General features: G+C 69.6%; 361 protein-coding genes, 6 tRNA genes, 3 rRNA genes, 5 pseudogenes and 3 riboswitches (2 of these 378 cut by a window edge). Of the genes and pseudogenes, 122 read left to right on the forward strand and 253 right to left on the reverse strand.

Annotated features, from left to right (window positions below):
* Positions 1-1,821 carry the 3' portion of a DNA topoisomerase (ATP-hydrolyzing) subunit A gene (locus OG246_RS40505; RefSeq protein WP_266474277.1) on the forward strand. 639 nt of this gene lie to the left of the window's left edge, so only the last 1,821 of its 2,460 coding nucleotides appear in the window; its start codon lies beyond the left edge, outside the window; its stop codon occupies positions 1,819-1,821.
* A gap of 10 nt (positions 1,822-1,831) precedes the next feature.
* Here OG246_RS40505 and OG246_RS40510 read toward each other — a convergent pair whose 3' ends face one another.
* Entirely contained in the window at positions 1,832-2,911 is a 1,080-nt protein-coding gene (locus tag OG246_RS40510) for a GTP-binding protein (RefSeq protein ID WP_266475046.1), read from the reverse strand.
* A gap of 412 nt (positions 2,912-3,323) precedes the next feature.
* Here OG246_RS40510 and OG246_RS40515 point away from each other — a divergent pair, with 412 nt between their 5' ends.
* Positions 3,324-3,830, forward strand: coding sequence for a DUF6082 family protein (locus OG246_RS40515; RefSeq protein WP_266474278.1), 507 nt, complete (start codon positions 3,324-3,326; stop codon positions 3,828-3,830).
* A gap of 338 nt (positions 3,831-4,168) precedes the next feature.
* Positions 4,169-4,405 (forward strand): hypothetical protein, encoded by a 237-nt coding sequence (locus OG246_RS40520; protein ID WP_266474281.1) that lies wholly within the window; start codon positions 4,169-4,171, stop codon positions 4,403-4,405.
* A gap of 134 nt (positions 4,406-4,539) precedes the next feature.
* Here the strand turns inward: OG246_RS40520 and OG246_RS40525 are convergent, their stop codons facing one another.
* Complete coding sequence (locus OG246_RS40525; protein WP_266474283.1) at positions 4,540-5,706, reverse strand: citrate synthase/methylcitrate synthase; 1,167 nt, start codon at positions 5,704-5,706, stop codon at positions 4,540-4,542.
* 97 nt (positions 5,707-5,803) lie between these two features.
* On the opposite strand from OG246_RS40525, the gene OG246_RS40530 reads away from it, so the two are divergent.
* From OG246_RS40530 to OG246_RS40545, 4 genes are all read left to right on the forward strand, one after another.
* The gene (locus OG246_RS40530; protein WP_266474285.1) at positions 5,804-7,063 is read left to right on the forward strand and encodes a citrate synthase; all 1,260 of its coding nucleotides are present in this window, start codon (positions 5,804-5,806) and stop codon (positions 7,061-7,063) included.
* Positions 7,064-7,162: 99 nt separating this feature from the next.
* Positions 7,163-8,107, forward strand: a complete 945-nt coding sequence (locus OG246_RS40535; protein WP_266474287.1) for a sucrase ferredoxin — start codon at positions 7,163-7,165, stop codon at positions 8,105-8,107.
* A 282-nt stretch (positions 8,108-8,389) separates the two neighbouring features.
* Complete coding sequence (locus OG246_RS40540; RefSeq protein WP_266474288.1) at positions 8,390-10,180, forward strand: ATP-binding protein; 1,791 nt, start codon at positions 8,390-8,392, stop codon at positions 10,178-10,180.
* Entirely contained in the window at positions 10,177-10,857 is a 681-nt protein-coding gene (locus tag OG246_RS40545) for a response regulator (RefSeq protein ID WP_266474291.1), read from the forward strand. The genes OG246_RS40540 and OG246_RS40545 overlap by 4 nt, the downstream gene beginning before the upstream one ends.
* Before the next feature lie 18 nt (positions 10,858-10,875).
* Here the strand turns inward: OG246_RS40545 and OG246_RS40550 are convergent, their stop codons facing one another.
* From OG246_RS40550 to OG246_RS40575, 6 genes are all read right to left on the reverse strand, one after another.
* A complete protein-coding gene (locus OG246_RS40550) occupies positions 10,876-12,468 on the reverse strand; it encodes a cation acetate symporter (protein ID WP_266474292.1) in 1,593 nt (530 codons plus the stop codon).
* Complete coding sequence (locus OG246_RS40555; RefSeq protein WP_266474293.1) at positions 12,465-12,953, reverse strand: DUF485 domain-containing protein; 489 nt, start codon at positions 12,951-12,953, stop codon at positions 12,465-12,467. The genes OG246_RS40550 and OG246_RS40555 overlap by 4 nt, the downstream gene beginning before the upstream one ends.
* A gap of 104 nt (positions 12,954-13,057) precedes the next feature.
* Entirely contained in the window at positions 13,058-13,735 is a 678-nt protein-coding gene (locus tag OG246_RS40560) for a response regulator transcription factor (protein ID WP_266474294.1), read from the reverse strand.
* On the reverse strand, positions 13,732-14,883 hold the full coding sequence (locus tag OG246_RS40565) for a sensor histidine kinase (RefSeq protein ID WP_266474295.1): 1,152 nt from the start codon (positions 14,881-14,883) through the stop codon (positions 13,732-13,734). Before OG246_RS40565 ends, OG246_RS40560 begins: the two co-directional genes overlap by 4 nt.
* Positions 14,880-15,407 carry a DUF1453 domain-containing protein gene (locus tag OG246_RS40570; RefSeq protein WP_266474296.1) on the reverse strand — a complete coding sequence of 176 codons (528 nt, stop codon included), beginning with the start codon at positions 15,405-15,407 and terminating at the stop codon, positions 14,880-14,882. The genes OG246_RS40565 and OG246_RS40570 overlap by 4 nt, the downstream gene beginning before the upstream one ends.
* A 596-nt stretch (positions 15,408-16,003) precedes the next feature.
* Positions 16,004-18,127: a type IIA DNA topoisomerase subunit B gene (locus tag OG246_RS40575; protein WP_266474297.1), complete on the reverse strand. Its 2,124-nt coding sequence runs from the start codon at positions 18,125-18,127 to the stop codon at positions 16,004-16,006.
* Positions 18,128-18,569: 442 nt separating this feature from the next.
* On the opposite strand from OG246_RS40575, the gene OG246_RS40580 reads away from it, so the two are divergent.
* On the forward strand, positions 18,570-18,800 hold the full coding sequence (locus OG246_RS40580) for a hypothetical protein (protein ID WP_121406526.1): 231 nt from the start codon (positions 18,570-18,572) through the stop codon (positions 18,798-18,800).
* A gap of 109 nt (positions 18,801-18,909) precedes the next feature.
* Here the strand turns inward: OG246_RS40580 and OG246_RS40585 are convergent, their stop codons facing one another.
* The 7 genes from OG246_RS40585 to OG246_RS40615 form a co-directional block, all read right to left on the reverse strand.
* Entirely contained in the window at positions 18,910-19,728 is an 819-nt protein-coding gene (locus tag OG246_RS40585; RefSeq protein ID WP_266474298.1) for a serine protease, read from the reverse strand.
* 132 nt (positions 19,729-19,860) lie between these two features.
* A complete protein-coding gene (locus OG246_RS40590; RefSeq protein WP_266474299.1) occupies positions 19,861-21,399 on the reverse strand; it encodes an RNA polymerase sigma factor in 1,539 nt (512 codons plus the stop codon).
* A gap of 408 nt (positions 21,400-21,807) precedes the next feature.
* On the reverse strand, positions 21,808-22,695 hold the full coding sequence (locus OG246_RS40595; protein ID WP_266474301.1) for a FadR/GntR family transcriptional regulator: 888 nt from the start codon (positions 22,693-22,695) through the stop codon (positions 21,808-21,810).
* 162 nt (positions 22,696-22,857) lie between these two features.
* Positions 22,858-24,618 carry an ATP-binding cassette domain-containing protein gene (locus OG246_RS40600; RefSeq protein WP_266474303.1) on the reverse strand — a complete coding sequence of 587 codons (1,761 nt, stop codon included), beginning with the start codon at positions 24,616-24,618 and terminating at the stop codon, positions 22,858-22,860.
* A 125-nt stretch (positions 24,619-24,743) separates the two neighbouring features.
* A complete protein-coding gene (locus tag OG246_RS40605; protein ID WP_266474305.1) occupies positions 24,744-25,502 on the reverse strand; it encodes an NUDIX hydrolase in 759 nt (252 codons plus the stop codon).
* Positions 25,503-25,633: 131 nt separating this feature from the next.
* Positions 25,634-27,673: a glycogen debranching N-terminal domain-containing protein gene (locus OG246_RS40610; protein WP_266474307.1), complete on the reverse strand. Its 2,040-nt coding sequence runs from the start codon at positions 27,671-27,673 to the stop codon at positions 25,634-25,636.
* 443 nt (positions 27,674-28,116) lie between these two features.
* Positions 28,117-29,937, reverse strand: a complete 1,821-nt coding sequence (locus OG246_RS40615) for a DUF4192 domain-containing protein (protein ID WP_266474309.1) — start codon at positions 29,935-29,937, stop codon at positions 28,117-28,119.
* 133 nt (positions 29,938-30,070) lie between these two features.
* On the opposite strand from OG246_RS40615, the gene OG246_RS40620 reads away from it, so the two are divergent.
* Entirely contained in the window at positions 30,071-32,251 is a 2,181-nt protein-coding gene (locus tag OG246_RS40620; protein ID WP_266474311.1) for a RecQ family ATP-dependent DNA helicase, read from the forward strand.
* A gap of 221 nt (positions 32,252-32,472) precedes the next feature.
* Entirely contained in the window at positions 32,473-33,108 is a 636-nt protein-coding gene (locus tag OG246_RS40625) for a hypothetical protein (protein ID WP_266474313.1), read from the forward strand.
* A 449-nt stretch (positions 33,109-33,557) separates the two neighbouring features.
* Here OG246_RS40625 and OG246_RS40630 read toward each other — a convergent pair whose 3' ends face one another.
* The 3 genes from OG246_RS40630 to OG246_RS40640 form a co-directional block, all read right to left on the reverse strand.
* Complete coding sequence (locus OG246_RS40630; protein ID WP_266474315.1) at positions 33,558-34,178, reverse strand: hypothetical protein; 621 nt, start codon at positions 34,176-34,178, stop codon at positions 33,558-33,560.
* A gap of 68 nt (positions 34,179-34,246) precedes the next feature.
* The gene (locus OG246_RS40635; RefSeq protein ID WP_266474317.1) at positions 34,247-34,948 is read right to left on the reverse strand and encodes a ribonuclease HII; all 702 of its coding nucleotides are present in this window, start codon (positions 34,946-34,948) and stop codon (positions 34,247-34,249) included.
* Positions 34,949-35,168: 220 nt separating this feature from the next.
* A complete protein-coding gene (locus tag OG246_RS40640) occupies positions 35,169-35,792 on the reverse strand; it encodes a TetR/AcrR family transcriptional regulator (RefSeq protein WP_266474319.1) in 624 nt (207 codons plus the stop codon).
* Positions 35,793-35,965: 173 nt separating this feature from the next.
* Between OG246_RS40640 and OG246_RS40645 the strand changes: the two genes are divergently transcribed.
* Together OG246_RS40645 and OG246_RS40650 are read left to right on the forward strand one after the other, a co-directional pair.
* On the forward strand, positions 35,966-37,525 hold the full coding sequence (locus OG246_RS40645; RefSeq protein ID WP_266474321.1) for an MFS transporter: 1,560 nt from the start codon (positions 35,966-35,968) through the stop codon (positions 37,523-37,525).
* Positions 37,525-37,659 (forward strand): hypothetical protein, encoded by a 135-nt coding sequence (locus tag OG246_RS40650; RefSeq protein WP_266474323.1) that lies wholly within the window; start codon positions 37,525-37,527, stop codon positions 37,657-37,659. Before OG246_RS40645 ends, OG246_RS40650 begins: the two co-directional genes overlap by 1 nt.
* A gap of 94 nt (positions 37,660-37,753) precedes the next feature.
* Here the strand turns inward: OG246_RS40650 and OG246_RS40655 are convergent, their stop codons facing one another.
* The 4 genes from OG246_RS40655 to OG246_RS40670 all read right to left on the reverse strand — a co-directional run bounded on the left by OG246_RS40655 (position 37,754) and on the right by OG246_RS40670 (position 42,149).
* Positions 37,754-39,211 carry a DUF4153 domain-containing protein gene (locus tag OG246_RS40655; protein WP_266475047.1) on the reverse strand — a complete coding sequence of 486 codons (1,458 nt, stop codon included), beginning with the start codon at positions 39,209-39,211 and terminating at the stop codon, positions 37,754-37,756.
* 626 nt (positions 39,212-39,837) lie between these two features.
* Complete coding sequence (locus tag OG246_RS40660; protein WP_266474325.1) at positions 39,838-40,767, reverse strand: ADP-ribosylglycohydrolase family protein; 930 nt, start codon at positions 40,765-40,767, stop codon at positions 39,838-39,840.
* A gap of 12 nt (positions 40,768-40,779) precedes the next feature.
* Positions 40,780-41,439: a histidine phosphatase family protein gene (locus tag OG246_RS40665; RefSeq protein WP_266474327.1), complete on the reverse strand. Its 660-nt coding sequence runs from the start codon at positions 41,437-41,439 to the stop codon at positions 40,780-40,782.
* Between the two features lie 104 nt (positions 41,440-41,543).
* Positions 41,544-42,149, reverse strand: a complete 606-nt coding sequence (locus OG246_RS40670; RefSeq protein WP_266474328.1) for a DUF4937 domain-containing protein — start codon at positions 42,147-42,149, stop codon at positions 41,544-41,546.
* A 155-nt stretch (positions 42,150-42,304) separates the two neighbouring features.
* Here OG246_RS40670 and OG246_RS40675 point away from each other — a divergent pair, with 155 nt between their 5' ends.
* Entirely contained in the window at positions 42,305-42,838 is a 534-nt protein-coding gene (locus OG246_RS40675) for a TerD family protein (RefSeq protein ID WP_266474329.1), read from the forward strand.
* 139 nt (positions 42,839-42,977) lie between these two features.
* Here OG246_RS40675 and OG246_RS40680 read toward each other — a convergent pair whose 3' ends face one another.
* Together OG246_RS40680 and nrdR are read right to left on the reverse strand one after the other, a co-directional pair.
* A complete protein-coding gene (locus OG246_RS40680) occupies positions 42,978-45,878 on the reverse strand; it encodes a vitamin B12-dependent ribonucleotide reductase (protein WP_266474331.1) in 2,901 nt (966 codons plus the stop codon).
* Between the two features lie 150 nt (positions 45,879-46,028).
* Positions 46,029-46,592: a transcriptional regulator NrdR gene (gene nrdR, locus OG246_RS40685; protein ID WP_266474333.1), complete on the reverse strand. Its 564-nt coding sequence runs from the start codon at positions 46,590-46,592 to the stop codon at positions 46,029-46,031.
* A 518-nt stretch (positions 46,593-47,110) separates the two neighbouring features.
* Between nrdR and lexA the strand changes: the two genes are divergently transcribed.
* Positions 47,111-47,887 carry a transcriptional repressor LexA gene (gene lexA, locus OG246_RS40690; protein ID WP_266474334.1) on the forward strand — a complete coding sequence of 259 codons (777 nt, stop codon included), beginning with the start codon at positions 47,111-47,113 and terminating at the stop codon, positions 47,885-47,887.
* A gap of 419 nt (positions 47,888-48,306) precedes the next feature.
* On the opposite strand, the gene OG246_RS40695 is transcribed toward lexA, so the two are convergent.
* From OG246_RS40695 to OG246_RS40715, 5 genes are all read right to left on the reverse strand, one after another.
* Positions 48,307-50,283, reverse strand: a complete 1,977-nt coding sequence (locus tag OG246_RS40695) for an ATP-dependent DNA helicase (RefSeq protein ID WP_266474335.1) — start codon at positions 50,281-50,283, stop codon at positions 48,307-48,309.
* A gap of 88 nt (positions 50,284-50,371) precedes the next feature.
* Positions 50,372-52,381, reverse strand: coding sequence for an IucA/IucC family siderophore biosynthesis protein (locus OG246_RS40700; RefSeq protein ID WP_266475048.1), 2,010 nt, complete (start codon positions 52,379-52,381; stop codon positions 50,372-50,374).
* Between the two features lie 336 nt (positions 52,382-52,717).
* The gene (locus tag OG246_RS40705; protein ID WP_266474336.1) at positions 52,718-53,515 is read right to left on the reverse strand and encodes a GNAT family N-acetyltransferase; all 798 of its coding nucleotides are present in this window, start codon (positions 53,513-53,515) and stop codon (positions 52,718-52,720) included.
* A 39-nt stretch (positions 53,516-53,554) separates the two neighbouring features.
* A complete protein-coding gene (locus OG246_RS40710; protein WP_266475050.1) occupies positions 53,555-55,483 on the reverse strand; it encodes an IucA/IucC family siderophore biosynthesis protein in 1,929 nt (642 codons plus the stop codon).
* A gap of 622 nt (positions 55,484-56,105) precedes the next feature.
* On the reverse strand, positions 56,106-57,599 hold the full coding sequence (locus OG246_RS40715) for a diaminobutyrate--2-oxoglutarate transaminase family protein (protein ID WP_266475052.1): 1,494 nt from the start codon (positions 57,597-57,599) through the stop codon (positions 56,106-56,108).
* 432 nt (positions 57,600-58,031) lie between these two features.
* Between OG246_RS40715 and OG246_RS40720 the strand changes: the two genes are divergently transcribed.
* The 4 genes from OG246_RS40720 (at position 58,032) to metE (ending at position 65,742) form a co-directional block, all read left to right on the forward strand.
* Positions 58,032-59,837, forward strand: coding sequence for a methylmalonyl-CoA mutase family protein (locus OG246_RS40720; protein ID WP_266474338.1), 1,806 nt, complete (start codon positions 58,032-58,034; stop codon positions 59,835-59,837).
* The gene (gene scpA / locus OG246_RS40725) at positions 59,837-61,999 is read left to right on the forward strand and encodes a methylmalonyl-CoA mutase (protein ID WP_266474339.1); all 2,163 of its coding nucleotides are present in this window, start codon (positions 59,837-59,839) and stop codon (positions 61,997-61,999) included. Before OG246_RS40720 ends, scpA begins: the two co-directional genes overlap by 1 nt.
* The gene (gene meaB / locus OG246_RS40730; RefSeq protein WP_266474341.1) at positions 61,996-62,988 is read left to right on the forward strand and encodes a methylmalonyl Co-A mutase-associated GTPase MeaB; all 993 of its coding nucleotides are present in this window, start codon (positions 61,996-61,998) and stop codon (positions 62,986-62,988) included. Before scpA ends, meaB begins: the two co-directional genes overlap by 4 nt.
* Positions 62,989-63,079: 91 nt before the next feature.
* A riboswitch (cobalamin riboswitch) is annotated at positions 63,080-63,269 on the forward strand.
* 154 nt (positions 63,270-63,423) lie between these two features.
* Complete coding sequence (gene metE, locus OG246_RS40735) at positions 63,424-65,742, forward strand: 5-methyltetrahydropteroyltriglutamate--homocysteine S-methyltransferase (RefSeq protein WP_266474342.1); 2,319 nt, start codon at positions 63,424-63,426, stop codon at positions 65,740-65,742.
* Positions 65,743-65,863: 121 nt separating this feature from the next.
* Here the strand turns inward: metE and OG246_RS40740 are convergent, their stop codons facing one another.
* Positions 65,864-66,622: a CbtA family protein gene (locus OG246_RS40740; RefSeq protein ID WP_266474343.1), complete on the reverse strand. Its 759-nt coding sequence runs from the start codon at positions 66,620-66,622 to the stop codon at positions 65,864-65,866.
* Positions 66,623-66,641: 19 nt separating this feature from the next.
* Positions 66,642-66,860, reverse strand: a complete 219-nt coding sequence (locus OG246_RS40745) for a CbtB-domain containing protein (RefSeq protein WP_266474345.1) — start codon at positions 66,858-66,860, stop codon at positions 66,642-66,644.
* A gap of 60 nt (positions 66,861-66,920) precedes the next feature.
* Positions 66,921-67,004: riboswitch (cobalamin riboswitch) on the reverse strand.
* 332 nt (positions 67,005-67,336) lie between these two features.
* Here OG246_RS40745 and OG246_RS40750 point away from each other — a divergent pair.
* Together OG246_RS40750 and OG246_RS40755 are read left to right on the forward strand one after the other, a co-directional pair.
* The gene (locus OG246_RS40750) at positions 67,337-68,059 is read left to right on the forward strand and encodes an FAD binding domain-containing protein (protein WP_266475053.1); all 723 of its coding nucleotides are present in this window, start codon (positions 67,337-67,339) and stop codon (positions 68,057-68,059) included.
* Between the two features lie 238 nt (positions 68,060-68,297).
* The gene (locus tag OG246_RS40755; RefSeq protein WP_266474346.1) at positions 68,298-69,527 is read left to right on the forward strand and encodes a serine protease; all 1,230 of its coding nucleotides are present in this window, start codon (positions 68,298-68,300) and stop codon (positions 69,525-69,527) included.
* Positions 69,528-69,606: 79 nt separating this feature from the next.
* Here the strand turns inward: OG246_RS40755 and hflX are convergent, their stop codons facing one another.
* The 6 genes from hflX to miaA form a co-directional block, all read right to left on the reverse strand.
* Positions 69,607-71,097, reverse strand: a complete 1,491-nt coding sequence (hflX, locus tag OG246_RS40760; RefSeq protein WP_266474347.1) for a GTPase HflX — start codon at positions 71,095-71,097, stop codon at positions 69,607-69,609.
* Positions 71,098-71,405: 308 nt separating this feature from the next.
* Positions 71,406-72,920, reverse strand: coding sequence for a M1 family metallopeptidase (locus OG246_RS40765; RefSeq protein ID WP_266474348.1), 1,515 nt, complete (start codon positions 72,918-72,920; stop codon positions 71,406-71,408).
* Between the two features lie 70 nt (positions 72,921-72,990).
* Positions 72,991-75,174 (reverse strand): bifunctional (p)ppGpp synthetase/guanosine-3',5'-bis(diphosphate) 3'-pyrophosphohydrolase, encoded by a 2,184-nt coding sequence (locus tag OG246_RS40770; RefSeq protein ID WP_266474349.1) that lies wholly within the window; start codon positions 75,172-75,174, stop codon positions 72,991-72,993.
* A gap of 168 nt (positions 75,175-75,342) precedes the next feature.
* On the reverse strand, positions 75,343-76,212 hold the full coding sequence (gene dapF, locus OG246_RS40775; RefSeq protein WP_266474351.1) for a diaminopimelate epimerase: 870 nt from the start codon (positions 76,210-76,212) through the stop codon (positions 75,343-75,345).
* A 107-nt stretch (positions 76,213-76,319) separates the two neighbouring features.
* Positions 76,320-76,829, reverse strand: coding sequence for a hypothetical protein (locus OG246_RS40780; protein ID WP_266475054.1), 510 nt, complete (start codon positions 76,827-76,829; stop codon positions 76,320-76,322).
* 107 nt (positions 76,830-76,936) lie between these two features.
* On the reverse strand, positions 76,937-77,875 hold the full coding sequence (miaA, locus tag OG246_RS40785; RefSeq protein WP_266474353.1) for a tRNA (adenosine(37)-N6)-dimethylallyltransferase MiaA: 939 nt from the start codon (positions 77,873-77,875) through the stop codon (positions 76,937-76,939).
* A gap of 246 nt (positions 77,876-78,121) precedes the next feature.
* On the opposite strand from miaA, the gene OG246_RS40790 reads away from it, so the two are divergent.
* Positions 78,122-78,313 (forward strand): gliding motility protein, encoded by a 192-nt coding sequence (locus tag OG246_RS40790; protein WP_323178371.1) that lies wholly within the window; start codon positions 78,122-78,124, stop codon positions 78,311-78,313.
* 24 nt (positions 78,314-78,337) lie between these two features.
* Positions 78,338-78,601 (forward strand): antitoxin, encoded by a 264-nt coding sequence (locus tag OG246_RS40795; RefSeq protein WP_266474356.1) that lies wholly within the window; start codon positions 78,338-78,340, stop codon positions 78,599-78,601.
* A 435-nt stretch (positions 78,602-79,036) separates the two neighbouring features.
* Here the strand turns inward: OG246_RS40795 and OG246_RS40800 are convergent, their stop codons facing one another.
* From OG246_RS40800 to OG246_RS40810, 3 genes are all read right to left on the reverse strand, one after another.
* Entirely contained in the window at positions 79,037-79,771 is a 735-nt protein-coding gene (locus OG246_RS40800) for a class III extradiol dioxygenase subunit B-like domain-containing protein (protein WP_266474357.1), read from the reverse strand.
* A 98-nt stretch (positions 79,772-79,869) separates the two neighbouring features.
* Positions 79,870-81,396, reverse strand: a complete 1,527-nt coding sequence (gene miaB, locus OG246_RS40805; RefSeq protein ID WP_266474358.1) for a tRNA (N6-isopentenyl adenosine(37)-C2)-methylthiotransferase MiaB — start codon at positions 81,394-81,396, stop codon at positions 79,870-79,872.
* Positions 81,397-81,443: 47 nt separating this feature from the next.
* Positions 81,444-81,866 (reverse strand): MazG nucleotide pyrophosphohydrolase domain-containing protein, encoded by a 423-nt coding sequence (locus OG246_RS40810; RefSeq protein ID WP_266474360.1) that lies wholly within the window; start codon positions 81,864-81,866, stop codon positions 81,444-81,446.
* Between the two features lie 180 nt (positions 81,867-82,046).
* Between OG246_RS40810 and OG246_RS40815 the strand changes: the two genes are divergently transcribed.
* A complete protein-coding gene (locus OG246_RS40815; RefSeq protein WP_266474361.1) occupies positions 82,047-83,045 on the forward strand; it encodes a TAXI family TRAP transporter solute-binding subunit in 999 nt (332 codons plus the stop codon).
* Between the two features lie 36 nt (positions 83,046-83,081).
* Here the strand turns inward: OG246_RS40815 and OG246_RS40820 are convergent, their stop codons facing one another.
* Positions 83,082-84,491 (reverse strand): HAMP domain-containing sensor histidine kinase, encoded by a 1,410-nt coding sequence (locus OG246_RS40820; RefSeq protein ID WP_266474363.1) that lies wholly within the window; start codon positions 84,489-84,491, stop codon positions 83,082-83,084.
* 9 nt (positions 84,492-84,500) lie between these two features.
* Positions 84,501-85,187: a response regulator transcription factor gene (locus OG246_RS40825; protein ID WP_266474365.1), complete on the reverse strand. Its 687-nt coding sequence runs from the start codon at positions 85,185-85,187 to the stop codon at positions 84,501-84,503.
* A gap of 285 nt (positions 85,188-85,472) precedes the next feature.
* On the opposite strand from OG246_RS40825, the gene OG246_RS40830 reads away from it, so the two are divergent.
* From OG246_RS40830 to OG246_RS40860, 8 genes are all read left to right on the forward strand, one after another.
* Complete coding sequence (locus OG246_RS40830; RefSeq protein ID WP_266474367.1) at positions 85,473-86,249, forward strand: amino acid ABC transporter ATP-binding protein; 777 nt, start codon at positions 85,473-85,475, stop codon at positions 86,247-86,249.
* Between the two features lie 64 nt (positions 86,250-86,313).
* Positions 86,314-87,156, forward strand: a complete 843-nt coding sequence (locus OG246_RS40835) for a glutamate ABC transporter substrate-binding protein (protein ID WP_266474369.1) — start codon at positions 86,314-86,316, stop codon at positions 87,154-87,156.
* A 116-nt stretch (positions 87,157-87,272) separates the two neighbouring features.
* Positions 87,273-87,941 (forward strand): amino acid ABC transporter permease, encoded by a 669-nt coding sequence (locus OG246_RS40840; protein WP_266474372.1) that lies wholly within the window; start codon positions 87,273-87,275, stop codon positions 87,939-87,941.
* A complete protein-coding gene (locus tag OG246_RS40845; protein ID WP_266474374.1) occupies positions 87,938-88,879 on the forward strand; it encodes an amino acid ABC transporter permease in 942 nt (313 codons plus the stop codon). The genes OG246_RS40840 and OG246_RS40845 overlap by 4 nt, the downstream gene beginning before the upstream one ends.
* 180 nt (positions 88,880-89,059) lie before the next feature.
* Complete coding sequence (locus tag OG246_RS40850; RefSeq protein ID WP_266474375.1) at positions 89,060-90,739, forward strand: FAD-dependent monooxygenase; 1,680 nt, start codon at positions 89,060-89,062, stop codon at positions 90,737-90,739.
* Between the two features lie 115 nt (positions 90,740-90,854).
* Positions 90,855-90,926 carry a putative leader peptide gene (locus tag OG246_RS42855; RefSeq protein ID WP_323178383.1) on the forward strand — a complete coding sequence of 24 codons (72 nt, stop codon included), beginning with the start codon at positions 90,855-90,857 and terminating at the stop codon, positions 90,924-90,926.
* 74 nt (positions 90,927-91,000) lie between these two features.
* Positions 91,001-91,537 (forward strand): cysteine dioxygenase, encoded by a 537-nt coding sequence (locus OG246_RS40855; RefSeq protein ID WP_266474378.1) that lies wholly within the window; start codon positions 91,001-91,003, stop codon positions 91,535-91,537.
* Positions 91,528-91,929, forward strand: coding sequence for a rhodanese-like domain-containing protein (locus OG246_RS40860; RefSeq protein WP_266475056.1), 402 nt, complete (start codon positions 91,528-91,530; stop codon positions 91,927-91,929). Before OG246_RS40855 ends, OG246_RS40860 begins: the two co-directional genes overlap by 10 nt.
* Before the next feature lie 68 nt (positions 91,930-91,997).
* Here the strand turns inward: OG246_RS40860 and OG246_RS40865 are convergent, their stop codons facing one another.
* The 6 genes from OG246_RS40865 to OG246_RS40890 form a co-directional block, all read right to left on the reverse strand.
* Entirely contained in the window at positions 91,998-94,544 is a 2,547-nt protein-coding gene (locus OG246_RS40865) for an ABC transporter permease (protein ID WP_266474380.1), read from the reverse strand.
* Complete coding sequence (locus OG246_RS40870) at positions 94,541-95,230, reverse strand: helix-turn-helix transcriptional regulator (RefSeq protein ID WP_266474381.1); 690 nt, start codon at positions 95,228-95,230, stop codon at positions 94,541-94,543. Before OG246_RS40870 ends, OG246_RS40865 begins: the two co-directional genes overlap by 4 nt.
* Before the next feature lie 374 nt (positions 95,231-95,604).
* Positions 95,605-96,519 (reverse strand): recombination regulator RecX, encoded by a 915-nt coding sequence (gene recX, locus OG246_RS40875; RefSeq protein WP_266474384.1) that lies wholly within the window; start codon positions 96,517-96,519, stop codon positions 95,605-95,607.
* 3 nt (positions 96,520-96,522) lie between these two features.
* Positions 96,523-97,647: a recombinase RecA gene (gene recA, locus OG246_RS40880; RefSeq protein WP_266474386.1), complete on the reverse strand. Its 1,125-nt coding sequence runs from the start codon at positions 97,645-97,647 to the stop codon at positions 96,523-96,525.
* Positions 97,648-97,981: 334 nt separating this feature from the next.
* Positions 97,982-99,196, reverse strand: coding sequence for an AI-2E family transporter (locus tag OG246_RS40885; RefSeq protein ID WP_266474388.1), 1,215 nt, complete (start codon positions 99,194-99,196; stop codon positions 97,982-97,984).
* Between the two features lie 60 nt (positions 99,197-99,256).
* A complete protein-coding gene (locus tag OG246_RS40890) occupies positions 99,257-99,451 on the reverse strand; it encodes a DUF3046 domain-containing protein (protein ID WP_266474390.1) in 195 nt (64 codons plus the stop codon).
* An 81-nt stretch (positions 99,452-99,532) separates the two neighbouring features.
* On the opposite strand from OG246_RS40890, the gene OG246_RS40895 reads away from it, so the two are divergent.
* On the forward strand, positions 99,533-100,486 hold the full coding sequence (locus OG246_RS40895; RefSeq protein WP_266474392.1) for a hypothetical protein: 954 nt from the start codon (positions 99,533-99,535) through the stop codon (positions 100,484-100,486).
* An 86-nt stretch (positions 100,487-100,572) separates the two neighbouring features.
* Here OG246_RS40895 and OG246_RS40900 read toward each other — a convergent pair whose 3' ends face one another.
* Genes OG246_RS40900 through OG246_RS40910 form a run of 3 tightly spaced genes read right to left on the reverse strand, consistent with a single transcriptional unit; the run spans position 100,573 to position 102,487 of the window.
* Positions 100,573-100,881 carry an AzlD domain-containing protein gene (locus tag OG246_RS40900; protein WP_266474394.1) on the reverse strand — a complete coding sequence of 103 codons (309 nt, stop codon included), beginning with the start codon at positions 100,879-100,881 and terminating at the stop codon, positions 100,573-100,575.
* Positions 100,878-101,597, reverse strand: a complete 720-nt coding sequence (locus OG246_RS40905) for an AzlC family ABC transporter permease (RefSeq protein WP_266475057.1) — start codon at positions 101,595-101,597, stop codon at positions 100,878-100,880. The genes OG246_RS40900 and OG246_RS40905 overlap by 4 nt, the downstream gene beginning before the upstream one ends.
* Complete coding sequence (locus OG246_RS40910) at positions 101,498-102,487, reverse strand: AraC family transcriptional regulator (RefSeq protein ID WP_266474396.1); 990 nt, start codon at positions 102,485-102,487, stop codon at positions 101,498-101,500. The genes OG246_RS40905 and OG246_RS40910 overlap by 100 nt, the downstream gene beginning before the upstream one ends.
* A 137-nt stretch (positions 102,488-102,624) precedes the next feature.
* Here OG246_RS40910 and OG246_RS40915 point away from each other — a divergent pair, with 137 nt between their 5' ends.
* The 3 genes from OG246_RS40915 to OG246_RS40925 all read left to right on the forward strand — a co-directional run bounded on the left by OG246_RS40915 (position 102,625) and on the right by OG246_RS40925 (position 109,344).
* Complete coding sequence (locus tag OG246_RS40915) at positions 102,625-107,607, forward strand: ATP-dependent helicase (protein WP_266474398.1); 4,983 nt, start codon at positions 102,625-102,627, stop codon at positions 107,605-107,607.
* Between the two features lie 70 nt (positions 107,608-107,677).
* The gene (locus OG246_RS40920) at positions 107,678-108,547 is read left to right on the forward strand and encodes an Fpg/Nei family DNA glycosylase (RefSeq protein WP_266474399.1); all 870 of its coding nucleotides are present in this window, start codon (positions 107,678-107,680) and stop codon (positions 108,545-108,547) included.
* Positions 108,548-108,579: 32 nt separating this feature from the next.
* Positions 108,580-109,344, forward strand: a complete 765-nt coding sequence (locus tag OG246_RS40925) for an SDR family NAD(P)-dependent oxidoreductase (protein WP_266474400.1) — start codon at positions 108,580-108,582, stop codon at positions 109,342-109,344.
* A 30-nt stretch (positions 109,345-109,374) separates the two neighbouring features.
* Here the strand turns inward: OG246_RS40925 and OG246_RS40930 are convergent, their stop codons facing one another.
* The 10 genes from OG246_RS40930 to OG246_RS40975 all read right to left on the reverse strand — a co-directional run bounded on the left by OG246_RS40930 (position 109,375) and on the right by OG246_RS40975 (position 124,150).
* Positions 109,375-109,650, reverse strand: a complete 276-nt coding sequence (locus OG246_RS40930) for a hypothetical protein (RefSeq protein WP_266474402.1) — start codon at positions 109,648-109,650, stop codon at positions 109,375-109,377.
* 98 nt (positions 109,651-109,748) lie between these two features.
* Positions 109,749-110,234, reverse strand: a complete 486-nt coding sequence (locus OG246_RS40935; protein ID WP_266474404.1) for a Dps family protein — start codon at positions 110,232-110,234, stop codon at positions 109,749-109,751.
* A 150-nt stretch (positions 110,235-110,384) separates the two neighbouring features.
* Entirely contained in the window at positions 110,385-110,762 is a 378-nt protein-coding gene (locus OG246_RS40940) for a helix-turn-helix domain-containing protein (RefSeq protein ID WP_266474405.1), read from the reverse strand.
* Between the two features lie 109 nt (positions 110,763-110,871).
* Positions 110,872-111,417, reverse strand: a complete 546-nt coding sequence (locus OG246_RS40945; protein WP_266474407.1) for a CinA family protein — start codon at positions 111,415-111,417, stop codon at positions 110,872-110,874.
* Positions 111,414-112,127 (reverse strand): CDP-diacylglycerol--glycerol-3-phosphate 3-phosphatidyltransferase, encoded by a 714-nt coding sequence (gene pgsA, locus OG246_RS40950; RefSeq protein ID WP_266474409.1) that lies wholly within the window; start codon positions 112,125-112,127, stop codon positions 111,414-111,416. Before pgsA ends, OG246_RS40945 begins: the two co-directional genes overlap by 4 nt.
* Entirely contained in the window at positions 112,124-113,599 is a 1,476-nt protein-coding gene (gene rimO / locus OG246_RS40955; protein WP_266474411.1) for a 30S ribosomal protein S12 methylthiotransferase RimO, read from the reverse strand. The genes pgsA and rimO overlap by 4 nt, the downstream gene beginning before the upstream one ends.
* Before the next feature lie 91 nt (positions 113,600-113,690).
* A complete protein-coding gene (locus OG246_RS40960) occupies positions 113,691-114,539 on the reverse strand; it encodes a RodZ domain-containing protein (RefSeq protein WP_266474413.1) in 849 nt (282 codons plus the stop codon).
* 264 nt (positions 114,540-114,803) lie between these two features.
* Entirely contained in the window at positions 114,804-117,527 is a 2,724-nt protein-coding gene (locus OG246_RS40965) for a DNA translocase FtsK (protein ID WP_266474414.1), read from the reverse strand.
* A gap of 181 nt (positions 117,528-117,708) precedes the next feature.
* Entirely contained in the window at positions 117,709-118,392 is a 684-nt protein-coding gene (locus tag OG246_RS40970) for a two-component system response regulator (protein WP_266474415.1), read from the reverse strand.
* Between the two features lie 256 nt (positions 118,393-118,648).
* On the reverse strand, positions 118,649-124,150 hold the full coding sequence (locus OG246_RS40975) for a HAMP domain-containing protein (RefSeq protein WP_266474416.1): 5,502 nt from the start codon (positions 124,148-124,150) through the stop codon (positions 118,649-118,651).
* Between the two features lie 316 nt (positions 124,151-124,466).
* On the opposite strand from OG246_RS40975, the gene OG246_RS40980 reads away from it, so the two are divergent.
* Positions 124,467-127,208, forward strand: a complete 2,742-nt coding sequence (locus OG246_RS40980) for a SpoIIE family protein phosphatase (RefSeq protein WP_266474418.1) — start codon at positions 124,467-124,469, stop codon at positions 127,206-127,208.
* A 61-nt stretch (positions 127,209-127,269) separates the two neighbouring features.
* Here the strand turns inward: OG246_RS40980 and OG246_RS40985 are convergent.
* The 8 genes from OG246_RS40985 to thyX form a co-directional block, all read right to left on the reverse strand.
* Positions 127,270-127,342: transfer RNA gene (locus OG246_RS40985), tRNA-Thr, on the reverse strand.
* A 97-nt stretch (positions 127,343-127,439) separates the two neighbouring features.
* The gene (locus tag OG246_RS40990) at positions 127,440-128,102 is read right to left on the reverse strand and encodes a DegT/DnrJ/EryC1/StrS family aminotransferase (RefSeq protein ID WP_266475058.1); all 663 of its coding nucleotides are present in this window, start codon (positions 128,100-128,102) and stop codon (positions 127,440-127,442) included.
* A gap of 113 nt (positions 128,103-128,215) precedes the next feature.
* Positions 128,216-128,332: ribosomal RNA gene (gene rrf, locus OG246_RS40995) — 5S ribosomal RNA — on the reverse strand.
* A gap of 87 nt (positions 128,333-128,419) precedes the next feature.
* Positions 128,420-131,543: ribosomal RNA gene (locus tag OG246_RS41000) — 23S ribosomal RNA — on the reverse strand.
* 320 nt (positions 131,544-131,863) lie between these two features.
* A 16S ribosomal RNA gene (locus OG246_RS41005) occupies positions 131,864-133,391 on the reverse strand.
* The 16S, 23S and 5S rRNA genes sit together here, the layout of an rRNA operon.
* A 506-nt stretch (positions 133,392-133,897) precedes the next feature.
* The gene (locus tag OG246_RS41010; RefSeq protein ID WP_266474420.1) at positions 133,898-135,583 is read right to left on the reverse strand and encodes a ribonuclease J; all 1,686 of its coding nucleotides are present in this window, start codon (positions 135,581-135,583) and stop codon (positions 133,898-133,900) included.
* 137 nt (positions 135,584-135,720) lie between these two features.
* A complete protein-coding gene (gene dapA / locus OG246_RS41015) occupies positions 135,721-136,620 on the reverse strand; it encodes a 4-hydroxy-tetrahydrodipicolinate synthase (protein WP_266474422.1) in 900 nt (299 codons plus the stop codon).
* A gap of 210 nt (positions 136,621-136,830) precedes the next feature.
* Positions 136,831-137,571: an FAD-dependent thymidylate synthase gene (gene thyX, locus OG246_RS41020; RefSeq protein WP_266474424.1), complete on the reverse strand. Its 741-nt coding sequence runs from the start codon at positions 137,569-137,571 to the stop codon at positions 136,831-136,833.
* A gap of 202 nt (positions 137,572-137,773) precedes the next feature.
* On the opposite strand from thyX, the gene OG246_RS41025 reads away from it, so the two are divergent.
* Both OG246_RS41025 and OG246_RS41030 read left to right on the forward strand, forming a co-directional pair.
* Positions 137,774-138,028, forward strand: coding sequence for a hypothetical protein (locus OG246_RS41025; RefSeq protein ID WP_266474425.1), 255 nt, complete (start codon positions 137,774-137,776; stop codon positions 138,026-138,028).
* 90 nt (positions 138,029-138,118) lie between these two features.
* Complete coding sequence (locus OG246_RS41030) at positions 138,119-138,676, forward strand: PH domain-containing protein (RefSeq protein ID WP_266474428.1); 558 nt, start codon at positions 138,119-138,121, stop codon at positions 138,674-138,676.
* A gap of 99 nt (positions 138,677-138,775) precedes the next feature.
* On the opposite strand, the gene OG246_RS41035 is transcribed toward OG246_RS41030, so the two are convergent.
* From OG246_RS41035 to rpsO, 5 genes are all read right to left on the reverse strand, one after another.
* The gene (locus tag OG246_RS41035) at positions 138,776-139,231 is read right to left on the reverse strand and encodes a hypothetical protein (protein ID WP_266474430.1); all 456 of its coding nucleotides are present in this window, start codon (positions 139,229-139,231) and stop codon (positions 138,776-138,778) included.
* 5 nt (positions 139,232-139,236) lie between these two features.
* Positions 139,237-139,989: a 4-hydroxy-tetrahydrodipicolinate reductase gene (dapB, locus tag OG246_RS41040; RefSeq protein ID WP_266474432.1), complete on the reverse strand. Its 753-nt coding sequence runs from the start codon at positions 139,987-139,989 to the stop codon at positions 139,237-139,239.
* A gap of 34 nt (positions 139,990-140,023) precedes the next feature.
* On the reverse strand, positions 140,024-141,403 hold the full coding sequence (locus OG246_RS41045; RefSeq protein WP_266474434.1) for a pitrilysin family protein: 1,380 nt from the start codon (positions 141,401-141,403) through the stop codon (positions 140,024-140,026).
* The gene (locus OG246_RS41050; RefSeq protein WP_266474436.1) at positions 141,400-143,616 is read right to left on the reverse strand and encodes a polyribonucleotide nucleotidyltransferase; all 2,217 of its coding nucleotides are present in this window, start codon (positions 143,614-143,616) and stop codon (positions 141,400-141,402) included. Before OG246_RS41050 ends, OG246_RS41045 begins: the two co-directional genes overlap by 4 nt.
* A 414-nt stretch (positions 143,617-144,030) precedes the next feature.
* On the reverse strand, positions 144,031-144,318 hold the full coding sequence (gene rpsO, locus OG246_RS41055; RefSeq protein ID WP_019064787.1) for a 30S ribosomal protein S15: 288 nt from the start codon (positions 144,316-144,318) through the stop codon (positions 144,031-144,033).
* A 349-nt stretch (positions 144,319-144,667) separates the two neighbouring features.
* On the opposite strand from rpsO, the gene OG246_RS41060 reads away from it, so the two are divergent.
* The 7 genes from OG246_RS41060 (at position 144,668) to OG246_RS41090 (ending at position 155,129) form a co-directional block, all read left to right on the forward strand.
* A complete protein-coding gene (locus OG246_RS41060; protein ID WP_266474437.1) occupies positions 144,668-144,985 on the forward strand; it encodes a DUF397 domain-containing protein in 318 nt (105 codons plus the stop codon).
* 531 nt (positions 144,986-145,516) lie between these two features.
* A complete protein-coding gene (locus OG246_RS41065; RefSeq protein WP_266474451.1) occupies positions 145,517-148,816 on the forward strand; it encodes an SCO5717 family growth-regulating ATPase in 3,300 nt (1,099 codons plus the stop codon).
* Positions 148,817-149,146: 330 nt separating this feature from the next.
* Positions 149,147-150,985 (forward strand): ABC transporter substrate-binding protein, encoded by a 1,839-nt coding sequence (locus OG246_RS41070; protein ID WP_266474452.1) that lies wholly within the window; start codon positions 149,147-149,149, stop codon positions 150,983-150,985.
* A 100-nt stretch (positions 150,986-151,085) separates the two neighbouring features.
* A complete protein-coding gene (locus tag OG246_RS41075) occupies positions 151,086-152,156 on the forward strand; it encodes an ABC transporter permease (RefSeq protein WP_266474453.1) in 1,071 nt (356 codons plus the stop codon).
* On the forward strand, positions 152,153-153,103 hold the full coding sequence (locus OG246_RS41080; RefSeq protein WP_266474454.1) for an ABC transporter permease: 951 nt from the start codon (positions 152,153-152,155) through the stop codon (positions 153,101-153,103). Before OG246_RS41075 ends, OG246_RS41080 begins: the two co-directional genes overlap by 4 nt.
* Positions 153,100-154,116 carry an ABC transporter ATP-binding protein gene (locus tag OG246_RS41085; RefSeq protein WP_266474456.1) on the forward strand — a complete coding sequence of 339 codons (1,017 nt, stop codon included), beginning with the start codon at positions 153,100-153,102 and terminating at the stop codon, positions 154,114-154,116. The genes OG246_RS41080 and OG246_RS41085 overlap by 4 nt, the downstream gene beginning before the upstream one ends.
* Entirely contained in the window at positions 154,113-155,129 is a 1,017-nt protein-coding gene (locus tag OG246_RS41090) for an ABC transporter ATP-binding protein (protein WP_266474457.1), read from the forward strand. The genes OG246_RS41085 and OG246_RS41090 overlap by 4 nt, the downstream gene beginning before the upstream one ends.
* Before the next feature lie 46 nt (positions 155,130-155,175).
* On the opposite strand, the gene OG246_RS41095 is transcribed toward OG246_RS41090, so the two are convergent.
* The 9 genes from OG246_RS41095 to rimP form a co-directional block, all read right to left on the reverse strand.
* Positions 155,176-156,141, reverse strand: a complete 966-nt coding sequence (locus OG246_RS41095) for a bifunctional riboflavin kinase/FAD synthetase (protein ID WP_266474458.1) — start codon at positions 156,139-156,141, stop codon at positions 155,176-155,178.
* A gap of 138 nt (positions 156,142-156,279) precedes the next feature.
* A complete protein-coding gene (locus tag OG246_RS41100) occupies positions 156,280-160,014 on the reverse strand; it encodes a trypsin-like peptidase domain-containing protein (RefSeq protein ID WP_266474459.1) in 3,735 nt (1,244 codons plus the stop codon).
* A 260-nt stretch (positions 160,015-160,274) separates the two neighbouring features.
* Positions 160,275-161,180: a tRNA pseudouridine(55) synthase TruB gene (gene truB, locus OG246_RS41105; protein WP_266474460.1), complete on the reverse strand. Its 906-nt coding sequence runs from the start codon at positions 161,178-161,180 to the stop codon at positions 160,275-160,277.
* On the reverse strand, positions 161,177-161,644 hold the full coding sequence (rbfA, locus tag OG246_RS41110; protein WP_266474461.1) for a 30S ribosome-binding factor RbfA: 468 nt from the start codon (positions 161,642-161,644) through the stop codon (positions 161,177-161,179). The genes truB and rbfA overlap by 4 nt, the downstream gene beginning before the upstream one ends.
* 73 nt (positions 161,645-161,717) lie before the next feature.
* On the reverse strand, positions 161,718-162,011 hold the full coding sequence (locus OG246_RS41115) for a DUF503 domain-containing protein (RefSeq protein WP_266474462.1): 294 nt from the start codon (positions 162,009-162,011) through the stop codon (positions 161,718-161,720).
* A 272-nt stretch (positions 162,012-162,283) separates the two neighbouring features.
* Positions 162,284-165,460, reverse strand: coding sequence for a translation initiation factor IF-2 (gene infB, locus OG246_RS41120; RefSeq protein WP_266474464.1), 3,177 nt, complete (start codon positions 165,458-165,460; stop codon positions 162,284-162,286).
* Positions 165,461-165,607: 147 nt separating this feature from the next.
* A complete protein-coding gene (locus OG246_RS41125) occupies positions 165,608-165,886 on the reverse strand; it encodes a YlxR family protein (protein ID WP_266474465.1) in 279 nt (92 codons plus the stop codon).
* A 102-nt stretch (positions 165,887-165,988) separates the two neighbouring features.
* The gene (gene nusA, locus OG246_RS41130; RefSeq protein WP_266474466.1) at positions 165,989-166,987 is read right to left on the reverse strand and encodes a transcription termination factor NusA; all 999 of its coding nucleotides are present in this window, start codon (positions 166,985-166,987) and stop codon (positions 165,989-165,991) included.
* Between the two features lie 2 nt (positions 166,988-166,989).
* Positions 166,990-167,532 (reverse strand): ribosome maturation factor RimP, encoded by a 543-nt coding sequence (rimP, locus tag OG246_RS41135; protein ID WP_266474467.1) that lies wholly within the window; start codon positions 167,530-167,532, stop codon positions 166,990-166,992.
* A 254-nt stretch (positions 167,533-167,786) separates the two neighbouring features.
* On the opposite strand from rimP, the gene OG246_RS41140 reads away from it, so the two are divergent.
* From OG246_RS41140 to OG246_RS41150, 3 genes are read left to right on the forward strand one after another with little or no spacing between them, the layout of a single operon-like run.
* Complete coding sequence (locus OG246_RS41140; protein WP_266474469.1) at positions 167,787-168,341, forward strand: hypothetical protein; 555 nt, start codon at positions 167,787-167,789, stop codon at positions 168,339-168,341.
* A complete protein-coding gene (locus tag OG246_RS41145; protein ID WP_266474470.1) occupies positions 168,338-168,847 on the forward strand; it encodes a ferritin-like domain-containing protein in 510 nt (169 codons plus the stop codon). The genes OG246_RS41140 and OG246_RS41145 overlap by 4 nt, the downstream gene beginning before the upstream one ends.
* A 26-nt stretch (positions 168,848-168,873) precedes the next feature.
* Positions 168,874-169,803 (forward strand): aminoglycoside phosphotransferase family protein, encoded by a 930-nt coding sequence (locus tag OG246_RS41150; RefSeq protein WP_266474471.1) that lies wholly within the window; start codon positions 168,874-168,876, stop codon positions 169,801-169,803.
* On the opposite strand, the gene OG246_RS41155 is transcribed toward OG246_RS41150, so the two are convergent.
* The 11 genes from OG246_RS41155 to dxr all read right to left on the reverse strand — a co-directional run bounded on the left by OG246_RS41155 (position 169,800) and on the right by dxr (position 180,916).
* Positions 169,800-170,015, reverse strand: a complete 216-nt coding sequence (locus tag OG246_RS41155) for a ferredoxin (RefSeq protein ID WP_266474472.1) — start codon at positions 170,013-170,015, stop codon at positions 169,800-169,802. The two genes, OG246_RS41150 and OG246_RS41155, sit on opposite strands and share 4 nt — an antisense overlap.
* Position 170,016: 1 nt before the next feature.
* Positions 170,017-171,231: an NADH-ubiquinone oxidoreductase-F iron-sulfur binding region domain-containing protein gene (locus OG246_RS41160; RefSeq protein WP_266474473.1), complete on the reverse strand. Its 1,215-nt coding sequence runs from the start codon at positions 171,229-171,231 to the stop codon at positions 170,017-170,019.
* Complete coding sequence (locus tag OG246_RS41165; RefSeq protein ID WP_266474475.1) at positions 171,228-171,866, reverse strand: ferric reductase-like transmembrane domain-containing protein; 639 nt, start codon at positions 171,864-171,866, stop codon at positions 171,228-171,230. The genes OG246_RS41160 and OG246_RS41165 overlap by 4 nt, the downstream gene beginning before the upstream one ends.
* Positions 171,863-172,945, reverse strand: a complete 1,083-nt coding sequence (locus tag OG246_RS41170) for an FAD:protein FMN transferase (protein WP_266474476.1) — start codon at positions 172,943-172,945, stop codon at positions 171,863-171,865. The genes OG246_RS41165 and OG246_RS41170 overlap by 4 nt, the downstream gene beginning before the upstream one ends.
* Positions 172,942-173,274 (reverse strand): hypothetical protein, encoded by a 333-nt coding sequence (locus tag OG246_RS41175; RefSeq protein WP_266474477.1) that lies wholly within the window; start codon positions 173,272-173,274, stop codon positions 172,942-172,944. Before OG246_RS41175 ends, OG246_RS41170 begins: the two co-directional genes overlap by 4 nt.
* Before the next feature lie 144 nt (positions 173,275-173,418).
* Complete coding sequence (locus OG246_RS41180; protein ID WP_266474479.1) at positions 173,419-175,110, reverse strand: proline--tRNA ligase; 1,692 nt, start codon at positions 175,108-175,110, stop codon at positions 173,419-173,421.
* 80 nt (positions 175,111-175,190) lie between these two features.
* On the reverse strand, positions 175,191-175,760 hold the full coding sequence (locus tag OG246_RS41185; RefSeq protein ID WP_266474481.1) for a GNAT family N-acetyltransferase: 570 nt from the start codon (positions 175,758-175,760) through the stop codon (positions 175,191-175,193).
* 69 nt (positions 175,761-175,829) lie between these two features.
* Positions 175,830-176,678 (reverse strand): GNAT family N-acetyltransferase, encoded by an 849-nt coding sequence (locus tag OG246_RS41190; protein ID WP_266474483.1) that lies wholly within the window; start codon positions 176,676-176,678, stop codon positions 175,830-175,832.
* Positions 176,679-177,020: 342 nt separating this feature from the next.
* Positions 177,021-178,178 (reverse strand): flavodoxin-dependent (E)-4-hydroxy-3-methylbut-2-enyl-diphosphate synthase, encoded by a 1,158-nt coding sequence (gene ispG, locus OG246_RS41195; protein WP_266474485.1) that lies wholly within the window; start codon positions 178,176-178,178, stop codon positions 177,021-177,023.
* A 162-nt stretch (positions 178,179-178,340) separates the two neighbouring features.
* Positions 178,341-179,645, reverse strand: a complete 1,305-nt coding sequence (locus tag OG246_RS41200) for an RIP metalloprotease (RefSeq protein ID WP_266474486.1) — start codon at positions 179,643-179,645, stop codon at positions 178,341-178,343.
* Positions 179,642-180,916 carry a 1-deoxy-D-xylulose-5-phosphate reductoisomerase gene (dxr, locus tag OG246_RS41205; RefSeq protein ID WP_266474488.1) on the reverse strand — a complete coding sequence of 425 codons (1,275 nt, stop codon included), beginning with the start codon at positions 180,914-180,916 and terminating at the stop codon, positions 179,642-179,644. The genes OG246_RS41200 and dxr overlap by 4 nt, the downstream gene beginning before the upstream one ends.
* Before the next feature lie 186 nt (positions 180,917-181,102).
* On the opposite strand from dxr, the gene OG246_RS41210 reads away from it, so the two are divergent.
* The gene (locus tag OG246_RS41210; RefSeq protein WP_266474490.1) at positions 181,103-181,552 is read left to right on the forward strand and encodes a lamin tail domain-containing protein; all 450 of its coding nucleotides are present in this window, start codon (positions 181,103-181,105) and stop codon (positions 181,550-181,552) included.
* 7 nt (positions 181,553-181,559) lie between these two features.
* On the opposite strand, the gene secA is transcribed toward OG246_RS41210, so the two are convergent.
* The 3 genes from secA to OG246_RS41225 all read right to left on the reverse strand — a co-directional run bounded on the left by secA (position 181,560) and on the right by OG246_RS41225 (position 187,433).
* Positions 181,560-184,298 (reverse strand): preprotein translocase subunit SecA, encoded by a 2,739-nt coding sequence (gene secA / locus OG246_RS41215; RefSeq protein WP_266474492.1) that lies wholly within the window; start codon positions 184,296-184,298, stop codon positions 181,560-181,562.
* A gap of 173 nt (positions 184,299-184,471) precedes the next feature.
* On the reverse strand, positions 184,472-186,403 hold the full coding sequence (locus tag OG246_RS41220; RefSeq protein WP_266474494.1) for an acyl-CoA dehydrogenase family protein: 1,932 nt from the start codon (positions 186,401-186,403) through the stop codon (positions 184,472-184,474).
* Between the two features lie 223 nt (positions 186,404-186,626).
* On the reverse strand, positions 186,627-187,433 hold the full coding sequence (locus OG246_RS41225) for an endo-1,4-beta-glucanase (protein ID WP_266474496.1): 807 nt from the start codon (positions 187,431-187,433) through the stop codon (positions 186,627-186,629).
* A gap of 211 nt (positions 187,434-187,644) precedes the next feature.
* Between OG246_RS41225 and OG246_RS41230 the strand changes: the two genes are divergently transcribed.
* Both OG246_RS41230 and OG246_RS41235 read left to right on the forward strand, forming a co-directional pair.
* On the forward strand, positions 187,645-188,658 hold the full coding sequence (locus OG246_RS41230) for a LacI family DNA-binding transcriptional regulator (RefSeq protein ID WP_266474497.1): 1,014 nt from the start codon (positions 187,645-187,647) through the stop codon (positions 188,656-188,658).
* A gap of 229 nt (positions 188,659-188,887) precedes the next feature.
* Positions 188,888-190,939, forward strand: coding sequence for a glycoside hydrolase family 31 protein (locus OG246_RS41235; RefSeq protein ID WP_266474498.1), 2,052 nt, complete (start codon positions 188,888-188,890; stop codon positions 190,937-190,939).
* 53 nt (positions 190,940-190,992) lie between these two features.
* On the opposite strand, the gene OG246_RS41240 is transcribed toward OG246_RS41235, so the two are convergent.
* The 7 genes from OG246_RS41240 to OG246_RS41270 form a co-directional block, all read right to left on the reverse strand.
* On the reverse strand, positions 190,993-191,706 hold the full coding sequence (locus tag OG246_RS41240) for a hypothetical protein (RefSeq protein WP_266474500.1): 714 nt from the start codon (positions 191,704-191,706) through the stop codon (positions 190,993-190,995).
* 35 nt (positions 191,707-191,741) lie between these two features.
* A complete protein-coding gene (locus OG246_RS41245) occupies positions 191,742-193,973 on the reverse strand; it encodes a glycoside hydrolase N-terminal domain-containing protein (RefSeq protein ID WP_266474502.1) in 2,232 nt (743 codons plus the stop codon).
* Entirely contained in the window at positions 193,970-195,937 is a 1,968-nt protein-coding gene (locus tag OG246_RS41250) for a beta-galactosidase (protein ID WP_266474504.1), read from the reverse strand. The genes OG246_RS41245 and OG246_RS41250 overlap by 4 nt, the downstream gene beginning before the upstream one ends.
* Positions 195,937-198,147 carry an exo-alpha-sialidase gene (locus OG246_RS41255; protein ID WP_266474505.1) on the reverse strand — a complete coding sequence of 737 codons (2,211 nt, stop codon included), beginning with the start codon at positions 198,145-198,147 and terminating at the stop codon, positions 195,937-195,939. The genes OG246_RS41250 and OG246_RS41255 overlap by 1 nt, the downstream gene beginning before the upstream one ends.
* Before the next feature lie 221 nt (positions 198,148-198,368).
* Positions 198,369-199,325: a carbohydrate ABC transporter permease gene (locus tag OG246_RS41260; protein ID WP_266474506.1), complete on the reverse strand. Its 957-nt coding sequence runs from the start codon at positions 199,323-199,325 to the stop codon at positions 198,369-198,371.
* Positions 199,326-199,330: 5 nt separating this feature from the next.
* On the reverse strand, positions 199,331-200,449 hold the full coding sequence (locus OG246_RS41265; RefSeq protein WP_266474507.1) for a sugar ABC transporter permease: 1,119 nt from the start codon (positions 200,447-200,449) through the stop codon (positions 199,331-199,333).
* A gap of 4 nt (positions 200,450-200,453) precedes the next feature.
* Entirely contained in the window at positions 200,454-202,136 is a 1,683-nt protein-coding gene (locus OG246_RS41270) for an extracellular solute-binding protein (RefSeq protein ID WP_266474509.1), read from the reverse strand.
* A gap of 371 nt (positions 202,137-202,507) precedes the next feature.
* Between OG246_RS41270 and OG246_RS41275 the strand changes: the two genes are divergently transcribed.
* Positions 202,508-205,360 (forward strand): glycoside hydrolase family 3 C-terminal domain-containing protein, encoded by a 2,853-nt coding sequence (locus OG246_RS41275; RefSeq protein WP_266474511.1) that lies wholly within the window; start codon positions 202,508-202,510, stop codon positions 205,358-205,360.
* Positions 205,361-205,580: 220 nt separating this feature from the next.
* On the opposite strand, the gene OG246_RS41280 is transcribed toward OG246_RS41275, so the two are convergent.
* The 3 genes from OG246_RS41280 to OG246_RS41290 all read right to left on the reverse strand — a co-directional run bounded on the left by OG246_RS41280 (position 205,581) and on the right by OG246_RS41290 (position 211,245).
* The gene (locus OG246_RS41280; RefSeq protein ID WP_266474513.1) at positions 205,581-207,026 is read right to left on the reverse strand and encodes an aldehyde dehydrogenase family protein; all 1,446 of its coding nucleotides are present in this window, start codon (positions 207,024-207,026) and stop codon (positions 205,581-205,583) included.
* A 254-nt stretch (positions 207,027-207,280) separates the two neighbouring features.
* A complete protein-coding gene (locus OG246_RS41285; RefSeq protein ID WP_266474515.1) occupies positions 207,281-208,939 on the reverse strand; it encodes a PucR family transcriptional regulator in 1,659 nt (552 codons plus the stop codon).
* A gap of 179 nt (positions 208,940-209,118) precedes the next feature.
* Complete coding sequence (locus OG246_RS41290) at positions 209,119-211,245, reverse strand: ATP-binding protein (RefSeq protein ID WP_266474516.1); 2,127 nt, start codon at positions 211,243-211,245, stop codon at positions 209,119-209,121.
* 300 nt (positions 211,246-211,545) lie between these two features.
* On the opposite strand from OG246_RS41290, the gene gabT reads away from it, so the two are divergent.
* Positions 211,546-212,880 carry a 4-aminobutyrate--2-oxoglutarate transaminase gene (gene gabT, locus OG246_RS41295; RefSeq protein ID WP_266474517.1) on the forward strand — a complete coding sequence of 445 codons (1,335 nt, stop codon included), beginning with the start codon at positions 211,546-211,548 and terminating at the stop codon, positions 212,878-212,880.
* Positions 212,881-213,049: 169 nt separating this feature from the next.
* The gene (locus tag OG246_RS41300; protein ID WP_266474518.1) at positions 213,050-213,877 is read left to right on the forward strand and encodes a phosphatase PAP2 family protein; all 828 of its coding nucleotides are present in this window, start codon (positions 213,050-213,052) and stop codon (positions 213,875-213,877) included.
* On the opposite strand, the gene OG246_RS41305 is transcribed toward OG246_RS41300, so the two are convergent.
* From OG246_RS41305 to OG246_RS41340, 8 genes are all read right to left on the reverse strand, one after another.
* Entirely contained in the window at positions 213,865-215,673 is a 1,809-nt protein-coding gene (locus tag OG246_RS41305) for a chitinase (RefSeq protein ID WP_266474519.1), read from the reverse strand. The genes OG246_RS41300 and OG246_RS41305 overlap by 13 nt on opposite strands.
* Before the next feature lie 139 nt (positions 215,674-215,812).
* On the reverse strand, positions 215,813-216,271 hold the full coding sequence (locus OG246_RS41310; protein WP_266474521.1) for a hypothetical protein: 459 nt from the start codon (positions 216,269-216,271) through the stop codon (positions 215,813-215,815).
* Between the two features lie 160 nt (positions 216,272-216,431).
* Positions 216,432-217,850, reverse strand: a complete 1,419-nt coding sequence (locus tag OG246_RS41315) for an FAD-binding oxidoreductase (RefSeq protein WP_266474522.1) — start codon at positions 217,848-217,850, stop codon at positions 216,432-216,434.
* Positions 217,851-217,879: 29 nt separating this feature from the next.
* Positions 217,880-218,680: an ABC transporter permease gene (locus OG246_RS41320; RefSeq protein ID WP_266474523.1), complete on the reverse strand. Its 801-nt coding sequence runs from the start codon at positions 218,678-218,680 to the stop codon at positions 217,880-217,882.
* On the reverse strand, positions 218,681-219,607 hold the full coding sequence (locus tag OG246_RS41325) for an ABC transporter permease (protein ID WP_266474524.1): 927 nt from the start codon (positions 219,605-219,607) through the stop codon (positions 218,681-218,683).
* Positions 219,607-220,767 carry an ABC transporter ATP-binding protein gene (locus tag OG246_RS41330; protein WP_266475059.1) on the reverse strand — a complete coding sequence of 387 codons (1,161 nt, stop codon included), beginning with the start codon at positions 220,765-220,767 and terminating at the stop codon, positions 219,607-219,609. The genes OG246_RS41325 and OG246_RS41330 overlap by 1 nt, the downstream gene beginning before the upstream one ends.
* A 5-nt stretch (positions 220,768-220,772) precedes the next feature.
* The gene (locus OG246_RS41335) at positions 220,773-222,020 is read right to left on the reverse strand and encodes a PotD/PotF family extracellular solute-binding protein (RefSeq protein WP_266474525.1); all 1,248 of its coding nucleotides are present in this window, start codon (positions 222,018-222,020) and stop codon (positions 220,773-220,775) included.
* Positions 222,021-222,260: 240 nt separating this feature from the next.
* Positions 222,261-223,787 (reverse strand): gamma-aminobutyraldehyde dehydrogenase, encoded by a 1,527-nt coding sequence (locus OG246_RS41340; protein ID WP_266474526.1) that lies wholly within the window; start codon positions 223,785-223,787, stop codon positions 222,261-222,263.
* 207 nt (positions 223,788-223,994) lie between these two features.
* On the opposite strand from OG246_RS41340, the gene OG246_RS41345 reads away from it, so the two are divergent.
* Complete coding sequence (locus tag OG246_RS41345) at positions 223,995-224,582, forward strand: NADAR family protein (RefSeq protein WP_266474527.1); 588 nt, start codon at positions 223,995-223,997, stop codon at positions 224,580-224,582.
* Here OG246_RS41345 and OG246_RS41350 read toward each other — a convergent pair.
* The gene (locus OG246_RS41350; protein WP_266474528.1) at positions 224,579-225,556 is read right to left on the reverse strand and encodes a DUF4190 domain-containing protein; all 978 of its coding nucleotides are present in this window, start codon (positions 225,554-225,556) and stop codon (positions 224,579-224,581) included. The two genes, OG246_RS41345 and OG246_RS41350, sit on opposite strands and share 4 nt — an antisense overlap.
* A 125-nt stretch (positions 225,557-225,681) precedes the next feature.
* On the opposite strand from OG246_RS41350, the gene OG246_RS41355 reads away from it, so the two are divergent.
* Together OG246_RS41355 and OG246_RS41360 are read left to right on the forward strand one after the other, a co-directional pair.
* A complete protein-coding gene (locus tag OG246_RS41355; RefSeq protein WP_323178372.1) occupies positions 225,682-226,773 on the forward strand; it encodes an adenosine deaminase in 1,092 nt (363 codons plus the stop codon).
* Positions 226,774-226,793: 20 nt separating this feature from the next.
* On the forward strand, positions 226,794-227,477 hold the full coding sequence (locus OG246_RS41360) for a glycerophosphodiester phosphodiesterase (protein ID WP_266474530.1): 684 nt from the start codon (positions 226,794-226,796) through the stop codon (positions 227,475-227,477).
* 252 nt (positions 227,478-227,729) lie between these two features.
* Here the strand turns inward: OG246_RS41360 and OG246_RS41365 are convergent, their stop codons facing one another.
* Together OG246_RS41365 and OG246_RS41370 are read right to left on the reverse strand one after the other, a co-directional pair.
* Positions 227,730-229,382 carry an RNA polymerase sigma factor gene (locus tag OG246_RS41365; protein ID WP_266474531.1) on the reverse strand — a complete coding sequence of 551 codons (1,653 nt, stop codon included), beginning with the start codon at positions 229,380-229,382 and terminating at the stop codon, positions 227,730-227,732.
* Positions 229,379-230,668 (reverse strand): alginate lyase family protein, encoded by a 1,290-nt coding sequence (locus OG246_RS41370; RefSeq protein WP_266474532.1) that lies wholly within the window; start codon positions 230,666-230,668, stop codon positions 229,379-229,381. Before OG246_RS41370 ends, OG246_RS41365 begins: the two co-directional genes overlap by 4 nt.
* Positions 230,669-230,930: 262 nt before the next feature.
* Here OG246_RS41370 and OG246_RS41375 point away from each other — a divergent pair, with 262 nt between their 5' ends.
* Complete coding sequence (locus tag OG246_RS41375; RefSeq protein ID WP_266474533.1) at positions 230,931-232,082, forward strand: serine hydrolase; 1,152 nt, start codon at positions 230,931-230,933, stop codon at positions 232,080-232,082.
* Here OG246_RS41375 and OG246_RS41380 read toward each other — a convergent pair.
* Together OG246_RS41380 and OG246_RS41385 are read right to left on the reverse strand one after the other, a co-directional pair.
* Complete coding sequence (locus OG246_RS41380) at positions 232,072-232,599, reverse strand: hypothetical protein (protein ID WP_266474534.1); 528 nt, start codon at positions 232,597-232,599, stop codon at positions 232,072-232,074. The genes OG246_RS41375 and OG246_RS41380 overlap by 11 nt on opposite strands.
* A 45-nt stretch (positions 232,600-232,644) precedes the next feature.
* Entirely contained in the window at positions 232,645-233,295 is a 651-nt protein-coding gene (locus OG246_RS41385) for a nitroreductase family protein (RefSeq protein ID WP_266474535.1), read from the reverse strand.
* 129 nt (positions 233,296-233,424) lie between these two features.
* Between OG246_RS41385 and OG246_RS41390 the strand changes: the two genes are divergently transcribed.
* Positions 233,425-234,120 (forward strand): IclR family transcriptional regulator, encoded by a 696-nt coding sequence (locus tag OG246_RS41390; RefSeq protein ID WP_266474536.1) that lies wholly within the window; start codon positions 233,425-233,427, stop codon positions 234,118-234,120.
* Here OG246_RS41390 and OG246_RS41395 read toward each other — a convergent pair whose 3' ends face one another.
* The 5 genes from OG246_RS41395 to OG246_RS41415 all read right to left on the reverse strand — a co-directional run bounded on the left by OG246_RS41395 (position 234,121) and on the right by OG246_RS41415 (position 238,361).
* A complete protein-coding gene (locus OG246_RS41395; RefSeq protein ID WP_266474538.1) occupies positions 234,121-234,627 on the reverse strand; it encodes a hypothetical protein in 507 nt (168 codons plus the stop codon).
* The gene (locus OG246_RS41400; protein WP_266474539.1) at positions 234,611-235,102 is read right to left on the reverse strand and encodes an RNA polymerase sigma factor; all 492 of its coding nucleotides are present in this window, start codon (positions 235,100-235,102) and stop codon (positions 234,611-234,613) included. The genes OG246_RS41395 and OG246_RS41400 overlap by 17 nt, the downstream gene beginning before the upstream one ends.
* A gap of 117 nt (positions 235,103-235,219) precedes the next feature.
* The gene (locus OG246_RS41405) at positions 235,220-235,849 is read right to left on the reverse strand and encodes a class F sortase (RefSeq protein WP_266474541.1); all 630 of its coding nucleotides are present in this window, start codon (positions 235,847-235,849) and stop codon (positions 235,220-235,222) included.
* Positions 235,846-236,208 carry a Tat pathway signal sequence domain protein gene (locus OG246_RS41410; protein WP_266474542.1) on the reverse strand — a complete coding sequence of 121 codons (363 nt, stop codon included), beginning with the start codon at positions 236,206-236,208 and terminating at the stop codon, positions 235,846-235,848. The genes OG246_RS41405 and OG246_RS41410 overlap by 4 nt, the downstream gene beginning before the upstream one ends.
* Before the next feature lie 128 nt (positions 236,209-236,336).
* The gene (locus OG246_RS41415; protein ID WP_266474543.1) at positions 236,337-238,361 is read right to left on the reverse strand and encodes a glycosyltransferase family 39 protein; all 2,025 of its coding nucleotides are present in this window, start codon (positions 238,359-238,361) and stop codon (positions 236,337-236,339) included.
* 248 nt (positions 238,362-238,609) lie between these two features.
* On the opposite strand from OG246_RS41415, the gene OG246_RS41420 reads away from it, so the two are divergent.
* The 6 genes from OG246_RS41420 to OG246_RS41445 all read left to right on the forward strand — a co-directional run bounded on the left by OG246_RS41420 (position 238,610) and on the right by OG246_RS41445 (position 246,803).
* Complete coding sequence (locus OG246_RS41420; protein ID WP_323178373.1) at positions 238,610-239,362, forward strand: response regulator transcription factor; 753 nt, start codon at positions 238,610-238,612, stop codon at positions 239,360-239,362.
* A complete protein-coding gene (locus tag OG246_RS41425) occupies positions 239,359-240,882 on the forward strand; it encodes a cell wall metabolism sensor histidine kinase WalK (protein WP_266474547.1) in 1,524 nt (507 codons plus the stop codon). The genes OG246_RS41420 and OG246_RS41425 overlap by 4 nt, the downstream gene beginning before the upstream one ends.
* Before the next feature lie 95 nt (positions 240,883-240,977).
* Positions 240,978-241,796 (forward strand): FAD:protein FMN transferase, encoded by an 819-nt coding sequence (locus tag OG246_RS41430; protein WP_266474548.1) that lies wholly within the window; start codon positions 240,978-240,980, stop codon positions 241,794-241,796.
* Complete coding sequence (locus tag OG246_RS41435; protein WP_266474549.1) at positions 241,793-243,232, forward strand: ferredoxin reductase family protein; 1,440 nt, start codon at positions 241,793-241,795, stop codon at positions 243,230-243,232. The genes OG246_RS41430 and OG246_RS41435 overlap by 4 nt, the downstream gene beginning before the upstream one ends.
* A gap of 44 nt (positions 243,233-243,276) precedes the next feature.
* A complete protein-coding gene (locus OG246_RS41440; RefSeq protein ID WP_266474551.1) occupies positions 243,277-243,795 on the forward strand; it encodes an FMN-binding protein in 519 nt (172 codons plus the stop codon).
* 230 nt (positions 243,796-244,025) lie between these two features.
* Positions 244,026-246,803 carry a hypothetical protein gene (locus tag OG246_RS41445; protein WP_266474552.1) on the forward strand — a complete coding sequence of 926 codons (2,778 nt, stop codon included), beginning with the start codon at positions 244,026-244,028 and terminating at the stop codon, positions 246,801-246,803.
* A 69-nt stretch (positions 246,804-246,872) separates the two neighbouring features.
* Here the strand turns inward: OG246_RS41445 and lpdA are convergent, their stop codons facing one another.
* Both lpdA and OG246_RS41455 read right to left on the reverse strand, forming a co-directional pair.
* Positions 246,873-248,285 (reverse strand): dihydrolipoyl dehydrogenase, encoded by a 1,413-nt coding sequence (gene lpdA / locus OG246_RS41450; RefSeq protein ID WP_266475061.1) that lies wholly within the window; start codon positions 248,283-248,285, stop codon positions 246,873-246,875.
* 136 nt (positions 248,286-248,421) lie between these two features.
* Positions 248,422-249,489: an ABC transporter permease gene (locus tag OG246_RS41455; protein WP_266474554.1), complete on the reverse strand. Its 1,068-nt coding sequence runs from the start codon at positions 249,487-249,489 to the stop codon at positions 248,422-248,424.
* A gap of 80 nt (positions 249,490-249,569) precedes the next feature.
* On the opposite strand from OG246_RS41455, the gene OG246_RS41460 reads away from it, so the two are divergent.
* A complete protein-coding gene (locus tag OG246_RS41460; RefSeq protein WP_266474557.1) occupies positions 249,570-250,019 on the forward strand; it encodes a MarR family winged helix-turn-helix transcriptional regulator in 450 nt (149 codons plus the stop codon).
* A 154-nt stretch (positions 250,020-250,173) separates the two neighbouring features.
* Here OG246_RS41460 and OG246_RS41465 read toward each other — a convergent pair.
* A pseudogene (locus tag OG246_RS41465) lies at positions 250,174-250,440 on the reverse strand (alkene reductase); the annotation flags it as partial.
* Here OG246_RS41465 and OG246_RS41470 point away from each other — a divergent pair.
* The 3 genes and pseudogenes from OG246_RS41470 to OG246_RS41480 form a co-directional block, all read left to right on the forward strand.
* Positions 250,429-250,953, forward strand: a pseudogene (locus OG246_RS41470) (LLM class flavin-dependent oxidoreductase); the annotation flags it as partial. The pseudogenes OG246_RS41465 and OG246_RS41470 sit on opposite strands and share 12 nt — an antisense overlap.
* A complete protein-coding gene (locus OG246_RS41475; protein ID WP_266474558.1) occupies positions 250,950-251,597 on the forward strand; it encodes an FMN reductase in 648 nt (215 codons plus the stop codon). The pseudogene OG246_RS41470 and the gene OG246_RS41475, both read left to right, overlap by 4 nt.
* A 199-nt stretch (positions 251,598-251,796) precedes the next feature.
* A complete protein-coding gene (locus OG246_RS41480) occupies positions 251,797-252,486 on the forward strand; it encodes a hypothetical protein (protein ID WP_266474560.1) in 690 nt (229 codons plus the stop codon).
* 247 nt (positions 252,487-252,733) lie between these two features.
* Here the strand turns inward: OG246_RS41480 and OG246_RS41485 are convergent, their stop codons facing one another.
* Together OG246_RS41485 and OG246_RS41490 are read right to left on the reverse strand one after the other, a co-directional pair.
* A complete protein-coding gene (locus tag OG246_RS41485; RefSeq protein WP_323178374.1) occupies positions 252,734-253,651 on the reverse strand; it encodes an endo-beta-N-acetylglucosaminidase H in 918 nt (305 codons plus the stop codon).
* Between the two features lie 236 nt (positions 253,652-253,887).
* Complete coding sequence (locus OG246_RS41490) at positions 253,888-254,553, reverse strand: TetR/AcrR family transcriptional regulator (RefSeq protein WP_266474563.1); 666 nt, start codon at positions 254,551-254,553, stop codon at positions 253,888-253,890.
* Positions 254,554-254,662: 109 nt separating this feature from the next.
* On the opposite strand from OG246_RS41490, the gene OG246_RS41495 reads away from it, so the two are divergent.
* Positions 254,663-255,610, forward strand: a complete 948-nt coding sequence (locus OG246_RS41495; RefSeq protein ID WP_266474564.1) for an SDR family NAD(P)-dependent oxidoreductase — start codon at positions 254,663-254,665, stop codon at positions 255,608-255,610.
* On the opposite strand, the pseudogene OG246_RS41500 reads toward OG246_RS41495, so the two are convergent.
* From OG246_RS41500 to OG246_RS41515, 4 genes and pseudogenes are all read right to left on the reverse strand, one after another.
* A pseudogene (locus tag OG246_RS41500) lies at positions 255,562-255,744 on the reverse strand (VOC family protein); the annotation flags it as partial. The gene OG246_RS41495 and the pseudogene OG246_RS41500 overlap by 49 nt on opposite strands.
* 127 nt (positions 255,745-255,871) lie before the next feature.
* Entirely contained in the window at positions 255,872-257,062 is a 1,191-nt protein-coding gene (locus OG246_RS41505; RefSeq protein WP_266474565.1) for a PotD/PotF family extracellular solute-binding protein, read from the reverse strand.
* Between the two features lie 150 nt (positions 257,063-257,212).
* Positions 257,213-258,484 (reverse strand): cell wall metabolism sensor histidine kinase WalK, encoded by a 1,272-nt coding sequence (locus OG246_RS41510; protein ID WP_266474566.1) that lies wholly within the window; start codon positions 258,482-258,484, stop codon positions 257,213-257,215.
* Positions 258,485-258,513: 29 nt separating this feature from the next.
* Positions 258,514-259,170 carry a response regulator transcription factor gene (locus OG246_RS41515; protein ID WP_266474567.1) on the reverse strand — a complete coding sequence of 219 codons (657 nt, stop codon included), beginning with the start codon at positions 259,168-259,170 and terminating at the stop codon, positions 258,514-258,516.
* A gap of 124 nt (positions 259,171-259,294) precedes the next feature.
* Between OG246_RS41515 and OG246_RS41520 the strand changes: the two genes are divergently transcribed.
* Positions 259,295-259,837 (forward strand): hypothetical protein, encoded by a 543-nt coding sequence (locus OG246_RS41520; protein ID WP_266474570.1) that lies wholly within the window; start codon positions 259,295-259,297, stop codon positions 259,835-259,837.
* Positions 259,838-259,949: 112 nt separating this feature from the next.
* On the opposite strand, the gene OG246_RS41525 is transcribed toward OG246_RS41520, so the two are convergent.
* The gene (locus OG246_RS41525; protein ID WP_266474571.1) at positions 259,950-261,389 is read right to left on the reverse strand and encodes a gamma-aminobutyraldehyde dehydrogenase; all 1,440 of its coding nucleotides are present in this window, start codon (positions 261,387-261,389) and stop codon (positions 259,950-259,952) included.
* Between the two features lie 182 nt (positions 261,390-261,571).
* On the opposite strand from OG246_RS41525, the gene OG246_RS41530 reads away from it, so the two are divergent.
* The 7 genes from OG246_RS41530 (at position 261,572) to OG246_RS41560 (ending at position 268,503) form a co-directional block, all read left to right on the forward strand.
* Positions 261,572-262,087 carry an Lrp/AsnC family transcriptional regulator gene (locus tag OG246_RS41530; protein ID WP_266474572.1) on the forward strand — a complete coding sequence of 172 codons (516 nt, stop codon included), beginning with the start codon at positions 261,572-261,574 and terminating at the stop codon, positions 262,085-262,087.
* On the forward strand, positions 262,072-263,454 hold the full coding sequence (locus OG246_RS41535; protein ID WP_266474573.1) for an aspartate aminotransferase family protein: 1,383 nt from the start codon (positions 262,072-262,074) through the stop codon (positions 263,452-263,454). The genes OG246_RS41530 and OG246_RS41535 overlap by 16 nt, the downstream gene beginning before the upstream one ends.
* Before the next feature lie 198 nt (positions 263,455-263,652).
* Positions 263,653-264,390 (forward strand): ABC transporter ATP-binding protein, encoded by a 738-nt coding sequence (locus OG246_RS41540; RefSeq protein ID WP_266474574.1) that lies wholly within the window; start codon positions 263,653-263,655, stop codon positions 264,388-264,390.
* A complete protein-coding gene (locus tag OG246_RS41545) occupies positions 264,372-265,925 on the forward strand; it encodes a hypothetical protein (protein WP_266474575.1) in 1,554 nt (517 codons plus the stop codon). Before OG246_RS41540 ends, OG246_RS41545 begins: the two co-directional genes overlap by 19 nt.
* A gap of 132 nt (positions 265,926-266,057) precedes the next feature.
* A complete protein-coding gene (locus tag OG246_RS41550; RefSeq protein ID WP_266474576.1) occupies positions 266,058-266,465 on the forward strand; it encodes a VOC family protein in 408 nt (135 codons plus the stop codon).
* 81 nt (positions 266,466-266,546) lie between these two features.
* Positions 266,547-267,662: an LOG family protein gene (locus OG246_RS41555; RefSeq protein WP_266474577.1), complete on the forward strand. Its 1,116-nt coding sequence runs from the start codon at positions 266,547-266,549 to the stop codon at positions 267,660-267,662.
* Between the two features lie 187 nt (positions 267,663-267,849).
* Positions 267,850-268,503, forward strand: a complete 654-nt coding sequence (locus OG246_RS41560) for an LAETG motif-containing sortase-dependent surface protein (RefSeq protein ID WP_266474578.1) — start codon at positions 267,850-267,852, stop codon at positions 268,501-268,503.
* Positions 268,504-268,579: 76 nt separating this feature from the next.
* On the opposite strand, the gene OG246_RS41565 is transcribed toward OG246_RS41560, so the two are convergent.
* The 10 genes from OG246_RS41565 to rpsB form a co-directional block, all read right to left on the reverse strand.
* Positions 268,580-269,389, reverse strand: a complete 810-nt coding sequence (locus tag OG246_RS41565; protein WP_266474580.1) for a maleylpyruvate isomerase family mycothiol-dependent enzyme — start codon at positions 269,387-269,389, stop codon at positions 268,580-268,582.
* 61 nt (positions 269,390-269,450) lie between these two features.
* A complete protein-coding gene (locus tag OG246_RS41570; RefSeq protein WP_266474581.1) occupies positions 269,451-270,470 on the reverse strand; it encodes an ABC transporter ATP-binding protein in 1,020 nt (339 codons plus the stop codon).
* Entirely contained in the window at positions 270,471-272,147 is a 1,677-nt protein-coding gene (locus OG246_RS41575) for an iron ABC transporter permease (RefSeq protein ID WP_266474582.1), read from the reverse strand.
* Positions 272,123-273,202: a thiamine ABC transporter substrate binding subunit gene (locus OG246_RS41580; RefSeq protein WP_266474584.1), complete on the reverse strand. Its 1,080-nt coding sequence runs from the start codon at positions 273,200-273,202 to the stop codon at positions 272,123-272,125. The genes OG246_RS41575 and OG246_RS41580 overlap by 25 nt, the downstream gene beginning before the upstream one ends.
* A 79-nt stretch (positions 273,203-273,281) precedes the next feature.
* Positions 273,282-273,400: riboswitch (TPP riboswitch) on the reverse strand.
* Positions 273,401-273,434: 34 nt separating this feature from the next.
* Positions 273,435-274,541, reverse strand: coding sequence for a 23S rRNA (adenine(2503)-C(2))-methyltransferase RlmN (gene rlmN / locus OG246_RS41585; RefSeq protein ID WP_266474585.1), 1,107 nt, complete (start codon positions 274,539-274,541; stop codon positions 273,435-273,437).
* Positions 274,542-274,621: 80 nt separating this feature from the next.
* Positions 274,622-275,749, reverse strand: a complete 1,128-nt coding sequence (locus OG246_RS41590; protein ID WP_266474587.1) for a phosphatidate cytidylyltransferase — start codon at positions 275,747-275,749, stop codon at positions 274,622-274,624.
* The gene (frr, locus tag OG246_RS41595; RefSeq protein ID WP_266474589.1) at positions 275,749-276,306 is read right to left on the reverse strand and encodes a ribosome recycling factor; all 558 of its coding nucleotides are present in this window, start codon (positions 276,304-276,306) and stop codon (positions 275,749-275,751) included. The genes OG246_RS41590 and frr overlap by 1 nt, the downstream gene beginning before the upstream one ends.
* Before the next feature lie 204 nt (positions 276,307-276,510).
* Positions 276,511-277,281, reverse strand: a complete 771-nt coding sequence (gene pyrH / locus OG246_RS41600; RefSeq protein WP_266474591.1) for a UMP kinase — start codon at positions 277,279-277,281, stop codon at positions 276,511-276,513.
* Between the two features lie 190 nt (positions 277,282-277,471).
* Positions 277,472-278,308 carry a translation elongation factor Ts gene (gene tsf / locus OG246_RS41605; RefSeq protein ID WP_266474593.1) on the reverse strand — a complete coding sequence of 279 codons (837 nt, stop codon included), beginning with the start codon at positions 278,306-278,308 and terminating at the stop codon, positions 277,472-277,474.
* A gap of 95 nt (positions 278,309-278,403) precedes the next feature.
* The gene (gene rpsB, locus OG246_RS41610; protein ID WP_266474595.1) at positions 278,404-279,351 is read right to left on the reverse strand and encodes a 30S ribosomal protein S2; all 948 of its coding nucleotides are present in this window, start codon (positions 279,349-279,351) and stop codon (positions 278,404-278,406) included.
* A 252-nt stretch (positions 279,352-279,603) separates the two neighbouring features.
* Between rpsB and OG246_RS41615 the strand changes: the two genes are divergently transcribed.
* Positions 279,604-280,245, forward strand: coding sequence for a murein hydrolase activator EnvC (locus OG246_RS41615; RefSeq protein ID WP_266474597.1), 642 nt, complete (start codon positions 279,604-279,606; stop codon positions 280,243-280,245).
* 227 nt (positions 280,246-280,472) lie between these two features.
* On the opposite strand, the gene OG246_RS41620 is transcribed toward OG246_RS41615, so the two are convergent.
* The 18 genes and pseudogenes from OG246_RS41620 to proS form a co-directional block, all read right to left on the reverse strand.
* On the reverse strand, positions 280,473-281,030 hold the full coding sequence (locus tag OG246_RS41620; protein ID WP_266475062.1) for a TetR/AcrR family transcriptional regulator: 558 nt from the start codon (positions 281,028-281,030) through the stop codon (positions 280,473-280,475).
* Positions 281,031-281,349: 319 nt separating this feature from the next.
* Positions 281,350-282,192, reverse strand: a complete 843-nt coding sequence (gene whiG, locus OG246_RS41625) for an RNA polymerase sigma factor WhiG (RefSeq protein WP_266474600.1) — start codon at positions 282,190-282,192, stop codon at positions 281,350-281,352.
* 271 nt (positions 282,193-282,463) lie between these two features.
* On the reverse strand, positions 282,464-283,609 hold the full coding sequence (gene dprA, locus OG246_RS41630) for a DNA-processing protein DprA (protein WP_266474601.1): 1,146 nt from the start codon (positions 283,607-283,609) through the stop codon (positions 282,464-282,466).
* Positions 283,606-285,231, reverse strand: coding sequence for a YifB family Mg chelatase-like AAA ATPase (locus OG246_RS41635; RefSeq protein WP_266474602.1), 1,626 nt, complete (start codon positions 285,229-285,231; stop codon positions 283,606-283,608). Before OG246_RS41635 ends, dprA begins: the two co-directional genes overlap by 4 nt.
* The gene (locus OG246_RS41640; protein ID WP_266474604.1) at positions 285,231-285,605 is read right to left on the reverse strand and encodes a YraN family protein; all 375 of its coding nucleotides are present in this window, start codon (positions 285,603-285,605) and stop codon (positions 285,231-285,233) included. Before OG246_RS41640 ends, OG246_RS41635 begins: the two co-directional genes overlap by 1 nt.
* Positions 285,606-285,756: 151 nt before the next feature.
* Positions 285,757-286,065, reverse strand: coding sequence for a DUF2469 domain-containing protein (locus OG246_RS41645; RefSeq protein WP_003965949.1), 309 nt, complete (start codon positions 286,063-286,065; stop codon positions 285,757-285,759).
* Positions 286,066-286,120: 55 nt separating this feature from the next.
* The gene (locus tag OG246_RS41650; protein WP_266475063.1) at positions 286,121-286,597 is read right to left on the reverse strand and encodes an NUDIX hydrolase; all 477 of its coding nucleotides are present in this window, start codon (positions 286,595-286,597) and stop codon (positions 286,121-286,123) included.
* A 64-nt stretch (positions 286,598-286,661) separates the two neighbouring features.
* Complete coding sequence (lepB, locus tag OG246_RS41655; RefSeq protein ID WP_266474605.1) at positions 286,662-287,432, reverse strand: signal peptidase I; 771 nt, start codon at positions 287,430-287,432, stop codon at positions 286,662-286,664.
* Between the two features lie 168 nt (positions 287,433-287,600).
* Positions 287,601-288,530: a signal peptidase I gene (gene lepB, locus OG246_RS41660; RefSeq protein ID WP_266474607.1), complete on the reverse strand. Its 930-nt coding sequence runs from the start codon at positions 288,528-288,530 to the stop codon at positions 287,601-287,603.
* Positions 288,454-289,506, reverse strand: a pseudogene (lepB, locus tag OG246_RS41665) (signal peptidase I); the annotation flags it as partial. The gene lepB (OG246_RS41660) and the pseudogene lepB (OG246_RS41665), both read right to left, overlap by 77 nt.
* Positions 289,499-290,215 (reverse strand): signal peptidase I, encoded by a 717-nt coding sequence (lepB, locus tag OG246_RS41670; RefSeq protein WP_266474609.1) that lies wholly within the window; start codon positions 290,213-290,215, stop codon positions 289,499-289,501. The gene lepB (OG246_RS41670) and the pseudogene lepB (OG246_RS41665), both read right to left, overlap by 8 nt.
* A 45-nt stretch (positions 290,216-290,260) precedes the next feature.
* The gene (gene rplS / locus OG246_RS41675; protein ID WP_266474611.1) at positions 290,261-290,611 is read right to left on the reverse strand and encodes a 50S ribosomal protein L19; all 351 of its coding nucleotides are present in this window, start codon (positions 290,609-290,611) and stop codon (positions 290,261-290,263) included.
* Positions 290,612-290,743: 132 nt separating this feature from the next.
* Entirely contained in the window at positions 290,744-291,565 is an 822-nt protein-coding gene (gene trmD, locus OG246_RS41680; RefSeq protein WP_266474612.1) for a tRNA (guanosine(37)-N1)-methyltransferase TrmD, read from the reverse strand.
* Positions 291,562-292,107: a ribosome maturation factor RimM gene (rimM, locus tag OG246_RS41685; protein ID WP_266474613.1), complete on the reverse strand. Its 546-nt coding sequence runs from the start codon at positions 292,105-292,107 to the stop codon at positions 291,562-291,564. Before rimM ends, trmD begins: the two co-directional genes overlap by 4 nt.
* Before the next feature lie 84 nt (positions 292,108-292,191).
* Positions 292,192-292,431 carry an RNA-binding protein gene (locus OG246_RS41690; RefSeq protein WP_005479813.1) on the reverse strand — a complete coding sequence of 80 codons (240 nt, stop codon included), beginning with the start codon at positions 292,429-292,431 and terminating at the stop codon, positions 292,192-292,194.
* Positions 292,432-292,433: 2 nt separating this feature from the next.
* Positions 292,434-292,853 carry a 30S ribosomal protein S16 gene (gene rpsP / locus OG246_RS41695; RefSeq protein ID WP_266474615.1) on the reverse strand — a complete coding sequence of 140 codons (420 nt, stop codon included), beginning with the start codon at positions 292,851-292,853 and terminating at the stop codon, positions 292,434-292,436.
* Between the two features lie 314 nt (positions 292,854-293,167).
* Positions 293,168-293,764 carry a hypothetical protein gene (locus OG246_RS41700; RefSeq protein WP_266474616.1) on the reverse strand — a complete coding sequence of 199 codons (597 nt, stop codon included), beginning with the start codon at positions 293,762-293,764 and terminating at the stop codon, positions 293,168-293,170.
* 250 nt (positions 293,765-294,014) lie between these two features.
* Positions 294,015-295,430, reverse strand: a complete 1,416-nt coding sequence (proS, locus tag OG246_RS41705; RefSeq protein WP_266474617.1) for a proline--tRNA ligase — start codon at positions 295,428-295,430, stop codon at positions 294,015-294,017.
* Between the two features lie 202 nt (positions 295,431-295,632).
* On the opposite strand from proS, the gene OG246_RS41710 reads away from it, so the two are divergent.
* Entirely contained in the window at positions 295,633-296,490 is an 858-nt protein-coding gene (locus OG246_RS41710) for an SAM-dependent methyltransferase (protein WP_266474619.1), read from the forward strand.
* A 142-nt stretch (positions 296,491-296,632) separates the two neighbouring features.
* On the opposite strand, the gene ftsH is transcribed toward OG246_RS41710, so the two are convergent.
* The 6 genes from ftsH to OG246_RS41740 form a co-directional block, all read right to left on the reverse strand.
* Positions 296,633-298,564: an ATP-dependent zinc metalloprotease FtsH gene (ftsH, locus tag OG246_RS41715; protein WP_266474621.1), complete on the reverse strand. Its 1,932-nt coding sequence runs from the start codon at positions 298,562-298,564 to the stop codon at positions 296,633-296,635.
* 121 nt (positions 298,565-298,685) lie between these two features.
* Complete coding sequence (ffh, locus tag OG246_RS41720) at positions 298,686-300,236, reverse strand: signal recognition particle protein (protein ID WP_266474624.1); 1,551 nt, start codon at positions 300,234-300,236, stop codon at positions 298,686-298,688.
* 232 nt (positions 300,237-300,468) lie between these two features.
* Entirely contained in the window at positions 300,469-302,931 is a 2,463-nt protein-coding gene (locus tag OG246_RS41725; protein WP_266474625.1) for a [protein-PII] uridylyltransferase, read from the reverse strand.
* 27 nt (positions 302,932-302,958) lie between these two features.
* A complete protein-coding gene (locus OG246_RS41730; RefSeq protein WP_164411711.1) occupies positions 302,959-303,297 on the reverse strand; it encodes a P-II family nitrogen regulator in 339 nt (112 codons plus the stop codon).
* On the reverse strand, positions 303,294-304,631 hold the full coding sequence (locus OG246_RS41735) for an ammonium transporter (RefSeq protein WP_266474626.1): 1,338 nt from the start codon (positions 304,629-304,631) through the stop codon (positions 303,294-303,296). Before OG246_RS41735 ends, OG246_RS41730 begins: the two co-directional genes overlap by 4 nt.
* A 339-nt stretch (positions 304,632-304,970) precedes the next feature.
* The gene (locus OG246_RS41740) at positions 304,971-306,443 is read right to left on the reverse strand and encodes a hypothetical protein (protein WP_266474627.1); all 1,473 of its coding nucleotides are present in this window, start codon (positions 306,441-306,443) and stop codon (positions 304,971-304,973) included.
* A 447-nt stretch (positions 306,444-306,890) separates the two neighbouring features.
* Between OG246_RS41740 and OG246_RS41745 the strand changes: the two genes are divergently transcribed.
* Positions 306,891-307,553, forward strand: a complete 663-nt coding sequence (locus OG246_RS41745) for a bifunctional DNA primase/polymerase (RefSeq protein WP_266474628.1) — start codon at positions 306,891-306,893, stop codon at positions 307,551-307,553.
* Positions 307,554-307,654: 101 nt separating this feature from the next.
* Here the strand turns inward: OG246_RS41745 and ftsY are convergent, their stop codons facing one another.
* Positions 307,655-308,851: a signal recognition particle-docking protein FtsY gene (gene ftsY / locus OG246_RS41750; protein WP_266474629.1), complete on the reverse strand. Its 1,197-nt coding sequence runs from the start codon at positions 308,849-308,851 to the stop codon at positions 307,655-307,657.
* A gap of 191 nt (positions 308,852-309,042) precedes the next feature.
* Between ftsY and OG246_RS41755 the strand changes: the two genes are divergently transcribed.
* Positions 309,043-310,014 carry an LLM class flavin-dependent oxidoreductase gene (locus OG246_RS41755; protein WP_266474630.1) on the forward strand — a complete coding sequence of 324 codons (972 nt, stop codon included), beginning with the start codon at positions 309,043-309,045 and terminating at the stop codon, positions 310,012-310,014.
* A 368-nt stretch (positions 310,015-310,382) separates the two neighbouring features.
* Here OG246_RS41755 and OG246_RS41760 read toward each other — a convergent pair whose 3' ends face one another.
* The 5 genes from OG246_RS41760 to OG246_RS41780 all read right to left on the reverse strand — a co-directional run bounded on the left by OG246_RS41760 (position 310,383) and on the right by OG246_RS41780 (position 317,941).
* Entirely contained in the window at positions 310,383-311,534 is a 1,152-nt protein-coding gene (locus OG246_RS41760) for an IS4 family transposase (RefSeq protein WP_266470583.1), read from the reverse strand.
* 77 nt (positions 311,535-311,611) lie between these two features.
* On the reverse strand, positions 311,612-313,027 hold the full coding sequence (locus OG246_RS41765) for a sugar porter family MFS transporter (protein ID WP_266474631.1): 1,416 nt from the start codon (positions 313,025-313,027) through the stop codon (positions 311,612-311,614).
* A 255-nt stretch (positions 313,028-313,282) separates the two neighbouring features.
* Complete coding sequence (smc, locus tag OG246_RS41770) at positions 313,283-316,864, reverse strand: chromosome segregation protein SMC (RefSeq protein WP_266474632.1); 3,582 nt, start codon at positions 316,862-316,864, stop codon at positions 313,283-313,285.
* 208 nt (positions 316,865-317,072) lie between these two features.
* Positions 317,073-317,273 (reverse strand): hypothetical protein, encoded by a 201-nt coding sequence (locus tag OG246_RS41775; protein WP_266474634.1) that lies wholly within the window; start codon positions 317,271-317,273, stop codon positions 317,073-317,075.
* Positions 317,274-317,659: 386 nt separating this feature from the next.
* The gene (locus OG246_RS41780; RefSeq protein WP_266474636.1) at positions 317,660-317,941 is read right to left on the reverse strand and encodes an acylphosphatase; all 282 of its coding nucleotides are present in this window, start codon (positions 317,939-317,941) and stop codon (positions 317,660-317,662) included.
* Positions 317,942-318,083: 142 nt separating this feature from the next.
* On the opposite strand from OG246_RS41780, the gene OG246_RS41785 reads away from it, so the two are divergent.
* Positions 318,084-319,049 (forward strand): CAP domain-containing protein, encoded by a 966-nt coding sequence (locus OG246_RS41785; protein WP_266474637.1) that lies wholly within the window; start codon positions 318,084-318,086, stop codon positions 319,047-319,049.
* 66 nt (positions 319,050-319,115) lie between these two features.
* Positions 319,116-319,523: a helix-turn-helix domain-containing protein gene (locus OG246_RS41790; RefSeq protein ID WP_266474640.1), complete on the forward strand. Its 408-nt coding sequence runs from the start codon at positions 319,116-319,118 to the stop codon at positions 319,521-319,523.
* Between the two features lie 14 nt (positions 319,524-319,537).
* Here the strand turns inward: OG246_RS41790 and mutM are convergent, their stop codons facing one another.
* From mutM to recG, 8 genes are all read right to left on the reverse strand, one after another.
* Complete coding sequence (gene mutM / locus OG246_RS41795; protein WP_266474642.1) at positions 319,538-320,398, reverse strand: bifunctional DNA-formamidopyrimidine glycosylase/DNA-(apurinic or apyrimidinic site) lyase; 861 nt, start codon at positions 320,396-320,398, stop codon at positions 319,538-319,540.
* A gap of 136 nt (positions 320,399-320,534) precedes the next feature.
* Entirely contained in the window at positions 320,535-321,374 is an 840-nt protein-coding gene (rnc, locus tag OG246_RS41800) for a ribonuclease III (RefSeq protein ID WP_266474644.1), read from the reverse strand.
* A 19-nt stretch (positions 321,375-321,393) separates the two neighbouring features.
* Entirely contained in the window at positions 321,394-321,567 is a 174-nt protein-coding gene (gene rpmF, locus OG246_RS41805) for a 50S ribosomal protein L32 (protein WP_033321093.1), read from the reverse strand.
* 2 nt (positions 321,568-321,569) lie between these two features.
* Positions 321,570-322,223: a DUF177 domain-containing protein gene (locus OG246_RS41810; RefSeq protein WP_266474645.1), complete on the reverse strand. Its 654-nt coding sequence runs from the start codon at positions 322,221-322,223 to the stop codon at positions 321,570-321,572.
* A 125-nt stretch (positions 322,224-322,348) separates the two neighbouring features.
* Positions 322,349-323,425, reverse strand: coding sequence for an ATP synthase F0 subunit B (locus tag OG246_RS41815; protein WP_266474646.1), 1,077 nt, complete (start codon positions 323,423-323,425; stop codon positions 322,349-322,351).
* Between the two features lie 110 nt (positions 323,426-323,535).
* Positions 323,536-324,015, reverse strand: coding sequence for a pantetheine-phosphate adenylyltransferase (gene coaD / locus OG246_RS41820; RefSeq protein ID WP_266475064.1), 480 nt, complete (start codon positions 324,013-324,015; stop codon positions 323,536-323,538).
* 26 nt (positions 324,016-324,041) lie between these two features.
* Entirely contained in the window at positions 324,042-324,629 is a 588-nt protein-coding gene (gene rsmD, locus OG246_RS41825; protein WP_266474647.1) for a 16S rRNA (guanine(966)-N(2))-methyltransferase RsmD, read from the reverse strand.
* A 105-nt stretch (positions 324,630-324,734) separates the two neighbouring features.
* Positions 324,735-326,954: an ATP-dependent DNA helicase RecG gene (gene recG / locus OG246_RS41830; protein ID WP_266474648.1), complete on the reverse strand. Its 2,220-nt coding sequence runs from the start codon at positions 326,952-326,954 to the stop codon at positions 324,735-324,737.
* 163 nt (positions 326,955-327,117) lie between these two features.
* On the opposite strand from recG, the gene OG246_RS41835 reads away from it, so the two are divergent.
* Together OG246_RS41835 and OG246_RS41840 are read left to right on the forward strand one after the other, a co-directional pair.
* Positions 327,118-328,956, forward strand: coding sequence for an HSP90 family protein (locus OG246_RS41835; RefSeq protein WP_266474649.1), 1,839 nt, complete (start codon positions 327,118-327,120; stop codon positions 328,954-328,956).
* Positions 328,953-331,940, forward strand: a complete 2,988-nt coding sequence (locus tag OG246_RS41840; protein WP_266474650.1) for a tetratricopeptide repeat protein — start codon at positions 328,953-328,955, stop codon at positions 331,938-331,940. Before OG246_RS41835 ends, OG246_RS41840 begins: the two co-directional genes overlap by 4 nt.
* A 194-nt stretch (positions 331,941-332,134) precedes the next feature.
* Here the strand turns inward: OG246_RS41840 and OG246_RS41845 are convergent, their stop codons facing one another.
* Entirely contained in the window at positions 332,135-333,874 is a 1,740-nt protein-coding gene (locus tag OG246_RS41845) for a DAK2 domain-containing protein (protein WP_266474651.1), read from the reverse strand.
* A gap of 258 nt (positions 333,875-334,132) precedes the next feature.
* On the opposite strand from OG246_RS41845, the gene rpmB reads away from it, so the two are divergent.
* On the forward strand, positions 334,133-334,318 hold the full coding sequence (gene rpmB / locus OG246_RS41850) for a 50S ribosomal protein L28 (RefSeq protein ID WP_266474652.1): 186 nt from the start codon (positions 334,133-334,135) through the stop codon (positions 334,316-334,318).
* A 115-nt stretch (positions 334,319-334,433) separates the two neighbouring features.
* On the opposite strand, the gene thiD is transcribed toward rpmB, so the two are convergent.
* Positions 334,434-335,231 carry a bifunctional hydroxymethylpyrimidine kinase/phosphomethylpyrimidine kinase gene (gene thiD, locus OG246_RS41855; RefSeq protein ID WP_266474653.1) on the reverse strand — a complete coding sequence of 266 codons (798 nt, stop codon included), beginning with the start codon at positions 335,229-335,231 and terminating at the stop codon, positions 334,434-334,436.
* Positions 335,228-336,193 (reverse strand): thiamine-phosphate kinase, encoded by a 966-nt coding sequence (locus OG246_RS41860; RefSeq protein ID WP_266474654.1) that lies wholly within the window; start codon positions 336,191-336,193, stop codon positions 335,228-335,230. The genes thiD and OG246_RS41860 overlap by 4 nt, the downstream gene beginning before the upstream one ends.
* 272 nt (positions 336,194-336,465) lie before the next feature.
* Between OG246_RS41860 and OG246_RS41865 the strand changes: the two genes are divergently transcribed.
* Together OG246_RS41865 and OG246_RS41870 are read left to right on the forward strand one after the other, a co-directional pair.
* On the forward strand, positions 336,466-336,699 hold the full coding sequence (locus tag OG246_RS41865; protein ID WP_003997603.1) for an Lrp/AsnC family transcriptional regulator: 234 nt from the start codon (positions 336,466-336,468) through the stop codon (positions 336,697-336,699).
* A 20-nt stretch (positions 336,700-336,719) separates the two neighbouring features.
* Positions 336,720-337,211: a DUF3515 domain-containing protein gene (locus tag OG246_RS41870; protein ID WP_266474655.1), complete on the forward strand. Its 492-nt coding sequence runs from the start codon at positions 336,720-336,722 to the stop codon at positions 337,209-337,211.
* A 72-nt stretch (positions 337,212-337,283) separates the two neighbouring features.
* Here OG246_RS41870 and OG246_RS41875 read toward each other — a convergent pair whose 3' ends face one another.
* Genes OG246_RS41875 through OG246_RS41885 form a run of 3 tightly spaced genes read right to left on the reverse strand, consistent with a single transcriptional unit; the run spans position 337,284 to position 340,359 of the window.
* Positions 337,284-338,441, reverse strand: coding sequence for a D-alanine--D-alanine ligase family protein (locus OG246_RS41875; RefSeq protein ID WP_266474657.1), 1,158 nt, complete (start codon positions 338,439-338,441; stop codon positions 337,284-337,286).
* Positions 338,442-338,500: 59 nt separating this feature from the next.
* Positions 338,501-339,511, reverse strand: coding sequence for an NAD(P)H-dependent glycerol-3-phosphate dehydrogenase (locus OG246_RS41880; protein WP_266474658.1), 1,011 nt, complete (start codon positions 339,509-339,511; stop codon positions 338,501-338,503).
* On the reverse strand, positions 339,508-340,359 hold the full coding sequence (locus OG246_RS41885) for a 1-acyl-sn-glycerol-3-phosphate acyltransferase (protein ID WP_266474659.1): 852 nt from the start codon (positions 340,357-340,359) through the stop codon (positions 339,508-339,510). The genes OG246_RS41880 and OG246_RS41885 overlap by 4 nt, the downstream gene beginning before the upstream one ends.
* A gap of 144 nt (positions 340,360-340,503) precedes the next feature.
* Between OG246_RS41885 and cofC the strand changes: the two genes are divergently transcribed.
* Both cofC and OG246_RS41895 read left to right on the forward strand, forming a co-directional pair.
* Positions 340,504-341,151: a 2-phospho-L-lactate guanylyltransferase gene (gene cofC, locus OG246_RS41890; protein ID WP_266474660.1), complete on the forward strand. Its 648-nt coding sequence runs from the start codon at positions 340,504-340,506 to the stop codon at positions 341,149-341,151.
* A gap of 58 nt (positions 341,152-341,209) precedes the next feature.
* Positions 341,210-341,413: a hypothetical protein gene (locus tag OG246_RS41895; RefSeq protein ID WP_266474661.1), complete on the forward strand. Its 204-nt coding sequence runs from the start codon at positions 341,210-341,212 to the stop codon at positions 341,411-341,413.
* A gap of 117 nt (positions 341,414-341,530) precedes the next feature.
* On the opposite strand, the gene OG246_RS41900 is transcribed toward OG246_RS41895, so the two are convergent.
* The 4 genes from OG246_RS41900 to leuC all read right to left on the reverse strand — a co-directional run bounded on the left by OG246_RS41900 (position 341,531) and on the right by leuC (position 344,815).
* Complete coding sequence (locus OG246_RS41900) at positions 341,531-342,178, reverse strand: HU family DNA-binding protein (RefSeq protein ID WP_266474662.1); 648 nt, start codon at positions 342,176-342,178, stop codon at positions 341,531-341,533.
* A gap of 138 nt (positions 342,179-342,316) precedes the next feature.
* Positions 342,317-342,547, reverse strand: coding sequence for a hypothetical protein (locus tag OG246_RS41905; RefSeq protein ID WP_266474663.1), 231 nt, complete (start codon positions 342,545-342,547; stop codon positions 342,317-342,319).
* A gap of 243 nt (positions 342,548-342,790) precedes the next feature.
* Positions 342,791-343,384, reverse strand: a complete 594-nt coding sequence (gene leuD / locus OG246_RS41910) for a 3-isopropylmalate dehydratase small subunit (protein ID WP_266474665.1) — start codon at positions 343,382-343,384, stop codon at positions 342,791-342,793.
* Positions 343,385-343,390: 6 nt separating this feature from the next.
* Complete coding sequence (leuC, locus tag OG246_RS41915; RefSeq protein WP_266474667.1) at positions 343,391-344,815, reverse strand: 3-isopropylmalate dehydratase large subunit; 1,425 nt, start codon at positions 344,813-344,815, stop codon at positions 343,391-343,393.
* Between the two features lie 190 nt (positions 344,816-345,005).
* Here leuC and ndgR point away from each other — a divergent pair, with 190 nt between their 5' ends.
* Positions 345,006-345,722 carry an IclR family transcriptional regulator NdgR gene (gene ndgR / locus OG246_RS41920; protein WP_123997509.1) on the forward strand — a complete coding sequence of 239 codons (717 nt, stop codon included), beginning with the start codon at positions 345,006-345,008 and terminating at the stop codon, positions 345,720-345,722.
* Positions 345,723-345,871: 149 nt separating this feature from the next.
* Here the strand turns inward: ndgR and OG246_RS41925 are convergent.
* The 9 genes from OG246_RS41925 to OG246_RS41965 all read right to left on the reverse strand — a co-directional run bounded on the left by OG246_RS41925 (position 345,872) and on the right by OG246_RS41965 (position 349,865).
* Positions 345,872-345,944: transfer RNA gene (locus tag OG246_RS41925), tRNA-Glu, on the reverse strand.
* A 20-nt stretch (positions 345,945-345,964) separates the two neighbouring features.
* A tRNA-Gln gene (locus OG246_RS41930) sits at positions 345,965-346,036 on the reverse strand.
* A gap of 27 nt (positions 346,037-346,063) precedes the next feature.
* Positions 346,064-346,136: transfer RNA gene (locus OG246_RS41935), tRNA-Glu, on the reverse strand.
* A 63-nt stretch (positions 346,137-346,199) separates the two neighbouring features.
* Positions 346,200-346,272: transfer RNA gene (locus OG246_RS41940), tRNA-Glu, on the reverse strand.
* Between the two features lie 42 nt (positions 346,273-346,314).
* Positions 346,315-346,386: transfer RNA gene (locus tag OG246_RS41945), tRNA-Gln, on the reverse strand.
* 92 nt (positions 346,387-346,478) lie between these two features.
* Complete coding sequence (locus OG246_RS41950) at positions 346,479-347,213, reverse strand: HAD family hydrolase (protein WP_266474668.1); 735 nt, start codon at positions 347,211-347,213, stop codon at positions 346,479-346,481.
* Between the two features lie 82 nt (positions 347,214-347,295).
* Positions 347,296-348,765: a glutamate--tRNA ligase gene (gene gltX / locus OG246_RS41955; RefSeq protein WP_266474670.1), complete on the reverse strand. Its 1,470-nt coding sequence runs from the start codon at positions 348,763-348,765 to the stop codon at positions 347,296-347,298.
* Positions 348,758-349,534: a fumarylacetoacetate hydrolase family protein gene (locus OG246_RS41960; RefSeq protein ID WP_266474671.1), complete on the reverse strand. Its 777-nt coding sequence runs from the start codon at positions 349,532-349,534 to the stop codon at positions 348,758-348,760. The genes gltX and OG246_RS41960 overlap by 8 nt, the downstream gene beginning before the upstream one ends.
* A gap of 142 nt (positions 349,535-349,676) precedes the next feature.
* On the reverse strand, positions 349,677-349,865 hold the full coding sequence (locus OG246_RS41965) for a hypothetical protein (protein WP_266474672.1): 189 nt from the start codon (positions 349,863-349,865) through the stop codon (positions 349,677-349,679).
* A gap of 597 nt (positions 349,866-350,462) precedes the next feature.
* Between OG246_RS41965 and OG246_RS41970 the strand changes: the two genes are divergently transcribed.
* From OG246_RS41970 to OG246_RS42005, 8 genes are all read left to right on the forward strand, one after another.
* Positions 350,463-354,272 (forward strand): nitrate- and nitrite sensing domain-containing protein, encoded by a 3,810-nt coding sequence (locus OG246_RS41970; protein WP_266474673.1) that lies wholly within the window; start codon positions 350,463-350,465, stop codon positions 354,270-354,272.
* 9 nt (positions 354,273-354,281) lie between these two features.
* The gene (locus OG246_RS41975) at positions 354,282-354,695 is read left to right on the forward strand and encodes a roadblock/LC7 domain-containing protein (RefSeq protein WP_010984127.1); all 414 of its coding nucleotides are present in this window, start codon (positions 354,282-354,284) and stop codon (positions 354,693-354,695) included.
* A gap of 111 nt (positions 354,696-354,806) precedes the next feature.
* Positions 354,807-355,205 carry a DUF742 domain-containing protein gene (locus OG246_RS41980; protein WP_266474674.1) on the forward strand — a complete coding sequence of 133 codons (399 nt, stop codon included), beginning with the start codon at positions 354,807-354,809 and terminating at the stop codon, positions 355,203-355,205.
* Positions 355,186-355,761, forward strand: a complete 576-nt coding sequence (locus OG246_RS41985; protein WP_028802395.1) for an ATP/GTP-binding protein — start codon at positions 355,186-355,188, stop codon at positions 355,759-355,761. The genes OG246_RS41980 and OG246_RS41985 overlap by 20 nt, the downstream gene beginning before the upstream one ends.
* A 392-nt stretch (positions 355,762-356,153) precedes the next feature.
* Positions 356,154-359,417, forward strand: coding sequence for a nitrate- and nitrite sensing domain-containing protein (locus OG246_RS41990; RefSeq protein WP_266474676.1), 3,264 nt, complete (start codon positions 356,154-356,156; stop codon positions 359,415-359,417).
* Between the two features lie 10 nt (positions 359,418-359,427).
* Positions 359,428-359,841, forward strand: a complete 414-nt coding sequence (locus tag OG246_RS41995) for a roadblock/LC7 domain-containing protein (RefSeq protein ID WP_266475067.1) — start codon at positions 359,428-359,430, stop codon at positions 359,839-359,841.
* A gap of 94 nt (positions 359,842-359,935) precedes the next feature.
* Positions 359,936-360,535, forward strand: coding sequence for a DUF742 domain-containing protein (locus OG246_RS42000; protein WP_266474677.1), 600 nt, complete (start codon positions 359,936-359,938; stop codon positions 360,533-360,535).
* Positions 360,516-361,097 carry an ATP/GTP-binding protein gene (locus OG246_RS42005; protein WP_006375305.1) on the forward strand — a complete coding sequence of 194 codons (582 nt, stop codon included), beginning with the start codon at positions 360,516-360,518 and terminating at the stop codon, positions 361,095-361,097. The genes OG246_RS42000 and OG246_RS42005 overlap by 20 nt, the downstream gene beginning before the upstream one ends.
* 178 nt (positions 361,098-361,275) lie before the next feature.
* Here the strand turns inward: OG246_RS42005 and OG246_RS42010 are convergent, their stop codons facing one another.
* Both OG246_RS42010 and OG246_RS42015 read right to left on the reverse strand, forming a co-directional pair.
* Positions 361,276-361,473 carry an acyl-CoA carboxylase subunit epsilon gene (locus tag OG246_RS42010; protein ID WP_266474679.1) on the reverse strand — a complete coding sequence of 66 codons (198 nt, stop codon included), beginning with the start codon at positions 361,471-361,473 and terminating at the stop codon, positions 361,276-361,278.
* 57 nt (positions 361,474-361,530) lie between these two features.
* Complete coding sequence (locus tag OG246_RS42015; protein WP_266474680.1) at positions 361,531-363,120, reverse strand: acyl-CoA carboxylase subunit beta; 1,590 nt, start codon at positions 363,118-363,120, stop codon at positions 361,531-361,533.
* 410 nt (positions 363,121-363,530) lie between these two features.
* Here OG246_RS42015 and OG246_RS42020 point away from each other — a divergent pair, with 410 nt between their 5' ends.
* The 3 genes from OG246_RS42020 (at position 363,531) to OG246_RS42030 (ending at position 366,790) form a co-directional block, all read left to right on the forward strand.
* Positions 363,531-364,151 carry a YceI family protein gene (locus OG246_RS42020; protein WP_266474681.1) on the forward strand — a complete coding sequence of 207 codons (621 nt, stop codon included), beginning with the start codon at positions 363,531-363,533 and terminating at the stop codon, positions 364,149-364,151.
* A gap of 408 nt (positions 364,152-364,559) precedes the next feature.
* Positions 364,560-366,152 (forward strand): subtype B tannase, encoded by a 1,593-nt coding sequence (locus OG246_RS42025; protein ID WP_266475068.1) that lies wholly within the window; start codon positions 364,560-364,562, stop codon positions 366,150-366,152.
* 143 nt (positions 366,153-366,295) lie between these two features.
* Positions 366,296-366,790, forward strand: coding sequence for an N-acetyltransferase (locus OG246_RS42030; RefSeq protein WP_266474682.1), 495 nt, complete (start codon positions 366,296-366,298; stop codon positions 366,788-366,790).
* A gap of 44 nt (positions 366,791-366,834) precedes the next feature.
* Here the strand turns inward: OG246_RS42030 and OG246_RS42035 are convergent, their stop codons facing one another.
* From OG246_RS42035 to OG246_RS42045, 3 genes are read right to left on the reverse strand one after another with little or no spacing between them, the layout of a single operon-like run.
* Positions 366,835-367,623 (reverse strand): ABC transporter permease, encoded by a 789-nt coding sequence (locus tag OG246_RS42035; RefSeq protein WP_266474683.1) that lies wholly within the window; start codon positions 367,621-367,623, stop codon positions 366,835-366,837.
* The gene (locus OG246_RS42040; RefSeq protein ID WP_266474685.1) at positions 367,620-369,197 is read right to left on the reverse strand and encodes an ABC transporter permease subunit; all 1,578 of its coding nucleotides are present in this window, start codon (positions 369,195-369,197) and stop codon (positions 367,620-367,622) included. Before OG246_RS42040 ends, OG246_RS42035 begins: the two co-directional genes overlap by 4 nt.
* Positions 369,194-370,129 (reverse strand): ABC transporter ATP-binding protein, encoded by a 936-nt coding sequence (locus OG246_RS42045; RefSeq protein WP_266474688.1) that lies wholly within the window; start codon positions 370,127-370,129, stop codon positions 369,194-369,196. The genes OG246_RS42040 and OG246_RS42045 overlap by 4 nt, the downstream gene beginning before the upstream one ends.
* Positions 370,130-370,288: 159 nt before the next feature.
* Here OG246_RS42045 and OG246_RS42050 point away from each other — a divergent pair, with 159 nt between their 5' ends.
* Complete coding sequence (locus tag OG246_RS42050; RefSeq protein WP_266474690.1) at positions 370,289-371,572, forward strand: sensor histidine kinase; 1,284 nt, start codon at positions 370,289-370,291, stop codon at positions 371,570-371,572.
* Positions 371,569-372,312 (forward strand): response regulator transcription factor, encoded by a 744-nt coding sequence (locus tag OG246_RS42055; protein ID WP_266474692.1) that lies wholly within the window; start codon positions 371,569-371,571, stop codon positions 372,310-372,312. The genes OG246_RS42050 and OG246_RS42055 overlap by 4 nt, the downstream gene beginning before the upstream one ends.
* A gap of 76 nt (positions 372,313-372,388) precedes the next feature.
* Here the strand turns inward: OG246_RS42055 and OG246_RS42060 are convergent, their stop codons facing one another.
* The gene (locus tag OG246_RS42060) at positions 372,389-372,742 is read right to left on the reverse strand and encodes a helix-turn-helix domain-containing protein (RefSeq protein ID WP_266475069.1); all 354 of its coding nucleotides are present in this window, start codon (positions 372,740-372,742) and stop codon (positions 372,389-372,391) included.
* A gap of 146 nt (positions 372,743-372,888) precedes the next feature.
* On the opposite strand from OG246_RS42060, the gene OG246_RS42065 reads away from it, so the two are divergent.
* On the forward strand, positions 372,889-373,719 hold the full coding sequence (locus tag OG246_RS42065; RefSeq protein ID WP_266474694.1) for an NAD(P)H-binding protein: 831 nt from the start codon (positions 372,889-372,891) through the stop codon (positions 373,717-373,719).
* Between the two features lie 131 nt (positions 373,720-373,850).
* Here OG246_RS42065 and OG246_RS42070 read toward each other — a convergent pair whose 3' ends face one another.
* Together OG246_RS42070 and OG246_RS42075 are read right to left on the reverse strand one after the other, a co-directional pair.
* Positions 373,851-375,215: a hypothetical protein gene (locus OG246_RS42070; protein ID WP_266474696.1), complete on the reverse strand. Its 1,365-nt coding sequence runs from the start codon at positions 375,213-375,215 to the stop codon at positions 373,851-373,853.
* Positions 375,216-375,427: 212 nt separating this feature from the next.
* Positions 375,428-378,457, reverse strand: coding sequence for a glycoside hydrolase family 3 N-terminal domain-containing protein (locus tag OG246_RS42075; RefSeq protein ID WP_266474698.1), 3,030 nt, complete (start codon positions 378,455-378,457; stop codon positions 375,428-375,430).
* A 331-nt stretch (positions 378,458-378,788) separates the two neighbouring features.
* On the opposite strand from OG246_RS42075, the gene OG246_RS42080 reads away from it, so the two are divergent.
* Positions 378,789-380,684 carry a ricin-type beta-trefoil lectin domain protein gene (locus OG246_RS42080; protein ID WP_266474700.1) on the forward strand — a complete coding sequence of 632 codons (1,896 nt, stop codon included), beginning with the start codon at positions 378,789-378,791 and terminating at the stop codon, positions 380,682-380,684.
* A 244-nt stretch (positions 380,685-380,928) separates the two neighbouring features.
* Here the strand turns inward: OG246_RS42080 and cimA are convergent, their stop codons facing one another.
* The 7 genes from cimA to ureA form a co-directional block, all read right to left on the reverse strand.
* On the reverse strand, positions 380,929-382,533 hold the full coding sequence (gene cimA / locus OG246_RS42085; protein WP_266474702.1) for a citramalate synthase: 1,605 nt from the start codon (positions 382,531-382,533) through the stop codon (positions 380,929-380,931).
* A 308-nt stretch (positions 382,534-382,841) separates the two neighbouring features.
* Entirely contained in the window at positions 382,842-384,065 is a 1,224-nt protein-coding gene (locus tag OG246_RS42090) for a hypothetical protein (RefSeq protein ID WP_266474704.1), read from the reverse strand.
* Positions 384,066-384,177: 112 nt separating this feature from the next.
* Entirely contained in the window at positions 384,178-386,211 is a 2,034-nt protein-coding gene (locus tag OG246_RS42095; RefSeq protein ID WP_266474706.1) for a hypothetical protein, read from the reverse strand.
* A gap of 162 nt (positions 386,212-386,373) precedes the next feature.
* Entirely contained in the window at positions 386,374-386,973 is a 600-nt protein-coding gene (locus OG246_RS42100) for a TetR/AcrR family transcriptional regulator (protein ID WP_266474708.1), read from the reverse strand.
* A 10-nt stretch (positions 386,974-386,983) separates the two neighbouring features.
* Complete coding sequence (locus OG246_RS42105) at positions 386,984-388,024, reverse strand: agmatine/peptidylarginine deiminase (RefSeq protein WP_266474711.1); 1,041 nt, start codon at positions 388,022-388,024, stop codon at positions 386,984-386,986.
* A 14-nt stretch (positions 388,025-388,038) separates the two neighbouring features.
* Positions 388,039-389,709, reverse strand: coding sequence for an urease subunit alpha (locus OG246_RS42110; protein ID WP_266474713.1), 1,671 nt, complete (start codon positions 389,707-389,709; stop codon positions 388,039-388,041).
* Positions 389,706-390,398 carry an urease subunit gamma gene (ureA, locus tag OG246_RS42115; RefSeq protein WP_266474715.1) on the reverse strand — a complete coding sequence of 231 codons (693 nt, stop codon included), beginning with the start codon at positions 390,396-390,398 and terminating at the stop codon, positions 389,706-389,708. Before ureA ends, OG246_RS42110 begins: the two co-directional genes overlap by 4 nt.
* Before the next feature lie 175 nt (positions 390,399-390,573).
* On the opposite strand from ureA, the gene OG246_RS42120 reads away from it, so the two are divergent.
* Positions 390,574-392,007: a cytosine permease gene (locus OG246_RS42120; RefSeq protein ID WP_266474716.1), complete on the forward strand. Its 1,434-nt coding sequence runs from the start codon at positions 390,574-390,576 to the stop codon at positions 392,005-392,007.
* A 144-nt stretch (positions 392,008-392,151) separates the two neighbouring features.
* Here OG246_RS42120 and OG246_RS42125 read toward each other — a convergent pair whose 3' ends face one another.
* Positions 392,152-393,240 (reverse strand): branched-chain amino acid aminotransferase, encoded by a 1,089-nt coding sequence (locus OG246_RS42125; RefSeq protein ID WP_266474717.1) that lies wholly within the window; start codon positions 393,238-393,240, stop codon positions 392,152-392,154.
* A 264-nt stretch (positions 393,241-393,504) separates the two neighbouring features.
* The gene (locus OG246_RS42130) at positions 393,505-394,548 is read right to left on the reverse strand and encodes a 3-isopropylmalate dehydrogenase (protein WP_266474718.1); all 1,044 of its coding nucleotides are present in this window, start codon (positions 394,546-394,548) and stop codon (positions 393,505-393,507) included.
* Between the two features lie 165 nt (positions 394,549-394,713).
* Here OG246_RS42130 and OG246_RS42135 point away from each other — a divergent pair, with 165 nt between their 5' ends.
* Positions 394,714-396,273, forward strand: a complete 1,560-nt coding sequence (locus tag OG246_RS42135) for a metallophosphoesterase family protein (protein WP_266475070.1) — start codon at positions 394,714-394,716, stop codon at positions 396,271-396,273.
* A gap of 103 nt (positions 396,274-396,376) precedes the next feature.
* Here OG246_RS42135 and OG246_RS42140 read toward each other — a convergent pair whose 3' ends face one another.
* Both OG246_RS42140 and OG246_RS42145 read right to left on the reverse strand, forming a co-directional pair.
* Positions 396,377-396,520: a hypothetical protein gene (locus OG246_RS42140; RefSeq protein WP_266474720.1), complete on the reverse strand. Its 144-nt coding sequence runs from the start codon at positions 396,518-396,520 to the stop codon at positions 396,377-396,379.
* A gap of 271 nt (positions 396,521-396,791) precedes the next feature.
* Entirely contained in the window at positions 396,792-397,691 is a 900-nt protein-coding gene (locus OG246_RS42145; RefSeq protein WP_266474722.1) for a LysR family transcriptional regulator, read from the reverse strand.
* A 101-nt stretch (positions 397,692-397,792) separates the two neighbouring features.
* Between OG246_RS42145 and OG246_RS42150 the strand changes: the two genes are divergently transcribed.
* Positions 397,793-398,788, forward strand: a complete 996-nt coding sequence (locus tag OG246_RS42150) for an NADP-dependent oxidoreductase (protein WP_266474724.1) — start codon at positions 397,793-397,795, stop codon at positions 398,786-398,788.
* A 7-nt stretch (positions 398,789-398,795) separates the two neighbouring features.
* Here OG246_RS42150 and OG246_RS42155 read toward each other — a convergent pair.
* From OG246_RS42155 to OG246_RS42165, 3 genes and pseudogenes are all read right to left on the reverse strand, one after another.
* Positions 398,796-399,279: pseudogene (locus tag OG246_RS42155) on the reverse strand (aminoglycoside 2'-N-acetyltransferase).
* A 90-nt stretch (positions 399,280-399,369) separates the two neighbouring features.
* Complete coding sequence (gene pruA / locus OG246_RS42160; RefSeq protein ID WP_266474726.1) at positions 399,370-401,001, reverse strand: L-glutamate gamma-semialdehyde dehydrogenase; 1,632 nt, start codon at positions 400,999-401,001, stop codon at positions 399,370-399,372.
* Positions 401,002-401,031: 30 nt separating this feature from the next.
* Entirely contained in the window at positions 401,032-401,958 is a 927-nt protein-coding gene (locus OG246_RS42165) for a proline dehydrogenase family protein (RefSeq protein ID WP_266474727.1), read from the reverse strand.
* A gap of 164 nt (positions 401,959-402,122) precedes the next feature.
* On the opposite strand from OG246_RS42165, the gene OG246_RS42170 reads away from it, so the two are divergent.
* The 5 genes from OG246_RS42170 (at position 402,123) to OG246_RS42190 (ending at position 410,140) form a co-directional block, all read left to right on the forward strand.
* Complete coding sequence (locus OG246_RS42170; protein ID WP_266474729.1) at positions 402,123-403,322, forward strand: CdaR family transcriptional regulator; 1,200 nt, start codon at positions 402,123-402,125, stop codon at positions 403,320-403,322.
* A gap of 167 nt (positions 403,323-403,489) precedes the next feature.
* Positions 403,490-404,242, forward strand: a complete 753-nt coding sequence (locus tag OG246_RS42175; RefSeq protein ID WP_266474732.1) for a TnsA-like heteromeric transposase endonuclease subunit — start codon at positions 403,490-403,492, stop codon at positions 404,240-404,242.
* Entirely contained in the window at positions 404,239-406,419 is a 2,181-nt protein-coding gene (locus tag OG246_RS42180; RefSeq protein ID WP_266474734.1) for a Mu transposase C-terminal domain-containing protein, read from the forward strand. The genes OG246_RS42175 and OG246_RS42180 overlap by 4 nt, the downstream gene beginning before the upstream one ends.
* A complete protein-coding gene (locus OG246_RS42185; RefSeq protein WP_266474739.1) occupies positions 406,416-407,549 on the forward strand; it encodes an ATP-binding protein in 1,134 nt (377 codons plus the stop codon). The genes OG246_RS42180 and OG246_RS42185 overlap by 4 nt, the downstream gene beginning before the upstream one ends.
* The gene (locus OG246_RS42190) at positions 407,546-410,140 is read left to right on the forward strand and encodes a TniQ family protein (protein ID WP_266474742.1); all 2,595 of its coding nucleotides are present in this window, start codon (positions 407,546-407,548) and stop codon (positions 410,138-410,140) included. Before OG246_RS42185 ends, OG246_RS42190 begins: the two co-directional genes overlap by 4 nt.
* Before the next feature lie 75 nt (positions 410,141-410,215).
* Here the strand turns inward: OG246_RS42190 and OG246_RS42195 are convergent, their stop codons facing one another.
* From OG246_RS42195 to OG246_RS42205, 3 genes are all read right to left on the reverse strand, one after another.
* Positions 410,216-411,514: a hypothetical protein gene (locus tag OG246_RS42195; protein WP_266474743.1), complete on the reverse strand. Its 1,299-nt coding sequence runs from the start codon at positions 411,512-411,514 to the stop codon at positions 410,216-410,218.
* Positions 411,511-412,179, reverse strand: coding sequence for a hypothetical protein (locus tag OG246_RS42200; RefSeq protein ID WP_266474745.1), 669 nt, complete (start codon positions 412,177-412,179; stop codon positions 411,511-411,513). Before OG246_RS42200 ends, OG246_RS42195 begins: the two co-directional genes overlap by 4 nt.
* A 390-nt stretch (positions 412,180-412,569) precedes the next feature.
* Positions 412,570-412,938, reverse strand: a complete 369-nt coding sequence (locus tag OG246_RS42205; protein ID WP_266474747.1) for a hypothetical protein — start codon at positions 412,936-412,938, stop codon at positions 412,570-412,572.
* Between the two features lie 966 nt (positions 412,939-413,904).
* On the opposite strand from OG246_RS42205, the gene OG246_RS42210 reads away from it, so the two are divergent.
* Positions 413,905-414,435, forward strand: a complete 531-nt coding sequence (locus tag OG246_RS42210; protein WP_266474748.1) for a hypothetical protein — start codon at positions 413,905-413,907, stop codon at positions 414,433-414,435.
* Between the two features lie 34 nt (positions 414,436-414,469).
* Here OG246_RS42210 and OG246_RS42215 read toward each other — a convergent pair whose 3' ends face one another.
* The 6 genes from OG246_RS42215 to OG246_RS42240 all read right to left on the reverse strand — a co-directional run bounded on the left by OG246_RS42215 (position 414,470) and on the right by OG246_RS42240 (position 423,249).
* Positions 414,470-415,420, reverse strand: a complete 951-nt coding sequence (locus tag OG246_RS42215; RefSeq protein ID WP_266474750.1) for a carbohydrate ABC transporter permease — start codon at positions 415,418-415,420, stop codon at positions 414,470-414,472.
* A complete protein-coding gene (locus OG246_RS42220) occupies positions 415,417-416,349 on the reverse strand; it encodes a carbohydrate ABC transporter permease (RefSeq protein ID WP_266474751.1) in 933 nt (310 codons plus the stop codon). Before OG246_RS42220 ends, OG246_RS42215 begins: the two co-directional genes overlap by 4 nt.
* Positions 416,346-417,722 (reverse strand): extracellular solute-binding protein, encoded by a 1,377-nt coding sequence (locus OG246_RS42225; RefSeq protein ID WP_323178375.1) that lies wholly within the window; start codon positions 417,720-417,722, stop codon positions 416,346-416,348. Before OG246_RS42225 ends, OG246_RS42220 begins: the two co-directional genes overlap by 4 nt.
* Positions 417,723-417,816: 94 nt before the next feature.
* Entirely contained in the window at positions 417,817-418,914 is a 1,098-nt protein-coding gene (locus tag OG246_RS42230; RefSeq protein ID WP_266474754.1) for an enolase C-terminal domain-like protein, read from the reverse strand.
* Positions 418,915-418,965: 51 nt separating this feature from the next.
* Positions 418,966-422,286 (reverse strand): discoidin domain-containing protein, encoded by a 3,321-nt coding sequence (locus OG246_RS42235; protein WP_266474755.1) that lies wholly within the window; start codon positions 422,284-422,286, stop codon positions 418,966-418,968.
* A 114-nt stretch (positions 422,287-422,400) separates the two neighbouring features.
* Positions 422,401-423,249 (reverse strand): FadR/GntR family transcriptional regulator, encoded by an 849-nt coding sequence (locus OG246_RS42240; RefSeq protein ID WP_266474756.1) that lies wholly within the window; start codon positions 423,247-423,249, stop codon positions 422,401-422,403.
* 246 nt (positions 423,250-423,495) lie between these two features.
* Here OG246_RS42240 and OG246_RS42245 point away from each other — a divergent pair, with 246 nt between their 5' ends.
* Both OG246_RS42245 and OG246_RS42250 read left to right on the forward strand, forming a co-directional pair.
* Complete coding sequence (locus OG246_RS42245) at positions 423,496-423,819, forward strand: L-rhamnose mutarotase (RefSeq protein WP_266474757.1); 324 nt, start codon at positions 423,496-423,498, stop codon at positions 423,817-423,819.
* Positions 423,820-423,878: 59 nt separating this feature from the next.
* On the forward strand, positions 423,879-424,841 hold the full coding sequence (locus tag OG246_RS42250) for an aldo/keto reductase (protein ID WP_266474758.1): 963 nt from the start codon (positions 423,879-423,881) through the stop codon (positions 424,839-424,841).
* 15 nt (positions 424,842-424,856) lie between these two features.
* Here OG246_RS42250 and OG246_RS42255 read toward each other — a convergent pair whose 3' ends face one another.
* Positions 424,857-425,447 (reverse strand): TetR/AcrR family transcriptional regulator, encoded by a 591-nt coding sequence (locus OG246_RS42255; RefSeq protein ID WP_266474759.1) that lies wholly within the window; start codon positions 425,445-425,447, stop codon positions 424,857-424,859.
* 97 nt (positions 425,448-425,544) lie between these two features.
* On the opposite strand from OG246_RS42255, the gene OG246_RS42260 reads away from it, so the two are divergent.
* Together OG246_RS42260 and OG246_RS42265 are read left to right on the forward strand one after the other, a co-directional pair.
* Positions 425,545-427,101: an MFS transporter gene (locus OG246_RS42260; protein WP_266474760.1), complete on the forward strand. Its 1,557-nt coding sequence runs from the start codon at positions 425,545-425,547 to the stop codon at positions 427,099-427,101.
* 324 nt (positions 427,102-427,425) lie between these two features.
* Positions 427,426-430,410 (forward strand): AAA family ATPase, encoded by a 2,985-nt coding sequence (locus OG246_RS42265; RefSeq protein ID WP_266475071.1) that lies wholly within the window; start codon positions 427,426-427,428, stop codon positions 430,408-430,410.
* Positions 430,411-430,479: 69 nt separating this feature from the next.
* Here the strand turns inward: OG246_RS42265 and serA are convergent, their stop codons facing one another.
* The 6 genes from serA to OG246_RS42295 all read right to left on the reverse strand — a co-directional run bounded on the left by serA (position 430,480) and on the right by OG246_RS42295 (position 440,478).
* Complete coding sequence (gene serA / locus OG246_RS42270) at positions 430,480-432,078, reverse strand: phosphoglycerate dehydrogenase (protein ID WP_266474761.1); 1,599 nt, start codon at positions 432,076-432,078, stop codon at positions 430,480-430,482.
* Between the two features lie 313 nt (positions 432,079-432,391).
* Positions 432,392-433,393 carry a ketol-acid reductoisomerase gene (ilvC, locus tag OG246_RS42275; RefSeq protein ID WP_266474762.1) on the reverse strand — a complete coding sequence of 334 codons (1,002 nt, stop codon included), beginning with the start codon at positions 433,391-433,393 and terminating at the stop codon, positions 432,392-432,394.
* Between the two features lie 115 nt (positions 433,394-433,508).
* Positions 433,509-434,036, reverse strand: a complete 528-nt coding sequence (gene ilvN / locus OG246_RS42280) for an acetolactate synthase small subunit (protein WP_266474764.1) — start codon at positions 434,034-434,036, stop codon at positions 433,509-433,511.
* A 20-nt stretch (positions 434,037-434,056) separates the two neighbouring features.
* Positions 434,057-435,913 carry an acetolactate synthase large subunit gene (locus tag OG246_RS42285; RefSeq protein WP_266474766.1) on the reverse strand — a complete coding sequence of 619 codons (1,857 nt, stop codon included), beginning with the start codon at positions 435,911-435,913 and terminating at the stop codon, positions 434,057-434,059.
* Positions 435,914-436,141: 228 nt separating this feature from the next.
* Positions 436,142-439,105 carry a bifunctional diguanylate cyclase/phosphodiesterase gene (locus OG246_RS42290; protein ID WP_266474767.1) on the reverse strand — a complete coding sequence of 988 codons (2,964 nt, stop codon included), beginning with the start codon at positions 439,103-439,105 and terminating at the stop codon, positions 436,142-436,144.
* A gap of 431 nt (positions 439,106-439,536) precedes the next feature.
* A complete protein-coding gene (locus OG246_RS42295; protein ID WP_266474768.1) occupies positions 439,537-440,478 on the reverse strand; it encodes a 2-hydroxyacid dehydrogenase in 942 nt (313 codons plus the stop codon).
* Positions 440,479-440,553: 75 nt separating this feature from the next.
* Here OG246_RS42295 and OG246_RS42300 point away from each other — a divergent pair, with 75 nt between their 5' ends.
* Together OG246_RS42300 and OG246_RS42305 are read left to right on the forward strand one after the other, a co-directional pair.
* On the forward strand, positions 440,554-441,561 hold the full coding sequence (locus tag OG246_RS42300) for an aldo/keto reductase (RefSeq protein WP_266474769.1): 1,008 nt from the start codon (positions 440,554-440,556) through the stop codon (positions 441,559-441,561).
* Between the two features lie 138 nt (positions 441,562-441,699).
* Positions 441,700-442,884, forward strand: a complete 1,185-nt coding sequence (locus OG246_RS42305) for a sorbosone dehydrogenase family protein (protein ID WP_266474770.1) — start codon at positions 441,700-441,702, stop codon at positions 442,882-442,884.
* Positions 442,885-442,935: 51 nt separating this feature from the next.
* Here the strand turns inward: OG246_RS42305 and OG246_RS42310 are convergent, their stop codons facing one another.
* From OG246_RS42310 to OG246_RS42370, 13 genes are all read right to left on the reverse strand, one after another.
* On the reverse strand, positions 442,936-443,226 hold the full coding sequence (locus OG246_RS42310; RefSeq protein WP_266474772.1) for a DUF6191 domain-containing protein: 291 nt from the start codon (positions 443,224-443,226) through the stop codon (positions 442,936-442,938).
* Positions 443,227-443,264: 38 nt separating this feature from the next.
* Positions 443,265-446,318: a helix-turn-helix transcriptional regulator gene (locus OG246_RS42315; protein WP_266475072.1), complete on the reverse strand. Its 3,054-nt coding sequence runs from the start codon at positions 446,316-446,318 to the stop codon at positions 443,265-443,267.
* A 104-nt stretch (positions 446,319-446,422) separates the two neighbouring features.
* Positions 446,423-446,620, reverse strand: coding sequence for a hypothetical protein (locus tag OG246_RS42320; RefSeq protein ID WP_266474774.1), 198 nt, complete (start codon positions 446,618-446,620; stop codon positions 446,423-446,425).
* A 203-nt stretch (positions 446,621-446,823) separates the two neighbouring features.
* Positions 446,824-447,426 (reverse strand): hypothetical protein, encoded by a 603-nt coding sequence (locus OG246_RS42325; protein ID WP_266474775.1) that lies wholly within the window; start codon positions 447,424-447,426, stop codon positions 446,824-446,826.
* A 64-nt stretch (positions 447,427-447,490) separates the two neighbouring features.
* A complete protein-coding gene (locus OG246_RS42330) occupies positions 447,491-448,057 on the reverse strand; it encodes a GNAT family N-acetyltransferase (protein ID WP_266474777.1) in 567 nt (188 codons plus the stop codon).
* Positions 448,035-450,278, reverse strand: a complete 2,244-nt coding sequence (locus OG246_RS42335; RefSeq protein WP_266474778.1) for an MMPL family transporter — start codon at positions 450,276-450,278, stop codon at positions 448,035-448,037. The genes OG246_RS42330 and OG246_RS42335 overlap by 23 nt, the downstream gene beginning before the upstream one ends.
* 281 nt (positions 450,279-450,559) lie before the next feature.
* Positions 450,560-452,077: an Asp-tRNA(Asn)/Glu-tRNA(Gln) amidotransferase subunit GatB gene (gene gatB / locus OG246_RS42340; protein ID WP_266474781.1), complete on the reverse strand. Its 1,518-nt coding sequence runs from the start codon at positions 452,075-452,077 to the stop codon at positions 450,560-450,562.
* Between the two features lie 16 nt (positions 452,078-452,093).
* Positions 452,094-452,336 carry a hypothetical protein gene (locus OG246_RS42345; protein WP_266474783.1) on the reverse strand — a complete coding sequence of 81 codons (243 nt, stop codon included), beginning with the start codon at positions 452,334-452,336 and terminating at the stop codon, positions 452,094-452,096.
* On the reverse strand, positions 452,333-453,838 hold the full coding sequence (gatA, locus tag OG246_RS42350) for an Asp-tRNA(Asn)/Glu-tRNA(Gln) amidotransferase subunit GatA (RefSeq protein WP_266474784.1): 1,506 nt from the start codon (positions 453,836-453,838) through the stop codon (positions 452,333-452,335). Before gatA ends, OG246_RS42345 begins: the two co-directional genes overlap by 4 nt.
* Before the next feature lie 5 nt (positions 453,839-453,843).
* Positions 453,844-454,140, reverse strand: coding sequence for an Asp-tRNA(Asn)/Glu-tRNA(Gln) amidotransferase subunit GatC (gene gatC, locus OG246_RS42355; RefSeq protein ID WP_015036350.1), 297 nt, complete (start codon positions 454,138-454,140; stop codon positions 453,844-453,846).
* A gap of 144 nt (positions 454,141-454,284) precedes the next feature.
* Positions 454,285-459,444: a trypsin-like peptidase domain-containing protein gene (locus OG246_RS42360; RefSeq protein WP_266474785.1), complete on the reverse strand. Its 5,160-nt coding sequence runs from the start codon at positions 459,442-459,444 to the stop codon at positions 454,285-454,287.
* A 71-nt stretch (positions 459,445-459,515) separates the two neighbouring features.
* Complete coding sequence (locus OG246_RS42365; RefSeq protein WP_266474786.1) at positions 459,516-459,845, reverse strand: trypco2 family protein; 330 nt, start codon at positions 459,843-459,845, stop codon at positions 459,516-459,518.
* 330 nt (positions 459,846-460,175) lie between these two features.
* Positions 460,176-461,373: the 3' portion of a bifunctional diguanylate cyclase/phosphodiesterase gene (locus tag OG246_RS42370; RefSeq protein WP_266474788.1), read on the reverse strand. It continues 1,025 nt past the right edge of the window; only the last 1,198 of its 2,223 coding nucleotides appear in the window; its start codon lies off the right edge, out of view; the stop codon is at positions 460,176-460,178.

Below are 461,373 nucleotides of genomic sequence, written 5' to 3' on the forward strand. Positions count from 1 at the left end.
GGCGCCGATCTGGACACGCTGATGAAGCACGTCCCGGGCCCCGACCTGCCCACCGGCGGCCGGATCGTCGGCCTGACCGGGATCAGGGACGCGTACGAGACGGGCCGCGGCACCTTCAAGATCCGCGCCACGGTGTCGGTGGAGGACGTGACGGCGCGCCGCAAGGGCATCGTCGTCACCGAACTGCCGTTCACCGTCGGCCCGGAGAAGGTGATCGCCAAGATCAAGGACCTGGTCGGCGCCAAGAAGCTGCAGGGCATCGCCGACGTGAAGGACCTCACGGACCGCATGCACGGCCTGCGCCTGGTCATCGAGATCAAGAACGGCTTCGTGCCTGAGGCGGTCCTGGAGCAGCTCTACAAACTGACGCCGATGGAGGAGTCCTTCGGCATCAACAACGTGGCGCTGGTGGACGGCCAGCCCCTCACCCTCGGCCTCAAGGAGCTCCTCGAGGTCTACCTCGACCACCGCTTCGAGGTCGTACGCCGCCGCAGCGAGTTCCGCCGCACCAAGAAGCGCGACCGGCTGCACCTGGTCGAGGGCCTCCTCGTCGCCCTGATCGACATCGACGAGGTCATCCGCCTCATCCGCTCCAGCGACAACTCGGCGCAGGCCAAGGAGCGCCTGATCGAGCGCTTCTCGCTCAGCGACATCCAGACGCAGTACATCCTGGACACGCCGCTGCGCCGGCTGACCAGGTTCGACCGCATCGAGCTGGAGTCGGAGCGCGACCGGCTCAACGGCGAGATCGACGAGCTGACCGGCATCCTGGATTCGGACTCGGAGCTGCGCAAGCTGGTCTCCACCGAACTGGCCGCGGTCGCCAAGAAGTTCGGCACCGACCGGCGCACGGTGCTCCTGGAGTCCGCGGGCGCCGCCGCCGCGACGGTCCCGCTCCAGGTCGCGGACGACCCGTGCCGGGTCCTGCTGTCCTCGACGGGCCTGCTCGCCCGTACGGCCAACGGCGACCCCTTCGGAGAAGCCGAGGAGAGCAAGCGCACCAAGCACGACCTGATCGTCTCCGCGGTGCCCGCCACGGCCCGCGGCGAGATCGGCGCGGTCATCTCCTCCGGCCGCCTGCTGCGGCTGAACGTGATCGACCTCCCGCAACTGCCGGAGACGGCGTCGGCGCCCAACCTCTCCGGAGGCGCGCCGATTTCGGAGTTCCTGTCCTCCCTGGAGGCGGACGAGACGGTGATCTGCCTGACGACGCTCGACGAGTCGTCACCGGGCCTGGCGATCGGCACGGAACAGGGCGTCGTCAAGCGCGTGGTCCCCGACTATCCCTCGAACAAGGAGGAGTTGGAGGTCATCACGCTCAAGGACGGTGACCGGATCGTCGGCGCGGTCGAGCTGCGCACCGGCGAGGAGGACCTGGTCTTCATCGCGGACGACGCCCAGTTGCTGCGCTATCAGGCCTCGCAGGTCCGCCCGCAGGGCCGGGCGGCGGGCGGCATGGCGGGCATCAAGCTCACCGAGGGCGCGAAGGTGATCTCCTTCACAGCGGTCGACCCTGCGGTGGACGCGGTGGTCTTCACGGTCGCCGGCTCGCGCGGCACGCTCGACGACTCCGTCCAGACGACGGCCAAGCTGACCCCGTTCGACCAGTACCCGCGCAAGGGCCGCGCCACGGGCGGCGTGCGCTGCCAGCGGTTCCTGAAGGGCGAGGACTGCCTCTCCCTCGCCTGGGCGGGCCCGTCCCCGGCACGGGCCGCGCAGAAGAACGGCACACCGGCCGAACTGCCGGAGATGGACCCGCGCCGCGACGGCTCGGGTGTGTCCCTGGCGAAGACGGTGGGAGTGGTGGCGGGCCCGGTGTAGCCCGGCCCGGCTACTCGGAATCCTTGTCCTGTACGTAGCGGAGGACGCCCCACATGCTGTGCTCGTCGGCGTGTGGGGCGTCCTCTTTGCACGCCTCCAGTTCCTTGGCCAGGGCAGCGGTGTCGATGCCCGAGCCGATGAGGACGAGCTGGGTGAGGCGCTCGGCGGCGCCCTGGGCCCAAGGTTCCGGGTAGAAGCGCAGGAACCGTCCGACGGCATGGACGGCGTAGCGATTGCCGCGGTCGTGGGCGCCGAAATCGACGTACCCCTTGATGCGGTAGAGCCCTTCGGGCCTGCTGTCCAGGAAGTCCATCAACCGCCGGGGGCTGAGCGGGACTTCGGAGGTGAAGGAGAGGGATTCGTAGGCGGAGTGGAGGTGGTCGGCATGGTCGTGCCCTTCATCCCCGTCGTGCTCATGGAGATCGTCGAAGGACAGCTGCCCGATGCGCTCCTCGGCCGGCCTGCAGTCGAAGAGGAACTCGGGATCGACGCGGCCGTAGGTGGCGGGCACGACGGCGGCCCGGTCGGCGAGTTCCCGGACGACGCGAAGCACCCGCTCGCCGTCCGTCGCCCGGTCGATCTTGTTGACGACGACGAGATCCGCGAGGGCGAGATGCCGGTCGATCTCGGGATGCTTCTCCCGCGTGCCGTCGAACTCGGCGCCGTCGACGACCTCGACGAGCCCCCCGTACACGATCCGCGGATGCTCACTGGCCAGCACCATCCGCACCAGCTCCTGAGGCTCCGCGAGCCCGCTCGCCTCGATCACGATGACGTCGATACCGGCCGAGGGCTGAGCGAGCCGCTCCAGATAGACATCGAGCTCACTCGCGTCGACGGCACAGCACAGGCACCCGTTCCCCAGTGAGACGGTGGAATCCCCGAGCGCCCCGGCCACCGCCATCGCGTCGATCTCGATCGCGCCGAAGTCATTGACGACGGCCCCGATCCGGCTGCCTCCGCTGCGGTGCAGGAGGTGGTTGAGCAGGGTGGTCTTGCCGGATCCCAGGAAGCCGGCGAGGACGATGACGGGGATCTGCCGCATGGCTGCCTCCCCGGTCGACGGCTGCTCGCCCGGGATCTGCCGCATGGCTGCCTCGCCACTCGACGGCTGCTTGCCAGGGATCTGCTGCGGACTGGGCTGGCTCAACGGGCGACCTCTTTCACACCGGTGCGTACACCGGCTCGGGACCGGCTCCCGTACGCGGGCGGCTCACGCACCGGCACTCGTACGAGGAATGAATGCCGACCCAGGATACGAGTGGGAGGAAACGCCGCGAAGTGAACGATTGTTAGCGGCGCTCGCGGGGCACACGTTGGGCATGGCGCCGGTGAACGCCACCCGCACATCCCTCCGTGCGCCTCTTCTCCGCCTCCCTGCCGATCAGAGCCGCTCGGCAAAACTGGGAGACGGCAAGCGCGCCGCCCACCGCTCGCCGGTCCGCTCCCTGTCGCCCCACAACCGACGACCGGCGGAACGGTCGCCTGATTCGGGGGTTGACATGGCCACACAGATTTCCGCGATACGGAGGTTCGGCTCAGGCACCTGGGCCAAGCTCGCGTTCGCAGCCAACTCCGTCGCGGAACGAAGCTCACGACAGCGCAGGCGCGCCGTGCTCACCGAGCAGCACCGGCTCCACTTCGACCTGTTGTGCAAGGCCATGGACGATCCGGCCCTCGCTTCCGTCCTCAACACATACGAGACCGAAATCACGCATGAGGAGCAGCGGCAGTACCTGTTCGCGAATGCCCTCTACATCAACGCCCTGTACTTCTACCGGATCGGAGCCCTGTCGCGCGCCGAACTCCACGGCCACTTCCGCGTCATGTGCCAGAACATGATCTTCCGGAAATACTGGGCGGCTACGGAGCACCACCGCAAGAGCCTGCCTGACTCGTCCGAGGAGGCCAAACTGGGCCGGATGATGGACGGACTGATTCAGGATCAGGCTGATTCCGACACCGAGGAGTGGTGGGTCGTCGGAGAGCCCGACGACGAGTCGCAGTGACTCTTCACACCAGACGGCACCCTCGCAGGTGGCCCGCACCTTTCGCGCGCCCTCCCGTACCCCCGTGCGCCACCAGTGACCCCGATGCACCCTTATGCCACTGTTCGTCAAGGGAGGATGTCGAACTTCACTCGGCTGCTCGTTGTTTCTTTCTGCACTACGGACGACAGAAGCCAGTAAGTTGTCGCCTGGCCAGATTCCTGACCACTCCGACGAACACCCCTGCGCTCGGAGACATTGCCTCCGGCGCACATCTCCGCTCGGAGTCCGTCACGCTCCGAGGACCCCTCAGCTCGGAGGACGCCCATCATTCCGAGCCATAAGGTTGGTACCTCTCTGTGAAGATCGTGCGACGTGTTGGGGCTAGTCCACGCGAGCGCGGCAGCGCTTCTGGCCAGACATGCCCCGACATCTTCGAGCTCAGTGACGGCAGCTTCGCTGTCATTGGACGAGAGGCCACCATGGAGCTGGACCCCGAGCTCCCACCCGACGCCGCACGAGCCGATTACGAGCGGATCGTAATCATCACGCGCGAGACACTGCTACGCGCGAAAAGCGACATTCCGGATGCTTGACATCGCAAACCCGAGGAACTGAGGCCTCAAGGAACCGACAAATAGGTTCCGCCCGGTTACCCCTTCGGCCCCGACGCGCAGGCCTGGCATCGGCTCGATGCCAGGCTTTTGACGAGTCGCGACCTGCGATTCCGTCAGTTCACCGTCGGTACCGCCGCCGCCGGAATCGGCCCCACGTACCGAGCCGCCGGCCGAATGATCTTCGAGTCCTCCGCCTGTTCCAGGATGTTCGCGCTCCATCCGACCACGCGGGCGGCAGCGAACGTCGGCGTGAACATCTCCCGAGGCAGCCCGCAGAGTTCCATGACCACGCCTGCGTAGAACTCCACGTTGGTGTGGAGTTCGCGGCCGGGCTTGAGCTCGGCCAGGATCGCTTCCACCTGGCGTTCGACCTCGACGGCGAAGTCGACCAACGGGCCGCCGAACCCTCGTGCGATGCCGCGGAGCATGCGCGAGCGGGGGTCTTCCGTGCGGTAGACGGGGTGGCCGAAACCCATGATGCGTTCGCCGGCGAGGACGCGTTCGCGGATCCACGGGTCGATGCGGTCGGGGGTGCCGATCGCATCAAGGGTGTCCAGGGCGCGGCTCGGGGCACCGCCGTGGAGGGGGCCCGAGAGGGCTCCTACGGCGCCGACCAGGCAGGCCACCACGTCCGCCCCGGTGGACGCGATCACCCGCGCCGTGAATGTTGACGCATTGAATCCGTGGTCAATGGTTGAGATGAGGTATTGCTCGATCGCCCGCGTACGCGCATCGTCCGGCTCCGAACCAGTCAACATGTAGAGGTAGTTGGCGGCGTATGCGAGATCCTCGCGTGGCTCCACCGGCTCCAGCCCCTGCCCGAGCCGGTACAGCGCGGTGAGCAACGTGGGCACGGCCGCGCACGCCGCGAGTGTGTCCGCGCGACGCCGGCCGGCGTCAATGTCGTATACCGGCCGGAACCCCAGCGAGGCCCCGAGCAGGGACAGCGCGGTCCGCAGCCCGGCGAGCGGCCCGGAGTGGCCGGTCGCCGCAGCGATCGCGGGCAGCGCGGCACGCACCTCGTCCGGCAGTCGGCGCAGCTCAGCGGTCCGCCCGGCGAACTCGGCGCGCTGTACCGCGTCCGGCAGTTCACCGTGGACCAGGAGATGCCAGACGTCCTCGAAACCGCGGGCCTGCGCGAGTTCGACCGCCGAGTACTGGCGGTAGTGGTAGAAGCCCTCCAACCCCCTGACGTCACCCAACTCGGTGTCGGTGACGACGACGCCCGCGAGTCCTCGCGGTACGTCGACAGAGGTGGTCGCGGCCCTGCTGATCGACATGTTTCCTCCCTGGACTTGATTCGACTGTCCATGATTGACTCATTCACTGTCAATATTGATTGAATCAATATATCGATCCATGGATACGGTGGCACACATGAGGGATCAACAAGCGGTAACCCGAGGCGACGAGGGCCGGCGGCTCAGCACCAAGGAGACCGCCGAGCTGCTCGGGGTGAAGCCCGAGACCGTGTACGCGTATGTGAGCCGCGGCCAGCTCGGCAGCCGACGCGAACCCGGCGGCCGTGGGAGCACGTTCGACGCCGAGGAGGTGGAGGCGCTCGCACGCCGCAACAGACGGGAGACAGGCGGGAGTTCGAGCACCGGCGGCGAGCTGTCCGTCCGTACCGGCATCACCCTGATCGACGGCGACCGGTACTACTACCGGGGCGTCGACGCGACCGAACTGGCGGCCCGCCACTCCTACGAGGAGATCGCCGAATGGCTGTGGACCGGAGAGCTGCGCCCCGGCGTGCTGTTCAGCGCCCCGGAGGCATCCGTGGCCGCCGCCCGCCGCGCCGTCGACGCGCTGCCCGAACACAGCGGCCCGACGGACCGGCTGCGCGTCGCCGCGATCGCCGCGTCGGCCAACGACCCACTGCGCTTCGACCTCTCCGAGAACGCCGTCCTCGGCACCGCACGCACCCTCATCCCCACCCTCGTCGCCGCCCTCCCACCGACGAGGTACGCCCCCAGGGACGACGGTCCGCTGGCCCACCGCCTGTGGACACGACTCAGCGGCCGTACGCCCGACGAGGCGTCACTACGCGCACTGGACGCGGCACTTGGACTGCTCGTCGACCACGATCTGGCCGCCTCGACACTCGCGGTCAGGGTCGCCGCGTCGGCCCGGGCGCACGCGTACGCGGCCGTGTCAGCCGGTCTGGGCGTCCTCGAAGGCCCTCTGCACGGCGCGGCCAGCGGACTCGCGCACCGGCTGCTCCTCGACGTCCTGGAGCAGGGCACCGCGACCCCCGTGGTCGCGGATGAGCTGCGCGCCGGTCGTCGTGTCCCGGGGCTCGGCCACCGGCTCTACCCCGGCGAGGACCCACGCGCGCGTGCCCTCTTCGCCCTCCTGGAGGACGTTCCCGGCGCCGCGCCCGCCCTGGCGGCGGCCCACGACATCGTGGCCACCACCGCCCGCCACAGGCCGCTGCACGCCAACGTCGACCTGGCGCTCGCCGTTCTCACGGTCGGCTCCGGCATGCCCGCCTCCGCGGGCGAGACGGTCTTCGCCATCGCCCGTACGGCGGGCTGGATCGCCCACATCCTGGAGGAGTACGAAGAGCGCCCGTTGCGCATGCGTCCCAGCGGTCGGTACGTGGGCGCGCGGCCGCCACAGCCGCTCCCCGGGTGAGCGCTCCCTCACGCCGACGCACGCCGAACGCGCCGAAAGTGCGCCCCCTTCCCCGCGACCGGAAGTCGCCCTGGCCGAAGTCAGGTTAGGCTCACCTCTGTGAGTACGTGCACGACCGCGTCCCGGGACCTCGATGAGCCCCTCGCGGGGACCGCGGCCACCGCGAAGACATGGCTGCTCCTTGAGCAGCCCGGTCCCTGGGGTGCCAAGGCGCTCACTTCGAGCCACCTGGACCCCGTGCTCGGCCGCGCCCTGGAGGCAGCCGCGGCGGACACCGGCGTACGGGTCGCACTCATCCGGCGCCCGGGACGGCACGCAGACTTCGGTCAGCCCGCCGAGCGCCAGGTGTATGCGGCCCACACAGCTCCGGGAAACGTATGGCTGCACAGCGCCACAACGTCCGACCCGGAGCAGTTGCTCAACCTCGACTTCACGGCGCTCGGTATGGGGGACCATCACACCTTCGACGCCGTTCTCGGGGGCCGGTCCCACACCGGCGATCCACTCGCCCTCGTCTGCACCAACGGCAAGCGCGACCGCTGCTGCGCCCTGCTCGGCCGCCCTCTCGCGGCCGAGCTCGCCGCCTCCGGAGTGGAGGGCGCCTGGGAGGTCACCCACCTCGGCGGTCACCGCTTCTCGCCCACCCTGCTCGTCCTGCCGTACGGATACGCGTACGGGCGGGCCGAGGCCCATGCCGTCAAGGAGATCCTCCAGGGCGTCCGGGAGGGGCGTGTGGTCACCGAGGGCTGCCGCGGGGGCTCCGCCTGGGAGCGTCCCGGACAGGCGGCCGAGCTGGCTGTGCGTACCGCCGCCCGAGAGCATGCCGTGGACGCCCTGAGCGTCGTCCGCACGGACGGCGAGGCCCCGCGCTGGGAGGTGACCGTCGCCCACACCGACGGCCGCGTGTGGCGCGTCGTCGTCGCCCAGGGCACCTCGCTCCCGCCCCGCCCGGAGAGCTGCGGCTCGGCCCTGGGTTCACCGGCCCGGATGGACGTGGTGGCGGTACGGGAATTGTTCCCGGCGCCGCTTCCCCTGCCCTGCTGATCGGCTCCCGGCCCGTCAAGGGCGTGCTGCGGCGAGATATCGAAGGTGGCCAGTTCACGGGTCTGCCGCGAGGCCGGGCGGGGCACCAGACACGCGGCCGTCCCACCGACGGCCACATCTCCGCCGCTCGACGCCGCTCGAGCCCCACCGGGCCGGGCGCCCGCACCTGAGTTCGACCGCACTCAGTCCGCACCGTCCAGTAGCAGCCCTCAAACCCGGCGCCCAAGAGATCCACGCCACACCCCTACGGCAGGACCCGCTCACCGCCGTACCGTCATAGACATGAGCCCCACTCCCCCCGTACGACGACTGCGCCTCGGTCTGCCGCGGCGGGCGTTCTCGCAGGTACTGCTGATGCAGGTGGCGATCGCCGCCGGTGTCGCCGTGCTCGCGACCGGGCTGTTCCTCGCCCCGCTCAGCGCACAGCTGGACGACCAGGCGATGCGACGCGCGCTCGCGATCGCGCAGACCACAGCGGTCCAGCCGCAGATCGCCGAGGACCTGCAGACGACACGGCCGTCCGTGGACGGGCCCGTGCAGGCCGAGGCGGAGCGGATACGGAAGGCCAGCGGGGCCGAGTACGTCGTGGTGATGAACATGGACGGCGTGCGCTGGTCGCACACCGACACCACGCAGATCGGCAAGGTCGTCTCGACCGACCCCAGCCAGGCTCTGGCCGGCAAGGAGGTCATGGAGATCGACGACGGCACCCTGGGCCGCTCCGCCCGCGGCAAGGTGCCGCTGCGCGACGCCGACGGCAACATCGTCGGCGCGATCTCGGTCGGTATCGAGTACGACAGCGTGCGGGCCCGGCTGATCCACGCGATCCCCGGGCTGCTGGCGTACGCGGGCGGAGCGCTGGCCGTCGGTGCGCTGGCCGCGTACCTGATCTCGCGCCGGGTTCAGCGGCAGACCCGCGACCTGGCCTTTTCTGATATTTCAGCGCTGCTCGCGGAGCGTGAGGCGATGCTGCACGGCATACGTGAGGGCGTCGTCGCGCTGGACGGCGACGGCCGCGTACGCCTCCTCAACGACGAGGCGCAACGCCTGCTGGGGCTCGACGCGGAGGCCATCGGACAACCGCTCGACGCCACGCTCGGACCGGGACGTACGACCGATGTGCTGGCCGGGCGCGTCACCGGCACCGACCTGCTCACCGTTCGCGGCCAACGCGTCCTGGTCGCCAACCGCATGCCCACGGACGACGGCGGCGCCGTGGCCACCCTGCGCGACCGCACCGAGGTGGAGCAGCTCGGCCGCGAACTCGACTCCACACGCGGCCTGATCGACGCCCTGCGCGCCCAGGACCACGAGCACGCCAACCGGATGCACACACTTCTGGGGCTGCTCGAACTGGAGATGTACGACGACGCCAAGGAGTTCGTCGGCGAGGTGGTCGGAGACCACAGGGTCACCGCCGAACAGGTCACCGAGAAGGTCCACGACCCGCTGCTCGCCGCCCTGTTGGTCGGCAAGTCCGCCGTGGCGGCCGAGCGGGGCGTGGCCCTGTGGATCTCGGACACGACGTTCCTGCCGGATCGCTTGGTGGACCCCGGGGGGCTGGTCACCGTCGTCGGCAATCTGGTCGACAACGCGCTCGACGCCGTCGCGGGCACGCCCCACGCGCGCGTGGAGGTCGAATTGCGCGCCACGGGGCGTACCGCCGTGCTGCGGGTACGGGACACCGGGCCCGGAATCCCGGAGGATCGGTGGGAGCTGATCTTCACGGACGGGTGGTCCACCAAGAAGCCGCCCGCGCACGGCAAGCGCGGCATCGGTCTCCCCATGGTGCGCCGTCTCGCCGAACGGCAGGGCGGCAGCGCACAGGTGGCCGAGGCGGACGGCGGAGGCGCGGAGTTCACCGTCGTACTACCGGAGGCACTCAGGGAACCGGTGCTCGAGCCGGAGGCGGGTCTCGCGGCGGAGCCGGGCCACGCACCGGACGCGGGGCTCACGCCGGAGGCGGGCCTCGCACCAGGGACGCGCCCGCAGCTCGTACCCGAACCGCACCAGCCTCCTGAATCCCCTGCCGTCACCACCACAGCCATGGATGCCAAGGAAGGGTCGCGATGATCGAGGTCCTGGTCGTGGACGACGACATCCGGGTCGCGCGGGTCAACGCCGCATACGTGGCGAAGGTGCCGGGCTTCCATGTCGCGGGTGAGGCCCACAGCGCGGCCGAGGCTCTGAGCCGGATGGAGGCGCTGCCCCACCTGGACCTGGTCCTCATGGACCACTACCTGCCGGACGACACGGGCCTGGCGGTCGTCCAGGAGATGCGCCGGCGCGGCCACCAGACCGACGTCATCATGGTGACCGCCGCTCGTGACATCTCGACCGTCCAGGCGGCGATGCGGCAGGGCGCGCTCCAGTACCTGGTCAAGCCGTTCGCCTTCGCGGGCCTGCGCGCCAAGCTGGAGGCGTACGCGGATCTGCGCCGCACCCTCGACGGCGGCGGAGAGGCCGAACAGGCCGAGGTGGACCGGATATTCGGCGCCTTGTCGGCGAGCACGGAGACGGACCTGCCCAAGGGCCACTCCGCCACGACCGCGGAGCTCGTACGCCGCGCCCTGGTGAACTCCGAAGGCCCTCTGTCGGCCCAGGAGGTGGCGGAGGAGACCGGACTGAGCCGGCAGACCGCCCAGCGTTATCTGAAGCTCCTGGAGCGCACGGGACGGGCCCGGCTGACCCTGAAGTACGGCGATGCCGGCCGCCCGGAGCATCGCTACGTCTGGGCGACCCACGTCTGAGGGCACACGGCGACGCCCTCAGACCGCCCCGGCCCCCGTCAACGACCGCACCTCGGTCTCCGCGTGCTTGGCCTCGTCCGGCGGCTCTGCCGAGGTGACCGTGCCCAGCCAGCCCGCGAGGAAGCCCAGCGGGATGGATACGAGGCCCGGGTTCTGCAGCGGGAAGTACTGGAAGTTCACTCCCGGGAACAGCGATTCGGGGCTCCCCGACACCACCGGCGACAGCAGCACGAGCAACAGCGCGGGCACCAGTCCCCCGTATACGGCCCACACCGCGCCGCGCGTCGTGAAGCCCCGCCAGAACAGCGAGTACAGCAGGACGGGCAGGTTCGCGGACGCGGCGACCGCGAAGGCGAGGCCCACCAGGAAGGCCACGTTCAGATCGCGGGCGAGGAGGCCGAGCGCGATCGCGACCACACCGATACCGACCGCCGCGGTGCGCGCCACGGCCACCTCGCTGCGCGGCTTGGCACGCCGCCGTCGCAGTGACGCGTACAGGTCGTGGGCGACGGACGCCGAGGACGCGAGGGTGATTCCGGCGACGACCGCGAGGATCGTTGCGAACGCGATGGCGGCGACGATCGCGAACAGAACCGTTCCTCCCGTTGAGTCGGCGCCACCGCCCAGATCGAGCGCCAGCAGCGGAACCGCCGTGTTCCCCGCCGCGTTCGACCCACGCACCGCCTCCGGACCGACGATCGCGGCCGCACCGAAGCCCAGCACGAACGTCATCAGGTAAAAGCTCCCGATGAGGCCGATCGCCCAGACCACCGAACGCCGCGCGGCCCGCGCCGTCGGCACGGTGTAGAACCGCGACAGGATGTGCGGCAGCCCGGCAGTGCCCAGCACCAGCGCGAGGCCCAGGCTGATGAAGTCCAAGCGTGCCGTCCAGTCCCCGCCGTACTTCAACCCGGGCGCGAGGAACGCGTCACCGTGTCCGCTGCGCGCCGCCGCCGAGCGCAGCAACTGGTTGAAGTCCCCGTGGAACCGGACGAGGACAAGCACGGTCAGCGCGATGGCCCCGCCCATCAACAGGACCGCCTTGACGATCTGAATCCACGTGGTGGCCCGCATCCCGCCCATCGACACATAGATCACCATGAGCGCGCCGACGCCGATGACCGTCCAGTTCCGCGCCGCCTCGCTCGTACCCCCGAGCAGCAGCGCGACCAGGCTGCCCGCTCCCACCATCTGCGCCACCAGATACAGAACGGACACCGTCACCGACGAAGTTCCCGCCGCGATCCGCACCGGCCGCTCGCTCATCCGGGCCGCGACGACGTCGGCGAGCGTGAACCGCCCGCAGTTGCGCACCAACTCGGCGACCAGGAACAGGACCACGAGCCAGGCCACCAGAAACCCCACGACGTACAGGAGCCCGTCGTAGCCGAAGAGCGCGATCAGTCCTGTGACGCCCAGGAAGGACGCCGCCGACATGTAGTCACCGGAGATGGCAAAACCATTCTCCATCGGCGAGAACAGTCGTCCGCCGGCATAGAACTCCTCCGCCGAACCATGCCGGTTGCGGCTCACCCATGTCGTGATCGCCAACGTCACCGCGACGAACGCGCTGAACAGCAGCAGCGCCAGCGTCTGATGGTTGCCGCTCACCGCTCACCACCTCTGACACTGCGGGTCAGCTCCTGGGTGTCCCAGCGCAGATCGAGCGCGGCCCGGTCCCTGCGCAGCCGCGCATGCCGCGCGTACGCCCAGGTGAACAGGAAGGTGGTGAGGAACTGTCCGAGCCCCGCGACCATCGCCACGTTCACCGCCCCGGCAACGGGCCTGGCCATGAAGCCGGGTGCCGTCGTCGCCGTCACCACATAGCCCACGTACCAGGTGAAGAAGACGGCGACGCCGGGGACCACGAACCTCCGGTACCGGCTGCGCACCTCCTGGAAGGCCGCACTGCGCTGCACCTCCAGATAGACGTCTGCCGCCCCGCCCGCCCGACGTTCCTGCTCCGGGTGCGCGGGCGGCACGGCGGGAGCGGGCGCACCCGTGCCGTCCAACTCACCCCAGCCGGAGGCAAGCGCGTCGTACCAGGGGTCGTCGAACCGGACCTTCCCGGTGTCACGACCGTCGTGCTTCTCCACCGAACTCTCCTTGTCCGCGGCCCGTTTCCGCCGCGTGCCCAAGGATGTGCAGATCGGGAAGATCCCGGACTCTTCTCCCCGCGCTCTTCACTCCATCAGGTGACTCAGCCTGCCGGTGGCCGTACGAGACCCTTCCCATAGGCGTAACGGACTGCTTGGGCACGGTCCTTGATCCCCGTCTTGGCGAAGAGGTTGTTGATGTGGGTCTTCACCGTCGCCGTGGAGACATGCAACGCGCGGGCGATCTCCTGGTTGGTGAGGCCCTCGGCGATCAGGAGCAGCACTTCCGTCTCGCGCGCGGTGAGCCCGTCCGGCGCTTCCGGAGGCGCGACCGGCTCCGGCTCCGACAGCCGCTCCAGCAGCCGCCGTTGGACACTCGGTGAGAGCCCCGCCTCCCCGGAGAGCACGCTCTGCACCGCTCTGACGATCTCGTCGCCTCCCGCGTCCTTGGTCAGATAGCCCCGCGCCCCCGCTCTGAGCGCGGGAAACAGAGACTCGTCGTCCTCGTACGTGGTGAGCACGACGACCTGCGTTCCCGGGTACTCGGCACGAATGCGCCGGGTCGCCTCGACACCGTCGCAACGAGGCATCCGCAGATCCATCAGCACGACGTCGGGGGCGAGTTCGGCGACAAGCGCCACGGCCTCGTCACCGTCTCCGGCCGCACCGACGACCTCGATCCCGGGCAAGAGCCCGAGCAGCATCACGATGCCCTCGCGCACCACGGTCTGGTCGTCCGCCACCACGACCCGCGCCGGCTTCCTCCCCTCCTCATCCGTCATACGGGCACCTTCAGCGTCACCACGAACCCCTCCTCGTCCGGCCCGGCCTCAAGCGAGCCGCCCAGCAACTCGGCCCGCTCCCTCATGCCGAGCAGACCGTACCCGGCACCGGAGCCGCTGAGCTCACCCGGCGTCCCGCCCGAGTCCCGTACGCCCAAGGTCACTTCACGCTCGCCGTAGTCCAGCGATATCTGGACCTTGGCGCCCGGAGCGTGCTTGCGGACGTTCGTCAGAGCTTCCTGAGCGACCCTGCGCACCGCCTGCGAGGCCTCCGCGCGCAACGGCTGCCTTTCACCCGTCACAGTGACGTCGGCACCGTCGGTCGTGGCGACGAGCTCGCTCAGGAAGTCCTCCAGCGGGGACATCTCGCCGCGCAAGGCGGACAGCGCCTGCCGGGTCTCGGCGAGCCCCTCCCGTGCCATGCCCCGTGCCGCCACGACCCGTTCGAGGATCGTCTCCCGGTCGGCACCGCGCTCGATGAGCAGACGGGCCGCCTCCAGGTGCACGAGCTGTGCCGAGAGGCTGTGCGCCAGCACGTCGTGGATCTCCCGCGCGATCCTGGCCCGCTCCGCGAGTGCCGCAGACTCCGCCTCCGCCGCACGCGCCGCACGCTCCTGAGCCAGCAGTCGCTGCGCACTCCCCCGCGCCTCCGCGTCCAGGCGCAGCACATACCCGGCCAGGGCGAGCCCCACCGTCGTGGCCAGGGTGGTCAGCCAGACATCGTCGTTGACCACCGCGTACGCCCCCAGCGCCACGGAAGTCGCGGGAAGCGCAGCCGCGAGAGGCAACCGCTCGATGGCGCTGATGGCGCACCCGCACCACAGCACGAGGGCCGGAACCCGGAATCCGACACTCTCCCCCACCGTGGCGATCCCGAGCAGCAGCGCGAGCAGCCCCAGCGAAGGCAGCAGGCGGTGTTCAAGCGTGGTCCGCCAGAAGCCCCACGCTGCGACCCCGCACGCCGCGACTCCCAGAACACCCGCCGCGATACCCCAGCCGTGCAGGTCGCTGTCGGTGAAAGTTGTCCCCAAAAGAATGCCGAGGGCGCCGATGCGCGTGGCCCAGGCGAGCATGCGCCGGGGCCGGGTCAGTTCCGCTCGGGACAGCGCCTCGCGAGAGGGCCAGCGCGTCCAGACGTCCGCCGTCACACACGCTCCTTCCACGGGGCCTGGGGCACGACGTCACCGTACGCCGCGCCCTGCCGGCTCGCCGGATGCAGGGATTGCGACCGCCAGGCCAGAATTCCGGAGCGGACCAACAGCGTGGCAGCGAGCGCCACCAGGACCATGGCAGTGGCGTCCTGATGCACACCGAGCAGGACACCGATGCCGAACAGCCCCACGCGCAGACCTATACCAACACCCCATACGACCACGCTTGCCCTGGTGCCCTTGCCCCACACCGAGCCGTCCGGCGCCGTCCATATCCGCGTCGTCCACGCCCAACCGGCTCCAGTGGCAAGGCCCATGAGCAGCTCCGCGCCAAGCAGGAAAATCGCCTCCGCCTGGTGGTGAGGGTCGATCACCCCCGGCTCTCGCAGAGCTATGAAACCCAGAACGGCAGGCAGGATCCACCAGCGCCTGTCCGCACTGATCCTCTGCGCGCGGAACTGCCGCACGATCACCAGCACGACAACGGCGAAGATCGCCAAGGCATCGACCAGCCCAGACATCACGGCCTCCGTGGACGAAGAAGAGCGAGTGCCGACAGCGGGAGCTGCCGACGCCTTCGACGCTACGGAAAATGGCTGGTCAGCGGATCGGAGCCAGGGTGGACCACAGGTGGATCTCCACCCAGACCAAACCTCCACCCACGGGTGGAGCCCCACACCACACGGGTGCCACCCAGCCCCCTGCACGAGGTACGGCTGCCGGCCCAGGACGTTTTTCGCCCCCTCCGCCCCTACCCATCCCGTACCTGGGGGCTGCCGCCCCCAGACCCCCGCTGTCGGCCTGAACGGCCTCGTCCTCAAACGCCGGACGGGCTGAAACCCAGCCCCGACGGGAGGGTGGGGCATCGCGATGGCGCTACCCCGTCCTCGCACGCAGGACCGCCTAGAGGTATCTCCTACCGAAAACGCACCCGCAGCCGCCCACCGGCCGAAGGGGCCGGGGGCCGGTACATCAAATGCCCGTCGCGTACGTTCGCGTCACCGGACGCCTCACTGCTCGGCCAAGGTCTGATCCGTCGGCGACGGGCGGATGTACCGGCCCCCGGCCCCGACCCCCCACCGAACCGCAGGCGCCAGCCGCAGCCCAGCAGCCGCGCCTACGCATCGATACGAGACCGATCCAACGTAGCCGCAGAGCTGGAAATGAACTCCTTACGCGGAGCCACGTCATTCCCCATCAGCAGGTCAAACACCTGCTCCGACGCCTCCAGGTCAGAAATGTTGATCCGCCGCAGAGTCCGATGGCGCGGATCCATCGTGGTCTCGGCCAGCTGGTCGGCATCCATCTCACCGAGACCCTTGTACCGCTGGATCGAGTCCTTGTACCGCACGTTCTTGCGCTGCAGCTCGAGCACCGTCTCCCGCAGCTCACGGTCCGAGTACGTGTAGATGTACTTGTCCTGCCCCTTCTTGGGCTGGCTGAGCTCGACCCGGTGCAGCGGCGGAACCGCCGCGAACACCCGCCCGGCCTCGACCATCGGCCGCATGTAGCGCTGGAACAGTGTCAGCAGCAGCGTGCGGATGTGGGACCCGTCCACATCGGCGTCGGTCATCATGATGATCTTGCCGTAGCGAGCCGCGTCGATGTCGAACGTCCGACCGGACCCGGCCCCTATGACCTGGATGATCGCGCCGCACTCGGCGTTCTTGAGCATGTCCGTGACGGACGCCTTCTGGACGTTCAGGATCTTGCCCCGGATCGGCAGCAACGCCTGGAACTCGGAGTTCCGGGCGAGCTTGGCCGTACCGAGCGCGGAGTCGCCCTCGACGATGAACAGCTCGCTGCGACCGACGTCGTCACTGCGGCAGTCGGCCAGCTTGGCGGGCAGCGAGGAGGACTCCAGGGCCGTCTTCCGGCGCTGCGCGTCCTTGTGCTGACGGGCCGCGATCCGCGTACGGGCGGCGGCGACGGCCTTCTCCATCACGACCCGGGCCTGTGCGGCGGCGTCCCGCTTCGTGGTGGTGAGGAAGTCCTTGAGCTCCTTGGACACCACGTTCGTCACGATGCGGCGGGCCGCCGAGGTGCCGAGGATCTCCTTGGTCTGTCCCTCGAACTGCGGCTCGGCGAGGCGGACGGTGACGACTACGGTCAGGCCCTCCAGCGCGTCGTCCTTGACGATGTCGTCCTCGGCGACGCGCAGCAGCTTCTTGGCCCGCAGCACCTCGTTCATCGTCTTGGCGACCGCCTGCTCGAAGCCTGCGACGTGGGTGCCGCCCTTGGGCGTGGCGATGATGTTCACGAAGGACCGCAGGGTCGTGTCGTACCCGGTGCCCCAGCGCATCGCGACATCGACACCCAGCTCGCGGGTGACCTCGGTCGGCGTCATCTGTCCGTGGTCGTCGAGGACCGGGACGGTCTCCTTGAAGCTGCCCTGTCCGGAGAAACGGAGGACGTCGCAGACGGGCTTGTCGGTGGCCAGGTACTCGCAGAACTCGCTGATGCCGCCGTCGAAGCGGAAGGACTCCTCGCCCTTGCTGCCGCCCTCGCCGAGCCCGTACTCGTCGCGCACGACGATGGTCAGGCCCGGCACCAGGAACGCGGTCTGACGGGCCCGCTGGTGCAGGCCCTCCAGGGAGAGCTTGGCGTCCTTGAGGAAGATCTGGCGGTCGGCCCAGTAGCGCACGCGCGTGCCGGTGCGGGTCTTGGGGATCCGCTTGAGCTTGCGCAGCCCACCCGCCGCGTCGAACGCCCCGTCGGGGCCGTCCGTCTTGAACTCTCCGGGGGTGCCGCGCCGGAAGCTCACCGCGTGGGTGTGACCGCTGCGGTCCACCTCGATGTCCAGGCGGGCGGAGAGCGCGTTCACCACGGAGGCGCCGACGCCGTGCAGACCGCCGGAGGCCGCGTACGAGCCGCCGCCGAACTTTCCGCCGGCGTGCAGCTTGGTCATCACGACCTCGACGCCGGAGAGGCCGGTCTTGGGTTCCACGTCGACCGGGATGCCACGGCCGTTGTCCCGCACCTCCACCGAGGCGTCGTCGTGCAGGATCACCTCGATGTGGTCGCAGTACCCCCCAAGGGCCTCGTCCACGGAGTTGTCGATGATCTCCCAGAGGCAGTGCATCAGGCCGCGGCTGTCGGTCGACCCGATGTACATGCCCGGGCGCTTGCGCACGGCCTCGAGCCCCTCGAGGACGAGCAGGTGCCGCGCGGTGTAGTTGGAACCGTCCCGGTCTGCTCCGGTCAGCAACGCAGTGGACGGCACGGACGTCTCGGCGGTCACGCGGTTCGCTCCTCGCTGAATTTCAAATGGGGCCCTTTTGGGTAAGGGCCGGGCTTCGGTCCCCGCTGAGAGGGTACCGAGGCCTGGTAGAGCCGTTGTAACGCCACCCTCGCACGAACTCACACTAGTCCAGGGTCGTATGGGTGTTCGATCCCTCGATGGAGTGAAGTACATATCACGTTCCCTTCGGGGCATGAACCATTTAGGCTCCGGGCACGTCCTCATGAACAACCGGCAAGCCAGCCGGGAGGACCGACCCCCTGACAGACAGCGCGAACCCGTAAGACACGAAGACACGCAATACGGCCCATTCGCCGCCACCTGGCAGCAGACAGCCGCCCCGGAGAGAAATTTTCGAGGAAAAGCCACGAGCGGGAACGTTTTCGGCCTGGTTGGATGTTGACCCTGGTACGACAGCTCGTCGAGCTAGAGAAGAGGCGACGTGACTACTGTTCTGACCCCCGCGAGCCCGCTGACGGCCGCTGACCGCTGCGACCGTTGCGGCGCCCAGGCATATCTGCGCGTCGTCCTCCTGAGCGGCGGAGAACTGCTCTTCTGCGCCCACCACGGTCGCAAGTTCGAGCCGGAACTCAAGAAGATCGCCGCTGAGATACAGGACGAGACGGAGCGACTGACGTCCGTTCCGGAAAGCGTCAACGACGAAGAACGCTGACACTTCGCATCAACGACGAGCGGGTGCCGGCATCAGGCCGGTGTACGGGCGGCCACTCCCTGGACACAGGGAGTGGCCGCCCGTACTCGTACCGCGTCACAGGTAGCGCTCAGCGTTTCCCGCCGAGCCTCCGGACGACATCGGAGACCCGCGTGTAGACACCGGGGCTCCCGGCCCGCCCACAGCCGCTCCCCCACGACACCAGGCCGATGAGCCGCCCCTGGGCGACCAGTGGCCCGCCGCTGTCCCCCTGGCAGGCGTCCCGCCCGCCCGTGAGCTCCCCGGCGCACAGCATGGACGCCGCCTGGTAGGTGCCGACCGCGCTGCCCGGATAGGCGCCCTCACAGGCGGCATCGGGGAGCACGGTCACCCGCGCGGCCCGCAGACTGCGCGCGTAGTCGCCGCCGCCCGTCGTATCGCCCCAGCCGTAGACCACAGCGGCCATACCCGGCGCGTACGCGGCGTCTCCAGCGGGTGCCATACGGACGACCGAGCTCTCGGGAAGTGGCGCGGCGAGGGTGAGCACGCCGAAGTCCCCGGCGTTCGTATAGCTGTCGTACTGGGGGTTGACCCAGATGCCGCTCACCGGGATCTCCTTGCCGCCGCCCGACAGCAGGTCTCCCCGGCCGGCGATGACCTTCAGGTCGCGGACCTGTTGCGGCGGCGCCCCCAGCACATCCGTCCCCAGGCAATGGGCCGCGGTCAGGACCGTGGACGGGCTGATCACCACGCCTCCGCAGAACTGTCCCGCCCGCGTACCTCCGAACCGGTCACGGCTGGACAGCGCCACCGTCCACGGAGTCTCGGAGATCTCGACCGGATAGCCGCCGATGATGATGCTGTCGGCCGCCGCCGGGGCGGGGGAAGCCAGCGGTATCGCGACCGCAGCGGCCGCGAGGGCCAGTGCGGAGGCAAGGGGACGGCGCATGCGCGCTCCTCACTCTGGGATGGTCATGGAAAACCCAGAGTGATCCAGCACACGGGGACTCGCACTCCGCGCACAGACTGAGGGCCCGGCTCCCCCGTGGGAGTCGGGCCCTCAGTGACGTACGGCCGAGACCTAGTCGAGGTAGTCGCGCAGCACCTGCGAGCGCGACGGGTGACGCAGCTTCGACATCGTCTTGGACTCGATCTGGCGGATCCGCTCGCGCGTCACGCCGTACACCTTGCCGATCTCGTCGAGGGTCTTCGGCTGACCGTCGGTGAGACCGAAGCGCATCGAGACGACGCCCGCCTCGCGCTCGGACAGGGTGTCGAGAACGGAGTGCAGCTGCTCCTGGAGGAGCGTGAAGCTGACCGCGTCGGCCGGGACGACGGCTTCGGAGTCCTCGATGAGGTCACCGAACTCGCTGTCGCCGTCCTCACCCAGAGGGGTGTGGAGGGAGATCGGCTCACGGCCGTACTTCTGGACCTCGATGACCTTTTCAGGGGTCATGTCGAGCTCCTTGGCCAGCTCCTCCGGGGTGGGCTCGCGGCCCAGGTCCTGGAGCATCTGGCGCTGTACGCGCGCGAGCTTGTTGATGACCTCGACCATGTGCACCGGGATACGGATGGTGCGGGCCTGGTCGGCCATGGCGCGGGTGATCGCCTGACGGATCCACCAGGTGGCGTACGTGGAGAACTTGTAGCCCTTGGTGTAGTCGAACTTCTCGACCGCGCGGATCAGACCGAGGTTGCCCTCCTGGATGAGGTCCAGGAAGAGCATGCCGCGGCCGGTGTAGCGCTTGGCCAGGGAGACCACCAGGCGGAGGTTGGCCTCCAGGAGGTGGTTCTTGGCGCGGCGCCCGTCCTCGGCGATGATCTCCAGCTCGCGCTTGAGCTTCGGCGCGAGCTTGTCGGCGTTGGCCAGCTTGTCCTCGGCGAACAGACCGGCCTCGATGCGCTTGGCGAGCTCGACCTCCTGCTCGGCGTTGAGGAGGGGGACCTTGCCGATCTGCTTGAGGTAGTCCTTGACCGGGTCGGCGGTGGCACCGGCCACGGCGACCTGCTGGGCCGGCGCGTCGTCCTCGTCGTCGTCGGAGAGGACGAAGCCCTTGTTCTCGGCCCCCTCCTCTTCCTCTTCGCCGGGCTTGCCGCCGGGGGTCTCCTCGGCCGCCTCGTCGTCGACCAGCTCCGCGTCGTCCTTCTTGGCGGTGGTCTTCTTCGCTACGGCCTTCTTGGCGACCGTCTTCTTGGCGACGGTCTTCTTGGCGGTCGCCTTCTTGGCAGCGGCCTTCTGGGCGGTCGCGTCCTCAGCCGGGTCGTCGGCGGCGGGCACGGCCGGGGCGGCGGTGGCGGTGGCCTTCTTGGTGGTCACCGTCTTCGCCGCGACCGTCTTGGTGGCGGTGCGCTTGGCCGGACTCTTCGCTGCGACGCTCTTTCGGGGGCGTTTTGGCTCCGCGGCACTGACCATCAGCGTCACACCCTCTTCCTCGAGGATCTGGTTGAGGCTGCGCAGTACGTTCTTCCACTGAGTGGCCGGAATCTGGTCAGCTTCGAAGGCCCGACGCACGTCATCGCCGGCGATCTGCCCCTCAGCCTTTCCCCGCTCGATGAGCGCCATGACAGAGACGGACTCGGCGATCTCCGGCGGGAGCGTACGGGATGTGCTGGCCGACACGAACAACCTCTCGGAACGTTGGAAAACGGCTTCCGGCCCCGTCCACTACGGACAGGAGCCGACGACCGCCGACTTGGGGATGGGCCGACGGCGCGGGCGGGGGCCTGGAAGATGCACAGCGCCATGAACGGCGTCTGTATTCCCTCCTCGGCTGCCACCTCTTAGGTCATCGCGCTGCCTCGACGAGCGTTACGCCCAATCTGCGTGGCCCGAGTCACACCCCGTAAGCGCGCAAAAGCGGCCAGATACGGTCAGAGAAGGTCAGCCGATGGGCCCGCCGCCCCATCACACCGCCGGACCCCGCCAGGTCCAAGGAGGATCCGACGGGGTCCCGCGGGAGATGGTTCGCCGGCCGGGCGATGCCACGAGAGGGCACACGCCCCCGACCGTGTCGCCCTCGATGCGCGGTCAGTGCTCGCGCGGCGCGGGCACCACGCGCTCCACCTCGGGATGGACGGTGAGCAGTTGGCGCATGGCCGCTTCGGCCGCTGCGCCGTCCGCCGCGGCGAGGGCGTCGACGATCCGGGCGTGGTGCCCCAGGGAGGCTTCGTTCGGCCGGTCGCAGCCGGTGACGGGGTTGCCGGAGACCTGCAGCGCGGCCGACACGATCCCGGAGAGGTGCTCCAGCATCCGGTTGCCCGCGAGCTGGATGAGCAGCGCGTGGAACTCCGCGTCGGCCCGCGAGAAGGTGAGGGAGTCACCCTGCGCCATGGAATGGCCCATGATCTCGACCATGTCGCCGAGCCGCTGCTGGACATCCTCGCGCCCGTGACCCGCGGCAAGACGCGCGGCGAGCGGCTCGATCGTCCAGCGCAGCTCGCTCAGCTCACGCCGCTGATCGTCGCGCTGCGGTCCGAAGGCCCGCCATTCGATGATGTCCGGGTCGAGGAGATTCCAGTCACTGACCGGGCGTACCCGCGTACCGACGTTGGGGCGGGCGCTGACCAGTCCCTTCGCCTCCAGGACGCGGAGCGATTCACGAACGACGGTGCGGGAGACCTCGAACCGCTGACCGATCTCCTCGGGAACGAGCGGGCGGTCCGCGCCCAGATCGCCGGAGACGATCATCTGGCCGAGCTGCTGGACGAGTTGACCGTGCAGCCCGCGCCCGCGGCTGCCCGCGGCACGCCGGCCCACACGGCCCAGCTCAGGTTCCGCGCTCTCCCAGGCGGGGGGACCCACGCGGCCGGCACCAGGGGCCTCGGCATAGGGATAGCGGTCGAGTTCGCCCGGGCCGGCCAGGCCGGAGTCTGCGGAGCGGGCGGCGGTCATCATGGTCTGCGCAAGGGTACTCACGGATCCTTTGTCGGCGCTGTCTCCAACTCCCTTGAGGTCTTTGGTGAAAAGCACACGAAAGGGTGATCGCTCACCCCGTCGCAATTGACGCCTTATCGGAAAGAAATGGGCGTTCTCCGGGGAGTTGTGCGCACCACGGAACCGGAAGGGCGCCGCAGGTCGTCATCGGACCCTGCTCCGCAGTGTCGTGAGCAGATATGCGCAGAGCAGGGCGGTCAGCGACAACATCAGCGCACCGCCGACAGGTTGGGCGACCATCCGCACCCCGGCCGCCAGATAGCGCTCTCCTCCGAACGGCCACTGCATCAGCACCAGCTCCCGCAGCCTTCCGGAGAACCCGGCCGCGGTCCGCACAGACGGCCCCTCCAAGGCCTTTTGTACGAGGGGTACGACGAGGATCGGCACGGCGAGCACCGCGGCGAGCCCGGCGGTCGTGGACCGGAAGATGCCCGAGGCCAGCACACCAGCCCAGGCGCAGCCCACCACAAGGCCGGTCCAACTCGCGCTCAGGGACAGCCAGTCGGCGGGAACTCCGGTGAGCTCCCGTCCGTAGACGAGATAGAGCGCTTCGAGGTCGCATCCGATGGTGAGAAGAGCCAGCATCAGCGCGGTGACCGAGGCGACGAGGAGTTTGGCGGCGAGCAGCCCCAGGCGGCGGGGGACGGTGCCGCGGTCCGCGGCCAGGGCGGGGTGGCGGAACTCGTCGCCGAAGGCGATCGCGCCGAGCAGTCCCGCGCCGAGCGCGGCGGGCGGCAGCGGGAGCTCCTGCGGCCAGGCGGCCAGCAGGCGCGGCTGGGGCGTGTGACCGATTCTGGCCAGCAGCACGGACAGGAGGGCCGAGACGGCGAGGACGGCGACCGTGGTGAGGTATCCGGTGCCGACTCCGGCGGCGCGGCGCAGTTCGTAGCGCAGGGGACGCAGGGGGCTGGGCGCCTGGCGCACGGCGATGGGCGGCGGGAGGGGCGGCAGGCCGTCCACGGTCGGCGTCCCGGCTGGGCGCGGCTCGTCGCCAGGGTGCGCGTCGCCCTCGGCCGGCGGCGCGGCGACAGGCCCCATGTCGCCGATCTCGTCGGCGAGTTGGTGTACGAGGACGCCGTGCCGGAAGGCGGTCTCGCCGACGTCGGCACACGTGCTGCCGTACACCGAGAGCCGGTTTCCGTCCTCGCGCACGATCTCGACGGAACGCCGCGCGGTGCGGGCCTCCTTTGTCAGCAGGGCACCGAGCCGGGCGGCGTGCGGGCTGCGGACGGCGACTCGGGGCCGCAGCCGGGTACGGGCGAAGTCCGCGACCTCCTGGTCGGCGACGAGTCGGCCCGCTTCCAGCGTGACGACCCGGTCGGCGGTGTGCGCGGCCTCCTTCGGGTCGTCCGTGGTGAACAGCACCGTGCCGCCCTGAGCCGCATGCGCGCGCAGAATCCCGTGCAGCCAACGGCCTTCGCGGGCGGAGAGCCCATCGGCCGGGTCGTCGAGGACGAGGGTGTGCGGGTCGGACAACAGTGCGCACGCCAGACCGAGGCGCCGGTCCATGCCACGCGACAGCGTGCCCAGGCGCTCGTCGCGCAGGCTGACGAGGCCGACCACTTCAAGGACTTCGTCGGCGCGCCGTACGGGCACACCGGCGGCGGCGCACAGCATGCGGAGCTGACCACGGACGGTCCGCGCCGGATGGCCCGGCACCTCGCCCAGGAGTACGCCGACTTCGCGCGACGGGTGAGCGATCCGGTGCAGCGGCCGGCCTCTGAAGTAGGTGATTCCGCGGCCCTGTTGGAGTTCGAGCAGGAGCTTCAGCACCGTCGTCTTGCCCGCGCCCGGGGCTCCGACGATCGCTGTGACCCGGCCCCCGCGCGCCTCGAAGGACACGTCGTCGACGGCGGGCGGAAGCTCCTTGCGGGGGTTGCTGGTCAGTCCGATGGCCTGGATCACCCGAAGCAAGATAGCGCGAAATGTCTGTTTTTTCGGGCACCTTGAGGCTCGTCGCGGACGGAACTCGGGGCGCTCGCGGGCACACTCCGGTCCTCGACGCCCGGACCTGCGTTCTCCGCTCTTCGTCAGACCTCGGGGCGCAGCATCGGTGGATTGAGCAGCGTGGCGCCGCCCGCCCGGAAAAGCTGGGCCGGCCGACCGCCCTGGCGGGTGGTCGTACCGCCTGTGGGCACCAGGAAGCCCGGTGTGCCCGTCACCTTGCGATGGAAGTTGCGCGGGTCGAGCACCACACCCCAGACGGCCTCGTACACCCGGCGCAGCTCGCCGACGGTGAACTCCGTCGGACAGAAGGCGGTGGCCAGCGACGAGTACTCGATCTTGGACCGGGCGCGCTCCACCCCGTCCGAGAGGATCTGCGCGTGGTCGAAGGCGAGGGGCGCCGCCTGCTCGCCGTCACGGCCGTAGCCACCCTGCTGCAGCAACTCCTCGACGGGCGCCCAGCGCGCGCTGTTGGCGTCGCCACCGGCCCTGGGCGCGGGCAGATCGGGGGCAAGGGCGAGATGGGCGACGCTGACCACCCGCATCCGCGGGTCACGCTTGGGGTCGCCGTACGTCGCGAGCTGCTCCAGGTGTGCACCGTTGTCCTGGGCTGGAGCGGACGGGTCGTGGGCGCACAGCCCGGTCTCCTCGACCAGCTCGCGCGCCGCCGCCTGCGACAGATCCTCGTCGGTCCGCACGAAGCCGCCCGGGAGCGCCCACCGACCCTGGAACGGCTGCTCACCCCTGCGTACCGCCAGCGCGCACAGGGCGTGGCGGCGCACTGTCAGCACAACCAGGTCCACGGTCACGGCGAAGGGCGGAAACGCTGACGGGTCGTAGGGCATGCCGCGATCATAGTCGTCTGCCTGACGATAAACACGCCCTTCGCCGACCGCTTCCACGGCTGATCCACTTCCGTCCGGTACAGGTCTCCCCGACCGCGGCCGGTCGCCGTACGCAGGCGCTTCACGCAAGGTCACACTCCCAACTGCAGCCCTTCGGCCGCTTCCTCGACCATGGCCAGGCCGAGCCTGCTGACGCGTACGGAAAAGGGGGCGCCCGCGATCCGCAGTCCCGTCAGCCCGATCTCGCCCAGCGGAGCGCTGCGGACCGGGCGCAGGGTGACCGTCCCGGCCGGGGCGTCGGGGCGGATCCCCGCGAGGGAGGTCAGGAGCAGCACTCCCGCAGCGGCGGCCGTGGCCGCGGGTCTGCAAGCTGCGGGATGGGGCAGTGGTGCGCTGCCCTGCGCGCGCTGCTCCCCCGCGTACATCTCGGGCAGTCGGTGACCGAAGGTCTCGGCCGCCGCCAGCACTCCGCGCAACAGCGAGCTCGCCTCCTTCTCATAGCCCGCGGCGGCCAGCCCCGCGACGGCGACCGCGCTCTCCTGAACGCGTACGGCGCCGGCGCGATGACCGAACGGGTTGTACGCCGCTTCCTTCACTCCGAGGCTGCGCAGCCCCCACCCCGAGTCCATGGCGGGGCCGCCGAGCAGCCGCGCGAGCTGCTCGGTCTGCACCTTGTCGAGCAGGCCGGGGGCTGTCGCGCCGGCGCCGAGCAGCCCGGTGTCGAGGAGGTGGGCGGTGGACGCGCCGAGGTGCGGCACGAGGCGTCCGTCCGGGGCGCGGGCGGCCGCGGGTCTGCCTCCTCCCCGGTCTTCGAACCAGAAGTCCTCGCGGAACGCGGTTCGCAGCGCCTGGGCCCACTGCCGCAGCCCCGCGCCACCCGGCCGCCCGTGAGCGTCGAGCAGGTCGGCGCCCAGCAGCGCCGCCCGGTGGGCGTGTGCCTGTGTCTCGCAGCGGAGCGGCCCGCCGGGGTAGGAGTCGGGGAGGTAGGTGCTGTCGCCGACAGCCGTCCGCAGCCATTCCAGGCACCGCTCGGCCGTGGGCAGCAGCTCCTCGACCTCTTGCGCCGCGAGCCCCCAGCGCCGGGCCTCCGCTAGGAGCGCGGGGAACAACAGGGTCGCCTCGGTGGCCGTGCACCCCGGCGGCAGGTGCGGGCCCGCGTCCCGGCGCGGCCCGGGAATCAGCCCGGACCTCGGGCCCGCAAGTTGGGTACGCGCGAGAGTCCGCAGGGTGCCCGCTGCGAGCCGGGTGCCGAGCGGCAGGGTCATACGCGCCGCGGCCAGCGCTTCGGCCGGGGCCAGGCCGCACCGCCAGGGCGCGCCGGCCGCGAGGTGTGTGTCGGACGGGTGCCCGGGGTCACGCACCAACAGAGCCCGGAGATCCTCGACGCAGGAGTGCAGGAGTGCCTGGACCCTTGAGTCGTCGCCCGCTGCCCGGGCCTCGGCGAACGGGCTTGTCGCACCGCGTCCGACCGCTCTGCCGGCCCCCGCACCGTCCGGCCGGACGCGCAGCTCCACGCTCCGGGTGCCGCCGGGCGGCAGTTCGAACTCCCAGCGCAGCAGTCCCGCGGAGGCCAGCGCGTCGGTGGGCGGCGGATCGGCGGTGACGGCCGAGTGTCCTGCGGCACAGGACCAGCGCAGGCCGGAGTCGTGAACGCTGGCGGGCAGTTCGGGCCCGGCTCTGCCCGCGGCCACCGAGCTCAGTTCCGCGAAATCGGTACCCAGGGCGACTTCGACGGGCAGTCGCAGCGTGCGGGTGGCCGCGCTCCGCAGGGTGATCCGCTCCGTTCCGTCCGCATGCCGTGTCCGTTCGACGACGACGTCCGGATCCGGGCCTCCGTCGGCGGACGCGCGCAGCGTCCCCACGAAGCGAGCGCGGTCGGCCGCGAGCATCCGGGCCTGAACCGCGAGCGGTTCGCGGCCGGCGACCCGGACCTGGCACCGGGAGAGCATCCGCCGTCCCGCGCGGTAGAAGCCCTCCAGCCCGCGGCCGGTCAGTTGCCCCTGATCCGTGGAGATCACCAGTCCCGGCAGGGCAACACAGATCAGGGCAGTGTGGGCGGGTGGCAGGTCCACGGCCCGGGGCGGTGCGGGCAGCGACGCCTGGGGAGCCCCGGAGCCGCCTGCCGCCGCGAAGGAGGGCCGGGCGCTGTCCGTTGCCGCGCGCGGGTTCATTCGGCCGCTTCGACTCGTGAAGGGCTGCGGGGTTCTGTGAAGGGGCGGACGGTCGCCGTCGGGGGCCGAGGGCGGGGTGGGCAAGGACATGGGGCGGTTTCCTCCGCGCTCCGCGCGCCTTGGGCGCACTCGGCGCCGGGTGGGGGGCTCCGGAGGGTCAGGGGCGTTGCGGCGGCGCGGCCCGGCCACGGTTCCGCCACTCAGGTGAACGGAGCGGCCCCACTCGGGGTCACGCTCTCGACCGGGGAAGCCGACCGAATGGCGGTGGGGTGGCGGGCAGGGCGTGACGCGCCGCGGAAGTGTTCTGTCGGCGTGCTCGGCGCGGCCGACGCTCGATCCCGGGGCTGCGCAGCCGTTGGCCCTTGTGTGCCGGAGGCGCCATACGCCGTTGGCCCTTGCCTGCCGGAGGCGCCGTACTTCGTCGGCCCGGTGGGAGCCGGCGCTCACGTGTCCTCCTCCGCACCATGCCGACCGCCCTCACGGCGGTTTCGTGACCGACTGCTCGCGCCCTCGGCCGCACGTCCTGGTCCGTCCCCTGCGGGCGAACCCCCTTCGATGGGCCGACGCCGCCGGGCACTGCCTCCGCCAGGGGCCCGGCGACTCTGACGTGCGTCGCCGCTCCCTGCCGGGCGTGCCCGGCGCCGGCGCCGGGCGGGGGTCGCTGAGGGCGGAGCGGCTCCTTCGACCGAAACAAAGTCGGTCGAGGACGCCACGACGTCGAGTGACTGTGACCGGGCCACTGGTTCGACCCCGGGTCCGGCCACCGGTCCTGCCCCGGTTCCTGCCGTCTGGGAACCCGGCGCCGGTTCAGCTGCGTCGAACGGTGCCGCAAGATCCCTGGGATGCTCCGTTCCCGCTGCGACACGGTCGGTGCGCTCCGCGCGCAGGCAGCGGCGGACCGATTCCGGGTCCAGGCCCTCGTTGCACGCCTGGTGGAGGAGGCGGGCGAAGAGGTAATCGGGATCGGCACCTAGAGCCATGGCCAAGGCCTCGCGCGCCTCAAGCTCGTCACCGGTCGACCAGGCGACGCACCCGGCTAGCGTGAGGGGTGCCGCGGCGTGCTCGCGGTAGGGGCCGACGCAGCGGCGCGCCAAGGCTCGCCACAGCCGCAGGGCGGGTCCGGCCTCCTCGCCCTCCATCCACTCGGCGGCACGGTCGCGGGTCGTGCGGTCCTGAAGGCCGAGGATCAAGGTGGCTGCCTCCTCGTGCTCCACCAGGCCGTCGTCACGCAGGTCCGCCGGACGCGTCCCGGACACAGGCGGAGCGTCGGTGAACCGAACCATGACCCGCTGGGCGAGTTCGAGGGTCTCCTTGGCCACAGCGGCACGGTTCTCACCGTCCAGAATCCTGGGAACGAGGGCCATGCTCGCCGTGTCGAGCGCGGCTTCCTGCTCCAGCGCCACCGCGGTCTCCCAAGGAACGAGCCTGGCCGTCAGTTCCCGCAGGGTGCCCCGCACCTGGAGTCCCGCGTAAGTCGCGGCGGCGGCGAGAACCGAGGTGCCGGGCAGGCCCATCGACTCACCTTCGGGTGAGCAACACCCCTGGCCCGGGCAGCAGTACGACCAGAAGCGACCGTCGGAGATGCAGAGGGCCTCGATCACCGGAACGTCGAGGCGGCCGCAAGCCGTACGCAGCAGCTGCGCCAGCGAGCGCAGCCGTTCCATGACCTCCCGTCCCGACTCACCGCGTGCCGGTTCCTGGCAGAGGTAGGCGACCATGCTCTCGGGCCGGGCACCTCGCCGCTCGCTCCCCTTCACCAGCCCCTGCGCCAGCTGCTCGGCCACGGACGACCAGTCTTCGGAGTTGGCGGGGATGCCGAGCCGAGCACGCCCGCCGAAGCGACCGCGCCGCTCCCCGTCGTGCAGGGCGACCAGCACGATGCTGTCCTCGGGCCGGTACCCGAGCAAATACGGCAGGGCGTCGGCCAGTTCCGCCGGTGTGCGCAGGGTCACCTGATGCTCGCCGCACGGGCCGCCCGGGGCGCCGTGTCCCGCGTGCTGCCCGGGTGCGTCCGTCGCTGGGTCCGGCTCGGGGATGCCGTGCGGTGAGTCCGGCTCAGGAGTGCCGTGCCCCGTGTACTGCCCGGTCCCGCCATGGCCCGCGCGACCGCCGCCGCCAATACGCCCGGCCGGCTCCGTGGGCTCGACTCGCCCGCCACCGAACCCGTTGTCGGACGTGTCGCCGGACCTTTCATCGGACGCGCTGTCGGACGTCTTGCCGTACATGTCGCCGGACCAGCCGGCCGCTTCGTCGTGATTCGTCATGCCGTGACCATCCCGCGGATCTCAAAATTCCGCTTTGCCCTGTGGATAACCATGACCATGGTCACGACAGGATTTGTCCACAGCTCACGGGCTTCGTTCGCGCTTTGTCCGACCCATCGGGTTGCATGGGGCCATGACCAACGAAGACCCGCGACCCACGGCCAACGAAGAACTGCGTACCGCGGCCGATGCCGTGCTGGCCCGCCTCGTCGGCGCCCGGCCCGGTGAGGCCCGGCTGCGCGAGGATCAGTGGCGCGCCATCGAGGCCCTGGTGGCCGACAAGCGCAGAGCCCTGGTCGTGCAGCGCACCGGCTGGGGCAAGTCCGCGGTGTACTTCGTCGCGACCGCCCTGCTGCGCGAGCGCGGCGCCGGGCCCACCGTCATCGTCTCGCCGCTCCTCGCGCTCATGCGCAACCAGGTGGAGGCGGCGGCACGCGCGGGAATCCGCGCGAGGACCATCAACTCGTCCAACACGGAGGAGTGGGAGACGATCCAGGCCGAGGTCGCGGCGAGCGAGGTCGATGTTCTCCTGGTGAGCCCGGAGCGGCTCAACAACCCCGACTTCCGGGACCAGGTGCTGCCCAAGCTGGCCGCCGCGACCGGCCTGCTCGTGGTCGACGAGGCGCACTGCATCTCCGACTGGGGCCACGACTTCCGGCCGGACTACCGTCGGCTGCGCACCATGCTGGCCGATCTCCCGCCCGGCGTTCCCGTCCTGGCCACCACCGCGACGGCCAACGCGCGCGTGACGGCCGATGTGGCCGAGCAACTGGGCACCGGAGTCAGCACGGACGCCCTCGTCCTGCGCGGGCCGCTGGACCGGGAAAGCCTGAGCCTCGGTGTGCTGAGGCTCCCGGACGCCGCCCACCGGATGGCCTGGCTCGCCGAGCACATCGGTGACCTGCCGGGCTCGGGCATCATCTACACGCTCACCGTGGCCGCCGCCGAGGAAGTCACCGCGTTCCTGCGCCAGTGCGGGCACACGGTGACGTCGTACACCGGAAAGACGGAGAACGCGGACCGTCAGCAGGCCGAGGAGGACCTGCTCGCCAACCGTGTCAAGGCCTTGGTCGCCACCTCGGCGCTGGGCATGGGCTTCGACAAGCCCGATCTCGGATTCGTGGTTCACCTGGGTTCGCCCTCCTCCCCCATCGCGTACTACCAGCAGGTGGGACGCGCGGGCCGCGGAGTGGAGCATGCGGAAGTGCTGCTCCTGCCGGGCAAGGAGGACCAGGCGATCTGGCAGTACTTCGCGTCGATCGCCTTTCCTCCGGAGGAGCAGGTACGCCGCACGCTGGATGTACTGGCCCAGGCAGGCAGGCCGCTGTCGCTCCCCGCCCTGGAACCACTGGTGGAGCTGCGCCGATCCCGCCTCGAAACGATGCTCAAGGTGCTCGACGTGGACGGGGCGGTGCGGCGCGTACAGGGCGGCTGGATCTCCACGGGCAACCCATGGACGTACGACACCGAGCGCTACGCCTGGGTGGCCAAGCAGCGGGCGACCGAGCAGCAGGCGATGCGCGACTACATCACGACGACCGGCTGCCGCATGGAGTTCCTTCGGCGGCAGCTGGACGACGAAGGAGCGGCACCCTGCGGGCGCTGCGACAACTGCGCGGGAGCCCGGTTCGAGGCGTCCGTGTCGCCCGGAGCACTGGACACGGCCAATGGCGAGCTCGGCCGCGCGGGCGTCGAGGTCGAGCCCCGGAAGATGTGGCCGACGGGCCTGCCTGCGGTCGGCGTCGACCTGAAGGGGCGTATCCCGGTCGGCGAACAGGCCGCGCCGGGGCGCGCTTTGGGGCGACTCTCGGACATCGGCTGGGGCAACCGGCTGCGCCCGATCCTCGCGCCCCAGGCACCGGACGGACCCGTGCCGGACGATGTCGCCAAAGCCGTGGTCGGTGTGCTGACCGACTGGGCGAAGGGACCCGGTGGCTGGGCCTCGGGGCAGCCCGACGCACAACCCCGCCCGGCCGGTGTCGTCACCGTGGCCTCACGGGCGCGTCCGCAGCTCATCCAGTCGCTGGGCGCACGGATCGCGGAGATCGGCCGGCTGCCGCTGCTGGGGTCCGTGGAGTACGTCGGTGCGGCCGCCCAGATCTCCCGGAGCAACAGCGCTCAGCGGCTCAAGGCGCTCGACGGAGCGCTCACCGTGTCACCCGAGCTGGCTGCCGCGCTGAAGGAAGCGGACGGTCCAGTGCTGCTCGTGGATGACGCGACGGAGACCGGCTGGACTCTCGCCGTGGCGTCGCGCATGCTTCGACGAGCCGGTGCGCAGGGGGTGTTGCCGCTGGTCCTCGCCGTGCAAGCGTGACTCTCGTGTCGCCACCAAGAACAGTGGGCAGGGATATAGGCGACGTATAGCCGGAAAACGGTCGGTGGCCCCAATTGCTCGTTGCCGCATCCCAGTTCGACAGGAAGAATTGGGATCGCTCCCCGCACGCCTCATCGGTGGTCCGGTAGGGCTGTGCCGCGGCGCGCTCCCCCAAGTCCGACCCCCGCCCGCAGTGTGGGCGCGTAGCCGAAGGGAGGAACGTGACCTTCGGATTCGCTCCGTCCTCGGCGGCATCCTTGTCGACGTCTGCCGATCTGTCCGCCGCTTCCACCGACCCACTGGCCCGGATGCTCGAACCCGCCGAGTGGGCCTCCGCCGGGATTCCGCTGCTGCGCAATCCCCGTGAGGTCGTCAGCGGACTGCATGCGCGGCACCGGCCAAGGCCCTCGACCGCGGTCGTGGCCGTCCTTGATCCGGACGAGCGGCTGAGCGCGAGCGCCTCGTTCACCCGGCGTCCGGATCCGGCGGACGGCTGGATGTTCCGCAACGCGCTGCTGGCGCAGCTGCGCCGGGTCATCCCGCACGACCTGCGGCGCCGCACTCCGGTGCGCACGGCTGTGCTGCTCTACTGCCGTGACGGCGACGCGCGTTGGACGGAGGAGGACGGGGCGTGGATGTGGGGGCTGCGGGACGCCTGCACGCTTCACGGGCTGCGCTGTGGGGCGTACATCACACTGACGCGTGACGGCTGGCAGGTCCTCGGCGAGGGCCGCGGCGGACGCCGTCCGAACACGGACTCACCCCCGGAGTCCTTCACCGCGACAGCGGCACCGCCGCTGCTGCCGCGCACCGGCGGCGCCGCCTCGGAGGTGCTGCGCCGGGCAGCCGCCCGCTGAGCCCGAGGCAACCGCAGGCCAAGACGGGGCAGCCGCCTGCCTCCGTCAGCCAAAACCGGGGCGAACAATCTCCCAAGCGCGCCGACAGGGCGTACGGCAGCTGAGAGGACGTACGGCCAGGCGTCGCGAGGAAGTGCCCACGCAGGCCGGGCGAGATGACGGCACCTCGCGAACCACGTCTCGAACCCCCGCCTCCGGGGCCGCAACAGTCGTACGCCCCGTACCGGCACGCACGATCCCTGCAGAACCCGTCGTACGCCAAAGCCGCCTACAGGCCCCGCATGCGGCAAGCTCGCAAGGAGTACCGCCCTCGCGGGGCACCGCCGATGGAACACCCCGCACAGGCGCACAGGCATGCGCGCACGTCAAGATGACCGCCGGACAGGTGCCGCCGCGGCGGCACCCTCAGCGTCCCCCCGAGCGTGCCCCGGACGACGTCCGGAACGCGCTCAGACCCCCGCGCCCAGCACCGAGTTGATCTGCTGCGGGTCACCGCAGACGATCAGCAAGGCACCGGCCCGGCCAATGGCCTGCGGCAGGGCGGTGGCGGCGACAGGGTCGGGACCGCCGTTGACGGCGACCACGACCACGGGACGGGACGCGGCCCGGCCCACAACTGAGGCGTCGGCGTAGAAGACGTCGTCGCCCGCGTCGTGCTGCGCCCAGTAGGCGGCCTCGCCGAAGGAGAGTTCGTGCGCGGCCCACGGGTGCGGTTCGCCGGTGGTGATCACCAGCACCTCACCGGGGGCGCGGCCCGACTCCAACAGCAGGTCGACGGCTTCTTCGGCGGCGTCCAGCGCGCCCTCGGCCGAGGCCGGGATGAGCTGGATCTGCGGAGTGGCGGCTGCGGCTGCCGGGGCGGACGGCCCCGGAGCGGCCACGACCGGCTCGCGCGGGGTGCGTTGGGCCGGCATCGGCCGGACAGGACCCGGACGGCCGGGACGCGGCGGAGCCGCGGGACGGGGACCGGGTACGGGACGGGGGGTCGGCGCGGTGCGGCCACTGGCCGGAGTCGCGCGGGGACCCTGGGCACTCTCGTGAATCTGAGGCTCCTCGGGAATGAGAGGCATGAGCTGATTTTTATCAAACGCCGGTGCGACTCGCGTCGGCGGGTGGCACATGAGTGCGAGCGGAACCGTCAGAAATCGAAGCCGAGCTGGCCCTCGATCTCAGGAACGCTTCCATCCGCCCAGCTGCGGACCTTCTTGAGGTGCCGCCACTGGGGCAGCGCATCAAGATACGCCCATGACAGCCGGTGGTACGGGGTGGGGCCCCGCTCCTCCAGTGCGGCCTTGTGCACGGGCGACGGATACCCGGCGTTGGCCGCAAAACCGAAGTCTGCATGGTCGATACCCAGTTCGGCCATCATTTTGTCGCGCTGAACCTTGGCGATCACCGAGGCCGCCGCGACGGACACACAGGACTGGTCGCCCTTGATCACCGTCCGGACCCGCCACGGAGAGCCGACATAGTCGTGCTTCCCGTCGAGAATGACGGCGTCCGGACGCTCGGGCAAGGCCTCCAGTGCGCGTACGGCCGCCAGCCGCTGGGCGGCCGTCATCCCCAGGCTGTCGATCTCCTCCGGAGACGCATGACCAAGGGCGTACGACGTCACCCATTTCTCCAACTCGGCTGCGAGCGCGGTACGCCGCTTGACGGTCAGGAGTTTGGAGTCGGTGAGCCCTTCAGGGGGACGACGCAGTCCCGTGACGGCGGCGCAGACGGTGACCGGGCCGGCCCAAGCGCCGCGCCCCACCTCGTCGACACCGGCAATGATCTTCGCTCCGGTCGTTGCGCGGAGGGAGCGCTCGACGGTGTGGGTGGGTGGTTCGTACGGCATGGCGTCATCAGACTACGCCGCCCGGAGCCCCTCGCGACACCCTGGTTTCCCCGAGCGACCACGGGCTCCCCGGCGAGGCCGATCAGACACCTTGAGCGGAACCGATCAGAGACCTTGAGCGGTACCGATCAGGCACCCTGAGCGACACCGGTCGGACCCGTCGACCAAGGTCGATCCGGCACCTCGAACCAGGTGGAGCCGGCACCTCGCGCGACGCCGCTCAGACAGCCTCCCGCCGCAGCAGCGGGACCATCAGCTGGTCGATCATCTCCTCCAGATCCCCATCGCTCCATTCGCTCGCGCACACCTTTGAGCGGTACATCATCATCGCCGGGATGGCATCGAAGACGTATGCGTTCGCGGCGTCGGGTCGCACCTCTCCCCGCTCCATTCCACGGTGAATGACCTCACGAAGCAGGTGCAGGGTCGGCTCGACGACCCCGCCGAGGATCACGGCATGGAAGCGTTCAGCCTGAGCCGCATCGCATTCGTAAAGAACTGAGCGAAGCGCGAAACCGGGCTGCGAGAACATCGCCTCGCGCACCCGTCGGCACAGCTCGAGCAGGTCCTCCCGGACACTCCCGAAGTCGGGCGCCTCCGTCAGGCTCGGCAGTCCGGCCTGGAGCGCGTCCGCGACAAGGTCCTCCTTGGAGGGCCAGCGGCGGTAGACCGCGGCCTTGCCTGTCTGGGCGCGCGCCGCGACACCCTCCATGGTGAGGCCGTTCCAGCCGACCGTACTGAGCTGCTCCAGCGCGGCCTCGAGGATCGCCCGTTCGAGTACGGCACCGCGTCGACGCGGGGAGGCCGTCCGAGCGGGGGCAGCCGTCCAACGCGAAGTAACCATCTGAGTGTCTCCGTTGAGCATGAGGGAGCGGGACTTCCAGGGCGGGGCGAGTTGGTCTCATGACGTCACGCGGCAGAGATTCAATGAACGCTTGCGTTCACTGTCGGGGACTCACTACCGTTGACGCAACAGTGAACGCGAGCGTTCACTAACGCACTTGTGGGGGACCCATAGTGACAACCTCTCAGTTGATTCAGGACGGCCCAAAACCAGGAGCGGCCCGCCGGGAGGGGCATCCCGGCATCGCACTCACCGTCATCGCGGCCTGCCAACTCATGGTGGTACTCGACGCGACGATTGTGAATATCGCCCTCCCGCACATTCAAGACGCGCTCAAGTTCAGTACGACCGATCTCACCTGGGTGGTCAGCGCGTACACCCTCACCTTCGGTGGCCTGCTGCTTCTCGGCGGGCGCGCTGGTGACATCCTCGGTCGGCGCCGGGTCTTCATGACCGGCATCCTGCTCTTCACGCTCGCCTCACTGCTGGGCGGATTCGCCCAGGAACCCTGGCAGTTGCTGGCCGCGCGCGCCCTCCAGGGGGTCGGTGGCGCGATCGCGTCGCCCACCTCGCTGGCCCTCATCACCACCACGTTCCCCGAAGGACCGGAGCGGAACCGGGCCTTCGGAGTCTTCGCCGCGGTCTCGGCCGGCGGCGGCGCGATCGGGCTCCTCGCGGGCGGCATGCTCACCGAGTGGCTCGACTGGCGCTGGGTGCTCTTCGTCAACGTGCCCATCGGTGTGCTGATCGCCGTGCTCACACCGCTGTACATCAGCGAGTCCGAACGCCATCCCGGGCGCTTCGACATCTCCGGCGCGCTCACCTCGACAGCCGGAATGGCCGCCCTGGTGTACGGGTTCATCCGCGCCGCGGAGGAGGGCTGGAGCGACAGCCTCACCATCGGGTCCTTCGGTGCCGCGGTGGTGCTGCTGGCGGCCTTCGTGTTCATCGAGATGCGGGCCAAGGAACCGATCACCCCGCTGAAGATGTTCGCCGACCGCAACCGCTCGGGCACCTACGTGATCATGCTCAGCCTGGCCGCGGCCATGTTCGGCATGTTCTTCTTCATCGTCCTCTTCGTGCAGAACGTGCTGGACTACACACCGATCGAGGCGGGCCTGGCCTTCCTTCCGGTGACGGTCGCGATCGTCACGGGCGCAGGTCTGTCCCAGCGGTTCCTGCCGGTCCTCGGGCCCAAGCCGTTCATGCTCGTCGGTTCGGCGCTCGTCGCGCTCGGGCTCGGCTGGCAGACCTTCATCGACCCGGGAAGTTCGTACGTCGGTGGGGTGCTCGGCCCGATGCTGCTGTTCGGCTTCGGCATGGGGCTGAACTTCGTCACGCTGACCCTCACGGCGGTCTCCGGTGTCGCCGCCCACGAGGCGGGCGCGGCCTCAGGCATGCTCAATGTCACCCAGCAGGTGGGCGGCTCGCTCGGCCTCTCCATCCTGACCACGGTCTTCGGCTCGGCCAGCCGCAACGAGGCGGAGAAGCAGATCCCGGACTTCATGGCGAACGCCTCGGCCGAGCAGAAGGCCGAGTTCGCCGAGACGCAGCAGCTGCCCGCCCCTTGGGGTCACGAGGTGCTCGCCAACGGCATCTCGACCGCCTTCATCCCGGCCGTCGCGATGGCCCTACTGGCTCTGATTACCGCAACGTTGGTGATCCGGGTCCGCAAGAGCGACCTGGACGCCCTCGCCGGCACGGCAAGCACAGCAGGGCCGGCCGGAGGCTGATGCAGGCTGCGGAGGGCCGGGCCCGGGGTCCGGGGATCGACGGCGAGGACGCCGGTCCGGCCATCCGCAGGAGGACCATGAAAGTGGGACTCCAGTACGACGAACGAGCAGATCTGAAGAACGAGCAGATCTGAAGAACGAGCGACGAGCGCGTCTCAGCAGCGCACTATCACCTCTGCTGCCCAGGTCACCGCGCGACAGCTGTCGCCTCAGTGACCCACGCCGGTCTCACCGGTACAGGAGCTCGTTGCTCAGCCCACTGCACGCGCTCCAGTCCGCGTCCTTCGACACGGGCTGGTCGCGGAGGATGTCCCGGGCACGGGCCTCTCCCCAACTGGTGGCGTACCAGGGTTCGGCGCCCTCTTCCAGGTCAGCCGCGATGGATCGCAGCGCACACGAACGCAACGGTTCCTTCAGCTGGTCAAGGGCGGGTACCGCGTCGGCGGACAGGCCTCGCGCGTAGTCGAGGTCGAATTTGCCGGTGTCCTCGTACCGCTGGACGTTGCGCTCGGCGATCAGGCTGTCCGGCGACATCAGCCCGAACGCGAGTACGCCGGCCGCCGCACTCGCCGCGACCACACGCGGCAACCAGCGAGCGCCCCACACTCCGGCCGCCATGATGAGCACGATGACCAGGCCCAGCCAGAGCTCCACGGCCACCACGGAGACCCTCAGCCGCGTCAGTCCATAAGCCTCCACATACATGTCCATACGCCGCACCGCCGATGCCACGACAACGAGCGCCAGCACGCACAGAGTTCCCAGCACACCGCGCACCAGCTTCCGGTCACGCCCGCCGTCACGCGGCGCCCAGCGCAGGGCGAAGACGATGACGAGCAGGGTCAGAAGCGTGACGAGGAGCAACTGCCAGAAGCCCTGGCGCGCGTACTCGGCGTACGTCTGGCCGGTCTTCTTCAGTACGGATTCGTATCCGCCGAAGAGGACGGCGAGTTGGACGGCGTTGAAGGCCGCGAAGAGCCCGGTGAGCACGATCAGCGGCAGCGCCCACTCGAGTCGGCCGCGGGGCCGTCCCGCAGGTACCTCGACCCGGTCCCACTGGATGGGCGCGGCGGCTGTGTGCGCCACCGCGAGCGCGCCTACCAGGCCGAGCAGCAGGAGCAGGAAGCGCCAGGGTCCGCCGGAGACGGAGGTGTCCGGCACCAGAGCACCGAGCAGATCGGCGAAGGCAGCGTCGGCACCCGCGAACAGCGCCCCGAAGACCAGCAGCAGAACCGCCGTCACAGCGAGCGCGCGCAGCCCCGATCCGACGTTGCCACGGGAGCTGCCGGACCGTTCGCGCAGACCGCGCCAGCCCCACGCGGGGCCGGTGACCAGGGCGTTGAGGATGCCGATGGGACCCAGCAGGACGGCCGGCCAGGTACGGCCGCCGTGCACCGCCATGGAGCCCAGCGCGATCGCGGTGACCACGGCCAGGAACGAAGGCCAGTCCGCGTCGCGCAGTGCGGGCACGGCCAGCAGGGCGATTCCGCCGATGCCCCAGACGAGCGTCCACGCGCGCGGGCGTCGTCCCGCGGCCTGGGCGGCGAAGTACGCGGCGAGCGCGGCCGGGATCGCGACCATCACCAGGTTGAGCGCCAGGCCGTCACCCAGGAGCAGCATGCTGAGCAGTCCGGTGGCGAGCGCGGCCCACAGAGTGGCCGTACGCACCGGGGCGGGGGCCTCCACCTGGAGCTCGGCAAGCCAGGGGACGGGGACGGGCGACGGATGGGCCCAGTGCGTGTCCTCGTCGGGCTCGGTCGCGTCCTCCCCGTCGGGCTCGGTCGCGCCCCCCTTGGAGACCGATTCGGGGACGGCGTCTTCAGGATCACGAATTCCGCTCGAACCGACGCTCTCCGGCGCATCGGGCTCTGCATCTCCCGGCCGCGCGGTCCCCTGATCTCTCGGCTCGGACGTGGACGGTATGTCGGACACGGAACCCCCTCCCTGCCGGCCCTGACACAGCCCACAACACGCCGCGACGGCGGAAGGGCTGGTGACCGGTGTCTTGTCGGCGCACGCCCGGCATGATCAACAGGCGGCGTGGCGGAAAGGGTATCCACAGGCAACCTGCCTAAGGGCGTGGCGGTGGCGCTGTAGCAAGCCTGTGACAGAGGCCGCCGTTACCGGCACGGGCGTCGGCGTGGCGCGCGCCTCACGGGACCCGTCAGCGTCCCGGATCCTCTCCGAAGCGGATCGCCCCTCACGAAGCACTCACGCGGCGGGCTGTGGAGCCGTAGACAGGAAGCACCACTGCGGCCCACCGGAGAGACCCACCAAGCCGGGCGTCTCCGGCCTGATCCGCCGGACAGGCCCTAGGCTCCGCTCGCCGTACGCCCGTACGCCGCCCCCTGCATCCAGTCCGGCAGCCCTTCGGTCCGCTCCAGCCACGTCCCCGGCGGCGCCCCCGCCTTCCCGGAGGCGACGACGCCGCCCACGATGGCGCAGGTCGTGTCCATGTCGCCGCCCACCTGGGCGGTCGCCCAGAAGGCCTTTTCGTAGTCGCCCAGGCCTCTGGCCGCCGACCAGAGCGCGAAAGGAACGGTGTCGTGGGCCGTAGTACGCCGTCCGCAGCCGAGGACGGCGGCGACGGTGGCGGTATCGGCGTAGTCGAGCATGTCCCGGGCGCGCCGCAGCCCCGCGCCTACGGCGCTGCGCGGGACGAGCGCGATGACGCCGTCGAGCAGGGCCTCGGCGCTCGGCGGGCCGGCGGGGTCGGCGGCCAGCGCGGCGGCAGCGGCGACGGCCATGGCGCCGACCACGGCCTCGCGGTGCTGGTGCGTGGGGTAGGCGGAGATCTCGGCCTGGTGCGTGGCCTGCTCCGGATCGTCCGCGTACCAGGCCCCCAGAGGGGCGATCCGCATCGCGGCACCATTGCCCCACGAACCCTGTCCGTTGAAGAGGGCGGACGACAGCGCGCGCCAGTCACCGCCCTCCCGGACCAGCCTCAGCAGCCGGTTGACCGCGGGGCCGTACCCCCGGTCGAAGTCGTGGTGCTCGGCGAAGGAGCGGGCCAGCTCGTCCTGGTCGATGCGGTCGTGTACGGCCAAAACGGCCACTACGGAGCAGGCCATTTCGGTGTCGTCGGTCCATTGCCACGGTCGGGGCGGCAGCTCACGGCGCTTGAGCAGCGGGTAGTTCGCGGGCACGAAGAACTGCGAGCCCAGCGCGTCCCCCACCGCGAGTCCACGCAGGCTGGCCATGGCACGGTCCAGGCGTCCGGGGGAAGAGGAGTCAGCGGTCATCGCACTGCCACTCTATCCGGTGATTCCGTACGGCTCCGGATCACGCCAGCGTTCGAAAGGCCGGTCTAGCGTGTACCTGCCGTCCTCGCCGAGGACGAGCATCCGCGACTCCCCGTTCCCCGGGTTCGACAGCGATTCGAAGTCCGCGACCGTCCAGTGGAACCAGCGCATGCAGAACAGCCGCATGGCGAGGCCGTGAGTCACCAGGAGCACGTTCGGCGGATGGTCGGGAGCCTCGAAGCTCCGGTAAAGGCTCTCAAGGAAGCCGCCGACCCGGTCGTACACGTCGGCGCCGGACTCGCCCTGCGCGAAGCGGTAGAAAAAGTGCCCGTACGCGTCCCGGTAGGCCTTCTGAAGGCGTACGTCGTCGCAGTCCTGCCAGTTGCCCCAGTCCTGCTCGCGCAGCCGCGGCTCTTCGCGTACCCGTACGAGCTCCGGGTCGAGGTGGAAGGCGCGGAACGTCTCGTGCGTACGCCGGTACGGGGAGACGTAAACGCTTACGCTCTCGCGCCCGAACACCTCCCGAAGCCGCTTCCCGGTCTCCTCCGCCTGCCGCCAGCCCCGTTCGGTGAGCGCCAGGGCATGGTCGGGCTCGCGTTCATACACGGTGTCGTCGGCGTTGCCCGTTGACTCGCCGTGCCGGACAAGGACGATGCGCCGTGGTCGTGCCATGCCAAGACCCTAAGTCGAGTGACCCCGGATCGAGCACTCGTACGGGCTCCATACGGCGTAGATCACACAACATCGGCACACACGGGGCGCGGCAGGCGGCCTCGTCAGACCGTCCAGGCGGGCTCCAGCTCCACGATGTCGCCCGCGAGGGCGGCCACGTCGGCCTCGGTCTGAGCGCGCAGCGCGAGCCGTTCCACGCGCTCGGAGCGGTACTTGCCGAACTCGGCGGCCGACTGCCACATGGAGAGGATCAGGAACTCATGTCCTGGCGCCTCCCCGAAGAGGCCCCGCACCATGCCGGGCGAACCAGCCATCGCGGGGTTCCAGACCTTCTCCTGCATCAGCGCGAAGTGCTCGGCCCGTTCCTCGTGGATACGGCAGTGAGCCACCCGCAACAGGTCGGTGTCCGTGAAGCGCGGCTCGAAGCCGGTCTTCACGTCGAAACGGTGGTCGAACAATTTGACCTGGGAATCCTTGAAGGTGCCCGATTGCGTCGCGGCGAGCCTGTCGTGAGAACGGGCCATGAAGGAGTCGTAGAAGGCACGGCTCTCCCAGAAGGCGAAAATGTGCGCGACGCCGGACCGCCCCCGGCTCCATCCCCCGCCCTGTCCCCGGAAACCCGGCTCCCCCAGAAGCCCCGCCCACTTTCGCTGCCCCCGCTCGAAACCGCGGCGGTCCACCACGGTGCAGCGAATCCACTTGACCAGCACCGCGCCATCGTACGGCCATGGAACGTGGCGCCGGTCACGCTCCGGCGCACTGCATCCGCGCGAGCGCCCCCGCGCGCGTGGCACGATGGGCAACCAACCCTGATTTCACAGCAGTTGGGTCGGGAAGCAGATGGGGAACGGGGAGGGGAGATCTGGTGAACGGTCTCAACAAGGGCATCCGCAAGGTCGAGCTCGCGGTGAAGTGGGATCCGAGTCCCGTGGGTGAGCCCTCGACCGATCTCGACATCATCGCGGCGACATATCTGGCGGCCGATCCGCAGGGAAAGCCCGCCTACGTAGTGCACTTCGACAGCCGCTCCCCGGACGGCACCATCTATCTGAACCGGGACAGCAAGGACGGCAAGGGCTTCGGCTGGGACGAGGTCATGACGCTGGAGCTGAACCGCCTCGACAGCCGCTACGCGCGCGTGGTCGTCGGCGTACTCATCCAACAGCGCTCCGGCCACAAGACGTTCGTCGGCGTGCTGAACCCCGGTCTACGCATGCGCGAGGGCTACACCGTCCTGGCCGAGGACGAATTCGGCGATGTCCTGGGGTCCACGGCGGCCACCGTCGGGGAGTTTTTGCGCGACGGTTCCGGAGAGTGGACTTTCCACCCCGGCATCCGTGGATACGACACGGACCCGGCGACCTTCGCCAGGATCATGGGGAGCGGCGAGGACTCCTGAAACGCACTCCTTGGGGACCGCGTTTTCCAAACAGGCCTCTCCGTAGGACAGCATCAAGGCGTCAATAGGACATCAGCGGGACGCGAAAACGCTGAAGGGCGGCACGGCCAGTGGCCGTGCCGCCCTTCAGTTCTTCAGATCAGCTGCAACCGCTGGTCGAGCCGCAGCCCTCGCAGATGTAGCAGGATCCGGCCCGCTGCATCTTCGTACCGCAGGAGAAGCACAGGGGGGCGTCCGCCTGGATACCCAGCTGCATCTCCACCAGTTCGGCACTGGTGCGGGCCTCCTGCGGGGCGGGCTTGGCCGCCTCGATCACGACCTCCGCCTTGGGGGCGGCGACGGCCTTCAGTTCCTGCGCGCGAGGCGCGGACTGGGCAAGGCCCTCGACATCCACGTCGTCGTCGGACGGCTCGTACGACCCGGTCTCCAGGTGACGCTGACGCTCGTCGATGGAGTGGATGCCGAGCGCGGAGCGCGTCTCGAAGGGCAGGAAGTCGAGCGCCAGGCGGCGGAAGATGTAGTCGACGATCGACTGCGCCATCCGCACGTCCGGGTCGTCCGTCATACCGGCCGGCTCGAAACGCATGTTCGTGAACTTGGAGACGTACGTCTCCAGGGGCACGCCGTACTGCAGACCCACCGAGACGGCGATGGAGAAGGCGTCCATCATGCCGGCGAGGGTGGAGCCCTGCTTCGACATCTTCAGGAAGACCTCGCCGAGACCGTCGTCCGGGTAGGAGTTGGCGGTCATGTAGCCCTCGGCGCCACCCACCGTGAAGGAGGTGGTGATACCGGGACGGCCCTTGGGGAGACGCTTGCGGACCGGGCGGTACTCGACGACCTTCTCGACCGCGGTACGGATGGTCTCCTCGGCCTTGGCGGTGACCTCGACCTTCTCCTTGTCCTTGGTCTTCGCGGAGAGGGGCTGGCCGACCTTGCAGTTGTCGCGGTAGATCGCGAGCGCCTTGACGCCCATCTTCCACGCCTCGAAGTAGACCTCTTCGACGTCCTCGACGGTCGCCGTCTCCGGCAGGTTGACCGTCTTGGAGAGCGCGCCGGAGATCCACGGCTGGATCGCGGCCATCATGCGGACGTGGCCCATCGCGGAGATGGAGCGCTCACCCATGGCGCAGTCGAACACCTCGTAGTGCTCGTGCTTGAGGCTCGGGGCGTCGATCACATTGCCGTTCTCGGCGATGTGGGCGACGATCGCCTCGATCTGCTCCTCCTGGTAGCCCAGGCGGCGCAGGGCCTGCGGAACGGTGCCATTGACGATCTGCATCGAGCCGCCGCCGACCAGCTTCTTGAACTTGACCAGCGCGAGGTCGGGCTCAAGACCGGTGGTGTCACAGGACATCGCGAGACCGATGGTGCCGGTCGGGGCGATGACCGAGGCCTGCGCGTTGCGGAAGCCGTTCTTCTCACCGAGATGGAGAACGTCCTGCCAGGACTCCGTGGCGGCGGCCCAGATCGGACTGTCCAGGTCGTCCACGCGAGGGGCCACGGCGTTGGCGTCGGAGTGCTGCTTCATGACGCGCTGGTGCGGCTGCGCGTTGCGGGCGTAGCCGTCGTACGGGCCGACGACCGCGGCGAGTTCCGCGGAACGCTTGTACGAGGTGCCGGTCATCAGCGAGGTGATCGCGCCGGCGAGGGAGCGGCCGCCGTCGGAGTCGTACGCGTGGCCGGTCGCCATCAGGAGGGCGCCGAGGTTGGCGTAGCCGATGCCCAGCTGACGGAAGGCGCGGGTGTTCTCGCCGATCTTCTGGGTCGGGAAGTCCGCGAAGCAGATGGAGATGTCCATCGCGGTGATGACCAGCTCGACGACCTTCGAGAAGCGCTCGACGTCGAAGGACTGGTGGCCCTTGCCGTCGTCCTTCAGGAACTTCATCAGGTTCAGCGAGGCGAGGTTGCAGGACGTGTTGTCCAGGTGCATGTACTCACTGCACGGGTTCGAGCCGTTGATCCGGCCGGACTCCGGGCACGTGTGCCAGGCGTTGATCGTGTCGTCGTACTGGATGCCGGGGTCGGCGCAGGCCCAGGCCGCCTCGGCCATCTTGCGGAAGAGCGACTTGGCGTCGACCTCCTCGATGACCTCGCCGGTCATACGGGACGTCAGGCCGAACTTGCCGCCCGCCTCGACCGCCTTCATGAACGTGTCGTTCACACGGACCGAGTTGTTGGCGTTCTGGTACTGGACGGACGTGATGTCGTCGCCGCCCAGGTCCATGTCGAAGCCCGCGTCACGCAGGGCGCGGATCTTCTCCTCTTCCTTCACCTTGGTCTCGATGAAGCCCTCGATGTCGGGGTGGTCGACGTCGAGGATGACCATCTTGGCCGCGCGGCGCGTGGCGCCACCCGACTTGATCGTTCCTGCGGAGGCGTCGGCACCGCGCATGAAGGAGACGGGACCCGAGGCGTTGCCGCCCGAGGAGAGCAGCTCCTTGGAGGAGCGGATGCGGGAGAGGTTCAGGCCGGCACCGGAGCCGCCCTTGAAGATCATGCCCTCTTCCTTGTACCAGTCGAGGATCGACTCCATGGAGTCGTCGACGGACAGGATGAAGCAGGCGGAGACCTGCTGGGGCTGCGGCGTGCCCACGTTGAACCACACCGGGGAGTTGAAGCTGAAGATCTGGTGCAGGAGCGCGTACGCCAGCTCGTGCTCGAAGATCTCGGCGTCGGCGGGCGAGGAGAAGTACTTGTAGTCCTCTCCGGCCTTCCGGTACGTCTTCACGATGCGGTCGATGAGCTGCTTGAGGCTCACCTCGCGCTGCGGGGTGCCGACAGCACCGCGGAAGTACTTGCTGGTGACGATGTTGACCGCGTTCACCGACCACGAGTCGGGGAACTCGACGCCACGCTGCTCGAAGTTGACCGAGCCGTCGCGCCAGTTGGTCATGACGACGTCACGGCGCGCCCATTCCACCTCGTCGTACGGGTGCACGCCAGGAGTGGTGTGAATGCGCTCGATGCGCAGTCCCTTGCTGGCCTTGGTTCCCTTGGCGCGGGAACCTCGTGCCGGACCGCTCGCCGTCTCTGTCATGCCGCCTCCCTGTATCGGGCTAAAACGCCCAGAAGTGCCTCGTTCTTCCCGTGGCACGGTGTGTGTCTGATGCTGCGCGCGCCGCATGCGCGGCCGCCCGCAACAGGTCTGTGGTCGCCACCGACGAGCCGACCCGAGTCGGCCTTCCCGTCAGTCGGCGGCGTTGGCGGGCACGGGGACCTGGACGGCCTCTCCGGACCCGCGGTCGCTTTCCGGGCGCTCCGCGGAGGCGTCTTCGTCGACCGCCTCGTCCGCAGCGGGGCGCTGCCTCGTCTCTTCCCTGAGTTCCACGATGGCCGCCTCGAAGTCCTCGAGCGAGTCGAACGCCCGGTAGACGGACGCGAATCGCAGATAGGCGACGAGGTCGAGTTCCTGCAACGGGCCGAGTATGGCCAGTCCCACGTCGTGGGTGGTCAGTTCGGCACTTCCGGTGGCTCGCACCGCCTCCTCGACCCGCTGGCCGAGCTGGGCGAGTGCGTCCTCGGTGACAGGCCGCCCCTGGCACGCCTTGCGGACGCCATTGATGACCTTGGTACGGCTGAAGGGTTCAGTCACGCCGGAGCGCTTGACCACCATCAGCGAGCACGTCTCCACGGTCGTGAAACGACGGGAGCAGTCGGGACACTGGCGGCGCCTGCGGATCGACGTGCCGTCATCGGTCGTACGACTGTCGACGACACGGCTGTCGGGGTGCCTGCAGAAGGGGCAGTGCATGGCTCCAACCCTCCTTCACAGCACGACTCATAGAGCTCGGGAGACCCCTTGGGTCCCTCGAAGCAGCCCCAAGCATAGGCGATGACCGAGGGGCCGGAGACCCGGGGGACCACAACTTCTGGGCTGCTGCTGCAATCCAACCACTACATGTGGGGCTTGACCCGCAAATTCACCGATGACGCGCGTGTCGCACACGTATTGGCATGTGCCGCAAGGCCATACCGATTTCAGACACACAGGGATAGCGTGGTCGCCGCACGGAATGGGGGGCGGTTCCCGGTCGACGGGGTACCGGATGGCAGACTGGGCAGCGGCCCAGGTCGACCGGCACAGCCGTCGCCCCGGCGGGGAAGAGTACAGCAATGAGACCTTTTGTCCGCCAGGTGCAGCGTTAGCCATACACCCAGACACATGATCGCGACAGGCAATCCACACTTTTTCACTCGAACGTGTGTTTGGCGCAACCTTTCGAAAGCAACTACCGTTGTCCAGCAGGGAGACCATCGAGAGGGGCCGACGTGACCACCACCGCAGACAGTGCCACCATCACTGCCCAGGACCGCTCCCAGGGCCGACTCGAGCCGGTGCATGCGATGAACGAAGCTGCGAATCATGAGGGGCCCAAGCGATCCCTGCCGGGCCGACCTCCAGGCATCCGGGCGGACAGCTCGGGCCTCACCGACCGGCAACGCCGGGTGATCGAGGTCATCAGGGACTCCGTGCAGCGGCGCGGCTACCCGCCGTCGATGCGGGAGATCGGACAGGCTGTCGGCCTTTCCAGCACCTCCTCGGTCGCGCATCAACTGATGGCACTGGAGCGCAAGGGCTTCCTGCGGCGCGACCCGCACCGCCCGCGCGCGTACGAGGTCAGGGGCTCGGACCAGTCCTCGGCGCAGCCCACGGACACGGCGGGCAAGCCGGCCGCGTCGTACGTCCCGCTCGTGGGCCGTATCGCCGCAGGTGGGCCCATCCTGGCCGAGGAGTCGGTGGAGGACGTGTTCCCCCTCCCCCGCCAGCTGGTCGGCGACGGCGAGTTGTTCGTCCTGAAGGTCGTCGGTGACTCGATGATCGAGGCCGCCATCTGCGACGGTGACTGGGTCACCGTCCGCCGCCAGCCGGTCGCGGAGAACGGCGACATCGTGGCCGCCATGCTCGAAGGCGAGGCCACGGTGAAGCGCTTCAAGCGCGAGGACGGGCATGTGTGGCTCCTGCCGCACAACTCCGCGTACCAGCCGATTCCCGGCGACGAGGCGACCATCCTCGGCAAGGTCGTGGCAGTGCTGCGGCGCGTCTAGCACGCCGCGACGGGCGGGACACTCCGCCCCGCCCCTGACCGGGCCCCGGGACCAACTGCGCCGGTTCCGGGGCCCTGTGCGTTTTCTGGCCGGGGGCCTTTGGCTGTGCTTGTCCTGGCCCGGCGCTCGGAGTGCGGGCGCTTTCCGGCGGCCAGGACCCTGAGGCACGGCGCCTCGTGAGGCACTGCGCCTCGTGGAGCACGGCGTCCGATGATCAGTGGCGCCGCAGGGCCCGGGGTTGTCCGAACTCCTGCCTCGGTAGAGAGCTGGGCCAGGGCTCCCGGGGCTCGCCGACTCCGCTCGCGTGGTATGACATGCGCCGGCCCAGGCTGCGTCGGGCGGCATCGGCATGGGCCTGCGGAAGCGCCCACGGCGGCCACGCCCCCGGGCAGAGGCGCGAACCACCCCGCCCGGGGGCGCTACGCGCCTTCCGTCTTCCGCGCGGCCTCGTCGATCGCGGCCAGGGACCTCCGTACCTGGTTACGGTCCGTCGTGTACCAGAACTCGGGCAGTGACGCCTTCAGATAGCTGCCGTAGCGAGCCGTGGCCAGGCGCTGGTCCAGTACGGCGACGACGCCGCGGTCCCCCGACGCTCGTACGAGGCGGCCGGCGCCCTGCGCCATCAGCAGGGCCGCGTGGGTGGCTGCGACGGCCATGAAACCGTTGCCTCCCTTGTCCTCGACGGCCTTCTGGCGGGCGCTCATCAAGGGGTCGTCAGGGCGCGGGAAGGGGATCTTGTCCATGACGACCAGTTGGCAGCTGGGGCCCGGGACGTCCACGCCCTGCCAGAGGGAGAGCGTGCCGAAGAGGCAGGTCTTCGGGTCGGCCGCGAAGTTCTTGATCAGCTCGCCGAGCGTCTCCTCGCCCTGGAGCAGGATGGGGTACTCGGGGATGCGCGAGCGCAGTTCCTCAGCCGCGAGCTGGGCGGCTCGCATCGAGGAGAACAGGCCTAGCGTGCGGCCTCCGGCGGCCTGGATCAGCTCGGTGAGCTCGTCCAGCATGTCCCCGCGGTCACCGTCGCGTGCAGGGCGTGACAGGTGCTTGGCAACGTAGAGGATGCCCTGCCTGGGGTAGTCGAAGGGCGAGCCGACGTCGATGCCCTTCCACTGCGGAAGGTCTTCGCCCTCCGTGCCCTCCGGGGCGAGCCCAAGGGACGCGCCCACTCCGTTGAAGTCGCCGCCGAGCTTCAGCGTCGCGGAGGTCAGGACGACGGAGCGGTCCGTGAAGAGCTTCTCCCTGAGGAGCCCGGACACGTTCATGGGAGCGACGCGCAGCGACGCGCCGAAGCGGTCGTGGCGCTCGTACCAGACGACGTCCCACTCCGAGCCGTTGGTGATCCGCTCGGACACATCGTGCACGGTCTCCAGCGAGGCGAGTGCCTGCTTGCGTACCGCGTCCTCGTCCTGAACGGACTTGTCGCGCGTGGAGCCGAGCGCCGAGATCACCGTACGGGCGGCGTCGCGCAGCGCCATCAGCGCGTACCCGAGATCCTCCGGGATCTCCTCCAGGCGCCCGGGCAGGGCCAGCTCCATCAGCCGCTCGAAACCCTCGGAGGCGGTCTGGAGCTGGTCGGCGGCCTTCTCGTTGACGAGCTTCGCGGCGCGACGGACGGCACGGTTGACCTGGCCGGGTGTGAGCTCGCCGGTCGCGACGCCGGTGACCCTGGAGACCAGCTCGTGGGCCTCGTCGACGATCAGCACCTCGTGCATCGGGAGGACCGGCGCGCCCTCGATGGCGTCGATCGCCAGCAGCGCGTGGTTGGTGACGATGACCTCGGCGAGTTTGGCGCGCTCACGGGCCGCCTCGGCGAAACACTCCGCTCCATAGGCGCACTTGCTGGCGCCCAGGCACTCCCGGGACGACACGGACACCTGGGCCCAGGCACGGTCGGAGACGCCGGGCGTGAGGTCGTCCCGGTCCCCGGTCTCGGTCTCGTCCGACCAGTCCCGCAGCCGCACCAGGTCCTGGCCGAGCTTGCTGGTGGGAGCGGCCGCCTCGAACTGGTCGAAGAGGCCCCCGTCCTCTTCCTGGGGCACACCCTCGCGCAGGCGGTGCAGACACAGATAGTTCGACCGGCCCTTGAGCATCGCGAACTCGGGGCGGCGGCGCAGCAGCGGATGCAGCGCCTCCACGGTCCGTGGAAGGTCACGCTCCACAAGCTGCCGCTGGAGCGCCAGGGTGGCGGTCGCCACGACCACCCGCTCCCCGTGCGCGAGCGCGGGCACCAGGTAACCGAGCGACTTTCCGGTGCCGGTGCCTGCCTGGACCAGCAGGTGGGAATTGTCGTCGATGGCGCCCGCGACGCTTTCGGCCATGGTCACCTGGCCAGGGCGCTCCGTACCACCGACGGCAGTGACGGCAGCATGCAGGAGTTCGGGGAGTGAGGGCTCTGTCATAGCTCTGCCACCCTACGGGGCACCACTGACAACCGGGCGATCAAGGTGGGGACGACGGTCGCGATCAAGACGGGCACCGTATGCGTGATCAAGGCTGGTGGAGGGGGTTCGGGACGGTGCCGTGCACGGCGACGTGCGGGCGCTCCGGGCGGTCGCGGTAGCCATCCAGATGCAGGCGGTTCCGGTTCAGACACAGGCGCGCGATACGAGGAGTGAGAAGGTCGAAGGTCTCGTAGCGCTCCTTGAGCTCTGGGAAGCGCGTCTGGTGGCGGATGATCTCCGCTCGAACGAGGGACCAGAACTCGTCCTCCGGCACACCCAGTTGCTCCTCGCAGAGCGGTGCGAGGAAGCGGAACACCCCCACAAAGAGCCCGGAATGGATGAACTGGGTCAGGAACGCGGGTGGCTCGGTGAGCAGCACCTGCCGTACGTCATCGGGCATGGAGGCGTGCTCGGGCAGGGGGTCCGCGCTCACGTTGACGTCGTCCACGAAGTCCTTCACCGCAAGCCGGACGGGTACGTCATGGTCGTCGAAGACAACGATCGTGTTCTCCCCATGTGGGCTGAACACAGTGCCGTACCGATAGAGGAAGTGCAGCAGTGGCGGCAGCAGGGCGGCGAAGAGCCGACGCAACCAGGCTCTGGGGGCAAGTCCGGATCGGGAGACGAGCTGAGCTGTGAAGGAACAGCCTTCCGGGTCGGTGTACAGAAGCGCCGCCAGGGTGCGGGCGCGTTCTCCGGGGGCCAGCTGACGGGGGACCGGCTCGCGCCAGATGGCGCCGAGCAATTCCTTGTACTGGTAAGGAACCTCGGGGAGGGCGTCGTACTCAGGATGTCCGACGGTCACCGAGGCCACCTCGCCGAGCAGGATCACCCGGCAGGTGTCACGCAGGAACGGGTCGGCGTCGCGCAGGGCGTGCATCCAGGCGGTGACGGCGGGGGCCGCGAGCGTCCGTTCCGTCGGAAGGCCGCGCCACACCAGGGTGTTGAGCACGGAAAGCGGCAGCTTCACGGTGTGCCGGTCGGGACGCGAGACGTTGAGGAACGTCCGAATCGACTGCTGGGGCAGGCGCAGATCACCGTCCGAGTGCAGCGGCACGATCGCACCCGCGGCGACGGCGGACGCGAAGAGCGGCAGCACGATGTCGTCCCACTGCCAGGGGTGCACCGGCAGGTAGAGGTACGACTCCGGCGTGAGCCCGCGCGCGCGGAGTAACCCGTCGAAGGACTCCCTGGTGGCGGGGGCGAGCTCGCGTGCGTAGAGCTGCTCGGCGGTGTCGAGGCCCGGGACACCTCGGTAGCTGGCGAGTGTGGTCCGCACCGCGATCCACGGAAGAGCCGTCGCTCTGCGAGCCTCCGGCGCCCAGTCCGCGGCGTCTCTCGCGGAGAAACCGAGGCGGCCCTTGTTGAGCACGATCCAGGGGTGGCCGGTCTGGTGGCCCTCCAGTTCCGCGTATCCCAGGTCGGCCAATTCTGTCGCCGTCAGAGCGTTGTGGTCGAGGCGCGTGTCCGCGGCGAGCGTGGTGCTCAGCTCACGAATGACATGGCCGAGCGTCGCACCGTCCAGCCCCAGCGTGCCGCGCGCACGGATGAGGAAACCGAGCGGGTCGGTGAAGGGCCGCGGCTCCTCCTCTCCTTCCGCGAGAGTCAGCGAGGCGGGGTCGACGCGCCAACTGTCGTACGCGGTACGGCGGGCGCGGAAGGAGAGGCTGCCGCCGGCGTCGAGGCGGAGGGTGTAGGGGGCGTATCGGGGGTGGGGGGTGTGTGGAGTGCTGGTCACGGACGGGTGAGCGGCGCCGGAGGGTGCGGAATCCATGGGAGTCCGGTCCGGGATCGGGGATGCGTCGGGGTGCGCGGACAGGTTCCGGGACGGGTACGCGGACGGATCCGGGAACGGGTTCGGGGACGGATCCGGGGACGCGGTTGGGATCAGCTTCCGCGCCTGAGCCGAGCCTTGGACTGGGGCTGGGGCTGGGGCTGGGGCTGTGGCTGGGGCTGGGGCTGGGGCTGTGGCTGGGGCTGGGGCTGGGGCTGGGGGCGAGGCTGTGGCTGGGGCGAACCCCGACTCCTCACGATCTGGGGATGGATACGGGACCAAGGTTGCGCTCCGCTCCAGGTCCGGGGACGCGGCCGAGTCCAGCAATCGCTCCGGCTCCGGCTCCGGCTCCGGCTCCGGCTCCGGCTCCGGCTCCGGCTCCGGCTCCGGCTCCGGCTCCGGCTCCGGCTCCGGCTGGATGATCCCCTCGTGCGCGAACTCGCCGATCATCTTGGCGAGCAGGCGGCGGCCGGCCTGCTCCCACCGGTCTTTGCGCAGCTCAGGGGGGTCATACAGAGCGGACGGCTCGCTGGAGGCGGGGGTGGCGGATGAATTCGGCACGAGCACTCCTCGACAGGGAACCGGATCGGGACGAGCGGTGTACTAAATGTGACGGCGCTACAACAGATCGCGCAGGGCCCGGTCTCGGACCATCAGGGCTGCCCGCTTGTCGGGCAGGTCGACCTCGGCGGAGAACCGAAAGCCCGCGCTCAGGAAAGCGGAGACGGAGGGGGTGTTGCGAAGGTCGGGTTCCGCGACAACGCGAGCGCACGAGGGGCGCTTGTCGAGTACGAGGTCGGCGACAGCTCTGAGCAGGGTGGAGCCGAGGCCTCGCCCACGGTTGGCGACACCACCGATGAGGAGGTGGATTCCGGTGTCGTGCGGTCGGGCGGGGTAGTGGCGCGCCAGGAGGTCCAGGTCCGCGCGGTAGATCTCCCAGTAGCTCATCGGCGTACCCTCCAGCACACCGAGGCAGGGGACGCTGCGTCCGTCCCCGTCCAGCTGACGACGCAGGTGCTCTTCGGCCACGGACTCGGGCCCCGCCAGCTCCCAGAACGCGGCGACGGCAGGGTCGTTCATCCAGCGGGTGACGAGCGGGAGATCACGCTCCACGTGTACGGGGACGAGATGGAAGGCGCCCGCGGGAGTCTCGGTCGGCCCCCAGCCGGCTACGCGGTCGAGCAGGTCGTCACCGGCCGGGGCGACGCCGGTCTTCTCCGTGCCTTTCCGCTCTCCGCCGGCATCGCCGTGAGCCCTGGCTTCCTCGGCGAGTAGCGCGATGAACTCGTCGGGCAGACGCAGGTCCAGGGTGTCCTCGCTGTCCGCGCCGGCACCAAGGCTCGAACCAGGCCCTGTGTTGGTGCCGAGTTCGGTGACGGAGGCGGTACCGGCGTCGGTGCTCGCATCGGGAGGCACGGCGACGCTCCTCTCAGGAGACGGGGTGGGTCATGTTCCTCAGGAATGAAGGGGGTTGGTGATGGTGACGTAGACGGACTGGGTGTCGACGGGACCGACTAGTTCGTCGAGGCCGTGCAGTCGGGTGAGCAGGTTGGCCTTGCAGCGCAGGACGCGTGAGTCGAGCAGGTGGGCGGGCAGGGATGTACGCAGCCGAGCCGGCCCGGTGGCCACGTCGGTGAGGAAGCGGCGGAATGCTGCGAGCAACAGCTCTTCGTCGGCCAGGTGTTGGGAGCCGAATGCGCCGATGAGACCGAGCACGTTGTTGATCGCGAGGTAGTAGGCGAAGCGTTCGTCGGTGACCTCGTCGGAGACGAACGTGTCGCTGCGTTCGCCGATGCCGGGCAGCCGGGCGTCGAGTTCCGCGCGCCGTGACTCGCGGAAGTAGTAGCCCTGGTTGTCGCGGTAGCGGCCGCCCGTGGGCCACCCCTCGGGATCCAGCAGAAGCAGCGTGTTCTGCTGGTGCGCTTCCAGGGCGATCCCCGCCTCGCCGTCCAGCCAGAGCACGGGGCGTACGACCTGCTCCAGGTAGCGCAGGAACCACTCGGTGGCGACGGCACCGCGGGGACGGCCGGTGTGGCCGGCGAGACGGGTGACGATCTCGGCGAGCCGGGACCGCATCAAGGGCCTGCCCTGCGTCTGGTCCCGCGTGCCGGATTGGGCGTGGGGCCTGGGTGAGACCAGTCCCGCGATGCAGCCGGCGTCGTCCGTCGGGCCGAACGGGTTGTGGCGGATCATCACGTCGAGCCCTGGCAAGGGAGTGCCGTCCGGGCCGTCGACGGCCAGCCAGGCCGGGTCGCGGACGATGTCGAAGCCCGGGTGGACGGCCTGCCACTGCTTGAACAGGCCGCTGCGCAGCAGACGGTGGACCTCCACGCCACGGTGGAGTTCCTTGCGGAGGTTCTCACGACGGGAGTTGGTGATGCGCACGCCCAGCGACAGCTTCAGCATCGCGGGGGCGCCGGAGCGGTAGAGAGTGCGGACCGAGGAGGTGGGGTGCCAGGCGGAGCCATGTGGGCCGAGGTCTTGGAGCAGTCCCGCGTCCAGCAGGGCCGCGATCTCGGGACGGTGCCGGATCTCGCTCATCTGCCAGGGGTGCATTGGTAGGGCGGCGTACCCGTCGGGGAGCGACAGCCCGGCGCCGGCCAGCCGTGCCGTGAGCTGTTCCGCGGTGACGGGGCGGCCGCGTTCCGTCCACGCCGAGTCGGCCGCCAGCACAGAGGGCGCCACGGCCATCCAGTGCAGCGGGAAGGAGCCGCGCAACTCCGGTGAGTACAGCTGGGCTTCGGCCTCGGAAAGTCCCTCCCGGCTCTTCGGGGTGGGATGCAGCGGGTGTCCGAGCAGGAGCGCCTGCTCGGCGGTGAGGAAGAGGTCGGGCTCGTCGGCGAGGTGTTCCCTGCGGTCACTGATGAACACGGCGGTACGCCGAACCGAGTCGGCGACACGGCCGACCAGATCGGCACCGTCACCGGCAGGGCTGTGCGAAACCCCCGCTTCGGGGCGGGGCGCGCTGGCTCCGCGAGGTGTTCCGGCGGGTGTGGCGGCCGCGGCAAACGTCGCGGCCGTGGCGGGCATGGCGGGCGCGGCGGGCGTGGCGGCTGCAGCGTCCGTGTTGGCTGTCGGCGCAGCGGTGACCGCTTGTCGCGCGAACAGTGCCGCGACCGTGACCGCGTCGGCGGGGGGTGCCTCATCGGGAGCGTCGGCGAGGTAGGGGAGGCCGAAGCGGTGCCAGCCGGTGGGGGACCAGTAGTGGACGGGGGTGAGCAGGGTCGTGGCGCTGGCCGGGAGGGCGATGCGGAGGGTGCCGTCCTCGGGGGCGGGCAGGTTGTTCTCCCGTACCCAGCAGCGCAGCAGGTTCTCGACGGCCGCCGCCTGGGCCGCGGTATGCGGGTCGGGGTGCTCCAACAGATCGGCGGTGACGCCGCGCAGCCGCTCGGACTCCCGGGCCCCTTCCTTCTGACGAGGGACCGATTCGGCCCGGGGCACGAGCGGGGTCTGCGTGCCATGGGCCGCTCGCTCGTGGGTGTGGGGACGACCGTCGGGTGCGGGGGTGGCGTTCAAGAGAGTTCCTTGTGGAGTCGTTCGGGCTCGTGCGGCGACGAACCGGGGCGGTACGGGGGTGCGTCGGGCCTTTGGCGTTCCTGGTGGATTCGGATGGGGGCGGGGTGGGAGTGGGGCGGCGACTCGGTGCCGGTGGTGCGGGGTCGGTATGACGGACCGACTTCCACTGGGCGACGAGGTGGGCGGTGCTGCTCCACGTGGTCGCTCGCAACTGGTGGGAGCCGGGATGGGCAGGAGCAGGGCGTCCATACAGGACAGGCCCCCGTAAGGGCCCCGGCTTCGTAGGGCGGAGCCAAGCGCCGTGCGGCGCACTCCCAAGACGCACTCCTCGCGCTCCAACGCCGCGAGCACCGTGCGGTCCCTCGGTGTCATCGGTGTCGTCGATGTTCTCGGTCACTGCACCACCCCTCCGCCGCCCCAGCGACCCGGGCCGTCCAGCACCCGAGCGGGCACAACGACGGAACGGCCCGAGAGCCCGGCCACTGCCGCCCTATCCGGCGGGTCCGTCCCGGACATCACCGGGATCCCGAGCCTGACCGCAAGACGCGTCCTCCCCGCCAGGCCCGCCTCCGTCACCGGGCCCACCTCCACCACACATCCCGCCGCCACCGCGTCCCCGCGCCACCGCCCCCACCGCGTCCGCAAGCCGGTCGAGTACTGCGGCTGCCTGTTCGTCGCTGATGGTCAGCGGGGGGAGGAGTCGCACCACGCTGGCGTGGCGGCCGCCCAGTTCCACGATCAAGCCCCGGCGGAGGCACTCGCGTTGGACGGCGGCCGCGAGTTCGGGGGCGGCGGGTCGGGAACCGCCGGCAGCGGGGTTCGGGGCCGCTTCGGGGTCCACCAGCTCGACGCCGATCATCAGTCCCCGGCCGCGTACGTCTCCGATGCAGGAGAACTCGTCGGCCAGTGCGCGGAGTTGGGCGAGCATGCGAGCGCCCAGAGTGCCCGCGCGTTCGGCGAGGTGGTTTTCGCGGACGTAGGAGAGGGTTGCCGTGCCGGCGGCCATGGCGAGCTGGTTGCCGCGGAACGTGCCCGCGTGGGCGCCGGGTTGCCAGACGTCGAGGTCGTCGCGGTAGACGACGACGGCGAGTGGCAGGCTTCCGCCGATCGCCTTGGACAGGACCATGACGTCCGGCGTGATCCCGCTGTGTTCGACCGCCCAGAAGGTCCCGGTCCTGCCGACGCCGGTCTGGACCTCGTCCGCGATCAAGGGGATGGACCGTGACGCGGTGATCTCACGCATCCGGCGCATCCACGCGTCGGGCGCCGGAATCACCCCGCCCTCGCCCTGGACGGGTTCGAGGATCATCCCGGCGGGCTGCGGAACGCCCGACTTGGGGTCGTCGAGCATGGACTCGGTCCAGCGCGCCGCCAGTTCGGCGCCGCGGTCACCGCCGGTGCCGAACGGGCAGCGGTAGTCCTGCGGATAGGGAAGGCGTGCGACACGTACGTCGGTCGCGCCCCCGGATGCGTCGAGCGCCCCCGCGGTCATCCCGTGGTAGGCGCCGGTGAACGCGAGTATTCCGGTGCGTCCGGTCGCCGCGCGCACCAGTTTGAACGCGGCTTCCACCGCGTCCGTCCCGGCAGGTCCGCAGAACTGCACCCGGGCGCGGGCGGCGAACTCGGGCGGCAGCGTGCGGAACAGCTCGGTGGTGAAGGCGTCCTTGACGGGTGTGGCGAGGTCGAGGACGTGGAGCGGGGCTCCGGAGTCGAGGACTTTCCTGATCGCCTCCAGGACCACGGGGTGGTTGTGTCCCAGGGCCAGGGTCCCGGCGCCGGACAGGCAGTCGAGGTAGCGGCGACCGTCGGCGCCCTCGATCGTCAGGCCGCGCGCACGCACGGGGACGATCGGCAGGGCGCGTGCGTAGGTGCGCGCCGCGGACTCGCGCGCGGACTGGCGCCGCAAGATCCCTTCGTGCGCCGCGCGCGCCCCCTCGGAGGCGCGGGACGCACTCTTTTGCGCCCCCACGGAAGCGCAGGACATGCCTTCACGCGCCCCTTGGGCCCCGCCGAGAACGCCGGGCGCCCCCTCCCGCGTCTCCTCGGGCTCTCGCCCCACCGGCACCACCGCAGACTCGGTCACGGCCACGACTTCAGGTCCTCCCGCTGTCCAGAGGCGAGTTGGCGGAGGGTCCCGAACGCATGCGGCAGGTCCCCCGTACGTACCAACGACGCCGCCCGCGCGGGGAAGCGGGTGACTCGAAAATCCCTGCCGTGACGGAACCGCTGCCGGTCCGGACCAGGGCGGGGTGCGGCAGCACCAGCGCATCCGGCGCTCTCCGACGCTCGCGTGCCGCCGTGGCGGAAGCGCAGGAAGGGTACGGACCCGGCCCGAGGATCAAGGCCGGCAGGAAGAGGGCAAGGTCACAGCCCTGCCCACTGCTGCTCCTTTGTCCGACTGCCCTAACATCCGAGCATGACGGTCCTGCCCGACGACGGGCTTTCGCTCGCCTCCGAGTTCCCTGACGCCACGCACGAGCAGTGGCAGCACCTAGTCGCGGGCGTACTGCGCAAATCGGGCAGGGAAGTTCCGGACACGGCAGCCGAGGAGGCTCTGTCCACCGCGCTGGAGGACGGGCTCGGTATCCGGCCCCTGTACTCCGCGCACGACCCCGCGCCCGATCCCGGCCTTCCCGGTTTCGCCCCCTTCGTCCGCGGTGGCCGTGCCGAGGGGAGCACCGTCGGCGGCTGGGACGTACGCCAGCAGCACACGGCCGTCGACGGCGACGCGGTGCTCGCGGACCTGGAGAACGGCGTCACCTCGCTCTGGCTGGTCACCGGTGCGGGCGGCATCCCGGTGTCCTCGCTCGGCCCCGTCCTCGACGGCGTCTACCTCGACCTGGCCCCCGTGGTCCTCGACGCGGGCCGTGATGTCGAGTCCGCCGCACGGGAGTTGCTGCGGCTGTACGAGGAGCGGGGTGTCGCCAAGGAGGCGGCGCGCGGCAACCTGGGGGCGGACCCGCTGGGCCACCAGGCCCGTACGGGGGAAGAGCCGTTCGACTTCGCGCCGGTCGCCGGCCTAGCGCGGTTGTGTGCCGAGGAGTACCCGGGGCTGCGGGCGCTGACTGTGGACGCGTTGCCGTACCACGAGGCCGGTGGCTCCGCCGCTCAGGAGTTGGGCTGCTCGCTGGCGACCGGCGTCGCCTATCTGCGGCAGCTGGACGAGGCGGGGCTGTCGGTCGAACACGCCTGCGCTCAGCTGGAGTTCCGGTACGCGGCCACCGCCGACCAGTTCCTGACGATCGCCAAACTGCGGGCGGCCCGCAGGCTGTGGGCGCGCGTGACCGAAGTCTGCGGTGCCCCGGTCGGGCAGCTCCAGCATGCCGTGACCTCGCCCGTGATGATGGCGCGGCGGGATCCGTGGGTGAACATGCTGCGTACGACGGTCGCCACGCTGGCCGCAGGGGTCGGCGGCGCCGACGCCGTCACCGTGCTGCCCTTCGACCACGCCATCGGTCTGCCGGACGCGTTCGCCCGGCGGATCGCCCGCAACACCTCGACGATCCTGGTCGAGGAGTCGCACCTGGCGCGGGTGATCGACCCGGCGGGCGGCTCCTGGTACGTGGAGCGGCTCACCGACGAACTCGCCCACGCGGGCTGGGAGTTCTTCCAGTGGATCGAGCGGGCGGGCGGCCAGGCGGAGGCCCTTCGTTCGGGCCGGCTCGGTCAGGAACTGGCGAAGACGTGGGAGGCGCGGAGTGCGAAGCTCGCCAAGCGGCGTGAGCCCGTGACCGGCGTCAGCGAGTTCCCGAACCTCGCCGAGCGCCCCGTGGAGCGCGTTCCAGCGCCCGTTCCTCCCGCCGGCGGGCTCCCCCGGGTGCGGCGCGACGAGGCGTACGAGACGCTGCGCGCCCGATCGGACGCCCACCTGGCGGCGACCGGGTCCCGGCCGCGGATCTTCCTGGCCGCCATGGGGCCCGCCGCCGCCCACACCGCTCGCCTCACCTTTGCGTCGAACCTGTTCCAGGCCGGTGGCATCGAGCCGGTCACGGAGGGCACGTTCGAGGACAGCGGTGCCACCGAGGTCTGCCTGTGCTCGAGCGACGCGCTGTACGAGGAACAGGCCGCGGAAACCGCCGGGGCCCTCAGGGCGGCGGGCGCCGGGCATGTGTTCCTCGCCGGCCGGCCCGGGCAGTACCCCGGTGTCGACGGCTATGTCTTCGCGGGCTGTGACACCGTCACCGTGCTCTCCACCGCACTTGACCGTATGGGAGTGTCCTGATGGGAATCCCCGACTTCTCCGGGATCGAGCTGGGGACGCCCACCGCCGACGGCAGCGCCGAGGACTGGCGCAAGGCGATCGACGGGGGCGAGACCTTCTGGGAGACCCCGGAGGGCATCGCGGTCAAACCGCTCTACACCGGCCGTGACCTGGAGGGTCTGGACTTCCTGGGCACCTACCCGGGCATCGCCCCGTATCTGCGCGGCCCGTACCCGACGATGTACGTCAACCAGCCCTGGACCATCCGCCAGTACGCGGGCTTCTCCACCGCCGAGGAGTCCAACGCCTTCTACCGGCGCAACCTCGCGGCCGGTCAGAAGGGCCTGTCCGTCGCCTTCGACCTGCCCACCCACCGGGGTTACGACAGCGACCACCCGCGGGTGACCGGTGACGTCGGCATGGCGGGCGTGGCGATCGACTCGATCTACGACATGCGGCAGCTCTTCGACGGCATCCCGCTGGACAAGATGACCGTGTCGATGACGATGAACGGTGCGGTACTGCCCGTACTCGCGCTCTACATCGTCGCTGCCGAGGAACAGGGCGTACCGCCCGAGAAGTTGGCCGGGACCATCCAGAACGACATCCTCAAAGAGTTCATGGTCCGCAACACGTACATCTATCCGCCGAAGCCGTCGATGCGGATCATCTCCGACATCTTCGCCTTCACCTCGCAGCGGATGCCGCGCTACAACTCCATCTCCATCTCGGGCTACCACATCCAAGAGGCGGGCGCGACGGCCGACTTGGAGCTGGCGTACACGCTCGCCGACGGGGTGGAGTACATCCGGGCAGGGCGGGCGGCGGGGATGGACGTGGACGCGTTCGCGCCCCGGCTGTCCTTCTTCTGGGCGATCGGCATGAACTTCTTCATGGAGATCGCCAAGATGCGGGCGGCGCGCCTGCTCTGGGCCAAGCTGGTCAGGCAGTTCGACCCGCAGAACGCCAAGTCCCTTTCCCTGCGCACCCATTCACAGACCTCGGGCTGGTCGCTGACCGCGCAGGACGTGTTCAACAACGTGACCCGTACGTGCGTGGAGGCGATGGCGGCGACCCAGGGCCACACCCAGTCGCTGCACACCAACGCCCTCGACGAGGCGCTCGCCCTGCCCACCGACTTCTCGGCACGCATCGCCCGCAACACGCAGCTGCTGATCCAGCAGGAGTCGGGCACGACCCGGTCGATCGACCCGTGGGGCGGCAGCGCGTACGTCGAGAAGCTGACGTACGACCTCGCGCGCCGGGCCTGGCAGCACATCGAGGAGGTCGAGGCGGCGGGCGGCATGGCCAAGGCCATCGACGCGGGCATCCCCAAGTTGCGCATCGAGGAAGCCGCGGCCCGCACCCAGGCCCGGATCGACTCCGGGCGCCAGCCGGTCATCGGCGTGAACAAGTACCGCGTCGAGACCGACGAGCAGATCGACGTCCTCACGGTCGACAACTCCTCCGTACGCACGCAGCAGATCGAGAAGCTGCGACGGCTGCGCGCGGAGCGCGACGAGCGGGCGTGCCAGGACTCGCTGGACGCCCTGACCCGCGCCGCCGGGGGCACCGGCAACCTGTTGGAGCTGGCCGTGAACGCGGCCCGTGCCAAGGCCACCGTCGGCGAGATCTCCGACGCCCTGGAGAAGGTGTACGGACGGCACTCGAGCCAGATCCGTACGATCTCCGGTGTGTACCGCAACGAAGCCGGCGATTCCCCGAACGTCGAGCGCACCCGGACCCTCGTGGGCTCCTTCGAGGAGGCCGAGGGCCGCCGCCCCCGCATCCTGGTCGCCAAGATGGGCCAGGACGGCCACGACCGTGGCCAGAAAGTGATCGCCACCGCCTTCGCGGACCTCGGCTTCGACGTAGACGTCGGCCCGCTGTTCCAGACCCCGGGCGAGGTGGCCCGCCAGGCCGTCGAGGCGGACGTGCACATCGTCGGGGTGTCCTCGCTGGCCGCCGGACACCTCACCCTCGTACCGGCGTTGCGGGAGCAGCTCGCCGAGGAGGGCCGCGAGGACATCATGGTCGTGGTCGGCGGGGTGATCCCGCCGCAGGACGTGCCCACGCTCCTGGAGATGGGCGCGGCTGCCGTCTTCCCGCCCGGGACGGTGATCCCGGACGCGGCGTACGACCTGGTGCAGCGCCTGGCCACCGACCTCGGGCACACCCCGTGATCGATGTCGACACCTATGTGAAGGGCGTACTCGACGGGAAGCGGGCGCTGGTGGCCCGCGCCATCACGCTCGTCGAATCGACGAAGCCCCAACACCGGGTCATGGCACAGGAGTTGCTGACCGAGCTGCTGCCGCACAGCGGGAAAGCGCGACGGATCGGCATCAGCGGTGTGCCGGGCGTGGGCAAGTCGACGTTCATCGACGCGTTCGGCACGCTGCTCACCTCGCTCGGGTTCCGGGTCGCGGTGCTCGCGGTCGATCCGTCGTCGAGCCGGACGGGCGGGTCGATCCTCGGCGACAAGACGCGCATGGAGCGGCTGGCCGTCGACCCGGCGGCGTTCGTACGGCCCTCCCCCACCGCCGGCACGCTCGGCGGGGTGGCGAAGGCGACCCGGGAGTCGATCGTGGTGATGGAGGCGGCGGGCTACGACGTCGTACTCGTGGAGACGGTCGGTGTCGGCCAGTCCGAGACCGCCGTCGCCAACATGGTCGACTCCTTCCTCCTCCTGACCCTCGCCCGCACCGGCGACCAGTTGCAGGGCATCAAGAAGGGCGTCCTGGAACTCGCGGACGTCATCGCCGTCAACAAGGCGGACGGCCCGCACGAGCGCGACGCCCGGGGCGCGGCAAGGGAGTTGGCGGGCGCGCTGCGGCTGATGCACCCCGTCGACGCCGCCTGGACCCCACCGGTGCTGAGCTGCAGCGCCCGCGAGGGAACGGGCCTGGACACGGTCTGGGAACGCCTGGAACAACACCGGTCGCTGTTGGACTCCACCGGCCGCCTAGCCACCAAGCGCCGCAACCAACAGGTGGACTGGACCTGGACGATGGTCCGCGACGAACTCCTCGGCCGCCTGCACTCAGATCCGGCCGTACGTGCGCTGGCTCCCGACCTCGAACGCCAGGTACGCGAGGGCGAGTTGACAGCAACCCTGGCGGCAGAGGAAATCCTGCGAGCATTCGAATCCCGGCCAACCGACTTGCCCTAAGGGGCGCGGGGAACTGCGCGACCAGCCCCCACCGGGCCGCAGACGAAAATCGACGCATCCAACCCCCACCCCGTAGGCTGGCCGGCGCAGCTGGTTCGCCCCGTCAGCCAGACGGACGCGTCGCAAGAGGGAACCCGGTGAAATTCCGGGACTGCCCCGCAGCGGTAAGTGGGAACAACCGCCGTCATACGCACTGGGTCCGGAACAGGGCCTGGGAAGCGACGGCCAGTAGGTGTCCTCCGTGCAATGGAGGACGTGCCCACGAGTCCGAAGACCTGCCAACTGCCCGCACGCGAAGCATTCGTGCGCGGAATCCCGGTGACCTCGTGGGCGGGTCGGCGTACATACCGGCGGGCACAAACCCCGGTCTGGCGTTCCTTCGCGCTCTCGTCCCGTCCCGGGATCTCAGGGAGACATCTCGCGAAGGAGAGTTCCGTGACAGCGAAGTCCGCAACCGCGGCAGCACAGGCAACCGTGTACGGCTATCCCCGTCAGGGTCAGGGCCGGGAACTGAAGAAGGCCGTCGAGGGGTACTGGAAGGGCCGCGTCGACGCCGACGCCCTCCGGGCCACCGCCGCCGAACTGCGCCGTACCAACTGGCGGCAGCTGGCCGAGGCCGGTGTCCACGAAGTGCCGACCGGCGACTTCTCGTACTACGACCATGTCCTGGACACCAGCGTCATGGTCGGCGCGATCCCCGAGCGCCACCGCGGCGCCGTCGAACTCGATGCGCTGGACGGGTACTTCGCGATGGCGCGCGGTACGCAGGACGTGGCGCCGCTGGAGATGACGAAGTGGTTCGACACCAACTACCACTACCTCGTGCCGGAGTTGGGCCCGGACACCGTCTTCACCACCGACTCCACCAAGCAGGTCACCGAGTTCGGGGAGGCTCTCGCACTCGGCCTCACCGCCCGCCCGGTCCTCGTCGGCCCCATCACCTACCTCCTGCTCGCCAAGCCCGCGCCCGGCGTGGCCCCGGACTTCGACCCGCTGACCCTGCTCGACCGGCTGCTGCCCGTGTACGCCGAGGTCCTCGGGGACCTGCGTGCCGCGGGCGCCGAGTGGGTGCAGCTCGACGAACCGGCCCTAGTCCAGGACCGCACGCCCGCCGAGCTGAACGCGGCCGACCGTGCCTACCGTGACCTGGGAGGGCTCGACGACCGCCCGAAGCTGCTCGTCGCCTCGTACTTCGGCCGGCTCGGAGCCGCGCTGCCGGTGCTGGCCAAGGCTCCTGTCGACGGTCTCGCCCTGGATTTCACCGAGGCCGCCGCCGCCAATCTGGACGCCCTGGCCGCAGTGGGCGGACTGCCCGGCAAGCGGCTGGTCGCGGGCGTGGTCAACGGCCGCAACATCTGGGTGAACGACCTGTCGGCGTCCCTCGCCACGCTCGGCACTCTGCTCGGCCTCGCCGACCGGGTCGACGTGGCCGCCTCCTGCTCACTGCTCCACGTCCCGCTCGACGCCGCCGCCGAACGTGACATCGAGCCGCAGATCCTGCGCTGGCTCGCCTTCGCCCGCCAGAAGACCGCCGAGATCGTCACCCTCGCCAAGGGCCTCACCCGTGGGACCGGAGCCATCGGCGCGGAACTGGCCGCCAACCGGGCCGACCTGGCCTCCCGCGCCGGCTCGGCGCTCACGCGCGACCCCGCGGTACGGGCCCGTACCTCCGCCGTCACGGACGCCGACGCCCGCCGCTCCCAGCCGTACTCCGAGCGGGCCGCCGCCCAGCGCGCCCACCTCGGTCTGCCGCTGCTGCCGACCACCACCATCGGCTCCTTCCCGCAGACCGCCGAACTGCGCGTCGCGCGGGCCGACTTGCGCGCGGGGCGGATCGACGGCGCCGGGTACGAGGAGCGCATCAGGGCCGAGATCGGCGAGGTGATCTCCTTCCAGGAGAAGACCGGTCTCGACGTCCTGGTGCACGGTGAGCCCGAACGCAACGACATGGTCCAGTACTTCGCCGAACAGCTCACCGGCTACCTCGCCACCCAGCACGGCTGGGTCCAGTCGTACGGCACCCGCTACGTCCGCCCACCGATCCTGGCCGGCGACATCTCCCGCCCCGAGCCGATGACCGTGCGCTGGACGACGTACGCCCAGTCCCTCACCGACCGCCCGGTCAAGGGCATGCTCACCGGCCCTGTCACCATGCTCGCCTGGTCCTTCGTCCGCGACGACCAGCCGCTCGGCGACACCGCCCGCCAGGTCGCCCTCGCCCTGCGCGACGAGGTCAACGAGCTGGAAGCGGCGGGTACTTCGGTCATCCAGGTCGACGAACCCGCCCTGCGCGAGACGCTGCCGCTGCGTGCCGTGGACCGTCCCGCCTATCTGGCCTGGGCCACCGAGGCGTTCCGGCTCACCGCCGGCGGCGTACGCCCGGAGACCCAGATCCACACCCACATGTGCTACGCCGAGTTCGGCGACATCGTCCAGGCCATCGACGATCTCGACGCCGACGTCATCAGCCTGGAGGCCGCCCGCTCCCACATGCAGGTCGCCCGCGAACTGGCCGAGCACGGCTATCCGCGCGAGGCGGGGCCCGGCGTGTACGACATCCACTCCCCCCGCGTGCCGAGCACCGACGAGGCGGCGGCCCTGCTGCGCAAGGGACTTGAGGCCATCCCCGCCGAACGGCTGTGGGTCAACCCCGACTGCGGCCTGAAGACCCGCGGCTGGCCCGAGACCCGCGCGTCCCTGGAGAACCTGGTCGCGGCGGCCCGAACGATCCGCACGGAACTCGCCGGATCCTGATCCGACCGGACGGCCGAGAGGGCAAGCCCGACTCCCTCTCGGCCGTTCCCGGTCGTACGTCCTCCGCGCTGACGCACGACTGCGGTCGAACCCGAGCCACCGGAGGCCGGAAGCCCCCGGCTCAATGCGATACGGGAGTTGCCTGCGCGGGGCCGGCCTCTGCCGCTCGCGGAGTCAGCAGCCGATGCGCCAACTCTCCGAAGATCAGGCCGAATCCGGTCCACAGAGTGAGCTGGATGGCGAGGGCCGAGGTGCGGAACCGCCACAACAGGGTGGCCGGGAAATCCTGCGGGACCTCGTTGACGGCCGGCAGGAACGCAAACGCGAGACCGGTCGCCAGGACGAAGAAGGCGACCGCCGCGACGGTGGCGTACCACGTGCCCCACCTGGGTGCGAGCCGCTTGCCGACGATCACGGCGGCGACCGCGAGGAGCACGCTGAGCACCATCATCAGGAAGTACAGGGTCGTGCGCTTCCCAATGGTGTCGGGGTCGCCGACGGACGGCGGGTTGGCCGGGTACTTCAGGAACGGCACGACGTACACAGCGAGCAGGGCCGTACCGGAGAGCAGCAGGGCCGTGGCGCGCGGAGTGAAGCGGCCGACGCGGCCGAGGGCGAAGCAGTAGGCGAGGGCGGCGATGCCGCCGAAGGCGACGCCGTAGATCAGGACGCCGGTGGCGAGGCCGCCGGTGGACTGGAGGCTGCGGCTGACGATCTCGACCTCGTGCTCGTGCCCCGAGGCGTGGGCTTCTTCGAAGCCGATGGCGTCGTCGACGCTGGGCTCGCCCAGGAGGTAGGCCACGAGAAGGGCGAGCACGCCGGCGCCCAGGCCGGCGAGCATGCCCCGCACGAGGAGGTTTCTGACGGTTGCGGAGTTCATGGGTGCGCGGTGTCCCTCGTCAGTGGCAGGGGAAACCGAGCAGGTGGCGGCCGTCGTGGACCCACTCGTGGACGGCCTCGCCGGAGACGACGGAGGTGGCGCCCTGCTCGGCGCCGACGAAGTACAGCAGCACAAGCATCAGGACGCCGAAGAAGACCGCCCAGGGGGCGATCGCGCCGATCGGCAGCTTGGCGGGAAGGGCGGGAGTGGCTGTCGGCGGTGCGACGGTCTGCGCCATGGCAGGACCTCCTCGGGAGTTCGCGTCCCATATCGGTGGTGCGAAGGACGACAGGTGCGGGTCTGACTTGCGAGACGCTCCGCCGGTACAGGCGGTCCGTTTCGTTCACAGTGGCGCGACCGTGCCGGATTTCCACCGGCTTCCGCCAAACCGTCGTCGATATCCCCCAGACCGTACCGCGTGTCGGGTTCATGGCCAAGACCGCGCCTCTGCAGTGATCTTCGTCTCCCGGGGCAGCGGCACCGACCGGCTCCACCCGGCCTCCCGGCCGAACTCGGCCGTCCGCAAGGCAGGTTGCGCATCGCGCCGGGAAGCTCGACATTTCGCGCCCGAATGTTAGGGGCGCACAGGTGGAAGGAATGAGCCCTGTACGCGCCCCCGCGTACCTGGGAGAAAATGCGCCATGTCAGCGGTCAGTTGTGGCTGAGATCTCGTACCCCCACCGCCAACTCGTCCAGGAAAGCAGGTCGGCTGCCGTGCTGTTGCGTCTGCCCACGTCCGTGTCCGAAGCCCAGGAGTGCATGGCCGAGGGAGCGGTCCCGATAGGAGGGGCGACGCTGGTGTGGGCCACCTGGCAACAGGACGGCTTCCCCGAGCAGGCGATGTCGCTGCGGGAGCTTCCGGAGGCCAACGTGATCGGGCGTGAGGCGCTGGGCTCGGCCGTGGTGATGAACCGGATCGACGGCCGCGTGCCGGAGGTGCTGTATCGGGCGGCCTCCACCGTGGGGACCGGAGCCGTACGCCGGACGGCCACGGTCGGCGGCAACCTCGTCGGCAGCACGCTGCGCTGTCTGCTGCCCGCGGCACTCGTCCTGGACGCCCGTGCAGTGGTCCTGGAAGCGGACAGCGTCTACGAGACCGACCTGGCCGAAGTCCTGGCCAAGAGCCACCTGTTGCTCAGTCTCCGCTGGCGCGAGCCGATCGCCAGCAGCTATCACAAGCCGGCCGGTGAAGCGGGTGGGCCGCCGCCTCTCGTCGTCGCCGCGGCTCTGCACGCCGCCGACGACGGAGGGACCCGTCTTCGTGTCGCCGTCCGCGACGGATACGAGGTGCTCACCGAGAGCACCGAGGGTGACGCCGACCCGGAGGAGATACTCGACGCCCTGCGCCGTACGGTCATCGGCGCGCTTCACCCCACGGCTTGGGAAGCGGTCCGCCAACAGGTCACCGACCTGGTGCCCCGCCCCGCCGACAGTTGAGGTCCCCCGCTGTCAACGCGGGCTCCTGACATCGGTCGTTGACATCGACGGCGACCGCCGGCCCGGATGATTGCCAGCTCAGAGAGCCTGTTGCGGAACCGTTGCCGTTCCATCGGATGTCCCCCACAGCGACCGCATAGTCTGTGATGCCGTTCGGGTGACAGCGGACGACCGAAGCCGGTCGGCGCTCGAGGTCTCCGCAGCGCACAGTTCTCATACCTCCAGGGGGAGTTACACCATGCGATCCATACGCCCGCCCTTCGCCGCTCGTCGAGGGAGGGGCGCGCGCCGCGGATCCTCCCCTGTGCTGGCCGCCGTCTGTCTCACCGCGGCACTGGCGCTGACCGCCACCGCCTGCGGCTCGAGCGACGACACGGCCGCAGGCGCGGCCACTTCGTCCGCGGCCCAGAACGGCGACGGCAAGATCACGATTCCTGACGACCTCAAGGACCGGCTCAAAGAGCACGGGATCGATGTCGACAAGTGGAAAGACGGCGCCTGGAAGAACTGGGACAAGGACGACTGGCTGCGCGAGGCCGAGGACTACATCAACCCGATCATCGAGGGCCTGTGGAACCCGGACCGGATGCGGGAGGCCGAGGATCCGGACAAGGACAAGGGCGTCGACGAGAACGACCTCTCCGGCGACCAGGGCGTCACCGACCCGACCCCGGCGCCCGTGACCGCGAAGGCCGTGCCGACCGCGTACCACGACAACGCCCCCGAGGCGGGGAAGGTGCTCTTCGACTCCCCCGAGGGCACGATGGTCTGCTCGGCGACGGTGGTCGAGGACCCGGCCAACCCCGGCAAGTCGAACCTGGTGTGGACCGCGGGCCACTGCGTGCACTCCGGCAAGACGGGCGGCTGGTACCGCAACATCGCCTTCGTTCCCTCGTACAACAACGACGGTGCCACAGCAGCCGAGTTGGCGACCGCCACGAAGGAAGAGCTCGCGCCGTACGGCGTCTGGTGGAGCGACTGGGCACAGACCTCTGACCAGTGGATCGAGCAGGGCGGTGCCACGGGCGGCCAGGGAGCCCCGTACGACTTCGCCGTGCTGCACGTGACGCCGGAGGAGGGTGGCGACGGCAAGTCCCTCGAGGAGACGATCGGTTCGGCGCTTCCGGTCAACTTCAGCGCTCCGGCCGTGCCGAAGGTCGCGAGCATCACGGCGACGGGCTATCCGGCGGCGGCGCCGTTCGACGGCGAGACCATGCACCAGTGCACGGACAAGCCGGGGCGGTTGTCGATCGTGCAGTCCGATCCGACGATGTACCGCATCGGATGCACCATGACGGGCGGTTCGTCCGGCGGCGGCTGGGTGGCCACGGGGGCCGACGGCAAGCCCGCGCTGGTGTCCAACACGTCGATCGGCCCGGTCAGTTCGGGCTGGCTGGCGGGTCCGCACCTCGGCACGGTGGCCAAGGGTGTCTACGACGAGGTGAGCGAGAAGTTCGCCGGACAGTGACACAACGGACGTAGAGCGTCCGGACGTACGACGAAGGCCCGCCCCCCTCTCACGGGGGCGGGCCTTCGTGTGTCCGTCTCTACGAAAGCGCCGGAACGTACGGCGCGAGATCCGCCGCCAGTTCCTCGTGCACCCGCACCTTGAGCAGCGTGCCCTCCGGGGTGTGCTCCTCGGAGATCACCTCGCCCTCGTTGTGCGCGCGGGCGACCAGCTTGCCGTGGGTGTACGGCACGAGCGCCTCGATCTCGACCGAGGGGCGCGGCAGCTCGTTGTCGATGAGCGCGAGCAGCTCGTCCATGTTGAGCCCCGTACGGGCCGAGACCGCGATGGAGCGCTTCTCGATCCGCATCAGCCGCTGGAGCACCAGCGGGTCGGCCGCATCGGCCTTGTTGATCACCACGATCTCGGGCACCTTGGTGGCGCCCACGTCACGGATGACCTCGCGCACGGCGGCCAGCTGCTCCTCCGGCGCCGGGTGTGAACCGTCCACCACGTGCAGGATCAGGTCGGCGTCGCCGACCTCCTCCATGGTGGAGCGGAACGCCTCGACCAGGTGGTGCGGCAGGTGCCGTACGAAGCCGACCGTGTCGACCAGCGTGTACAGCCGCCCGCTCGGGGTCTCGGCCCGGCGCACGGTCGGGTCGAGGGTCGCGAACAGCGCGTTCTCGACGAGCACGCCCGCGCCCGTGAGGCGGTTGAGCAGCGAGGACTTGCCGGCGTTGGTGTAACCGGCGATGGCCACCGAGGGCACCTTGTTGCGACGGCGCTCCTGGCGCTTGATGTCGCGGCCCGTCTTCATGTCCGCGATCTCCCGGCGCATCTTCGCCATCTTCTCGCGGATACGGCGCCGGTCCGTCTCGATCTTGGTCTCACCGGGACCTCGGGTGGCGAGGCCGCCGCCCGAGCCGCCGCCCATCTGGCGGGACAGCGACTGACCCCAGCCTCGCAGCCTCGGCAGCATGTACTGCATCTGCGCGAGCGCGACCTGCGCCTTGCCCTCTCGGGACTTGGCGTGCTGGGCGAAGATGTCGAGGATCAGGGCCGTACGGTCGATGACCTTGACCTTGACGACGTCTTCGAGGTGGATCAGCTGGCCGGGGCTCAGCTCACCGTCGCAGATCACGGTGTCGGCGCCGGTCTCCAGGACGATGTCCCGCAGCTCATTGGCCTTGCCGGATCCGATGTACGTGGCCGCGTCGGGCTTGTCGCGGCGCTGGGTCACGCCGTCGAGCACGAGCGCACCCGCGGTCTCCGCGAGGGCGGCCAGCTCGGCGAGCGAGTTGTCAGCGTCCTGCACGGTTCCCGAGGTCCAGACGCCGACGAGGACGACCCGCTCCAGGCGGAGCTGTCGGTACTCGACCTCGGTGACGTCCTCGAGTTCGGTGGAGAGGCCCGCGACGCGGCGCAGGGCCGCGCGCTCGGAACGTTCGAGCTGGTCGCCGTCCCGCTCTCCGTCGATCTCGTGGCTCCAGGCGACGTCCTCTTCCATCAGGGCATCGGCCCGAAGACCTTCGGGGTGGTTCTGCGCGAGGCTCTGCGCGTCCTGGGAAGGGGAAGAAGAGGAGGTCATTGGATCCTTACGTCTATGGGGACACCGATTCGACGACGGACACCGTCCGTCACAGGGAAGAACGTCCCAGGCCACCAGGAGATTCCCTGATTGCGCCGGGTCAACCCCGCGAGGGCCGTGTCACCGGCCCCGAGGAGAGCCGTGTCACCGTCCCGAAGGGGGCCGTGTCACGTTCCCGGAGGGGGCCGTGTCACGTTCCCGGAGGGGGCCGTGTCACGTTCCCGGAGGGGGCCGTGTCACTGTCCCGGAGGGGCCGTGCCGCCGACCTGAAAGATGGTCGCACGGCACGTCCCGTCTCGTCACGCGAGTTATCCGGCGCTCCGCGCCGCCTGCGGAGCGTCACTCTTCCAGTCCGCGTGACCCGGCATCGGCGGGGTCTTCTCGCCGTACAGCCAGGCCTTGAAGAACCCGCTCAGATCACGGCCCGCGATACCGGACGCCAGGTCCTCGAAGTCCGCCGTCGACGCGACCCCGTCGTGGTGGGCGCTCACCCAGACCCGTTCCAGCTGCTCGAAGGCCGGGCGCCCGATCTCCTCGCGCAGCGCGTACAGCACCAGCGCGGCCCCGTCGTAGACGTTCGGCCTGAAGATGCTGATCTTCTGGCCCGGCTTGGGCCCCTTCGGTGCCGCGGGCGGTCCCCCGGCGGCCCGCCAGGAGTCGGACGCCCGGTAGGCGGCCTTCATGCGCGTCGCCATGGGCCTGTCGGCCTTCTCCTCGGCGTACAGCGCCTCGTACCAGGTGGCGTGCCCCTCGTTCAGCCACAGGTCGGACCAGGTGCTCGGGCTGACACTGTCGCCGAACCACTGGTGCGACAGCTCGTGCACCATGATCGACTCGACGTACCACTTCGGGTACGCGGGCTCGGTGAAGAGCTCCTTCTCGAAGAGGGAGAGTGTCTGTGTCTCCAGCTCGAAGCCGGTCCGCGCGTCGGCCATCAGCAGCCCGTACGTCTCGAAGGGGTACCGGCCGACCTTCCCCTCCATCCAGGCGATCTGGTCGGGGGTCTTCTTGAGCCACGGTTCCAGCAGGGCCCGGTCCTTGGTGGGCACGACATCGCGTACCGGCAGGTCGTGCGGCCCGGTGCGGTGCAGCACGGAGGAGCGGCCGATGGACACCTGGGCCAGCTCGGTCGCCATGGGGTGCTCGGTGCGGTACGTCCAGGTGGTCGCCTTGCCGGCCCGGTCCGCTCCGGCGGGCAGACCGTTCGCCACGGCCGTGTAGCCGTCGGGCGCGGTGACGTGGATGGTGAACATCGCCTTGTCCGAGGGGTGGTCGTTGCACGGGAAGACCAGGTGCGCGGCGTCGGCCTGGTTGGCCATCGCGAGCCCGTCCTTGGTCTGCACCCAGCCGCCGTCCTGGTTCGCGGCGGGGACCGGGTCGCTGGTGTGGTGCACGGTGATCCGCATCCAGCCGCCCTCGGGCACCGGCTCCGCGGGCGTCACCACCAGGTCTTCCCCGGCGCTCTTGAAGGACGCGGGCGCCCCGTTGACGTCGACGGACCCCACTTTTCCGTGCGCGAAGTCGAGATTGACCTGGTCGAGCCGGGCGGACGTCACGGCGTCGATCGTGGTGACGGCCGCGAGCGGCTTGCTGTTGGTGCCGGGGTAGGTGAAGGCGAGGTCGTACGAGGCGACGTCGTACCCGGGGTTGCCCAGGTGCGGGAAGAGCCGGTCGCCGACGCCGAGCGGCATGGCCGGAGAGGGCGCGCTCGCGGCGATGAGGCAGACGGAGACGGCCGAGGCGAGCAGGGCCGCCTTGACGCGGCGGGTCCTGGGGAGGGCTGTCCTGGGGACGGGGATCCTGGGGCGGGGGGTGAGCGGCATGGACCACGGCTACCAGCGCGCACCCGCCGTACGGTGACGACGCGCGCCGGGTCCACCCGAAAGGGTCCTCCTACTGCGCGGCCGCCGCCTGGTGCCGAGCCCGGCTCACGTCGTACACGCCCGGCACGTTGCGCATCGCCCGCATCAGCCCGGGAAGGTGTGCCGCGTCCGGGAGTTGGAGCGTGTACGTGTGCCGTACGCGCTGCTCGCTCGGCGGTTCGACGGTCGCCGAGACGATGGCGACGCCCTCCGTGGCGATGGCTTCGGTGAGATCGGCGAGCAGATGCGGGCGCCCGAAGGACTCGGCCACCAGCGTGACCCGGCACTCGGTGGTGTCACCCCAGCTCACCCCGACCTCCGCGCGCCCCACGCCCTTCATGCTCTCGACCGCGGCGCATTCGACCCGGTGGACGGTGACCACTCCCCCGCGCACCGCGAAGCCGGTCACGTCGTCGGGCGGCACCGGCGTACAGCAGCCCGCGAGCCGTACGGACGCGCCGGACTGTTCGACGACGGCGTTCGCGGCGCCGGGGCGGGCGGTGGGTCCTTCGGCGGTCGGCCGGGGAGTCGCGGCGGGAGCCTCGGGTGCCTCGGAGTCACTGGGCGAAGGGTGCGCGGCCAGCCAGCGCTGGATGGCGATCCGCGCGGCGGGCGTGTGCGCGTGCTCCAGCCACTCCCTGGAGGGCTCTGAGGCCGGGTCCTGGCCCATGAGGAGCTGAACGGTGTCCCCGTCCCGCAGGACCGTACTCAGCGTCGCCAGGCGGCCGTTGACGCGGGCGCCCATGCAAGCGTGCGCGTCGTCGCCGTACTGCGCGTACGCGGCGTCCACGCAACTGGCGCCCTCGGGAAGGCCCAACGAGCCGCCGTCGGCGCGGAAGACGGTGATCTCGCGGTCCTGGGCGAGGTCTTCGCGCAACGTGGACCAGAAGGTGTCGGGGTCCGCGGCGCCCTCCTGCCAGTCGAGGAGCCGGGAGAGCCAGCCGGGGCGGGTCGGGTCGGCACGCTCACCGTCGACAGCACGCTCCGTCTGCTCCTGCGAGGACTGCTCCTCCGACGGAGGAGCGTACGGATTGCCGAGCGCGATGACCCCTGCCTCGGCGACCTTGTGCATCTGGTGGGTCCGGATGAGGACTTCGGCGATCTCGCCGTCCCCGCGCGCGACGGCCGTGTGCAGCGACTGGTAGAGGTTGAACTTGGGTACGGCGATGAAGTCCTTGAACTCCGAGACCACCGGCGTGAGACAGGTGTGCAGTTCGCCGAGGACTCCGTAGCAGTCGGCGTCCTCGTTCACGAGGACCAGGAGCCGTCCGAAGTCCGCGCCGCGCATGGGTCCGCGTTTGCGCGACACGCGGTGCACGGAGACGAAGTGCCTTGGGCGGATGAGGACTTCGGCCTGCAGGCCCGCCTCACGCAACACCGCGCGCACGTCTTCGGCGATCTCCGCGAGCGGATCTCCGTCGCGCGCGGTGTTCTCGACGATCAACTCCCTGGTGTGCTGGTACTCCTCGGGGTGCAGGATCGCGAAGACGAGGTCCTCGAGCTCGGTCTTCAGCGCCTGGACGCCGAGCCGTTCGGCGAGCGGGATCAGAACGTCCCTGGTCACCTTGGCAATTCGCGCCTGCTTCTCGGGGCGCATGACACCCAGGGTCCGCATGTTGTGCAGCCGGTCGGCGAGTTTGATCGACATCACCCGGACGTCGTTGCCGGTGGCGACGAGCATCTTGCGGAACGTCTCGGGCTCCGCCGCGGCCCCGTAGTCGACCTTTTCCAGCTTGGTGACACCGTCGACCAGATAACAGACCTCGTCGCCGAACTCCTCGCGCACCTGATCGAGGGTCACTTCCGTGTCCTCGACGGTGTCGTGGAGCAGGGAGGCGGTCAACGTCGTGGTCTCCGCGCCGAGTTCGGCAAGGATCAGGGTCACCGCGAGCGGGTGCGTGATGTACGGCTCGCCGCTCTTGCGCATCTGACCGCGGTGCGAGGACTCGGCGAGCACCCAGGCCCGGCGTAGCGGCTCCAGGTCGGCGCTGGGGTGGTGGGCGCGGTGAGCCTCGGCCACGTGGCCGATCGCGTCGGGCAGCCGGTCGCGGGCCACGGGGCCGAGCAGCGCTGCCCGGCCCAGACGCCGCAGATCGATCCGCGGAAGACCCTTCCTGCGATGCGCTGGGGACCCCCCCTGCTCAATCGGTACCGAGAGCTTGGGGGAAGGCATTACAGGGCCTGGCGTCGCGGGATTCGTCGCCTCCGCACTCATGGGCACCTCCGGCTGCGTAGACCGGCGGACGGGTGCCCCATGGCGTACACGGCTCAGGGGATGGTGTCGATCCCCCGTCCGGGCCGGTGCTTGATGCTACCGAGCCCACCACGTGCGGCTGACCGCCTCTCGCCGAGCGTGAAACGGATCACCCATTCGAGCGAAGGTTCAGGGGTTTACGGTTTCGAACCATTCGGCGAGAAGCTCACCTTCGGCCACGATCACAGCGGGGCCCGTCATCTCGATCTCGCCGTCCGGACGCTCGGTGATCACCAGGCGTCCGCCGGGCACATCCACGGTGTACGTCGCGGGAGCGCGGGTCACGGCCGGGTCCGCGCCGTCCCGGCGGGCCGCGGCGACGGCCACGGCACACGCGCCCGTGCCACACGAGCGGGTCTCCCCGGCGCCGCGCTCGTGGACACGCACCGCGACATGCTGCGGGCCCCGGTCGACCACGAACTCGACGTTCACCCCGTCCGGGTACGCCGACTCCGGGCTGAACGGCGGCGGCGCGAACAGATCGCCGGCGTGCGCGAGGTCGTCCACGAAGGCGACCGCGTGCGGATTGCCCATGTTGACGTTGCGCGCGGGCCAGCTGCGCCCGCCGACGCTCACGGTGACGTCCCCTTCGGGGAGGAGCGCCTTGCCCATGCCGACGGTCACGTCTCCGTCCTTGGCGAGGTGCACCGACTTCACGCCCCCGCGCGTGGCGATCGCGAAGTCACCTTCGGCCACATGTCCGGCTCGCTGGAGGTAGCGCGCGAACACACGCACTCCGTTGCCGCACATCTCCGCGATCGAACCGTCGCCATTGCGGTAGTCCATGAACCACTCCGCCTCGGCCGCCATCTCCTCGGCCTCGGGGTGCGCGGCGGACCGTACGACATGCAGCAGACCGTCTCCGCCGATGCCCGCGCGGCGGTCGCACAGGGCGGCGACGGCGGCCGGGGGCAGGTCGATGGCGTTCTCCGGGTCCGGGATGATCACAAAGTCGTTCTCGGTCCCGTGCCCCTTGAGGAAGGCGATCCGCGTGCTCATTCCTCGATCGTACGTGTTCGGTCCGACACTCCGGCGCGCACTCGCCCCGGCACAGCCGAGGCGACACATCACAGAGGTGAGGCCGGGCAACGCACGCCCCGGGTACGTCAGCGCAGCCGGGCCACGCGCCACACGGCGAGCACCGCCACCGCCGCGACGACCACGACGTACGCGATCACCACACGCCAGTCCGGGCGGCGGCCCGAACCGCGCTGCGGGAAGCCGGGCCAGGTGTAGCCGACCCGGCGGGCGGCCATCATGCCCCAGCCCGCCGCGCACGAGCAGATCAGCAGTCCGAGCATGGCGACCACGGCACCGCCGTCGCCGAACTCGAAGGCCAGCGGGAAGGCGAACATCAGGGAGCCGATCGCGGCCAGGGCCACGATGGGCGCGAGCTGCCAGATGCGCAGCCGGCGCTGGGGACGCAGCTCGACCTCGACCTCGGGCTCCGGGGACATCTCGCCGGGCCCGGGCCCGTCGGCGATCACACCGTCCGGGGTGTCCTCGGGTCCGTCGGAACTCAGCGGTTCTCCATCCGGATCGATCTCCAGACGATCTCCGTCCGGATCGATGCCGTGCTCAGTGTCTCGTGCAGTGTCACGAGGGCCGGCCTCCATCGCCACGCGCCCTCCCAACTCGGCATTCACTGGTCGATCGAAGCTCGATGATGGCACGGCGCCGGAGGCCGGGATGACGGCCGGAGCGTCCCGATGCCATGACGTGATCAGGCTGTGACCGGTCGTTCGACCAACGCCAGCGCGAGCTGCGGGAGTTCTGTGAGATCCGCCGCGGCCCCACTGAGCCAATGCACCCGTGGGTCGCGGCGGAACCATGAATCCTGACGGCGCGCGAAGCGCTTGGTCGCGCGTACGGTCTCGGCGCGCGCCTCTTCTTCATCGCACTCCCCAGCAAGCGCCGCGAGCACCTGCTGGTACCCGAGTGCGCGCGCGGCCGTGCGCCCCTCGCGCAAGCCCTGCGCCTCCAGCGCGCGCACCTCGTCGACGAGCCCCGCCTCCCACATACGGTCCACCCGGCGCGCGATGCGCTCGTCCAGCTCGGGGCGTGCGACGTCGACGCCGATCTGAAGGGTGTCGTACACCGAGTCGTGGCCCGGCAGGTTGGCGGTGAAGGGCTTGCCGGTGATCTCGATGACTTCGAGGGCGCGGACGATACGGCGGCCGTTGCTGGGCAGGATCGCGTGGGCGGCCTCCGGGTCGGCCATGGCCAGCCGCGCGTGCAGCGCGCCGGAGCCGCGCAGGGTGAGCTCCTCCTCAAGGCGGGCCCGCACCTCGGGGTCGGTGCCGGGGAACTCCAGATTGTCGACGGCCCCACGGACGTACAGCCCGGAGCCGCCCACCAGGATCGGCCAGCTGCCCTCGGCGAGCAGCGCGTCGATCCGGGCGCGGGCGAGCCGCTGGTACTCGGCGACGCTGGCCGTGACGGTCACGTCCCAGATGTCCAGGAGGTGGTGCGGGATCCCACCGCGTTCCTCGGGCGTCAGCTTGGCGGTGCCGATGTCCATCCCTCGGTACAACTGCATGGAGTCGGCGTTGACGACCTCGCCTCCGAGGCGTTGGGCAAGGAAAACGCCCAGATCGGACTTTCCTGCCGCGGTCGGTCCGACGACGGCGATGACCCGGGGGGCGGGCGGTGCGCTTCTCACCGTCCCAGTCTCGCAAACCTCCGGGCCTGTCCTCGAACGAGTTAAGTGACGGCACGAGTCCGGGGTCGTTGCCTGTTGCGAGGTTCCAGCCGCCGGTTTTCGAGGACCGGTGACCCGGGCGACGCAATGGGACGCACCGGGCAACGCGGGATTTCGCCCTCACGAGTAACGTATGGAGTGGATATGGGCGTTTTTGCACGGCTTCTCCGGAGGTCGAAGGCTACGGAGGAGGCGTCAACCGCTGAGGTGCAGGCCGACACACTGACGGCCGAGACCGAGGCGGAGGTGGCGGAAGAGGCGAAGGGTTCGTCCGAGACCGAGGACGAGGCGACGGCGGAGACCGCCGGTGCCGCCACCACGGAGGACGTGGAGATCCCCAAGCAGCAGACCGCCGAGAAGGCTGCCGACAACGAGGCCGGCGAGGGCGCCCGCAAGTAACTGCCCCTCGAGGGAAGGCGGACCATGGGTCTCCTGGACAATCTCAAAGCCAAGCTGGCGCCTGCCAAGGACAAGGTCTCGGACCTCGCGCAGCAGCACGGCGACAAGGTCAGTCATGGTCTCGACAAGGCCGCGAAGGTCGTCGACGAAAAGACCAAGCACAAGTACAGCGACAGGATCCAGACAGGCACGGGCAAGGCGAAGGGCGCCATGGACCGCCTCGCGCACAAGGACAGCAACGGCGCCACACCTCCCCCGGACGCGCCGTCCCCGCCTACGGCTTCCTGAACACAGCGCACGCACATCGCCGGACGGCCGAGGAGCACTCAGGGCTCCCGGCCGTCCGCCGCGTTCGGGGCGGGGTGGCCGGGGACCGGCTTCCTGGCGGGGGCGGTTTCCCGGCGGGGGCGGTTTCCCGGCGGAAGCGGCTTCCCGGCAGAGGCGACTTCCCGACGGGGGGCGAGGATCGCAGCCCGTCGGCCGCAGCAGCCAGTGAGTTGGCGCCGGAGTGCGCCGCAGCGGCTCAGTCGCAGCGGCTCAAGAGACTCCAGGCCACGCATGCCGCGAAGGGCCACGCCTCCCGGGCGGCCACGACGCGGAGGTCGGCGACTCCGCCGAGCACGTCCCGGCGCCAGCCACCCGGACGGCCCCTCAAGCGCCACCGGACTCAGGGACGCCCCCTGAACCACCACGCCAAGCCCCCGAAGCCGCCCGAGGAAGCCTTCAGGACCAGGCCGCCACCAGATACCCCACCCCGTACGGCGCGTCCTCGTACAGCAGTGCGCCGCCGAGCCCCGCGCCCTCCGCCGCGCCCGCGAGGACCTGCCAGGGGGCCCGCCCGGAGACCTTCAGCTCCTGCGCCAGCTCCGCGTCCAGCGCTTTGAGAGCCGGCACGTCCGCCGCCTCCAGCGCACGCGCGACCCCCGCGTCGAAGCCCGCCGCGCGCTCGTCGAGATAGCCGGGCGCCTTGAGCGTCCGGCACGCGCTGGCGTCGCCCATCACCAGCAGTGCCACCCGCCCGGCCCGCGCGCCGATGCTCTCCCCGACTTGGATACACCGCTCGGCCTCGAGAGGTTCCCCCACACCGAGACCCTCGACCGGGGCATCGGACCAGCCCGTGCGCTCGAGCAGCCACGCGGCGACGGCGAGCGAGGTCGGAAGTTCACGCTCAGAAGTGTCCGGGTCCGACGCCCCACTTCCCAGGCGTACGTTTCCCAGGCGTACGGCGAGATCCACGCCGAACCCGCGGAACGAGCCCCCGGTGCCCTCGAGGTGCGGACCGCGCCCGTTCTGTTCGGCGGGGCCCACGACGACCAGCAGGTCGGGGCGGGAGGCGGCGAGCACGCCCAGCGCGTCCGTGCAGGCGGCGCGCGCGGCGTCCAGCTCGGGCGCCGCACCGGCGGCGACGTCCGGGACGAGCAGCGGCGGACAGGGGCAGACTGCGGCGGCTACAAGCATGATCGGCAGCGTAGCCCCGCTCGGCGGCGGAACGTCACTCCTCGATCAGTACGTCGACACGCTGGACCCATTCCCGGCACGCGACGGAGTCCACCAAGTCAGTCGCAGCCGCACCCGCTGCTCGCCGCGACCGGCAGCGGCTCGGGCGCGCCGATCTTCGGCAGGCCGAGCATGACACCCGCCGGCTTCGCGGCCGCGGCGGCGTTGCGCTTCTCCCACGCGTCCCCCGCGCGCGTGCGGCGCACGTTCAGGACGGCGCCCTCGGCGAGGAGGTGGTGCGGGGCGGCGTAGGTGATCTCGACGGTGACGACGTCGCCGGGGCGCACGTCCTCGTCGGGCTTGGTGAAGTGGACCAGGCGGTTGTCGGAGGCGCGGCCGGAGAGGCGGTGTGTGGCACCGTCCTTGCGGCCCTCGCCCTCGGCGACCATCAGCTCCAGGGTGCGGCCGACCTGCTTCTTGTTCTCGTCCCAGGAGATCTCCTCCTGGAGGGCCACGAGACGCTCGTAGCGCTCCTGGACGACCTTCTTGGGGATCTGCCCCTCCATGGTGGCCGCCGGCGTTCCGGGGCGCTTGGAGTACTGGAACGTGAACGCCTGCGCGAAGCGGGCCTCGCGGACCGCGTGCAGGGTCTGCTCGAAGTCCTCCTCGGTCTCGCCGGGGAAGCCCACGATGATGTCGGTGGTGATCGCCGCGTGCGGGATACCGGCCCGTACCTTCTCGATGATCCCCAAGTAGCGCTCCTGGCGGTAAGAGCGGCGCATCGCCTTCAGGACCGTGTCCGAGCCGGACTGCATCGGCATGTGCAGCTGCGGCATGACGTTCGGCGTCTCGGCCATCGCGGCGATCACGTCGTCCGTGAAGTCGCGCGGGTGCGGCGAGGTGAAGCGCACCCGCTCCAGGCCCTCGATCCTGCCGCAGGCGCGGAGCAGCTTGCTGAAGGCCTCGCGGTCGCCGATGTCGCTGCCGTAAGCGTTTACGTTCTGCCCGAGCAGCGTGATCTCCGAGACGCCCTCGCCGACCAGTGCCTCGATCTCGGCGAGGATGTCGCCGGTCCTGCGGTCCTTCTCCTTGCCGCGCAGCGCCGGGACGATGCAGAAGGTGCAGGTGTTGTTGCACCCGACGGAGATGGAGACCCAGGCGGCGTACGCGCTCTCGCGGCGGGTCGGCAGCGTCGAGGGGAACGCCTCCAGGGACTCGGCGATCTCGACCTGCGCCTCTTCCTGCACGCGGGCGCGCTCCAGGAGGACCGGCAGCTTGCCGATGTTGTGCGTCCCGAAGACGACGTCCACCCAGGGAGCACGCTTCACGATGGTGTCGCGGTCCTTCTGGGCGAGACAGCCGCCGACGGCGATCTGCATGCCGGGGCGTTTCGTCTTCATCGGGGCGAGCCGGCCGAGGTTGCCGTACAGCCGGTTGTCGGCGTTCTCCCGTACCGCACAGGTATTGAAGACGACGACATCCGCGTCGCCGTCCGCGTCCTTGGGCGCGCGTACGTAACCGGCATCCTCCAAGAGGCCCGACAGGCGTTCGGAGTCATGGACGTTCATCTGGCACCCGTAAGTGCGCACTTCGTATGTCTTGGATTCCTGAACGTCCACTGCCTGGCTCCGGTCGCTGCTGCTCATGTGACAAGGGTAGGCGGTACCCGGAGTACCTCTTGTCCCCCTAGGCGTCAGCGGGGCCTCCACCCCTGGCTCCGCAGGATTTCGGACACGTTCGGCGCTCTGTAGTGGTCCCCCTTGAGCACCTTGCCGTCGTCCCGGCGGGCGACGCGGCCGTCGGGGCCAAGCTTCGTCATGTTGGACCGGTGGATCTCGGCGATCACCGCGTCGAGGTCGATCCCGTGGACGAGTGCCGTGCCGTACGCCACGTACACGACGTCGGCGAGCTCGTGCGCCAGCCGGTCCAGGGGGCCCGTGACCGAGACCTCGGCGACTTCGGCAGCCTCCTCTGCGAGAAGTTCACCGCGGTGGGCGGCGAGCTCCGGGGAGACCTCCGTCGGGACGGTGCGGGCGGCGAGACCGAAAGCCAGGTGGAATTCACGGACCAGGGAGGCGGGAGAGGCTTGCGTCGAGGGCTCCGTAGGGGAATGCATCAGGCGACCCTATCCAGGGGAGTCCGGAGAAGCTGTCCGCATCCGGGGGGAGTCCGGAGAACCTGCCTGCAGAATCCCAGCTCGCCCTGCTGACGGAGTCCCGTCAAGGCTGACGCCCCCTCCGCACCCCGCGAGCCCCGCCCTGGCCAGAACCGCGCCCGGACTGGCAGGATCGCGCGCATGTTCCAGGCACTCCCCCACATCGGCAGGCGCCGCGCGCTGTTCGGTTCGGCTGCCGGTTTCGTGGTCTTCGGGCTGCTGCTGTGGTGGCTGCTGCCGCTGGGCGAGGAGTCTCCTGGCGGGACGATCACGTTCAGCACGGGCACGCCGACCGGCGTCTACCAGAAGTACGGCGAGCTCCTTCAGGGCGCCCTCGCCAAGGACATGCCGCGTCTGGACGTACAGCTCCTGAACAGCGACGGCTCGCAGGAGAACGTCCGCCGTGTGGCCACGGGGGATGCCGACTTCACCGTCGCGGCGGCCGACGCGGTGGAGACGTACATGCTGCAGGACAAGCCGGGAGCGGACCAGCTGCGCAGCTGCGCCCGGCTCTACGACGACTATGTGCACCTGGTGGTCCCGCGCACGTCCTCCGTGCGGTCCGTGGCGGACCTGCGGGGCAAGAGGGTCGCCGTGGGACCGTCCGGCTCCGGGGTGCGGCTGATCGCGAATCATGTGCTCGAAGCGGCAGGGCTCGACCCGACGAAGGACGTAAAGCCGTTGGCCGAGGGCATCGGCACCATGCCGGGGCTGCTCAAACAGAAAAAGATCGACGCCTTCTTCTGGTCGGGCGGCCTTCCGACGAGTGCCGTGCTGGAGCTCTCCAAGAGCTACGACATCAGGCTGGTCCCGATAGGGAGCGACCTGATCAAGAAGCTGCACGAGCAGGGGGGCGCCTCCCGCTACTACCGGGCCGCGGTCATGCCCGCCGACGCCTACCCGAAGGCGCAGCTGGGCTCATCGGTGCAGACGGTGGCCGTGGCCAACCTGCTGGTGACGCGGGAGGACGCGGACGCGAAGCTCACCGAGGAGATCACCCGCACGGTGATCGACAGCCGCGACCGCATCGGCCGCAAGGTGCACGCGGCGCAGCTGGTGGACCTGCGGACGGCCATCTACACCGACCCGCTTCAGCTGCACGAGGGCGCGCGACGCTACTACCGGTCCGTCAAGCCCTAGCCGACCCGTCCCCGCCGCCAGAACACAGCAGCCCCCTCAGAAGCTGGACCGCGACCTCGGCACCCGCACCGTCACCCGCAGGCCGTGCGGCTCGTGATGGTCGTACGCGATGGAGCCGCCGGCCGCCGCGAGCAGTGCGCGGGAGATGGACAGGCCCAGTCCCGAGCCCTTGATGTTCTGGTGCCTGGCGCTGCGCCAGAAGCGGTCGCCGATGCGGGCCAGGTCCTCGTCGCTGAGGCCAGGGCCGCCGTCGGTGACCACCACGGTCGAGAACTCGCCGTTCGAGGCGACCTTCACGTCGACGCTCTCCCCCTCGGGCGTGAACTTCAGCGCGTTGTCGATCACCGCGTCCAGGGCACTGGACAGCGTGACCGGGTCGGTCCAGGCGGTCGTGGCCGGGCAGGTGCCGACGAGCCGTACGCCCTTGCTCTCGGCGACCGGTCCCCACGCGGCCACACGCTCGGACGTGAGCTCGCCGATGTCGGTGAGCCGCAGGTCCGCCTCGGCATGCTCGGCGAGCGCCAGGTCGAGGAGGTCGTCGAGGACCTCGGCGAGGCGCTTGCCCTCGGTCTGGACCGAGGCGATCTCCTCATTGCCCTCGGGGAGTTCGAGGGCAAGCAGCTCGATACGCAGCAGCAGCGCCGAGAGCGGGTTGCGCAGCTGGTGCGAGGCGTCGGCGACGAAGGCGCGCTGCTGCTCCAGGACGTCCTCGACGTTGTCCGCCATCTCATTGAACGACCGGGCCAGGCGCCGGAGTTCCGGCGGACCGCCGGCGGCCGCGACGCGGGACTTCAGGCGTCCGGTCGCGATGTCGTGGGTGGTGGCGTCGAGGACGCGTACGGGCCTGAGCACCCAGCCGGTGAGACGCAGCGCGGCGCCGAGGGCGAGGAGCATCGCGGCGACCTCGCCCGCGCCGATGATCAGCCAGCCGTGCAGGGTCCGCGAACGCATCTGCCCGGTGGGCGAGTCGGTGACTACGACGGCGACGACGTCGCCGTCCTTGACGACCGGGGACGCGACGATGAGCCGGTGCCGCTGCCAGGGCCAGACCTGTTCGGGGTCGTGGCTGCGGCGGCTCCCGAGCGCCTCGTTGAAGGCGTCGCGCCCCTCGCCCGTCTCGGGCAGCAACCAGGTGTCGGGGGCGTTGGCCATGGGGTCGTCATCGCGGTAGAAGACGCCGGCCCGGATGCCGTACAGGCTGTGGTAGCGGGCGAGTTCCTTGCTCAGGGTCTCGCGGCGTTCGTCCGTGGTGCCGCCCGTCCCGGGACCCGTCGACGGGTCGGCGACGTACTGCGCGAGGGCCGCGAAGCGTGCCGTGTCGTCGATGCGGTCGACGACCACCCTCTGCTGCTGCGCGGCCGCAAGGCTCGCCGCGAGCGGGATGCCGAGCGCGAGCAGCACGGCGGCCATCAGGACGATGAGCAGCGGGAAAAGACGTGTGCGCACCCGTCCCCGCTACGCCGCAGGCGCGACGAGCCGGTACCCGACGCCGCGCACGGTCTCGATCAGCGCCGGCATGCGCAGTTTGGAGCGCAGGGACGCGACATGCACCTCCAGGGTGCGCCCGGTCCCCTCCCAACTGGTCCGCCACACCTCGCTGATGATCTGCTCCCTGCGGAACACCACTCCGGGCCGCTGGGCCAGGAGCGCGAGAAGGTCGAACTCCTTGCGGGTCAGTTGGACAATCAAACCGTCCACACTGACCTGACGGGTGGGCAGTTCGATGTGCACGGGACCGAGCCGCAGTCCGCTCTCGGCGGAGGCCGATGCGTCGTCGGGGACGCTGCGCCGGCTGACGGCATGGATACGTGCGAGCAGTTCCCCCGTGTCGTACGGCTTCACTACGTAGTCGTCGGCTCCGAGGTTGAGACCGTGGATCCGGGAACGTACGTCGGCGCGTGCGGTGACCATGATCACCGGGGTGCTGGTCCGCTTGCGGATCTTGCCGCAGACCTCGTAGCCGTCCTGGTCCGGGAGGCCCAGGTCGAGCAGGACGACCCCGAAACCGTCGCTCTCCGGCACCAGCGCCTGGAGCGCCTCCTCGCCGCTGCGGGCGTGCGTGACGTGGAAACCGTGCCGCGCAAGGACCGCGGACAGAGCGGCGGCGACATGATTGTCGTCCTCGACGAGAAGCAGTCTCATGCCGGCCCCCTCCGGTTCATCGGTCGTACGGTCTCGGACTGTAAAAGTACGGGCACGCGCGCGCGTGCACCCTCGCAGTCACGCCGATAGGTAAGGACGGCGTCAAGAGGGTTCGGGTTGCGTGCGGCTTCCGTTACCCAGCCGGTACGCCCCCGACGATGATCGTTACGTGGCGTGTCCACCCGCTATCGGATCGTTATGCTCAATTTCCCCTCAGATGTAATGACGCTGGTCGTACGGGGTCACTACTGTCCTCCCAAACCGCGAGGACGGAGCCAAAGAGCGATGACCGAAGTATCGGTGGCCAAGGACGCCGTGGCCGCGACCGAGGAACTGGTCGTCCTGAAGAGCGTCAACAAGCACTTCGGCGCGTTGCACGTGCTCCAGGACATCGACCTGACGATCGCCCGTGGCGAGGTCGTCGTGGTCATCGGGCCCTCCGGGTCCGGGAAGTCCACCCTGTGCCGCACCATCAACCGCCTGGAGACGATCGACTCGGGCGACATCTCGATCGACGGCAAGCCACTGCCCGACGAGGGCAGAGCGCTCGCCCGGCTGCGGGCCGACGTGGGCATGGTCTTCCAGTCCTTCAACCTCTTCGCGCACAAGACGGTGCTCGAGAACGTGATGCTGGGCCAGATCAAGGTCCGCGGGGCCGACAAGAAGGTGGCCGAGGAGAAGGCCCGCGGCCTGCTCGACCGCGTCGGCGTCGCAACCCAGGCGGACAAGTACCCCGCACAGCTGTCGGGCGGCCAGCAACAGCGCGTCGCCATCGCGCGGGCGCTGGCGATGGACCCCAAGGTCATGCTCTTCGACGAGCCGACCTCGGCGCTCGACCCCGAGATGATCAACGAGGTCCTGGAGGTCATGCAGCAGCTCGCGCGCGACGGCATGACCATGATCGTCGTCACCCATGAGATGGGCTTCGCTCGTTCGGCTGCGAACCGAGTGGTGTTCATGGCCGACGGACGCATCGTCGAAGAAGCTGTGCCGGACCAGTTCTTCAGCAATCCCCGCAGCGACCGTGCCAAGGACTTCCTGTCGAAGATCCTGCACCACTGATCGTCTGTCGTACCTCTCCGTCACCGACGGCCCGCATCCGTCTTCATCCCAAAGGATGTTCACCATGAAGCTCCGCAAGGTCACCGCCGCCTCGGCCGCCGTGCTCGCCCTCGCTCTGTCCGCGACGGCGTGTGGCTCCGACGACAAGGACGACGCCGGCTCCGGCTCCAGCGGCGGCGGCACGATCAAGGTCGGCATCAAGTACGACCAGCCCGGTCTCGGCCTCAAGGAGCCCGACGGTTCCTTCTCCGGCTTCGACGTGGACGTGGCGACGTACGTGGCCAAGGAACTCGGTTACGACGCCGACAAGATCGAGTTCGTCGAGACCAAGAGCGCCGACCGCGAGAACGCGATCGCCCGTGGCGACGTCAAGTTCATCGCGGCCACGTACTCGATCAACGACGAGCGCAAGGAGAAGGTCAACTTCGCCGGCCCCTACCTGCTGGCCCACCAGGACCTGCTCGTCAAGTCGGACTCCGACATCGCCAAGGGCACGGACCTCAACGGCAAGAAGCTGTGCTCCGTGACCGGCTCCACCTCGGCGCAGAACGTCAAGGCCGACATCGCCCCGAAGGCCCAGCTGAAGGAGCTCAGCGGCTACTCGGAGTGCATCGCCGCTCTGCAGAGCGGCGCAGTGGACGCGGTGACCACCGACGACTCGATCCTCGCGGGCTTCGCCGCGCAGGACAAGTACAAGGGCCAGTTCAAGCTCACCGGCCTCAAGCTGAGCAACGAGAACTACGGCATCGGCGTGAAGAAGGACGACACCGCGACCACGGACAAGATCAACGCCGCCCTGACGAAGATGGTCAGTGACGGTTCGTGGCAGAAGGCCGTCGACGCCAACTTCGGTCCGGCCGGCTACAAGAACGAGCCCGCGCCGAAGATCGGCAACATCGTCTCGTAACGCAAGGCTCCGGCCCAGCAACGCAGGGTTCCATGACGCGCCGCCGCCCGCAGCGATCAGGGCGGCGGCGCGCCATGCCCTCCACGTAAGCCACACACCCGGAAGCGCGGGAGATCGTGTTCGACTTTCTTGAAGGTTACGACGTCCTCGGGGCGTTCTGGATGACGGTGAAACTCACCGCCCTCTCCGCCCTCGGCTCCCTGGTCCTGGGCACCCTGCTGGCCGCCATGCGGGTCAGCCCGGTCCCGCTCATGCGCGGGTTCGGCACCGCCTACGTGAACATCGTCCGGAACATCCCCCTGACCGTCATCATCGTCTTCGCCTCGCTCGGCCTCGCCGACATCTTCGGCGTGACGATGGGAGCGCCCGACGATTTCAAGGTCCAGGGCTTCCGCCTTGCCGTGCTCGGTCTGGCCGGCTACCACGCCGCGTTCGTCTGCGAGGCGCTGCGCTCCGGCATCAACACCGTGCCCCCCGGACAGGCCGAGGCGGCACGCGCCATCGGGCTGAGCTTCAGTCAGGTCCTGCGGCTCATCGTCCTTCCGCAGGCCTTCCGTTCGGTCATCGGCCCACTGGCCAACGTACTGATCGCGCTGACCAAGAACACCACGGTGGCGGCCGCGATCGGCGTCGCCGAGGCGGCCTATCTGATGAAGGAAATGATCGAGAACGAGGCCCAGACGATCGCCATCGGTGCCGTGTTCGCCTTCGGGTTCGTGGTACTGACCCTGCCGACCGGCCTCCTCCTCGGCTGGCTGAGCAAGCGACTGGCGGTGAAGCGATGACCTCGGTGCTCTACGACACCCCGGGTCCCCGCGCCAAGCGGCGCAATGTGATCTTCTCTGTGGTCTTCTTCGTCCTGCTTGCCCTCTTCCTGTGGTGGATCTGGAAGACCATGGACGACAAGGGCCAGCTGAAGTGGGACCTGTGGGAACCGTTCACCACGTCGCAGGCCTGGACGACATACCTGCTGCCGGGCCTGGCCAACACGCTGAAGGCCGCTGCGATCTCCATGGTGATCGCCCTTCCGTTGGGCGCGTTCTTCGGCATCGCACGCCTCTCCGATCACCGATGGGTGAGGGGCGCGGCCAGCACGGTGGTCGAGTTCTTCCGGTCGATCCCGGTCCTGCTGCTGATGCTGTTCGCCAACGAGTTCTACGTCCGCTCCACGGACATCGGAAGCGAAGAGCGGCCTCTCTACGCGGTCGTCACGGGCCTGGTGCTCTACAACGCCTCGGTCCTCGCCGAGATCGTGCGAGCGGGCATCCTCTCCCTGCCCAAGGGGCAGTCCGAGGCCGCCATGGCGGTCGGTCTGCGCAAGGGCCAGACGATGACCAACATCCTGCTGCCGCAGGCGGTCACCGCGATGCTGCCGGCCATCGTCAGCCAGCTCGTCGTCATCGTGAAGGACACCGCACTGGGCGGCGTGATGCTCGGGTTCACCGAGCTGCTCAACTCGCGCAGCACGCTGGCGGCCAACTACGCCAACGTCATCCCCAGCTTCATCGTGGTCGCGGTCATCTTCATCATCGTGAACTTCATCCTCACCAGCTTCGCCAGTTGGCTGGAGGGCAGGCTGCGGCGCAGCAAGAAGGGCACGGGCGTGGTCCTCGGCGAGGATGCGGTGGAGATCAACCCCGCTGCGGTGGGGGGCGGCTTCGGGACCGGTGGCGAGGGTGGCGGCCCGAGCGGCTTCACCTTCACCGACAAACCACCCCGATGATCTGATGCACAGTCAAGTGGCTTGAGCGACACGGAGGCAGTGGCATGATCGCCACTGCCTCCGTCACTTGACGCAAGCACCGGCAATAGGTTGCATACGTTCTGTGATCGTGCACCCCGCTCCAACTGCCTGTTCCCGTACGTCCCTCAGGGCATCGCTCCGGGCAGGGGGCACCGCGCCATGGACCCGGTGATCATCGTCGGAGCGGGGCCCGTGGGGCTCACGCTCGCCCTTGCGCTCGCCCGCCAGGAGGTCCCCTCCGTGGTCCTCGACGAAGGGCCCGGCAAGGACGAACAACGGCCCGCGCGGACGGTCGTTCTGCGCGAGGACACAGCCGCGCTGATCGAGCGGCTGACGGGTTTCCCCCTCTCCGAGGCCGGTTTCCGTTGGGCCGGATGGCGGTCGATGCGGCGCAAGCAGGTGATGCGCGAGATCAGGTTCGGTCCAGAGGGTTCCAAGGACGTGGAGGGCCCGGACGGCCCGAGCCGCTCAGCGGGCCCCGCTGGTTCAGGCGCTCCTGGTGACGCCGAATCCTTCGCCGCCCCCCTGCACCTCGCCCAGCACGTCCTGACCACTGCCCTGCGTGGGGCCCTCGCGGGCGAGCGGCTCGTCAAGATCGCCACGAGCAGCCGCCTCGACTCCGTCGAGCAGGAGACCTCGGGCGTCACCGCGCACACACGCGGCCCCAAGGGCACATGGTGGCGCGGCAGTTACCTCGTCGGCTGCGACGGGCCACGCTCGACGGTGCGCAAACTCCAGGACATCCGCTTCCCGGGCCGTACGGCCGTCGAACGACACGCCGTAGCGGCGCTGCGTACGGAACTTCCGTGGCCCGGCGAAGCGTTGTTGCACCGTATGCCGCCGTGGCGGACGTCGGGCCCTTCGGCCGGGGAGGTGACCGCCCGCCCCCTCGCCGACGGCGTGTGGCGACTGGACTGGCTGCTGCCCCCGGGAAAGGACCTGGTCACGCCTGATCTGCTGGTCGCGCGTATCCGGGAGACCCTCGGCGGCTGGAGCGGCGGCTCCACACCTCCGTACGAGCTGCTCGACACCGGAGTCCACACCGTCCACCACCGTCTCGCCCGCCGGTGGCGGTCCGGCCGTGTCTTCCTCGCCGGGGACGCCGCGCACCTGCTCGGCGCACTCGGCACCCAGGGCCTGGACGAGGGGCTGCGGGACGCCGACAACCTCGCCTGGAAACTGGCGCTGGCCTGGCACCACGGCCCGCACGAGACGCTGCTCGACAGCTACCAGGCCGAGCGGCGCGCGGTCGTCGCGGCCCGGCTGCGCGCCGCCGACCAGTCGCTGCCGCTGCTGCGCGGCGGCGGAGGGCTGCGCTCGTACGTCCCCGGATCCGCCCGGGGACACGACACGCTACTCACGGACGGTCACCTGGGGCGCGGCCCGCTGGGTGCGCCGGGGGCGTACGCCGATTCGCCGCTCGCGCCTCCGTACGCCGAGTCGGAGACGCCCGTGGACACTGCGCCCGGTGCGCCGGTCGTCGACGTGCGGGTGACGGCGGAGGACGGTTCGTTCGTACCGCTGCGGGAGCGGCTCGGGCGTGGGGCGCTGCTTGTGGTGCTGATCGCGCCCGGTACCGGCGTGTGGGAGCGCAAGCACTGGGTGACCGCCGGAATCATGCCCCGGCTCGCGGCCGCTGTGACCGCGCTGCCGCACCCGGCCGAGCTGCTGGTCGCGGAGAGCTACCCCGGCGCGGCGGCGCACACCGTGCTGCTCATCCGCCCCGACGGGCACCTGGTCACAGCGCTGAGCGGGGTGCGCCCGGCCGATCTGTACGCGGCGGCCGAGGCCACGCTGGGCGGACCGGCGAAGGCCGAGGCGACGGCCAGTACCAGCTGATCCGGCGGTCGCTCGAGCCTCGCTTGAGCGACCGTGGACCAGGGGTCCACATAGTGACTGTCAGTTGACCCTCCCCCACCGCCATGGTGTACTCCGGATCGTGACCGATACCTGTGTGCACCTGTGGCGGAGGGTCCATATGGACCTGGTCCGCTACGCGGGCTGCATCTGTCACCCGTCCTGCTGATTCGCATCCTTCTTCCCGCGTGAGCCGCCTCTGCATGGCCGCGGGCTCCAAGCGAAACCTTCAGGACGGTACGCGTGTCTGTGTCACCCTCTGTTTCCGCGCCTTCCGCGCCCCCTCAAACTCCCACCCAGGCCGAGCTGCTCGACTTCGTGCGCCGTAGTGCCGCCGACGCCGAGCTGATCGCCTCGCTCCCGCTCGATCCCGAGGGCCGCACCTGGGTGCGTCTCGAAGGCCCCGGGGGCAGCGAGGCCTGGCTGATCGGCTGGCCGCCCGGTACCGGAACCGGCTGGCACGACCACGCCGACTCGGTCGGCGCCTTCCTCACCGCGTCGGGCGAACTCAAGGAGTACTCGCTCGCCGCTCGGCTACCCACCGACGGCTGGAAGACCCTCGAACTCACCGAAGGGGTGGACCGCGAGCGGCGGTTGACGGCCGGCAAGGGCCGCTCCTTCGGCCGTCACCATGTGCACGAGGTGCTCAACGAGTCCACCGAGGAGCACGCGATCTCGGTCCACGCCTACTACCCGCCCCTGCCGCGGATCCGCCGCTACAGCCGTACGGGCCAGGTGCTGCGCCTGGAGCAGGTCGAGCGCCCGGAGGACTGGCAGTGACCGCTCAACGCCCGGTGGGAGTGGACGAGTTGCTGGACCGGGTCCGCGAGGAACTCGACCGCGTGGAGGCCAAGGAGGCGTACGACGCCGGACAGGCCGGCGAGGCCCTCCTGGTCGACATCCGGTACGCCGCCCTGCGCGAGCGCGACGGCCTGATCCCCGGCGCCCTCGTCGTCGAGCGCAACGAACTGGAGTGGCGGCTCGACCCCCAGGGAAGTCACCGCGCCCCGGAGGCCACGAGCCACGACCTGCGGGTCGTGGTGGTGTGCAACGAGGGGTACGCGTCGAGCCTCGCGGCCGTGTCCCTGCGGCAGCTGGGACTGCACCGGGCGACCGACCTGGTCGGAGGCTTCCAGGCGTGGAAGGCGGCCGGGTTTCCGGTGAAGGAGTAACGGCCCAGGCAGTACGCCGATGTGGGCGCCCCCTGATGTAAGGGGCGCCCACCATTGCGTACTGCCCCTTACTCCTTGGCCGTGGCCACAGTGACGGGGCGGGGCGCGAGCGCCACTCGGCCGGGCAACGCGGTGGCGACGAGGGCAAGGAGCCCGGCGGCGGCGACAACCACGGCGTACACCAGCGGGGTGACCGCCGGAGCCGCGCCACCCGTCATGCCGATGCTGAAGGCGGTCAGGACGGCGAGCGCGATTCCGCTGCCGAGGGCGGTGGCGAGCAGCAGGACCGAGAGGGTCTCCGTGCGCAGCATTCGCAGCACCTGACGGCGGGTCGCTCCGGCGAGACGGAGCATCGCGAACTCGCGGACACGCTCGGAGACGGACATCGCGAGCGTGTTGACGACGGCGATGGCGGTGAAGGCCAGAACCAGTCCCATGGCGAGGTAGTTGACCTCGGCGTTCGCCTGCTGCCGCTCGGCCTGGATCGAGTCGGCGGCGGCCGGCGCGAGAACTTCGACAGCCGGGAACTCACGCAGCGTAGTCGCGAGTTGTGTCTGTGTACGGGCGGTGCTGACGAGGACGGAGGTGGCGAGCGGGTTGTCCACGTGGCGGGCGATCAGGTCATGGGCGAAGGTGAGGTCTCCGAAGCCGAGGCCCTTGGCGTAAACGGCGGCGACGGTGAGCGTGGCCGGCGTGCCGTCGCCAAGGGTGAGTTTCAGGGTGCTTCCCGGCTTCAAGTGGAGCTGGTCGGCAGCGAGTTCACTGACGGCGACAGTGTTGCTCTTCAGGTGGTTCAGGGAGCCCGCGGTGACGTCCGGGTCCCAGGTGCGGGCGAGGCCGCCGGGTGTGACGCCTTGGGCCGCGTACTTGTCGAGGCCCACACGGACGGTCGTGCGGACCACTTCGGTGACGATGTCGTCGTGTGTACGCAGCTGCCGTGCGGCCTCGGCCGGGACTCCGGGCCCCTGGGCGGCCAGCACCCAGTCGGCGCGGATTCCTTCGCGGGCCTGAGCGCGGGCGGCGTCGCCCAGGGTCGGCTGGACGAAGAGAACCGTGCAGGTCATACCGATGAGGAGGGTGAGCGGAGTGACGACGGAGGCCATGCGGGCGGCGTTGCCGCGGAGGTTGGCGCGCGCGAGCCTGCCGCCCGGACCGCTCAGCCGCAGCGGGCCCGCAAGGATGACCGCGGCTGCCCGGACCAGGAGCGGTCCCAGCAGCGCGACTGCGGTGGCGAGGACCACAACGGCCAGGAAAGTCACGGGCGTTGAGGCGGGCTCGGTGCGCAGGAAGCTGAGAACGACGATGAGGACGGTGCCCCCGGCCAGCAGCGCGAGACCGGCGAGGATACGACCCCACGCGGGGCGGGTGCGCTCGGTCCGGGCTTCGGCGAGCGCTTCGGCCGGACGGATCCGGGTGATACGGCGTGACGAGATACGAGCGGCGGCCCAGGCCCCGAGAAGCGTCGCGATGATCGCGGCGAAGAACGGGAAGACGCTGACGGTGTGCTGAAGGGTGGCGGGGACGGCGCCCATGGCCACGAACCTGCTGTGCAACCAGCTCCCCAACGGCAGCCCGGCAAGTGCGCCTGCCGTACCTGCGGCGGCCCCGACGATCAGGGCTTCACGGCCGAGAAGTGTGCGGATCTGGCCCCGTGTGGCGGCGATGGCGCGCAGCAGGGCGAGTTCACGGTGACGCTGCTGCACGGAGAGCGCGAAGGTGCCGACGACCACCAGCACGGCCACGAGCAGCGAGGTGCCACCCATCGCGCCGCCCATGCTGATCAGCCTCGTGCGGGCTGCGGCCGCGTCCAGGAACTCGACCGGACCACGCTCGTCACCCGCGCTGACCTGCGCGGTCGTGCCGTTCAACGCCTTGGTGACGGCCTGTTCGAGGGTGGCTGTGTCGGTGCCCTTGGCGGGCAGCACGCCGAAGGCGGTGACCTGGCCGGGGTGAGCGGCGAGGCGACGGGCTTCGGCGGTGGAGAAGAAGAGGGAGGTCTGGTGGCGTACGGCCTTGGTGGGCGCGGCGATTCCGGTGACACGGTAGGTGCGCGGGGACTGCGTGGACTGGACCGTGAGCCGGTCGCCGGGCTTGAGGTGGGCGCGCTCGGCGAGGTAGCGGTCGACGACGAGGTCGCCGTCGGCCTGGGGCGCGGTGCCGGTGGTCAGCGTGTACGGGGTCAGCGCGGCGGAGTCCCAGGCGTGACCGTAGGCGGGCCGGCTCTTCTCGACCGACCCGGTGGGTGTCAACGGCTGGGCGAGGAAGGTCAGTTCGGGGACGACTCGGTCCACGCCCGCGACCCCGCTGAGCCGTGCGGCGAGGTCGTCCGGGAGCCAGGCCCGTTCGGCGATCGGCTTGGCCTTGTGTTTGACCTTGGTCTTGCCCTTCTTCTGCTTGACGGTGGTCTGGTGGACGTTCTGGTCGGCGGAGACCACTACGGGGGCGGCGGCATAGCGTTCGGTGCCGATCGTGCCGCGCAGACCCGTTTCAAGGAGGGTGCCGCAGGCGGTGATGAGGGCGGCCGCGCACATCAGGGCGAGGAAGGCGCCGAGGAAGGCGCCGAGGAAGCCGCCTTTGCGGGCTCGGACGGTCTTGAGTGCGTAGCGCAGCATCATGAGGGGTCGCTCTCTGTTCTGTTGTGGGGTTCCGGGCGGCTCGCGGGCGCGGCGTCCGGCGCCGGGAAGGCCAGGAAGCGGGTGAGCACGGTGCGGGCGCCGGGCGGTGTGTCACCCTCGGGGCGCTTGTAGCGGTTGAGGAGAGCGATGTACTCCTCGAAGAACGCGCGGAGTTCGGGGAGGGTCAGCCGGATGCTGCCGCGCGAGTACGGGAAGGCGTCGGCCCAGGGATCGCCGCCCGCGTCCATCTGGGGCTGCGCCTGCGCCTGCAGCTGCAACTGCTCGAAGAGTTCGAGGTCGGCGGCGTACGCGTGGTGGTTCAACTCGTCCATCACGAGCCGCATCTCGGGACTCTGACGACTGCGCGGCGGGAAGCGTCGGTCACCGGGGACGGCCCGCCACCAGCGCTCCCGGCCATGGCCGGTCGCCTCGGTCTGCTCCTCGACGAAGCCGTACCGGGCGAGTTCACGCAGGTGGTAGCTGGTGGCTCCGGTGTTGAGTCCGAGCGCCCGCGCCAACGTCGCCGAGGTGGCGGGACCGTGCACGGTGAGGTGCTGGAGCATGCGCTGCCGACGCGGTTGCGCAAGGGCCTTGAGCGTGGCGAGGTCGGAGAGCTCCGTGGACGTGTGCGGCGCCTTGGCCGTCCGCCCCTCCGGGGGGTCCGTCGCGCCGGGTTCCTGTGCCATGGGTACACAGTTGTCTGTGCACAGGTACCTGTGCAGTGCGGCGACCCGGCGTCTTCAAGCGGGGGTTAACCCCACCAGCTCGGAACCCGGGGTCCGCCGGTGACGCGAGGCGCCGGAACTGGACCGAGGCACCCGGCGGTCCGGCCCAGTTCCGGCGCTACGTCGGCACCAGGTCACCAGGTCACCGCGTCACCGCGTCACCGCGTCACCAGGTCACCAGGTCACCGCGTCACCGCGTCACCGCGTCACCGCGTCACCGGGAAGCGAACCGCCGGGGTAGTCCGGGCCGCCCGGAATTCGGATTGCTCAGCGGCGATCCGACTCACCCCAGCAACTCCGAGCCCCGCATGGCTCCAGAACCGAACCCCGCAGGGTCAGAACCCCTCGTCCCCAAGACCTTCCGTGTCCTCGCCCTCTTCCTCCAGCGCCCGGCGAACCACTCTCAGGGCCATCCCCTCGGGATAGCCCTTGCGGGCGAGCATGCCCGCGAGGCGCCGCAGCCGCTTGTCCCGGTCGAGGCCGCGTGTGGCACGCAGCTTGCGGGCGACCAGCTCGCGCGCGGTCGCCTCCTCCTGCTCGGAGTCGAGCTGCCCGACGGCCTCGTCGATCAGCGTCGCGTCCACGCCCTTGGTCCGCAGCTCCTGCACGAGCGCCCGTCTGGCCAGGCCCCGACCGTGATGCCGGGACTCCACCCAGGCGTCCGCGAAGGCGCCGTCGTTGATCAGGCCGACCTCCTCGTACCGTGACAGCACCTCGTTCGCCACGTCGTCGGGGATCTCGCGCTTGCGCAGCGCGTCCGCGAGCTGTTTCCGCGTGCGCGGGGTCCCGGTGAGCAGGCGCAGACAGATCGCCCGCGCCCGCTCAGCCGGGTCCCCTGGGGACTCCCCCTTCTCGGCCCTCGACGAGGAAGGGGCGCCTCCGTCCTGTGGGTCGCCGGACGACTCACCAAAACCGGCACGTCTCCGACGCCCTCGTCCACCGCGCGGCCCGCCGTCACCGCGCCGACCGCCGCCCCGGCGCGAGCCACCGCCGGGCGAACCCTCGCCCCAAGGCAGGCCTTCACCGCCCCGCGAGCCGCTCTCCGGCGACGACCCCCCGCCGTCCGGGTCACCGCCGTAGAACCCGCCGGCGCCAGACGTCCCAGCACCGCCGTACGCCCCGTCACCGCCATACGCTCTGTCGCCGTCTCCGGCCGAGCCGCCCATGCCCCCGTCGTACCCCTGCCCCTGCCCCTGCCCCTCCGGGGCGGCAGGGTAGGCGTACTCGGCCCAGTCGGTTCGTCGCGTCATGGGCTAGCTCTTGGCCGCCGCGGTCTTGGGCTTGGCGGCCTTGGTCGCCGGAGCGGGCACCGTCTTCGCCGCCTCGTCCGAAGCGACCGTGACCGCCGCGTCCGCGCCGGGCTCGGCGGTGGGCTTCTCCGGCTTCACGCCGACGCCCAGCTTCTCCAGGATCTTCTTCTCGATCTCGTTGGCGAGATCGGGGTTGTCCTTGAGGAAGTTGCGCGCGTTCTCCTTGCCCTGGCCGAGCTGGTCGCCCTCGTACGTGTACCAGGCGCCGGCCTTGCGGACGAAGCCGTTCTCCACGCCCATGTCGATCAGGCCGCCCTCGCGGCTGATGCCGTGGCCGTAGAGGATGTCGAACTCGGCCTGCTTGAAGGGCGGCGCGACCTTGTTCTTGACGACCTTGACGCGAGTACGGTTGCCGACCGCGTCCGTGCCGTCCTTGAGGGTCTCGATGCGGCGGATGTCGAGTCGCACCGAGGCGTAGAACTTCAGTGCGCGGCCACCGGTCGTGGTCTCCGGGGAGCCGAACATCACGCCGATCTTCTCGCGGAGCTGGTTGATGAAGATCGCGGTGGTCCCGGACTGGTGGAGCGCGCCTGTGATCTTGCGGAGCGCCTGGCTCATCAGACGGGCCTGCAGACCCACGTGCGAGTCACCCATCTCGCCCTCGATCTCCGCGCGCGGCACCAGGGCTGCGACGGAGTCGATGACGATCAGGTCGAGTGCACCGGAGCGGACCAGCATGTCCACGATCTCCAGAGCCTGCTCGCCGTTGTCCGGCTGCGACAGGATCAGGTTGTCGATGTCGACGCCGAGCTTCTTCGCGTACTCGGGGTCGAGGGCGTGCTCGGCGTCCACGAAGGCCACCTGGCCGCCCGCCTTCTGCGCGTTCGCCACCGCGTGCAGAGTCAGCGTTGTCTTACCGGAGGACTCCGGTCCGTACACCTCCACCACTCGGCCGCGCGGCAGTCCGCCGACGCCGAGGGCGACGTCGAGGGCGGTCGACCCGGTGGGGATGACCTCGATGGGCTCATTCGGCCGCTCGCCCAGACGCATCACTGCGCCCTTGCCGAATTGCCGTTCAATCTGTGCGAGTGCGGCGTCCAACGCCTTCTCGCGGTCGGTTCCTGCCATGGGTTCCACCCGATTTACTTGAGTCGATCGCTTCACGTCAAAGACGCTAACGCCTGCCACTGACAATGCGCCCCGACGCCCGTCCGACCTGTGGATAACTCGGGCACATCTCCGTGAAAACCCTGCCGAAATCCCCGTCGAGAACCCGGCCGGAGACTCCATGAGAATGGATGTTCGATTTTGGTGTCAAGCGCACCACGCGGCATCACCGAGAGTTCACCGGCGCTCCCGCACCGGCTGGATCCCGGGCCTCGCACCTCACCCGGGCATCCGGCGTGCACAGCGGCCCGCTGCTACGCGAAGGCCGTCGCGGGAGCCGGAGTCCTGGCTGTACTCACCTGGTGAACAACCGCCGCATGCGCGCGAAGAGGGGGCTCGAGCCCCGTTCCCGGTGACCGTGCACCCGGGGGTCGTCCGTGACGTCGTACCGCTTCACGTAGGCACCCAGGAAGGCCTGCAGTGTGGCGACCGCGGGGATGGCGATCAGCGCGCCCACCGCACCGAGGAGCGCGGTGCCCGCGACGACCGACCCGAAGGCGACCGCGGGGTGGATGTCGACGGTCTTCGCGGTCAGCTTGGGCTGCAGCACGTAGTTCTCGAACTGCTGGTAGATCACGACGAAGATCAGCACCCACAGCGCGTACCAGGGATCGACCGTGAAGGCGATCAGCATCGGCAGGGCGCCCGCGAGATAGGTACCGATGGTGGGGATGAACTGCGAGACCAGGCCCACCCAGACGGCGAGCACGGGCGCGTAGGGCACGCCCAGGGATTCCAGCAGGATGTAGTGCGCGACCCCCGAGATGAGCGCCATCAGACCGCGTGAGTACAGATAACCGCCGGTCTTGTCCACGGCGATCTCCCACGCGCGCAGGACCTCTGCCTGCCGGGCGGGCGGCAGCACGGAGCACAGCGCGCGGCGCAGCCTCGGCCCGTCCGCGGCGAAGTAGAAGGAGAACAGCGTGATCGTCAGCAGCTGGAAGAGGCCTCCGAGCACCTGGGTGGAGACGTCCAGGACACCGGTGGCGCTGTTCTGGACGTAGTTGCGCAGCCAGTCGGAGCGGAGCAGGCCCTCCTGGACGTCGACCCGCTTCAGGTCGGTGTTGAAATGCGCGTTGATCCAGTTGATGACGGAGTCGAGGTAGTTCGGAAAGTCCTCGACGATCTTGATGATCTGGCCCGCGAGCATGGAGCCGAGCAGCGTGACGAATCCGGCGGCGAAGATCAACAGGCCGAGGAAGACCAGGAAGGTGGCCAGCCCCCTGCGCATGCCGTACGAGGCCATCCGGCTCACCGCGGGCTCGATGGCGAGCGCCAGGAAGAACGCGATCAGGATGTTGATCAGCAAGCCGGTGAGCTCGTGGAACGCCCAACTGCCCAACTGGAACACGGCGATGAGCGCGAGGGCGAGCACCATGGCGCGTGGCAGCCATCGCGGCATGCGCCCGCCCTGCGCGGCGGCGTCCCCGGCCGGGGGGCCGGCGGGCGGCGTCGTGCCGAACGGTGATGCCTGCTGGGCGACCTGAGCGGTCTCGTCTGTCGGGGCCACGGAGCAAGTCTCGCCCACGCCACCGACAATCGGGTGCCCGCCCCGGATCTTCGTGCCCCGTCAGCGGTTTTCGTACGGAACGTCCGCGGCCGCGCACACCACGCGCCACACGTCCTTGGCCTCCCAGCCGGCGTTGAGCGCCTCGTGAACGGTCCGCCCGCCCAGCTCCGTCATCACGTGATCGCGCGCGAAGGTGTCGGCGTACTCCGTACCGAAGTGATCCGCCATCCGCTGCCAGAAGACCGTCAACCGCATGACTCCAGTATCCCGCTCCTGAGGGTGGGCCCGAGCCGGGGACCGCTTGTGGAGACCGCTTTCCGTCCTACGGTCTGACCCATGGCCGAATCCGGAGCATCCCCACTCCCCCCGACGCCCCCGGCGCACTCCCCGCTCTCGCGCGCCGAGCACTTCGTCTGGCTCACGGCGCGCGTGCTGGAGCAGCGCCGCTTCGAGTACCACTTCCTGAACAGCGATGTCGGCGGCGCGGATGCGGTGGAGACCGCGCTGGCCGCCTACCGCAATGACGACGACGGCTACGGTCACGCGCTGGAACCCGATCTGCGCGGCCCGGTGAGCCAGCCGTTGCACACCGGGCACGCGCTGCGCGTGCTCGACTCGATCGGGCGCTGCGGCGGACAGCGCGTGGAGCGTATGTGCCGCTATCTGACCTCCGTCTCGACGCCGGACGGCGCACTGCCGGCGATCCATCCCAGCCAGCGCGGCTATCCGACGGCTCCCTTCGTGCCGGTCGTCGACAACCCGCCGAGCGAACTCCTCGCCACCGGGCCCGTGGTGGGCCTGCTGCACCGCAACGAGGTGTGGCACGCCTGGCTGTTCCGGGCGACCGACTTCTGCTGGCAGGCGATCGAGTCCCTGGAGAAGTCCCACCCGTACGAGATCGAGGCCGCCGTGGCCTTCCTGGACTCCGCGCCCGACCGCCCGCGCGCGGAGGCGGCCGCCGACCGTCTGGGCCGCCTGGTACGCGAACACCGGCTCGCGGCGCTGGACCCGGAGCGTCTCGACGCGTTCCCCGTGGCGCCCGGCTACGCGCCCGGTGAGCACCATTTCCCGCACGACTACGCGAAGACCCCGGGCTCACTCGCGCGCGCGTGGTTCACCGACGAGGAAATGACGCACTCACTCGACCACTTGGCGAACGAGCAGGAAGAGGACGGCGGCTGGCCGATCCGCTGGCGCCAGTGGGCGCCGGGCACCGCCCTGGAGTGCCGCCCCATCGTGACGATCGAGGCGCTGCGCACCCTGAGGGCGTACGGACGGTCCATCAGCTGACCTTGCGGGTGCCGTGACGGACTGCGACGTACGGCCCGGCCGCCGACCCACGTGTCCTTTGCACCCCCGAGCAACAACGCCGCACGTCAGCCCGTAATCGCCCGCACTCCCGCCGTCACCACCACTGCCGCGGCGACCACGAGCAGGAAGGGGGCGCGCAGGATCAGTGCTACGGCGGCCGCGGCAAGCCCCGCGGCTTTCGCGTCCACCACCAGGACGTGCCCGTCGGCGAAGGTCTGCTGGGCCGTGAGGGCGGCAAGAAGGGCAACGGGCAGCAGGGCGGCGAGGCGCTGGACGAGCGGCCGCTCCAGTACTCCGGCGGGGACCAGCAGCCCGATGAGTTTGACGACGTAGCAGCCGACGGCGGTCGCGCCGATCGCGATCCAGATGCTCAACGGTCCTCCCCTGGTGCCTCGTCGGCGGTCCTCGCGCTGCGGCGGCCCTCTACGTAGAGGGCGGCCGGCGCGGCGAGCGCGGCCACCAGGACGGGGACTCCGGCAGGCAGCAGGGGGAGCAGACCGAGGCCCAGAAGGACCGCGACACCCGCGACCACACGCTCCGTAGTGGTCTTCAGCATCGGCGCGAGCAGCGCGAGGAAGACGGCGGGCCCTGCTGCGTCCAGTCCCCACGCGTCGGTGTCACCGATGGCCTCGGCCCCGACAGCGCCGAGCAGCGTGGTGAGGTTCCACAGCACGTAGAGGGTGAGCCCGGTGACCGTGAACCCGATGCGGACGCTGCGACGGGTGGGCTGGGCGAGGGCGACGGCTGTGGTCTCGTCGATGACCCACTGCGCGGCGAACGGGCGCACCGCGCGCGGGAGGGCCAGCAGCTGCGACAGCCTCAGTCCGTAGAACGCGTTGCGCACTCCGAGGAAGAAGGCACCCGCGGCAGCCGTGAGCGGGTTGCCCCCGGCCGCGAGGGCCCCCACCAGCGCGAACTGTGAGGCGCCGGTGAACACCAGCAGGCTGAGCGCGCAGGTCTGCAGCAGCGTGAGGCCGCTGCCCGCCGAGGTCACCCCGAAGGCGAAACCGGACAGGCCGACGGCGATCCCGACTCCCAGGGCGTCCCGGACGACGGCTGCGTCGGGTTTTCCGCCGTCTTCTTTGCGTATGTCTGCGAGAGCTGTCTGTTCTGCCACGCCTTGGACGGTAGGAGCAGTCGCCCTTCGCCGTCTTGTACGTTCTTGCGCTCACGCTGGTAGGCGCCCGGGGGGACGCCCACGATCCGGGTGAAGTGACGGTTGAGGTGCGGCTGGTCGGTGAAGCCGACGGCGACGGCCGCCTCGGCGGGCGCGGAACCGGTGTCCAGGAGGTGGCGGGCCCGGCGTACGCGGGCGTCGGTCAGCCAAGTGTGGGGCGGCATCCCGTAGGCATCGCGGAACGCTCGCAGCAGCGCGAACGGGCTGGTGCCGAGTTCGGTGGCGAGCAGCTCCAACGTAGGAGGCTCGGCCATCCGCTCGTCCAGCACGGCACGCGCGCGTGCCGCGATATGAGCACCGGCGGTGCGCACGGCCCGCCGCGGCAGCGGGCCTCCGTTCAGCCGCAGCAGCCGGGTCACGGCCACCCGCAGCAGGGTGTCGGCGGCGAGCGCGTTGCCCTCCTCCGCGGCCCTGAGCACCTGGTGGACGAGACCTGCGGCGTACGGATCGTCGAGCACGGGGCTGATGAATCCGGGAGTGCCGCGGATCGTGGTGGTCTCGGCGGCGATCTCGGCCACCAGTTCCGGGGACGGGTACACCGCCCCGTACCGCCAGCCCTCGGGGACGCCGGCCCGGCCGGTGTGCGGAGTGTCGGGGTTGACCAGCGCCAGTGCGCCCGGGCCCGCGTACTGGTCGGCGCTGCCGTGGTGGAAGACCTCGACGCCTTCGGCGATGGCGGCGATGACGAAGTTCTCGTGGGTATGCCGCACGAAGATCTTCTCGACGTATCGGGCCCGCAGCAGATCGACACCGGGCAGTTCCGCGTACTGCCAGTGCCGCGCCCGCTCCGCCGAAGCCGCCATGCCCCCATTCTGCGTCAGCGGGCCGCACGGGGTCGTCAGGGCCGTCGGTGACCCACGTACCAGACCGCCGCGAGCACTCCGCGAACACATTTCAGCAGGTCAGGGCGCTTGTCAGTGGCTGGGTGCAGGATGGACGCATGGTCAGCTCCACGCATCGAGCCCTCGACGGCTTCTCCCCCGCGACCCGCGGCTGGTTCACGGGGGCCTTCTCCGCGCCCACCGCGGCCCAGGCCGGGGCGTGGGCGGCCATCGGTGCGGGCTCGGACGTCCTTGTCGTCGCCCCGACCGGCTCCGGCAAGACCCTGGCCGCGTTCCTCGCCGCGCTCGACCAGTTGGCCTCGGCCCCGCCGCCGGCCGACCCCAAGAAGCGCTGCCGGGTGCTGTACGTGTCACCGCTCAAGGCCCTCGCGGTGGACGTGGAGCGCAACCTGCGCAGCCCGCTGACCGGTATCCGGCAGGAGTCGGTTCGGCTCGGGCTGCCCGAGCCCGAGGTGAAGGTGGGCATCCGCTCCGGCGACACCCCGCCCGCCGAGCGCCGCGCCCTGGCCACCCGCCCCCCGGACATCCTGATCACCACCCCCGAGTCGCTGTTCCTGATGCTCACCTCGGCCACACGCGACGCGCTCACGGGCATCGAGACGGTGATCCTGGACGAGGTGCACGCCGTCGCGGGCACCAAGCGCGGCGCTCACCTCGCGCTCACCCTGGAGCGCCTCGACGAGCTGCTGCCCAAGCCGGCACGCCGCATCGGTCTCTCCGCCACCGTGCGTCCGGTGGACGAGGTCGCGCGCTATCTCTCGCCCCAGCGCAAGGTGGAGATCGTCCAGCCGCCCTCCGGCAAGGAATTCGACCTCTCCGTGGTCGTCCCGGTCGAGGACCTGGGCGAACTGGGCGGCTCCCCGGTCGCCGACGGCAAGGAGGGAGCCGAAAAGCCCTCCATCTGGCCACACGTCGAGGAACGGATCGCCGACCTCGTCCAGGCCCACCGCTCGACGATCGTGTTCGCCAACTCCCGCCGCCTGGCGGAGCGACTCTGCAACCGGCTGAACGAGATCGCGTACGAGAGGGCGACCGGCCAACCCCTTGAAGAAGCCCATGCCCCGGCCGAGTTGATGGGCGGCTCGGGCGCCGCCCAGGGCGCCCCGCCGGTGATCGCCCGCGCCCACCACGGCTCGGTCTCCAAGGAGCAGCGTGCCCTCGTCGAGGAGGACCTCAAGGCGGGCCGTCTGCCCGCCGTGGTCGCCACCTCCAGCCTCGAACTCGGCATCGACATGGGCGCGGTGGACCTCGTCATCCAGGTCGAGTCGCCGCCGTCCGTGGCCTCCGGACTCCAGCGCGTGGGCCGCGCCGGCCACCAGGTGGGGGCGGTCTCCACCGGTGTCGTCTTCCCCAAGTACCGGGGCGACCTCGTGCAGGCCGCCGTGGTCACCGAGCGGATGCGCACCGGCTCCATCGAGTCCCTCCGGGTCCCGGCCAACCCCCTGGACGTGCTGGCCCAGCAGATCGTCGCGATGACCGCCCTCGACACCTGGCAGGTCGACGACCTGCTCGCCACGGTCCGCCGGGCGGCACCCTTCGCATCGCTCCCGGAGTCGGCGTTCACAGCCGTGCTCGACATGCTCGCGGGCCGCTATCCGTCCGACGCCTTCGCGGAGTTGCGGCCCCGGGTGGTGTGGGACCGCATCGCCGGTACGGTCACCGGGCGCCCCGGCGCGCAGCGCCTCGCCGTCACCTCCGGGGGCACGATTCCCGACCGCGGGCTTTTCGGGGTCTTCCTCGCGGGAGCCGACCCCAAGAAGGGGGGCGGCAGGGTCGGCGAACTCGACGAGGAGATGGTCTACGAGTCCCGCGTCGGCGATGTCTTCACACTCGGCACCAGCTCCTGGCGCATCGAGGACATCACGCGCGACCGCGTCCTGGTCTCCCCCGCACCCGGCGTTCCCGGCAGGCTCCCCTTCTGGAAGGGCGACCAGCTCGGCCGCCCACTCGAACTGGGCCGCGCGGTCGGCGCGTTCCTCCGAGAGGTGGGCTCCCTCCCCAAGGAGGACGCCCGGCTCCGCCTGCTCACCGCGGGCCTGGACGCCTGGGCAGCGGACAACGTGCTCTCGTACCTCGCCGAACAGCGCGAGGCGTGCGGTCACATCCCGGACGACCGCACCATCGTCGTCGAGCGGTTCCGTGACGAGCTGGGCGACTGGAGAGTCGTCGTGCACTCCCCCTTCGGCGCCCAGGTCCACGCTCCCTGGGCCCTCGCACTAGGCGCCAAGCTCTCCGAGCGCTATGGCATGGACGCCCAGGTCATGCACGCGGACGACGGCATCGTGCTGCGGCTGCCCGACGCCGACCTGATGGGCCTCGACCTGCTCGACCAGGCGCCCACGAAGGCGGGCACCGAGTACGACGCCGAGCAGGCGCCCGTCGGCGCCGCGGACGTCGCCCTCGACAAGGGCGACGTCAACCAGATCGTCACCGACCAGGTGGGCGGCTCGGCACTGTTCGCGTCCCGTTTCCGCGAGTGCGCGGCCCGGGCACTGCTGCTGCCACGCCGCAGCCCCGGAAAGCGCACCCCGCTGTGGCAGCAGCGGCAGCGCGCCGCCCAACTGCTCGAAGTGGCAAGCGAGTACGGCTCGTTCCCGATCGTCCTGGAGGCCGTTCGCGAATGCCTCCAGGATGTCTTCGACGTCCCTGGCCTCACAGAGCTGATGGGCGACATCGAGTCCCGCAAGGTGCGCCTGGTCGAGGTCACCACCCCGGAGCCCTCGCCGTTCGCCCGCTCCCTGCTCTTCGGATACGTCGCCCAGTTCCTGTACGAGGGCGACTCCCCCCTCGCCGAGCGGCGCGCCGCCGCGCTGTCCCTGGACTCACGGCTCCTCGCCGAGCTTCTCGGACAGGCCGAGCTGCGCGAGTTGCTCGACGCCGACGTCCTGGCCGAACTGGAGCGGGAGCTCCAGTGGCTCACCGAGGACCGCCGGGTCAAGGACGCCGAAGGCGTCGCCGACCTGCTGCGCCTGCTCGGCCCGCTCACGGAAGCCGAGCTGGCCGAGCGCGGCGCCGAGGCGCAGTGGGCCCAGGAGTTGGCCGCCTCCCGCCGCGCCATCCGCGTCCGGATCGCCGGGGCCGACCACTGGGCCGCGATCGAGGACGCGGGCCGGCTGCGTGACGCACTCGGTACGGCCCTGCCCGTCGGTGTCCCGGAGGCCTTCACCGAGCCGGTCAAGGACCCGCTCGGCGACCTCCTCGCGCGGTACGCGCGCACCCACGGCCCGTTCACGTCGACGACGGCCGCCGCCCGCTTCGGGCTCGGCACGGCCGTCACGGACGGCGCCCTGCATCGGCTCTCCGCGGCCGGACGCGTCGTACAAGGGGAGTTCCACCCGGCGGGCATCGGTCAGGAGTGGTGTGACGCGGCGGTTCTGCGCAGACTGCGGCGCCGTTCGCTCGCGGCGCTGCGCCATGAGCTGGAGCCCGTGCCGCCCGCCGCGCTGGCGCAGTTCCTGCCGCAGTGGCAGCACATCGGCAGCGGGCACGGGCTGCGCGGCATCGACGGACTGGTGCGCGCCATCGAGCAGTTGCAGGGCGCGTCCGTTCCCGCGTCCGCGCTGGAGAAGCTGGTCCTGCCGTCCCGGGTCACCGGCTACGCCCCCGCACTGCTCGACGAGCTCACCGCCGCCGGAGAAGTGGTCTGGGCCGGGGCCGGTTCACTGCCGGGCAAGGACGGCTGGGTCTCGCTGTACCTGGCGGACGCGGCTCCGCTGCTCCTGTCCTCCCCGCACCCCCTGGAGACGACCGCGCTCCACGAATCCATCCTGGGCGCTCTCTCCGGGGGCTACGGCCTCTTCTTCCGCCAGATCGCCGACCAGGTCCGCGCGACTACGCATCCCGACGTCACCGACCCTCAACTCGCCGACGCGGTCTGGGACCTGGCTTGGTCCGGACGGCTCACGAACGACACGCTCGCGCCCATGCGCTCCCTGCTGGGCTCGGGCCGCACCGCCGGGTCCACGGCCCACCGCGCCAAGCGCTCGATCCCACGCGGCCGCTACGGCTCCCTGACCGGCGCCGCGCGCCCCCAGTCCCGTACCGGCCCGCCGACCGTGGCAGGCCGCTGGTCCCTGCTCCCCGACCGCGAGCCCGACCCCACAGTGCGCGCCCACGCCCTGGCCCGGACCCTGCTCGACCGGCACGGCGTGGTGACCCGGGGCGCGGTCGCCGCAGAGGGCGTCGAGGGCGGCTTCTCCGCGGTCTACCGCATCCTGTCCGCCTTCGAGGACAGCGGCCAGGCACGGCGTGGATACGTGGTCGAAGGACTCGGCGCGGCCCAGTTCGCGATGGACGGCGCGGTCGACCGCCTGCGCGCGGCGGCGAACGCCCGGGACCGCGGCGAGGCCCTGTCCGAACCGGACCTCTCGAACGGTTTGCCTGTCCAGTACGGCTTCCCAGGCAACCGCGGCCCGGCGAGCACCCCGGCCTTCCCGAGCGGCCTCGACCCGACGGACCCGCTCAACTTCCCCGACGCCCCCAGCCATCCCCACGATCTCGGCGACCCCGGCGACTTCCGCGACCCGGGGAACTTCGACCCGGCAAACTCCGACTTCCCGCACACCAGCGGCCTCACCGAAGACCACAGCTTCTCCGCCGATGCGGCCGACCCCGACTTCTCAGCCCGCGCCGCCTCCCCCGACAGCCCCGGCCTCCCGAACAACCGCCCCCGCTCCCACACCCGTGCCACCACCCAGGCCGTCGTCCTCGCCGCCGCCGACCCCGCCAACGCCTACGGCGCGGCCCTCCCCTGGCCCGAGCCGCCGACCGGTGCCGGGCACAAGCCCGGCCGCAAAGCAGGCTCCCTGGTCGTGCTCGTGGACGGCGAACTGACGCTGTACATGGAACGCGGCGGCAAGACCCTGCTGGCCTGGCCCTCCGACCCGGACGGCGCGGTCACACAGGACGCCCGCCTGAGCGCCGCCGCCGAGACCCTCGCCACAGCGGCCCGAGCCGGCTCCCTCGGCACGGTCACGGTGGAGCGCGTCAACGGCGTCTCTTCCCTGACATCCCCTTTCGGCACCCTCCTGGAAGGAGCAGGCTTCATCGCGACCCCCCGCGGACTGCGCCTCCGCGCCTAGCGCCCCAGGAACCACAGCGCCCTCGGCACAGGCCCAAGTCCCCCACCCCCCGACATGCCACCCTGGAGCCATGCCCGAAGGAGACACCGTCTGGCAAGCCGCGAGGCGGCTGCACCTCGCCCTCGCCGGCAAAGTGCTGATCCGCTCGGACCTACGGGTGCCGAGGTACGCCACCGCCGACCTCACCGGCCGCACCGTCCTGGATGTGACCCCGCGCGGCAAGCACCTCCTCACCCGGATCGAGGGCGGGCTGACCCTGCACTCGCATCTGCGGATGGACGGTTCGTGGAAGGTGTACGCGAACGGGCAACGCTGGAGCGGTGGCCCCGCCCACCAGATCCGGGCCATCCTCGGCACCGCGGACCGCACGGCCGTCGGCTACCGGCTCCCCGTACTGGAGCTGCTCCGCACCGCCGACGAGGACCGAGCCGTGGGGCACCTCGGCCCCGACCTCCTGGGCCCCGGCTGGGACCCGGACAGGGCCCTGGAAAACCTGCTGCGCGACCCGGTCCGCCCCCTCGGCGAAGCCCTGCTCGACCAGCGCAATCTCGCCGGCATCGGCAACGTCTACAAGAGTGAGCTGTGCTTCCTCCTAGGCGTCACCCCCTGGCTCCCCATCGGCGCTCTCCCCGCCGACCGCGCCGCCCACCTGCCCGCCCTCGCCAAGAAACTCCTCGAATCCAACCGCGACCGCCCGACCCGCAACACCACGGGCCTCGGCGCCCAGGGACACAGCGCCACAGGGCGCGACCAGAACCTCTTCGTGTACGGCCGCGCACCCCGCCCCTGTCTGCGCTGCCGCACCCCGATCCGCGCGGCCGACCAGGGTGACGGCTCCCGCGAGCGCCCCACCTACTGGTGCCCGACGTGCCAAGCGGGCCCCGCCCCACCACCGGGCACCGCCAAACCCCGCACGAGTCCTCGACGTACAACTAATTGACGACCCGTCAGAAACCCTCGTACCGTCCCTTCATGCCCCTCAAGGCGTACGACCTCACCGGACGCACCGCATTCGTCACCGGCGCCGCCAGCGGCATCGGCCGCGCTTCCGCCGTACTGCTCGCAGAGGCGGGCGCCACGGTCCACTGCGCCGACCGCGACGCGCAGGGCCTGCATGAGACGGCGACCCTGATCAAGGGCCAGGGCGGCACCGCTCACACCCACTCGCTCGACGTCACCGACCGCGACCAGCTCAGGCAGGCAGTCAGATCCTGCGAACGCCTCGACGTCATGGCAGCGGTCGCCGGGATCATGCACAGCAGCCCCGTCCTGGAGACCAGGGACGAGGACCTCGACCGTGTGCTGAGGGTCAACTTCAAGGGTGTGCTGTACGCCTGCCAGGAAGCGGCCCACGCGATGATCGCGACCGGTACCCGCGGCAGCATCATCACGATGGCCTCGGGCGCCGTCGACACGGGCGGCCCCGGCCTGCTCTGCTACGGCGCCGCGAAGGCGGCGGTCGTCCAGCTGACGAAGACACTGGCGACCGAGATCGGCCCGCACGGCATCCGCGTAAACGCGGTGGCGCCCGGCTGGATCCGCACCCCGATGACCGACCGGCACAACGGGGAGGAGCAGGCGCACACCGAGGCGTTCATGGCCCGGCTGTCCCCACTGGGCCGCGTCGGCGAACCGGAGGACATCGCCCACGCCGTGCTGCACCTCGCCTCCGACGCCTCGGCGTTCACGACAGGCCAGATCCTCCGGCCCAACGGCGGCGTGGCGATGCCTTGGTAGCCCGCACTCAGGAAACCGGGTGCCGGACCCTCACCGCACACCCTGCGCACGCCTCTCGCGCGCCCCGCGCCCCCGAGCAGCCCTGCGCCCCTGCCACGCCTCCCACCACCGATCGGACCCAACGGCCCCCGCCGCCCGCGCCTTCGCCACACAGTGCACCGGAAGCAGGCTCAGCCCCCATCCGCCGGCCGCGACCGCCCCCTCCAGAACCCCCGCGTCAGGCGCCAGTGCGAGCCGGAGCACGCTCCACCACCACAGCCCGCCGAGCCCCAGAACCGCCCCCCAACGCACTATCCGCCCCGCCATGGCCAACACCTCCAGCCGGACGCTAGAACACCACCCTCACGCCCGACAGGGCGCACCAGCAGCACACAGGCGCATCCCGGGCCACCGCAGCGGACAGGTCACCGGTTCTCCGCCTGGACGTTCTCCGCCTGGAACATCCAATGGTGCTTCTCCAGATCCGCCGTGATCCCGATGAAGATGTCCTGGCTCACCGGATCCGGGTCCCCGGTCGCCGCCACCCGTTCCCGCATCCGCGTGATCACCGCGCTCAGCGCGTCCACGAGCGCCCCTACGGCATCGGTGTCCTTGACCCAGCCCTCGGGAGTCGAGCCGATGCCGCTGCTGGAGGCCACGGTCGCGGCCCGCCCGTCGGGCGAGACGCCCAGAGTCGAGGCCCGCTCCGCCACGGTGTCGGAGTGCAGGCGGGCGGTGTCCACGACCTCGTCGAGCTGGAGGTGGACGGAGCGGAAGCGCGGTCCGACCACGTTCCAGTGGATCTGCTTCGCCACAAGCGAGAGGTCGATCAAGTCGACCAGTGCGCCCTGCAGTGCCTCGGACACGGTCTTCAGGTCCGCGTCGGACAGCGAGCTCTTGACGACGTACATCAGAATCCTCCGATTCTTTACGACCTCACCAACCATTGCATATATGGCCAATTTGGGTCACTCGAAGGAAAGCGAAAGCCCCGGTCGGGGCCTCCAGGTCTCCCTGGAGGCCCCGACCGGGGCTTCACACACATTCTCAGTTCATAAGCGTCATGCGGCGACGACGTCGACAGCCTCCGCAGGCGCCTTGATCGTGACCCGTTCCGGTGGCACACCGGTCACCGAGACGGAATTGAGCATCGGGCGACGCACCGGTGCGGGCACCGGTTCGGTGGCCGCAGCCGACCGTGCCAGCTCGGCGAGAGCGAGCTCGTCGCTCACTTCCCGCATGAGCTCGGACATCCGTACGTCCAACGCGTCGCAGATCGCGGAGAGCAGCTCGGAGGATGCCTCCTTCTGCCCCCGCTCCACCTCGGAGAGATAGCCGAGTGAGACTCGGGCGGACGAGGAGACTTCGCGCAGAGTACGGCCCTGGCGCTGGCGCTGCCGACGCAGCACGTCACCAAGCAGGCGACGGAGCAGAATCATCGGTGGCTCCCTCCTCGGACCGCGTAGCCGCATCCTTCACGCCCCACCGTACCGCCTTGCGCCGCGGCCGTGCGGGGAGCAATGTCGTGTTCACTCAGGGCTGCAAACATCAAAACCCCCCGTTCTGTTCCGTATCCTGTGCCCGCTCATTACCGGTCTGTTCGCCCGCAAGCCCCTTCAGGAGCAGTGCGAGTACGCTCCGTGCACTCTCCATACGGATTTCCGCACGGCCGCCGTTCAACCGCAGCGGTACGACTTTCCCGCCACCAGTTGCGTCAAATACCGCGTCCGGCGGCCCTATGACGGCCACGAAAACCGTGCCGACGGGCTGTCCGTCCTGGGGTTCAGGCCCTGCGACACCGGTCGTCGCGATGCCCCAGTCCGCACCGAGAGCCTTCCGCACTCCGGCCGCCATCTGGGCCGCGACCTGCGGATCCACCGCACCGCGCTCGGCCAGCAGAGTGGCGTCGACACCGAGCAGTTCGTGCTTGAGCTCGGTGGCGTACGCGGTCACGGAGCCCCGGAACGCCCTGGACGCCCCAGGCACCGCTGTGATCTCCGTCGCCACCAGGCCACCGGTGAGCGACTCGGCCACGGCAAGCGTCTCGCCCCTCACCGTGAGTAGTCGAAGCACTTCAGTGGCCAGGGAATTCACCGCTCCGCCTCCTGGGCGGCCGCCAAGCGCTCGGCGATTCCGCTCCTGCGGAGCACAATGGCCTGTCTCACATAGTCGAGCCCGGTGACCACGGTCAGGACGACCGCCACGGCCATCACCCACCACCGCAGAGTGGCCAGCGGGCCTGTCAGCGCCAGGACGTACATCCCGACCGCCGTGCCCTGCACCAGCGTCTTCAGCTTGCCGCCGCGGCTCGCCGGGATGACCCCGTAACGGATCACCACGAAACGCAGCAGGGTGATCCCGAGCTCACGCCCGAGGATCACCCCCGTCACCCACCACGGCAGATCTCCGAGATAGGACAGACAGATCAGCGCCGCACCCATGATCGCCTTGTCGGCGATGGGGTCGGCGATCTTCCCGAAATCGGTGACGAGGTTGTACGTGCGCGCCAGATGGCCGTCGAAGATGTCGGTGATCATGGCGACGGCGAAGGCCGCCCAGGCCCACGCGCGCATGGCGGGGTCGTACCCGCCGTCGGCCAGCATCAGGGCCACGAAGCCGGGCACGAGTACGAGCCGGATCATGGTCAGGATGTTGGCGATGTTCCAGAGGCTGGCCTGGTTGACGGCCGCAGCGCCCAGCTTCCCGGCCCGCACCGGCTTGGCGCCCCCCGGAGCGCCGGGAGCGCCCGCCGCACCTTTCGTGCTGGGGGAGCCGCCCGCCGCGGATGCCGGGACTCCGGTCATCTGCCCGCCTCCTCAGTACACGGGAGCGAGCCCAGGAGCGGCTCGGCCACCAGGTCGACACCTTCCGTACCGACCACCTTGGCCTCGACGATACGGCCGACCGTCAAACCTTCGCTGCTCGTGAACAGCACCTGGCCGTCCGTCTCGGGCGCCTGGTGCTCGGCGCGCCCGAAGGCGCCTTCCGGCGAGTCGACCGACTCCACAAGGACGTGCACGGTCTCCCCGACGCGCTCCTCGGCCCGCTGCGAGACAAGCTCCTCGGCCAGCCGGGAGACACGCGCGAGCCGCTCGGCGACGACGTCCTCGTCGAGCTTGTGCTCGTACGTCGCCGCCTCGGTGCCGTCCTCGTCCGAGTACCCGAAGACACCGATCGCGTCGAGCCGCGCACCCGTGAGGAAGCGCTCCAGCTCCGCGAGGTCGGCCTCGGTCTCGCCCGGGAAGCCCACGATGAAGTTGGACCGCACACCGGCCTGCGGGGCCTTGGAACGGATCGTGTCGAGCAGCTCCAGGAAGCGGTCGGTGTCACCGAAGCGCCGCATCGCGCGCAGCACGTCGGGCGCGGAGTGCTGGAAGGAGAGGTCGAAGTAGGGCGCGATGTTCGGCGTCGAGGTGAGGACGTCGATGAGTCCGGGACGCATCTCGGCCGGCTGCAGGTAGCTGACCCGCACGCGCTCGATGCCCTCGATCTCCGCCAGCTCGGGCAGCATCGTCTCCAGGAGGCGGATGTCGCCGAGGTCCTTGCCGTACGAGGTGTTGTTCTCGGAGACCAGCATGACCTCCTTGACGCCCTGCTCGGCGAGCCAGCGGGTCTCGTTGAGCACGTCGCTCGGGCGGCGCGAGATGAACGAACCGCGGAAGGACGGGATGGCGCAGAAGGAGCAGCGCCGGTCGCAGCCCGAGGCGAGCTTCACCGAGGCGACGGGCGAGCCGTCGAGGCGGCGGCGCAGGGGCGCGCGGGGGCCGGACTCGGGCGCGACGCCCTGGGGAAGGTCCGAGGGAGCACCGTGACCGGGAAGAGCCACCTCTTCGCCCGCGCTCTGCCGCTCGGCGGGGCTGATCGGCAGCAGCTTGCGGCGGTCGCGCGGGGTGTGCGCGGCGTGGATGCCGCCGTTCAGGATGGTCTGGAGGCGGTCGGAGATGTCGGCGTAGTCGTCGAAGCCGAGTACGCCGTCGGCCTCGGGCAGCGCCTCGGCGAGCTCCTTGCCGTACCGCTCGGCCATGCAGCCCACGGCCACGACGGCCTGGGTTCTCCCGTGGCCCTTGAGATCATTGGCTTCGAGGAGGGCGTCGACGGAGTCCTTCTTGGCGGCTTCCACGAAGCCACAGGTGTTGACGACGGCTACGTCCGCGTCCTCGGCGTCCTCCACGAGTTGCCAGCCGTCCGCCTCCAAGCGGCCTGCGAGCTCCTCCGAGTCCACCTCGTTACGGGCGCAGCCAAGGGTGACGAGTGCGACGGTACGGCGTTCAGGCATGGGCTCAAGACTACTTCGTCCCGCTGACAGCCCACGTCGACGGGGTTGGCCGATCTTGGCCAACCCCGTGCCCGCATGTCCCTTGAGCCGCTTATCCGACCTCGGGGTCGCCCTTCGTGTACGTCAGGCGTTCGACCTGGCCGGGCTGGAACTCGTCCTTGATTTCCTTGCCGTTCACGTGCAGCTGGATGGCGCCGGCGTCACCCAGAACGAGATCGATCTTCTCCTGGTCCTGGAAGGTCTTGGACTGGCCCTGCTCCAGGAGACCGTCGAAGAGCAGCCGCCCGTTGTGGTCCTTGGCGGAGATCCAGCTGCGCCCGTCGGGGGCGCTCACCTGGACGGTCACCTTGTCCTGCGGGGCGGCCGCGATGGCGCTGTCGGACGGCTTCGGGTCGGCGGGCTTGGTGACGGTCGGCTTGGGCGCAGGCTTGCTGGCGGTCGGCGTGGACCCCTCGGCGACCTGCGTCTTCGCGTCGCTCCCGCTGTCGCCGCCCTTGACCACGGTGAAACCGACGAAGCCGATCACCGCGACGATCGCGGCGACCATGGCGGCGGTCCAGTTCGGTCCGCGCCGCTCGGGACGGATACGTTCCGCCTCGAAGAGCGGTGCGGCCGGCGTCGGCGCGGGGCGACCGCCGTGCTCGGCGTCGTAGCGCGCGAGCAGCGGGGCCGGATCAATATGGACGGCGCGTGCCAGGGTCCGGATGTGACCGCGCGCGTAGACATCGCCACCGCAGGGGCCGAAGTCGTCCTGCTCGATCGAGTGCACGATGGCGATACGGACCCGAGTGGCATTGCTGACGTCATCGACCGTCAGCCCGGCTTCGACACGGGCCTGCCGCAGGGCACGGCCGATCGAAGGCTGCTCTGCCGCACGGTCGTCTTCGAACGGACGCTCGTCTTCGGGGGGGTTGCCGTCGGGGGAATTGCCGATGGACACGGGGGCGCCTTTCGAGCGTGTAGCCACCTGTGCTGGAGGTTCAGTTTAGGGGGGGTAAGAAAGGATGGGGCAACCGGGCGGTGGGACTTCTTACGCCATCAGAATGGCCGGTCATCCTGATGTTGGGACATGTACGTGTCCCCTCCCTCAACTTGACGTACGCCGAAGGGAAACGGTTGCCCTCTATTCCCTTACGGGTGAGTCACGTTCGGATACCCATCTGCGGCGAACCCACTCGTACGGGGACCGACCTGTCCCGTTTCCCTACGCTTCAGCTTCCCCACGAATCACGGCGAGCACTCCATCCAGCTCATCAGCCTTCACAAGAACGTCACGCGCCTTGGAGCCCTCGCTCGGTCCGACGATGCCGCGGGACTCCATGAGGTCCATCAGGCGCCCCGCCTTGGCGAAGCCGACGCGCAGCTTGCGCTGGAGCATCGAGGTGGACCCGAACTGGGTGGAGACGACCAGTTCGGCGGCCTGGCACAGCAGGTCGAGGTCGTCGCCGATGTCCTCGTCGATCTCCTTCTTCTGCTTGGTGCCCACCGTGACGTCGTCCCGGAAGACCGGCGCCATCTGATCCTTGCAGTGCTGCACGATCAACGCGACCTCGCCCTCGGTCACGAAGGCGCCCTGCATACGGGTCGGCTTGTTGGCCCCCATCGGCAGGAACAGCCCGTCGCCCTTGCCGATCAGCTTCTCGGCACCCGGCTGGTCGAGGATGACGCGGCTGTCGGCGAGCGAGGAGGTGGCGAAAGCGAGCCGGGACGGCACGTTCGCCTTGATCAGACCGGTGACGACATCGACGGACGGCCGCTGCGTGGCCAGCACCAGGTGGATGCCGGCCGCACGCGCGAGCTGCGTGATGCGCACGATGGAGTCCTCGACGTCCCGCGGCGCGACCATCATCAGGTCCGCGAGCTCGTCGACGATCACCAGCAGATACGGGTACGGGCTCAGCTCGCGCTCACTGCCCTCGGGCAGCTTCACCTTGCCGTTCCTGATGGCCTCGTTGAAGTCGTCGATGTGCCGGTACCCGAACGCCGCGAGGTCGTCGTAGCGCAGATCCATCTCCCGTACGACCCACTGCAGTGCCTCGGCGGCCCGCTTGGGGTTGGTGATGATCGGTGTGATCAGGTGCGGGATGCCCTCGTACGCGGTCAGCTCGACGCGCTTGGGGTCGACGAGGACCATGCGCACGTCCTCGGGGGTCGCGCGCACCATGACGGACGTGATCAGGCAGTTGATGCATGACGATTTGCCGGAACCGGTCGCTCCGGCCACCAGGACGTGCGGCATCTTCGCGAGGTTGGCCATCACATAGCCGCCCTCGACGTCCTTGCCGAGCGCGACCAGCATCGGGTGGTCGTCCTCGGCGGCGTCGGCCAGCCGCAGCACGTCACCCAGGTTGACCATCTCGCGGTCGGTGTTCGGGATCTCGATGCCGACCGCCGACTTGCCGGGGATCGGGCTGATGATCCGGACGTCCGGGCTGGCGACGGCGTACGCGATGTTCTTGGCCAGCGCCGTGATCCGCTCGACCTTCACGGCGGGGCCGAGCTCGACCTCGTACCGGGTGACCGTCGGACCGCGCGTGAAGCCGGTGACGGCGGCGTCGACCTTGAACTCCATGAAGACGTTCGAGAGCGAGGCGACGACCGCGTCGTTGGCGGCGCTGCGCGTCTTGCCGGGGCCGCCGCGCTCCAGGAGGTCGAGCGACGGCAGGGAGTACGAGATGTCGCCGGAGAGCTGGAGTTGCTCCGCGCGCGGGGGCAGCTCACGGGGTGCGTCGGGCGCCGCCTTGGTGAGGTCGGGCACGACGGGCTCGACCTTGAGCATCTCCTGCTTGGGCCGCTTGGCCCCAGGAACGGCCTTGGCACGCGCGGCCGGCACCGGCGTCGTCTCCTCGTACCCGTCCCGCTCCACGCGGACGCCCTGCGTCAGATCGGCGACCAGCGGCGAGGGCGGCATCCCGTGCAGCACCGCCCCGTCGAGCGCGGCAGCGGCGGCCGCGGCGACGTCCACCGCGTCCATCGGCCGGTTCATGTCGGGCTGTTGCATGGCGGGCCGCCTGGGGCGGCCACGGCGCTTGGTGAGCGCCTCCTGCTCGGCGCTGTCGGGGTCGTACGCCTCAGGGGCGCGAGAGCGCCTCCTGGAGCGCGCGGGGAGCGCCTCGCGCCACTGCTCGTCGTAACGCTCGTCGTCCTCCCCGAGGCCGTCCTCGTCCTCGTCGGCCTGGACGATGCCCAGCTTCTGGCCCAGCAGCCGCAGCCGCTGCGGAATCGCGTTGACCGGAGTCGCCGTGACGACGAGCAGGCCGAAGATCGTGAGCAGCACCAGGAGCGGCACGGCGAGGACGTCGCCCATCGTGTACGTCAACGGGGTGGACGCGCCCCAGCCGATGAGCCCTCCGGCGTCCCTTATGGCCTGCATGCCGTCGCTGCGCGCGGGCGCCCCGCACGCGATGTGGACCTGGCCCAGCACGCCGATGACGAGCGCGGACAGGCCGATCACGATGCGGCCGTTCGCCTCGGGCTTCTCGGGATGCCGGATGAGCCGGGCCGCGATGACGCCGAGCAGTATCGGGACCAGCAGGTCGAGGCGGCCGAAGGCACCGGTGACCAGCATCTCGACGAGATCGCCCACGGGGCCCTGCAGGTTGGACCAGGTTCCCGCGGCGGTGATCAGCGCGAGGCCGAGCAGCAGCAGCGCGACACCGTCCTTGCGGTGCGCCGGGTCGAGCCCCTTCGCTCCCCGCCCTATGCCGCGGAACATCGCTCCGACGGCGTGCGCGACCCCCAGCCAGAGTGCGCGGACGAGTTTGTACACGCCCGCGGTCGGATTAGGTGCCGGCGCGGGTGCGGGCTTCTTCGCCGCGGCCTTCTTGGCAGGCGCCTTCTTCGCGGCGGCCTTTTTCGCGGGGGCCTTCGTCGGAGCGGCCGCCTTCTTCGCGGGCGGCTTCTTGGCTGCGGACTGACGTGAGGCCATGTGTGTGAGGTTACCGGTGGAGACGACAGCGGACACGTGTGCCTACTGCTTCACCCGTTCGTGTCGCCCGGACCCGAGCCCGAAACTGACGCCGATTCACCGGCCTTGCACTGCTTGGCACACGCGACCGCACTGGTGGCGACACCCGGCCAGGGGTACGCCCACTCTCCGGCCGGCCCGCTCAGTTCTGCGACGGCACCGAAGCCGCGCCACTCCCCGTACCCGGCTCCAACGCGTCCAGCGCCCTGCGCAATCCCGTGAGTTTGCGTTCGAGATGGGCCGCGGTCGCCACCGCCGCCGCGTCCGCCGAGTCGTCGTCGAGCTGCTTGGACAGCGCCTCTGCCTGCTCCTCAACGGCCGCGAGCCGCGCGGAGAGTTCGGCGAGCAGCCCGGCGGGCTCCTTGGCCTCGCCCAGCGTCGCCTTGCCGCCGCCCTCCAACTGGAGCCGCAGCAGCGCCGCCTGCTCCCGGAGTTGGCAGTTCTTCATGTAGAGCTCGACGAAGACGGAGACCTTCGCGCGCAGCACCCATGGGTCGAACGGCTTGGAGATGTAGTCCACCGCACCTGCCGCATATCCCCGGAAGGTGTGATGCGGGCCATGGTTGATGGCGGTGAGGAAGATGATCGGGATGTCCCGGGTCCGTTCTCGCCGCTTGATGTGCGCGGCGGTTTCGAAACCGTCCATGCCCGGCATCTGGACGTCCAGCAAAATGACCGCGAAGTCGTCCGTGAGTAGTGCTTTGAGCGCTTCCTCCCCGGACGATGCCCGCACCAGTGTCTGATCGAGCGCGGAGAGGATCGCCTCCAGCGCCAGCAGATTCTCCGGCCGGTCATCGACCAGGAGGATCTTGGCCTTCTGCACCATGGCCCGCCCTCCTCGCCCCGGCAGTGCACCGGGCGCCGCCCCAGGGGACGACTCCGTTGCGCCGCCCGTCCTTGTGCCGGTCATGGTAGCCGCACCCCGCCTGTCGCCACACCCTGTCACCGCGATGTCACTGTGCACGTAGCAGAAACGTAGCGGGAGACCAGAAGGTTCCCCGAATCCCGTACTTCTACACGGCGTCGGCCACAGTCAGTTATGCGAGAACGAGCGGCCGGACGACGGTCCCGACAAGAGAATGTCACTGTTCACGCATCCACTGCTCCATCACCGAGAGCAGATGATCGGGATCGACCGGCTTGGTCACGTAGTCGGAAGCGCCCGACTCGATGGCCTTCTCCCGGTCGCCCTTCATCGCCTTCGCCGTGAGCGCGATGATCGGCAGCCCCGCGAACTGCGGCATCCGGCGAATCGCCGTCGTCGTCGCGTAGCCGTCCATCTCCGGCATCATGATGTCCATCAGCACGACCGTCACATCGTCGTGCTGCTCCAGGACTTCGATGCCCTCGCGCCCGTTCTCCGCGTACAGGACCGAGAGGCCGTGCTGCTCCAGCACACTGGTCAGCGCGAACACGTTGCGGATGTCGTCGTCGACGATCAGCACCTTCTCGCCCTCGAACCGGATCCCGCGGCGCGGCTGCGGCGCCGCGTCCTGCCGGCCCCCTGGCACCCACTGCTCCTGAGCCGCGCCCGAGGAGCCGTCCGGCTGCCTCGTCAGCGCGCTCGGCTGCTCGGCCGTGGACACCGTCCTGCGGCGCCGCCGGAAGAGCGCGGCGGGCCCGTTCTGGGTGTCCTGGTACGACCTCACCTCGGCCGGCGTCTCGATGCCGGCCGAGGCCAGCTCCGCCTCTGAGGCGAGCAACTCCCCGGCCTCCAGCGCCGGCGCGAGCTGCCCATAGCCCTGGGGCGGCAGTTCGCTGGGGTGCAGGGGCAAATACAGCGTGAACGTGGAGCCGCGTCCGGGCTCGCTCTGCGCGTGGATCTCGCCGCCCAACAGCCGCGCGATCTCCCGCGAGATGGAGAGCCCGAGGCCCGTACCGCCGTACTTGCGGCTCGTCGTGCCGTCCGCCTGCTTGAAGGCCTCGAAGATCACCCTCATCTTGCTGGCCGCGATCCCGATGCCGGTGTCCGTCACGGAGAACGCGATCAGGTCGGCGTCCGCGTCCCGCAGCGAACCCGCCTCCAGGAGCTGCTCCCGAATGGCCACCGGAACCTCCGCGCCGGCGGGCCTGATCACCAGCTCGACCGCTCCGGAGTCGGTGAACTTCACCGCGTTGGACAGCAGGTTGCGCAGCACCTGGAGGAGGCGCTGTTCGTCGGTGTGCAGCGTGGCGGGCAGTTCCGGCGACACACGTACGGAGAAGTCGAGGCCCTTCTCTGCCGTCAGCGGACGGAAAGTGGCCTCTACGTAGTCGACGAGTTGGACCAGCGCGATGCGTGTCGGGGACACGTCCATCTTGCCCGCCTCGACCTTCGACAGATCGAGGATGTCGTTGATCAGCTGGAGCAGGTCCGAGCCCGCGCCGTGGATCGTCTCGGCGAACTCCACCTGCTTCGGGGTGAGGTTCGAGTCCGCGTTGTCGGCGAGCAGCTTGGCCAGGATCAGCAGGGAGTTGAGCGGCGTACGCAGCTCGTGCGACATGTTCGCCAGGAACTCGCTCTTGTAGCGCATCGAGACGGCGAGCTGCTCGGCGCGCTCCTCCAGGACCTGCCGGGCTTCCTCGATCTCGGTGTTCTTGACCTCGATGTCGCGGTTCTGCTGGGCGAGCTGCTCGGCCTTCTCCTCCAACTGTGCGTTGGAGTCCTGGAGTGCCTTCTGCCGGCTCTCCAACTCGGCCGACCGCTCCTGGAGCTGCTCGGTCAGCTCCTGCGACTGCTTCAGCAGCACCTCCGTCTTGGTGTTGACGGAGATGGTGTTGACGCTCGTCGCGATCATCTCGGCGATCTGGTTGAGGAAGTCCTTCTGGATCTGCGTGAACGGCGTGAAGGACGCCAGCTCGATGACGCCGAGCACGGTCGCTTCGAAGAGCACCGGAAGGACGATCACCTGCGCCGGCGGCGCCTCACCGAGCCCGGAGGAGATCTTCAGGTAGCCGCTCGGAGCGTTCTCCACGAGGATCGTGCGCTTCTCCTTGGCGGCCGTCCCGATCAGCGCCTCACCGGGCCGGAAGGAGGTCGGCATGGAGCCCATCGAGTAGCCGTACGACCCGAGCATCCGCAGCTCGTACGCGTCCTCGTCCTCGGCCGTCGCGTCCTTGCCGTCGACGAGCGGCATGGAGAGGAAGAACGCACCGTGCTGCGCGGCGACGACAGGCGTCAGCTCGCTCATGATCAGCGAGGCCACGTCGTCGAGGTCGCGGCGGCCCTGCATCAGGGCGGAGATGCGGGCGAGGTTGCCCTTGAGCCAGTCCTGCTCCTTGTTGGCGATGGTGGTGTCGCGCAGGTTGGCGATCATCTTGTTGATGTAGTCCTGCAGCTCCTGCATCTCGCCGGAGGCGTCCACGTCGATCTTCAGGTTCAGGTCGCCGCGGGTCACCGCGGTCGCCACGCGCGCCATGGCACGCACCTGCCGGGTGAGGTTCCCGGCCATCTCGTTCACGGACTCCGTGAGGTCGCGCCAGGTGCCGTCGACGTCACGTACTCGCGCCTGGCCGCCCAGCTGGCCTTCCGTGCCCACCTCGCGGGCGACTCGGGTGACCTCCTCGGCGAAGGAGGACAGCTGGTCGACCATCGTGTTGATGGTGGTCTTGAGCTCCAGCATCTCGCCGCGCGCGTCGATGTCGATCTTCTTGGTCAGATCGCCCTTCGCGATGGCCGTGGTGACCATCGCGATGTTGCGCACCTGGCCGGTGAGGTTCGACGCCATGCCGTTCACGGACTCGGTGAGGTCCTTCCACGTGCCGGCGACCCCCGGTACGTGCGCCTGGCCGCCGAGGATGCCGTCCGTGCCCACCTCGCGGGCCACCTTGGTGACCTGGTCGGCGAACGAACTCAGCGTCTTCACCATCGTGTTGACGGTGTCGGCGAGCTGCGCGACCTCACCGCTCGCCTCGACGGTGACCTTCTTGGTGAGGTCACCGTTGGCCACCGCGGCCGCGACCTGCGAGATGTTCCGCACCTGGTTGGTCAGGTTGTTGGCCATCACGTTGACGTTGTCGCTCAGGTCCTTCCAGATGCCCGTGACACCCGGCACCCGCGCCTGGCCGCCCAGGTTGCCCTCGGTGCCCACCTCGCGGGCCACCAGGGTCACCTGCTCGGCGAAGTTGGACAGCTGGTCGACCATCGTGTTGACGGTGGTGACGAGTTCGAGGATCTCGCCCTTCGCGTCGACGGTGATCTTCTTCGAGAGGTCACCCTTGGCGACCGCCGTCGTGACCTCGGCGATGTTCCGCACCTGAATGGTGAGGTTGTTCGCCATGAAGTTCACCGACTGGGTGAGGTCCTTCCAGGTGCCGGAGACACCCTGCACCTCGGCCTGGCCGCCCAACTGCCCCTCGGTGCCCACCTCGCGGGCCACCCGCGTCACCTGCTCGGCGAAGTTCGAGAGCTGGTCCACCATCGTGTTGAGGGTGTTCTTCAGCTCCAGGATCTCGCCGCGCGCGTCCACGTCGATCTTCTGCGACAGGTCACCGCGGGCCACCGCAGTCGCGACCTGCGCGATGTTCCGCACCTGAGCGGTGAGGTTGCCCGCCATGCCGTTCACGGAGTCCGTCAGGTCACGCCACACACCGGCGACACCGGGCACCTGCGCCTGCCCGCCGAGCCGCCCCTCCGTACCCACGTCACGCGCCACCCGCGTCACCTGGTCCGCGAAGGCGGAGAGCTGGTCGACCATCGTGTTGATGGTGTTCTTCAGCTCCAGGATCTCGCCGCGCGCGTCCACATCGATCTTCTGGGAGAGATCGCCCCGGGCCACAGCGGTCGTGACCTGCGCGATCTGCCGTACCTGCGAAGTCAGGTTCCCCGCCATGAAGTTGACGGAGTCGGTGAGTTCCTTCCACGTACCCGATACGCCGTCCACGCGGGCCTGACCGCCGAGGCGGCCCTCGGTGCCCACGTCCCGGGCCATCCGCGTGACCTGGTCGGCGAACGAGGACAGCTGATCCACCATGGTGTTCACGGTGTTCTTCAGCTGAAGCATCTCGCCGGAGACATCGACGGTGACCTTCTGCGACAGATCGCCGTTGGCGACCGCCGTCGTCACCTGCGCGATGTTGCGGACCTGACCGGTCAGGTTCCGGAAGGCCGTGTTGACCGAGTCCGTCAGGTCCTTCCACGTACCCGCCGCGCCCGGCACCTGCGCCTGGCCGCCCAGTTCACCCTCGACACCGATCTCGCGCGCCACGCGCGTGACCTCGGCACCGAAGGACGACAGCTGGTCGACCATCGTGTTGACGGTGTTCTTCAGCTCCAGCATCTCGCCGGCGACCTCGACGCTGACCTTCTGCGAGAGGTCACCGTTGGCCACGGCCGTCGTCACCGCGGCGATGTCGCGCACCTGAGTGGTCAGGTTCCGGAAGACCGTGTTGACGGAGTCCGTCAGGTCCTTCCAGGTACCCGCCGCACCCGGCACGTTCGCCTGCCCGCCGAGCCGCCCCTCGCCACCGACCTCGTTCGCGACGCGCGTGACCTCGTCGGCGAACGTCCGCAGCGTCTCGGTCATCTGGTTGATGGTCTCGGCGAGCTGCGCCACCTCACCACGCGCGGAAACCGTCACCTTCTGTGACAGATCACCGCTGGCGACCGCTGTCGTGACCTGCGCGATCCCGCGCACCTGGGCCGTCAGATTCCCGGCCATAAGATTCACCGAATCGGTGAGGTCTTTCCACACACCCGCCACACCAGGCACCTTGGCCTGGCCGCCGAGCTCACCCTCCGTACCCACCTCGCGCGCGACTCGCGTCACCTCGGAGGAGAACGAAGAGAGCTGGTCCACCATCGTGTTGACGGTTTCCTTCAGCTCCAGCATCTCGCCGGCCACGTGAACCGTGACCTTCCGGGACAAGTCACCCTTGGCGACCGCCGTCGTCACGAGAGCGATGTCACGCACCTGAGCCGTCAGCCGGTACGCCATGGTGTTGACCGAGTCCGTGAGGTCCTTCCATGAACCGGACATACCGCGCACCCGGGCCTGCCCGCCCAGCTTGCCCTCGGTACCCACCTCGCTGGCCACGCGCGTGACCTCATCGGTGAACGTCGACAGCTGGTCGACCAGGTTGTTGACCGTGCGCCCGACCTTGAGGAACTCACCGCGCAGCGGGTGCCCGTTCCCGTCCGCCGCCTGCGCCCGCAGGTCCATCCGCGGCGACAGATCGCCCTCCGCCACCGCCGACAGCACCCGGCCGACCTCGGAGACGGGCCGTACGAGATCGTCGACGAGCGCGTTCGAGGCGTCGATCGCGGCCGCCCAGGACCCCTCGGAGGCCCCCGCTTCCAGCCGTTCCGTGAGCTTTCCCTCACGCCCGACCATGCGCCGCACCCGCGACAACTCACCCGTCAGATGCAGATTCCGGTCGGCCACCTCGTTGAAAACCGCCGCGATCTCGGACATCACGCCGTCGCCGGAGACCGTGAGCCGCTTGCGGAAGTTTCCGTCCCGCATCGACACCAGGGCTGCCATCAGCCGGTTCAGCGCAGCGGTATCCACCTCGGTGGTGCCGTTGCGCGGTGGGCGCTGGTTGTTCAGGGACCGTCCGCCTTTCGCGCGCGTCTCAGTGCCCCGCGTCGCTGCGCCAGACTCCACTGTGTCCCTCCCACAAGGGTCGACCATTACTGCTTGGCGTACTCGGGTACTACTGCTCGGCGTTCTGGAAGGCACTCACCCTGCCCGGACCTTCTCCTGAAGCTTGCCCAGTGTTTCACCATGCCTGAACCAGGCCATAACAGTTCGGCAGCTTCGCACACCGTCCGCACACCTCAGGGCGGAAACAGTGCGACCGGCATCCGCATGGACGGCGAAGGTAAGTAACCTTGCATGCGGCTGTCCAGCCGCGCCGGTCCCGTCCGGCCTGGGCGGTGGCACGAGCACGAGCGGGCAGGCATCGGAGGGGCGCCGCACCATGACCACCGGACTGCATCCTGGGGGACCGCCCCAGGATCCCCGACCGACGGGGAACCACGTTCTGCCCCGGCAGGAGCGGGTCGGCCACGGAGCCTCGCATGCCGAAAACCGGACAAGGAGTTCTGTGATCACCGCGCGCGCGGCCGCCAGTTTCGATCCCGTGGGGCGATCGGTCGCGACCGCCCGCTCCTTCGTACGTGACACCCTCCAGGGCTGGGGCTTCGCCGACATCGTCGACGACGCCGTGGTCCTCACGAGCGAGCTGGTCACCAATGCCGTAGTACATGCGGGCACCTCCGCTGACGTCTTGTGTCTGCGCAGCGACGACGGCGTGCGCATCGAGGTGGCGGACCGCTACCCGGAACGTGAAATTCCACTCCAGGGAACGGCTGTCAACATGGGCAGCCCGGACAACGAGGGCGGCCGCGGCCTCCAGCTCTGCGCGGCCCTGGCAGGCCGCTGGGGCGTCGAGTACACACCCACGCAGAAGCAGGTCTGGTTCCAGCTGGAACTCCCCGAGCGCGCGGTGGGCACACGCACCGCGGGCCCGGCCCTGCCGGCCGACCTCCTCCCGCTCGCCGACGGCCGGGTACGCGTGGCGGTCGTCCAGATCGACCGGACCGGCGCGATCAACGCGTGGAACGAGGACGCGGAGGATCTCTTCGGCTACACGGCCGAGCTGGTCATCGGCAAGCCGCTCACCGACCTCGCCGCCTGGCCGCACACCCCGGGCACCAGCACCGGCATCGTCGAGGCCCTCCAACTCTCGCGCTGGGAAGGCACGTACGGCGTCCGCGGCGCCAACGGCCGGGTAACTCCCGTCTACGCCTCGCACCTCCGGGTCCGTGACACGGGAGGCGAGCCGTCCACGGTCTGCCTTCTCGTACGGGACCACGAACGCGCCGTCCTCCAGACCCCGTTGCGCGTCTCGGCGACCGACACCACCACCAGCTCCGAGGGCCAGGCCTCCGACCCCTTCGAGGTCTTCATCGGCTCCCCGGCCCCCGACGACCTGGACGGCCTCCTCCAGCGCACCGTGGAGCGCGCCCGCGACATGCTCGACGGCGACTCCGCCTTCCTGCTCCTGGCGACCGACGACGAAACGGAGTTGGAGGTACGAGCGTCCACCGGCCTCCCCTCCGCCCGCCAGCGATTCGCCCGCGTCCCCGTCGAAGCGGGCCCCGGACGGTACGGCTCGGCCCGTATGCCCGCCGTACACGAGGACTTGACGGTCGTCCCCGGCGCCGTGCCCCTCCTGAGCGGCACCGGCATGCGCTCGGTCGTCACGGTCCCGCTGAAGGTCGAGGGCCGCCTCACCGGCTCACTCGGCGTCGCCGCCGAGGGACAGGGCAGATACTCCAACGAGGAGGCCCTGCGCCTCCAGTTCGCCGCCGACCGCATCGCGCTCGCGGTGGAATCCGCCCGCCTGGGCGAGCTGGAACGCCTGCGACGCGGCTCACTCTCCTTCCTCGTAGAGGCCTCCGACCTGCTCGCCGGCACCCTGGACCGCGACCAGACACTGGCCCTGATGGCCCAGATGACGGTCCCGACCCTGGCCACCTGGTGCGCCGTCTACACGATCGCCGACCAGGCCTCCGAGCCGTATCTCTCGTACGTCCTGCACGAGGACGAGGAACGCATCGACGGTCTCAAGGCGTTGCTGTCGAAGATCGCCCCGCCGGACCCGGTCCCCACCCCGGGCGCCCGAGTCTGGTCGGCACCCGGCGAGGCGGCCCACGAGGCAGCGCTGCGCACCTCCATGCGCAGCCTCGGCGAACGCGCGTCGCTCAGCTCGGGCATCGGCACAACTCTCGCCACAGCCGCGGCAGTCGGCGGCGAAACGGTCGTACTCCCCCTGGTGGCCCGCAACCGCGTCATCGGCATGCTGACCCTCGGCAAGCCCTCCGACGAGCACTTCCGCCAGGAAATCCTGGAACTCGCCGAGGACTTGAGCCGCAGGGCCGCCCTGGCCCTCGACAACGCCCGCCTGTACTCGGAGCGCACGGCCATCAGCCAGTCCCTCCAGCGCAGCCTCCTGCCCCCGGAACTCCCCCACATCGAGGGCGTCGAGGTCGAGGTCATCTACCGAGCGGCCGGCGAGGGCAATGAGGTCGGCGGCGACTTCTACGACCTCTTCCCGATCCGCGACGGCGCGTACGGCTTCGCCATCGGCGACGTCTGCGGTACGGGCCCGGAGGCAGCGGCGGTCACCGGCCTGGCCCGGCACGCTCTCAGGCTGCTCGCCCGCGAGGGCTTCACCGGCCCGGCCGTCCTGGAGCGCCTGAACTCCGCGATCCTCGACGAGGGAGCCCGCAGCCGCTTCCTCACGCTCCTGTACGGCGAGTTGTGGCCCCAGGAGGACGGCTCGGCGCTCCTGAAGGTGGTCTGCGCCGGCCACCCGCTCCCGCTCCGCCTGCGCCAGGACGGCACAGTCGAGCCGGCTGCCGAACCGCAGCCACTGCTGGGCGTCATGGACGATTTGGAGCTCTACGAACAGACCATCACGCTCGACCCCGGCGACGTGCTCCTCTGCGTCACGGACGGCGTCACGGAACGCCGCGAGGGCACCCGCATGCTCGGCGACGACGGCCTCATCGACGTCCTCACCACCTGCACAGGCCTCACAGCCGGCGCGGTGGCCGCCCGCATCATGCGCGCGGTCGAACGCTTCGCCTCCGACGCCCCGTCCGACGACATGGCGATTCTGGCGATGCGCGTTCCGGGCCTCCAGAAGGACTGAGAAACGCTTCGGGATACGACAAAGGCCCCCGCCCGTAAGGGCGGAGGCCCTTTATCTCTCGAGCCCCCCAACGGAATCGAACCGTTGACCTTCTCCTTACCATGGAGACGCTCTACCGACTGAGCTAGGGGGGCCAGTCGCCTTTTCGAGGTTTCCCTCGCGGCAACGAGATAGATCATACCCCGAACGGAAGCGTGTTCCCAACCCGTCCCGTACGCCCGTCCCGTTGGGTCAGAGCGCGGGCTGCACCAGTCCGCCGAGCGCATTGCACGCGGAGACGATCCGCTGCATCTCCCGCTTGGTCAACGCCGCGTCCACGGGCAGCACGAGTGTCTCGTCCGCGGCCCGCTCGGTCTCCGGAAGGTACACGTCCCGACGGAACCCGGCCATACGGTGCACAGGCGTCTTCACCGGCACCCGGCACTCAACTCCCCTGGCGCGCACGGCCCGTGCGAAGGCGTCGCGGTCCGGCCGCCCATTGCCCGGCACCCGCACGACGTACTGCTGGTACGTGTGCCCGTCGCCCCCGTCCGGCGTCCTCACCCCGCGCAGTCGCGCATCGAGATACGCGGCCCGCGCCCTACGCTGCGCGATCTCGTCGTACGGCGCCTCGGACTCGCCCTGCTCCAGCACCAGAAGCCCGTGCCGCTGTCCGATCTCCCGCAGCCGCATCATGTCCGCAGACCGCCCGAAGCGGTGTACGACGACGATGGCCGCCGTCCGCGGAGTCACGACGGCTTCGACCGCGTCGGCGTCCAGGCAGTACGTCATCGGGTCGATGTCGGCGAACGCGACGGCTGCACCGGCCTCGGCGGCGGCCTCGGCGACCTCGACGTTCCCGAAGGCCGGCACGATGACCTCGTCACCGGCTCCTACGCCCGCGGCCCTGAGCATTGCGGCAGTACCCATGTAGTGGATGTTGGTCGCGCAACGTGAATTTCAAGTAACGCAAAACAAAAAAGAGCTGGTCCCTGAACCGAAGTTCAGGGACCAGCTCTCTAAAGATAGTTCGGCGGCGTCCTACTCTCCCACAGGGTCCCCCCTGCAGTACCATCGGCGCTGTGAGGCTTAGCTTCCGGGTTCGGAATGTAACCGGGCGTTTCCCTCACGCTATGACCACCGAAACACGGTGAAACTTGTCAACCGGAGCCGTGGCATGGCTACGACGGTTGTTCGTGGTTTCAGAACCAACACAGTGGACGCGAGCAACTGAGGACAAGCCCTCGGCCTATTAGTACCAGTCAGCTTCGCCCATTACTGGGCTTCCACATCTGGCCTATCAACCCAGTCGTCTACTGGGAGCCTTAACCCCTCAAGGGGGTGGGAATACTCATCTCGAAGCAGGCTTCCCGCTTAGATGCTTTCAGCGGTTATCCCTCCCGAACGTAGCCAACCAGCCATGCCCTTGGCAGGACAACTGGCACACCAGAGGTTCGTCCGTCCCGGTCCTCTCGTACTAGGGACAGCCCTTCTCAATATTCCTGCGCGCGCAGCGGATAGGGACCGAACTGTCTCACGACGTTCTAAACCCAGCTCGCGTACCGCTTTAATGGGCGAACAGCCCAACCCTTGGGACCGACTCCAGCCCCAGGATGCGACGAGCCGACATCGAGGTGCCAAACCATCCCGTCGATATGGACTCTTGGGGAAGATCAGCCTGTTATCCCCGGGGTACCTTTTATCCGTTGAGCGACGGCGCTTCCACAAGCCACCGCCGGATCACTAGTCCCGACTTTCGTCCCTGCTCGACCCGTCGGTCTCACAGTCAAGCTCCCTTGTGCACTTACACTCAACACCTGATTACCAACCAGGCTGAGGGAACCTTTGGGCGCCTCCGTTACTCTTTAGGAGGCAACCGCCCCAGTTAAACTACCCATCAGACACTGTCCCTGATCCGGATCACGGACCCAGGTTAGACATCCAGCACGACCAGACTGGTATTTCAACGACGACTCCACCTGAGCTGGCGCTCAAGCTTCACAGTCTCCCAGCTATCCTACACAAGCCGAACCGAACACCAATATCAAACTATAGTAAAGGTCCCGGGGTCTTTCCGTCCTGCTGCGCGAAACGAGCATCTTTACTCGTAGTGCAATTTCACCGGGCCTATGGTTGAGACAGTCGAGAAGTCGTTACGCCATTCGTGCAGGTCGGAACTTACCCGACAAGGAATTTCGCTACCTTAGGATGGTTATAGTTACCACCGCCGTTTACTGGCGCTTAAGTTCTCAGCTTCGCCACCCCGAAGAGTGACTAACCGGTCCCCTTAACGTTCCAGCACCGGGCAGGCGTCAGTCCGTATACATCGCCTTACGGCTTCGCACGGACCTGTGTTTTTAGTAAACAGTCGCTTCTCGCTGGTCTCTGCGGCCACCCCCAGCTCAAGCAGCAAGTGCTATCACCGGTGATGGCCCCCCTTCTCCCGAAGTTACGGGGGCATTTTGCCGAGTTCCTTAACCATAGTTCACCCGAACGCCTCGGTATTCTCTACCTGACCACCTGAGTCGGTTTAGGGTACGGGCCGCCATGAAACTCGCTAGAGGCTTTTCTCGACAGCATAGGATCATCCACTTCACCACAATCGGCTCGGCATCAGGTCTCAGGCTATGTGCTGTCCGGATTTACCTGGACAACGCCCTACACCCTTACCCCGGGACAACCACCGCCCGGGATGGACTACCTTCCTGCGTCACCCCATCACTCACCTACTGCAGGTCTGGTCCGTCGGCTCCACCACTCCCCTTTGCCCGAAGGCTCCGGGGCGGCTTCACGGACTTAGCATCGCCTGGTTCAATGTTTGACGCTTCACAGCGGGTACCGGAATATCAACCGGTTATCCATCGACTACGCCTGTCGGCCTCGCCTTAGGTCCCGACTTACCCTGGGCAGATCAGCTTGACCCAGGAACCCTTAGTCAATCGGCGCACACGTTTCTCACGTGTGTATCGCTACTCATGCCTGCATTCTCACTCGTGAACCGTCCACCACTAGCTTCCGCTGCGGCTTCACCCGGCACACGACGCTCCCCTACCCATCCCAGCCCCCGTTGGGGGTATGTGCTGGAATGACACGACTTCGGCGGTACGCTTGAGCCCCGCTACATTGTCGGCGCGGAATCACTAGACCAGTGAGCTATTACGCACTCTTTCAAGGGTGGCTGCTTCTAAGCCAACCTCCTGGTTGTCTGTGCGACTCCACATCCTTTCCCACTTAGCGTACGCTTAGGGGCCTTAGTCGATGCTCTGGGCTGTTTCCCTCTCGACCATGGAGCTTATCCCCCACAGTCTCACTGCCGTGCTCTCACTTACCGGCATTCGGAGTTTGGCTAAGGTCAGTAACCCGGTAGGGCCCATCGCCTATCCAGTGCTCTACCTCCGGCAAGAAACACACGACGCTGCACCTAAATGCATTTCGGGGAGAACCAGCTATCACGGAGTTTGATTGGCCTTTCACCCCTAACCACAGGTCATCCCCCAGGTTTTCAACCCTGGTGGGTTCGGTCCTCCACGACCTCTTACAGCCGCTTCAACCTGCCCATGGCTAGATCACTCCGCTTCGGGTCTTGAGCGCGCTACTAAATCGCCCTATTCGGACTCGCTTTCGCTACGGCTTCCCCACACGGGTTAACCTCGCAACACACCGCAAACTCGCAGGCTCATTCTTCAAAAGGCACGCAGTCACGAGAGTGCATGCAAGCATGCACTCCGACGCTCCCACGGCTTGTAGGCACACGGTTTCAGGTACTATTTCACTCCGCTCCCGCGGTACTTTTCACCATTCCCTCACGGTACTATCCGCTATCGGTCACCAGGGAATATTTAGGCTTAGCGGGTGGTCCCGCCAGATTCACACGGGATTTCTCGGGCCCCGTGCTACTTGGGTGTTTCTCAAACGAGCCGTTGACGTTTCGACTACGGGGGTCTTACCCTCTACGCCGGACCTTTCGCATGTCCTTCGCCTACATCAACGGTTTCTGACTCGTCTCACGATCGGCAGACCGTGAAAGAGAAATCCCACAACCCCATATACGCAACCCCTGCCGGGTCTCACACGCATATGGTTTAGCCTCATCCAGTTTCGCTCGCCACTACTCCCGGAATCACGGTTGTTTTCTCTTCCTGCGGGTACTGAGATGTTTCACTTCCCCGCGTTCCCTCCACATACCCTATGTGTTCAGGTATGGGTGACAGCCCATGACGACTGCCGGGTTTCCCCATTCGGAAACCCCCGGATCAAAGCCTGGTTGACGGCTCCCCGGGGACTATCGTGGCCTCCCACGTCCTTCATCGGTTCCTGGTGCCAAGGCATCCACCGTGCGCCCTTAAAAACTTGGCCACAGATGCTCGCGTCCACTGTGCAGTTCTCAAACAACGACCAACCACCCGTCACAACCCGCCGAAGCAGATTTTCACCGGGGCCGGCACTGAAGATCCAGACTCAAAGTCCGTACCCTCAGACACCCAACAGCGTGCCCGGCACCCTCGCCACTCATGATCAGCTTTCCACGCTCCCTTGCGAGAGCAGTACTTGCAGCCCGAGATGACTGAGAGTGCCGAATAATCAACGTTCCACCCATGAGCAACCAGCACCGGACGTACGCCGATGTACTGGCCCTGGACCACCAGACAATGCCTGGCGGCCTAGATGCTCCTTAGAAAGGAGGTGATCCAGCCGCACCTTCCGGTACGGCTACCTTGTTACGACTTCGTCCCAATCGCCAGTCCCACCTTCGACAGCTCCCTCCCCACAAGGGGGTTGGGCCACCGGCTTCGGGTGTTACCGACTTTCGTGACGTGACGGGCGGTGTGTACAAGGCCCGGGAACGTATTCACCGCAGCAATGCTGATCTGCGATTACTAGCAACTCCGACTTCATGGGGTCGAGTTGCAGACCCCAATCCGAACTGAGACAGGCTTTTTGAGATTCGCTCCGCCTCGCGGCATCGCAGCTCATTGTACCTGCCATTGTAGCACGTGTGCAGCCCAAGACATAAGGGGCATGATGACTTGACGTCGTCCCCACCTTCCTCCGAGTTGACCCCGGCAGTCTCCTGTGAGTCCCCATCACCCCGAAGGGCATGCTGGCAACACAGAACAAGGGTTGCGCTCGTTGCGGGACTTAACCCAACATCTCACGACACGAGCTGACGACAGCCATGCACCACCTGTACACCGACCACAAGGGGGGCACCATCTCTGATGCTTTCCGGCGTATGTCAAGCCTTGGTAAGGTTCTTCGCGTTGCGTCGAATTAAGCCACATGCTCCGCTGCTTGTGCGGGCCCCCGTCAATTCCTTTGAGTTTTAGCCTTGCGGCCGTACTCCCCAGGCGGGGAACTTAATGCGTTAGCTGCGGCACCGACGACGTGGAATGTCGCCAACACCTAGTTCCCACCGTTTACGGCGTGGACTACCAGGGTATCTAATCCTGTTCGCTCCCCACGCTTTCGCTCCTCAGCGTCAGTAATGGCCCAGAGATCCGCCTTCGCCACCGGTGTTCCTCCTGATATCTGCGCATTTCACCGCTACACCAGGAATTCCGATCTCCCCTACCACACTCTAGCCTGCCCGTATCGACTGCAGACCCGGGGTTAAGCCCCGGGCTTTCACAACCGACGCGACAAGCCGCCTACGAGCTCTTTACGCCCAATAATTCCGGACAACGCTTGCGCCCTACGTATTACCGCGGCTGCTGGCACGTAGTTAGCCGGCGCTTCTTCTGCAGGTACCGTCACTTTCGCTTCTTCCCTGCTGAAAGAGGTTTACAACCCGAAGGCCGTCATCCCTCACGCGGCGTCGCTGCATCAGGCTTTCGCCCATTGTGCAATATTCCCCACTGCTGCCTCCCGTAGGAGTCTGGGCCGTGTCTCAGTCCCAGTGTGGCCGGTCGCCCTCTCAGGCCGGCTACCCGTCGTCGCCTTGGTGAGCCACTACCTCACCAACAAGCTGATAGGCCGCGGGCTCATCCTTCACCGCCGGAGCTTTTAACCCCCACCCATGCGGGCAGGAGTGTTATCCGGTATTAGACCCCGTTTCCAGGGCTTGTCCCAGAGTGAAGGGCAGATTGCCCACGTGTTACTCACCCGTTCGCCACTAATCCACCCCGAAGGGCTTCATCGTTCGACTTGCATGTGTTAAGCACGCCGCCAGCGTTCGTCCTGAGCCAGGATCAAACTCTCCGTGAATGTTTTCCCGTAATCGGGACGACACCACGAGAGCGGAACCGAGGAGAGGAATAATCCCCACGGTCCACAGCGTCCTCGCTGATGTTTTACTTCAAAGGAACCTCGTCCCAGCCATGATGACTGGAGACGGGGTATCAACAAACTTGGCGTTGATTTTTGGCACGCTGTTGAGTTCTCAAGGAACGGACGCTTCCTTTGTACTCACCCGAGAGACTCTCTCAGGCTTTCCTCCGGGCAGTTTCCCTTCGGTCTTGCGTTTCCGACTCTATCAGACCGTTTCCCGATCCGATTTCCTCGGTGCTTTCCAGGTTTCCGCTTTCGCGTTTCCCTTTCCAGCGGCTCCGACTTTATCAGAAGTTCTGAGTCGGAATTCCCGCCCCGTTCGGGGACTGGTTCCGGCGCACGAGGCGATCCGGGTTCCCGTTCAGGCGGAGCCGTAAACGTACTGGAGCGGGGCGCCTCGATGCAAATCGAGGCGCCCCGCTCCGGGTTGGCGCGTGCGAGGGTCAGACCTCGACGACGACCGGGAGGATCATCGGGCGCCGGCGGTAGTTGTCCGAGACCCACTTGCCCAGCGTGCGGCGGATGAGCTGCTGCATCTGGTGGGGCTCGACGACGCCGTCCTGGGCCGACTTCTCCAGGACCTCCCTGACCTTCGGGATGACGTCGGTGAAGGCCGAGTCGTCGATGCCTGAGCCGCGGGCCTGGATGTGCGGGCCGCCGGTGATCTTGCCGGTGCTGGCGTCCATCACCACGAAGACCGAGATGATGCCCTCGTCGCCGAGGATGCGCCGGTCCTTGAGCGCGGGCTCGCCCACATCGCCGACCGAGAGGCCGTCGACGTACACGTATCCCGCCTGGACCTTGCCGGAGATCTTGGCCTTGCCGCCGATGAGGTCGACGACGACGCCGTCCTCGGCGATCACGATGCGGTCGTGCGGGACACCGGTGAGGGCGCCCAGCTCGGCGTTGGCCCGAAGGTGGCGCCATTCGCCGTGAACCGGCATCAGGTTCTTCGGCTTGCAGATGTTGTAGAAGTACAGGAGCTCGCCCGCGGACGCGTGGCCCGAGACGTGCACCTTGGCGTTGCCCTTGTGGACCACGTGGGCGCCCCAGCGGGTCAGGCCGTTGATGACGCGGTAGACCGCGTTCTCGTTGCCCGGGATGAGCGACGACGCGAGGATCACCGTGTCGCCCTGGACGATGCGGATCTGGTGATCGCGGTTGGCCATACGGGACAGTGCGGCCATCGGCTCGCCCTGGGACCCCGTACAGACCAGAACGATCTGGCTGTCCGGCAGGTCGTCGAGCGTCTTGACGTCGACGACGAGACCCGGCGGGACCTTCAGGTAGCCCAGGTCCCTCGCGATGCCCATGTTGCGGACCATCGAGCGACCGACGAAGGCGACCCTGCGGCCGTATTCGTGGGCCGCGTCCAGGATCTGCTGGATGCGGTGCACGTGGCTGGCGAAGCTCGCCACGATGATGCGCTTGCTGGCGCCGGCGAACACCTGGCGCAGCACGTTCGAGATGTCGCGCTCGGGCGGGACGAAGCCCGGGACCTCGGCGTTCGTCGAGTCCGAGAGGAGAAGGTCGATGCCTTCCTCGCTCAGACGCGCGAAAGCGTGCAGGTCCGTGAGGCGGCCGTCCAGCGGGAGCTGGTCCATCTTGAAGTCGCCGGTGTGGACCACCATGCCCGCAGGGGTGCGGATGGCGACCGCGAGGGCGTCCGGGATGGAGTGGTTGACCGCCACGAACTCGCAGTCGAAGGGACCGATGCGCTCTCGGTGACCCTCCGCGACTTCGAGCGTGTAGGGGCGGATGCGGTGCTCCTGGAGCTTCGCCTCGATGAGAGCGAGGGTCAGCTTGGAGCCGATGAGCGGGATGTCCGGCTTCTCGCGAAGGAGGAACGGGACACCGCCGATGTGGTCCTCGTGACCATGCGTGAGGACGATGCCCTCGATGTCGTCGAGGCGGTCCCTGATGGACGTGAAGTCCGGCAGGATCAGGTCGATTCCGGGCTGCTCCTCCTCGGGGAAGAGCACTCCGCAGTCGACGATCAGTAGGCGGCCGTCGTACTCGAAGACCGTCATGTTCCGGCCGATTTCACCGAGACCGCCGAGCGGGGTGACACGGAGGCCGCCCTTCGGGAGCTTCGGCGGGGCGCCGAGTTCAGGATGCGGATGACTCAAAAGACTCTCCTCACCACGCGCGCCACGTACCTGGCAAGGCACGTGGCGCGCGTGACGTTCGTGCAGTAGCAGTTGTCATGTGGGTTGCAGGCCCTGTGGCCTGCGTGGTCGTACATATTCAGTTGTGAAGTCTGTATTTAGAGCTGTACCCCGCCGGCGGCAAGATCGATCTTGAGCTGGGCCGTCTCCTCGGGCGACAGCTCGACCATCGGGGCGCGCAGCGGTCCGGCGGGCAGGCCCTGCAGGGTGAGCGCCGCCTTGGTCGTCATGACGCCCTGGGTGCGGAACATGCCGGTGAAGACGGGGAGCAGCTTCTGGTGGATCTCGGTGGCCTTCTGGACGTCGCCGCTCACGAAGGCGTCCACCAGGGCGCGCAGCTCCGGGGTGACGACGTGGCCGACGACGGACACGAAGCCGACCGCGCCCACGGAGAGCAGCGGCAGGTTCAGCATGTCGTCGCCGGAGTACCAGGCGAGGCCGGAGCGGGCGATGGCCCAGCTGGCCCGGCCGAGGTCACCCTTGGCGTCCTTGTTGGCGACGATACGCGGGTGCTCGGCGAGGCGCACGATGGTTTCGGTGCTGATCGGTACGCCGCTGCGGCCGGGGATGTCGTAGAGCATCACCGGCAGCTCGGTGGCGTCGGCGATGGCCGTGAAGTGCCGGTACAGGCCCTCCTGCGGGGGCTTGTTGTAGTACGGCGTCACGGTCAGCAGGGCGTGCGCGCCGGTCTTCTCGGCGGCTCGGGCGAGCTCGATGCTGTGGTGGGTGTCGTTCGTGCCGACGCCGGCGACGATGTGGGCGCGGTCGCCGACCGCCTCCAGTACGGCTCGCAGAAGATCCGCTTTCTCCGCGTCGCTGGTGGTCGGGGACTCACCGGTGGTGCCGTTGATGACCAGGCCGTCGTTGCCTGCGTCCACCAGGTGGGTTGCGAGCCGCTGCGCGCCGTCGAGGTCGAGCGCGCCGTCCGCCGTGAAGGGCGTGACCATGGCGGTGAGGACCCGCCCGAAGGGGGTCTGCGGAGTGGAGGTCGGAGCCATGGGTAATACGCTACTCGCTGCTCAACGCGGGGTCTGCCCTCGGGGCAGGCGACAAGTCGTGACAAAGGTGGAGCCCGGCACTGCCTGCTCGGGGGTTCAAGCAGTGCCGGGTCCGTTTGATCAGGCTAGATGAACTTCTCGAAATGCCGCAATACGGACACTTCGCTCGGTCCACCCGTACATCTGTGCCGGAAGGCGTGCGGAAGCGCGCTACGGCGCCACGCGCCCGTTGGCGTTGAAGGCCGCGTACGTGAGCGGCATCAGCTTCGCCCACTCCGCTTCCATCTTCTCCCCGACCATCTCGATCTCGCGCTGCGGGAAGGACGGGACCTTGGCCAGCTCATGCTGGGTGCGCAGGCCGAGGAAGTGCATCAGCGAACGGGCGTTGCAGGTGGCGTACATCGAGGAGAAAAGGCCTACCGGGAGGACCGCACGGGCGATCTCGCGGGCTACACCGGCGGCGAGCATTTCCTGATACGCCTCGTACGCCTGACGGTATGAGTCCTCCATGACGCGGCCCGTCAGCTCCTGCTGCGCGGGGGTGCCCTCGACGAAGACGTACTTGCCGGGGCGGCCCTCCTGGATCAGCTTGCGGGACTCACCCGGGACGTAGAAGACCGGCTGGAGCTCCCTGTACCGGCCCGACTCCTCGTTGTACGACCAGCCGACGCGGTGCCGCATGAACTCGCGGAACACGAAGATCGGGGCGCTGATGAGGAACGTCATCGAGTTGTGCTCGAAGGGGCTGCCGTGCCGGTCCCGCATCAAGTAGTTGAGCAGGCCCTTTGAGCGCTCCGGGTCCTTTTTCAGCTCGTCCAGCGACTGCTCACCGAGGGTCGAGACGCGGGCGGCGAACAGCACGTCCGAGTCGGACGCGGTGTGCTTGACCAGCTCGACGGTGACATCGGTGCGGAAGCTGGGCTTGAGGTCGTCGGCGGGGGTGTCGGTCACGGTGGAGAGGGTCCTTCCCATCACTGGCTCGGGCGGCGACCACTCTACGGCCCGGCACCGACAACGGGGCGTTCGGTGCCGTGCCGCGACATTAGGCGGCGAACTTCTGCGAATTCGGTGAAACTGGGCACCTCTTGGGGCTTTCGCTCGTCTGTATTGGTGACAACGATTCGTTCGAGTCCCCAGAGGAGAAGCAGTCCCCATGCTCCGTCGGCGCGAGCCCGTACCCTTCGCCTTCATCGCCGAAGCCGACCAGTTCCGCAGCAATGTCACTCCCCCGCCCCGTGAGCGTCCTTCCGCCAGTCAGCTGGTCGGCGGATGGCTGATAGGACTCACCGTGGTCGCGGGGCTCGTGGGCGCCCTGATCATCGGAATGCCCGCATTGTCACTGGACAAGTCGTCCGCAGACCAGACATCCGCGACGACGCACCAGTCCGAAGCGTCCAACGGCCGCTGACTCATCCGGACCCCCAAGGGTGGTGAGCAGGCACCCGGCTCGATAACCTCACCGGGCACAGCCCAAGTGTGGATTGAGTGAGGATCAATCGTGCCCCTGCCCTTCCTGACGGCGGACCGCGCTTTTGACGAGGTGGCGGACGACCTTGCGCTGCCCTTCGACGACCGCGACCAATGGCGGCGTCCCTACCGGCCCGGACCGTGGCGGGTGGGCGCGGCCGCGCTCGTCCTGCTGCTGGCCTCGTACGTGCTGTTCGCCGCGGTGATCATCGCGGTCACCGGAACCCCGGCCTCTGCCGCGACCTTCCTCGGCGGGGCCGCGCTCGCCATACTCTGCGCGCTGCGACTGCTGCGGGTGGGCGTCTGGGTGAGCTCGCAGGGGCTGCGCCGGGTGGGCTTCTTCCGTACGACTACGACGCCCTGGGAGCAGGTCGTCGCGGCACGGACGGTGCAGCAGCCGGTGCGCTGGCTCGGGCTGCCGCGCACCGTGCAGGGGCAGGCGCTGGTCCTCGTACGCAGGGATCGTGCGCCCGAGGACCTACCGCTGCTGCTGACCTCGCACAACGCCGACTTCCTGGCGCGTATGGAGGCCTTCGACCGGGCGGCGGACGCCATCGAGGTGTGGGCCGACGAGTACCGGCGGGCCTGAGGCTCTGCACCGACGGGAATTGCGAAGGGGCCGGTCCGCACATCGCGGGCCGGCCCCTTCGTCGTACCTCTCAGGCTTCCACCGGAGGCGTCGTACCTCTCAAGCCTCCACCGGAGGCCTGCCCTCGTGCAGTGCGATTGCTCGCTGCATCGCCTTGCGGGCGCGCGGGGTGTCGCGGGCATCGTGGTAGGCGACCGCGAGGCGGAACCAGCTGCGCCAGTCGTCCGGGGCGTCCTCGGTCTCGGCCTTGCGTTTGGCGAAGACCTCGTCGGCCGAGTCGCGGTCGATGCGACCGCCCGCCGTGCGCTTCAACTCGTCGACGGGCAGGCCGCCTTCGGCGTCGAGTTCGGCGGCGAGGCGGTTGGCCTTGCGGACGAACTCGGTGTTCTTCCAGAGGAACCAGACGCCGATGACCGGCAGGATCAGCACCGCGACACCGAAGGTGACGGTGAGGAGCGTGCCGGCCTGGATGAGCAGGACGCCACGCCAGCCGACCAGCACGAAGTAGGCGACCAGGACGGCCGCCGTGATGGCGTATGTGATCTTCGCGCGCATGGCTTCTAGTTCAGGTCCAGGAAGTGTTCCAGGCCGAAGGTGAGGCCCGGAGTCGTGACCACGCGGCGGGCGCCGAGCAGGATGCCCGGCATGAAGCTGCTGTGGTGGAGGGAGTCGTGGCGGATGGTGAGGGTCTCGCCCTCGCCGCCGAGCAGGACCTCCTGGTGGGCGAGGAGGCCCCGGAGGCGTACGGCGTGCACGGGGACCCCGTCGACGTTCGCGCCGCGGGCGCCGTCCAGAGCCGTGACCGTGGCGTCGGGCTGCGGAGCGCTGCCCGCGCGCTCCCGGGCCGCGGCGATGAGCTGGGCGGTGCGCGTGGCGGTGCCACTGGGGGCGTCCACCTTGTTCGGGTGATGCAGTTCGACGACCTCGACGGACTCGAAGTACGGCGCGGCCACCTCGGCGAACTTCATGGTCAGTACGGCGCCGATGGAGAAGTTGGGCGCGATGAGCACGCCCGTCTCCGGGGAGCCGGACAGCCAGGTCCTCAGCTGCGCGAGGCGCTCGTCGGTCCAGCCCGTGGTGCCGACCACGGCGTGGATGCCGTGCCGTACGCAGAAGTCGAGGTTGTCCATCACCGAGGCCGGCGTGGTCAGTTCGACGGCGACCTGGGCGCCGGTCTCGGTCAGCGTCTCCAGCTTGTCGCCCCGGCCGAGCGCGGCCACCAGCTCCATGTCCTCGGCGGCCTCGACGGCTCGTACCGCCTCGGCTCCGATACGGCCCTTCGCACCGAGGACCGCCACGCGCAGCTTGCTCATCTTCTTGCTTCCTTAGTCGAGGACGGTCGAAGGCTCAGGCGACCGCGTCGTGCAGACGGGACGCCTGCTTGTCCTTGAGCGGTCCGATGACCGACAACGAGGGCCGCTGTCCCAGGATGTCGTGGGCGACCGAGCGGACCTCGTCCGGGGTGACCGAAGCGATCCGGACCAGCATGTCGTCGACGGACATCTGCTCGCCCCAGCACAGTTCGCTCTTGCCGATACGGTTCATCAGCGCGCCGGTGTCCTCGAGGCCGAGGACGGTGGAGCCCTGGAGCTGGCCGATGGCGCGGCCGATCTCGTCGTCCGAGAGGCCGTGTTCGGCGACGTGGTCGAGCTCGTCGCGGCAGATCTTGAGCACGTCGTGGACCTGGCTCGGGCGGCAGCCCGCGTACACGCCGAAGAGGCCGCAGTCGGCGAAGCCCGAGGTGTACGAGTACACGCTGTAGGCCAGGCCGCGCTTCTCGCGGACCTCCTGGAAGAGGCGGGAGGACATGCCGCCGCCGAGGGCGGTGTTCAGCACGCCGAGCGCCCAGCGACGCTCGTCGGTGCGGGACAGGCCCGGCATGCCGAGGACGACATGGGCCTGCTCGGTCTTGCGGCCGAGCAGTTCGACACGGCCCGCGGTACGGATGGCGCGGCTGCCCTCGCGCGGCGCGAACGGCGTGGCGTCGGGGCCCTTGAGGGCGCCCGCCTTCTCGAAGGCGGCGCGGACCTGGCGTACGACCTTGTTGTGGTCGACGTTGCCCGCGCAGGCCACGACGAGGTGCGTCGGGTCGTAGTGCTTCTTGTAGAAGCGGCGGATGCGGTCGGCGGTGAGGGCGTTGACCGTGTCGACCGTGCCGAGGACCGGGCGGCCGAGGGGGGTGTCGCCGAGCATGGTGTGCGCGAACAGGTCGTGCACGCAGTCGCCCGGGTCGTCCTCGGTCATCGCGATCTCTTCGAGGATCACACCGCGCTCGGCGTCCACGTCCGCCTGCTCGATCAGCGAGCCGGTGAGCATGTCGCACACGACGTCGATGGCGAGTGGGAGGTCGGTGTCGAGCACGCGTGCGTAGTAGCACGTGTACTCCTTCGCCGTGAACGCGTTCATCTCGCCGCCGACCGCGTCGATGGCGGAGGAGATGTCCAGCGCGGACCGGCGCTGGGTGCCCTTGAAGAGCAGGTGCTCCAGGTAGTGCGTCGCGCCGTTCAGCGTCGGCGTCTCGTCGCGGGAGCCGACGTGCGCCCAGATGCCGAAGGTGGCGGAGCGGACGGAGGGAAGGGTCTCGGTGACGATGCGCAGGCCGCCGGGGAGGGTGGTCTTGCGGACCGTACCGATGCCGTTCTCGCCCTTGATGAGGGTTTGGGTACGGGCGACGGCCCGCGCCTCGGAAGAGGTGCGGGCCGTCGCCGTGGAGCTGCTTGACGTCACTTGTCGGTGTCGTCCTTCTTGTCGTCGCCCTCTTCGCCCTCGACCACGGGGATCAGGGAGAGCTTGCCGCGGGAGTCGATCTCGGCGATCTCGACCTGGACCTTGGAGCCCACGGCGAGTACGTCCTCGACGTTCTCCACGCGCTTGCCGCCGGCGAGCTTGCGGATCTGCGAGATGTGCAGCAGTCCGTCCTTGCCCGGGAGCAGCGACACGAACGCACCGAAGGTGGTGGTCTTGACGACCGTACCCAGGTAGCGCTCGCCGACCTCCGGCATGGTCGGGTTGGCGATCGAGTTGATCGTGGCGCGCGCGGCCTCGGCCTGCGAGCCCTGCTGGGCACCGATGTAGATCGTGCCGTCGTCCTCGATCGTGATGTCGGCGCCGGTGTCCTCCTGGATCTGGTTGATCATCTTGCCCTTCGGGCCGATGACCTCACCGATCTTGTCCACGGGGATCTTGACCGTGATGATCCGCGGGGCGTTCGGGGACATCTCGTCCGGCGTGTCGATCGCTTCCATCATCACGTCGAGGATGTGGAGGCGGGCGTCGCGGGCCTGCTTCAGGGCCGCGGCCAGGACGGAGGCCGGGATGCCGTCCAGCTTGGTGTCGAGCTGGAGGGCGGTGACGAACTCCTTGGTGCCGGCGACCTTGAAGTCCATGTCACCGAAGGCGTCCTCCGCACCGAGGATGTCGGTGAGGGCGACGTAGTGCGTCTGGCCGTCGATCTCCTGGGAGATCAGACCCATGGCGATACCGGCGACGGCGGCCTTGAGGGGCACGCCGGCGTTGAGCAGCGACATGGTGGAGGCGCAGACCGAGCCCATGGACGTCGAGCCGTTGGAGCCGAGGGCCTCGGACACCTGACGGATCGCGTAGGGGAACTCCTCGCGCGTCGGCAGGACCGGCACGATCGCGCGCTCGGCGAGCGCGCCGTGGCCGATCTCGCGGCGCTTCGGGGAGCCGACGCGGCCGGTCTCACCGACGGAGTACGGCGGGAAGTTGTAGTTGTGCATGTAGCGCTTGCGGGTCACCGGGGAGAGGGTGTCCAGCTGCTGCTCCATGCGGAGCATGTTGAGGGTGGTGACGCCCAGGATCTGGGTCTCGCCACGCTCGAACAGCGCCGAGCCGTGCACGCGCGGGATGGCCTCGACCTCGGCGGCGAGCGTACGAATGTCCGTGACGCCTCGGCCGTCGATGCGGACCTTGTCCTTGATGACGCGCTCGCGCACCAGGGACTTGGTCAGCGAGCGGTACGCGGCGGAGATCTCCTTCTCGCGACCCTCGAACTGCGGGAGCAGCTTCTCGGCGGCGATCTCCTTGACGCGGTCCAGCTCGGCCTCGCGGTCCTGCTTGCCGGCGATGGTGAGCGCCTGGGAGAGCTCGCTCTTGACCGCGGCGGTGAGGGCCTCCAGGACGTCGTCCTGGTAGTCGAGGAAGACCGGGAACTCGCCGGTCGGCTTCGCGGCCTTCGCGGCGAGGTCGGCCTGAGCCCTGCAGAGCACCTTGATAAAGGGCTTCGCGGCGTCCAGACCAGCGGCTACGACCTCTTCGGTCGGCGCCTCGGCGCCGCCCGCGACCAGCTGGATGGTCTTCTCGGTGGCCTCGGCCTCGACCATCATGATCGCGACGTCGCCGTCCTCCAGGGCGCGGCCCGCGACGACCATGTCGAAGACGGCGTCCTCGAGCTCGGTGTGCGTCGGGAACGCGACCCACTGGCCGTTGATCAGCGCGACGCGGACGCCGCCGATCGGGCCGGAGAAGGGCAGACCGGCCAGCTGAGTGGACGCGGAGGCGGCGTTGATCGCCACGACGTCGTACAGGTGGTCGGGGTTGAGCGCCATGATCGTCGCGACGACCTGGATCTCGTTGCGCAGGCCCTTCTTGAAGGACGGGCGCAGCGGGCGGTCGATCAGGCGACAGGTGAGGATCGCGTCCTCGGAGGGACGGCCCTCGCGGCGGAAGAAGCTGCCGGGGATCTTGCCGGCGGCGTACATCCGCTCCTCGACGTCCACCGTGAGGGGGAAGAAGTCGAGATTTTCCTTGGGCTTCTTGGAAGCGGTGGTGGCCGACAGCACCATGGTGTCGTCGTCCAGGTACGCGACGGCGGAGCCGGCGGCCTGCCTGGCCAGCCTGCCCGTCTCGAAGCGGATGGTGCGGGTGCCGAAGGAACCGTTGTCGATAACGGCCTCGGCGTAGTGGGTCTCGTTCTCCACTAGCGTTTTCTCCTCGTCTTCGTCCCGTCCTGCCCGTGTGGCAGGGGGACGGTGGCGGAGAAGCGCTCCTTCTGGTGCTGGCCGGTCTTCGATCGAAGCACCCGGGTTCGCATTTTCCCGGGGGCCACTACCGAGGACCGGCGGCGGCGAGGTGCGCTTCTCCTCGTTCAGTTTCGTGACGGTGCCCTACCCGGCGGGCAGGGCTTCATCACGCTGTGTCGTACGGGCTTGTGCCGTACGTGCTGTGTCATGCGTATTGCGTTGTGCTACCACACTACAAAGCGTCAGTGACACTCCGCACGTAGAGCGTGTACTGCGATCCGCCCGCAGACCACGTGGAGCGGTCCGTACGCGGGGCGCAAACAGCAAAAGGAGCGGCCCCCTAGAAGTGGGAACCGCTCCCTTCACGGCGTCTTACTTGGCGCCCGCCGCACCGCGGCGGATGCCCAGGCGGTCGACCAGCGCACGGAAGCGCTGGATGTCCTTCTTGGCGAGGTACTGCAGCAGGCGACGGCGCTGACCGACCAGGATCAGCAGACCACGGCGGGAGTGGTGGTCGTGCTTGTGGGTCTTGAGGTGCTCGGTCAGGTCCGAGATCCGGCGCGAAAGCATGGCGACCTGGACCTCGGGGGAGCCGGTGTCGCCCTCCTTCTGACCGAACTCGCTGATGAGCTGCTTCTTCGTTGCGGCGTCGAGCGACACGCGTACTCCTCGTAGTCTGTGATGTGCCACCGAGTGCCCCTGGTCCACATCTCAGGGGAGCTTCCGATACTCGGAGGCGGAATCCGCCGGGCGCGGCCTCCGGAGCGGTGAGCTCTGGGGGTGCGTACACAAGCGGCCGTTACACAGGGTACCAGCCTGGCGGGACGCGTTTGCCCGGAGGCCGGGTCCCCGGAACCCCGCGATCACAGCCGCCGCCGAACAGGAACGGTACATCGCCGTGCAGGTGCAGGCCGGGGTCGTGACCTGCTCGTTTCCCCGTACGGAACACGCTCTGCCAAGTAGGGTGAACGCACAGTTCGTTCGCGTGTCAGGAAGGGGCCGTCGCACCATGGCCGAGGGACAGGACAACGACGTCGAGACGCAGGCCGAGGACGTCAAGGCGCGCAAGGAGCGGGAGAAGAACGAGCTCTACGCCCTCGACATCTCCGGCGTCGAGTGGCAGAGCGCGCCGGGTACCGAGGAGCACGAGGAGCGCGTCGAGATCGCGTATCTGCCGGAGGGGGCCGTGGCCATGCGGTCGTCGCTCGACCCCGACACCGTGCTTCGGTACACGGAGGCGGAGTGGCAGGCGTTCGTGCTCGGGGCGCGGGACGGGGAGTTCGATCTGGAGCCCGCGCCGCACAACGGTGGCGTGCCGGCCGAGTAGCCGGGGAGGGGGGTTGGTGTCGGTCGGGGTGGCGCCGCGTCCGCGGTAGGTCGGGCGGCGCCTGGTGGATAGCGTGAGTGTGACGGTCCCCTTCTACGGTGATCGTGCGGTCCCATGACGGCAGTCGGTACTGACGCCGAGACCGGATTGTTGGGTACGCCACGCAGGGTGGACCGATCCGACACAAACTCCGCCAGGAATGGGGGGTTTGAGACCGTTTCAGACCTTCTTCTGTTCGACTTGTTCACCACTATCGCCCGGTTTATTCATCGTTGGGGAGAGCGTTTACGCCACCTCTGGGCAGGATGTGTCGTAGTGGGCAGCAGCGGTGGGGTGGACGGGCCTGCCGTACTGACAGTCGTGGTGATTAGGCTGGGACCGGGCGCGACGCCAGACCCGTGCACGGCCGCCCGCGTCCAGGGGGAGAGCCGGGTGAATCGGTCGACCTCGGACAGCTTCGGACGACTTCGCACGACAAGAGACGGTCGCCCCGGCACGGCATGAGGGTGCTCGACCACACCAGGAGGAATTGTGAACAGCGATCGGGACGGGAACCGCGGGGGCTGGGCCACACCCGGCGATGACCACTCCGACGCGGAGTCCGCCGTCGAGACGACGGGCGAGTTCACTATCGACTACGCGCCGCCGGCCTGGTACACGCAGAACGCGTCGGGGGGTTCGGGGGCTTCGGGGGGCACGGAGGGTTCGGACGAGGAGTCCTCGGAGCCGGAGCCCGAGCCCGAGCGCCAGCCCGAGCCCGAGCCCGCGACGGCGGAGCCGAGTCCTCCCGCCGCGCTGCCTGGGCCGGGTGCCGGTGGGCCGACGGCTCTGCCGAACTTCTCCGCGGGTGGGTTTCAGGCACAGTGGTCGCCGCCGCCTGCCGCCGTTCCGGCTCCGCCGGTCGTCGCTTCTTCCGGCGAGGGTGGGGGCGAGGCGGACGCCGACTCCGATAACGGGGATCTTGAGAGTGGCGCCACAATGCGGATCTCTCCTGTCGCTCTGAAGCGTGAATTCGCGGAGCGGGCTGGTGCGTCTCCGGCGCCGGATCCGGTACCGGCTTCGGCTGAGGTTGTGGTCGAACCTGAGGTCGTGGTCACCCCGTCGGTCGAGCCCGAAGCGGAGCCCGAGCCCGAAGCAGAGTCCGAGTCCGAGTCCGAGTCCGAGGAGACCTTCTCGGCGGACGCGGAGGACGGCGCCGGCAACGACGTAGACCCGGACGAAGAAGTCGAGACCGAGGCCGAAGTGGCCGCCTCCGACGCGGGTGATGCGTCCGACGAGGCGGTTGCCCCGGAAGCTGCGGACATCGCAGACGTTGTGGAACTGCACGCCACAGCCGACGACGATGCGGCCGACGACGACGTGCCCCCGGGGCCCGACGCAGCGGACACCGAGCCCCAGGATGCCGACGCTCAGGACGTTCAGCCTCAGGACACGAAGCTCCATGACGCGGAGCCTCACGACGCCGCGCCCCAGGACGTAGAACCCGAAGCCGTATCCGACGCGGCTGATGCCGTTCAGGACGCTCCCCCCGCGTGGGCTCCGCCGCCGTTGCCCCAGGGTGGGCTGCCTCCGTTGCCGCCCGCCTATCAGCCTGCGGCACCCGCCCCCGCCGCGCAGTGGCCGGCGTCCACCGAACCCGCGGCGGCCGACGCCGCTCAGGCGCCGGTCCCGCCCCAGACGCATGCGGCCGCACCGGCACCGGGCCAGCCGTTCCAGCCGCCGGCACCGGCCCCTGCACCCGGCCGGCCGTTCCAGCAGGCCCCGCCCCCCACCACCCCCCAGCCGGGCCAGCCGTTCCAACCGCCCGCCCCCCAGCCCGCGGCACCGGCGTGGCCCTCCCCCAGCGCGCCCGTTTCCACCGGCCCGGCGCATGCACCCGCGCCGGTGTACCCGCCCGCCGCCGAGAACCCGATTCCGGCGCCGCCGCAGGCTCCGGCTCCCGTACCGCAGGGCAGTTACGGGTTCCCGCAGCCCAGCGTTCCGGCCCCGAGCCCCACCCCGCAGGGCAGCTACGGATTCCCGCAGCCCGGCGCCCCCGCGCCTGCCCCCGGTCCGGCTCCGGCGGCGCCCAACCCGCCTGCACCGCAAGCCGGTTACGGATTCCCGCAGCCTGGAGCACCCGCAGTCCCGCAGCCCCCGGCCCCGCAGCCGGGATACGGCTTCCCTCCGCAGCAGCCCGCGCCGCAGGCCGGTTACGGCTTCCCGAACCAGCCGCCCGCCCCGCAGGCACCCAACTCCCCCGCACCACAAGCGGGTTACGGCTTCCCGAACCAGCCCGCGCAGCCCACGCAGCCCGTACCCCCCGCCGACCCGCGTCCCCCGCTCCCGCCGACGCAGGCGCCCCCGCCGTACCCGCAGCAGGGGCAGCCGCAACCGCAGCCGGGCCAACCGCCCGCGCCGCAGCAGTACGAGGCACAGCCCCCGCAGGGTCCCGCCGTTCCGCCCGCCCCGCAGGCGCACGCGCCGGTCGACCCCCGTGCCGGAACGGCCTGGCCGCAGCCCGTGCAGCACGACCAGCGCCAGCCCACCAACCCCGGTGCCGCCCCTCTCGGGTACACGGCGGCCGTGGAGCTCTCCTCCGACCGGCTGCTCAACAACAAGAGGCAGAAGGCCAAGAGCGGTCGTCCGGCTGCAGCGTCCTCGCGGTTCAAGCTCGGGGGGAAGAAGGAGGAGGCCGAACGGCAGCGGAAGCTGGACCTGATCCGGACGCCGGTGCTGTCGTGCTACCGGATCGCCGTCATCAGCCTCAAGGGCGGTGTGGGCAAGACGACCACGACCACCGCGCTCGGGTCGACGCTGGCCACCGAGCGGCAGGACAAGATCCTCGCGATCGACGCCAACCCGGACGCGGGCACGCTCGGGCGCCGTGTGCGCCGCGAGACCGGGGCCACCATCCGTGACCTCGTCCAGGCGATCCCGTACCTCAACTCGTACATGGACATCAGGCGGTTCACGTCCCAGGCGGCCTCCGGCCTGGAGATCATCGCCAATGACGTCGACCCGGCCGTGTCGACCGCGTTCAACGACGAGGACTACCGGCGCGCGATCGACGTACTGGGCAAGCAGTACCCGATCATCCTGACCGACTCCGGCACGGGTCTGCTGTACAGCGCCATGCGCGGTGTGCTCGACCTCGCCGACCAGCTCATCATCATCTCCACGCCGTCGGTCGACGGTGCGAGCAGCGCCAGTACGACGTTGGACTGGCTGTCGGCGCACGGGTACGCGGATCTCGTCTCCCGGTCCATCACCGTCATCTCGGGTGTGCGGGAGACCGGCAAGATGATCAAGGTGGAGGACATCGTCTCCCACTTCGAGACGCGGTGCCGGGGCGTCATCACCGTGCCCTTCGACGAGCACCTGGCCGCGGGCGCCGAGGTCGACCTCGACATGATGCGGCCCAAGGTCCGGGAGGCGTACTTCAACCTCTCCGCGATGGTGGCCGAGGACATCGCGCGCCACCAGCAGTCCCACGGGCTCTGGACGTCGGACGGCAACCCGCCGCCGGTGGCCGCGCCGCCGCTGCCCGGTCAGCAGTACCAGCAGGGGCCGGGGCAGCAGTATCAGCAGGCCCCGGGCCAGCCGGCCCCCGGACAGCCGGCACCGGGTCAGGCCCCGCCCGCTCCCCAGCCCCCGCAGCAGCCTCACCCTGGGCAGCCGTATCCGCCGCAGCCCGGTCAGCCCTACCCGCCGCACCCCGGTCAGGGCTACCCCCAACAGCCCGGACAGGGCTACCCGCAGCAACCGGGACAGGCCTATCCGCCGCCGCAGGGACAGCCGTACCCCCAGCCCGGTCAACCCTTCCAGCCGCCGGCACCCCCTCAGCAGTAACCCGATCGGCCCCTTTCGGGGGACCGATTCCCGCCTGGGCCCGCATCGTCTTCGTACGGTGCGGGCCCTACGCGTATCCATGGGCGTTTCCCGCCGTCAGGCCCCCACCAGGAGGGCTTCAGCGGTCTGAACCAATGAGCGAAAAATCCGCGTCAACTCGTTATTTCCGCAGGCCACATGGGGTTCATGCGCCGTTGACTCGCGGAGACCGCCGCTGGTAGACACACACACCAACCCCGCCGGCGTCTCCCCGATCAACGTGGTCCAGCAGTTCGACAAGCCATCCCTGTGCGAGCGATGACGCGAGGTCACCGACCCATGAACCGACCCATGAACAGACAGCATCAGCACGGCAGAAGGCTCCTGCGGCTCATTGCCGCCGCGGGCGCCGCGGCGCTCACCCTCACCGCCGGTCTCGCGACCCCACTCAACCCGGCTCCCCAGCAGGCGCAGGCCAAGGCGGACAAGAACGTCCTCACCGTCGCGGTCGCGCAGAGCGTCGACTCGCTGAGCCCGTTCCTGGCGAGCCGTCTGGTCAGTACGAGCATTCACCGGCTCATGTACGAGTACCTGACCAACTACGACCCCGCGGACAACCACGCGATCCCGGGACTCGCCACCAAGTGGGAACCCTCGGCGGACAAGCTCACCTGGACCTACACGATCCGCTCCGACTCCAAGTGGTCGGACGGCGAGCAGGCCACCGCCGAGGACGCGGCCTGGACCTTCAACAAGATGATGACCGACGACGGCGCGGCCACGGCCAACGGCAGTTTCGTCGGCAACTTCAAGAAGGTCACGGCCCCCAGCCCCACCGAACTCGTCATCGAGCTGAAGAAGCCGCAGGCCACCATGGCCGCGCTCGACGTACCGATCGTGCCCAAACACGTCTGGGAGAAGGTCGGGGACTTCTCGAAGTTCAACAACGACAAGAGCTTCCCCGTCGTCGGCAACGGACCGTTCATCCTCACCGACTACAAGGCCGACAGCTACGTACGACTCAAGGCCAACAAGAGCTTCTGGCGCGGCTCGCCCAAGTTCGACGAGCTGGTCTTCAAGTACTACAAGGACAACGATGCCGCCGTCGCCGCCCTGCAGAAGGGCGAGGTGTCCTTCACCTTCGGTCTGACGCCCGCTCAGGCGGCCACCCTCGGCACCCAGAAGAACATCAAGGTCAACGACGCGCCGGGCCGCCGCTTCTACGCGCTCGCCGTCAACCCGGGCGCCCAGGCCAAGAACGGGCAGAAGTTCGGCGACGGGCACGAGTCACTGCTCGACGAGAAGGTGCGGCAGGCGCTGTTCATGGCCGTCGACCGCAAAGCCCTCCTCGACAAGGTCTTCCAGGGCCACGCGGTCGAGGGCGCCGGATACATCCCGCCGCGCTTCGCGGAGTACTTCTGGAAGCCGTCCGCGAGCCAGGTCCTGTCGTACGACCCTGCAAAGGCGGCCCAACTCCTCGACCAGGCGGGCTACAAGAAGAACGGTGACGGCAAGCGCGTCGGCAAGAACGGCAAGCCGATCGACTACCGCGTCCTGTGCCACGCCACCGACCCGAACGACAAGGCGGTCGGACAGTACCTGAAGGAGTGGTGGGGCGATCTCGGCATAGGGGTCACCCTCAACTGCCTGGACAATGTGACCGATCCCTGGCTCGCGGGCACGTACGACCTCGCCTTCGACGGCTGGTCCGCCAACCCCGACCCCGACTTCCTCCTGTCGATCCAGACCTGCGGCGCGCTCCCGACGACCCCCAAGGACACGGGTGCGACCGACAACTTCATCTGCGACAGGCAGTTCGACGACCTGTACGGGCAGCAGCTCGCCGAGTACGACACCGCCAAACGGGCGGATCTCGTCAAGCAGATGCAGTCGCGGCTGTACGACACCGGGTACATGAACGTCATGGCGTACCCGAACGCGGTCGAGGCCTACCGCACCGACCAGATCGGGTCGATCGAGACGATGCCCAAGGCCGCGGGCAACATCTACGGCCAGGACGGTTACTGGAGCTGGTGGTCGGCGGTTCCGGCGGCCTCCTCCGGTGAGTCCTCCGACGGTTCGAGCTCGACGGGGGTCATCATCGGCATCGTCGCGGGCGTCGCCGTCCTCGTGGGCGCCGGGGCGTTCTTCGCGATGCGGCGCCGCTCGACCGCCGAGGACCGCGAGTAGCCCCGCGCACGCCACCCACTGGCACACCACCACTACCGAGCCACGCACACCGCCACTACGGAGCCACGAGCAGCGAGCCGCCTCCACCGAGTGAGAGTCCATGACCGCTGAAGCAACACCCTCGCTGGTCGAGGCGACCGGCGGTCCGGCTGAGGCCGGGCCGTCGGTCCGCAGGCCGCGGGCGCGCAACAGGACCGCCTATCCGCGGTATGTGGCGGGCAAGTTGGGCGGCGCGGCCGTCTCCCTGCTCGCCGTCCTCGTCACCAGCTTCTTCCTCTTCCGGCTCATCCCCGGCGACCCCGTCAAGTACATGACGGGCGGCCGCCAGGTGTCGGCGGAACAACTCGCCAACTACCGCAAGGAGTTCGGGCTCGACCTGCCGATGTGGGAACAGTTCACGGACTACTGCGCCAAGGCGCTCACCGGTGACCTCGGCACGTCGTACCAGTTCCGTGCCCCCGTCATCGACAAGATCACCGAGGCGCTCCCGAACACCCTCCTCCTCACCGGCACGTCGTTCATCCTCTACACGGCGCTCGGCATCTTCATCGGCACCCGCTCGGCGTGGCGCAACGGCGGGATCGCCGACCGCCTCAACACCGGTCTGGCGCTGACCCTTTACTCCATCCCGTCCTTCTGGCTCGGGCTGCTGCTGATCATCGTCTTCTCGGTGGGCATCGGCCCGATCCCCGGGCTCTTCCCGACCGGCGGCATGGTGTCGGGGAACGGCGAGACCGGTTTCGCGTACGTCGCCGATGTCGCCCACCATCTCGTGCTGCCGGTGGTGACGCTGGTCGCCGTCGAGTACGGGCAGACCCTGCTCGTGACGCGTTCGGCGCTGCTCGACGAGATGGGCAGCGACTATCTGACGACGGCCCGGGCCAAGGGCCTGCGGGACGACCTCGTACGGCGCCGCCATGCCGTGCCCAACGCCCTGCTGCCGACCGTGACGCTGATCTTCATCAACCTCGGCCGGACCGTCGCGGGCGTCATCCTCGTCGAGACCGTCTTCTCCTGGCCGGGCCTGGGCGGGCTCTTCTACCAAGCGCTCAGCGTGCCCGATCTGCCCCTGGTTCAGGGGCTGTTCTTCTTCTTCGCGGCGGCGGTGATCGTGATGAACACGCTGGCCGATCTGATCTATCCGCTGCTGGATCCACGGGTGGGCCGATGACCACAACAGAGTCGAACGGGCCGGTGCCGACCGAAGCGGCCCCGCAAGTGGCGACAGCGAGCCCGCGCACACTGGCCCGGCAGCGCCGCCGAGCCTCCGCCGCCCGCTTCTGGAAGCAGTACCGCACCCACCGGGCAGGCGTCCTCGGCCTCGCCGCCCTCGGCCTCTTCGCGCTCGTCGCGCTGACCGCACCGCTGACCGTCGGCTCCGACGTGCAGAGCGTGACGAACGCGCCGGGCGGTCCGATGGAGAGCCCGAGCGCCGAATTCCCGCTGGGGACCGACCAGTTCGGGCGTGATCTGCTCGGGCTCGTGGTGTGGGGCGCCCGGGTGTCCCTGCTCGTCGGGCTGCTCGCCGCCGTGCTCTCCGTCGCGATCGGCGCACTCATCGGGATCACCGCGGGACACTTCCGGGGCTGGTTCGCGACCGTGATGATGCGGATCACGGACTGGTTCCTGGTCATGCCGACCCTCGTCCTCGCGATCGCGCTGGCGACCGTGATGTCCCGTTCGCTCGGCACGATCATCCTGGCGATCGGTGTCACGACCTGGCCGACGACGGCCCGGCTGGTGCGCGCGCAGACACTGGCGGTGGAGTCGCGGCCGTACATCGAGCGGGCCAAGGCGCTCGGCGGCGGGCACTGGCACATCATGTCCCGCCATGTCCTGCCCAACGTGATGCCGCTGGTGCTGGCCCAGACGACGCTGATCATCTCCTCCGCGATCCTCGCCGAGGCGACGCTCGCCTTCCTCGGACTCGGCGATCCGACGGTCGTGTCATGGGGCGGGCTGCTCCAGGACGCGCGGGAGGCGGGCGCGGTCAGCGCCGGGAAGTGGTGGTATCTGGTGCCGCCGGGTATCGCGATCGCGGGGGTCGCGCTGGCGTTCACGCTGTGCGGGCGCGCGGTCGAATCGGTCCTCAACCCCAAGCTGGGGGTGGCACGTTGAGCACTCCGACCGAACCGAATACGACCGGTCACCGTCTCCTGGAGGTCCGGAACCTCGAAGTGACCTACGCGGGTGGAGCGGCCGCCGTGCGCGGTGTGGACCTCGCGCTCGACGCGGGCCAGAAACTCGGCATCGCGGGCGAGTCCGGCTGCGGCAAGTCCACACTGGCGCTCGCGCTGCTGCGGCTGCTGCCGGCCGGCACGCGCACGACCGGCGAGATCCTGCTCGACGGTGAAGACGTACTGAAGATGAAGTGGGGCCGGGTGCGGGCGGTCCGCTGGGCGGGCGCCTCCATCGTCTTCCAGGGCGCGATGCACTCGCTGAACGCCGTACACCGCATCGGCGACCAGATCGCCGAGCCGATCCTGCTGCACAAGAAGGCGACTCCGGCGGGCGCGAAGCGGAAGACCGGCGAACTGCTCGAACACGTGGGCCTGCCCGCCGCCCGCGCGGACGCCTATCCGCACGAGCTCTCCGGCGGCCAGCGCCAACGCGTCATGATCGCCATGGCGTTGGCCTGCGATCCCCGGCTCGTCATCGCCGACGAACCGACCACCGCGCTCGACGTGATGATCCAGGCGCAGATTCTCCGCCTCATCCAACAGCTCGTCACCGAGCAGGAGTTGGGCCTGATCATGATCAGCCACGACCTCGCGGTGCTGTCCGACACCTGCGACCGGCTCGCGGTGATGTACGCGGGTCGCGTGGTCGAGGAAGGGCCCGCACAGAAGGTCTACGAGGATGCCCGGCACCCGTACGGCAAGGCCCTGTCGGCCGCCTTCCCGCGCATCGGCGACCCGGCCTCGCGGTTCGCGCCGCGCGGCCTGCCGGGCGACCCGCCGGACCCCTCGGCGCTACCGTCCGGCTGTACGTTCCACTCCCGGTGCCCGGTGGCGCTCGACTCCTGTGTGACGGAAGACCAGGCACTGCGGGACGCGGGGGCGGGACGGTGGGCGGCCTGCGTACACATGGACGCGGCCGTGGAAGCGGAACCAGCGAGGAGCATTCCATGACGACACCTCCCGTGACAGCGCCTCCCGTGACGACATCACCGCTGCTCAGCGCCGAGGGCCTGCACATCGCCTTCCCCGGCCGCCACGGTGCCGACCGCGCCCGTGCCGTCGACGGGGTCGACCTCGACATCCGGCGCGGCGAGATCGTCGCCCTGGTCGGCGAGTCGGGCTGCGGCAAGACGACGCTGGCCCGCTCGCTGCTCGGTCTCGTCCCGCCGACCGGGGGCCGCGTCACGTTTGACGGCAAGCCCCTCGACTACTCCTCACGCTCGCTGAAGGCGTACCGCAAACGTGTCCAGCTGGTCCTCCAGGACCCGAGCGGCTCTCTCAACCCCCGGCACACGGTGTACGACGCGGTCGCCGAGGGCCTGCGCATCCACCGGTACGGCGGCGACGAGCGGGCGGCGGTCGCGGAAGCCCTCTCCCGGGCGGGACTTCGTCCTCCGGATCGCTTCTTCCTGCGCTACCCGCACGAGCTGTCCGGCGGCCAGCGCCAGCGTGTCGTCATCGCGGGCGCGCTCGTCCTGGAGCCCGAACTCATCGTCGCCGACGAGCCGGTGGCCTCCCTGGACGCGTCCGTACGCGGCGAGATCCTGGCCCTGCTCCTGCGGCTGCGCGCCGAACTCGGCCTGTCCGCCCTGGTGGTGACCCATGACCTGGGTCTGGCGTGGAACATCGCCGACCGGGTCGCGGTGATGTACCTGGGCCGCATCGTGGAGACGGGCGAGGTCGAACAGGTCCTGACGGCACCTCAGCACCCGTACACCCAGGCCCTGTTGTCCGTCCTGCCGGAGGCTCCGGGCGACCCGGTCGTGCTGACCGGCGAGCCCCCGGACCCGTCGCGCATCCCCTCCGGCTGCCGTTTCCACGCCCGCTGTCAGGTCCTGGCGAGCGGGGAGGCGGAGCGGGCCGGGGTGGCGGACGCGTGCCGTGGGCAGGATCTGGAGGTGCTGGGCGGGGGTGCGGAGATGCAGGTCGCGTGCCACTGGGCGAGGGCACAGGTCGCTACATAAAGGCCACCGGCCGCCCCCGTCGACGTACCGGTGTACGGGGAAAGAGCTACTCGGAGTCGGCCTCTGCCTCGTACGCCTCGATCAGTTCCCGCGACCGCTTCACGTCGTCCCCGATGGCCACGAGGAGCGCGTCGATGGAGTCGAACCTGGCCTGTCCGCGTACGAAGGCGAGGAAGTCGACGGCGACGTGCAGGCCGTACAGGTCGAGGCCGACGCGGTCGATGGCGTACGCCTCGACGGTTCGCTCGGTGCCGTCGAACTGGGGGTTCGTGCCCACGGAGATCGCGGCCGGCATCGCCTCGTCCGCGACGTGCAGCCAGCCGGCGTAGACGCCGTCGGCGGGAATGGCGGTGTGCGGGAGGGTCTCGACGTTCGCCGTCGGGAAGCCCAGCTCGCGGCCGCGCTGGGCGCCTCGTACGACGATGCCCTCGACACGGTGCGGACGCCCGAGGATCTCGCGCGCGCCCTCGACGTCGCCCTCGGCGACGAGCCGCCGCGTGAGGGTCGAGGAGAAGGGTTCGCCGCCGCCCGCGTCACCGGTCACGTACAGGTCGACGACCTCGACCTCGAAGTCGTACGTCCGGCCCTGCTCCCGCAGGAAGTCGACATTGCCGGCGGCCTTGTGGCCGAAGCGGAAATTGGGGCCCTCGACGGCGGCCTTCGCGTGCAGTTTGTCGACCAGGACCTTCGCGACGAAGTCGGCGGGCGACAGCTTCGAGAACTCCTTGGTGAACGGCAGGATGAGCAGGGCGTCCACGCCCAGCTCGGCCATCAGTTCGGCGCGGCGGTGGTGCGGGGCGAGCAGCGGGGGATGGCTGCCGGGGCGCACGACCTCGCTGGGGTGCGGGTCGAAGGTGACGACGACGGAGGGAACGCCCAGCTCGCGGGCGCGGTCCACGGCATGCCGGATGATCAGCTGGTGTCCGCGGTGCACCCCGTCGTAGGAACCGATGGTGACGACGCTGCGCCCCCAGTCCTCGGGGATGTCCTCCAAGCCACGCCAGCGCTGCACTGTGACTGCTCCTTGTCGCAAACTCGTCGAACCTGTGTCCGTGATTGCCTCAATCGCAGCTCTAAGAGTGCCATGCCGGGTGCTCTCCGCCTGCATCGGCATCAGGCTGTGACACATCCCGCATTCCGGCGGCGCGGGTCAGGCGGGAACCCGCACCCCGGCCAGGTTCTCGATCATGCGGCGGGTGCTCGGACCGACCACGCCGGCCCACTCCTCGGGGGCGCCCGTCAGCCAGCCGGCCACGAGGCCGGCGAAGCCGGGGACGGTGCGGGCCAGGTCGACGAGACCGCGGTCGAAGCCGGTGGCTCCGGCCGGGGTACGGACGAGGAGCAGGCCCGTACGGTGCACCAGTTCACGGGTGGGCTCCTCTCCCCTGCGGGCCGCGTCGGCCACCGCCGCGCGCAGCACGGTGTCGAGGACGGCCGGGTCCCGTTCATGGGCGAGGAGGAGGTCGAGGAGTTCGCGCCGCAGCGGACGGGAGTCCGGGCCGCCGGGCGCGGCGAGCACGGTCGCGAGCGCCGACCGCACCGGTGCGGGGCAGCCGTCGATCAACCCTGTGACCAGCGGAAAGAGCACCGTGTAAGCCTCCGTCCCGTGTTCGAGCCGCCGGTCGACGTACGCGGCCACGTGCGCGGCGGCCGCCGGGCGGATCTCCACGGCCTCGCGTACGAGGGCAGCGACGCGGCGGGCCAGGCCGGGCGTGGTGACGTCGGCGAGGGTGCGCAGCAGCTCGCCGGTGTCCGGGCCCGCGCCCGGTTGCCACAGCCTGGCCCGGAATGCGGCGAGCACCGGATCGGGGTGGGTCGTGAGGGCGGCGACCAGCGCGCTCGCGGGCAGCTGCGGGTCACCCGCCGTGAACCGCTCCAAGGCCTGCGGCAGGTACCGGGCCCGCGTCCACGGATCCCGTACGAGGAGGCCGAGCGCTCCGCCGTGCAGGGTGCAGTCGGCGGGGCGGGCCAGCAGGGCCAGCGCCGCGTAGCGCAGCAGCGCGCGGTCGGCCTCGGTCCGCACCTGCGGGGCGGCCCGCAGTCCGTAGGCCACCGCCGCCACCCGCCGTGCGGGGCGCTCGTCGTGCGCCCACCGGTCCACCGCCCGGCACACGGCCGACGGTTCCTCCTCGGCGAGTACGGCGAGCAGCTCGTCGCCGAGCCGGTGCGCTACTGCGACCAGCGCCTCCGCGAGATCGTCCAGGGCCCGGCTCCGGTACGCGTACAGCAGCGCCTGTGCCGCCGTCGCCACGGTCGCGTGCGGGGTCGCGGGGAGAGGGCGGTCGTCGTCGAACCAGTGGGTGAGGTGCGGTTGTACGGCGGTGGGGTCGGCGGTGAGGAGGCGGGCCACGGCGTCCAGATAGCGGGGTTCGCCTTCTTGGTTCCCGGTGCGCGGTGCCTCATCCGCGACGACCAGGCACCTCAGCAGCTCGAACCGTTCCTCCTCCGGCAGCGGCAGCGCCTCCCAGAAGGCCGGCCCGAACTCCCCCGGTACGCCTCGCCCCTGCTCCCGCCACCTCACGATCCGCTCCGCGAGCAACCGCAGCACCCCGGCGTACGGGCTCGCGTCGGGAACCCGCAGCAGGACGTCGACGCAGAGATGCGTGGCCCACCAGCCGGGGTCGCCGAGCGGGGCCGGCCCCTCGGGCAGCAGGTCGTCCACGGCGTCGACCAGGTCTTCCAGCCGACGGGCCAGCTCGCCGGGGCCCTGCTGCCGGGCCAGGAGCAGCAGTGCCTGGACGACCGGGCCGATGCGGTGGCGGGGGACGGGGAGTGCGCGGGGCGGGGCGGATCCCGGCCTTCCCGGCCGGGCGGACCCGCGGTGCCCCGCCTGCTCGGGCACCCCCGCGCGCCCCCGGTGCACCAAGGCGTGCAGGGCGGGGTCCAGGTCCAGGTGGGTGCCCTGGATCCAGTCGGCGAGTTCCTCGTGGGCGAAGCGGTAGCCGTTGCCCGCGGGCACGAGGAGACCCTCGGTGAGGACGGCGGAGGCCCAGCCGGTGGTGGCCCCGAGGCGGCGAGCGGGTGCGGGGCCCCACGGGAAGACTGCTTCGAAGGACGCGCGGTCCAACTCCCCCTGCCCGGGCCCCAGACAGCGCCGCGCGGCCTCGTGCACCTGGCCGGAGACCTGAGCGGCGAGCCGTCGTACGGCCGTACCACGCAGCCCGTTCACCGCGGCCAGCCGGACCGCGACACGCAGGCACATGAGGTCCAGGTAGGCGGCGAACACCTCGTCCCGGTCGAGCGGTCGGGCCGGGGCGTCCGGCAGCGCACCCGGAGCGGCCGCGGAGTCCGGCAGCGTGCCCCGAGCGGCCTGGGAGTCCGGCAGCGCCGCCCGCACCTCGGACAGCAGCCGCAGCGCCAGCGGATGCCGTGCGTCGGCCGGCGCGAGCGCGCCCTCGGGGATTCCCGCACGAGCCCGGGCCCGGAGCGCCTCCGCCTCGGTCAGATCCCCCAACCACACACAGGCGGGAAGCTGCCCGGCCCCGGACAAGGAGGGATCGGCCCGGTGCAGCAGCTCCGCCGGAAACTCCGCCCCCGCCTGCTCCCAGTACTCGGCCCGGCACGCGACCACGAGCCGCGCCCCGGTCTCCCGCAGCCAGTCAGCCGTCCCCGCCGTCCACTCGGGCATCCGGTGGGCGAGGGCGGGCGGCATCTCCTCGGGACCGTCGAGGAGCAGCAGCAACGGCCGCCCCGCGTCCAGCGCCACCCGGGCCAGCCGTTCCGGCCCGATGTCGCCCAGCTCACCGTCGTACCCCTCGGGAGGCAGCACACCCGAATCCGCAGAGCTCCCCGAGTGCAGGCCCTCCCGCGAGGCCGCCACGATCCGCCCGGCCCGCTCCAGCGCCCGCGCCGCCGCGTCCGCCACCGAGAGGTCCGTGGCGAGGAGGTCGGCGCCTCGCAGCCACAGGGTGGGCGCCGGTTCCGCGCCCCGGGTCCGGCGTGCGGCGAGGGCCGCCAGTTCCGTCGTACGACCGCTGCCGGGCGGGCCGACGAGCCCGAGCACGGCGGCCTGGCCACCGCCCTCGAATCCGGCGAACTCCCTTACGACATCTGCCCGTTCGACAGGTTCGAAGTCCCCGCCGTCCGGTCCACCGGGCCCGTCCGAGCCCACGGACGTCGCCGTCAGCTCCAGCACCCCCGCCGGATTCAGATCGGCTCCGTACGCGGGCACCGTCGCCGCGTTGCGGACCAGCAGCGCGGCGAGCGGTCCTTCGGCCTCCGGAGTCCGCAGCGGGACGGCGAAGCCCGCCACTCGGTGCCCGGCGTGCAGCGCGGTGCCCAGGACCGCCACCACCGCCCCGGTCGAGGCGTCGAGGACCGGGCCTCCGGCGGCTCCGCCGCCCAGCCTCAGGGCGTCGGCGCCGGCCGTACCGATCGCCAACTCCAGGGCGTCGCCCAGGAGATGGAAGCGGTCGGTCGCCGTGTACGTGACGGCGGAGGCGCCGAGTACCCGTGCCTCGCGCCAGCCGCCCGCGGCGATCCGGACGTACGTGCCGGTCTCGACGTGGGTCCGCACGGTGACGGGGAGCGGGTCCACGCCGAGACCTTCGCTGCGTACGAGAGCCAGATCGGCGTCCGGGAGGGGTGTGACGGCGTCGGCGGTGACCACGCAGGTGCGGCCGCCGGGGGCGTGCAGGACAAGACGGGCCAGGCCGTCGACCGCCTCGTGGCTGGTGATCACCGTGCCGTGGTGGTCGGCGACGAACCCCGTGCCGCGCGGGCGCCCCGCCAGGTCGCAGACCCGCACCAGGGCGTCGTCATACGCTTCCCGGGCCTCGTCCCGCGTCTCCCGGGTGTCGTCCGGTACCGGCCGGCTCTGGACCGGTACGTGTCGGCTGTCGACCGGTGCATGTCGGCCCCCGGTCCGCGGGCCCCGTCCCGCCATGCTCGAACCTCCCCGCCGCGCTTCTGCTTCCGACGGTAGGCGCGGGGTGATCAGCGGGACAGATCGCGTGTCGAACGCGCCCCCTTCCGCTCCCCCGCTTCACTCCGAGCGCCTGCCCGAAGGGGTGAATAGGCGGGTACGGATGGATACACCCTTGGGTGGGGGAACCGAGGGGGGACCGTGGAGCGGCGGGCACGAGACCCCGTGATCGCCGCTCCACGGGCGGGTACAGCAAGCCCGGTCCCGAATGGCCGTCGGCGTCAGCCGAACACCGCCAGGCTCTTCGCCTTCCCCTTCTGCTCCTCCACCAGGGCCAGGAACCGCCCGGCCGGGTCGAAGACCGCCACGGCGCCGCGCCCCGCGTACTCCTCGGGAATCTCCAGGCGTACGCCGTTGAGAAGCAGCCCCGCCCGTCTGTCGTCCACGTCCCAGCGCGGGAACGCGGCCGCCGCGGCCTCCGCGACCGGCATCACGGTCAGCTCCTGCTGGAGCTGGTCGAGGGTGCGCGCGGAGTCGAGCTTGTACGGGCCGACGCGGGTGCGGCGCAGCGCGGTGAGGTGGCCGCCGACGCCCAGGTCCGCGCCCAGGTCACGGGCGAGCGCCCGGATGTACGTGCCGGACGAGCAGACCACCGAGACCACCAGGTCCAGGACCGGGGTGCCGTCCTCGGCTACGGCGTCACGGACGTCGTACACCGCGAACGACGAGATCCGCACCGGACGGGCCGGGATCTCGAAGTCCTCGCCGTCGCGCGCCCGCTTGTACGAGCGCACGCCGTTGATCTTGATGGCGCTGACCTTGGACGGCACCTGCATGATGTCGCCGGTCAGCTTGGCGATGCCGGCGTCGACGGCGTCCCGCTTGATGCCGGACGCGTCCGTGGACGAGGTGATGTCGCCCTCGGCGTCGTCCGTCAGCGTGTTCTGCCCGAGCCGGATGGTCCCCAGGTACTCCTTCTCGGTGAGCGCGAGGTGCCCGAGGAGTTTGGTGGCCTTCTCGACGCCGAGGACGAGCACGCCCGTCGCCATGGGGTCGAGGGTGCCTGCGTGTCCGACGCGGCGGGTCCTGGCGATCCCGCGCATCTTGGCGACCACGTCGTGCGAAGTGAAGCCCGACGGCTTGTCGACGATGACAAGCCCGTCGGGCGTCTGGTGCTTCTCGGTCATCCGGTGGCGTCGTCCGTCTCGTCGTCGTCCGACTCTTCGTCGGAGTCCGGCTTCTTGTACGGGTCCGCGTCACCGGCGTACTTCGCTCCGGAGGAGACCTCGCGCACCTTCTCGTCCGAGGCACGCGCCTTGTCGAGCAGGTCCTCGATGGTCTTGGCGGTGTCCGGCAGGGCGTCCGCGACGAAGGTCAGCGTCGGCGTGAACTTCACGCCCGCCGCCGCACCGACCGCGGAGCGGAGCACGCCCTTGGCGCTCTCCAGGCCCGCGGCGGCCTCCGCCCGCACCTGGTCGTCCCCGTACACCGTGTAGAAGACGGTCGCCTCCCGCAGATCACCCGTGACCCGGGTGTCCGTGATGGTGACGTGGGTGCCGAGCCGCGGATCCTTGATCCCGCGCTGCAGCTTCTTGGCCACCACCTCTCGGATGAGGTCCGCCAGCCTCTTAGCCCGCGCGTTGTCGGCCACTGGTCCGTCTCCTTCTTCGCCTTGCTTGTTTCGTCAGTCTTCGTCGGTCTTCGTCAGTCGTCGTCCGACGTCGTCAGTCTTCGTCCGTGTGGAGTCTGCGCCGTACCGACAGCAGTTCCACCTCCGGTCGTGCCGCGACGAGCCGTTCACACCGGTCCAGTACGTCGGTGAGGTGCTCGGTGTCTCCGGAGACCACCGCGAGGCCGATCTCGACCCTGCGGTGCAAGTCCTGGTTTCCCGTCTCCGCCACGCTCACCGGGTACTTCCGCTGGAGTTCGGCGACGATCGGGCGGACGAGAGAGCGTTTCTCCTTGAGCGAGCGAACGTCGCCGAGGAGCAGGTCGAAGGACAGCGTCCCCACATACATGTGTAACCGGATGTCCCGCCGGTACGGGATAGATGGCCTGCCAATGCGCTTGGCAGGGTCATCAGAACCGTACAACGAACCTCCGGCTCGCTCGACGGGGTTTTCGCCCCCGCCGCCCCTACCCGTCCCATCCTCTGGGGCTTCGCCCCAGGCCCCCCGGTCGTTCTTCGGCTGCCGGCCGGTGGGGGCTTGTCGCGCAGTTCCCCGCGCCCCTAAAAGCGGCGAGCTGGCCGGCGGTGACAAGTCACCGCCGGCCAGCTCACACAACCGCTTTACGAGCGCGGCTTCTCGCGCATCTCGTACGTCGCGATGACGTCGTCGACCTTGATGTCGTTGAAGTTTCCGAGGTTGATACCACCCTCGAAGCCTTCGCGGATCTCGGTGACGTCGTCCTTGAAGCGACGCAGCCCGGAGATGGTGAGGCTCTCCGCGATGACCTTGCCGTCGCGGATGAGGCGCGCCTTGGTGTTGCGCTTGACCTCGCCCGAGCGGACCAGGACACCGGCGATGTTGCCGAGCTTGGACGACTTGAAGACCTCGCGGATCTCCGCCGTGCCGAGCTCGACCTCCTCGTACTCCGGCTTGAGCATGCCCTTGAGGGCCGCCTCGATCTCCTCGATGGCCTGGTAGATCACCGAGTAGTACCGGACGTCGACGCCCTCGCGCTCCGCCATCTGAGCCGCGCGGCCCGCAGCGCGGACGTTGAAGCCGATGACGATCGCGTCGGAGCCGGTCGCCAGGTTGATGTCCGACTCGGTGACCGCACCCACGCCGCGGTGCAGGACGCGGATGTCGACCTCGTCGCCGACGTCGAGCTGGAGCAGCGAGGACTCGAGAGCCTCCACCGAACCGGACGCGTCGCCCTTGATGATGAGGTTGAGTTCCTGCACCAGACCGGCCTTGAGGGCCTCGTCCAGGTTCTCCAGGGAGAACCGGACACCCCGGCGGGCGAAGTTGGCGTTGCGCTCACGCGCCGCGCGCTTCTCGGCGATCTGACGCGCCGTGCGGTCCTCGTCGACAACCAGGAAGTTGTCGCCGGCGCCCGGGACGTTGGTGAGACCCAGGACCAGGACAGGGGTCGACGGACCCGCTTCCTCGACGTTGTTGCCGTTGTCGTCGAGCATCGCCCGGACACGGCCGTACGCGTCGCCGACCACCATCGTGTCGCCGATGCGCAGCGTGCCGCGCTGGACCAGGACCGTCGAAACGGCACCGCGGCCACGGTCGAGGTGGGACTCGATCGCAATACCCTGCGCGTCCTGCTCCGGGTTGGCCCGCAGGTCGAGCGAGGCGTCCGCGGTCAGGACCACGGCCTCCAGCAGGCTCTCGATGTTGAGGCCCTGCTTGGCGGAGATGTCGACGAACATCGTGTCGCCGCCGTACTCCTCGGCCACCAGACCGAACTCGGTGAGCTGACCGCGCACCTTGGTCGGGTCGGCGCCCTCGACGTCGATCTTGTTGACCGCGACCACGATCGGCACGTCGGCCGCCTTGGCGTGGTTCAACGCCTCGATCGTCTGAGGCATCACACCGTCGTTGGCCGCCACCACGAGGATCGCGATGTCGGTCGACTTGGCACCACGTGCACGCATGGCGGTGAACGCCTCGTGACCCGGGGTGTCGATGAAGGTGATCCTGCGCTCTTCGCCGTTGACCTCGGTCGCGACCTGGTACGCACCGATGTGCTGCGTGATACCGCCGGCCTCGCCCGCAACGACGTTCGTCTTGCGGATGGTGTCGAGAAGGCGGGTCTTACCGTGGTCGACGTGACCCATGACGGTCACGACCGGCGGACGGACCACGAGGTCGTCCTCGTCGCCCTCGTCCTCGCCGAACTCGATGTCGAAGGACTCGAGCAGCTCGCGGTCCTCCTCCTCGGGGCTGACGATCTCGAGGACGAAGTTCATCTCGTCCGCGAGGAGCTTCAGCGTCTCGTCGGAGACGGACTGCGTGGCAGTGACCATCTCGCCGAGGTTCATCATCACGCCGACGAGCGACGCCGGGTTGGCGCCGATCTTCTCGGCGAAGTCGGTGAGCGAGGCACCGCGCGACAGGCGGACGGACTGTCCGTTGCCGCGAGGCAGCATGACGCCGCCGACCGACGGGGCCTGCATGGCCTCGTACTCCTGGCGCCTCTGCCGCTTCGACTTGCGACCACGACGCGCGGGACCACCGGGACGACCGAAGGCGCCCTGTGTGCCACCACGGCCACCGGGACCACCCGGACGACCGCCGAAGCCGGGACGACCGCCGCCGCCACCACCGGGACCACCGGGACGACCGGCGAAACCGCCACCGCCGCCACCCGGACCACCGGGACGACCGGCGAAACCGCCGCCACCGCCACCGGGACCGGCCGGACGACCGGCGAAGCCGCCGCCGCCACCGGGACGACCGCCACCGGCACCGCCGGGACGACCGCCACCGCCACCGGGACCACGGCCGCCACCGGGGCCACCGCCGCCCGGACGCGGGCTGCCGGCAGCGGGACGCTGCGGCATCATGCCGGGGTTCGGACGGTTACCACCGGGGCCGCCGCCGGGACGCGGAGCGCCACCCTGCGGACGAGGCATGCCGCCCGGAGACGGACGAGCACCACCCGGACCGCCCTGCGGACGCGGAGCGCCGCCGGGACCGCCCTGGGGACGGGGACCGCGGTCACCACGGTCCTGACCCGCGCCCTGCGGACGCGGGCTGCCGGGGGCGCCAGCGCCACCCGGACGCGGGGCACCACCCGGACGGGGCGCCTGGGGGCGCGCCATACCGGTGGAGCCACCAGAGGTGAACGGGTTGTTGCCCGGACGGGGACCGGCCGGACGAGCACCGGGACGTGCGCCCTGGCCACCCGGACGCGGAGCGCCCTGACGGTCGGGGCGGTCGCCACGCTCGGGACGGTCCGTGCGCTCGGGACGGTCGGTACGGCCCTGACCACCCTGGCCGGGACCGGCCGGACGAGCACCGGCAGGCTTCGGAGCGCCGGGACGGGCAGCAGCCGGACGAGCACCGGCGGCCGGAGCCGCGGGAGCCGACGGGGGCGCCGTGAACTCGGCTGCGACCGGAGCCGGAGCCGCCGGAGCGGGCTTCGGCGCGGGCTTGGGACCCGGACGCGGGCCCGAGGCGGGAGTGGACGGAATGACCGGGGTGACCGGTGCGGCCTCCGCGGGCTTCTCGGCCACGGCCGGCTTGGGAGCCGGCGGGCGCGGGGCGGCCGGACGGGCGGCCTGCGCGGGAGAAGGCGCACCCGGCTTGGCGGGCGCGGCCTTGCGCGGCGCCGGCTTGCCGCCGCCGTTGCCCTGCTGGAGGGCATCTGTCAGTTTGCGTACTACGGGCGCCTCGATCGTCGAGGACGCTGAACGGACGAACTCACCGAGTTCCTGGAGCTTGGCCATGACGACCTTGCTCTCAACCCCGAACTCCTTAGCGAGTTCGTATACCCGGACCTTAGCCACTTCGCTCCTTTTAGGTCCGGGTTGCGTCCGGACCGTCGCTACTTCATGGGCGTACTCATCGCGTGCTCATCGAGTGCTCATCGCAATCTCGACCTACTTCCAACTCGCGGGGTACCAGGGCCGCACGGGGGTTCCGTACGACACGTCTTACGGTGTTACCTGCTCGACGTAGTGGCGCAACGCCTTCATGTCGAGCGATCCCGGGGCACGCAGCGCCCGTGGGAACGCCCGGCGGCGGACCGCCAGGTCGAGACAGGCCAGGACGGGGTGTACGTACGAGCCCCGGCCGGGCAGCGTACCGCGATGATCGGGGACACATTCACCCTCGACCGCCACGATGCGCAGCAGATCCTTCTTGGCCGCTCGCTCCCGACACCCCACACAGGTGCGTTCAGGGCATGCGCGGGCTCGCGTCCGGCCAGACACTCTTAAGTCTACCTCCCCGTACCGACCTCACCCCTTTGGGGCAAGAATCGAACGGTTGTTGTCGTGATCTAAGCCACCTGCGGCTTGGATCTATTCCCGGGCCTATTCCCCGGCCTGGTCGCCCGCCTGTTCGGTGTCCGGACGGATGTCGATCCGCCAGCCGGTCAGGCGGGCCGCAAGACGGGCATTCTGGCCCTCCTTGCCGATCGCCAGCGACAGCTGGTAGTCGGGGACGGTCACGCGCGCGGAGCGGGCCGCGAGGTCGACGACCTCGACCTTGGAGACGCGGGCCGGGGACAGCGCGTTCGCCACCATCTCGGCCGGGTCGTCCGCCCAGTCGACGATGTCGATCTTCTCGCCGTTCAGCTCGGCCATCACGTTGCGCACCCGGCTGCCCATGGGGCCGATGCAGGCGCCCTTGGGGTTCAGCCCGGACCGAGTGGAGCGGACGGCGATCTTCGTGCGGTGGCCCGCCTCGCGGGCGATGGCGGCGATCTCGACGGACCCGTCGGCGATCTCCGGCACCTCGAGGGCGAACAGCTTCTTCACCAGGTTGGGGTGCGTGCGGGAGAGCGTCACGGACGGACCGCGGACGCCCTTGGCGACCCGGACGACGTACGAGCGCAGGCGCAGGCCGTGCGTGTACGTCTCGCCGGGGACCTGCTCCTGCACCGGCAGGATGGCCTCCAGCTTGCCGATGTCGACCAGGACGTTCTTGGGGTCGCGGCCCTGCTGCACGACACCGGTGACGATGTCGCCCTCGCGGCCCGCGTACTCGCCGAGCGTCGCGTCGTCCTCGGCGTCCCGCAGGCGCTGCAGGATGACCTGCTTGGCGGTGGTCGCCGCGATGCGGCCGAAACCCGACGGGGTGTCGTCGAACTCGCGCGCCTCCTGCCCCTCCTCCAGGTCCTCGGGGTCCTCCTTCGCCCACACGGTCACATGACCGGTCTCCCGGTCGAGCTTCACGCGCGCGTGGCGGCGGCTTCCCTCGGTGCGGTGGTAGGCGATGAGGAGGGCCGACTCGATCGCCTCGACCAGCAGGTCGAAGGAGATCTCCTTCTCCCGTACCAAACCCCGCAGGGCACTCATGTCGATGTCCACGGCTACGCCTCCTCTGCGTTCTCTTCGAGCGCTTCTTGCTCGTCTTGCTCGTGCTGGTCGTCGGGCTTGCTCTTGCGGTTGAACTCGACCTGGACGCGCGCCTTGGTGATGTCCTCGAAGGCGAGCCTCTTGGCGGTGGGCTTGCGCCCCTTCACGCCGGGCACTTCGACGTCGACTCCGGAGTCGTCGACGGTGAGGATCCGGGCGATCAGCTCCGAGTCGTCGCTCAGCTGGAACTTCACCAGGCGGTCCGTGGCACGTACGTAGTGACGGTGCTCCTTGAGCTCGCGCTCGGCACCGGGGGTTCCGACCTCGAGGGTGTACTCGCCCTCTCCCATCGCGTCCGTCTCGTCGAGCTTCGCCGAGAGCGCGCGGCTCACATCGGCGATCTGGTCCAGGTCGGCACCCGCGTCCGAATCGACGACGACACGCAGCACACGCTTGCGTCCCACCGAGTCCACCTCGACCTCTTCGAGATCGAGTCCCTGAGAGCTGACGAGAGGTTCCAGCAGTTCTCGCAGCCTCTCGCTCTGGGTGGTGCTCATCCGGGTGACTCCTCGGCCGCGTGTGCTGTTGTGGGTAGGTCTCGCGTGTCAGGTCAAAGGGTATCCGGTCGCCGGGGGTGTTGCCGTCCATCGTGACGCGGCCGGACGGCGGAGGACGGGGGCGCAGGGCGCGGAACAACCGGCCGGACGAGCACTGTGCGAGAGCCGCTGGCCACCGATCGGCCGGGGCGCGGGTACCGTGATCACGGGCGTGCAGCCCTCCCTTTCGTACGAGCCTTCCGAGGACGTCTCCCGTGCCGTTCACCCTGCCGTCGCGCACCCCCTCGGGCCCGCGCCGAAGGACCCTGCTCGCGTCGGCCGCGGGCGCCTTCGCGCTCGCGGGCTGTTCCACCTCCGAGCCGTCCACCACCGAGACCTCCGGTGGGGGCCCCTCGGCCGCCGACCGGGCACGCGCGCGTGCCGCCCGCGACAGCCGGGCGCTCGCGGAGCGGTACGCGGCCGTGATCACCGCGTACCCGTCACTGGCGGAGCGCCTGCGCCCGCTGCGCGCGGAGGTCGTACGGCATACGGCCGCCTTCGACAGCGGAAGCCGGGCATCGGGATCGCCGTCACCGTCCGCGTCGGCATCGGAATCGGCGGTGGCCGCCGGCGCCACCCCCGCCCCGTCGGCCACCGTGCCGGCCACCGAGAAGGACGCTCTCAAGGAGCTCGCGTCGGCCGAGCGCACCCTGGCCGACCAGCGCGCGAAGGCCCTGCTGGACGTGCCGGGAGAGCTGGCCAGGCTGCTGGCGTCAGTGGCGGCGGCCGGGGCGGCACACGCCTACTTGTTGACGGAGGGGACGAAGTGACCGGCACCAGGGAATCCAGGAGCGGCGACGACACCGATGACGCCAAGAAGGCGAAGGCGGCGGAGCTGAAGGCGCTGCAGGCCGCGCTGGGCGCCGAGCACGCCGTCGTCTACGGGTACGGCGTCGTCGGCGGCAAGATCGACGATGCGCGCAGGACCGAGGCCCGGGCGGCCTACGACGCCCACCGGGCGCGGCGGGACGAGCTGGCGCGGGCCGTGCGGGACCTGGGCGGAAAGCCCGAGGCCTCGGCGGCGGCGTACGCACTGCCGTTCCAGGTGAAGGACTCGGCCGCGGCCGTGCGGTTCGCGGCCGAACTGGAGGAACGGGTGGCCGGGGTGTACTCCGATCTCGTACGGGCTTCCACGGGCGGCCAGCGGCGTACGGCCGCCGAGGCGCTGCGCGAGGCGGCGGTACGGGCAGTGCGGTGGCGCGGCGAGAGCGTAGCCTTCCCTGGGCTCGCCGAGCGGGCCGCCACCCCGTCCGCGTCGGCGCCCTCACCGGCCTAACGCCAGCTGGAAGGAACCACTCGCGCATGGCTTTCGAACCGCCGCAACGCCTCGTTCGGGCGCTCGGCGAGACGCAGCACAACGGGGCCGACGGTGCCGAGGGGACGGGTGGGACCGGCGACTGGCTGGACAAGCTGCCGACGCTGGCTCAACAGGCCGTTGATCTACGCGAGTTGACGGTGGAGCGGGTGCAGGCGCCCGGCGGGCGCAGCAGTCTGGTGGTCCTGGTCAGGCAGGCCGACGGGGCGCCCGCCGTGCTGAAGCTGGCGCCCGGGCGAGCCCGTCCGGAGAGCGAGCGGGCCGCGCTCGCCCACTGGGACGGCCGGGGCGCGGTCCAGCTCCTCAACCCGGATGACGCACAGGGCGTACTGCTGCTCGAGCGCTTGCACCCCGACGTCTCCGTGCGTTCGCTGCCCGAGGCGAAGGCCCTGCTGGAGGCGGCCGGGACGCTGCGGCGGCTGTGGGTCGAGCCGCCCGCCGCGCACGCCTTCGAGACCGTCGCCGAGCGGACCGGGCGGCAGGCCGAGGCGATGCGGGCGTCGGCGGGCGCCGACGCGGAGGTCGCCGCCCTGGTGGACGCGGCGCTCGGGGCCCGCGAGGAGCTCCTGGCCGGTCCACCCGAGGAACGGCTGCTGCACGGCACCTTCCGGCAGAGCAAGGTGCTCGCCGGTGAGCGCATGCCCTGGCTGGCCGTGGGCCCCGACCCGGTGGTCGGCGAGTGCGCCTTCGATCTGGCCCGGCTGGTCCGTGACCGGGTGGAGGATCTGATCGCGTCGCCTTCGGGGTCCTCGACCACGCGCCGGCGGGTGAAGCGGCTCGCCGAGTCGCTGGACGTGGACCAGGAGCGGCTGCGGGGCTGGACCCTGTTCCGGGCAGTTGAGTCGGGCGTACGGGCCCGGCGGGTCGGGCGTCCGCAGGACGCGGAGCTGCTCCTGGAGTTCGCGGGCTGGCTCTAACTTCCTTGTGCCGAGGTGAGTTTGAGTGCCAGGACCGGGCAGTCGGCCGCGGCTCTTCTGGCGCGTTTCAGGGTTCTCCGGGGGAGCGGTTCCCGGCGGAACAGGGGGTAGCCCCACTCGTCGAGCGTGATGTGCTCGGGGAGCAGTTCCGCGCACAGGCCGTGGGCCTGGCAGGCGGTCCAGTCGACGGCGAGTTCCAGGTCGGCTTCCATGTCAGCTCCGGTCCTCGGGGACGGGCAGCAGGGGCCGGCGGTCGGCCGCCGTGCAGTGGCCCGCGGCGTGCGCGTCGAGTTCGGCGGCGAAGGTGGTGAACGCGCTGCGGACCAGGCGGACCGTGCCGTCGGGGTGGTGGCAGGCGCCGCGGCCCTCGACGAGTCCGGCCCAGCGGGCGACGTCCCGGCGGCTGGTGCCCTGCGGGCCGGGTGCGGCCAGCGTGCGGAACGCGGCGGCGATCCGGGGCAGGCCGTTGAGGCAGGGGCCGCACTGTCCGGCCGATTCGAGCGCGAGGTAGCGCAGCACGTCGGCCGTGTCGGCGAGGCCGCAGCGGTCGGCGGGCAGCGCGATGAGGACGCCCGCTCCCAGGTCGGCGGTCAGGGTGCGGGTCGCGGCCTCGGCGGCCGTGAGCCAGGTGCCGTGGTAGCCGCCGAGGAGCACCGCGCCGACGCCGTCCAGCGGGAGCAGCCGGTGCAGCGGCATCCCGAACGGCGCCTCCACGACCCGTACCTCCCGGCCCGGCGCGTACACCGTGCACAGGGCGCTGCCCGGCTCGGTCGGCGTGCCCTGCGAACGGAACCAGTCGGCGCCGTAGCGGGCGATCAGGGCGAGGTGCGCGAGGGTCTCGACGTTCTGGACGAGGGTCGGGGCCCGGCGCACACCCTGTTCGCGGACCGGAGGGTGCTGGTCGCGGGGCAGTGCGGCCTGCCCGGAGATGTACTGGGCGAGGGCCGATGACTGACCGGAGAGGAAGCGCTTCGGGACTCGTACGATGCGCACGGGCAGCGGGTCGCGGCGCTCGGTGAGTGCCGTTTCCAGCGGGGTCGCGCCGTCCTCGACGGCGAGGTACGCCTCCCCCGCGCCGACCGCCTCGGCCGCCAACTGGAGCCCGTCCAGCACGAGATGGGGCGAGAGCCGCAGCAGCGTCTTGTCCTTGTGGCTGGCGGGCTCGCCCTCGGCGCCGTTCCCCACGACGACCGGGGCGCGGCCGGTGCGGCGGCCCGCCTCGGCGACGGCGACCAGTTTCCGGTACGTGGGGAAGGCGGCGCCGCCGCGACCCGTGAGGCCGGACTCGGCGAGGGTGCGCAGCAGGTGCGCCGGGTTGCCGTACGACACCGGGCCGTAGCGCTGCTGGTGTGTGGTGTGGCCGGCCGGGGCGCCGCCGGGGGCGAGCAGACGGGGTGGCATGTAGATGTCCGTGAAGGTCATGGTCATGATCGGGTTCCCGCCGTCGTGCGACGAAGTTCGGCTGTGGGTTCGGCTGCGTGCACGGCTGTGTGCTCGGCTGTGTGGAGGAGGGCGGCCGGGGTGCGCCTCGACGCGCAGGTCGCTTGGGCCACGCGGATGCCGAAGGCCGTGAGTACGGCGGTCACGCAGGAGACGGTCAGCCACAGCATCCAGGTGGCGCCGTTGTCCGTGCCGATGCCGATGCCGTGGACGAGGGCGACCGGCCAGGAGGCGTACGCCAGCCAGTGGACGGTGCGCCAGGTGCGGAGGCCGATCCTGGCCCGTAGCAGGCTGGTCACCAGCACCGCGAGCATCAGGTCCAGGGCTACCGTGCCCAGGCCCAGCCAGAGGGGCTGGTAGTCGGAGACGAAGGGGACGAGGACGTCGAGGACGGTGATGTTGACGTAGCCGTCCACTATCGCGGCTGTGATGTGCAGGGCGAGGAAGGCTGTGGCGGAGAGGGAGAGGGTGCGGTGGAGGGAGACCGTGCCGAACCTTGGGAGTCCGGGGAGTCTGCCTCTCAGCCGTACGGTGATGCCCAGCAGGACTACGAGGGTGAACAGGACGAGGCAGACCGCGCCTGTGGCTCTGTTGGCGTACCAGAGGATTGCGGAGTCGGTCATGCTGCGGCCCTGGTGGTGGTTGCGGTCGAGGGTGTTTCGCCCCCTCCGCCCCTACCCGTCCCGTACCTGGGGGCTCCGCCCCCAGACCCCCGTATCGGCCTGACGGCCTCGTCCTCAAACGCCGGACGGGCTGGGATTCCCGGGCCCGGCTCGGAAGTCGACGTGGGCCAGCCCGGTGTCGTGAGTACCGTGCCGTCGTTCGCCACCAGCCTTGCCGGTAGGGCGAGTCGGGTCAGCCAGCGTTCCGCGCCCGCGCCCTTCACCAGGGCCGCCGTGCTGGCCGCGTTGGCGTCCGCGCAGGTCGCCGCCGCTACGGAGACGGTGCGCCAGGGAGTCTGGGCGGGCAGGCCGGTGTACGGGTCGATGATGTGGTGGAGGTCCTGGGCTCCTCGGCGCCAGCGGCGGGCCGTGGTGCCGGAGGTCGCGAGGCCGCCGCCTCGGATGGAGACCATGTCGGACGAGCCACGGGCGGGGATCTCGTCGACCGGGCCCGTAGCGTCCTGGACGCGGATGCGCCAGCCGCCGTGCGGAGGGCGGCCCGCGACGGCCGTGTCGCCGCCCAGGCTCACCAGGACTCCGCAGCCCGCCGCCTCCGCGAGCATCGTCGCGGCCCTGTCGGCGGCCCAGGCCTTCGCGGTTGCGCCCAGGTCGAGGCGGACGCCGGCCGGGACGGTGACCGTGCCGGTCGTACGGTCCAGCGTCACCAGGCGCCAGCCCGGGACCGGGCGCACGGTGAGCCGGACGGGGCGGCCGTCCTCCTGGATCAGCTGGAAGTCGCGGTCGTAGCCGAGGGCGTTCATCGCCGAGCCGACCGTCGGATCGACGGCGCCGTCCGTCGCCTCGGCGGCGCGCAGCGCGACGGCCAGGGCCTCCGCGAGCAGCGGGCTGACCTTGACCGGACGGCCGTCGGTGCCGTCGAGCGCGGCCAGCTCCGAGTCCTGGCGGAAACGGCTGCAGGTGGCGTCGACCTCGGCGAGGTGCCGGGCGAGCAGCAGGTTGCACGAGTCCAGCAGAGCCGGATCGGTGGTGACCAGACGGACGCTCGTGCCGAGGGCGCGCCAGTCGGCGGCGCCGGTCATGACGCCCCCGATGAGGAGTCGGCCGAGTCGCCGCTGCCGGAGGACGTGGGGTTGTCGGACGGCGACTGGAGGGTCGAGTCCGAGGAGGAAGAAGACGGGGAAGACGAAGACGAGTCCGACGTGGATGAAGACGAAGTGTCCGAGGACGAGCTCGACGAGGAATCCGTGGTGCCGGTCGCCGCCGTGTCCGTGTTCGCGTCCGCCTGCATCGTGCCGATCAGGGCGAACATCCCGGCCGCCGCGGCCAGTGTCACCGCCGCTGCCGCGGCCGCCGTACGTCGTGTCCCTCTGCGGACCGCCGCGGCGGCCCCCCGCTCGCTGCCTGTCATGGCTGCTCCCCTCCGAATGACGCTCTGTCACGTCCTACGGTCGGGGAGCAGCCTGAGAGAAGTCTGTGAGGAATCCATACGCCCCGGAAGAAGTCTCTGAGAGACGCATTTAATTTCAGACTTCAAGCACCGCTGTTGTGCCGGTTACGCCGTCAGGCGGGCGATCGCCTCGTCCACCGTCAGCTCCTCGCGCTCGCCGGTACGGCGGTCCTTGAGCTCCACGACGCCCTCGGCCGAGCGCCGTCCGGCGACCAGGATCTGCGGTACGCCGATGAGTTCGGCGTCCGTGAACTTCACGCCCGGCGAGACGCCGGCCCGGTCGTCGACCAGGACACGTACGCCCGCGGCGCCGAGCTTCTCGGAGACGTCGAGGGCCAGTTCGGTCTGGAGCGCCTTGCCCGCCGCGACGACATGCACGTCGGCCGGGGCGACCTCCTTGGGCCAGCACAGGCCCTGTCCGTCCGCCGACTGCTCGGCGAGTGCCGCGACCGCACGGGAGACGCCGATGCCGTACGAACCCATCGTCACGCGCACGGGCTTGCCCTGCTGGCCGAGGACGTCGAGCTGGAAGGTGTCGGCGTACTTGCGGCCGAGCTGGAAGATGTGGCCGATCTCGATGGCGCGGTCCAGCTTGAGGCCGGTGCCGCAGGACGGGCAGGGGTCGCCCTCCTGGACCACGACGACGTCGAAGTAGTCGTCGACCTCGAAGTCACGGCCGGCGACGACGTTCTTCGCGTGGGTGTCGGCCTTGTTCGCGCCGGTGATCCAGGCCGTGCCGGGGGCCACCCGCGGGTCGGCGATGTAGCGGACCTTCTCCAGGCCCTGCGGGCCCACGTAACCGCGTACGAGATCGTCGCGGCCCTCGAAGTCCTCGGCCGTCACCAGTTCCACGACGGCCGGCGCGAGGTGCTCGCCCAGCTTGCCGAGGTCGACCTCGCGGTCGCCGGGGACGCCGACGGCGACGATCTCGCCGTCGACCTTGACCAGGAGGTTCTTGAGGGTCGCGGAGGCCGGGACGCCGAGGTGGGCGGCCAGGGTCTCGATGGTCGGGGTGTCGGGGGTGTCCAGCTCCTCGACCGGGCCGTGCTCCTCGGTGACGGGCGTCAGCTTGAAGGTGACGGCCTCCGTGTTCGCCGCGTAGTCGCAGGCGGGGCAGTCCACGAAGGTGTCCTCGCCCGCGGCCGCCGGGGCCAGGAACTCCTCCGACGCCGAGCCGCCCATCGCGCCCGAGACGGCGGAGACGATGCGGTAGTCGAGGCCGAGGCGCGCGAAGATCTTCTGGTAGGCGGCGCGGTGGAGGGCGTACGACTCCGCGAGGCCCTCGTCCGTGGTGTCGAAGGAGTAGGAGTCCTTCATCTGGAACTCGCGGCCGCGCAGCACGCCGGAGCGCGGGCGGGCCTCGTCCCGGTACTTCGTCTGGATCTGGTAGAGCATGACCGGCAGGTCCTTGTACGACGACGCCTGGTCCTTCACCAGGAGGGTGAAGATCTCCTCGTGGGTCGGACCGAGCAGGTACTCGGAGCCCTTGCGGTCCTTGAGGCGGAAGAGCAGGTCGCCGTACTCTTCCCAGCGGCCGGAGGCCTCGTACGGCTCCTTGGGCAGCAGGGCGGGGAGGAGGACCTCCTGCGCGCCGATGGCGTCCATCTCCTCCCGGACGACCCGGGAGACGTTGTCGAGGACCTTCTTGCCCAGCGGCAGCCAGGACCAGATGCCCGCGGCGGTACGGCGCACATAGCCGGCGCGGACCAGCAGCTTGTGACTGAGCGTCTCCGCGTCCGCCGGGTCGTCACGCAGTGTCTTGACCATCAAACGGGACATGCGCTGGACCTGGGCCATGATTCTTGACTCCTGCTGCTCAAGGGTGATGGCAAGGAGGTTAGCCGGGGGCCCGCCGTCCCCGGAAATCCGTTTCTCCGTCAGCGGTGCCTGAGGGGCAGCAGGGCGCCCATCACGGCGTACGGCTTCGGCGCGCTCGGGAAGAGAACCTGCCTGGCCAGATCCTCGTATCCCAGCGAGCGGTACAGGCCGCGGGCCGGGCTGTCCGTGTCGATGGCGGAGAGGATCGAGCGGGGTTCGGCGACGTCGTCCGTGATGGCGGTGATCAGGGCGCGGCCGACGCCCCGGTTCTGGTAGCGCGGGTGGACGTGCAGTTCGGTGATCACGAAGGATTCGTCGAGCCAGCCGTCGTGGCCGCGGGCGCGCAGATACGGCTCGACGACGGTGGACCACCAGTGCGTACGGTCGTTCGGCATGCCGTAGACGAAGCCGACGAGCCGTCCGTCGACGGTGGTGGCGCCGAGCGCGCGGGCTCCCGGGTAGCTCAGGTGCCGCAGCACGATCTGGCGGCGTACGGCGATCTCGTCGGCGCCGAGACCGAAGGCGAGGGCCTGCACGGCGAGCGCCTCGTCGACACGGGCGGCGAGATCCAGCGGGCCGATGACCACGTCGTCGGGGGTGCGGGGGCCCTGACCGGGGAAGCGCAGCATGCCGGGGAGACTACCCGGGCGCTTCGCCGGATGGTGCGGGGGACGGCCCCGCGCCCCTGTGGGGCACGGCTAGAAAAGGACGCTCATGAAAGCGCCGACCTCTTGGAAGCCGACTCTGCGGTACGTCGCCCGGGCGGCCGTGTTGAAGTCGTTGACGTAGAGACTGACGAGGGGTGCCACGTCCGCGAGTGCGTAGCGCAGGACCGCCGCCATGCCTGGGGCAGCCAGGCCCTGCCCCCGGTACTCGGGGGCGATCCAGACGCCCTGGATCTGGCAGGCCTGCGTGGTGGCGGCGCCGATCTCGGCCTTGAAGACGACCTTGCCGTTCTGGTCGAGGCGGGCGAACGAGCGTCCGGAGCCGACGAGTTCGGCCACACGTGCCTGGTAGAGCAGCCCGCCGTCACCGGCGAGCGGCGAGACGCCGACCTCCTCGGTGAACATCGCCACGCACGCCGGCATGATCGTTTCCATCTCGTCCTTGCGGATGCGGCGGACGTACGGATCCGGGGTGATGTCGGTGGGGAGCCGGTCGGTGACCATCAGGGGCTGGTGTGTGCGGACCTCGCGGGCGGGGCCCCAGCTCGGTTCGAGGAGTCGCCACAGCTGGGCGGTGACCTCGGCGGGGCCGACGATCGAGGAGCAGCGGCGGCCTGCCCTGCGGGCGCGGTCCGCGAAGCCGCGGATGGCTCGGGGGGTGGCGCAGATCGGGACCAGGTTGGCGCCTGCGTAGCAGAGGGACCGGAGCATGCCGTCCTCGTACCAGCCCCACATCTCGCCGCCGAGGCGCCAGGGGTCGAGGCCGGCGACCTGGACCCTGGAAGCCACGAAAGCGTTCGTGACCGGCTCGCGGTCGAGGACGGCGAGCGCGGCGTCCAGGTCACTCGGTTCGAGGACCCTGGTGGTGGTCTGGGTCAACACGTGCGGGGGCCTCACCATACGCGGTCTGCTGATCTCCGCACTGTACCTGGCGAGATTGAGCGGCGCCGCCCGGTTGGGGTGGGGAGGTTTTCGCCCCCTCCGCCCCTGCCCGTCCCGTGCCTGGGGGCTGCGCCCCCAGACCCCCCTGTCGCGCTGACGCGCTCGTCCTCAAACGCCGGACGGGCTGAAAGATCTGCCGCAGGGGCGAAGGATCTGCCTGCCAGGGCGAATGATTTCAGCTCCGGCCGGGGAAAATTTCAGCCCCTCCGGCGTTTGAGGAGCGGGGTCTGGGGCGGAGCCCCAGGAACAAGGGACGGGCAGGGGCGGAGGGGGCGAGAAAACTCAGCCCGCCACCGACACCGACGGCTCCCCAGAAGCGACCCCGTCCGCCTCCATCTGCTCCGCAAGCTTGAGTGCCTCCTCGATGAGGGTCTCCACGATTTTCGACTCGGGGACCGTCTTGATGACCTCACCCTTGACGAAGATCTGGCCCTTGCCGTTGCCGGAGGCGACGCCGAGGTCGGCCTCGCGGGCCTCGCCCGGGCCGTTGACGACGCAGCCCATGACGGCGACGCGCAGCGGGACCTCCATGCCGTCGAGGCCGGCGGTGACTTCCTCGGCGAGCTTGTAGACGTCGACCTGGGCACGCCCGCAGGACGGGCAGGAGACGATCTCCAGGCGGCGCTGCTTGAGGTTCAGCGACTCCAGGATCTGCATGCCGACCTTGATCTCCTCGACGGGCGGGGCCGACAGGGAGACGCGGATCGTGTCGCCGATACCCTCGCTCAGCAGCGCGCCGAACGCCACCGCCGACTTGATCGTGCCCTGGAAGGCGGGCCCGGCCTCCGTGACACCGAGGTGAAGGGGGTAGTCGCAGGCGGCCGAGAGCTGCCGGTAGGCGTTGACCATGACCACCGGGTCGTTGTGCTTGACCGAGATCTTGATGTCCCGGAAGTCGTGCTCCTCGAAGAGGGACGCCTCCCACAGGGCGGACTCGACGAGCGCCTCGGGCGTCGCCTTGCCGTACTTCTGGAGCAGTCGCCTGTCGAGCGAGCCCGCGTTGACGCCGATCCGGATCGGGGTGCCGGTGTCCTTCGCGGCCCGCGCGATCTCCTTGACCTGGTCGTCGAACTGCTTGATGTTGCCGGGGTTCACACGCACCGCCGCGCAGCCGGCGTTGATCGCCGCGAAGACGTACTTCGGCTGGAAGTGGATGTCCGCGATGACCGGGATCTGGGACTTCTTGGCGATGACCGCGAGGGCGTCGGCGTCGTCCTGGGTCGGGCAGGCGACTCGTACGATCTGGCAGCCGGAGGCGGTCAGCTCGGCGATCTGCTGAAGCGTGGCGCCGATGTCCGACGTACGTGTCGTCGTCATCGACTGCACCGAGACGGGTGCGTCTCCGCCCACGGCCACGCTTCCGACCTGGATCTGCCGCGTCTTGCGGCGCTCGGCCAGCTTGGTCGGAACGGACGGCATGCCGAGAGAAATCGCAGTCATCTGCTGTGCAACCCCAAGTTGTGGATCAAGGTCCCGGAATCGTGGGCTCCAGGCTTCGAGATTACGGCACGGGCGCAGGCCCGAGCACATCCCGCTCGTAAACGCACTCATCAGTGGGCGGCCGGGCAGTCAGTCTGCCCGGCCGCCGCGAACACTGGCTTACTAGGAGATTCTCACCGGGTTAACCACGTCGGCGATCAGCACCAGAATCGTGAAGCAGATGAAGATGCTGGCCACCACATAGGCGACGGGCATCAGCTTGGCCACGTCGAACGGGCCCGGGTCGGGCCGCCTCAGCACCTTCGCCAGGTTCCGGCGCAGCGACTCCCACAGCGCACCCGCGATGTGCCCGCCGTCGAGCGGGAGCAGCGGGAGCATGTTGAAGAGGAACAGCGAGAGGTTGAAGCCGGCCACCAGGAACAGCATCATCGCGACCTGCTGGGAGGCCGGGATGTCGAGGGTGAACACGTCGCCGCCGATGCGGGCCGCGCCGACCACGCCCATCGGGGAGTCGTCCTCGCGCGGGCCGTCGCCGAAGGCCGCGTCCCACAGGGCGGGGACCTTGCTCGGCAGGGCGATCAACGACTCGACGCCGTTCTGCATCATGTCGCCCATGCGGTCCACGGACTGCCCGAAGGACTGCTCGACGATGCCGGAGGCAGGCGTGAAGCCGAGGAAGCCGGCAGACACGTACTGGCCCTCGACATAGCCGCCGTTGCCGTCGGTCTTGCTGACCTGGTTCTCGATCAGGTGGGCGGTGAGGTCGACCTGCTCGCCCTTGCGCTCGACGGTGAGGGTGACGGTCTTACCGGGGTTGTCGCGGATGTCGGTCTGGAGGGTCGACCAGTCCTCGACGGCCTTGCCGTTGAACGCGACGATCTTGTCGCCGCCCAGCAGGCCGGCGGCCTTGGCAGGCGCGGCCTCGTCACCGGTCTCGCACTTCGTCCGGTTCTCGCTCCCCTGGATGACGCAGTCGGAGACCTTGCCGACCGTGGTGGTCTGGGTCTGGATGCCGAACGTCATCATCACGCCGAGGAAGATCGCGACGGCCAGGATGAGGTTCATGAAGGGGCCCGCGAACATCACGATCACGCGCTTCCACGGCTTGCGCGTGTAGAAGAGGCGGCTCTCGTCGCCGGGCTTGAGCTCCTCGAAGGCGGCCGATCTGGCGTCCTCGATCATGCCGCGGAACGGAGAGGTCGAGCGGGCCTCGATCCTGCCGTCCGGGCCTGGCGGGAACATGCCGATCATGCGGATGTAGCCGCCGAGCGGGACCGCCTTGATGCCGTACTCGGTGTCGCCCTTCTTGCGTGACCAGATGGTCGGGCCGAAGCCGACCATGTACTGCGGCACGCGGATGCCGAAGAGCTTGGCCGTCGACAGATGTCCCAGCTCGTGCCACGCGATCGAGATGAGCAGGCCGACCACGAAGACGACTATGCCGAGGATCATCATCAAGGTCGTCATGCACGAGCCTCCGCGGTTGTCGCCTGTGGCGTCTGTTTCGTCTGTGCCGTCAGTTCACGGGCCCGGGCGCGCGCCCAGGTCTCCGCTTCGAGGACGTCCGCGACCGTCAGGGAAGTTCCCGTATCCGGTGTGCCGTGTTCCTCGACCACTCGTGTGACAGTCTCCATGATCCCGAGGTACGGCAGCCCGCCGTTCAGGAACGCGTCCACGCACTCCTCGTTGGCGGCATTGAACACCGCCGGGGCCGTACCCGCGAGCTGCCCGACGTGCCGGGCGAGGGCCACCGACGGGAACGCCTCGGTGTCGAGCGGGTAGAACTCCCAGCTCGACGCCTTGGTCCAGTCGAAGGCGGGCGCCGCGTCGGGCACGCGCTCGGGCCAGCCGAGCCCGATGGCGATGGGCCCGCGCATGTCGGGGGGCGTCGCCTGGGCGATCGTCGATCCGTCGGTGAACTCAACCATCGAGTGGACATACGACTGCGGGTGCACGACCACCTCAATCCGTTCGAAGGGAATGTCGTAGAGGAGGTGCGCCTCGATGACTTCCAGCCCCTTGTTGACAAGGGTCGCGGAGTTGATGGTGATGACCGGTCCCATGGCCCAGGTGGGGTGGGCGAGAGCGGCCTCGGGGGTGACGTCGGCCAGTTCGGATTTCGTACGTCCCCGGAAGGGGCCCCCGGAAGCGGTCACGACGAGTTTGCGTACGTCTGCCCGGGTGCCCGAGGCGAGGGCCTGGAACAGGGCGGCGTGCTCGGAGTCGACCGGGATGATCTGGCCCGGCTTGGCCAGCGCCTTCACCAGCGGGCCGCCGACGATGAGCGACTCCTTGTTGGCGAGCGCGAGGGTGCGGCCCGCCTCCAGGGCGGCGAGGGTGGGCGCGAGGCCGATGGATCCGGTGATTCCGTTCAGCACGGTGTGGCAGGCGGAGGCGGCCAGCTGAGTGGCCGCGGTCGGCCCGGCGAGGATCTCGGGAAGGGCCTCACCAGGGGCGTACCGCGCGGCGAGCGCCTCCTTCAGTGCCGGCACGACGTCCGCGCGTGCTACGGCGACCGCCTCGACGCGCAGTCGGTGCGCCTGCTCGGCGAGCAGTCCGACCCGTCCGCCGGCGGCGGAGAGCGCGGTGACCCGGAACCGGTCGGGGTTGCGCAGCACGAGGTCGATGGCCTGGGTGCCGATCGAGCCGGTGGATCCGAGGATCACGACATCCCGGACTCCGTCCACGGGGTCGAAGACAAGATGCGGATCAGCGAGGGGGGCTGGACTGTCGCTCATTCCCCCATTGTGGCCGCAATGCGTCCCGCACAGGACAGTGCGCCCCTCTTCCGGTCCCATTAGCACCCCCGCGTCCTGGAGGAACGGAAATCACCCTTTGTGAAGCCAGCGTGAAGATCGTGTGATAGCACTGCACCACCGGTCGGTGGACGACCGACCGGTGGAGAACACCTTGGGGGGATTCTCATGCGGATACGCGCTGCCCTGCCCGCTCTCGCGGGCGCCGTGGCACTGACGGGCACGTTTCTCAGCACTCCGGCTCAGGCCGCCGGCGGCATCACCATCCACCGCGCCTACTTCGACAGTCCGGGCTCGGACACGGGCTCGAACGCCAGTCTCAACGGCGAGTGGGTGCAGCTCAAGAACACCAGCTCCGCGGCGATCTCGGTCAACGGCTGGATCCTGAAGGACATCGCGAACCACAGGTTCACCTTCCCCAACGTCAAGATCGGGGCGGGCAAGACCGTCATCGTGCACACCGGCAAGGGCACGGCCACGTCGGCGCACAGATACCAGAACCGCCGCGCCTACGTCTGGAACAACACGAGCGACACCGCCACGCTCACCAAGGCGAACGGCAGCAAGGTCGACTCGTGCTCGTGGACGACGCGGGATCCCAGCAGCAAGTACTGCTGACCCGCCCTCACCGCCTGCGGCGGCGCCTGGCCTTCGACTTCGCGGGCCGGGCGCCGCTCCGCGCGGGTGCCCCTTCCGTGGGTTCGGGAGCGGCGTCGGCCGGGGCGAAGGAACCCTCGACGACTCCCTCGGCCGTGTCCAGCGTGGGCGCGGTGAAGTGAAGTCCGTCGGTCGGCCCACGCCTGGTCTCGGCGGCCGGGGCGGCGGCGTCGAGGTTGAAGACGTAGCCGACGGACTCCTCCTTGATGGCCTCGGTCATCGCGCCGTACATGTCGAAGCCCTCGCGCTCGTACTCGACGATGGGCTCCCGGCCCAGCGTCCAGCGCAGGCCGATGCCGTCGCGGAGGTAGTCCATCTCGTAGAGGTGCTCGCGCCATTTGCGGTCGAGGACGGAGAGGACGACCAGGCGTTCCAGGTCGCGCAGGGCCTCGGCGCCGAGCTCGGCCTCGCGGTCCTCGTAGCGGGCGTGGATGTCCTCCGTGACCGAGTCGAGCAGGTCGTCGGCGGTAAGGTTCGCGCGGTCGCCCGCCACGTCCTCCAGGTCCTCGATGGTGATCCGTACGGGGTAGAGCTGTTTGAAGGCGCTCCACAGCCTCTCCAGGTCCCATTCCTCGGCGAAGCCCTCGCTCGTCTCCTGCCCGACGTACGCGCGGACGGTGTCGTCCATGAAGTGCAGGATCTGTTCGCGCAGGTCCTCCCCCGCGAGGACCCGGCGGCGCTCGGCGTAGATGAGGGTGCGCTGCCTGTTGAGGACCTCGTCGAACTTCAGGACGTCCTTGCGGGACTCGAAGTGCTGCTGCTCCAGCTGGGCCTGGGCGGAGGCGATGGCGCGGGTGACCATCTTGTTCTCGATGGGTACGTCGTCGGGGACGTTCGCCATGGACATCACTCGGTCGACCACGTTGGCGCGGAACAGCCGCATCAGGTCGTCCTGGAGCGAGAGGTAGAAGCGGGAGGCTCCCGGGTCGCCCTGACGGCCCGAGCGGCCGCGCAGCTGGTTGTCGATGCGGCGGGACTCGTGGCGTTCGGTGCCCAGGACGTAGAGGCCGCCCAGTTCCTTGACCTCCTCGTGTTCGGTGGCGGCCGAGGAGGTGATGCGGTCCAGGACCCTCTGCTGGTCCTCGGGGTCCGTGTCCTCGCCGGACTCGGCGAGCGCCATGGCCTCCGGGTTGCCGCCGAGCATGATGTCGGTGCCGCGGCCCGCCATGTTGGTGGCAACGGTGACCGCGCCCTTGCGTCCGGCCTGCGCGACGATCTGCGCCTCGCGCTGGTGGTTCTTGGCGTTGAGGACCTCGTGCCGGATGCCCTTCCTGCGCAGCCGCGCGGAGAGCTCCTCGGACTTCTCGACCGAGGTGGTGCCCACCAGGACGGGCTGGCCCGCCTCGTGCTTCTCGGCGATGTCGGCGAGGATCGCGGCGTACTTCGCCTCCTCGGTGCGGTAGATCTGGTCGGGGTCGTCGACGCGGACCATCGGCCGGTTGGTGGGGATCGGGACGACCTGCAGCTTGTAGATCTGGTGGAACTCGGCCGCCTCGGTCATGGCGGTGCCGGTCATGCCGGCGAGCTTCTCGTACAGGCGGAAGAAGTTCTGCAGGGTGATCGTGGCGAGCGTCTGGTTCTCGTCCTTGATCGTCACGCCTTCCTTGGCCTCGATGGCCTGGTGCAGCCCCTCGTTGTAGCGGCGGCCCGCGAGGATGCGCCCGGTGTGCTCGTCGACGATCAGTACCTCGCCGTCCACGAGGACGTAGTCCTTGTCCTTCTTGAAGTGCTCCTTGGCCTTCAGGGCGTTACTGAGGTGCCCGATGAGCGGGGTGTGGTCGGACTCGTAGAGGCTGTCGATGCCCAACTGGTCCTGGAGGTACTCCACTCCGCGGTCCAGGATCGACACGGTGCGCTTCTTGGGGTCGTACTCGTAGTCGTACTGGGTCCGCAGCTCGGCGAGGCGGTCCTTGTCCGTCGGCGTGGTGAACTGCTCCTCCTGCACCAGGACGCCCGTCATCCGCAGGGCGAACTTGGCGAAGGACTCGTACCAGTGCGTGGGCTGGTCGGCCGGTCCTGAGATGATCAGCGGGGTGCGGGCCTCGTCGATGAGGATCGAGTCGGCCTCGTCGACGATCGCGAAGTGGTGGCCGCGCTGGACGAGTTCGTCCCTCGACCAGGCCATGTTGTCGCGCAGGTAGTCGAATCCGAACTCGGTGTTGGTGCCGTACGTGATGTCGCAGGCGTACTGGGCGCGACGCTCGGCCGGTGTCGACTGCGACTTGATGACACCGACGGTCAGGCCGAGGAAGCGGTACGCGCGGCCCATCCACTCGGCGTCGCGCTCGGCCAGGTAGTCGTTGACCGTGACGAGGTGAACTCCCTTGCCGGTCAAGGCGTTCAGGTACACGGGAAGCGTGCCGACCAGGGTCTTGCCCTCACCTGTCTGCATCTCGGCGATGTTGCCGAGGTGGAGCGCCGCGCCGCCCATGATCTGGACGTCGAAGTGCCGCATGCCGAGGGTGCGCCGCGCGGCCTCGCGCATCGCGGCGAAGGCTTCCGGCAGCAGGTCGTCGAGGCTCTCGCCGTCGGCGTACCGGTCCTTGAACTCCGGTGTGAGCGCCTGGAGTTCCTCGTCGGCCAGTTCCTTGAAGTCCTCTTCCAAGGAACCGACCTGTTGGGCGATGCGCTCCAGACGGCGCAACATCCTGCCCTCGCCGGCCCGCATGATCCTGCCGGTGATGGCGTCAAGGCCCTTGGCTGGCATGGGAATTCCCCCACAACTGAGCGGCGTCCATGAGCACCCCTGTCCAGTGGTGGGCCCACCGGAGAATGCGGACGCCCGTTCGCCATTCCACTCATTTCATTGTTGGCGCACAGTTACGGTGCGGCAAGCGGTGGAATGACGGACGGGACTGCTGTGCGCTCCTGGGGAAAAGGTCAGCGAATGGGTCGGTGAAGGTTTTTCTTCTTGCTCTCCCCGGGTGTCGCGTCGGCGATCCAGGGACCCTCGCCCGACGGGTCGATGATGCCCTGCTCCAGCCACTCGTACGTGCCCGACAGGACGCCCTTGACCACCTTGCGGTCGAGGTCGTCGGTGTTGGTCCACAGCCGGCCGAAGAGTTCGTCGACGCGGATGCGGGACTGGCGGCAGAAGGCGTCGGCGAGTTGGTAGGCCTCGCGGCCGTGCTCCCCTGTGGTGCGCAGGAGTTCGGCGCGCACGCAGGCCGCGCTCATCGCGAAGAGCTCGGCGCCGATGTCGACGATCCGGCCCAGGAAGCCCTGCTTGGTCTCCATGCGGCCCTGCCAGCGGGACATGGCGTAGAAGGTGGAGCGGGCGAGCTTGCGGGCGCTGCGTTCGACGTAGCGGAGGTGCGGGGAGAGGTCGACCTCCTGGTTGAACTCGGCGTACGCGCGCGGGAGTTGGCCTTGTCCCGCGACCAGCTTCGGCAGCCACTTGGCGTAGAAGACACCGGCGTTGGCGCCCGCCTTCGCCTTGTCGGAGAGGGACTTGTCGGGGTCGATGAGGTCACCGGCGACCGAGAGGTGGGCGTCGACGGCCTCGCGGGCGATCAGCAGATGCATGATCTCCGTGGAGCCCTCGAAGATGCGGTTGATGCGGAGGTCGCGCAGGACCTGCTCGGCCGGTACCGCCCGCTCCCCTCGCGCCGCCAGTGAATCGGCCGTCTCGAAGCCGCGGCCGCCGCGGATCTGGACCAGTTCGTCGGCCATCAGGCACGCCATCTCGGAGCCGTAGAGCTTGGCGAGGGCGGCCTCGATGCGGATGTCGTTGCGGTCCTCGTCGGCCATCTGGGAGGACAGGTCGAGGACGGCCTCCAGCGCGAAGGTCGTCGCCGCGATGAAGGAGATCTTCGCGCCGACCGCCTCGTGGAAGGCAACCGGCTTGCCCCACTGCTCGCGCGCCGCCGACCACTCACGGGCGATCTTCAGACACCACTTCCCGGCGCCCACGCACATCGCGGGGAGGGAGAGACGGCCGGTGTTCAGGGTGGTGAGCGCGATCTTCAGGCCCGAGCCCTCCGGGCCGATGCGGTTCGCGGCGGGCACCCGGACCTGGTGGAAGCGCGTGACGCCGTTCTCCAGGCCGCGCAGGCCCATGAAGGCGTTGCGGTTCTCGACGGTGACGCCCTCCGAGGCCGCCTCGACCACGAACGCCGTGATGCCGCCCTTGTGCCCCTCGGACTTCGGCACCCGCGCCATCACGACGAGGAGGTCCGCGACGACGCCGTTGGTCGTCCAGAGCTTCACTCCGTCGAGGATGTAGTCGTCGCCGTCCGGCACCGCACTGGTCGCCAGGCGCGCCGGGTCGGAGCCGACGTCCGGTTCGGTCAGCAGGAACGCCGAGATGTCGGTGCGCGCGCAGCGCGGCAGGAAGGTCTCTTTCTGCTCCTGGGTGCCGAAGAGCTTCAGCGGCTGCGGTACGCCGATCGACTGGTGCGCGGAGAGCAGGGCGCCGAGCGCCGGGTTCGCGGAGCCGACCAGTGCGAGCGACTTGTTGTAGTAGACCTGGGTGAGGCCCAGACCGCCGTACTTCGTGTCGATCTTCATGCCGAAGGCGCCGAGCTCCTTGAGGCCGTTGATGACCTCGTCGGGGATCAGCGCCTCACGCTCGATGAGCGCGGCGTCGATCTTCGTCTCGCAGAAGTCGCGCAGCTTGGCGAGGAACTCCTCGCCTCGCTGCGCGTCCTCGTCGGCCGGCAGGGGGTGGGGATGGATCAGGTCGAGCCGGAAGCGGCCGAGGAACAGCTCCTTGGCGAAGCTGGGCCTGCGCCAGTCCTGTTCGCGCGCTGCCTCGGCGACCTGGCGGGCCTCCCGTTCGGTGACGGTTGGCTGGTGGGGTGTTGCGGACATGAGGGTCACCTCGCCGCGAATCGGGAACAGAATCGGGAACTGCGGTTCGTGCGCCGATCTTGTACGGACTCCTGCGCCGATCCCGTACGCCCCTTTCGCCGATCATTTCGCTGATCTTGGGGCGTACGTTACTGATCGGTGCTACTCGATCGTATGTACCCGATTCCGGGTGACCCCACCAGTCCTCGCGCAGCGTTCGGCCCAACGCGCGCCCCCTCGGGGGTCAGCCGATGTCGACCGAGTACGCCTTCGTGTCGAGCCGTCCGGAGCCGCGGAAGACCTCGGTGCCCGACTCGATTCCGGAGACGTACTTGTCGTTGCTGAGCAGCTTGCGGCGGACCAGGGCCTGGGTGAAGGCGTCGAGGTCGAGCGTGGCCTTGGTGGTGTTGGTGCGGCGGACGAAGGAGAACACCTTCCACCCGATGTCGCCCTGGTAGATGTCCCACATCGCGCCGCCGAGGCTGACGCTGCCGTACTTGGTGCCGAGGGGGCCCGCGCCGCCCTGGCGGTTGAGCCAGATCATGACCTCGTCGGTGGGCTGGTCCTGCCAGTCCGCGGTGCTCTTGGAGTGCAGCCACAGGTCGTAGGCGACGTTCATGGTGCCGGGGTTCGAGCTGACCGAGAACTCCCAGCTGGTCCTGACAGGCTTGCGGTCGCCGACCCGGACGGGCAGCTCGGTGGCCGCCTTGTCGGTCTTCCAGCCCCAGTGCCAGCCGAGCACCGTGCTGGAGTACGACTTGACGTTGTTCTCCTTGCCGGTCTTGCTGGCCCAGGTGTACTCCGTGCCCCAGCCGATGGTGTCGCCGGACCGGGAGGTGTCCCAGACGCACTGGGTGCCGGTGCCGTCGTCCTGACCCCAGAGGTTGTTGTTGACGTAGTACTTGCCCATCGTGACGGTGTCGAAGGCGCCGCACTTCTTGCTGTCCTCGCCCGCCTGGGCGACAGTGACGCCTGCGGCGACGGCGATCGCCACCGAGCTCGCGAGCAGCGCCTTCGCCTTCTTGGACAGACGTGGTCTGCGGTGTTGCATCGGGGGTCCTTCCGGGGGACGGTCTGTGTACGCCCACTCAGTGGCCGCCGCCCGGCCGGAAGGTTGCCGTGCAGGTGCGGGAAACATTGTCGAAGCGCTTCGACAACCTATGGACACCCAACATCCATCGAGCTACTGTCGAGCCACCCTCACTCGCCCTTGTCCGCAACGCGCACTGTCGAAGCGCTTCACACAATGCTTGGAGAGCTGGATGGTCACCCTCGCCGAGGTCGCCCAGCACGCCGGAGTCTCGGCGAGCACGGTGAGCTATGTCCTCAGCGGCAAGCGGTCCATCTCCGTGGGCACCCGGCAACGGGTCGAGCAGAGCATCCAGGAGCTGGGCTACCACCCGAACGCGGGGGCCCGCGCCCTGGCGAGCAACCGGTCCAACATCATCGCGCTGATGATCCCGCTCCGCACCGACATGTACGTGCCGGTGATGATGGAGATCGCCATCGCGGTGGCGACCAACGCCCGCACACACGGGTACGACGTGCTGCTGCTCACCGGCGAGGAGGGTCCCGACGCGGTGCGCCGGGTCACCGGCAGCGGGCTCGCCGACGCCATGATCCTGATGGATGTCGAACTCGACGACGAGCGGATGCCGTTGCTCCGCGAGACGGACCAGCCGTCCGTACTCATCGGACTGCCCGCCGACACCTCCGGACTGACCTGCGTCGACCTCGACTTCGGCGCGACGGGCGCGCTGTGCGCCGAGCACCTCGCGCTCCTCGGTCACCGTGACATCGCTGTCATCGGCGAGGCGCCCGGGGTCTACGAACGGCACACGGGCTTCGCCGAGCGCACGCTCGACGGACTCCGTTCCCGGTCACGGGAGTTGGGCCTGCGCGTGCTGCACCGCCCCTGCGAGGGCGGGTACGACGCGATGGCCCTGACGCTCGCCCGGGTCTTCGACGAGCGTCCCGGCACCACGGGCTTCGTCGTGCAGAACGAGTCGGCGGTCGAGCCGCTGCTCGCACTGCTGCGCCAGCAGGGCCGCGCCGTCCCCGAGGACGTGTCGGTGATCGCGATCTGCCCGGACCAGGTCGCCACCCAGGCCTCGGTACGGCTGACCTCGGTCGCCATCCCCGCGCAGGAGATGGGCCGGTACGCCGTGGAACATCTGGTCGCCAAGCTCGAAGGGCACGGCAAGGACGAAGTCGTGCTGATCGCACCGGAGTTGACGGTCCGGGCGAGCACGGGCCCGGCGCCGGCCACCCCCTGAACCGACCCGTGCCGGTCCGGTGCCGGCCGCTTCCTCAACCGACCAACGCCGGTCCGGTGCCGGCCTTTTCCTGAACCGACCAATGCCGGTCCGGTGCCGGCCGCTTTCCGAACCAACCACCGCACCCAACTTCCCTATGCCTGACGGGTGTTGGGGCACCTCTTTCTGTCCCGGCCGCCAGAGCCGCGCCGGGTCCTTCTCGCCACTCCTTCCTTCAGGAGCACCCCACGTGAATCAGCCTGCCGAGAACCAGCCCCTGCAGGGGGCGGTCAGCCTCGCCCAGTCCTCCCCGACCGTCGGCACGTTCCGCGAGCGGGACGGCGCGCTGGAGTGGAGCGGCCGCACGGAGACCGTACGCGTCGAGCCCTGGGGTCCGGACGCCGTCCGCGTCCGCGCGCGGCTCGGCGGTCCGGTCATCGAGGGCCTCCCGGGCGCGTTGCTCGACGAGCCGCCGGCCACCGAGAGCACGGTAAAGATCGAGTCCGGAGAAGGGCGGTTGACGGTCGGCGCGCTGACCGTGCTCATGTCCGCCGAGGGGCTCATCAGTTTCGTCCGCTCCGAGGACGGCACGGAACTGCTGGCCGAGGAGCGCGCCCACTTCTGGTGGCCGGGTTCGCGCCTCTACACGCCGACCGGCAACGGTCACCATCGCCTGGAGCAGCGGTTCGCCGCGTACGAGGGCGAGAAGCTGTACGGGCTCGGGCAGCACCAGCACGGGCTGTTCGACCAGAAGGGCGCGGTCCTTGACCTGGTGCAGCGGAACGCCGAGGTGACCATCCCGGTGCTCACCTCCAGCCGCGGCTACACCCTCCTGTGGAACTCCCCTGCCATCGGCCGTGTCGAGCTGGCGGGCAACGGCACCCGCTGGGTGGCCGACTCGGCGCGCCAGCTCGACTACTGGATCACGGCGGGCAATCCGGCCGACGCCCAGCGCCGCTACAGCGCGGTGACCGGCCGTACGCCGATGCTGCCGGAGTGGGCGGCAGGATTCTGGCAGTGCAAGCTGCGCTACCGCACCCAGGACGAACTCCTCGGCGTGGCAAGGGAGTACAAGCGCCGGGGCCTGCCCCTCTCGGTCATCGTCTGCGACTTCTTCCACTGGACCCACCTCGGTGACTGGAAGTTCGACCTCACCGAGTGGCCCGACCCGGCGGCGATGCGGGAGGAGCTCGACGCGCTGGGCGTCAAGCTGGTCGTGTCCGTCTGGCCTTCGGTGTCGCCACTCTCCGAGAACCATCAACTCATGGAGCAGCGCGGCTACTTCATCGGCACTCAGTACGGCCCGATGGCGCACGCCGACTGGCCCGACAAGGAGGTCGCCTCCACCGTCCAGGTCGCCTTCTACGATGCGACGAACCCGGAGGCGCGGGACTTCCTGTGGTCGCGGGTGAAGGACAACTACCTTGATCCGTACGGCATCACGGCCTTCTGGCTGGACGCCTGCGAGCCGGAGCTGAAGCCGGGCTTCTCGGAGAACCTGCGCTACTACGCGGGACCGGGCCTGGAGGTGGGCAACCTCTACCCCCGGGAGAACGCCCGCACCTTCTACGAGGGTCTGCTCGCCGCCGGTGAGACCGAGATCGTCTCCCTCAACCGCTCGGCGTGGGCGGGCAGTCAGCGCTACGGCGCCGCCCTGTGGTCCGGCGACATCGGCACGGACTTCGCGACCCTGCGCCGCCAGATAGCGGCCGGCCTCAACACGGCCCTGTCCGGCATCCCTTGGTGGAACACCGACATCGGCGGCTTCCACGGCGGCGACCCGGACGACCCGGCGTTCCGCGAGGTCATGGTCCGCTGGTTCCAGTTCGGCGCCCTGTCCCCGCTGATGCGCCTGCACGGCTTCCGCGACCCGGGCATGCCGCTGGGCCCGGACATGACCGGCGGCCCCAACGAGGTCTGGTCGTACGGCGAGGAGGCCGGCGCCATCCTGGAGAAGTACCTGCGCCTGCGCGAGCGCCTGAAGCCGTACGTCCTGGACGTCATGCGGGAGGCCCACGAGGAGGGGCTGCCGGTGATGCGCCCGCTGTTCCTGGAGTTCCCGGACGACCAGGCCGCCTGGTCGGTGGACGATGCGTACCTCTTCGGCCCCGACCTCCTGGTCGCGCCGGTGCTCACGGCGGGCGCGACGGCCCGTACGGCCTACCTCCCGGCGGGTGCGCGCTGGACGGACGCGTGGACCGGTGAGACGTACGACGGGGGTGCGGCCGTCACCGTCGACGCCCCGCTGGACCGCATCCCGCTGTTCCTGCGGGACGGGGCGCGGCTGCCTGTCGCGGAGTGAACAGACGTGTGCGGCCGGTCCTTCCAGGGGCCGGCCGCACACTCATGCATGGATCAACTGCTGCTGACGGTCAGGTTGTTGGTGGTGAAGTCCAGGCCGCCGGACGAGGAGGTGACCTCGTATCCGAACTGGACGTCGCCGATGGTCTCGTTGCCGAACCAGCCCTTGGTGTCCTTGATCCACTTGAGGATCGGCAGGATCTGCACGGTGCCGGAGGACGAGTCCGAGGTGCGCAGGAACGAGAAGACCTCGTTCGCGCCGTTGTTGCCCTTGTAGACGGTCCAGGTGTGACCGCCCAGCGTGACGTTGCCCTGCGAGGTGCCGAGGGGGCCGACGGCTCCGTTGTAGTTGACCCAGAGCATGATCTCGTAGTCGTAGTCGGTGTCCCAGATGTCGTACGAGGTGTTGTACGCGCCGGAGGACGGGACCGTGACGTTGTAGCTGCTGGAGAGCGAACCCAGCGAGGTGATCGTCTTGTTGATCACCTTCTTGGAGTTGGGGTACGACTTGATGCCGCCGGTGTTGGGGTGGTTGGCCCAGACTCCCCAGTTGGTACCGGAGTTGGCCCAGATGCACTGGGAACCGGCTCCGGAGCCCCAGATGTTGTTGTAGAGCGTGTAGCCGTTCAGTGAGGTGTTGCCCCACTGGTCGCAGGAGCTCCAGACGGCGGCCTGGGCGGGGGCGGCGGCGACGCCTACGGTGACGCCGAGCGCGAGTGCGGGGGCCGTGAGGGCCTTGGCGATCCTGTTCAGTGTGCGACGTGCCATGGGTGTCCCTTCCATGGGTGGGGGGATTGCGGCTGCTACTGCGACCCCAGGCTGAGGACGCAGTCTTCTCCGGCGCGCAGGGAGAGCGGTCGCGCTCCGGAGGAAGTCCTGAGATCGATGCGCAGGGTGCGGGCGGGGCGGATGACGGCCGTGCGCTCATGGGGGCTCCACGTCAGGTCGACCTCGGCGCCGAACCGGGTGCGGACACCGCGCAGTTGGCCGGTCGGGCAGGCCGTGGGGAGCGCCGGGAAGAGGACCAGCCGCTCGGGTGTGGACTGGATCAGCATCTCGATGAGGACCGCGGGGAGCGTGTGGGCCGCGTCGGCGTTGTAGACGTGGCGGCTGGGGTAGTGGCCGCTCATCAGGGAGACGTGGAAGAAGTCGCCTGCCAGGACGTTGCCGAGGGCTCCCGCCACCCGGTCGGCGTCGCGCAGCCGGGCCGCCACCAGGGCGTGGTGGAGGTGGCCGTGCGCGGAGTCGTTCTCGGCGCCGCGCAGTTCGAGGGCGCGATGGGCCGCCGTGGCCAGCTCGGGGGTGTCGTACGGGTTGATCTCGTCGAGCGGCCAGACGCCGTAGAGGTGGCTGAGGTGCCGGTGGTCGTAGGTGTCGTCGAGCCCTGGCCAGGCCCATTCGGCGAGCGCGCCCTCGGCGTTGACGCGGTGCGGCGGCAGCCGGTCGGCCAGCGCGCGCCAGCGTTCGGCCTCGGGTCCCGGGTGGTAGTCGGCGGCCGTACGCAGGGCGTGGCGGGCCGCGGAGAGGTCCATGGCAGCGTTGAGGGTGACCCAGCTCGCGTTGGCGGGGCGGTTCTCCGGGGAGTACGACGGGACGATCACGAGGTGGCCGTGCTCGTCGGTCCGGGTGAGGAAGTCCTCGTAGAAGCAGGCCACTTCGGCGAGCGCGTCGGCCAGTCGCGGGTCGCGTGCGCCGCGGGTCTCGTCGTGGTCCACGAGGGGTTTCAAGAGCCAGTCGGCGCCGGCGGTCCACACGTGCAGCGGGTATTCGCGGCTGAGGTGGTAGATGTGCCCGGACTCGCCGTCGGTGTGTGCGGGGGCGACGACACCTCGGGTGCCAAAGATCGTGCGCGCGTTGTCCCGCCAGTCGGGCAACTGGCCGTGCACCAGGGCGGCGTGGGCCTCGGTGACCTCCGGAAGCGCGGCCGCCGCGGCCGAGGCGGTCTGCAGGTTGAGGTTGGCGTCGGTGGTGAACGCCCCGGACCAGGCGGTGTCCCAGTCGCCGGTCCACAGGCCGGTCAGGCGTGGCGGGAGCGTTCCGGCGGCGGAGAGGAGGTGGTGGCGGCCGGCCGCGAAGAGGCGTTCCAGGAGAGCTGGGCTCTTGGGGCGGCGGAGCAACTCCGAGCCGGGGAGGGCACGTTCGGTGTCGTCGGCGGCGAGGTCGAGGGTAGTGCGGAGGTAGGCGGGGCGGTGGAGGGCGGTGTGGCGGGCGAGGAGGTGGGGGTACGCGTCCACGTCGTCGCCGGAGTCGGGCAGCAGGGCTCGCAGCTCGTGCGCCTCGGCGAGCGCGTCCAGCTCCCCGGTGTGCCGTCGTACGCGCGTGAGCAGGAGCAGCGAGCGAGCACCCTCGACGCGTAGACCAGGGAGGGCGGTCCGGGTTCGACCGCCGGTGACCACGGCGAGGGTGACCCCCGTGTACGCCAGGTCGCTGCCCGGGTAGCGGGCGCGCAGCGTGAGGAGCGCGCCCTCGGGGGTGAGAACCGAGCTGTGCCCCACCGCCAAGTCGCCTGGCGCGCCGGGCAGTCGGTGGTCGAGGGCCACCTCGACAGTGAGGTCGGCGGCGGTCACGTACTGGACGACGACGTCGTCGGCGCGGGAGACGAAGACCTCGCTGCGCCGGCCACCGCAGTCGGCGCTGACGACGCCGGTGGTGAAGTCGGCCTCGCGCCGGTACGCGCGCCACTGGACCGCCGGGCGGCGCAGCCGGACCTGGAAGGCGGGGTGGAAGGGCTGCACCCACAGCAGCGGCCGCCCGTCGGTGAAGTCCTCTCCGGCGGCGAAGTCCCCGGCCAGCAACCGGTCCTGCACGTCGGAGAGTTGGCCGGCGAGAGCGGGCGGGCGGGCGTCCGCGCTGCCGTTGGGGCGGACCAGGGCGTGATGGTTGACGATGACCCGGTCGTCGTTCGGATCACCGAACGCCATGGCGCCGTGTGTGCCGTTGCCGCTCAGGAAGGCGTCCTCCCAGCGGGCGGCGGGCGCAGGTTCCCAGGTGCCGTGAACCGGCCCTGGCTCCGGGTCCGATGCGGGCGCGGTCATGGCGCGAGCACCGCCGCTCCGTATCGTTCCAGGCGTACGGAGCCGGTCACGGAGCCACTGGTGAGCAGGTCGCGGTGGGTGCCGGGCACCTCGACGGTCACCTCGTCGCGCCCGTGGTTGAGCAGGAAGAGCAGCTCACCGCGGCGTACGGCCTCCACTCCTGCGGGGATGGCGTCGAGCACCGGGCGGACTCCCACGCTGTCCGCCGTGTCCGCCAACAGGTCCCGCAGCGCGGCGGGTTCGGGGAGTGTGGAGAGGTACCGCGCACCGCCCTTGCGGAGTACGGCCGGCAGCCCGTCCAGCTCGCCGCCCTTGTACACGGCCTCGGTCACGCCGTCCTCGGCCTCGATCTCCTCGGACCACAGCGTCCCCCGGAAGCCGTCGCACTCGACGGTCTCCCCCGCGTCGAGCGGCCACCACTCGTGCAGGGTGCGGATGCCGAACAGCTCGCGCAGCCGCTCGTCCATGCCGCCCGGGCGCACCCGGTCATCCTCGTCGGCGACTCCGGTGAGGAAGCCGCAGACGAGGGTGCCCCCTCCTCGTACGTACGCGAGGAGGTTGTCGATCGCCGCGTTCGTGAGCAGATACAGCTGCGGTACGACGACGAGCTTGTACGCGGAGAGGTCGTGCTCGGGGTGGGCGAAGGCGGTGGTGAGGTGGGCCTCCCAGAGGGCTCGGTGCCAAGCTCGTACGACCTGGGGGTAGTCGACCTCGGTGGAGAGACGGCCATCCTGGGCGCCGGCCCACCAGGAGTTCCAGTCGTGCAGGATCACGATGTCCGCCTTGATGTGACTGCCCGTCACCTCGTCGCTGATGAGGGCGAGTTCGGCGCCGATCTGCTTGACCTCCTGGAAGGTGCGCCCGCGCTCCCCCGCGTGACTGACCATCCCCGAGTGGAACTTCTCCGCGCCCTGCCGGGACTGCCGCCACTGGAAGTAGCAGACGGCGTCGGCGCCGCGCGCGACGGCCTGGAGGGACCAGAGACGATTGAGGCCGCGCGGCTTGGGGTGGTTCACCCCGCGCCAGTTGACCGGCCCTGCGGCCTGTTCCATGAGTACCCAGGGGCCGCCCGCGGCCTGGGAACGCGTCATGTCCTGGACCAGCGCGGCACTCTGGGCGCCGAAGGGGTCGCGCGGGTCGGGATAGATGTCGACGGAGACGATGTCTTCCTCGGCGGCCCACTTCCACGCGTCCTGGCCCACCCACATCGGCATGAAGTTGCTGGTCACAGGGATGTGCGGGGTGTGGCGGCGGACGATGTCCCGCTCGGCGGCGTAGCACTCCAGGAGCATGTCGGAGGTGTAGCGCTTGAAGTCGAGAACGTGCGTCGGGTTCTTCATGTAGTGGGCGTGGCGCGGCGGAAGCACCTCGTGCCAGCCGTCGTAGCCCTGGCTCCAGAAGGCCGTTCCCCAGGCCTCGTTGAGAGCCTCGACGGTGCCGTACTTGTCCTGGAGCCAGCGGCGGAAGGTGGCCGCCGCCTCGTCGCCGTAGTCGAAGGTGCAGTACTCGTTGTTGATGTGCCACATGGTGAGGGCGGGGTGGCCCCCGTAGCGGACGGCCAGATCCTCGGTGATCTCGGCGGCATAGCGGCGGTAGGTGGCACTGGAGTGCGAGAAGTGCTGGCGGCCGCCCCACCATTCGGTGCGCCCCTCCTCGTCCCGGGGCAGCGTCTCGGGGTGCAGGCGGCCCATCCACGGCGGGGGCGAGGAGGTGGGGGTCGCCAGGACGACGCCGATGCCGTTCTCGTGCATCAGGTCCATCAGCCGGTCGAGCCAGCCGAACTCCCGGGCCCCGGGCCGGGGTTCGAGTTTCGCCCAGGAGAAGACGCCGAGGGTGACGGAGTTGACGCCGGCCTCCTTCATGAGGCGTACGTCCTCGTGCCAGGTCCCCTCGGGCCACTGCTCGGGGTTGTAGTCGCCGCCGAAGAGGATGCGGCCGCGGGTCACGTCGTCGAGGTTCGGCATCAGACGGGCTCCCCGTACTGGATTCCGCGCCCGTTGGTGGCGAGGTACACGCGGCCGTACACGCGTGGGTCGCCGACGACGACCTCGCCGATCCACCCCCACTGGTGGGCGTCGTCGTTGATCCGCACCCAGGTCTTCGCCTCGTCGTCGGAGCGGTAGACGGCGGTGATGGCCTCGGTCGAACCGACCTGATAGATCGCCGGGTAGTCGGCGCCGTCGGCCGCCTTGCCGAAGCCGAGGGTGTACGAGGCCCAGCAGCTGGCGACCTTGGCGAAGCCGGCACCACCGTCGGTGGACCGGTAGAGGCCGTTCGACTTGGCCGAAACCCACAGGTCACCGGTGCGCCCGGGTGCCGCGACCAGCTTGAACTGGCTGTCCCCGGAGGGCAGTCCTGTCGCACGGGCAGTGAACGAGAGGCCACTGTCAGTGCTGACGTATAGCGTTCCTGTGTCGGTGTCGTACGCGTAGAAGAGCGTCGGGTCGGCCGGGTCGGCGACCGGCGTGGCGCCCTTCGGGAAGGAGGAGACCTCGGACCAGGTCGTGCCGTTGTCCGTCGAGCGGTGTGCTGCGTATTTCGTGCCGTCCCAGTGCACGAAGGACCACAGCAGTGTGCTGCCGTCGGCGTTGGTGGCGATCGGCCCCGGTGCGCTCTTGGCGATGTCGGGCTGGGCCGCGAAGGGCGCCCAGGTCTGGCCTCCGTCGTTCGAGTACGCGCCGTTGCCGTTGTCGCCCCAGCCCGTCCGGACGACGTACGACGGCTTGGCCGCGGCCTGCGCGAGTCCCGTCGCCGACCCGAACACGGGGTTCGTCGCCATGCCGCGCGACGGAGACGCCGTGAGCCGCTCGTGGTACATCACGCCGATGTCCCCGAGTCCGCTGATCAGGTGCGCCTCCCCGACCGGGGGCGAGATCAGCTGGCGCACCGCCGTCTCCTCCAGACCGCGGATCTGCGGAGCCCAGCGCTTGAGGTCACGGGTGCCGTAGAGGGTCGCGCCGGTCCCGTACACGATGTGCTTCGAGTCGTACGGGTCCACGGCCAGCGCCTGGATCCACCAGCCGAACTTCGGCTTGTCACCGCCCCAGTTGAGGAAAGGAGTCTCCGATACGTCGAACACAGCCACGTCCTTGAGGGACGTCCAGGTACGGCCGCCGTCCGTGGTCCGGAACAGGGTGTCGACGTCCGCCCAGCGGTTGTTGGTGGAGACGACGAGGGTGCCGGCGCGGCAGGCGTCGACGGCGACCCCGCCGTAGCCGAAGGTGTCCGCCGAACCGTCGGACGTGGTACCGCCCGGCTCCACGGGCGTCACGTCTGCCCACTTGCCGGTCGTGGTGCGCAGCTTGTGCACGCTGCCGTCGGACTGGCCGTTGGGGCCGGGTGCGTTGGCGTAGGACACGTACAGCTCGCGGGTGTGGGCGTCGAACGCGGCGCGGACCGGGACCTTGGCGGAGGTGCCGGAGGGCTGCCCGGGTACGGCCTGCCAGGTGGTGCCGTCGGTCGTGCGGTACAGGTTCGCCGTGCCCGACGTGCCGTCGCCGTCGCCCCAGCCGGCGTAGACGGCGCGTCCTGCCGCGACGAGGAAGGTGACGCCCTGCCCGGACGCGCTCGCGGTCGCCGGGAAGCCGGTGGCGGGGGCCCAAGTGGCGCCCCGGTCGCTCGACTTGAGCAACCCGTCGTGCCGCGTCCCCAGCCACAGGACGTCGCTGTCGCGCGGGTCGACGAGGAGGCGCTCCCCGGCGCCCCGGCCGTCCTCGTTGGCGCCGAGCTTCACGCCCAGGTCGGTCCGGGTCCAGGTGGCACCGCGGTCCTCGGAACGCAGGACAGCGCCGTTGCCCGCCCACGCCTGGGCGTACGTGCCGAGCGCGGCGTAGAGCCGGTCGGGGTGCGCCGGGTCGACCGCGAGTGCCTCCACACCGAGGAGGTTCCAGTCGTCCCAGCCGAGGTGGTCGGTGAGCGGGGTCCAGCGCCCGGCCCCGTCGTCCCAGCGGTAGGCGCCGCCGATGTCGGTGCGGGCGTAGGCGAGTCCGCGTACGGCAGGGTGGAAGAGGACGCCGGTGATGAAACCGGTCCCGCCGATGACGGCGTTGCGCCAGCGGTACGCGGCGCCTTCGGCGGCATGGGCGCGGCTCCCGAGCGCGGGAACGGCGGTGAGCGCGGCCGCGACAGCGGTTCCGGCAAGAACGGCTCGTCTACTCAGGCGGGGCGTGCGCATGACATACCTCGTTCGGAGAGAAGGGGGTGAGGAGAGGCGCCCTTTAGGGGCGCGAGGAACTGCGCGACCAGCCACGAACCACCCGCGGCCAAAGGGAAACCCGCAGCATTACGGCGAACCCCGCGGAGCGACCCGTTGGGGGCCGCCACGGCCGACCGCCGATGAGAGGCAGGTCGACCGCAGCGGCGGACAGGGGACCGGAGATGGACGGCTGACGCAAGTCAGCCCTTCACCGCTCCGGTGAGCATGCCCTTCTTGAAGTGGCGCTGGACGAAGGGCGAGAGGAAGGCGACGGGCAGCAGCGCCAACACCATGACCGCCATCTGCACGGCGAGCGCCGACAGTTGGCCCGTCTTGATGGCCTGGCCCATGCCGACCGGGGGCTCCTGCTTCTGCACGAGCTGGATCATGACGTTCTGCAGCGGCATCATGTCCTGGTCGCTCAGATAGATCGACGCGTTGAACCAGGCGCTCCAGTACCCGACGGCGTAGAAGAGCGTGATCACCGCGATGACCGCGCGGGAGAGCGGCATCACGATCGTCCAGAGGATCCGCCAGTCCCCCGCGCCGTCGATCCGTGCGCTGTCGGTGAGCTCCTGCGAGATGCCCATGAAGAACCCGCGCAGCACCAGGATGTTGAAGACGCTGATCGCGCTCGGCAGGATCAGCGCGAGATACGAGTCCGTCAGCCCCAGCGCCTGCACCAGCAGATACGTGGGGATGAGGCCGGCGCCGAAGAACATCGTCGCCAGCAGGGTCATCAGGAACCAGCGGTGTCCGATCGTGCCGATGCGGGAAAGCCCGTACGCCGCGAGGATGGACACCGCCATCGAGAACAGTGTGCCGACGAGCGTGACACCCAGGCTGACGAGCGTGGCGCGGGTGACCTGGCCGCCGCTCAGCAGCTCCTGGTAGGCGATGAAGGTGATGCCCTTGGGGATCACCACCAGGCCTCCGGCATCGGTGATCACCTTCTTCGAGGACAGGCTGGTGACGACGACGATCCACAGCGGGAACAGGACGCCGAGGCAGGCGCCGGCCAGGACGATGCCCTTGCCCGCGAGCCCGGCCTTGCTCGGCTCCTCCTCCCAGACGGGCCTCGGCGGGGCCGCCCAGCGGCCGGGGGCCTGCGGCGGCCGTTCTTCGGAGACGGAGGTCGCGGAGGACTCTGCGGTCACGGCGCTCACTTCTTATACACCCCCTGCTCGCCCATGAGATGGGCCACCTTGTTCGCCGCGAGAACAAGGCCGAGACTGACCACGCCCTTGATCAGGCCCGCCGCTGCGGCATAGCTGAAGTCCTGGTTGCGGACGCCGTTCCACCACACATAGGTGTCGAGGACCTCCGCCGCGCCCGGCCCGACCGCGTCCCGTTGCAGCAGGATCTGTTCGAAGCCGACCGTGAGCGCGTCGCCGACGCGCAGCACCAGGAGCAGGGCGATCACCGGGCGCAGCGCGGGCAGCGTGACGTGCCACATCCGGCGCCACCGCCCGGCCCCGTCCATCGCCGAGGCCTCGTACAGGTCGGGGCTCACGGAGGCCAGCGCGGCGAGGAAGACGATGATGCCCCAGCCCGCGTCCTTCCAGACGCCCTCGGACGTCACCAGGAACTTGAAGATCCCCGGGTCGGTCATCAGGTCGAAGCCCTCGTACCCGTGCTGCCGCAGGGTCTGCGCGATGATGCCGGCGCCGCCGAAGATCTGCTGGAAGACGGTGATGACCAGCACCCAGGAGAAGAAGTGCGGCAGGTAGAGGATCGCCTGCGACACCGCCCGCACCCGGGGCCTGATCACGCTGTTGATGAGCAGCGCGAGCAGGATCGGGATGGGGAAGAAGAGCACCAGTTGGAGGGAGAACAGTACGAGGGTGTTCTGGACGGCGTCCCAGAACGCCGAGTCCTCGAAGAGCCGCGTGAACTGCTCGAAGCCGACCCAGGGGCTCTCGAAGACGGCGATGAATCCGTTGTCGCTGATGTACGGGTCGTACTCCTGGAAGGCGACGACGTTGCCCAGGATCGGTATGTAGTTGAAGAGCAGGACCAGCATGATCGCCGGCAGCGTCATCAGGATCAGTGTGCGGTCCCGTTTGAGGCGGGTCCTGAAGGTGCCGCCTTTTTTCGAGGCCTTGGATGCCTTCGAAGCCTTGGAGGCTCTGGAAGCCTTCGAGGCCTTGGATAGGGCTGCGGGCTCGGCGCCCTTGGCCATGCTTCGCGCGGCGGACGACGGCGAGGGGCCGTCATCCGTATCCGTCACCGAAGAAGGCACTGCGCCCGCGGCGGCGCCCGGAGTGGTGCTGTGTGCCACTTCGTCACCCCTGCGCGGATCCGCTGTCGTCCAGCAGCTTCTTGTACCAGTCCCGCAGTCCGTCGCCGCCCTGGCTCTTCCAGTCCGAGACCGCCTGCTGCATGTCGCTGATCTTCTTGCGGCCGCGGACGATGTCGTCCTCCAGCTGCTCGAAGTCGTTGGAGAGGTTCGTGTAGCGCGCCGGCTCAATGATCTGGAGGCCGTAGAAGGAGGACTTCTTGGTGAAGGCACCCATCCGCTGCTGCCACTCGACCTGCGCCTTCCCGACGTCCGGGAAGTCGGGATGCGCGATGGTCGAGGCGGGGCTGGCGAGCATCACGAAGGCGTTCGCGACCTCCTGGTTGCCCTTGTCGTTCTTGGTGGGTGTGCCGTCCTTGACGGTGTAGTGCGTGCCCTCGACCCCGTAGTTGGTGAGCATGTACTCCTCGGTGCCGTACGGGGCGGCGGTGACGTTCGCGGCGGCCAGGATGTCGTGGATCACGGCCTTCGACGCCTTCTTGTTGACGAAGGCGAAGATGCCGGCGGGCGATCCTGCCCACAGCGTCGGGTTCCCGCCGTCGTGGCCGAAGATGTCCATGCCGCCGATGCGGAAGTCCGGGTTCTGGGTGGCCTGTTCGGCGGTCTTGCCCCACCAGGTCGAGATGTCGTTGTTGAAGATCAGGGTCTCGCCCGAGGTGAAGCGCAGACCCGAGTCGCCCTGGTTCTGCGCCTTGGCGTCCGGGTGGACGACTCCCGCCGCGTACAACTTCCGCGTCCACTCCAGCGCTTCGAGGTACTCGTCGGTCTCGACGCGGTAGATCAGTTTGCCGTCGACGAGGTTCCAGCCGAGCGGCTTCTCGCTGCCGGACAGCACACCGAAGCTGTTGAAGGCGGTCCACTTCATGTCGTCGCAGGCCCACACCTTGGCCTTGGCGTTGGTGATCTCCTTGGCCAGGGCCAGGAACTCGTCGGCCGAGGTGGGGAGTTCGTACCCCTTCTCGTCGAAGATGTCCTTGCGGTAGAACGGCACGATGTTGGGGTCGTACGAGCTGGGCATCGGCAGTCCGCGCAGCTTGCCGCCGAAGATGGAGCGCTGCCAGGCGTCGGTCGGGATGGCGGCGAGGTTCGGGTACTCCTTGACCTTGTCGCCGGAGAGGTACGGGCCGAGGTCCGCCATCTTGTTGATGATGGCGCTGGGTATCTTGCCGCCCATGTTCCAGCCGGGGATGACCACGACGTCCGGCATGTCGCTGGAGGCGAGGACCGCGCCCAGCTTCTCGTCGTAGGTGTTGCCGTCCTGGTTCTGCCAGACGACGTCGACGCCGATCTTCTCGTTCATCGCCTTGTAGTAGGGGTTGTCGCTCTTCGGCGGCGAGCCCCAGAACGGCGACATGATCTTGACGGTGCTGCCCTTGCCGAGCTTCTCGGGCACCGAGGTCTTCAGATCGTCGAGGACGAGCTTGCTGGTGAATCCGAGGGAGGAGCCGTTCTTCGACGGAATGTCCGGCGTCACCACGTTCTGCGCCACGAAGGTGGGAAGGATCTTCTGCGCGTCCTTGCCCGAGGTCGTGCCGTCCTTGGAGCCGCCGTCGGAGCCGCCGCAGGCGGTCAGCAGCGGCATCCCACCCGCCACCGCGGCGGCGGCGACCGCCGTGGAGGCGAGGAAGCTTCTCCGGCTCGGAGCGGAGGTGGCGGAGTTCGGCGTCATTGCGTCAACCCTTCATGGCGCACCAGGACACCCGGCGGTAGGGCCGTCGGCTGCGGTGTCTTGAGTGGAACTGGCTGAGCTGAAGCGGTCCTCGGAGGACTGCGCACCCCGGGCGGCGGTCCCATCAGTCGAAGCGCTTCGATGTTGCTGTGAGGTTAAGTGAACCCGTGGGGGTGCACAAGAGTCGATTCCAAGATTCCTCGGAGGTATGCACCCGATATGGAGTACTGGACCGGTCCCTTATGGCGCTTGATGTGCCGACGAGGAAACGGAGTTGTTGCGTCTGGGTGTCTTGACACCCACCCCTCGGTCGAATGAGCATCGAAGCGCTTCGAAAGCGCCCCGTCGCTCCATCGCAAAGGGATCACCACGTGACCGCACAAACGCCGCCTACGCCCCCTTTCCGTGATCCGCAGCTGCCGTTCGCGAAGCGCATCGACGACCTGCTGGCACGGCTCACGCTCGACGAACGGATCGCATTCCTGCACCAGTTCGCACCGGCCGTCGAGCGGCTCGGTGTCGGAGCCTTCCGCACCGGGCAGGAGGCGCTGCACGGCGTGGCCTGGATGGGCCCGGCGACGGTGTTCCCGCAGGCCGTGGGGCTCGGCGCGACCTGGAACGACGAACTCGTACGCCGGGTCGGCGAGGCCGTCTCGGCCGAGACCCGCGCCATGCGCGCCCGCGACGACCGCGTCGGCCTCAACGTCTGGTCCCCCACGGTCAACCTGCTCCGCCACCCCCTGTGGGGCCGCAACGAGGAGGGCTACTCGGAGGATCCGAAGCTGACCTCGGCGATCGCGACGGCGTACACCTGCGGTCTGCGGGGCGACCACCCGGCGTACTGGCGCACGGCCCCGGTCCTCAAGCACTGGCTGGCCCACAACAACGAGACGGACAGGGACACTTCGTCCGCCTCGGTCCGCCCGCGCGTCCTGCACGAGTACGACCTGCGCGCCTTCCGCGAGACGGTCGAGGCGGGCGCGGTGGCCGGCGTGATGCCCGCGTACAACCTGGTCAACGGCCGCCCCAACCACGTCTCGCCGTATCTGCGCGAGCACCTGCGCACCTGGACGGACCAGGACCTGCTGGTCTGCTCGGACGCGGGCGCGCCCTCCAACCTGGTCGATTCCGAGCACTACTTCGACACCCACGAGGAGTCGACCGCGGCCGCGATCGTCGCCGGGGTGGACAGCTTCACGGACCACGGCACGGACAGCTCGAAGATCGTCGCGCGCATTCAGGGTGCCCTCGCCCAGGGCCTGTTGAGCGAGGACGACATCGACACGGCGGTCCGCCGCCAGCTCTCGGTCCGTTTCCGCCTTGGCGAGTTCGACCCCCGGCTCGACCCGTACGCGGACACCAAATCCTTCGACACACCGGCCCACCGCGCCCTCGCCCAGGAGGCGGCGGAGCAGGCGATCGTGCTGCTCAAGAACGACGGCCTCCTGCCGCTGGCCCCCGGCGTCCGCGTCGCCGTCGTCGGTCTCCTCGCCGACGAGTGCAAGCTCGACTGGTACAGCGGCACCCTCATCCACCGCTCGACACCGCTGGAGGGCCTGTACGAGCGTTTCGGCGCCGAGCGCGTCGACTTCGCGGAGGGCGTGGACCGCGTACGCCTGCGGACCTCGACGGGTACGTACCTGTCGGTGCCCCTGACGGCGGACGCGGCCGACGAAGTGCGCGGCGCCGAGGGCGCCCTGGACCCGGCGCTCCTCGCGGGCCGCACGGACCTCCCCCCGCTCACCACCGACGCGGCCGGCACCGAACTCGCGCTGATCGACTGGGGCGAGGGAATCCTGACGCTGCGCGCCCCCGACGGCCGCTATCTCTCGGTCGCCGAGGACGGCTTCGTACGGGCGTCGGCGGACCAGCCCGGAGGCTGGGTCGTCCAGGAGACATTCCGCCTCGAACCCTCCGAAACGCATGCGAACGGCCACCTCCTGAAGCACGTCGGGACGGGTAGGTACGTCTCTGTCGCCGCCGACGGCGTGAAGGTTGCCGCGGAAGACGCATCCGGTGCGGAAATTTTCGGGATGGAGTTCACCGAGCGCGGCGAGGACGCGGTGGCGCGGGCTGCGTCCGCGGCCGATGTCGTCCTGGTCGTCGCCGGCAACGACCCGCACATCAACGGCCGCGAGACGGAGGACCGTAGGACCCTGCGCCTCCCCGCGCACCAGGAACGCCTGCTCCGCGCGGCCCGCGCGGCGAACCCGGACACGGCCCTGGCGCTGGTCTCCGCGTACCCGTACGCGGTGGACCACGCCGACCTCCCGGCCGTCCTGTGGACCGCCCACGGCGGCCAGGCGGCGGGCACCGCCCTGTCCCGCGTCCTCGCCGGAGACGTCTCCCCCGCGGGCCGCCTCCCGCAGACCTGGTACGCCTGTGACGAGGATCTGCCCGACCTCCTCGACTACGACGTGATCGGCGGCCGCCAGACGTATCTGTACTTCGAGGGCACGCCGCTGTTCCCGTTCGGGCATGGACTGTCGTACGGACGGTTCGCGTACACCGACCTCGAAGTCACCCCGCTGGCAGGCAAGTTGCAGGTCGCCTTCACTGTCACCAACACCAGCTCGGTGGCCGCCGACGAGGTCGCCCAGCTCTACACCCGCACCGTTCAGGCATCCGTACCGCGTCCCCGCCGCGAGCTGGCCGCGCACCGCCGCGTCCACCTCACCCCCGGCGCCACGACGACGTTGACCTTCGAACTCCCCCTCTCCGCCCTGGAGTTCTGGGACGTCGCACACAGCCGCCCGCGCCTGGAGCCGGGCGCGTACGAACTGCTCGTCGGCGCCTCCAGCGAGGACATCCGGCTCCGCACGACGGTCGAACTCGACGGTGAACCGGCCACACCCCGCCCGGTACGTGAACTGGGCCTCGACGCTGCCGACTTCGATGAGCAGCGGAACGCCACGATCGTCGACCGTACGAAGGTGACGGGTGACGCGGTGACGCCGGTGGACGGCGTGACGTGCGAACTCGTCTTCCGCGACTGCGACTTCGGGGACGGCGTCCTGGAGGCCACCGTCGAGGTGGCGGGCGAGGGAGTCGTGGAACTCTCCCTGAACGGCGGCCCGTTGATCGCCGTGGTGACCCTGAGCGCGACGAAGGGTCCGTACGACTACACCACTCTCGGCGCCGATTTCGCCGCCGCCGATGTGCACGACGTACACCTCAGGCTGCGCGGCCCCTTGCGGCTCGCGCATGTCGGCTTCTCCGGCTGAGGGTCCGGACAGGCCGACAAACAGGGCCCGGCACCGGAAGGCATCGGCGCCGGGCCCTTCATCGGGACTCTATATGAAAATGGTTCCCATGAGCTAGTGGTTCTGATGAGCTCGTGGTTCGGTTGAGCCAGTGGTTCGGTTGAGCCGGTCCAGCGGTGGGACGGCGATGGCCGGAGCCCCCGCACAGCGGGCTCCGGCCATCGCCTCGCAGGCGCCGATGTCAGAGGGCGATACCCGTCAGCACGAGCACCCGCTCGTAGGTGTAGTCGTCCATCGCGAACTTCACGCCCTCGCGGCCCACACCGGACTGCTTCACACCGCCGTACGGCATCTGGTCGGCACGGTAGGACGGCACGTCACCGATCACGACGCCGCCCACCTCCAGCGCACGGTGGGCGCGGAACGCGGCCTGGAGGTCGTGCGTGAACACACCGGCCTGCAGCCCGTACTTGGAGTCGTTGACGGCGGCGAAGGCAGCCGCCTCCCCCTCCACCTTCCGCACGGTGAGGACCGGCCCGAAGACCTCCTCGCAGGAGATGGTGGTGTCCGCCGGTACGTCGGCGAGCACGGTCGGCGCGTACGCGGCACCGTCACGCTTGCCGCCGGTGAGCACACGGGCACCGGCCGCGGCGGCCTCGTCCACCCACGCCTCGACACGCTTGGCGGCGTCCTCGCTGACCAGCGGGCCCACATCGGTCTTGTCGTCCGACGGGTCCCCGGTGACCTGCGCCTCGACTGCGGCGACGATGCGCGGCAGCAGCCGGTCGTACACGGAGGCGTCCGCGATCACCCGCTGCACGGAGATGCAGGACTGGCCGCCCTGGTAGTTGGAGAAGGTGGCGATACGGGTGGCGGCCCAGTCCAGGTCCTCGTCACTCGCCCAGTCGGCGAGGACGACAGCCGCGCCGTTGCCGCCGAGCTCCAGCGTGCAGTGCTTGCGCGGCACGCTGTCCATGATCGCGTAACCGACCTTCTCGGACCCGGTGAAGGAGATGACCGGCAGCCGCTCGTCCTGCACCAGCGCGGGCATCCGCTCGTTGGACACCGGCAGGATGCTCCACGAACCGGCGGGCAGCTCGGTCTCCGCCAGCAGGTCACCGATGATCAGGCCCGACAGAGGCGTCGCGGGCGCCGGCTTCAGGATGATCGGCGCGCCGGCGGCGATGGCCGGGGCGATCTTGTGGGCGCACAGGTTGAGCGGGAAGTTGAACGGCGCGATGCCCAGCACGACGCCCTTCGGGAAGCGCCGGGTCAGCGCGAGCCGGCCCTGACCGCCGAGGTCCGTGTCGAGCCGCTGCGCCTCGCCTCCGTTGAACCGGCGGGCCTCCTCGGCCGCGAACCGGAACACCGACACCGCGCGGCCCACCTCGCCGCGGGCCCACTTGATCGGCTTGCCGTTCTCGGCGGAGATCAGCTGCGCGATCTCCTCGGTGCGCTCGACAAGGCGCTTCGACACGTGGTCGAGGGCCGCGGCCCTGACGTGCGCCGGGGTCGCGGCGAACTCGTCCCGTACGGCGTACGCGGCGGCCACGGCCTCCTCGACCTGCGCCTCCGTCGGCACGCTGACCTGGCCGACGAGCCGGCCGTCCCACGGCGAGGTGACGTCGAACGTGGTCTCACCGGTGGCCTGGCGGCCGGCGAGCCAGAAGGCGTAGGTGGAAGTCATGTGAGTCCCGGCCCTTCCGAGGTTGGTGGGTGACGTGGCTTTCATCATCAACGGTAGGGGTGGGACGACCGGGGGTCGTTTGTCCGAGTCGTAGTAGTCGGGGTGGGGGGTGCGCCGCTTTGGCACGGTCGTGGGAGATCTTTCAGCCCGTCCGGCGTTTGAGGACGAGGCCGTCCAGGCCGAAAGCGGGGGTCTGGGGGCGGCAGCCCCCAGAAGCAAGGGACGGGAAGGGGCGGAGGGGGCGAAAAACACCCCTACTCCCCCGCCGCAGCCGTCGCCTTCAACGCCAGCCAAAGCTCCATCCGCACATCCGCATCATCCAGCGACCGCCCAAGGATCTCCTCGACCCTCCGCATCCGGTACCGGAGCGTATGCCGATGCACCCCCAGATCGGCGGCCGCCGCATCCCACTGCCCGTGCCGGGACAACCACGCCCGAAGCGAGGCGACCAGATCCCCCCGCCCGGTCGCGTCATGCTCGTGCAGCGCCCGCAGCAACCCGTCCGCGAACGCCCGCACCGCGTCATCCGCGAGCAGCGGCAGCACGGACCCCGCGGCCAGCTCCTCGTGCTCGACGAGGAACCGCCCCCGCCGCCGGGCCACGGACAGCGCCTGCTCGGCCTGCTTGTAGGCGGCTCCGACAGCGATCGGCCCGACAGGCGCCGACAGCCCGACCACCAGCTCGGTGTCGTCACCCCCGGACTGCTCCCGCACGGACGCCCGCGCAGCCTCCAGCGCCACCGCGTGCTCCCCGCAGGCGGCGACGGCCGCACCCCCGTCCACGGCGAGCACCACGAGCCGCTCCCCGTCGGGCACGACGAGCACGGCTTCGCCGGAGCGGGCGGCGGCGGACTCCACGACCTCGGCGAGCGCGCCGAGCGGATCGCCCCCGGTGTCGGGCACCGCGGCGGCGGCCGAGGGGGCCGGGGCGTCGGCCACGCGCGCGTGGCCGCCGGCATGGGCCCGCGCGGCCGACGCGGACGCCGACTCGGCGAGGATCAGCCGGAATGGCGCGTCAAGGAGCGCGCCGAGCAGATCCCCGGCGACGGCCCGGGCGTGATCGGGCTCCCCGGCGAGAAGCATGCGCAGTACCGCGGCCCCGATCCGCTGCTCCGCCGCCTGCAGCGAGCGCGAGCGCTCGGTGGTGAGCGTCAGCAGGGCGATCGCCGAGTGCACGGCGTACCGCTCGGCGGTCCCGAGGGCGGCGGCCGTCCCCACGGCGAGCGCGGCTCGGGGCCGCCGCCCGGTACCCAGTGAGTGCAGCTCCACCCGGTCCTCGCCGCCGACCACCGAACTCGCGGGCGCGGGCCTGTCCCGCAGCCGCTCCACGTCCGGCGTGAGCCGCGCGGCCCGTCGCCCGGCCCACTCCGGCGCGGTGGCGACGACGGCACCGGACGCGTCGTACAGCGCCGCCCATCCGTCGACCTGCCCGGCGAGCGAGGCCAGCAGCCCCTCGGGCCCGTCGTTCAGCGCCTGCTTGGTCAGCTCGCGCTGCGCGGCGAACCCGGCGGTCACCGCCCGGTACTGATCGGCGGCGATGGCGGCGGAGACGGCCTTGCTGATGGCGAGGAACGGCGTGCGCCGGGGCACTTCGAGGAGCGGCAGGCCTTCTTCCTCCGCCGCGTCGACGAGCGCCTTGGGGATCTCCTCGTAGTGGACCCCGACGGCGAAGCCGAGACCGACCACACCCGCTCCGGCCAGCCGCTTCACATAGCGCCGCATGACCTCGGGATCCTCCGCGTCCAGCTTGAGCGCGGTGATCAGGAGCAGTTCCCCGCCCTCCATGTACGGCACGGGGTCGGCGAGCTCGCTGGCATGCGCCCAGCGGACGGGCACGTCCAGCCGTTCCTCGCCCGCGCGCACGGTGAGCTTGAGCGCGGAGTGGTGGACGAGCGAGGCGAGCGTGGGGGGCATGGGGCCTTCAGGTCTTCACAGGATCTTCGACGGTCACTGGAGGTGTGATCTTTTGGCCGCGACGTATGAACGACCTATGTCGATTCTGCCTCACCGTACGGTACGTCCGTGACCTTATGTCCAGACGTACAGGTCAGCCGCGTAGATCCACGAGCGGCCGCCGCGTAGATCCGCCGGCCTCAGCCTCGTAGATCCACGAGCAACGGCGGCGCGTGCTCGCCCCGCACGCTCGTGAGTGACAGCACCGCGTGCCCCGGCGGCACCCCGTGCGCCAGCTCGGACGCCGACCACCGCTCCCGCTCGACCTGCCGGACGGTGACGGCCCGGGCGGTCGGCGCGTGCCCGGTGATCACCCGCCGCACCATGTGCAGCGCCTTCCCCGCCGGAGTCTCCGCGATGATCTGCCGGTCGGTGACGTCGCGCGCCTCGATCCACTCCTTGCCCCAGACCTCGGCGAAGTCCTGCCCGTCCCAGGGCGTGATCCCGGACAGCGCCATCCGGCATCCGATGGCGCCGAGGAGCGGGGTCCTGAGCGCCCGCGGCACGTCGTCGAGCGTCCGAAGCGTCAGCACGGCGCCCGCGTTGCCGGACCGCAGCCGCTGAATCCCCCGTACGGCCTCGGGTGTGACGATGCCGGTCGCGTCGTCGAGCACCAGGCAGGCGAACAGCGACCGGTCCTCCCGTACCGCGACGCTCGCCGTGAACTGCGCGAGCACCAGCCGCGCCAGGATCCGCGAGGCGTCGGCGTGCCCGCGCGCGGGCAGATCGATCCGCACCCGTACGGGATGGTCGAGCGCCCGCAGCGAGAAGGGCCGCGACTGCCCCGACGTGTCGAAGAACCCCGCGAACGCGGGCCGGTCGAGCAGCGCGACGCGGTCCGCGAGCACTGCTCCCACATCGCCCGGGTGCCCCAACTGCCGCTCTCGCGCGTCGAGTTCACGCAGCAGCGACTCCTTCCCCGCGTCCTCGAGGGCCTTGCGCAACGCCCCGAGCGGACCGGGCGCACCGTCGAGGAGCTGCCGCAGCTCGGGCACGGACGGGAACCGGTCGTGGACGGCCCGGAAGGGTCCGAGGAGCTGGGCGAGGACGGTGGTCGACCGACGGCTGTCGCCCCCGGGATGCGGATCGGCCAGGTCCCCGACGAGCGCCTCTGCCAGTACGGCGGCGGCTTCGTCGGGGTCGGTGGTCCCGCCGTACAGGTCGAGGTCGTACACAGACTCGGGATTCCCGATCCGTACGACGACGTCGTAGGCGTCGGCGGCACCGAGCCCTGCACCCGCGGCGCCGACCACGACCACGGCGGCCCGCCCGGCGAGCGCGTGCAGGCACAGCGACTCGGCGAGCGGCCACACGATGCCTCCGGTCTTGCCGGATCCGGGGGGACCGACGGCGAGCAGCGAGGTGCCGAGGAGGTCGGGGCCAAGGCCCAGGCCGGTGCCGCGGTAGGAGTACGGATTGCGCGCGTCGTCGGCGGTGGTGCCCAGCCGCACCTGTCCGGTCACGAGGTCGTGGAGCGCGTGCCGTCCTGGCAGGTCGCGGTCACCGGAGGGATGCAGACAGGCGGCGGACCCGTCCTTCAGGACCGCTCCGGTGAAGGTGGCGAGACTGTGCCGCCCGCTGCGTACGCCCTGCCAGGCGCGGTCGATCCGGGCGTGGTCGACATCGCGCATCAGCCCGGAGCGGGCCTCGGCGGCGAGCCGGTCGGCGGCGTCGGCCGCACCGGCGGCGCGGAGCTGGTTCCACTGGGCGGGGTCTTCCTCGGGCGCGGGCGGCCGCTCGCTCACAGGAGCGGCGCGGCGCCACGCGGGCAGCCCGTAGCGCCGCCAGACCTCGCCCCAGCGGCCCAGCCGGCCGACGCCGAACATGATCGCGAGGGCGATCAGCGTGTAGTAGCCGTACCAGAGGAACGCGTTCCCGACGCGGTCGTCGCTCTGGCGCCAGGAATCAGGGGTGAACAGGTCGAGCGGGATGACCCACCAGCCGCCCAGATACCCGTTCCAGAGCAGCGACCAGATCAGCCACCCGCACAGAAACGCGATCACGGCACCGCTCAGCAGCTGCCGCGCCGGAATCTGCTCCGGCTCCTCGTCCGGCCGCGGCCGGTGCCCGAACCGCCACACTCCGGGCGCCGCCTCCGGCCTGGGCGCCCGGACCCACGTCAGGAAGCCGGACCCGTCGGGCCCCGGCGGCATCCCCGGCGCCCGCGCGGGCCTCGGTGGCGTCGCCGGCACGTCCGGCGGCCCCGCCGGACGCGGCACAGGATTGGCGTGCGTACCCCGCGCGTCCCGCGTCCCGTCGCTGTCCATCGCCTTTGCCCCCTGACCAGCCGCTCCGTACGTCGTCCGCGAGTCAATCTAGTGCCCCCACAGAGGGAGTTCACCGCTTACACGGCCGGATCTGCGGGGACGCACCCTCACTCGACTCCGGGCCCACTATGTCCACCGCGGACAACCGACACCCTGAACATCTCCCTCGTGGAGCATGCCCACCCCCCTCCCCCGGCCCTAGCCTGCGAAGAAAGCAGTGAAGCGTCCGAAAACACCCCCGCCCGGCGCGCCCCGTTCGCCGGGGACCGTCCGGTTCGCAAGATCATCAGGGAGCCCCTCATGACCGCACTTCCGCAGGAGCGCCGCGTCGTCACCGCCATCCCCGGCCCGAAGTCGCAGGAGCTGCAGGCCCGACGCCTCGCCGCGGTCGCGGCCGGTGTGGGCTCGGTGCTCCCCGTGTTCACCACGCGCGCCGGCGGCGGCATCATCGAGGACGTCGACGGGAACCGTCTGATCGACTTCGGCTCCGGCATCGCCGTGACCAGCGTCGGCGCCAGCGCCGAGGCCGTCGTGCGCCGGGCCTCCGCCCAGCTCCAGGACTTCACCCACACCTGTTTCATGGTCACGCCGTACGAGGGGTACGTGGCCGTCGCCGAGGCGCTGGCCGAGCTCACGCCGGGCGACCACGCCAAGAAGTCCGCTCTGTTCAACAGCGGCGCCGAGGCCGTCGAGAACGCGGTCAAGATCGCCCGTGCGTACACCAAGCGGCAGGCCGTCGTCGTCTTCGACCACGGCTACCACGGGCGTACGAACCTCACGATGGCGCTGACCGCCAAGAACATGCCGTACAAGCACGGCTTCGGCCCGTTCGCCCCCGAGGTCTACCGCGTACCCGTGGCCTACGGCTACCGCTGGCTGACCGGCCCGGAGAACGCCGGCGCCGAGGCGTCCGCGCAGGCCATCGACATGATCAACAAGCAGATCGGTGCCGAGAACGTCGCCGCGATCATCATCGAGCCGCTGCTCGGCGAGGGCGGCTTCATCGAGCCCGCGAAGGGCTTCCTCCCGGCCATCAGCCAGTTCGCCAAGGACAACGGCATCGTCTTCGTCGCCGACGAGATCCAGTCCGGCTTCTGCCGCACCGGCCAGTGGTTCGCCTGCGAGGACGAGGGCATCGTCCCGGACCTGATCACCACCGCCAAGGGCATCGCGGGCGGTCTCCCGCTCGCCGCCGTCACCGGCCGCGCCGAGATCATGGACGCCGCGCACGCGGGCGGCCTGGGCGGCACCTACGGCGGCAACCCGGTGGCCTGCGCCGGCGCCCTCGGCGCGATCGAGACGATGAAGGAGCTCGACCTCAACGCCAAGGCGAAGAACATCGAGGCGGTCATGAAGGCCCGCCTCGGCGCGATGGCCGAGAAGTTCGACATCATCGGCGACATCCGGGGCCGCGGCGCCATGATCGCCATCGAGCTGGTCAAGGACCGCGACACCAAGGAGCCGAACGCCGAGGCGGCCGGCGCGCTCGCCAAGGCCTGCCACCAGGAGGGCCTGCTGGTCCTGACCTGTGGCACCTACGGCAACGTCCTCCGCTTCCTGCCCCCGCTGGTCATCGGCGAGGACCTCCTGAGCGAGGGCCTCGACATCATCGAGCAGGCCTTCGCCCGTATCTGACGCCCCACGAGCACCACCAGCGGAATCCGGCTGCCCCTCGCACCGGATTCCGCTTCGTTCGAGCGGTGCGGCGGCGGGCGTCAGGCCGTGTGAAGAACGTGTGCGAGGTGCATGACGGGACGCGATTCCGTCTGTCGGACCCGCATCCCCTGTCGTAGGTTCTACCCAGATGAGAGATACACCCCGCCCACAGGGGACTGTGGGTGACACCGGGTCGAGGCCTCCCCAGCTTCGCCCTGGTCGTGCCCTCGCGCACACACCCGGAGCTTCCGGCTCCGGATCTCCTCACCGATCGGACAGTCGCCCGCCCCAAACCCCCCGGGGCGCGCGACGATCCGATCCGGACGGCCACCTCGGAACTACCCCCCCTGTTCCGGGGTGGCCGACCTTCTCCCTCGGCCTCCCGGCCCTCCTTCTCGCGCTGATCACCTGGCAGGTCGCGGCCCACGGCCCCCTCGCCCGCGCGGACGAACGCCTCAGCGGCCATCTCGTACATCCGGCCCGGATCTACGAACTTCTCGCCGACCTCGGCAACATCACGGTCGCCGTTCCGGTCCTCGCCGTAGTCCTCGTGTACGTCGCCCGGCGCGCCCGCCGGGCAGGGCGGGACCGCTGGTGGCTGCCCTCCGTCGCAGCCGCAGTGCTGATGGCGGTCGTGCCCGCGCTGATCGTGCCGATGAAAGAGCTGGTCGCCCGGCCGGGCCCACCGGTGATGGGCCCGGGCACGGGCTTCTATCCGTCGGGTCACACGGCGACCGCCGCCGTCGCGTACGGCGCCGCGACCCTGGTCCTGGGGCCATGGCTGCGCACCGCCCACGCCCGCCGCGCCCTGTTCGGCGCCTGCCTCGTCCTGAACCTGGCGGTGCCCTACGGCCTGATCCGCCGCGGCTTCCACTGGCCCCTGGACGTGGTGGCGAGCTGGTGTCTGTGTGCGGTGCTGCTGTACTCCCTGTGGATGCTGCTCAGCCGGAACAGCCGTCGGGATCAGCCGAAGTAGCCGTCGAAGTTCTTCTGGAACTCCCAGCTCGAGTAGCGGTGCCAGTTGATCGACCACGTCATCAGGCCGCGTAGTGCCGGCCAGGTGCCGTGGGTGGTGTACGTGCCGCAGTTGGTCTTCTTGGTGAGGCAGTCGAGGGCCTTGTTGACCTCCGTCGGCGAGACGTAGCCGTTGCCCGCGTTCGTCGATGCCGGCATGCCGATGGCTATCTGGTCGGGGCGCAGGGCCGGGAAGACGTTGCTCGCGTTTCCGGCGACCGGGAAGCCCGTGAGGAGCATGTCGGTCATGGCGATGTGGAAGTCGGCGCCGCCCATGGAGTGGTACTGGTTGTCGAGGCCCATGATCGAGCCGGAGTTGTAGTCCTGGACGTGCAGGACCGTGAGGTCGTCGCGCATCGCGTAGATGACGGGGAGGTACGCGCCTGCGCGCGGGTCCTGGCCGCCCCATGGGCCGGTGCCGTAGTACTGGTAGCCGAGCTGGACGAAGAAGGTCTCCGGGGCCATCGTCAGCACGAAGCCGGCGCCGTACTTGGCCTTGAGGGTCTTCAGGGCCGAGATGAGGTTCACGATCACTGGTGTGGTCGGGCTCTTGAAGTTGGTGTCGCTCGCGTCCAGCGAGAGTGAGTGGCCCTCGAAGTCGATGTCCAGGCCGTCCAGCCCGTAGGTGTCGATGATCTTCGACACGGAGGTGACGAAGGCGTCGCGTGCGGCCGTCGTCGTCAGCTGTACCTGGCCGTTCTGGCCGCCGATGGAGATCACGACCTTCTTGCCGGCCGCCTGCTTGGCCTTGATGGCCGCCTTGAACTCGGCGTCGCTCTCCACGGTCGGGCACTCGGTGACCGGGCAGCGGTTGAAGCGGATGTCGCCGGAGGTGGTGGAGGTGGGTTCGCCGAAGGCCAGGTCGATGATGTCCCAGCTGTCGGGGACGTCGGCCATGCGGGTGTAGCCGGCGCCGTTCGCAAAGCTCGCGTGGAGGTAGCCGACGAGGGCGTGTCCGGTCGAGCCTCCGCCGCCGGCGCTCGTCGTCGCGGTCACCGTCGCCGACTTCGGCGACTCGCCCGCGTCGTTCACCGCCGCGACCTGGAAGGAGTACGCCGTCGAGGCCGTGAGTCCGCTGACCGTGGTCGAAGTCCCGGTCGCCGTCTGGACCTTCACTCCGTTTCGGTAGACGGCGTATCCGGTGGCGCCGGTCACCGGGGACCAGGACAGGGCGACACTCGACGAGGTGACCGCGCCGGCCGTCAGGCCGGTGGGTGCGGCCGGGGGCTGGCCCGGGTCGACGGCTGGTCCGATGAGGGAGATGTCGTCGACGTTGTAGGCACCAGTGCCGTACCAGCCGTGCGTGTAGATCGTGACCCTGGTGGTGGACGGGCCGGTGCGGAAGCTCGTGGTGAGCTGCTGCCAGGCGGGCGCGGACTGGGTCCAGGTGGAGACGTCGGTGGTGCCGGTGCCGCTCGCGCCGAGGTAGACGTAGCTGCCGCGGACGTAACCGGCGAGCGTGTACTGGGAGTTGGGCTGGACGGTGACCGCCTGGGAGCACTGCGCGTAGTCGCTGCCGGCCGGGGTCGCCTGCAGCGCGGAACTGCCGCTCCGTACGGGTGAGTTGACGGTGGCGCCCGCTGTGCAGGTCCAGTTGTCCAGGCCCGACTCGAAGCCGCCGTTCCTGGCGAGGTCCGCGTCGGCCGCACGGGCGGCCGACGAGAGCGCGGTCATGCCGGGAACGGCCAGGACGGTGGCCGTGCACACGGCGAGAAGTCTGTGACGCGTGACTGATCTGTTGCGTCGGGTGCGATCCACGACTGCCTCCGGGCATGGGGGAATTGGAGGGTGGAGCGCGCCCAATTTGGTCCAGACCAATCCTGTTGTCAAGACCTCAGGAACCTCAGGACCTCTTGTCGGGTTCTGCGCCAGCTACCGGGGTCCGGCCCCGTCACGGCTATCGGCCGCCCTCGTTTCCGGCGATACCCGCCGCCGCCTCGTGCATGGCCAGTTCGAGCAGTGCCGGGTCGGTGAGCGTGCCGGAACCGTCCGGGGGGATCAGCCAGCGGACTCCGCCGCCGGTCGTCCTTCCCGGATACGGCACCACGATCCACGTACCGCGGCCCGCTGTGCGCACCCCCGTGCCGAGCCAGCGGGCCGCGGTGCCCGCGGGCACGAAGAAACCCATCCGGGCGTCCCCGAAATCGACGAGCACGGGACCCAGTTGGTCGATCACCCGGGTCAGCACGTCGAGTGTGGGGTAGCCGAGTTCGCCCGGCAGGATGAGTACGTCCCAGGCCTTGCCCGCCGGCAGCAGCGCGATCCCCAGTGGATTGCGTTCCCATTCCCAGCGGCAGGCCTCGGGATCCGGAGCTACGGATGCCAGCCAGTCGACCGCCGTCTTAGCCCCTGTCATGGCGGAACCTCCCTTTCTCGTGTCGACGCTGGTCGCGTCACAGGAGAGAGGGAGGTTCGGGCCGGGCATTACGCGGGTTCTGAATAATTGTTGATAGTGAGCCGGGTCACAGTGGCTGAGCTGGGCGTACGCCGTGGATCCGTGGGGCGCCGGGCACCCCTCAGCTGTCGAAGCCGAGCCCCAGCCTGTCCATGGTCTTCAGCCACAGATTGCGCCGCCCGCCGTGCGAATCCGCCCGCGCCAGTGACCACTTGGTGAGCGCGATGCCCGTCCAGGCGAAGGGCTCGGGCGGGAACGGCAGCGGCTTCCTGCGGACCATCTCCAGCTCGGTGCGTTCCGTACGCTCCCCCGCGAGCAGGTCGAGCATCACGTCCGCGCCGAACCGGGTGGCGCCCACACCGAGCCCGGTGTAGCCCGCCGCGTACGCGACCTTGCCCTGGTGTGCCGTGCCGAAGAAGGCCGAGAAGCGCGAGCAGGTGTCGATCGCGCCGCCCCAGGCGTGCGTGAAGCGGACGCCCTCCAACTGCGGGAAGCAGGTGAAGAAGTGGCCCGCGAGCTTGGCGTACGTCTCCGGGCGGTCGTCGTACTCGGCGCGCATCCGGCCGCCGTACGGGTAGATCGCGTCGTAACCGCCCCACAGGATCCGGTTGTCGGCTGACAGCCGGAAGTAGTGGAACTGGTTCGCCGAATCACCGAGGCCCTGGCGGTTCTTCCAGCCGATGGACGCCAACTGGTCGGTGGTCAGCGGCTCGGTCATCATCGCGTAGTCGTAGACGGGGACCGTGTACGCGCGCACCCGCTTGACCAGGTTCGGGAAGATGTTCGTGCCGAGCGCCACGCGACGGGCGCGGACCGAGCCGTACGGGGTGCGTACGGCCATGCCCGCGCCGTACGGCTTCAGGGCGAGCGCGGGTGTGTGCTCGTACACGCGGACGCCGAGTTCCACGCAAGCGCGCTTGAGGCCCCAGGCGAGCTTGGCGGGGTGGAGCATGGCGACGCCCCGGCGGTCGTGGAGGCCGGCCAGGAATGTCGGTGAGTCGACTTGTTCCCGTACCGCTTCGGCGTCCAGGAACTCGGTGCCGTCCGCGAGGCCCTCGCGCCGCAACTCCTCGTGCCACTCGCGCAGTTCGGCCGCCTGGTGCGGCTCGGTCGCGACGTCGATCTCGCCGCTGCGCTCGAAGTCGCAGTCGATGGAGTAGCGGGCGACGGCCGCCTCGATCTCGTCGAGGTTGCGGGCGCCCAGCTCCTCCAGCTTCCTGATCTCGTCCGGCCAGCGGGTGAGACCGTTGGCCAGACCGTGGGTGAGGGACGCGGCGCAGAAGCCGCCGTTGCGGCCGGAGGCGGCCCAGCCCACCTCACGGCCTTCCACCAGGACCACCTCGCGCCGCGGGTCGCGCTCCTTGGCGAGGAGCGCGGTCCACAGTCCGCTGTAGCCGCCGCCGACGACGAGCAGGTCGCAGGTCTCGGTGGTGGTGAGGGCGGGTTCGGGGTGGGGTTTGCCCGGGTCGTCCAGCCAGTAGGACACCGGCTGTGCGTCGGAAAGAGACTTGGTCCAGCGGGTCATGGCGCTTGGGGCCATGATTTCAACTCCCTACAGGAATCTTGCGATTACGCCTTTTGCTTGTTGCGGCGGTTGCCGATCACCATTCCGGCCAGGACGAACAGTACGGCGACGATGAACATGGCCGTACCGATGACATTGATCTGAACGGGTGTTCCGCGCTGTGCCGAGCCCCAGACGAACATGGGGAAGGTGACGGTCGATCCCGCGTTGAAATTGGTGATGATGAAATCGTCGAAGGAGAGCGCGAAGGCGAGCAGCGCGCCCGCGGCGATTCCGGGGGCCGCGATGGGCAGGGTGACCCGGATGAAGGTCTGCAGGGGACCGGCGTACAGGTCCTGTGCCGCCTGCTCCAGGCGCGGGTCCATCGACATGACGCGTGCCTTGACGGCCGTCACGACGAAGCTGAGGCAGAACATGATGTGGGCGATCAGGATCGTCCAGAAACCCAACTGTGCACCCATGTTGAGGAAGAGGGTGAGCAGTGAGGCGGCCATCACGACCTCGGGCATCGCCATCGGCAGGAAGATCAGCGAGTTGATGGCGCCGCGTGCACGGAAGCGGTAGCGGACGAGCGCGAAGGCGATCATCGTGCCGAGGACGGTGGCGCCGAGGGTCGCCCACACGGCGATCTGGAGGCTGAGCGAGAGCGAGCCGCACATGCCGGCGACGCCGCACGGGTCGGTCCAGGCGTCCGTGGAGAAGTTCTGCCACTCGTAATTGAAGCGCCCCTTCGGTTTGTTGAAGGAGAACACCGTGACGATGACGTTCGGAAGGAGCAGATATCCGAGTGTCACCAGTCCCGCGATGACGACGAGATGGTGCTTGAGCCAGCGTACGAAGGCCATTTAAACCAGATCCTCCGTCCCGGACTTGCGAATGTAGAGGGTGACCATGACGAGGATCGCGGCCATGAGAATGAAGGAAAGTGCCGCTGCCGTCGGATAGTCGAGAATCCTCAGGAACTGGGTCTGGATGACGTTTCCGACCATCCGGGTGTCCGTGGAGCCGAGCAGGTCGGCGTTCACGTAGTCACCGCTGGCCGGGATGAAGGTCAGCAGCGTCCCGGAGACGACACCGGGCATCGACAGCGGGAAGGTGACCTTCCTGAAGGTCGTGAACGGCTTCGCGTACAGGTCGCCCGCCGCCTCGTGGAGGCGTCCGTCGATGCGTTCGAGGGAGGTGTAGAGCGGCAGGATCATGAACGGCAGGAAGTTGTACGTGAGACCGCAGACCACCGCGAGAGGCGTGGCCAGGACACGGTCGCCGGAGGTCATGCCGAGCCAGCTGGTGACGTCCAGGACGTGCAGCGAGTTGAGGGTGCTGACGACCGGGCCGCTGTCCGCGAGGATCGTCTTCCAGGCGAGCGTGCGGATCAGGAAGCTGGTGAAGAACGGCGCGATGACCAGGATGAGGACGACATTGCGCCAGCGGCCCGCGCGGAAGGCGATCAGATAGGCGAGCGGGTAGCCGAGGATCAGGCACAGGATCGTCGCGGAGCCCGCGTAGAGCACCGAGCGCAGGAACTGCGGCCAGTAGTCCGCCAGCGCGTTCCAGTAGGTCGCGAAGTGCCAGGTGACCTTGTAGCCCTCCTCCAAGGAGCCCGTCTGCACGGACGTGGAGGCCTGGTAGACCATCGGCAGTGCGAAGAAGATCAGCAGCCAGAGTATGCCGGGCAGCAGCAGCCAGTACGGGGTGAGGCGGCCGCGCTTGCGGGGCGGTTTGCCGGCGGCCGGTTGCGGCGCCAGGGGTGGCGCCTCGGTGGCGGTGGCCATCAGGCGGCCACCCCCGCTTCTGGGTCTACCGTCTCGACGCCCGCGTCGATGTCCTGGGCGGCGTCCAGGCCGAAGGTGTGCGCCGGGTTCCAGTGCAGGACGACGTCGGTGCCGGGGCGGAGCCGGGAGTCGCGGTCGATGTTCTGGGCGTAGACCTCGAACTCCGGGCAGACGGCGCTGTCGATGACGTACTGCGTGGAGACGCCGATGAAGCTGGAGTCGGCGATCTTGCCGGTGATCCGGTTGCGGCCCGCCGGGATGTCGCCCGCGTCGTCGGCGTGCGTGAGCGAGATCTTCTCCGGGCGGACGCCGACCAGGACCTTGCCGCCGGTCGTCGTCGGCGCGGAACATCGCGCCGCGGGCAGCAGGAGCTTGCCGCCGCCCGCCTTGAGGACGATCTCGTCGCCGCTCTTGGAGTCGACCTCGGCCTCGATGAGGTTGGAGGTGCCGAGGAAGTTGGCGACGAACGTGGTGTTCGGGTTCTCGTAGAGGTCGGCGGGCGAACCGAGCTGCTCGACGCGGCCCGCGTTCATCACGGCGACCGTGTCGGCCATGGTCATGGCCTCCTCCTGGTCGTGCGTGACGTGCACGAACGTGATGCCGACCTCGGTCTGGATGCGCTTGAGCTCCAACTGCATCTGGCGACGAAGCTTGAGGTCGAGGGCGCCGAGCGGCTCGTCGAGGAGCAGCACCTTGGGGGTGTTGATCAGCGCGCGGGCCACGGCGACACGCTGCTGCTGGCCGCCGGAGAGCTGGTGCGGCTTCTTGCGGGCCTGCTCACCGAGCTGTACGAGCTCGAGCATGTCCTCGACCTGCTTCTTCACCGACTTGATGCCGCGCCGGCGCAGGCCGAAGGCGACGTTCTCGAAGATGTCGAGGTGCGGGAAGAGGGCGTAGGACTGGAAGACGGTGTTCACCGGCCGCTTGTAGGGCGGCAGGTTCGTCACGTCCTGCTCCCCCAGGTGCACGGTTCCCGAAGTGGGCTCCTCCAGGCCGGCGATCATGCGGAGGGTGGTGGTCTTGCCGCAGCCCGATGCCCCGAGGAGGGCGAAGAACGATCCCTGCGGAACGGTCAGGTCGAGCGGGTGTACGGCGGTGAAGGCGCCGTACGTCTTGCTGATCCCGGAGAGGCGGACGTCGCCGCTGTTGTCTGTCGTCATCATGGTCACGCCCCTGTGAGCTTCGCGAACTTCTCTTCGTAGGCCGTCTCTTCCTTGCTGCTGAGCAAGCGGAAGGCGTGAGACTTGGCGGCCATGGCCTGGTCGGGAATGATCAGCGGGTTGTTCGCCGCGTCCTTGTCGATCTTCTCGAGATAGGGCTTCACTCCGTCGACCGGGCAGACGTAGTTGATGTAGGCGGCGAGCTGGGCGGCCGGCTCGGGCTCGTAGTAGTAGTCCATGAGCCGCTCGGCGTTCGTCTTGTGGCGCGCCTTGTTGGGGATCAGCATGTTGTCGGTCGAGGTGATGTAGCCGCTGTCCGGGATGATGAAGTCGACGTCCGGGCTGTCCGCCTTGAGCTGTACGACGTCACCGGCCCAGGCGATACAGGCCGCGAAGTTGCCGCTGGTGATGTCGGACGTGTAGTCGTTGCCGGTGAAGCGGCGGATCTGGCCCTTGTCGACGGCCTTCTGGAGACGGGCGATCGCCGCGTCGTAGTCGTCGTCCGTGAATTTGGCCGGGTCCTTGCCCATGTCGAGCAGCGTCATGCCGATGCTGTCGCGCATCTCCGTCAGGAAGCCGATGCGCCCCTTGAGCTTGGGGTTGTCGAGCATGTCGGAGACCGACTTCACCTCGATGCCGTCGAGCGCCTTCTTGTTGTAGGCGATGACGGTCGAGATGCCCTGCCAGGGGTAGGAGTAGGCGCGGCCGGGGTCCCAGTCGGGGTTGCGGAACTGCTGCGCCAGATTGGTGTACGCGTGCGGCAGGTTGGCCGGGTCCAGTTTCTGGACCCACCCGAGGTTGATCAGCCGGCCCGCCAGCCAGTCGGTGAGGACGATGATGTCGCGGCCGGTGTCCTGGCCCGCGGCGAGCTGCGGTTTGATCTTGCCGAAGAACTCGGCGTTGTCGTTGATGTCCTCGGTGTACTTGACCGTGATGCCGGTGCGCTCGGTGAAGGCGTCCAGCGTGGGGTGGTGCTTCTCGCTCTCGTCGACGTCCATGTACTCGGTCCAGTTGGAGAAGTTGATCGTCTTCTCCTTGGCCGAGAGGTCGTCGGCGGAGACGCCGCCCTGGGTCTTGCCGGCCGCGGGGATCCCGCAGGCGCTGAGCGCCCCGAGTCCGCCGATGGTCAGCGCACCGCCCGCCGAGGCGCGCAGCAGCGAACGTCGGCCGATGGAGGCCCTGCCGTTCCTGAGACTGCGCCGCATGGCGGCCAGTTGGACCGGGGACAGGCGTTCGGGCTCGTACTGCTCCATGCTCCTGGTGCCCTTTCGGAAGGATCTCGGCCGTGGTCGCGGCCTGGTCTGCCTCGGCGCTGGCCGAAGTGAATCGGCAGAGCGGCCTCGGGGGAGTGTGGTGCGTTCCCGCGTCGTTCGGTGCGTGCTCTCGGCGTGCCGGGCGAAGGCCCTCGTACTGGATGTACTTGGGTCTTTGCCCGGGGCGGCGAGAGTGCGTGCCGGGCGGCGTGGGAGCGTGCTGCACTCCCCCGAGGCTGCTCAGCTCCGGTCCCCGAAGATCGTGCGGTGCCAGTCCTTCTCGGCAACCCCAGTGTTGTCGAACATGACGTGCTTGATCTGCGTGTACTCCTCGAACGAGTACGCGGACATGTCCTTGCCGAATCCGGAGGCCTCGTAGCCCCCGTGCGGCATCTCGCTGATGATCGGAATGTGGTCGTTGATCCAGACGCAGCCCGCCTTGATCTCGCGGGTCGCGCGGTTCGCCCGGTAGACGTCACGGCTCCAGGCGGAGGCGGCGAGTCCGTACGGCGTGTCGTTGGCCAGCGCGATGCCCTCGTCGTCGGTGTCGAAGGGCAGCACGACGAGTACGGGGCCGAAGATCTCGGACTGCACGATCTCGCTGTCCTGGGCGGCGTCTGCGACGAGGGTGGGCGTGTAGTAGGCGCCGCTCTTGAGGTCCCCCTGGGGGACGGTTCCGCCGGTGACCACGCGCGCGTAGGAGCGGGCCCGGTCGACGAATCCGGCGACGCGGTCGCGCTGGGCGTGCGAGATCAGCGGGCCGAGGTCGGTGTCCGGCGCGAAGGGGTCGCCCACGCGGACGGTCGCCATGAGGTCGGCTGTTTTGGATACGAACGCTTCGTAGAGGGGCCTTTGTACGTACGCGCGCGTGGCGGCCGTGCAGTCCTGACCGGTGTTGATGAGCGAACCGGCGACCGCGCCGTTGACAGCGGCGTCGAGATCCGCGTCGTCGAAGACCACGAAGGGCGCCTTGCCGCCCAGCTCCAGGTGGAGCCGCTTGACGGTCGAGGTGGCGATCTCCGCGACCCGCTTGCCGACGGCAGTGGACCCCGTGAAGGAGGTCATGGCCACGTCGGGGTGACCGACGAGGTGCTCACCGGCGTCCTTGCCGGCCCCCGTGACGATGTTGATGACGCCGTTGGGGATCCCGGCCGCCGTGGCCGCCTCGGCGAAGAGGAGGGAGGTGAGCGGGGTGAGCTCGGCGGGCTTCAGGACGATCGTGTTGCCGGCCGCGATCGCCGGGAGGATCTTCCAGGCGGCCATCTGGAGGGGGTAGTTCCAGGGCGCGATGGAACCGACGACACCGATGGGTTCACGGCGTACGTACGAGGTGTGGTCGCCGGAGTACTCGCCCGCGGACTGGCCCTGCAGGTGGCGGGCCGCGCCCGCGAAGAACGCGGTGTTGTCGATGGTCCCCGGGACGTCGAACTCCCGGGTGAGCTTGAGCGGCTTGCCGCACTGCAGGGACTCGGCACGGGCGAGCTCGTCGGCGCGGTCGGCGAGCACGGCGGCGAAGCGGTGCAGCGCGTCGGAGCGCTCACCGGGGGTGGCACCGGACCAGCCGGGGAACGCCGCCCGGGCGGCCGCGACAGCCGCGTCCACATCGGCGGTGCCCGCGAGCTCGTACGTGTAGACCTCCTCGCCCGTGGACGGGTCGACGACCGCGAACGTACGGCCGGAGGTGCCCTTGGTCAGTCGGCCCGCGATGTACTGCGCGCCGTCCGCGAAGCGGTCCTGCGCCTGGAAGCGATGGCCCGGATTGTGCATGTCGCTCTCCTCCGCCGCCCTCCCCGTCTGGCGGGGGTCGGCGTAGCTCCAGCTCGATTTGAGTGCCGATCCTGACAGAGCAAAGGGACTCCAACAAGTGATTCCGTTGTTGCCTTTTGGTTACGCGACGGAATCTGTCGACCAGGTGTCGAGTCCTCTTGGAAAAGGCAGGACGGATTGTCAGTGGTGGATGCCAGACTCGCGTGCATGGGGAAGATCGATTCACGGGACGCGCTGGTCAGCCAGGTCCGTTCCGGGGCGAGGGTGAAGTACCTGCACTTCTGGGGACACCGGCCGCGGGCGGACGGTCAGGTGGGTGCGAGCTGCCTGAGCCAGTGGTGGCCGTCGCCGTTCACCGTGGACGGCGTGGCGTATGCGACGGCGGAGCACTGGATGATGGCGCGGAAAGCGCGGCTCTTCGGGGACGCCGAGGCGGAGCGGCTCGCTGTCGAGGCGCGCAACCCCGCGCTCGCCAAGAAGGCGGGGCGGCTCGTGCGCGGCTTCGACGACGCCATATGGGAGCGCGAGCGGTTCGGGATCGTGGTCGAGGGCAGCGTCCACAAGTTCGCCGCGCATCCCGGGCTGCGGGAGTTTCTGCTGGGCACGGGTGAGCGGGTGCTGGTCGAGGCCAGCCCCATGGACCGGGTCTGGGGGATCGGACTCGCGGCGGACGACGATCGTGCGGGGAATCCCGAGCAGTGGCGGGGGGCGAATCTGCTGGGGTTCGCGCTGATGGAGGCGCGGGGGCGGCTCCGCCAGGCATCCGAGGTGCCTGGCGGAACCCCGGTCCGCTAGCGGAGCTGGTCCGGGTGCTCCACGACGAGTGAGGTGGAGAAGCCGTCGCCGTCGGTGCCCGAGTCGGTTTCGGAACTGGAGTCGTCCACGACGAAGGCGAAGAACACGACCAGTGCGATGGCCAGGACGATGCCGACCGCTCCGCAGATGATCCCGGCCAGCGCCTGGCCCCCGTTCGTCGCCTGGCCCCGGCCCGCCTTGCGGCGGCCGATCACACCGAAGACCACACCCAGGATCCCCATCACGATGGTCAGCGGCCACATGCAGAACAGGGCCGCCGAGGCGATACCGAGAATCAGCGCGGCTATACCCATGCCGTTGCTGGGCGGGAGCGGCATCGCGGGCCAGCCGCCATAGCCGGGAGCGCCCGGGTAGGGGACGTGCTGGGGCCCGTACGCCGGGTAGGCGTACCCGTACGGGGGCTGGCCCGGGCCCCCGGGGGCGATGGGCGGCGGAGGAACGGGCTGTCCGGGGGCGGGCTGGGGGTAGGGGGTGTGGCCAGCGGGGGGTGCGAAGGGGTTGTGGTTGTCCCAGGACGGGGGGTTGGGGACGCCGGTGCCGGGGGTGCCCCCACCGGGGGTCGGCACGCCCGTCGACTGGTCGTGCGCGGGACCGTGCGTGGCGCCGCTCGCCCGGGAGGATGCGGTTTCCTCGGGCGAGGCCCAGGGGTCCGGCTGGGGCCGCGGGTCGGCGGCGGGCTTGTCCAACGGGACCTTCGGGGCGGGCGCGGCGTCCTCAGGGGCGGAACCCGGTGCGTGGTCCGGCGGCGGTGTCGAGTCGGAGCGCGGCGGGGTCGACTCCGACGGCTTGCCCAACGGGACCGCCGAGGCGGGAGCGGCGTCCTCAGGGGCGGAAACCGGTGCGTGGTTCGCTGGGGATACCGCGTCCGACCGCGCCGGCGGGGTCTCCTCCCCCTGCGAAGCCCACGCGTCTGCGTCCTGCGGTGCTCTCGGCGTCTGCGCGTCCTCGGACATGCGTAGGGTCCCCCTCTGTCGTACGTTCCGTCATGCTACGGCCCGAGCCTGGGTGGCGTGGGCCGCCCGCCTACGATGATCCCTGAGTCACCGATCAGCCGATCACCCGCGTCCCGCCGACCGCGTTGCAGGGGCGCCGTTCCGGGGAGGAACCCTTGACCGACCACCACACCCCACGCGATGACGCCCGCGATCTGCACGCCTTCATCGCCGGACTTCCCAAGGCCGAGCTGCACGTGCACCACGTCGGCTCAGCCTCCCCCCGTATCGTCTCCACGCTGGCCGCCCGCCACCCCGACTCCAAGGTGCCGACCGACCCCGAGGCCCTCGCGGACTACTTCACCTTCACGGACTTCGCCCACTTCATCGAGGTGTACCTGTCCGTCGTCGACCTCATCCGCACCCCGGAGGACGTACGGCTGCTGACGTACGAGGTGGCGCGGGACATGGCCCGGCAGCAGGTCCGTTACGCCGAGCTGACCATCACCCCGTTCTCCTCCACCCGCCGGGGCATCGACGAGCGCGCCTTCATGGACGCCATCGAGGACGCCCGCAAGGCGGCGGAGGCCGAGCTCGGTGTCGTACTGCGCTGGTGCTTCGACATTCCCGGAGAGGCGGGGCTCGAAGCCGCCGAGGAGACGGTACGGCTCGCGACCGACGACCGGCTGCGTCCGGAGGGGCTGGTCTCCTTCGGGCTCGGCGGGCCCGAGATCGGCGTACCGCGACCGCAGTTCAAGCCGTACTTCGACCGCGCGATCGCGGCCGGTCTGCACTCGGTGCCGCACGCGGGCGAGACGACGGGACCGGAGACGGTCTGGGACGCGCTGAACGACCTGCGCGCCGAGCGCATCGGACACGGCACCAGCTCCGTCCAGGATCCGAAGCTGCTCGCGCACCTCGCCGAGCACCGCATCGCCCTGGAGGTCTGCCCGACCTCCAACATCGCCACCCGCGCGGTCCGCACCCTCGACGAGCACCCCATCAAGGAGTTCACCCGGGCCGGGGTCCTGGTGACCATCAACTCCGACGACCCGCCGATGTTCGGCACCGACCTCAACAACGAGTACGCGGTCGCCGCCCGCCTCCTCGACCTCGACGAACTCGGTCTCGCCGCGCTCGCCAAGAACGCCGTCGAGGCGTCGTTCCTCGACCCGGCCCGCAAGGCGAAGCTCGCCCAGGAGATCGACACCTACGCCTCGACCTGGCTCGCGCCCTGACCGAACGCCACAATGGGGCCATGCGCACAGTGACTGCCGTGGGCCATCGCGGCGACCCCTACCGCGTCCGCGAGAACACGATCGACTCGCTGCGTTCCGCGTTCCAAATGGGCGCGGACGCGGTCGAGATCGACGTACGGCTCACCCGTGACGGCGTGCCCGTCCTGCTGCACGACGAGACGCTGAAGCGGCTGTGGGAGCAGGACCGGCCGCTCGGTTCGCTCTCCTCCGACGAGGTGCGCGGGCTCACGGGTGGTGGGGTGCCGACGCTCGTGGACGCGCTGGCCTCGGCCGGGGACGGCCGGTTCATGGTCGATCTGCCGGGGGCGCCCGATGGCGCGGCCGTGCGCCGGATCGTCGGTGTCATCCGTGGCTGCGGGGCGGAGGAGCGGGTGTACTACTGCGCGGGGGCCTCGGCCATGCTTGCCGTGCGTGCGGCGGACTCCGCTGCGGAGATCGCGATGACCTGGACGACGCTTGCGCCGCCCCGGGCGGCTCTCCTCGACGCGGTGCGGCCCCGGTGGCTCAACTACCGCTTCAGTCTGATCGACCGTGACCTCGCGGCCCGTGTCCACCGCGACGGATACCTGCTGTCCGTCTGGACGCCGGACACCCGCCGCTCCATGCGTCGGCTGCTCGACGTCGGCGTCGACTCGATCACGACGAACCGCATCGATACGTTGTGCGCCCTGCGCAAGGTGTAGGGGCCGGTGGGTTTTTTCGCCCCCTCCGCCCCTACCCATTCCCGTCCCTTGGGGGCTCCGCCCCCAAACCCCCGCTCCTCAAACGCCGGAGGGGCTGAAAATCTCCCCGGCCGGCGCTAGAAGTCTTTAGCCCGTCCGGCGTTTGAGGACGAGGCCGTTCAGGCCGACAGCGGGGGTCTGGGGGCGGCAGCCCCCAGGTACGGGACGGGTAGGGGCGGAGGGGGCGAAAAAACCACCCCTCAGCACAGGAGTTCAGGGAGTGACCCGTGATATCTGGCGGACCGTTGCCTGGTCGGCTGGGGTCGATCGGGTCAGGTACTGGGGTACCGGAGTCGTGTCGTCGCCGGTGTCGCGGGCCAGGCCGTAGCGGATCGCGCCCTGGGCGGGGCCGGTGCGGATGTCCTCCGTGACCTTGTCCCAGGTGGAGGGCTGGACGAAGAGGTTGTAGTCGGCGGAGCCCTCGTTCTGGTGGAGGGTGACGGTGCCGTCGATCCAGAAGTACTCGTTCTGCCACATCTGTTGGGCGCCGGAGGGAAGGACTGCCGGGCCGGCGGACGGTCCGCCCATCCAGCTCGTGCCGTCCACCGAGCCGGACTGAACGTCGTCCATACGGTGCCCCCCACCCGAGGCGACGTGAAAGAGCCTGCCGTCGAGGCCGGTCCAGGTCGGCATCACCAGGTCGCCCCGGCGTGCCCCGGGCCGTATCTGCCAGCGGACCCGGAAGTAGCCCACCCCGCTGAGGGTGACGGTCTCGCCGTTGTGGGTCAGCCCGGTGGCGGGAGCGCCCGTCGCCGTGATGCCCTGCTCGGCCCGGCGGGGCAGCGCCCCGGGCGGCGCGGTCGCGGAGGGCGCGCTGTCCACGGCGTCGACGACCGTGCCGTACAGCTCGACGCGGCTCGGAGCGGGAGAAGGGCTCGGCGGGCGGGCCGTGCTCGCCGCCGTGGGAGAGGCGACGGCTCGCGGGGGCGGCCGGTCCGGCGTCTGCGTCACGACGTACGCGCCACCCGCCGCGATGGTCGCGCCCGCTGTGACCGCGACGGCGGGTTTGGTGAGCGCGCTGAGGACCTTGGCGGACCACCCGACGGTCGTGGCGGCGGCCGCCGTCTTGCCACCGCCCAGCGCGAGCGAGAGCGTGAAGGCGACCGGCACCGGGACCAGCGCGATCCCGACGAGCAGCCGCTCGGCGGGTACGACCGACTCGCCCGGACGCCCTGAGCAGTACGCACAGCCCCGAACGTGCCGGGCGAGACGTTTGCGCCACACCGAGTCGGGCCGGCCGTCCCAACGGGTGGTCACCGAACCGAGATCCGGGCAGGCCGAGTCGAGCGCCCGGACGATGCCGCGCGCCGCCTCCAGTCGTTCCTTCATGCGCTGGACGCGGACGGCGGCGTGCTGCCGGCTGATGCCGACCGCCGACGCCAGCTCCCGCCGGGTGAGTTCGCCCGCGACCTCCAGCCACCAGAGCGAGAGCAACTGGCGGTCCTCGTCGTCGAGCCAGCGCACCGCCTCCGCGACCTCGCGCCGCTGCCCCTCCAACTGGAGCCGCAGCACGGTGAGTTCGGCGAAGTCGGCGGCCTGCACGCCCGAGCCGTCGGCCGGCGGCTCGGAGGTGCGGCGGCGCGCCCGGTCGCGTATCTGCCGCATCGCGATGGCGACCAGCCAGGACCGGAAGCTGTCCGGGTCGCGCAGCGAGCCGAGGTTGTCGACGGCGCGCAGCATGGTCTCCTGCACGACGTCGTCGACGTCCGCGTGGCCGTTCAGGGCGCGTCCGACGATGTTGTAGACGAGGGGCAGCCAGCCCGCCACCAGTTCGTCGAGGGCGCGCCGGTCACCGGCCTGCGCGGCCCCGATGGTGGAGCGCCACTGCCGCCCGTCCACGTACGACCCTTCTCCGCGTGTTGTCACTTGGCGTAGAGCAGCGTCCCGAAGCCGAGCTGGTCGTAGCCGCCGCTGTTGGGCCCGTACTGACCGCCGCCGCCTTCCGCTCGTACTTTCTCAGCCATGGTGGTGATGAAGGGGACGGAGAGGCGGCGGCGCCGGGCGTAGTGGTAGTGCAGAACGTCCCAGACCGGGCGGAGTTGGTCACGGTCCTGGGCGGCGATCACCGTCTGCTCGTTGTACTTTCCGACGCCCTGCCCGCTCCGCCAGGAGTACTTCGTGAAGGGGACCTCCTGGCCGAGGTTGTACTTGGCGACGTACTGGGCGGCCTTCATGAACCGGTTGTCGTCGTAGCCGTAGAGGTCGTCGCCCTGGGACCAGGCCATCTCACAGAAGGCGCCCATCTGCCCCATGCCCATCATGGTGTGCCCCTGGTCGCGGCCCGACTCCTGCCACTGGGCGAGGCCCTGCGACTCGTACACGAAGGGGACGGCGTTCTTGATCGACCCGTTCCCCGCGCCGTTCTTGAAGTAGTCCACCGCCTGGTCGTACTTGGCTCGGTCGTCGCACAGGATGCCGATGGCCAGGATCGAGTTCATGTTGCACAGGTCCCAGTTGGCCCAGTAGTTGGTGATGCAGGCGTCGTTGTGGCCGGTCAGGAACTGGTTGTTGAGGGGGTAGAAGACGCTGAGCAGCATCTTCTGGAAGCGGGTGAGGTCGAACCCGTCGTAGCCGCGCATGAGTTCGGCGGTGTTGGCGAACTGGTAGCCGTAGATCCCGGCGGCCAGAAAGCGGTCGGCGTTCCCGGTCACCGTGGTCAGCGTGGCCGACCAGGCGTTGAGGATGTCGCGGGCGGTGTCGCCGTTGGCCTTGGTGCCGGCGATCTTCCAGCGCAGGGCGTTCTGGTAGGCGGCGTGGATGTCGTTGTAGAGGGTCGCGTAGTTCTGGCCTGTCCCGCCGCGGACGATCGTGGCGCGCGGGTTGGGCCTCCAGGTGCTCTGGGAGTGGTTGTTGGCGGTGAGTCGCTCCCAACCGGCGAGCCAGGGCTGGGACTTCGCCGCCACCCTGACCTTCGCGCGGTTGAGCTCGCCGTAGGCGTGCAGCATGCCCGGGTGGGTGAACGCCTTCGCCGTCGTTGTCGGCGTCGGCGCCGCGTCGGCGTTGTCGCTGCCGGACATCACGATCGCCGCGCCGCCGCCGACGGCCGCGGTGGCGGCGAGACCGCCGCCGATGCGCAGGACGCCTCGGCGGGTCAGGCGGTGCTTGTTCTCGCGCTTCGGCTCGTTGGTGTTCTGGCGCTTGTGCGCAGGCATGCGGTGCTCCCGGGCGGAGGGGTGGTCTGACACACAGGAGACGGAGCGACGCCCTCCGCGATAACAGTTTTTCTCTTGGGATCTCTCTTCCGAAACTTTCGAGGCCGCTTCCCGCCTAGGGGTAATCCCTGACAACACCCCTACGTAGTACGGGAGTTACTCGGGGTCGATGCCAGGGGCGGGGCCCTTCCTGGTGAGGATCCGTGTGGGCGCGTACGGCCGCAGGATGATCGCAAACACCCCCGGCCACCAGGAGCAGCCCATGCGCACACGCACCGTCACCGCCGTCACCGCCGCCCTCGTCCTGGGCCTGGCGGCGGGCCCGCTGGCCACCCCCGCCTTAGCGTCCTCACCCGTGGTCGCTCCGTCCACCAACGGCCCGGACGCGGCTGCCCTGACCGCCGCGCTCGCCGGGCTGCCCGACTCCGACGCGACGGCCGCGCTCGTACGGGTCGGCGGCACCGACGGGAGCTGGCGCGGGAGCGCCGGGGTGCACGATCTCGAAAGCGGCCGGGCGGCGGACCCGAACGGGCTGTTCCGAGCCGGTTCGACGACGAAGGTGGTCACGGCGGCGGTTGTGCTCCAGCTCGTGGCGGAGGGAAACGTGGACCTCGGCCGGCCCGCCCGGCACTATCTGCCGGACCTGATCCCGGCGGCGTACAAGAAGGTCACCGTGCGCCAACTCCTCAACCACACCAGCGGAATTCCGGCCCCCGACTTCCCGGGCGACACCTTCGAGGAGGTGTACGCGCACCGCTTCGACATCCACACGGCCCGCGAGATGGTCGCCTCGGCCACCGCGAAGAAGCCCGAGTTCACGCCGGGCACCGCGCAGCACTACCTCAACATCGGCTACACCGTCCTCGAGGTGCTGATCGAGCGGGTCACCGGGCACTCGTACGAGCAGGAGGCAGCCGGCCGGATCTTCGGCCCGCTGGGGATGCGGAACACGTACCTCCCGGGCACCGACCCGGAGATCAGGGGGCCGCACAATCACGGCTATCAGGCCGTGGAGCGCGCGGACGGGACGACGGAGTTGCGCGATGTCACCGTGTGGGGTGCCACGGACGCCGGGGCGGCAGGGGCCATGATCTCCACGACGGCGGATCTGGAGCGGTTCCTGAAGGCGCTCTTCCGTGGACAGGTGGTGCCGCAGCGGCAGTTGAAGGAGATGTTCACGGTTCCGGCGGGCGTGCCGGACGCCACGATGAGCGCGGGTCTCGAGCGGTATGTCACCTCGGACGGCACGGAGTTGTGGCTGAAGACGGGCGGCCGCTGGGGCTACAACACGTTCATCGGCGCCACCCGCGACCTGTCCCGGACCCTCGTCTACTCCGTCAACTCGACCGATGCGAAGGGCCAGGGCATGAATCCGGTCGCCGAGCGCATCGTACGGGCGACGTTCACGCTGTGACGGCCGCCGCGGCCGGGGGCGCCGGGGTGAGCGCCTCCAGCCGCTTGATCCTCTGCCGTACGACGTACAGCGGGATGATCCCGAACACCCCGAAGGACATGTCGATGACGGTCCACCAGAAGGGGATTCCGCGGATCGGCCCGCAGATCAGCGCGAGCGGGATGATCCCGGCGCAGGCGATCATGCCGAACTCGATGACCCAGATGTTGCGCACGGGATCGCGGTAGGGCCCGTAGAAGGCGACCGCGATGACCAGATGCGCGAACGCCAGCCAGTCCGTGCCGTACAGCACGAAGGGGTACTCCGCGTCGGTGGCTTCGAGTCCCTGGCGCACCCGCTCGATCCAGTCCATCAGGGCGGGCAGGTGCTCGGGCACGGACAGCGCCCTCAACACGTCCTCGGTCCAGCGCAGTTCGTGCACCAGGGGAAAGGCCGTGGCGCCGCTGAGCACCAGGCAGACGACGAAGAGGACCAACCACGCGCGGATGCCCTTCAGAAGGGCGGCTCTGTCACTCATGGCAGCAGCGTACGCCCCGAGTTGAACACGTTCAAAACTGCCCCCTCACCACGCGTCCCAGTGCAGCACCTCCTCACGCGGCACCCGGCGGGCCGGGCGGAAGCCGGTGCCGAGGGTGTACGCGACCGGGATGAGGGCGGCCTGCATGACCTCGCCGTAGGGGATGCCGAGGATGCGGGCGGCCTCCTTCTCGTGGACGAGGTTGCCGGTCGTCCAGCAGGTGCCGAGGCCACGGGCGCGGGCCGCCAGCATGAAGCTCCACACGGCCGGGAGTATCGAGCCCCAGGTGCCGGCCTGGCGGACGACCGGCGCGTCGTCCGTGCGGCCCTCGACGCAGGGGATCACGAGTGCCGGGACCTCGTGGAGGTGCTCGTAGAGATGCGTCGCGCCGGAGAAGACACGGTCCATGACCCCCGGGACGACATTGGCCCGCCGTACGTCGCGGGTCGGGACAGGGTCGGAGACGCCGGGCGTGGCCACACCCGCGCGCCACACCTCGGCGAGCTCGGCCCGCCGCTCCTCGTCAGTGACGATCACGAAATGCCAGCGCTGACGGTTGCGTCCGGTGGGCGCCTGGACGGCCAAGTCCACGCATTCTTCGAGGAGTTGACGAGGCACCGGGCGAGTGAGGTCGAGGCGGTGGCGTACCGCGCGGGTGGTGGAGAGCAGCTCGTCGGAAGAGAGGTCGAGAGTCATGTGTTGACCATCGCGGGCGGCGAGGTGAACCGGCAACGCACCGCTTTCACTGAGTAAAAGCGTGAGGATCAAGGCCGGACGACCGAGACATGACGAACGAAAGGCGGTACGCGGCCATGAGTGAACGTCGTGGGTGAGAGCGTCGCGGGGCGGGTCTTCTCGGTGCTGGACGCGTTCGAGGGCGCGCCGGACACCCTGCGGCTGACCGACATCGCCCGCCGCACCGGGCTGCCGCTGCCGACCGCGCTGCGCATGGTCCGCGAACTGGTCGCCTGGGGCGGCCTGGAGCGCGCCACCGACGGCTCGTACCGACTCGGTACGCGCATCCGGGCGCTGGGCGCCGCGGCCCCCTGTCCGCGCGGGCTCCTCGACGCGGCGCTTCCGGCGCTGCGCGCGCTGACGGCCCGTACGGGCGGCCACGCGGACGTCGCTGTCCCGGCGGACGGCACCGCTCTGTGCCTGGTGACCGGCGAACGGCTGCCGCTGCACGCGACGGCGGCGGGAAAGATCCTGCTGGCACACGGGCACGGCCGACCTGCCACTGCCATACGCCACACCCCGTACACCCTGACCGCACCAGGCGCCCTCGGCGCCCAGCTGACCCGAATCCGCGAGACCGGCCTGGCCGAGGGCCACGAGGAGTACCGGCTCGGTGAACTCTCCCTGGCCGCCCCGGTGTCACGCGCCGGCCTCACGGTCGCCGCCGTCACGGTGACCACCGGAACCGGCACCCCGCGGCTCCGGCTCGCCCCCGCCGTACGCGAGGCAGCGGCCGCCATCGGCCGGGCTCTCGACGCGCCACCGCGTGCGACGGCGCGACCGTAGTCAGCCCTGCGAAGCCGCCCGTGTGGCGTCGCCCGTGCTCGGAACCGTCGACACCTCGGCGGGTTGCAAAGTCGGGGTCGCAGAGGCCGCGCTGGGGGCTTGTGTGCTGCTCGGGGAGCGGGAGCTGCCTGTCCGGGAACCTTCGGTGGGGCGGGAGTCGACGGGCCCGGGGGTCGCCGAGGGGGTGGGCGCGGTCGAAGGAACGGTCGTGGGCGTAGGAGAAGTCGTGGCCGGAGGACTGCTCGCGGGGGGCGGAGCGAGAGGCACCGTCGGGGAGACCGGCACCTCGGGCGTCGCCAGGACGATGGGCAGCGTGACGATGGCGGCGACGGCGCACGACAGACCGACCCCGGCCGCGGCGCGGAGCAGCCGGCGGCGGGCGGCGCCGCGGCGGATCGCCTCGTAGCGGCCGGGGGGTGGGCCGAGGTAGTCGGAGGCGGGCCGCAGGATGACGGCGAGCGGGTCGTCGGGGTCGAAGTCCGGACCCTGGTCAGAGTGTGTGATCAAGGCTTCTCCTCAGATGGGCACGAAGCAGTTCTCGGGCCGCGTGGAGGTCGGCCTTGATGGTTCCTTCCTTGCGCCCGGTCAGCACGGATACCTCCCGGATCGGCATGTCAGCGTAGTAGTGCAGCAGGATCGGGACGCGCAGTCGTTCCGGCAGGGACTGCACGAGCAGTCGTACCGACGGGTCCGCCTGTTCGGTCTCCGGGCGGACGGCGGCTTCGACCGTCGCACGGTGCACGGCTTTTCGTTCGCGCTCGATCTTGCGCCAGTGGTCCCGGACGAGGTTGGCCGCGGTGACGTAGAGGAAACCGCGGGGCTCCTCCACCGACGTCCAGCGGGCCCAGAGCCTGGTGAACGCCTCGGAGGCGATCTCGTGGGCCGTCTCGTCGTCGTCGACCAGTCGACGGCACCAGCCGGCGAGGCGCGGGTAGAGGGCGGCGAACAGCTCGGACGCTGCCCTCTCGCGGGACCGTTTCAACGTTCTCCATGGTCGTGGTGGCACCCGTACGGCACCGTGGGGAAGGATCCCAGGCCGTCGGCGTACGTTCCATCGGCCCAGGATCCCGGTGTCGGATTGGGGGTTACGTGTGGCGGGTCAGGGGGCGGCCTCGCTCAGCGCGGCGAAGACGATCACGTTGTCGGGGTAGCCGTCGTCGGTGAGCGTCCCACCGCAGGTGACGAGCCGCAGCTCCGGGCGGCCCACGTCGCCGTAGACGTCGTCCGTCGGGAAGTCCGCCTTGGCGACCGTCCGTACGGAGGTGACGCCGAACACCGCCTCCGTGCCGTTCTCCAGGCGCGCCACGATCCTGTCGCCCCGGTGCAGCCCCGCGAGGTGACGGAAGACCCCGTCCCCGTAGGCGCCGACCGTGACATGGCCGAGGATCACCGACGGGCCGGTCTGGCCCGGCGTCGGCGAGTGCCGGTACCAGCCCGCCTGGTCGTGTGCCGTGATCGGGGGGACCTGCACGGTGCCGTCCGAGGCCAGGCCCAGCCGCATGACCGGGGTGTCGACCTCGATGGCCGGGATCTGCAGCCTGACCGGGACCGACCGCGCGAGAGCGTGCGTCGCCTTCGCGGAGGGCCCCGAGGACGGTGGCGTGCTCGTGCCGGGGCGTGCGGTAGCGGGCTGTCCCCCGGCCTGCCCGCCGCCACCGCCGCCCCCGCAGCTCACGAGCAGCGAGGCCACCGCCGCGGTGGTGAAGGCGCGCCTGGAGGGCGAGGTCATGCCCCGGTCGCCCGCCGGCGCCGTACGACATAGAACGCCACGCCGCCCGCGGCGAACACCGCGGCCGCTCCCCCGCCGATCAGCGCACCGTCGGTTCCGGACTGCGCCGAGGCCGGCGCCACACCGGTGTCGGGCGCTCCCTCCGGTACCCGGGAGACCTCGCCCGGGGCGGGCGCCGTGGTCGGTTCAGCGCTCGGAGCCCTGGTCGGCTCCGCACTCGGAGCCTGGGACGGGGACGCGCTCTCGGACACGCGGGTGGGGACCGGGCTCGGGGACGCCCCGTCGGCGAACGCGGGCATCGCGCTCGCCAGCACGGCGGTGCACCCGAGTGCCAGGGCGCTGAGGACAGTTCGGCGCATGAATCGCTCTCTTTCGTCGGTCCGCCCGCGCTCTTGCCCTGCGGGCTGGGTTACGGATCGGGAGGAGAGACGATGCAGCGGCGGATCACGTTGTAAAGAGATGGCAAAGCCGGGCGGACGAGAAGCGGTCAGCTCGTGGCGGCGGTGAGGTCGTACACCGTTGTCGAGCCAACGGTCTGCGGGGTGAAGGTAGTTGTCACCCAGGAGGAGATCTGCGATCCGGTGGTGTCGGCGCCGTCACGCGCGAAGCCGCCCTCCTGGTCGCCCTGGGCCACGAAGTAGTGGATCTTCCCGTCGGCGACGTACTGCTTGAACCGGGCCAAGGTCGGCGACGGGTCTCCACCGCTGAAGCCGCCGATGGGCATGACCGGTTCGCCGGTGGCGAGTTGCAGCCAGGTCTGGTTGTCGGAGGCGACGGTCGCGGCGACCCAGGTGTATGCCTCGGCGTCCTTGACCAGCAGGGCTCGCAGTTGGGGTGTGACCGCGTCGGTGCTTCCGAGCTTGCTGTTGCCGCCCTTCGTCGTGCCGGCTTGTGCGGCGTCCTGTGCGGAGGGTGCGGACGCGGTGCCGGTCCCGCCCTGCCGGCCGTTCTGGGTTCCTCCGGTGGGCCCGCCGTGTCCCTGTGCGTCGGACACCGAGGCGGGGCCGGCGAGAGGGGTCTGACCGGTGTGCGGCGTGGTGACCGTGGCCCACGTGTAGGAGGCGGGTCCGGCCAGTACGGCTGCCAGTGCGAGCGCCGTCGCGCCGAGAGCCAGGCGCCGCGGAAGGAGCCGCGCGAGCGACATCCCGGCTGCCGCCAGCACTCCTACGACGAGCACCGGCCAGCGCAGTTGGGAGGACCAGCCGTCCGCCCGTCCGAGCAGAACGAACGCCCACCCCGCCGTCGCCGCGACCGTCACCGCCAAGGCCGCCGCCGCGGCGCGGCCCCGAAGGCGCCGGAGGAGGACCGTGCCCATGGCGACAAGGGCGGCGATGTAGGGAGCCAGCGCGATGGTGTAGTACTCGTGGAAGGTCCCGGACATGAAGCTGAAGATCACCGCGGTGCATGCCAGGGCGCCGCCCCAGGCCAGGAAAGCCGCACGGTGCAGGTCGGTCCTGGCGGCCCTGCGGGTGACCACCAGCGCGGCCACCAGAAGGATCAGTGCCGCGGGCAGCAGCCAGGAGATCTGGCTGCCGAGCGCACTGTCGAACATGCGGGTGATACCGCCGGCCTCGCCTCCGTTGCCGACACCTCCCCCTCCGCTCCCGCCGGGGACGCTGCCCGACGTGGAGCCGCCTCCACCGCCTTTGTTGCCCTCGTCACCGGTGATGCGCCCCAGCCCGTTGTAGCCGAGGGTCAGCTCGAGAAAGCTGTTGTCGGTGGAACCGCCCACGTACGGGCGGGAGTCGGCGGGCCACAGTTCGACGAGGGCCACCCACCATCCGCTGCTGACCACGATCGCGGCCCCGGCCAGCAGGACATGGCCGATCCGCCTGGTCAGCGGAAGTGCCGCGCAGACCAGGTAGACCAGCGTCAGAGCCGGCAGGATCAGCCACGCCTGCAGGGTCTTGACCAGGAAGCCGAGTCCGAAGCAGACCCCGGTGAGCACCATCCAGCGGACGGCCCGGTGCCCCTCCAGAGCGCGCTGGAAGCAGTACAGCGCGCACACCATGAGCAGGGTCAGCAGCGCGTCGGGATTGTTGAAGCGGAACATCAGTGCCGCGACCGGAGTCAGGGCCAGCAGCGCGCCGGCCAGCAGTCCGGCGGCCGGTCCGTACAGTCGCCGCACGGCCGCGTACAGCACACCGACGGTGGCGACACCCATCAGCGCCTCGGGCACGAGGATCTGCCAGGACCCGAGTCCGAAGAGGCGCACGGAGACGTCCATGGGCCACAACGCGACCGGTGGCTTGTCGACGGTGATGGAGTTCCCCGCGTCCGATGCCCCGAAGAAGGCGGCCTTCCAGCTCTCGCCGCCCGCTTGAGCGGCCGCCGCGTAGAACTCGTTCGCGAAGCCCGATGCGCCCAGATTCCAGAGGAAGGCCACCGCCGTGATGGTCAACAGTGCCCAGAAGGCGGGCCGTTCCCATGCGGGACCGGCCGCGCGGTCGGCCTCCCCGGCCGTCTGAGGTGGCAACGGTCCCTCAAGGACAGAGGGGTTGAGCGTGGTCATGTCTCTCCTTGTGGATGATCGCGCAAGGGCTGTGGCCGAAGCCTGGGGAAGACCGCTGTCACCCTGCACGGGGGACCTCTCAGCCCGCTCTCAGCGCTCGGACCGGGGCGAGTTGCCCGGGCACGCCCTTCCAAGACCGTGGAGTACTGCTGACCAGTAGGGAGAGCGCGTCTCCGGCGGCTCCGCGCCTCACGCCCCGGGCATCTACATCTCAGGTGAATCTCACAATCGGGCGGTGTGATGTCACGGTGACCCCAAACCCTGCCGACCCCGCCTCCACGGCGCCGCCGCTGGTCCGCCCCGACGGCACCCGTGTCCGGGTGCTCGTGGTCGACGACGAGCCGGACCTCACCGAGGTGCTGTGCGGCGCGCTGGCCTACGAGGGCTACGACGCACGCTCCGCCGCGGACCGGGCGTCGGCGGTGCGGGCCACGGCCGAGTTCCGGCCGGACGCGGTGATCCTCGACGTGATGCTCCCGGACGCCGACGGTTTCACGGTGCTGCGCGAGATCCGTGCCGAACTCCCCCTGGTCTGCGTGCTGTTCCTCACCGCGCGGGACGCGGTCGAGGACCGGGTCGCCGGGATCCGGGCGGGCGGCGACGACTACGTCACCAAGCCGTTCAGCCTGGACGAGGTCACCGCCCGACTGCACGGACTGCTGCGGCGGGCGGGAATGGCCCGCCGGAGCGCGGGAGAGACCGCGCTGACCGTCGGCGGTCTGGTACTCGACGAGGACGCCCACGAGGTCACCCGGGACGGTGAGGTCATCGCCCTGTCCCCCACCGAGTACGCGCTGCTGCGGCTGCTGATGCACCATCCGCGCCAGGTGCTCAGCAAGACGCTGATCCTCGAGCGGATCTGGTCCTACGACTACGGCCACCACGCACACGTCGTCGAGCTGTACATCTCGTATCTGCGGAAGAAGGTGGACGCCGGCCGGCCGCCCATGATCCATACCGTGCGCGGCGTCGGCTACGTCCTCAAACCCACCACCTCATGAACCCGGCGAAGCGCTCCCGGCTGGACCGGCTGCGCCCCCGCACCCTGCGCGCCAAGCTCACCTGGGGCCTGGTCGCCCTGCTCGCACTGAGCTGCGCCACCGTCGGTCTGACGAGCGTGTTCGCCCTGCGCAGTTACCTCACCAGCCAGATCGACCATCAACTCGCCGACTCCGGCTGCCTGTTCCCCTCCTCGCTGCAGCAACCCGCGGACACCGGGCAGGAGACGGTCGCGGACGACGACGAGCACGGAGACACGGAAGCCGACAGTCGCGCCGACACACGTGGGCAGGCGATCGGCACCTTCGGCGCACGACTGACCGACGCGAAGATCAGTGAGGCCGCCGTCGTCCAGACCGACCGGCGCACCGCCGTCACCCTCGACGCGGCCGACGAAGCGACTCTCAACGCCGTCCCGACCGACGGCAGCGCACACACCGTCACCTTCTCGGCCCTCGGCGACTACCGCGTCTACGCCTGCGTGGGAAAGGACGACGACATCCTGGTCAGCGGCCTGCCGCTGGTGCCGCTCCAGGAGACGGTGCATCGCCTGACCCTCGTCTCCGCCGTGGTCTTCGGCGGAGCGTTGGTGATCACCGGATTCACCGGTGCCCTGTGGGTACGCCGCTCACTGCGCCCTCTTCGCCGGGTGACGGACACCGCGGCTGCCGTCGCCACCCTGAACCTGGACAGCGGCGCGGTCACCCTGCCGGGTCCGACAGCCGCAGGCGACCCGCACAGCGAGGCCGGCCAGGTGGCCGCCGCCCTCGACCGCATGCTCGGCCACGTCCAGGAGGCCCTGGCCAAGCGCCACACCAGTGAGGAGCGGCTGCGCAGTTTCGCCGCCGACGCCAGCCACGAACTGCGCACTCCGGTCGCTTCGATCCGCGGCCACGCCGAACTCGCCCTGCGCCACCCCGGCCCGGTCCCCGACAAGGTCGAGCGGGCCCTCGACCGCGTGGCCGCCGAAGCGGCACGTATGACTGCCATGGTCGACGACCTGCTGCTGCTCGCCCGCCTCGACGCCGGCCGCCCCCTGCAGCGTGAACCGGTCGACGTGACCCGCCTGGTCATCGACTGCACGGACGACGCCCGAGCGGCGAGCCCCGGCCACAGCTGGGCCCTGGACCTGCCCGAGACGCCGGTCACCGTCACCGGAGACTCCCACCGCCTGGCGCAGGTACTGACGAATCTGCTGGCCAACGCCCGCCTGCACACCCCCGTCGGCACCCTGGTGACGGTCCGCCTGGCGCAACGCGAGTCGGGCCGGTGCCTCTTGTCCGTCACGGACGACGGCCCCGGAGTTCCACCCGAGCTCCGGCAGACGCTCTTCGAGCGCTTCACCCGCGCCGACCGCCGTCACCCCGGGACCGGGACCGGCACTGGGACCGGCGGTGCCGGAGCCGGTCTCGGCCTGTCCATCGCGGCGGCGGTCGTGGCGGCCCACGAGGGCACGCTGACCTTCGAGAGCACACCGGGTTCGACGGTGTTCACCGTGCTGCTGCCTGAGATTCCCCTTTAAAACCGGCCGGAGAACCGGTATCCGCCCTGACCTGAGAGGGAACTGAGAGGTCCGCTCGGGAAGGTGAGCCCAGACCACCGTCAGCAAGGAGCCCCATGAGCAGCCTTCAAGGCGGCCACCACCGCACCGCTCCTCAGCAAGACCTGCGTGCCCGGCATGTCCACGTGGAGCACGTCATGGGCACCGTGGTCTCCATCGACCTGCGCAACTGCGCCAGGAAGGAGGCCGTATCGGCTACGCGCAGCGTGGTGCGCTGGCTCCATGAAGTCGACGCCCTCTTCAGCACCTACCGGCCGGACAGTGCCATCTCCCGGATCGTCCGCGGCGAGTTGACGCCCGGTCACGCGAGCGCCGAGGTGGCGTGGGTGCTCGAGAGGTGCGAGGAACTCCGCCTGGACACAGCCGGGTACTTCGACGCATGGGCGACCGGGTCCCTGGATCCGTCCGCCCTGGTGAAGGGCTGGTCGGTGCAGCGGGCCGCGGACGCGTTGGAGGCCCGGGACCTCACCGACTTCTGTCTGACGGCCGGCGGCGACGTCGTGAGCCGGGGCAGCCGGCAGGGCGGTCTGCCCTGGCGGATCGGGATCCAGCACCCCGGCGACCGCCGCGCCCTGGCCGGGGTGGTGCACGCGGGGAGCCTCGCGGTGGCGACCTCGGGCACGTACGAGCGCGGCCGGCACATCGTCGACCCGCACACCCGCAGTCATCCCACGGGGTTGTTGTCCGTCACCGTCTGCGGCCCCGACCTGGGCACCGCGGACGCGTACGCGACCGCCGCCTTCGCGATGGGACGCAAGGCCGCCGACTGGACGCTGACCCTCGACGGATACGAGGCCATGACGGTCCTGGACGACGAACGCGTGCTTCTCACTCCGGGCTTCCCCCTGGCCGATCGTGCGGAGGAGCCACGATGACCGCGCCCCACCTCTCCCAGCAGCCCCCTCCCAAGCCTCCCGTCCGCCCGCGCGACTGGCCCCCGCCCTCCGTTCCTCCGTCGTCGCGGCGCACCGGGCGGGTACGCCGCAGGCTGCCCGCCCGGCGCCGCCCGCTCGTCGTGGACGCGCTGGCCGCGGCCACCGGTCTCGGCCTCGGCATCTCACTCGCGCTGGGGATCGGCGCCCAGACCGTCAGCGCGCTGCATGCTCCGGGCGGTGTCGCCACCGCACTCGGCCGCGTCACCGGGATGCTCAGCGGATACGCGATGGTCATCACGGTGCTGCTCTCGGCACGCATCCCTCCGCTGGAACGCGCCCTGGGCCAGGACCGGTTGATCGTCTGGCACCGGCGCATCGCTCCCTGGGGTCTGTACCTGCTCCTTGCCCACGCCGTGCTGATCACCGTCGGATACGCGCGCGCCGCGAAGACGGGGATCCTGGCGGAGATCGGCCAACTGCTGTGGACCTACTCGGGCATCCTGTCGGCGACCGTCGGCAGCGCCCTGCTGCTGGCCGCCGGGGTCACCTCCTACCGGCGGGCACGGAGCCGGATGAAGTACGAGACCTGGTGGGCCGTCCACCTCTACACGTACCTGGGTCTGGGCCTCTCGTTCGTCCACCAGGTCGACACCGGTGCACCGTTCGTGGGGCACTCCCTGGCCACCGCCTGGTGGACCTCGTTGTGGGTGGGTGCTCTGACCGTCGTGCTCGTCTTCCGGGTGGGGCTCCCGCTGTGGCGATCGGTCCGGCACGACCTGCGCGTCGCCAAGGTGTCCTCCGCGGGGCCGGACACCTGGTCCATCGTGCTCAGCGGGCGGCATCTGGAGCGGCTGCCCACGGCCGGCGGACAGTTCATGATGTGGCGCTTCCTGCGCCGTGAGCTGTGGTGGCAGGCTCACCCCTACTCGCTGTCGGCCGCCCCCGAGGCGGGTCATCTCCGCATCACGGTCAAGGAGTTGGGCGACCACAGCACCGCCCTGTCCCGGCTCGCCCCGGGCACCAGGGTGGCGTTCGAGGGCCCCTACGGCGTTTTCACCGCTGACGCGAGGCAGTCCCGAAACGTCCTGCTCGTCGGCGCGGGTGTGGGTACGACTCCCATCCGCGCCCTCCTCGACGACCTGCCCCGGGACACCCACGTCGTCGTCCTGCTGCGCGGCAGGCGCTCCGAAGACATCGCCCACCTGGACGAGTTCGAGCGTCTGGTGGGCAAACGCCGGGGCCGGCTGCACGCGTTGACCGGACCGCGGGAGACCGTCCGGCTGGACGCACCGTCCCTGCACACCCTCGTCCCCGACATCGCGGGCCGGGACGTCTTCGTCTGCGGCCCCGACGAGTTCACCCGTACGGTCATCGCCGCCGCCCGCGACGCCGGGGTGCCCGCCCGCCACATCCACCACGAGGACTTCGCGTTCTGACCCGGTGACAGACCGGGGCCCCTCGACCACCCCTGGAGAACCCCATGCGACGCGCCCCGATCATTCTGGTCACGACCGTCATCGGCACCACAGGCGTGCTGATGTTCGAGCCCCGCGAGGTCACCCCGACCGTCGCGTCATCCTCTTCGTCGACGGCGAGTCAGGACGCGACCGTCTCGAAGAGCGGCTCCACCACCACCGCCACCGGCGCCGCCATCAGCACCCAGTTCGGCAACACCCAGGTTCGGGTCACCATCGAGGCCGGGAAGATCACGGACGTCGAGCCGCTCCAGATCCCCGGCAATGAACCGCAGTCCGTGCAGATCAGCAACGGCGCCGTGCCGACCCTGCGGGAGAGCGCACTGACCAAGCAGAGCGCCGCGATCGACTCGGTCAGCGGCGCGACCATCACCAGCCAGAGCTACGCCGCCTCCCTCCAATCCGCCCTCGACAAGGCCGGTTTCACAGCCGCCGACGGCTCCACCGCACCGACCACCGCGCCCACCGAATCCGAGGAGCACGGGCACGGCGGCGGATTCGGAGGTGGCGGCGGATTCGAATGAGACCCTCGCGCAGGCGGTTCCCGGTGACTCGATTCGTGCCCCGCGCGGGCGATCCCCGGTGGCCCGATTCCTGCCCCGCGCGGGCGGTCCCCGCTGACCCGAACCCTGCCCCGCGCGCCCACACTTCCCCGGCACAGGCAACCCACAGGCCCCGTTTCGCTTCCTTCGAGGCGTGAGGGGCTCCCGGTACCGATGGGACGCCCGTGCTCGAAGTGTGAGGAGGGGACCTCTTGAACCGAACCCGGCGAATAGGTGTCACCGCCGTGGCCGTGCTCGCGGCCATGGCGGGCTTACCGGGACTGGCCCAGGCCCAACAGCCGTCCCAGCCGAAGCCGTTGACGGCGAACGCCGACAGCGAGCTGCCGCCTGGCTGGCGCGTCGCCGGGGAGGGCGTCGCGCGTGAGTTGGTCTGGCGGTCGGACAGGGCCGTGCCCGTGGGCGACGCCCGGGTCGAGTTCCACGCGGACGGCCGGCTGCTCGGCGTACCGAAGCAGGCCAAGGACGGCCGCACGTTCCGGCTCGCCCTCAACCAGGCCACTGAGCTCAAGGACCTCCAAGTCCTGGCAGGCGGACGCCGGTTGGACGCGTCAGCCGACAGCACGAGCAAGAAGCCGAAGAACTCCCTGGCCGCTGTGCAGCCCCCGGCCCGACTCCCGGCGAACTCGGTGGACCCGGGCAAGCCGGGCTCGTACGGCACCGTCACCGGTGAGTACGACCTCGACCCGGTGAAGCTGCCCGGCTTCCCCCAGCCGGTCGAGATGCAGGCCGTCGTCGTCGCGCCCAAGGGCGCCACCGGCAAGCGACCCCTCGCACTGTTCCTGCACGGCCGCCACCCCACCTGCTTCAAGCCGGGCGGCACCGAGAACGACATAACCATTGACTGGCCCTGCTCTGCCGACACCCAGCCGATCCCCAGCCACAAGGGCTATCTGAAGGACCAGAAGCTGCTGGCCTCCCAGGGCTACGTGACGGTGTCGATCTCGGCGAACGGCATCAACGGCCAGGACGCGGACGCCGAGGACGCCGGTGCGCAGGCACGCTCCTCGCTGGTACGGCAGCACCTCGCCAAGTGGGCAGGCTGGGCCGCCCACCCGGGCACCGCCCCGGCGACCGTGCCCGACGCGGCCAGGGCCGACCTGTCCCGCGTCCTGCTCGTCGGCCACTCGCGCGGCGGCGAGGGCGTCAACCGGGCAGCCATGGACAGCCTGTACCCGCCGCCCGCCGCGCAGGACGGCTACAAGGGCCCGGTGCGCTGGAAGATCCGCGGGACCGTCCTCATCGGACCGACGATCTTCGGCCAGAACCCGGTCGCCGACGTGCCGTCCACGACGATCCTGCCCGGCTGCGACGGCGACGTCTCCGACCTCCAGGGCGAGGTGTACGTCGACGGAACGCGCGGGGTCAGCAAGGGCACCGCCCTGCACAGCGCCGTCTACGTGGTCGGCGCCAACCACAACTTCTTCAACACCGAGTGGACGCCCGGTCAGTCCGCGGCACCCTCCTGGGACGACTTCTGGGAGGACTCGGAGGAGCAGCCCGACCCGGTGTGCTCCACGGGCGCCCCGACCCGGCTGACCGCCGACCAGCAGCACCAGGCGGGCGCCACCTACATCGCCGCCGCGGCCCGGCTGTACATCGCCGGCGACGACCGGGTACGCCCGCTGCTCGACGGCACGGGCAAGCGCGCCCCCTCCGCCGACCCGGCCCGCGTGCTGACCCACGCGGTGGGCGCCCGCCGCACCGGCGGCTTCCTGCCCGACGCCCCGGTCAAGGTGACCGGCGGCAGGCTGTGCTCGGCGATCGACCCCGACCCTGCCGTGGCCTGCCTGGACCCGGAGACCGAGGGTTCGTCGCCGCACTTCGCTTGGTGGTGGAAGGAGAAGGAGGCCGGCCGCAGCGCGGTCGCGCTGAAGTGGTCGGCGCCGGGCGCGGCGACCAAGGTCGCCCCTCCCGCTCCGGTCTCCCTCTCCGGCGCCAAGAGCCTCGCGCTGCGGGTGTTCGTGCCGCCGAACTCGACCGGCACCAAGCTGGACGTGACCGTCACCGACTCCTCCGGCCACCGTGCCAAGCTCGGCCAGGTCAAGGTCGACGGGCTGCCGGGCAGCGTGCGCACCGCCTCCTACTGGGCACGCGAGGTGCGTGTCCCGCTGACTGCGGCCACCCGCGCGGGACTCGACCTCAAGCACGTCAAGTCCCTTGAACTGACTCCGCGTTCACCGTCCGGACAGGCCTGGCTGATGGACGCCTGGGGCTGGGCCCCCGGCACCCCGGCGGTCAAGGCACCGGCGCTGCCGCGCGTCGACATCGGCCGGCTCACCGCCAAGGAGGGCGACTCGGGCACGATCACCTACCACGTCCCGGTCCAGGTCTCCGGGCACGGCAGCGGCAAGGTCCGCTTCTCCGTCCTCGACCCGGACACCGGTGAGGCCACGGACAAGCTGGTCACGGTACGGCCCGGCAGCACTCCCATCGACGTGCCCGTGGAGGTGAAGGGCGACACGCGCTTCGGCTACGACGAGCAGTACGACGTCATCGCGAAGGCAGTGCGCGGCGCCGTAATCGGCTCGTACCGGGGCGGGGTCACCGCCCTGAACGACGACCCCGAGCCCGAGGTCTCCCTCACTCCGGTCAAGGACCAGGGGGCCGAGGGAGACACGCTGACCTGGCGGATCTCCCTGTCCGAGCCCGCCGATGCGGACATCTGGCAGCCGGTCCGTGTCCTTCCGGTCACCGAGGGCGCCGAGCTGTCCACCAAGGACGTGGACCCGCAGTGGCTGTTGGACTACGCCGGTGAGCTCCCCGACCCGGAGCGCGCCCTCTCCCAGGCGAACGTGTGGGCGTGGATGAACATCCCGGCCGGGTCCACCAGCGTCGACTTCATCGTGCCGACGGTGAAGGACCAGCTGACCGAGCCGGCCGAGTCGGTGCGCCTCGCGCTGACCGACTACGACCTCGAGCCGCTTCCCGGCCACCCTGTGCTGACGGGCACGGTGGTGGACGGGTCGTAAGTCACCGTGCGTCGGGGGCATGGACCTGGTGGTCCATGCCCTCGACGTGTTCCCGACTGCGATTCGGCCTCACATGTTGATCATGTGTCCGGCCAGGCCGTGCACCGCCTCCTTCACCGCCTCGCCCAGCGTCGGGTGGGCGTGCACGTTGCGGGCGACCTCGTGAACGGTCAGGTCCCACTGCTGGGCCAGGGTCAGTTCGGGCAGCAGCTCGGTGACGTCGGGGCCGATGAGGTGGCCGCCGATGAGCTCGCCGTACTTCGCGTCGCTGATCAGCTTCACGAAGCCGGTGGTGTCGCCGAGGCCGTGCGACTTGCCGTTCGCGGTGAACGGGAACTTCGCCACCTTGACGTCGTAGCCCCGCTCGCGGGCCTGGGCCTCGGTGTAGCCGAAGCTGGCGATCTGCGGCTGGCAGTAGGTGGCGCGCGGGATCATCGCGTAGTCCAGCTCCATGGTCTCCGCGTCGGAGAGGGTCTCGGCGGCGATCACGCCCATCGACTCGGCGGCGTGCGCGAGCATCAGCTTGGCGGTGACGTCGCCGATGGCGTAGATGTGCGGGACAGAGGTACGGCAGCGGCCGTCGACGTCGATCGCGCCGCGCTCGGTGACGGTCACGCCGGTCTTCTCCAGGCCGTACCCGGTGACGTTCGGCGCGAAGCCGATCGCCTGGAGCACCTTGTCGGTCTCCAGGACCTGCTGGGCGCCGTCCTTGCCGGTGACGGTGACGCGGACCTGCGGCCCGGACTCGTCGATGGACTCGACGCGGGTGGAGGTCAGCACGTCGATGCCCAACTTGCGGTACTGCTTGGCCAGTTCGGCGGAGACCTCGGCGTCTTCCAGTGGGGCGACGCGGTCCAGGAACTCGACGATCGTGACCTTCACGCCGTAGTTGTGCAGTACGTAGGCGAACTCGATGCCGATGGCGCCGGCGCCCGCGATGACGATCGACTGCGGCAGATCGTCGGCGAGGATCTGCTCCTCGTACGTCACCACGCGCGAGGTGCGGCGGGTGCCGGGCAGCAGTTTCGGGGTGGCGCCGGTGGCGATGATGCAGTGCTCGAACCCGATCGTGCGGGTCTCGCCGTCGTATCCGGCCACCTGGAGCGTGTGCGGGTCGAGGAACGTGCCGCGGCCGTCGATCTCCGCGATCTTGTTCTTCTTCATCAGATAGTGGACGCCCTTGACCCGGCCGTCCGCGACCCGGCGGCTACGGCGGAACGCCTCGCCGTAGTCGAAGGAGACCTCCCCGTCGACCTTGATGCCGAAGGTCTTCGCCTCGCGGGTGAAGATGTGCGCCAGCTCGGCGTTGCGCAGCAGGGCCTTGGTGGGGATGCAGCCCACGTTCAGGCAGACACCGCCCCAGTACTTCTCCTCGACGACGGCGACACGTTTGCCCAGCTGGGCGGCGCGGACGGCGGCGACGTAGCCGCCGGGGCCGGCTCCGAGGACCACGACATCGAATCGTTCGTCCTGCTCGACCATGGAGAGTTCCCTTCTCAACTGGGCGGCCTCGGGCATCACGTACGCCTAACCGGCCTCAACGGGATCATCCGTGCGCCGGACGGGCTCCCGCAACCGCTTCTTGTGGATCTTGCCGACCGTCGTCGAAGGCGGCTCGTCAGCTCGCCGCGGGTTGCGGCACTTCCCGCTTCCGCGCCCCGGCCGGAGCCCCGCGCCGGAACACATCCTTCAGATAGAGCACCAGGGCGGCGCCGAGCACCCACACCGGGAGGATCACCAGGGCGCGGACCAAGCCGTCGTCCTGGAAGCGGGACAGCCCCTGCATCGCGCGGACGCCCACCCCGACGGGCAGGATCTCGGACAGCGGGCGCAGCCAGGCGGGAAGGTAGGCCGCCGGCATGATCCCGCCGCTGCTGCTGTTGCCGAGGATCAGCAGGAGTATCGAGGCGAGACTGACGCCCGCGGAGCCGAACAGCCGCAGCAGCACCATGGTCGTGGCGGCGACCGCGGCGCCCATCAGCGCGACGACGACGGCGAGCGGCAGGAACGGGCCGGGCAGCGCACCGAAGCCGACGCTTCCGGCGATGGCGGTGACCAGGACTCCGCCGACGACTCCGAACAGGGCCAGGCTGGCCATGCGCCAGCGGTACTGGAGCCGGGGAGCGAGCTGGTACGTCGTCATGCCGAAGAGGTATCCGGCCAGCACCAGACCGAAGGCGGCGTAGAAGACGGAGAGACCCCGGGTGTCCCCCGCCGCGGCCGGGGCCACGTCCTCGACCGAGAGTTCATGGTGCTCCGCGTGAGCCGCGGAGCCGAAGGCGGTGGTCACGGTCGCGGTGACGGCGGCTCCGTTGGCGCTGCCGTAGAGCAGCTTGCCCGCGCCGAGGTAGGCCGCGTACACGGACCTGTCCTGGACGGCTTGCCGGGCGGTGGATTCGTCGGGGTAGGTCTCCAGGGTGAAGCCGCCCGGGACGACGCGCGCGAGGTCCTGGCGCAGGTGCTCCTGCTGCGTACCGATCTCCGTCGTGCCCACGTGGAGCCGATGGGGGCGCGGCGCATGGAAAGCGGCGAGGTAGACGCTGACGAACACGGTGCCGATCAGCAGGACGACCGCCACGGGGAGCAGGACGGCACGCAGATTTCCGGGGCCGGGAGGCGGATGGGCCACGTCCAGGGCGTGCTTGTGCGGCTGTCGGGCGGCCCGGGAGGCGACTTGCTGAGACATCGGAGCAGGTTCCTAGATTAGAAGGCAACTGATAATATTCGTACAGCATAATCAGGTGCCTTACAAAAGAGGTCCAGCACGTGAACCATCCCGACCGGCGCACCGGCTATGTGGCCTGGCAGATCGGCCAGATCATGGCGGCCCGGATCGAGCGCACCCTGCGCCCGTTCCAGCTGACCCTCGCCCAGAACAGCGCCCTGATGCAGGCCATCCTCGATCCAGGTGTCTCCAGTGCGACCGCGGCACGCAGGGCGGCGATCACCCCGCAGTCCATGGGAACCGCGGTCAACGGACTGGTCGAGCGGGGGCTGCTCGAGCGCCGGACCGCCCCCGGCGACAGACGCACGCAGCGACTGCACGCCACGGAGGCCGGACAGCGGCTCGCGGCGGAGGCCGGAGAAGCGGTGGGCACCACCCACGCCGAAGCCCTTCAGGTGCTGACGCCGACGGAGCAGGAGTTGGCGCACTCAGTACTGCTGAAGCTGCTGGCGTCGCTGAATCCCTCAGCCCTGGACGACAACACGCCATGAGGGGTCTGCGGACCTGAGGACAAGGGCAGCCTCCCGTACCGCCCCGTACGGCGGCCCGAGGCGGTACGGCAACATCCTGGCCGTACCGCCTCGAAGCCTTCAGGTCATGGCACCGAACGGCCCGGATCGCACTCCCGGCCCGGTGCGCGACCGGCTAGCCCAGAGTCGGGTAGTCGGTGTAACCGCGCTCGTCGCCGCCGTAGAAGGTCGCGGGGTCGGGCTTGGCGAACGGGCCGCCCTGCTGGAGCCGCTGCGGCAGGTCCGGGTTGGCGATGAAGAGCGCGCCGAACGCCACCGCGTCAGTGATGCCGTCCTCGACCAGGCTCAGCGCGTCCAGGCCGGTGGGGTTCAGGTGGGTGAAGGGGTTCAGGATGAACGCACCCTGCCACTGCTTGCGCAGCTGGAGGGTCAGGCCGCGTACTACGGCGACGGCTTCTTCGTGAACAACCTCTTCGGGCCCATGAACCACTTCACCGAGCTGATCAACCTCTACCGCGAGCGCTACGCCCACTACGGCCACGGCACCCAGGCGCAGGCCATAGTCGGAGCGGGCGGCCATGTCTTCGTGCGCAAGAACTCCCAGGACGCGGTGCGCGAGTACCGCCCCTACTTCGACAACTCCCCTGTCTACGGCGGCGGCCCGTCGATGGAGCAGTACATGGCGCAGACCTCTCTCACCGTCGGCAGCCCGCAGGAGGTCATCGACAAGACGCTGTCCTTCCGCGAGCACCTCGGCGACTACCAGCGCCAGTTGTTCAACATCGACATGGCAGGGCTGCCGCTGAAGACCGTCCTGGAACAGCTCGACCTGCTCGGCGAGGAGGTCCTCCCCACGCTGCGCAAGGAGTTCGCCTCCGTACGGCCCAGCGATGTCGCGGAGGCCCCCACCCACGCGTCCCTGCTCGCCGCGCGCTCCGAGGAGGTGGCGAAGTGAACGGAGACACGGTTCAGCCACTGCGCCTCGCGGTCGTGTCGGCCGGCCTGAGCGTGCCCTCGTCAACCCGCCTGCTGGCCGACCGCCTCACCGAGGCCACTCGCGGGCAACTGGCCGACGCGGGGCGGGACGTCGAGGTCCAGATCGTCGAACTGCGCGACCTGGCAGCCGACATCGCCAACAACCTGGTCACCGGCTTCCCCTCGGCTCCCCTGGCGCAGGCCATCGAGGCGGTCACCTCGGCGGACGGTCTGATCGCCGTGACGCCGGTCTTCTCGGCCTCGTACAGCGGACTCTTCAAGTCGTTCTTCGACGTCATCGACAACGACGCCCTCACGGGCAAGCCCGTCCTGGCCGCGGCCACCGGCGGCACGGCCCGCCACTCGCTCGCCCTCGATCACGCACTGCGTCCGCTCCTCGCCTACCTGCGCGCGGTCGTCGTACCCACAGCCGTGTACGCGGCCTCCGAGGACTGGGGCGGCAACGGCGACCCCCTCACCGACACCCTCCCCCGCCGGATCGACCGCGCGGCCGGCGAACTGGCCGGCCTGCTGCGCCACCAGGCAGGCCCTGCCGCCCGAACGCCCGACGACACCGCCGTCGTACCGTTCGCACAGCAACTGGCCGCACTGCGACCCGTCTGACGCCGTCGGCCCCGGCCCATGGCACGGTGGCGATCCGTGACCTCAATGCCCCTACACACAAAGGGAGTTGAGTGGTTCCGGGGTGGAGTGCGGGGGCTTGCGGGACCGGTGCGGACGTCCCATGCTGGCCGCAACGCCTAGGCAGGGGGGCCTTGATATGCGGTACGGGCGCGGGATACGAGCTGCCGTCTTATTGGGCGTGCTGGTGTCCGCCGGCGGCTGCTCGGACGGCGGCGACGGAGCAGGTGGATCGTCGGCGCCGCCCGCCGTGTCGACCCCGGCCGCGACCGGGATCGAGACCGAGACCGGGGCCCCGTCGAGCAGTCCGCCCGAGTCGCCGTACAGCGACAGCGACACCGTGCTGATGGCCAAGGGCGACTGCTACGGATGGGTGACGGACAACGCGCCGGGTCGGGCCGAGGAGATGGCCTGCGACGACTCCGACGCCGTCGGCAAGGTCATCAAGCGCGCCAAGGAGAAGACGACCCAGGACACCTACATCGACTGCCCCGACCCCACGGACGACGTGCTGGGCATCAGCGACGCGAGCGGACCGGAACTCGCCGGCTCACGCGACTACGCCCAGTACGTGACCGGTGTGGGTTACGCCTGCGTACGCAACCTCAAGGCCCCGCACCCCGGCGACGCGGGCGGAGGCGGTATGGAGATCCGCGTCGGTGACTGCCTTTGGACCGAGGGCCCGGTCGACCAGTACGAGGAAGTCCCCTGCGAAGGGGAGAAGTTGCCCGACCTCAAGATCGTCGGCGACCTGGACCTGTACGGCAACTGCCCACGTGCGGACGACATTCAGGTGTCGGAGGAATCATTCCTGGACATCGCCGGGCTGGGCGGTCCGACCTACTGCGCAAGGCGTCCCACAGACCTGTGAACAGGTGCGACGAAGATTGCCAGTTGGCATCGGGCGATGTTCGTGACCTGCGCTGATGCCAACTGGCTTCAGCGGCCGGAAGCACAGAATCAGAGAGATAGTTGGCACTTTGGTACAGCGCAGGTCACGGCACCTGTGCAGGCCACGCCTCCGACATCGTTGTCGAAAGCGTGGCCTGCACGCGGCGCGGTGCTACGGGATGCAGCAAGCCCCGAGGGGGCATCGGACGCCGGGGAGCGTGGCCGGCCTACGGCGTGTAGCGGGCGTCACTGCCGTACAGCTCCCTGGTGAACGCGGAGACATCAGCGCTGCGATTGGCGCCGTCGAGGTTGTACGTCAGATAGACGCCGTACCCCTCACTGACCGTGCGGCGGGCGAGGCTGGCGGCCGTGCTCTGCGAGGTCCCGCCGATCTGGACGGCCGCCGGCGACAGCTTCGACTTGGGCAGTGCGATGCCGGGGACCTGCCAGGTGCCGTAGTACGGGTTCCAGGCGTAGTCGAACTTGGACGTGATGTCGACGCCGCCGTAGGACAGGCGCGACGCGGAGGGTCCGATGTTGTAGAGGCTGATGATCTTGCCCGGCATGTTGGCGCGCAGTGCCGACACCAGGTACACGAACGAGCTGGCGTTGGGCTGGCCGGTGCCGTTGTTGCCGTACTCGGCGTACTCGTCGTCGAAGTCGATGCCGTCGAGGCCGTACTTGGCCACGGTGTCCGACAGTTGTTTCGCGAACGTCGAAGCCGCTTGCTGGGACGGGAAGTTGGCGAAGCCCGCGCCCTGGTGGTTGCCGAGCACCGAGAGGACGACCTTGATGCCCTTCTGCTGCAACGGCCGTATCTGCGTGGCGGCGTTGTCGAGGACGCGTTGCACGTTCTCGTTGAAGTACAGGGTCGCGGCCTTCGTGCTCGTGTTGTAGTTGATGTTCGCGGCGAAGATCACGGCGACGTCGAAGACGTTGCCGCCGCCGTTGCTGAGGGTGTACTTGCCGACGTTCAGCATGCTGTTGTTGTTCACCTCGACGTACGCCACCGAGGTCGGTCCTTGTTTCGCGGCAGCGGGTGCCGCTGCCGCGCCGGTCGTGGCGGTCGCGCCGAAGGCGAGGGCCATGACGGCCGAGAGCGCGAGCGCGGCCGTCCGTACTCTGCTCCGTATCGGAGTGAACATCGTCGATCGGTCTCCCATCGCATGGAGCGGCGCCCGACCTGTTCGCGAGCACCGAGTGAGCCCCCCGATCTTTCCGTTCCCGTGACCGAATCCCCAGAACCATGCGAGAACTCTTCACGACTCCCAAGTACGTCGCGTCGCAACTCTGAATCCGGGCAAGGGAGTTACTGGAACGCTACGCCGGCGCGGACGAACCAGGCATGCACGCCGCGGATCCGCAGCACTGGAGCAAGTGGTCAGCGGCGGGGTAGCACGCCCAGGAGGGTCGCGGTCAGGGCCAGCTTCAAGGAGTCCTTCAGCTCCAAGTGGAAGCGGGCCAGGTCGGGTTCGGCCCGGTAGGCCGCCTGCAGGCTGGGCGGGGGTGTGCTGTACGCCGACAGCGCGCCGGCCATGACCACGGTTTGCAGGCTGAACAGTGTCGCGTTCTCGCCCAGCTCCGGCAGGTACTTCTGGATCAGGGCGCTCATGGTTGTCAGGCGGTCAAGGGAGGCGCGCTTGTAGCGTGCTACGACCTCGACGGAGACGTTGTGTTCCAGGACGCTGCCCTGTGCGCCGAAGAGGTCGCACAGCACCACTCGGCCGGAGAGTGAGCGGCTGAGGACCTCGGCCACCGCTGCCGCCCGCTCGGCCATGGGCAGATCTTCGTCGACGCCGGCGGCCAGCTCGCCCGCCAGTTCCGTCAGCCACTCCTGCAGGAAGCGGTCCAGCAGTTCCAGCAGCACCGCCTCGCGGGACTCGAAGTAGCGCAGCACGTTCGGCTTCGCCAGGCCTACCCGGCGGCTGAGCTCGTTCAGGGTGACCGCGGCCACAGGCATCTCGTCGAGCATCGCCGACGCCCCGTCGAGGATCGCCCGTCGGCGGATCTCCCGCTGCTCTTCGGTTCGCGCCCGCTGGAAAGTCACGATCACCAGCCTAACTTACGTACCTGCGGTACGTTGACAACGTACCGAAAGTACTTTAACGTCGCCAACACAAGATACCTTCGGTACGTTAGACAGTCGGGAGCCTGACATGAACGAGAAGTGGACGACGGCGAATATTCCGGACCAGCGCGGGCGGGTGGCCGTGGTGACCGGAGCCAACACCGGACTGGGGTACGAGACCGCCAAGGCGCTCGCCGAGCGCGGGGCGTCCGTGGTGCTCGCCGTGCGCAACGTCGAGAAGGGCGAGCAGGCCGCGGCCCGCATGACCGGCGACGTGACCGTGCAGGCGCTGGACCTGACCTCGCTCGACTCCGTCCGGACCGCGGCGGCGGCGCTGCGATCCCGGCTCGACCGGATCGACCTGCTGATCAACAACGCCGGCGTGATGTACACCCCGAAGCAGACCACCCGAGACGGCTTCGAGATGCAGTTCGGCACCAACCACCTCGGCCACTTCGCGCTCACCGGGCTGCTGCTGGACCTGATGCTGCCGGTGCCCGGCTCGCGCGTGGTGACGGTCAGCAGCACCGGCCACCGCATCCGGGCCGCGATCCACTTCGACGACCTGCAGTGGGAGCGGTCGTACAGCCGGGTCGCCGCCTATGGTCAGTCCAAGCTGGCCAACCTGATGTTCACGTACGAGCTGCAGCGCCGGCTCGCCACGCACGGCACCACCGTCGCGTTGGCCGCGCACCCCGGCATCTCCAGCACCGAGCTCGCCCGCAACACCCCCGCGGCCCTCCGGCTTCCGCTCACCTGGCTCGCGCCGCTGATCACCCAAACGCCGGCCATGGGCGCGCTGCCGACCCTGCGCGCCGCCACCGACCCCGCCGCGCTCGGCGGCCAGTACTACGGCCCCGGCGGACGCAACGAGATCAAGGGCCACCCCCGGCTGGTCACCTCCAGCCCGCAGTCGTACGAGGCAGCCCTCCAGCAGCGACTGTGGGCCGCCTCCGAAGACCTCACCGGGGTGAAGTTCCCCGTCGTTCAGTCCAAGCAGAACTCGGCTCCCTCCGGATCGGCCACCACGATGTAGCTTGCACCGGCGGGAGGCGCTGGCTCGTCGCGGCGCGGGCCGGGTGCGGCGCGTACGTCCAGGCGCAGGCGGTTGTTGGCAGTCCTGCCCTCGGATACCTGCTGAAAGAAGATCCCAGGACGTACGCCCTCGGGGCCGCCCGAGCAGCCTGCATTGAGGTGATACGCCGTCACCTCTGAGAAGCAGCAGCGATCTTGGTGCCGACTATCCCTCTTTGGTGCCAACTGAAAATCCTGGTCACAACAGGCGAGCCCGCCCGCACTACAGCCCCGCGATCGCGTTCCACCGCTTCGCGAACTCCGTACGTTCCGTGGACTTGATGTCGCGGGCGATCGCGAGCCGCTTGCGCATCGCGGTGTCCGGGAAGATCAGCGGGTCCTCGGCGAGGGCGGCGGTGTCCTCGTCCTTGGAAGAGGCGAGGATGTCCTGGGCGGCGGGGACGGGGCAGACGTAGTTGACCCAGGCGGCCAGTTCGGCGGCCACCTCCGGCTGGTAGTAGTAGTCGACGAGCTTCTCCGCGTTGGCCTTGTGGCGGGCCAGGTTGGGGATCATCAGAGACTCGGCCCAGAGTTCGGCGCCCTCTTCGGGGACGACGAACTGGATGTCGGGGTCGTCGGCCTGGAGCTGGATCACGTCGCCGGAGTACGCCTGACAGGCCAGGACGTCACCGCTGGAGAGGTCCTTGATGTAGTCGTTGCCGGTGAAGCGGCGGATCTGGCCGCTGTGCACGTACTTCTCGACCTGGTCGCAGACCTCGTGAAAGTCGTCCGCCGTCCACTTGGTGATGTCGACGCCGTTGCCCTGCATCAGCAGCGCGAACGCCTCGTCCAGGCCGGAGAGCAGCGTGACCCGCCCCTTGAGGTCGTCCGCCCACAGGTCGGAGACGTGGCTGATCTCGCGGCCGACCTTGCGGCGGTTGTACGCGATGCCGGTGATCCCCGACTGCCACGGCACGCTGGACTTGCGCCCGGGGTCGAAGGCGGGCGAACGCAGCAGCGGGTCAAGGTACTTGGTGACGTTCGGCTGCTTGGCCCGGTCCATCTCCTGGACCCAGCCGAGGCGGACGAACCGCGCGCACATCCAGTCACTGATGACGATCAGGTCGCGGCCGGTCTGCTGGTGGTTCATCAGCGACGGGCTGATCTTGCCGAAGAACTCGTCGTTGTCGTTGATCTCCTCGATGTAGTCGACCGAGATCCCGGTGCTCTTCTCGAAGGCGTCCAGCGTGGGCCGCTTCGTGGTGTCCTCGTCGTCGGTGTCGATGTAGAGCGGCCAGTTCGCCCAGGTCAGCCGCTTGTCGCTGGCAGAGAGATCGGCACCGGCCCGGTCACCCGGAGACACGTACGCGGCGGGCACCCCGCACCCCGCCAGGGCGCCCAGCGCCGCCCCACCGCCCACGGCACGCAACAGGGACCGGCGGGACAAGGACGAGGTCTTCCGATTCGCTGGCACCCGAGCAGCATGCCGCCGCCGGCACGACCGGGACAATGGACGCTGCGTCGAGCACTCGCGCACCGACCCGACACCCTGTCGATCACTTCGTACGGTGTTGCACAGCCGACGCGGCTGCGTCACTCGGCCCGCACGCCTCCGCTGCGTCACTCAGCCCCTTCGGCGTTCCACAGCCACCTCGGCAAGGCCCGAGGACCCGCTGGTAGCGGGCGGTGGCCAAGCGGACACACTCGGCGGAAACCCGACCCGCACGCTCAGCCCTCCCTCGGCGCGCGGCCACGCCTCGACCGTGCCACCGTGCGCGGTGGCGACCGCCTCGACGATGGACAGGCCGAGGCCCAGGCCGTCGCGCTTGCGCACACGCTCGGCGCCGAGGCGGCGGAACGGCTGGAAGAGCCAGGCCACTTGGTCCGGCGGGATCACCGGACCACTGTTGGCGATCCGCAGGACGGGTCGCCCGCCGTCCATCCCGGTCCAGAGGCGGACCCAACTCTCCTCGCCCTCCGGGTGGTTGTGCCGTACGGCGTTGTCGGCGAGGTTGACCACGAGGCGCTCGATCAGCTGCGGATCCCCGAGCACGGGCGCGGGGGCGAGCTCGGCCACCACTCGCGGCCCGCCCTCCGGCACCCGTGCCCGGACGATCACCGCCAGATCCACGAACTCCCGCCGCTGGAGCCCCCGTTGACTGCGCGCGAGCGTCAGTAGCGCGTCGATCAGCCGCTCCTGTTCCTGCCCCGCGGCCCGCACCCGCAGACACGCGGCACGCAGGCTCTCCACGGACGCGTCCGGATCGGCGAGCGCGACATCCACGATCGCCTGCTGAAGGGTGAGCGGAGTGCGCAGCTCGTGCGAGGCATTGGCGACGAACTGCTTCTGCGCCTCGAACGCGCCCTCCACACGGCCCAGTACGGCGTCGAAGGTGTCGGCCATGGCTTTCAGCTCGTCGTCGGGGCCGGGCGCGGCGAGCCGCTCGTGCAGGTTGTCGGCCGAGATGCGGCGGGCGGCGGTCGTCATCGTACGGAGCGGCGCGAGCACCCGACCGGCCATCAGCCATCCCAGGGCCACGGAGACCACGGTCATCACCCCGAGCGCGACCCCCGACTCGACGAGGAACTGGTGCAGTTGCTCGGCACGCAACAGCGAGAGGCGCTCCGCGACGTACGCGGCGACCTTCGGCGGGCCGGCGGGGCCCGCGGGCTCACCGACCTCGTCCAGCGACGGCTGTCCGGACGCGCTCCCGGCGAGCGACGGCTCGGTGGTGGCCACGAGTACGTAGGTGAAGGCCAGCAGGGCCGCGCCGGCCACCGCGAACAGCGCGCTGTAGAGCAGGGTGAGCCGCCACCGGATGCTGCGCGGCCCGCGCAGGCCACCGGAGAACACGGAACGCACCCGGCCGGGAATCCCGCCGACAGTCGCTCGCACTCGGTCGGGAATCCCGCCGGCAGTCACCTTCATCGGATCCGGTACCCCGCCCGCTCGACCGTCTCGATGACCCCCGGCTCCCCCAGCTTCCGCCGCAGCCGGCTCACCGTGACCTTCACGGTCTGGCTGAACGGATCGGCCGCCTCGTCCCAGGCCCGCTCCAGGAGTTCCTCCGTCGAGACGACGGCTCCCTGGGCGCTCAGCAGCATCTCCAGCACGGCGAACTCCTTCGGACTGAGCGCGAGTCCCGTGCCGCCGCGAGTCGCCTGCCGCCGCGCCGGGTCGAGCCGCAGTTCGCCGCGGATCAGGACCGGCGGCAGCGCGGGCTGCGCACGGCGCGCCAATGCCCGTATGCGCGCCACGAGTTCGGTGAACGCGAACGGCTTGGGAAGGTAGTCGTCGGCCCCGAGGCCGAGGCCCGCCACCCGGTCGGCGACCGTTCCTGCCGCCGTCAGCATCAGCACCCGCGCCCGACTGCCCTCCTCCGCCAGCGTCCTGCACACCTGGTCGCCGTGGATGCCGGGCAGGTCGCGGTCGAGTACGACGACGTCGTAGCCGTTGACCTGGGCGCGCTCCAGCGCCGTAGGACCGTCGAACGCGAGGTCGACCGCCATCCCCTCGCGGCGCAGGCCCCCGGCGACGGTCTCGGCGAGTTCTTCGTGGTCCTCGACCACCAGCACACGCATGCGGTCAGTGTGGCCGTCGGCCGGTTACAGGGCGATAAGCCCGGCCGTTCCCGTGCCGTAACCGCCGCTGCGGTGAGCTGAGTTCAGACCGCATCAGCCGTCCACCGGAAGGACCGACACCTCCATGCGCACCCTGCTGCCCATCCGGCACCGATACGCCTTCGTCGCCTGCGCCCTGCTGTCCGCCGCCGCACTCGGCACCGTCACCGCGTCGGCGGCCACGGCGACCGGCCCCCATCAGACACAGACCACCCCCGGGCACCCGAAGCACGTCAAGCCCGGCACCGCTCCCGAGGGAGTCGGCCTCGGCGTGGCCTACACACCGACCGGGAACGCACCCGACGACGTCAACGACGCCAACCCGAAGTTCGCCGCGTGCATGAAGGAACAGGGACAGAAGTACTTCCCGGACTTCCACGCGTCCAAGGACGAGCGGGGCAAAGTCCGCCTGAACGTGAGGATGCTCGCCGGCAAGGGCTTCGACCCGACCTCGGACGCCTACGAGGACGCCCTCAAGGCCTGCGCACCGATCCTGAAGAAGGCCGGCCTGTCCTTCACCGACGCACCGGCCCTGCCGCCGCTGCCCGGGAAGCCGGGCAAGGTCGAGGGCGGCGCCCCGTCCCTGCGCACGGAACCCGAGAGCCTCACCGGCGCACAGACCACCTGACCATCGCGGAGGGGGAAAACCGCGGCCCCGGACGGATCAACTCCCGTCCGGGGCCGCGTGTTTCATGCCGTACGAACGCCGTACGGGTTACGCCGTACGAACGCCCAACGGGCTACGCGTCCAGCGACGTCATCACGTGCTTGATACGCGTGTAGTCGTCGAACCCGTACGCCGAAAGGTCCTTGCCGTAGCCGGACTTCTTGAAGCCGCCGTGCGGCATCTCGGCGACCAGCGGGATGTGGGTGTTGATCCACACGCAGCCGAAGTCGAGGGACTTCGACAGGCGCATCGCGCGCGAGTGGTCCTTGGTCCACACCGAGGAGGCGAGGGCGTAGTCCACGCCGTTGGCCCACTCGATGGCCTGCGCCTCGTCCGTGAAGGACTGGACGGTGATGACCGGGCCGAAGACCTCGTTCTGGATAATCTCGTCGTCCTGCTTCAGGCCCGACACGACGGTCGGCGCGTAGAAGTAGCCGATCTCGCCGACCCGGTGGCCGCCCGCCTCGACCTTGGCGTGGGCGGGGAGCCGCTCGATGAACCCGGAGACCTGCTTGAGCTGGTTCGGGTTGTTCAGCGGGCCGTACAGCACGTCCTCGTCGTCCGGCTGCCCGGTCTTCGTGTCGGCGGCTGCCTTGGCGAGCGCGGCCACGAACTCGTCGTGGATGCCCTCCTGGACGAGCACGCGGGTGGCGGCCGTACAGTCCTGGCCCGCGTTGAAGAAGCCCGCCACCGAGATGTCCTCGACGGCCTTGGCGATGTCGGTGTCCTCGAAGACGACGACCGGCGCCTTGCCGCCCAGCTCCAGGTGGACCCGCTTGACATCCTTGGACGCCGATTCGGCGACCGAGATACCGGCCCGCACGGAACCGGTGATGGAGGCCATCGCCGGAGTCGGGTGCTCCACCATCGCGCGGCCGGTGTCACGGTCCCCGCAGATGACGTTGAAGACGCCCTTGGGGACGATGGAGCCGATGATCTCGGCGATCAGGACGGTGGAGGCGGGCGTCGTGTCCGACGGCTTCAGGACGACCGTGTTGCCGGCCGCGAGCGCGGGGGCGAACTTCCACACCGCCATCATCATCGGGTAGTTCCACGGCGCGACCTGCGCGCAGACACCGATGGGCTCACGGCGCACGATGGAGGTCAGACCCTCCATGTACTCGCCGGCGCTGCGCCCCTCCAGCATGCGGGCGGCGCCCGCGAAGAAGCGGATCTGGTCGACCATCGGCGGGATTTCCTCGGACCGGGTCAGCCCGATCGGCTTGCCGGTGTTCTCCACCTCGGCCGCGATCAGCTCCTCGGCCCGCTCCTCGAACGCGTCCGCGATCTTGAGGAGCGCCCGCTGACGCTCGGAGGGGGTCTGGTCGCGCCAGGCCGGGAAGGCCGCGGCGGCGGCCGCCATCGCGGCGTCCACGTCCGCCTGACCGGACAGCGGCGCCGTCGCGTACGCCTCACCGGTCACGGGGTTGACGACCTCGGTGGTCCGCCCGTCGGCGGCGTCCCGGAACTCACCATCGATGTAGTTGCGCAGACGACGCAGCTCGGTGCTCACTGCCGGCCCTCCAAGTTCAGATGTTCATCGGCTTCAGGTGTCCATTCGCTGAGACACCCACACTAATCCGTGCACCCACGTTTTCAACACCCCTGACGCCGCCAGAACTGCGAAATCCGCAAGACACGTACCCGTAAACAACGAATTTCATCGCAGCGGCCTTGCGGAACTGTCGAGACGTCGTGCACAGTGAAGCCGTGGCCAGTCGAAGCGCAGACCCCAGGGACTCCCGCGAGTCCAGGAACGGCAGTCCCTCGTTGGACACCGTCTCCCTCGCCATCATCGAGCAGCTCCAGCAGGACGGACGCCGCCCGTACGCCGCTATCGGCAAGGCCGTCGGCCTCTCCGAGGCGGCCGTGCGCCAGCGCGTTCAGAAGCTCCTCGACCAGGGCGTGATGCAGATCGTCGCCGTCACGGACCCGCTCACCGTGGGTTTCCGCAGGCAGGCGATGGTGGGCATCAACGTGGAGGGTGATCTGGAGCCTGTGGCCGACGCCCTGACCGCGATGCCGGAAGTCGAGTACGTGGTGATGACCGCGGGCTCGTTCGACCTCCTCGTAGAAGTCGTCTGCGAGGACGACGACCACCTGCTGGAAGTCATCAACAAACGCATCCGGGCCCTACCCGGCGTGCGCTCCACCGAGAGCTTCGTTTACCTGAAGCTCAAGAAACAGACCTACATGTGGGGAACCCGATAGCCGTGAGCACCAAGGACCTCAGCAAGACCGCGTACGACCACCTGTGGATGCACTTCACCCGCATGTCCTCGTACGAGAACGCGCCCGTTCCCACCATCGTGCGTGGTGAGGGCACCTACATCTACGACGACAAGGGCAAGCGCTACCTCGACGGTCTCGCGGGCCTGTTCGTGGTCCAGGCGGGCCACGGCCGCACGGAACTCGCGGAGACGGCGTTCAAGCAGGCGCAGCAGCTGGCCTTCTTCCCGATCTGGTCCTACGCCCACCCCAAGGCCGTCGAGCTCGCCGAGCGCCTCGCGCACTACGCGCCCGGTGACCTGAACAAGGTGTTCTTCTCCACGGGCGGCGGCGAGGCCGTCGAGACCGCGTGGAAGCTGGCGAAGCAGTACCACAAGCTCACCGGCAACCACACGAAGTACAAGGTCATCTCGCGCGCGGTCGCCTACCACGGCACCCCGCAGGGCGCCCTGTCCATCACCGGTCTGCCGGCCCTGAAGGCCCCCTTCGAGCCGCTCGTCCCGGGCGCGCACAAGGTGCCGAACACCAACATCTACCGCGCCTCGATCCACGGCGACGACCCGGTCGCCTTCGGCCGCTGGGCCGCCGACCAGATCGAGCAGGAGATCCTCTTCGAGGGCCCGGAGACCGTCGCTGCGGTCTTCCTGGAGCCGGTGCAGAACGCGGGCGGCTGCTTCCCGCCGCCCCCCGGCTACTTCCAGCGCGTGCGCGAGATCTGCGACAAGTACGACGTGCTGCTCGTCTCGGACGAGGTCATCTGCGCCTTCGGCCGCCTCGGCACGATGTTCGCCTGTGACAAGTTCGACTACATCCCGGACATCATCACCTGCGCCAAGGGCATGACCTCGGGCTACTCCCCGATCGGTGCCACCATCGTCTCGGACCGCATCGCCGAGCCGTTCTACAAGGGTGACAACACCTTCCTGCACGGCTACACCTTCGGCGGCCACCCGGTCTCCGCGGCCGTGGCACTCACCAACCTCGACATCTTCGAGCGCGAGGGCCTCAACCAGCACGTGCTGGACAACGAGGCGAACTTCCTGCAGACCCTGCAGAAGCTGCACGACCTGCCGATCGTCGGCGACGTCCGCGGCAACGGCTTCTTCTACGGCATCGAGCTCGTGAAGGACAAGGCCACCAAGGAGACCTTCACGGACGAGGAGTCGGAGCGCGTGCTCTACGGCTTCGTCTCCAAGAAGCTCTTCGAGTACGGCCTCTACTGCCGCGCCGACGACCGCGGTGACCCGGTCATCCAGCTGTCGCCGCCGCTGATCTCCGACCAGTCGACCTTCGACGAGATCGAGGGGATCATCCGTCAGGTGCTGACGGAGGCGTGGACCAAGCTGTAAACGCCGCACAACTGATCAGCTGATCAACTTCGGCCCCGGTGCCGTCCGTTCGAGTGAGAAACGGCGGCCCGGGGCCGTGTGCTGTCCGGCCTCCCGCCGCCGAATACCTAGCGTGCCCAGTGACCGATCGGCCCTGCCTTCGTTCCCCCGTCCGGGGGACTTGGCAGCGCAAATCAGATCTGAACCGAGGTGTACGCGATGGTGGCCCCGCCGGACAACGACGTGCTCTGGGCACGCGCCCTGCACGTCAAGCACAACGGCTCGCCCGCGCTCAGCGGTGTCTCGCTCGGCGTCCGGGAGGGCGAGATCCTCGCCGTCGGCGGCCCGCGCGGCAGCGGCAAGACGACCTTGCTGCGGTGCCTGTCGGGCCAGCTGCTGCCGGAACAGGGCGAGGTCTGGTTCAACAGCACCCCCGTGCACACCATGGGCCCGCTCACCCGCGAACGACTGCGCCGCGACCGCTTCGGCTGGATCGACCCGGCGCCGGTCCTCGTCCCCGAGCTGAACGCCTGGGAGAACGCCGCGCTGCCCCTGATGCTCCGCGGCTGCGGGCGCCGGGCCGCCAAGACCGCCGCCCTGGAGTGGCTGGAACGCCTCGACATCGGCGGCTGCGCCCGCAAGCGCCCGCACGCCCTGCTCCAGGCCGAGCGCCAGCGCGTCGCCGTCGCCCGGGCGCTCGTCCCCTCGCCCACCGTGCTCTTCGCCGACGAGCCGACCGCCCCGCTGCACCGCGCCGACCGCGCCCATGTGCTGCGTACGCTCACGACGGCGGCCCGCTCGCACGGCATCACGGTGGTCCTGGCCACGCACGACGCGGACACTGCGGCGCTCGCCGACCGCACGGTCTCGCTGCTCGACGGACGGCGCGTGAACACCGTCCATCTGCCCCCGGTCACCGAGACGGAAGGCCGGGCCGCGTGCTCGCTCTCCGTCTAGCCCGCGGGGCCCACCCCCTCGTCCAGCTGCGCCGGCTCCTGGTCACCGCCGCGTCGGCGGGCACCGGCTTCCTGCTGCTGTGCACCCTGGGGTACGCGATGGCGCATCCGGACGCCTCGGCCGCCTCGGTGCTCCGCCTGACCTGGTGCGTCGCTCCGGTGGCCGCCACGGTGTACTTCGCGGTCGCGGTCGCCCGCACCGACCCCGGCACCCGGCCGCGCCCGGGCCTCGCGGCGATCGGACTCGGCCCGGGCCGCCTGATGGCCATCTCGGCGGTCACCACGGCCCTGTCCACCACCCTCGGCTCCATGCTCGCCCTGCTCTTCTTCCTCCACCTGCGCGGCGACCTGACGGGGATGCCCTTCGACGGCGCGGCGGCGGAGTTCCTCGCCGCGGACCGGCCCCTCCCGCTGCCGGCCGCGCTGACCCTGCTGACACTGGTGCCGCTGGCGGCTTCGGTGGCGAGCGCGGTGGTACTGCGTCCGCAGGGTGCGACGGCGGGCCGCGGGATCGCGTGGCTCGCCGCGCGCGCCGGCGCGGTGGGCAGCGCCCCGGCACGCGGCGCCAGGCGCACGCCCCGGCACGCGGATGGCGCCCGCGCGACGCTCCGCGCGCCGGGCGCGACCGGCGCGCACGACAGCTCCAGCGCGGAGGAAGGCGCGGGGGCGTACGAACGCCACGCGAGCGGAGGCGCGTACGACAGCTCCCGCGCCCCCGGCACCGGAGGCGACTACGACACTCCTCTCGCCCCCGGGACCGTCGCGGCCGCGTTCGAAGACGCCGCCGCCAACGGCGACTTGAGCCCGTACGACGGAGACGGCCCGCACGCACCCGAGGTGCCCCACGGCTCCGGTCAATCCGCTCACCTGGGTCACCAGAGCGCCGCGACCCACGACCTGTCCCTCCCCGAACTCCCTCCCGTCCCGCAGACCGCCCCCGGCGGCCTCCCCTGGGGCGCCGCAGTGCTCGCGGCGGGCCTCGCCGTGGAGACGTACGCAAGCCGTTCGGGCCCCGCCCCCGGTCTCGCGCTGCCTGGCGGTTTCGCGGGCGGCCCCGTCGGGGTGATGGTCGGCTGGGCGATGACCGCGGTCGGCCTGGCGCTGGCCGGGCCGGCGATCACGTACGCCTGCGGGCGGCTGCTCCAGGCCGTACGGCCGGGCGCGCTGCGGCTGCTCGCCGGGCGTGTGCTGCAGGCGGAGGCGCGGCGCATCGGGCAGCCGCTCGGCGTGGTGTGCGCGGTGGCGTCGGGCGGGTACGCCATGGCGACGCTGTACACGGGCGCGCGCCCCGACTTCGGACCGTTGACCACCCTCGGCGTGCTGGTGGTCGCGGGGTGCACCGTCCTGACCCTGGCGACGGCCGCCGTCGAGGCCAGACAGGCGCGCGCGGACACCACGGCGGCACTGCTGCGGATGGGGGCGCCCGCCACCATGCTCCGGAGCGCCGCAGCCCTGCGCGTCGGCGCGCTGCTCGCCGCGTTCGGCCCGTTGACCTGGGCGGTCACCGAACTCGCCGCGCTCCCCCTGGTCCACTGAACCTCCGCGGGCCGGTCCACCGACCGCCCGCGGAGAAAAACTTCGCGCCGAGCGATGAGTTCCGCGCGGACCCCCGGTCTATCCCTGCGAACGACACCGCAGCGCCGTACCGCACCGATGGGAGACCTGGACATGTACCAGCAGATGATCTTCGTGAACCTCGCCGTGAACGACGTCGACACCTCGAAGAAGTTCTTCACGGAGATCGGCTACACGATCAACCCGCAGTTCTCGACCGACGACTGCGCCTGCGTGGTGATCAGCGACACGATCGTCGCGATGATGCTGAGCAAGCAGCGCTACGCCGACTTCACGAAGAAGCAGATCGCGGACTCCACCAAGACCAGCGAGGTACTGCTGTGTCTGAGCGCCGAGAGCCGCGAGAAGGTCGACGAGCTCGTCGACGGCGCGATCGCGGCGGGCGGCTCGGCCTCGGGCGAGACCCAGGACCACGGCTTCATGTACGGCCGCGCCTTCGACGACCCGGACGGCCACACCTGGGAGGTCATGTGGATGGACCCGGCGGCGGTCCAGGGCTGAACCTCGTCACGTCGTACCAGGTCCGGCACGCAGCACGGGGGTCTGCGTGCCCGGCGACGGGGCGATGCCTAACATGGCGGCGTGCAGCCGACCCCCTTCCACGCTTCCCACGACCGTGAGATCGAGTCCCTCGCCGAGTTCGACGAGATCGTCTCGAAGCACGGTTCGCTCGCCCAGTTCCGTGTCCAGGCAATCGATCTGACGGACCGTACGACGGAGCTGCTGTCCTTGGACACCGCGGGCGCCGTCTTCCTCGGCTGCGCGATGGACCCCGACGCGGCGGCGAAGGTGCGCGCCGCGGGCGCACTGGTCTTCCCGCCCGTCCCGGGGCTGCCCTTCGACCCGTACCGGGGCCTGCTCCACTCCCCCGACGAGCTCTTCGAGAGGCTCGACGCGGGCTACGAGGAGACGCCGGACGCCCGCGCGTACGCCTGGTTCCAGCAGACCAAGGCCGACGGCGACATATTCGCGTCGATGCTGCGCTCGATCCACGACGACTCGGTCTCGGACGCGCTCGACGAACTCCTCGTCGGCGCGCGGGTGGTGGGCGTGATGGGCGGCCACGCGATGGCGCGCGGCACCCAGGCGTACGAGGGGGCGGCGCGCCTCGGCCGTGAGCTGGCGCGCGCCGGTTTCACGGTCGCCACCGGCGGCGGCCCCGGCGCCATGGAGGCGGCGAACCTGGGCGCGTACGCGGCCCCCTTCGACGACGGGATGCTCGCCGAGGCCCTCGAACTCCTCGCGCGGGCACCGTCGTTCACCCCCTCGATCACCGACTGGGCGCGCGCCGCCTTCGACGTACGCGAGCGCTGGCCCTCCGGTGGCCCCTCGGTCGGCATCCCCACCTGGTTCTACGGCCATGAGCCGCCGAACGCCTTCGCCGCGCACATCGCCAAGTACTTCGCCAACGCGACCCGCGAGGACGGCCTGCTGGCCCGCTCGAACGCGGGCGTAGTCTTCCTGCCGGGCGCCGCCGGGACTGTACAGGAGATCTTCGACAACGCGACCCCGAACTACTACGAGTCCCGTGGCGAACCGACCCCCATGGTGCTCGTGAACCGCGCCCACTGGACCGAAAAACACCCCACCTGGCCCCTCCTCCAGTCGCTCGCCCGCGAGCGCGCGATGGAGTCCCGAATCGCCCTTGTTGACCGTATCGAGGAGGCTCCGGACGCCCTCAAACGTCTCGGCGGTTAACGACAAGGTAAAGGCAACGCCTTGGCAGGGCATATGCATTGACAGCACTTAGCTGGCGCTTATAAACCAGTGAGGCTACTGGGGGCGAAGTTGTCGCAGCAGAACAACAGAACGCCCCTCTAACCCCCCGCAGTTGCGCATCCCGTGAAGGGCAATCGTGTCCATATCTCGCCGTACCGCACGTTCTGTGCGAATCCTCGGTGTTGCTTCAGCGACGGCCGCGCTCGCGCTCGGTGTCGCCGGCAACGCAATGGCCTGCAACATTAAGGACTTCTCCGCCGTCGCCGAGTGCGACGACAACGGGAAGGGCATCATCACCGTCACCGACGTGGACCCCTCGGGCGTCAAGGCCACCGTGTCGGTCTACCTCGAGTCGAACGGCGCCGACGCGAAGCTCGTCGGCGAGGAGACGGTGGTCGGCACCCGCGAGGGCGCCACCGTCTCGTTCTCGGAGGACTGGCTCCCCAAGGCCGAGTACCGCGTCCACATCAAGGCCGCGAACAACTCTGTCGACGAGGACATCGAGCCGAACCTGGTCGCGCCGGCCGAGGCCTGCACGACCACGGAGACTCCTCCGGCCTCGGAGACCCCGGAGCCGTCGGACACGCCTTCCCCGTCCGACGAGCCCTCGGACTCGGCGACCCCGTCGCCCGCCGAGAGCACCACCCCCGCGACGACGGGCAGCAACGCCCCGTCCCCCGCGGCCGGTGAGTCCAACCTCGCCGAGACCGGTGCGAACTCCAACACCCCGGTGATCGCCGGCGTCGCCGGTGCGTTCGTCCTGGTCGGCGGCGGAGCGGTGTTCTTCGGTATGCGCCGCCGTGGCGCCACGAAGGCCTGATCCGTACACCGTACGAACGTGTGGCCCGTCCCCTCTCGGAGGGGGCGGGCCACACGCGTGCCGGGCGGGTGAGCGGCTACTCGAACGTCGCCCGCTCCAGCCAGAATTCCAGCAGCTCCCGGTCCCCCAGCACCTCCAACCGCCCGCCGTCCAGCGGCAGTCGACGGTAGAAGCCCAGCAGTACGTCGGTCAGCGGGCCCCGCAGCGCAACGGTCGCCTTCTCGTGACCCCGGCGCCAGACGAAGCCCTTCTCGGTGAGCTCGACGACCCACTCGGCGTTCAGTTCGGGGGCGGTGTCGGTGGCGTGGAGGTGAATGCTGCGACCGGAGCCGCGCAACTCCGCCGCCGCGTCGTGCGGCTCCGTCCGCTGCACGTACTCCACGATCCCCAGCCATTCGTCGATCGCGTCGGCGGCCACATCCGGGTCGACCTCGTACGGCAGCCCGGCGGTCAGCGTCGCGTCGGCGCGGTGGATCGCCAGCTCGTGCGTCATCCGGCGCGCCCAGAAGCCGGAGTCGTGGACCCCGGCCCACGCCCATACACGCGTGTCGGGCCCCGCCTCCCGCAGCGTGCGGACGAGCATCTCGCCGGTCTCCGCGAGCCAGGCGTCCAGGGCGGCGGGATCACCCTCGGCCTCCGGGCCCCCGGCCAAAGGCACAGCCCCCTCTGGGACGTTCTCCTGCGCCCTCGTACGGACCAGGAGCTCGGCCCAGCGCAATGCACCGCCCGTGTGCCGTACGAGCTGCTCCAGCGACCACTCAGGGCAGGTCGGCACGGTCGCGGACAGCACGACACCGTCCGAGGTCACCACGTCCCTCAACTGCCGCACCTGCGTCTCGATCGCATCGCAGTAGCGGTCATGCCCGAGCGGTCCGAGTAGCGTCATGAGCCGCACCCTATGCGGCGGGTGGCTCCTCGAGTACGGCAATTTCGGCGGCGCCGGGACGTCAGCCCAGGACGACGATCTCAGCCGCGTCGAACTCGACCCCGACCCGGTCACCGGGCTCCGGCGCGTCCCTGAGCGTGCACGCCGCTTCGAGCCGGGGCGCGTCCTCCGGTTGCAGATGTACGGCGACATGGGTGCCCCGGAAGGTGCGTGCGGCGACGGTGCAGCGCAGCCCCTCCGCCACGTCCACCAGCCGTACGCCCGCAGGCCGAACGAGCAGCGTGCGCGGCCCCTGTGGGGTGTCCGCCGGCACCGGGACCTTCCCCCACGGAGTGTCGGCGAGCTCCCCGCTCACCCTCGCGTCCACCACGTTGTCGAAGCCGAGGAAGCGCGCCACGAACTCGTCAGCGGGGTGCTGCCACACCTCAAGTGGCGTACCGGACTGGGCGATTCGTCCGTCACGCATCACCACGACCCGGTCGGCCAGCGCGAAGGCCTCACCCTGGTCGTGCGTGACGGCGAGCACGGTCGTACCCAACTCACCGAAAAGCTCCCGGAGTTCGACGACGAGACGTTCACGCAGCGAGCGGTCGAGCTGGCCGAGCGGTTCGTCGAGCATCAGCAGTCGGGGGCGCGGAGCTAGGGCACGGGCCAGCGCGACCCGCTGCTGCTCACCACCGGAGAGCGCGGCGACGGCCCGGTGTCCGGCGCCCGGCAACCCGACGAGCTCCAGCAACTCCCGTACCCGTACCGCCTGTTCGCCCTTGCTCGACCCATGCATCCGCAGCCCGAAGGCGACGTTGCCGCCCACGTCCCGCTGCGGGAAGAGCTGGTGGTCCTGGAACATCAGGCCGACGCCCCTCTTGTGTGCGGGCACCCCCGCCTGGTCACGGCCGTCGAGGAGCACCCGGCCTGCGTCGAGCGCCTGGAGCCCGGCCACCGCCCTCAGCAGCGTCGACTTGCCGCTGCCGCTCGGCCCCAGCACACACACGATCTCGTGCTCGGCGACCGCGAGGTCGACGGCGTCGAGCACCGCCCGCCCGCCGAAGCGCACGGTCGCGGTCTCAAGGCTCAGCAGCATCTAGAACTCCCCGGTCCGGTCGGTCCGTACCCGCTCCAACAGCAGCAGCGACACCGCGCACACCACCATCAAGATCGTCGAAAGGGCCATCGCCTGGCCGTAGTTGAGGTCACCCGCACGCCCGAGCAGCCGGGCCACGGCCACCGGCAGCGTCGGGTTGTCGGGCCGCGCGATGAAGACGGTCGCCCCGAACTCGCCAAGGGACACCGCGAAGGCGAACCCGGCCGCCACCAGCAGCGCCCGCCGCACCATCGGGAGATCGACCTCGCGCCACACCCGCCACGGCGACGCCCCGAGCACCGCCGCGGCCTCCCGCAGCCGCCCGTCCACCGCCCGCAGCACGGGCAGCATCGTCCGTACGACGAAGGGGACACCGACCAGCGCCTGCGCGAGCGGCACCAGGATCCAACTGCTCCTGAGATTCAGCGGCGGCTCGTCGAGCGCGATCAGGAACCCGAACCCGACGGTCACCGCCGACACACCCAGCGGCAGCATCAGCAGCGCGTCGAAGCCGCGCACCAGCCGGCCCGCACGCCGGGTGAGGGCGGCGGCCGCCAGACCGCCGATGAGTACGGCGATGGCGGTGGCGGCGAGCGCGTACTGCAGCGAGTTGCCGATCGCCTCGATCGGCGCGACGAGGAAGATGCCGCTGTCGTCGGAGGTCAGTGCCCTGTAGTACCCGAAGTCGGGCGCGTCCAGGGACCGTTGGACCAGCACGCCGAGCGGCAGCACGAGCAGCACGGCGATGCTCGCGAGCACACCGGCGAGCAGCGCCCACTGCCCGGCCCCGCGCGGCCTGCGTGCCGTCACCTCCGGGGACACCAGACGCAGAGCGGTCTCCCGGCGCCGTACCGTCCGGGCGTGCACGGCGAGGATCGCGCCCACCGCCACGAACTGGATGATCGTCAGCACCGCCGCCGTGGAGAGGTCGAAGATCTCCGAGGTCTGCCGGTAGATCTCGACTTCGAGCGTCGAGAAGGTGGGCCCGCCGAGGATCTGCACGACACCGAAGGAGGTGAAGGTGAAGAGGAAGACCATCAGCGCGGCGGCGGCCACGGCCGGGCTCAGGGCCGGCAGCGTCACCTTGCGCCAGGCCGCGAACCGGGAGGCGCCGAGCATCCGGGCGGCCTCCTCCTGACGCGGGTCGAGCTGCGACCACAGCCCGCCGACGGTGCGGACGACGACCGCGTAGTTGAAGAAGACATGCGCGAGCAGGATCGCCCAGACCGTCGTGTCCAGTCGTACGCCCCACAACTCGTCCAGAAGCCCGCCCCGGCCGACCAGCGCAAGGAACGCCGTACCGACGACGACCGTCGGCAGCACGAACGGCACGGTCACCACCGCCCGCAGGACCTGCTTGCCCCTGAAATCGAAGCGCGCGAAGACATACGCGCCGGGGAGCGCGATCAGCAGCGTGAGCGCCGTCGACGCGAGCGCCTGCCAGGTGGTGAACCACAGGACGTGCCGGATGTCGGACTGCGCGAGCACATCCCAGATCCGCCCGAACTGCCAGACCCCGTCGACCTTGAGACCCCGGGCCACGATCGCCGCCACGGGGTAGGCGAAGAAGACGCCGAAGAACGCGACGGGCAGGGCCATGAGCCCGAACCGCGCCGCGTCTCCCCGACGGGACTTCTTACGCGCCCGGGGCGTTACTTCAGTACGAGCGAGGTCCACGACTTGACCCACTGGTCACGGTTGTCGGCGATCTTGGCGGGGGCCATGGTCTCGGGGTCCTTGGCCTGCGGACCGAACTCCGTGAACTCGGCCGGCACCTTCGCGCCCTCCACCACCGGGTACACGAACATGTTCAGCGGCATATCGTCCTGGAACTGCTTCGTGATCAGGAAGTCGATGAGCGCCTCGCCGCCCTTGGTGTTCTTCGCGTTGCTCAGCAGCCCCGCGTACTCGACCTGACGGAAGCAGGTGCCGGTCGCGACGCCGGTCGGCGCGGTCGTCGGCTTCGGGTCGGCGTAGATGACCTCGGCGGGCGGCGAGGAGGCGTACGAGACGACGAGCGGCCGGTCCGCCTTGGCCTTCTTGCCCCCGGCCGAGCCGGAGAACTCCTCGTTGTACGCCTGCTCCCAGCCGTCGACGACCTTGACGCCGTTGGCCTTGAGCTTCGTCCAGTAGTCCTGCCAGCCGTCGTCTCCGTACTTCGCGGCAGTCCCGAGCAGGAAGCCGAGACCGGGCGAGGACGTGGAGGCGTTCTCGGTGACGAGGAGGTTCTTGTACTCGGGCTTGATCAGATCGTCGAAGGACTGCGGCGGCGTCAGCTTGTGCTCGCTGAAGTAGGCCTTGTCGTAGTTGACGCAGATGTCGCCCGTGTCGATGGGCGTGACCCGGTGCTTGTCCTCGTCGACCCGGTACTCCGGGAGGATCAGGTCCGAGCCCTTGGCCTCGTACGACTGGAACAGCCCGTTGTCGAGCGCGCGGGACAGCAGGGTGTTGTCGACGCCGAAGAAGACGTCGCCCTGCGGATTGTCCTTGGTGAGGATCGCCTTGTTGACGGCCTGCCCGGCGTCGCCGTCCTTGAGGACCTTGACGGTGTACCCGGACTCCTTCTCGAAGGCGCTCAGCACGTCCTTGGAGTAGGTGAAGGAGTCATGACTGACGAGGGTGACGGTCTTGGAGTCAGCGTCACTGCTCCCGCTGCCGGACGAGCCGCACGCGGACAGCGTGACCAGCCCCAGGCCGACAACGACGGCCGTGATCGTCCTCTTCTTGCTCACTGATTTCCTCCTGGGATGACCAGGAAGAGACGCGGCCCTGCCCGGGAACCCCTGAGAGTTCCCGGGCAGGGCGCAACAGCTTGAGTATTGACCGAACTTCCTACCCAGAATGACCTGGGCAAGGTTCTGAGGGTCTGCGGCCCACCGGTGACCCGGCTACCGCACTCTCAGCGCTGTGGCGCTCCCCTGTCGGAATATGAAGATGTGGATTGTGCGGTTGTTCCCAGCCAGGTTACCGCTCGGTGGCCGCGAGCTGACCGCAGGCCCCGTCGATCTCCTGGCCACGGGTGTCCCGGACGGTGACCGGCACCCCGTGGGCCGCGATCGCCTCGACGAACGCCTTCTCGTCCTCGGGCCGCGAGGCGGTCCACTTCGAACCCGGGGTCGGGTTCAGCGGGATGAGATTGACATGCACGGGCTTGCCCTTGAGCATCCGCCCGAGCCGGTCACCACGCCACGCCTGGTCGTTGATGTCCCTGATCAGCGCGTACTCGATGGAGAGCCGACGCCCCGACTTGGCCGCGTACTCCCAGCCAGCGTCCAGCACCTCCCGCACCTGCCACCGCGTGTTCACGGGTACGAGGGTGTCGCGCAGCTCGTCGTCCGGCGCGTGGAGAGAAATGGCGAGGCGGCACTTGAAGCCCTCGTCGGAGAACCGGTTGATCGCCGGGACAAGCCCGACGGTCGACACGGTGATGCCACGCTGCGAGAGGCCGAGCCCGTCGGGCTCGGGGTCGGTCAGCGCACGGATCGCGCCGACCACCCTCTTGTAGTTGGCGAGCGGCTCACCCATGCCCATGAAGACGATGTTGCTGAGCCGCGACGGACCACCCGGGATCTCCCCATCCCTGAGCGCCCGCATACCGTCCACGATCTGGTGCACGATCTCGCCGGTGGAGAGATTCCGGTCCAGCCCGGCCTGCCCGGTCGCACAGAACGGGCAGTTCATCCCGCACCCGGCCTGCGAGCTGATGCACATGGTCACCCGGTCCGGGTACCGCATCAGTACGGACTCGACGAGCGTGCCGTCGAAGAGCCGCCACAGCGTCTTGCGCGTGGTCTCCTGGTCGGTCGACAGATGCCGCACGACCGTCATCAGCTCAGGAAGCAACGCCTCCTGAAGCTTCCCGCGCGAGGCGGCCGGGATGTCCGTCCACTCCGCGGGGTCGTGCGCGTACCGCGCGAAGTAGTGCTGCGACAGCTGCTTGGCACGAAACGGCTTCTCACCGATCGCGGCAACCGCCTCTTTACGCTCGGCAGGCGTGAGATCGGCGAGATGCCGCGGCGGCTTCTTGGCTCCGCGCGGGGCGACGAATGTGAGTTCTCCGGGCTTAGGCATGGCTGTACCAGTGTCGCAGACATACGGAGGGGGACTCGCCGCCCTGTGGACAACGAGCCCCCAACCGATAAAACCGCAGGTCAGCCGGACCCGACGAAGATCACCAGCAGCAGCCACACGACCGGAGCCGTGGGCAGAAGCGAGTCCAGCCGGTCCATGATGCCGCCGTGGCCCGGCAACAGCGTGCCCATGTCCTTGATGCCCAGGTCCCGCTTGATCATGGACTCGCCGAGGTCACCCAGCGTGGCGCTGGCCGCGACCGCGAGGCCGAGGAGCAGGCCCTGCCACCAGGTGCCGTCGTCGATCAGGAACTCCATGCACAGCGCGCCCGCCGCCATCGCGAAGGTGACCGCTCCGACCAGGCCCTCGCGGGTCTTGCCGGGGCTGATGCGCGGCGCGAGCTTGTGCTTGCCGAAGCGCCAGCCGATCGCGTACGCGCCGGTGTCGCTGACCACGGCGAGCAGCAGGAACGTGAGCACCCGCCAGGAGCCGTCGTCGGCCGTGAGCATCAGGGCGACGAAGGTGGCCAGGAACGGGATGTAGAAGGCCGCGAAAACGCCGGCCGTGACGTCCTTCAGGTAGCCCTCGGGGGGCTCCGTCATACGCCAGACCAGGATGGCCAGCGCGGTGAGCGCCATCGCCACCCAAGCGCCCTCGGCACCCCTGACGTAACCGGAGACGACCATCGCGGCACCGCCGAGCGCCAGTGGCACGAGAGGCGCCTTGATGCCCTTGCGCTCCTGGAGCCGTGACGTGAGCTCCCACAGCCCCACCACCACGGCTACCGCTATCACGCCGATGAACACGGCTTTGACGATGAACAACGACGCGACGATCACCGCGCCGAGCCCGACGCCCACCCCTATGGCCGCACCCAAGTCGCGCCCCGCGCTCTTCTTCTGCGGTGCGGGGGCGGGCTGTGGGGCGCTGGGCATGGGCTCCTGCGGCTTCTGCGACGAGTCCCCGTGGGGCGCCGTCGCCGGTGTGTCGTCGCGGAACAGGGGACCGCTCAGCCGAGCGGCCCCCCGGTCGTCATCCTGGTCTCCGCCATGTGCGGGTACGTCGGGCACGATGGGCATGGGCCGAGTGTGCTGCGCGTCATACGCATCGTACGTGGGACCCGCCGGGGCAGCCCCCTGGACAGGCCCCTGCTCGGACGGCCCCCAGTACCCGGCTTGTGGCGGCGCCCCCCAGGAAGAGTCGTTCATCAGACCTCGAGCAGCTCCGCTTCCTTGTGCTTGAGGAGCTCGTCCACCTGGGCGGCGTACTTCGCCGTGGTGTCGTCGAGTTCCTTCTCCGCACGGCGGCCCTCGTCCTCGCCTACCTCGCCGTCCTTGACCAGCTTGTCGATGGTCTCCTTCGCCTTGCGGCGGACGGAGCGGATCGAGATCTTGGCGTCCTCACCCTTGGTCTTGGCGACCTTGATGTACTCCTTGCGGCGCTCCTGGGTCAGCTCCGGGAACACCACCCGGATGATGTTGCCGTCGTTGCTCGGGTTGACACCCAGGTCGGAATCGCGGATCGCCTGCTCGATGTTGCGCATCGCGCTCTTGTCGAACGGGGTCACCACCGCCATACGCGGCTCGGGCACCGAGAACGAGGCCAGCTGGTTGATCGGCGTCAGCGCGCCGTAGTAGTCGGCCACGATCTTGTTGAACATCGCCGGGTGCGCACGGCCGGTGCGGATCGCGGCGAAGTCCTCCTTGGCGACCACGACGGCCTTCTCCATCTTCTCCTCGGCCTCGAGGAGGGTCTCTTCGATCACCACTTGCTCCTGCGTGTCTTGAGTAGGCCCGGCAGCTGTTCCTCGTAGGGGTGGCAGCCGGCTGCGTCGCGTCTTATTCCTGCACGGTTCCGGACCGGCAGGACATTGTCCATCCCCCGGTCAGGGTCCGTACCCGGTCGGGGCCCGTCCCCGATCAGGGTCCTTGCCCGGTCCGGGTTCGACCCCTGTCGGAGTCGGTTCCCGTCAGGCCCGGCTGCTGTGTTCACCCACGAGTGTGCCGATCTTCTCACCCTTGACGGCCCGCGCGATATTGCCCTCCGTCAGAAGCTCGAAGACCAGGATGGGCAGCTTGTTGTCCCGGCACAGCGTGATGGCGGTCATGTCGGCGACCTTGAGGTCGCGGGTGATGACCTCGCCGTAGCTGAGCGAGTCGAACTTGACCGCTTCGGGGTTGGTCTTCGGGTCGGAGTCGTAGACCCCGTCGACACCGTTCTTGCCCATCAACAGGGCCTCGGCGTCGATCTCCAGGGCGCGCTGCGCGGCGGTGGTGTCGGTGGAGAAGTACGGCATGCCCATACCGGCGCCGAAGATGACCACACGGCCCTTCTCCAGGTGCCGTACGGCACGCAGCGGGATGTACGGCTCGGCGACCTGCCCCATGGTGATGGCGGTCTGGACACGGCTGTCGATGCCTTCCTTCTCCAGGAAGTCCTGGAGGGCCAGGCAGTTCATGACCGTGCCGAGCATGCCCATGTAGTCGGAGCGCGCCCGGTCCATGCCGCGCTGCTGGAGTTCGGCGCCGCGGAAGAAGTTGCCGCCGCCGATGACGACCGCGATCTGGGCGCCGCCGCGCACGACGGCCGCGATTTCGCGGGCGATCTTGTGCACCACGTCGGGGTCGACGCCCAGTCCGCCGCCACCGGCGAACGCCTCGCCGGAAAGCTTCAGCATGAAGCGTCCCGTGCCTTTGCCGTCGTCGGTCTTCTCGCCCTTGTCGGCCTGCGTGGTGGTCATGGGTCTCTCGCCTCTTTACGTGTCACACATACAAAGAAGGCCACTGCCGGTGGGGTGTTGTTCGCATCCCATGCTCGGCAATGGCCTCCTCGTCAGATCTGCTGTCGTCCGACACGCACGCGCGCGTGCCCACGTACGCGGACGACTGCTGTCGACCCTAGCGGGGTCGGGCGTCGATCGCGGTACGGACTCAGATGCCGACCTTGATGCGCACGAAGCGCTTCAGGGTGACACCGGCCTCGTCCAGGACCTTCTGGACGGACTTCTTCGGGTCCAGCGCGTACGGCTGACCGAGAAGGGTGGCGTCCTTGAAGAAGCCGTTGACGCGACCCTCGACGATCTTCGGAAGGGCGGCCTCGGGCTTGCCCTCGGCGCGGGTGGTCTCCTCGGCGACGCGGCGCTCGGACTCGACGACCTCGGCCGGAACGTCCTCCTTGGAGAGGTACTTCGGCGCGAAGGCGGCGATGTGCTGCGCGACACCGCGGGCGAGCTCGGCGTTGGCCTTGTCCAGCTCGACCAGGACACCGATCTGCGGGGGCAGGTCGGGCATGGTGCGGTGCATGTACGAGGCGACGTAGGCGCCGGAGAAGTCCGCGAAGCGGTCCAGGACGATCTTCTCGCCCAGGTTGGCGTTGGCCTCGTCGACGAACGCCTGAACCGTCTTGCCGGACTCGATCTCGGACGCGAGCAGCGCCTCGAGGTCGGCCGGGGAGGTCTTGACGACGTGCTCGGCGATCTGGTTGGCGACGGCCTGGAACTTCTCGCCCTTGGCGACGAAGTCCGTCTCGCACTTCAGCTCGACCAGGACACCGGAGGAGTTGTCGTCGGCGATGATGGAAACCACAGCGCCGTTCTCGGCGGAGCGGCCCTCGCGCTTGGCGACGCCCTTCTGGCCCTTGATGCGCAGCGCCTCGACGGCCTTGTCGACGTTGCCGTCGGCCTCGTCCAGCGCCTTCTTGCAGTCCATCATGCCTGCGCCGGTGAGCTCACGGAGCTTCTTGACGTCGGCGGCGGTGTAGTTCGCCATGATTCCTGGAATCTCTCTCGAAGTCTGAAGATCTACGGGCCGAACGGCGGGGGCTTGGTGTGCCCCCGCCGTTCAGAACCCGAAGGGGTGAGGGGTCAGGCCTGCTCGGCGTCCGCGGCGGGGGCCTCGTCGGCGACCGGGGCTTCGGCGGCGGGCGCCTCGGCGACCGGAGCCTCAGCGACAACCTCGGCCTGCTCGGCGTCGGCGACCTTCTCGGTCTCGGCGGAGGTCTGGACCTCGGCGGCCGGAGCCTCGGCGTCGTCGGCCTTCTTCTCGCCCTCGAGCAGGTCGCGCTCCCACGCGGCGAGCGGCTCGCCCGCGGCCTTGTCACCCTCGGCGGCCTTGCCGGCACCGGAACGGGAGATGAGGCCCTCGGCGACGGCATCGGCGATCACGCGGGTGAGCAGGGTGACGGAGCGGATCGCGTCGTCGTTGCCCGGGATCTTGTAGTCGACCTCGTCGGGGTCGCAGTTGGTGTCGAGGATGGCGACGACCGGGATGTTGAGCTTCCGGGCCTCACCGACCGCGATGTGCTCCTTCTTGGTGTCCACGATCCAGACGGCGCTGGGCACCTTCTGCATCTCGCGGATACCACCGAGGGTCTTCTCCAGCTTGGCCTTCTCGCGCGAGAGCACGAGAAGCTCCTTCTTGGTGAGACCCGACGCGGCGACGTCCTCGAAGTCGATCTGCTCGAGCTCCTTGAGGCGCTGCAGACGCTTGTAGACGGTCGAGAAGTTGGTGAGCATGCCGCCCAGCCAGCGCTGGTTGACGTAAGGCATGCCGACGCGGGTGGCCTGCTCGGCGATGGCCTCCTGCGCCTGCTTCTTCGTGCCGACGAACATGACCGTGCCGCCGTGGGCGACGGTCTCCTTGACGAACTCGTAGGCGCGGTCGATGTACGACAGCGACTGGAGCAGGTCGATGATGTAGATGCCGTTGCGCTCCGTGAAGATGAAGCGCTTCATCTTCGGGTTCCAACGACGGGTCTGGTGACCGAAGTGGACGCCGCTTTCCAGCAGCTCCCGCATCGTGACGACGGCCATGGCCGTTCTCCTTGGTGTTCTCGGTTGTGCCGCGCGTGCCGGACGGCACTCGCGCCTGACGCCCACTTGCGCCTTGCCACTAGGGACCGAGAGGCGCTGACACCGGCTGTTTCATGGCCTGATGTCGGGGCGTGCGAAGTCGACCCGGTCGCCCGGATCGCCACCAGAAGTGTACGGGACCCGAGAGGCACCGGGTGACGCCGCTGTCCACAACCGGCCGGTGCTCCACAGATCCCAGCCATGATCCGCCCGATGCGGGACGGTTCTCGCATGCGAGCGAAACGATGTCTGCGTACATGGCTGGGCCTGCTGCTGGGTTTGACGGTGACCGTCCTGGGATCCCTGACCCCGTCCGCCTTGGCACGTACGACCGGACCCGCACCGCCGGGCCCCACGGGACCACGGGAACCTTCAGGCGTTCCGGGAGCCGATCCGGCGGTCCCGGCTGTGGCCCGCGCGTGGCCCGTGGGCGTACGTCCCTTGGTCCTACGGGGCTGGGAACCGCCGGCGACGACATACGGCCGAGGTCACCGGGGCGTGGACCTCACCGCGGCTCCCGGCACACCGGTACGGGCCGTCGCACCGGGCCGGGTGTCGTTCGCGGGCAGAGTCGCGGGACGCGGAGTGGTCTCAGTGGAACTGACCGCCACGGGCACCCCACCTCTGCGCACGACATACGGTCCGGTGCGGGCAACGGTGGAGAAGGGCGCCGAAGTCGCGACGGGCGAGGTACTGGGCACCGTGGAACCAGGCAGCCCCCACTGCCCGACGTCATGCCTGCACTGGGGCCTACTCAGAGGAAAGACCTACCTGGACCCACTGTCACTACTCCCACCTTGGCTACTGAGCAGGGGCCCGTCCCGCTTGCTGCCGGTGGCCGGGGTAAAGCCGTAGCCACCTCCGCTGTAGACACGCGTGCCGCTACAACCGCTCTCGCCGTGGGCATGCGCCCGCCCTGCAACCACCCCCGCTGCGGGCATGCGGCCGCCCTACAACCGTCCTAGCTGTGGGCATGCGTGCCGCTAGGGGCGGCACGGGTGGGCACAGCGGCACCCCGCAAGCGCCGGGCTGCGCGACCCACCCCCGACACCAGCCCCATCACCAGGCCGGCAACAGAGGGCTCAGCCCCGAACCCCCCGCAGAGCCATAGCAACCGCAGCGTCGGTAATGGAGCCCGGATCCTCCGCCGCCCCCAGCTCAATCCGCCGCACAGCCGCATCCACCACACCCTGGAGAAGCATCGCCGCCAACCGCGGCTCCGCATGCCCCAGCTCCCCGAGCGCCTCAACGATCATCGCGACAAGCCCACCATGAGCCGCCCGGATCTTCTCCCGGGCCCCGGCATCGAGCTCGCTCGCGGAGATGGCCACCACGGCCCGGTGCCGCCGGTCCCCGACAAGGGCCAGCTGCTGCCGGACATACGCCTCGACCTTGGCCTCCGAGGTCTCCGCCCGCTGCATCGCGTCAGACACCTCCGCCGCCCAGACCGGAAAGTCGACCTCGCACAGCTCTTCGACCACGGCAGCCCGCGACCGGAAGTACTCGTACACGGAAGACCGCGCAAGCCCCGTGCGCTCGGCGAGAGCCGGGAAGGTCAGCGCCTCCGTCCCGCCCTCGGACAGCAGGGACCGCGCCGCGTCCAGCAGGGCGGCTCGCTGCATCGACCGGTGCTCGGCCACGGAGGCCGCTCGAATCCTTGGCACGGCCACCACTTTACGGACGGACCGCCCCGGACGGCAGCCACTCCGATGACCCGACGATTCGAAGCGACGACGAAAAGGGGACAAGCCAGCGCGAAGCCGCAGCCGAAACAAGGACGGGAAAGGACCGGACAGGGGCGGGAAATGGCCACGCCAAAAGACGAGACAAGGGTGAGAGGAAGGACGGGACGAGGGCGACGGCGAGGGGAAGGACGAAGTCGAAAGCGAGGGCGAAGGCGAGGGCGAAGGCGAAGACGAGAGCGAGGCAGAGACGATTCAGCGCCCTCCCCCGTCGACGTCAGCGCCCGAAACTGGCCAGCTTCGCCCGCAGCTGAAGCACCGACTTCGTGTGGATCTGACTCACCCGGCTCTCGGTCACACCCAGCACATTGCCAATCTCCGCGAGCGTGAGCCCCTCGTAGTAGTAGAGCGTGACCACGGTCTTCTCCCGGTCGGGCAGCGTGTTGATCGCCCGCGCCAGAAACCTCCGCAGCTCCCGGTCCTCGGCGACCTCCACCGGATTGTCCGCCGCGGTGTCCTCAAGGGTGTCCATCAGACTCAGCCGGTCACCACCCTCACCACCGACGTGCAGCAGCTCCTCCAGAGCCACCACGTTCGCCAGCGACAACTGACTGAAGACCGCGTGGAGTTCCTCCACGCCGATCCCCATTTCGGAGGCCACCTCACCCTCCGACGGGGTACGCCGCAGCCGCGCCTCCAGCGTCGCGTAGGCCCGCTCCACATTGCGCGCCTTCTGCCGCACCGACCGCGGAATCCAGTCGAGCGCCCGCAGTTCGTCGATCATCGCGCCCCGGATCCGCGTGATCGCGTACGTCTCGAACTTGATCTCCCGCTCGATGTCGAACTTCTCGATCGCGTCGATCAGCCCGAACACCCCGGAGGACACGAAGTCCGCCTGCTCCACATTGGCCGGCAGACCGACGCTCACCCGCCCCGCGACGTACTTCACCAACGGCGAGTAGTGCAGGATCAACTGCTCCCGCAGCCGCTCGTCGCCCGTCGACTTGTACGACCGCCACAACTCGTCGAGCGTCGAGGGAGCGGGCGGGCGCACGCTGCGGCCTTCACGGGCGGCTGGGGGGATCGCCGCCCGGTCGGACCCGGAGGTGTGCTGGGGCATTCGTCGCCTTGTGCCGTTCTGCCGTGAACTGGGGATGCCTGGGTGATCTGTCCGTCTGATGTCGAGTTGCCTGTCTGCGCCGGAAACCCCGTGAGCGTAGCGTGACTGGAGCGTCGCAGTGCGCGAAGGGCGGCGGATCACCCCTGCGCAGAGACGTTCCGCGGGGCGTCCCCCGGACTCCCGATGGTCGCCCTGCGTGACCATCGGGAGACGCCAACTGCGGGAATTGCCAAGGCTGTCGGCGTTCGCCCGGACGGCCGAACACGCTCGGTCAACACTCGCTCCGATCACCGCGGACGGAGATCATTGCCTGGCGTGTCAACTTCCAGCCGTCGCCGTGTCGTTCGACGAAACCAAGTGCTCGGAGTTCGTACAGTCTCCCGACCGCCTCGTCCGTCGTGGTCCCCGCGTCACGGGCGACCTCCTCGGCTCCTACCAGGCCGCGAGCCGGCAGCGCGGCCAGCACCCGCCCCGCGCCCGGTTCGAGCAGGTCGCGCGGCAGCACGGGCCCTCGCCGGTCGGGGGCCAGCTCTCCTATGTCGCCCACCAGCTCGGCGACTTCCGCGGCATCGGAGACAAGGACCGCTTCCCCGCGCAACAGTTCGTGCACCCCGGCCGACAGCCCGCTGGTGACGGGGCCAGGCACCCCTATCGTGAACCGTCCGAGCCGCTGCGCCGCGCGTGCCGTGACCAGCGCGCCGCTGCGGTACGCGGCCTCGACGACCACGGTCCCCCGGGTGAGTGCGGCGATGACCCTGTTCCTGAGGATGAATCTGCTCGGAGTGGGGTGATCGCCGGGCGGCAACTCCCCCACCACCAGCCCCTGTTCGGCAATTCTGGTGATCAACTGGGTGTGCCCGCGCGGGTAGGGCCGGTCGACTCCGCAGGCCAGCACGGCGACGGTGGCGCCGCCCGCCCCGAGGGCGCCCCGGTGCGCGGCGCCGTCCACGCCGTACGCGCCCCCCGACACCACCACCCAGCCCCGCTCCGCGAGCCCCGCGCCCAGCGTGGCCGCCATGTGCGCGCCGTACTCGGTGCAGGCCCGCGCTCCGACGACGGCGACGGAACGCAGTGCCCATATCCGCAGGCTCGGCAACCCCCGCACCCAGAGGCCGGTGGGCCGGGCATCGCCCAGATCGTCGAGCTGCACGGGCCACTGCGGCTCACCGGGGCAGATGAATCTCACCCCGGCGTCCTGCGCCTGGGCCAGATCCCGCTCCGGCCGCATCCCGGCGGCCCGCCCCCGGAGCCCCTCCCACCGCCTCACACTCGCCCCGGGCAACGGCTCCCGATCCTCCACCAGCCGCCGCGCCACCTCAGCCGCCCCGAACTCCCGCAGCCACCGCCCTCCGAGCTCGTCACCGGGTTCGATGACCCGCGCGAGGGCGACGCGGGCCATACGTTCGTCGTAAGTCATGCCGGTGAACCGATCATCATCGGCACCCCTCGGGGGACCCCGGTGCGCAGTTGCAGGGCCAGGGCCACATCCCCGGCGTCAGGCCTGTCGTGTCCCGAGAGGTCGGCCACCGTCCAGGCGACGCGGAGCACCCGGTCCAGGCCGCGCGCGGTCAGCACACCTCGTTCCAGCCCGCGCTCGGCGTCGTCCATCGCTCCCGGCAGTGCCTGCCAGCGACTGCGCAGTTCGCGCCCCGGCACCTCGCTGTTCGTGTGCCACGGAGTGCCGGCCAACCGCGCTGCGGAACGCTCACGGGCGGCACTCACCCGGTCGGCCACCGTCCGCGTCGACTCGCCGACGGCACCGACCGCAGTCAGTTCGGCCCGGGTGACCGGCTCGACCTCGACCCGCAGATCGATCCTGTCGATGAGCGGCCCGGAGAGCCTGGCCTGATACCGGCGGACGGAAGAGGGCGGGCACTCGCACATGTCGTTCGCCACGCTGAAGCGCCCGCAAGGACACGGGTTGGCCGCGAGGACCATCAGGAACTTCGCCGGAAAGCGCACGACACCGGCGCTGCGAGCGATCACGACATGCCCCGCCTCCAAGGGCTGCCGCAGGGCATCGAGCACGAAGCTGCTGAACTCCGGCGCCTCGTCCAGAAAGAGCACACCTCGATGCGACAAGGACACCGCGCCGGGCCGGGCAAGCCCTTTGCCGCCGCCGACGAGCGACTGCATCGTCGCCGAGTGATGCGGCGCGCAGTACGGCGGGATGTCGACCATCGGCTTGCCCGGTGGCAGCAGACCCGCCACGGAGTGGATCGCCGTCACCTCCAGGGATTCCTGCCTGCTGAGGCGTGGCAGCAGCGAAGGCATCCGCTCGGCGAGCATGGTCTTGCCCGCGCCGGGCGGCCCTTGAAGAAAGACGTGGTGCCCTCCGGCGGCCGCGACCTCCATGGCGGTGCGCGCCGACATCTGGCCGACCACGTCGGCGAGGTCGTGCCCCTGGTCGTGTTCCGGCACAGCCATGCCGCACAGGCCGGTCGCCTCTCCCGTGCCCGGCATACGCAGTCCCGCCAGCAGCGGATCCGGCCGCCCCTGCTCGTCCGGATCCTCCTCGGGCACCGGTTCGTCCGTGAGCACGGCGATCAGCTGGCGCAGACTGCGGACCCCGAGCACCGAGACCCCCGGCACGAGCGAGGCCTCGGCGGCAGCGCACTCCGGCACCACCACCTGCTCATAGCCCACGTCGGCCGCGGCCAGGACCGCCGGCAGGACACCGCGCACCGGCCGGACCCGTCCGTCGAGCCCCAGCTCGCCGATCATCACGATGTCGGCGAGCACGCGCGGATCGATCCGCTCGGACGCACCGAGCACGGCGCAGGCAACCGCGAGGTCGAACCCGGACCCTCCCTTGGGGACGGAAGCCGGGCTCAGTCCGACCGTCAGCTTCTTCTGCGGCCACGACGCCCCGGAATTCACCACGGCGGCCCTGACCCGGTCCTTGCTCTCCGTCAGGCTCTTGTCCGGCAGTCCCACCAGGGTGAACGCCGCGACACCGGGTTCCAGGTCCGCCTGGACCTCCACGACGACGCCCTCGACGCCGACCAGGGCCACTGAGCACGTACGGGCGAATCCCATCAGGCCACCCCCCGCGCGTGCTCGACCACGGGCGCGCCGCGGTCGGGGAGGACGACGCCGATCAGGTCGATGCGGACGCCGCCCGGTGGTGCTCCACCGTGTTCCTGGAGCCAGCGTTCGGCCAGGCCGCGCAGGCGTTGTGCCTTGGCCGGCGTGACGGCCGCCATCGGGTGTTCGAAGGCTCCCGTCTTGCGGGTCTTGACCTCGCAGACGACCAGCGCGTCGCCGTCGCGGGCCACGATGTCGATCTCGCCGGCCCTGCCGGAGCGCCAGTTGCGCGCCAGGACCGTCATCCCGGTCTCGGTCAGCCGCCTTGCGGCCAGATCCTCGCCGTACCTGCCGAGTGCACTGCGTTGTGCGTTGCGTGTGTTCATGTCGGCACCACCTCCGGCGCCAACATTGCGGCCATTTCAGCCCGCTATTGGATCTTGGTTGACGAGCGGCCGATTGTGGATAAGTCCGTCACCCACACGAGCGGGCGCCCGCCTCACGAGCGGACGCCCGACCAACAGCCGTCCCGCGTCATCAGCCGCCCGGCAGCTCCAGATCGCTCTTGTTCAGCTCCTCGATATTCACGTCCTTGAACGTGAGTACCCTCACCTGCTTCACAAAGCGAGCGGGCCGATACATGTCCCACACCCAGGCATCCGCCATGGATACCTCGAAAAACACCTCACCCTGGACCGAGTGCACCTGCATCTCGTAGTCATTGGTGAGGTAGAAGCGCCGTTCGGTCTCGATCACATATTTGAACAGACCGACGACATCGCGGTACTCCCGATAGAGCTTCAGCTCCATCTCGGTCTCGTACTTCTCGAGGTCCTCGGCGCTCATGGCATGTTCCCCTTCAGCCGTGCGTCCCCCCATTGTGCGCCAGCCCCGGGAGCCCCTAGACGATTTCGGTGTCGAGGATCTCAGGTGTGGCCGGGGGACCTTCGTCGAGCAGCCTGCGCAGCAGCTCGGCGAGTCTGGTCGGATACACCGTCTCATGTGCCTCGGTCAGTTCCTGGCACGTCCACCAACGAGCTCCGGCGACACTGCGCCGTTCCAGCTCCGTCAGCCCGGCGGCAACCGTCACCGTCTGGGTCGTACGGGCCAGGTAGTACCACTCGTCCTGGTCCCAGCGACGCCCCGCGAAGGGGAAGGAGCACATCCGCCGCCACAGCACCGGGCCCAGCTCGACCTCGGTGATGCCGGTCTCCTCCGCGAGTTCCCGCAGTGCGGCCTCCTCGCGCGTCTCCTCGCCCTCCAGACCGCCGCCGGGCGTGAACCACCAGTCGTCCGAGGGGTCGTCGGGCTCATGCCCGTGCAGCAGCAGAATCCGTTCGTCGGGGTCGAGCAGCACCACACGGGAGACCTTCCGCAGCCCGCCCCGGTACTCGTCCGGGGCCCCGGTCCCGCCGTCGTGGGGACTCCCGTCGTACGACACCTCAGCCGGCACCGGCGAGCTCCGTCCGGGCCCGGCCGCGCCGACCCGCCCGCTTGGCGATCGGACCGTACGCCGCCCCGCCCATGACGAACACCGCGCCCGCCACCACCGCGCCGACGATCAGGCGCAGCGGCCCCGGCTCGGAGAGGCTGCCCAGCGTCTCGAAGCCGGTCGGTTTCTTGAGCATGCCGTTCATGGGCCAGACGACGGCGTCGACCCGCCCCTCGACGGCGCTGCGCGGCACGGTTCCGCTGGCGGCGTCCGTCAGGTGGGCGGTGGAGTCCAGCGAGCCGGTGCGCTCGTCACCGAGCAGGAACAGGTTGCCGTCCGGAACCGTGACGGTCGGGATGCTCGTGATCTCGGCCGCCGAGCCCTCGGGGAGATACGGTTCCTCGATCTGCTTCCCGTTGACGGTCAGCTTCCCGTCCGTGCAGCAGGCGACCTCGTCGCCGCCGACGGCGACCACCCGCTTGACCATCGGTACGTCGCCCCAGCTGGCCTCTTTGAAGACGACGACGTCACCGCGCCGGATCTCGCCGCCGTCGACGCGCTGCGCCAGCACACGATCCCCCGCGTTGATCGTCGGCGTCATCGATCGAGTGGGCACGGTGTACGGCCGGTAGACCACCGCCCCCCAGACGAACCCGCCGAGGAACAGCGCAAGGCCCAGCGCGACGGCGACCCCGGACAGCACTTCTCCGGTCCGGCCGCTCGCCGGGGTGTTGCGTGTGCCGCCGCGCGCGGCCGTATCTGTCGAGCTCTCGCCACCCATGGATCCGCACCCTACCCGGGGGTACGGGCCGAGGTCAGCCCATGGTTCGGATCACGCACACGGGCCTTACCGACTCCTCACCGCACGGCGGAAGGCCCGTACAGCCGAAAAGGCCGGTGCGCTCGGACGAATCCGAACACACCGGCCCCAAAAGGACGCTTCAGAGCGTTACTTGGACGCCTTCCGCCGACGCCGCACCAGCACCAGCGGCACAGCACCTACGAGCGCCGCGGCACCCGGCGAGGTGATGGCGGCCGCCGCCTTGCTGTTGAGGCCCGACTGGTCGAAGGTGTCCGGAACCGGGAGGGTGCCCCAGCGGTTGATGGGCCACGCCTTCACGATGGCGCGCCCGACGACCTCGTCGACCGGGACCATGCCGTGGTTCTTGTCCGTCTGGTTGTAGCGCGAGTCCCGCGAGTTCTGGCGGTGGTCACCCATGACCCAAATTTTGCCCTCGGGAACGGTGACCTTGAACTGACCGCCGTCCTCGTCGACGCTGCACGGGGTGTTCCCCGGGTACACGTACGGCTCGTTCAGCGCCTTGCCGTTGACCGTCAACGGTCCGGTGCCCTTGCACTCGATGGTGTCGCCGCCGACCCCGACGACCCGCTTGATGAGGTCCTTCTCCTCCGCGGACGGCATGAGGCCGATCCAGCTGAGGACCGTCTGCAAGGCGTTCGGGTCGGCCACGGGCTCGCCCGCCAGCCAGTTGTCGGGGTCGTGGAAGACGACGACCTCGCCGCGCTCCGGCTCGGAGCCGAACCATGGGGTCAGCTTGTCCACCAGAACGCGGTCACCCTGCTGGAGGGTGTTCTGCATCGAGTCCGAGGGGATCGAGAACGCCTGGACCAGGAAGGTCTTGATGAGCAGCGCCAGCACCAGGGCGATGCCGATCAGGATCGGCAACTCCTTCCAGAAGGAGCGCTGCTTGGTCGACTTGGCGTCCTGCTCGGCGCTCTCCTGCTCGGCGCTGTCGTCCGCGGACCCGCTCTCGGAGTTTTCGGCGTCTACAGCTGAGGCAGCCGAGTCGTCGGGCCGCTCCGGCCGCCCTTCGGGACCCTCGTGTCCGGACCGTGCGCCGACCGCCACATCCCCCACATCCACTCCTCACTCCGTGCCGCAGCCCGCGTCGGATTCGCCGCAGGCCCACCACTCCCATAACGAGCGGGAGTTCCGCAGGGCTCGGGAGCGGGATCAATCCGTCTGGATCCGCAGGGGCCACCCTATGCGACGCAAGGAGAGCGGAAGTCGACCCACTTGGCGCGTCGGCGACGGACGCGTAGGTACCCGGCTCCTGCAGGCGCGTCCAGTTCCCGATGGGCCAGGCGATGATCATGGCCCGGCCGACGACGGAGTCCTCGGAGACGGTGCCTTTGTACTTGTCGGAGCGGTGGTAACGGGAGTCCGCGGAGTTGGACCGGTGGTCGCCCATGACCCACAGCCGCCCCTCGGGCACCTTCACCTCGAACGCGAAGTCGGAGGGCTTGTCGCCGGCGAGGATGTACGGCTCACTCAGCGGCGTTCCGTTGACGGTCATCCGCCCTTGTGCGTCACAGCACTTGACCGTGTCGCCGCCGACCCCGACGACCCGCTTGATGAGGTCCTTCTCGTTGTCCGACGGCAGCAGGCCGATGAAGGTGAGCCCTTGCTTGACCTGCTTGACGACGATGGGGTCGTCCGCCTTCTTGGTCTCCTCCGCCGTGAGCCAGCCACCCGGGTCCTGGAAGACGACGACATCGCCTCGCTGGGGCTTGGAGCCAAACCACGGGGTGAACTTGTCGACCAGGACACGGTCGCCGATCTGGATCGTGTTCTCCATGGAGCCCGACGGGATCACGAAGGCCTGGACGAGGAAGGTCTTCAGGACCAGGGCTATGAGCACCGCGACGCCGACGAGGAGAGGTATCTCCTTGACCGTCGAACGCCGCCTGCGCCGCTTGATCTTGCGCGCGAGCTTGCGCCGCTCCACGCGGCTGGGGCGGCCCGCGCTGCCGGAGGCGCGCCGGGTTCCGGTGGGCAGCAGGTTGTCGGCGGGATGGCTGGAAACTCCGCGCGGTCGGCCGCGGTTACCCATGGGCACCGTCCGCGGCGGGCACGCGCGCGTAGGCACCGGGGCGCGTCAGCCGGGTCCAGTGGTCCGAGGGCCAGGCGATCCAGTCGGCTCTGCCGATGACTTCGCCGACGGGGATCATGCCGCCTCCGGGGGATCCCAGGTGGTCGCGGGAATCGCTGGAGTCGCCGCGGTGGTCGCCCAGCAGGAAGAGGGTGCCGTCGGGCACGACGACGTCGAATGGCACGTCGGACGGGCTGTCCCCCGGGTACAGAAACGTCGACTCGTCGACCGACCGGCCGTTCACCTCGAGCCTCCCCTCCTTGTCGCAGCAGACCACGTGGTCTCCCCCCACACCGACAACGCGCTTGATGTAGTCGGCGTTTCCGAAATACCCAGTGCCGTCGAAGACAACAACGTCGCCCCGCTGCGGCTCAGCACCGAAACGGTACGCCAACTTATTTACGAGAACGCGGTCCCCGATCCTCAATCCCTGCTCCATGGAACCGCTGGGAATCTGGAACGGCTGCATCACGAAGCTGCTGAAAAGGAGCAGAAAGAGCAGGCAGACCAGCGCGGTGAGGGTGAACCGCCCGCCGGGAAGCCAGTCGGCGGCGCGGGCCACCAACGCGAAACGCGACCGTCCCTCCCGTCCCTGCGTGTCCGAGATCTCCTCGGACTCACAAGGGCGGGAGGAGCGGTCGCGCTCCGTGTGCTGTGCTTCGGTGTTCATCGGAGCCAGATGCTATCCGGCTCCGATATGAGCACCTCCGCGAGCTCAGTTGTCGCGCTTCTCCTTGATCTTCGCGGCCTTGCCGCGCAGGTCGCGCAGATAGTAAAGCTTGGCGCGACGCACGTCACCACGGGTGACGAGCTCGATCTTCTCGACGATCGGAGTGTGCACCGGGAAGGTGCGCTCGACGCCCACGGAGAAGGAGACCTTGCGGACCGTGAAGGTCTCGCGGACGCCCGAGCCCTGACGGCGGATGACTACGCCCTTGAACTGCTGCACACGGGAGCGGTTGCCCTCGATGACGCGGACGTGGACGTTGACGGTGTCACCCGGGCGGAAGGCCGGGACGTCGGTGCGCAGCGAGGCGCTGTCGACGGAGTCGAGCAGGTGGGTCATTTCGTCTGCTTTCTTCGCTGATGCCACAGGTCATCAACGGAAGTCGTTTCCAAAAGAGGTGCTGTCTTCGTCGGGGCGGGCGTCGTGTCCCCCTGTGGCAGGGGCGCACGCCGGACGACGCACAACAGCCCCCTATTGTTCCACGGCTTCCGGGCTGCGCCCAAATCGGCCGTCGGGCCCCGGCGCCCAGCCCAGGATCGAGAGCATTTCGCGGTCCTTCTTGTCGAAGGCCGAGGGGTCGCAGCGCTCGATGAGGTCGGGCCGGTTCATCGTCGTACGCCGCAGCGCCTCGTCCCGGCGCCAGCGGGCGATCTTCCCGTGGTGGCCGCTGACCAGCACCTCGGGGATGTCACGGCCACGCCACTGAGGGGGCTTGGTGTAAATCGGCCCCTCCAGGAGGTTGGCCATGGCCCCGGGGGCGAAGGAGTCGTCCCGGTGCGACTCCGCGTTGCCGAGGACACCCGGCAGCAGCCGCGCCACGGCCTCCGTGATGACGAGCACGGCCGCCTCACCGCCGGCCAGTACGTAGTCGCCGATGGACACCTCGTAGACGGGCATCCGGGTCGCGTACTCGTCGATCACGCGGCGGTCGATGCCCTCGTAGCGGGCGGGCGTGAAGACCAGCCAGGGGCGCTCCGAGAGCTCGACGGCGAGTTCCTGGGTGAAGGGCCGTCCGCTGGGGGTGGGGACGACGAGGACGGGCCCGTGCGAGCCCGTCTCGTAGCCGTCCGTGAGCACCGAGTCGAGGGCGTCACCCCACGGATCGGTCTTCATGACCATGCCGGGGCCGCCGCCGTACGGGGTGTCGTCGACCGTGTTGTGGCGGTCGTACGCCCAGTCACGCAGATCATGCACGTGCACATTCAGCTGTCCACGCGCGCGTGCCTTGCCGACCAGCGAGACGTTCAGCGGTTCCAGGTACTCGGGGAAGATCGTGACGACGTCGAGCCTCATTCGCTCTCGTCCCTCGACGACGCGATCTCGGCCTGGTCGTCGATGAGCCCCGGCGGCGGGTCGATGACCGCCCGCTGCTCCTCCAGGTCGATCTCGGTGACGATCTCCTCGACGAACGGGATCAGCACCTCCGTCCCGTCCGGCCGCTCGACCACGAAGAGGTCCTGCGACGGCAGGTGGGCGATCTCGGTGATCCGCCCGACCTCGGCGCCGTCGACCGTGACGACGTCCAGGTCCATCAGCTGGTGGTCGTAGTACTCCTCCGGGTCCTCGGGCTTGTCGTCCGGGTCGACCTCGGCGATGAGCAGGGTGTTGCGCAGCGCCTCGGCGGCGGTCCGGTCGCGGACGCCCTCGAAGCGCAGCAGGAGCCTGCCACTGTGGACGTGGCCCGTCTCGATCGTCAGCGGTCCGGCGGAGGCCGGGTCGGTGAGCAGGACGGCGCCGGGCCCGAGCCTGAGTTCCGGCTCATCCGTACGTACCTCGACGGTGACCTCGCCCTTGATGCCATGGGCGCGGCCGACGCGAGCGACTACCAGCTGCACTGTGCTTGATCTCCTGTCGGTACGACTACGGGCCGGGGACGGCCCGATAGGCCCTCCCCGGCCCGAGCCGGTGCTGCGTGTACGTCAGCGGACGTGGTCCACGTCGACGAGGTCGACGCGGACACCGCGACCGCCGATAGCACCCACGACGGTGCGCAGAGCGCGTGCGGTGCGGCCATTGCGGCCGATCACCTTACCGAGGTCGTCGGGGTGAACCCGGACCTCGAGAACGCGCCCGCGGCGCAGGTCGCGCGAGGCGACCTGCACATCGTCGGGGTTGTCGACAATGCCCTTCACGAGGTGCTCGAGAGCCTCCTCGAGCATGCTCAGGCCTCGGTCGACGCGGACTCGGCGGCGGCCTCGTCCTTCTTCTCAGCCTTCTTCTTCTGGGTGATGGCCTCACCCTTGCCCGTGTCGTCGCCACCGAGGGCTTCGAACAGCGGGCGCGCGGCCTTCGGCTCGGCCACGAGCAGCGGAGCCGGGGCGGGCAGACCCTTGAACTTCTGCCAGTCGCCGGTCAGCTTGAGGATGGCGAGAACCGGCTCGGTCGGCTGCGCGCCGACACCCAGCCAGTACTGCGCACGCTCGGTGTCGACCTCGATGCGCGAGGGGTTCTGCACCGGGTGGTACAGGCCGATCTCCTCGATGGCCCGGCCATCACGGCGGGTACGGGAGTCGGCGACGACGATGCGGTAGTGAGGCGAACGGATCTTGCCCAGACGCTTCAGCTTGATCTTGACTGCCACGGAAGTGGTGTCTCCTGGTCTTGACGTGGTTGGGCACGGCGAGATGGCCGCGTGGGGTTGCGGTACCCGAGTGCCCGATGGACGCGTCAGCCGGAGGAGAGAGGGGTCCTATGCGACTGTCGAGTACAGCTAGCCATTCTGCCACACCCTGACGGCGGACCGGACCCCGGTCGCGCCCTTACCTGGGCACGACGGCTCCCGGCGCCGGGACTAGCCGGACGTCGACCGTGTGTTCCGGCACCCACGAGGTGCCGCCGCTCACCGCCGAAGCCGACCGGGCCAACCGCACAACCCGACGCCTAAGGGATACCGCCTCAGCCCGCTGCCGCGCCGACCACCTCAGGAATCCGGAAGGGTTTGCCGCACCCCCCGCACACGATCGGCGCCTGCGCCAGCACCGACGGGACGACCCGTACGTTGCGGCCGCAGTCGCACACCGCCTTCACGCGCACGCCTCCTCCGGAGGAGCCGTGCCTGGCGGCCGGCCCCCGGAAGCTGCGAGTCGTGTCCGCGGCGGTCGCGACGGTGTGTGCCTTGAGGGCGCGCTGCAACCGCTCCATGGTCGGTCGGTAACGCCGCTTCGCCTCGGGGTTGAGCGTGACCAGTGAGAAGCCGCTACTGGGATGCGGCTCCTCGGGGTGGTCCAGGCCCAACTCCTCGGCGATCGCGAGGAATCTGCGGTTGTGGTACCGGCCGGCGCGCGAGGTGTCGCGGACTCCGCGGGCGGCGGCGATGCCGTGGACTGCCTCATGAAGCAGTCGCTCGAAAGAGAGCTCGTGTCCGCAGGCGGACGACGACTCTCCGATCAGGGACTCTGGCGCGGCAAGATCCGGCAGTTCGGGGTGGTGCCGCTGAATATCGGCCCACGCCCCTGCCAGCTCTGCGGCGAGAACAGGTGGTGTCGTGCTCACGTAATGACAACGAGCCGGGGTGCCTCTGTGTTCCTATTCCGGGGCATCCCAAATAATTTGCACGTACCCGTCAGTTGCCGCTGATGCGTCCGGACGAGGGCGGGTGCGCTGATCTGCGGAGAAGCCTCACAGTTCATACCTAGCCGGTACGTAGAGACCCGTACGCCCCGCCGCTAGACGAGGTCCGCGTGCCGGGGCACCTGTGGTCATCAGATGCGCAAGAGGCGTTTCGGCCGCCCTTGGGGCAAACCTAGTACGCGCGCGCCACGACAGCGACGTTACCGGGTGAATCGTCGGCCTCGGGCACCGACCCGTCCTCGGCGATCAGACACCGTACGGTCACCGAGTGCTCGGCCAGTCTGGCCTCGCCCTCTTCGCCGAGGTCGGCCCACGGGATGCGCGCCCAGCCGCCGGCCACGGCGGCCTCGACGGCCTCCTCGATCGTCGACACCTCCGCCGTCCGGGACTCACGCCGCGCCCGCGACTGCTCGAGAAGCAGCGCCTGGTCCTCTTCGAGGACGGTGGGCAGCAGGGCGACGAGGCCCTCGATCGCCACCGGCTCCTTGCCGCCGCGGATACGGCGGACCAGCATCGCGGTGCCGTTCTCCAGGTCACGGGGTCCGACCTCGATACGTACGGGTACACCCTTGAGTTCCCAGTCGACGGCGCGGCGCCCGAAAGGCGTGTCCGTGCGGTCGTCCACGTGCACCCGCACACCCGCCGCCTTCAACTGCTCGCCGATCTCGCGGACCTTGGCCAGAACCGCATCGTCGCCCTTGATGGCCAGTACAACGGCCTGAACAGCCGCAAGGCGCGGCGGCACCCGCAACCCACTGTCATCACCGTGCGACATGATCAGGCCACCCACCATGCGGGTCGAGGACCCCCAGGAGGTCTGCCAGACGAGCTCCTGCTTGCCCTCCTTGGACAGGTACTGGGTGTTGAAGGCCTTCGCGAAGTTCTGCCCGAGCTCGTGACTGGTGCCCATCTGCAGGGCCTTGCCGTCGCCCATCATGGCTTCGAGCGTCAGGGTGTTGATGGCTCCCGCGAACCGCTCACTCGCCGTCTTGCGGCCGAGTACGACGTCGATCCCGAGGACGTCGACCATGAAGTCGGCGTACACCTTCTCGTGGATGTACGCCGCGTACTCCCGGGCTTCCTCGTACGTGGCGTGAGCCGTGTGCCCTTCCTGCCAGAGGAACTCGGTCGTACGGAGGAACACGCGCGGACGCATCTCCCAACGGACCACGTTCGCCCACTGGTTGATCAGCAGCGGCAGATCGCGGTAGCTCTGCACCCACTTGGAGAAGTAGTCGTTGATGATCGTCTCCGACGTGGGACGGACGACGATCGGCTCCTCGAGCTCCTTGCCGCCGCCGTGCGTGACGACCGCGAGCTCCGGGGCGAAGCCCTCGACGTGCTCGGCCTCCCTCGTCAGGTACGACTGCGGGATGAAGAGCGGGAAGTACGCGTTCTGGGCACCCGCTTCCTTGATGCGGGCGTCCATCTCCTGCTGCATCCGCTCCCACAGCCCGTACCCGTACGGCCGGATGACCATGGTGCCGCGCACCGGACCGTTGTCGGCCAGCTCGGCCTTGTTGATGAGGTCCTGGTACCAGCGCGGGAAGTCGTCCGCCTGGGGCGTGAGAACAGGTGCCTTAGCCATGGCGCGATGGTACGGGCACACGTTGCCGGGATGTGAATTCTTTCCGAGCGCACAACCGGAGCACAAACCGGGCGCCGAAACCCCTGGACGGCACGTCGAGCGCGGAGTTTCCTGGCATACGGGGGGAGTGCGGGGCGCACTGCTACGGGGGCCAGGCGAAACGGGGAACAGCGGCAACTCTCGGCGGATTGGGGCGCTTTCGATGACACCTACGCTCGTGCGGCAGCACCTACCTCACGCGGGGCCGGCGCCCCGGGTGGACCCGTGTGCACGCGCGCGTGACTGGGCCGAGATCCAGGAGCGGATGCTGGTGCCGCTCCACGAGGCCCTCTACGAGCGACTCGAAGTGGGCACCGGAACGCGGCTGCTCGGCCTCGGCTGCGGTTCCGGGCTCGCCCTCCTGATGGCGGCCTCCCGGGGCGCCGCCGTCACTGGTGTCGACTCCAGGTCGCCCGAACGAGTGACTCTCGCACGGGAGCGGTTGCTGCCGCAGACGTGGGGCACGCGCGCGCGTGCCGACACCCGTCTCGTCGACGGCACCCCCGAAGACGTGGCCGACGCGGGAGCACCCGCGTTCAACCTGGTCACCGCGTTCGAACCCATCGGGTGTGTGGCCGGGGACTCCGAAGGGCTCGTGGAGCTGCTGGAGTCGGCGACACCGCTCGCCGAGCGAGGGGCTCCCGTGGTGCTCGCCGGGTGGGGGCCGCCGGAGCGCTGCGCCACGTCGTCCGTGCTGCGGGTCGCCGCCAAGTTGGCCGACCCCCTGCGGAGGGTGGGCAGTTGGCGGGCCGCCCGTCGTGACGACCTCGAGGAGGTCGCCCAGCGGGCCGGGCTGAAGCCGGACGGGTCCGGGCGGGTCGCCTGTCCGTTCGGGTATGCCGATGTGGACAGTGCGGTGCGGGGGTTGTTGTCGACGGGGCTGTTCGACGCGGCGGTCGGGGCCACGGACGAGGTCCAGGTCGACAAGGAGCTCCGGGAGGCGCTCCATCCTCATCAGCGGCGGGACGGGACCGTGTGGATGGCGAATGTCTTCCGGTATCTGATCGCTCGTACGGGGTGAGGTCTCAGGCGGGTTTCGCCCCCTCCGCCCCTGCCCGTCCCGTTCCTGGGGGCTGCGCCCCCAGACCCCCCTGTCGCGCTGCACGCTCGTCCTCAAACGCCGGACGGGCTGAAAGATCTCCCCCGGCCGGGGACAACATGCTCTACCCCTCCTTCCTCAAGCGCGTGACCCCCGCGATCCGGTACGCGTCCGCCTCCTCCAGTGTCTCGCTCGCCAGGAGCGCCTCCGCGAGAGCGTTCAACTGGCCTCGGTGGTCGCGGAGTTTCTGGCATGCCTCCTCGTAGCACTCGTCGACGATGCGGCGCATCTCGTGGTCGATCGTGTCGAGGGTCGCCGGGGCGGCCGAGAGGCCGTAAGCCTGCTGGGCGTCGTTCGGGAGGGCGGAGAGGCGGCCGACGCGGTCGCTCATGCCCCAGCGGGCGACCATGCCGCGCGCGAGGTTCGTGACCTGTTCCAGGTCGTTCTCCGAGCCCGTCGTGACGACTCCGTAGACGACGTGTTCGGCGGCCATGCCTCCCAGGGCACCGATGATGCGACCGCGCAGGTACTCCTCCGTGTACGCGTACCGGTCCGCGTCCGGAGTCGACAGCGTGACGCCGAGAGCGCGCCCGCGCGGAACGATGGTGATCTTGCGGACCGGGTCGGCACCGGGCTGGAGCATGCCGAGGAGGGCGTGGCCGCTCTCGTGGTAGGCGGTGCGGCGGCGTTCCTCGTCGGGCATCACCAGGGGGCGTTCGGCGCCCAGTTGCACCTTTTCTAGCGCTTCGGAGAGGTCCGCCTGTGTGACCTGGTCCTGCTTGCGCTTGACCGCGAGGAGAGCCGCCTCGTTGGCGAGGTTGGCCAGATCGGCACCGGTCATACCAGGGGTCGTACGGGCCACCTGGGTCAGATCCACATCCGGGGCCAGCGGAATCCCCCGGGTGTGGATCTCCAGGATCGCCGCGCGGCCGCCACGGTCGGGCGGCGAGACAGTGACGACGCGGTCGAAGCGGCCCGGGCGGGTGAGCGCCGGGTCCAGGATGTCCGCGCGGTTCGTCGCGGCGATGACGATCACGCCCTCGGAGCCGGAGAAGCCGTCCATCTCGGTGAGGATCTGGTTCAGGGTCTGCTCGCGCTCGTCATGGCCGCCCATTCCGGAACCGCCGGCCCGCGCCCGCCCGATCGTGTCGATCTCGTCGATGAAGATGATGGAAGGGGCCACTTTGCGGGCCTCGGCGAACAGTTCGCGGACCCGGGACGCGCCCACGCCCACGATCATCTCGATGAACTCCGACGCCGAGGCCGAGAAGAACGGCACCCCCGCCTCCCCCGCGACCGCCCGCGCGAGCAGCGTCTTTCCCGTACCGGGAGGGCCGGCCAGCAGCACGCCACGGGGCATCTTGGCGCCCATCTTCCGGTACTCGTCGGGGTTCTTGAGGAAGTCCACGACGTCGTTGAGTTCGCCCTCGACCTCGTCGATCCCGGCCACGTCCGCGAACGTCGTGCGCGTGGCGCCCGGCTGCAGCTCGACCGGTTTCGGCGGCGCCTTGCGGCCCAGCATGCCGCCCGCACCACCCATGCCCGCGCTCATCCGCCGCGCGATGAAGATCCACAGGACGACGAGCAGCAGCATCGGTGCCAGCGAGATCAACAGGTTGAAGAGGAAGCTGCGCTGCTGGACGACCGGCTCGGCGGTCACCGTGACGTTGTGCTTGTCCAGGTTCTCCCAGAGCTGGTCGTCCGCGAAGGACGGCCGCTGGGTCTTGAACTTGGTGTACTTCCCGTCGCCCTCCGGGTTGTCCTGGGCCTTCTTGAGCTGGCCCTGGATCGCGTCGCCCTTGGAGTAGATCTTCGTGACGTTGCCGTCGTCGACCTGCTTGCTGAACTCCGTGTAGGAGATCGTCGGCTCGTCGCCCTCGTTGAAGAAGGACAGCACCAGGTTGGCGATCAGGTACACCACCAGGGCGGTGAGGATCAGACCACCCCAGCCGCCCGGCATCTTCCTCTTCCCGGAAGGCGGCGTCGGCTCGGGCGGAGTGCCCTCGGTACGCCACGGCTGGTCAGGGGCCTTGCGCGGCGGCACAGGGTTGCTCATATCCGGACGTTACGACAGGAAAACGGCGCCAGCACCCGCAGAGAACGCACTGGGGGCGCCCCCGAACAGGAGGGGCGCCCCCAGCGTCGTACGAGAACACGGTCCCGTACGCGACGAACCGTCAGCCCATGAACTTCTTGAACTCGTCCGGCAGCTCGAAGTCCTTGGCACCCTGCTGGGGCAGTCCGAAGGCGCCGCCCGGCTGGGGGCCCGCCTCGCGGCGCGCCTGGGCCTCGGCCTCCTCCTGCTTGCGCTTCATCGGGTTGCCGGAGCGCTGCTTGCCCTTGGCCTGCTTCTGCTTCTTCTTGGTGCGGCCGGGGCCGCCGCCCATGCCCGGCATCCCGGGCATCCCCGGCATGCCGCCGCCCTGGGCCATGCGGGACATCATCTTGCGGGCCTCGAAGAAGCGCTCGACCAGGCCCTTCACCGCGCTGACGTCGACGCCGGAGCCCTTGGCGATACGGGCACGGCGCGAGCCGTTGATGATCGTCGGTTCCTGGCGCTCGCCCGGGGTCATCGACTTGATGATCGCGGCCGTGCGGTCGACGTCACGCTCGTCGAGGTTGGCGATCTGGTCCTTGATCTGGCCCATGCCCGGGAGCATGCCGAGCAGCTTGCTGATGCTGCCCATCTTCCGGACCTGTTCCATCTGGGCGAGGAAGTCGTCGAGCGTGAAGTCCTGGCCCTTCTTGGACGCCAGCTTGGAGGCCATCTCCTGGGCCTCTTCTTGGCTGAACGTCTTCTCCGCCTGCTCGATCAGGGTGAGCAGGTCACCCATGTCGAGGATGCGGGAGGCCATCCGGTCCGGGTGGAAGGCGTCGAAGTCGTCGAGCTTCTCGCCGTTCGACGCGAACATGATCGGCTTGCCGGTGACCGAGGCGATGGAGAGGGCGGCGCCGCCTCGGGCGTCGCCGTCCAGCTTCGAGAGCACCACACCGTCGAAGCCGACACCGTCACGGAAGGACTCCGCGGTGTTGACCGCGTCCTGGCCGATCATCGCGTCGACGACGAAGAGGATCTCGTCCGGGCTGACCGCGTCCCTGATGTCCGCGGCCTGCTGCATCAGCTCCTGGTCGATGCCCAGGCGGCCGGCGGTGTCCACGATCACGATGTCGTGGACCTTGTTCTTGGCGAACTCGATGGAGTCCTTGGCGACCTTGACCGGGTCACCGACGCCGTTGCCCGGCTCGGGCGCGTAGACGGCGACGCCCGCGCGCTCGGCGACGACGCTGAGCTGGGTCACGGCGTTCGGGCGCTGGAGGTCGGCGGCGACGAGGAGCGGGGAGTGGCCCTGGTCCTTCAGCCACTTGCCGAGCTTTCCGGCGAGCGTGGTCTTACCGGCACCCTGCAGACCGGCCAGCATGATCACGGTGGGCGGGTTCTTGGCGAACCGGAGACGGCGGGTCTCGCCGCCCAGGATGGTCACCAGCTCGCTGTTGACGATCTTGAGGATCTGCTGGGCGGGGTTCAGCGCCTTGGAGACTTCGCTCCCGAGCGCCCTCTCCTTCACGTTCTTGATGAAGGTCCGCACAACCGGCAGAGCCACGTCCGCCTCAAGGAGCGCGATGCGGATCTCGCGGGCCGTGGCGTCGATGTCCGCCTCGCTCAGACGCCCCTTGCCCCGCAGGGACTTGAAGGTGGCTGACAGGCGGTCGGAGAGAGTATCGAACACAGCGGCGTCGGTCCTCGGAGTCGGGGGCAGTCTGGGTTGCCTTCCAGGGTATCCGCCCGTGAGATGCAAACGGGCCCCTGCCCGGCGAAAAAACCGAGCAGAGGCCTCAAATCCCCGCGTGCGCGGGGAGCACGTATCGCCACCCCGGATCGTCACGAGATCCTCCGGGTCATCCCCGCGTCAGCGAGGAGCACGCCAGGAAAACGCACGAGCCGACCAGCAGGTCACGCCCTCACCCCCGCAACATCTCCTCCAGCCCCCGCGCCACCGAAGCCGCCTCCTCCCCCGGCAGCGGTGAGCCCTTCGCCCCCGTCACGTAGAACGCGTCCACCGCATTGGAACCCAGCGTGGACACATGCATGCTCCGTACCCGTACGTTCGCCTCCTCGAAGGCACGTCCGATGCGGTGCAGCAGGCCGGGGGCGTCATGGGCGCGGACCTCGATGACCGTGGCGTGACGGGATGCCGCCGGGGCGACCGTCACACGGGCCGGCGGCGCGATCGTGCCCCGGCGCCGGGGGTAGGCGGCGTCCCGCTCGGCGAGACGGCCGGCGATGTCGAGGGAGCCGTCCAGGGCGCGTACGAGATCGGCACGGAGGCGGGCGGCCTGTGGCAGGGAGCCGTACTCGGCGGCGACCCGCCAGTCGAGCAGCAGGACCGTGCCCTCGACGCCGTCGGGCAGGTCCAGGGCGCGCAGCCCGGCCGTGCGGACGGTCAGCCGGTGCATGGCGAGGACGCCCGCGACGGCGGGGAGGACGCCGGGCTGGTCGGGTACGGCGATGAGGAGCTCCACGCCCAGCGGCTCCGGATCCTCCGGCACGGAGGCGGAGGCGGCCTCGGAGTCGACGGGCTCGGTCTGCGCGCGCAGCGAAAGGACGGGGCCGCCCGTCCGGAACGACTCGATCGCGAGCCGTTCCTGTTCGGCCGTGGGCGCCACGGCGTCGGGCTCCTCGGGGGCATCCCCAGCGAGCACGGCCGAGACCCGTTTGACCAGGTCGGTGACGAGGGAGCCGCGCCACGAGGACCAGGCGGCGGGCCCGGTGGCCAGCGCGTCCGCCTCGGTGAGCGCGTGCAGCAGTTCGAGGGTGCCCTGCGAGCCGACCGCCTCGGCGACCGAGCGGACGGTGGCCGGGTCCTCCAGGTCGCGCCGGGTCGCGGTGTCGATGAGCAGCAGATGGTGGCGTACGAGGGTGGCCAGCACCGCCACGTCCGTGCGGTCGAAGCCGATCCGGGCGGCGACGTCCCGCGCGATGATCTCGCCCGCGACGGAGTGGTCGCCGGGCCAGCCCTTGCCGATGTCGTGCAGCAGGGAGGCGACGAGGAGGAGGTCGGGGCGGCCGACGCGGCGGGCCAGTTCGGAGGCGCGGACGGCCGTCTCGATGAGGTGGCGGTCGACGGTCCAGATGTGTACGGCGTTGCGCTGCGGCCGGCAGCGTACGCGCTCCCAGTCGGGCAGCAGCCTGGTGATCAGGCCCTCCGCTTCGAGCGCTTCCCAGACCTCGATGGTCGGGCGGCCGGAGCCGAGGAGCGTGACGAGCTGTTCGCGCGCCTCGGCGGGCCAGGGCGTGGGCAGGGGGCGTGCGGCGGCTGCCATGCGCCGTACGGCGTGCAGGGAGAGCGGAAGTCCCGACTGTGCCGCCGCGGCCGCCGCACGCAACGGGAGTACGGGGTCGCGCTCGGGGCGCGCAGCGCGGGCGAGCACTACCTCGCCGTCCTGCTCGACCACGCCCTCGGCGAGCGGTGAGCGCTCCGCGGCGGGCTTGGCGCCGCCGCCGAGCATGGCGCGCAGGCGCGGTCGTACGGCGCGCGACCGCAGCACGCGCCCCACCTCGCGCCATGTCACGTCGCTCGCATACGAGACGACGCGGGCCGCCTCGTACACCTGGCGCAGCAGTGTGTCGGCGTCGAGGAGGCCGAGTTCTGCGGCGACCTGGTCCTGTTCCTGGAGTGCGAGGCGGTCGGTGGCGCGTCCGGTGGTGAGGTGGAGTGCGTCGCGGACGTCCAGGAGGCGCCTTCGCGCGTCGGTGAGGCCCTCGCGGGGCGCGTCCGCGAGCCAGGAGGCGGCTACGGCGCGCAGGGCGGTGGCGTCGCGCAACCCGCCGCGCGCCTCCTTGAGGTCCGGTTCGAGGAGGTACTGGAGCTCGCCCTGGCGCTCGGCCCGTTCGGCGCACAGTTCCTGGAGTTCGGGGAGGCGTTTCGGCGCCTGGTTGCGCCAGTCGGCGAGGACGGCCGTACGCAGTCCGGCGGTGAGGCCGAGGTCGCCGGCGATGTGCCGGGCGTCCAGCAGACCGAGCTGGACCTTGAGGTCCTCGCTGGAGGTCTTGCGGGCCTCGGCCGGCGTACGGACGGAGTGGTCGAGGGCCAGGCCGAGGTCCCAGACGGGGTACCAGATGCGGTCGGCCAGGGCGGCGACGGCGCCGGAGTCGCTGCCGTCGTGCAGGAGGAGCAGGTCGAGGTCGCTGCGCGGGGAGAGTTCGCCGCGTCCGTAGCCGCCGACGGCGACGAGGGAGACGCCGCGCAGTGCCTCGGAGCCGGCGTCGAAGAGGCCGGTGAGCCAGTCGTCGGTGAGTTCGGCGAGGGCGGTACGGCGCGGCGGCCCGGACTGCGCCTCTCCTTGGAGAAGGCGCAGCCGGGCCGCCGCATAGCCGCTGGGTCCCGAGTCCTCTGCTTCCGTACGCATGTCCGTACTCGTCACCCAGCGACTCCTGTCTTTCTTCTTCTTTTAGAGCGCGTCCGGGCCGCGCTCGCCGGTCCGGACCCGGACGGCGGTCTCGACCGGGATCGACCAGACCTTGCCGTCACCGATCTTGCCGGTGCGGGCCGCCTTGACGATGACGTCGATCAGGCCTTCGGCGTCGTCGTCCTCGGCCAGTACCTCGATGCGGATCTTGGGCACCAGGTCGACCGTGTACTCGGCACCACGGTAGACCTCGGTGTGTCCACGCTGCCGACCGTAGCCGCTGGCCTCGGTGACCGTCAGTCCGTGTACCCCGAAGGCCTGCAGGGCCTCCTTGATCTCGTCGAGCCGGTGAGGCTTCACGACGGCGGTGATGAGCTTCATGCGTCCACCTTCTTGGCTGTGCCCTCAGCGGGGGTCGGCGAGGAAGTGAAGCCGGCGCCACCGCCGGTGCCGCTGAAGTCGTATGCGGTCTCGGCGTGCTCGGCCTGGTCGATGCCCGCGACCTCCTCGTCCTCGCTGACCCGCATCCCGATCGTCTTGTCGATCAGGAAGGCGAGGATCGCGGAGGCGACGAGGGAGTAGCCGAGGACTGCGAAGACACCGGCGCACTGCTTCCAGAACTGGTCGAGACCGCCGCCGTAGAAGAGGCCCTCGACGTCGGACTGGCCCTTGCCGGAGGCGAAGAAGCCGATGAGCAGGGAGCCGACGACACCGCCGACGAGGTGGACACCGACGACGTCGAGCGAGTCGTCGTAGCCGAACTTGTACTTCAGGCCGACGGCCATGGCGCACAGCACACCGGCGATGACGCCGACGGCGATCGCGCCGAGCGGGGAGACCGCACCGCCGGACGGGGTGATCGCGACCAGACCGGCGACCGCGCCGGAGGCGGCACCGAGGGTGGTGAACGCGCCGTGGCGGATCTTCTCGTAGGCGAGCCAGGCGAGCATCGCAGCGGCGGTGGCGATCTGCGTGTTGAGGAACATCAGCGCGCCGACACCGTCGTCGTTGCCGAGCCACGAACCTGCGTTGAATCCGAACCAGCCGAACCAGAGGAGACCGGCGCCGAGCATGACCAGCGGGAGGCTGTGCGGGCGCATCGGGTCCTTCTTGAAGCCCACGCGCTTACCGATGACGAGAATCACGCCGAGCGCCGCGGCACCGGCGTTGATGTGGACCGCCGTACCACCGGCGAAGTCGATCACACCGAGGTCGAACGCCCAGCCGCCGGTGCCCCACACCCAGTGCGCGACCGGGAAGTACACGACCGTGACCCACAGGGCGATGAAGAGGGACCAGGCGGTGAACTTCACACGGTCCGCGAGCGCGCCGCTGATCAGGGCGGGCGTGATGATGGCGAACATCAGCTGGAAGGCGGCGAACACCGTGATCGGGATGGTGTAGCCGTCCCACAGGTCCGTGATGCCGACGCCGCCGAATCCGACGTAGTCGGAGGTCCAGCCGATGAGCGAGCCCTTGTCCGTGCCGAAGGCGAGGGAGAAGCCGTACACCACCCACAGGATGGTGACTATGCCCATGCTGATGAAGCTCATCATCAGCATGTTCAAGGTGCTCTTGACGCGGACCATGCCTCCGTAGAAGAAGGCCAGGCCGGGCGTCATGATCAGCACCAGGGCGGAACAGATGAGCATGAACCCTGTGTTGGCAGCAGACAGCGTGGGTGCATCTGCGGCAAGGGTGATGGCTGGTGCCATCGGCGTCTCCTCGTCGATTGGTACGGCCCCGTGCGGGCGAAGCCTGAAGTGGGCGTGAGGGGTGGGCCGGTTATGCGCCATGAGATTGGCGCAGCGCGGTTTCGGTCGGCACCCCTCGATGTTTCGCCGCAGTGACGAAGGCGCCTTGTGTGTTACGCGTCGATGAACTGCCTGAGACCGGGCCGAGCGATCGTTATCGTGGCGCAACCTTCTCCGAAGGGAGAAAGGCCGGCCGCGGTCGGCCGTCCGATGACCTGGCATGGGGGAGCCGAGTCGGGCAGTTCGGGACGGCCGGCCGCGGCCGGGGTACTGGGGCGTAGGCCGCTCACGCGGTCCGGGTCAGACCGCCTCGGCGGTCTCGGGCAGGTCGACGGCGAGCTGGTCGGTGAGGTCGACGACCTCGGCGAGGTCCCCGAAGTCGCGGGCCGCAGTGTCGACCGTCTTTCGGATACGAGTGTTCACGCGCTCCGAGCGCACTTTCTTCGCGTACGACATTGCTTCCTTGGCTCGGACCGCACTCTTCTCGGGCTCCCGCTGGAGGAGGTGCACGGTGGCCATGCCGATGAGGTTCAGTGCGTACGAACGCTGGTGTTCGGGGTCCTTGGCGAAGAGGTCGACGGCCTGCTGCATCAGGGGCTCCGCCATGGAGGCGTAGGTGGGGCTGCGGCCCGCGACATAGGCGAGGTCGCGGTAGGAGTGGGAGTTCTCGCCGTACAGCTCGGCCTTGGAGAAGAAGCGGATCCAGTCGGGGTCCGGGTCGTCCCATTCGTGGACGTCGGAGAAGGTGTCCTCGGCCATCCGGACGGCGCGCTTGCACTTTCCGGGCTGGCCCATGTTGGCGTACGCGCGGGCCTCCATCGCATACAGCATGGACTGGGTGCGGGGGCTCGCGCAGTCACGGCTTCCGTACTGCGCGAGGTGGATGAGTTCCAGGGCGTCCTCGGGCCGGCCCAGGTGGATCATCTGGCGGCTCATGCTGGACAGGACGTACGAGCCGAGGGGCTTGTCGCCCGCTTCCTTGGCGGCGTGCAGGGCGAGGACGAAGTACTTCTGCGCGGTGGGCTGGAGCCCCACGTCGTAGCTCATCCAGCCCGCCAGCTCGGCCAGCTCGGCGGCGACCTTGAACAGGCGCCTGTTCGTCGCGGCGGGCTGGGGTTCCTGGAGCAGGTCCGTCACCTCGTGCAGCTGTCCGACGACCGCTTTGCGGCGCAGGCCGCCACCGCATTGGGCGTCCCACTGCCGGAACATCACGGTGGTGGACTCCAGGAGGTCCAGCTCCGGCTTGGAGAGCCGGCCGCGGCGCACCGAGGTGGAGGGCTCGGGCTCCTCCGGCGGAGCCATCGGCGAGGGCACGAGCCAGCGCTGCATGGGTTCGATGAGGGCCGGGCCCGCGGCGAGGGCGAGCGAGCTGCCGAGGAAGCCGCGGCGCGCCAGCATCAGGTCGCTGCGTGAATACTCGCTGATCAGCGCCACGGTCTGCGGGCCCGTCCAGGGCAGGTCGACGCCGGACACGGACGGTGACTGGTGGGCGGCGCGCAGGCCGAGGTCCTCGACGGCGACGACACAGCCGAAGCGCTCGGAGAACAGCTCGGACAGGATCCGCGGGATCGGCTCGCGCGGGTTCTCCCCGTCCAGCCAGCGGCGCACCCGCGAGGTGTCCGTGGAGATGTGGTTGGCCCCCAACTGGCGGGCCCTGCGGTTCACTTGACGTGCGAGCTCACCCTTGGACCAGCCGCTGCGCACGAACCACGAGCCGAGCAGCTCGTTGGGGCGCTTGTCAGCGTTCGTCCCGCCTCCGCCGTTGCCGCCCACTGGAACGCCCCCATCCCTGAGACCACTTGTACGCTGCGTGCGCCAAGCCCTATCAGAATGCCGGTAAATACGGCCGCACGTCCGGTAGTTCTCACCCTTCGAACGGGAAGCCGACTTGCCCTTGGCATACCCACGAGTGCACACGTCCCCAGGACTCGTGTACTCAAAGTAATCCTACGATCACCCCTCCAGCCATGGCGATCCCGGAAACGCCACCATTCGCCACCCCTTCGAATGAACTCCGCGTCGCCCACGCGCGATTCACTTGACACAGGATGGCCGGGAGTGGGCGGAGCGGTGTGCGCCGGGGCGCACGATGCAGAGCGCACTACCTGGGGCACTACTGGGCGCCGTCTGAACCGGGCGGCACAGGGGAAGTCGGGAACACAGGGTCACGTTCCCATTCCGTCACGTAACCACCGGTACGTCGGACCCGTTGGAGGGGGCATGGGCTTCACGATCGGCAGTAGTCGGGGGACGCGCGAACTCCGGCCCGGTTCACGGCGCCGCGGCCGCTCGACGGAGTGCACCGCGGTGGCGGAGTTCACCGGGCTGTGGGGCTGGGACGTGGTCCCCGGCGCCCGGGCCGCCGCGGGAGCGTGCTCGTGCGGAAGGGCCGACTGCCCCGCGCCGGGTGCGCATCCACTGGACTTCGCGCCGTCGATCCCGGGCGGCGCCACACTCGACGAAGTGACCGAGGCCTGGGCCGAGTTCCCGGGGGCCGCCATGATGCTGCCGGTCGGCCGCGCCTTCGACGTGATCGAGGTCGCCGAGCCCGCCGGGCGCCGGGCGCTCGTCCGGCTCGAACGCATGGGGCTCCCCCTCGGACCCGTGGCGGCGACCCCGGACGGCCGCGCCCACTTCTTCGTCGCCCCCGGCTCCGCACCCGAACTCCCCGAGCTGCTCTACCGGATGGGCTGGGACGACGCCTCCCTCGACCTGCACGGCCTGGGCCCGGGTACGCACATCACCGCCCCGCCCTCCGACCGCTCGGGCCTCGGCCCGGTCCGCTGGCTGCGCTCCCCCGCACTGGACTCGGCGACGAAACCGCCACAAGCCCGGCTACTGCTGGGGACGCTGGCGTATGTGGCACACCGGTCGCGCGTGTAGGCCGTTCCCGAACCTTGGGCTCACATGACGAAGCGCCCGCTCCCAACTGCACCTTGGGGGCGGGCGCTTCTTCGTAGCAGGTACTGAAATCAGTACCTGCCCTACTCCCCGATAAGGGCGTCAACGAACGCCTCCGGCTCGAACGGCGCCAGATCGTCCGCCCCCTCTCCCAGACCGACCAGCTTGACCGGCACGCCCAGCTCACGCTGCACCGCGATCACGATGCCGCCCTTGGCCGTCCCGTCGAGCTTGGTCAGCACGATGCCGGTGATGTCGACGACCTCGGCGAAGACACGGGCCTGGACGAGACCGTTCTGTCCGGTGGTGGCGTCGAGGACGAGCAGGATCTCGTCCAGTGGCGCGTGCTTCTCGACGACGCGCTTGACCTTGCCGAGCTCGTCCATGAGCCCGGTCTTGGTGTGCAGCCGGCCCGCGGTGTCGATGAGGACGACGTCCGCGCCCTCCTCGATGCCTTCCTTGACCGCGTCGAAGGCGATCGAGGCCGGGTCACCGCCCTCGGGACCGCGCACGGTACGGGCGCCCACCCGCTCGCCCCAGGTCTGCAGCTGGTCGGCGGCGGCGGCACGGAAGGTGTCGGCGGCGCCCAGGAGGACGTGCTTGCCGTCGGCCACGAGCACGCGGGCGAGCTTGCCCGTGGTGGTCGTCTTGCCGGTTCCGTTGACCCCGACGACCATCACGATGCCCGGGGTGTCGAGGTTCGAGTCGGTCTTGACCGTGCGGTCGAACTCGGGAACGAGCAGCTGGAGCAGCTCCTCGCGCAGCAGAGCACGCAGCTCGTCCGGCGTACGGGTGCCGAGCACCTTCACACGCTCACGCAGCCGGTCGACCAGCTCCTGGGTGGGCTGCACGCCTACGTCGGCGGTGAGCAGCGTGTCCTCGATCTCCTCCCAGGTGTCCTCGTCGAGGTGCTCGCGCGAGAGGAGCGTGAGCAGCCCCTTGCCGAGCGCGTTCTGCGAGCGGGAGAGCCGGGCGCGCAGACGCACCAGACGCCCCGCGGAGGGCTCCGGGACCTCGATCTCGGGAAGGGCCGGGGGTTCCTCGACCGCGACGGGAGCCGAGGCGGCCTCCGGGAGGTCCACCTCTTCTATCGTGCGGCGCGGTTCTTCCCGCGGCGTCTCGGCCTCGTCGCCGACGTGCGGCTCGGCCGGAGGGGCGGTGATGTCGGGGGCGACGGGGGGCGGCGGAGGCAGCTTCCGCTTGCGACTGCCGACGACCAGCCCGCCGAGCGCGCCGATCACGACGACGGCGATGACTACAGCAAGGATGACGATTTCCATAACGAGACCCAGTATCAGCCATCCCTCCCTCGGCAGGGAGAATCCCTGCCGAGGGAGGCATTCTGTAGCTTCCTCCAAAGAGACGAGCCCCTCGCACGGAACGCGGAACCCCGCGAACCCGAGCCCGCCGCTATGGCCGTCTGACGAACCGTCAGCTACCGTCCCCCTCCACACACGAAGGGGGGCTCACCATGCCCGTAACGGTCGTACGCTTCAACCTCGTTGACCCCGACGCCACCCCCGCGTCGCTGAGTGCCCGCTACAAGGCGGCCGTTGAGATGGCCGCGTACGCCGACGACCGCGGCATCACCACCGTGCAGACCGAGGAGCACCACGGCGTCGCCAACAACTGGTTGCCCTCGCCGTTCGCCTTCGCGGGCGCGGTCTTCGGCGCGACCCGGCACATCGCGGTCACCGTGTCGGCGGTCATCGGCCCGCTGCACGACCCGCTCCGGCTCGCGGAGGACATCGCCGTACTCGATCTGCTCAGTGGCGGACGTCTCATCACCGTCGCGGGAATCGGCTACCGGCCCGAGGAGTACGCCCTCTTCGACGTCGACTGGAAGCGGCGCGGCAAGCTCCAGGACGAGCTGCTTGAGACGGTGCTGAAGGCGTGGACCGGCGAGGAGTTCGAGTACCGGGGCCGGACCGTACGGGTCACTCCGCGGCCGTTCTCGGATCCGCACCCCCTGCTGCTGGTCGGCGGCTCGTCGAAGGCGGCGGCGCGGCGGGCGGCCCGCCTGGGCCTTCCCTTCTTCCCCAGCGCCCACCTGCCCGAGCTGGAGGCGTACTACAAGGAGCGGCTCATCGAGTACGGCACCGAGGGCTGGACCATGATGCCGTCGGCCGAGACCCCGCTCCTGCACATCGCCGAGGACCCCGACCGGGCCTGGGCCGAGTACGGCAAGCACTTCCTGCACGAGGCACGGACGTACGCCTCCTGGCAGTCCGGCGACATCCGCTCGGCGGTGAAGTCGGCGGCCACGACGGTCGACGAGCTGCGCGCCGAGGGCGTCTACCGGATCCTCACGCCCGACGCGTGCGTGGCACACGGCCTCGACAACTACGTCCTGCACCCGCTGTCCGGCGGGATGCCCGTCGACGAGGGCTGGCGCAGCCTGCACCTGTTCTGCGAAAGCGTCCTGCCCCGCCTCAAGGACTGAGAGCGCCAAGAAGACGTACTGCCCCGGCTCAAGGCCTCGAAGGCCGAGCCGGGGCAGTACGTCTTCTTACGAGTACGGGGAGAAGGGCAGCGGGGGTTTGGCCCGTCTCCCCGAGTTTCGGGGGGCCGTTCCTACGAGGCCTAGCCCCAATGCCGTTGCGTTATGGGCCTGTGGGTTGGGGTCGTTTGATGAGGATGGCCTGGGTGCCGGTGCGGGTGGGCTGGGGCCAGTGACGGTGTTCAGCCCGTTTGAGCCAGTAGTTGGACATCTTTCGTTTGACAACACGGGGCTGGCTGCGCAGGCGTCTGGCGGGAAGGAGCCTTTCCAGCAGGTCTTCCTGGAGTAATCGCAAGGCCTGGACCAGGAGGTCAGGGGGAAAAGCTGCCGGGCGTAACGGTCACACTGCGGCGAGCGGAGCGCAGAGTCTCGGTGAAGGAGACGCGGTCGGGGTCGAGTTGGCGGGTGGCCGCGGTTCTGAGCATCAGCTCCCGCAGTGCATGGTGGACCAGGAGATGGGCCCAGATCTGTTGCAGGACACCGTCGGGTGTCTTGCTGCTGAGGACCACCTTCGCGCCGCGCTGGTGGGTTTTGATCTCGGCGAAGACGGATTCGATCTCCCAGCGTTCGCGGTAGAGGGCGGCCAGTTGCCGGGCCGGATAGCGGCGGGCGTCCAGGAGAGTGGTGATCAGGCGGTAGTCCTGGGCCGTGTCTTTGAGCTGGTAGGCCAGGACACGCACGGTGACCGGGTCGCGGTGGGAGGCGTCGGTGCCGGCATGGATGCGTGAGATCCAGGACCCGTCGCGCAGTGGCCTGTCGATGGGCAGGACACGGTTGGCGGGCACCCGCCACAGCAGGTCGGCGCCGGTGGCGGTGAAGGCCTGCCACAGTGGGACGCCGAGGAACTCGCGGTCGGCCAGCACGAGTTGGCCTGGCCCGCAGGAGCGGGGCAGGCGGCCCACCAGGGTCACTTCCCCGGTGCGGCAGCCGGCGAGTTCGGCGTCCAGCACCGCATGGCTGCCCACCTCCACCAAGGCGGCCATCCGCACCTGCACAAAGGCACTCCGGCCGGTCCCACGACCGTTGCCGGGACGGCCGAAGGCCGCTTGATTGGCCTCACTGTCGGCGGCATCCCAGCAGGTCCCGTCCACCGCCAGAACCCGCAAGCCCCGCCAGAACGCCCCCGGAGTCGCCTCGGTGGCCATCGGCTTCGCGGTCGTGGCGAACAGCACCCGCAGCGGCTCGGATCCCAGCCGCTGCCGGGCCCGAAACAGTGACGACTTCGCCGGAACGTGCCAGTCACCCAGCAGTCCCAGACCGCGAAGCCCCGCGACCAAGTGCCGCATCACTTCTAGATACGGGGCGGGAGAGAACAGCGCCAGCCCCAGCACGAAGTACACCACCAGCCGGGCGGGCAGCAGCCGCTTACGCCGCTCGGACCGGCCACACGCTGCCACCACCCGATCCACCAACCCCGGCGGATACACCCAGGTCAACAGCCCCAGACCCGATAAGTCAGACACACTCGCGGCCACCCGCATCACCCCCGGGACCCACTCCCAACCAGCCTACGCCCAAGGCAAAAGCAACGGCATTGGGCCTAGCCCATCTCTTCCAGCGTCTTCCCCTTGGTCTCCTTCACGTACTTGAGCACGAAGGGGATGGAGAGCGCGGCGAAGATCGTGTAGATCACGTAGGTCGCGGAGAGGTTCCAGTCGGCCAGCGACGGGAAGCTCGCGGTGATGGCCCAGTTGGCGATCCACTGCGCGGAGGCGGCGACGCCGAGCGCGGCGGCGCGGATCCTGTTCGGGAACATCTCGCCGAGGAAGACCCAGACCACGACACCCCAGGAGAGGGCGAAGAAGAGGACGAAGACGTGGGCGGCGATCAGGGCGACCCAGCCCTGGGTGGCCGGCAGCTTGCCATCCACCAGGTCGAAGGAGAAGGCCCAGGCCTCCAAGCCGAGCCCGATGACCATGCCCACGGAGCCGATGAGAGCGAGCGGCTTACGGCCGATCCGGTCGACGAAGATCATGGCGATCACGGTGCCGATGATGTTGATGATCGACGTCGTGAACGAGTAGAGGAACGAATCGGTCGGGTCGACGCCGACCGACTGCCACAGCGTGGAGGAGTAGTAGAACGCGACGTTGATGCCGACGAACTGCTGGAAGACCGAGAGGCCGATGCCGACCCAGACGATCGGCTTGAAGAAGAACGTGCCGCCGAGCAGGTCCTTGAAGGTCGACTTGTGCTCACTCTTCATGGCGTGATCGATCTCGGCGACGCGGACGTCCAGGTCGATCTTGTCGCCCTCGACCTCCTTGAGCACCTCACGGGCACGCTCGTCCCGGCCCACGGAGACCAGGAAGCGCGGCGACTCGGGGATCGCGAAGGAGAGCAGACCGTAGAGGATGGCCGGGATGACCATGACGCCGAGCATGACCTGCCAGGCTTCGAGGCCCATGACCTGACCGCGCTGGTCACCGTCGGCGGCGTTCAGGATGCCCCAGTTGACCAGCTGCGAAATGGCGATGCCGATCACGATGGCGGCCTGCTGGAAGGAGCCGAGGCGCCCGCGGTACGCGGCAGGCGCGACCTCGGCGATGTAGGCGGGGCCGATGACGGAGGCCATGCCGATGGCGAACCCGCCGATGATCCGCCAGAAGGCGAGGTCGTACAGGGAGAAGGGCAGCGCGGACCCGACGGCGCTGACCGTGAACATGACGGCCGAGATCTGCATACAGCGGATGCGGCCGATGCGGTCGGCTATGCGGCCCGCGGTCGCCGCGCCGATGGCGCAGCCGATCAGTGCGATGGCGATGACCTGGGCCAGCGCCGCCGAGCCGATGTCGTACCGGCTTCGGATGGCCTCGACGGCGCCGTTGATCACGGCACTGTCGTAGCCGAAGAGGAACCCGCCCATCGCGGCCGCCGCCGCGATGAAGATGACATGCCCGAGATGCTCGGGATGAGCCTCTCGGGCTCCTGACTTGGGGGGCACTGTGCTGGTCACGTGTAACTCCTCGGGCCACCGGCCTCACTGCCGGGGGTGTGGGGCGAGCCCTTCAAGTGGTCATACAAGTGGCGCACAACTTCACGCCGCCCACCACCTGAAGGTAAAAGCAACGTTGCAGAGACTATGCCTTCAAGTTTCGAAGTCAACAGTCCGCTTGCTGTGAATTTTTGACACAGAGACGGTGCCCATTCATTCAACACTTGAACTCAAGGAGAAGCCCAGGTCACGACCCGTGTGGACTACACGCATCCACTAGCGAAGACGCTGGCTGATGACCTTTGACACACCGTCGCCCTGCATCGAGACGCCGTACAACGCGTCGGCGACCTCCATCGTGCGCTTCTGGTGCGTGATCACGATCAGCTGCGAGGCCTCCTGCAGCTCCTGCATGATCCGGATCAGCCGCTGGAGGTTGGTGTCGTCGAGCGCCGCCTCGACCTCGTCCATCACGTAGAACGGACTGGGCCGCGCCTTGAAGATCGACACGAGCAGGGCCACGGCGGTCAGGGACCGTTCGCCACCGGAGAGCAGGCTCAGCCGCTTGACCTTCTTGCCCGGAGGACGGGCCTCCACATCGACGCCCGTGGTGAGCATGTTGTCGGGATCGGTCAGGATCAGCCGCCCCTCCCCGCCCGGGAACAGCCGGCTGAAGACCCCCTCGAACTGCCGGGCGGTGTCCCGGTACGCCTCGGTGAAGACCTGCTCGACGCGCTCGTCGACCTCCTTCACCACTTGAAGCAGGTCCGTGCGCGTCTTCTTGAGGTCCTCCAACTGCTCGCTGAGGAACTTGTGGCGCTCCTCCAGCGCGGCGAACTCCTCAAGGGCGAGCGGGTTGACCTTCCCGAGCTGCTGGTACGCCCGTTCGGCTGACTTGAGCCGCCGCTCCTGCTCGGCGCGGTGGAACGGCCGGGGCTGGTTGCGCGGGTGCTCCGGGTCCTCGGGCAGTTCCTCACCCTCGGCGGGGAGCGAGGGCGGCACCGGCTGCTGCGGGCCGTAGTCGGCCACCAGACCCGCCGGTTCGACACCCATCTCCTCCAGCGCCTTCGACTCCAGCTGCTCGATGCGCATCCGCTTCTCGGCGCCGAGCACCTCACCGCGGTGAACCGAATCCGTGAGTTTGTCGAGCTCGCCCTTGAGGTCGCGTCCTTCGTTGCGGGCGACACCGAGCGCCTGCTCCCGGTGGGCCTTGGCGTTCTCGGCGGCGGCCCGCTCCTCCTGGGCCCTGGTCAGCGAGACCTCGACGTGCGCGAGCAGCTGCCGCGCGCCGGAGGCGACGGCCTCGGCGACCGCTGCCTCGTGCCGCAGCCTGGCCCGCCGCTGCTCGGCACGCGCGCGTGCCTCGCGTTCGGCACGCGCGGCCTTGTCGAGTCCGTCGGCCCGCCCGGCGAGCCCCTTGACCCGCTCCTCGTGCGTACGCACCTGGAGCCGGGCCTCCATCTCGGTCTGCCGCGCGTTGGCGCCGTCGGCGGCCAGCCGGTCCCGTACGCCGGTGTCGGGCTCCTCCTCCACCGGCATCTCCTCGGCGACGGTGAGCCGCTCGGCCAGCTCCTCCGCCTCCTCCACGGCCCGGTCGAGCGCGTCCTGCGCCCGCGCGGCGGCGGCGGTACTCCGCTCGGCCTCCCCCGCCGCGCCCCGCGCCTGCCCGGCCAGCCGTCCCAGCTGCTGTGCCACGGACGACTTCTCCCGCTCGGCGGCCCGCCGCCGCTCCCCCAGCTCCTCGACGAGCGCGGCACATTCCTTCCGCCGCCCGGTGGCCTCGTGCTGTGCCTCGCCGAGCGCCTCACACCGCACAGCCAGCTCTTCGAGCTCCGCCGCCGCCTCGTCGACGGACGCCTGCACCTCCAGCAGACTCGGCGCCCCGGCCGACCCGCCGTGCGCGAAGTGCGCCCCCAGCAGGTCCCCTTCAGCGGTGACCGCGGTCAGCTCCGGCCGCGCGTAGACGAGTTCCTCGGCGTCCTCGAGCGTGCCGACCACGACGATCCCGCGCAGCAGCCGCCGTACGGCGGGCATGAGCTCGGCGGGGCCCCGGACGAGATCGGCGGCGTACGGAGGTCCGTCGTTCCGTTCCTGACGAGGTACGCCGCCCTCCATCGCGTGCGTGCCCCGCTCCTCCGGCCCGCCCGCCAGCAGCAACGCCGCCCGCCCCGCGTCCTGCTTGCGGAGCATGCGGATGGCGTCCGCCGCCGAGGCGGGGGTGGTGACGGCGATGGCGTCGGCCGCGGCGCCGAAGGCGGCGGCCAGCGGGACCTCGAAGCCGGGAGTGACCGAGAGGAGTTCGGCCGCGGGGCCGAGGAGTCCGGTGAGGCGGTCCTGCGCGCCGAGCAGTGCTCCCGTGCCGTCCTTGCGGCGCAGTCCGAGGGCGAGTGCCTCACGGCGGGCCTGGGTCGCGGCACGCTTGCGTTCCGCTGCCGTGGCCGCCTCGCGGGCCGCCGTCAGCGCGGCTTCCGCGTCGGCCAGCGCCCGCTTGGCCGCCTCGTGCTGTTCCGTCAGCTCGGCGTCGTCCGCGTCGAGGCCGTCGACCTCGGCCTTCAGCTGCTCGTACTCCTCCTGGGCCGCGAACGCCCGCTCCTGGGCCTCGTCGCGCGCGGCGGCGAGGCGGTCGATCTCGGCCTGGGCGGAGGCGGCCCGGGAACGCGCGGCATTGACCTGGCCGTTGAGACGGGCGAGCCCCTCGCGGCGGTCGGCGATGGCGCGGGCGACGTCCTTGAGGCGCCGCTCCTCGACGGCGAGCTCGCGCTCCAGCTCGGCCCGGTGCGCGACGGTGTCCTCGAGGGCGTGCTCGGCGGCCTCCAGGGCCGCTTCGAGCTCGGCCTCCTGCTCCCGGATCCGCGCGGCCTCGCGCTCCATGTCCTCCGGGTCGCGTCCGCGCCGCTCCTCGGGAGGTGTCGAAGTCGCGCTCTTCACACGAGCGTCGGCCAGCGAGATCGTGCCACGCACCCGCTCGGCGAGCTGCGACAGCTCGTACCAGGTCTGCTGGGCGCGCTGCAGGCGAGGAGTGAGCTGCCGGACCTCGTCCTCCAGGAGCGCTTCGCGCTGCTGCGCCTTCTTCAGCTCGGCCTCGGCGGCTTCCTTGCGTTCCTTGAGCGCGGCCTCGTCGGCGATCTCGGTCTGGAGTGCCTGCCGCAGCCGTACGAGATCGTCGGCGAGGAGACGGAGCCGGGCGTCGCGCAGATCGGCCTGGATGACGGCGGCCCGGCGCGCGACGGCGGCCTGCCTGCCCAGTGGCTTCAACTGCCGCCGCAGTTCGTCGGTCAGGTCCTGGACCCGCGCCAGGTTCGCCTGCATCGCGTCCAGCTTCCGCAGCGCTTTCTCCTTGCGCTTGCGGTGCTTGAGAACGCCCGCGGCCTCCTCGATGAAGGCGCGGCGGCCCATCGGATCGGCGTGGAGTACGGAGTCGAGCTGGCCCTGTCCGACGATGACGTGCATCTCGCGGCCGATACCGGAGTCACTCAGCAGTTCCTGGATGTCAAGGAGGCGACACGTGTCGCCGTTGAGCTGGTACTCGCTGCCGCCGTTGCGGAACATGATCCGCGTGATGGTGACTTCGGCGTACTCGATGGGCAGCGCGCCGTCGGAGTTGTCGATGGTGAGGGACACCTCGGCCCGGCCGAGCGGCGGACGCCCGGTGGTGCCGGCGAAGATGACGTCCTCCATCTTGCCGCCGCGCAGCGACTTGGCACCCTGCTCGCCCATGACCCAGCTGAGCGCGTCCACGACATTGGACTTGCCCGAACCGTTGGGGCCCACGACACAGGTGATACCCGGCTCGAACCGCAGCGTGGTCGCCGAGGCGAACGATTTGAACCCGCGCAGGGTCAGGGCCTTGAGGTGCACGCCGCTGGACTCTACCTTTCGGGCCGGTCTCACTCCATGAACGCGCGGTTTCACCCATGAACGTGCAGGGCACACCAGACGTTAAAGACAGTGAAAGAGTGCGCGGGGGAAAGAAGAAGGGACGCCGAAGAGGCGTCCCTTGCAATTCTGACAACTTAGCGGTTGATGTGGGCTGCCCAACCACTGCTGTCGTGGTGCGATGCAGTGATCAGGTGAGCGCAGGCTCCGCCTGGGGTACGTCGAGATCAAGAAGCGAGTCGTGAGAAGCGGCAGCCGCGAGCGCGTCGTTCTCGGCCTGGATCCGTACGAGCTCGGATTCGAGGTCCTGTACGCGCTGCTGGAGCCGTCGCATCTCGGCAATGAGTCGCGGGTCGGAACCGCCGACGTAACCGAGAAGCGCCTTTGCCATGATGGATGGTCCTCCACACTGAGTGACCGACCGAAACGGTGTGGGTCGATGGGTCGTGAGGGAATCGCACCCGCGATGCTTGACACTTTTAAGTTCTTGCTGCTGTTCCACATGCCAAACAGCTAAGGTGCGCGGGGCTTTCAGCGTCTCACCAAAAAGTTTGACGGTCAACACGATCACGCCCCGTACTGGCGGACAACCCGGGGGTGCGCGGCCCTCGAAGGGCGGCGCTGCGACTCCTGCGGGCCCTGGGGGCATGGAGATCATCCGTACTCGCGGAGCCTGCCACTACAAGCCGTCCTTGGCAACCACCTGGGCCTTTCCGCTTCTGGCAGGTGCCATTGGTATGCCCAGCCGCTCCGGCCCGGTCGATCGCGCCGTCTCCGTCAGCGGATGAGGAAGCCGTCGTAGATCCCGCGGGGCGTGTCCCAGATCTCAGTGACTCCGTCCACGCGCCCGGGTGTGTCGTCCCCCTGGAGCCAGTCCAGCAGGCTCTGGCAGCCGGCCCGAGGGCCCTCAGCGACCACTTGGACCCGTCCGTCGTCCAAATTGAGAGCAAAACCACTCAGCCCCCCGATCTCCAGCGCCTTGGCCCGCGTGAACCAGCGGAAACCCACGCCCTGGACCCTCCCGCGTACCCAGACGACCACCCGTACAACCTCGTTCATGGGTGCACGCTAACCGGACAATGTCTCTCGGAGCACTTCCTCCCCTTGCGCCATGGGGTACCGTCCCGACCCAATGAGTCTCATATGAAACTCACTCTTTCGGGTGAGGTTCACTGACTGCAAGATCGAGGAAGGCCAGGAGATGGGACGCCACCGACGCTCAGCCGCCGGCCGCGCCGCCACAGGTCGCGCCACCGGGGGCACGGACACCCGCACGGACCGCACGGTCATAGACGGTCCCTACGGGCCGGAGAACCTGTACGGCTACGCGGCAGTCGCCGACTTCCCGAGCGGCGCCTCCGCCCGCTCGCACCGCAAGAGGAAGGGTGCGACCCCCGTACGTACGGGGCTGCTCGGCGTGTCCGCCGCCGTGGCCCTGGGCACCGTCGCCGTCGCGGCCGGTGTGCTGCCCGGCAGTGAGAACTACTCGCTCGGCGGTGGCGGCAACAACGCCGACAACGTGCAGGCCGCAGGCTCCCCGTCCAGCGTGGAGACCCAGCAGGGCGGAACCTCGGGCAGCGCGGAGGACGAGCGCGACGACACGGGGACGAGCCGTGACGCCGAGCGCTCCGCCTCCCCCTCGGCCGCCCCCTCCACGCCGTCGGCCGCTCCGACGACGGAACCGGCGAAGAAGCCCACGGTCAAGCCCACCAAGACGAAGACCCCGTCGAAGCCGGCCGAGAAGGAAACGAAGGCTCCGAAGACCACCGCCCCCGTGACGGTGTCCGCCGAGACTGCGGCCGAGGCCGCGGTGCTCGAGCTGGTCAACACGGAGCGGGCCAAGGTGGGTTGCAGCCCGGTGGCGGCGAACAGCGCCCTGTCGGAACTGGCTTCGGTCTTCAGCGAGGACATGGCCGCGCGCGGCTTCTTCGACCACACCGACCCGGATGGCGCCACCCCCTGGGACCGTGCGGCGACCGCCGGGATCACCAACCTGGGCGGCGAGAACATAGCCCGCGGTCAGTCCACCGCCGAGGCCGTGATGGAAGCCTGGATGAACAGCCCCGGCCACCGCGCCAACATCCTGAACTGCGACTTCAAGACCCTGGGCGTGGGCGTGCACATCGCCTCCGGCGGCCCTTGGTGGACGCAGGACTTCGGCTACTGAGGTCATTCACTAACTCGCAGTTAGTGCAATCTGTCGGTTAGCGCTGTGCCGGAGTATGGTGCTGGCATGGAATCAGCTGTGCGGACTGCCGAGCGCGGTGGGTCCGAGGACCTCGCGTACAGCGTGTTCGCCCGGAACTGCCCGTCCCGGGGCACGCTGGAGCACGTCACCGGCCGCTGGGGCGCGCTCACCCTCGGGGTCCTGCACGAGGGCACGCTCCGTTTCAACGAGCTGCGCCGCCGTGTCGACGGCATCAGCGAGAAGATGCTCTCCCAGACGCTCCAGGCGCTGGAGCGCGACGGCCTGGTGCACCGCGACGCCCAGCCGACCAATCCGCCACGCGTCGACTACACGCTCACACCGCTGGGCCGCGAGGTCGCCGAGCGCCTGCTGACCCTCATCCACTTCATGGAGGGCCGCATGGACGACGTACTCGAGTCCCGCGAGCGCTACGACGAGACGCGCCGGGCCTGAGCCTTGGACGGGCTCTATGCGCTCACGCGCGGCGGTCGCTGGCACCGCGGGCAGAAGTAGCTGGACCGGTTCATCCAGGCGCGCCGCCGTATCGGTGTCCCGCACCGCCCGCAGGGCTCGCCCTCCCGCCCGTACGCGTCGAGCGAGCGGTCGAAGTAGCCCGACTCCCCGTTGACGTTGACGTAGAGGCTGTCGAAGCTGGTGCCGCCGGCGGCGAGGGCGTCGTTCATGACGTCGCGGATGTGGCCGAGCAGCTCGGTGGTGCGCGGCCGGGTGAAGGTTCCCGTGGGGCGTTCGTAGTGCAGCTTGGAGCGCCAGAGCGCCTCGTCCGCGTAGATGTTGCCGACTCCGCTGATCAGCGACTGGTCGAGCAGCGCCCGTTTGATCGTCGTACGTCGCCCGCGCAGCGCCGTGTGGAAGGCGGCGTCGTCGAAGAGGGGGTCGAGCGGGTCGCGGGCGATGTGCGCGATGACGTCCGGAAGGCCGTCCGGGGTGTTCTCGTGCAGGGAGAGGCCGCCGAAGGTGCGCTGGTCGACGAAGCGCAGCTCGGTTCCCTGGCCGTCCTCGAAGCGGATGCGGACGCGCAGGTGCTTCTCGTCCGGGGCGTCCTCGGGCTGGACCAGGAGCTGGCCGCTCATGCCGAGGTGCGCAAGGACGGAGTACGGGGAGTCTGCGAGGGGCAGCCACAGGTACTTGCCCCGGCGCCTGGCCTCTCCCACGCGATGGCCCGCGAGCGCCTTCGCGAAACCGTCGGGCCCGGCCAAGTGCCGCCGCACGGCCCGGGGATGCCGTACCTCCACCGTCTTCACGACCCGGCCGCTGACCCAGCGCTCCAGGCCGCGCCGCACGACTTCGACCTCGGGCAACTCGGGCACGGTGCTCCTCCGGAGGATGCGATACGAACCCCGCCGCTGCGCGAGCGCTGCGACGGGGTTCGGATACTGCGGGTGCTGCGGTACATCAGTTACTGCGGGTGCTGCTGGTACTGCGGGTGCTTCGGTTGTGAAGGAATCAGGCCGTGGCCGAATCGCTCGTCGGGGCCGAGGAGGTGTCGGCGTTCTCCTCGGTGACCTGGGCAGCCGCTTCTTCTGCGGCGGCCCTGGCCGACTTCGCGCGTTCGTCCGCGGCGGAACGGATCGCACGCCACGCGGACTCCGCGGCCTGCTGTTCCGCTTCCTTCTTGCTGCGGCCGGTGCCGGTGCCGTACGAGACGCCTCCGACGCGGGCGGCAGCAGTAAAGGTCTTCTCGTGGTCCGGGCCGGTCTCCGAGACCAGGTACTCGGGAACCCCGAGCCCTTCGGTCGCGGTGAGCTCCTGGAGACTGGTCTTCCAGTCCAGGCCGGCACCGAGATTCGAGGACTTCTCGATCAGCGGGTCGAAGAGCCGGTGGACGAGTTCGCCCGCCGCTTCCAGACCCTGGTCGAGATAGACCGCGCCGATCACCGCTTCAAGGGTATCGGCGAGGATGGATGCCTTGTCCCGGCCTCCCGTGCCTTCCTCGCCCCGGCCGAGCCGGATGAAGGAGCCGAGTTCGAGCCCGCGGCCCACCTCTGCCAGCGCACGAGAATTGACCACCGCGGCCCTCAGCTTGGCCAGTTGGCCTTCTGGGAGGTCGGGGTGGGTGGTGTACAGCGTGTCCGTGACCACGAGGCCGAGCACGGAGTCCCCGAGGAACTCCAGGCGTTCGTTGGTCGGCAGACCGCCGTTCTCGTACGCGTACGAACGGTGGGTCAGTGCACGCACCAGAAGGGCGGACTCGAGCTTGTAGCCGAGCCGCCCTTCCAGAAGCGTGTGGGACGAGGCTGTGTCCGCCTTTTTCTTGGCGTTTGAATCCGCCTGGGCGTCAGACATCAGACCTCTCACCAGCCGCTCAGACCTCGAGGACCTGGCGCTTGTTATAGGTGCCGCAAGCGGGGCACGCGATGTGCTGCAGCTTGGGCTCGTGGCAGCGCTCACACGCAACCAGGTTGGGGACCGCAGCCTTCCACTGCGACCGGCGGTGGCGCGTGTTGCTGCGCGACATCTTCCGCTTCGGAACAGCCACGGCTACTTCTCCTGCTTCTCGTCGGCGTGCGCAGATGAAAGCGCGCCGCCGCCCAACTCGTCCTTCTCGCCATCTTCGAGTGAACCGGCGAGTCCCTGCAGTGCCGCCCAACGGATGTCGACGGCGTCGTGGTGGTGGTCCGGGGCGTCCGCGAGCCGGGCTCCGCATTCGGAGCACAGGCCGGGGCAGTCGTCCTGGCACACCGGCTGCATCGGCAGTGCGAGCACCACCGCATCACGCAGCACGACTTCGAGGTCGAACAGGCCGTCCTCGAGGAAGAGCGTGTCCTCGTCGTCCTCGGCGTCGTCGGCCGGTTCCGCTTTGGGGCGGCCCCGGTCGTCGGCGTCAGGGTACGAGAACATCTCCTGGAATTCCGCGTCGAGCTCCAGCTCGAGCGGCTCCAGACACCTTACGCACTCCCCCTTGGCCAGTGCACGGGCGGTGCCTGTGACAAGCACACCTTCCATGACCGACTCAAGCCGGAGTTCGAGCTCCACCGGGGCGCCTTCCGGCACTCCGATGACTCCCTGGATCCCGAGGTCCTTGGGAGCCTCGATCGTGCGGGAGAGGCGCTGCAGCGCGCCAGGACGCCGCCCCAGCTCATGTGTGTCGAACACGAGCGGGTTGCGGTGGTCGAGGCGGGCGTTCAGAGCCATTCCTGCTTTCGATCTTCGAAGCTCAAGGGGTGCCGCCCATGATGTTCCGGGCAGCGGTGATCGCGGACGTACACGCGACCGAAGAGCCAGGATACTGGACCTTTCGCTCTCGGCCCAATCCGGTGTCAGCGCCCCTGTTCGTACGCCCGCAGCTGCTCCGCACTGATCATGCTCGTGTCGAAGAGGCTGGTCTCGTCGAGCGCCTGCGCGTGCGGGTCCTGGGCGTGCCCCTGCGGCTGCGCGTAGGCCTGCTGCTGGCTCTGGTCGTACGCCGGCTGCTGGTCGTAGCCCTGCTGCTGCGGGTAGGCGGCGTACGGGTCGGCGGTCTGCTGCTGATAGCCGTACGCGTCCTGCTGGGCGTACTGCTGCTGGTATCCGTACGGATCCGGGGCCTGCTGCTGATAGGCGTACGCGTCCTGCTGGACGTAGCCCTGCTGCTGGGCCGGGATCTCCGGGGCCTGGGGCTCCGCGGGCTGCTCGGGGGCCTCCGTGCCCGCGAGGCCCGCCAGGTAGTCGTTGTCGTTCGTGTGGTGCACGGGTGTCCCGTCCTCCGTGAGGAGGCCGAGGTCGTCGCTGGCGATCCGGCCGTGCAGCTTCTGGCGGCCGCGGCCGACGGCGTCCAGGGTCTTGGCGAGGACGGCCTCGAAGGCGCCGAGCTTGACGTCGACGTACTCGTCGGCGCTCCGGCGCAGGGTCTCCGGGTCGTGGCTGCGCTCGGGGGCGTCCTCGTCCTCGTACCCCTGATCGTCGACCCCGGGGCCGGTGCCGAGGAGCTTCTCGCGGCCGCGGCCGACGGAGCCGAGGGTCTTGGTGAGGACGACCTCGAAGTTGGCGAGCTTGGAGTCGACGTAGTCGTCGGCCTCCGCGCGGACCTCCTCGGCCTCCTGGCGGGCCTCGGTGATGATGCGGTCGGCCTCGGCCTGGGAGCGCCGGGCGACCTCCGTGTCGGAGATCAGTGAGCCGCGCTCGGCGTGCGCGGTCTCGATGATCCGCTCGGCCTCCTGGCGGGCGTGCTCGACCATCTGCTCGCGGCCGCCGATCAGCTCCTCGGCCTGTGCGAGGGAGCCGGGCAGCGCCTGACGCACCTCTTCGAGCATGGCGAGCAGCTCGGCGCGGTTGACCACGCACGAGGCCGACATGGGCATGGAACGGGCGCTGCCGACCGACGCGACGATCTCATCGAGCTTCTTCTGCACGTCCACCGTGTGCTCGCCACTCTCTACAGCTGTGATGGAGACGGACGGGTCGACTGTACGACCACTCCCGCCCCGCCCGACACCGGGTGACGGACTGTCAGGTCCGCGGGGCGGGCTCAGTCGTGGCTGAGACGCTCCTTGAGCGCCTCGAGGACCACGGGTGGCACCAGGTGGGAGACGTCGCCGCCCCAGGTCGCGACCTCCTTGACGAGCGAGGACGACAGGAAGCTGTAGGTCGGGTTGGTGGGGACGAAGAGCGTCTCCACACCCGACAGGCCGATGTTCATCTGGGCCATCTGCAGCTCGTAGTCGAAGTCGCTGACGGCGCGCAGGCCCTTGACGATCGCGGGGATGTCGCGCTGCTTGCAGAAGTCGACGAGGAGGCCGTGGAACGCCTCGACCTCGACGTTGCCGAACTCGGCGGTGACCTCGCGGATCAGCTCGATCCGCTCGTCGATCTCGAAGAGACCCTTCTTGGACTGGTTGATCATCACCGCGACGTGCACGACGTCGTACAGCTTGGAGGCTCTGGCGATGATGTCGAGATGTCCGTTGGTAATCGGGTCGAACGACCCGGGACAGACGGCGCGGCGCAACTGAGGTCCCTCGCTCTCCAGTCCGGTCATCGTGCGTCTTCGCACGTAGAGGCGGCGCGACCGTACCAAAACGTCCCCTCGCCGTAACGACGGGCCCTGATCGCCGCGAAACCGTCCGGCCACCCGAATTCGCCGCCTCTGGTGCTGCGCTCCACGGTGACGAGGGCATCGGCCGCGAGCCAGCCCCCCGTCCGGAGTGTGAGCAGAATCTCGCGAAGATCGTCGTCGGAGACGGCGTACGGGGGGTCGAGGAAGACCAGGTCGTACGGGTCCGCAGGCGCCGGCGTCTGGATGATCTGTTCCGCTTTGCCCGGTCTGACCTCGGCGCCGGGCAGGCCCAGTGACTTCACGTTCTCGCGGATGACGCGGGCCGCGCGGGCGTCGGCCTCGACGAGCAGGGTGTGTCCGGCGCCACGGCTGAGCGCCTCGAGCCCCACGGCGCCCGACCCGGCGTACAGGTCGAGGACGCGCTCGCCCTCCAGGGGGCCGCCGAGCAGCGACTGCCAGGTGGAGAAGAGGCCCTCGCGCGCCCGGTCGGAGGTGGGCCGGGTGCCTGTGCCCGGCGGGACGGCCAGGCGGCGTCCGCCGGCCCGGCCGGCGATCACGCGGGTCATGAGGGTCCTTTGCGCTGGTGAGGAAGGGCGGCAGGTGAGTCGGCTCCCAGTCTCTCAGCCGCTGTGCGCGTACTGCCTCTCAGCCTCCGTCCATCTGCTGCCGTCTCAGCCCTTGTCCAGGTACTGCTCCCTCTCCTCGTCGAGCAGAGCCTGGAGAGCCGTACGCAGGCCGGGAAGCCCCTCGAGCTCCGGGTCGGCGGCGACGACCGTGGTGGCCTCCTCGCGGGCCTCCGCGATGATGTCCTCGTCCTCGATGACGGCCAGCATGCGCAGCGAGGAGCGGACGCCGGACTGGGCCTGGCCGAGGACATCGCCCTCGCGGCGCTGTTCGAGGTCGATGCGGGAGAGTTCGAAGCCGTCGAGTGTGGACGCCACCGCGTTCAGCCGCTGGCGTGCCGGGCTCGCCTCCGGCATCTCGCTGACCAGGAGGCACAGGCCGGGGGCCGAGCCACGGCCGACACGGCCGCGGAGCTGGTGGAGCTGCGATACGCCGAACCGGTCGGCGTCCATGATCACCATCGCTGTGGCGTTCGGCACGTTCACCCCGACCTCGATCACGGTCGTCGCGACCAGGACGTCGGTCTCGCCCGCGGAGAAGCGGCGCATGACGGCGTCCTTGTCGTCGGGCTGCATCCTGCCGTGCAGGACTTCGACCTTGAGCCCCTGGAGGGCGCCGTTGGCCAGTTGGTCGGCGATGTCGAGGACGGCGAGCGGCGGGCGCTTCTCGGCCTCGTCCTCCGGCGACTTCTTCTTGCTCCTGGCCTTGGCCGGATCGTCCTCGTCGTCGCCGATGCGGGGGCAGACGACGTACGCCTGATGGCCGTTCTCCACTTCCTCGCGCACGCGCTCCCACGCGCGCGACAGGAAGTGCGGCTTGTCGGCGGCGGGGACTACATGGGTGGCGATCGGTGAGCGCCCGGCGGGGAGCTGGTCGAGGACCGAGGTCTCCAGGTCGCCGAAGACGGTCATCGCGACGGTGCGCGGGATGGGTGTGGCGGTCATGACCAGCAGGTGCGGGGGCTGCTTGCCCTTGCCGCGCAGGGCGTCGCGCTGCTCGACACCGAAGCGGTGCTGCTCGTCGACCACGACCAGGCCCAGGTCGTGGAACTGCACCTTGTCCTCGATCAGCGCATGCGTGCCGATGACGATCCCGGCCTCACCCGTGACGAGGTCGAGCAGCGCCTTCCGCCGGGCGGCGGTCCCCATGGACCCCGTGAGCAGCACGATCTTCGTGGAGTGCTCGACCCCTCCGAGCATCCCGCCCTCGGCCAGCTCGCCCATCATCTCCGTGATCGAACGGTGGTGCTGCTGGGCGAGGACTTCGGTGGGCGCGAGCATGGCGGCCTGCCCGCCCGAGTCGACGACGGCGAGCATGGCGCGCAGGGCCACCATCGTCTTGCCGGAACCGACCTCTCCCTGGAGCAGCCGGTGCATCGGATGCTCGGTCGCGAGGTCGTCGAAGATCTCCTTGGAGACCTTCTGCTGGCCCTCGGTGAGGGTGAAGGGGAGCTTGGCGTCGAAGGCGGTGAGGAGGCCGGCCGGCTTGGGTTCGCGGGCCACGGCGGGGAGTTGGGCGTCGGCGTACCGGCGGCGGGCCAGCGCGACCTGGAGGACGAAGGCCTCGTCCCACTTGAGCCGGGCGCGGGCGTCGAGGACGTCCGCCTTGGTCTGCGGACGGTGGATCTTCAGGAGTGCCTCGGGGAGAGTGACGAGGCCACGGCCGTCCCGCAGCGAGTCCGGGAGCGGGTCGACGGCCTCCTGGGCGTTCGGCAGGACCGTCTGCACGGACTTGGCGATCTTCCAGGACTCCAGCTTGGCGGTGGCCGGGTAGAGCGGAATGAGGGCACCTGCCCAGGAGCCGACGGTCTCGGTCGCCTCGTCGTCGTCGCCGCGCAGCAGCTCGTACGCCGGATGGGCCAGCTGCAGGCGGTGGTTGAAGACGGAGACCTTGCCGGAGAACATCGCGCGCGTGCCGGGCAGCAGCTCCTTGTGGGGCTTGTGCACGCCGTGGCCGAAGAAGACCAGCTGGAGGCGGCCGCTGCCGTCCGTGATGGTCACTTCGAGGCGCTGGCCCTTGCCGCGGGGCGCCTTCGACGAGGCGAAGGTGTGCAGGCGCGCGTCGGCGACCTGGGCGACCACCGTCACATGCTCGTCCATGGGCAGGTCGGCGAGGTGGGTGAGCTGGCCGCGCTCCTCGTATCTGCGGGGATAGTGGTGCAGCAGATCACCGACGGTGTGCAGGCCAAGGTGCTCGGCCATCACCTTCGCGGTGGCGGGACCGAGCGCATTTTTCAGTGGTTCTTCGAGCGCGGACACGAGATCCATTGCACACCACCGCACTGACATCGCCGTATACGTCCTGGAAATCCGCTGGTCAGGCGGGTCGTTCCGGGCCTAGGATGACGCGCTCCGGCCCTCTTCGCGGTCACCGTCCCCCGGGACCGCCCGACCCCGCGCCGTCGCCCGTCCCCCCACCGGCGCTGCGACGATGGATTCTCAGACCTCACAGTCATCCCAGGCATCCCAGTCACCTCATACGTTCCAGGTCGATCTGCGCGGTTTGGTGGACCTGCTCTCCCATCACCTCTACTCGAGTCCCAAGGTCTATCTGCGCGAGCTGCTGCAGAACGCCGTGGACGCGATCACCGCCCGGCGCGCGGAACAGCCGGACGCTCCTGCCACCGTGCGCCTGTACGCCCAGGACGGCACCCTGCGTGTCGAGGACTCCGGGATCGGGCTCACCGAGTCCGACGTCCACAGCCTCCTCGCGACCATCGGCCGCAGCTCCAAGCGGAACGACGGTCTGGAATCGGCGCGTTCGGATTTCCTGGGCCAGTTCGGCATCGGGCTGCTCGCATGTTTCGTGGTGGCCGAGCGAATCCGGGTCGTCAGCCGCAGCGCGCGTACGCCCGAGGCACCGCCCGTGGAGTGGACGGCGGCCGACGACGGCTCGTACACCGTGCGCACGCTGCCGCACGAGGCGCGCACCGAACCGGGCACCACCGTGCACCTGGTGGCGCGGGCCGGGGCCGGCGAGTGGCTCACGGAGGAGAAGGTCCGGTCGCTGGCGCGGGACTTCGGTGCGCTGCTGCCGTACGACGTTCGGGTCGGCGACGAGGCGATCACGGACCTTCCGGCGCCCTGGGACCGCGCGTACCCGAGCCCCGCCACCCGAAGAGTGGCCCTGGCGCGGCACTGCCACGACCTGTTCGGGTTCACGCCGCTGGACTCGATCGACCTGGACGTGCCGCTCGCCGGGATCCGGGGGGTGGCGTACGTCCTGCCGTCCTCGGTCAGTCCGGCCCAGCGCGCGAGCCATCGCGTGCACCTGAAGGGCATGCTGCTCACCGAGCGGGCCGAACAGCTGCTGCCCGACTGGGCGTTCTTCGTGCGCTGCGTCCTGGACACGGACAGTCTGCGGCCCACCGCCTCGCGCGAGTCGCTGTACGAGGACGAGACGCTCGCCGCCGTACGTGAGGCGCTGGGCGAGCGGATCCGGTCCTGGCTGACCGGGCTCGCGGCCGGCGACCCGGATCGGCTGGCGGCCTTCCTCTCCGTGCATTACCTGGGCGTGAAGTCCCTTGCCCGGCACGACACCGAGATGCTGCGCACGATGCTGCCGTGGCTGCCCTTCGAGACGACCGACGGGCGGCTCTCCCTGGAGGAGTTCGCCCAGCGGCACCCGGTGGTGCACTTCACGCGGACCGTGGAGGAGTACCGGCAGGTCGCGCCGATCGCCTCCGCGCAGGGCGTCGGGGTCGTCAACGGCGGCTACACGTACGACAGCGAACTGGTCGAGGCGCTGCCGTCGGTGCGCCCCGGGACGGTCGTCTCGGAGCTGGACGCCGACACCGTGACGGCGCACCTGGACTCGGTCGACCCGGCCGAGGAGCTGGCGCTGTCGGCCTTCCTGGGGGCCGCGCGGGCCAAACTCGACCCCCTGGGCTGCGATGTGGTCCTGCGTGCCTTCCACCCGCTCTCGGTCCCGGCCCTGCATCTGGACGACCGGGCAGCCCGCCACGAGCAGGCCCGTGCGGAGGCCGAGGACCAGGCCGACGACCTGTGGGCCGGCATCCTCGGCTCGCTGCGCGGCAGCGCTCCACGTGCGCGTCTGGTGCTCAACCACCTCAACCCGCTGATCCGGAGGATCAGTTCACTGGACGACCCGGAGCTGATCGGCACCGCCACGGAGTCCCTCTACGGACAGGCCCTGCTGATGGCCCAGCGCCCGCTGCGGCCAGCGGACTCCGCGCTCCTCAACCGCGCGTTCATCGGCCTCCTCGAATGGGCCACGCACACCAACTCCGGGGAGGACGGCCACCGATGAGCGGGATCGACGGAATCACGGACTTCGACGCCCTCCGCCAGGCGATGGCGGACAACTACGACCAGCCGGAGGGACCGGCCCGCAACGCGCGCGCGGAGCAACTTCTCACCGCGGCCGAGAAACTCGGCATCCCCCTCGCGGTGATCGAGGCGCTCGGGCACCAGCTGAAGGTCTACAACTACAGCTCCGAGAAGGACAAGATGTTCGTCCCCTTCGCGCGCCTGCTGCGCATGTGGGACGAACGCCCCGAGGACTTCGACGAGTACGAGATCCACTCCCTGCACTGGGTCTTCAAGTGGATGTCGGCCGGAATGCTGGACCAGCCGCACATTCCGCTCGCCTCCATCCAGAAGTGGCTCGGCGAGATGGAGCACCGCTACCGGCTGGCCGGACACTCCGAACGGGCGGTACGCAGCGCCGAGTTCAGCGTCGCCGCCCACCTCGGGGACCTGGACCGCGCCGAGCGGGCGTACGCCGCCTGGCTGGCCGCCGACCGGGACACCATGGCCGACTGCCACGCGTGCGAGCTGCACGGGCAGGGGTGGTGGCGGGCGCAGCGCGGCTCCGACGCGGAGGCGCTGGAGCTGTGGGGCCCGGTCCTGGAGGGCGAGTACTCCTGCGCCCATGAGCCGCACACCGTCCTCGCGTCCTCCCTGGTGCCCCTGCTGCGCCTGGGGCGCGTGGACGAGGCGCGCGCCCACCATCTGCGGGGCTTCCGGCTCGTCCGCGCCATGGAGAGCATGCGCGGCGCGTACGCGGACCACGTGGAGTTCTGCGCGCTCTCCGGCAACGAGGCGCGCGCGCTGGAACTGCTCGCCGAGCGCCCCGCGTACTTCACGGACTCCGGGGACCCGCGCAGCAAGCTGGACTTCATGGCGGTGGTGGCCCTCCTCATGGACCGCCTGACCTCCCTCGGGCTCGGCGACCAGACGGTTCCCGGGCCGGCCGGCCGCGCGTGGACCGCACGCGACCTCGCCGCCCACGCGCGCGGGGAGGCACTTTCGCTGGCGGCGCGCTTCGACGCGCGCAACGGCACGTCGTACGTCAGCGCGCGTGCCCGCTCTCGGATGAACCAGCCGGCGCTCGTGGATCGGCTGCCGCTGGGCGTGCGCTCCTCACGCCCCGCGCCCACGGCACACGCGCCCCGGCCGCCCGCCGTCACGGAACCGGCCACCGAGCCCGACCTCCCCGCGCTGCTCACCGAGGCCCGCCGCCTCTCGGACTCCCGGAGCCCGGACGCCGTCGAGGCGTGGGCGGCGGTCTCGCGCGCCGCCGAGGGCCACGAGCTGGACGCCCGCGACCGCGCGGAGATCGCCGACCACGCGGCGATGGGGCTCGGCCCGGACGGCATCGAGCTCTTCCATCAAGCGGCCGAGCTGTACGCCGAGGCGGACGACCCCGGCGAGGCCCTTGCAGCCCGCGCCCGCGCCGCGTACGTACTCGCCCTGACGGGCGGGACCGAGGAGGCCCTGACGGCCGTCTCGGAGCTGTACGAGCGGGTGCTCGCGCTCTTCGCGGAGGGCGGGACGGGGGTGTCTCAGACGGCGTCCGTGCTGGTGGGGCGGGCGCGGGTTCTGATGCATCGGGTGGACGGCGACGCGGACGCGGACGAAAGCGCAGGGACAGCGGAAAGCGCGGGCACGCCCGACGGCGACGTCGTGGGCGCTGCCCAAGCCGCGGCGCGGGAGTTGTTGGCTCTTGCCGAGCCGCATGTCGGGGACGTGCGGCTGGCCTCGCGGGCGGCGGAGGCGCAGGCGATGCTCGGGGAGCTCGCGGCGCGTTCCGGGGACGCCGAGCAGGCCGCGGAGCTGCTTGGGCGGGCCGTCGAGACCTATGTGTCGGCCGGGCTGCCGTGGCTCGCCGTGGAGCACGAGGCGCGGCTCGCCGGTATCGCCCTGCACCTCGGCGACGCCGAGGCCGCGGAGCGGGCGGCGCGCGCGGCGCTGGAGCACGGCGCGCTGCACATGGAGGCGCCGGGTCATGCGCAACTGCACCTTCAGCTCGCCGAAATCCTCGGCGGCACCGGGCAGTTCGGGCCCGCCGCCCAACACGCCCTCGAGGCCGCACACTGGGCCGACGAAGCGGGCCAGAGTGCCACGCTCGGCGCCTGGGCCCGGCATCAGCTCGGCGGTTTCCTGGTCCGGCAGGGACGGTGGGCCGAGGCCGCCGAGATACTGGAGTCCGCGCTGCCCGACCTGACCACCGACATGCACGGCGACGGTGCGATCGTGCAGACCCAGTGGTGGCTCGGCGACTGTCTCACCGAACTCGGCGATCACCGCGAGGCCGCCGAACGCTGGCTGCAGGCCGCCGACATCGCCCGCCACTGGTCCGAACAGCGCGACCACGCGATGCTCGCCCATCTCGCGGCCGAGGCCCTCGGCCATGCCGGGCTGCCCGCCCAGGCGGACCAGGCGTACGCCCGCGCCGGCGACCTCTGGCGCGAGCTCGGCAACGTCCACGGGCTGGTGCGCTCGCTGCGGGCCCGTGCCTGGGCAGCCGCCCGTACGGAGGCAGGGCTCGACGGGGCACGGGAGTTGATGGCGGCGGCGGTGCGGGAGTGCGAGGTCGCGATCCAGGACGTGCCGGTCGCCTCCGACTCCCCCGAGGACGAGGGCGTGCAACTCCGGCTCGTCGCCGAACTCGGGCACACCTACCGTCAGTTCGGCGACCTGGTGGCTCGTTCCGTGCCGGACGGCGCGGAGGAGGCTTCGGCAAGGGCCTCTTACGAAGAGGCCCTTGCCCATGTCACTCAAGCGATCTCGGTGTTCGCCTCCCTCGGGGACGAGGTCCTCGAGGTCCGTACCGGTGCCGAACTCGCCGCCGGGTGGCTGGAGGCGGACCTCCACCGACCCGCCGCGGCCATGGCACGCGCGCGTGCGGTGCTTTCCGCGTACGCGGGGGTGGAGGGGGAGACCGCGGAGGCGCGGTGCGCGGAGGCGGAGAACATGCTGAAGCTGACGGGGGCGAGTTCGGAGGGCTGACCGGTGGGGGTGGGGGGTGGGTTTTTCGCCCCCTCCGCCCCTACCCTTCCCGTACTTCCGGGCTACGCCCGGTTCAGCCCGTCCGGCGTTTGAGGACGAGCGCGTCAGCGCGATGCGGGGGTCTGGGGGCGCAGCCCCCAGGAACGGGACGGGAAGGGGCGGAGGGGGCGAAAAACCCACCCCCACCCCACCGTCTACTCCACCCCGATCAACAACAACGCCCCCTGCCGCCCGCCCCGATACACCACCGTGTCCACCGCCAGATACGACTCCCGAACCCGGGACTCCAGATGGGCGGCAATGGCGTCGGGCGCCTCGTCACCCAGCACGAGGGTCACCATCTCGCCCCCGGCGGAGAGCATGCGGTCCAGGACGGATTCGGCGGTGGTGGTGATGTCGGAGCCGATGACGGCGACATCGCCGTCGATGAGGCCGAGGACGTCTCCGGCCTGGCAGATGCCGGCCATGGTCCAGGACTGACGCTCGGCGACGACGACCTCGGCGTAGCGGGTGGCACCCGCCGCGGAGGTCATGGCGACGACGTCCTCGTCGAAGCGCCGTTCCGGCTCGTGCACGGCAAGCGCGGCGATGCCCTGAACCGCGGAGCGAGTCGGGATCAGCGCGACCCGCACACCGTCCACGCGGGCCTGCTCGGCGGCTGCGGCCGCGGTGTGACGCAGCTCGGCGTCATTGGGCAGGAGCACCACCTCGCGCGCGTGGGCACGCCGTACGGCCTCGACGAGCTCTCCGCTCGCGGGCGGCTCCCCGGGCCGTGCGAGCACGGTGGTCGCCCCGGCCTCCGCGTACAGCCCGGCCAGCCCCTCTCCGGGCACGACCGCCACGACGGCCCGCTGCGCCCGCTCCCGGGGCGGCCGTCCCGGTCCCCCGGTGTGGACGTCCCCGAGCCCGAAGTGCGTGATCCTGATCCGGTACGGCCGCCCGGCCTCGACGCCCGCCTCCACGGCGGCACCCGCGTCGTCCACGTGCACATGGACGTTCCACAGCCCGTCCCCGCCGACGACGACGAGCGAGTTGCCCAGGAGGTCCAGTCGGCCCCGCAACCGGTCCACGGCCGCGTCCTCCGCCTCCAGGAGATAGATCACCTCGAAGGCGGGCCCGCCTTCTTCCGGCACTCCGTCCTCGCACACGTCGGGGTGCACTCCGCCGATGCCGGCACCGACGATGTCGACCTCGGTCACGACTGCCGCCACGCGCGCGTGGACCTCGGGAGAGCCGAGGCGCATCCTCGGCGCCTCCCCCGTGAAGGTCTCCACCAGCGCCGCCAGCACCGCGACCAGCCCCCGTCCGCCCGCGTCGACCACACCGGCGCGCTCCAGGACGGCCAGCTGCCCCGGCGTCGCGGCGAGGGCCGCCCGCGCCCCCTCGTACGCCGCGCGTGCGACCGTGCCGCAGTCCCCCTCGGCGCCGTTGGCCGCGTCGGCGGCGGCCGAGGCGACCGTGAGGACCGTGCCCTCGACGGGGTGCGCGACGGCCTGGCGGGCGGAATCGGCGGCTTGCCGGAGGGCGAGCCGCAGGCCCGGCCCGTCGGTGTGAGCGGTCTCACTGTCGGCGGCGAGCACCTGCGCCATGCCGCGCAGCAGCTGCGCGAGGATCGTGCCGGAGTTGCCCCGGGCCCCTATGAGCGCCCCGTGGGCCATCGCCCGTACGGCGTCGGCGAGCGTCGGCCTGCCCCCACCGGCCTCGTCACCCCCACCGGCCTCGCGCCCCCCGACCTCATGCCCTGCGAAGACCGCCTCGACCGCCGCGGTCGCCGACTCCAGCGTCAGATACAGGTTGGTGCCGGTGTCCCCGTCGGCCACCGGGTAGACGTTGATCGCGTCTATCTCCTCGCGCGCCCGTCCCAGCGCCTCCAGCGCGAGACCGCACCAGGTGCGCACCGCGAGAGCATCGAACGTCTGCGGCACCTGCGGCACCTGCGCCTCCTTGAGCAGCTGGACGTGGACGCAGCGTAGACCCAGAAGGGGTTACTGTCGGTAGGGGGCCTGCGGAGGGCTGGGGCGTGGCCCTGAGCAGCCATGGTAGTTTCGTTGTCTGGACGCAGTCGTTGTATGCTGCTCCGGTTGCCCGATCTCATCGGGCCTTCCTCCTGGCAACGCCACTCAGATCGTAGATCTTGATCCCGGCATGCCGGGATCCACCGTAAGTGCATCTGAAGTTTTTGGAGTGAGCCCGTGGCTGCCAACTGCGACGTCTGCGGCAAGGGGCCGGGCTTCGGCAACAGCATCTCGCACTCGCACCGCCGTACGCCCCGTCGCTGGAATCCCAACATCCAGCGCGTTCGTACTGTGGTCGGCGGGACGCCGAAGCGCGTGAACGCTTGCACCTCGTGCATCAAGGCCGGCAAGGTCACGCGCTGACAACCGCTAGCGCGCGGCCACTGCTGGTTCGCTTGCACTGAACCGGTCCACCTCATGGTGGGCCGGTTCTTTGCTGCGCCCACACAAAAACTCGCGTAAACGCTTACGCAAACGCTTACGTGCCCACCCTGAACCGCCACCCATGATCCACCGGCCCGATCCCGCCCCCCAGCGCGAACCCGGCCGCGATCGCCCCGGTGACGTACTCCTTGGCCATCGCGACGGCCTCAGGCACCGACTGCCCCTTCGCCAGCCCGCACGCGATGGCCGAGGCCAGCGTGCAGCCCGTGCCGTGCGTGTGTCGGTTGTCGTGGCGGGGCGCGCGCAGCCAGTGCTCCTCGGACCCGTCCGTCAGCAGATCGACGGCGTCTCCGGACAGATGGCCGCCCTTGATCAGCACCCACTTCGGGCCGTACGCCAGCACAGCCGCCGCGGCGCCGCGCAGTTGCTCCTCCGACTCGACCCGTACGCCCGTGAGCTGAGCCACCTCGTCGAGGTTCGGCGTCGCCACGGTCGCGGCCGGCAGCAGCTTCGTACGTACGGAATCCAGCGCGGAAGCGGCCAGCAGCGAGTCGCCGTGCTTGGAGATGCCGACCGGGTCGACGACGGCCGGCGCGGCAGTGTCGCCGATCAACTCGGCCACGGCTTCGACGAGTTCGGCGGAGGCGAGCATGCCGGTCTTGACCGCCTGGACACCGATGTCGTCGACGACGCTGCGGTACTGGGCCCGCACGGCCGCCACCGGCAGCTCCCAAGCGCCTTGCACGCCGAGGGAGTTCTGCGCGGTGACCGCCGTGATCACGCTCATGCCGTGCACGCCGAGCGCCAGCATCGTCTTCAGGTCGGCCTGAATCCCGGCCCCGCCACCGGAGTCCGAGCCCGCGACCGTCAGAACCCTCGGCGGCGCACTCACGACTCGATGTCCCCGAAGTGGTCCCAGCCGCCCTTGCTCGTCCACGGCGCCCCGTCCACCGTCACCTGAGGCAGCGCCGACGGGTTGAGCACCTCGCCGATGATCTTCCAGCGGGCCGGCAGCTTCACGTCCGGCGGGAAGGTGGCGACGATCGCGTGGTCCTCGCCGCCGGTGAGCACCCACTGGATGGGGTCGACGCCGACGGCCTGCCCGATGTCGTTCATCTGGGTCGGGATGTCGATGTCGCCGGAACGCACGTCGATGCGCACCTTGCTCGCCTCGGCGATGTGCCCGAGGTCGGCGATCAGCCCGTCGCTGACGTCCGTCATCGAGGTCGCGCCGAGCCCGGCCGCCGCGGGACCCGCGTGATACGGCGGCTCCGGACGCCGGTGCGCCTCCACGAAGGCGCGCGGCGAACGGAAGCCCCGGGAGAGCACCGCGAAGCCAGCCGCCGACCAGCCCAGCCAGCCCGTCACGGCGACCACGTCACCGGGCTGGGCGCCACCCCGGGTCACCGGCTCGTGGTTGCGCAGATCGCCGAGCGCGGTGATCGACACCATGATGGTGTCGCCGCGTACGACATCGCCGCCGACCACGGAGGCGCCCGCGACCTGGCACTCGTCGCGCAGCCCGTCCATCATCTCGGACGGCCAGGTGGCGGGGAGTTCGGCCGGGACGACCAGGCCGAGCAGCAGCGCGGTCGGTACGGCGCCCATCGCGGCGATGTCCGCGAGGTTCTGCGCGGCCGCCTTGCGCCCGACGTCGTACGCCGTCGACCAGTCGCGCCGGAAGTGCCGCCCCTCCAGGAGGATGTCGGTGCTCGCCACGACCCTGCGGTCGGGCGCGGCCACCACCGCGGCGTCGTCGCCGGGGCCGACCCGGACCGCCGGGGTGGTGGTGAGACGCGAGGTGAGCTCCTTGATGAGCCCGAACTCCCCCAACTCGCCCACGGTGCCCTTCATAGTCGTACTGCCCCTTCTCTTCCTGTCTGCGCCACGGTACGTCGCGTACGAACCGCGTGACGTACCGCATGTGCCGCGCTACGCGAACCGTCCTCGGTGCGGTCGCGTGCCGTCTCCGTACTCGGTACGGTCGAATCGACCGTCAACTTGTGCAGTCTGTGCACCCCGGCGCGCAAGCCCCAGTCACCGCGGGTCTCCCCGCGGCGAGCGGCGACGCGATACCGTGGCGTTCCTTTTCCCCACATGATCCTCGTGGCCGCCCTGGAGGTTCCGTGGTACAGGCGTACATCCTGATCCAGACGGAGGTCGGCAAAGCGTCGACCGTCGCCGAGACGATCAGCAAGATCCCGGGGGTGATCCAGGCCGAGGACGTGACAGGACCGTACGACGTGATCGTGCGGGCCCAGGCCGACACGGTCGACGACCTCGGTCGCATGGTGGTCGCCAAAGTCCAGCAAGTGGACGGCATCACCCGCACCCTGACCTGCCCGGTCGTGCACCTGTAGCCCCCGTCTACCCTTGGCCGGTGAACTTCTTCCGTCACCGGCACACCGCTGCCTTCGGGCTGCCCGTTCTCGCTCTGCTGATCGCCGCCACAGGCTGCTCCTCGGCAGACGACGAACCCTCGGCCGCGGTTCCCGGTCCGGACGCGAAGGTCACGAAGCTGTGCCAGAACCTGGACAAGGCGCTGCCGGAGAAAGTGGACGACCTCGACCGGAACGATCCCGAGCCCCGGTCCGCGCTGACCGCGGGCTGGGGAAGCCCGGCGATCATACTGCGCTGCGGTGTCGACAGACCCGCCAAGATGAACGACCCGAACGCCTACGGGGCCGACGTGGACGGGGTCGGCTGGCTGGTCGAGGAACAGGACGACGGCTCGTACGTCTTCACCACGAGCCTGCGCAAGGCATACGTCGAGGTGAGGCTGCCCAAGGAGCGGGCCGACGAGGGCGCGGGGCCGCTCACCGACTTCGCCGGGCCCGTCAAGAAGGCGATCCCCGAAGGAATCGCCGACTGACGTACAGGAGTGCCAGAAGGGCCCTCACCGCAGCCCGGTGGGGGCACTCGGCACAGCCCGGTGGAAAACGGTTCAGCGCAGCCCGGTGGAACGGTTCAGCGCGGCCTGCACCAGGCGGTCCACCAGCTCCGGGTAGCTCACGCCGCTGGCCTCCCACATCTTCGGGTACATCGAGATGGGCGTGAAGCCCGGCATGGTGTTGATCTCGTTGATCACGAACTCCCCGTCCTCGGTGAGGAAGAAGTCCGCGCGCACCAGGCCCTCGCAGGAGGCCGCCTCGAACGCCTCGACCGCGAGCCGCTGGACCTCCGCGGTCTGCTCGGGCGTCAGCGGGGCCGGTACGAGGCCCGGCGTCGAGTCGATGTACTTCGCCTCGAAGTCGTAGTAGGCGTGCGACTGCACGGGCGGGATCTCGGCGGGCACGCTGGCGCGCGGCCCGTCCTCGAACTCCAGGACGCCGCACTCGATCTCGCGGCCGCGCAGCAGCGCCTCCACGATGATCTTCGGGTCGTGGCGCTGTGCCTCGGCGATCGCCTCGTCGAGGCCTTCGAAGGAGTCGACCTTGGTGATGCCGATCGAAGACCCCGCGCGCGCGGGCTTGATGAAGAGCGGCCAGCCGTGCTCACCGGCGAAGCCGGCGATCCGCTTGCGGGCCCCCTGCTCGTCGCCGGTCCACTCGCGCGGACGGATCACCAGATAGGGGCCGACGGGCAGCCCGAAGGAGGTGAACACCCGCTTCATGTACTCCTTGTCCTGGCCGACGGCCGAGGCGAGCACGCCCGCACCGACGTACGGGACTCCGGAGAGTTCGAGCAGGCCCTGCAGGGTCCCGTCCTCGCCGTACGGGCCGTGCAGCACGGGGAAGACGACGTCGACCTCGCCGAGCGCCTTGGGGACCGATCCGGGCTCGCTGTAGACGACTTCGCGGTTGGCCGGGTCGACGGAGAGGATCACGCCGCCCTCGGTCGAGTCGGCGAGGAGGTCGACACTCGGCTGCCGCCGGTCGACGATGGCCATGCGCTCCGGCTCGTCGGCGGTGAGCGCCCAACGGCCGTCCTGGGTGATGCCGATCGGCAGGACGTCGTACTTCGTCCGGTCGATGGCACGCAGGACCGCGCCGGCCGTGACCACGGAGATCCCGTGTTCGGAGCTGCGGCCGCCGAAGACGACGGCCACGCGCGGCTTACGAGGCGCCTGCTCAGGGCTCTGGGGGAGGTTCTCGGTGCTCATATCGCGTTGAGCGTACCCGCTGGTACCCGCCTCAGTCAGCGCCCGTTGGGCCCTGTCGCTCAGCGTCGCTCGGGCTTGGCGCTGCGCGACATCATCTCCTTGAGAGCGACGACGGGCGGCTTGCCTTCGTGGACGATGCCGACGACCGTTTCCGTGATCGGCATGTCGACACCGTGCCTGCGGGCCAGATCCAGCACGGACTCACAGGACTTGACGCCCTCGGCGGTCTGCTTGGTGACCGCGATGGTCTCCTGGAGGGTCATGCCCTTGCCGAGGTTGATGCCGAAGGTGTGGTTGCGCGACAGCGGCGAGGAGCAGGTGGCCACCAGGTCGCCCAGGCCCGCGAGTCCGGCGAACGTCATCGGGTCGGCGCCCATCGCGAGGCCGAGGCGCGAGGTCTCCGCGAGCCCGCGTGTGATGAGCGAGCCCTTGGCGTTGTCGCCGAGCCCCATGCCGTCCGCGATGCCGACGGCGAGACCGATCACGTTCTTGACGGCGCCGCCGAGTTCGCAGCCCACCACGTCGGTTTCGGTGTACGGGCGGAAGTACGGCGTGTGGCAGGCGGACTGGAGTCGCCGGGCGACGGCCTCGGACCGGCAGGCGACCACGGCGGCAGCCGGCATGCGCGCGGCGATCTCCCGCGCGAGGTTGGGTCCGGTGACCACGGCGATGCGGTCCGGTCCGACCTTGGCGATGTCCTCGATCACCTCGCTCATCCGCATGGTGGAGCCGAGTTCGACGCCCTTCATGAGGGAGACGAGGACGGTGTCGGGCGCGAGCACCGGCACCCACTTCGCGAGGTTCCCGCGCAGTGTCTGCGAGGGAATGGCGAGGATCGTGAAGTCGGCCTCGTGCGCGGCCTCGGCGGCGTCGGTGGTGGCCCGCAGGTTCTCCGGGAGCTCGACGCCCGGCAGGTAGTCCGGGTTCGTACGCGTGGAGTTGACCGCTTCGGCGAGTTCCGCGCGGCGCGCCCACAGGGTGACGTCGCACCCCGCGTCGGCGAGCACCATGCCGAAGGCCGTACCCCACGATCCGGTCCCGAAGACAGCCGCCTTGACCGGCTTGCTCACGTGCCCTGCCCCTCTTCCTGCTGTGCTTTTTGCAGAGCCTGCGCGGTGCGCTGCGCCTGCGCGTTCTCCTGAGCGTCCATTTCCTGGGCGGCGACCTGCCGGGCGGCCTTCTCGTCGGCCGCGGTCCGCCTGCGCTGCTCGACCCGCTCCTGGCGCGGGTCGTAGGGCGTCGCGGGGGCCTTCTCGCCGCGGATCTCCTCCAGCTGCGCGGTGATGGCCGCCATGATGACCTCGGTCGCCTCCTTGAGGACGTCCGGGGACATCTCCTTGCCGTAGAAGCGCGAGAGGTCCACCGGGGCGCCCGCGAGGACGTGGTGGGTCTTGCGCGGAAGGACGTTGAGCTTCTTGGCGTACGGCGGCAGGAGTTCGTTGGCGCCCCACTGGGCGACCGGAATCACCGGGCACTTGGTCTGCAGGGCGACGCGGGCGGCGCCCGTCTTACCGGTCATCGGCCACTGGCCGGGATCACGGGTGATGGTGCCCTCGGGATAGAACGCGACGCACTCACCGCGCTCGACCGCGTCGATCGCGGCCCGGAAAGCACTCAGCGCGTCCGTGGTCTCGCGGTACACCGGGATCTGTCCGGTGCCGCGCATCGCGGCACCCACGAACCCCTTCCGGAAAAGGCTGCTCTTCGCCAGGAATCGCGGAACACGCCCGGTGTTGTACTGATAATGCCCGTACATGAACGGATCCACATGCGAATTGTGGTTCACCGCGGTGATAAAACCGCCCTCGGACGGAATGTTCTCGATCCCGCGCCAGTCCCGCTTGATCAGAACCACCAGCGGCGGTTTGCAGAGGACCGCTGCGAAGCGGTACCAGAAGCCGATTCTGCGGCGGGGCACGCGAACACCTTCCTCCAGGGCCTGGGGGGCCGCACAAGTGTCGCCCCAGGCCGTCTGTCTGTCGAGAACACCGTACGCCCCGGCGTACGGACCGCCATGGCGGCCGGGTCACAATGGGCGCCACAAGGGAGAGACGGAGCGCTCGTGCAATGGACCTTGGTGATACCGCTCAAACCTCTGGCGCGTGCCAAGAGCAGGCTGGCGGACACCGCCGGCGACGGGCTGCGCCCCGGACTCGCCCTCGCCTTCGCGCAGGACACCGTGGCGGCCGCGCTGGCCTGCGCAGCGGTCCGTGATGTGGCGGTAGTCACGGACGACGCCCTGGCCGGGCGTGAGCTGGCCGCGCTGGGCGCCCGCATCGTCACGCGCGAACCGCCGGGCGGTCTGAACGTCGCCCTGGCGCACGGCAGCTCCGCCGTACGCGCCCGAACTCCCGAAAGCGCCGTGGCGGCCCTGAACGCCGATCTGCCCGCGCTGCGCCCGCCGGAATTGGCCCGGGTACTCGAAGCGGCCGCCGAATTTCCCCGCGCATTTCTCCCCGATGCGGCCGCAATCGGTACCACTCTGCTGGCCGCGATCCCGGGCCGGGAATTGCTCCCGGCTTTCGGCGCAGATTCCCGCGCCCGCCATCGCTCCTCGGGCGCCATGGAACTCCGCCTCGCCGGAGTGGATTCCGTACGCCAGGACGTGGACACGGGCGATGACCTGAGAGCGGCACTGGCACTCGGCGTGGGCCCCCGCACGGCAGCACTGGCCGCACATCTGCTGATCCCGGAGCAACCGAACGGCTGACGGTGGGGCGGCCGACCCGTACCGGAGAGCGGCGGCCCGTAATCGATAGGCTTCCGCCATGCAGGCGACCGCGTACACGTACGACCCCGAAACCCGTAGCGGCCAGGTGCTGCTGGACGACGGCACCCCGGTGCCCTTCGACGGCCCGGCGTTCGACGCCGGCGGGCTGCGGCTGCTGCGCCCCGGACAGCGTGTGCGCATCGAGACCGAGGGCGACGGCGAGGCGCGCCGGATCACGCTGATCACCCTGCAGACGTTCTAGGCGCCGCGGACAGGCCCCAAGGGCCCAGGAAACGCCCTGAACGGCCCCGGAAACGCCGCGGGCCGGGCTCCCGGAGGGAGCCCGGCCCGGCGCGTGAGTTGTGCCTCTGCGCCCTCGCTACGAGCGGGCGGTGGCCTTCTTGGCGGTGGTCTTGCGCGCCGTCGACTTCTTGGCGGGGGCCTTCTTGGCCGTCGCCTTCTTCGCCGGGGCCTTCTTGGCCGTCGCCTTCTTGGCGGTGGTCTTCTTGGCCGCGACCTTCTTGGCGGTCGCCGTGGTCTTCTTGGCGGTCGCCTTCTTGGCGACCGTCTTCTTTGCGGTGGCCGTGGTCTTCTTGGCGACCGTCTTCTTGGCGGTGGCGGTGGTCTTCTTGGCCGTCGCCCTCTTGGCGGTGGCCTTCTTGGCCGCGGCCTTCTTCACCGTCGCCGAAGCGCCGCCGGAGAGGCTGCCCTTCGGGGCCTTCTTGACCGCGACGTCGTTCTTCGGGAGCTTCTTCGAGCCGCTCACCAGGTCCTTGAAGCCCTGGCCCGCGCGGAAGCGCGGCACGGAGGTCTTCTTGACCCGAACGCGCTCCCCGGTCTGCGGGTTGCGGGCGTAACGGGCCGGACGGTCAACCTTCTCGAAGGAACCGAAGCCGGTGACCGAGACCCGGTCCCCGCCGACAACCGCGCGGACGATGGCGTCCAGTACGGCGTCGACCGCGTCGGCGGCCTGCTGACGCCCGCCGACCTTGTCGGCAATCGCTTCTACGAGCTGCGCCTTGTTCACGTCTTCCCCTTCGGAGACATTGCCAGAACGAATGCGTTCAAGCTTTTTCGCACGTTAGGCAGATATATACCGCAAATCAAACACGAAACGGGCTAATCACCCTTGTGCCGCAACGAACTCGGGCTGTCGCGAAGTTCCTCAGCGTTCCTCTTCGAGGAATCGACCCTCGTCGAGGTCAGTGGTGAACCGCTCCAGACGCCTTGTCGCATCGGCGAGATCGTGCTTGGCCACGGCCGTAATGACCAGCAGCTTCCGGGTCAGCGCCATCCGTACGCCCTCCGGGACTTGCAGTGCACGCACTCTTGTGTGCGCTTCCTTGAGTTGGGCCGCGACTGCCATGTAGAGCTCGAGTTGGCCGTCGTGTTCCATGCACAGATTGTGCCATCTGGGGCGAGTTGTCGCCTGCGCAGGGGGTAACTGCCGTCCCCAGAGGGGTTCCTGAGCGCCTCGGCGACACCCGGCACCATAGGTCGGCTACCCCGGTAACCGCCTTTGTAACTACGGGAGTTGGGGCCCTTCACCAACGCTTCCGAAGGCCTCCTGGAGGCAGACACAGCTGTACCCCCAACCGTCCACGATTGGGGGTACAGAGGGGTGTTGCGGTGGCTGAAATCAGACCTGGAGCGTCTTCGGCTTGTGCGAGGGCCGCTTGGCCTCGTACGCGGAGATGTCGCCCTCGTTCTGGAGGGTGATGGAGATGTCGTCCAGGCCGTTCAGCAGCCGCCAGCGGGCGTTCTCGTCCAGCTCGAAGGAGGCGGTGATGCCCTCGGCGCGCACCTCGCGGGCCTCCAGGTCGACCGTGACCTCGGCCTCGGGGTCGTTCTCCGTCAGCTCCTGCAGCGCGTTCACGATCTTCTGCTCCAGAACCACTGTGAGCAGGCCGTTCTTGAGCGAGTTGCCGCGGAAGATGTCGGCGAAACGGGAGGAGATGACGGCCTTGAAGCCGTAGTTCTGCAGCGCCCAGACGGCGTGCTCGCGCGAGGAACCCGTACCGAAGTCGGGACCGGCGATGAGGACCGTGGCGCCCACCCGCTCGGGCTGGTTGAGGATGAAGGACGAGTCCTTGCGCCAGGCCTCGAAGAGCCCGTCCTCAAAACCGTCCCTGGTCACCTTCTTGAGCCAGTGAGCAGGGATGATCTGGTCCGTGTCGACGTTGCTGCGGCGCAGCGGGACGGCCCGGCCGGTGTGCGTGGTGAATGCTTCCATGACTTCTCAGACTCCAGCGGGCGTACGGGCGTCGGACAGGTCGGCCGGGGAGGCCAGGTGGCCCAGCACGGCGGTGGCGGCGGCGACCTGCGGCGAGACCAGGTGCGTACGGCCGCCCTTGCCCTGCCTGCCCTCGAAGTTGCGGTTGGAGGTGGACGCGGAGCGCTCACCGGGGGCCAGCTGGTCGGGGTTCATGCCCAGACACATCGAGCAGCCCGCGTGCCGCCATTCGGCGCCGGCCTCCTTGAAGACCACGTCCAGACCCTCGGAAACGGCCTGCAGACCGACCCGCGCGGAGCCGGGGACCACCAGCATCCGTACGCCGTCGGCGACTTTGCGGCCCTCGACGATCGAGGCGGCCGCACGCAGGTCCTCGATACGGCCGTTGGTGCACGAACCTACGAAGACGGTGTCGACCTTGATGTCGCGCAGCGGCTCGCCGGCGGTCAACCCCATGTATTCCAGGGCCTTTTCGGCGGCCAGGCGCTCCGAAGCGTCTTCGTACGAAGCCGGATCGGGGACGGACGCCGAAAGCGGCGCACCCTGGCCGGGGTTGGTGCCCCAGGTGACGAACGGCGCGAGGGAGGCGGCGTCGATGACGACCTCCTCGTCGAATTCCGCGTCCTCGTCGGTCTTCAGCGTCTGCCAGTACGCTACGGCGGCGTCCCACTCCTCGCCCTCGGGCGCATGGGCGCGGCCCTTGAGGTAGGCGAAGGTGGTCTCGTCGGGGGCGATCATGCCCGCGCGGGCGCCGGCCTCGATCGACATGTTGCAGATGGTCATGCGGGCTTCCATCGAGAGCTTCTCGATGGCGGAGCCGCGGTATTCCAGGATGTAGCCCTGGCCGCCACCCGTACCGATCTTGGTGATGATCGCCAGGATGAGGTCCTTGGCCGTGACGTCCTCGGGCAGTTCGCCGTCGACCGTGATGGCCATGGTCTTCGGGCGGGCCAGCGGCAGCGTCTGGGTGGCCAGCACATGCTCGACCTGCGAGGTGCCGATGCCGAAGGCCAGCGCGCCGAAGGCGCCGTGCGTGGAGGTGTGCGAGTCGCCGCAGACCACGGTGGTGCCCGGCTGGGTCAGGCCCAGCTGCGGTCCCACGACGTGGACGACGCCCTGCTCGACGTCACCGAGCGAGTGCAGTCGCACACCGAACTCGGCGGCGTTCTTGCGCAGCGTCTCCAGCTGGATCCGGGAGACCGGGTCCGCGATGGGCTTGTCGATGTCGAGGGTCGGGGTGTTGTGATCCTCGGTGGCGATGGTGAGGTCGAGGCGGCGCACCGGGCGCCCCGCCTGACGCAGACCGTCGAAGGCCTGCGGGCTGGTCACCTCGTGCAGCAGGTGCAGATCGATGAAGAGGAGGTCGGGCTCGCCCTCGGCGCGCCGGACGACATGGTCGTCCCAGACCTTCTCCGCGAGTGTCCTACCCATCGCTTTCCCTCCGGCCGGCTCGTGTGGCGCCGGCCCAACTAGAGATTTTCGGGGCGGCCACGCTCGTACCCCTTGTACCGGGCGCCTGCCGCCGGGCCCGTTGGTCCGCGGGCCGCTGTGTCTACAAGGGTGGCGCGTTCCACCGAAAATTGAACTTGCGTTTCACAGAGTGAGACGCGAGTATCGTTTCATGGACAACAGTAGCGGCGTCGGCGTTCTGGACAAGGCAGCCCTTGTCCTGAGCGCTCTGGAGTCCGGTCCGGCCACCCTTGCGGGACTGGTCGCGGCGACCGGACTGGCACGACCCACGGCACATCGCCTCGCCGTGGCACTTGAACACCACCGCATGGTGGCGCGCGACATGCAGGGCCGTTTCATTCTCGGCCCTCGCCTCGCCGAGCTGGCCGCGGCCGCCGGCGAGGACCGCCTCCTCGCGACGGCGGGCCCGGTGCTCACGCACCTGCGGGACATCACGGGCGAGAGCGCGCAGCTCTACCGCCGCCAGGGCGACATGCGCATCTGCGTCGCCGCGGCCGAGCGCCTCTCGGGCCTCAGGGACACGGTCCCGGTCGGCTCCACACTCACCATGAAGGCCGGCTCCTCGGCCCAGATCCTGATGGCCTGGGAGGAGCCGGAGCGCCTGCACCGGGGCCTGCAGGGCGCCCGCTTCACCGCGACCGCTCTCTCCGGCGTACGGCGCCGGGGCTGGGCCCAGTCGATCGGCGAGCGCGAGCCGGGCGTCGCATCCGTCTCCGCGCCCGTCCGCGGCCCCTCGAACCGCGTGGTCGCCGCCGTCTCGGTCTCCGGACCGATCGAGCGCCTGACCCGCCACCCGGGCCGCATGCACGCCCAGGCGGTCATCGACGCCGCCGGCCGTCTCTCCGAGGCCCTGCGCCGCACCAGCTGACCTTCACCGGGGTGGGGCCGGCCTCAACGCCGCGGCAGGCCCCCTCCCCGGGCGACAGACGACGGATGCCGAACGCACGGTGCCGTACGCGGAGTTGGCACAGAAAACGCCGACGGCCCCCCACCGAAGTGGAGGGCCGTCGATTCGTGTACCCCCGACCGGATTCGAACCGGCGCTACTGCCGTGAGAGGGCAGCGTGCTAGGCCGCTACACAACGGGGGCAAGGACCACAAGTGATCCAGCTGGGCTACCAGGACTCGAACCTAGAACAACGGAACCAGAAACCGTCGTGTTGCCAATTACACCATAGCCCAATGGTGGTCTAGACCAGACCATCCAAGTACCCCCGACCGGATTCGAACCGGCGCTACTGCCGTGAGAGGGCAGCGTGCTAGGCCGCTACACAACGGGGGCCCTAGCGATCCTGCATGAGAGGCAGCGGGTGCGACCCGGACTGCCTCCCTTGGGAAGGATCTGTACCCCCGACCGGATTCGAACCGGCGCTACCGCCTTGAGAGGGCGGCGTGCTAGGCCGCTACACAACGGGGGCCTTGCAGAGATGGCCTCTGCGGTTGCAGATGAGCTCTGCGAGCTGGCCTACCAGGACTCGAACCTAGACTAACGGAACCAGAAACCGTCGTGCTGCCAATTACACCATAGGCCACTGAAACACAACCCCACACGGGGATTTTGTTTTAGCTAGCGCCTCCGGTTTTTGGACCTTTCGGTTCGCTCTCCGGCGGCGCAGGAAGAACATTACCTGAAGGTGGACGGCGCTCCAAAACGGGTATCAGCGCCGAGGATCACGGGGAGTTCGGCCAGCGAGGCAATCTGGTGCGGGCCCCTGGGACCGCCCTCGGGAGCGGTGTGAGCGCCGCCACGGTCGATCCAGATGGAGAGCAGTCCCGCCTCGGCGGCGCCGCGTCCGTCGATCTCCGGATGGTCGCCGACATACGCGACCTGGTGCGGAGGCAGACCGAGGGATTCGCAGGCGGCGTGGAAGGCCGCTTCGGCGGGCTTGGAGACTCCGAGTTCGGCCGCGCACAGGACGGTCTCGAAGCGGTCGCGTACGCCGAGAACGCGGAGTTTGCGGTCCTGGTTGTGGAGGCTGGAGTTGGACAGGACTGCGTGCCGGTGGCTGGCGGCGAGGGCGTCCAGGGCGGGCAGCGCGTCCGGGAAGAGGGCCCAGGCGGCTTCGTAGTGGCCGGCGTACCGCTGGAACCAGCCGTCGGCCTCGGCGTCGCTCAGGGGCTCGCCCAGGAACTCCCTGACCCGGTCCCGGCGCTGGCCCTGCCAGTCCGACTCCCCCGCCGCAAACCTCGCCCACTGCACATCGGTGATGTCCCGCCAGCGCGAGAGGGCCTGCTCGACGGACTCGTACCCGTCGAGCAGACCCTCGGCCGCCAAGTGCCCGCGCATCCCGGCCCGGTCCGCGCCCGTGTAGTCGAAGAGCGTGTCGTCCACGTCCCAGACCAAGGCCTTGATACTCATGGTCCGACGGTAACTCCGGGCCCTCTCCACGCAAAGGGGGCGGCGCCCGGACCGGACGCCGCCCCCTTTCACGTACCTGTGGTTACAGCTTCGCCAGCGCCGCGTCGATGCGTGCCAGCGTCTTCTCCTTGCCCAGGATTTCCAGGGACTCGAAGAGCGGCAGGCCGATGGTGCGGCCGGTGACGGCTACGCGGACCGGGGCCTGCGCCTTGCCGAGCTTGAGGCCGTGCTCCTCACCGGCGGCCAGGACGGCGTTCTTCAGCGCCTCCGCGTCCGTCCAGTCGGCGTCGGAGAGCTTCGCGCGCGCCGTACGCAGCAGGGCGTCGCTGCCCTCCTTCATGGCCTTCGTCCAGGACGCCTCGTCGAAGGCCGGCTCCGGGAGGAACAGGAAGTCGACGTTGTCGGTGATCTCGGAGAGGACCTTGAGGCGGGTCTGCGCGTGCGGGGCGATCGCCTGCCACTTCACCTCGTCGAAGTCCTCCGGCGCCCACGGGGCGAAGGGGGCCTTCAGCCAGGGGGCGCAGCGCTCCGTGAAGTCCTTCACGTCGAGCAGGCGGATGTGGTCGCCGTTGATGGCTTCGCACTTCTTGAGGTCGAAGCGGGCCGGGTTGGGGTTCACGTCCGCGATGTCGAAGGCGGCGACCATCTCCTCGATGGAGAAGATGTCGCGGTCCGCCGAGAGCGACCAGCCGAGGAGGGACAGGTAGTTGAGCAGCCCCTCGGGGAGGAAACCGCGCTCCCTGTAGAGGTTCAGCGACGACTCCGGGTCACGCTTGGAGAGCTTCTTGTTGCCCTCGCCCATGACGTACGGGAGGTGGCCGAAGGCCGGGGTCTCCTTGGCGATGCCCAGCTCGGTCAGCGCCTTGTAGAGGGCGATCTGGCGCGGGGTGGAGGAGAGCAGGTCCTCGCCGCGCAGGACGTGGGTGATCTCCATGAGGGCGTCGTCGACCGGGTTGACGAGCGTGTACAGGGGCGCGCCGTTGGCTCGTACGATCCCGAAGTCCGGGACGTTCTCCGGGAGGTACGTGATCTCGCCGCGGACCAGGTCCGTGAAGGTGATCGTCTCGTCGGGCATCCGGAAGCGGACGATGGGCGTGCGGCCCTCCGCCTTGTAGGCCTCGGTCTGCTCGGCGGTCAGCGCGCGGCAGTGTCCGTCGTAGCCGGACGGCTTGCCGGCGGCGCGGGCGGCGTCGCGGCGGGCGTCCAGCTCCTCCGTCGAGCAGTAGCAGTAGTACGCGTGGCCGGCGTCCAGGAGCTTCTGGGCGACGTCCTTGTAGAGGTCCATCCGCTGCGACTGGCGGTACGGCGCGTGGGGGCCGCCGATCTCGGGGCCCTCGTCCCAGTCGAAGCCCAGCCAGCGCATCGAGTCGAGCAGCTGGTCGTACGACTCCTCGGAGTCGCGGGCCGCGTCGGTGTCCTCGATGCGGAAGACCAGGGTGCCTTCGTTGTGCCGGGCGAACGCCCAGTTGAACAGGGCGGTGCGGACCAGGCCCACGTGGGGGTTGCCGGTCGGGGAGGGACAGAAACGTACGCGGACGGAGCCGTTAGCCACGCTTGATCACCTTGTTGGTGAGAGTGCCGATGCCTTCGATGGTGACGGCGACCTCGTCGCCGACGTTCAGGGGGCCGACCCCAGCCGGGGTGCCGGTGAGGATCACGTCGCCGGGGAGCAGCGTCATGGCCTCGGTGATGTTCACGATCAGATCCTCGATGGAGTGGATCATCTCGCTGGTGCGCCCGAGCTGGCGCTGCTGTCCGTTGACCGTGCACTGGATGGTGAGGTCGGAGGGGTCCACGTCCGTCTCCACCCAGGGGCCGAGCGGGCAGGAGCCGTCGAAGCCCTTCGCGCGGGCCCACTGCTTCTCGCGCTTCTGGACATCGCGCGCGGTGATGTCGTTGGCGCAGGTGTAGCCGAGGATGACGTCCTTGACGCGCTCCCGCGGGACCTCGCGGCACATGCGGCCGATGACCACGGCCAGCTCCGCCTCGTGGTGCAGCTCGTTCGAGAAGGACGGGTACTGGATCGCGTCGCCGGGGCCGATCACGGAGGTCGAGGGCTTGAAGAAGGCGAACGGGGCGTCGGGCACCTCGTTGCCGAGTTCCCGCGCGTGCTCGGCGTAGTTGCGGCCGAAGGCCACGACCTTGTTGGGGAGCACGGGGGGCAGCAGCCGCACCTTGTTCAGGGGGACCTTCGTGCCGGAGAGCTCGAAGTCCGCGAACGGGATGCCCTTGATGATGTCGAGGACGAGTTCGTCCGGCTTGTCGCCCTCGACCGCGCCGAAAGCGACGTTGCCGTCGATGGAGAACCTGGCGATGCGCACGGGATCGTTGCGCCCCTCACTGAGCTGGCTGGAGTCTGACGCCCCAGGCTAACGCGGGAAGGGGTGGGCGCCTCGCGCAATTCGGCGGGCGCCACTGCATCCGTGGGCCGGCGGCTTGAGCAGACGGCCGGCGAGGGGCGTACTAGACCGCGACAGAGGTGGCGACGGGGGCTTCCATGAGGATGGTGCGGCGGGGGTTGGCGGTCTGGGCGGGGAGGTCGAGCGTGTGCTCCGGCTGCTCCGGCGTCTGCAGCTCGTCGGCGTCCTCGAGGTGGGCCAGCGTGGTGCGTCGCGGGTTGGCTATGTTGCGGAACATCATCGTCGTCTTCACCGTTGTACTCGACCTTGTCGTCATGGGCGCCGGGCGGGCTCAAAGGGCCCCGAGTCGGCGCGGGTTGTCGGATTCGCCATCCCTGTAAAGCGTCAGGCTAAACATGCAATTCCCGGGCGAAGCCGTGAAGACGCCATGATCGTGGTGTGAGTTTCCTCACTTACTAACAGGCAAACCGGTCAATTCAGGCCGACGGCCCGACCGGGCAAAGCCGACATTGCTCCACGGAAGCCGACATTCCGCTCCTGATCATGGCGACTGGGACACCCCGCACACCCCAACACCTCGTAGGCATACGTCCGTTATGTACGAGATCACTTTCTACGTCTCGTAACGCAGCACTCACAAGGTGTCACGGAGGTCACAGCCTGGTACTCGGGCCTTGTTGGAGATCCGGCACTGTGCTGGAATTCCACGGACCGCCGCGGGATCGAACCGGCGCGCAGGGGGCGCAACGCAGCGCCGAGTGGCGGCGGGAAAGGGGATCCAGCGCCGGTCACTCACGACCACCAGGGGGCGCATCTGCGCCCCTGAACGACGCCGACACCGCCTCGCCGTTTTCCCGGAGGGGCGCCTGGTCCAGAGGTTGCGACGCTAGTGCAGGGACGTTTCAAGAGGGATGGCAGCGCTCCGGCGGAGCCGGAGCCGCACGGCGGGGCCGACCGCGGTTCCTCGCCCCAGCACGCCCAGAACCCGGGACCGGCAGACGTCGGCGGCAGCGGTGAGCGTTCCGCACGCCCCGGCGCGACGGCTCCCCCCAAACCAGCCGCGAAGCCGAAGACGGGCCCCAGCGGCCCCGGCTCGCGAATAGCCCTGCGGAACTGGCGCATCTCCACGCGTCTGGTCTCGCTGCTCGCGCTCCCCGTGGTCGCCGCGACCTCGCTGGGTGCGCTGCGCATCAACCAGTCGATGGACGACATCCAGCAGCTCGACAACATGAAGCTGCTGACCGACATCACCAAGCAGGCGACCGAGCTCGCCGCCGCGCTCCAGAAGGAGCGCGACACGACTGCAGGCCCGCTGGCGCACGGCGCCGCGGCCACCTCCGCCACGGTGAAGGGCGTCCGCGACGCGACGGACATCTCGAAGAAGAACTTCCTTCAGGGCGTCCAGGAGATCGACGACTCCAGCTCGGAAGGTCAGCTCACCGGCGTACGGGACAGCCTCGTCGGCCTCACGCGCGAGCTGCAGAAGCTCAACAGCATCCGCAGTGACGCCTACGACGAGCCCAACAACGCCACGCAGACCGTCGAGTCGTACCACCGGGTCATCACCCAGCTCCTCGAGCTCTCGCAGGACATGGCCGAGGCCACCAGCAACCCGGAGATGATCCAGCGCACGCGTGCGCTGTCGGCCTTCTCCTCCGCCAAGGAGTACGCCTCCGTCCAGCGCGCGATCATCGCCGCCGCGCTGCCCGAGACCAAGACGACCTTCGGCAACCTGTCCGAGAACGACCGGCAGTACGCGCTCTCGGCGCAGCAGAGCCAGGAGTCCGACCTCAGCAGCTTCGAGAGCATCTACGGGGAGGGCTCCGCGGAGCTCCTCAAGCCGATCGAGAGCGGCAACCCGACCATCGAGGCGGCCGACGACTACGCGAAGCGTGTGCTGGCCAGCAAGGACGGTCTGGGCACGCGTGACAAGCGCTCGTATCTGGACTGGGTCGACGACGACTCGACCAAGATCGGCCAGATGGCCAACATCGAGACCACGCTGCTCGGCGAGATGGAGCAGAAGGCCCGTGAGCTGCGCAACGAGGCCGAGAGCGAAGCGATCATCTCGGGTGCGCTGATCCTGCTCGTCCTCGGTGTCTCGCTGGTCGGCGCCTTCGTCGTGGCCCGGTCCATGATCCGCTCGCTGCGCCGGCTCCAGGACACCGCGACCAAGGTCGCCCAGGAACGGCTGCCCGAGCTGGTCAAGCAGCTCTCCGAGTCCGACCCGCAGGACGTCGACACCTCCGTCGAGTCGGTCGGTGTGCACTCCCGGGACGAGATCGGCTCGGTGGCCGCGGCCTTCGACGACGTGCACCGCGAGGCCGTACGACTGGCCGCTGAGCAGGCCCTCCTGCGAGGCAACGTCAACGCGATGTTCACCAACCTCTCGCGCCGCTCCCAGGGCCTCATCCAGCGTCAGCTCTCGCTCATCTCCGAACTGGAGTCCCGCGAGGCCGACCCGGACCAGCTGTCCTCCCTCTTCAAGCTCGACCACCTCGCGACCCGCATGCGCCGTAACGGTGAGAACCTCCTCGTTCTCGCCGGTGAAGAGCCCGGCCGACGCTGGACCCGTCCGGTCCCGCTGGTCGACGTGCTCCGCGCCGCCGCCTCCGAGGTGGAGCAGTACGAGCGCATCGAGCTGTCCTCCGTGCCGACCACCGAAGTGGCCGGCCGTGTGGTCAACGACCTCGTGCACCTGCTTGCCGAGCTGCTCGAGAACGCGACCTCCTTCTCCTCCCCGCAGACCAAGGTCAAGGTCACCGGTCACGCGCTGCCCGACGGCCGCGTGCTGATCGAGATCCACGACACCGGTATCGGCCTCTCCCCCGAGGACCTCGCGGCGATCAACGAGCGGCTCGCCTCGCCGCCCACCGTGGACGTCTCGGTGTCGCGTCGCATGGGTCTGTTCGTGGTCGGTCGTCTGTCGCAGCGTCACGGCATCCGCATCCAGCTGCGCCCGTCCGACTCCGGTGGCACGACCGCGCTGGTCATGCTCCCGGTCGACGTCGCCCAGGGCGGCAAGAAGGTCCCGAACAAGCCCGGTCAGGGCGTCGGCGGTCCGGCCGCCTCGCAGGCCTCCGCCGGTGTCGCCGCGGCCCGCCGCGGCAACGGCCAGGGCGGTCCGGCCCTCGGTGCCGGTGGCAGCCCCGGACGTGTCGGTGCCCCGCCGCAGCGTGGCCAGGTGGGCGCGGGCCAGGGTCCGCGCGCCGCACTGCCCGGCAGCCAGGGCGGTCCCGCGCTGCCCGGCGGCAACCAGGGCGGTCGCCCGGGTGCGCCGGGCGGATCGCGCGGCCCGCAGGGTCCGGGCAATCCCCCGCAGGGCAGGCCGGCTCCGGCCGGCGCCGGTGCCGGTGCCGGTGTCAATGCCTTCGGGCAGAGCATGCCGGGCGCCCCGCAGGGCCTCCAGGCCGCCGGGACCGGTGCGCAGGGCTTCGGTGACGGACCCGGTGCCCGTCAGGGCGGACCGGGTGCGCGGCAGAGCGGCCCCGCGGCCGCACCTCCGCAGCAGCCGCCGGCCGGCAAGGGCAGCCGTCGCAGGCCGCAGCTTCCGGGCCGCGGTGGCGCACGTGCCGAACTCCCCGGTGGCAACGGGCAGTCGCGGCCCAGCTGGAGCGACGACAACGCGCAGCCGCCCGTGCCGCGCGCGTCCCTCGACACCCCGCGTGGCCACGAGGAGCCCGACGCCACCTCGCGCATGCCGCGGATCGACGACCGTCAAGGCCCGGCCGCCACCGCTGCCACCTCTGAGTTTCCGCGGATCGACGACCGTCAAGGTCCCGCCGCCACGTCCGAGTTCGCCCGCCCGGACTTCGACGCTCCGCGCCCCGGCGCTGTGCCGTCGCAGAACTCCGGTCAGAACACCGGGCAGTACCCCGGCCCCGGCCAGTACTCGGGTCAGAACTCCGGCCAGAACACCGGTCAGTTCGTCCGCCCGGATGTCTTCGGTACTTCGGGCGCGGCTCCCGCGGGCCAGAACTCGTCCACCACGGGCCAGTTCGCCGCCCCGGGCTACGGCGCCTCCCAGGACCCGTCGTCCACCGGGCAGTTCCCGATGCCCGGGTACGGCAACGGCCAGGGACCCTCGTCCACCGGCCAGTTCGAGCGGCCGCAGGCACCGCAGCGGCCGGCGACTCCCCCGCAGGCACCGCCGCAGCGGCCCGTACGTCCGCCGGAGCCCGAGGCTCTGCCGCCGGCCGGTCCCGGCGACGGACGTACCCCGCTGTACGACACGCTGGAGACCAACTGGTTCCACGGTCAGCAGGCGGCCGCGGCCGCCGCGGCGGCGCAGAACAACGGCTCGCAGGCTTCCCCACAAGCCCCGCAGGCCGCACAGACCCCCCAGCAGCAGACGCCCGCGGTTCCCCCGCGGCCCGCCGCCGCACCCGCGCCCGCCGCCGCTCAGGCGTCCTGGCGCAGCTCGCCGAACGACGACCTCGTCCGGCAGGCAGAACGCGTCCGTCAGCCGTCGGCGGGCGGGGTCACCACCTCAGGCCTGCCGCGCCGCGTCCCGCGAGCCAACCTCGTCGCGGGTACGGCACAGCAGCAAACGCACCAAACCGGTCCGCAGGTCTCGCGTGCGCCCGATGACGTACGCGGCCGACTGACCAATCTCCGTAGGGGCATTCAGCAGGGTCGCCAGGCCGGTACCGGCCAGACCGGCAGCTTCCCCAGCCCCACTCACCAGCAGGAGCACTAGTTGAGTCAGATGAGCCAGGCCGCACAGAACCTGAACTGGTTGATCACCAACTTCGTGGACAACACCCCTGGGGTGTCCCACACCGTCGTCGTGTCCGCCGACGGTCTCCTTCTGGCAATGTCCGAAGGCTTCCCGCGCGACCGCGCCGACCAGCTCGCGGCCGTCGCGTCCGGGCTCACCTCGCTGACCGCCGGGGCGTCCCGGATCTTCGAGGGCGGCACGGTTGCTCAGACAGTCGTGGAGATGGAGCGCGGCTTCCTTTTCCTGATGTCCGTCTCCGACGGATCGTCTTTGGCGGTCCTCTCCCACCCGGAGTGCGACATCGGCCTTGTCGGCTACGAGATGGCACTGCTCGTCGACCGCGCGGGCGCAGTGCTCACGCCGGACCTGCGCGCCGAACTACAGGGAAGTCTGCTCCACTAACGGCCCTGGGATCTACCCACAGCACGAAATCACCGTCCGGCCGACACAATCCCCCCACCGGCCCCAACAGACGGCACGACTGACCCACTTGCTGTCCCGCCCGGAGGATTCATGACCCCGCCCAACGCCTCTCATGATCCGTACGCGTCGACGTACGAGGAAGAGGGCGACCAGCCGCTGGTACGTCCGTACGCGATGACCGGCGGCCGGACCCGGCCGCGCTACCAGCTCGCCATCGAGGCACTGATCAGCACCACGGCCGACCCGGCGCAGCTGATGGGGCTCCTTCCCGAGCACCAGCGGATCTGCCACCTGTGCCGTGAGGTGAAGTCCGTCGCCGAGGTGTCGGCACTCCTGTCCATGCCACTGGGTGTGGCACGGATCCTTGTCGCGGACCTCGCCGAGGCCGGACTCGTCGCCATCCATCAGCCGGGCGGCGACGAGAACAACGGCGGCGCGCCGGACGTGACTTTGCTCGAAAGGGTGCTCAGTGGACTTCGCAAGCTCTGACGGAGGCCGGGCGACCACCTCCGCGAAGATCGTGGTGGCGGGTGGCTTCGGCGTCGGCAAGACCACGTTCGTGGGCGCCGTCTCGGAGATCAACCCGCTGCGCACGGAGGCCGTCATGACGTCCGCGTCCGCGGGCATCGACGACCTCACCCACACCGGGGACAAGACCACCACCACGGTGGCCATGGACTTCGGACGCATCACCCTGGACCAGGACCTGATCCTGTACCTCTTCGGTACGCCGGGTCAGGACCGCTTCTGGTTCATGTGGGACGACCTGGTCCGCGGCGCCATCGGCGCGGTGGTCCTGGTGGACACCCGCCGTCTCGCCGACTGCTTCCCCGCGGTCGACTACTTCGAGAACTCGGGTCTCCCGTTCGTCATCGCCCTCAACGGCTTCGACGGGCACCAGCCGTACAACCCCGAAGAGGTCCGTGAGGCCCTCCAGATCGGTCCGGACGCCCCGATCATCACGACGGACGCCCGGCACCGCGCGGACGCGAAGAGCGCGTTGATCACGCTCGTCGAACATGCGCTCATGGCTCGTCTGCGGTAGCGGACGGCGGGCCCGGGGCAAGCGGACGGCCGTCTGCCCCGGTCCACAAGTCGACAGTTCCATAAGGCAGTTGTCGTAGACGTACTGGAGCCGGCTGTGTCGTTTGACACGGTCGGCCACAGTGTTCATAACGTTTCGACAGAGAATTTCACGGGCACCGACACGCATCGCGTTCACCCGGTACCGCTGTGCTCACAAAAGCCCCGTCTTTTGGCGGGGCTCGTTCTTTATGACCGTTTTATCTGGGGCTTACCTGACTCGGAATCATGGGTTCCGAGTGTTTGGAAGGGCGCCACTTGACGTGCTGGAATGCGCTGACCTGCCCAGTAGTCAAAGGGCGCCGGAGACACCGCGGCACAACGTAGGTGCCGACGCCGAGAGGTTTTGGTCGAGTGAGGCGAAGCAAGAACGGTCCCGAGCCGTCGGCACGGGGCAACTTCACCCCGCCGCCGCGCGTCGCGGCGCCCGCACAGATGCCCGGCTCCCCGGAGCCCATGCCGGCGCCCGCGCCGAGTGGCAGTCGTTTCTCCCCGCGCAACTGGCGCGTGCCGACCAGGCTGAACGCGATTCTGCTCATCCCCGTGGTGGTCGGCCTTGTCATGGGCGGCTTCCAGGTGAAGAGCTCGATCGACACCTGGCAGGAGGCCGAGAACGCCGAGAAGACGGCACGTCTGGTGCAGGCCGCGCTGACCTACGGCGACAGGCTGTACGTCGAGCGCGATGTCAGCGCCCAGCCGCTGCTGACCGGCAAGGGCGAGAAGAACGAGATCGTCGTCAAGGCACGCGCGGCCACGGACTCGGCCGCCGACGCCTTCGACGAGGCCGCCCAGAACATGCCGCAGACGGCCGGCCTGCAGCGCCGCCTGGAGGTCTTCCGCAAGGTCGAGCCCGGCCTCGCCGCCCTGCGCAAGGCCGCGTACACCTCCGCCCTCACCGGCGTGCAGACCGAAGAGGGCTACACCCAGATCCAGCACCCGCTGATGGAGTTCTCCAACGAACTCGGTCTGGGCACCGGAAACATCACCAGCTACGGCCGTACCGTCTACGCGGTCTCGCTGGCCAAGGCCTCGGCGTCGCTGCAGCGGTCCATCGGCATGCACCTGCTGCTCAAGCCCGGCCCCACCCCAGAGGACCTCGGCAAGCAGCGCGTCGCCCTCTCCTCGTACGCCTACCTCGAGGGCATCGCCGTCGAGGAGTACATCGGCGGTGGCACCGAGGCCGACGCGGCCAAGCTGAAAGCCGCGCAGACGAAGCTGAAGACCGACGGCGCGGCCCAGGCCAAGGCCGCCGCTGAAGCAGCCGCCGCCGAGGGCAAGACCTATGTGCCCCCGCCGTCCGGTGACACCGCGATGGTCTCGGCCCTCGCGACGCTTTCCTCCACGGACGAGAGCACCCGCGAGGGGCTCGCCACGCAGGGCGTCACCCCGGACAACTTCTGGGCTGTCAACACCGGCAAGTACACCGCCTACCGCGCGCTCGAGTCGGATCTGACCGACAAGGCCGTGGCCGAGGCCTCCGACATCTCCGACACCGCCAAGCGCGACGCCATCATCACCGGTGCCGCCGTCGTGATCGCCCTGCTCGCCGCGTTCATCCTGGCCGGCATGGTCGCCCGCCAGATGAGCCGCGCGATGCGCCAGCTGCGCAACGCGGCCTTCAACGTCGCCGAGCAGCGCCTGCCGATGCTGGTCGACCAGCTCTCCCGCACGGACCCGGGCCGCGTCGACACCCGCGTACAGGCGATCCCGATCACCACGACGGACGAGATCGGCGAAGTCGCCCGCGCCTTCGACCAGGTCCACCGCGAGGCCGTACGACTGGCCGCCGAGCAGGCCCTCCTGCGAGGCAACATCAACGCGATCTTCACCAACCTGTCGCGCCGCAACCAGTCCCTGATCGAGGGCCAGCTGACCCTGATCACCGACCTGGAGAACAACGAGGCCGACCCGGACCAGCTGGAGAACCTCTTCCGCCTGGACCACCTCGCGACCCGTATGCGCCGCAACGGCGAGAACCTCCTGGTCCTCGCCGGCGAGGAGCCCGGCCGCCGCTGGGACCAGCCGGTCCCGCTGGTCGACGTGCTGCGCGCCGCCTCCTCCGAGGTGGAGCAGTACGAGCGCATCGAGCTCTCCGGTGTCCCGGAGGCCGAGATCCACGGCCGCGCCGTGACCGACCTCGTGCACCTGCTCGCCGAGCTCCTGGAGAACGCCACCACGTTCTCCTCCCCGCAGACCAAGGTCCGCGTCACCGCGACCCGTCTTCCGGACGGCCGCATCATGGTCGAGATCCACGACAAGGGCATCGGCCTCACCGCCGAGGACTTCGCGGACATCAACCACAAGCTGGCCAACCCGCCGACCGTGGACGCCGCGATCTCGCAGCGCATGGGCCTCTTCGTGGTCGGGCGCCTGTCCGACCGGCACGGCATCCGCGTCCAGCTGCGCCCCTCGGGCGAGCAGGCCGGTACGACCTCCCTGGTCATGCTCCCCGACGCGATCACCCACGGTGGTGGCGGCGGCGAGACGATCCAGCGCGACGAGTTCACCGTCTCGCAGATCATCCCGGAGCAGCAGCCGGCCTTCCAGGGCGAGCCTTTCCAGGGCCAGCAGCCGCTGCGTACGGCCGCCGAGCTCGGTTTCGACGACAGCCGCTACGAAGTCCCGGACGACATACGCGAGTTGGACCCCGTAGGCCGCTCCCTGATGCGCGAGGAGCGCCGTGCGGCCCTGGAGGCCCAGGCAGGGGGCCAGCCGGAGGCTCTGGAGGCTCAGAGCTACCAGGAGGGCTTCGAGGCCCAGCAGCCCGCGTACGACAACGGACAGCCGTCCTACGACAGCGCTCCGGCGTACGACAACGGGCAGGCCGCTTACGACAACGGGCAGGCCCCGTACGAGGAGCAGCAGGCGACGTACGACCAGCAGACGGCGTACGAGGAGCCGCAGCAAGGTTCGTACGACGAGACGTACTTCCCGTCGAACGGCGGCTACCCGGAGCCCGCGTACGCGGAGCCGGTCCAGGAAGAGCACTCGGGGAACCGGAACGCCGCCCCGGGGACGTTCTCGGCCTTCGCGGAGCCGTCCTACCGGGACGACTGGCCGCAGCAGGAGGCGGAGCAGAACGCGTACCGGTCCGAGTACGCTCCGGAAGCGGAATCCACGAAGATCGCTGACGCGGGTGAGCAGGACCGCGTAGGCTTCAGCCGTCCGGGACCGGCCCCTTCCGCCCCCCACACGCTGACCAACGCCGGTCTGCCCCGCCGCGGTGCCACCGCGAACGGCAGCGCCGGCACCAACGGCCAGCGGGCCGTGGAGCAGAGGGACCAGACGCCGCCGGCGGCGGCGCCGGCGACCACGCAGGGTCCCGACGACTGGCGGTCGTCCAATGACGACCGCTGGCAGCGTGCCGAGCAGCTCAAGAAGCCCAAGGCGGGCGGGGTCACCTCGTCCGGTCTGCCGCGGCGGGTGCCCAAGGCCAACCTGGTCGAGGGAACCGCGGAATCGACCCCGCAGGGCGGCCCCCAGGTCTCCCGCGCCCCTGAGGACATCCGTGGCAGGTTGAGCAACCTGCGCCGCGGTGTACAGCAGGGTCGCAATGCAGGTAGTGACACGAACGGCCAGGGCCTCGGTCCTGACAGCACCTACAACCAGGAGCGTTAGTGTGAGCCCGATGAGCCAGGCGGCGCAGAACCTGAACTGGTTGATCACCAACTTCGTGGACAACACCCCTGGGGTGTCCCACACGGTGGTGGTCTCCGCCGACGGACTCCTTCTGGCGATGTCCGACGGCTTTCCCCGTGACCGCGCCGACCAGTTGGCAGCAGTCGCATCCGGTCTGACCTCGTTGACCGCGGGAGCCTCCCGCATCTTCGAGGGCGGCCATGTGAACCAGACGGTTGTGGAGATGGAGCGGGGATTCCTCTTCATCATGTCCGTTTCCGATGGTTCGTCTCTCGCCGTACTCGCACACCCGGAGGCGGACATTGGCCTCGTTGGGTACGAGATGGCACTTCTGGTGGACCGTGCAGGTACGGTCCTGACCCCGGACCTTCGAGCAGAGCTCCAGGGGAGCCTTCTCAACTAACAGACAGACGGTGCGTCTTGGTGTCCCGAGGCCATAAGGTTTCGGGACGCGGTCCCACACTGCTGGGTGCCCGGCACAGTCGGAGGAGGAGAAAGTGGCAACACCCCCAGGCGGTTCGTCTTCGGGCAACTGGTCGTACGGCCCCGGCCAGGGGCAGGGCGGCCAGGGTGACGGTTCACAGAACCCGAACCGGTACAACTTCCCCTCCGCGCCAACCCCGCGGCATCAGCCGTACGCGCCCCAGGGCCCCCAGGGTCCCGGTCCGTCGCCGTACGACCAGCCGTCGGCGCCGCGCATCCAGCCTGTGCAACCGCAGCGCCGCAACCCTGAGCCGTCGCCCGGTGGGACGTCGCACAACCCTCTGGTACGCCCATACGCCATGACGGGTGGCCGTACCAGGCCCCGCTACCAGCTCGCCATCGAGGCGCTGGTACACACGACCGCACAGCCGCACCAGATGCAGGGGCAGTTGCCCGAGCATCAGCGGATCTGCAACCTCTGCCGGGAGATCAAGTCGGTGGCCGAAATCTCGGCCTTGCTGACGATCCCTCTCGGTGTGGCCAGGATTCTCGTCGCCGACTTGGCGGAGGCGGGCCTGGTCGCCATTCATCAGCCCGGCGGCGACGAGAGCGCCGGCGGCCAGCCAGCCGTGACATTGCTCGAAAGGGTGCTCAGTGGACTTCGCAAGCTCTAGCGGAGGGCCTTCCCGCTCCACCACGTCCGCGAAGATCGTGGTGGCGGGCGGCTTCGGCGTGGGCAAGACCACGTTCGTCGGGGCCGTCTCGGAGATCAACCCGCTGCGCACAGAGGCCGTCATGACGTCCGCGTCCGCGGGCATCGACGACCTCACGCACACCGGAGACAAGACGACGACCACCGTCGCCATGGACTTCGGACGCATCACCCTGGACCAGGACCTGATCCTGTACCTCTTCGGCACTCCCGGCCAGGACCGCTTCTGGTTCATGTGGGACGACCTGGTCCGCGGCGCCATCGGTGCCATCGTCCTGGTCGACACCCGCCGTCTCGCCGACTGCTTCCCGGCGGTCGACTACTTCGAGAACAGCGGTCTGCCCTTCGTGATCGCCCTCAACGGCTTCGACGGCAGCCAGCCGTACAACCCGGACGAGGTTCGCGAGGCCCTGCAGATCGGCCCGGACACCCCGATCATCACGACGGACGCCCGCCACCGCGCGGACGCCAAGTCGGCGCTGATCACGCTCGTGGAGCACGCGCTGATGGCGCGGCTGCGCTAGCAGCACGGACAGCAGACGAGTAGGCGGGCCCTCCTGATGGAGGGCCCGCCTACTTGTTTCCGCCGCGACGTCGGGACGCGGGGCCGCGGTTCTCGCCGGTTGCGAACCCCGCGCATGAGGAAGGGGGCCCGCACTGTGAAGTGCGGGCCCCCTTCCCTGCGTTCAAGCGACGCGCAGCCTAGCCGTGCCAGCTGTGCGGTGCCCGGAAGCCGGGCTCGCGCTCCAGGCGGCGCCAGCCGGCCTTGGGGCGGGCGGAGTTGTGGGACGTGGCGGAAGCGGGCGCGGCCGCCGCGCGAGCCAGCAGGATGGCCGTGATGGCGGCGACTTCCTCGGGCTCGGCGTGGCCCTTCTCGACGCGGATGTCAGGGGTGTCCATAGATTTCAGTCTCCGTGAGAGAGGTTTCCGCAGCGCTGCCGCGGAGGAACCGCAGGGTTACTGCGGGGGGTTGCCGTGCTTGCGGGAGGGCAGGTCCGCGTGCTTGGAGTGCAGCATCGCGAGGGACTTGACGAGCACCTCGCGGGTCTCGGCGGGGTCGATGACGTCGTCGACAAGGCCCCGCTCGGCCGCGTAGTAGGGGTGCATCAGCTCGGCCTTGTACTCCTTGACCATGCGTACGCGCATCGCCTCGGGGTCCTCCGCCTCCGCGATCTGGCGGCGGAAGATGACGTTCGCTGCGCCTTCCGCGCCCATCACGGCGATCTCGTTCGTCGGCCAGGCGAACGTGAGGTCCGCGCCGATGGACTGGCTGTCCATGACGATGTACGCACCTCCGTACGCCTTGCGCAGGATCAGCGAGATCCTCGGCACCGTCGCGTTGCAATACGCGTACAGCAGCTTCGCGCCGTGCCGGATGATTCCGCCGTGCTCCTGGTCGACACCGGGAAGGAACCCGGGGACATCCAGAAGAGTGACGATCGGGATGTTAAAAGCGTCACACATCTGGACAAAGCGCGCAGCTTTTTCGGAGGCCTCGATGTCCAGCACACCCGCGAGCGACTGCGGCTGGTTGGCGACGATGCCGACGACCTGGCCGTCGAGACGGGCCAGTGCGCAGATGATGTTGCGGGCCCAACGCTCGTGCACCTCAAGGTAGTCGCCGTCGTCGACGAGCTCCTCGATCACCTTCGTCATGTCGTACGGGCGGTTGCCGTCCGCGGGAACCAGGTCGAGGAGGACGTCCGAGCGACGGTCGGCGGGGTCCTCGGACGCGACGCGCGGCGGGTTCTCACGGTTGTTCTGCGGGAGCATCGACAGGAGGTAGCGCACCTCGGCGATGCAGGTCTCCTCGTCGTCGTACGCGAAGTGCGCGACGCCGGAGGTCTCGGCGTGCACGTCGGCGCCACCCAGGCCGTTCTGGGTGATCTCCTCGCCGGTGACGGCCTTGACGACGTCCGGGCCCGTGATGAACATCTGCGAGGTCTCGCGGACCATGAACACGAAGTCGGTGAGGGCGGGGCTGTAGGCCGCACCGCCCGCGCACGGGCCGAGCATCACGCTGATCTGCGGGATGACACCGGAGGCCCTGGTGTTGCGCTGGAAGATGCCGCCGTAGCCGGCGAGCGCCGAGACGCCCTCCTGGATACGGGCTCCCGCGCCGTCGTTGAGGGAGACCAGCGGCGCTCCGGCCGCGATGGCCATGTCCATGATCTTGTGGATCTTCGTGGCGTGGGCCTCGCCCAGCGCGCCGCCGAAGATGCGGAAGTCATGGGCGTACACGAAGACCGTGCGGCCCTCGACCGTGCCCCAGCCGGTGATGACACCGTCGGTGTACGGCTTCTTCGCCTCCAGGCCGAACCCGGTCGCCCGGTGCCGGCGCAGCTGCTCGACCTCCTGGAACGAGCCCGCGTCCAGCAGGAGCTCGATACGCTCGCGCGCGGTCAGCTTGCCCTTGGCGTGCTGCGCGGCGGTCGCCTTCTCGCTGGGGCCCCGCAGCGCATCCGCACGGATCGCGTGCAGCTCGGCCACGCGCCCGCGTGCGTCCGTGGGTTCGCCTGAGGATTCGGCCTCATCCAAAACGGTCATGTAGCGACCATACGAAGTCCACCAAGGAAAGCGGGCCGTCGACTCCGTACAGTCTCCGGGCCGTTTTCCTGGTACCCCTCAACAGAACCCTGACCACAGGCAGGCGATCTGACTGCTCAGGGGGTCTCCGGCTTGTAGGGGTCGCACAAACTCGTCAGCTGAGAGCCACCTCACATTCATGAGTGGCACATGCCATCCCTGGGGTGAACAGGCCTCCGGGGAGGCGCCTCGCCCGGACGCAAAGTAACGTCGTGAACACGTGGCGGATGATGTTGAAACTTGAATGGAATAGGTCTACATTCCCTCTTGTTGGCATCGTTGAATCTTAAACAGAATCGATCTACTCGGTTCGACAACCTCGCGTCGCGGCTTCTGGACGAATCCGCGAACCGTCCCCCAAGGAGCACGTCATGGGCATCTTCGGCCGCAAGACCACCGACACCGACGAGACCGGCACCCCCTCGACCCCCGTCGAGGTGAGCCCCGAGCTGGCCGCACTGACCGGCGACTACGCGATCGACCCGTCGCACTCGACGATCGGCTTCGTCGCCCGCCACGCGATGGTGACGAACGTCAAGGGCGGCTTCAAGGACTTCGAGGGCACCCTGCACCTGGACGGCAGCGACCCGTCCAAATCCACCGCCTCCCTCGACGTCAAGATGGAGAGCGTCGAGACCGGTTCCGCCGACCGTGACGGTCACCTGAAGAGCGCCGACTTCTTCAAGACGGACGAGTTCCCGACCATGACCTTCCGCTCGACGGAGGCCGTGGCCCTGGGCGGCGACGACTACCGGATCACCGGCGAGCTGTCGATCCTCGGCATCACCAAGCCGCTCAGCATCGACCTGGAGTTCAACGGCGCCGCAACGGACCCGTTCGGCAACCAGCGCGTCGGCTTCGAGGGCAAGTCGGAGATCATCCGCTCGGAGTGGGGCCTCACCTGGAACGCGGCCCTGGAGACCGGTGGCGTCCTCGTCTCCGACAAGATCAAGCTGGTCTTCGACATCTCGGCGATCAAGAACGCCGCCTGAGTCGGCGACAGCCCCCGACTCCCCCTCGACTCCCCCGGCACCCTGAAGGCGCCCGTCCTCTGATTCCCCCGTTTCAGAGGACGGGCGCTTTGCCATGTGCAGACGCATTGTGCTTGTTACGGGCTGCCGCATGTCCGAATACGGACGTCTGCCTGTGACCCGGCCACGAGAACTTGGGCGTCAACGATGAATAGAACAGAATTGTTGACAATCCTGAAGACCGCGATTTACGTTCGCAAGCACAAGATCGGGTGGGGCGACACGGGTGGGCAATGCCGCCCGCACTGGCCTACAGGGCCACCGCGTGTGCGTCCGGCGCGATGGAGCCGACTCGACGGCAGCACTCGTCTGCCGCGAATGGGAGAGACCTCAGTGAAGCACAGGGCAGTGAAGCGCAGGACCGTCGTCATGGGCATAGGCGCGACCGCCGGAGTCGCCGCGGCCGGCGGCTTCGCATTGAGCGCGAACGCGTCGGGCACGTCGAAGTCCTCGGCTTCCTCGGACGCCCTGGTCTTCGACCCGGACGCCTACACGAAGCTGACGAAGACCGTCACGGACACCGACGGCAACGACCACTCGGTGGTGTACCACTTCTGGAAGGCGATCACCTACGTCGCCAGCCCGGTGGACGCCACCTACCAGTCGCTCATCGTCAGCTCCCCGGTCGAGATCGACGGCACGGCGGTCGACGCGAGCAACGCGCCGATCCTGCTCGCCAACTCCGTGGGCGGTTACATGCCCTCCTCCGTGGCCACCGCCACCGAGGTCGGCGGCGGTGGTTCGGCCATGGGCGGTGGCGGTGCGCCCTCCGGCTCGGCGGCGCCCAGCGCCTCGGCCTCCACCGCGTCCAACGCGAACGGCAACACCAACGCCACGGGTGGTGCCCTCTCCAGCAACCAGCTCCTGGCGCTGGCCGCCGGGTACGTCGTCATCGAGCCCGGCGCCCGCGGCCGTACCCTCAAGAACTCCGACGGCGAGTACTACGGCACCGCCCCGGCCGCGATCGTCGACCTCAAGGCGGCGGTCCGGTACATCAGGTCCAACAAGGGCCGCATCCCCGGCAACGTCGAGCGGATCGTCTCCGCGGGCACCAGCGCGGGCGGCGCCCTGTCCTCCCTGCTCGGCGCGTCCGGCGACAGCAAGATCTACGACAAGTACCTCAAGGAGCTCGGCGCGGCCGACGCCTCCGACGCCATCTTCGCGACCGGTGCCTGGTGCCCGATCACCGACCTGGAGCACGCCGACGGCGCGTACGAGTTCAACTGGGGCACCAACGCCCTGAGCACCGGCAAGCAGGTCGACCAGACGGTCTCCAAGGAGCTGCAGTCGCAGTTCGCCGAGTACCAGGCCTCCCTGAAGCTGCGCGGCCTGAACGGCTTCGGCACGCTGACCGCCCGCAACTACGACGAGTACCTGGTCGAGCAGTACCTGGAGCCCTCGGCGACCACCTACTTGGCCGGGCTGTCGGACTCCGACCGTGAGACCTACCTCGCCGCGAACACCTTCATCACCTGGTCCGGCGGCAAGGCCTCCTTCACCTGGGCCGACTTCCTCACCCACGTGGGAGCGAGGAAGAAGGACGCGCCCTCCTTCGACGCCTTCGACCTGTCCGCCGGTGAGAACAACGAGTTCGGCGCGGACACGACCCTGGCCCGCCACTTCACGGCGTACGGCGCGAAGAACGACACCACCGGTCTGACCACCAAGCGGGTCGCGAGCGACATTGCCGAGAAGCTCGACCTGATGAACCCGATGTACCACTTCGCCAAGAAGAACCCGGGCCGCTCGAAGCACTGGTGGATCCGCCTCGGCACCAAGGACTCCGACACCTCGCTGACGGTCTCCGCCAACATCGCGGCCGCCGCCGCGGGCCTCGGCGACGACGTCAACCACCTCTACTACTGGGACGAGGGCCACGGCTCGAACATCGACCCGGCCGACTTCATCACCTGGATCGCCAAGGTGACGGGCCACACCAAGCGCGCCGCTGCCGCGAAGTAGCACTCGCCCACTGAGCGGCGTCCGCGTCGGATGCCACCCTCGCGACGCCGAGCCCGCGCACCCGGGCTCGGCGTCGCTGTGTCCCCCCTTGCCCCGGGGAATAACCCGGTGCGGATCACCCACCCGGCGGATAGCCTCCGCCCATGACCTGGTTGCCCGTTGGCTTCGTACATCCCGTTCGTGTCGAGTTGCCGGGCGGGTATCACCTGCGTCCGATCACCGGGGCGGACGCGGACATCGACTACCCGACCGTGATGGGCTCGCGCGAGCGGCTGTGGTCCATCTTCGGTGAGGCGTGGGGGTGGCCGGCCGAGACGATTTCGTACGAGGCGAACAAGAAGGACCTGGAGCGGCACGAGGCTGAGATCGCCGCCCATGAGTCCTTCAACTACGTGTTGTTCGATGACGCGGGCACCGAGGAGTTCGGGTGCGTCTACATCGATCCGCCGGAGAAGACCGGTGCGGACGCCGAGATCTCGTGGTGGGTTGTGGACGGCAAGGTCGGGAGTGACCTGGAGCGGGATCTGGACGCGCTCGTGCCCCGGTGGATCGGGAACGACTGGCCATTTGAGCGGCCGCGGTTCATCGGGCGGGATCTGTCCTGGCAGGAGTGGCTGGCTCTGCCGGACGCCGGCTGACTCCGGAGGCGGGGTTACCGAAGGCGGCGCTACCGGACGCGGGGCTATGCGTCGCGCCGTCCGAACAGTGCACCGCCGATCAGCAGCAGACCCAGCGCGTACGCCGCCAGTACGCCCAGCCCCGGCCACGGGCCTATCGGGAGTCGGGCGAGGTCTCGGGTTGCCTGGATGGCCATGCCGGCCGGCATGGGGGCCCAGCTTTCGATGCGGTCCTTCCAGGTCGCCGAGCCGAGCAGGTCGGCCATGAGCGGGACGACGTAGAGGAGACCCAGGCCCAGCGTGATCGCGCCCGCGGTGTCCCGTAGGAGGACTGCCAGGCTCAGGCCCAGGAAGGCTATGAGGATCAGGCAGAGGACTGAACCGAGGGCCGCGCGGAGGGTCGTCGGGTCGGTGAGGGTGAGGAGTGAGTAGCCCTCGGCGGGGGTGAAGCCGTTGTCCGGGAGGATCAGGCGGGCCGCGTAGAGGGACACGGTGATCGCCAGAGCGCCGGCTGCCGCCGTGGCTGTGGCCAGTACGGCCGCCTTCGACGCGAGGACTCGCGAGCGGCGTGGGATCGCCGTCAGCGTCGTGCGGATTGTGCCCGTGCCGTACTCCGCTCCTATGGACAGGGCTCCGAGGATCAGGATCGTCGCTTGGCCGAGCCAGATGCCCGTGAGGCTCAGTTTCACCGTGTCCTCGTGGCACGCGGCCGCCGTCAGGCAGTCCCGGGTGGTGACCGCCGACACCGAGGCCGCACCCACCGCGACGGTCAGGACCACGGTCGCGGCCAGGAGGAGCCAACTGCTCGGCAGCGTACGGAGCTTCGTCCACTCGGCGTGGAAGGACGACCTCATACGTCCCTCCTGCGCAGCCGCCAGGCGGCCAGGGCCAGGGCCACGGCCACGTACGCGCACAGGACCGCGAAGCCGTTCCAAGGTGCGAGGGGATAACAGCCGCTCTCCGGCAGGCAGTTGTGGTCCATCTGGGGGTAGTACGTCACCCCCTGCTGGATGGCGAACGCTGCCGCCGGGGTCAGCCGGAGCAGCCATTGCGCGACCGGCAGCGGAAGGGCGAAGGCCAGGATCTGCGGGAGTATCACCAGGACCACGACCACCGTGATCGCGCCCGCGCTGTTGCGGAGTATCGCCCCTGCCGCGAGGGCGAGGACCGCCACCAGGGACAGGAGCGCCGCGCTGCCGACGACCGCTCGCAGGGCCGGGGTGTCCAGGAGGGACAGGTCCGGGTACGCGGGGGGCTTGAACCCGTTGGAGCGCATGGTGCTCTGGGCCAGGGGGAAGGTGATCGCCGTTGCCACCAGGCTGACGGCGAACGTGACACCGCCGATCACCAGGGCCTTGGCCGCCAGGACGCGGGCGCGCCGCGGGGTCGCCGTGAACGTCGTACGGATCATGCCGCGCTTGTACTCGGTCGTGATGAAGAGGGCTCCCAGCGCCACCATGAACACGACGGCCACGAAGACGCCCTGGAAGCTCATCTGAATGACGTCGGGGCCGGTCTGCTCCGGGGCGATGTCGCCCCGGCCGGTGACGGTGTAGACACCGGAGTCCGATACCCGGGTGGTGCCGGGTTCGAAAACTGCCGGGCCGGACTCCGGGGCGCGGGCGCCGGGGGCACTGGGGTCGGGGGCGTTCGGGTCTGGGGCGCGCACGTCCGTACTGGTCCAGGTCGCTCCCTTGGTCCCGCCGCTCAGTGCGATGTGGTCGAAACTCGCCGTGACGTTCGTGCCTGCGGCCGTCTCCGAGGTGCCGCCGAACGAGCGGCGCAGGTTGTTGTGGAGGGGGGTGGCGACGAACAGGCCCGCCTGGGTCGTCTTCGCCAGCTCCGGCAGCGTGACCGAACCCACCTTCGTCCAGTGGGAGCCGTCCGCCGACTCATAGCCCGTCAGCTGTGAGCCCGTCTTCGTCAGCCGGAGCCAGCGCGGGTCACCGGACGCACCGCTGCCCGCCTTGTCCTGGGTGAAGTTCCACTGCAGACGGACGCCGTGGTCCGGGGTGACCATCAGGGCCGCGTACTGGCTGCCGACCTCCGTGCTCGCCTTGATGATGACCCCGGCCTTCGCCCAGGGTTCCGGGTCCCGACCGCCGAGCCCCTTCAGGTCGGACACGCGGACCGTGACGCTGCCGTCGCCGGCCAAGGGCTGGTGGACGAAGCGGAACGTGTCGGTGACCTGGGTGCCGTCCGGGGCAACGGTGACAGGGCCCCCGCCGGAAATGGCGGAACCGCTCGCGGCGAGCTGGGAGATCAGGACCGTGGCCGTCGCCGCGACGACGAGCACCAGCACCCAGACGCGCACCGTCCAGAACTTGGACCACTCCGCGCGAAGCAGACGTCCGAAGCCCTCGCGGGTGGGCGGGAGTTGTGAGCGGTAGGGGGGCATGGTCGAGGCCGGCGGCGAGGGAGTGATCATCGGGTCACCTCGGTCTCCGGGGCGGACGTGAACTCGGTCGCGTGCCGGGTGAGCTCCATGTACGCCTCTTCCAAGGTCGCCCGGTGCGCGCCCACTTCGGCGAAGGGGATCCTGGCGGCGCCGAGCAGCGCCACGATCCGCTCCGCGGGCAGGCCGGTGACCGTGAGTGTGTCGGCGCCGGTGACGGCGACCGTGCCGCCCTCGCGGGCGAGCAGTTCCATCGCTTCCGTACGTGCGGTCGTGCGCAGGGCGACACGGTCGCCGGATGCGGCGGCGAGCAGCGTCGCGACGGCGGTGTCGGCGATGAGACGGCCGCGGCCGATGACGACCAGGTGGTCGGCGGTGTCCTCCAGCTCGCTCATGAGGTGGCTGGAGACCAGGACTGCTCGGCCCTCGCCGGCCAGGCGGCGCAGGAAGCCGCGGATCCATTGGATGCCCTCGGGATCGAGGCCGTTGACCGGTTCGTCGAGGAGGAGGACCGGGGGGTCGCCGAGCAACGCGGCTGCTATGCCCAGGCGTTGGCGCATGCCCAGCGAGTAGCCCCCCGCTCGGCGTCGGGCGGCCTGGGCCATGCCGACCTGTTCGAGGACCTCGTCCACTCGGCGCAGGGACAGGCCGTGCGAGTGGGCCAGCCAGCGCAGGTGGTCGCGGCCACGGCGGCTGGGGTGCAACGCGGCGGCGTCGAGCAGCGCGCCCACCTCCAACAGGGGGGAGCGCAGGGAGTGGTACGGGCGGCCGCCGATGAGCGCGCGACCCTCGTCGGGGGTGTCCAGGCCGAGCACGGCCCTCATCGTGGTGGACTTGCCCGCCCCGTTCGGGCCTACGAAACCGGTGATCTGCCCCGGCTCGACCGTGAAGGACAGCCCGTCGACCGCGACGGTCCTGCCGAACCGCTTGCGGAGGTCTTGGACTTCGATCGTTGCGTCACTCATGCTCAGCGAGATTAGGGATCGGCGGGCCTCGAGTCGTCCCGCCAGGGAGCCGTCTTCGGCACCCCTGACGCGAGGGACGGATCGCCTGCCGGGTCCCCCATGCGGGGGACAAACCCCAGGGTGACGCGCTGCGGCGCTGCCGACGGCAGAATGGCGTGCATGAGCGAGGACACTGCGCGACGCGGCGATGGGGCCGCGGGGGTGTGGGAGCGGGTACGGCGCTTCCCGGCCCCCGTGACATACCCGGTTGCCCTCGCTCTCCTCGCCTGCGCGGAGGTTCTGCTGCGGGTCGGGAGCCTGCGCGAGAATCTGGCACTCGCCCTGCTGCTCGGGGTCTGCACCACCCTTCCGCTCACCTTTGTACTCGGGGCCGACCGTGCCGTGGCGGTGCGGGCCGGGGCCGCCGTGGCGGTGACCTCGGCGGGGGTGCTGGCGCTGACGCCGTTCCGGGCGCTCACCCTGGCGGGCGTCGTGGCCCAACTGGCCGCCGTGTACTGGCTCGGGAGAGCCGGGGCGCCCCGGCTCAGCGGCGCGCTCGTCCTGCCGTACGTCGTCCTGGCCCTCGTCAGTCAGGACGACGTCGCCACCCGGGTGACGGCGGTCCTCGTGGCCACGCTCGCCTCCGCCGCTGCCGCGACCGGCATCACGCATCACGTCCGCAGCGCGGCCCTTGCCCACAGCGCCACGGAGCGGGCCTTCGCGGACACGCTGCTCGCGCATGCCGCGCGCGGTGAACGGGCGCGGATCGCACGGGAGTTGCACGACGTCGTCGCCCATCACATCTCGATGATCGCCGTCCAGGCCGAGACCGCCCGGCTGACCACGGCCGGGCTCCCCAGCGACGGCGCCACCCGGCTGCTCGCCATCGGGGACACCGCGCGGACCGCGCTGACGGAGATGCGGCGGCTGTTGGGGGTGCTGAGGGAGGACGCCGACGCGGGAGTCACCCGGCGCCCACAGCCCGGGCTGCGCCAGCTAATGGAGCTGATCGACGAGTCCCGGGACGCCTCCGGCTCCTGTACCCGGCTGATCGTCAGCGGTCCGGTCGCCGCGCTCGACCCGGGCATCGAGGTCACCGCGTTCCGTATCGTCCAGGAGGCCCTCACCAACGCCCGACGGCATGCGCCGGGGGCCGCAGTGGATGTCGAACTCCGTTACTCGGAGGAGGATTTGGTGATCCGGGTCCGCGACAACGGGCCAGGGCCTCCCAGCACTGCAAGCAACTCGGACACCTCACAGGCCTCGCACGCCTCAGACATCTCGCAAGTCCCGCACGTCTCACACGACCCGCACATCCCGCATGTCACAGACGCCGGCCACGGTCTCCTCGGTATGCGTGAACGCGCCGCCACGGTCCGCGGCACCCTGCGTACCGGACCGGCGGCCGGCGGTGGTTTCCTCGTCGAGGCCAGGCTTCCCGTACGGGCGGAGGCCCTCGTATGACCGAGACCCAAACCCACACCCCCACCGAAGCCACCGCCCCGGTCCGCATCGTCGTCGCCGACGACCATGAGGTCGTGCGTGCCGGATACGCCGGACTCCTCGCCACCCAGCCGGACTTCACGGTGGTCGGCACCGCGCGCGACGGCGCCGAGGCGGTGCGGATCTGCCGGGAGCAGCAACCCGACGTGGTCCTGATGGACGTACGGATGCCGGTGATGGACGGGATCCAGGCGACCGCCGAGCTGATGACGGCGCTGGCGGGCCTGGACGGGTCCGCAGCTCAGGCCGCTCCGCGCGTGCTCATCCTCACCACCTTCGACCTCGATGAGCATGTGTACGACGCCCTCGCCGCCGGGGCGAGCGGGTTCCTGCTCAAGGACGTCACCGCGGAGCGGCTCTTCGAGGCCGTACGGGTCGTCGCAGGCGGGGAGGCGTTGCTCGCGCCCGTCATCACACGCCGCTTGATCGCCGAGTTCGCGCGGCTGAAGCCCAGAGTGCCCGCGCAGAAGACGCTCGGCGCGTTGACGCCGCGCGAGACGGAGGTGCTGCGGCTGATCGCGGAGGGCCTGTCCAACCCGGAGATCGCCCTACGGCTGCACGTCGGCGAGGAGACCGTGAAGACGCACGTGAGCCGCGTCCTGTCCAAGCTCGGCCTGCGCGACCGTACGCAGGCGGTCGTGACGGCGTACGAGTCGGGGCTGGTCGTGCCGCGTACGAGCGAGCCGTTGGGGCCGTCCTAGGCGGCGGGGGGTGCCCGGTTCGTAGGCGCGGGTGCGGCGTGGGATCCGTCGTGAGTTCCGCCGGTGGCCGTACGGCTCAGCGGGCGTCGTAGTCCAGGCGGGCGTCCGCGACCTTGTCCAGATTGAGGGCGGCCCAGTCGGCGAGGGTGGCGAAGAGGGGGGCCAGGCTGCGGCCCAGTTCGCTGATCTCGTACTCGACTCGGGGCGGGACCTCGGGGTGGTAGGTACGGATGACGAGGCCGTCGCGTTCCAGTTGGCGCAGGCGCTGGGTCAGCACCTTGGGCGTGATCTTGGTGATGCGGCGCTCCAGCTCCACGAAGCGCTGCCGCCCGTATTCGTTGAGCGACCACAGGATCGGTGTCGTCCAGCGGCTGAAGACGATGTCGACCACCGGGGCGATGGGGCAAGCCACTTCCGGGTCGATCTCCATGTCGGTCGCCTGCAATGTGGCGTCGGTCACAATCGACCCCTCTCCCCATTACTTTCCTCTAGGTACCTACTATGCCACCGCCAGTAGCTTCCATTCAGGCCCACAAGGGCCCGGCCAAGACCTCACATGGGCATATGGGAGCGAACATGATCGTGGTAACTGGAGCGACGGGCAATGTCGGGCGGCCGCTGGTGCGAGCGCTGGCCGCGGCGGGCGAGAAGGTGACGGCTGTCTCGCGCGGGGCGGCGGCTCCGGACATGCCGACAGGGGTGCGGCACGTCCGCGCCGATCTGAGTGACCCGAAGAGCACTGAGTCCGCGCTCGACGGGGCGGAGGCGCTGTTCCTGCTGACTTCCGGCGAGTTGCTCTCCGGCGGGGGCGGCTACCTGAGCGGTGTGCTCGATGCGGCTCGGGCCGGGGGCGTACGACGTGTCGTCCTGCTGTCCTCGCAGGGGGTCGGGACGCGACGGCATCCGCCCGAGCTGGAGGAGACGGTCAAGCGGTCGGGGCTGGAATGGACCATGCTCCAGCCGGGGGGATTCGACTCCAACGCCTTCGCGTGGGCCGAGACGGTCCGTACGCGGCGGGTGGCCGCAGCGCCCTTCGGCGATGTGACGCTGCCGACCATCGACCCGGACGACATCGCCGAGGTCGCCGCTGTCACGCTGCGGATGTCCGGCCACGGTGGCAGCACCTATGTACTGACCGGGCCGGCGCCCGTTTCGCCCCGGCAGCAGGTCGCGGCGATCGGGGACGCGCTGGGCGAGCCGGTGCGGTTCGTCGAGCAGACGCGTGAGGAGGCTCGGGCTCAGATGCTGGGGTACATGCCGGAGCCGGTCGCGGACGCGACGCTGGGGGTGCTGGGCACGCCCACGGTCGAGGAGCAGCGGGTCAGTCCCGATGTGGAACGGATTCTCGGGCGTCCGGGGCGTACGTTCGCGCAGTGGGCGGAGCGCAACGTCGCCGCGTTCAAGTGACCGGAGCGAAGTGTTCGGGGGCGGGGGGCTCGCACGGGGTGACTCGGGCGGTGTGACTCGCACGGGGGACTCGGACGAGGTGGCTCGCACGGACGAGGTCTGGAGGTCCTGTCCGGGTCGGCTCCTCGGTGTCAGAAGCCTCCTCCGAAGTCCCCTCCCCCGCCGCCGAAGTCGCCGCCGCCACCGCCGAAGCCGCCGCTGAAGTCGCCGGAGTCGAAGTCGGCGCCCGAGACGTCTCCGCCGTCGTATCCGGCGGAGCCGAAGTCGCCGTATCCGGAGCCGTAGTCGGCCGCGTACGAGGGGCTGGCCATCATGCTGCCGAGCACCGTGCCGACGAGGAGGCCGGGGAGCAGGCCGCCGCCGAAGTAGCCGCCCGCCCAGGGGCCGTAGGCAGGGCCCGCGTCCCAGTAGGGGCGGCGGCCGTATTCGGTGTCCACCTCGCGGATCGCCGGGTCGGCTCCGTCGGCGAGCCGGGCCCGGTCCGCCGCGCAGACCGGGACCTGGCGGGTCGCGCCGCCGGACGGTGTCCAGGTCGCGTCGGCCACCGACGGGCCGTGCCGCGGGTCGAAGAAGCAGGGGGCGCGGCGCTCGGGGACCGGGCGGCCCTCGCGGCGCGCGGCGAGTTGGGCGAGTGAGAAGCGGCCGTCCTCCAGGGCCTGGGTGACGGGGCGTACGTCCTCGGGGTGCTGGGCGGCGGCCATGGACGACTTCGCCTGCTCGTACGCGTCCAGCGCGCGTTCGTAGTCCGCGCGCATCGCGTCGTCCGCGCCCGCTTCAGCGGGGTGGAAGTCGAGGCGGTCCAGTTCCTCGCCGAACGCCGTGATGTCCTCGTCCACCACCACGCGGAGCTTGTCGAGGGCTGCCCGCTGCTCCTCCGCCCTGCGGCGCTTGTTGCGTCGTACGAGCGTGTACGCGCCCGCGCCGCCGGCGACGGCCACCGCGCCGACCGCGATCAGTGCGGTCGTGGAGACGCCGCCGCCTTCGGTGCTGCCGGAGTCCCAGCTTGCGGGGGCCGCGCCGCCGATGTTGGTGAGCGCGCGGTCGGTGAAGTCGTTCAGCTGGGTGTTGGTGTCCTCGTTCTGGACGCTGGTGACGAGGTTCTTCACGGCGGTGCCGGACATCACCGCGGAGTCGGCCTTGGCGTCGAACTGGTCGCCGAGCCTGATCGCGTACAGGCCGGTGATGCCGGTGGAGGTGCGCAGGTTCTGGAAGAGGTTCTGGGTGGGGAAGTCCGCGGGGAGTACGGCGAGGAAGACGGGCTTGTCCGCGTCCTTGATCTTCTTGGTGAGGGCGTCTGCTTCTGTCGTGGAGAGCTGGGCCGAGGCGGCGGGGTCCACGTACACCGGGGTCTCGCGGAGGGCTGCGGCTACCGTGCCGACGTCGGTGGCCGCGGGGGCCGCGTGGGCGGTGGGGGTCTGGGCCGTGAGGAGCGCCAGGGCGGCGAGCGTCAGTGCGCTCAGCAGTCCGGGGAGCGCTCTTGGGAGTGCGGCCCTCATGTCTTCGACGGTACCTGAAGGTGGCTGGAAGTGGACGGGTGTGGGGGTGGGGCTTGTGGGTTTTCGCCCCCTCCGCCCCTGCCCGTCCCTTGTTCCTGGGGGCTCCGCCCCCAGACCCCCGTTTCGCCCGAAGGGCTCGTCCTCAAGCGCCGGACGGGCTGAAATATCCCCGTCCGGCGTTCGAGAAGCGGAGCCCCAGAGCGCGGCAGTGCCTACGCCGCCTGGTACGCCTCCTTCAGTTTTGCCACCGCGGCCGCGTAGCTGCCTGTCAGCAGCAGGTGGTCAGCGTCTGCGAAGGGTTTCGCTACTGCTGGTGTGATGGTGGTGGTGCCGATTTTCTGCTGGACCAGGAGGCGGGCCTTGGTCACGGCGGTTCGGCCTGCTGTGGTGGAGCCCGTCTTGTCGGCGATCTTGGCTGCCAGGGCGAGGGCCGCCAATGTCGACGTACCGCCCGAGGGCGTCTTGGTGAGCGTCGTGAGGCCCCAGCCGTACGGGAACTGCGGGTCGTACAACGTGTCGCCGACGTTGATCGGCAGCTGGGACTCGGACTTCGGCCAGGTGACGGGGAGTTGGCCGGTGAAGGGGCGCTTGCCGTAGAGGACGTCCGCGACGCCGTCGCCCTCCGTGCCGGGCAGCCAGGAGGCGACGAGGGCGTCGATGTCGCCGAGCCGGTCGCCGATGAGTTGCGGTCGTCCGGAGACGGTCAGGACCACGCACTTCATGGCGCCGCAGACCTTGTCGACGGCGGCCTTGTCCGCGGCGGTCAGTTCGAGGTCGTTGCCGTTGCCCACGTCGCCGACGCCCTCGGCGTACGGGGTCTCGCCCACGACGACCACGCCGACGTCGTAGCCGGTGGTCGGAGCGGACGCGTCCTTGGAGTAGCTGATCGTCGCGCCGGGAGAGGCTTTCCGCATCCCCTCCAGGATCGTCGTGCCCTTCGTGATCGCGCCGGAGGAGCCCTGCCAGGTGATGGTCCAGCCGCCGGTCTGGTTGCCGATGTCGTCGGCGTTGGACCCGGCGACGTACACCTTCTGGGACTTCTTGAGAGGCAGTACGCCGCCCGCGTTCTTCAGCAGGACCTGCGACTCGGCCGCCGCCTTGCGGGCCACGGCCCGGTGTTCGGGCGAGCCGATGTCGGAGGCGCCGCTCGTGTCGGCGTACGGCTGCTCGAAGAGGCCGAGCTTGAACTTCTGCGTGAGGATGCGCGATACGGCGTCATTCACGCGCTCCTCGCTGATCCGGCCCGCGTTCACCTCGCTGATGAGCGTGGTGTGGAATTCCTTGTACGCGTACGGGACCATGATCATGTCGAGGCCGGCGTTGATGGACGTACGGACGTCGGAGGCGTAGTCGCCGGGGATCTGGTTGATGCCGTCCCAGTCACTGATGACGAAGCCGTCGAAGTCCATGCGGTCCTTCAACACCCCGTTGATCAGGGCCGCGTTGGCGTGCATCTTGATGGGGCCCACATCGTCGCCGAGGATGTCGAGGGACGAGTAGGACGGCATGACCGAGCCGACGCCGCGGTCCACGGCGTCCTGGTACGGCGCGAGGTGCACCGCCTCCAGCTCCTGCTGGGTGACCTTGGTGATGCCCTGGTCGATGGTGTACGAGCCCGAGGTGGACGAGCCGTACTCGGTGCCGCCGTCGCCGACGAAGTGCTTGGCGGTGGCGAGGACCTTGTCGTTGTCGCTCAAGTCCTTGCCGTTGGCGCGGCCTTGGAGGCCCTGGATGATCGTTTCCATGGACTCGACGAGCGCCGGGTCCTCGCCGAAGGACTCGTAGCTGCGGCCCCAGCGTTCGTCGCGGGTGACGCACAGGCAGGGGGCGAAGTCCCACGGGATGCCGGTGGCGCGGACCTCGGCGGCGGTCACCGCGCCGGTCTGCTGGGCGATCTGGGGGTCACGGGTGGCGCCGATGCCGATGTTGTGCGGCATGACCGTCGCGCCGACGAGGTTGTTGTGGCCGTGCACCGCGTCCACGCCGTAGATCAGCGGGATCTGGAACCGCGTTGCCTGCGCCCGCAGTTGGAAGGAGTCGATCATCTTCGCCCACGCCTCGGGGGTGTTGGGCGTCGGGGTCGAACCACCGCCGGAGAGCAGCGAGCCGAGGTCGTACGTCGCGATGTCGCCCTGCGAGGTGAGCGCGCCCCGCTCGGCCTGGGTCATCTGACCGGCCTTCTCCTCCAGGGACAGCCGGGAGACGAGGTCGGCGACGCGCTTCTTCACGGACAACTTCGGGTCCAGGTACGGGAGTCCGTGGGCGTCGATGACGACCTGCGGAGTCTCGGCGGGGGCCTTGGCGCCGGTGACGGTGAGCTTGAGAGGGATCGTCTCGGCGGATTCGCCGGACTTGTCCTTGAGGGTGGCCACCGAGATGGTGCGCGAGGTGCCGGACGCGGTGCCCGCCGGGAAGGTGATCGAGCCCTGGACCTGTACGAAGTCCTTGCCGGGCTGGGCGGTGCCACCGTCGCTCTGGTACGCGACGGTCACCGGTTCGTCGATCGGAACTGCGCCGGTCGTGGCGACGGAGACCTTGACGACAGCCTTGCGGCCCTCCGCGACCGGGTAGACCGCGGAGTCGGTGATGACCCTCGCACGCAGTGACTGGTCGGCGGTGCCGTACAACTCGACGTCGTCGATGGCGAACTGGCCCTTGATGCCGACCGGGAGCTGGAACGCGTAGCCCCACATCTCGGTGAGGCCGAGGATCTGGTCGATGCCGCCGACGGGCTGGTAGTCCGTGCGATAGGTGAAGTCGGTGAAGGGGATCTCGATCTGTTTCCAGCCGGTGAAGTCGTCCGTGAAGGACGTCCTCCACAGCTCGGAGGCCTCGCCGTTGGCGCCGCCGTCCTTGAGCTCGAAGGGGATCGTCTTGCCGTTGTTCTGGCCGTCCCACCAGAAGCGGATGCCCTTGTGCGCGGACCAGTCGTGGGCAGGCTGAGCGAAGGCGAAGTCGTGGGTGAAGCCGCCGTAGCCGCTGATGTCGTAGGTGCCCGTGAGGACCTTGGCGCCCTCGGGGGCGTCGGCCCGGGCGGTCAGGGCCAGTTGGGGCAGATCGTCGGCGTCGCCGCCCCACGAAAAGAGGCCTTCAGCGGGCGGATTCGCGAACGGAACCTCGCCTTCGAAGGCGTCGACGGGGACGGGAGGCGGGTCGTCGGCTCCGGCGGCGACCGAAGCGGACGCCAGGGGCAGCAGCCCGGTGAGCAAGGCGGCGGACACGAGCAGGGCGGTTCTTCGCATGGACCTTCCCTCGACTCTCGTTGATCCTCTTGGTTCTTTTCGATTCCTCTTGGTTCCTCTTGGTTCCTCTTGGCGCATCCTCTTCGGTGTCCTGAAGAACCCCTCAACGCTCTTCAGTACTCTTACGACTTAGATCACGCCGTGAGTTAACTGGCGTCCCGGCAAGCAGTCAAGACTTCACGTCAGAACCGGTACACGGGCAATTGGCGGCCGGATCAGGCTTGTTGTTCCTTCAGACCCTGAACGCGCAACCCCTTGACGCGCGCCCGCAGCCGTCATTTACTCACGCCTCGCACGCCCCAATCCCCCACCCCCAGAAGGGCTGCGCACCATGAGCACCACGAGCAGGACCAGATCCCTGAAGAGAACGGGCCGGGCCGCCCGGCTGCTCGTCGCCGGGCTGCTGACGACGGCCGGGCTCGGCGTCGTCGGTACCGCTCCCGCCCACGCGGCGGGTGAACAGGTCACCGCCTACCTGACGACGACCGACGACACCGGCGGCCGCCATGTCGTACGCGGATTGCAGCCGCAAACGCCTTTCGCCTTCCAGGCCGGCAGTGGCGGCACCGGCGACAACATCACCGTGGACGAGAACACCCGGTACCAGACGTTCACCGGTGGCGGTGCCTCCTTCACCGACACCGCCGCCTGGCTGATGAACAGCAGCGGGGCGCTGACGCAGGCCCAGCGTGACGCCGCGATGACGAAGCTGTTCTCGCCGACGGACGGGATCGGGCTGTCGTTCGTACGCAATCCGATGGGTGCGTCGGACCTGGCGCGGTTCGGGTACTCCTACGACGACGTGCCGGCCGGTCAGACCGACCCGACTCTCGCCCAGTTCTCCATCGCACACGACCTGGCGGACGTCGTGCCGCTGACCAAGCAGGCGCGCCAGCTCAATCCGGCACTGACCGTGATGGCCTCGCCGTGGACGGCACCGGCCTGGATGAAGGACAGCGGGTCGCTCAACGGCGGCTGGCTGAAGTCGGAGAACTACGGGGCCTACGCCTCGTACTTCGTGAAGTACCTGCAGGCGTACCAGGCTCAGGGAGTGCCGGTCCAGTACGTCACCGTGCAGAACGAGCCGACGTGTTGTTCCGGGTACCCGTCGATGAGCTGGAACGCTTCCGGGCTCGCGTACTTCACCAAGAGCGAGCTGCTGCCGAAGCTCCAGGCGGCCGGGTTGTCGACCAAGGTGCTCGCCCATGACTGGAACTGGGACGTGTACGACTCGTACGCCGCCTCGACGGTCGACGACGCGGCGGTCCGCACGCACCCGAACTTCGGCGGGGTCGCGTGGCACGGCTACGGCGGCGACGTCACCAAGCAGACCACCGTCCACAACCAGTACCCGACGCTGGACGCCTTCGGCACCGAGCACTCCGGTGGCACCTGGATCGCCAACCAGCAGCGCGAGGACATGCTCAACATCGTCGACTACACCCGGAACTGGGCGAAGTCAGTGACGAAGTGGTCGCTGGCCGTGGACCAGAACATGGGGCCGCACAACGGTGGTTGCGGCACCTGCACCGGGCTCGTCACCGTCCACAACGGTGACGCGCAGAGCGGGCAGGTCGACTACACCATCGAGTACTACACGATGGGGCACCTCACGAAGTTCGTGAAGCCGGGGGCGCAGCGGATCGCTTCCACGGCGAGCACGTCCGTGCCGAACGTCGCTTGGCGGAACCCTGACGGGTCCAAGGCGCTGATCGCGTACAACGACGCGTCCGCCGCGAAGACGGTGACGATCAACTGGGGGTCGCAGCACGCTACTTACTCGCTGCCGGGTAAGACCTCGGCGACCTTCACCTGGTCGGGGACGCAGGCCGGTGGCGGCGACCAGAGTGGTGCCTTCGTGGGACTTGCCGGCAAGTGCCTCGATGTGGCCGGTGGTTCTTCGGCCAACGGGGCCGCTGTGCAGCTCTACGACTGCAACGGGTCGACGGCGCAGACCTGGACGGTCAAGGCCGACGGGTCGGTTCAGGCGCTCGGGAAGTGCCTCGACGTGACGTCGGCGTCCACTGCCGATGGGGCGCAGCTTCAGCTCTACGACTGCAACGGGACGGGGGCTCAGCGGTGGTCGTACAACTCCACCACCGGAGATGTCGTCAATACCGCGGCCAACAAGTGCCTTGATGTGACCGGGAATTCGTCGGCGAACGGGGCTCGGGCGCAGATCTGGACCTGCACGGGGGCTGCCAACCAGAAGTGGCATCTGCAGTAGGTGAGGTGAGTCCGGGGCGGGCGAGGGTGCGGGGGGATTTTTTCGCCCCCTCCGCCCCTACCCGTCCCTTGTTCCTGAGGGCTGCGCCCTCAGACCCCCGCTATCGGCCTGAACGGCCTCGTCCTCAAACGCCGGACGGGCTGGAATAGCCCCTCCGGCGTTTGAGGAGCGGGGGTTTGGGGGCGGAGTCCCCAAGGGACGGGAATGGGTAGGGGCGGAGGGGGCGAGAAAAATCCCCCGGCACCTACTCCGCCGGCTCTACGCCAGCCCTGAGCAACCCGTACGTGTACGCGTCCTCCAGTGCCTGCCAGGACGCCGCGATCACGTTCTCCGCGACGCCGACCGTGGACCACTCCCCCGCACCGTCTGAGGTGGAGATGAGGACGCGGGTGGTGGACTGGGTGCCGTGTTTGCCTTCGAGGATGCGGACCTTGTAGTCGACGAGTTCCAGCTTGGCGAGCTGGGGGTAGAGCTTTTCGAGGGCTACGCGGAGGGCGCGGTCGAGGGCGTTGACGGGGCCGTTGCCCTCGGCGGTGGCGACGATGCGCTCGCCCTTGGCGAAGAGCTTGACCGTGGCTTCGTTGGCGTGGCTGCCGTCGGGGCGGTCCTCGACGATGGCGCGCCAGGACTCGACCCGGAAGTACTTGCGGGCGCGGCCCTCCGCCTCCTCGCGGAGCAGCAGCTCGAACGACGCGTCGGCCGCCTCGTACGTGTAGCCCTGGAGCTCGCGCTCCTTGACGCGGGCGACGACCCGGCCGACCAGCTCGCGGTCGTCGCTGATGTCGACGCCGAGCTCCTTGCCCTTGAGCTCGATGGAGGCGCGCCCTGCCATGTCGGAGACCAGCATCCGCATGGTGTTGCCGACCAGCTCGGGGTCGATGTGCTGGTACAGATCGGGGTCGACCTTGATCGCGGAGGCGTGCAGGCCTGCCTTGTGCGCGAAGGCGGAGACACCGACGTACGGCTGGTGCGTGGAGGGGGTCAGGTTCACCACCTCGGCGATGGCGTGCGAGATGCGCGTCATCTCGCGCAGGGCGCCTTCGGGGAGCACCTTCTTGCCGTACTTCAGCTCCAGGGCCGCCACGACCGGGAAGAGGTTGGAGTTGCCGACCCGCTCGCCGTAGCCGTTCGCCGTGCACTGGACGTGCGTGGCGCCGGCGTCGACGGCGGCCAGCGTGTTGGCGACCGCGCAGCCCGTGTCGTCTTGGGCATGCATGCCGAGCCGGGCGCCGGTGTCGGCGAGGACCGTGGCGACGACCGCCTGGACCTGGGCCGGGAGCATGCCGCCGTTGGTGTCGCAGAGGATGACGACGTCGGCGCCCGCCTCGTGCGCGGCGCGGACGACGGCCTTCGCGTACTCGGGGTTCGCGCGGTAACCGTCGAAGAAGTGCTCGCAGTCGACGAAGACCCGGCGGCCCTGCGCACACAGGTACGAGACCGTGTCGCGGACCATCTCCAGGTTCTCGTCGAGGGTCGTGCGGAGCGCGAGTTCGACATGGCGGTCGTGTGACTTCGCGACCAGGGTGATCACCTGGGCGCCGGAGTCGAGGAGCGCCTTGACCTGCGGGTCCTCCGAAGCCTTGGCGCCCGCGCGGCGGGTCGCGCCGAAGGCGACCAGCTGGGCGTGCTTGAACTCGATCTCCTGCTGGGCGCGGGCGAAGAACTCGGTGTCGCGCGGGTTGGCGCCGGGCCAGCCGCCCTCGATGAAGCCCACCCCGAAGTCGTCCAGGTGCCGTGTGATGGCCAGCTTGTCCGCCACGGTGAGGCTGATGCCCTCGCGCTGCGCGCCGTCGCGCAGCGTCGTGTCGAAGACGTGGAACGAATCGTCGAGTTCGCTGGTGTCCGTCATGGTCTCTGGCTCCTGAGGTTTGGATCTCGGTCTGTACCGGAATGACCGGCTCCACCGTCCTCCAATGATCCCTCGCGCTCCTTTCCCGGCTTGAGGTGGGCCAGGAAAACGAAAAACCCCTCGCGGGTGCGAGAGGTCTGCGCGCGGGTCGAAGACGACGGTGCCCGCCCGTACGTGGTGGTACGTGGCGGTCACTGCGGACCGGCGCGCCTGCTGCCAATAATCGTGGCGAACGAGAGCACGGGGGCAGTCTGGCACAAATCCGCCCCCGCGCTCAGGCCCGTCTCAGGATGCGAGCACGCCGCTGGTCACCGCAGGTGCCGTACGAAGGCGTCGGTGCCCTCGTTGGTGTCGCCGGCCGGGATCAGCGTCGGGTCGGACGACAGGAAGAGGATGCCGCGGGCGCCGTCGGCGATCCGGCCCGGCAGGACGTCGGCCGTGGCGGTGCCGCCGGTGGTGTCGGGCGAGACCAGGGTGGTGGTGCCCTTCCTCAGGTCCCGCAGGTAGACGGGGTACTCCTTGCCCCACTGGCTGCCGGCCTCGGTCACCTCCGACATGAAGGTGAGGTACCGGCCGTCGGCGCTGATCGCGGCTTCGCGGGTGTAGACCTCGCCGGGGCCGCCCTGGGTGCCGTGGATGCGCTGATTGGTGCCGGAGGCGATGTCGTGCACGAACACGTTCCAGCTGACGTCGTTGTCATCGGGGACGAGGTGGGTGTCCCGGGACTCGAAGACGACCGTACGTCCGTTGCCGCTGATGGACGGGTTCAGGGACTCCTTCTCGGTCCCTGAGCCGTCGTAGGAGCGGTCGATCTGGGTGTGCTCGCCCGTGGTGCGGTCGTACATCCACACGTCGCCCCAGTCGTCGCCGCGCGGGCCGTTCGCGTAGTTGTACTGGTAGACCACGCGGCGCCCGTCGTCGCTGACCGTCGGCTGGAAGGCGTTGCGCGGCTCCCAGGTCGGCTTGGGGTGGCTGATCCGCTCGGTGGTGCCGGCGACGCGGTCGCGCAGGAACACCACGCTGGTGCCCGCGGCCTCCTCCTGGAGCGTGTAGACGGCGTAACGGCCGTTGGGGCTGACGGAGACCCCGGCGGGCTGCCCGGTGAAGCCTTCGGGGATCTCGATGCCGAAGCCCACCCGCTTCCCCGTGCCGATCTCGTGGATCCAGACGTCTGTGTCCTCGGCGGACGGGGCGTATTCGACGTAGACATAGCGGCCGTCGTTGAGGACCGCCAACAGACCGCCGAACCCCGCGAAGCGGAGCTTCCCGGTCTGCGGGTCGCGTACGTACATGCCGCCGTGCGGCATGTTGGGGTCCAGGTCCTCGGCGTTCGAACTGAGCGCGATGTGGCGGCCGTTGCGGCTGATGACGGCAATGGGCGTGGTGCCGTTGCCCGCCTTGCCCTCCGGCGTGACACTGATCGGCTCGGTGTGCGGGGCCCTGGGCGCGGCGCCCGCAGTGGTTCCCGTCAGCGCCACCGTGACGGCGACGGCGACGGCCGTGAGTGCGGCAAGCCGCTTGTTCCTGTGCATGGTCGTTCCCCCGTGGTTGGTCGTGGGTCATTGGTTGGTCGTGGTCACTGGTTGATCGTGGTCACTGATTGGACGTGACCGTTGGTTGGTCGTGATCACTGGTTGGCCGTGGTCATTGCACTGTCCGCAGGAAGACGTCCGACACCCCGTTGGTGTCCCCTTCCACCAGATCGGGTGATGCCGACTCGAACGCGACGACGGTGCCGTCGGCGTTGACGGAGGGGTGCCCCGCCGCAAGGTCGTTGCGGCCGCCCCAGCGGTCGACGCTGATCAACTGCCGCTTGCCGGTGGCGAGTTCGAGCAGGTACACGGAACGGCCCAAGGTGTACGCGACATGCGCGCCGTCCCCGGCGAGCGAGGGCTCCGTGCCGTTGACCCGGGTCGTGGTCCCGGTGTCGAGGTCCTTGACGTGGACGCTCGTGCCCTGCTGGAAGGCGACCTTGCGTCCGTCCGCGCTGATCGAGGGGGCCGAGGAGTTGCTGCCGGCCTTCTCCAGGTCACCGGTGTCCAGGTCGCGGACGTAGGTGTCGGGGCCCTGCTCGAAGGCGATGTACCGGCCGTCGTAGTCGATCGACGGGTTGCCCGCCGCCTCGTCCGTCGGCGCGCTGACCACGTCGGTGGTACCGCCGCTGAACTTGAAGCGGTAGACGCGGGGTTGCGGGTGAGGGTCGGCCTCGGTCGCGGGCAGCGTGGCGGCGTAGGTGATCCACTGGCAGGTGGGACTCACGCTGGGCTGTCCCATCCAGGTGAAGCGGACGCCCTGGTAGAAACCCAGGCTGGTCAGCTTGCCGACCGCGCGGTTGCGGATGTGGACGCCCGGGCCGCCGTCGGCTGCGAGCGGGGCAACGTAGCCGACCTCGCGTCCGCTGTAGCAGGGCGTGACCTCGTGCGAGGGGCCCTGTGAGGTGGAGTTGACCAGGGAGACTCCCCCGGCCACGCTGACGAATACGTTCGTGTCCTTCGGGTCGTCGGTCCCCTGCGAGGTGAAGGCGACGACTTTGTCCTCCCCCATCGCCGGTTCGTAGGACGCCCCGGACAGTTGCTGCCCGTCCCATGTCGTGCTGACCCGTTCGGTGACGGACGGCATCGGGTCCGGGTTCTCCCGGAGCGCGCCCGAGAAGACGAACACGTCCGACTCTCTGTTGGTGTCGCCCGCCACCAGATGGGACGCATCCGAACTGAACGCCACCGCACGCCCCTCGGCGGCCAGCATGTCGTCTCCCGACTGGGCGTTCGGCGGGAGGGCGGCTCCCCGCAGCCCCGTCCGCAGGTCGCGCACCCGCGTGCCGTCCTCGCCCGAGACCACGGCGTACCGGCCGTCCGCCGTGGCCGACATGGGCCGCCCGTCGGCCACCCGCCGTGACTCGCCCGTGCGGAGGTCGTGGACGTACAGGCCGCTCTCGGCGTCGAGGAGGACGCGGCGGCCGTCCGCGGTGATGCGGACCAGGTGGGCGGCGCCGAGGCCCGTGTCGACCTGGGTCCGCTCGCCCGTCGCCCGGTCCTTGACGAAGACGTCGACCGGGTCCGTCTCGGAGTCGGTGCGGACGCCGTACGCGATCCGTTCGCCGTCGCCGCTCACCGAGGCCCCGGCCTTGTCGCCCTCCTCGGCCGGTGAGATCAGCTCGTCGGCGCCGGTGGCCGTGTCGCGGACGTACAGCAGCCGGAAGTTCTCGTCGCCGTTGCGGTTGCCGATGGTGTATGCGACGTGCGTGCCGTCCGGGCTGACCGACTGCGCGCGGCCCAACTCGTTGAAGCCGGGCGGGTTCTCGGGCCACAGCTTCTCCGAGCTGCCGGTGGCGCGGTCGTACAGGTACGGAGCCAGGAACCGGGTGCCCGCGGAGAAGCCGATCCGGCTCCCGTCGGCGCTCGGCATCGGCGAGCCGTAGGTGAAGCCGCTGCCGAGGTCGATCTTGGTGACCGCGCCGTCGGCCAGGTCCTTCACGAGTAGGCACGGTGCGGAACGCGCGCAGCCGAAGCCCGGCGCGGTGGACGTGAACGCGACCTGGCGGCCGTCGGCGCTGATCGCGGCGCCGCTCGACGGCCCGTCGGCCTGGCTGCCGTCGGCGGCCGTGCTCACCCTCTCCAAGGTGGATGCGTGCGGTGCGGCGGACGCGCTCGTCCCGGTGAGCGCGAGTAACAGCGTCACCCCTAAGCAGACTCCGGACACTCCTGCGGCTCTGGTCATGTTCCCCCCTGAGGTCCCCGTGGACGTTTCTCCCCCGGCCCCACGCCGAGGGCCCTCTTCGAGGCAAACGCACCACGCGCTACAGGGTCAATCCCCCGTAATGCGTACAACCCGGACCGTTGATCAGTCGTCCGGGAGAAGCCCGTCGTCCAGGAACTCCCGTACGTGGCTGAGAATCTGCCCCCGGTCCGTGCCGCGCAGCCCGATCGCCACATGGATGGAGAAGCCGTCGAGGAGGGCCCGCAGCCGCGCGGCGAAACGGTCCGGGTCGACGGAGCGGAACTCGCCGTGCGAGACGCCCTCGGCGAGCAGGGCCACCAGGTCCCGGTGCCAGGCGCCCTCGATGGCGACCTGCCGCTCACGGGCGTCGTCGTCGGCGTTCTGCGAGCGGTTCCAGACCTCCAGCCAGAGGGTCCAGTGCGGGTCGCGGTGGCCGTCGGGGACGTACAGGTCGACGTAGGCGTCGAGGCGCTCGCGGGCCGTGGCCGGCCGGGTCAGCAGCCGGCCGCGCTCGACGCCCAGGCGCCCCTCGCTCCATTCCAGGGTCCGCAGCAGCAGTTCGTCCTTGGAGCGGAAGTAGTACAGCAGATGACCGCTGCTCATCCCGACCTCGCGGCCGAGCGCCGCCATGGTGAGCTTCTCCAGACCGCGTTCGGCGATCATGTCCATGGCGGCGGCGAGCACGTCCTCGCGCGGGGGCGCGTTCCTGCGCGGACCGGCCATCCCGTACTCCTCAAACCTTCGGCTGCTGCTGGGTGATGCAGTGGATGCCTCCGCCACCGGCAAAGATCGTACGTGCGTCCACCAGTGTGACGGTCCTCTCGGGGAACAGTCGGCGGAAGATACCGGCCGCGATCTCGTCGCGCGGGTCGTCGAATCCGCAGAGGACCACGCCACCGTTGCAGAGGTAGTGGTTGATGTACGAGTAGTCGGCCCAGTGTCCGTCGGCCTCCAGGACGGTCGGGGCGGGGACCTCGACGACCTCCAGCCTCCGGCCCCGGGCGTCGGTCTGCCCCTTGAGCAGGCCGATGATCTCCTTGCTGACCTCGTGGTCGGGGTGCGCAGGGTCCTGCTGGGAGTGCGCGACGACGACGCCGGGGCGCGCGAACGCGGCGACGATGTCGACATGGCCGAGGGTGCCGAAGCCGTGCGGCGGATAGTCGCCGGTCAGCCCGCGCGGCAGCCAGATCGCCTTGCGGGTGCCGAGGTGGGCGTGGATCTCCGCCTCGACCTGCTCACGGGTCCAGTCCGGGTTGCGCTCGGGGCCGAGCTGCACGGTCTCGGTGAGCAGGACGGTCCCCTCGCCGTCGACATGGATCGCGCCGCCCTCGTTGACGAGCTTCGAGGCGTACGTCCGTGCCCCCGCGAGGTCCGAGACGTACGCGCCGATCTTCGCGTCGTGCTCCCAGCGGGCCCAGTCCTGGGCGCCCCAGCCGTTGAACGTCCAGTCCACGGCGGCGAGTTCACCCTTCCCGTCGGTGAGGAAGGTGGGGCCGATGTCGCGCATCCAGGCGTCGTCGAGGTCACGTTCGACGACATCGATCCCGGGGCCGAAGAGTTCGAGAGCCGCCGAGGACTGCCCGGGCCCGCACACCACGGTCACCGGTTCGAAGCGGCGGACCGTGCGGGCCACCGCCGCCCAGGCCTCGCGCGACTCGGCGAGATCGGCCGGATTGTCGAAGGTGTGGTTGGGCCCCGGCCACGCCATCCAGGTGCGCTCGTGCGGGGTCCACTCGGCAGGCATTCGGAAACCGTCGGCGGCAGGCGTGTTCATAGGAGTTCAGTTCCTTACAGGAAATACAGGCGGTTGAGGGAGACCGAGTCGGCGGGCTCGGAGCGGATCGGGTCGCCGTCGAGGGTGACAAGGCCGGTGCGCTGGTCGACATCGACGGCTCCGGTACGGGAGTTGAGGCGCAGGTCGGCCGGACCGATGCCGCGGGTGCCGCGGACGGCGACCCGGCGCCGCCGGGTGGGCATCAGGTCGTTGCCCTGGTCGAGCGCCGCCTGCGCGACGAAGGCCACCGAGATGTCGGCGGGCGTCGAGCCGTGCGCCCCGAACTGCGGCCCCAGGACGAGGGGTTCGCAGGTGTCGGTGGCGGCGTTGGGGTCGCCGACGACGCCGTACGCCGGGAAGCCGGACTTGAGGACCAGCTGCGGCTTGGCGCCGAAGTACTCGGGCCGCCACAGCACGATGTCGGCGAGCTTGCCGACCTCGATGGAGCCGACCTCGTGCGCGAGGCCGTGGGCGATGGCGGGGTTGATGGTCAGCTTGGCCATGTAGCGCAGGACGCGTTCGTTGTCGTGGTCATCGGGGGCGCCGAACTCGGCCTTCATCTTCCCGGCCATCGCGAACGTCCGGCGTACGGTCTCGCCCGCGCGGCCCATGCCCTGCGCGTCCGAGGAGGTGATGCCGATCGCGCCCAGGTCGTGCAGCACATCCTCCGCGCCCATCGTCCCGGCCCTGATCCGGTCGCGGGCCATGGCGGCGTCGCCGGGCAGGTCGGTCTTCAGGTCGTGGACGGAGACGATCATCCCGTAGTGCTCGGCGACCGCGTCCCGGCCGAACGGCAGGGTCGGGTTGGTGGAGGAGCCGATGACGTTCGGAACTCCCGCCATTTTCAGGACATTCGGTACGTGCCCGCCGCCGCACCCTTCGATGTGGAAGGCGTGGATGGTGCGCCCTTCGAGTACCCGGAGGGTGTCCTCGACCGACAGGCATTCGTTCAACCCGTCGCTGTGCAGGGCGACTTGGACGTCGTACTCCTCGGCGACGCGCAGCGCGGTGTCCAGCGCGCGGGTGTGGGCGCCCATGTCCTCGTGGACCTTGAAGCCGGACGCGCCGCCCTCGGCGAGCGCCTCGACGAGGGGTGCGTCGGAGGACGACGAACCCCGGCCCAGGAAGCCGATGTTGACCGGCCAGGCGTCGAAGGCGTTGAAGGCGTGGCGCAGCGCCCAGGGCGAGTTGACGCCGACGCCCCAAACCGGGCCGAACTCCTGGCCGATGATCGTGGTCACCCCGGAGGCGAGCGAGGCCTCCATGATGCGCGGCGACAGCAGATGGACGTGCGTGTCCACGGCACCGGCGGTGGCGATGAGCCCCTCGCCGGACACGATGGACGTACCCGTGCCGACCACGACGTCGACGCCCTCGAGGGTGTCGGGGTTCCCGGCCCGCCCGATGGAGCAGATCCGTCCCTCGCGGATGCCGATGGAGACCTTCCTGATCCCCTGCGCCGCGTCGATCACGACCACATTGCTGATGACGACGTCACAGGTCTCGCGGACGGCGGCGGCCTTGAGGTGCAGCCCGTCGCGGGCGGTCTTGCCGAAGCCGGCGAGGAACTCGTCGCCGTACTTCTGGGCATCGGACTCGACCCGGATCGTGAGCCCCGAGTCGCCGAGGCGGACGCGGTCGCCCGCACGCGGGCCGTGGGTGGCGGCGTACTCGTACGGATTCATCGGTGCTCAGCTCCCTCGGTTCCGAGATACCCACAGGCGGCGGCCCTGCGCAGGGCCTCTTCCTTGGCCCCCGGCGCGTCCAGCGGCCCGTCGACCAGACCGGCGAAGCCGATCGCGATCCGCTCGCCGCCGATGGGCAGCAGCCCGACCTCGGCGCTCTCCCCGGGCCCGAAGCGCACCGAGGAGCCCGCGGGCACGGCGAGCCGCATCCCGTAGGCGTCCGCGCGCGGGAAGTCGAGCCGCGGGTTCGCTTCGAAGAAGTGGAAGTGGGAGGTGACGGAGACCGGCACGGTCGCGGTGTTCGCGACGAGGAGCCGTACGACTGCCTCGGGCTCGGCGTGCGCGGGACCCGGCAGCAGTGCGCCCGGCGCCTGATCGCCGAGGCCGCCGCCGATGGGGTCGCTGACGACCGCGAGACGCGAACCGTCGTCGAAGACGGCCTCGACGTGCACCTCGGTGACGACGTCGGCGACGCCCGGCAGTACGTCGTCGGGGCCGAGCACCGACCGGGCGCGCTCGATGGCCTCGGCCAGCCGCCGCCCGTCCCGGGCGGCCTCGCACACGGTGTCCGCGATGAGCGCGGTCGCCTCCGGCACGTTGAGCAGGACGCCGCGCGCCCTGCGGGACCGGGCCAGCTCGGCGGCTCCGAAGAGCAGCAGCCGGTCACGTTCCGTGGGAGTCAGTCTCACGACGCGACACCTCCTTGCCTTACGGGATACAGAGCATCAGATTTAGAGCATCACTCTAAATCACTGTAACCGCGAGATTCATGAAACGGAAACATTGACGTGTGACCTTGGAACACGCCACATTGAACGTCACTCAAACTTCAGGCTTCAGGCCGCCCTCGAAGGAGACCCAGCCATGCCGATCGAACAACGCGGCGTCGACACCATCCCCGACGAGGAACGCACCAGCGGGCCCCGCGACCTCGTGTCGATCCTGCTCGGCTCCAATCTCTGCCTCGGCGTGATCATCTTCGGCTGGCTGCCGGCGTCCTTCGGGCTCGGCTGGTGGGCCTCGGTCACCTCGATCGTGGCGGGCACGGTGGTCGGCACGGCGATCACGGCTCCGCTCGCCCTGGTGTCCCTGCGCACGGCGACGAACCTCTCCACCTCCTCCGGCGCCCAGTTCGGCGTACGCGGACGGCTGGTCGGCTCGGTCGTCGGCCTGCTGCTCGCCCTCGGCTACACCGCGCTGACCGTCTGGATCGGCGGCGATGTGATGGTGGGCGTACTGAACCGGCTGTTCGGACTGCCGGTCAACGGCATCTCGTACGGCGTGATCTACGGGCTGCTCGCCACAGCGACGGTGGCGGGCGCGGTGTACGGCTACCGCGTGCTGCTCGCCATGTCCCGCGTCCTGGCGATCGGCATGACGGCGCTGCTGGTCGTGGGCGTGATCGCGTACGCCCCGCACTTCACCACCGCCCCGCTCCCGGAGGCCGGCGGCTATCTGCTCGGCTCCTTCTGGCCGACCTGGCTGCTCGCGGCGGTGGCGGCGGGCCTGTCCGGCCCGATCGCGTTCATCACCCTCCTCGGCGACTACACGCGCTACATCTCCCCGGCCCGCCACTCCTCACGCAAGGTCCTGCACGCGACCTGGCTGGGTCTGACGGTCGGTCTGCTGGTCCCCCAGCTCTTCGGCACCTTCACGGCGTACGCGGCCCGCGCGGCCCTCGACTACGCGGGGCCGCTGGTCTCCGCCTCCCCCACCTGGTACCTGGTCCCGCTGCTGCTCGCCGCCACCGCGGGCTCGGTCGGCAACGCGGGGCTGATGCTCTACTCGATGGGGCTCGACCTCGACGCGATCCTGCCGCGCGCCTCGCGCGCGCAGGCCACCCTCTCGGTTGCCGTCGTCGCCACGGTCTGCGTCTTCGTCGGTCATTACGCGTCCAGTGCGCAGGACGCGATGACCTCCTTCGTGCTGCTGCTGACCGCCATCGGGACGCCGTGGGCCGTCGTCACCCTCATCGGGTTCGCGCGCTGCCGCGGTGTCTACGATCCGGACGCGCTTCAGGTCTTCAACCGGCGTTCGCGGGGCGGGATCTACTGGTACCGGGGCGGCTGGAACGTGCCGGCCGTGGTCGCGTGGGCGCTGGGCGCGTTCGTCGGTCTCCTTGCGGTGTCGCTTCCCTCTTACGAGGGGCCGCTGCTTTCGCTGACCGGCGGGGTGGACTGCAGCTTCCTGCTGTCGGGCGTTGTCGGGGGTCTTGTGTACCTGGTGCTGTCGCCGAAGGGGGCGCCGCATCCGGTGGCGGCCGGGCAGGAACTGGCTCGCGCCGAGAGCGGGCGCTGAGCTGAGCTCCCGCTGGGGTTGCGGTGTTTCGTCTGCGGGGCCGTCGTGGCTGGTCGCGCAGTTCCCCGCGCCCCTTTGGGGCGCTCCGCTTTGGGGCGCTCCGCCCCCCGCCCCCGTTGAAGGGGGCGGGGTTCAGGGCACGGGTCAGCCCAGCGGGTGCATCCAGCCGTGCTTGTCCTCGCTGACTCCGCGCTGGATGTCGAGGAGTGCCTCGCGCAGTCGCAGTGTGACCTCGCCGGGTTCGCCGCCCGACTGCTGCCACTCGCCGCTGGTGCGCTTGACCGTGCCGACGGGGGTGATGACGGCGGCGGTTCCGCAGGCGAAGACCTCGGTGAGGGTGCCGTTCTCGGAGTCGCGCTGCCACTGGTCGATGGAGATGCGGCCCTCTTCGGACTCGTAGCCGAGGTCGCGGGCGACGGTGAGGAGCGAGTCGCGGGTGACACCGGCGAGCAGGGAGCCGGTCAGGGCGGGGGTGACGATCTTGTTGCCGTACACGAAGTACAGGTTCATGCCGCCGAGTTCCTCGACCCACTTGTGCTCGACGGCGTCGAGGTAGGCGACCTGGGCGCAGCCCTTGGCGGCGGCCTCGGCCTGGGGCAGCAGGGAGGCGGCGTAGTTGCCGCCGGTCTTGGCGTCGCCCATGCCGCCGGGGACGGCGCGCACGTGGTCCTCGGAGAGCCAGATGGAGACGGGCTGCACGCCGCCCGGGAAGTAAGCGCCCGCGGGGGATGCGATGACGAGGAAGAGGTACTCGTTGGCGGGCTTCACGCCCAGGCCGACCTCGGTGGCGATCATGAACGGGCGGAGGTAGAGGGACTCCTCACCGCCGTGCGCCGGGACCCATGCCCTGTCCTGCTGGACGAGGACGTCGCAGGCCTCGATGAACGTCTCGACCGGCAGCTCCGGCATGCCGAGGCGGCGGGCCGAGGCCTGGAAGCGCTTGGCGTTCATGTCGGGGCGGAAGGTGGCGACGGAGTCGTCCGCCTGCCGGTACGCCTTGAGGCCCTCGAAGATCTCCTGCGCGTAGTGCAGGGTCATGTTCGCGGGGTCGAGGGAGAGCGGTCCGTACGGAACGAGCTGGCCGTCGTGCCAGCCGCGGCCCTCGGTCCACTTGATGGTCACCATATGGTCGGTGAAGTGGCGGCCGAACCCGGGGCTGGCGAGAATCGCCTCGCGCTCCGCATCCGAGCGGGGCTGCGAAGAGGGCTTGAGCTCGATCGTGGGCGTCGTCATGAGTGGTTGTCCTTCACCGGTTGTGTGTGACGGGCCGCGCTCACGCCAGTACTGCCAGTGGCCAGTGCTAGGACGTCCGAGCATTCCCTCATTCCGCGGCTCCGCGTTCGATTATCGCGTGTCCGGAGCCGTGGACGAAATGGTGTGAATGCGGCCCATGGGATTGCCCAGGGGTAGATGGTGGCACCCGGCGAGGGCATAGGGAAAGCCGCCGGGTGCGGATGCGACCCGGCGGCTGCTACGAAACGTAAGTGCGCGGCGGGGTCAGCCGGCTACTCGTACGGCGAGCGCGTCGCCGATTTCCTCGGTGGAGCGGGCGGGCTTGCCCACGCGCTCGGCGAGGTCGGTGGCGACCGCGTCCTCGATGCGGGCGGCCTCGGTCTCGTAGCCGAGGTGGCGCAGCAGGAGGGCGACGGAGAGGACCGTGGCGCTGGGGTCGGCCTTGCCCTGGCCCGCGATGTCGGGCGCCGAGCCGTGCACGGGCTCGAACATCGAGGGGAACTCGCCGCTCGGGTTGATGTTGCCCGAGGCGGCGACGCCGATGCCGCCGGAGACGGCCGCGGCGAGGTCGGTGATGATGTCGCCGAAGAGGTTGTCGGTGACGATCACATCGAAGCGGGCGGGGTCGGTGACGAGGTAGATCGTCGCCGCGTCCACGTGGATGTAGTCGGTGGTGACCTCGGGGAACTCCTCGGCCACCTTGTTGAAGATGTTCGTCCAGAGGTGGCCCGCGAAGGTCAGCACGTTGTTCTTGTGGACCAGCGTCAGCTTCTTGCGCGGGCGGGCCTGGGCGCGGGCGAAGGCGTCACGGACGACGCGCTCGACACCGAAGGCCGTGTTCACGGAGACCTCGGTGGCGACCTCGTGCGGGGTGCCCTTGCGGATGGTGCCGCCGTTGCCGGTGTACGGGCCCTCGGTGCCCTCGCGGACCACGACGAAGTCGATGGCGGGCTCACCCTTGAGGGGAGTCTCGACACCCGGCAGCAGCTTGCTCGGCCGCAGGTTGACGTGGTGGTCGAAGAGGAAGCGGAGCTTCAGCAGGAACCCGCGCTCCAGGACGCCGGAGGGGACCGACGGGTCGCCGATCGCACCGAGCAGGATCGCGTCGTGCTGCTTGAGCGCCTCGGCGTCCGCGTCGGTGAGGGTCTCACCGGTCGCGTGGTACCGCTTGGCGCCGAAGTCGAACTCCTTCGTCTCCAGCTTCACATCCTGAGGAAGGACGGCGGAGAGGACCTTGAGTCCCTGGGCCACGACCTCCTGGCCGATGCCGTCACCGGGAATCACTGCGAGATTGATGCTGCGAGACATAGCGGCACCGTACTCCTCGTCCCATGGGATGACACCGGGTGTCCGCCATACGGACGTCGACGTCTGTGGCGCACCGACCCTTCGGCCTCCGTTCACCCGTACGTATGGCGGGTGTTGGGGCTTGCTGGGAAATTCACCAGCATGGACCCTCGCGTGGCCCCCGACCTGGACCTTCCCGACTTCGGCATTCCGCCGCGGCTCGCGCGCCGCATGAGCATGGCGGAGCAGCACGAGTACCTGCGGACGAAGCTCACGCGGCGCCGCGCGCTGGTGACGGCGGGCGCGCTGGCGGGCGGCGGGCTGCTGGCCGGCTGCGCGTCGGGCACCACGTCGGACAGCAGGAGCCCCTCGACCACCGCCACCGGCCTTGTGCACGGTTCCGCCATCAAGCCCTTCGGCCGCCACCTCGCTTTCGGCGCGGACCCGAAGACCCAGATGCGGATTTCCTGGCAGGTGCCGCTCGCGGTCAGGAAGCCGTACATCCGCGTGGGACCGTCACCCTGGGACCTGAGCCGGAAGATCGACGCCGATCTCCGCGACCTGCACACACCGGGACTGACCGGGGTACGGCTCGCGCTCGACCAGTACTACCTGCACGCGGCGCTCGACGGGCTGCGCCCCGGCACGACGTACTACTACGGAGTGGGCCACGAGGGGTTCGACCCGGCGGCCAGGCAGCACCGCGGCACGGTCGGCTCCTTCCGCACGGCGCCCGCCACCAGCCCCGGGAAGTTCGTGTTCACGGCCTTCGGCGACCAGGGCGTCACCCCCGACGCGCTCGCCAACGACAAGCTGATCCTCGGCCGCAGCCCGGCCTTCCATCTGCACGCGGGCGACATCTGCTACGCGGACGTCAACGGCCAGGGCCAGAAGTCGGACTCCTACGACCCCGGCGCCTGGGACCTGTTCCTCAAGCAGACCGAGTCGGTGGCCAAGTCGGTGCCGTGGATGGTGACGACCGGCAACCACGACATGGAGGCCTGGTACTCGCCGAACGGATACGGCGGCCAGTCGGCGCGCTGGACGCTCCCCGACAACGGCTTCGACGCACGGAACGCGCCGGGCGCCTACTCCTTCACGTACGGCAATGTCGGCATCGTCGCGCTGGACGCGAACGACGTCTCGTACGAGATCCCCGCCAACAAGGGCTACACCGACGGCAGGCAGACGGCCTGGCTGGACAGGCGGCTCGGTGAACTGCGCAAGAGCGTCGACCTCGTCGTGGTCTTCTTCCACCACTGCACGTACTCGACGTCCTCGCACGCCTCGGACGGGGGTGTGCGGGACGCCTGGCTGCCGCTGTTCACCAAGCACCAGGTGGACCTGGTGATCAACGGGCACAACCACGTGTACGAGCGGACCGACGCCATCAAGGGCGGCAGGGTGGGCAGGCGGGTGCCGGTCGGCGCGTCGACCGATCCGACGCGGGACGGGACCGTGTACGTCACGGCGGGCGGGGCGGGCAAGAGCCTCTACAGCTTCCCCGTCGGGGTCGAGGACAGCTACGAGGGGAAGGTCGCCGACCGCGAGTCGGTGGACACCTTCCACTGGACGAAGTCCAAGGACCAGCGGCCCGAGACCGTGGAGTGGTCGCGCGTGCGGTACACCGGCTACTCCTTCCTCTCGGTGGAGGCGGAGGCGGGTGCGACGCCCCGGCTCAAGGTGTCGGCGCTGGCGCAGAGCGGCAGGCGCATCGACTACTTCGAGGTGCGGCGCGGGGTCTGAGCACTCCGGGGTACGGCGCGGGGACGGACTCCGGGGTACGGCGCGGGACACAGGCCCCGCACCGCACCCCTTGCGGGCGCGGCTCCCGGTATGAGTGCGGGCCTCAGTGGCCCGTCTCGCCGCCGTTGTCCCTGCGGTCGAGGGCACGCTGGAGGGCGGCGGCGGCGTTCTTGCGGTCTGAGTCGCTCGTACGGGACGCGCTCGTACGGGAAACACGACGGACTCGGCGGACGGTCGTCTCGGCCATGATGAATCGACTCCTTGCCTCCGGATGCGAGCAGCCGGAAGTGGGGTGAGGGGTTTCGAGACGCCGGAAGGGGCGGGGAGCGGTGCCGCAGGGGTTGCCTGCCAAGGGCTCCGGCTCACGACCGCCATTCGCTTGGTCGAGCGAGACGTTCGGCTCCTACCAAGCTAGGCGAGGACCGGGCATCTGTCTCCACAATTACTCGGACTTCCTACTATCTGAGACGGCGGATTGGGTCACACCGCCCTGACCTGGGAAAATCGTCCGGGCGCGGTCACGCCCCCCGAGGACGGGACCCCCGCAGCTCCCTGATCAGCGCGCGAACGGCGACCGTCGTGGCGAGTTCCGGCGTGGTGACGTACCCGACCGAACGCGTCGGGCGCTCCGGACCGAGATCGGTGATCTCGGTTGTGAGCGGTGCACTCGTCAGGGAGAGCGCGGGCATGATGGCCATTCCGAGACCACTGCTCACCATCGAGAGCACTGCTCCGTCGTCCTCGGCGTGGACCGTCGCGCACGGGATCCAGTCCTGGGCGGCCCACCAGGTCCGGGTGTAGGAGGAGCAGTTCTCGGTCCAGTCGACCAGCGGGAGCGAGCGCGGGTCCGGATGACCGGCCGGGTGCACCAGGGCGTACGGCTCCTCGATGAGTACGTCGCCAATCAGCTCCGGAGGTACGGGGGTACCCGTGCCGAGCGTGGCGATCCCGACGTCCGCCCGGCCGGCGGCCACCTCCCCCGCCGTGCCCGGTCCCACTTCCCGTACCACCCGCACGGTCGGCTCGATCCCGGGATGCCGGGCCGTCAGCCGTTCAAGGGCGGCCGGGAGCAGGTGCAGTGCCGCGCTGCGGAAGGCGGCGATGCGCAGCGGCCCGGCGACGGTGTCGGCGCCGCCGGGCCCGGCGCCCGCGCCCCGCGCCTCCGCCGCCAGCGCGTCCAGCATCCGCAGTACCCGCCGCGCGTGCGCCACGGCCCGCTCCCCCGCGGCGGTGGGGCGCGCCCCGTGCCGCCCGCGTTCGAAGAGCACGACGCCCACCTTGCGCTCGATGCCGCGCACCGCGTGCGAGACCGCGGACTGCGTCGTGCCGAGCGTGCCGGCGGCCGCCGAGAAGCCGCCCTCACGGGCGATGGCCACGAGGGTCCGCAGTTCCTGCGGGGCAAGGTCTTCGCTGCTCATCAGGGGTCCCACCTGCCGCTATGAGTACGGCTCATGGATGCGGCCGTTCCATGAGCCCAACCCTCTGCCCGGTGGCCGCATTCCTCCCTACGGTCCCCTTCATGAACGACATCGCGCTCACCGTCCAGCAGACCTCCCGCCCCACCGGTTTCCCCACCCCGGAGCACTTCCGTTTCGCCGAGTCGCCCGTCCCCGAGCCCACGCCCGGCACAGCCCTCGTCGAGAACCTCTACTGGTCCGTCGACCCCTACCACCGCGAGATGATGGACGGCGACTTCGAGCTCGACTCCCCGCTGGAGGGCCGCACTCTCGGCCGCGTGATCGACTCCCGGGACCCGGCGCTCCCCGAGGGCGAGATCGTCTTCCACCGGCGCGGCTGGCGCACCCACTCCGTAGTCGGTCCCGAAGAGACCAGACGCCTCCCGCACTTCGACGGGGTACCGCTCTCCGCGCACCTGAGCGTCCTCGGCGGCACGGGCCTGACGGCGTACGTCGGTCTCACGCGGATAGCCCAACTCCGGGAGGGCGAGGACCTGTTCGTCTCCGGGGCCGCGGGCGGGGTCGGCACGGCCACCGCACGGTTCGCGCGGCTGCTGGGCGCCGGACGGCTCGTGGGCAGCGCGGGCACGGCGACGAAGGCGGCGTATCTGAGGGAACACGTCGGCTACGACGAGGCATTCGACTACCACTCGGGCCCCGTGGCCGACCTCCTGGCCAAGGCCGCCCCGGACGGCATCGACGTGTTCGTCGACAACGTCGGCGGCGACCACCTCGGCGCGGCGATCGGCGCGCTGCGCGAACGCGGCCGGGTGGTACGCGTCGGCACGATCAGCCAGTACAACACCCCGGTCGCGCCGCCCGTCCCCTTCAACCACGCCGACGTCGTCGAGAAGAGCCTGCGCATCGAAGGCTTCCTGGTGCGCGACTACACGGACGTACAGCAGGAGTTGTACGAGTTCGCCGTACCGCAGCTGCGCAGCGGCCGGCTCACGCCCGACGAGACCGTCGTCGACGGCTTCGAGCGGATCGTGGACGCGTTCCTGTCGATGCTGCGGGGCGGCAACACCGGGAAGATGATCGTGCGCGCTGCCGCATGACGGACCGTCAGAGCACTTCTCCGTCCCGCCAGTCGAAGACCAGCTCGTGCGCGGGATCGAGGCCGGCGGCGACGGGTCGTACGAAGGTCGAGCCCTCCTCGTCGGGCAGGTGGACGACACCGTCAGGACCGAGGGCGCAGATGCGACCGGGCCAGCGCTGCCAGCCGCGAGCGGCGTACAGAGCCACCCCCTCGTCGCTCGCGGACAGCGCACCGAGCCCGTACGCCCCGTCGACCACCCGCTCCAGCTCCGCCATCACCCGGGCGCCGAGACCCGTACGGCGAACATCGGCCCGTACCCCCACGGCCTCCACGTACCCGACCCGCAGCGAGCGCCCCCGGTGCAGCACCCGGCGCTGGATCACGGAGCCGTGCGCGGCGAGACCCCGCTCGTCCCGCACGAGCGCGTGGATGCCGCCGAGGCCGTGATACGGCACCGAGTTCGGCGGGTGTGAGGTCCGCCGTGTGGGCGGTGCGCAGTCGGGTGGTCATGGGCTCAGTATTCCCAGCGCTCACACACGTGGGCCGGACAGCCGCCGTTGTCGGCAGCTGTCCGGCCCAAGAACCTCAGGACGCAGGAGGTCAGCCCATGTGCGGGTACGTGTAGTCGGTCGGCGCGACCAGCGTCTCCTTGATGGCGCGGGTCAGGGTCCAGCGCTGGAGGTTCTGCGGGGCGCCGGCCTTGTCGTTGGTGCCGGAGGCGCGGCCGCCGCCGAAGGGCTGCTGGCCGACGACGGCGCCGGTCGACTTGTCGTTGATGTAGAAGTTGCCGGCCGCGTAGCGGAGCTTCTCCATCGTGTACGCAGCCGCCGCACGGTCGTTGGAGACGACCGCGCCGGTGAGCGCGTAGTCGGAGGCCGACTCCATCTGGGTCAGCATCTCCTCGTACTTGTCGTCCTCGTAGACGTACACGCCCAGGAACGGGCCGAAGTACTCGGTCTTGAAGACCTCGTTCTCCGGGTCCGAGCACTCGACGACGGTCGGGCGCACGAAGTAGCCGACCGAGTCGTCGTACGAGCCGCCCGCGACGATCGTGCAGGACGGGTCCGCCTTGGCGCGGTCGATGGCCGCCTTGTTCTTGGCGAAGGCGCGCTCGTCGATGACCGCGCCGACGAAGTTCGCCAGGTCGGTGACGTCACCCATGGTCAGGTAGTCGACCTCGGCCGCGAACTCCTCCTTGAAGCCGGAGTTCCAGATGGAGGCCGGGATGTAGGCGCGGGAGGTCGCGGAGCACTTCTGGCCCTGGTACTCGAAGGCGCCGCGGGTCAGTGCGGTCTTGAGCACCGCGCGGTCCGCCGAAGGGTGCGCGACCAGGAAGTCCTTGCCGCCCGTCTCGCCGACCAGACGCGGGTAGGTGCGGTAGTTCGCGATGTTCTCGCCGACCGTCTTCCACAGGTGCTGGAAGGTCTTCGTGGAGCCGGTGAAGTGGATGCCGGCGAGGTCGCGGTGGTTGAGGGCGACCTCGGAGACCGCGATGCCGTCGCCGGTGACGAGGTTGATGACGCCCTTGGGGAGGCCGGCCTCCTCCAGGAGCTGCATCAGCAGCACGGCGGAGTGGGTCTGGGTCGGCGACGGCTTCCAGACGACGACATTGCCCATCAACGCGGGCGCGGTGGGCAGGTTGCCGGCGATCGCCGAGAAGTTGAACGGCGTGATCGCGTAGACGAAGCCTTCGAGCGGGCGGTGGTCGAGGCGGTTCCAGACGCCCGGGGAGTTCGCCGGGGGCTGCTCGGCGAGCAGGTCACGGGCGTACTTGACGTTGAAGCGCCAGAAGTCGACCAGCTCGCAGGGACAGTCGATCTCGGCCTGCTGGGCGGTCTTGGACTGGCCGAGCATGGTGGAGGCGGCGAGGGTCTCGCGCCAGGGGCCGGACAGCAGCTCGGCGGCGCGCAGGATGATCGCGGCGCGGTCGTCGAAGGACATCGCGCGCCAGGCCGGGGCGGCGGCGAGCGCCGCGTCGATCGCGTCCTGCGCGTCGGCCTGCGTGGCGTTGCGCCCGGTGCCGAGCACGGCCTTGTGGTTGTGCGGCTGCACGACCTGGAAGGCCTCGCCGCCGCCCAGGCGCTTCTCGCCGCCGATGGTCATCGGAAGGTCGACCGGGTTCTCGGCCAGCTCCTTGAGCTTGGCCTCGAGACGGGCACGCTCGGGCGAACCGGGGGCGTAGCCGTGCACCGGCTCGTTGACGGGGGTGGGGACCTGGGTTACAGCGTCCATGATTCCGTGACTCCTTAACTGAGCGGTGGGTCAGCCCTTGGTGAGGATCGAGCGTGCGAAGAAGAGCAGGTTGGCCGGCTTCTCCGCGAGGCGGCGCATGAAGTAGCCGTACCAGTCGGTGCCGTATGCGGTGTACACGCGCATGCGGTGGCCCTCGGCGGCGAGCCGCAGGTGCTCCTCGCCTCGGATGCCGTACAGCATCTGGAACTCGTACTCGTCGAGCTTGCGCCCGGCCTTGCGGGCCAGCTCCTGGGCGATGGAGATGAGGCGCGGGTCGTGGGACCCGATCATCGGGTACCCGTCGCCCTCCATCAGGATGCGCAGGACGCGGACGTACGCCTTGTCGACCTCGGCCTTCTGCTGGTAGGCGACCTCGGCGGGCTCCTTGTAGGCGCCCTTCACGAGGCGTACGCGGCTGCCGCTCGCGGCGAGGCGGCGGGCGTCGGCCTCGGTGCGGAACAGGTAGGCCTGGATGACGCAGCCCGTCTGCGGGAAGTCCTTCCGGAGCTCCTCATGGATGGCGAACATCGAGTCGAGGGTGGTGTGGTCCTCGGCGTCCAGCGTGACGGTGGTGCCGATGGCGGCGGCGGCCTCGACGACCGGGCGGACATTGGCGAGGGCCAGCTCGTGGCCGCCGTCCAGGGCCTGGCCGAACATCGACAGCTTGATGGACATCTCGGCCTTGGTGCCGAGGTCCAGCGCCTTCAGGTGCTCGATGAGCTCCAGGTACGCGTCCCGGGCGGCGTACGCCTGCTCGCGGGTCGTGATGTCCTCGCCGACGACGTCGAGGGTGACTTCGAGACCCTTGGCCACGGCGTCCTGGACGACCGGGATGACCTGGTCGACGGACTCGCCTGCGATGAAGCGGGCGACGACCTGCTTGGTGCCGGGCGCCGCCGACACGAAGCGGCGCATCCTGTCGCTGCGCGACGCGGCGAGAATCACGGGACCCAGCACGGGGCACCTCCACAACAAAGCCAGTAGGAGGCCGAATCCCGACGATTCGGGTACGGCACGGAGAACCACCGTGAAACCTAAGGATCTCTCCGATCCTGTGCCATCGACAGCTGTCACGCATCCGTGCCCTGGATCTCAGACAAATGTATGAGGGCCTCGCGGAAATGCGGGAGAATGCCCGAGTGACGTCGGATGCGCCTTTCAAAAACGTGGGTGACTACCAGGAGCTCGTCGACGAGATCTCGGCACTCCTGGGCATGCCCGCGACCCTGGAGAACCGGGACTTCGAGCTGATCGCCTTCGCCGCGTACGACAGCGAGGGCGAGCTCGACCCCTCCGCCCTCGACCCCGTGCGCACCCGCTCGATCCTCACGCGCCGCTCCACCACGACGGTCCGCACCTGGTTCGAGGGCTTCGGCATCACCCGGGCCACCGCCCCGGTCCGTATTCCGCGCACCCCGGAGGCGGGGGTGTACCGGGGGCGGATCTGTCTCCCCGTACGCCATCGGGGCGTCGTCCGGGGTTACGTCTGGCTGCTCGACGACGATCCCGGCCCCTCTGACGCACAGCTGTCCTCGGCCATGGAGGTCGCCGCCCGCATCGGGGCCCTGCTCGCCGACGAGGCCCAGGCCGGCGCCGACCTCACCCGCGAGCTGCGCGCCGTCCTCACTGCCGAACGCGGCTGGCAGCGCGACATGGCGGTCGCCGAGCTGCGTACGGCCCTCGGACCACGCGGCGACGGCCTGCACACGGTGGTGTGCGTGGCCCCCTGGCCCTCGGCCGACCCGGACGACGCCCCTTCCGTCCGTACGGTGCCGGGGGCGACCGCGCTGTGCACGGTGCCGTGGGGTGCGACCGGGCAGAGCCTCGCCCTCCTCGTACGCCTCCGGTCACCGGAGGTGCTCACTCCGGCGCTGACGGCGGCCGCGCGGTTCGCGCGGGAGGCGGAGGGGAAGGCGGCGGCCGGTGTCGCCGGGGCCCGCACCGGGCTCGCCGAGCTGGGGGCCGCCTGGCAGGAGGCGTCCGCCGCCGCGCGTGCCGTGCTGGCCGAGCCCCGCCTCGGCCCGGTCGCCGAGTGGTCGTCGATCGGGCCCTTCCGGCTGCTGACGTCGCTTCCCCCGGACGCGGCCCACGATCCCGTCGTACGCACCCTGCTGTCCCCGGCCCACCGCGAACTCGCGCGCACCGCAGAGGTGTTCCTCGACTGCGCGGGCCAAGCCGGGCGCACAGCAGCGGAGTTGGGCATCCACCGGCAGACGCTCTACTACCGCCTGTCCCGCGTCGAACAGCTCACGGGCCTCGACCTGGACGACGGTGAGGACCGGCTGTTGCTGCACATGGCGCTCAAGGGGGCGCGGCTCTGAGGCTCCTGTAGGAACCGCGACTTCGTTAGCAGCGAAGGCAGTTCGTTAGCAGTGGATTAGCAAATCCGCGATCCCGTTGACAACTACTACGTTCAGTAGTGGTCCTTGTCGGGGTTCTTCTGATCTTCTCCGAGTGCGCGTCGGCAGTCCTCCGTAGCGTCCCCAGCATGGCAGTACGGAGCGCGGGCGGCGCCCGGCGTACCCGCAAGGTACCCACGGTGTCGATCCGGTACGAGGACCTATCGGTGTATGAAGTGCCGTTGCGGCAGCTGCGGTTGGCCGACTTCTCGGGGTCGAAGCCGTGGCGGGATGTCCGGTCGGTACGTGGGATGGCCCACTACTCGGGGAAGTATGCGTCCGTGACGGCGGGCGGGCACGTGGTCTATGAGAGCCGTCTGGAGCTGGCCCGGCTGCTGCTGGCGGACTTTGATCCTGAGGTGCAGGGGATCTTCGCTCAGCCGTGCCGGTTGGCAGCTCGGGTCGGTGACCGGGTGCGGCATCATGTGCCGGACTTTCTGCTGGTCATGCGCTCGGGGACCGTGCGGGTGGTCAACGTCAAACCGGCGGACCGTCTGTTGGATGCGAAGATCGCGGAAGCTCTGGCGTGGCCGGGTGAGCTGTTTCAGCAACACGGCTGGGGCTACGAGGTCTGGTCCGGAGCCGATCGTGTGTTGCTGGAGAACATTCGGTTCCTGGCCGGCTACCGGCGCCCCGGCGTGGTGCCCGAGGACTCAGTGGAGCAGGCGTGGCAGCAGGTCGTGGATGGCGAGGAACTGGCCCTGGCAGAACGCCGGTTGGCCGGGGATCGACCCGCTGAACAGGCAAGACCGGCTCTGATGGCGTTGTTGTGGTCTGGGCGGCTGGCGACGGATCTGTCCCGGCCGTTGTCCGGTGAATCGGTGTTGCGGAGGCGCGCGTGACCAGGTGGACGACGCCTCTGCAACCAGGACTCCCGATCAGCTTCGACGGCGAGCAGTTCACCGTCGCCGAGATCGAAGGCCGCCGGATTCTTCTCCGGCCGGCGGCTGCGGTCGTCGGCGTGCCGAGGTGGCGTCAGCTCGATATCTCCGTGCTGCTGACACATCCCACCACCGAGATCCTGGTCCCGGCGCCGCAGGAAGAGCCAACAGCCGCAGCGATTCTGGGCGGTCTCGACGGCGGCAGCGATGACGAACTGACGCGGAAGTTCCGTCATGTTCAAGAAGTCCGGACCGGTTACCAACTCGGCAGCGAGGAGCTGGCCCTTCCGGGCGAGCCACGGCCCGACTACGCGCCCGGCACGCCATGGATGCACCGGTACGCGGCCAAGGCGACGGAGCTCGGTGTCGCCGAAAGCACGATCCGGAACTGGGTACGGCAGGTCAAGCGCTCAGGCCCAGCTGGGCTGGTTCGTGAGCGCCCGGCGCCAAGTGTGCTGGACCGGGCCGACGATCGCTGGCTGGAGATGGCCCGGTCAGTACTGAAAGGGCACGAGAAGTCGTCCCGGCCGGTGCGGAATTTGATCCTGGCCGAGATCGAGGAGCGTCTGACCAAGGAGTACGGGAGGGAGACCGTTCCGGTCCCGGCCCGCACGACGGGTTACGAACTGCTGCGGGCGCTGACCAAGGGCACGAACGCCTTCGAGGGCAGCACGAAGGGGAAGCGGTCGATTGCGGATGCCCCGAAAGGGACCTACGGCAGGCTGCGGGCGACGCGGCCTGGTGAGTACGTGGTGCTGGACACCAACTGTCTGGACGTGTTCGCGATGGAGCCGGTGACCTGCCAGTGGGTGCGGTGCGAACTCACTGTCGCGATGGATCTCTACAGCCGGTGCATCACCGGGCTGCGGCTGACTCCGGTGTCCACAAAGTCGACAGACGTGGCGGGGGTGTTGTTCGAGACGGTCCGTCCACGCGAGGCGCCCGAAGATGGGGGCGAGCTGCTGCCGTATTGCGGGGTGCCGTCCGCCGTCGTGGTCGACGCGAACAAGCTGGTCGACCGGGACGGGCAGCCGCTGCTGCCCACGGTCGCAGCTGAGACGATCATCTTCGACCATGGCAAGGTCTACCTGTCGAACCACATCCAGAGCGTCTGCGCAAAGTTGGACATCTCGCTGCAGCCAGCCCGGCCGAAGACGCCGACCGACAAGCCGGTCGAGCGCTGGTTCCGCTCCCTCAACCAGGGGCTGCTGGCCGCCCTGCCCGGCTACAAGGGCTCGGACGTCCACAGCCGCGGCGAGAAGGTCGAGGACGAGGCGTTCTTCTTCATCGACGAACTCGAAGCGATCATCCGCGAGTGGATCACTCGGATCTATCACCGGCGCCACCACCGCGGACTGTGTGTCCCGGAGGTCCCCGGGCTGAAGCTGAGTCCGCTGGACATGTTCGAGCACGGCGTCACCCGAGCCGGCCCGCTCAGGATCCCGGCCCGCCCTCATCTGGCCCTGGAGTTCCTGGAGGAAGAACGCACGACCATCCAGCGCTACGGGGTCGAGGTCGAGGGGCTGCGCTACAACGGGGACGCACTGAACGACTACCGCAACGAGCCGAGTCCCTATCGCGGAGTGGATGCGGGCAAGTGGCCCGTCGCGGTGGACCGCGGCGATATCACCAAGGTGTACTTCCAGGACCCGAAGCTGCGGACCTGGCACACGCTCGACTGGGAGCACGCACCCGCGCTCAAGGGCCCGGTCAGCCGGGAGGCACTGGTCTACGCTCGCAAGCTCGCCAAGAAAACTCACCGATTCCCGGACACCAAGCGCGCGCTGGTCGAACTCCTGGAGCGGTGGGGCGCCGGGCTTGCCACGGACCGCTCCGAGCGGCGGATGGCGGTCCGGCTGTCCCAGGACCGGCTGCGGCTGGTCGGCGAGCCGCAGGATGTCAAGGACGAGGTCGCCTCGCTGCCGTCGGTCCGGCGTATCGCCTCCATGAGTACGCCAGAATCCGGCCCGGCAGAGGAGCCTGGTGGGCCCGAACTGCGCGTCGTCGAGGTGGAGGACGAGGACCTGGGCGGGGACGACGACGATGACGATGAGTGCGAGGCAGTCTTCCCCGGTGACGAAGTAGTCGTTCCGGTCGAGGAGGACGACTACTACGCCGATACCTGGGAGAGCCGTTGAGCTCGGCGGAAGACATCGAGCCGTTCGAGGGTGGTGACCGCCAGTACTCGCCCACCCGTCTCCCGGGATGGCTGCAGGAGGTCCACCGACTCGACCGTGTCCAGCCCGAGCAGTTCACCCGTCGCCAGCTTGCCGCTCTGTCGCCGCAACGGCTGCTGATCTACAACGACGGCCGCGAGGTCTGGCACGCAAATATCGGCCCCATCCATACCCCGCAGCTGGTCGCTCTGCACGAGGACCTGGAGGAGATCGTCGAGTCCAACCGGCACGACGGGGACAAAACAAAACCGGCCGCGCTGGTGGACGCCTACCCGGGGCTCGGGAAGAGTACGGCGGTGCGGGCCTACGGCCGCGGCCTCTACCGCAAGCAGATCGCCCTGCGCGGGGAGACCGCTCCCAGCGGGGACCGCCGGGTCCCGGTCATCTACATCGCGCTGAGCGGCAACACTCAGATCCGCGGGCTGAACGCCTCGATCTGCCGCTTCTACGGCCTGCCGGTCACCGGGGACGCCGACACTCTGGCCGAGCGGGCGGTTGACGCGGTGCTGAGCATGAAGACGACCGCGATCATCGTCGATGATGTGCACTTCCTGGCAGGTTCGAAGAGCAACTCGGCACGGATGGCCAACCAGCTCAAGTACCTCTCGAACGTCTTCCCCGTCACATTGGTCTACGTGGGTGTCGGGGTCCAGCAGCGCGGCATTCTCCGCGAAGGGTTCTCCCAACAGGAAAGTTTGCTCGCCCAGTTCGGCCGCCGCACGACCCCTCTGACTCTGCGGTCCTTCGAGGTCGAGACCGAAGAGGGCCGCCTGGAGTGGAGGACGCTGCTGAAGACCATCGAACGGCAACTGGTTCTGGCGGAGAGGTTCCCCGGGATGCTGGCCGAGGATCTTTCGGACTACCTCTACGCACGCTCCACCGGGCATTTCGCTTCACTGATGTCGTTGATCAACCGTGGCTGCCTGCGGGCCATCCGTCGTGGCCACGAACGCCTCGACGAAGACCTGATGAACCAGGTCAAGAATGATGCCGCAGCCGAGGAAGCCCGGCTGGAACTCGAAGCCGCGATCAAGGCCGGGCTCCTCACCACCCGGCCGGCCTCACATCCTCCACAGAGGAGATCGGCGTGACAGTCTGGACCGATGACCGCATCCCCATCGCGGTGGCACCGCTGCCTGGTGAGGCCCTGGAGAGCTGGATCGGCGCCTATGCACGCCGCCTCCGGATAACCAACAATGAATTCCTCAGCTTCGCCGGACTTCCGGCAAGCCGCACCCGACCCATGGCCCTGCGGCTCCTGCCCTCCGAAGCAGCCGCCCTGGGGCGGTCCACCGGCGTCCCGCTGCCGACGCTGATCTCCATGACGCTCGAACCCTACGACGGGTTCGCCGTCTCCTTCATGCCTGGACAACGTCGGCTGGGCCGTCCTGTCGCCTGGAGATTCAGCGGCAGCCGCAATCGGTTCTGCCCCGCCTGCCTTGCCGAGCAGGACGGCCGCGGCCCCGTGTTCTGGCGGCTGCCCTGGGCCTTCGCCTGCATGCAACACCAATGCCTGCTCCTGGACTTCTGCCCGGCCTGCCACCGCTTTCCCAACCACTGGAAGGCCCGCCGGCTCGGACCGAGCGGCCCGAGCTCGTGCACGCTCAACTCCGCGCGGGGCATCACCGGAACCAAGCAGCCGTGTGGCTATCGCCTCATCGAGGCTTCCGCACTCCAACTCCCCGGCGACGGCCCCGTCCTGGCCGCCCAGCGGCATATCTCCGACCTGCTCGGCAGCGACCGGGCAGGCCGCCCGGCGGCCCTGGCCGAGTTCAAGCGGCTCTACGCGCTGGCCTGGCGTATCCTCCGAGGCCTGCACACCGTCCTCGGCCGCGCACCAGAAGCCGTACACGCCACACTCGCTGAGTGCGGCGGCCTCCTGCCCGAGGTCCAGGCCCGTGAGGTCGGACACGATGCGCACAACGTCGCGGTCGGCACCACCCTCGCCCGGATTGCTCTGCACCCGGGCCACACCGAGCACGAGCCGCTCTTCGACTGGATCCTCCAAGCCGATCGTTCGCTCCTGCAGAAACAGAAGTTCAGCATCGGAATGATGGCCGCACGCTGGGAGTGGAGCGGTCCGGAACTGGTCCAGCGCGCCCTGGGACGACTGGATCCAGAGGCCACGCTGCACGCCCGGCTCCGTTACGCCAGCGCCACCCCACAACCGCGCTGGCCCACGCTGAACGCCGAGGCTATTCACCGTCGGGCCGCGATGATTCCCGCGATGCTCTGGCCCAGCTGGACCATGCGGCTCCTTCCCCTGGCCCGAGGCGGGAACAGGTACCGGACCACCGCCTTCCGCCGCGGTTGCAGCAGCTTCCTTCTGCTGCCAGGCGGTCCGCCCACACTGAACTTCGAACGGGCCGGGCCTCTGCTCGGCAACCACTACATCGATCGCGACCGGGACAGTATCGAGCGGCGCACCTACGGAGGCCAGGACCTGGCGCCACTCGCATCCACTCTCGCCCAACTCGCCTGCGCCCTTGATGAGCACGGCTCGCCAATCGACTACAACAGGCGGCGCGAGCTGTTCACCAACACCTCGGTCACACTCGACCTCGACGCCTACAGAAAGTTCTGCACCCAGCAAGGCTCATGGACCGGAACCGAGCACCGCATCCACATCCTGCGCTGGTATCTACTGATGCTGTTGACCGGCGAATTCCATCCGACCCCCAGCGGCGCAGGATCCCATTTCACACCGAACTGCACCGAATTCCGCTTCCGCGTGCCAGTCGCCCTCCGAGGGTTTCTGCACGAGCAAGCTCGGTCCAACCTCACACACCACCGCATCGACGAACCTGTGACATGGGAACCGCCTGCTGAATGGGTAACCGAGGCCTCCTGGCCCGGCGCCGACCCTCACCTCGTCGATCCAGAAGCTGTCCGCGACGCTCTCAAGGAATCCAAGAGCGCAGATGGCGCCGCCATGCACCTTCCCATGGACGCCGAACACCTGCGGCTCTACTGCGAGATCACCAATACGCCGGCGGCCCCGGGGCCCGTGATCGGGCTGCACAACCCCCAGAGCGCCGACCGCCGCGATGTCCTTGCCCCCTCGCAGCTGCGGAACCTTTACGTAACCCAAAAGAAGAGCCTCGAACGCATTGCCACTCTCGCGGGCTGCGGGCCCCGGACAGTGCACCAACTCCTCATCCAGAACGGAATCCGGCCCCGCGGCCGCCGCACACACCCTCCCTGCCCCGACATCACCCGCGACTGGCTGCACAACGAGTACATCGTCAACCGCAACAACCTCACCGCACTGGCCCGCCAGCGCGGCATTACCATCGACCACATCATCTTCCTCGCGCGGAGCTGGGACATCCCGATCCGCCCCGGCGGCGCCCACCACAACGACATCGCCGACCTCGAACTCCCCCACCCCCCATCACCCACCATGCAGAAAATCACCATGAGCCGATATGCCCTCGACCGGCTGCGGCTCATGATGAACATCCCCGGTCACGTCAGCCTCGCCGCCGCAGCCCGCGCCTTCTACGACGGACGCGACGGCGCCCTCAGACAACGAGTCAACGAAGTCGAAAACGCCGTCGGGTTCCTCATCATCGATCGTTCCACCAAGCCCCTCGCACCCACGGAACGCGGACGCGAGTTCCTCGGCGAAGCCGCCGAGATCCTCCGCATCGCCGACACGGCCCGGCTTCACCAAGAGTGACCGACCGCAGCGGCTCGCCTTCTGAACCGGACATCAAGCGACTACGCCGAAACCCTGGGCGAGGAATCTCCGCATTCAGAACTCGACCTTGAGTGAGAGCGAGACCATCCTCGTTCTTTCGAACTGCACCTTGAAGGTGTTACTCATGCTCATCTCGGCCTTGGCCTGCTGGCGCCCGAGCGTAGCCTCAAGACCGGCGGCTGTCTTGCAGAACAGATCAAAATCACGGTTCAGCTCGCTGAGGAGATTGACCACGAGCGAAAGGCTCGTGCTCACGTTGTGCGCTCCATCTCGCTGCTCGATGAAGATCCGCAGATCTTCGACGTCGCTCGGATCGTATCCTTCCAGGACGCTCAGGGCTCCCGCGATTGAAGGCGCGTGGCCGGGCCAGTTCCCCTCTGCCTCGATGGTCACCTTCAGATCGTGCCGTAGCTGGGCAGCGAGGTGAAGCAAACTCTGCTCCTCGATTGACAGGCTCGCCTTCGGTAGCTTCTTATGCGCCTCCCCCGCCCGTTCGGCCCGCGCCTGAGCGGTGTACTCATTGCCGACGCTGAAGCTTCCGGAATCCGCTCGGGACTCTATGACGTACAGCGACTTGGCGCCGAGCTCCTTACATACCTTGAGTGCAAGCCGACATTTCCGCAGTGCCGTCCCCTGAATCGCATTGTCCACCGCCGCATATCGGTAGCCGGAATCACGATCGCGCACATACGCCTGATCGGGATACAGGACGGTCTCCCGTAGTTCAGGGAAATGCTTCCATCGACCGAACAGCGGTACCGGGACGATCGTGATTCGATGGTCGCGGAGCCTCTCCGGATCGTCGTCAGAGATGCGTACCAAGTCCTCTCGGGAGACGGTCATCAGCCGATCGGCCAGTTCCTCCGGAATGTACATTCTCGCCAAGACCGCCTTTTCTTCTGTTCGTGTCCTTCTCGTCTTGGCCGCCGCGAACCAGATTCCCTTCTTTTCCTTCAGCGCCTGGGCCCATGATTGGGCACCCCATTCCAGAACGGAGCGGAACTTCTCGCGGTCCACAGTGATCCGGCCGTCCCGCAGTACTTCGGCTATCAGTTCGGTGACGTCGGCCTCCCAATCCGCGCCGGAGCCGAGGCCCTTGACGATCGCGACGGCACCCTGTGGCCCACCGCTGTCATGAGCGAGCCCGACCGTCGTCTGGATCAACAGCGAGTCCCGATGACGGATTGCCAGCCCCGGCTCGCCGCGTCGGTGCCTTCCTTCCCTGCTCAGCCCGCCGATCAGATGGATCGCCCGTCGTTTCTCCTCGGGCCTACGGCCCTTCCCGTCGAGCCAGACGAAGGGCGGCTCGCCGCTCTCGTATTCGGCGTAGACCAGCCGCAGTTGGACGCTCACAGCATCGCCTGAACGACTTCGCCAGCCAGGAGTTCGGCGGATTCCAAAGTGGCGAGGCTCCCGGCCACCACCCTGGTCTCCTCACGCATGTTGAGCATGCTGATCAGGTCGCTGAGCTGCCCGCGCACACGAGTCAGGTAAGCGGCCGGACCCAACAGGTCGTACCGGGAGTCCTTATCGGTGAAAGTGACGACGAAGATGACCCTTTCGACCTTGGTGGTGTATCTCTTGATGCGGGCGACGTCTGCGATCAGCCGCTCATACGCAACAGATGATCCAGGAGCTTCCTCGTCTGCTACGAGGTGGGGCGCCTTGACGAGATAGAGGATGTATTGGGCCGCCTTCACGCCGTTCCGAGAGGCGTCCAGGATCTCGTCCATTCCACTGAAGTCCTTGACGTTCCTGAACTTGAGTGGCTTTTCGATCCAGCGACTCTTCTTCCCCGTGTCCAACCGGATCTTTCCGATGAATTCTCCCGCTGGATGGGTCCGGTGCACCGGCTCGTCCCACTTGCCTTGCCAGGTGTTCAACAGGGTAGTCTTGCCGCTCATCCCTTCACCGAGCAGGATGATCTTCGCTGGGCGCTTCAGTCGGTGGACGGTGATAGCCGTCCCGATTGCGCCGCCCGCCAGCACAACAGCGCCGACGATCAGGATCAGTGGCAAGGCGCGCTCCTTGCGTGGCTGAGGGAGCGCAGAGCAGCCTCGTGCGCTGGCCAACCGATAACCAATGGAAGCAAACGGGAAACGATCACCACAAGGGATCCCAGAAAATTCCGATGTATTCGACAAACGGCAGACTCGTAATCAGTTTTCCCAGAGGCCATGAAGGGCAGAGTTTTGGTGAAGTGGCAAGGTGTATGGTTCACGCCATCCAGCGTGTTGAGGTTGTTTTGACGCTTTAGTTGAAGCGCTGCCCCCAGGACCGTCCTCTCATTTTCCGAAAGTGCTCCCACTTGGTCAACGGTACGCAATTTACGCTTCTCGAACGGAACCTCTGCTAGGGACATAAGCCTCCCCCATTCCTCATTGGCCGCCACTGGCTGGCAGGGCAGACTATGTGGCCAGAACACCAAAGATGACGACGAGAACCACGCCGAAAGCGAAGAAAGCCATCTGCATAGCTGCTGGCAGCCGAATGTTCGGTGAGTAGATTGACCTTGTGCTGTCGCCCTCGCTAAGGGTGCCAGCGAGGGCCAGGAGTGTAGCGACTCCGGCCAGCGCTGAGATGGCGTGGGCCAGCCAGGCCATCTGAAGCCACAGCAAATCCGAGGGCGCGGCCCTGGTGGTAATGTCCTTGGCCAGGCTAATCGTGATTGTGACGACTGCGGTCGTCAGCGTCAGAACGTGCTTACTCGTTTCCGACGCCGCGGTGAGGGCTTGCTTCCGCCGCTCCGCTGCCGCTGGATCGTCGTCTGCGGCCAAGGCGGCCTTCTTTCTGGATCAGCAGAATGGCCATAGGGGGCAGGTGTTCCTCTTGACCAGGGTGAACACGGCCATGCTGACGTCAGCAAGACTGCGACGCCGCGTCTCGGTGGCCAGGCCCGCAGTGAAGCCCTCAAGGTCGTTGGTGGCTTGCGGTAGCCGGGCTTCGGGGTTTGGGTCCGCCATCAGTTCGTCGAGGCCCCCCTCAAGAAACTCGACGTATGCCGGCTGAGTCTCCCCTCCGATCGGAACACCAGCCAGCCCGCGCTCCCCTGCGGCGGTGAACTCCCGAGCCGCTCGCTCTCTCAACTGCCCGGCCGTGCGCCGATTGTCGGGCCGGCCTCCCGGTCTTGGGTTGCCTTCAGACTGTCGTCGACGTTGGTTGCCGCTCACAACTCCCCCTGTGCTACACGTCGGCGTACCGTCACTCAGCTGCAGGACTTCTCGAATCGAGCCACTTGACAGACCCCCCAGCCGACAGCACACCGTGACGCTATTCGTTGAGGTGGCGAACTGTCAGCGGCGCATTGAGGACGGGATAATCGCTCCAGGCGTACGCCCCCGGGCGCGCATCCTAGGGTGGGCTCCCCCTATCGGGGCCTGTCCTTTCGGGAGGTCGGGGGGCTGCCATAGCAGCCGAGCCGCATGAGAGGCACGGCTCTACCAAAGCACAGCTGGCCCGCGAACGAGCCGGCCAGCTCTCTGCATAGCGGTCAACCCGGTTATCGAAGCCAGGGATCCCCAAGACCATGGCTACCTCACAGGCCGTCACCGGCTTGACCGAGGAGGAACCGCCGATTGCTCACGTTCCGCTGCAGCCACCAGTGCTCACTACGCCCGGATTCCGGCGTTTCCGCAGGAGCCTGTGCTTACGAAGTCGCGGACCCTACAGCTCCGGGATCCGCAGCTTCCCCACCGGTGAAGGCAGGCATAGTTTGGGATGTCCACGACATTGGAGGGGGTCCAATGAGGCGTACGGAGGCGGCCAAGCAGCTCGGGAGATTCGTGCGGGAGCACCGTACCGATGGTGCGCGGCGCCTGCGACAGGCGGGTGTCTGGCTGTCGGTCGGGGCGGTGGGCACCGCCTTCGGGGTGCCGGTGGCGATCGCGTCGGTGGGCACCACCGAGGGGGCCCCGGGGGTGGCGGGGCTGCTGCTCGGGGTCGGCCTGACGGGGTGGGGCCTGGGGATCTGGCGTCTGGTGCAGGCGTTCCGGACCCGGGAGCAGTGCTTCGACATCCATGAGCGGGGGTTCACCCACCGGGTGGCGGGCACTGCCACGGTGATCCCCTGGGGGGACGTCGCGCAGGTGAGCACCGCCGGCGGTGACGGCCGGCCGCTCGCCGATGCGCGCGGCATGGGCTCCACGTGCGAGATCCGGCTGCACAGCGGACGTCGGATCCGCGTCGACGCCTTCACGGAGGACATGCGGGACCTGGCGGTGGTCGTCCACCGCGCGGTTCACCTCGGGCAGTTCCCCCAGGGGCGGGGACGCTGACCTGCCCCGGCTCGAAATCGGAGCGAGGAGGCGCTCATTCCTTGGTCGCGCCGGCGAGCATCCCGGAGACCAGCGTGCGCTGTGAGAAGAGGAAGAGGACCAGGACGGGCAGGATGGCGACGACGATCGCCAGGGCCAGTTCCGGGATGGTGATGTTCAGACCGGCGCCCGCCACCGGGTTGAACGACGGGGTGGAGGTGAGCAGTTGGTTCAGGCCCACCTGGATCGGGAACTGCTCGCTCTTCGGCAGGACGAGGTAGGGCAGGAAGAAGTTGTTCCAGTTGCCCACGAAGCTGAAGAACGCGACCAGTCCGACCACCGGCTTCGCCAGCGGCAGCGCGATGCGGGTGAAGAGCTGCCACTCGTTGCAGCCGTCGATCCGCGCGGCCGACAGCAGGTCCCTGGGCAGGCTGCTGCCGAAGTAGATGTAGACCAGGTACACGCCGAACGGGTAGAAGGAGAAGGGCAGGATCACCGACCAGACGGTGCCGATCAGCTGGAACTTGTTGAGCTCCAGGAAGATCGGCAGCACCAGGGTGGCCTGCGGCATGATCATCGTGACCAGGGTGATGGTCAGCAGCGTCTTGCGTCCCCGGAAGTTCGTCAGGGCAAGCGCGTAACCGGCCGGGATGCTGACGGCCAGCGTCAGGATCAGCGAACCCCCCGAGTAGACCGCCGAGTTGCGCAGCCAGGTGACCATCGCGCCGTCCTGGAAGGCGAACAGGTGCTGCCAGGCGTCGCCGATCTGCTGGAACGACCCGAAGGAGAGCGGGTTGTCCTGCACCACCTGTCCGGCGGTCTTCGAGGGCGCGAGCAGCAGCCAGATCACCGGCAGCACGAAGAACACAAGCAGCAGGGCGAGCAGGAGGCCCACGATCAGGAAGGAGACGACCCGGGAGGGCTGAAGGCGCCGGCCCGCCGCCGCAGTCGTCCCGGTCGCCGCCACAGTTGCCGTCGTTGTCGAGGAGAGCGTGGATTGCGTCATTTCTCATCCAACTTGAACAGGTTCGAGCGGGCGACCAGCAGTCCGGCGGCCACGAGTCCCAGCGCCAGCAGGAAGACGGAGATGGCGGCGGCGCCGTTGAAGTCGCCCTGCTGGAAGGCGTAGACGTAGGCCAGCTGGTTGGGCGACCAGGTGGGGCTCACCCGGCCGAGGCTGGCGGTCTGGAGCAGCTGGGGCTCGACGAACAGCTGGGTACCGGTCGCGAACGCCATGATCGTCATGTAGACGATCCACTGCCGGATCATCGGGATCTGGATGTGCCAGGCGGTGCGCCAGGGCCCCGCGCCGTCCATGCGGGCGGCTTCCAGCACCTCGTCGGGGATGTTGTTGAGCGCCCCGTACATCACGACCATCCAGCCGCCGGCGCCGGTCCAGAAGGCGATCAGCATGAGGATCAGCGGCAGGTTGCCGGGCGTGAGCACGGCCGCGAAGCTGTGCATGCCCATGCTGTTGAGCAGCCAGGACACCGGGCTGACGTCCGGGTCCAGCATGAACAGCCACACCAGGACGCTGGCGACTCCGGCGAGGGCGCCGGGAATGTAGTACAGGAAGCGGAAGAGCGCCGACGTACCCGGCCGCACCCTGCTGCGCAGCACCACCGCGACCAGCACCACCAGGACGACGAGGACCACCAGCCACATCACCAGGTAGACCAGCATGTGCGTGAAGGCCGGGACGAAGCGGTAGTCCTGGGCGACCTTCACGAACTGGTTGAGCCCGGTGAACTGGCCCTGGTCGTTGGTGAGTGCCAGGTAGAACGAGTAGCCGGTCGGGAAGACCCCGAAGGCGAGCAGCAGGATCGCGTAGCCGGCGACGAAGAGGTAGCCCGCGGGGCCGGGGCCCCTCCGCCGCGGCCCGGTGCCGCGGCGGAGGGCGGAGACGGCTGCGCGCTCGGTCTCCAGCAAGGTCATTGGTTGACCACCTGGTATCCCTCGGCCTTCGCCTCGTTGCTGATCTCCTTCTGCCAGGCCTCCAGGGTCGAGGTGAGGCTCTTGCCCGCGGTCAGCTCCGGCAGCACGACGCTCGACCAGGCGGTGGCGTCCGAGAACCTGGTGTTCGACCAGCCGGTCCACACCTCGCCCGCGGCCTCCTTGAAGGGCCCGCTCACGTCGTTGGCGAAGTAGTCGCTGTTGACCGGGTTGGCCAGCCACGCTTCGGCGGCCTTGGTGTAGGCCGGGTAGGTGGGCGCGGCCGCCTGGTTCTCGTCGGAGGTGGTCAGCCAGGTGACCAGGTCCGTGGACGCCTTGAGGTTGGCGCTGTGCGAGGACACCATCCACACGCCGCCGCCGACGTTGCCGGTCGCGGTCGTGGTCGCGCCGTCCCACTTCAGCGGGGGCGCCGCGGCTATCTGCTTGGCCGGGGTCTCGAACGCGGTCTTGAACAGGTACTGGCCGTACCAGGAGGGGCCGTACGCCATCAGGACCTTGCTGCCGCTGTCCTTGGCGAAGCCCTGGCTGAAGAAGCCCTTGGTGGTGACGGCCTTGGCGTCGATCAGCCCGTCGAGGAGACCGGCCATCTTCGTGCAGTTCGGGTCCTGGAGGTCGCTGCGCAAGGTGTCCGGCTTCGTCAGCTGGAACGCCGGGCACTGGCCCGACCAGAAGTACGACTCATGGGAGTTGGTGTCACCGACCGAGCCGACGAGGTAGCCGGGGTGGTCCTTGGCGACCTGCTTGCCGAGGGCCTCGTACTGCTCCCAGGTGGTGGGGACCTCGTAACCCCACTTGTCCATGAGGTCCTTGTTGTACCAGAGGACGACCTGCGCGATGTCGTTGCGCAGACAGTAGGTGTGGCCGTCGAACTCGCAGGGCGTGAGCGAGCCCTTGGCGAAGCCGTCCAGCGTGCTCTTCGGTACGAGGCTGGAATCCAGGGGCGCCGCGAAGGGCTGCGCACCGGACGTCGTGGGCTCGGAGGCCCAGGTCACGTCGGTGGGTGAGCCGAACACCACGTCGGGCCAGCCGCTGCCGGTCCGGTCGAAGAGCTGCACCTTGGACTGGAGATAGGTGGAGCCGTCGGCGCCTCCGTCGTACGTGACGATGTCCATCTTCACGTCCGGGTTCGCCTTCTGGTACGCCTCCACCGACGGGAGCCGGGTCGAGTCGGCCCACACCGTGATCTGCGAACCCGCCTTCTGCGTGGCCGGCTTGAACGCCGAAGCGGAAGGCGAGGAGCCGGTGGAGGTGTCGGCGCTGGCGCAGCCGGCCAGTGTCGCTGCCGTGGCCAGGGAGAGCGCGGCGGCCGCGATGCGCACCATGCTGCGCGCTCTCGGAGTTCCGGAAGACCACATTGTCTTGCCTTTCTGGTTTCCTGCGTGGGACGGGTGATGCGCCTGATGGGGGCGCCGGTCGCGGTGACGGTCCGGGCGGACCGGCACCGTCCGGTCAGCGCGGCTGCTCGACGAACGGCAGCAGTTCGGGGCCGTAGCCGAAGTCGAGCGGGAGGGCTATGCCGGGCCCCGTGGGGGCGTGCACCAGGCCCTGTGCGTCCACATGGCGCTCGCGGACGACCTTCGTCGCGGTCACCAGGGACTCGTAGTAGGTGGTGTTGGAGATGGCCATGCACAGGTGGTGGTTCGGGATGTCCGAACCGTGCACCTCGGCCCGCAGCCGGTAGGCGTCGGCGAGGTGTGCCGTGCGCATGGCGCCGGTGATACCGCCCCGAAGGGTGGTGCCGGCCCGCACACCGAAGGTGGCGGCACCGGACTTGATGAAGTCCGCGGAGTTCATATGGGCTCCGTCGGAGGTCTCGGCCACCAGGAGCGGGATGTCCACGGCCGCCGCCAGCGCCTGGTACGCGGAGATGCTGAACTCGCGCATCGGCTCCTCGTACCAGAGGTAGTCGGCTTCCGAGAGCGCCCGCCCCAGGCGGATCGCGTCGGGCAGGTCGAACCCGGCCGACCCGTCGTACATGAGGGGGACCGCCGGACCGACGTGGTCGCGAAGCGCCAGACACAGTTCGGCGTCACGTCGGGCGTCGCCCCAGGCGTGCAGCTTGATGCCGGCGTAGCCCAGTTCCAGGCACTGGTCCGCCACGTCGAGGAACTCCGCGATGCTGGAGAACGTCGAGGTGGAGGCGTACGCCGGGATCGCCTCCCGGAATCCGCCGAGCAGCCGCCAGACCGGCTCGCCGTGGTAGCGGCCTGCCAGGTCCCACAGCGCGGTGTCGACGAGGCCCAAGGTGGGGAGCGGGAGTTCGTGGATACGGTCCAGCTCCCACACCCGGTGCCACAGCCATTCCCGCTGGAACGGGTCGGCTCCGAGGAGTTCGTCACGCAGGACCCGGTCCACCAGGTCCCGCAGGGTGATGAAGGCTCCAGGCCGGGCGAACAGGGCCACCCCTTCGGCTCCCTCGTCGGTGCCGATGTGCAGGACCGCGCCGTCGCCCACCGGAGCGCTTCCGCTCAGTCCGTCCCGCCATTTGAAGGGCGGGGCGGCCGCCGGAACATCGATCCGGTGTACTTCGACATGGGTGATCTTCATCGTGGCTTTCGTTTCCTGTGTGAGCGGGCCGGCCCGGGTTGAGGCGTGCGGTCAGAACTCGCCGTACACCTGGATCTCGTAGATCGAGCCGCCGTTGTAGCTGGATCCGGTGACCGTCAGCCGCAGGTAGCGGGCGGTGACGGGCTCGTCGGGGAGTGAGTAGTTGGCCGACGAGACGGTGTTCTCGGCGGTGTGGTCGTCGAGCGTCGACCAGGTCGTGCCGTCGGTCGAGTACTCCAGGCGGTACTTGTAGCCGCGGGGCAGCTCGAAGGTGGTGACCACGCCGGAGACGCTGGTGTCCTTGCCCAGGTCCACCTGGATCCAGGACGGGTCGGGCAGGCCGAGACCCTGCGCCCAGCGGGTGGTCAGGTCACCGTCCACCGCCTTCTCGGGGAAGTTCTGCTCCGACTGCGAGGACGCGGTGACCGGCTTGTTCAGCGCCAGGTTGTTGTCGGCCGGAGTGGTGAAGACGGCCGCCTCACTCGGCTCCGAGGCATTGAGTACGGCGTCACGGGCCACGACGGTGAAGGAGTACTGCTTCTCCGGGGTCAGGCCGGACACCCGCAGGGTGGTGTCCCCGGTGACGGCGATCCGCTTGCCGTCCTGGTGGACGACGTAGCTGGTCACACCGGTGTCATCGGTCGCGGCCGGCCAGCTGAGGTCCACCACGCTGGGCAGCAGCGGCGTGACGTCGGGCTGTCCGGGGGCGGTGGGCGCCGTGTGGTCGGAACTGGGCGCGGTGGCCTCGCCGTACACCTGGAAGTCGTAGACGCTTCCGCCGTTGCCGCTGGTCCCAGTGACCGTCAGTCGCACGAAGCGGCCGGTGACCGGCTCGTCGGTGTGGGAGTAGTTGGTCGACGCGGTGGTGTTCGCGGAGGTGTGGTCCTCCAGCGTCTGCCAGTGGACCTCGTCCGGCGACACCTCGACGCGGTACTTGTAACCGCTGCTCTTCTCGAAGGTGGTGATCGCACCGGTCACGTCGTACGAGGCACCCAGGTCCACCTGGATCCAGGACGGGTCGGGCAGCCCCAGGCCCTGTGCCCAGCGGGTCGACAGATCGCCGTCCACCGCCTTCTCGGGGAAGTTCTCCTCCGACTCGGAGGAGGCGGTGACCGGCTGCTTCAGCGCCAGGTCGCTGCCGGAGGGCATGGTGACCTTCAGTTCCGCGCTCGGACCCGACTCGTTGCCGGCCGCGTCTCGGGCCGTGATCGTGAAGGTGTAGGTCTGGCCCGCGGTCAGACCGGAGAGCCGCACCGAGGTCTTGCCGGTGGCGCTGACGAGCTTGCCGTCGCGGTGGACGGAGTAGCCGGTGACGCCCGTGTTGTCGGTGGACGCGGCCCAGTTGAGGTCCGCGACCGTCGGGAAGTCGGTGGTCGCAGCCGGGGTACCGGGTGCGGTGGGCGCCTGGGTGTCGGTGACCACCGGGCCCGGGTCGAGGTGGCGGTAGGCCGGCTGGAGACCGGCATTGTTCACGATGGAGGCCGGGAGCTGGGCGCAGGAGTCGACGGTGATGTTGCCGCTGACGTCGTTGTTCTTGCTCAGGTACTGGACGCTGTAGGCGGGGTTGCTGGTGTAGTTGGCGGTGGCGGTGTTCTCCTCCGCGTGGTTCATCAGCAGCCACTGGAAGGAGATGTCGCACATGGCGTTGCCGGTGTTGTCCCAGTGCCGGCTGCCCTCGTCGTGGTAGACGGCTCCGTACGCCGGTGCCGGGACGCCGTGGATGTAGTTGCCGGAGACCGTGCCGCCGGGGTTGTTGCTGAGGGTGTAGACGGCTCCGCCGTCGGCCTGCGACTTCATGATGTCGCTGATCTCGTTGTCGGTGACGCGGGTGTCCTGGCTGGTGGTCGGGGTGTCCCAGACCGGGACGCCGGCGTTGTTCGGGTAGGCGGAGTTGCCGCCCGCGTCGGTCAGACCCCAGCCCCAGCCCACCGAGATGCCGGTGTAGGGCAGGTCGTAGACCTTGTTATGGGTGATCAGCGTGTTGGCGGTGTACCCGGCGAGGATGCCGACGGAGCCGTTGTACTGGTCGGCGGCCTTGGTGACAACGTTGTTGTCGACCGTGGTGTCCTTGGTGATGTCCCGGTCGTCGCCGGGATGCGCGTCGCCCGCCTCGACACCGCCGATCTGGATGCCGGTGGCGGCGATCTGACGGAACACGTTGCCCGTGATCTCCGTGCCCTGCGTGCCGGTGTTGAGGTTGAGCCCGACCGCGCCGAGGTGGGTGAAGGTGTTGCCCTCGAAGCTGACGTCGTGGCCGTAGCTCACGTTGACCGCGCCGGGCGTCTTCTGCCAGTTCAGCCGGGTGGAGTCGAAGTCGGGGTTGCCCTCGCCGACCATCCGGAAGCCGGCCTGGCCCTCGATGAGGCCGTCGGACGAACTGGGGGCGAGCCAGGTGGAGTAGGAGAAGGTGATGCCCTCGAAGGACACGTCGGTGACGGGCTTGTCCCTGGTGCCGTTCAGGTCGACCAGGTCCTGCACGACCGGAACCGTGACGGTCGCGGTGGACAGGTTCTGGCCCTCCTTGGGCATGTAGTAGACCTCGCCCTTGCTCCCGTCGAGGTACCACTCACCCGGAGTGTCGAGCAGCTCGCGGGCGTTCTCCAGCCAGGTGGGGTTCTGGATCTCCTGACCCTGCTGCAGGTGGGCGTTGTGCCAGCAGGGCTGCTCCATCGTCATCGTGTTGCCGGAAATCGACTCCACACCGCAACGCTGCAGCTTCCAGCCCCAACTGCTCACGACCTCAAGGTCCTTGGGCTGCTTGTACGCGCTGATGGCACTGTCGGTGAAGGTGTAGCCGGTGGACGTCTTGCTGAAGCCGGCCGGGTCCTTCGTGCTGCGCGCCCGGGTCGCCAACTCCCCGTTCACGTACAGCTGGCGGGTGTCGAGGTCGTCGCCCACCTTGGCCTTGTAGACCTTGCCCGTGGAGTCGGCCGGGGTCCAGCCGGTGATCTGCTTGCCTCCGCTGATCACCGGGTTCGCGCCGGGGGCGGCCTCATAGATGATCCGGGACCCGTCCTTGCCCGAGTCCTGGGCGGTGAGACTGAAGGTGCGGCTCAGCTGGTAGGTGCCGGACTTCAGCAGTACGTGGACATCGCCGGAGACCTTCTTCTTGGCCTCACGGACGTAGTCCCGCGCGTATTCCAGCGTCTTGAACGGATGCGCGGAGGTGCCGGATCCGGAGTTCCTGCCGGTCGGCGAGACATAGACGTTCAGGCCCTTGGGCGAGGCGGCCTGGGCCGGCGCGGCGGCCAGCGGCGCCGTGGCCACGGCCAGGGACACTGCGGCTACCAGCGCTCTGCGGAGCGGCACGGGTATGCGTTCACGAGTAGACGGTGCAGACACGGAAATCCAATCGCCTGAATGAAGTGGCATCTGGGGAGACCCGGTCGTCCTCCGGGTTCCTCCGGCGTTGGGTGGCTCGTGAGGGCGGGGTGCCTATGAGGGCGTGCGCCTGGTTCACGAGCCGTGAAGGCGTGACGCAGGTGTTTACGACGCGGAGGACTTCGGGGACCGCGGCTCATCCGTGGCACCGGTACTCCTCGGCGGCTGCGCCGGCGCACCGGAGGCGCCGCGGCTGTCCAGGTTGAACAGCCTGTCGCGGATCTTTCGTTCGAACTGGCTCTGGGTGGTGGCGATGTGCGCCACCATCAGCTCCGCTGCGAGATCGGCCTCCCCCGCGGCGACCGCCTCGGCAATGGCGATGTGCTGTTCCGCCGCGACCACCAGCGACCCGGGTGCGTCACCGTGGAACAGCAGGACATCGGACTGTGACGCCAGACGCCGTACGCCGGCGACGCTCGACCTCAGGAACACGTTGTGCGAGGCGGCACCCACCGCGTCGTGGAACGCGGTGTCGGCCTCGGCGAAGCCGTAACCGTCGGCCGCCCTCGCCGCCACCATCGACTTCTCGGCGCACTCCCGGATGGTCCGGACCTCGATCGGTGTGGCGAGGGAGGCGGCACGGCGCGCCGTCTCCGACTCGATCACCGTCCGGTAGTCCAGGAGCATCAGGACGTCTTCCATGCTCGTCGGCCGGAAGTGCGAGAGGTGGTCGTCCACCAGCCCGCCGGCCGAGTCGGCGACGAAGATTCCCGCGCCGCGCCGCACGCTGAGCCGGCCGATGGCGGCCAGGACCTTCACCGCCTCGCGGGTGACGTTGCGGGTGGCGCCCAGGATCTCGGCCAGGCCCTGTTCGGTGGGCAGCCGGTCCCCGGACCGCAGGTTCTGCTCGGCGATGTAGTTGAGCAGCTGCTCGGCGACCAGTTCGTAACCGGGCCGGTAGCGGCCTGACGCGTCGTCATTCCCCTCGCCGGGCACCTGCGTTGGAGCTCCCACTGCGTTGTCCCCCTCGTACACACTCGGATTAATCAGGTTCATCGGTGAGGGCAACTATGACACCGGTGTTACGTGTTGAGAAGAGTGGGACGCAAGATTGCTCAATCCGCTTCTAAAACCCTTACTTAACATGCCAATTGGTGCATCCCGTCGGAGCTATTGCGTACAAGGAATCAGATCCTTAAGGTCCTGCATGCCGGATGAAGCAGATCCTTCACCCGCACGCCCTCCGACTTCTGGAGCAAGATGCAGCGCTTCGCCGCCGTGGTCCGACTGCGGCCCGAGAAAGAGTCGGAGTACCGGGCACTGCACGCCGCCGCCTGGCCGGGCGTGCTCGCGACCCTCAAGCGGGCCAACATCGGCAACTACTCGATCTTCGTCCGGGACGGCCTGCTGTTCAGCTACCTGGAATACACGGGGACGGACTACCCCGCCGACACCGCACTGATCGCCGCCGACCCGGTCACCCGCGAGTGGTGGACGCTGACCGACCCGTGCCAGCAACCCCTGGACAGCACGGCCGAGGGCGAGTTGTGGGCCCCGGCCGAGGAGATCTTCCACCTCGACTGAGAGCACTGCTCGACCGAGAACACGGAGAGCACCGAGAGCTACGAGACGGAGATCCCCGCATGACCGACCGCCGACTCGGCCGTACGAAGGTCCGCGTCAGCCCGCTGGGCTTCGGCGCCGCCCCCATCGGCAACCTCTACACCCCGCTCGACGAGAACCAGGCGCTGGCCACGGTCGATGCCGCCTGGGACGCCGGTGTGCGCTACTACGACACGGCCCCGCACTACGGCCTCGGCCTGTCCGAACGCCGGCTCGGCGCGGCCCTCGCCCACCGGCCGCGCGCGGAGTTCACCGTCTCCACCAAGGTCGGCCGCCTGCTGGAACCCCACCCCGCGCCCACCGGCTCCGACCTGGCCGCGGGGGGCTTCGCCGTACCGGACACCCTGGTCCGCCGCCCCGACTACTCGCGCGACGGCGTACTCCGGAGCCTGGAGGGCAGCCTGACCCGGCTGGGCCTCGACCGGGTGGACATCGTGTACGTCCATGACCCCGACGCCCACTTGGACACCGCCGTCACCGAGGCGCTCCCCGCACTGGCGGCCCTGCGCGACCAAGGCGTCATCGGCGCGATCGGCGTCGGCATGAACGCCGTCGCGCCGCTGCTGCGGGTCGTCGCCGAAGCGGATGTGGACGCCGTGATGGTGGCGGGCCGTTGGACGCTGGCCGACCGCACCGCCCGCCCGCTCCTTGACGCGTGTGCCGGGCGAGGCGTCTCGGTGGTCGCGGCGGCACCGTTCAACTCCGGTCTGCTCAGCAGACCCCGCCCGCCCGACGACGCCTTCTTCGACTACGGCCCCGCCCCCGAAGCGATGCTGCTCCGCGCCCGGCGCCTCGCGGAGGTCTGCGCCCGGCACGGCACGGTCCTCCCCCACGCAGCCGTCCGCTTCCCTCTCCGGGACCCCGTCGTGGCCGGCGTGGTGGCGGGCTTCCGCTCCCCCGCCGAGGTCACGTCCGCCGCACACTGGGTCGCCGGCGACCTGCCCGAGGCCGCGTGGCGGGACCTCGCCGCCGTCGCCGGCTGAACACGGGGCAGCGGCTCAGTCCGCGTGCCGCGCCGCCGCCTCCATGACGCGGCGCAGCCCCTCGGTCAGCTGGTCGGCGTCCGGCGCCGTCGCGGGGTCGAAGGTCCACTGGGCGATGAGCCCGGTCATCAGGGTGTTGTAGAACATGCCGACCGAGTCGATGTCGTCGTCGGTGACGTCCTCCTCACGGCCCCCCATGAGCAGCGGGATGATCCCGCGGCCGGCCTCGCGCTGCGCCCGCGCCAAGTGGTCGCGGACCTCGGGGAGTTTGTCGCCCATGACCACGATCTCCATGCTGAGGTGCCACAGCGAGCCGGGCGCCCGCATCGTGTGGATGATGTTCGACCAGACCTCCTGGAACCGCTCGAGAGAGCCCGGCGCGGCACCCTTGCTGACGCCCGCGCCGGGGTCGAAGGCACCGGACAGGTCCTCCACCAGGGAGACGTACGCGTCCGCGAGGAGCTTGTCCTTCGATCCGTAGTGGTAGCCGATCGAGGCGAGATTCGTCCCCGACTCCTTCACGATGTCGCGCGCCGTCGTACGCACGAACCCCTTCTCCAGCAGGCAGCGCTTGGCGCCTTCGAGCAGATCCTCACGGTGTCCCATGGGCGCCAGCGTACCCCCGATCCAGACAACCGTCCCATACCTACGTCTTACACATTCGTACTAGACAAGCGTTTAAGACGCTCGTACAGTCCCTCTCATGACGAACCAGCAGAACCCGACGAGCTCGACGAACACGCCCGCCGCCCGTGCGGGCCGCCGCGAATGGACCGCCCTCGGCGTCCTGATGCTTCCGCTGCTCCTGGTCTCCATGGACGTCTCCGTCCTCTACTTCGCGATCCCCTCGATCAGCGCGGACCTGGAGCCGAGCGGCACCCAGCAACTCTGGATCTTCGACATCTACGCGTTCGTGCTCGCGGGCCTCCTGATGACGATGGGCTCGCTGGGCGACCGCATCGGCAGCCGCAAGCTCCTCCTCTTCGGCGCCGCCGCCTTCGGCACGGCCTCGCTGGTCGCCGCCTATGCCAACAGCGCCGAGACCCTGATCGCGGCCCGCGCGGTGCTCGGCATCGGCGGCGCGACGCTGATGCCGTCGACGATGGCGCTGGTCCGCACGATGTTCACGGACGCCGGGCAGCGCGCGAAGGCGGTCGGCCTGTGGTCCGGCGTCATGACCGGCGGCGTCGCCCTCGGCTCGGTGATGAGCGGCGTCCTCGTCGAGTACTTCTGGTGGGGCTCGGTCTTCCTGGTCAACCTGCCCGCGATGGCGCTGCTGCTGGTACTCGGCCCGATCCTGCTCCCTGAGTCCAGGAACCCTGAGCCCGGCCGCTTCGACCTCCTCAGCGTCCCGCTCTCGATGGCCGCCGTACTGCCCGTGATCTTCGGCCTGAAGGAGCTCACGGCCGAGGGCTGGCACCCCGAGTACGTCCTCTCGGTCACCGTCGGCCTCTTCTTCGCCTACCTCTTCGTACAGCGCCAGCGCACCGCGAAGTCCCCGCTGATCTCGCCCGCCCTGTTCCGCGGCCACGGATTCACACCCGCGGTCGTCCTCAACCTCATCTCGGCGTTCGGGATGATGGGTTCGGCGTACTTCACGACCCAGTACATCCAGTCGGTGCTCGGCAAGAGCGCGCTGGAGGCCGCGCTCTGGGCGCTGCTCCCCTCCGTACTCATCGGCGTCGCGGCGCCGGTCACCACCCAGCTCGTGCAGAAGGGCGTCAACCGTGCGTACGTCGTCACCGCGGGCTTCGTCGTCGCCGCGTGCGGCTATGGTCTGCTGGCCCTCGCCGGGACCGACTCGATGTGGCTGGTGCTCGCCGGCGCCGGCGTCCTCGCCTCCGGAATCGTCACCGTGATGTCCCAGATGATGGACCTCGCCCTGGGCACCGTCCCCGTCGCCAACGCGGGCGCCGCCTCCTCCCTCCTGGAAACGGGCACGGAGTTCGGCGGCGCCCTGGGCATGGCCGTCCTGGGCTCCATCGGCACCGCCGTCTACCGCAACGAGATCCCCTCGGACGCACCGGCCGCGGCCCACGAGACCCTCGGCGGCGCACTGGCGGTCGCCCAGCAACTACCTGGCGACGCCGGCCAGGCCCTGACGGTCGCCGCCCGGGAGGCGTTCACCAGCGGTATGCAGGGGGCTGCGATCGCGGGCGCGGTCCTGCTGCTCGGGGCGGCGGCGCTGGCTGCGGCGACGCTCCGGAAGGTGCGGGTACGGGAGGCCGAGACGGCGGAGTGCGAGACGTCGCTGGTGTGACGGTGCGGGCGGTCGGGGGCTGGGGGTGGGCTTTTTCGCCCCCTCCGCCCCTACCCGTCCCTTGCCCCTGGGGCTCCGCCCCAGACCCCGCTCCTCAAACGCCGGAGGGGCTGAATCTTTCCCCGGCCGGGACTGAAATCTTTCGCCCCCGCGGCAGATCTTTCAGTCCCGGCCGGGGAGAGATCTTTCAGCCCGTCCGGCGTTTGAGGACGAGCGCGTCAGCGCGATGCGGGGGTCTGGGGGCGGCAGCCCCCAGGAACGGGACGGGTAGGGGCGGAGGGGGCGAAAAAAGTCGACGGCCCCATGTCAGTGGCCCGTGCCAGGATGGTCCTCGTGGCACAGACATTCGGTACGCCGTTCATCGGCCGGGCAGACGAACTCGCCCGGCTCACAAGCGTGCTGACCCGCGCCAAGGAGGGCGACCCCCACGCAGTACTGGTGGCGGGCGACGCAGGCGTCGGCAAAACCCGCACGCTGACGGAAGCCGCCACCCACGCCGCGAACACCGGCATGACCGTCCTCACCGGCCACTGCGTGGACCTCGGCGACGTGGGCCTCCCCTACCTCCCGTTCACGGAGATCCTCGGCGTACTCGCCACGGACGACCGGTTCACCACCGCCCTCGCCACGCACCCCGCGGTAAACCCCCTGCTGGGCACCGGCGACAGCACCCCGGACACCGGAAACCGCCTCCGCCTCTTCGAGGGCATGGCCTCCCTGCTCTCCGACGTCGCCGACATCACCCCGCTCCTCCTGGTCCTCGAAGACCTCCACTGGGCGGACCAGTCCTCCCGCGACCTGCTGCGCTTCCTGCTCAGCCGCGGCCTCCTCCAGAGCCCGGCCTCCGGCACCCCGCCGCACCCCCTGGCGATCTTCGCCTCGTACCGCGCGGACGACCTGCACCGCCGCCACCCCCTGCGCCCCCTGCTCGCCGAGCTGGTCCGGCTGCCCGCGGTCGACCGGCTGGAACTGCGCCCGATGGCCGACGCGGAGGTAGCCCGGCTCGTACGGGGGTTGCGCACGGGCGCCGTGTCCGACACGACCGTCCGCCGTATCGTCGACCGCGCCGAGGGCAACGCCTTCTACGCGGAGGAACTGCTCGCCGCCACCGCCGACACACTCCCCGGCGACACCGGCCCGGCGTCCGGCGCCATGCCGAGCGGGCTGGCCGACGTACTCCTCATCCGCATCGAGCAACTGTCGGACACAGCACAGCAGGTGCTGCGCACGGCAGCCGTCGCCGGGCGCCGCGTCGAGCACGACCTGCTGCGTGACGCCGTACAGCTGCCGGAGGACGAGCTGGAGTCGGCGCTGCGCGAGGCCGTCGGCAGGCAGCTCCTGGTCCCCGGTGAGGACGCCACGTACTCCTTCCGGCACGCGCTGACCCGCGAGGCGGTGTATGCCGATCTGCTGCCCGGGGAGCGGGTCCGGCTGCACCGTAGGTTCGCCAAACTCCTTGCCGGGCACGGCCATTCGGCCAAGAGCGCGGCGGAGCGTGCCCATCACTCGCGGGAGAGCCACGACCTCGCCGACGCGCTCACGGCCTCGCTGGAGGCCGCCGACCACGCCCAGCGGGTCGGCGCCCCCGCCGAGGAACTGCGCCATCTGGAGACCGCGCTCGAACTGTGGCCCGCGGTGGACTCCGCCGCCCGCCCCGAGGACGGTGCCGACCCGGTGACCCTCACCCTGCGCGCCTCCGCGGCCGCGGCACACGCCGGCGAGACGCACCGGGCGGTCTCCCTCACCCGCTCCGCCCTCGCCAGAGCCGGATCGGACGCGGATTCCGAACTCGCCGCCCGTGTCCGCTACACCCTCGCGGGCAACCTCATGCGTGTCGACAGCCTGAAGGCCGCGTTCACGTACAGCAGCGAGGCGCTCGCCATGATCCCCGCCGAGCCGCCGTCGCGCACCTGGGTGTGGGCCGCGGCCACCCACGTCATGGCGGCGCGGTACATGGGGCATGACGAGGACGCCGAGCGCGTCGGCCGCCAGGCGCTGCACATCGCCGAGGAGCTGCAAGTGCCCGACGCGCAGGCCGACTTGATCATCTCCATGGTCGGCCTGGAAGGACACAACCGGCGCACCCCCGAGGGCCGCGCCCGGCTTCGCCTGGCGCGGGACCTCGCCCGGACCGCGGGGCACGTCACGATCGAGATGCGCGCGCACTTCAACCTCGCCATCGGCTGCTACGAGTCCGGGGACCTGGACGAGTGCCTCACCTGGCTCTCCGAGGGACTGGAGCGCGCGAACCGCTCCGGGCTCGTCTCCGCGCCGTACGCCCTGGAGCTGCGCTACCTCCAGTCGCTGGTCCTCTACACCCTGGGCCGCTGGGACGAGTGCGCCCGAGCGGCCGCCGCCGACGCCGAACGGCTGCCCGCGGCGGGCGGGTTCGCGATCGGTCCCGCGCTGTACGTCGCCGTGGCCCGGGGCGAGGAGCACGCCGCCGACCGTGCCCGCGCCCTCCTCGACGGGCCGTTCGACTGGATGGCCACCCTCGTCGCGGGCATCGTGCTGACCGATGACGCAGCCCTGCGGGGTGATGCCGAGGGTGCCGTCGAGTGCGTGCGCGGCAACCTCGTCAGGCTCGCCGACGGCTCGGGTTCCGGGCGGCCCGACATCGGTGTGCGGCTCGCCGCGCTGGCCCTGTCCGCCGTCGCGGACGCGGCCGTCGAGCGGCGCCTCACGGGCGACGGGGAGGGGGCCCGCCGCTGGACCGACACCGCCACCGAGCTGGTGGAGGTGGCGAGGACCACGGCGGCCAAGGGTGAGGACGGCTCCCAGCAGGGCCCGGAGGGGCTGGCCTGGCTGGCCCGCGCCGAGGCGGAGTGGCTGCGCGCGCACTCCGGTCCCGACGTCACGGCGTGGGAGAAGGCCGTCGCCGCGTTCGGGTACGGCGACCCGTACGAACTGGCCCGCTGCGAGCGGCGCCTCGCCGAGGCCCTGCTGTCGGCGGACCGCCGCGAGGAGGCCGCCGAGCACGCGCGCGCGGCCCGCGACGCGGCCGTCCGGCTCGGTGCCGTACCGCTGCGCGAAGACCTCGACACCCTCATCCGGCGCGGCCGCCTCGCCGAATCACCGTCAGCCGCCGACCGCATCGCCGTACTGACAGCCCGCGAGAGCGACGTCCTGCGCCTCCTCGCCCTGGGCCGCACCAACCGCCAGATCGGCGAGGAGCTGTTCATCAGCGGCAAGACGGCAAGCGTCCATGTCTCGAACATCCTCGCCAAACTGGGCGCGGCCGGCCGCACGGAGGCGGTGGCGATCGCGTATCGGGAGGGCCTGATCGTGCCGGAGACGACCGCCACGTAGTACGTCGTACGACGAAGGGCCGGGCCACCCGAAGGTGACCCGGCCCTCAAATGTCCTGTGCGACCGACCTCAGACGAGGTTGACCGACCGTGCCGACGTCGCGCCGATCTCGTCGGCCACCTCCGTGAGGACGTTCTGCGGGACCGTGTCGTCGACGGTGAGGACCGCGAGGGCCTCGCCGCCCGCGGCCGCACGCGCGACCTGCATACCGGCGATGTTGATGCCCGCCTCGCCGAAGATCCGGCCGACGGTGCCGACTACGCCGGGACGGTCCTCGTAGCCGAGCACGACCATGTGGTCGGCGAGCGCCAGGTCCACGTCGTACTCACCGACGGCGACGATCTTCTGCAGGTGCTTCGGGCCCGCGAGCGTGCCGGAGACCGAGACCTCCTGGCCGTCGCTGAGCGTGCCGCGCACGGTGACGACATTGCGGTGGTCCGGGGACTCCGAGCTTGTGGTCAGCCGGACCTCGACGCCGCGCTCCTGCGCGAACAGCGGGGCGTTGACGTACGAGACGGTCTCGTCGACGACGTCCTCGAACACACCCTTCAGGGCGCTGAGTTCGAGCACCTTGACGTCGTGCTGGGTGATCTCGCCGTACACCTCGACGTCGAGACGGACCGCGACCTCGCCCGCGAGCGCGGTGAAGATGCGACCGAGGTTCTCGGCGAGCGGCAGGCCCGGCTTGACGTCCTCGGCGATGACGCCGCCCTGGACGTTCACCGCGTCCGGGACCAGCTCACCGGCGAGCGCGAGGCGCACCGAGCGGGCGACGGAGACACCGGCCTTCTCCTGCGCCTCGTCCGTGGATGCGCCGAGGTGCGGGGTGCAGACGACCTCGTCGAGCTCGAAGAGCGGGGAGTCCGTGCAGGGCTCCTTCGAGTACACGTCGAGGCCGGCGCCGGCGACGCGGCCTTCCTTGAGCGCCGAGTACAGCGCCTCCTCGTCGACGATCCCGCCACGCGCGGCGTTGACGATCCGGACCGACGGCTTGACCTTGTGCAGCGCCTCGTCGCCGATGAGACCGAGGGTCTCAGGCGTCTTGGGAAGGTGCACGGTGATGAAGTCCGAGACCTCGAGCAGCTCGTCGAGGGAAAGGACCTTCACGCCCATCTGCGCGGCCCGCGCGGGCTGGATGTAGGGGTCGTACGCGACGACCTTCATCCCGAACGCCGACATGCGCTGCGCGACCAGCGCGCCGATACGGCCGAGGCCGACGACACCGAGGGTCTTCTCGGCGAGCTCGACGCCGGTGTACTTGCTGCGCTTCCACTCGCCGTTCTTCAGCGCCGTGTTGGCCTGCGGAATGTGGCGTGCGGTGGCGAGAAGCAGACCGCAGGCGAGCTCGGCGGCGGTCACGATGTTCGAGGTGGGGGCGTTGACGACCATCACGCCGGCCTTGGTGGCGGCGGACACGTCCACGTTGTCCAGGCCGACGCCGGCTCGTGCGACGACCTTCAGCTTCTTCGCGGCCGCGACGGCCTCGGCGTCGACCTTGGTGGCCGAGCGGATCAGGATCGCGTCGACATCGGCGATCGCGGGCAGCAGCTCGGCGCGGTCCGCGCCGTTGCAGTGCCGGATCTCGAAGTCGGGGCCCAGGGCGTCGACGGTCGCGGGCGACAGCTCTTCAGCGATGAGTACGACGGGCTTGGATGACGCAGTGCTCACGTGAGTCCTCACAGGTCCAATGCGGACGGCCGTCCCGACGGCCGCATGCGGTGGAGGGTGGTAAACGGCCTTGGGAACGCACCTGCATTTCCCCGGTGTCGCTTAGCTAGCCGCGTGGAAGACGCACGACGCTGTGGGCCTGACGCGTTAATGATGTGCAGCAGTGTAGTGGCGCCGAACGGGCCGCCTTACGCCTCTGCGGAAGGATCACCCGTCCGTGGCTGGACGGGATGGACAACGCCGGTTTCCAAGCGTTACCGGTGGTTCGCCGAAGGGGCCGGAGCAGACTGCTCCGACCCCTTGGACGTACGGCTTACGCCTCGTCGGCGTCGACCCACGACATGAGCTTGCGGAGCTCCTTGCCGGTGGTCTCCAGGAGGGACTTCTCGTCCTGGGTCTTGTACTCGTTGTACTTCTTCAGACCGCCGTGGTACTCGGCCATCCACTCACGGGCGAAGGTGCCGTCCTGGATCTCGGCGAGGACCTTCTTCATCTCGGCCTTGGTGGCGTCCGTGATGATGCGCGGGCCGGTGACGTAGTCGCCCCACTCCGCGGTCTCGGAGACGGACCAGCGCATCTTCTCCAGGCCGCCCTCGTACATGAGGTCGACGATGAGCTTCAGCTCGTGGAGGCACTCGAAGTACGCGATCTCCGGCTGGTAGCCGGCCTCGGTCAGCGTCTCGAAGCCCGCCTTGACCAGCGCCGCGGTGCCACCGCAGAGGACGGCCTGCTCACCGAACAGGTCGGTCTCGGTCTCCTCGGTGAAGGTCGTCTTGATGACGCCGGCGCGGGTGCCGCCGATGCCCTTCGCGTACGACAGCGTCAGCGGGAAGGCCTTGCCGGTGGCGTCCTGCTCGACGGCCGCGATACACGGAACGCCGCGGCCCTCCTCGTACTGCCGGCGGACCAGGTGGCCCGGGCCCTTCGGGGCGACCATGCAGACGTCGATGCCGGCCGGGGGCTTGATGAAGTCGAAGCGGATGTTCAGGCCGTGGCCGAAGAACAGCGCGTCGCCCTCCTTGAGGTTGTCCTTGATGGACTCCTCGTAGACCTGCGCCTGGATCGGGTCCGGCACCAGGATCATGATGACGTCGGCCTCGGCGGCGGCCTCGGCCGGAGTCACCACGCGCAGGCCCTGCTCCTCGGCCTTGGCCTTGGACTTGGAGCCCTCGTGCAGACCGACGCGGACGTCGACACCCGAGTCGCGCAGCGACAGCGCGTGGGCGTGGCCCTGGCTGCCGTAGCCGATGACCGCGACCTTGCGGCCCTGGATGATGGACAGGTCGGCGTCGTCGTCGTAGAACAGCTCGGCCACTGGGGTTCTCCTTGGTGTGCGGTGTTGCGTCCCACCGTACGGCGGGCGGGGGAAGGGAAGTTTTCGGGTCTCGGCATACGGGCGGTCGACGATCGCCGACCGCCCGTTTCAAGCCTCAGGCAGATCGGTCGAGCGCGCGCAGCGACCGGTCGGTGATCGAGCGCGCCCCGCGGCCGATCGCGATCGTGCCGGACTGGACGAGCTCCTTGATGCCGAACGGCTCCAGCATCTTGAGCATGGCCTCCAGCTTGTCGCTGCCGCCGGTGGCCTCGATGGTGACGGCCTCCGGGGAGACGTCGACCGTCTTGGCGCGGAACAGCTGGACGATCTCGACGACCTGGGAGCGCGTCTCGTTGTCGGCGCGCACCTTCACCAGAACGAGTTCGCGCTGAACCGCGGAGCCGGGCTCCAGCTCGACGATCTTCAGAACGTTGACGAGCTTGTTGAGCTGCTTGGTGACCTGCTCGAGCGGCAGCGCCTCGATCACGTTCACCACGATGGTGATGCGCGAGATCTCGGGGTGCTCGGTGACGCCGACGGCGAGCGAGTCGATGTTGAAGCCGCGCCGGGAGAACAGGGCGGTGATCCGGGCGAGGACACCGGGCTTGTTCTCGACGAGGACGGAGAGGGTGTGCTTGCTCATGGGTCTGACTCGGCTCTCTCTCAGTCGTCTTCGTTGTCGCCGAAGTCGGGGCGGACGTCCCGGGCGAACATGACCTCGTCGTTGGACGTGCCGGCGGCGACCATCGGCCACACCATGGCGTCCTCGTGGACGATGAAGTCGACCACGACCGGGCGGTCGTTGATCGAGTTCGCCTCCTCGATGCACTTGTCGAGGTCGTCCGGGGACTCGCAGCGGATCGCGTAACAGCCCATCGCCTCCGACAACTTGACGAAGTCGGGGACGCGGGTGCCTGCGCTCGGCTGCTTGCCGTCGGCGTCGGGGCCGCTGTGCAGCACGGTGTTGGAGTAGCGCTGGTTGTAGAAGAGGGTCTGCCACTGGCGGACCATCCCGAGGGCGCCGTTGTTGATGATGGCGACCTTAATCGGGATGTTGTTCAGGGCGCAGGTGGTGAGTTCCTGATTGGTCATCTGGAAGCAGCCGTCGCCGTCGATCGCCCAGACCGTACGGTCCGGCCGGCCGGCCTTGGCGCCCATCGCGGCCGGGACCGCGTAGCCCATCGTTCCGGCGCCACCGGAGTTCAGCCAGGTCGCGGGCTTCTCGTACTGGACGTAGTGCGCGGCCCACATCTGGTGCTGGCCGACGCCCGCCGCGAAGATCGTGCCCTCCGGGGCGAGTTGGCCGATGCGCTCGATGACCTGCTGCGGGGCGAGCGAGCCGTTGTCGGGCTGCTCGTAGCCGAGCGGGTACGTCTCGCGCCAGCGGTTGAGGTCCGTCCACCAGGCGCTGTAGTCGCCGGTGTGGCCCTCGCTGTGCTCCTTCTGCACGGCCTGGATCAGGTCGGCGAGGACCTCGCGGGCGTCACCGACGATCGGCACGTCGGCGGCGCGGTTCTTGCCGATCTCCGCGGGGTCGATATCGGCGTGGACGATCTTTGCGTACGGGGCGAAGCTGTCCAGCTTGCCGGTGACGCGGTCGTCGAAGCGGGCTCCGAGGGCGACGATCAGGTCGGCCTTCTGCAGCGCGGTGACGGCGGTGACCGCACCGTGCATGCCCGGCATTCCCACGTGCAGCGGGTGGCTGTCGGGGAATGCGCCGAGCGCCATCAGTGTGGTGGTGACGGGCGCTCCGGTGAGTTCTGCGAGGACCTTCAGCTCGGCGGTGGCATTGGCCTTGAGGACGCCGCCGCCGACGTAGAGGACGGGCCGCTTCGCGGCGGTGATCAGCTTGGCGGCCTCGCGGATCTGCTTGGCGTGCGGCTTGGTCACCGGGCGGTAGCCGGGCAGGTCCTGGGTGGGCGGCCACTGGAAGGTGGTCTGCGCCTGGAGGGCGTCCTTGGCGATGTCGACGAGGACGGGTCCGGGGCGGCCGGTGGAGGCGATGTGGAAGGCCTCCGCGATCGTCCGCGGGATGTCCTCGGCGCGGGTCACCAGGAAGTTGTGCTTGGTGATCGGCATGGTGATGCCGACGATGTCCGCCTCCTGGAAGGCGTCCGTGCCGATCGCCTTGGACGCGACCTGCCCGGTGATCGCCACGAGCGGCACCGAGTCCATGTGCGCGTCGGCGATCGGGGTCACCAGGTTGGTGGCGCCGGGGCCGCTGGTCGCCATGCAGACGCCGACCTTGCCGGTGGCCTGCGCGTAACCGGTGGCCGCGTGACCCGCGCCCTGCTCGTGACGGACGAGCACGTGCCGCACGCGCTGGGAGTCCATCAGCGGGTCGTAGGCCGGAAGGATCGCGCCGCCGGGAATGCCGAATACCGTGTCGGCCCCGACTTCCTCAAGAGAACGGATGAGGGACTTCGCACCCGTCACCTGCTCGGGCGCGGACTGCTGTCCTCCGGATCGGGGCCGCGGCTGCGGATGGTGGGCCCCGGTGGCCTGCTCGGTCATCGGCATTCTCTTCTCGATGCTGAGGGTTTTTGCGAAGTTTGTGCGGTGTACGACTGGTGCCTGTGCAACAAAAAACCCCTCGTGCCGTGAGGCAAGCGAGGGGAGCGCGCCGGTGCGTTCACTGGGGATTCCGGTTCTGTCGATCCGGTGGGTCCCAGTTCAGCCGACGCGCTTTCCAAGTACGAGAATTCGGGTGCGCATGGCATTGACCCTCCCCCCGGCACGCACCGACTGTCAAGTGGGTGGGACGGGAGTCTCATTATGTGAGCGGAGGACCGTACCGCCTCCATAAACAGCGGGCACACCACCGGTGTACACCCCCGCGCCGCCGCCCGCGAACGCGGGTTCGACGGGCCCGTGCGGCACGGGGTAGTGGCCCATGGACAGCGCTCTGCGCAGCCGGTACTCGTCCAGCGGCGCGGAGAACGCCATGCCCTGTCCATGGGTGCAGCCCATCGCGCGCAGGGCGATGACCTGCTCCGGAAGGTCCACGCCCTCGGCCACGGACTGCAGCCCGAGGTCGGTAGCGATCCGCAGCAGCCCACTGGTGATCTTGTGCAGCCGCGCGGACTCGACGACACCTTCGACGAGGTCCCTGTCGAGTTTCAGCACATCTATGGGGAGCCTTCTGAGGGCCGTGATGGCGGCATACCCGCTGCCGAAGCCGTCCAGGGCGATCCGGACGCCGAGCCGCCGCAGCGCGTTCAGCCGGCGCTCCAGTTCGTCCAGGGAGACCCGGGGGTCGGTTTCGGACAGCTCGATGATCAGGGCGCCGGAGGGGAGCCCGTGCCGGGTCAGCAGGGCCTCCACCGAGCCGAGGGGCCCGGAGCGGTCCAGCAGGCGCCGGGCGTTCATCCGGACCGCGACGGGCGCCGTGATTCCGGTGGCGGCACGCGCGGCGGCCTGCTCGATGGCCTCTTCGAGCATCCAGCGGCTCAGCTCGGCGGTGCGGTCGCTGTCCTCGGCGACGCGCAGGAACTCGGCGGGCGTGAAGAGCACGCCCTGCGAGGAGCGCCAGCGGGCCTGGGCGGTGACCGTCGCGATCCGGCCGTTGTCGAGCGAGACCACGGGCTGGTGCAGCAGCGTGAACTCGCCGTCCTGCAGCGCGGAGCGCAGCCTCGTCGCCAGCTCCGCCTTGCGTACGACGTCCTGCTGCATCTGGGGCGCGTACAGCTCGACGCGGCCCTTGCCCGTCGCCTTGGCCCGGTACATGGCGAGGTCGGCGTTGCGCAGCAACTCACCGGCGCCCAGGCCGGGTTCGGCGAAGCCGACGCCGATGGACGCGGCGACCCGGACATCGTTGCCGTCGATGGCGTACGGCTGCGAGAGCGTCATCCTCAGGCGGTCGGCGAGTTCGAGGATCTGGTGTTCGCGCGCCGTGCGGTCGCGGGTGCCGTCGCCGACGATGAGCGCCGCGAACTCGTCACCGCCGAGCCGGGCCGCGGTGTCGCCCTGCCGCACGGAGTCCTGGAGTCTGCGGGCGGCCTGGACGAGCAGCTCGTCGCCGGCCTGGTGCCCGATCGTGTCGTTCACGGCCTTGAAGCCGTCCAGGTCGATGAAGAGGACGGCGGTGCCTCGGTCCGAGGAGCGGCGGCCGGAAAGCGCCTGCTGGACGCGCCGGGTGAACAGCGCGCGGTTGGGCAGGTCGGTGAGCGGGTCGTGCTCGGCGTTGTGCTGTAACTGCGCCTGCAGACGCACCCGTTCGGTCACGTCACGGCTGTTGAAGATGAGGCCGCCGTGGTGGCGGTTGACGGTGGACTCCACGTTCAGCCAGCCGCCGTCGCCGGACCTGAAGCGGCACTCGATGCGGGTCGTGGGCTCCTCGGTGTGGCTGGCGGCCAGGAAGCGGCGCACTTCGTGGACCACGCAGCCGAGGTCCTCGGGGTGGATGAGCGAGGCGAGTTCGGAGCCGACGAGGTCCTCGGCGTCCCGTCCGTAGACTCCCGCGGCGGCCGGACTGACGTATCTCAGAATGCCGTTCGGGGCTGCGATCATGATGACGTCGCTTGAGCCCTGCACCAGGGAGCGGAAGTGGTTCTCCTTCTGGGCCAGTTCCTGGGTGAGGGTGATGTTGTCGAGGAGCATGATGCCCTGGCGGACGACGAGGGCGAGCACGACCAGACCGGCGGTGATGAGCACCACCCGGTCGACATTGCGGCCGTTCAGAACGTTGTAGAGGATCCCCAGCGTGCAGACGGCGGCGGCCAGATAGGGCGTGAGCGCGGCCAGCGATCCGGCGATGGGGCGAGTGGCCGGATATCGACTGTGGCCTCCGCCGTGGAGGGGTACGTGCACCTGTCCTCCCGGGTGCCCCGGCTGCCCCTCCTGCCGCCGCCCCGGGATGTGCTCGTGCACCACGCGCGCGTGCCCGTCCGTGTCGTACCGGCCGGTGTCCGGCTGACCGTGCCGGGGGCCGACCCAGGGGGCGTACGCGAGGAGCAGCGAGCCGGCGAACCAGCCGGCGTCGAGGAGCTGCCCGGAGCGGTAGTCGTTGTGCAGCAGGGGCGAGGTGAACAGGGCGTCGCACATCACGGTCAGGGCGAGCGCGCCGATCGCGGTGTTCACCGCGGAGCGGTTCACCGACGAGCGCCGGAAGTGCAGCGCCAGCACCATGCTGACCAGAGCGATGTCCAGCAGCGGGTACGCCAGTGACAGCGCGGTGTGCGCGACGCTCGGCCCGTCGAACTTCGCCGCCTGGGCGAGCGCGAGGCTCCAGGACAGCGTGAGCAAGGAGCCACCGATTAACCACGAGTCGAGCGCGAGGCAGACCCAACCCGCCTTGGTCACGGGCCTCTTGGCGAGCACGAGCAGACCTACGATGGCGGGCGGCGCGAAGCAGAGGAAGAACAGGTCGGCGTAGCTGGGGCTGGGTACGGGGCGGTCGAGGACCACCTCGTACCACCCCCAGACGGCGTTGCCCAGGCAGGCCATGGTGGAGGAGAGCGCGAACAGCAGCCATGCGGGTCGAAAGCGGCTGCGGCGACTGTGGGCGTAGCGGAAACAGGAGACCGCCGCGATGCCCGCTGCGGCGCTCAGCCCGAAGTCGCCCATGACGAGGCCGAGGGTCACGGAGCCCCAGCCGAGCGCGGAACCGAGGGCGTATCCCGCGCACACCAGGGCCAGTACGAGTTGTGAGAACAGGCCCGTCCCGCCACCGAGCGCCGGCCGACGGGTCAGCAGCGCTCCGGGGGAGCTCACCGGGCCCACCCGGTCCGCGCGCCGGGGTCCCGCTGGTCCGCGTGCGCCGGGTGTCCATGCCTTCGGCGGCCGTTGTGCCTGCGGTGGTGATGACCGCCGTGGCCACTGTGGCCGCATTGCCCGCGTCTCCGCGTGGCCGCGCGCCAGGGTCGTCGTCGGCGGCCCTGCCGCGTCGGATCGTTGGTCCATAGGCCGTGCATCGCCCGTCGCCCCCCTCGCAGTCTGAAAATCCATCCCCGGCGCCGAACGGTGCGCGGCGCAGCCCCTGTCGGGACGATACACCAGTCTCGTCACTCAGGGACATAGTTCCTCTACGCTCCGTGACGACCAGGGAGTTTGTCGGCACTGCCCGCATTCGAAGAACTGCGGAGGGTGTCAAAAGCGGACGGGGAGCGAACGGGAGGTGGCCCGCGCGCCCGTCGTGAAGTGACCTACGCGCCCGTCGTAAGGACCACGTTCCGCAGCGGCTCCCGGTTCACGAAGTGGTTCAACTGCGCGACCAGGAGCCGCTTGGCGCGCGGCAGGAACGCGGACGTGGGGCCGCCGACATGGGGGCTGATGAGTACGCCCGGTGCCTGCCACAACGGGTGCCCCTGGGGCAGCGGTTCGGGGTCGGTGACATCGAGGGCCGCGGTGATGCGGCCGCTCTCCAGCTCGGCGAGCAGCGCCTTGGTGTCGACGACGGGGCCGCGGGCGACGTTCACCAGGAGTGCGCCGTCCTTCATGCGGGAGAGGAAGTCGGCGTTCACCAGGCCACGGGTGGTGTCGTTGAGGGGCGTGGACAGGACGACGATGTCGGCCTCGGGCAGCAGGGAGGGCAGTTCGGTGAGCGGGTGCACGGGCCCGCGCTCCGTGGTGCGCGCGGAGCGCGCGACGCGCGCCACCCGCGCGAGCTCGAAGGGAGTGAGCCGGTCCTCGATGGCGGACCCGATCGACCCGTACCCCACGATGAGTACGGACTTGTCGGCCAGTGCCGGGTGGAACCCCGAGCCCCACTCCCCCTTGTCCTGCGCTCGCACGAATCCGGGGATGCCCCTGAGCGAGGCGAGGATCAACGCGAGGGCGAGCTCGCCGGTGCTCGCCTCGTGCACCCCGCGCGCGTTGCACAACTGCACACCGGGGCGCAGGACTTCCATGCTCGGCAGGACGTGGTCGACACCGGCGGAGAGCGTCTGCACGACCCGCACCGAGGTCATTTCGGACATCGGCCGCTGCGAGACGGCGGGCGGCTGCATATAGGGCACGACATAGAACTCGCAGTCGGCCGGATCTGCGGGAAACTCCAGGTCACCATTCCAGTAGCGGTAGTTGAGGCTTTCGGGAAGCCCGTCGATGTCGTCGGCGCGAAAGGGTAGCCATACGTCGGAAGTCATGCTCACGAGGCTATGTCAGGCGCTTGGACGCGCAGAGGTTAGGTTGGGGAGCCGGAGAGGGAGGGTTGCGGCCAGGTGGAGCGCAGGACGATCGGGGCGGCGGCGCTCGAAGTGGGAGCGGTCGGGCTCGGGTGCATGCCGATGAACTGGGCGTACACCGGTTCCCGGCAGCGCGGTGAGGAGTCGCTCCGCGCCGTGCACACGGCACTCGACCGGGGTACGACACTGCTCGACACGGCCGACATGTACGGCCCCTTCACCAACGAACTGCTGGTGGGGCGGGTACTGAAGGAGCGGCGCCGCGAGGCCTTCGTGTCGACCAAGGTCGGCCTGCTGGTGGGTGAGCAGCACATCGTGGCCAACGGCCGCCCCGGCTATGTGAAGCGGGCGTGCGACGCTTCGCTGCGCCGGCTGCAGACGGACGTGATCGACCTCTACCAGTTGCACCGCGCGGACCCGGAGGTTCCCGTCGAGGAGACCTGGGGTGCGATGGCGGAGCTGGTGACGGCCGGCAAGGTGCGCTCGCTCGGGCTGTGCGCGGTGGGCGCCCGCTCCGCCCGCCGCTCGGGGGCACGGCTGCACGACGGAACGATCCGCCAGCTGGAGCGGGTACAGCAGGTCTTCCCCGTGAGCGCTGTGGAGGCCGAACTGTCGGTGTGGTCCACGGAGGCGCTGGACGCGCTGCTGCCCTGGTGCGCGGCGCGCGGGGTGGGCTTCCTGGCGGCGATGCCCCTCGGCAACGGCTTCCTGACCGGCACGCTGACCCCGGGCGAGGGCTTCGAGCCCGACGACGTACGCGCCCGGCATCCCCGCTTCACCGCCGAGATGATGGCCTCGAACCAGCCGATCGTCGTCGGCCTGCGCCGCGTCGCCCGGCGGCACGGGTCCGACGAGAACGCTGCCACCCCGGCTCAGGTGGCGCTGGCGTGGGTGCTGGCGCAGGGGCGGCACGTGGTGCCGGTGCCGGGGGCCAAGCAGGAGCGGTGGGTCGCGGAGAACGCGGGGGCGGCGGGGCTGGAGCTGTCGGCGGAGGATCTGGCGGAGGTGGCGGGACTGCCGGGGGCGCAGGGATCCTGGGAGTAGGGCGCGTTCGCGGGGGCACGTGCCGTGAGGAGGTGTAGGTGCCCGGGAGCACGGGGCTGGATTTACGTCTCCGTGATCGGGAACTCGTGGGACGCGAGCGGTGTATGAACAGTAGGACCGCCGCGTCGAAGGGACCCCATGATCGTGCAACGACGAGTGGTGACGGCCGTGTTGGCCGCGGCCGCGCTTCTGGTGACGGCCGGCTGCTCCTCCGACGACGGAGGGACGGCGGGCGGTGGGAGCACGTCGCCGAGCAGCAGCACCGGTGGCGGGAGTACTGAGCCCGGGGCCTCGCCTTCCGAGCAGTCCACCGAGGAGCCACCACCGGCCAAGGGCACGGTGAAGGTCGTGCGCACCGTCACCGAGGACCTCGACTCCCCCTGGGGCCTGGCACCACTGCCCGAGGACGACCTGCTGGTGTCTTCCCGCGACGAGGGGACGATCACGCGGGTCGACAAGGAGACCGGCAAGAAGACGGAGCTGGGCGAGGTGCCCGGGGTGGCCCCGGAGGGAGAGGGCGGCCTCCTCGGGATCGCGCTCTCCCCCGACTATGCCTCGGACCATTTCGTCTACGCGTACTTCACCACGGTGTCGGACAACCGCATCGTCCGCATGCTGTACGACGAGAGCAAGCCGTCCGGGGAGCAGTTGGGCTCGCCGGACACGATCTTCAAGGGCATCCCCAAGGGGTACATCCACAACGGCGGCCGGATCGCGTTCGGCCCGGACAAGATGCTGTACGCGGGCGCGGGTGAGACGGGGCAGACGGGTCTGGCCCAGGACACGAAGTCGCTGGGCGGCAAGATCCTGCGGATGACGCCGGAGGGCGAGCCGGCGCCGGGCAATCCGTTCGGCGACTCGGTCGTCTACTCGTACGGGCATCGCAATGTCCAGGGCCTCGCCTGGGACGACAAGCAGCGCCTGTGGGCGGCCGAGTTCGGCCAGGACACCTGGGACGAGCTGAACCAGATCAAGCCGGGCGGGAACTACGGCTGGCCGGTGGTCGAGGGCGAGAGCGACGACTCCAAGTATCTGAACCCGATCGCCCAGTGGCCCACGGACGACGCCTCCCCGAGCGGCATCGCCTATGCGGAGGGCTCCATATGGATGGCGGGCCTCAAGGGCCAACGCCTGTGGCGCATCCCCCTGGACGGCACCAAGGCCTCCGCCGAACCCCAGGCGTTCCTGGAGGGTGACTACGGCCGCCTGCGCACGGTGGTGTCGGCGGGCGGCGACAAGCTGTGGCTGGTGACGAGCGAGACGGACGGGCGGGGCAGCCCCGGAGCGGGGGACGACAGGATTCTGGAGCTGGAGGTGACGTGATCCTGGAGCCGGCGGTGGCGCAGTGCGCGACGCAGTCCCCGTCTGCGCTTCTCAGTCCCCGCCGGGCTTCTCGGCCTTGGTCTCGGCCTCGGCCTGGGGCTCCGCCTCGGTCTCAGTCTGAGGCTCCGCCTCGGTCTGGGTCTCCGCTTCCGCGGCCGGGCCCGGAGGAGTCGTCCGTCCGGGATCCGGTGGTCGTACGACCACCTTGCCCGAGGACAGGTCTATGGGGCCTCGGCCGGGGTCGCCGTCGTTCAGGTCCACCCGGGACAGTTCCAGGCGCTTGCGTTCGTCGTTGGTGTGCTTGCGGCCTGGTGCGAAGAGCTCCTCGAACATGTTGAACACGGCGCCTCCCTCGGCCCGGGTCCTCTACAGCGTAAACCTCAGCCCACGGCTTGTGCGGTGGGGGTCTCGGGCGGGAACAACCGCAGCCGGTGGGCCATGGCCGCCGCCTCGCCCCGGCCGGAGACGCCCAGCTTGGCGAGGATGTTCGACACATGGACGCTGGCCGTCTTCGGGGAGATGAAGAGTTCCTCGGCGATCTGGCGGTTGCTGCGGCCGGCGGCGACGAGGCGGAGGACATCGCGTTCGCGGCTGGTGAGGCCGAGGGCGACCGCCGGGTCGACGGGGGCCAGGGCGGACGGCTCGGGGGCGCAGCCCAGGGAGAGGCGGGCCCGCTGGGCGAGCAGTGCGACGGCTTCGGCGAGGGGGCGGGCGCCCAGGTGGTCGGCGGCGGCTCGGGCCAGCCGGAGGAGTTCCGTGGCGCGGGCGCGGTCGTCGTCGTCCGTGCCCGAGGACAGCAGTGCCTCGGCGAGGCGATGGCGGACGCGGGCGAGGTCGTAGGGGCGCTCCACGGGTTCGAAGGCGGTGACCACCTCGGACCAGTCGTGCGGGTCGGTCACGCCCTCGGCTCGGCGGAGTTCGGCGCGCACCCACTCCTCGTACGCGAGCCAGAGGGGCGCGCCGGTGGCCAGGGACTTGGCGGCGGAGCGGATGTGTTCCACCGTCTCGGGGCGGCCCGGTGCGGCGAGGGGCAGGCCATGGGCGTCGGCCTCCGCGGTGGCGGCGGCGAGCAGCAGCGGCCAGCCGTAGCGCTGGGTGCCGGGCGGGAAGCCCGCGCGGAGGGCCTCCTCCAGTGCGGTGCGGGCGTCGAGGAGGCGGCTCTCCGAGGCGGCGATGCCGATCGTGCTGCACAGCAGCGGCAGGGAATGCTGCGGCATGGGGTCGTGGGTGCCGAAGTTGGCGCGGGCGGCGGCCAGTTGGCGCCCGGCCTCGGCGAGGTCTCCGCGGGCGAGCGCGAGAAACGTCAGACGGATGGCGCCGAGGCCGGAAGCCTTGCCACTGAGCCCGATGCGCAGCGCGTTCCCCGCGGCCTCGACGGCCTCGTCCCACTGGCCGAGTGAGTCCAGCGACTCCGAGAGGTTGCCCCAGACGTAGGCCTCGGTGTCCAACAGGCCTTTCGTCCGGGCCAGTTCGGCGCCCTCCCGCAGGACGGAGACCGCCTCGCGGGAGCGGCCGAGCGACTCCAGATGCGAGGGCAGGTTGATGTGCACGCGCCCCAGGACGAGGGAGGAGCCCCGCCGGTTCACTCGCTCCTTGACCTCGTACATCTCCGCGAGCCCGGCCTCGACGTCACCCGCGTCGACCATGAGACCGCCGAGTACGAGGCGGGCGTTGAGCTCGATGTCGCGGGCGCCGACCATGCGCGCGTACTGCACGGCGCGCTCGGCGGCCGAGAGGGCTCCGGGGCCCGGTTCGTGCAGCATGCACCAGGCGGCGACGGCGGCCAGCACCTCGGCATGCACCTCCGACGGCGGCAGGCCGCGTACCAGGTCCTGGGCGGTGGCGAGTTCCTTCCAGCCGTCGCCGCGAGCCTGCGACTGCACCAGGCGGGAGCGCTGGATCCAGAACCAGGCGGCGCGCAGCGGATCGCCCTCGTCCTCCAGGAGGTGCAGCGCCCGCTTGGTGATCTTCAGGGCCCGCTCGCGCTCCCCGCACAGCCGGCCTGCGACGGCGGCCTCGGCCATCAGGTCGAGATAGCGCAGGGGCGCTGTCGCCGGGTCGCAGCCGCAGGGCGGATAGACCTCCACGTAGTCGACGGGGCGCAGTTCGTCGCGTACGGCGTCGGGGGCGACGTCCCACAGCTCCATCGCCCGCTCCAGGAGCCGCAGTTGCTCGGAGTGGGCGTGCCGGCAGCGGGCCTCGACGGAGGCGTCGAGGACGGCGGGGAGGGCCTTGGCGGCGTCATGGGCGTGGTACCAGTAGCTGGCCAACCGGGTGAGGCGCTCGTCGGCCGGTACGAGCGTCGGGTCGGCTTCCAGGGCTTCGGCGTAGCGGCGGTTGAAGCGGGAGCGCTCGCCGGGCAGCAGGTCGTCGCCGACGGCCTCGCGGACCAGGGAGTGGCGGAAGCGGTAGCCGTCGCCGCCGGGTGAGGCGAGCAGGATGTTGGCGCCGACGGCGGCCCGCAGCGCCTCGATGAGGTCGTCCTCGGCGAGCCCTGCCACGGCGGCGAGCAGCGGGTACTCGACGGTGGAGCCGCCCTCGGCGACGATCCTGGCGACGCGCTGGGCGCTCTCGGGCAGCCCTTCGACGCGTACCAGGAGCAGGTCGCGGAGGGAGTCGGTGAGCCCGGTGCGACAGCCCTGGTGGGAGGCGACGGCGAGTTCCTCGACGAAGAACGCGTTGCCGTCGGAGCGTTCGAAGATGTCGTCGACCTGGGCCGGGTCGGGTTCGTGGGCGAGGATCCCGGCGATCTGGCAGCAGACTTCCGCGCGGCTGAAACGGCCGAGTTCGATTCGGCGGACCGTGCGCAGCCGGTCCAACTCGGCCAGCAGGGGCCGCAGCGGGTGGCGGCGGTGGATGTCGTCGGCGCGGTAGGTGGCGACGACGACGAGGCGGCCGCTGCGCAGCGTGCGGAAGAGGTAGGCGAGGAGGTGGCGGGTGGAGGCGTCGGCCCAGTGCAGGTCTTCGAGGGCGACGACGACCGTGCGGTCCGCGGCGACGCGTTCCAGGAGGCGGGCGGTGAGCTCGAACAGCCGGGCCATGCCCTCCTCTTCGTACCGCCGTCCCTGTCCGGCGTCGCCCAACTCGGGCAGCAGCCGGGCCAGTTCCTCCTCCTGTCCGGCGGCAGCGGCGGCGAGCTCATCCGGCAGCAGGCGGCGCAAGGCGCGAAGGGCCGCGGAGAAGGGGGCGAAGGGCAGTCCGTCGGCACCGATCTCGACGCAGCCGCCGCACACGACGACCGCGCCCTCGCGTCCGGCCGCGGTGGCGAACTCCTCGATCAGGCGGGTCTTTCCGACGCCCGCCTCGCCTCCGAGCAGCAATGCCTGCGGCTCGCCCGCGGCAGCGCGGGCGAGCGCGTCGTGCAGCACGCCGAGTTCGTCGGCGCGTCCTACGAACACCGGGCTGACGGACCTGGTTTCCACAGGCCCGAGCATCGCACAGGGGTCCGACAGTGCGGCACCGGTTATTGGGAGGGCCATCAGGGATCCGGAGGGACGGCCGACCCCTGTACGGCCGTCCTCCCGGGGCCCGGCGGCGTTCACGCGGCGCGGGTGAACCGATGCCGTCCGTGGCGGCGGCTATGGCCCTGCCCCTCCGTGTCGTTCTGCGCGGACTCACGCAGGGCGACGCGGCGGGCGGCACGGCGACCGCGGAGGGCCTCCCGCACCAGTCGGTGGTTCTGGGCCTCGCGGATCAGCTGTGCGGAACGGATCTGGTAGAGCTCGTACTCAGACATCTCGTATCCCTCGTGAAGAGTGGGTTTCGGGCTTCGCTTGTTGCGATGCCTCAACCTTCGTCTCCAAGGGGGGTGCGCCACATCGGGAGAGTTCCGCATCTTGAGCGCACGAAGGGCCTTAGGTCCGCCGTACGTGACGTAGGGCGGGCCTAAGGCCCCTCAGGAAAGCTCCGGAAAACCCGGGTGGCTCAGGAAGCGAGTGCTCAGCTGCTCACGGTCGGCATGGACAGGAGGATGTCGGTGTACTTGAGCACGGCGAGGAGCAGGCCGATGATCGCGAGCGAGACACCCGCCCAGGCGACGGACTTGGCCCAGGTGGCCTGAACCACGCGGTCGGGGTTCCCGAACGCGGGCCGGACCAGCACGAAGACGCCGACGAGCAGGGCGACCAGCGCGAAGATGCCCGCGACCAGCGCGTTGGCGTTCCACGAGTTGCCGTAGACCTGCTCGATCTGCGTGGAGACGGTCGCGGTCGACGCGGTCTCCAGCTGGCCGTACAGCGAGTCGCGCGCCTGGGCGACGGTACCGAGCCAGCCGCCGGTCAGCGAGACGAGACCCAGTGCGGCGGAGACCACTGCGGCGGCGCCCAGGCCGACACCTGAGGGGGCCTTGGCAGCGACCGCCTCGGAGAGCTCGTCCTCGTCGTACTCGTCCTCGTCGGGGGTGCCGGCCGCGGCTTCCCCGTCGGTCTCCACGGCCTCGTCGGCCTTGGTGACGTCGTCCTTGGTGAGGTCCACGGCCTCGTCGTCGCTCTTGGCCTCTGTGCCGGTCTCGACCCCGGCTTCGTCAACAGTCTTGGTTCCCATATCTCGCACCGTACGGATCCTGTCTGAGAGGTCTCTTAATGTTTGTGGCAAAGGAAGCGGATCGTTATCGTCCACCACGCGCGCGCGTGGCCCGCCACTCGGGCGCGAGCACCGACCAGACCTCCATGTCGCTCCGTACGCCCCGGTACAGGTAGCTTTCGCGCAGTACGCCGTCCCGCGTCATGCCCAGGCGCCGCGCCACGTTCAGGCTCGGTTCGTTCGCGGACGGGGCGATCCACTCCACACGGTGCATGCCGCGCTCCTCGACCGCCCAGTCGATGATGATCCGCGCCCCCCGGGTGACGAGTCCGCGCCCGGCCGCCGCCGGTTCCAGCCAGCATCCGGCCTCGCAGTTCCCCTGCGCGGTGTCGAAGATCCTGAAGAGCAGCCCGCCGACGAGCTTCCCCTCCAGCCAGATCCCGTACAGGAAGCCACTGTCGGCGGCGCGCTTGTCCGCATATGCCTGGAGGAAGGCCCGCGTCGAGGTGAGGTCCGTCACCGCGTCGGGCAGCGAGACATGACGGCCGATGAACTCGCGACCCCGCTCCATGTGAGCCAGGAACTCCTCGGCGTGCCAGGGCTCCAGGGGCCGCAGTTCCGCTCCGTCGTCACCCAGGGATATCGCGTACATCCTGCCGCCGCTCCTTCTCCAGTACGTCCGCCACCTCGGCGTCCGTCGCAGCGGCCAGCCTCTCATGGGCGGCGCGGCACTCGGGAGGTTCGATGCTGAGGTGCGGCAGGCACCGGTCGAGCCAGCGGGGCAGCCACCAGTTGGCGCCGCCGAGCAGGTGCATGAGGGCGGGCACCAGGAGCGTCCGCAGGACGAAGGCGTCCAGGGCGACGGCCGCGGCGAGGGCGATGCCGAACATCGCGATGACGCGGTCGCCGCTGAGCACGAAGGCGAGGAAGACCGAGATCATGATGACGGCGGCGGAGTTGATCACCCGGCTGGTCTCGGCGAGGCCGACCCGGACGGCGCGCCGGTTGTCGCCGGTTTCCAGCCACTCCTCGTACATCCGGCTGACCAGGAAGACCTGGTAGTCCATGGAGAGCCCGAAGAGCACCGACACCATGATCACCGGCAGGAAGGGTTCGATCGGGCCCGCGCGGCCGAGGCCGAGCAGCTCACTCCCCCAGCCCCACTGGAAGATCGCGACGACGACTCCGAAGGCGGCGGCCACGGCGGCGATGTTCATCACGGCGGCCTTCAGGGGGATGCCGATCGAGCGGAAGGCGAGCAGCAGCAGGGCGCAGCCGAGGCCTATGACGACGCCTACGAAGAGTGGCAGTTTGCCGACGATGACGTCCGCGAAGTCGTCGTAGCTCGCCGTGACACCGCCGACCTGCACGTCGAGTGAGTTGTCCGCCTCGGCACGCGGCAGCACCTCGCTGCGCAGCCGGTCGACGAGGGCGCTGGTCCGCTCCGACTGCGGCGCGGATTCCGGGACGAGCGTGAGGTACGCGGTGTCGCCGCCGGTGTTGTACGTCACCGGGGTCACCGACGCGACGCCCTCGGTCTCCCGGAGTGTGGCGTCCAGGTTGTCGAGCGCGAGCATGTCCTCGGCGCCGTCGACCTTCGTGACGAGGGTCAGGGGCCCGTTCACGCCGGGTCCGAAGCCTTCCGCGATCAGGTCGTACGCCTGCCGCGTGGTCGCCTGCTTCGGATCGTTGCCCTGGTCCGAGGTGCCCAGGTGGAGCGAGAACGTGGGCAGGGCGAGCAGCGCCATCACCACCAGGGCGACGGAGCCGAGCAGCTTGGGGTGCCGCTCCACGAAGGCCGACCAGCGGGCGGCAAGCCCGGTGGGGATCTCCGGCTGGGGCCCGTGCTCGTGCAGCCGTCGCCGCTCACGGCGGCTCAACGCGCGTGGACCGATGTAGGAGAGCAGCGCCGGGAGCAGGGTCACGGAGGCGGCGACGGTGAGGATCACGGTCAGGGAGGCGGCGATCGCGACGCCGTTGAGGAAGCCGAGCCGCAGGATGAGCATGCCGAGCAGGGCGATGCAGACGGTGGCGCCGGCGAAGACGACCGCGCGGCCCGTGGTGGCGACGGCGTTCCGCGCGGCCTCGGCCACCGGGAGCCCGCGTTTCAGGCCGCGCCGGTGCCGGGTCACGATGAACAGCGCGTAGTCGATGCCGACGCCGAGCCCGATCAGTATGCCGAGCATGGGTGCGAAGTCGGCGACGGTCATGACGTGCCCGAGGAGCGCGATCGAGGCGTACGCGGTCCCGACGCCGACCAGGGCCGTGGCGATGGGCAGCAGGGAGGCGGCGAGCGAGCCGAAGGCGAGGAAGAGGACCACGGCGGCGACGACCACGCCGACGAGCTCGGCGACATGCCCACCCGAGGACTCCGTGAGCGCTATGGCGCCGCCGCCCAGCTCCACCTGGAGCCCCTTGGCCTCGGCGGCCTTGGCCGCGCTCACGACGGCTCCCGCCTCACCCTTGTCGATGTTCCCGGCCTGGTCGTCGAAGGTGACCGTGGCGTAGGCCGTACGTCCGTCGGCGCTGATCCGGCCCGAGTCCTGCCCCTCGTACGGGCTGACGACGGAGGCCACCCCGGGCAGGCTCGCGATGCTGTCCAGGGCGCGGGTCATCGTCTGCTGGACGTCGGCGGAGCGCACGGTGGTGGCGGTGGTGTGCCAGACGACGGTGTCGCTGTCGCCGCCGAGGCCGGGGAAGGCGTCCCGCAGGAGCTGGGTGGCGCGGCCCGACTCGGTGCCGGGTGCTTCGTAGTCGTTCGAGTAGGCGGTGCCCATGACGGCCGCGGCGGCGGTGACACCGCCGAGCGTGAGGAGCCACAGCAGAACGACGACGAGGCGGTGTTGGACACACCAGCGCGCGAGGGCTGCCACAGACGTGCTCCCTGGGGGTGATACGAGGATCTTTGACCGGGAACAGCCGCTATAGGACGTTGACAGCCTCTATAGAAGTGAACAGCCCGCAAAGAACACATGAGCAATACCCAGTCACTCTTACAGCCGAAAGTGATCGTTTATCGCATTCGTGGGCTTACTCACAAGAGTGCGACCCAACTCACAGGACATTCCCGGGGACTCTGTCATCCCTGATGACATGCCTAGGGGGATGCATCGGTTCCGATGCATCCCCCTAGGGCCTGAGAAAACGCGGGACCTCAGCCCTCGCTGACGCCCAGCTTCTCCAGGATCAGTTCCTTGACGCGGGCCGCGTCGGCCTGGCCGCGGGTGGCCTTCATGACCGCGCCGACCAGGGCGCCGGCGGCCTGGACCTTGCCGCCGCGGATCTTGTCGGCGATGCCCGGGTTGCCGGCGATGGCCTCGTCGACGGCGGCGGTAAGGGCGCCCTCGTCGGAGACGACCTTCAGACCGCGCTTCTCGACGACCTCGTCCGGGGTGCCTTCTCCCGCGAGGACGCCTTCGATGACCTGGCGGGCCAGCTTGTCGTTGAGCGAGCCCTCGGCCACCAGGGCGGTGACGCGGGCGACCTGCGCCGACGTGATCGGCAGGTCCTCCAGGGACTTGCCCGACTCGTTGGCGCTGCGGGCCAGTTCGCCCATCCACCACTTGCGGGCGGACGCCGCGTCGGCGCCCTCCTCGATGGTGGCGACGATCAGGTCGATGGCACCGGCGTTGAGCATCGACTGCATGTCGTGGGCGCCGACGCCCCACTCCTCGCGCAGCCGGTTGCGGCGGGCCAGCGGCTGCTCGGGCAGACCGGCGCGCAGCTCCTCGACCCACTCACGGGACGGGGCGATGGGGACGAGGTCGGGCTCCGGGAAGTACCGGTAGTCCTCGGCCTCCTCCTTCACGCGGCCCGAGGTCGTGGACCCGGTGTCCTCGTGGAAGTGACGGGTCTCCTGGATGATCGTGCCGCCGGCGTTGAGGACCGCGGCGTGCCGCTGGATCTCGAAGCGGGCCGCACGCTCCACGGAGCGCAGGGAGTTGACGTTCTTGGTCTCACTCCGCGTGCCGAACTTCTCCCGGCCGTGCGGGCGCAGCGACAGGTTCACGTCGCAGCGCATCTGACCCTGCTCCATGCGGGCCTCGGAGACGTCCAGCGCCTTGATGAGCTCGCGCAGCTCGGCGACGTACGCCTTGGCGACCTCGGGAGCGCGCTCGCCGGCGCCCTCGATCGGCTTGGTGACGATCTCGATGAGCGGGATGCCCGCGCGGTTGTAGTCGAGGAGCGAGTGCGAGGCGCCGTGGATACGGCCGGTGGCGCCGCCGACGTGCAGCGACTTACCGGTGTCCTCCTCCATGTGGGCGCGCTCGATCTCCACGCGGAAGACCTCGCCGTCCTCCAGCTGGACGTCCAGATAGCCGTTGAAAGCGATCGGCTCGTCGTACTGGGAGGTCTGGAAGTTCTTCGGCATGTCCGGATAGAAGTAGTTCTTCCGGGCGAAGCGGCACCACTCGGCGATCTCGCAGTGCAGCGCGAGGCCGATCTTGATGGCGGACTCGATGCCGATCGCGTTGACGACCGGGAGCGCGCCGGGCATGCCGAGGCAGGTCGGGCAGGTCTGCGAGTTGGGCTCGGCGCCCAGCTCGGTGGAACACCCGCAGAACATCTTGGTCTTGGTGCCGAGTTCGACATGGACTTCGAGGCCCATGACGGGGTCGTACGTCGCCAGGGCGTCCTCGTACGACACCAGTTCGTCGGTCGTGGTGGTCACGGTGAAAACTTCCCTCTCAGCCCAGCAGGACGTCGTCGTCGCCCAGGCGCTTGAGCTCCCGGTAGAGGATGGCGAGGCCGGTGACGATGGCGGCGGCGGACACGGCCGCGTCGATCAGCCGCAGCGTGTCGTTCTCGGAGCGGGCCTTCTTGGCCTGCTTGGCGACGCTGACGGCCCCGAACGCGGTGGTCGCGATGGACAGGTACGTACCGGACTTGGACTTCTTGAAGCCCTTGGCCTTCGACAGTGCGTTGCTCACAGCGACGGTGCCTCCTCGATCAGCGGGTGGCCCCACCTTTCCACGAAGGCGGCCTCGACGGCGGCGCCGACCTTGTACAGCCGCTCGTCCTTCATCGCGGGGGCGATGATCTGCAGGCCGACCGGGAGGTTGTCCTCCGGCGCGAGACCGCAGGGCAGCGACATGGCGGAGTTGCCCGCCAGGTTGGTCGGGATGGTGCAGAGGTCAGCGAGGTACATCGCCATCGGGTCGTCGGCGCGCTCGCCGATCGGGAAGGCGGTGGTCGGCGTCGTGGGCGACACGATCACGTCGACCTGCTCGAAGGCCTTCTCGAAGTCGCGCGTGATGAGCGTACGGACCTTCTGGGCGCTGCCGTAGTACGCGTCGTAGTAACCGCTGGACAGGGCGTACGTGCCGAGCATGATGCGGCGCTTGACCTCGTCGCCGAAGCCCGCCTCACGGGTGAGGGCGGTGACCTCCTCCGCGGAGTGCGTGCCGTCGTCGCCGACGCGCAGGCCGTAGCGCATGGCGTCGAAGCGGGCGAGGTTCGAGGAACACTCGGACGGCGCGATCAGGTAGTACGCGGAGAGCGCCAGGTCGAAGGACGGGCAGTCCAGCTCGACGATCTCGGCGCCCAGTTCCTTCAGGAGGGCGACGGACTCGTTGAAGCGCTGGACGACTCCGGCCTGGTACCCCTCGCCGGCGAACTGCTTGACGACGCCGACGCGCATCCCGGCGACCGAGCCGTTGCGCGCGGCCTCGACGACCGGCGGGACCGGGGCGTCGATGGAGGTCGAGTCGAGCGGGTCGTGCCCGGCGATGACCTCGTGGAGGAGGGCCGCGTCCAGGACCGTACGGGCGCAGGGGCCGCCCTGGTCGAGGGAGGACGAGAACGCCACCATGCCGTAGCGGGAGACGCCGCCGTAGGTGGGCTTGACGCCGACCGTGCCGGTGACGGCCGCGGGCTGGCGGATGGAGCCGCCGGTGTCCGTGCCGATGGCGAGGGGGGCCTGGAAGGAGGCGAGCGCCGCGCTCGACCCGCCGCCCGAGCCGCCGGGGATCCTGGACAGGTCCCAGGGGTTGCCGGTCGGCCCGTACGCGCTGTTCTCGGTGCTGGACCCCATGGCGAACTCGTCCATGTTGGTCTTGCCGAGGATGACGACGTCGGCGGCCTTCAGCTTCTTGGTGACGGTCGCGTCGTACGGCGGGATCCAGCCTTCGAGAATCTTCGAACCGACGGTGGTCGGGATCCCCTCGGTGGTGAAGATGTCCTTGAGCGCGAGCGGGACGCCGGCCAGCGGGCCGAGCTTCTCGCCGTCGGCCCGCTTCTGGTCCACGGCGCGGGCCTGCGCGAGAGCGCCTTCCCGGTCCACGTGGAGGAAGGCGTGCACCTTCTCGTCGACGGCCTCGATCCGGGCGAGGTGCGCCTCGGTGACCTCGACGGCGGTGAGCTCGCCGGAAGCGACCTTGGCGGCGATCTCCGCTGCCGTCAGCCTGATGATGTTGACGTTGGTGTCCGTCATGGTGATTAGTCCTCCCCCAGGATCTGCGGCACCTTGAAACGCTGCTGCTCCTGGGCCGGGGCGCCGGAGAGCGCCTGCTCGGGGGTGAGCGACGGACGGACCTCGTCCGCGCGCATGACGTTCGTCAGCGGCAGCGGGTGAGAGGTCGGCGGTACGTCTTGGTCGGCGACCTCGCTGACGCGGGCGACCGCGCCGATGATGTCGTCGAGCTGGCCGGCGAAGTGGTCGAGCTCTTCGCCCTTCAGCTCCAGACGCGCCAGCCGTGCGAGGTGGGCGACCTCCTCGCGCGTGATGCCAGGCATGCGGCGTTCCTCTGGGGTGAGTGTGTGTGGTTTGGGGCCAATCCTATGGGGCGGGGACCCCTGCCCGTGAAACGGATTAGTGCGCGGGCTGCGCGAGCGGTTCCTGTGCACGCCGGGAAAGCGCTCGGCCGCTCGTGCCTACGGCTACGAGATCGCCTGCCGCCACTGTCCCAGCCGGGTCTCCACCCCCTCGGCCGGGGTGTCCCGGCCGAGCTCGCGGAGCGTGCGGGCCTGACCGTCGAGGACTTCGAGCAGCTGCGGTCCGAACACCGCCGGGTCCTGCTGGGCCAGCGGTTCGAGCAGGGCCCCGGCCTCCTCGTACAGGATCAGCGCCGCGGCGGGCTGTTCCAGCTGCAGGTGGCACAGGGCCGTCTGGCATTGCGCGGCGACGCGTTCGAGGGTGATCGAGGGGTGAACGTCGACGAATCCCCGGAAAATATCCACGGCCTCGCGCAGAGGGCCCAACGCCTCGACAGGCCGCGCGAGGGCGGTAAGGGAGCATCCGACGAGGTTCAGCACCGAGCCGAGACCGACGAGCGCCTCCGGCTCGCCCGGCCACTCGCGGTACAGCTCCGCCGCCTCCGACGCCACCGCGACCGTCCCCTCGTACGCGGCCAGAGCGGCCTCTTCCGTGGTGGCCTGGCCGGCCGTAGTGAATCGGTGGACGGCCTGCACGCCCAGGGACTTGGCAAGGGTCGGGCGTACGGAGGGATCATCGGCCGGCAGGCCGCGCAGGAGCGCGACGGCCTCGTCCGCGTGGTACCCGAAGGGCTCGCCGAGCTGGTGGCCGCTTCGGGCAAGCGCCAGGTGCGCGCTGGCCCGGAGGAAGACCTCCGCGGGAGTGTCCCTGTCACGCAGGAGCTCGACTCCCTCTTCCGCCGCGTCGATCGCGTCCGGCAGCAGCTCCCCGAGGTTCACCAGGCACTCGGCCAACGCGATGAGTGTCCTGGCCCACGACACCTGGACGACTGCCGCGACCTCGGACGGGAGGCTCTCGAACACGTCCGCAGACTCCTCGAACCGCTCGGTCGCCAGGTCGAAGCGGCCGAGCCGAACGTGGCAACTACCCTGAGCGGCAAGGGTTTCGGCCAGAAGCATGGCCTTGTTCACGTTGTCGGCATCCCCCAGCAGACGCTCCACTTCCCCCAGTTCCACCAGCGCCTCCGCGGGCTGCCCCAGTCCGGCGAGGCAGAGCCCGTGGGTGTGACGGGTCCTGGCGAGGGCAAGGAGGACGACCGGGTTGTCCGCCGTGTACGGTCGCAGGTCTTCCGAGGCCCGTGCCAGCGGGTCGAGCGCCTCTTCCGGGCGGCCGAGGGCGATCCGGCACTGCGCCAGGGTGACCAACGTCTCCGCCCGGCTCACGCCGAACACGTCGTGCGGCTCGCCACGCTCCTCGAAGTTGTCGAACACGGCGGCTGCCTCGGCCGCCCGGCCTTCCGCCTCCAGCGGGTTCCCGACGAGCACCAGTCCGGAGGCCAGCGTGCTGAGAGCCATGCCGTGCATGAACAGCAGCAACGGGCCCTCGACGGGCAACTCGGTCAGGATGTCGACCGCCTCGCGGCCCGCGGCGACGCCGTCCTCGGGGCGGCCCAGGCGCAGGGCACACACACCGGCCAAGGAAAGTCCCAGCCCGAGCAGCGCCCGGCGCTCGTCACCGCCGTCGCCCACCGCACGGCAGATCGCCACTGCCTGTTCGGCCTGGTCCGCAGCCTCGGCCGTCCGGCCCAGGGAGAAGAGCGCGGTACTCACGCACACGAGCGCCTCGACCTCGGCCAACGGGCGGTCCGGGTCAACCGGCCCGCGCCCGTCGAGTAGGCCGACCGCCCGTTCGGCGGCGGCAAGGGACCGCGCGGGTCCATCACCCCCGGCGAAGACCAGGAGCTGGCTGAGGCTTGTGAACGCCTCTGCGGCGCGGCCCGTGTACTGCTCGTCCTCCGCGGCCAGTTCACCGTAGACCTCGGCCTCGGTACGCACGGCGTCCACCGCCTCGTTGGGCCTGTCGAGCTCTAACTGCAGGTCGGCGAACTCGGCGGCGATCTCTCCGAGGTCCCGCCGGTGCTCGGGATGGTGCAGGGCTAGTTCCGCGTAGAGGGCGAACGCCTCACGGCAGGGTTCGACGGCCTCCGGCAGCCGGTCGGCCAGGCGCAGCAGGTCGGCGAGGCTGCCCAGCGCCGAGGCCAGCGCCGACCCCGGCGCTGGAGCGCCCATTGCCCGGTGCGAGGCCGTGGCCCCGGTGGGCGGGTACGCGACGAAGTCGTCGGGGAGCAGCGCGCGGCGCTCGGCGACCAGTTCCTGGGCGTGCCCGATCGCGTCGGTGATCCGGCCGGCCGCGCTGCTGTAATCGACGAGGATGCCGAGACCCCGGGCAAGCATCCAGCGCTCCGAGGGTTCCGCGGGGACGACAAGACGGCGCAGCAGCTCCACGCTCTCGACGGCCGGCACGAGGGCCGCGTCGTACCGCTTCTGGAAGGCCAGCGTCCAGGCCAGCAAGCGCAGTTGCTCGGCCTGGTTAAAGGCCTGATGGCGGGCCTGGTTGCCGGCCGCGCGCCGGGACAGCAGCGGCACTAGGGCGTTTCGGATCCGGTCCGGGGCGCGGGCGCCGAAGCCCTCGACGACTCGCGCGATCCCGCGCTCGAGTGTGCTCGTGTAGCCCTTCTCCTGCCGGGGCCAGTCGGGGTCGGAGCCGACGCACGGGCGGTAGCCGCCCGGGTCCGGTTCCAGCACGGGGGCACCTTCCGGTGCGGCGTCGAGGCTGCGGGCCAGGTCGACGAGCAGCTCGCGCATGCCACCGAAGATGGACCGCTCCGACCTGCCGTGGCTCTCGATGGCCCGCACGAGCGTCCTGGCCGCGTCTCCCTGCCGGCCCGCGTCGGCATGACAGGCGGAGAGATTGATCAACGCGTCGGCGCAGGCGGCCCGGTGGCTTGCGGCCTGGGCGGCGAGCCTAGCGTAGTCGTCGGCCGCCGCGCCCAGCAGCGTGACCGCACGCTCCAGGTCCCCGGAGCGCGCCAGACAGGTGCCCAGGTTGTACGCCGCCCGGGCCCGGGCGACCGGGGTCCCGCCCTTGTTCTCCTGGTACGCCCGTTCGGCGCCCTTGGTCGCCTGCCCGAGGTCGCCGAGGGCCTCGCGGAGGGCGACCAGGTCGGTGAGGAGGTCGGCGCGGACACGGAGTTCGGCGGGGGTCGGGCGGGGGCCGGCGTCATAACCGGCCACCGCCAGGGCGGCGACACGGCAGCGCAGGGCGGCCACCGGGCGGTCGGGGAACGGGCCCGGGTGGCGGACGGCGGCGGCCGCGGCGGCCAGCGCCCCGTCCGTGTCGAGAGCAGCGCACCACTCGACGGAGGTCTCCACAAGGGTCGGCAGCTGCGACCGCGGTTGTGCGGCGGCCTCGTCGACGAGGCCGCCGAGGCGTGCCACCAGGAGTCCGCGCAGCGCGGCACGGACGTGCCGACGGCCGTCCTGGCGGGCGGCGAGCTGGAGGGCTTCGAGCATGCGGATGGTGTGGTCGAGGGTGTGCGCGGGGTGGTCGTGCACGTCGAGAGCCAGGGTGGTTAGCTCCTCCCCGGTGTCTTCGAGGAGTTGTTCGGCGAGCAGGTCGGGGGCAAGCGGGGCCAGCCGGTCGCCCGGTCCGGGGAACAGCCCCCGGAGCCACTCCGCCGTCCGGACACGGCGGCCGGTATCACTGCGGTCGGCGAGTTCGGGCACTGTGGTGAGCAGGTCGACGGCCTCGGCACGGTTCGGAGTCGTGAGCGTGGCGAGGACAACCGCCTGGTGGGTGGTCCTCGGGTCGAGGTCGGCGATGCCGTGAGCTTCGAGGCGGCGCTCCCAGCGGGTCCGTTCGCGGCCGACGAACAGCTTCAGGGTGCCGCTCGCCGTGGGGGACGTCTGGCCACGCAGCGCCAGCAGCACGGCGAGGTGCACCTTGAGCGGATTGCTGTATCCGTCGTCGCTGAGGTCGGGCAGCACCGCGGGTACGGTGCTGCCGCCGAAGGCCCGCAGCGCCTTGCGCGCGTGCCGGACCCGGTCCGCCGGTTCCAGGCGCCCCGCCGCGAGGCGGATGAGTTCCCGGGTGCTGTGTTCGACCAGGCCGGACGTGCTGCGGCGTAGGTCGGCCCACCAGGTGACCGAGTCGGGGAGCGGGAAGCCGACGCGGGGATCTCCGCCGTCCTGCCCCGGCGTCCGGTCGAGCAGCAGCAGCCGCAGCGGCGCGCCACGTCGGCCTGGGCGGCCGAACCCGGCGAGCAGTCGGCCGACGGTGTCGGTCAGGCCGTCCGGATAGTCGATCACCAGCAGGGTGGGCCAGACGAGTTCGACGCGCGTGGCGTGCGCGAGGGTCAGCTCCCTGAGGCTCGCGAACCCAGCCGACCAGCCCTTCGCCACGGCCTCCTGGCACAGCTCTGCAGCCAGCCGGGTCTTGCCCGCGCCGCCGTCGCCGGTCACCACCGCCACGCTGAACCGGTCCGGTGCGGCCCACCAGCGGCGCAGCCGCCCGAGTTCCTCCTCCCGGCCGAGGAAGGGCACGCGATGGAACTTCGCCTGAAGCAACAGGTAGTCCGGCACTCCCACCGGGTCGAGGTCCTCGTACGCCGGGGTCATGAATCCGCTCGACCAGGCGTCTAGTTCGGAAACCAGCGGCCACGGATGCACTTCCTCCACCTGATGGGCGTACGCCCTCACCAGGCCCGCGAACCGCTGGTCCTCCAGCAGCCGCGACACGGTGACCGCCTCAAGTCTGCGCCCTCCGAACATCACCGGGTCGTCGACGACGACACCCAGCAACTCCCGTCCGGGACCGAACAGTACGGCGCCCGACATGCCCTGCCAGGCGGAGGCGCCCGCGCCGAGGGGGATGGGGGACGCGCTGGTGATGTCGACGTGGTAGCGCCCGCCCAGCGCTCCAGTAGTCCGGCTGATCGACCCCTGCAGGGTCTCCGGCTCGCGAGATCCGTCGGCCCGCTGCTGAGCCCTGGGGAATCCGTGCGCCCAGCACCGTACGCCGCTGTCCTTGACCCGGCCCCAGCGCAGCGCGCCCCGGTCCGGAGCCGTCCGCCAGGGTGCGGAGGGTACTCGCAACAGGGCGGCGTCCAGGGCACCGTCCGGTTCCCACGCGAGTTGGGCCTCGGTGTCGTCGGTCCCGCCGAACAACCGCACGCGGTACGGAGGCCCTTCGCGCAACACATGGCGTGCGGTCAGGACGAGGTCGTCACTGACCGCGTACCCGGACCCGTAACTCACCTGGTCGCGGCCACCCGCCCAGACCTCGACCACCCGGTGAGCTCCCCGCCGTCGCTGCTCACTGTCCATGGCCCGACTCCCCGTTGCCGGCCTTGCCCGTCAAAGTTCCGCTGCTGAGCAGCGCAGCGGCCCCAGGCGTCTCAGTCGGGCTGGACTACCGGCGGCCGTTTCGCCATGTCGTCCCCCACTTGGACCCGCTGCCCGTCGGGCGCACCGGCGAGACGCGGTGCCAACGTCAGCGTCAGCCGATGCGTCGATCCCCGGCTCCGCTCCATCGACGCCCCCGCCGTCACCACGCTCCACAACCCGGCCTTGGCATTGGCCTCGACCCCCGTACTGAGCGCGACCTCCAGCTCCAGCACGACCGAGTCCAGTTCGAACTTCAACGATTCGCCCTCCCCCGCAGCGATCGCCGTCTGCAGCTCCATCCGCAACTTCGCAATCGCCTCCGCCAACGGGACGTCTGCCATCCACCCACCACCAGAGCCGATTTGAACCGACTTATCGCCACGTGAGGCGGGATCGAGTGTAGGGCGCTGGGTTGGGGCGGGCCCAGGGGTCTGCACGAAGCCGAGACCGCGCATGCGCGGGTACGGGCCCTGTGGTCGCCGACGGCGGGCCGCATGTGGCTGGGCGCGCAGTTCCCCGCGCCCCTGGCGGAGTGCAGTCCCGCTCGACCACGGGCGGCGGGGCGCCGGCGGTGCTCGACCCCCACGGGAGACGAGCACCTCTTCAACTGGGCGTCACGGGCGGTGCGCGGGCGGGAGAACCAAGCGGCACCCCCACCGGCCCGCAGGGGGCTACTCCGCGGCCGGCAACGCGGCCCGCGGCCGCTGCCACCCCCGCGACCCCCGGGCCAGCAGCCACGCCGTGGTGTCCTCCGGAGGCATCGCCGCTGCGACCAGCCACCCCTGCACGGCATCGCACCCGAGGTCGCGCAACCGCTCCCACGTCTCGTCGTCCTCGACGCCCTCGGCGACGACGAGCAGCCCGAGCGAGTGCGCGAGGTCGATGGTGCAGCGCACGATCTCCGCGTCCTCGTTGTCCACGGCGAGCTTCGCGACGAAGGAACGGTCGATCTTCAGCTCGCTGACCGGCAGCCGGCGCAGATGGACGAGCGAGGAGTACCCCGTACCGAAGTCGTCGAGGGACATCTTCACGCCGTGTCCGGTCAGCCCGGCCAGGGTGTCCGCGGCCCGCTGCGGGTCCTCGAGGAGCACATGCTCCGTTATCTCCAGCTGGAGCGACCCGGCGGGAACCCCGTGCCGGGCGAGCCGCGCGGCAACCGACCCGGCGAACCCGGGGGTGTGGACGTCGCGCGGCGAGACGTTCACCGCGACCGGCACATGCAGCCCCTGTGCCCGCCACCGTGCGACCTGCGCGAGTGCCGTCTCCAGGACGTACTCGGTGAGGTGCGGCATCAGCCCGGAGGACTCGGCTATGGCGATGAACTCGTCCGGCGCCACCCTCCCCCGCTCGGGGTGCACCCACCGTACGAGCGCCTCGAGTCCGGCCACCTGCCCGTCGAACCGGACCTTGGGCTGGTAGTGCAGCTCGACGTCGCCGGCGTCCAGTGCCCTGCGCAGATCCCCGAGCAGCCCCAGCCGGTCCGGGGTGTTCGAGTCCCGCTTGGACTCGTACACCTCCACACCCGTCCGGTCCCGCTTCGCCTGGTACATCGCGACGTCCGCCCGCCGGAGCAGGCCCTCGGCGTCGAGCGCGTGGTCGGGGAAGACGGCGAGCCCGGCGCTGGCCTCCAGGACGAGCGAGAGCCCGTCGAGATCGAGCGACGAACCGAGCGCGGCGACCAGATTGCGGGCGACGCGCGTGGCCGATGTCGTGGAGTCGGCGATCGGCAGTAACACGGCGAACTCGTCGCCGCCCAGCCGCGCGGCCTCCGCCCCGCGCGGCAGGTTGAGCCGCAGCCGATCGGCTATCTGAAGGAGCAGCCGGTCCCCTGCGAGATGCCCCAACGTGTCATTCACCGAACGGAAACGG

It is taken from the genome of Streptomyces sp. NBC_00620, from assembly GCF_026341825.1.
Taxonomy (GTDB): domain Bacteria; phylum Actinomycetota; class Actinomycetes; order Streptomycetales; family Streptomycetaceae; genus Streptomyces.

Coding starts and splice junctions, on each gene's coding strand:
- OG246_RS40510 (WP_266475046.1), bottom strand. CDS start 2,911: ATGCGGCAGATCCCGGGCGAGCAGCCGTCGACCGGGGAGGCAGCCATG.
- OG246_RS40515 (WP_266474278.1), top strand. CDS start 3,324: ATGGCCACACAGATTTCCGCGATACGGAGGTTCGGCTCAGGCACCTGG.
- OG246_RS40525 (WP_266474283.1), bottom strand. CDS start 5,706: ATGTCGATCAGCAGGGCCGCGACCACCTCTGTCGACGTACCGCGAGGA.
- OG246_RS40530 (WP_266474285.1), top strand. CDS start 5,804: ATGAGGGATCAACAAGCGGTAACCCGAGGCGACGAGGGCCGGCGGCTC.
- OG246_RS40540 (WP_266474288.1), top strand. CDS start 8,390: ATGAGCCCCACTCCCCCCGTACGACGACTGCGCCTCGGTCTGCCGCGG.
- OG246_RS40545 (WP_266474291.1), top strand. CDS start 10,177: ATGATCGAGGTCCTGGTCGTGGACGACGACATCCGGGTCGCGCGGGTC.
- OG246_RS40560 (WP_266474294.1), bottom strand. CDS start 13,735: ATGACGGATGAGGAGGGGAGGAAGCCGGCGCGGGTCGTGGTGGCGGAC.
- OG246_RS40570 (WP_266474296.1), bottom strand. CDS start 15,407: ATGTCTGGGCTGGTCGATGCCTTGGCGATCTTCGCCGTTGTCGTGCTG.
- OG246_RS40585 (WP_266474298.1), bottom strand. CDS start 19,728: ATGCGCCGTCCCCTTGCCTCCGCACTGGCCCTCGCGGCCGCTGCGGTC.
- OG246_RS40605 (WP_266474305.1), bottom strand. CDS start 25,502: ATGCCCTACGACCCGTCAGCGTTTCCGCCCTTCGCCGTGACCGTGGAC.
- OG246_RS40610 (WP_266474307.1), bottom strand. CDS start 27,673: ATGAACCCGCGCGCGGCAACGGACAGCGCCCGGCCCTCCTTCGCGGCG.
- OG246_RS40615 (WP_266474309.1), bottom strand. CDS start 29,937: ATGACGAATCACGACGAAGCGGCCGGCTGGTCCGGCGACATGTACGGC.
- OG246_RS40620 (WP_266474311.1), top strand. CDS start 30,071: ATGACCAACGAAGACCCGCGACCCACGGCCAACGAAGAACTGCGTACC.
- OG246_RS40630 (WP_266474315.1), bottom strand. CDS start 34,178: ATGCCTCTCATTCCCGAGGAGCCTCAGATTCACGAGAGTGCCCAGGGT.
- OG246_RS40635 (WP_266474317.1), bottom strand. CDS start 34,948: ATGCCGTACGAACCACCCACCCACACCGTCGAGCGCTCCCTCCGCGCA.
- OG246_RS40640 (WP_266474319.1), bottom strand. CDS start 35,792: ATGGTTACTTCGCGTTGGACGGCTGCCCCCGCTCGGACGGCCTCCCCG.
- OG246_RS40650 (WP_266474323.1), top strand. CDS start 37,525: ATGCAGGCTGCGGAGGGCCGGGCCCGGGGTCCGGGGATCGACGGCGAG.
- OG246_RS40660 (WP_266474325.1), bottom strand. CDS start 40,767: ATGACCGCTGACTCCTCTTCCCCCGGACGCCTGGACCGTGCCATGGCC.
- OG246_RS40665 (WP_266474327.1), bottom strand. CDS start 41,439: ATGGCACGACCACGGCGCATCGTCCTTGTCCGGCACGGCGAGTCAACG.
- OG246_RS40680 (WP_266474331.1), bottom strand. CDS start 45,878: ATGACAGAGACGGCGAGCGGTCCGGCACGAGGTTCCCGCGCCAAGGGA.
- nrdR (WP_266474333.1), bottom strand. CDS start 46,592: ATGCACTGCCCCTTCTGCAGGCACCCCGACAGCCGTGTCGTCGACAGT.
- OG246_RS40695 (WP_266474335.1), bottom strand. CDS start 50,283: ATGACAGAGCCCTCACTCCCCGAACTCCTGCATGCTGCCGTCACTGCC.
- OG246_RS40715 (WP_266475052.1), bottom strand. CDS start 57,599: ATGTCCTGCGCTTCCGTGGGGGCGCAAAAGAGTGCGTCCCGCGCCTCC.
- OG246_RS40720 (WP_266474338.1), top strand. CDS start 58,032: ATGACGGTCCTGCCCGACGACGGGCTTTCGCTCGCCTCCGAGTTCCCT.
- scpA (WP_266474339.1), top strand. CDS start 59,837: ATGGGAATCCCCGACTTCTCCGGGATCGAGCTGGGGACGCCCACCGCC.
- OG246_RS40740 (WP_266474343.1), bottom strand. CDS start 66,622: ATGAACTCCGCAACCGTCAGAAACCTCCTCGTGCGGGGCATGCTCGCC.
- OG246_RS40745 (WP_266474345.1), bottom strand. CDS start 66,860: ATGGCGCAGACCGTCGCACCGCCGACAGCCACTCCCGCCCTTCCCGCC.
- OG246_RS40755 (WP_266474346.1), top strand. CDS start 68,298: ATGCGATCCATACGCCCGCCCTTCGCCGCTCGTCGAGGGAGGGGCGCG.
- hflX (WP_266474347.1), bottom strand. CDS start 71,097: ATGACCTCCTCTTCTTCCCCTTCCCAGGACGCGCAGAGCCTCGCGCAG.
- OG246_RS40765 (WP_266474348.1), bottom strand. CDS start 72,920: ATGCCGCTCACCCCCCGCCCCAGGATCCCCGTCCCCAGGACAGCCCTC.
- OG246_RS40770 (WP_266474349.1), bottom strand. CDS start 75,174: ATGAGTGCGGAGGCGACGAATCCCGCGACGCCAGGCCCTGTAATGCCT.
- dapF (WP_266474351.1), bottom strand. CDS start 76,212: ATGAGCACGCGGATCGCCTTCCTCAAGGGGCACGGGACCGAGAACGAC.
- OG246_RS40780 (WP_266475054.1), bottom strand. CDS start 76,829: ATGGAGGCCGGCCCTCGTGACACTGCACGAGACACTGAGCACGGCATC.
- OG246_RS40795 (WP_266474356.1), top strand. CDS start 78,338: ATGGGTCTCCTGGACAATCTCAAAGCCAAGCTGGCGCCTGCCAAGGAC.
- OG246_RS40800 (WP_266474357.1), bottom strand. CDS start 79,771: ATGCTTGTAGCCGCCGCAGTCTGCCCCTGTCCGCCGCTGCTCGTCCCG.
- miaB (WP_266474358.1), bottom strand. CDS start 81,396: ATGAGCAGCAGCGACCGGAGCCAGGCAGTGGACGTTCAGGAATCCAAG.
- OG246_RS40810 (WP_266474360.1), bottom strand. CDS start 81,866: ATGCATTCCCCTACGGAGCCCTCGACGCAAGCCTCTCCCGCCTCCCTG.
- OG246_RS40815 (WP_266474361.1), top strand. CDS start 82,047: ATGTTCCAGGCACTCCCCCACATCGGCAGGCGCCGCGCGCTGTTCGGT.
- OG246_RS40825 (WP_266474365.1), bottom strand. CDS start 85,187: ATGAGACTGCTTCTCGTCGAGGACGACAATCATGTCGCCGCCGCTCTG.
- OG246_RS40830 (WP_266474367.1), top strand. CDS start 85,473: ATGACCGAAGTATCGGTGGCCAAGGACGCCGTGGCCGCGACCGAGGAA.
- OG246_RS40835 (WP_266474369.1), top strand. CDS start 86,314: ATGAAGCTCCGCAAGGTCACCGCCGCCTCGGCCGCCGTGCTCGCCCTC.
- OG246_RS40845 (WP_266474374.1), top strand. CDS start 87,938: ATGACCTCGGTGCTCTACGACACCCCGGGTCCCCGCGCCAAGCGGCGC.
- OG246_RS40850 (WP_266474375.1), top strand. CDS start 89,060: ATGGACCCGGTGATCATCGTCGGAGCGGGGCCCGTGGGGCTCACGCTC.
- OG246_RS40865 (WP_266474380.1), bottom strand. CDS start 94,544: ATGATGCTGCGCTACGCACTCAAGACCGTCCGAGCCCGCAAAGGCGGC.
- OG246_RS40870 (WP_266474381.1), bottom strand. CDS start 95,230: ATGGCACAGGAACCCGGCGCGACGGACCCCCCGGAGGGGCGGACGGCC.
- recX (WP_266474384.1), bottom strand. CDS start 96,519: ATGACGCGACGAACCGACTGGGCCGAGTACGCCTACCCTGCCGCCCCG.
- recA (WP_266474386.1), bottom strand. CDS start 97,647: ATGGCAGGAACCGACCGCGAGAAGGCGTTGGACGCCGCACTCGCACAG.
- OG246_RS40890 (WP_266474390.1), bottom strand. CDS start 99,451: ATGCGGTTGACGGTCTTCTGGCAGCGGATGGCGGATCACTTCGGTACG.
- OG246_RS40895 (WP_266474392.1), top strand. CDS start 99,533: ATGGCCGAATCCGGAGCATCCCCACTCCCCCCGACGCCCCCGGCGCAC.
- OG246_RS40910 (WP_266474396.1), bottom strand. CDS start 102,487: ATGGCGGCTTCGGCGGAGCGGGCGCGGCACTGGCAGTACGCGGAACTG.
- OG246_RS40915 (WP_266474398.1), top strand. CDS start 102,625: ATGGTCAGCTCCACGCATCGAGCCCTCGACGGCTTCTCCCCCGCGACC.
- OG246_RS40920 (WP_266474399.1), top strand. CDS start 107,678: ATGCCCGAAGGAGACACCGTCTGGCAAGCCGCGAGGCGGCTGCACCTC.
- OG246_RS40925 (WP_266474400.1), top strand. CDS start 108,580: ATGCCCCTCAAGGCGTACGACCTCACCGGACGCACCGCATTCGTCACC.
- OG246_RS40930 (WP_266474402.1), bottom strand. CDS start 109,650: ATGGCGGGGCGGATAGTGCGTTGGGGGGCGGTTCTGGGGCTCGGCGGG.
- OG246_RS40935 (WP_266474404.1), bottom strand. CDS start 110,234: ATGTACGTCGTCAAGAGCTCGCTGTCCGACGCGGACCTGAAGACCGTG.
- OG246_RS40940 (WP_266474405.1), bottom strand. CDS start 110,762: ATGATTCTGCTCCGTCGCCTGCTTGGTGACGTGCTGCGTCGGCAGCGC.
- pgsA (WP_266474409.1), bottom strand. CDS start 112,127: ATGACCGGAGTCCCGGCATCCGCGGCGGGCGGCTCCCCCAGCACGAAA.
- rimO (WP_266474411.1), bottom strand. CDS start 113,599: ATGCCTGAACGCCGTACCGTCGCACTCGTCACCCTTGGCTGCGCCCGT.
- OG246_RS40965 (WP_266474414.1), bottom strand. CDS start 117,527: ATGGCCTCACGTCAGTCCGCAGCCAAGAAGCCGCCCGCGAAGAAGGCG.
- OG246_RS40970 (WP_266474415.1), bottom strand. CDS start 118,392: ATGGTGCAGAAGGCCAAGATCCTCCTGGTCGATGACCGGCCGGAGAAT.
- OG246_RS40980 (WP_266474418.1), top strand. CDS start 124,467: ATGACCACCGGACTGCATCCTGGGGGACCGCCCCAGGATCCCCGACCG.
- OG246_RS40990 (WP_266475058.1), bottom strand. CDS start 128,102: ATGCTCAGGGCCGCGGGCGTAGGAGCCGGTGACGAGGTCATCGTGCCG.
- dapA (WP_266474422.1), bottom strand. CDS start 136,620: ATGGCTCCGACCTCCACTCCGCAGACCCCCTTCGGGCGGGTCCTCACC.
- OG246_RS41025 (WP_266474425.1), top strand. CDS start 137,774: ATGCTCCGTCGGCGCGAGCCCGTACCCTTCGCCTTCATCGCCGAAGCC.
- OG246_RS41035 (WP_266474430.1), bottom strand. CDS start 139,231: ATGCGCGCGAAGATCACATACGCCATCACGGCGGCCGTCCTGGTCGCC.
- dapB (WP_266474432.1), bottom strand. CDS start 139,989: ATGAGCAAGCTGCGCGTGGCGGTCCTCGGTGCGAAGGGCCGTATCGGA.
- OG246_RS41060 (WP_266474437.1), top strand. CDS start 144,668: ATGGCCGAGGGACAGGACAACGACGTCGAGACGCAGGCCGAGGACGTC.
- OG246_RS41070 (WP_266474452.1), top strand. CDS start 149,147: ATGAACAGACAGCATCAGCACGGCAGAAGGCTCCTGCGGCTCATTGCC.
- OG246_RS41075 (WP_266474453.1), top strand. CDS start 151,086: ATGACCGCTGAAGCAACACCCTCGCTGGTCGAGGCGACCGGCGGTCCG.
- OG246_RS41080 (WP_266474454.1), top strand. CDS start 152,153: ATGACCACAACAGAGTCGAACGGGCCGGTGCCGACCGAAGCGGCCCCG.
- OG246_RS41090 (WP_266474457.1), top strand. CDS start 154,113: ATGACGACACCTCCCGTGACAGCGCCTCCCGTGACGACATCACCGCTG.
- OG246_RS41100 (WP_266474459.1), bottom strand. CDS start 160,014: ATGGCGGGACGGGGCCCGCGGACCGGGGGCCGACATGCACCGGTCGAC.
- truB (WP_266474460.1), bottom strand. CDS start 161,180: ATGACCGAGAAGCACCAGACGCCCGACGGGCTTGTCATCGTCGACAAG.
- OG246_RS41115 (WP_266474462.1), bottom strand. CDS start 162,011: ATGTATGTGGGGACGCTGTCCTTCGACCTGCTCCTCGGCGACGTTCGC.
- rimP (WP_266474467.1), bottom strand. CDS start 167,532: ATGAGCACCACCCAGAGCGAGAGGCTGCGAGAACTGCTGGAACCTCTC.
- OG246_RS41150 (WP_266474471.1), top strand. CDS start 168,874: ATGGCTTTCGAACCGCCGCAACGCCTCGTTCGGGCGCTCGGCGAGACG.
- OG246_RS41155 (WP_266474472.1), bottom strand. CDS start 170,015: ATGGAAGCCGACCTGGAACTCGCCGTCGACTGGACCGCCTGCCAGGCC.
- OG246_RS41160 (WP_266474473.1), bottom strand. CDS start 171,231: ATGACCATGACCTTCACGGACATCTACATGCCACCCCGTCTGCTCGCC.
- OG246_RS41165 (WP_266474475.1), bottom strand. CDS start 171,866: ATGACCGACTCCGCAATCCTCTGGTACGCCAACAGAGCCACAGGCGCG.
- OG246_RS41170 (WP_266474476.1), bottom strand. CDS start 172,945: ATGACCGGCGCCGCCGACTGGCGCGCCCTCGGCACGAGCGTCCGTCTG.
- OG246_RS41175 (WP_266474477.1), bottom strand. CDS start 173,274: ATGACAGGCAGCGAGCGGGGGGCCGCCGCGGCGGTCCGCAGAGGGACA.
- OG246_RS41180 (WP_266474479.1), bottom strand. CDS start 175,110: ATGGCCCAGGTCCAGCGCATGTCCCGTTTGATGGTCAAGACACTGCGT.
- OG246_RS41185 (WP_266474481.1), bottom strand. CDS start 175,760: ATGCTGCGCTTCCCCGGTCAGGGCCCCCGCACCCCCGACGACGTGGTC.
- ispG (WP_266474485.1), bottom strand. CDS start 178,178: ATGACTGCGATTTCTCTCGGCATGCCGTCCGTTCCGACCAAGCTGGCC.
- OG246_RS41200 (WP_266474486.1), bottom strand. CDS start 179,645: ATGACGACCTTGATGATGATCCTCGGCATAGTCGTCTTCGTGGTCGGC.
- dxr (WP_266474488.1), bottom strand. CDS start 180,916: ATGAGCGACAGTCCAGCCCCCCTCGCTGATCCGCATCTTGTCTTCGAC.
- OG246_RS41210 (WP_266474490.1), top strand. CDS start 181,103: ATGCGGATACGCGCTGCCCTGCCCGCTCTCGCGGGCGCCGTGGCACTG.
- secA (WP_266474492.1), bottom strand. CDS start 184,298: ATGCCAGCCAAGGGCCTTGACGCCATCACCGGCAGGATCATGCGGGCC.
- OG246_RS41220 (WP_266474494.1), bottom strand. CDS start 186,403: ATGTCCGCAACACCCCACCAGCCAACCGTCACCGAACGGGAGGCCCGC.
- OG246_RS41225 (WP_266474496.1), bottom strand. CDS start 187,433: ATGCAACACCGCAGACCACGTCTGTCCAAGAAGGCGAAGGCGCTGCTC.
- OG246_RS41230 (WP_266474497.1), top strand. CDS start 187,645: ATGGTCACCCTCGCCGAGGTCGCCCAGCACGCCGGAGTCTCGGCGAGC.
- OG246_RS41240 (WP_266474500.1), bottom strand. CDS start 191,706: ATGGCACGTCGCACACTGAACAGGATCGCCAAGGCCCTCACGGCCCCC.
- OG246_RS41245 (WP_266474502.1), bottom strand. CDS start 193,973: ATGACCGCGCCCGCATCGGACCCGGAGCCAGGGCCGGTTCACGGCACC.
- OG246_RS41250 (WP_266474504.1), bottom strand. CDS start 195,937: ATGCCGAACCTCGACGACGTGACCCGCGGCCGCATCCTCTTCGGCGGC.
- OG246_RS41255 (WP_266474505.1), bottom strand. CDS start 198,147: ATGCGCACGCCCCGCCTGAGTAGACGAGCCGTTCTTGCCGGAACCGCT.
- OG246_RS41270 (WP_266474509.1), bottom strand. CDS start 202,136: ATGACGCCGAACTCCGCCACCTCCGCTCCGAGCCGGAGAAGCTTCCTC.
- OG246_RS41280 (WP_266474513.1), bottom strand. CDS start 207,026: ATGACTTCCACCTACGCCTTCTGGCTCGCCGGCCGCCAGGCCACCGGT.
- OG246_RS41285 (WP_266474515.1), bottom strand. CDS start 208,939: ATGCCCCCCACGCTCGCCTCGCTCGTCCACCACTCCGCGCTCAAGCTC.
- OG246_RS41290 (WP_266474516.1), bottom strand. CDS start 211,245: ATGGACAGCGACGGGACGCGGGACGCGCGGGGTACGCACGCCAATCCT.
- gabT (WP_266474517.1), top strand. CDS start 211,546: ATGACCGCACTTCCGCAGGAGCGCCGCGTCGTCACCGCCATCCCCGGC.
- OG246_RS41300 (WP_266474518.1), top strand. CDS start 213,050: ATGAGAGATACACCCCGCCCACAGGGGACTGTGGGTGACACCGGGTCG.
- OG246_RS41310 (WP_266474521.1), bottom strand. CDS start 216,271: ATGACAGGGGCTAAGACGGCGGTCGACTGGCTGGCATCCGTAGCTCCG.
- OG246_RS41315 (WP_266474522.1), bottom strand. CDS start 217,850: ATGGCCCCAAGCGCCATGACCCGCTGGACCAAGTCTCTTTCCGACGCA.
- OG246_RS41320 (WP_266474523.1), bottom strand. CDS start 218,680: ATGGCCTTCGTACGCTGGCTCAAGCACCATCTCGTCGTCATCGCGGGA.
- OG246_RS41325 (WP_266474524.1), bottom strand. CDS start 219,607: ATGGCCACCGCCACCGAGGCGCCACCCCTGGCGCCGCAACCGGCCGCC.
- OG246_RS41330 (WP_266475059.1), bottom strand. CDS start 220,767: ATGACGACAGACAACAGCGGCGACGTCCGCCTCTCCGGGATCAGCAAG.
- OG246_RS41335 (WP_266474525.1), bottom strand. CDS start 222,020: ATGGAGCAGTACGAGCCCGAACGCCTGTCCCCGGTCCAACTGGCCGCC.
- OG246_RS41340 (WP_266474526.1), bottom strand. CDS start 223,787: ATGCACAATCCGGGCCATCGCTTCCAGGCGCAGGACCGCTTCGCGGAC.
- OG246_RS41345 (WP_266474527.1), top strand. CDS start 223,995: ATGGGGAAGATCGATTCACGGGACGCGCTGGTCAGCCAGGTCCGTTCC.
- OG246_RS41350 (WP_266474528.1), bottom strand. CDS start 225,556: ATGTCCGAGGACGCGCAGACGCCGAGAGCACCGCAGGACGCAGACGCG.
- OG246_RS41360 (WP_266474530.1), top strand. CDS start 226,794: ATGCGCACAGTGACTGCCGTGGGCCATCGCGGCGACCCCTACCGCGTC.
- OG246_RS41370 (WP_266474532.1), bottom strand. CDS start 230,668: ATGCCTGCGCACAAGCGCCAGAACACCAACGAGCCGAAGCGCGAGAAC.
- OG246_RS41375 (WP_266474533.1), top strand. CDS start 230,931: ATGCGCACACGCACCGTCACCGCCGTCACCGCCGCCCTCGTCCTGGGC.
- OG246_RS41380 (WP_266474534.1), bottom strand. CDS start 232,599: ATGAGTGACAGAGCCGCCCTTCTGAAGGGCATCCGCGCGTGGTTGGTC.
- OG246_RS41385 (WP_266474535.1), bottom strand. CDS start 233,295: ATGACTCTCGACCTCTCTTCCGACGAGCTGCTCTCCACCACCCGCGCG.
- OG246_RS41405 (WP_266474541.1), bottom strand. CDS start 235,849: ATGACCTCGCCCTCCAGGCGCGCCTTCACCACCGCGGCGGTGGCCTCG.
- OG246_RS41410 (WP_266474542.1), bottom strand. CDS start 236,208: ATGCGCCGAACTGTCCTCAGCGCCCTGGCACTCGGGTGCACCGCCGTG.
- OG246_RS41415 (WP_266474543.1), bottom strand. CDS start 238,361: ATGACCACGCTCAACCCCTCTGTCCTTGAGGGACCGTTGCCACCTCAG.
- OG246_RS41425 (WP_266474547.1), top strand. CDS start 239,359: ATGAACCCGGCGAAGCGCTCCCGGCTGGACCGGCTGCGCCCCCGCACC.
- OG246_RS41430 (WP_266474548.1), top strand. CDS start 240,978: ATGAGCAGCCTTCAAGGCGGCCACCACCGCACCGCTCCTCAGCAAGAC.
- OG246_RS41435 (WP_266474549.1), top strand. CDS start 241,793: ATGACCGCGCCCCACCTCTCCCAGCAGCCCCCTCCCAAGCCTCCCGTC.
- OG246_RS41440 (WP_266474551.1), top strand. CDS start 243,277: ATGCGACGCGCCCCGATCATTCTGGTCACGACCGTCATCGGCACCACA.
- lpdA (WP_266475061.1), bottom strand. CDS start 248,285: ATGGTCGAGCAGGACGAACGATTCGATGTCGTGGTCCTCGGAGCCGGC.
- OG246_RS41455 (WP_266474554.1), bottom strand. CDS start 249,489: ATGTCTCAGCAAGTCGCCTCCCGGGCCGCCCGACAGCCGCACAAGCAC.
- OG246_RS41485 (WP_323178374.1), bottom strand. CDS start 253,651: ATGTTCACTCCGATACGGAGCAGAGTACGGACGGCCGCGCTCGCGCTC.
- OG246_RS41495 (WP_266474564.1), top strand. CDS start 254,663: ATGAACGAGAAGTGGACGACGGCGAATATTCCGGACCAGCGCGGGCGG.
- OG246_RS41515 (WP_266474567.1), bottom strand. CDS start 259,170: ATGCGTGTGCTGGTGGTCGAGGACCACGAAGAACTCGCCGAGACCGTC.
- OG246_RS41520 (WP_266474570.1), top strand. CDS start 259,295: ATGCGCACCCTGCTGCCCATCCGGCACCGATACGCCTTCGTCGCCTGC.
- OG246_RS41540 (WP_266474574.1), top strand. CDS start 263,653: ATGGTGGCCCCGCCGGACAACGACGTGCTCTGGGCACGCGCCCTGCAC.
- OG246_RS41550 (WP_266474576.1), top strand. CDS start 266,058: ATGTACCAGCAGATGATCTTCGTGAACCTCGCCGTGAACGACGTCGAC.
- OG246_RS41565 (WP_266474580.1), bottom strand. CDS start 269,389: ATGACGCTACTCGGACCGCTCGGGCATGACCGCTACTGCGATGCGATC.
- OG246_RS41570 (WP_266474581.1), bottom strand. CDS start 270,470: ATGCTGCTGAGCCTTGAGACCGCGACCGTGCGCTTCGGCGGGCGGGCG.
- rlmN (WP_266474585.1), bottom strand. CDS start 274,541: ATGCCTAAGCCCGGAGAACTCACATTCGTCGCCCCGCGCGGAGCCAAG.
- OG246_RS41590 (WP_266474587.1), bottom strand. CDS start 275,749: ATGAACGACTCTTCCTGGGGGGCGCCGCCACAAGCCGGGTACTGGGGG.
- pyrH (WP_266474591.1), bottom strand. CDS start 277,281: ATGACCACCACGCAGGCCGACAAGGGCGAGAAGACCGACGACGGCAAA.
- tsf (WP_266474593.1), bottom strand. CDS start 278,308: ATGGCGAACTACACCGCCGCCGACGTCAAGAAGCTCCGTGAGCTCACC.
- rpsB (WP_266474595.1), bottom strand. CDS start 279,351: ATGGCCGTCGTCACGATGCGGGAGCTGCTGGAAAGCGGCGTCCACTTC.
- OG246_RS41615 (WP_266474597.1), top strand. CDS start 279,604: ATGCGGGACGGTTCTCGCATGCGAGCGAAACGATGTCTGCGTACATGG.
- whiG (WP_266474600.1), bottom strand. CDS start 282,192: ATGCCCCAGCACACCTCCGGGTCCGACCGGGCGGCGATCCCCCCAGCC.
- dprA (WP_266474601.1), bottom strand. CDS start 283,609: ATGACTTACGACGAACGTATGGCCCGCGTCGCCCTCGCGCGGGTCATC.
- OG246_RS41635 (WP_266474602.1), bottom strand. CDS start 285,231: ATGGGATTCGCCCGTACGTGCTCAGTGGCCCTGGTCGGCGTCGAGGGC.
- OG246_RS41640 (WP_266474604.1), bottom strand. CDS start 285,605: ATGAACACACGCAACGCACAACGCAGTGCACTCGGCAGGTACGGCGAG.
- OG246_RS41645 (WP_003965949.1), bottom strand. CDS start 286,065: ATGAGCGCCGAGGACCTCGAGAAGTACGAGACCGAGATGGAGCTGAAG.
- lepB (WP_266474605.1), bottom strand. CDS start 287,432: ATGGGTGGCGAGAGCTCGACAGATACGGCCGCGCGCGGCGGCACACGC.
- lepB (WP_266474609.1), bottom strand. CDS start 290,215: ATGAACACCGAAGCACAGCACACGGAGCGCGACCGCTCCTCCCGCCCT.
- rplS (WP_266474611.1), bottom strand. CDS start 290,611: ATGACCCACCTGCTCGACTCCGTCGACAGCGCCTCGCTGCGCACCGAC.
- trmD (WP_266474612.1), bottom strand. CDS start 291,565: ATGAGGCTCGACGTCGTCACGATCTTCCCCGAGTACCTGGAACCGCTG.
- OG246_RS41690 (WP_005479813.1), bottom strand. CDS start 292,431: ATGCTCGAGGAGGCTCTCGAGCACCTCGTGAAGGGCATTGTCGACAAC.
- proS (WP_266474617.1), bottom strand. CDS start 295,430: ATGGCTAAGGCACCTGTTCTCACGCCCCAGGCGGACGACTTCCCGCGC.
- OG246_RS41710 (WP_266474619.1), top strand. CDS start 295,633: ATGACACCTACGCTCGTGCGGCAGCACCTACCTCACGCGGGGCCGGCG.
- ftsH (WP_266474621.1), bottom strand. CDS start 298,564: ATGAGCAACCCTGTGCCGCCGCGCAAGGCCCCTGACCAGCCGTGGCGT.
- OG246_RS41730 (WP_164411711.1), bottom strand. CDS start 303,297: ATGAAGCTCATCACCGCCGTCGTGAAGCCTCACCGGCTCGACGAGATC.
- OG246_RS41735 (WP_266474626.1), bottom strand. CDS start 304,631: ATGGCACCAGCCATCACCCTTGCCGCAGATGCACCCACGCTGTCTGCT.
- OG246_RS41745 (WP_266474628.1), top strand. CDS start 306,891: ATGGGCTTCACGATCGGCAGTAGTCGGGGGACGCGCGAACTCCGGCCC.
- ftsY (WP_266474629.1), bottom strand. CDS start 308,851: ATGGAAATCGTCATCCTTGCTGTAGTCATCGCCGTCGTCGTGATCGGC.
- OG246_RS41755 (WP_266474630.1), top strand. CDS start 309,043: ATGCCCGTAACGGTCGTACGCTTCAACCTCGTTGACCCCGACGCCACC.
- OG246_RS41775 (WP_266474634.1), bottom strand. CDS start 317,273: ATGGCAAAGGCGCTTCTCGGTTACGTCGGCGGTTCCGACCCGCGACTC.
- OG246_RS41780 (WP_266474636.1), bottom strand. CDS start 317,941: ATGAACGAGGTTGTACGGGTGGTCGTCTGGGTACGCGGGAGGGTCCAG.
- OG246_RS41785 (WP_266474637.1), top strand. CDS start 318,084: ATGGGACGCCACCGACGCTCAGCCGCCGGCCGCGCCGCCACAGGTCGC.
- OG246_RS41790 (WP_266474640.1), top strand. CDS start 319,116: ATGGAATCAGCTGTGCGGACTGCCGAGCGCGGTGGGTCCGAGGACCTC.
- rnc (WP_266474644.1), bottom strand. CDS start 321,374: ATGTCTGACGCCCAGGCGGATTCAAACGCCAAGAAAAAGGCGGACACA.
- OG246_RS41810 (WP_266474645.1), bottom strand. CDS start 322,223: ATGGCTCTGAACGCCCGCCTCGACCACCGCAACCCGCTCGTGTTCGAC.
- rsmD (WP_266474647.1), bottom strand. CDS start 324,629: ATGACCCGCGTGATCGCCGGCCGGGCCGGCGGACGCCGCCTGGCCGTC.
- recG (WP_266474648.1), bottom strand. CDS start 326,954: ATGGATCTCGTGTCCGCGCTCGAAGAACCACTGAAAAATGCGCTCGGT.
- OG246_RS41835 (WP_266474649.1), top strand. CDS start 327,118: ATGGATTCTCAGACCTCACAGTCATCCCAGGCATCCCAGTCACCTCAT.
- OG246_RS41840 (WP_266474650.1), top strand. CDS start 328,953: ATGAGCGGGATCGACGGAATCACGGACTTCGACGCCCTCCGCCAGGCG.
- OG246_RS41860 (WP_266474654.1), bottom strand. CDS start 336,193: ATGAAGGGCACCGTGGGCGAGTTGGGGGAGTTCGGGCTCATCAAGGAG.
- OG246_RS41875 (WP_266474657.1), bottom strand. CDS start 338,441: ATGAGCACCGAGAACCTCCCCCAGAGCCCTGAGCAGGCGCCTCGTAAG.
- OG246_RS41895 (WP_266474661.1), top strand. CDS start 341,210: ATGCAGGCGACCGCGTACACGTACGACCCCGAAACCCGTAGCGGCCAG.
- OG246_RS41905 (WP_266474663.1), bottom strand. CDS start 342,547: ATGGAACACGACGGCCAACTCGAGCTCTACATGGCAGTCGCGGCCCAA.
- leuD (WP_266474665.1), bottom strand. CDS start 343,384: ATGGAAGCATTCACCACGCACACCGGCCGGGCCGTCCCGCTGCGCCGC.
- leuC (WP_266474667.1), bottom strand. CDS start 344,815: ATGGGTAGGACACTCGCGGAGAAGGTCTGGGACGACCATGTCGTCCGG.
- ndgR (WP_123997509.1), top strand. CDS start 345,006: ATGGACAACAGTAGCGGCGTCGGCGTTCTGGACAAGGCAGCCCTTGTC.
- OG246_RS41950 (WP_266474668.1), bottom strand. CDS start 347,213: ATGAGTATCAAGGCCTTGGTCTGGGACGTGGACGACACGCTCTTCGAC.
- OG246_RS41975 (WP_010984127.1), top strand. CDS start 354,282: ATGAGCCAGGCCGCACAGAACCTGAACTGGTTGATCACCAACTTCGTG.
- OG246_RS41980 (WP_266474674.1), top strand. CDS start 354,807: ATGACCCCGCCCAACGCCTCTCATGATCCGTACGCGTCGACGTACGAG.
- OG246_RS41995 (WP_266475067.1), top strand. CDS start 359,428: ATGAGCCAGGCGGCGCAGAACCTGAACTGGTTGATCACCAACTTCGTG.
- OG246_RS42010 (WP_266474679.1), bottom strand. CDS start 361,473: ATGGACACCCCTGACATCCGCGTCGAGAAGGGCCACGCCGAGCCCGAG.
- OG246_RS42015 (WP_266474680.1), bottom strand. CDS start 363,120: ATGACCGTTTTGGATGAGGCCGAATCCTCAGGCGAACCCACGGACGCA.
- OG246_RS42020 (WP_266474681.1), top strand. CDS start 363,531: ATGGGCATCTTCGGCCGCAAGACCACCGACACCGACGAGACCGGCACC.
- OG246_RS42025 (WP_266475068.1), top strand. CDS start 364,560: ATGGGCATAGGCGCGACCGCCGGAGTCGCCGCGGCCGGCGGCTTCGCA.
- OG246_RS42030 (WP_266474682.1), top strand. CDS start 366,296: ATGACCTGGTTGCCCGTTGGCTTCGTACATCCCGTTCGTGTCGAGTTG.
- OG246_RS42035 (WP_266474683.1), bottom strand. CDS start 367,623: ATGAGGTCGTCCTTCCACGCCGAGTGGACGAAGCTCCGTACGCTGCCG.
- OG246_RS42040 (WP_266474685.1), bottom strand. CDS start 369,197: ATGATCACTCCCTCGCCGCCGGCCTCGACCATGCCCCCCTACCGCTCA.
- OG246_RS42045 (WP_266474688.1), bottom strand. CDS start 370,129: ATGAGTGACGCAACGATCGAAGTCCAAGACCTCCGCAAGCGGTTCGGC.
- OG246_RS42050 (WP_266474690.1), top strand. CDS start 370,289: ATGAGCGAGGACACTGCGCGACGCGGCGATGGGGCCGCGGGGGTGTGG.
- OG246_RS42055 (WP_266474692.1), top strand. CDS start 371,569: ATGACCGAGACCCAAACCCACACCCCCACCGAAGCCACCGCCCCGGTC.
- OG246_RS42060 (WP_266475069.1), bottom strand. CDS start 372,742: ATGGAGATCGACCCGGAAGTGGCTTGCCCCATCGCCCCGGTGGTCGAC.
- OG246_RS42065 (WP_266474694.1), top strand. CDS start 372,889: ATGATCGTGGTAACTGGAGCGACGGGCAATGTCGGGCGGCCGCTGGTG.
- OG246_RS42070 (WP_266474696.1), bottom strand. CDS start 375,215: ATGAGGGCCGCACTCCCAAGAGCGCTCCCCGGACTGCTGAGCGCACTG.
- OG246_RS42075 (WP_266474698.1), bottom strand. CDS start 378,457: ATGCGAAGAACCGCCCTGCTCGTGTCCGCCGCCTTGCTCACCGGGCTG.
- OG246_RS42080 (WP_266474700.1), top strand. CDS start 378,789: ATGAGCACCACGAGCAGGACCAGATCCCTGAAGAGAACGGGCCGGGCC.
- cimA (WP_266474702.1), bottom strand. CDS start 382,533: ATGACGGACACCAGCGAACTCGACGATTCGTTCCACGTCTTCGACACG.
- OG246_RS42090 (WP_266474704.1), bottom strand. CDS start 384,065: ATGCACAGGAACAAGCGGCTTGCCGCACTCACGGCCGTCGCCGTCGCC.
- OG246_RS42100 (WP_266474708.1), bottom strand. CDS start 386,973: ATGGCCGGTCCGCGCAGGAACGCGCCCCCGCGCGAGGACGTGCTCGCC.
- OG246_RS42105 (WP_266474711.1), bottom strand. CDS start 388,024: ATGAACACGCCTGCCGCCGACGGTTTCCGAATGCCTGCCGAGTGGACC.
- OG246_RS42110 (WP_266474713.1), bottom strand. CDS start 389,709: ATGAATCCGTACGAGTACGCCGCCACCCACGGCCCGCGTGCGGGCGAC.
- OG246_RS42120 (WP_266474716.1), top strand. CDS start 390,574: ATGCCGATCGAACAACGCGGCGTCGACACCATCCCCGACGAGGAACGC.
- OG246_RS42125 (WP_266474717.1), bottom strand. CDS start 393,240: ATGACGACGCCCACGATCGAGCTCAAGCCCTCTTCGCAGCCCCGCTCG.
- OG246_RS42130 (WP_266474718.1), bottom strand. CDS start 394,548: ATGTCTCGCAGCATCAATCTCGCAGTGATTCCCGGTGACGGCATCGGC.
- OG246_RS42140 (WP_266474720.1), bottom strand. CDS start 396,520: ATGGCCGAGACGACCGTCCGCCGAGTCCGTCGTGTTTCCCGTACGAGC.
- OG246_RS42145 (WP_266474722.1), bottom strand. CDS start 397,691: ATGAGCAGCGAAGACCTTGCCCCGCAGGAACTGCGGACCCTCGTGGCC.
- OG246_RS42150 (WP_266474724.1), top strand. CDS start 397,793: ATGAACGACATCGCGCTCACCGTCCAGCAGACCTCCCGCCCCACCGGT.
- pruA (WP_266474726.1), bottom strand. CDS start 401,001: ATGGACGCTGTAACCCAGGTCCCCACCCCCGTCAACGAGCCGGTGCAC.
- OG246_RS42170 (WP_266474729.1), top strand. CDS start 402,123: ATGCGGGAGAATGCCCGAGTGACGTCGGATGCGCCTTTCAAAAACGTG.
- OG246_RS42175 (WP_266474732.1), top strand. CDS start 403,490: ATGGCAGTACGGAGCGCGGGCGGCGCCCGGCGTACCCGCAAGGTACCC.
- OG246_RS42210 (WP_266474748.1), top strand. CDS start 413,905: ATGAGGCGTACGGAGGCGGCCAAGCAGCTCGGGAGATTCGTGCGGGAG.
- OG246_RS42215 (WP_266474750.1), bottom strand. CDS start 415,420: ATGACGCAATCCACGCTCTCCTCGACAACGACGGCAACTGTGGCGGCG.
- OG246_RS42220 (WP_266474751.1), bottom strand. CDS start 416,349: ATGACCTTGCTGGAGACCGAGCGCGCAGCCGTCTCCGCCCTCCGCCGC.
- OG246_RS42225 (WP_323178375.1), bottom strand. CDS start 417,722: ATGTGGTCTTCCGGAACTCCGAGAGCGCGCAGCATGGTGCGCATCGCG.
- OG246_RS42230 (WP_266474754.1), bottom strand. CDS start 418,914: ATGAAGATCACCCATGTCGAAGTACACCGGATCGATGTTCCGGCGGCC.
- OG246_RS42235 (WP_266474755.1), bottom strand. CDS start 422,286: ATGCCACTTCATTCAGGCGATTGGATTTCCGTGTCTGCACCGTCTACT.
- OG246_RS42245 (WP_266474757.1), top strand. CDS start 423,496: ATGCAGCGCTTCGCCGCCGTGGTCCGACTGCGGCCCGAGAAAGAGTCG.
- OG246_RS42250 (WP_266474758.1), top strand. CDS start 423,879: ATGACCGACCGCCGACTCGGCCGTACGAAGGTCCGCGTCAGCCCGCTG.
- OG246_RS42255 (WP_266474759.1), bottom strand. CDS start 425,447: ATGGGACACCGTGAGGATCTGCTCGAAGGCGCCAAGCGCTGCCTGCTG.
- OG246_RS42260 (WP_266474760.1), top strand. CDS start 425,545: ATGACGAACCAGCAGAACCCGACGAGCTCGACGAACACGCCCGCCGCC.
- OG246_RS42265 (WP_266475071.1), top strand. CDS start 427,426: ATGGTCCTCGTGGCACAGACATTCGGTACGCCGTTCATCGGCCGGGCA.
- ilvN (WP_266474764.1), bottom strand. CDS start 434,036: ATGAGCAAGCACACCCTCTCCGTCCTCGTCGAGAACAAGCCCGGTGTC.
- OG246_RS42285 (WP_266474766.1), bottom strand. CDS start 435,913: ATGCCGATGACCGAGCAGGCCACCGGGGCCCACCATCCGCAGCCGCGG.
- OG246_RS42295 (WP_266474768.1), bottom strand. CDS start 440,478: ATGACTTCCGACGTATGGCTACCCTTTCGCGCCGACGACATCGACGGG.
- OG246_RS42305 (WP_266474770.1), top strand. CDS start 441,700: ATGATCGTGCAACGACGAGTGGTGACGGCCGTGTTGGCCGCGGCCGCG.
- OG246_RS42315 (WP_266475072.1), bottom strand. CDS start 446,318: ATGCTCGGGCCTGTGGAAACCAGGTCCGTCAGCCCGGTGTTCGTAGGA.
- OG246_RS42320 (WP_266474774.1), bottom strand. CDS start 446,620: ATGTCTGAGTACGAGCTCTACCAGATCCGTTCCGCACAGCTGATCCGC.
- OG246_RS42325 (WP_266474775.1), bottom strand. CDS start 447,426: ATGGGAACCAAGACTGTTGACGAAGCCGGGGTCGAGACCGGCACAGAG.
- OG246_RS42330 (WP_266474777.1), bottom strand. CDS start 448,057: ATGTACGCGATATCCCTGGGTGACGACGGAGCGGAACTGCGGCCCCTG.
- gatA (WP_266474784.1), bottom strand. CDS start 453,838: ATGACGGACACCAACGTCAACATCATCAGGCTGACGGCAGCGGAGATC.
- gatC (WP_015036350.1), bottom strand. CDS start 454,140: ATGCCTGGCATCACGCGCGAGGAGGTCGCCCACCTCGCACGGCTGGCG.
- OG246_RS42360 (WP_266474785.1), bottom strand. CDS start 459,444: ATGGACAGTGAGCAGCGACGGCGGGGAGCTCACCGGGTGGTCGAGGTC.
- OG246_RS42365 (WP_266474786.1), bottom strand. CDS start 459,845: ATGGCAGACGTCCCGTTGGCGGAGGCGATTGCGAAGTTGCGGATGGAG.